We start from the raw sequence: 447,481 nt of genomic DNA on the forward strand, positions 1-447,481 counted from the left end.
TCTCGGGCATCTTCCTGCTCGTTAGCTATCTGATGCTGCCCTTTGCGGGCTTCATCGCGCCTTATACCGCCAACGAACGCCACCCAGATCACCTCTATTCGCCGCCGCAGTCGATCAACTTCTTCCACGAGGGTGAGTTCATCGGCCCCTATATCTATCCGATGACGTCCGAGGCCAATCTGGAAACCTTCCAGTGGGAGTTCGTGCCGGATACCGAAAATCCCGCCAAGCTTGAGTTCTTCTGCGAGGGCAAGGAATACGGGCTGGCTGGCTTCATCCCCACCAACACCCACCTGTTCTGCGCGCCCGGCGATGCCACCATCTTCCTCTGGGGCTCTGACCGGTTGGGCCGTGACGTGTTCAGCCGCATCCTGTACGGCGCGCAACTGTCGCTGACCGTAGGTATCATCGGCATCACCGTATCCTTCCTTCTGGGCATCACCTTTGGTTCCATGGCCGGGTATTTTGGTGGCCGCATCGACTGGACCATCAACAGGGTGATCGAAATCTTGCGCTCCCTACCCGAGCTCCCGCTGTGGCTGGCCCTGTCGGCGGCGGTACCGTCAAACTGGGGGCCGGTGGCGGTGTTCTTCATCATCTCGGTGATCCTCGGCATCCTTGACTGGCCCGGACTGGCGCGTTCGGTCCGCGCCAAGTTCCTGTCTCTGCGGGAAGAGGAATACGTGAAGGCCGCAGAAATGATGGGCGCCAAGCCCGGGCGGGTGATCCGCAAACACATGCTGCCCAACTTCATGTCGCACTTGATTGCATCCGCCACCCTGTCGATCCCCGCGATGATCTTGGGTGAGACCGCGCTGTCCTTCCTGGGCCTTGGCCTGCGGGCACCGGCAGTCAGCTGGGGGGTGATGCTGAATGACGCGCAAAACCTCGCCTCGATCGAGATCTACCCCTGGACCGCCATCCCGATGCTGCCGATCATCATCGTGGTGCTGGCCTTCAACTTCCTGGGCGACGGACTGCGCGACAGTCTGGACCCCTATCAGCAATGACGCTGATCGACAGACTGCCAGATCCTTCGACTTATCAAGTCACAGGATCAGGCCAACGCCCCAGCGCCTTTGCAGTCACCGAACTGGCCAATGCCTCACTTGCTGCGGTGGGCAACCAACTGGCGGGGTTGCTACAGGCGCTAAACCTGACCGCTGATCGCCCCACGGTTACGGTTGACCAACGCCTCGCCTCGCTCTGGTTCGGCTACAGCTTCCGCCCCTTGGGGTGGGAGATGCCCAGCCTGTGGGATGCCATCGCAGGGGATTACCAAACCGCCGACGGCTGGATCCGCCTGCACACCAATCTGCCCCACCACCGCGCCGCCGCACTGCAAGTGCTGGATTGTGACAACACCCGCGAGGCCGTCACCGCAGCCGTCGCCACATGGCAGAGGGATGACCTGGAAACAGCCATCGTTCCACAAGGCGGTGTCGCTGCCGCCATGCGCAGCACAGCCGACTGGCAGGCCCACCCACAGGGACAAGCCGTCAGTGCCGAGCCTCTGATCAACTGGGTTGATCCCCACCGGGTCACCCTGCGCAATCGCCCCGAGGCAACAGCCGCACGCCCCCTTTCAGGGTTGCGCGTGCTTGACCTAACCCGCGTGCTGGCCGGCCCCATCGCCACCCGCACCTTGGCAGGCTTTGGTGCCGAGGTGCTGCGGATTGACCCACCCGGCTGGGATGAACCGGGTACGATCCCTGATATCTCGTTGGGCAAACGCTGCGCATACCTTGACCTACGCAACGCGAGTGGCCGCGACCGTTTCGAAGCCCTGCTGTCGCAAGCCGACGTGTTGGTCCACGGCTACCGCCCCGGTGCACTCGAAGGGTTGGGCTATGGGTTTGAATCCCGCAAAAAACTGGCCCCCAACCTGATCGATGTCACCCTGAACGCCTATGGCTGGACCGGTCCCTGGGCCATGCGGCGCGGCTTTGACAGCTTGGTACAGATGAGCAGCGGCATCGCTGCAGCTGGCCAATACTGGGCACAGGCAGATCGCCCCACCCCGCTACCTGTGCAGGCGCTGGATCACGCCACCGGCTATCTGATGGCCGCCGCTGTGCTTTCTGCCCTGACCGCCGCCGCCAAGGGCAACCCCGTCCCACAGGCCCGCCTGTCCTTAGCCCGCACCGCGACCTTGTTGACAGACCTGCAACGCATGACAACCGGCCCGGATATCTCCGTAGCACATGATGCGGACTACAGCCCCGCAACCGAACACAGCGGCTGGGGAGACGGCCAACGCCTGCTTCCACCGCTGCAGCTGTCGTCGACCGAGATGCTGTGGGAATTCCCCGCACCTCAACTCGGCACTTCCCCCGCAATCTGGCGTTGACGCACCGCTCCCAACCCCAAGTGATCGCATCTGCGGTCCAGCTTGGGGGCGGGAGAACTTGGCTGTTTTAGCTTAACGGTCATCCCCACCTGCGGGGCCCTCAATCATATCCTCGTCGATCGCAGCCTGAACCGCACCGGTCACGGCTTGTTTCTGGTTTGGGCTCAGATCCTCTGCCTTGCCTTCAGCCAGACGTACCGTGACCTCACGGTGAGCAAAATGGACATCTTCACGTTCAAACAGCTGACGGATTTCTTCATAGACTTTCTTACGCACCAGCCACTGATCTCCCGGCTTGGTCATGAACTTGACCCGGATGATCATCGCAGAATCCTGCATCTCGATCACACCCTGTGACTTCAGCGGCTGGATGAAGTTGTCGCCAATCACCGGATCCTTCAGCAGTTCCTTGCCCAGTTTCTTGATCAGCTTGCGCACCTTTTCCACGTCCGTGTCATAGGTCACCCGCAGTGGCAGCTTCATGATCACCCAGTCGCGGGAATAGTTGGTCAGCACTCGGATTTCGCCAAACGGAATGGTCTGCAACGCCCCCAAATGGTGCCGCAATTGGAACGACCGGACCGAGATCTTTTCAACTGTGCCCTTCACCTCACCAATGTCGATGTATTCGCCCTTGCGGAACGCATCATCCACCAGAAAGAACGCACCGGAAAAGATGTCGCGCACCAGCGTTTGCGAACCAAAGCCGATCGCCAGACCGACAACACCGGCACCGGCAAACAGCGGGCTGACGTTGATGCCCAACTCCAGCAGCACAATCAGGCCAATGGAAACAACAACAACCGCCAGAATTGCCCCCCGGAATAGCGGCAACAGAGTTGCCAAACGGCTGGCGCCTGTTTCCCCCCCCTCATCGCCCATCTCGCCCTCGTCGGCATCCGGGGTTTCCTCGGCAATCTTGCTGTCGATCCAAATACGAAAGAGGTGATAAACAATGTAACCAATGAACAGGATCGAGATCACATCAGCCACCCGCTCGGTGATCGAGCCCGACATCCAGTTCACGTCCGGATTCCAAATCTGGATCAGAGCAAATGTCCCTACCACAAAGGCCAGAATGCCAGCCACCCGGCGCGCCAGATCCTCGTAGGTCGCCATTGGGTGCACGAGGCGTGCTGGTCGCATATCCTCGTCCATATCCAGGTCATCTTCGGCATCAGCCTCGGCCAGCTCGTGGTTGATCTGCTGCACCTGGCGTGAGCGGTCGAAATAGCGCTCGATCACATAGTTGATGCCGCCATACACAATCAGGATCGAGGTCAGCACCATATAGGTGCCCGCCATCAGCGGGATCGCAATTGGACGTTCCAGCACCAGATCAAAGGCAAGGTTCAGCCAGCCAAAGGCCATATAGGCCATCACCACCGGGGCCCAGATCGTACTCAACCCTTTGACCAGCCAACTGCAGTCTTTCTTTTCTTTACCGGCGCGGATTGCATTGGTTATCGCAGGGGCGTTGAACAGGATCATGACCAGATTGCCAACCACGCCAACCAGCGACAGCACCCCGTGCACCATGGCATAAACGTTGTAATTCAAACCAAAGTCACCAACCCAGGTGGCAAATAGAATTGAACAAATATCATAGGTCGCCAGGATTGAAGCCCACAGGTACAACCGTTTGGCATCCCGATCAGAAAACACCGGGATCCGGTATTGGCTCAGGTAGGGCGACAGCACCATGCGCCACAGGTCCGACACCGTGCAGGCCAGGAAATAGGCGGTATACACGGCCGTAATGGTGAATTTGATCGAAGAATTCGGAGCCGGACCAAAAATCAAGTATCCCGCCAGGGCCGAAAAAATCATCGCAAAGAAGGTGGCCCCCATCCCCATGACAAAGCGGAACACCAAAAACGGCATTTTTTCGCGATAGCCTTCGGGCATGGATTTGACCCGAGACACAACCAAACGTGCGGCAATCCGCTTGCCGTAAATCTCGATCGACAGCCAGCGGCCAATCAACAGAAGAAATACGCTCCAGCCCAGAACCTCGGCAAAGGCCCAAATACTCCCATCGGGGCTGGTCTGTCGCAGGATGTATTTCACCTCGAACACCGAATAGGGCAGCGCCTCCAAGCGACTGCGCAATTCGCTGCGGAACTCGTCCACTTCCGACTGAGCCTGCATCAGCGCCGATGGCCCTCCCATCGCATCTGGTGCCGTTTCGGTGCTCTCAGTATCGGCAGCTTCGGTCACCAGCTGGCCACGGCCATCCAGCACGATGACACCAACGCCACTTTCAGCAGCCTGTTCAATGGCCTTGGCCAGGGCATCCGCCCCGGCACCGTTATCGCTTTGCGCAACCAATGGAGAGGCCACGGGCAGCGCCAGCATCACAGCCAGTAAACTGCTCAGCAACAACCGAAAAAACAAATGCGTCATTACAGGATTGATCCTTAAGTTATTTGCCCGAAATTAGCCCAGCCGAAGTCAAAGCGTAACCCCCATGGCCTCACGCAATTATACACCGAGATAATCCGGCGCTGATTGCATGTTTTTTACGCTCAGGCTATATCTTTTCTGGTTGCCAGTTCCGGTGAAAGACCCTGCGTTCCCAAAGTGAATTGCTTGCGATCCTGGCACCGAAATGGGCAACAAGAATATGGACCGTGCCACCCTAGTTCGTGGGAGTGGCGACGCAACCAGAGGCAGACGATGGTCGAGCAGACAGGGTTTACCCCGACTTCTTTGTGCGCGCCGAAGCGTTCGGCTTGCCTAGACCTGCCTTCTGACAGTATACGCGTCATTCAGAATATCTGCCCGCGTGGGTCCATTGCCATGGCTGCTTCTTCTTTACAGTCCCATTTCGCCCCAGTTTCTCAGGCCTCCTCATGACATCCCCCAACAGCTCGAACCACCAAGCCGAAACCACCAAGCGCGCGCCTCGGGTGATGCTGTACAGTCATGATACCTTTGGCCTTGGCCATTTGCGCCGCTCTCGCGCCCTGGCAGGCGCCATCACCGCAGCCGATCCAACCGCTTCGGCGCTGATCCTGACCGGATCGCCTGTTGCCGGCCGTTTTGCCTTTCCCAAACGGGTAGACCACGTGCGCCTGCCCGGTGTCACCAAACTGTCGGATGGCTCCTATGCCTCGCGCACCATGGGGATGAGCATTGACGAGACCACCGACCTGCGCGCCGGCCTGATCCGCTCTACCGCCGAGCAGTACGACCCGGATGTGCTGATCGTCGACAAAGAACCCACCGGATTTCGCGGCGAGCTGCTGCCCACACTGGATCTGCTGAAATCACGCGGACGGGCGCAGCTGGTACTGGGCCTGCGCGATGTGTTGGACGAACCCGAGGTGCTGGCCGCCGAATGGGAGCGCAAAAGCGCCATTCCCGCCACCGAAGGGTTCTATGACGAGGTTTGGGTGTATGGGCAAAAAGCGATCTATGATCCCACCTCCGGCCTGAATCTCAGCCCCGCGGTACAGGCTCGCACCCACTATACCGGCTATCTGCGCCGCGATCTGGGAACCGTTGGTGAACCACCGGAACAGCCTTATGTGCTGATCACCCCAGGCGGTGGCGGTGATGGCGCTGCAATGGTCGATCTGGTGCTGGCGGCTTATGAGCGCGACCCGGATTTGAACCCGCGTGCTATACTTGTCTATGGGCCCTTCCTATCCGGCGAAACCCGCGAAAGGTTTGAAACCCGTGTGGAGCAACTAGCTGGTCGTGTCACATCCGTGGGTTTTGAATCCCAGATCGAAACCCTGTTTGCAGGCGCTCAGGGCGTGATCTGCATGGGCGGTTACAACACCTTCTGCGAAGTTCTGTCGTTCGACAAACCCGCCGTTATTGTACCGCGCACCACACCACGGCTCGAACAGTGGATCCGCGCCAGCCGCGCCGAACAGCTGGGCCTGATTGCCATGCTGGACGAAAACCGCGACGGCATGACTCCCGAGGCAATGATCAGGGCGATCCGCTCGCTGGCGCAGCGCAAACCACCATCTGCCGCGTTCCCCTCCGGCCTGCTGGACGGGTTGGACTATGTGACCAAGCGGGTAGAAAACCTGCTGACCGAGGCCCAAAAATGAACAATACACGCCCGCCGTTGGCGGTTCTGGTCAAGGGCTGGCCGCGGCTGTCCGAGACCTTCATCGCGCAAGAACTGGTGGCACTCGAAGCCGCTGGCCACGCTTTTGAAATCTGGTCGCTGCGTCATCCCACCGATGTAAAACGCCACCCGCTGCACGAACAATTGCAGGCGCAGGTCAACTACCTGCCAGAGTACCTGTACGAAGAACCCGACCGGGTTTGGCGTGCGCGTGACATCGCCCAGTCCCTGCCCGGCTACGCCGAAGCTTACCGTGTCTGGCGTGCTGATCTGAAACGCGATCCCAGCCACAACCGCATCCGCCGCTTTGGGCAGGCCTGTGTGCTGGCCGCTGAAATGCCCGACGAAGTGTTAGGCCTCTATGCTCACTTCCTGCACACGCCATCCTCGGTCGCGCGGTATGCCGCGATCATGCGTGGGTTGCCGTGGAGCTTCTCAGCCCATGCCAAGGACATCTGGACCTCACCCGACTGGGAGATTTCAGAGAAACTCTCCAGCGCGCATCACGGCGCCGCCTTTGGCGCAACCTGCACCGGGTTTGGCGCCGAGCATCTGCAAAAGATGTCCGATGACCCTTCGCGCATTGACCTGATCTATCACGGTCTGGACCTCACCCGCTTTCCCGCCGCGCCCGACCGTGTGTGGCGACAGGCCAGTGATCCGCTGCATCTGATGTCGGTGGGTCGGCTGGTTGAGAAAAAGGGGTTTGACAACCTGATCGCAGCCCTTGCCCTGTTGCCCACCGGGTTGGACTGGCACTGGACCCATATCGGTGGCGGCGACCTGAAGGACCAGCTGCAAAAACAGGCGATCGAGGCCGGGGTCAACGACCGCATCACTTGGCGCGGGGCCTGTGACCAGCCCGAGGTGATCGAGGCCATGCGCGCCGCCGATCTGTTTGTGTTGCCCAGCCGGGTTGCCAGCGATGGCGACCGCGACGGGCTTCCCAATGTACTGATGGAGGCCGCCTCGCAGCGCCTGTCAATCCTGTCGACCGCCGTGTCTGCGATCCCGGAATTCATCACCAGCGGCACCCATGGGCTGCTGTCTGATGACGCACCCGAGGCCCTGGCCGAGGCGATGTTGCAAATCGCCCGCCACCCATCCAAGGCCGCTGAAATGGCCGAGGCGGCGCTGACCCGGCTTAAGGCGGAGTTTGGTATGAACCCGGGCATCGCACGGCTGTCTGAACGGTTGAGCGCCATGCTGGCAGGCAAATGATACCGGGCGACGACAGGCGGGTTGCCTTTTACGCGCCGATGAAATCGCCGCACCATCCGGTGCCCTCGGGCGACCGTGAAATGGCCCGCAACCTGATGCAGGTGATCGGGGCCAACGGCGCTGATGTGGATCTGGTGTCCGAGCTAAAGATCTATGACAAACGCGGCGACGCGGATCATCAGGCAGAGCTGCACAAACAGGCCGAGGATGAGGCGACCCGCCTGATCCGCGACATGCCCAAAACGGATCTCTGGGTGACCTACCATAACTACTACAAGGCCCCGGATCTGATCGGCCCGCGTGTCGCGGCTGCACGGGGCATTCCCTATGTGCAGATCGAATCCACCCGCGCCACCAGCCGGTTGACCGGCCCCTGGACGGGATTTGCGCAGGCGGCTCACGATGCCTGCAATGCGGCGGATGCGATTTTCTATCTGACAGCCAACGACCTGATCACGCTGGATCGGGAACGCTTTGGCGAGCAGAAGCTGATCCACTTCCCGCCCTTTTTGCCCTCCCACACTCTGCCTTCGGCTGCACCACTGGATGGCCCAATGTTGGCCACCGGCATGATGCGCGCGGGGGATAAACTAGCCTCGTATCAGATTATCGCCGACACATTGGCGCATCTGACTGGCGACTGGCAATTGCAGATTGCTGGTGATGGACCGGCCCGCGCACAGGTCGAAGCGCTGATGGCGCCCTTTGGCAATCGCGTGACATTTCTGGGCCAGCTCGACCGCGCTGCACTGGCACAGGCCTATCACAACGCCAGCCTGTTTCTGTGGCCTGGCGTGAACGAGGCCTTTGGCATGGTCTACCTGGAAGCACAAAACCACGGGCTGCCGGTGGTGGCCCAAGACCGCCCCGGCCTGCGCGATGTGCTGGCACCGGGAGATTACCCCGCGCCCAAAGATGGACCGCAGGCATTGGCCGATTGTATCAGCCAGTTGCAACGCGACGTGACGTTGCGCCGAACCCGTGGCGCTGCGGCGCGCGGGATGATATCCCAAACACATTTGGCCCCTGCCGCAACCCACCGGTTCTGGTCCGCCGTCACACCGTTATTGGAGACAACGACATGATCCGACTTGCACTTTTGCGCCACGGCCACACCCATTGGAACCGCGCCGGCAGGATACAAGGCCGCAGCGACATTCCGCTGGATGCTGGCGCGCGGGCTGATCTGTCCGGATTTGCCTTGCCCGAGCCCTGGGATCAGGCAGATCTTTGGTCCAGCCCGCTAAAACGCGCCGTTGAAACAGCCGAGATTGTTGCCGAACGAGAGCCACTGACCGCGCCAGCCCTGACCGAGATGTTCTGGGGTGACTGGGAAGGCAAACATGGCCTGGATCTAAAAGCTGATCCAAACAGCGGCTTTCGCGATATCGAGCATTGGGGCTGGGACTATCGGCCACCGGGTGGTGAAACCCCGGCCGAGGTCTGGGCGCGGATCGAACCCTGGGTCGCCAATCTGACACGCGACACGGTTGCAGTCTGCCACATCGGCATCATGCGGATGATCTTGGCGCAGGCATATGGTTGGGATTTTGACGGCCCTGCGCCGTTTCGGATCAAGCGCAACCGGTTGTTTGTTATCGAGATTGAAGGTGATAACCTGTCTCCGATTACTGACCCGGTGCGGCTGACCAAACGCGCAGGAACTGAATGAAGGTTCTGATTTCAGTTACTCACCTGTTGGGCACCGGCCATCTCAGCCGTGCCCTAACCTTGGGCCGCGCCTTTGTGGCGGCTGGGCATCAGGTGTCTGTTGCATCAGGCGGGTTTGCCGCGCCGCAATTAAGCAGTGATGGTGTTGAGCTAATCCAACTGCCTCCCCTGCGATCCGACGGGATTGAGTTTACCCGACTGCTGACCGCATCGGGTGAGATCGCAGAAGAGGCTTACTACCAAAACCGCCAAGACACGCTTTGCACGGTGCTGCGTGAAATGCAGCCCGATGTGCTGATCACCGAGCTCTACCCCTTTGGCCGCCGCAGCCTGGCGGGTGAATTCAAGGCCCTGTTGGCAGCGGCCCACGCCTTGCCACGCCGCCCCGTTGTGCTGGCCTCGATCCGCGACATCCTTGCACCGCCATCAAAGCCGAAAAAGGCGGTGCAGGCCGATGCGATGATAGGTGAATTCTATGACGCGGTGCTGGTGCATTCCGACCCCGCCGCCACCCGGCTTGAGGTGAGCTGGCCGGTGTCCGGAATGCTGGCAGATAAGCTGCGATATACCGGATATGTCGCGCCCCCAGCCCCAGTTCCGCACCCGCAGAACGTAGGCGAAGGTGAGATTTTGGTCAGCGCCGGTGGCGGCAGCGTCGGTGATGCGCTGTTTGAAACCGCCTGTCTTGCTGCCGCGCAGATGCCGGATACCCGGTGGCGGCTGTTGGTTGGGGGCAGTGACGCACCCCAACGGACCGAGCAGTTACAGGCCATGGGATCGCCTGCGGTGATCGAACCCGCCCGCCTGGATTTTCGACAAATGCTACCCCTTGCGGCGGCCTCGGTTAGCATGTGTGGCTATAACACTGCGCTGGACCTGCTGCAGAGTAGTACCCCTGCGGTGCTGGTGCCCTTTGACGCAGGCAAAGAGGTTGAACAAGGGCTGCGGGCGCAAAGCCTGGCGCCGATGCCCGGTTTCGAAGTTGTCACCAGCGCCGAGCTGACGCCAGACCGCCTGTGCGAAGCTGTTCGCACCGCCATGGATGCGCCGCGCCGATCCACCAAAGATCTGCATTTTGACGGCGCCCAGCGGGCCGTTGAAATCGCCACAGAGCTTGCAGGACAACGCACATGACTGGCGATTGGACTGGCCTGGATCAAGAGTTGCAGGCCTGGCAGGATCAAGGTCTGACCTTGCCGCTGTGGTGGCGGGATGATGATGCAGTCGAGCCCACCGCGCAGCTGGATCAACTGAGCGCGCTGTCTGAAAAACTGGGCCTGCCGGTACATCTGGCGGTGATCCCGCGAGATGCCATGCCTGCGTTGGCTGGATTTGTGGCTACGCATAAAAACCTAATCCCCGCGGTGCATGGCTGGGCGCATCAGAACCATGCGCCGCAGGGCGAGAAGAAAGCTGAGTTTGGCGCGCATCGACTTGTTGAGTTGATACTATCTGATGCCAAGCAGGGACTGCAGAACTTGCAAGATCTGTTCGGCAGTGCCTTGACGCCAATGTTTGTTCCCCCCTGGAACCGGATCAGCGATGATGTGGTTCATGGATTGGCTGAGCTGGGATACACCAGCCTGTCAACCTTTACCCCGCGCAAATGCGCCGAGATCGCAGCCGGACTGGCACAAATCAATACCCACCTAGACCCGGTCCACTGGAAGGGCAGCCGGTCGCTGGTGCCGCTGCAACAGTTGCTGGATCAAGTCACCCAACAGCTACAAGACCGTCGTTTGGGACAGGCTGACAACGCCGAACCCTATGGCATTCTCACCCATCATCTGGTCCATGACGCGGCGATCTGGAGCTTTACCGAAGCCCTGATTTCGCGTCTGCTGGCAGGCCCAGCCTACCCCTGGACTATCGAACAAAGGACACCCACATGAGCCGATTGGATTCCATGCTCCGCCGCCTGACCGCCCAACGCGATGGGCTCAACTGGGCGGCTGAACAGATCACCGGCCAGACCGGAGACGTGCTGGACATGGGGCTGGGAAATGGCCGCACCTATGATCACCTGCGCGAGGTGCTGTCGGAGCGGCGAGTTTGGGTGATTGATCGCATTCTTCAGTGTCATCCGTCCTGCGTGCCACCAGAACAGAATTTCCTGCAAGGCGAGGCTGAACCGATGCTGGAACGGCTGGCAAATGAGGGCCACAGGATGGCATTGGCACATTACGATTTTGGTTTTGGCATCAAAGAAAAAGATGTGGCCGAAGCTACCAAACTGTCACCCGCCATTGGCTCGGTCATGGCCCCAGGTGGTGTTATCGTATCCGGCCAGCCGCTGGTTGGGTTTGAGCAATTACAGGCCCCTGACAGCATTCCGCCTGAACGGTACTTGTTTTATCGGGCTGCGTAACGCCGGCACCCACACAATTCTGGTTTTTTGAGTAATCACCGCTATAGTTCCTGGGAATTTACCCAGCTAATTGAGTATTCAAAGGACCTGACTGATGTTTATGGAATACGTTTACGCCGGGCTGGCAGTGCTGTTTGCCTGCGCTGTAGTTGCCGCAATTCTGTACGGGATCTTTTCCAGTCCGACTAAGCACAAGAAACTACGGTCGCGCAGTACATTTATCCATGGGATTGATGATGCTCCGGTCTCGGGCGATGGCAGTACGGACTAATCGAAACAGCGCCTATTGTGGTCCACCAATCTAGCCTTCGCCTTTTAGGTGCTGTTTCAGAAAATCCAACAGGGCCCGCAAACGTGCTGGCAGATAGGCGCGGCTGGGATAGAGCGCCCAAGCGCCGGTCTCAAATGTGGTGGCGGCCGCTTGCCAATCAGGAAACAGATCCACTAGCTGCCCAGTGGCCAGATCATCCTCCACCAACCAATCGGCCAACAGGGCTGGCCCTTGCCCCAACCGGGTCGCCTCGCGCAGGGCCAAAGCGTTTGAAATCATCAGCGGGCCGTCAACCGGCACTTCGATCTGATCGCCAATCCCATCCCTGAACAACCAGCGGCTTCGGTAATCTGGCAATGACAGACGCAGACAGTCCCGCGGTGTAAGATCTGATGGGTGATCGGGAGCTCCGGCCTGTTGCAAATACTCGGGTGTGGCACACACACGATATCCTGTGTGCCTTAGGCGGGTGCTGATCAGATCCCCTTTTGGGGCTGGCGCCAGCCGGATTGCCAGATCTATCCCCTCTCCCACCAGATCCACATTCTGATCTGTTAACTGAAGATCCAGCCGGATCTCTGGGTACTTGGCGCGAAACAGCGGTATCAAGGGCAGTAGGCACACCTGACCAAACGCCACCGACGCCGAGATCCGCAATTGCCCACTGGGGATCTTGTCCCGTGCGCGGGCCTCTTCCCCGGCCCTTTCCAACTCTTCAACCAGCGGTTCTATGCGCGCCAGATAGTCGGCCCCGGCTTCGGTCAACACCAAGCGCCGAGTACTGCGCTGGAAGACCCGGATCCCCAATTGGGATTCAGCCGCTGCCACAGTCCGTGATACCGAGGACGGATCCAGCGCTAGCGCCCGCGCGGCCCCAGCCAAACTCCCCTGCCGGGCCACCTGCAGCAGGATGTTGAGGATTGAGATTTCCATTCGTGAAAAATACGCATGAATACCGTGTCACATCCATCATTTTTTGCACCCACCGCATGATTTAATCTAATCAAGTCCCAAAACGGAGAGTGACATGACAAATTTTGCAGGGAAAACCATTGTGATTACCGGTGCCAGTCGTGGCATTGGCGCCGCCACGGCCCGCCACATGGCAGCGCTTGGTGGCAATGTTGTGTTGGCCGCCCGAAGTGCCGGTGCGATCAAGGCCATTGCGGATGAGCTGGGGGATAATACAATGGCTATCCCCTGTGATGTCCGTGACTGGCAGCAGGTTTCGGATCTGGTCACCCAAGCAAAATCACAGTTTGGATCAGTTGACGTGTTGATCAACAATGCCGGGGTCATTGATCCTATCTCTCGGATTGAGGACAGCGTTCCATCTGCCTGGGGCAAGGTCACTGATATCAATTTCAAAGGCGTCTATCACGGGCTGCGCGCTGCCATTCCGGTTATGGTGGCGCAGGGTCAGGGAACGATCCTGAACATCTCGTCTGGCGCTGCAACCAGCGTTTTGGAGGGCTGGAGCCACTATTGCGCGACCAAAGCTGCTGTCCTGTCGCTAACACGCTGCGCTGACAAGGAATGCCGGGACCAAGGACTGCGCGTCATCGGGCTAAGTCCCGGCACCGTCGCCACCGATATGCAGGTCGAAATCCGGTCGTCTGGCTTGAACCCCGTCAGCCAACTGGCCCCGTCGGCACATATCCCGGCGGACTGGGTTGCACAGGCCTTGGCCTATCTCTGCGGTCCCGGCGGGGATGCCTGGCGCGGCATGGATTTTTCGCTGAAATCTGATTAAGGACGCGTTGAGGCTGGCCTGCCTCCTTTAGCCGCATAACCCTCTCTGCGAAAAGCCTCTACCCCCCTGCGGCAAGAGGGGCTATATGCCCCTCAAACCCCAACGCTAAAGGAAGCTGCCCGATGTCCTTTGACCGCAAAATCAAAATTGCCCCCTCAATCCTAGCTGCCGACTTCGCCAATTTTGGCGCCGAATGTGAGGCCATCGAAGCCCAGGGCGCCGACTGGGTGCATGTGGATGTGATGGATGGGCATTTTGTGCCCAACATCACTTTTGGCCCCGCCACCTGCGCCGCGATCCGCCCCCATATCAAGGGTGTCATGGACGTGCATCTGATGATCGCGCCAGTTGATCCCTATATCGAAGGTTTTGCGAAGGCAGGTGCTGACGTGATCACCGCCCATGCCGAGGCTGGGCCACACATACACCGCACCCTGCAGGCGATCCGCAATGCCGGGGCCAAGGCCGGTCTTGCGCTGAACCCCGGCACCACAGTATCCGAAGTCGAATACTGTCTCGACATGGTGGACCTGATCTGCGTGATGACCGTGAACCCCGGCTTTGGTGGCCAAAAGTTCATTCACAGCCAGGTCGAAAAGGTCAAACAGCTGCGTGCGCTAATCGGTGACCGCCCGATCCATATCGAGATTGACGGCGGTGTTGATCCTGTCACAGCCCCACTGGTGGCTGCGGCCGGTGCGGATGTACTGGTGGCAGGTTCTGCGGTCTTCAAAGGCGGCTCGGTCAGCAACCCCGCCCCCTATGGTGAAAACATCCGCAACATCCGCGCCGCCGCCGAAGGCGTCTGGGCCTAAGCGTATTGTGTAGGGTGCGTGCTTGCACGCACCATTGCGTCGTTAGCGGTGCGTGCAAGCACGCACCCTACAGCAACGGCCAGTCATATTTCTCTAGCTGCATGCGTTGCAAATTCCTGCCAGTTGCCGTGGCCAGAAGCATCGTTTCCGTAAAATCCGTAAGGACCATTTGTATCCACACTACAGGCTGATGATCGATGATGCAGGTTCAGATAGGAACCGAGCATCCAGTGTGGAAACTGTTCACGCTGTATCTCCAGAAATCCGTGCGCCCGTCCAGAAATCGCCCGTCAACGGCGGCTAACAGCCCTAACCGGGCGTTCAAAAATTCAATCCATTCTCTCCATATCGTTCAGCTCAAAGCTACTGTCGAGTAAACTTGGCTCTGGCCCGTAAAACCGCGCGAGCAGGAAAAAGCGGCGTTCCGGATCGGTTGGGAGCCAGTTGTTTTCTTTCCCCTCCGGAGCAGCTGGCCCGAAGTAAATATCAACGGAACCGTCATCGTTCTTGACGACATCAGCCATGTTGGAATCAATCGTGCTTGGCTCGATGTCACGCAGATAGGACGCCGTCTCTAGATCGTAGGTCGTGATCGACCAAAAATCGCGGACCGGAACATTGGCAGGTACGGTGATTTTGTAGTCGCGGTTGCCTTCAAGCCATTCACCGTCTGGTGTCTCGGCCAGATCGAGGTAGTAGGTCGCTGTACCGTAATTCTTGACGCTTGTGATAATCGCGTAATAAAGCGCACCACGCGCCACATAGTCGTAATAGGATGGGTATTCATAGCTCCATTCTGTCTCTCGCGACCCGTCGGGGACAAGCGCAGACCACTTTTTCCCTTCGAACACAAATGGATTGAGGACACGGTGGTACTGGTCGATCATGTATTCGAGCGCCTCGGGACTAGCGGCATCGTAAATTGCTTGCAGGTTTGCATCGGGCTCGAAAGGCTCGTTGCGCTTGATGCCGACACGCGCCAGTGCGCCCATCATTGCAAGGTCGCGGTCCAACACCACTTCTTGGCCAATCATCTCGTGGATATGACCATAGATCCCGCCATCCATCTTGGGAGTCATCTCCAGCGGCAGGCCGTAGACATCCACGTAATTCGTGGTGGCTTCCCCCCCGGCTTCGGAAAGAGGATACACCTTGATTTGCTTGGTCAGCGCTGTGGCCTTCGCAAGGTTTTCCTTGGTTGGGCCACCAGCGATAATCGGGCGGAGAACAGCAAATCCGTAATTTGTTTCTTGTTCATAGACCAACGCGTTCCTGAGCAGCGGGCCATCGTAGTTAGGTGGCACCAGCAGGTACTTTGCTCCAAGACCACGGTCCCGGCCTTTTGAACCCACATCGTCGAGCGGACGTTGCCATGAGTCCATGACAGTGCCAAAAATGCCAATTCCTTCGACCGACGCAGGCATCTCGAACACAACCGGACCATCCTTGATGTTCCAATATGCGTGTATGTAGGGTGTCGTGTTGTTCGGCGTCGCGGTCTGGAAGCGCCAGTCTTGCACCTGCGAATTGTAGCCAATATCGTTCGGCCCCACCCCGGCTCGAGCCAGAGCATCGATGTAGAATTTGAAGTTCATCAAGGGCATGGCCCAAACGGCAGCATCAACTGCGCGGTGATAGGTCATGCGGTCGGCCGTGTTGGCACTCAAAGGGTTAAAATCCTCTGCCAGACCCGCCGTTGCGACGGCCACCCCGAAAGCAAATGCTTTGACGGTCGCTAAAATCCTATACTGGCCCATGTTGCCCTCTTACTGAAACAAAAGACTGATTAAAAATTACAACTGGAGAGACCTTACACAAAACCTGAGTTTTCCCAAAATATTATTGGTGCGCTGAACGCCTGCAATGCCCGCGGAACGGACCCTGAAACTCATCACGGCGAAAGTCGGAAATCCGCCCTTTGTGTTTGAAGCGGCATGACGCACCAAGGTCACCAAACTACGGATTGTCGGCATTGCCGACACGTGTCCACATAACCCCGCTTTGTTAGACCACTCAGTCACGTTGAATGACTTGTTCATTTAATCAGAGAATTGACCGTCTAGCCGGTTCTGGTTTCAGCCTCTAGCCTGCTCCGAGAATTGAACCCCATCAGAGAAAACCGTCAAATGAGCCGTGAAACCTATTAAAATCCGCCAACACATTGGGAAGAAACGGCCTTTCACAGGGCGACAGGACGAAGGGCCTTTCAGAGAACTGTGGATTTCATGAACACAGGTAACAACGAAGGCAGTATGACAGTCGAAGTGCAGGTCAAAGAATACTCCGGGACGCTCGTTGCTGAAGCTTCCATGTATATCGAATGGGAATACCATGGGGGCGTGACGGTTGAGTTTTCACCAGATGGTCAGTCTGTCACTCTGACAGGTTCAGATGGCGACATCGAGAAAGTCATCCTGCCAGAGCTGCAATAGCCGCCCACCGTGTCCTTTTGAATTGAGGCGATCGAAACACCCCTGCAGCCAACTGTGGCGCGCTCAACCGATGCGGTTGACCGAATGCTGGCGTTCGCTAGGCTGGCTGGTAACAGGCGTGAAGCAAGGAGTTAGAATGCGCATTTTGTTTATGATCGCCGGGGTCGCCCTTGTGGCTGGGCTCGCCAATACCGCAAGTGCGGATATCAAGGGCGACTGCGAACAAAATGAAAACCAGCAGCTGCGGATCACGGGCTGCACCGCCGCGATTGGCTCTGGTGAGTGGCAAGGCAAAAACCTGGCTTGGGCGCATATCAACCGTGGTCGCGCCCATCGCATGCAAGACGACTATTCACTGGCAATCGAGGATTTCGACCAAGCGTTGGGTTTGGATCCGGACTCGTTTAACGCATATATGAACCGGGGCAGCGCCTATTCCGACATGGCTCTCTATGGCCGAGCGGTAGAAGACTACACCGAAGCCTTGCGGCTTGATCCGAAGTCTGTTGCCGCACTCTCCAATCGGGGCAATGCATATTCCAGCAGCGGCAGTCACCTCAGGGCGATCGAGGACTTTGATCAGGCGTTGCACTTGGATCCAGATCACGTGTTCACCTACAACAACCGAGGCAGCGCCTACACCCATCTCGGACAGCATCGCCGGGCGGTCGAAGACTATAACGAGGCGCTACTGCGCAACCCAAATTATGGCTCAGCCCGATACAATCGTGGCAATGACCTTAATCGTCTAGCCTGGGGGCTATACCTAGAAGGCCGCGACGCCGAAGCGTTGGTCGACGTGGATCAGGCGCTGCTGGATCGGCCGGGCTATGCAGCGGCCTTTGATACCCGTGCCCATGTGCTGGCCGCCCTTGGCCGCAGCAACGAGGCGACAACAGAGTTCGAGCACGCAATAGAGGCCGGGGGGGACAAGTTTGTCCGACTGTATCAAGAGGCACTTGTGGTGCATGGATTTTACAATGGCCCCATCAACGGCATCTATGACGCCGAAGTTCGCGCGGCGTTGGTTGCCTGTCTCAAGATCGCTTGCCGTGTGCTTGAGTAGAAAAACAACGCGGTTCCAACAGGCCTCCTTAGATGGACTTCAGCTCTCGCTCTCTACCCCGCTAGTTCCGAATTGGACCTTCAGGGCGATACCTGTCCATCACCATATCCAACATATCATTAGTAATCTCTGGATTGGCGGCTTGCAGGCATGGCAACAGGATAGACTTATTCATCCGCTGACGTGAGCCAGACGGCCACTTGTCACCATCTGGCTGAACATCGGCGAAGCAGGTCTTGAAAACGTGTTCAGAGATATTGACGTCTGCTGAAATCAAATCGGTGCTACGGTTCGAATCGGAATCGGCCAGGACCGGAGCGGTCATAAGAGCAAAGATTGGAATGGTGATATAGCGGATCACTGGAGGCTCCAAGTTGTCTAAACACAGGTATCACGGGTCAAAGCCAGGGTTCCGTCGCTTGGAAAGTGGCTTTTGCGGCTGCATTTCTGCCACGCAATTGGGGCCTAGCAGCTATGGCTCTGGCTGTGTCTCATCCTGCTTGAAAGCCTTGAGCATCTGAGCGGGACCGTGCGGGATAAGGGGGCCTAGCCGCTCCACTTAACCAGCCAATGCTCCAGCGCCGCCTCGCAGTCTTTGCGGGTCAGCGGGATCTCGGCGGTTTCTATGGTTTTTGCCACCCCTCCTTGGCCATCTGAAAGCCAGTCCTCTTCCGGAAGCTCAACCACGTCGCCACGATGTCGGCGCACCGTCTCTATACTTACCTCATCAATGCCACTGGCATCGCAATCCAGCAGCAGGTTCTGATGCCCCTTGAACACCACGCCGGTCAGGTCACGCACCTGCACATGGGTGCCAATCAGTTTGGCTTCGACATGGATGCAGGCATCAATTTTGCTGCTGTAGAAATCAAAGATGCGAAACAGCCGATAGTCGCGGCTTTTCTGGTGTTTTTCGATGTACTCTTGCGCCAGTTCGCTACAGATAGCCGCGCGATCGACGCCATCTGCATGGGCGCCAGTAGTGGCAAAACTGATCAATACTGCAAACAAACAGCGCATACTCATACCTCACACAACGAATGGGTAGATCTTTGCGTAGAATGTGTTTTCTGTCTAGCGGCGCAGCATTGAGATTTGTACAACGCTGGCCTGGGCCGAAACCGCGTAGGTTTTCGACATTACGCTTACAACTGGTTTTTCCCAAATATTCATACACGGTTACACGCGGTTAAATGTGATCATTACTTTCATTTCACACCACGATTAGAATGCCTATTTAAATTTCAACGGAGAATAAAATGACAGATTCAAACACATCCGACACCCCAAAAGCCGGGCCAGTTGACCCCACGAAAAAGACCTCGGCAATCAACACAGGCGGCGAAGGCGCCACACACGGCACATGTTATTTCAATGACAAGAAATACTCTCCCGGCGCAACGATTTGCTCCAGTAGCTGGGAATATGAGTGCGGTTCAGATGGCACCTGGTCTTCCGGTTCACAGTGCTAAGACTGGTTAAGCCTGCCATTGCGGCTGGCTAAACAGCAGGTGTGGCGTGATCCAAACACGCATTCAACCCTTACGCCGCACCCACCTTTTGATCCGTTTTAAATTCAGCAAAAGCGCATCACCCTTTGATCCGCTTGAATATCCCAGTCGCGGTGGCCAGCATCTCCCCATGCTCGTCGCGCAACGATCCGTTCACATAGGCGATACTGCGACCACCACCCGTGGCCTGCGCCGTGGCGGTCACACGCCCTGCCCTTGCGGCAGCTATATAGGTTGTGTTGAGCGATACTGTGACCAGGCTAGGATGCGTCTTGCGGTCGAAAAATGCGGCGGCGGTGTTGCCGCAGACCACATCCAGCAGCATGGCCACGATACCGCCGTGCAAAACGCCAACCCGGTTCAGGTGGCGGGCTTCCAAATCCAGCGTGACCCGGCAGGACCCATCCCGGGTATCCACTTGGGTGCGATAGCCAACCAATTGCTGGCAGCCGGGATCACTGATTTCACGATTGTGGTCAGAAGCTGATGCGGTCAAAAAACGGCTCCGAACAGGAATTGAGTTGGGTCCAGCTATACCGCAGAAACGCCCAATTGCCACCGCAGGGATCATCTAAATTGGCACCCTGCCCAGCCAATAGGCCCGGCAGCGCCCAACCGGCCTTCGATGGGCCGGGCGGGCGCTCCCCCTTTGCGGATCAATAGATCTCGAACAATCCAGCCGCACCCATGCCGCCGCCGATGCACATGGTGACAACACCCAGCTTGGCACCGCGGCGTTTGCCCTCTCGCAAAATGTGCCCTGTCATACGCGCACCCGTCATGCCAAAGGGATGGCCGATGGCGATAGAGCCGCCGTTGACGTTGCATTTCTCGTCGTCGATACCCAGCTTGTCGCGGCAATAGATCGCCTGGCTGGCAAAGGCCTCGTTCAGCTCCCAGATGTCGATATCATCGACCTTTAGCCCATGACGTCCCAACAGGCGTGGCACCGCAAAGACTGGACCGATGCCCATCTCATCTGGCTCACAACCCGCAACACAGAACCCCTTGAAGGCGCCCATGGCCTCTAGCCCCTGTTGTTCGGCCTGCTTGCTGTCCATCAGCACCAGCGCAGCGGCTCCATCCGACAGTTGCGAGGCATTGCCAGCGGTGACATAACCACCTTCGCGCACCGGGTTCAGCCCGCGCAGGCCTTCGATCACCGTGTTCGGGCGGTTGCAATCGTCACGTTCAACCGTGGCCTCGTGCATCGAGATCTCGCCTGTTTCCTTGTCCTTCACGGCCATGGTGGTCTGCATCGGCACGATCTCGTCCTTGAACAGACCGGCCTCTTGTGCCGCGGCAATCCGCTGCTGGCTGCGCAGGCCGTATTCATCCTGCTGCTCGCGGGTGATGCCATAGCGCTCGGCTACCACATCGGCGGTCTCGATCATTTGCATGTAGATCGCCGGTTTATGTTCCGCGATCCAAGCATCTTGCGGTGAGCGCAGTTTGGGCTGCACCATCGAGATGCTTTCGACCCCACCGGCAACCATCGGGCCTGCGCCCTCGGCTGTAATGGCATTGGCGGCAAGGGCAACGGTTTGCAGGCCAGAGGAACAGAACCGGTTGACGGTCAGGCCCGAAGCTGTAATCGGCAGCCCGCCGCGCAGGGCAATTTGACGGGCAATGTTGTTGCCGGTTTCACCCTCGGGAAAGCCGCAGCCAATGGCGCAGTCTTCGATCATGCCTGGGTCAATTCCGGCGCGTTCCACCGCCGCCTGCACTGCGTGCCCGCCCATCGAGGCACCGTGGGTGATATTGAACGCACCACGAAATGATTTGGCCAGCCCTGTACGGGCGGTCGAGACAATAACTGCTTGTTTCATATTAAGTGTTTTCCATATTCAAATCATCGAAGGTCCGGCCCTCGGCCACCAGCTGCTCCAGCAGCGGCGCGGGTTGCCAAAAGTAATCATCGTCGTGCGCGTAGGTCTTGATATCGGCCAGAATGCCGTCCAGCCCTTGGATATCGGCCCATTTCAACGGCCCACCGTGATAGCGCGGGAAGCCGTAGCCAAACAGCAGCGTCATATCGACGTCCAGCGGGCGACGGGCGATGCCTTCGCCCACCACCTTGGCCGCCTCGTTCACCATGGCGCACATGTAACGGCGGGTGATTTCGGCGTCCGTAAATGCGCGCGGGGTGATTTCCAACTCAGCACGGTTCGCCTCGATCAGCGCAGGTACTTCCGGGTTCGGTGTGCCGCCGCGTTTGCCTGCCTCGTAGACATAATAGCCCTTGCCAGTTTTCTGGCCAAAGTGGCCATCTTCGCAGAGCGTGTCGGGGAAGCTCGGCACCCGTTCGCGTGCATCACGCGTTGGCGCCAGTCGTTTGCGCGAGGCCCAGCCGATATCAAGGCCAGCCAGATCGGCAACTGCAAAGGGCCCCATAGCAAAGCCGAATTTGGTCATGGCGTCGTCAATCTGATAGGGGCTGGCGCCGTCCAGGATCATGTGATCGGCGCAGGTGCGATAGGTCGCTAGAATGCGGTTACCGATAAAGCCATCACAAACCCCGGCGCGGACCGAGATCTTGTTCAACATCTTGCCCAGCGCAAAGCCGGTGGCGACCACGTCGATGGCAGTTTTGTCTGCCACCACGACTTCGAGCAGTTTCATGATGTGCGCAGGAGAGAAGAAGTGCAGACCAATCACGTCTTCGGGGCGCGAGGTGCAGGCGGCGATTTCGTTCACATCGAGATAGGATGTGTTGCTGGCCAGAATTGCACCCGGTTTACAGACGGCGTCCAGCTGAGTGAATACGGTCTTCTTGACCGCCATGTCCTCGAACACCGCTTCGATCACCAGATCTGCGTCACCCAGTGCCGCATAGCCTGTCGACAGACCAAGAGACTGCTGGGTCAGGGTGTCGAATTGATCTTGTGAGATCTTGCCGCGTTTCAGCGCTCCTTGCAGGTTGCCTTCGATTCGATCTTTGGCCGCAGCGGCGGCCTCGTCCGTCATCTCTAGCATGGTCACTTTCAACCCCGACAGCAGCGCCGCTGTGGCAATGCCCGCCCCCATGGTGCCGCCGCCAATGACGCCGATCTGTGCTAGCACACGTGGGGTGACACCTTTCAACTCGGGCAGTTTGCTAACCGCGCGTTCCGAGAAGAAGGCGTGGATTAAGCCAAGACGCTGATCCGAGTTCATCAGCTCCATGAACAATTCGCGCTCGCGCTTGATACCGGCGTCGAAACTGTCCGCCTCGCAGGCAGCCTGCACCGCGCGCAGAGCTGTGGCTGGTGAGAGTTGACCCCGGCCCTTTTTCAGTACCGCATCATATCGGGCATCAAAATCAATTGCCTCGGGCGCAGGCATGTCACAAACAGCACGGCGTGGCGCTCCTGCGTCCAGCAGTTCCTGAGCGTAGGCCAGACCGATCTCACGCGGTTCGCCGTCGGTCACGCGGTCGATGATACCCTTCTCCAAGGCTTCAATTGCTTTGATTGGGCGACCTGTGGTGATCATGTCCAGCGCGGCCTCGGTTCCCGCAACACGGGGCAGACGCTGGGTGCCGCCTGCACCGGGCAGGATACCCAGGTTCACTTCGGGCAGGCCCATCTTGGCGCTGGGAACCGCGATGCGGTAGTGCGAGCTAAGCGCCACCTCGAGCCCGCCACCCAAAGCGGTGCCATGCATGGCCGAAACCACGATCAGCGGCGAGGCCTCGATCCGGGCGCAAAGCTCGGGAAGGCCCGGTTCCAGCATCGGTTTGCCAAATTCCCGAATGTCGGCGCCTGCGAAATAGGTGCGCCCATCGCCATAGATCAGCACCGCCTTGGCGCCATCCGCTTCGGCCCGTTCAATCCCGGCTAGCAGCCCGCGCCGCACGTCAACACCCAGCGCGTTCACCGGCGGGTTCTGGGCGGTCAGAACTGCAATGTCCCCGATCTGTTCATATTTGATGGCATCGCTCATCGGTGCTCCCCCTATTCTTGGCGGGCAGCGCCGATTGGCCTGCCCATTTGGCGTGATCTAGGCATGGATGAACCCCTTGGCCAAGCCCTTGACCTTGAGTCGCGCCCCAAACCTAACGTCATTTGTTACAAAACTACGATGAAAGGGGTGTTTTTGAAACACCAAATCGCCAATCGCCATTCTCTGCGCCGTAACCAATGACAAACAAAGGGCAGCGCTTGACCCTGGGTGGGTGCGTAAGCGCCCTCCCACGGGGAGGGTCGGGCGCTGCCCGGTCTATCGACCGAGCGAAGCTTAACTGATCAATTTGGCTTTACGGTTCCATCTGCCAGCCAAGCGTCGAAGACTTGCAGTGTCTTGGCCGTGAATTCATCATCGTTGATGTGACAATCCAGACTGTGCAGGGTCACATTGTCGGGGCACTTATCCGTCATTTCATCGCAGAAGGCTGCCAGTCCTGGGGCGTCATGCAGGTCGGCTCCAGGGCGGTCCCACTCGTTGCAGCCTCTGGTAGGCAGCAACAACGCAACCGGAGCCGTGGCGCTGGACAGCTTATCACAGATCGTTGCCGCAACCTGCCGACGTTCCTCTGCATCCAGCACAGCCGAAGTCAGCAGGCGGTTGTGGGCATGAACAGGACGTCCCGCCAACTGCGCGGGAACAGGTTGCCAGCCCACCACGTCGACTAGATCGTAACAGCCCGGCGCCACCAATTGCGGAGTGCCTGATCTGCCCGCATTGATCATCCGATCCTCTCCAGCGGACAACCCACCAAACAAATGGTTCGACACCTCTTGCGGGGCAAAGTCGAATACGGCCGCAAAGGCGCCCTCAGCCGCGAGGCTCTCAAAGGCGCGGCCGCCCATACCAGTGGCATGGAACACTGCAACTTCGAACCCGCGCTCCTCGAGCGCGGGTTTTAGATCGACCATGTAACGCAGCACGGTTTTGCCAAATGATGTCATGCCGATCAACCGGCGATCGCGTTTTGGCGGTTCAACCGCGCGCGCTGCGCCCAGCACCGCGCCGGCGGCCTGCGACAGCGAGGCCTTGCAGATAGAGTTCAGCCCATACAGCCCGCCAGCCCAGAGGATCATCTGCACGTCGCTGGGCAGGCGTTCCGGCGGGATCAGGGCCGAGAAGGACACAGTAGAGACAACATATTTCGGCACCCCGACGGGCAGCGCGGCACAGAGATCCAATGCCAGATCGGTGCCCATGGTGCCACCCAGTACGATCACGCCGTCGATCTTGCCATCGCGATAGAGCTCGAGCGCCTTGGCGGCCGAACCCTGTGCCATGATCTGCATGGCGGTGTTTTCATCACCAGACTCGATAGCCTGTTGAATGGAACTGCCGCTAGCCTCGGCCACCTGGTGTTTGCTGACATCCGTAGGCTGGCTTGGGTCGCCCAGTACACTGACATCCATGGTCAGCACTTTGCCGCCCTGCCCCCGGATTACATCCGCTAAATAGCCCAACTCGTCATCTTTGGTGTCATAGGTTCCGGCAACCAAAATTGTCTTGCTCATAGCTGTATCCACGCGGTTTTCAGATCTACGTATTTGTCGAGGGCATGCAGTGACTTGTCATGCCCATTGCCCGACTGGCCGACACCTCCCAAAGGCACCGTATTATCTGCGCCGCCATAGGTGTTCACATGCACCACCCCGGCGCGGATACCTGCTACCATGCGATGGGCCCGGCTGAGGTCAGATGTCCAGACACCGGCCGCGAGGCCGAAATCGGTCGCATTTGCCAATGTTAGGGCCTGTTCCTCGGTTTCGAACTTGGTCACAGAGAGCACCGGGCCAAACACCTCGCGCTGGAACAGGGCATGATCCTGCGCCACATGGGTGACGATGGTGGGCGCCATATAGGTGCCGCCAGTGTCTTGCAAAATGCGGCTGCCGCCGGTGATCACCTGCCCGCCCTCGGACCGGGCCATGTCCATGAATGACAGGTTGCGGCGAAGCTGATCCTCGGAGTTCACGGCACCGATCTGGGTGTTCAGATCCAATGGGTCGCCGACACGCAGCTCCTCGGCCTCGGCCTTCAACATCTCGACAAATTCGTCATGGATCGAGGCCTCGACCAGCAGACGAGATCCAGCCACGCAGACCTGCCCGGAATTGCGGAAGATACCCGCCGCCGAGAGTTTGGCGGCCTTGGCCAGATCCGGTGCGTCGGCAAAGACGATATTGGGGGATTTGCCGCCCAGTTCCAGATAGCAGCGTTTCAGGTTTGAGGCCGCCGAAGCTTCGAGCAAGCGCCGCCCTGTGGTGCCCGACCCGGTGAAAGTCAGCACATCAACGCCCATGGATTTGGACAGGGCTGCACCGGTTTCCGCGCCTGATCCAGTGACGACGTTCAATACGCCATCGGGCAAGCCACATTCAGAGCAAATCTCGGCCAGTCGCAACAAGGTGAGCGAAGCGGTTTCGGCCGGTTTGAGCACCACCGAATTGCCCATGGCCAGTGCGGGTGCCAGCTTCCAGGCGCCGATCATCAGCGGGAAGTTCCACGGCACAATCGCCCCCACCACCCCAACGGGTGCGCGGTGGACGAGGCCCAGAACATCCGGCGCGGTTGGGGCGATCTCGCCGCCGACCTTGTCCAAAGCCTCGGCATAATAGCGGAAGGTTCCGGCGGCAGACCCCGGCTCGGCATTGAAGGCCATATTGAACTCGGTGCCGTTATCCAGCACGCCCAGCACCGCCAGTTCCATCGCCTCAGCCTCGATCCGGTTGGCGATGGCGTGCAACACTTTCTTCCGTGCGGCGGGGGACTGTTTGGACCAGCGGCCATCGAGGAAGGCCCGCCGCGCCGAGGCGACAGCGTTTTCCACATCTGTTGCAGAGGCGCCCTGCAGCGTGGTTAGAACAGATCCGTCAATCGGCGAAGTAACTTGGAGTGGCGTCCCCGAACCCTCTTGCCATGATCCTTCAAGAAAGAGTTTTTGCGGCGCAACATCAGCCCGCCGAAGTTTGTTGATGAGGTTTTGGTCTGCCATTCGGCCTCCTTCAGTTCCTTGCGGTCCTTCAGCACACGAAGGGTATGAACCACCAGAACGATGACGATGATGAGAAACAGGATGAGCGCCACCGGGCGATCAATGAAATCGAGGGGTTCCTTGACCCGGGCCATACCTGCACGCAGCTTGACCTCCATAATGCCGCCCAGAACCATACCAAGGATGATGGGTACTGCAGGCATCGACAGGCGTTTGAGGATATAGCCGATGACGCCAAAGGCGGCGGCCATCACGCAGTCGGTGGCCGAGTTGCGCAAGGAATAGACCCCGACAAAGCTGAGGGTCAGGATGCAGACGCCGAGGAACCGGTTGGGGATGCGCACCACCTGGATCAGAGATTTGGTTGCGAATAGCAGGAAGATCAGCACCAACACATTCAGGATCAGCAGCGCCAGATAGAGGGCGACGACAAAGTCCATCTGGTTCTGGAACAGCGCCGGGCCGGGCACCACGTTGTGGACATAAAACACCGACAGCATCATCGCCGTCAGCGCCTCACCCGGAATGCCAAGTGCCAAGAGTGGCACCATAGCGGCGGCGGGGACTGCGTTGTTGGCCGTTTCGGCTGCGATCAGGCCCTCGGAAGAGCCATTGCCAAAGTCCTGCGGGCGTTTCGAGGTTTTCTGGGCGTAGGTGTAGGACATGAACTGGGCGGTAAATTCTCCGACGCCGGGGATCATCCCCATCAACACGCCAAAACCAGCCGAAACCGAAGCGATGCGAGGGTGACGGGAGAGTTCGCGCAAGCCTTGGAACATGCCGCCGCGTAGCTTGGTCAGGTGGACTTTCTCGTCTTCGTCCATCAGCAGGACAAAGGCTTGGGAGAGTGCAAACAGGCCCAGAACCACTACGATCAGGTTGATGCCGCTGCCGAGGAAATCCTGATCGAATGTGTAGCGTTGGGAGTATTTAACAGGCTCTAATCCGATGGTTTGCAGGAAGATACCGAAGAAAGCCAAGGCTCCGGCTATCAGGGATTGACCACGGTGGGCGACCACGACCAGCAGAAGGCCTAACATGGCTGCAAGGAAGATCTCGCGGCTGCCGAACATTGGGGCGACCTTGGCCAGCACCGGGGCAAACAGGATGAGACAGATCACCGAAAATACACCGCCAAAGAAACTGGCTGAGTAGGCAAGTGATAGCGCGCGGCGCGGTTCGCCGCGGGCGGTCATTGGGTAACCATCATAGGTGGTCAGCGCATTAACCGCTGTGCCGGGGGTGTTGATAAGGATCGCCGGGATGGCACCGCCGTACATAGAACTGCCGTAGATCCCCAACAGCACGGTCAGGCCTACGATGGGATCCATGGAGAAGGTGGCGGGCAACAGGATGGCGATGGCGACGGCGGGGCCCACACCGGGGATCGCACCGATCAGCACGCCACCAACCGAGCCAGCCAGCAAGGCCAGCGCCACGTCCCAGCGCATCAGGATGTCGAGAGCAGAGAAGATAAGGTCCATCAGAAATTCAGTATGAAGAAGCTGCGCAGAGCGCCGGGAAGGTATTCATAGATCAGGCCTCCGGGGATTTTGACGGATAGAAAGCTTTTGAACAGGACCACTACAATCACCGCAAAACCGGCACTGATGCCCATCATGAAACCACTGCGGTAACCCATGCGCCAGCTAAGGCAGGGCACAAAGATCAGGGTCACCGGGAGGTAGCCCAACACGGGCACTGCAAAGACGTAGGCCATGAACCACAGGGCGTATTCCAGCACCCTGCCCCAATTGCGGACCTCGTGCATGTCGTGGCGGCTGACACGTCGCCAGGGGAGTTTGTACAGATGCAGCCCCCCCATCAGCACCATACCACCTAGGGCGATGGCAGGCCAAAAACGCGGCTGGGCGACAAACTTGGTTTTGTCCACCCAGCGGGTTTGGCCGCTGATCTGGCTCAACAACAGCAGCGCAATGGCCACAAAGACCAAGGCAAAGACCAGCTGGCCGCGTCGGGGTCCGACAAATCGGTGTTCACGTTCTGAGGGCATGTCAGGGATCTATCGTACAGTGCAGACGGGCCAGAAGATACACCTCTGGCCCTGTCGCTGATTACTGGAGCAACTCGCCAATGCGGGCGACCGTGTCGATGTCGGTGGCCACACGGGCAGCCGAGTCGTCAGCCCCCTGCCAGTAGACCAGCGCACCGGTTTCCTTGGCAACGGCCTGAGCCCGGTCGCTCATCATGGTTTTGCTGGCAACCGCGATGATCTTGTCGCGGACGTCCTGCGGGGTGTCTTTGGTTACAAACAGACCATTCCACAAGGCGATGTTCAGGCTTGCGTCCAGCTCACCAATGGTGGGGGCGTCTGGCACCAGTGCAATACGCTCGTCGGTGATCGACACCAGAACCTTTACTTGATCCAAGCAGGGCAGGATCAGCTGCAGCGTGGTGTTGATGACATCGGCATCACCCGAGGCCAGCGTGTTGCAGTCCAGCGCGTCAAAGGCGGCGTCAGATCCCCAGCTAAACCCGGCGTTCACCGCAAAGGCCTTGGTCACCTGGGTTGGGGTCAGCACGTCACCAAAGTGGCCCAATGCCACGTCGTTGGATTTGGCATGCTCGGCCAGTTCCGCCATCGAGGAATATGGCGCGTCAGCGCTGGTGGCGATGACAAACGGATAGGTCAGGAAGATCCCAAGCGGGTCAAACTTGGCCGGGGTCAGTGGTGGGATGTCGATCTGGTGACCAACAACCGGCACGCCGATCACAAAGGATCCCACGGTGTAGCCATCTGCTGGCGCATTGGCGACCTCGATCGCTCCGGGGAATGGGCCACCGCCGCCGCCGGGTTTGTTCACCACCGCAGCTGCAACGCCGTATTCCTGCTGGAAGTCATCGGCGATCATCCGTGTCAGCACGTCTTCAAGATCACCGGGAGGCCACGGCACGATAAAGTTCACCGGCTTTTCCGGATATTCCGCTTGGGCCGCCCCAACGCTGAGTGCCAGTGCTGCCGTCGCCATTGCGCCCTTGAACAGATTGCTTAGTGCCATGTGATCCTCCCAGATACATTCTTATCAATCGTTACTGTTTGGTTCATTATTTGAACCGTTGGTTTGAATTTAGATTGACGGCCCGCCGCTAATCTGTCAACAAAATTGCATCAACGGCTCATCTTTTTCCGATTGAGCCAGTAAATGACCCAAGAACGGAGGCCCCGACAAAGACATGGGAACAGTATCCAAAGCCCTGTCATTGTTGACATTTTTCAACCACGGCCGGACCGAAATCGGGCTGAGCGATATGACGCGCCTGTCCGGTATGAACAAGGCGACCGTGTATCGGATGATGGCTGAATTGCAGGAAACAGGATTCGTTGAACAGGCTGGAAACGACCGCGCCTACCGTCTTGGGCCGCAGGTTTTGCGGCTGGCCGCGCTGCGGGAAGCTGCGGTTCCAATCTTGTCGGTATCGCGCCGGGTGCTGCGGGATCTGAGCGACGAGACCGGGGAAACCACCCACTTGTCGCTGGTGCAAGACAGCCAGTTGAACTCGCTCAGCCATGCCTACTCGCCCCGCCACGCCGCCAAGGTGATGATGGAGGACGCCGAGGTGCTGACCTATCACGGCACCGCCTCGGGGCTTGCGATTCTCGCTTATGCCGAGGACAGCTTTGTGCAAGAGGTCTTATCGCAGCCTTTACACAGTCACACACCCGCAACTGTCACCGATGGCGATGCCATTCGCGGGCAGATATCCGATGTGCATGCCTCGGGCGTTGCCCAGTCGATTGGCGGGTTTGAGGCTGACGTTCATTCACATGCGGTGCCAATATTTGGCCCCGACCGCCAGGTGATTGGTGCGCTTGCTGTGGCCGCCCCAGTGTCGCGGATGAGCGATGAACAGAAACAGCTGATCCCCGCCGCACTGTTGCGGGCAGGACAGACCCTTACCCACCGCATCGGCGGATCTGCCCCCTCGTCTTATGTGCACGAGCCCGTGACATGAGCCGCCTTCCCCCCGTTGACCGGCCCTGCCCGGCCCGACTGCTTTCAGGAGCTGACAAATGAAAGATTCGAACTTCCTCAAGGAACACAATGCCAAGTCGATGTGGCACCCAATGGCACATCCCGGTGACAGCCTGGCCAATCCGCCAGCAATCATTACAGGTGCGCAGGGGGTAAAGATCACCGACGTCGACGGCCACGAGGTGGTGGATGCGGTTGGTGGGCTGTGGAACGTGAACCTTGGCTTTTCCTGTCAGCCGATCAAGGATGCCATCGCCGCACAGCTGGACGTGCTGCCCTATTATTCCACCTTTCGCGGCACCACCAATGATCAGGTGATCCAGCTGGCCGAGGTTTTGCGCGATTTCTTTGCCCCCGATGGCCTGACCCGTGCGTTCTTTACCTCGGGCGGATCGGATTCGGTGGAAACCGCGCTGCGACTGGCGCGCCAGTATCACAAGATCCGTGGCGAAGCCGGGCGCACCAAGTTCCTGAGCTTGAAGAAAGGCTATCACGGCACCCATATGGGCGGCGCTTCGGTCAATGGTAATGCCAATTTCCGCACCCAATACGAACCGCTGTTGCCGGGCTGCTTCCAGCTCCCAGCGCCCTATACCTATCGAAATCCCTTCAACGAGAGTGATCCTGAACGGCTGGCGCAGCTCTGTCTGCAGGCCATCGAGGATGAGATCGCCTTTCAAGGCGCGGGCACCATTGCCGCATTCATTATGGAACCAATCCTGGGCGCTGGCGGAGTGATTCCACCACACCACAGTTTCATGCCCGGCGTGCGCGAGATCTGTGACCGTAATGGTATCTTGTTAATCGCCGACGAGGTGATCACCGCCTTTGGCCGCACAGGATCGTGGAGCGGGTCGCGCCACTGGGGCGTGCAGCCCGATTTCATGTGCACCGCCAAGGCGATCACCAATGGGTATTTCCCATTCGGCGCAGTGATGATTGCGGATCACCTGACCGAGACATTTGAGGCCGACACCACCGGCAAAGCGGCGATTGGCCATGGCTATACTTACTCGGGGCACCCCGTCGGGGCTGCGGCTGCGCTCGCCTGCATGGAAGAAACCCTACGTTTGAACGTGCCGGAAAATGCAGCCGCGCGGGGCACTCAGCTGCATCAAGGTCTATTGGCCCTTCAGGACAAACATGACCTGATCGGCGATGTCCGCGGTGGACACGGATTGATGTGCGCGATGGAGCTGGTGTCTGACCGTGCCGCCAAAGCGGCAATCGAAAAAAAGACCATCGGTACTGTTCAAGAAGTGGCCTATCAAAGCGGCGCTATGGTGCGGGTCTCTGGCCCCAACATCATCTTGTCGCCGCCTCTGATCCTGACCGAGGGAGACGTGACCACCATTTTGGGCGCGCTTGATGCGGGCCTAACGGCCGCCAGCTAGATTTCAATCAGGCACAACCGCAATCGGTCGCACGGCCGATTGCCACCGGATACCATAGCGGGCCCGAAGCATTGCTTCGGGCCCGCGTTTTTGGTGGCGCCGCTGGCGCGGCGCGACCGCGTGTGATGCTAAGGCAGCGCTGAATTTAACTGCTGGCCCCATCCCGGCGCCACAGCCCGGCAAGGACAAGCCAGTAAGCTGCAAAGAGTGCAACCTGTATCCAATAGGGTGTGGTGGTTTGGCCAGGTGCCAGCACCTCGGCCAAGGCATCTGACATATTCACTGAAACCAACCCAAGGATCGTCAGCCCCATCACAACAAGTGCCGCAAGCACTGACTCGCGGTTGCGCCCGGCCTGATAGAACAGCGCCACATAGGCCAGCACCGCAAAGCTGATAATCTTGTCCTGATAGCCATAAAACGGTGTGTCGTAATAGACAAACAGCAGCGGGTATTTCAGGCCAAAGAAATGAGCCGCAGCCATGCAGCAGAAATACAGAGCACCCGCCATAAAGGCGAGACGTGTCAGTGAGGAGTTCATGTGCGCATTTTCAATAAAGTATTCGCTTAGAAGGGCTATAGCTAGCTGGCAGGAACAACCAGCACCAACCCATCCAGATCTGGATGGGCCTCGATCTGGCAACTTAGGCGGCTGTTGGACTGGCGGTCGCCATCTGCCATGTCCAGCATAGCATCTTCAAAATCGCCCACCTCACCGGCTTTACCAGCCCAAGTGTCGTCCACATAGACATGGCAGGTGGCACAGCTGAGGCTGCCGCCGCATTCGCCGATCACGCCTTGTACATTATTGGCAACTGCGGCTTCCATCAGGTTTTGGCCATAGTCGATTGTTGCCTCAACACCCGAGCCGTCGGGCAACTTCCAGGTCACTTTCAAGTGCCTTACTCCTTAAACAAAGTGGACATAGAAGTCGCGCATACCATCGCCTTCAAGGTCGCGGGTTTTGCGCACTTCTTTTTGCTTCATGAATACGTGGTTGGCGACCAGTTCGGGCCCTACGGCTTCGGCCAAAACCGTGTCGCGCTGTAGATCTGCCACCGCGCCTTTGAGGTCAATTGCAGTACCCTCGCGCGCGTCAGTGCGGTCAAAGCCATCGCCGGTTTCAATAGGCGGTAGCTCATAGCCGTTTTCAAACCCCAGCCGTGCCGCCTGCAATACTGCTGCTGTGGCGGTATAGGGATTCGCCGAGGCATCCGCCATTCGGTGCTCAAGCCGCGCCTTGGCGCCGCCTTCGGAACTGATGCGGGTGGTAACGTTGCGATGGTCGCCGCCCCAATTTTGCCAGTAGCCCGACAATGATCCCGGTTGCAGCCGCATATAGCTGTTGGCGGTTGGGGCAATCAGCCCGGCCAGGCCTTTGTGATGGTGGATCATCCCACCCAGGCAACCGCGCGCCAGATCATTCATATGCTCCGGCCCACCGCGTGGCCCAGATGACAGCGCATTGCCGCCAGCAGCATCCGCAAAGGAGAAATTGACATGCATTCCAGACCCACCAGCCTCGGGAATGGGCTTGGGCATGAATGTCAGCACGATGCCGTATTCCAGCGCAATCTCGCGCGCCATCAGGCGGAACAGCACGATGTCGTCCACTGCCTTGACCGCATCACCAAAGGTCAGAACGTATTCGAACTGAGGGCTGTCGAACTCAGCGGTGATCATTTCCAACGAAAAGCCCATCTCATCCGCCATCGCCCAGATCCGGTCATTGAACCGCAGCGGATCCGCAAAGGGGCCTGTGCCATAAACCACACCACCGGGCGCGTCATAGGGCACCAACCGCCCGTTATCGTCAGCCTGCATAGCAAAGGCCTCGAGCTCAATCCCGACCTTGGGGGTGAGCCCGTGTTTTTGCCAGTCTGCCACCGCCCGTTTCAGTGTGCCGCGTGGGCACAGCGGTAGTTTCTCACCAGCATCATCATAAAGATCCCCCAACACAATCTGGGTCGAGGCATGCCAGCTGTCGCGGATATCGTCATGGCGCCAACGGAGTTCCATATCCGGCAGGCCTTGTTTGACCATCGATCCCGGCGCATCGAGCAGGTCGCGATCGTAATGGGTGCCAAACACCGAGCGGCAGAACCGGGTGCTGTCATCGCCAATCTTACCATGAGGCAGGTATTTCCCCCGCATAATGCTGAGATGATCGCAGAACAAAGCGCGTAGGCGGGTTTTCATGTCATATCTCTCCGGGTTGGATCAGGTTGGGCTTTAGAACAGGTTGGCAGGTTAGGACAAATGCGCCATGGGTCGAGACTGACCTTGGGGAGGTGTGAAGCGCCTTCCCGGGGAGAAGGTCAGGCACGGCCCGGCCTATCGTCCGGGCTAAACTCGTTGCAGGTTCAAGCACGTGTCACCCGTACCGGCAGCGATTTTATGCCACCGACAAAATTAGACCGCAGGAACTGCTGTTCGCCATTCGCCTCAATCTTGGTGATCCGCTTGGCCAGCTCTTGGAACAGCACTGTCACTTCCAACCGCGCCAACCACATGCCCAGGCAGACATGCGGACCACCTTGGCCAAACGACAAGTGCCGGTTGGGGGTCCGCATCAGGTCAACGCGAAACGGGTCCTCAAACACGGTTTCATCCCGGTTGGCCGAGGACCACCAGTACAGCACCTTGTCGCCCTCGCGGATGGTTTTGCCATGCATGTCAAAATCCTGCGTCGCGGTACGGCGGAAGTACAATGCGGGCGTGGCCCAGCGGATGATTTCATCCGCTGCGGTGTCCCAAATGTCGCCTCCGGCCCGCATCTGCTCCAGCAGTTCCGGCTGATGGCACAGGGCCTGAAGCCCGGCCGCGATGGAATAACGGGTGGTGTCATTGCCTGCGGCCACAACAAGGCAAAAGAAATTGCGGAACTCGGTTTGTGATATCACCGAACCATCCTTGGCCGGTTCAAGGATCATGTTCAGAATGCCGGATGTATCCCCCGCGGCCTCTTTCTTGGCCATCAGATCCCTGGCGTAGATGTACAGCTCAGCCCCGGCTGGGGAGTTGAAGGGCATCATGCGGAATTCGTCCGTCTGCATCTTGTCCAGCACATGGGTGGTGAAGTCCGGATCGGTATTTGCGATCAGCGCATCGCCTTTCTCCACCAGCCAAGGCAGGTCTTCTTGTGGCAGGCCAACCACGCGGCCCAGCATCCGCATCGGAAGCTGGCGGGCGATCTCTTTAACCGCATCAAAGCTGCCCATCTCAAGGGCCGGATCAAGGATCTCGGCGCAAAGGTCGCGGATTTCCTGCTCGTATTGCGCCATCGAGGTTTTTGAGAAGGCCTTGAGCAGCTTCATGCGGGTTTTGCTATGCTCGGGAGGGTCGGTTTCCTGAAAAGTGCGCCGCGCCATGTATTCTTCATAGCTCTGGTCTTCCATGCGGATACCCCGCGCAGATGAGAACACCGATGTGTTCTTGTTCATCGCCGCGATGTCGGCGTGGCGCGTCACCGACCAGTAATTCTCGCCATCGGCATATTCGGTCCAGTGCAGTGGATCGTCACGGCGCAGCCGCGCAAAGGTATTATGCGGCGCGCCATTGGCAAAAGCATCGTGGCTGCTGAGATCGGCGTAACCGTCATCAGTTGGCGTCCAGAGGGTCATGATCGGCCTTTCCAAAGCTACTTGCGTTATGTATATTAATGAGATCCATAAATATGTAAATGAAAAACTTGTGAGCCTATCCATGCACTTGGCTATTATGATGACCAACACTGATTCTAGCGCGTTTGCGAACCGTCACCCCAAAGATGGCGAGAAATTCACCGACCTGATCCAAATGGTGCGCCCCAATTGGGAGACCTCGGTGTTTTCAGTGAAAGACAGAGAGTTCCCCCAAGACATCAGCCAGTTTGATGGCGCCATGATCACCGGCAGCCCGGCCTCGGTTCGTGGCGATTACCCCTGGATCCCGCCATTGCTGGATATGATCCGAGATATGAACAGCCGACAACAGCCGCTGTTTGGGGCCTGTTTTGGCCACCAGGCCATTGCCTTGGCCCTCGGTGGGGACATGGACCATACGCCCAACGGATGGGTGCATGGACTAACCCGCAATCGGATGACAGTCCGCCCGGATTGGGCGCAGGAATTGCCGAACGAGGTTAAGCTTTATGGGTCACATATTGAGTGCGTGTCAAAGCTTCCCCTTGAGGCCCGGCAGATCGCAGAACAGGACGGGGTGATAACAGGTTTCTATGTCGGACGGCATGTGTACACAACTCAACATCATCCGGAAATGAGTCATGACTTCATTTGCGCGCTGACAGAAGAAATGCGTGAAACCTTGGGCGCCGAAGCCTATGCCACCGCCCAGAGCAGCCTACAGGACCAATCGGACCAACAGGCTTTTGCCGAAAGCATCGCGCAGTTCTTTGAACAAGCGCCGGAATAAGTCCCGGATCACCCCAGCGCAGCCAAAAGGTCCATCACCGTGACCTGATCAAACTGCACATGCCTGCGCATTGCGGCCTGAGCGCCCTCTTGGTCGTGGGCATAGATCAACTCGGCAATCTCGCGGTGCTCTTTGGCTGATTGTGCGATTGATCCGGGATAGCGATAGCGCGCCCGGTAATAGGCCATCAGCTTGCGCGCATTGGTCTTGATCATCTCGACCAAAAACGGATTGCCCGCACCCAGCGCCACCGCCTCGTGAAAACGCAGGTTGAGCTGATAATAGCCATTGGGGTCGCTATCGACCTTTTCCGCAGCGTGGGTTTCGCAGGCCACAACCGCCGCCTCCAACGCTTTGGTTTGGGCAGGTGACAAACGGCGCGCTGCCAGTCCCGCCGCCTGCCCTTCAAGCTGGGCATGCACCTCTAGTATGGCCAGGAATTCCTCAAGCGTTGGCTTGAACAGGACTGCCCCCTTGCGTGGCAAGCGCTGGATCAAACCGGTGGCTTCGAGCTGGATAAACACCTCACGTACCGGGGTGCGCGACACGCCGTGGCGGCTAACCAAGCCAGCCTCGTCCAACACATCGCCCGGGTTAATCCGCCCGGCGTCGATGTCGTCAAGGATTGCGTTCAAGAGCTGCTCTGTCTGCCCGGCCATCTGTCTGCCCTGTTGTGTTTGCGCCAGAGTAAGCGACCAGCCGGGTCAATACAACAGCGCGACGGTTCGGTCTGACGCAACCTGGTTAGCGTCAAGGGCACAATGGACAGAACATCAAACAGGCCACTACGGTGCCTTGGAAAAGAAGTGAGGGTAGACGGTGTACAGTTTTTGGAGAGCCATTTGCATTGGCGCAGCGATCCTAGGCGGCGCGGTACCCGCCGTAGCGCAGGAGAGGATTACCCTGACCATACGCGAGGTGCTGGAACGACCTGCCCTCCATTTCCCCGCCGCTGGTAACAAAGCAGCCGTGCTGATCCATCAGTCGGGTTGGTCCGCCGAAAGCTGGATCCCGCTGGCCGAACTGTTGCAGGGGCACAGTGTGTCGGCGGTGTCGCTGGTCTTTGCTTCGTCAGAAGATGTATTGGCCGCTGTCGAATTCCTGCATCAGGACGGCGCGGAGCAGATTACCCTGATCGGGGCCAGCATTGGAGGCGGAGCAGCCATGCAGGCGTTGCGGCGCGATGGCGGGGCGCAGATCGACAACATCATTCTACTGGGCACCTCGCAGGGGGATGCGTCAGAAGTGGCTGATGTGCCCAAGCTGTTTGTGGTGTCAGAACAGGACTTTTTCGCCAGTCGCACCCATGCCAGCTTTGCCAAGGCGAGCGAGCCCAAGCGGTTGATTGTCTACCCCGGTGGGGCACATGGGCAAGAGATGCTCGACAGCCCTTACGGGGGGCAGCTCATTGACGAAATCCTAGAGGTGATCGCCCCCTAGCAGGGCTCTGCCTCCTCTCGGCTCAGGTATCCTCTCGCATCCACAGATAGAGTGGCAAGGCCAGCGAAAGGCCGACAAAGGAGGCAGACGGCAATACAAGCCACCAATGGCGCAGGTTCTTTTGGCGGGCATCCATAAAGCTCCAGATCCAGAACACCGAAATTGAGATCAAAATATCAGACGAAAACCCCGCCGCCACGCCGTTGACAAAGGGCGCCTGGATAAAGGCAATCAGATTGAGGCCGTTTGCGGCGATAAAGGAGCCGAAGAAATACCATGGGATAAGAGTACCCGCGATGGCAGCAAAAGCATAGAAATTGCGCATTGAAATTCCTGTTTGTGTTTAATCGTTCTGAGGCACGGCGCCACGGTACTTCACTGTTACCTCGGCACTGACATCGTCAGCTTCGTAAACACCCAGCAAAATACCCTTGCGACCAGATTTTCCGCGCCCGGCTTTGATTTGTGCATCTGACAGGGTGATGCGCTGCGACATGCGCAGGCCCCAGTCCAGCAGGCGGTCATACATCAGGTCGATCACCTCTTGATGCGCGTCGCCCTTGGCCAGATCCACCAGCTCGCTGGGATCATTTTCCATGTCAAATAGCATCGGCCGCAACCCGCCCTCGGCATGCATGAACTTCCAACGCTTGTCGGTCACCATGAACAGGCGCGCGTCGCGGGGTTCCAACCCCAGCTTTTCACTCAGCGGCATGGTGGAATAGTCGAACTCAGCAATGGCATAATCGCGCCAGTCTGGTGCTTCGCCGTGCAGCCAAGGCGTTAGCGACCGCCCTTCGAGGATATGGGACGCGGGTTCGCCGCCCGCCAGATCAAGGAATGTAGGGGCCAGATCAATCGCCTCGACCAGCGCATCGCAGGTGGTGCCGCGGGTGGCGTCAGCCTGCGTTCGCGGGTCATAGATGATCAGCGGCACCTTGATCGACGGTTCGTGAAACAGGTTCTTTTCACCCAGCCAGTGGTCGCCCAGATAATCGCCGTGGTCAGATGTGACCACCACCATGGTGTCCTGCATCCGCCCCGTTTCTTCGAGATAAGCAAACAGGCGGCCCATTTGGTCGTCGGCCTGTTTGATCAACCCCATATAGGCGGGGATCACCTTGTCGCGGACCTCGTCACGGCTAAAGGTCTTGCCGATCTGGTTGTTCATCATGCCGTGGAACACAGGGTGTGCATCCTCGCCCTCGTCCTCTGAACGCACGACAGGCAGCACATGTTCCGGGCCGTACATATTGTGATAGGGCGCAGGCACGATATAGGGCCAGTGAGGTTTGATGTAGCTAAGGTGCGCGCACCATGGCCCATCCCCGCTCTCAGTGGCCTGCTCGATAAACTCGATGGCTTTGGTGGTCAACCACGGCGTTTCGCTGTCTTCCTCGGCGATATTGGCGGGTTTGTCGGCGTTGACCATGAACCAACCCGAGGCGATGTCGTTGCCCTCGATGCCGGCATTGGCAAAGTCGTTCCAAGGGTTGTCGCCGGGGTAACCCTTTTCCTTGAGGTATTCGTTATAAGGGCTGCGTTTTGCGTCGTAGAACCCATCCGGCCCCTCGGCCCAGAGACCATCATCGCGCACCCAAGGGTCAAAGCCACATTCGCTTTGGCGCACACCGATCTCGCTGTCTGGAGCCAGACCCAGGCGGCCCATGCCTTCGGCGTCGGCAACCATGTGGGTCTTGCCGATCAAGTGGCAGCTCATCCCTGCTTTGCGCAGATGGTCGCCCATGGTCCATTCGCCCACCCGCAGCGGGTAGCTGTTGAACTGCACCCCGTGGCTGGAGGGGTAGCGCCCGGTATAACTGCTCATCCGGGACGAACCGCAGGTGGGGGACTGCACATAGGCGCGGGTAAAGCGGACACCCTTGTCGGCCAGCGCATCGATATGCGGGGTCTTCAGGTGCGGATGACCGGCACAGCTAAGGTAGTCGAACCGCAACTGGTCAAACATAATGTAGAGAATGTTCATATCGGCCCTCCCCCGGCGCGTCCCATCTGCTGAACATGTGAAGGAAAATGAGGAGCGGTGCAATGTGCGTTCCTTTCGACATCTGTCATCTTATTCATAGTGCCCGGCTCTGCCGGGCCGCGCCTGACCTTCCCCCATGGGAAGGCGCGTTGCACCTCCCCAAGGTCAGACTCGACGCTTCTGGTTAGCTACGTCTCGCTTTTTCAAACGATCAACCCTAGCCTGCGTTTGTTGAAATCCACGAATTGCTGAGCTCTGCCATATGCCTTTACGACCTGCCCGCCCCTCCGACTGCTCCAGCCTCGCCGCGCTTTCGATCGAGGTTTGGCTGGGAACCTATATCCGCGAGGGCGTGAATGCCTTTTTCGCAGATTATGTGCTGGCGCATTACACGGTGGATCAGTTTTCCAAGGCGCTGGAGAACCCAAACGAGCGGATCCTTGTTTGGAAGGGTTCCAAAGGTATCGCGGGGTACATTCGTGTCACCCGTGATCAGCCCTGCCCGGCTGAACATCCGTCCACTACTGAGATCACAACGCTATACGTACAGCCCCGGCATCACGGCAAAGGCATTGGGCAAGAGCTGCTGAAGGCAGGGCTGGAGCTGAGCCAAGAATTGGGTTGGGGCGTGCCATGGTTAGCGACCAACTCTGAAAACCACCCCGCTCTGCGTTTCTATGCAAAGCAGGGGTTTTCCATAATTGGCCAGACCCATTTCGAGATTGAAGATCAGCGCTATTGCAACGAAGTATTGCTAGTTGAACCACAGCCCCCTCAGAACAGGTGAACAACATGATTATCAGACCCTCCCTGCCCACAGATGCAACGGGTATAAGCCGCGTCCTGACTGCCTTAACGGCCGCTGGACTTCGCGTTTCACCAAGTGATGTCGATTTTGCCCTTAGCAACTACATCGAAAACCCAAACGGGATTGAATGCAGCGTGGCGACTGACCCAGAGGGGGTAATTTTGGGTTTTCAGGCCCTTCTGATGGCAGTTGAGGGGAACCAATATGGTGTGACACCAGGCTGGGGCATCATTGGCACCCATATTCACCCGGAGGCAATCCGCCAAGGCATTGGCGGCAAGCTGTTCACCGCGACGCGCAGTGCAGCCTTGAAAGCCAATCTAAAATACATCGATGCAACGATCCAGAACTACAATACCGGCGGTTTGGCCTATTATGAGTCTGTTGGATTTCGCACTTACGAGACAAACGAAGACGCAACCCGCAAGGTCTATGATCTCACCTGAATGCGGCAATGCGTTACACAAAATGTGAAGATGGCAACTTTTTGTTACATTTTCCTTGCCGCGAATCGTATTATTTCTTATCACCGACCCAACGGTCGGCTTATTAATTGCCGCAATAGGAGACGCGACCCCCATGGATGCATTCATCTGCGACGCAACCCGGACCCCAATTGGCCGCTATGGCGGGGCGCTGTCCTCGGTCCGTACTGACGATCTGGCAGCCGCCCCAATTGCCGCCCTTAAGGCGCGCAACCCGCAGGTAGACTGGGCCAGCATTGATGATGTGATCTATGGCGATGCCAACCAAGCCGGCGAAAGCAATCGCAACGTGGCCCGTATGGCAGCACTGTTGGCAGGCCTGCCAACGGATGTGCCCGGCACCACCATCAACCGGCTTTGTGCCAGCGGCATGGATGCGGTTGGCATGGCGTCTCGCGGCATCCGTGCGGGCGACTATGACATGGCCATTGCCGGCGGTGTCGAAAGCATGAGCCGCGCGCCCTTTGTGATGCCCAAGCAGACCGCCGCCTTTGGCCGCAGCAACGCGGTGTATGACACCACCATCGGCTGGCGGTTCGTGAACAAGAAGATGGAGCAGATGTACGGCACCGACTCGATGCCTCAGACGGCTGACAATGTCGCCGAAGACTACAACATCAACCGCGAAGACCAGGATGCCTTTGCCGCGCGGTCACAGGCCCGCTGGGCCGCTGCGCACGAGGCTGGCGTGTTTGGCGACGAGATCACTCCGGTATCCGTGCCACAGCGTAAGGGTGACCCGATTGTCGTCGACACAGATGAACACCCCCGCCCCGGTACTGGCGCTGACAAATTGGCCAAGCTTCGCGGTGTAAACGGACCCGGCCTAACTGTGACTGCGGGCAATGCGTCCGGCGTCAACGACGGTGCTGCGGCTATCCTGATGGCGAACGAGGTTGCAGCAGCCAAGAACGGGTTAAAGCCGATGGCGCGGATTGTTGGCATGGCCGCTGCCGGGGTTGAACCCCGTGTGATGGGGATTGGTCCTGTACCTGCCACCCGCAAGGTGCTGGCCCGCACTGGGTTAAGCATCGAGCAGATGGATGTGATAGAATTAAACGAGGCCTTTGCATCGCAAGGGCTGGCAACACTGCGGGAACTTGGCCTGGCCGATGACGCACCCCATGTTAACCCCAACGGCGGTGCCATTGCGATTGGCCACCCGCTGGGGATGTCTGGCGCTCGGCTGGTGCTGACCGCTGCTTATCAGTTGCAACGTACCGGCGGGCGCTATGCGCTGTGTACCATGTGCGTTGGCGTTGGACAGGGCACCGCTCTGATCCTGGAACGCGTGTAAGGGAGATCTGACGATGTATGCACAGATGGTAAAATCCGAAGCCGCCCAAGACGACCCCGAAAAGCTCTCCGCTTTTCAGGCGCGGATTGATGCGGGCGAAAAGATCGAACCCAAGGACTGGATGCCTGCGGCCTATCGCAAGACGCTGATCCGCCAGATCGGCCAGCATGCGCACAGCGAAATCGTGGGTCAGCTGCCCGAAGGCAACTGGATCACCCGCGCCCCGACGCTGGAGCGCAAGGCGATCTTGCTCGCCAAGGTGCAAGACGAGGCTGGCCACGGGCTGTACCTGTACTGTGCGGCGGAAACTTTGGGTGTGTCGCGGGATGAAATGACCGAGATGCTGCTGGATGGCCGTATGAAGTACTCGTCGATCTTCAACTACCCCACTCTGAACTGGTCGGACATCGGCGCGGTTGGCTGGCTAGTCGACGGCGCAGCAATAATCAATCAGGTGCCGCTACAGCGAACTTCGTTTGGTCCCTATGCCCGTGCCATGGTCCGGGTCTGCAAGGAAGAGAGCTTTCACGCACGTCAGGGGTTTGACGCGATCCGCAAGATGGCCGAGGGCACGCCTGCGCAAAAGAAAATGGCGCAGGATTCTGTGAACCGCCTGTGGTTCCCGGCGCTGATGATGTTTGGCCCGTCCGACAAAGAGTCGGTGCATTCCGAGCAGTCGATGGCCTGGAAGATCAAGATGAACACCAACGACGAGCTGCGCCAGAAGTTCGTTGACCAGACCGTACCGCAGATCGAATTCCTGGGCCTCGACCTGCCAGATCCGGGCATCAAGTGGAACGAAGAGCGTGGCCACTATGACTACACCGACCCCGACTGGTCTGAATTCTTTGACGTGATCAAGGGCAACGGCCCCTGCAACGTCGACCGGCTCGCCGCCCGTAACAAGGCCTGGGACGATGGCGCCTGGGTGCGCGATGGATTGATGGCCCACGCCAAGAAAAAAGCCGCCCGTACAATTGCAGCGGAATAAGGAGATTGCCGTGCAAGGGTCTTTGTCCAAGCACCTGATAATGTCGCTGACACTAGTCGCCGTATTCGCTGTTGTCGTAACCGGATCCGGATGGAATCCAGACGAATTTGCGGCGCTTGGGTCTCACGGGTTCCCGTTTGATCCAACGTCTCTCTGGGGCGTCTATGATCCGTTGGTCGATGAGGGCACCAGTTACAGATGCCAGCCTGGCGCATTTTGCCAACCTGTATTCCACTAAAGGAGTAATCTCATGAAAAACGAATGGCCCCTTTGGGAAGTCTTTATCCGCGGTCAGCACGGCATGAGCCACCGTCACGTCGGCAGCCTGCACGCGCCGGATGCGGAAATGGCAATCAAGAACGCACGCGATGTTTACACCCGCCGCAACGAAGGTCTGTCGATCTGGGTGGTCGAAGCCAACCACATCGCCGCCTCATCCCCCAGCGACAAAGGCCCGCTGTACGAACCCAGCGAAAGCAAGGTTTACCGCCACCCGACCTTTTTCGACATTCCTGACGAAGTGGGGGCAATGTAATGACTCGCGACGAGGCATTCCTGCAGTTCCTGTTCCGGATGGGGGATAACACCCTGATCCTTGGCCACCGGGTCAGCGAATGGTGTGGCCATGCGCCGGTGCTGGAAGAAGACATCGCGCTGGCCAACACGGCGCTGGATCTGATCGGTCAGACCCAGTTCTGGCTGGGCTTGGCTGGTGAAGTTCAGGGCGATGGTAAATCCGCTGATGACATCGCCTTCCTTCGCGATGTCTGGGATTTCCGCAATCTACTGCTAGTCGAGGTGCCGAATGGTGACTTTGGCCGTACTTTGATGCGCCAGTTCCTGTTTGATGCCTGGCATTCAATCCAGCTGGGGCATCTGATCAAGTCGTCAGATGAACGGGTGGCTGCCATTGCTGAAAAGGCCAGCAAAGAGGTGGCCTATCACCTGGAACGTTCGGCTGACACTGTGGTTGGTCTGGGTGACGGCACCGCAGAAAGCCACCGCCGCATGCAAGAGTCGCTGGACTATCTATGGCCCTATGTGGGTGAGATGTTCCAGTCCGATGAGGTCGACGCCGAGATGGTAGCCGCCGGGATTGCTCCGGACCCAGCTAGCCTGCGCGACGACTATGATGCGCTGATCACACGTCTTCTGGCCGATGCGACGCTGACCATTCCGGACAGCGACTTTGGCCACAAGGGTGGTCGCACTGGTAAGATGCACACCGAACATCTGGGTCATTTGCTGACGCAGATGCAATGGCTGCAACGCGCCTATCCAGGGTCTAACTGGTAAGGCGGCTGAACATTAGAGCAAAGGGCAACCCCGGCCTCGGGCGGGGGTGAAGCCCCCTCCCGTGGGGGAGGTCGGGGGCTGCCCGGCCTATCGTCCGGGCAATATCGACTGGAAAGCAGATCACATGAGCCAACTGCAAGAAAAGCCAAGTGTGACCCAGATCTGGGAGTGGCTGGAAGCTGTACCAGACCCGGAAATCCCAGTGATCTCGCTGGTTGATCTGGGCATCATTCGTGACATCAAATGGAACGATGACACCCTGACCGTCGCCGTGACGCCCACATATTCGGGCTGCCCAGCCACCTCGATCATCAACTTAGACATCGAAACTGCCTTGCGCGACCACGGCATCGAAAAGCTGGAGCTGAAACGCCAGCTTTCCCCAGCCTGGACCACCGACTGGCTGTCCGACAAGGGACGCGCCAAGCTGGAAGAATACGGCATCGCGCCACCGCAACCCGCAGGCGGGCCAGAGCGCTGCCCCAACTGCCACAGCAATAACGTCACCAAGGTCAGCCAGTTTGGCTCGACCCCGTGCAAGGCCCACTGGCGCTGCCAGGACTGCCTTGAACCTTTTGATTATTTCAAGTGCATCTGAGGAGACACCCATGGCGCGCTTTCATGACCTGACTGTTACTGACATCCACAAGACCATCCGCGACGCTGTCGTGGTGACGCTAAAACCCGTCAATGGCGCGGCTGAGCATTTTGATTTCACCCAAGGGCAATACCTGACCTTTCGCCGCGATTTTGACGGTGAAGAGTTGCGCCGGTCCTATTCGATCTGCGCGGGCAAGGATGAGGAGATCCTGCAGGTGGGTATCAAGCGCGTTGATGGCGGCGCTTTTTCAACCTGGGCCAATACCGAGCTGAAGGTGGGGGATACGCTGCAAGCGATGCCCCCAATGGGCAGCTTCTTTACGCCGCTCGACGATGCATCGCACAAACAATACCTTGGCTTTGCCGGTGGATCGGGCGTCACCCCAGTGCTGTCGATCCTGAAAACCACACTGACGGCAGAGCCCAACTCTCGCTTTACGCTGGTCTATGCCAACAAAGGCGTGAACACGATCATGTTCCGCGAAGAGCTGGAGGATCTGAAGAACCTCTATATGGGCCGCCTAAACGTGATCCATATTCTGGAGAGCGACGCGCAAGAGATCGACCTATTCACCGGTCTGGTCACCGAAGAAAAATGCGCCCAGCTGTTTGAACATTGGATCGACATTGAAAACACCGATACCGCCTTTATCTGCGGCCCCGAGCCAATGATGCTGGGCATTGCATCCGCCCTACGTACTGCTGGCATGGACGATGCCCAAATCAAATTCGAGTTGTTCGCCAGCTCGCAGCCCGGTCGCGCCAAACGTAAGGTTAGCGCTGCGGATGCGGCCAGCGGCGGCAACCAGACCAAGGCGGCGATCACGCTGGATGGCTCCACCCGCACCATTGAAATGGGCAAGGATATGTCGATCCTAGACGCGGCATTGGGCAACGCAATGGATGCGCCCTTTGCCTGTAAGGCTGGGGTTTGTTCCACCTGCCGCTGCAAGGTGATCGAAGGCGAAGTGGAAATGGCCGCCAACCACGCGCTGGAAGATTACGAGGTCGAAAAGGGCTATGTGCTGTCTTGTCAGGCCTATCCGGTGACCGACACGGTTGTTGTAGATTACGATCAATAGGGAGGACGCGACCATGGCAGACGACATGAGCATTGAAAGCTACCTAGCCGCTGGCGGCGTTCTGACCAGCCCGGACAATACGCCCGCGCGCTATCGCGCGGAGCTGCTGAAGATCATGGCGATTTTCATCGACAGCGAGTTGGCGGCAGCAGCTGGGTTTTCGGACATGATCAACGCAGGCCCCGGTGTGCGTGACCGCATGGCGGCAGCGCAGATCGTGATGGAGAAAACCGCCAACGCCAATCGGGTTCTGGAGCTGATGGGTGAATTTGGTGCTGATACCGAACGCTATGTGAGCCACCACCCCTGGACCACCCGCCTACCCCGCGACGCCGATATTGGCCAGCGCCGCAGCGACCACGACATGCGCCTGTCGGTGTTTAACTACCCGCTACAGGGCTGGGCGGACGCAGTGGTGATGAACCTGCTGATGGGCCATGCCGCCGCGGTACAGTTGGAAGAGCTCTGTCAGGTCTCTTACCAGCCCCTGGCCGAGGCCTTCCGCGCCATTGCGCCCATTGAAGCTGCGCACACCGAGCTGGCCGACAAGGGTATGGCGCGTCTTTCTAAAAACGGCACCGGCTCTGCCTTGCAGGACGCGGTCAACTACTGGTGGCCTCGCGTTGCAGCGAGTTTCGGGGACGAAAGCTCGCAAAAACTTGACGGGCTAAAGGCAATGGGTCTGCGCAAAGAGAGCAACGCCGCGCAAAAATCCTGCTGGCAAGAAGAGGCCACTGCCGCACTGGCGACACATGGGTTGCGGCCTGCGGCATAAGAGCGAGGAGCTCCGGCCCGGAAACTGGGCATCACAGATGCCCGTTCCGGTTGCGCCTGGCGCGCGGGTGTAGTTTGTGCTTAGCGGACCTGTGCTTGCAGGTAAGTCAGTTTGTTAACAAAACAGGCATCAAATTCACGCATCCACTCAAATTGAGTGAGGTCAGGTAGTCGACGCAACACATCCGCGTCAATCCGAGCGCTGGACCAGTAAACGGTGTTTGACACAAGACTTTCCACAGGGCTTGAGAAGGGGTGATATGGCGCCAAGTTCAATAAGGTAGAGCCCAGCGCTGTACACTGATCAACTGATCGTCTGCATTTCGTCTCACAGAGTTTCCTCAGCGGCGTCCAGGATGAAACATGCCTGGCGTTAGTAAGAACACTTTCCCTTAGCGCCCGGTCCTCAAAAAACGAGCGCGGTGGAACTGGAGCCCAGCTCAATCTGGACGCGACTTCATTTTCCACCTCGGGCATTCGCCACTCCAGCGGCATGCGCGCCGAACCATAAACAGCCTGCTGCCGATGCCTTTCTTGAGACGCCCATTCGACCAGAACGGATGCGTCTGACGGCAGAGTCTCTGCCTCCTTTAACACTCGCAAGGCTTCCTCGGCGTGTCCCAGTGTAATCAGACCCGGAATTTGTCGAATGGCTTCTGACACTTCTCCCATATCAAGCAGAGCCTGCAGGGCATCTGCTTTGACCCCCGAATGACCAGCTTGCTGAAGAGCAACTGCCAGCGGCACATCATTCTGCGCGGCCTTCAACCAGCTTTTCCCGGACAAACCACCTGGCTGACGCAGCAACGCCACGCGTTCAGCCCGTGGCAGAGCGCCTGTGACATGTGTGTGTAAATGACCTTGGGATGCTACCCGTGCGAGAAATATCTGCGCAGCGCGGTTGTCTTGCCGCGCCAGTTCGGAAAATTGCGTCAACGCCGCCATATCATTGCCATCCAGCCAGTCCTGCAGGGCGGTTTGAAAGGCGGGGCTGTCGTGTCCGGGTATGTCGACCGCATTTGCTGGCTGAACCAGGGCAAAGAGTATCGCCACAAGGGCTGGAAAAATTGATTCCATCTGAGATAAGCCATTCAAGGGAAATGCATATTCGCTGAACCCTATCAGAGCCTATGACGCTGTATAGTCACTCATTTCGCCCAGGTACAAACTCTGCCCCAGTAAGCCCCTGTGGCCAAGCCACTTTGAACACCGAAAAATTACTGTTTGCCCGCAAATAAAGGTCTGGACGGTTGACCCATCTCCTCCTAGGCTTCCCCAAACTCCACTTTTTCCTGAGGCACCCCCATGGCAACCGGCAGCAATATTCGCACCTATTTCAACGGCAGCTGGCACGAGGGCGACGTACCTATCATCCGGGCGGCGGATCATGGTGCTTGGTTGGGATCTTCGGTGTTTGACGGCGCGCGGTTCTTTGACGGCTTGGCACCGGATCTGGACCTGCACTGCGCCCGCACCAACCGCTCGGCCGAGGCGTTGATGCTGACACCCACCGTCAGCACCGAGGACATGCTGAGCATCGTGCGCGAAGGTCTGGCGATGTATGACAAGGGCGCTGCCGTCTATATCCGCCCAATGTACTGGGGAATTGATGGGGACGGTTCGGCCATTGTGCCCTCGGCCGAGAGCACCGGATTTGCTTTGTGCCTTGAAGAAATCCCAATGGCACCAGCTACTGCCAGCGCCACCCTGACCCGCACCCGGTTCTGCCGTCCGGTGTTGGATAGCTCAATCGTCAACGCCAAAGCCGGCTGCCTGTACCCCAACAACGCCCGGATGCTGCGCGAGGCCAACGCCAAAGGGTTTTCCAACGCTCTGGCAACGGATGCACTGGGCAACGTCGCTGAAACGGCAACCTCGAATGTATTCATGGTCCGCGATGGCGAGGTCTTTACCCCGGTGGCCAATGGCACGTTTCTGAGCGGAATCACTCGCGCGCGGCATATTTCTAACCTGCGGGCCGAGGGCATCACTGTACATGAAACGGTCCTGGGCTACGGGGACTTCGAAGAAGCCGACGAAGTCTTCATGTCAGGCAACATGAGCAAAGTGACCCCAGTTACCGCCTTTGACGACTGCCAGTACCAGATGGGACCTGTCACCAAGCAGGTGCGCGAGATGTATTGGGACTGGGCCCAATCACATGGCTGACCTCCGCCCAAGCCTGCTGACCTTGTGTGTTGGCATGTTTGGGGCCTTGGTCGCACTGGGTATTAACTTGCCATTGGCCCTTTTGGCGGGCCCAGCCATCGCCGTTTCCGCCGCCGGATTATGTGGGCTTCGGACTGAGATCGCGCCGCGCCTGCGTGATGCAGGCTTTCTTTTGATTGGGGTCAGTATCGGGTCATTGGTCGGACCCGAGAGTTTTGATGCATTGTCCCGCTGGCCACTGGCGTTTGGCCTGCTGGCGATTTTGACCATAATTACCCCCTGGGCGGGCCGATGGCTGATCCCCCGTTTGCTGCCATTTGGTCAAGACGAGTCCTTTCTGGCGTCTGCCCCAGGACACCTGAGCCTGGTTGTTGGATTAGCAGACAGTCTATCGTTGTCTCTTAGCCGCCCCGTTGTTCTTGCCTCGATCCGGTTGCTTGCACTGACGCTTTTGGTTCCCATGGCGGCAAAACTGGCTGGCCTGGAAATAGGCGTCGGTCTGCCCATGGGGGCCGAGACCACTGTCTGGGGTGGGATTGGACTACAGGTTTGTATTGCCTTGGTTCTGGCCCCTGTTCTCAGTTTTCTGAAGCTGCCCGCTCCGACGCTCATTTCGGGCCTGCTGGTCGGGTCATGTTTTCACCTGACGGGGCTGATCACCGGCACCGTGCCCGACTGGCTAGCCACGGCAGTCCTGATCTTGATGGGCAGTCTGATTGGAACCCGCTTTAGTGGTATGAACTGGCGCAATCTCTTTGAAAGCTTGCTGGCCGGGGCAATCATCGTTGTATTGGCGTCTGGTCTGGCCGTTAGCTTTGCGGTGCCAGCGGCCTATTTGTCGGGCCTCCCTCTATTGGACGTTCTACTGGGGTTCTCGCCTGGGGGCCTGGAAACGATGATAATCCTGGGCGCTGCGTTGGGGGCCGATCCCAGCTTTGTCGCGGCAGCCCATCTGTTCAGATTGTTTGTTTTGGCAATTGTTTTGACGCTTTATGCCAGCAAGGTCGCGCGAAGAAACATTAAAACTGATGGACAGAGCCCTGCCCCTCGGGCAGATTGAGCTGGATTATGGAGGCTGATAATGCGCAAATTTCTTGTGGTACTGGACGATAGTCGCGAATGTTTGAACGCCATGCGGTTTGCTGCGATGCGGGCGGCCCACACGGGTGGTGGCGTCGAAATCCTGTCGGTCATCCCTCCAGATGAGTTCAATCACTGGATCGGCGTCGGCGCGGTGATGCGTGAAGAGGCCCGCGAACGGATCCATGCCCACTTTGAAGTCTTTGCCAAATGGATGCGCGACCGGCAAGGGGTAGACCCGGATCTGGTGATCCGTGAAGGCGACGCCGTGCCAGAAATTATCGCCCAGATCGAAGAGAACCCAGAAATCGGCGTTCTGGTATTGGGCGCGGGCAATGATCGCAAAGGGCCCGGACCCTTGGTGAGCCAGCTGAGCCGCTCCTCGGGCAGCTTACCGATCCCGATCACCGTGGTACCGGGCGATCTGTCCAAGGAAAAACTGGAAGCCATTACCTAGCTTCCGGAAACTCCAAGTTAGAATCGTTCTAAACCTTGACTTGCGGCTCTGTCGGGCGCATATCGGTGACAGCTTTACGGAGACCCGATATGTTCATTCAGACCGAATCCACGCCCAACCCGGCGACGCTGAAATTTCTTCCGGGTCAAACCGTGCTTGAAGTTGGCACCGCTGACTTCCCTACTCGGGATACAGCAGGCAAGTCGCCTCTGGCCGAGCGCATCTTTGCGGTCAGCGGCGTGGCGGGCGTGTTCTTTGGCAACGACTTTGTTACAGTGACCAAGGTCGAAGGGGTCGAATGGGATCACATCAAGCCCGCTATTCTGGGCGCGGTGATGGAACATTATCAGTCCGGCCAACCGGTGATGGCCGATGATGGTGCGGCGCCTGCTTCGGGTCACGCAGAACATACCGGTGAAGACGGGGCGATCGTCGACCAGATCAAAGAACTGCTGGACAGCCGGGTGCGCCCTGCGGTGGCTCAGGATGGCGGTGACATCACATTCCACGGCTTTGACCGCGGCGTTGTCTACCTGCACATGCAAGGCGCCTGCGCAGGTTGCCCTTCGTCCACGCTCACCCTGAAAATGGGTATTGAGAACCTGCTGCGCCACTACATCCCCGAAGTGACCGAGGTCCGCCCCGTTGCCGTCTGAGCCACTGGTACTGGGATTTGACACATCGGCCGCGCATTGCGCGGCCGCTTTGCTGCGGGGCGACCAGATCGTTGTTGAACGGCTGGAGCTGATGAACCGCGGTCAGGCCGAGCGGCTGATGGTGCTGCTGGAGGAGATTCTAGCCGAGGGTGGTGTTACCTGGAAAGAGCTGACTGCCATCGGGGTCGGCGTCGGGCCCGGAAATTTCACCGGTATCCGGATTGGAGTTTCTGCCGCGCGTGGTCTGGCACTAGGGCTAGATATCCCGGCCGTGGGTGTGAATGGTTTTGAAGCCCGCGAAACTGAAGGTTATTTGACCGCAATCCCCGCGCCACGAGAACAAGTCTATGCCACCCTGCCGGACCAAGCACCGCGTCTGATGCCTGCATCCGAGGCCGCTGAGGCCGCGCGCGGTGCCGGGCTAACCTTTGCGCCCGATGCAAGCCCTGCAGGGCTGTCTGCGGCAATCGCTCTTCTAGCAGCGCAGCGCTATGAGGATGTCACCGAACCACCTGCCCCGCTATACATGCGCGCCGCAGATGCTGCACCCTCTCGCGATGTTCCACCTGCATTGATTGATGGCTGAGCTCTTTTCTCCTGCCGAAATGGCGGCCATCCATGCCGCTGCCTTTACCCAGTCGCGCCCCTGGTCTGAAGATGAATTTGCCGACTTGATGAACAGCCCGCTGACCTTTGCCACTGGCGATTCCCGCTGTTTCGCACTGGTTCGGGTCATCGTGGACGAAGCTGAGCTGCTGACCATTGCCACCCATCCCGAATATCAGCGCCAGGGTTTGGCGCAGGAAGTGATGGCAGAGTGGCAAGGTCAGGCCGTTTTGAAAGGCGCAGAAACCGCGTTTCTGGAAGTGGCGGCTGACAACACCCCGGCCCACCAACTCTACGCCAATTGCGACTTCTCTGTTTGCGGGAATCGCCCCGGATATTATGCACGCCCTGATGGTCCCGCAGTGGACGCCGTGCTGATGCGGCGGGTCTTATCCCCAAACAAATAGGGCTTGACCCTAGGCCCAGAGGCCAAAATCACACCAAATGGTCAAAAAGCGGTTGACCCTCTGGCCGGGCTGCGGCCTTAATTGCTGCACCTTTTGAGAAACATCTCATATTCGGGCGGCTGGCACTGCTGATTGCCCCAAACAAAAACAAAACCGGGAGTACCCAAATGACTCTGATGAAATCCCTGATGGGAGCCGCCGCTGCTATGGCGCTGACCGCTGGCGCTGCATTGGCTGAGCCAGCCCTGATCTTTGACCTGGGCGGCAAGTTCGACAAATCCTTCAACGAAGCGGCCTTTAACGGTGCACAGCGTTGGGCTGACGAAACCGGCGAGACCTTCCGCGAAATCGAACTGCAGTCCGAAGCTCAGCGTGAGCAGGCTCTGCGTCGTTTTGCCGAAGTCGGCGCAAACCCAATCGTCATGGCTGGCTTTGCCTTTGCTGACGCCCTGGGTCAGGTTGCTGCTGATTACCCTGACACCAAGTTTGTCATCATCGACATGGTTGTTGATGCGCCAAACGTCCGTTCGGTTGTCTTTAACGAGCACGAAGGCTCGTACCTGGTTGGCATGATGGCGGCTCAGGCTTCCAAGTCCGGCACCGTTGGCTTTATCGGCGGCATGGACATCCCGCTGATCCGTAAGTTCGCTTGTGGCTATGCCCAGGGTGTTATGGCTGCAAACCCAGACGCCAAGGTTATTGCCAACATGACCGGTACAACTCCGGCAGCGTGGAATGACCCGGTTAAAGGTTCCGAGCTGACCAAAGCCCAGATCAGCCAGGGTGCTGACGTGGTTTATGCCGCTGCTGGTGGTACCGGTGTAGGCGTTCTGCAAACTGCTGCTGACGAGAACATTCTGTCGATCGGCGTAGACAGCAACCAGAACCACCTGCACCCAGGCAAAGTTCTGACTTCGATGATGAAGCGCGTCGACAATGCTGTGTTTGCGGCCTTCACCGACGGTGTAGACATGGAAACTGGCTTTAACGTCATGGGCCTGGCCAATGGCGGCGTCGGCTATGCAATGGACGACAATAACGCATCGCTGGTTAACGCTGACATGCAGTCCGCTGTAGACGCGGCATCGGCCAAGATCGCAAGCGGCGAGCTGGCTGTTCACGACTACATGTCCGACGACAGCTGCCCGGCTCTGAACTTCTAAGCCTCTTAGTTGCAACCAAAATAAAGGGCCGCGCCATGCTGGCGCGGCCCTTTTTCCCAGGAGCACCTTCATGTCATCTTCTATCACTTCCTTTTTCGACGCATGGGGCATGACAGATGCCGCCGCCCGCGCTGAAGCTGTGACTTCGGTCGTCAGCAACGATGTCTACTATGTTGATCCCAGCACAGCTGCGCCGCTGAATGGCGTGCAGTCACTGATCGATCACGTTGCCATGTTCACCGGCAACCGCCCCGGCGCAACCGCCCAGGTCGCAGATCTGAGTGAGCATAGTGGCCATGCCCGCGCCACCGTAGACTTTATGGTCGATGGAAATCTGGGAATGCGAGGTCAGTATTTTGCGGACCTAAACAGTGAAGGAAATATCACCCGCATGGTAGGTTTCATCGGAATTGGAGATGGCGCGTGACTGTAGCTCCTGCAATCGAACTTAAAGGCATATCCAAGGCCTTTGGCCCCGTTCAGGCCAACAAAGATATCTCTATCAGCGTCGCCCCTGGCACCATTCACGGTATCATCGGTGAAAACGGCGCTGGTAAATCCACCCTGATGAGCATCCTTTACGGCTTTTACAAAGCGGATAAGGGCGAAATCTGGATCAACGGCAAGAATACCGTAATCCCCGACAGTCAGGCCGCCATCGCCGCCGGTATTGGCATGGTGTTCCAGCATTTCAAACTGGTGGAAAATTTCACGGTTCTGGAAAACATCATTCTGGGTGCAGAAGACGGCGGGCTGCTAAAGCCATCGCTGTCCAAAGCCCGCCGGATTCTGAAAGAACTGGCCGCTGAGTATGAGCTGAACGTCGACCCGGATGCGCGCATCGACGAAATCGGCGTGGGCATGCAGCAACGGGTCGAAATCCTCAAGGCACTGTATCGTCAGGCCGATATCCTGATTCTGGACGAACCCACCGGGGTTCTGACACCCGCCGAGGCCGACCAACTGTTCCGTATCCTTCACCGCCTGCGGGAAGAAGGTAAAACCATTATCCTGATCACCCACAAGCTGCGCGAGATCATGGATACCACCGACACCGTGTCGGTGATGCGTCGTGGTCAGATGACCGCCACCGTGAAAACTGCTGAAACCAATCCGGCTCATCTGGCCGAGCTGATGGTGGGCCGCAAGGTACTGCTGCAGGTCGACAAGGTGCCTGCCAAGCCCGGTGCGCCGGTTCTGGAAATCGAAAATCTGTCGGTACGTGATGAAGACGGTGTTGAGCGGGTCAAAGGCATTGACCTGCAAGTTCGCGCCGGAGAAATCCTTGGCATCGCGGGCGTTGCCGGCAATGGCCAATCTGAACTGCTTGAGGTTCTGGGCGGCATGCGAGGGGGCACAGGCTCCATCCGCATGAAGGGCGAAGACCTGCCGCTCCACGGCCCCGGCTCACATGGTCAGGCGCGCCGTCGTGCGCATATCGCCCACGTGCCCGAAGACCGTCAGAGCGAAGGTCTGATCATGGATTTTCACGCCTGGGAAAACGTCGCCTTTGGCTATCATCGTGATCCAGCTTACCAGCGTGGTATCTTGATGAACAATGCCGCGCTACAGGCTGATACCGAGGCCAAGATGGCCAAGTTCGATGTGCGCCCGCCAGATCCATGGCTGGCCGCCAAGAACTTCTCGGGTGGGAACCAGCAAAAGATTGTTGTGGCGCGCGAGATTGAGCGCAATCCGGAACTGCTGCTGATTGGTCAGCCCACACGCGGCGTCGATATTGGCGCCATTGAGTTCATCCACAAACAGATCGTGGAACTGCGCGATCAGGGCAAGGCGATCTTGCTGGTCAGCGTCGAGTTGGAAGAAATCCTGTCACTGTCCGATCGTGTGGCGGTGATGTTTGATGGTCACATCATGGGCGAACGCCTACCGCATGAGACTGATGAGAAAGAACTGGGCCTGCTGATGGCCGGTGTCGCCGGGGAGGCCGCATAATATGGACAAGATGCCCAAATGGGCCGATGTGGTGCTGATCCCGTTGATCAGCCTGTTATTGGCCGCAGCCATTTCCGCGCTGGTAATCCTCGCCATTGGTGAAAATCCAGTTGCCGCTGTCAAACTGATGGTCGACGGCGCCTTGGGGTCGACCTATGGCTGGGGATATACGCTCTACTACGCCACCAACTTCCTGTTTACCGGCCTCGCGGTTTCGGTAGCCTTTCACGCCCGTATGTTCAACATCGGTGGCGAAGGCCAGGCAATGTTGGGTGGCCTGGGTGCCGCACTGGTCTGCCTTTATATTCCTTGGCCACATTGGTCGATCGCGCTGGTTGCTGCGGCTATGGGTGCCGCTATTTTTGGCGCCGCCTGGGCCGCCATTCCGGCCTATCTGCAAGCCAAGCGCGGCAGCCACATCGTGATCACCACCATCATGTTCAACTTTATCGCGGCTGCGGTGTTGAACTATGTGCTGGTCAACCTGCTGCGCCCTGCTGGATCGATGGACCCGGCTACCGCACGCTTCCCCGAAGCGACGCATCTTCCTTCACTGCATGACATTCTGGCCCCTCTTGGCATTGAATTCTCCAAGGCGGCCCCCGCCAATGTCAGCTTCCTGGTTGCTATCGCGGCCTGTATCTTTGTTTGGTTGCTAATCTGGCGTACCAAGTTGGGGTTTGAGCTCCGCGCCTTTGGCAAGTCCGAACAGGGCGCTCTCTACGCTGGTATTTCACCAGTCAAAATCACCATGATCGCAATGCTGCTGTCGGGGGCCTTGGCGGGCATGATGGCCACCAACAACGTTATGGGTGAAGCCGAGCGTCTGGTGTTGAATTCCACTGAAGGCGCTGGGTTTATCGGCATCGCGGTGGCCCTGATGGGAAGATCGCACCCCTTTGGCGTGTTCCTGGCCGCTATCCTATTTGGCTTCCTGTACCAAGGCGGTGCCGAACTGGCCCTGTGGACCAAGATCCCTCGCGAAATGATCGTGGTTATCCAAGCACTGGTGATCCTGTTCACCGGAGCCTTGGACAACATGGTTCGTATGCCGCTTGAAAAGATCTTTATTGCACTGCGGAAGGGTAAAGCCTGATGGATTTCCTGACACTAATCCAGGTGCTGGACAGCACCGTTCGCCTGTCCACTCCTCTGCTTTTGGCCTGTCTGGCTGGCCTCTTTTCGGAACGAGCTGGCATTTTCGACATCGGTCTCGAGGGCAAAATGCTGGCCGCGGCCTTTTTCTCAGCAGCCGTGGCCGCCGCAACCGGCAATGTCTGGTTGGGCTTGCTCTCCGGGGTAGCCGCATCACTGGCGCTCAGCGGTCTGCACGGGCTGGCGTCGATCACCTTTCGGGGCAACCAACTGATCTCAGGGCTGGCGGTAACAATGCTGGCGCAGGGTTTTACGGTTCTGGTGGCACAAAGCTGGTTCCAGCAAGGCGGGCGCACGCCTTCATTGCTGGCCGAAGGCCGGTTTGGCCCAATCACCTTCCCTTTTGCCGACAGCATTGCTGGCGTGCCTTTCATCGGTCCGATCTATTCTGAGCTGCTGTCTGGTCACTCAATCCTGGTGTATCTGGCCTTTGCAGCCGTTCCGACAACCTGGTGGATCCTGTATCGCACCCGGTTTGGCCTGCGCCTGCGCGCGGTGGGTGAAAACCCGGCGGCGGTGGATACGGCTGGTGTATCGGTTGTTGGCCTGCGGTTTGCCGCTGTGATGATCTGCGGCTTGCTTTGCGGTCTGGCCGGTGCTTACCTTGCCACCTCACTGCAGGCTGGTTTTGTCAAAGACATGACCGCGGGCCGTGGCTATATCGCGCTGGCGGCACTGATCTTTGCCAAGTGGCGCCCTTGGCACGCTATGGGAGCCTGCCTGTTGTTCGGTCTGCTGCAAGCGGTAGCGCTGCGGTTCCAAAACATCGAACTAGGCGGCATCACCATCCCCGTGCAGATGATGGACGCCTTGCCCTATATTCTGACCGTGGTGATCCTGGCCGGTTTTGTCGGCAAAGCCATCCCGCCAAAGGCCGGTGGCGAACCTTATGTGAAAGAACGCTGAGTTCAACGCCACTTTTAACAACCACAACGCCCGGCCCAGCGCCGGGCGTTTTCTTTTTCAGCACCAGCAACTCCCGCCCGTCGCTTGGACATCTGCGATGCCCGCTCCCGTTGGGCCTGGCGCCGTGCACAGCACGGCGCCAGGCCCAAGATTGCTCAGGGTTTACCGGCGCAGCCGGGTCACCCTGCAACCACGGGAGCCCACCGAGGCGTTGAAATAGGTCCAGTTTTGCCACGCAGGTCAGTCCTGTGTGCTGCACAGCGGCATCGACAGTTGATTTTCCATAAATCTCCGGTCTAACTAGGTGTTATGCAGATTTACCTTCCTATCGCCGAGGTCTCGGTTAACGCTTTCCTGCTCCTTGGGCTGGGCGGCATTGTTGGCATACTGTCCGGCATGTTTGGCGTTGGCGGTGGCTTCTTGATGACGCCGCTGCTTTTCTTTATTGGCATTCCCCCTGCCGTGGCTGTCGCCACCGAGGCGAACCAGATTGTGGCCTCCTCCTTTTCCGGGGTTCTGGCGCATTTTCGAAGGCGCACGGTGGATATCAAAATGGGGGTGGTGCTGCAGATCGGTGGTCTGATTGGTGCTGCGCTGGGGGTTCTGGTCTTTAACTACCTCAAGGCTCTGGGTCAGGTCGATCTGCTGGTCAAGCTTTGCTATGTTGTTTTCCTTGGCGTGGTTGGTGGGCTGATGTTCATCGAGAGCCTGAACGCCATCCGCAAATCCAAGAAGGCTGGCGGTGCCCCAGCGGCACGCCGCCAGCGCAGCTGGATTCATGCCCTGCCCTTCAAGATGCGGTTCCGCACATCGGGCCTCTATATCTCGGTCATTCCGCCAATTATGGTTGGTATTTGCGTTGGTATCCTGGCCGCGATCATGGGTGTTGGCGGCGGCTTTATCATGGTGCCCGCGATGATCTACATCCTCGGCATGCCCACCAAAGTGGTGATCGGCACGTCGCTGTTCCAGATCATCATGGTCACCGGCTTCACCACCATGCTGCACGCCACCACCAACTATACCGTTGATATCGTTCTGGCAGTGCTGCTGCTGGTTGGCGGCGTGATCGGTGCACAGATCGGCACCCGTATCGGCGTCTACATGAAGGCCGAACAGCTACGCATCCTGCTGGCGCTGATGGTACTGTTAGTCTGCGGCAAGCTGGCAATGGACCTCCTGTTGACACCATCCGAGTTTTTCTCGCTTGGCACAAGCGGAGGGCACTGAACATGCTGCGCCCCCTGTTCCTTGCTGCGATGATGTTTGCCCTGCCCGCCCAGGCCGCCGAGGAAGAAGTTGTACTGGGTCTGAGCCAGGACCGTGTGGCCATCACCGCCGATTTTGACGGCGACGAGATCCTGATCTTTGGTGCGGTCAAACGCGAAACTCCCATCCCCGAAGGCGATCCGCTGCAGGTCGTTGTCACAGTATCCGGGCCACAGCATCCGGTGCTGGTGCGGCGCAAAGAGCGTAAGCTGGGGATCTGGGTCAATGTCGACTCGGTACTGGTGGATTCAGCTCCCAGTTTCTATGCCGTGGCCACCAGCGCGCCTTTCAAGGAAGTGCTCACCGACACCGAAGATCTGCGCTACCGGATATCAATCGAGCGCGCCATTCGATCAGTCGGCGCCGCCATGCACATTCGCGGGGCACAGGACTTTGCCGATGCCGTAATCCGGATCCGTGAAAACCGCGAGCTGTACTCAATCCGCGAAAACACTGTGGCCGTTGATCAACAGACCCTGTTTCGTACAGCGATTGAAATGCCCGCCGACCTGACCGAGGGCGACTATACCGCCCGCATTTTCCTGACCCGTGGCGGCGAAGTGGTTTCCAGTTACGAAACCGCAATCGACGTTCGCAAGGTTGGGCTAGAGCGGTTCCTGTACACGATGTCGCGCGAGCGGCCGTTTTGGTACGGGTTGATGTCGCTGGCCATTGCCATTGCCGCCGGCTGGGGTGCCTCGGCTGCGTTCAGACTGTTGCGCAATAACTAACACTCCGAACCATCTGGCGACAGCTTTGCCCTATAGAACACCGGTCAGGCGCAGCCAGTCTACCACTGGGCTGACGCTCACAGGTGAGGAAGCTACCCCCGTCCTATATAGGGCATCTTGGTCGCCATCACGGTCATGAACTGCACGTTGGCCTCAAGCGGCAGCTGGGCCATGTGCAGAACCGACTTGGCCGCATCTTCAACCGCAAAGCTGTCCATTGGCGGGGCGCTGGGGTCATCCTGCTGCTGGCGATAGATCAGGTCCTCGACCATCGGCGTGCGAGCGTTACCAATATCGATCTGGCCGCAGGCGATATCAAATGGGCGACCATCCAGCGACAGGCTGCGTGTCAATCCGGTGATCGCCGCTTTGGTGGTGGCATAGGGCGCTGAATTGGGGCGCGGCACATGGGCAGCGATAGACCCATTGTTGATGATACGTCCGCCCTGTGGTGACTGGTGGCGCATCTGACGAAATGCTGCGCGAGCTGCCAGGAACATGCCGTTCAGGTTCACGTTGACCGAAGCAAACCAATCATCCAGTGCAATCTCATCAATCGTACCACTGGCGGTAAAGATGCCGGCGTTGTTGAACAATACATCCAGATGCCCTGCTTGCATGGCAAAGCTGTTGAATGCGGCATCCATCGCCGCCGGATCCGTCACATCGGCAGGCAGCACAACCGCATTGGCGTGGCCCTGCGCAACCTCTTCCAGCGCACCCTGACGCCGTGCCAGCAGACCAACCTGCCAGCCCTCGTCCAGAAACAACTCCGCCACAGCTCGGCCAATGCCCGAACTGGCGCCGGTGATCACAATCGTCTTCATTCGCCTTCACTCTCCAGTTTCAAGGCTGCCACTGGTGCAGCCCGCAAATCATCCACGCGCAGCGGCTCGCTTGGTTTGGCCAGCCGGTTACGCACCACCCAAATCAACCGTTCTTGAGCCCGTGTGATGGCGACATAGGCCAATCGCTTCCATAGCGGTTGCCCAGCCTCAACCCGACCCATTCGGGCGGCCACATAAAGGTCAGGCGCAAACACCTGTGTGGTAGCCCACTGCGACCCCTGAGCTTTGTGTATGGTCACTGCTGCGCCATGTAGAAAGGTTGCCCCCATACGCGCAGCAAAAGGGATAAAGGGCTCTTCCTCGTCAGGCTTTTCGATCTTCACAATCGAGGCGGCACTGACCTGAGGATCTTCAGCTCCCATCACATGCAAGCGCGAGAAACCAGGTTTGCGACCTGCCCCGAGATAAACCACCTGCGCGCCCTTGATCAGCCCACGGGCCTCAAGATCCAGCCGCTTTTTGCGGTGCTTCATCGGCAGTTCGATACCGTCGCAGATCAGAGGCTCACCCTCCATCAGTTCATCTTCGGGCGCACCGTGAACTGTGCGAAACGCATTGATCAATTTAATTCGCGTCGCATTACGCCAGACCAACACCGGCGAGCGCGCCATAAGATCCACCTCGACCCGCTGCCCCCAGACCACCCGTTCGTCCCGCTTGGCGGTGTCTTCGATCATCCGCTCAAAGTCCTGGAACGACAGTTGAGGGTCCGCTAACGCGTGAGCCAAATCCAGAATTGGATTGTCTGCGTCCTGACGGTGGATGCGGTGCAGCTCTAGCTTGCGCTCTTCGGGTAGCGCATCAAACACCATGGAACCAGACTGGTTCACCGGGGCCAACTGCGCAGGATCACCAAACAACAAGAGGTTTGGAAAGATCTCTTTCAGGTCGTTGAACTGGCGTTCGTCCAGCATTGAAGACTCGTCGACAAAGCCAATATCCAACGGCTCTTCGCGACGCTTCCAACCCGTGATGAAGTCGGAACCGCGCAGACCGGCGGACGCCAGTGCGCCAGGAATAGATTTGTTCTTTTCATAAAACGCCGCCGCTCGGGCCAGAGCCTCTTCGGTCAGGCCCTCAATCTCTGGCGGCTCTCCCTTGCCGGTCAACCACTCGGCCAGTTTTTCATATTCGGGGTCGTACATTGGCGTGTACAAAATCCGATGAATGGTGGTGGCCGGAACCCCGCGCAAACGCAGTACCGAGGCAGCCTTATTGGTCGGAGCCAGGATCGCAAGGGTGCGCCGATCGCCCTTTTTGCGGCTTTCATAGTCGCCGGACACAACTTCAACACCGGCCTGCTCCAGCGCCTTATACAGTTCGGCCAACAACAGTGTTTTGCCCGATCCTGCCTTGCCGATCAGGGCCATCACGCCACTTTCGCCCTTTGGCGACTGCAACAGGCTGTCATCAAGATCAACACCGGCCTGGCGCAGCATTTCGGTTACGCTGTCATAGGCAGCGGCTTGATCGTCAGAGAACTGAATGGGAACTGTGGTCATGTCGCGACCCTACAAGTGTAGGGCTGGCTTCACCAGAGGCCAACCCCACTAATCCCCCCAGGTATTAGGCACTCAGGGCCATTGGTTGCTGAGTTACCTGACCAAAGGACCGGTCAAACCACATTTGTGACCTCTCCGGAGAAATCCCCGCCCTTTGAGCAACATTCAGATAGGTTTCTGACGAGTATTCCCACAAACCAAGGCTGATCCGCTCTCGCCCTTCCCCCATGCTGCCGATCACCTCGGGGCAAAACCCCAGTGAGCGGTAGATGCGGATCATTCTGTGATCAAAGACTCCGGCAAAATGATCAACACTGAAATTGCGCATAATCTCTGTTCCGCCAAGTGTAAGTGCTCCAGCCACATCTGCACTTGCGGTACGCGAAAGGCAAAACCGGGTGCACTCCCAAATAAATGGACTGATAATTTGCAAACCACCGTTAAGGTTGCTGAACACGTCATTTACCATAACCGGTCCGGTTGTAGGCAGGAAACGCATCGATCCCCCGTGCGATCCATCCGGCTCCTCCCATATCACATACAGTGGATTTAGACTGTCGTACTGATCTCGTTCTTCGCCATTTTCTTCAACGTTTACTGCCCATCCCAGACGGGCTTTGAATTGATCAGCCCGATCTTTGAACATCGAATGGGCCAGATCAGAATAATTATGAAGGTCGGTAGCATAAATGTAGCGCAGCATAGCTGTCCCCTTTTTGACTAAAAGTGGGAAAAATCTACGACCAGAAAGGTTAATGGTTCATAATTTTAACGTTAAGAAATGGAAACAAACCGTTAAACAACAATTAGCCCCCGCGCCATTGCCTGAGTAATAGCATGTGTGGTATTTTGCGCCCCCAGCTTAAATCGGGCGCTTTCTATGTACACTCTTAAGGTATGTTCAGAAATTGCCAGAGACTTCGCAACCTGTGCGCGACTATGCCCCATCGCCAGTAGTGTCATCACGTCAATTTCACGCGGCGACAAGGCGCGGGATTGCTCTGGCGCTCTTTCAGTTTCGAACTCCAGCGCCTTACGGTTGAAGTAATGCGCCATCAGGATCAAATCTCTGCTGCGCTTTTCCGTGAATTTTTCCCAAGCAACATCATCGCAATTGTGACTGGTGGTAAAAAGAGCGAATTGGCCATTTGGTCCACGGATTGGAACCGAGTACCCCTGATTTCCAACGCCATGCTCCAATGCATCGTCCAGAAAATCTCTGGTGGCTTTGCTGCTCCAATCCAATCGTTTCCAATCCACAGGATGAAACCGTTGAAAACAACCGGTTACAACCGGATCAACACGAACATAATTTTGCTCTTGGTACCGTTCGGTCCAAGCCTCTGAGTAGGTACCAAAGTAGTAATGGTCACCTGCACTATCGACCCAATGATACATCATGTGGTCAATTTCAAAGAGATCACGAACCTTTTCAATGATCTCCTGGAGACCTTCGATGGTGTTAGTCAGCTCCAACGATTGTAATATTCGGTCTAATTTTATTCTGTTCGCCATTCGTCCGCGCACTAGCCTTGTCATCCTGGGACGCAATTTCAGCCTTCGCAATCACGAGGGTTTCACTCAGGTGATCGGCCACAGCCCCTAGGCCATTTGCAGTTGCAAAAGCTTGAAGGTCAACGAGAACGTCCATCATCCAGTGATTTTCAGTCATGGCAGTGCCTTATTTCGCAAAAATAGCGATAATCCAGACTAACATGTGGACATATCATCCGAAAACTCACTGTTTCGCCCTCCCCAAAAACAGTGAGGGTGAAATCTGCAAGCACCTGTTTTGGCTGAAAAGGCAAACCCCCACGAATCGCAGCTGCGATTCGTGGGCTAATTTGACCATCAGCAGATCACTCCGCTAGAAGCGGTTACTTTAAGGTGCTAACTCCCTGCGTCCAACACATCCTCTAGGGTACGCAATCCGGTCCTAGGCGCCTGAACAAGAACCGACATATTGCCCGGCTTGTGCTCGTTGCGTAGCATTTTCATATGCGCCGCTGGCAGGTCAGCCCAAGAAAACACCTCGGACATACAGGGATCCAGGCGGCGCTCCAGCATCAGCTTGTTGGCCGAGGCCGCCTGTTTGAGGTGGGCAAAGTGGCTTCCCTGCAAACGTTTCTGGTGCATCCACATGTAGCGAACATCCAGCGTCAGGTTAAACCCGGTGGTGCCCGCACAGATCACAACCATACCGCCCTTTTTGCAGACAAAGGTCGAAACCGGGAACGTCGCCTCACCTGGGTGTTCGAACACCATGTCGACGTTTACGCCCTTGCCGGTGATCTCCCAGATTGCTGCACCAAACTTGCGCGCCTCTTTGAACCAGGCTCCGTACTCTGGCGTGTTCACTGTTGGCATTTGCCCCCAGCAATTGAAGTCCTTGCGGTTCAGCACGCCTTTGGCACCGAGCCCCATGACAAAGTCACGCTTGCTCTCGTCAGAAATCACCCCAATGGCATTGGCGCCCGCAGTGTTGATCAGCTGGATCGCGTAAGAACCCAAGCCACCCGATGCGCCCCAAACCAGCACGTTTTGCCCCGGCTTCAGATCATGGGGTTCGTGGCCAAACAGCATCCGGTAGGCAGTTGCCAGTGTCAGTGTATAACAGGCGCTTTCTTCCCAGGTCAGATGCTTGGGCCGCGGCATCAATTGCTGCGACTGCACACAAGTGAACTGCGCAAACGAGCCATCAGGTGTTTCATAGCCCCAGATCCGCTGGCTGGTCGAAAACATCGGGTCGCCGCCGTTGCATTCTTCGTCTTCACCGTCGTCCTGATTGCAGTGGATGACAACCTCGTCGCCAACCTTCCACTTCTTCACCTTGTCGCCAACGGCCCAGACGATGCCAGACGCATCAGAACCCGCAATGTGGTAAGGCTGTTTGTGGCCATCAAACGGACTAATCGGCTTACCCAGGGCAGCCCAGACACCGTTGTAGTTAACGCCCGCAGCCATGACCAAAACCAATACGTCGTAGCTGTCAACCTGAGGAACCTCGACAACCTCTTGCAGCATCGCGCTATCTGGTTCGCCATGGCGCTCTTTGCGAATAGCCCAAGAGTACATCTGTTTTGGAACAAATCCCATCGGAGGGATCTCGCCCATTTCATACAGATCTTTTTCCGGTGCCTCGTACGACAGCACGCCCGAGTTGGTGTCCAAAGCCATAATAGCCTCCTCATTGTCTCTTTTTGCCGCAGTGCAGAATCGCGGTGCTATCTACGAGATAGAAACGGGCGAGCAATAAAGCAACCATTTTTCGAGCGTTCGGGTAATTTTATGACTCGGCCAATCCTGACTTCAGGCGACCGGCCCCACAAACTCACCTTTCTCGGCAAGTGGAACCAGGTGATCAATGGACTTGGCATAGAACTGCAGCAAATCGCTCTGGGCATCATTTGGGGCAATCTGGCCTTGCGCTTCGGTGACCACATCCCGTTCAATCAACTGCCGCAACCCAACTTCGGCTGCATAATCCCAGTCACGCCGAGGCATATGAATATGGGCCAATGGCATCTCAGAGATCAGCTCTTCCAGTTTCTGGATAAGCGTCGCGCGGGTCATCGCACCATGCCGGCACAACAACCAAGCAACCAAGGGCACCGGCAGAACGGGCACCACTTCGCCTATTCTCTGCATCAGATCCCTGGCTAAAGGCTTGGTGAGATCACCAGTTTTTCTGGCGGCGAACTCTGTCAGGCTTAGCGGGCGTCCAAAACTAACCGCCGCATAGCCAAACCGGTGATATCGCCCGGTCACCCACAACCCAAGCTGCCGCAGCATACGATAGGTCACAACGCCAATGCGCGCCTTGAACCGCCGCTCAGGTGCCTTTGCCGCCGAGGTCAGGATCTTGTCCTCCAGCACCCGATCGTAGTTCAGGGCAACCGGTATAAAGACCACATCGCGATCCGTTGGGTCGTGGCTGTCGACGATATACTTCAACAGCCCCAGCTTGGGCGCGGCCAGCCCGCCAGTCAGGCTCAGCCCGCCCTCAGGGAACATCGCCTGGGTTACTCCAGCCTTGGTTGCCAATCGCACGTAGGCCGACAGAACCTTGCGATACAAATCATTGCGCGACTTGCGGCGGATGAAATAGGCCCCCATGGCCCGGATCAACCGGCTTAAAGGCCAGACCTGCGCCCATTCGCCCACGGCATAAGACAATGCAGATCGTTCCGCCGCCAGATAGGTTACCAACACGTAATCCATGTTGGACCGGTGGTTTATCACAAAGACAACCGTTGCTTCCTGTTTGATCTTACTCAGCTCGGCCACGTCATAATGCCCCAACCGCACCCGATACAGCGCATTGGACAAAAACCGCGTCAACCGAATGGCAACGCCAAAGTAGATGGTAGCCGAAAACGAAGGAACAATTTCACGGGCATACCGGCGGGCCTCTTGAAAGGCGACGTTTTCAGGAATGCCCTGTGCTTGGGCGTGTTCAGCAATCGCTTGGCCGACTTGCGGATCATAGATCAACCGTTGGATCATGTCGTACCGCCGGGCCAGCTTGAACGGCTGTATGGGCCGCTCCAAACGTTGGTTTAGCTTGGTCACAGCACGCTCAAGCCGACGGCGGAAGAACCAGCGCACCGACGGGATCATCACCCGATCCAATGCGGCAATCACAGCAAATGCCAAAATCAAGATTAACAGCCAAAGCGGCATTTCAACAGTATGAGACATATGCAGAAAATGGCAGGAATTGCCCAAAGGGTAAATGCCGCGCAATCAATTCAAAAAATCGCGCTGCCAAAAAGCTCGCGTAACAACAAACTGTTGCGACAAACTGATTTCACACTATTCTATAGGCATGAAACCGCTCACCGAACGCATTGGTCCTGACGGCTCAGTGTAAAATCCCACTTTGCAAAGAAAGAACAACATGCTTTCCAGAACGTCCCTGATCACCGCAATGGCTGCAATGGCCGTTACCGTAACATCCGCAATTCCGGCATTTGCACTGGATCGACGGGTACGGATTGTAAATGAAACCGGTTATGTGCTGGTCGAGTTTTATGGATCGAACAAAGGTTCAACATCCTGGGAGGAAGATATCCTCGGGCCAGATGTTCTGGGCAACGGCCAATCCGTCATGATCGATTTTGACGATGGCACCGGCTATTGCATGTTCGATTTCAAGGCGGTTTTTGACGACGGTGATGTTTTGACTCGTAAGGGCGTCAACATCTGTGAGATTGGGACCTATACCTATAACTAAAGGCTCAAAGTTAATCTGACTTTAGTAAGCGCGCCGACTTTGGTCTGGCGCGCTTTTTTGATTTTTCTTCATGTTGCTGCAATGCAGCGAATTGACAGGGCCATAAAATTTCCCCTATCAAGCCATTGACGAAATAAAATTACACCGCGACTCACGAGGCTCCAATGACGCAGAAAGACCGCCCCTGGCTGATCCGCACCTATGCTGGCCATTCCACCGCCACGGCCTCGAACGCCTTGTACCGCAGCAATCTGTCCAAAGGGCAGACCGGACTTTCAGTCGCTTTTGATCTGCCGACCCAAACCGGATACGACAGCGATCACACTCTTGCGCGCGGCGAAGTGGGTAAAGTTGGTGTGCCGGTCTGCCACCTGGGCGACATGCGCGCACTGTTTGACCAGATCCCGCTGGATCAGATGAACACCTCGATGACCATCAACGCCACCGCACCGTGGCTGCTGTCGCTATACATCGCCGTGGCCGAGGAACAAGGCGCAGATGTGCGCAGCCTTCAGGGCACAGTACAGAATGACCTGATCAAGGAATACCTGAGTCGCGGCACCTACATCTGTCCTCCAAAACCCAGCCTGAAAATGATCGCGGATGTGGCGGAATACTGCTATTCCAACGTGCCCAAATGGAACCCGATGAACGTCTGTTCCTACCACCTGCAAGAGGCTGGTGCGACACCTGAGCAAGAGCTTGCCTTTGCTTTGGCTACCGGCCAAGCAGTCTTAGATGAGCTACGACCAAGGGTCCCGGCCGAGGATTTCCCTGCGCTGGTCGGTCGGATCTCGTTCTTTGTGAACGCAGGCATTCGCTTTGTCACCGAAATGTGCAAGATGCGCGCCTTTGTCGACCTGTGGGATGAAATCTGCGAGCAACGGTATGGCGTTACCGACCCAAAATTCCGCCGCTTTCGCTATGGTGTGCAGGTTAACTCGCTGGGCCTGACCGAACAGCAGCCGGAAAACAACGTATACCGCATCCTGATCGAAATGCTGGCCGTGACACTGTCAAAAAAAGCCCGCGCCCGTGCTGTGCAACTGCCTGCCTGGAACGAAGCGCTTGGCCTGCCCCGCCCTTGGGATCAGCAATGGTCAATGCGGATGCAACAGATCCTGGCCTATGAAACCGACCTGCTGGAATATGATGACCTGTTCGACAACAACCCCGCAGTGGATCGCAAAGTCGAAGAGTTGAAAGAAGGCGCACGGGCCGAGCTGAACAACCTACAAGGCATGGGTGGCGCTGTTGCCTCGATCGAATATATGAAATCCCGCCTGGTCGATTCCAACGCAGAACGCCTGAACCGCATTGAACGCAATGAAACCATTGTTGTCGGCGTCAACCGCTGGACCGAAGGAGAGCCTTCGCCTCTGCAAACCGGTGATGGCGGCATCATGGTGGTTGATCCGGCGGTTGAACAGGAACAGGTTGCCCGCCTGAATGACTGGCGTAGCAATCGCGACCATGCAGCCGTGCAGGCTGCTCTGGCGGCATTGCGCACCGCCGCCCAGAACGGTGACAACATCATGCCGCCCTCAATCACAGCCGCCAAAGCAGGCGTAACCACAGGTGAATGGGCCGAAGAAATGCGCCGTGTCTACGGCACCTATCGCGGGCCAACCGGTGTTTCGGCCTCGGTGTCCAACAAGACCGAAGGTCTGGACGATTTGCGCGAGGCGGTGAATGCCGTAAGCGATCAACTTGGCAGACGGCTAAAGTTCCTTGTGGGCAAGCCCGGGCTGGATGGCCACTCTAACGGTGCCGAACAAATTGCATTCCGTGCCCGCGACTGCGGCATGGATATTTCCTATGACGGTATTCGCATGACCCCGGCCGAACTGGTCGCCTCAGCTGTCGAAGACGAAGCTCATGTTGTGGGCCTGTCTATCCTCTCGGGCAGCCACCTGCCCTTGGTTCAGGAAACCATGGATCGTATGCGCGACGCAGGACTGGCACATGTTCCCGTTATTGTTGGCGGCATTATTCCTGATGAGGACGCAGCCAAAATAATCGAAATGGGAGTATCCCGCGTTTACACGCCAAAAGATTTCGAACTAAATTCAATCATGAGGGACATTGCCTCTTTAGCATCTCAACAGAGGGTTGCTGCGGAATAATAAAATCTCAAAAATTAGGCAAAAAAGAGCACAAATAAGACTGATGCTCCCCAAATAATTGGGCCATAAGCACTTACGCGCTAATTAATTGCGTATGTACTATTTATGGAGACAACAATGACCCTCAACCTTGCGGAAATGTCGCGTAAAGATCTTCTGCAACTCAAGACAGATGTTGACGAGGCCCTAAAGTCGGCTGAGCAACGCGAACGTCAAGAGGCGCTAAAAGCAGCAGAACAAGCCGCCGCAGAATTCGGTTTTTCGCTTGAGGAAATTGCCAATGGTGGCCGGACAGCTGGCAAACGCTCAAAGGCAGCTCCGAAATACAGAAACCCGGCAAACCCCGAAGAAACATGGACCGGACGCGGGCGTAAGCCACATTGGATCCACACGGCCTTGACTTCTGGCGCTGATATCTCTGATCTGGAAATCTGATCCAGAGACGGAGAAAGCAGAAATGACAATTCATATTGGCGCCGCAAAAGAAGATATTGCGGAAACCGTTCTATTACCGGGCGATCCATATCGCGCGAAATGGGCGGCGGAAACGTTCTTGACTGATGTGCGCCTGGTGAACGAAGTCCGCGGCATGCTGGGTTTCACCGGCACCTGGAAAGGCAATCGTGTCACCATTCAGGGCAGCGGCATGGGAATGCCGTCCCTGTCTATCTACGTGAACGAGCTAATCCGCGACTACGATGCCAAAACGCTGATCCGTATTGGGTCCTGTGGCGGCATGCAGGACAAGGTCAAATTGCGTGATGTGATCGTGGCAATGACCGCCAGCACCCTTAGCACGCCATCCCGTGGTATCTTCAAAGAGCTGAATTTTGCGCCCTGCGCCGATTGGGGGCTGCTGCGCGCTGCTGTTCAGGCGGCCGAGGCCAAAGGGACAGCCACTCATGTAGGCGGCATCTACTCGTCAGATGTGTTCTATGACGAACGCCCTGACCTGAACGAGCAGATGGTGCGCCATGGTATCCTGGGTGTCGAGATGGAAGCCGCAGAACTGTACAATCTAGCTGCCCGTCATGGGCGTCGCGCTTTGGCTGTTCTCACGGTTTCTGACCATTTGCTGACCGGCGAATCCATGCCCTCGGACCAGCGCGAACGCAGCTTCGGGGACATGGTAGAAATCGCTCTCGAAGCCGCCTTTAGCTAACCGCATCCCGCGCCAGTTCTCCCATCGGGCCAGAACGCCGCGCAAGAAAAGCCTCTAGCCGTGCCGGATACCCATCTGGCGCGGCTTTTTGTATTGAGGGTCGTTCTGACAAGGCCGCGCGCCAGGCCTTCATGTTTACAAGCCCTTGCAGCAGATCCCGCTGCATAATGGGCTCCATGATATCGAAGTAACGGAAAATGGTACCCCAGACCCCATCCACCATGTGAAATGTCTCACCCTGAAAATAGGGCTCGGCCACTTCCAGTTCGACACGTGCCAGCCGGTCCAGCAGGGCTGACACGGCCGTGTCATAGGCCGCATCATCCGGCGCATTATACAATGCCCCGATGGATTTCAGCACTTCTGATCCAAATTCGATCCAAGCCCGATGCCGTGCCTTTTCCAGCGGAGCTGCAGGATGCAACGATCCCGGTGTGATCTCATCCAAATATTCAGCAATCACCTGGCTTTCAAACAGCACATGGCTGCCGGCCTGCAGCAAAGGCACCCGTCCCAGCGGTGACAGCTTTACAAACCAGTCCGGCTTATCCCCCAGATCAATAAAACTGCGGTGATGTTCGATGTTCTTTTCCGTCAGCACAATCACCGCGCGCTGCACATAGGGACACAGATCATGGCTGATCAAATGGTATTCTGACATTAGGAACTCCGTGTAGATGCATTTGCATGAATATGGGCGCGCCGACTTGCATGTCAATGCACATGCATCTACATTTTGATACATGAGCCCAACACCACCTTCCCCCGCCGCCACCTGGATCGCCCTGTTCCGCGCCCAAAAACGCGCGCGCGCAGCAATAGACACGGCGCTTAAAACCGCCGACCTGCCATCACTGGAACACTACGATGTGCTTTGGGCGCTAGAACAGTCCATGCCACAAGGGCTCAGACCGTTTGAACTGGAACAAGCCATATTGTTGCCCCAGCACGGGGTTTCTCGCCTCACCAGCCAGATGGTGAAACAGGGCACGCTATCGCGCCTGCCCTGCCCCACCGACAAACGTGGGTTCCGATTGGTACCGACTAAGGCTGGCCAACAACTCCGCCAACGGATGTGGCAGGTCTATCAGCCAGTGATCGAAGGGTTCTTTGACCCTGAGCTGAACCAAGATGAGCTTAAGACTCTGGCACAGCTCTTATACCGCTGCGCTTAACGCCCACTAGCGTCCATGGCTGCGGTCATAGCCATTGACCGCAGGGCTGCTCCAGTCGTCCAGCACACCCTCAGCCGGAGCAAAAACCTCGACCAACATGGGATGACAGGCGGCCGTGTCGCTGGAGTGCTCAGAACTGCAATCGCCACCCGGGCAGGCACTCAGTGCGCCCAGTAGGTCAATCTCGGCAAAGAACTCCAGATAGTCACCGGGCCGCACTGGTGAGGCCTTCATGAAGTATTGGCCTGTGTCGCGGGTAAAACCGGTGCACATAAAGACATTCAGCACGTCATGCACATGCGGCTCCGCCTCGGCCAAAGAGACCCCTAGGTGATCCGCCAACGCACGGGTTAGGTTCGAATGGCAACAATGATGGTACTGACTGCCCGCCAGCAGATTGCCCGTATAGGGGTCACAGCGTGTGCCGATGACGTCATGTACTGACCCACCATATTGGTCGATGCCATACCAACCCAGCGTATCCTCGGTAATGGTCGCCATCGGGCGCAAATGTGGAAAGCTGGTCCACATCCGCTCACCGGTGGTCAGATGCGTCCCATGCAAGGCACGGGACTTGCCCGAATAAAACCGCTCCGCCAGATCGTTCTTGTTCCACAGGTTCAAATCGCCCACCTGCGGCCCTTCGACCGAGGTGATGCGAAAGAAATGCCCGGCAGGCACCTCAAAACAGGCAGCATCACGCGCTGGGACAGTTACCTCATCCGTTTTAATCGCCGTATCCCGCGCCGCCGCGTACAACGCCAAGTCTGGCTTGGGCAGGGTCTCATTGGGATAGCAGATCACCGGCTTTACAGACCGGCGCGCTTCGGCATCCGCCGGTGCCTGGGTTGCCTTTGTGCCGTCAATATCAGTGCTCAGACTGCTCATTATGTTTCTCCCTGTGGATAGGGCCATCAACACGCGAGACGCAAACAAGCTCAACCCCGAATATACGCCAAGATGTCGCTTTCACGACATCGTCACCGCGCGGGCGAAATTTCTGCAAACCTCATTTCCCCAAGCCCTCCCGCCCCCGCTGCGAACATTGGCTTTGCCAATGACCTTGCGGCCTTGGGCGTGGCATCGCGCAAGCGCGATGCCACGCCCAACGACCGGCGGGAGCCTTTGGGGGCAAGGTTACTGGTCACGGCCACAATGGCGTGGGCTCTGAGTTCCTTCGGCTGTGGCCCCACAAAAGGCGCAGCGCCATGCGTTGGAGCTTCGATCCTGACGCCAGCGGCAGTTCCGGGTGAGGGTCGAGGTTTTGTGTCGCCACAAAAAGTAGGCAAACACACCCAGCAGAAGAAGGAGAAGCAAGATTGGCATGATCGCCTTCTATTCCACTAACGTCCTCAACTGAACCCCATCCCCGCAGAACGCACGCGCCAGCTAGTTCTTCTGAGCTTGCTCGGTATCAGACTGTTCTGACGAGTCAGCAACCTCCTTCGCCTTGGACCCGGCCTGGAACCTTTTCCAACTTTTCTGAGCTGCAACAGCCTCATTTTGTTTGCCGTACCAATCTTCATTGCGGGTGGCGATCATGGTGATGGCCAGCGCTATAAAGGCCAGAGTCGACCCTGCCAGCAATGCGTAATCTGCTGTTTCAAGGATCAGGTAGAGCACCGCGTATACAACAACCAACATCGCACAAAGCACCAGCGCCCGTCGCCCAAGTTGCAGCGCGGTGAAGCCAAACAGGGTGAGCAGCGCAATCGTGGCAAAGCTGGACATCACATAGGCCAGCGTGAACCCCAATTGTTCGGCATATGCCAACATCAACAGCACAAACACCGACTGCGCCAGGCCAATCAGAATATACTGCACTGGATGCGCCGGACGCTCAGAGCCTTTTTCGATCAACAAGATTGTCAGGAAGGTCAGTGCAATGAACAGAATGCCGTATCGGGCAGCGCGGAACGCCTTTTGGTAGAAGTCATTTGGCTGCACATATGTCAGCCCAAAAGAAGACCGATGCGCCTTGTGCAGGGTGTTCTTGCGGCTGGCTTGGGGCAAGGCCCGTGCCAGATGGGGAATGGTCCAGCGGGCGGAAAACCCTTCGTCACTGATTTCGGACCCGTCAGGAAGAAAACTCCCATCGAACGAGGGGTGCGGCCAGTCACTGGTCATCTCAATCACGTTTTCCCGCCCCACCGGAACCAGCATCAGCGATCTGGCGCCGTTGAAGCCCAGTTCCAGGCGGTAGTCCGTCTGGCCGCGGGGATCACCGGTAGAGGCACGAAAACCGCCTTCCTCGGTCAGGGGTTCAAGCGGCAGGCTCACCCCATCTGCGGTGACCTCTGCCTTGCCTCGCAGGGCTTTGTTCAAGGTCACAGAGACATGAATTTCAGCCTCACTCCAAAGCAGACGTTCCGTTTTTTCGATCTGGCCATCGGCATCTTCGAGTTTGAAGTCAAAAGAAATGTCCGTGTCGGCCTGATAGACTGGCACCTCAAAAATGCCGCGACGGCGCAACTGGGTTTGGGTTTTCAGCTTGGCATCAAAGTGGTTTGGGTAAAGATAAACCGCGCCAGTGCGCTCCACCGTGGTCTGCTCTAACCGCTCGGTAATTTCCTTGCCGGTTGCAGCATCAATCAACATCAGACCAGTGTCCGGATCGACCTTCGGCTGGGTGATCATACGGGTCACGGTCCCCTCAACCGGGATCATCATCTGCGGCCCAGACAATAGCTGCGCACCGCCCCACTCCTGGCTCACCGACTGGATGGTCCGTTCTGAATAGGACTTTCTGCTGTCGATGATTTCAGCGGCAAAGAACAATGGAATGGACATCAACAGCACCAGAAAACCGACGATCATAAATCGGTAGCCAGCAGAATGTAGCATGAATTGTTTCCTCAAATGAGTCTGTAAATATCTGCGGAACTATAACCAACCTGGGATGCACAGCAAGCGACCTGCCAAAACGCACTCAGTTGCAGTGCCAAAACGCAAAACGCCGCCCGGATTGGGGCGGCGTTTCCTTGAAATTATCAGTCGGCTTACAGAGCCCGATCAACCATCATCTGCTTGATATTGGCAATTGCCTCGGCTGGGTTCAAACCCTTGGGGCAGGTGTTGGTGCAATTCATGATGGTGTGGCAACGATACAGTTTGAACGGATCTTCCAGCTCGTCCAGACGCTCGCCTGTGGCCTCATCCCGGCTATCGATGATCCAGCGATAGGCGTGCAGCAGTGCAGCTGGCCCAAGATAGCGGTCACCGTTCCACCAGTAGCTGGGACACGAGGTCGAGCAGCTGGCGCACATCACGCATTCATACAGACCATCCAACTTCTTGCGGTCCTCGATGGTCTGTTTCCATTCCTTGGCCGGGCGGTTGGTCTTGGTTTCCAGCCAAGGCATGATGCTGGCGTGCTGAGCATAGAAGTGTGTCAGATCCGGGATCAGGTCGCGCACCACCGGCATGTGCGGCAGCGGATAGATCTTCACGTCGCCCTTGATCTCGTCCATGCCATAGATACAGGCCAGCGTGTTGATGCCGTCGATGTTCATCGCACAGGATCCACAGATGCCTTCGCGGCATGAACGACGGAACGACAGAGTTGGGTCGATCTCGTTCTTGATCTTGATCAGCGCATCCAGAACCATCGGACCACAGGTGTCCATATCCAGGAAATAGGTATCAACGCTTGGGTTTTTGCCATCATCCGGGCTCCAGCGATAGATCTGGAACTTGCGGACATTGGTTGCCCCGCTGGGCTTCGGCCAGGTCTTTCCCCGCGTGATTTTTGAGTTCTTCGGGAGTGCGAATTCGACCATGGTTTGTCTCCTTGCTTAGCCGCCCACCAACAGAGCCGATACGTCGCTCTGCTGACAGATGTTCATGTGTTCCGATGCCCGCGCCAAAATGCTGACGTGACCGAGCGCGTATTTGTTACCTGCGGCTTTGCAGGCAAGGTGAATAGGGATTGCGGTCTTCTCCGCGATATTTCCAAGGACGTCCCGCATTACAGTACCACCGCTTCGGCAGAGCCGTTCAGCCCGGCAATCCGCGCCAATAAGGCAGCGTCGCGCGGGAAGATCTCTTCCAATTGCTCAACCAAACCAGCGTCATGTGCGGCCAGCTGCAAAACCGCTGCGAATTCGGGGTCCTTGGCCATTTGGTGCCAACGGCGGCCTGTGGCCAAATCATCTGCAGTCTCGGCCTGCTTCTGGAAGGACGATCCACCACCATAATTCTGGACACGCCCGAGCGTATTGTCTTGAACCGGGAAACCCAGATGGGCCAGCACTAGCTCGCGATAGCTCTCATCGCTAACCCAGTGGTCATAGCAGATACAGGTAAAGCCGAACTCTTCGGCCTGCTCCACCTGACGCAGCAGCAGACAGTAGAAATCAATACTTTGCAGCACGATTGCATTGCGACGCAATAAGCTGATCGTTGGGTTGGCCTGCATCTTTTTCAACAGCGAAGCGACCCAGTTCAGGAAGCCCCGGTAGATCAGGATGTCACCCGTCACCAGGTTTGCATCAAACGGGCCAGACACCGGGCGTTCGGGCGAAAACATCGCTGGCGAGACGTCTTCGTAAGACATCAACAGCGTTGCACCATCGCCCGCCGCTTGGGTCGCCGGAGCCAACTCCTTCAACGCGCGACGATTTGGGCCCATCTCGCCGTTCACTTCGATTGACCGAAAGGTCTTGTAAGGATCCGCGGCAGGTTTGCAATTGTTCAAAAACACCGACCGGCCGGTTGGCGCATTGCGCAGCAGCCAGTTGATGATCGCGTGATTGCCCGAGCGGCGCATCCCATACACACGCAGGGTTTGCCCTGGAACAATTCCCAGATGCTGCCACTCGGGTTGCTGAGGCTTTGGTATCGGGCTTACGGCGTTCATCGGCATACTCGCTTGATGGCAGCGGTGTACGCACACAGCACGTCCAACCGGGTCACAAGGCGACCCAGGCGAAACACTGTATTTTCCATCGCAACCATCCGGGCGGCGTCCTTAGAATGTCCGCGCTTTGGGCGCGATTTTCTTCAGGCTGATGCCACCCTGGTCTTCTGTTGTCAGCGGATCAACAACAACCGGTCGCGGGGTCAGCTCTACTTTGGTGCCGTCGACACGACTGATGGTGTGAACCCGCCAGTTTTCGTCATCACGGGTGGCAAAGTCCTCGTGCGCGTGTGCGCCGCGGCTTTCCTTACGGGCTTCGGCACCGTGGATGGTGGCCAATGCGTTTGGCATCAGGTTGGTCAGCTCCAATGTTTCCATCAGATCCGAGTTCCACACCAGCGAGCGGTCGGTGACCTTCAGATCATCCAGCTTGGCCGCAATTGCGGTCATCTTCTCGACGCCTTCGGCCATGGTCTTGCCAGTCCGGAATACAGCAGCATCAGCCTGCATGGTTTTCTGCATCTCAAGGCGCAGCTCAGCCGTAGCAACATTGCCCGATGCATGGCGCAAGCCATCAAAGCGTTCAAACGCAGCGTCAACCGAGGCCTGGTTCAACACAGGGTTCGGAGCTTCTGCATCGACAACCTTACCAGCACGAATGGCCGAGGCACGGCCAAACACAACCAGATCGATCAGCGAGTTCGAGCCCAGACGGTTAGCACCGTGAACCGAGGCACAGCCAGCTTCACCAACGGCCATCAGGCCAGGTACAACCGTGTTGCCATCTTCGGCAGTTGGGTTCAGCACTTCACCCCAATAGTTGGTTGGCACACCGCCCATGTTGTAGTGAACGGTTGGGATAACCGGAATTGGCTCTTTGGTGACGTCAACACCGGCAAAAATCTTGGCCGACTCGGAAATACCCGGCAGACGCTCGGCCAAGGCTTCGGGCGGCAGGTGCGACAGGTTCAGGTGAATGTGATCACCCTCGGCACCCACACCGCGACCTTCGCGAATTTCCATAGTCATCGAGCGCGATACGTAATCGCGTGGGGCAAGGTCTTTATACTGGGGCGCATAACGCTCCATGAACCGTTCGCCTTCGGAGTTGGTGAGGTAGCCACCTTCGCCGCGCGCACCCTCGGTAATCAGACAACCTGAGCCGTAGATGCCGGTTGGGTGGAACTGAACAAATTCCATATCCTGCAGCGCCAGACCCGCACGGGCCACCATGCCGCCACCGTCACCGGTGCAGGTGTGGGCAGATGTTGCCGAGAAGTAAGCGCGACCGTAACCACCGGTCGCCAGTACAACCATCTTGGCGTTGAACACATGCATTGTGCCGTCGTCCAGCTTCCAGCAGACAACACCCTGACACTGACCGTCTTCGGACATGATCAGGTCGATGGCAAAGTATTCAACATAGAATTCAGCGTTGTTCTTCAGCGATTGGCCATACAACGTGTGCAGGATCGCGTGACCGGTCCGGTCCGCAGCCGCACAGGTCCGCTGTACCGGGGGGCCTTCACCAAACTCAGTCGTGTGGCCACCAAACGGACGCTGATAAATCTTGCCTTCTTCGGTGCGCGAGAAAGGCACACCATAGTGCTCCAGCTCGTAAACCGCCTTGGGAGCCTCACGCGCGAGGTATTCCATCGCGTCGGTGTCACCCAACCAGTCTGACCCCTTGACGGTGTCATACATGTGCCACTGCCAGTTATCCGGCCCCATGTTCGACAGCGAGGCCGCAATGCCCCCCTGTGCCGCAACGGTGTGCGAGCGGGTTGGGAAAACCTTGGTCACACAGGCGGTGCGCAGGCCTTGTTCAGCCATACCCAGTGTCGCGCGCAAACCTGCGCCGCCAGCACCCACAACTACTACGTCGTATTCGTGGGTCTCGTATTCATATGCTGCTGTCATTGTTTTATCCTTATCGCGCCTGTTCTAAAGGGCGAGTTTAATAAGGGCGAACAGACCCGCCACAATCAGGGTGTAGGAAAAGGCCTTTGCAAAAACGAGAGCCAGTTTTTGTGCCGCGCCATGCATATAGTCTTCGATCGCGGCGTTAGCCTCATGCATCAGATGCAGTGTGATCACAATCAGACTCAACGCCATGACAATAGCCGGGAAGGGGCGACTGAAATAGGCCGTCACTTCTTCATGAGTGCCACCCAGCGCACAGGCGAACGTGAAGATGAACAGCGGCACCAGCGGTACCAGAAGGATCGAACTGACCATCATCTGCCAATGATGGTGTGTCCCAGAGCGGCTGGCGCCCAATCCCTGAGCTCGTTTGCGGTCAGTCAAAAATCGCATGAAATTGCTCCTTACGCCACGATGGCGGTGATTGCTGTCAGGACAGTTGCCCCAATAAACATGCCAGCACCCATCTTATTGGACACATCGACCCGCACCAAATAGCCGAAGTCCCAGATCACATGACGCAGGCGGCCCAGCATGTGATACCAAAGTGCCCAGGCCGCTCCGAGCATAACCAGATCGCCAAACCAGCTGCGCAGCAAACCATCAATAGTGGTAAAGGACTCAGCTGATGTCGCAGCAGCCAGCAACCACCAGACCACCAGCAGGGCCAGCCCTAGCGATGCAATTGCAGTGATACGAACCATGATCGACGAGATAGAGGTCATCTGCGGACGATAGTACGGCCCGATCATAAAGGGTGAAAGCGGGCGATTTCCCCGATTGTCATCGGCCATGTTGGCTCCTCTCCGGTTGGCTGAGGGTGTTTTAGCGAATTTTTACGCGCTGTCACCCAAACGAATGGTAAATAACCCCGCTATTTTCCATGTTGGCGCTAAAAAAACACAGATGTGATCACAAGCAGAAGGCGTGTGATCACGAAACTGTAAATTGAGGAAAATCGTCAGAATCGGGATGATTCCCGACATCGGGTCTATTGATCCAATGCAGCGGTCTGACGCGCCACTTCTCGCAGCAGCTTCATACGGATCCGGGCAGGGTAGTCTGCAAAGGTCGTCGCCGTAGCCACAAAGGCCCCCTCACCCAGGATCACATGTTCAAAATAGTAGCTGGTCAGATCGGCATCGCTCTGCTCAATCGCCAGCGCATTGACCGTTACCCCAGCCGCTTGCAGCGCCGGATGCAGATCCCTGGGCAAACGCCCCTCGTTCGATGTTCCATCGCCCGACACATCAATCACCCGCCGCGCACAATCGGGCACCGCATCAAACTGCGTCAGCGACAGATCAAGCGCCTCTCCTATCGCGGTCGAGTAGTTCCGCCACGGGCGTTCAACCTGTTCGATCCGCGCTGCCAGCGCCTCAACCGCCGCAAAATCCGAAATCTCGAACCAGGGGATGCTCACCTCCTGCCGGGTTGAGCCGGACCACTGCATCAACAGAACCTGCGCCTGCGCCACGACCAAAGCCTCGGACACAACCCCATCGCGCAGCCCCTCAGCCAGCCCATCCATCTGAATACGGTATTCCTTGGCGTCCACCGACCCCGAGATATCCACCGCCAAAACCAACGCCAGATCGCAGGCCAAACCACCTGTTGGGACAAGCAAGAACAAATATGAAAAGAGCTTCAACAACAACCGCATGCGAGCAGCTTAGAACAGGTTGCGCTTTGGGGTCATCACATTTGCGCCAACCCAAGCGCTTTTGGTAGGTCAACACAATCAAGTGAGGCTGCGCAAACAACCTGTTCCCCCCTTGACCTTGCCTAAACAAAAAACAGCCAGACAGTTTTGCACCGTCTGGCTGCCTCGATTTTTTTTCAAACATAAACCTCAGAATGAGCGTGCCGATCCAGCACCGAATTCTGGATTAGAAACGCGCTTCCTAGCGGCGCAGCGGCAGCTCGTCTTTACCTTTCAGCGAGCCGATGATCAGACGCACAAAGTCGATGATGGTCCAGATGCCCAGCCCGCCTAGTGTCACCAACATCAGAATACCGGTACCGATCTTACCCAGATAAAAGCGGTGCACACCAAGAGAACCAAGGAAGAAGCACAGCAAAACTGCAGGTACAAAGCCCTTCTCGCTTTCACCGGTAACGGCAGATTGATTCATATCAGACATAGTAATTTTTCCTATTTATTTAAGTTTCACGACCCGACCCGCCCCATCCTTAGCCTGCTCGGCGATCAGCAAATAGAACACCACGAGGGAATGGAGAGCGTCGATAGAAATTGCGAAGAGGGCCAGCAGTACCTGTTGGTTAAAAAGAAGCACTATAGAAAGAACAAACAGACCCAGGTCAAACACGCCGTGGGTGAAATTTCGCAGGTAAAAGTGATGGATTCCCAAAACGCCAAATAGGCCACATAGGATCACGGCCACCCCATAACTGTACGGAGATTTTTGTTCGGACTTCACACTATAACTCCCGTCGTTTTCAACGGTTTACCGGATCGGTCAAATAAATCAAGTACAGGTATTCCTTGCCCGCACTCATGAACAGGAACGCGGAGCATTACGCCTAGATGGGCCATCAGACGAGAAATGGTGGCTGCTGCGCAGCCAGAAATTCTCTTTAGAGCTTGTGACCAGAGTATTGATCGGTGCAATCAAACAAGTTCTTCCATGGGCCGCCAATGCGCCTCGGGCTTCTGGGTTATGGTATCAAATGCAAACCAGCTGCCGCCCCGGGTCTGATCCCATTTGCGGCTGATCAATTGCCCCGACAGTGCACAATATAACAATGCGCCTACCGCACCGTGGCCGCAGAATACGACATCACAGCCCGAACTCTGTTCCAAAACTGACCGGACTTCGGCCACGATGCGCGCCTGCGCATCAACTGCACGTTCCCATCCTCGGATTGAAACCTCAGGCTCGGCAAAAAAGTCATCTGCCGTGGCCTCAAACTCAGGACCAGGCAAGTACCCTGTGGCCGAGCGATCATTTTCATGCATTTGCGGGCGCACAACAACCGAGGTCCCCGCTGCCGCCGCCAGCGGCCAGGCCGTCTCCAGCGCTTTGCGTTCCGCGCTTGAAACAATCAGGCAACCATGCAGATCAAGCCGCTGTACAAGGGCCTGTACACGCTGCGCGCCGACTTCGTTTAACCGCCAATCCGTCACTGCAATCGCAGGATCTATCACCACTTCGGGATGGGTCAGATAGATCGCGCGCGCCATTGTGTCTCCAATCAGATCGGCATTAACGCCCAGTAATCCAGATCCAGCAGAACTTCAGGCAAGTACTTGCCATCCTCGCCCTTCAGCCGGAACGCCTCTCCACCAGAGGTCGTCACCAACCGCAACCGGATCGCGCCCACACCGGGGGCTGATGTCTCGGCCTTGTCCAGCACCTCGGACCAGGCCCGGATGGTGGTGCCCGACAGGCAGGGATTGGCATGCGCGCCGCCATTCAGCCCCACAATCATCTGCGCATTGGCCAGCCCGTTGAACGACAGCGCCCGCGCCATCGAAATCACATGCCCGCCGTAAATCAGCCGGGTGCCATCAGGCCGTGCAGTCGCATCAAAATGCACCTTAGCGGTGTTCTGCCACAGGCGCGTGGCCAGCATATGCTCGGCCTCTTCCACCGTCACACCATCCACATGGTCGATGGTCTCGCCAATCTCATAGTCGCCCAAGCGGTGCGGCTCGCCGGACAACGCAAAATCATAATTGGTGAAATCCAGCCCCTCGGGGATCACCAGATCACTTACCGGGATCACCTTGTTCAGCTCGGGGATCACCGTTTCCGGCGCCGGGGCATCCAAATCGCCCTTACGCACCATCACCCAGCGCACATATTCCATCACGGTCTCATCCCGCTGGTTCAGCCCGCGCGTCCGCACGTAAACCACACCGGATTTCCCGTTCGAGTTCTGCTTGACCCCGATCACCTCGGAAACCGAGCGCAGCGTGTCGCCCTCGTAAACCGGCAACAGCCACCGGCCCTCACCGTAACCCAGATTGGCCACTGCATTCAGTGACACATCAGGCACCGTCTTACCAAAGACAATATGAAAGGCCGCCAGATCATCCAGCGGCGATTTGGGCAGACCAGACCGGCGGGCAAATTCATCCGAGGAATAAAGCGCGTGCCGGGCAGGATAAAGCGCGTGATACATCGCCCGCTCTCCGCCTGACACAGTGCGCGGCACCGCGTGATGCAACACATCACCCACCGCGTAATCCTCAAAAAATCGGCCTGAATTTGTCTTTGCCGGACTGGTCTTGGTCATTAGTACGCTCCCAGTTTAGTGTCGGGGGTATAGGTCCCCTCAACTTCCTTCACGACCGACTGACCACAACGCATGATGCCTTTCACCGGATCAAAGGTCTGGGTGGGGCTGCCATAGAGCTCCCAGCCCTTGTTCATTGCATCCGTTACCTTGTGGCAGAACGCCGAAGTGTCGTCTTCACTCAGAAATCTGTAAAGTTTCATAGTCTCTTATCCTGGAAAGGGCGAAGGCCCGATGAGCCCGTGCACATAGCCGATCACAGCCAGCAACACGATTGAAGCGACAAAGAACATACCGTCCTTGGCCAGCGAGCCGTCTTTGCGTGGGGTCCAGTCTGGCTCGGCCCGGTTGATCACCACAACCTCGACCACACCCCAGATCAGCAAGCCGCCAAACAGCACGACCGACGCCTGATCTCCGTTGACCAGCAAGTGGGCTAGCGCCCACAGGCGAAAGCCCATTAGCATGGGGTGACGCACACGCGACAGCAACATACCCTTGGTGCCCGCCGGGCTCATCGCCCATATACCAATCAGCACCAGCAGATTATTGATGTGCACCATATAGCTTGGCGGGAACCACACGTTGACAAAATCTGCCCCGCGATAGCCCAGAACCATCAACACGATACTTGCAACCAGAGCCAAGGCGACCAGCCCCTGCCCTTTACTTCCCAGCGCGGCGCGCGCCTCGGGCATAACCCGTTTGAACAGATGCGCCCCTGCCCAAAGCAGGATGCCTATGACCAATAGTGTCATTTCAGTTTCCCCATTATGTTAACCGAGTTAACACCTAGGTGGAAACCACAGCGATTGCATCCGCTTTTGCAATAATTTCCCGCGCCGTGGCGACATGCAGGTTTTCGACAATTTTGCCATCCACCACAGCCACTCCCTGCCCAGCTGCCTCAGCCTCGTCAAAGGCGGCGATTTGGCGGCGGGCCAGGTCGACCTCGTCCTCAGACGGGGCAAAGGCCGCATTGGTCACATCAACCTGCGCCGGGTGGATCAGGGTCTTGCCATCAAAGCCCATGTCACGCCCCTGCGCGCATTCCTCGGCCAGTCCTTCGGCATCCTTGAACGCGTTGTAAACACCATCGACGATCACCAAGCCCTCAGCCTTGGCCGCCAGCAAGCACAGGCCCAGCCCAGACATCAGCGGTAGACGATCCGCGCGGTATCGGCACTGCAATTCCTTGGCCAGATCGTTGGTACCCATCACCATGCCCTGCAGTTTGGAATGCGCCGCAATGGCAGCGGCGTTCAACATCCCACGCGGCGTTTCCATCATCGCCCAGAGCGGCAGGTCACCGGTGATCTCGGCAAGTGCATCCAAATCTTGAGCCGAGGAAACCTTGGGCAAAAGCACCGCATCACAATCCATCTGTGCTGCGGCCTTGGCATCGTCCAGCCCCCACTCGGTATCCAGCCCATTGATGCGCACGATGCGCATCCGCGCTCCGTAACCGCCGGCTTGCAGTGCCCCAGCAAGCATGTCCCGTGCAGCAACCTTTTCAGCCACCGAAACCGCATCTTCGAGGTCAAAAATCACTGCATCCACTGGCAGCGTCTTGGCCTTTTCCAATGCCCGGGACTTGGATCCGGGAATGTAAAGAACCGATCTCAAGGGGCGCAAACGCGTGTTCATAACTTCCCTCCAAGTTGCAAAGTTGCGAAATCGGTAACGATTCGGTCACAAAATTACAAGAAAAAACTTGCTGCATCGCAGCACAGAACTTGTAATTCCTCAAGGTTATCAGCGGCTAACACCTTAAAAATATGACCCAGAACGCCCAGTTAACCTTTTATCAGCACCTATTTGGCAATCTTTCCATGTCGGATCCACTTCCTTCCAGCCAGAACGGCGTAGAACGTGGTTTAGAATGGATCAAAGGTTCGACACACGTCAGAAACCGGCTCGCTACGGAACTATCGAGGGTAGTGCGTGATAATGTTCACGTAGTTACAGGCCGCACCGGAAAAAAAGGGTAAAACCCATGATGAAGACGATGATCAAACTCACCATGAGCCTTGGGCTCACTGCATTGGTCGCAACACAGGCAACCGCTCAGCAGAACCGAAATTGCGCCCCACGCGATGCTGTCGTTGAACGGCTGGCCAGCACATATGGGGAAAGCCGCCAGAGCATTGGCCTCGGCGAGCAGGGCATGGTCATCGAAACCTTCGCCTCCTCCGATACCGGCACTTGGACAATCACAGTGACAACCCCGAACGGTCTGACTTGCCTTGTGGCATCTGGCCAATCCTGGGAAGAGCTGGCCGAAGCGCTGCCTGCACAGGGCAACGACGCTTAAGTAGCACAGCCACTCCTATGGGAGTGTCATAAGTAAAAGTGTGGCTGGTAGAAGGATCCTGTAGTGATCGCCCAGCCACTCTTGGCCATTTCCTGAAAGCAGCCATAAACTCGCTATTTCAAGTTGGGTTTGACCGCGTTTCGGATCTGTTTTCAGATCGATCTGCTGATCTGTCTCTTCGCATGACGATCAGCAATACCCATCTTCAAAACGACAAAACTACAAAGAGAATCGACGTGTTTTGTTTGCCGTTTGGATTGCGAGGCCTGCCCCAACGTGCTCGCCGCTCCCTACTTTGTCAAAAAGATTACAACTTCAACTTCTACACACGCAGGCCACTTAACTAGTTAAAAACAAACACCGATCTCGTCACACACTCCACCTTCAAACAAAAATATATCACGCCCTGCTGCACTGCAGAACTCTTGCACCACAAGGCGTAACACCGTAGGCATCCGGCAAATTTCAACCGGACCGGAGATATATTCCCATGGCACGACCCAAAATCGCCCTTATCGGCGCAGGTCAGATCGGTGGCACCCTAGCCCATCTCGCCGCAATGAAAGAACTCGGCGACGTCGTTCTTTTTGACATTGCCGAAGGCACCCCCGAAGGCAAAGCGCTCGACATCGCGCAATCCGGTCCGTCCGAAGGCTTTGACGCCGATATGAAGGGCACCCAGTCCTACGCCGATATCGCTGGTGCCGACGTTTGCATCGTTACTGCTGGCGTACCACGCAAGCCAGGCATGAGCCGCGATGACCTGCTGGGCATCAACCTCAAAGTGATGAAGTCCGTTGGCGAAGGCATCGCTGCCCACGCACCTGACGCCTTTGTCATCTGCATCACCAATCCGCTCGACGCGATGGTTTGGGCTCTGCGCGAGTTCTCGGGCCTGCCCCACGCCAAAGTTTGCGGCATGGCTGGCGTTCTGGACTCGGCTCGCTTCCGTCACTTCCTGGCCGAAGAATTCAAGGTCTCGATGAAAGACGTCACCGCGTTTGTTCTGGGCGGCCACGGCGACACCATGGTTCCACTGACACGCTACTCGACCGTAGCCGGTATCCCTCTGCCAGACCTGATCGACATGGGCTGGACCACACAGGAAAGCATGGACGCCATCGTTCAGCGTACCCGTGACGGCGGTGCCGAAATCGTTGCGCACCTGAAAACCGGTTCCGCGTTCTACGCTCCAGCGACCTCCGCCATCGAAATGGCCGAAGCCTACCTGAAAGACCAAAAACGCGTTCTGCCATGTGCAGCCTACGTTGATGGCGCTCTGGGTCTGAACGGCATGTATGTTGGTGTTCCAACCGTCATCGGCGCCGGTGGTGTTGAGCGTGTTGTCGACATCAAGATGACCGCTGACGAGCAGGCCATGTTCGACAGTTCAGTCAACGCCGTCAAAGGCCTGGTTGCCGCTTGCAAAGACATCGACAGCTCGTTGACCTAAGCAACTATCGACAGCTAACTAAAAGGGCCCGCATTTGCGGGCCTTTTTTATGACAGATGCCTGTCCGCCAGTTCAAGCTGGGCCAATTCGGCGCCAAAAAGTAAACGCACACAACAGGCCGACCCCGACTTCCAATGCCATCGCGACCAACAGGTTGGTATGCGGCAACCCATCCATGGCCAAGCTGATCAACCGCCCTCCCCCATATGACAGATAAAGCATCGCAGCCATTGCAAGCGCGGCGGTTCGCACCTTTGGCATCACGACTGCCACCAACATCATCAGTCCAAAAACCGTCAACGCCGTCGCTGGTGCCCTGACTTCGCTTAACAGGCTGGCGTTGTTTCCTAGAACAATTTCAGACGACGCGTAAAAGGCCACCGGTGAAAGCCCCACCAGCAGACCGATGCCAATGGCAATACCACCAGCGACAACCAAAACGCTCTTTTCACCCATAGTATTATTCATTGTGTCATTTTCCTTGTGTCCAAATCATCGCCGAACTTTACATTGTGTAAAGTTGACAAATCCCGAGATATGGTCAACTTGACACCATGTCAACCGCACTCCCCAACACCCGAACCAAAATTCTGCAGGCGATGCTTGATCTCTTGTTTGCTGATCCACCCACCAAAACCCGCATGTCAGATGTTGCCACCCAGGCAGGCGTCTCGCGCCAAGCGGTTTATCTCCATTTCAAAAACCGGGCAGACCTGCTGATCGCTGCCACCCATTTTCTGGATGAAAAGCTGGATACCAATGCCCGTCTAGCGGCCAGTCGCACAGCACCGACCGGCCTTGATCGGCTGCAGGCTTTTGTGACCGCCTGGGGCAGGTACATTCCGGAAATCTACCAGATCGCCTCGGTCTTAATATCCCTCAGCAATACAGACAAAGCTGCTGCCGCTGCTTGGGAAAGCCGTATGCAAGATATGCGTGAAGGCTGCGCAGCGGCGATCGACGCACTTGAAGCAGACGGCTCCCTGTCTCCCAACTTCAACTCCGAAGACGCCACCGACATGCTGTGGACACTGCTCTCCATAGGGAACTGGGAACAGAGCACCCGCGCCTGTGGCTGGAGTCAGGAGAAGTATTTGACCATGCTGACACTTGTCACCAAAAACTTGTTCTACGTAGCCACATGTGAAACGCCTTAACTTTGGCAAGTCGCCAAAAATTGGACCTTCCTCATGAACTTCACTCAACCAAAACGGTAACCTGCACTTATTAAGCAATTCAAACCAGACTCGCCGACCCATATTTCAGCTGCAAACGTTACGCGCGAATCACTTTTGGAAAGGTTTTGGAAATATGTGATCACACCCCAGAAAAGTGTGATCACAAAATAGCAAAAACACCGCGATTTCTTTGCTTCCTGTAAAATAACCCTTTAACCACTGGTGTTATCACAGCCTATAAACACAACAATCGCAGTCAGACGGGACAGTTTCAGATGAACATCCACGAATACCAGGCCAAGGCCCTCCTTCGCAGCTACGGCGCACCGGTTTCCGACGGTCGCGTTGTGCTCAAGGCAGAAGACGCAAAAACCGCCGCAGGCGAAATGGACGGCCCTCTTTGGGTGGTCAAGGCGCAGATCCACGCTGGTGGTCGCGGTAAGGGGACTTTCAAAGAAGCCGACGCTGGTGAAAAGGGCGGTGTCCGCCTGGCCAAATCGGTTGAAGAAGCCGCAGACGAAGCCAAAAAGATGCTGGGCCGCACCCTGGTCACACACCAGACCGGTCCTGCTGGCAAGCAAGTCAACCGCATCTACATCGAAGATGGCTCGGGCATTGAAACCGAACTGTACCTGGCGTTGCTGGTTGATCGCCAGACATCGCAGGTTTCCTTTGTCTGCTCCACCGAAGGTGGCATGGACATCGAAGAGGTTGCCGAAGCAACCCCTGAAAAGATCCTGTCTTTCTCTGTTGATCCAGCCACTGGCTACCAGGCCTTCCACGGCCGCCGCATCGCATTCTCGCTGGGTCTGAAAGGTGTTCAGGTCAAACAGTGCGTCAAGCTGATGGGTCAGCTCTACACAGCCTTCCTTGAAAAAGACATGGAGATGCTGGAGATCAACCCACTGATCGTCACCGACTCTGGTGATCTGAAAGTGCTGGATGCCAAGGTGTCGTTCGACGGCAACGCCCTGTACCGCCACGCTGACATTGCTGAGCTGCGCGACGAGAGCGAAGAAGACGCCAACGAGCTGGAAGCGTCTAAGTACGACCTGAACTACATCACCCTAGACGGCGAAATCGGCTGCATGGTGAACGGTGCTGGTCTGGCGATGGCCACCATGGACATCATCAAGCTGTATGGTGCCGAACCTGCAAACTTCCTCGACGTTGGCGGCGGCGCCACCAAAGAGAAAGTTACCGAAGCATTCAAGATCATCACTTCGGACGCCAAGGTCAAAGGCATCTTGGTCAACATCTTCGGCGGCATCATGCGCTGTGACGTCATCGCCGAGGGCGTTGTTGCCGCGGTCAAAGAGGTCGGCCTGCAGGTTCCGCTGGTTGTCCGTCTTGAGGGCACCAATGTCGAAGCCGGCAAAGAGATCATCAACAACTCGGGTCTCGACGTGATCGCCGCCGACAATCTGTCGGATGGTGCCGAGAAGATCGTGAAAGCGGTTAAGGGGTAACTCGGTGAAGAAAATTCTCTCCACTCTAGGCGCCCTGTCGCTTGCTGCACTCACTGCAGCTTGCGAAAGTGAACCCAGTGAAGCGGATATGATCCGCTCCATGCCTGCTTCCTCGCTAGACAGTACCCTGCGTGCATTCAAAAGTGTTTGCGTCGACGGACAAAGTGCTCCTTCGACTTCGGCATTCATTTTCGAAAACAGCGTTTTGTCCAACGGAAAAACTAGGTGCGTTGTACGCGCTCGTGAGCAAACAGAAGAAGATACGTTTCAGGGCCTCAGAGCACGTTATGGTGCGGCACATACTTCTAGCCAAGCCGGCGCCTACATTTTCGAAGGCTACCCATACGGAACGTTGTTGTACGCAAGCGGCTATGCCAACGGAACTGACAAGGGAACTTTTCTTCTCGGCTTAACCAAATAAGACAACTCAATGCGCTTGTCTCAAGCTTAGAGCCGACAAAGCACAGCGATTTATAAGGAGATCGCCACATGGCAATCCTCATCGACGAAAACACCAAAGTCATCTGTCAGGGCCTGACCGGCTCGCAGGGCACCTTCCACTCTGAACAGGCCATCGCGTATGGCACCAAGATGGTTGGCGGCGTAACACCCGGCAAAGGTGGCCAATCCCACCTGAACCTGCCCGTCTTCAACTCGGTCCACGAAGCCAAGCACGTCACCGAAGCCAATGCTTCCGTGATCTACGTGCCTCCTCCCTTCGCCGCGGATTCGATCCTCGAGGCAATCGACGCCGAGATGGAGCTGATCATCTGCATCACCGAAGGCATTCCGGTGCTCGACATGATGCGCGTTCAGCGCGCGCTGGACGGCTCCAAATCCCGTCTGGTTGGCCCTAACTGCCCCGGCGTAATCACGCCTGACGCCTGCAAAATTGGCATCATGCCCGGCCACATCCACAAACGTGGTTCGGTTGGTGTTGTGTCGCGCTCCGGCACCCTGACATATGAGGCGGTCAAGCAGACCTCTGACATCGGTCTGGGCCAGTCCACCGCTGTGGGCATCGGCGGCGACCCGATCAAGGGCACCGAGCACATCGACGTGCTGGACATGTTCCTGGACGACGACGAAACTCAGTCGATCATCATGATCGGTGAAATCGGTGGTTCCGCAGAAGAAGAAGCTGCTGAATTCCTGGCCGAGCAGAAGAAAAAAGGCCGCTGGAAGCCAACTGCTGGTTTCATCGCCGGCCGTACAGCCCCTCCAGGCCGCCGCATGGGCCACGCCGGTGCGATTGTTGCCGGTGGCAAAGGTGGTGCCGAGGACAAGATCGAAGCGATGAAATCCGCTGGCATCGTCGTAGCCGACAGCCCCGCCGGTCTGGGCGAAGCTGTTCTGAAGGCGATCGGTTAATCGTGTCTTCTGCCCGAGCATATGCTCTGAGGGCAGCGCCCGACCGGGGTGGGTGCAGCAGCACCCACCTTCGGGACGGTTGCATTCTGCCCGGCACTGCCGTGTGGTTAGGAGACAACTAATGGTCTCCACAAAAGACATATCAGCTTACCTGCGGTCGGTATTCACCTTTTCCGGCCAGGCCAGCCGTACAGAATTCTGGGCGACGCTTGTCGTTGTTGCTGCGATCTGGGCGGTCCTCATCCCGAGTTATCGCTGGATGAACGCGTTTAGCTATCCGCATGTGTCGCCTTGGTACGCCACCATCTTTGTATGGGGCGCTATGTTCGTGGTCTTTTCTCTGCAGATCAGACGCACATCAGGCTGGTGGCGTTTCGCTGTTGTTTTGCCGGTTCTGGCGCTTGGCCTTCCCTATTGGGTCTGGGGCGCAATGATCCTCCCCGCGATGATGGACGGTAAAATCTATGCCGACGCTCTGGCAATCGCCAGTCAGGATGGCGGAATTCAAATGGCCGTAACCTTCGCTGGAAAATACGCTCCGGTGCTGGCGCTGGCATTTTGTTTGCCCTTCGGGTTTCACAAGTCAGGGGCGTCCCTCACCCCGGCTCACCAAACGGAGGCGATCTAAGACCATGCCCATGTTCACTTCCAATTTTTTTGATATTTCCCAAGATCTTGTCGCCAAAAGCGCCCAATCGGCCCTTTTTGCCGCAGGATCTGCTGTGCGTTTCATCAAATCGAAACCACTGGCAGCAAACCTGTCCGATATCGCAACCAGCCTATTTCGCAACAATGACTCATTTTTCGGACAGGTAGTCTCATGAAACAGCGCAAGTTACAGATCAGAGTATATCGGAACGCCCGGCGTTTAGGTGCGCGTTGTGTTGCAGCTCTTGCGCTAGGCATGGCAATGGTTGGGCAATCGCAGGCTGGTTCAATTGACGCAGACCGCTTCGCTTCACTCGTCATGGCCTGTATCGAGGAAACAAGTTTCAACTCCGGCAAAAACGGTGCCGTTGCCCAGGCAGTCGCAGGATTAGAACTCCAGCCACTTAACAGTGGTGAAGAAGAAACATTTGCATCTGTTAAAGCAGGCTTCGGTTCAGAATTCCTATTGTCCTTGTCGCCAGATATTTCTGATATCAACAAAGAAAAACAGCTAAACCACTGGATGCTCGATCCCGATTTTCGGGCGTTGATACTCAAGAGAGTTCGTGAGAAAAATCAAAAAGAAGCTGATGCCGGACCAACAGCTTCACTTCTGAACCCTTTCCCAGTTGTGGATGAAGAAGGCCGTACAAGGTCCTACTGGTGGCTCGACCAACCAAGTATGATGACAGCGGAATTCAGCAATATGGGTTTTCTGCTCTCATCTCACGGTGATGCCATCTGCCAGTTCACGAATATTCCGAACTCCTGGGCCCAGAAGCTCATTGATACGCCAGACTTGTCTTTCAAAGTAGAGACCCTTGGCGGGATCACACGTCACTCAGCTCTGATTGACACCATATCCAGCATTCCTGCTGCCCTCGATTTCAGTGCGACCGAGCTGGAACAAGTAATCGAAATGCTGAACGCCAGGGTTCAAATGACCCACTACACCGACATCCCAACGACCGAAAACCCCACTGGAAAATGGGTTCTCACCGTGCTCTCACCTAAGACCCCAAGAGGCTAACATGACCGAACAAAGCCCCAACGACCTCTTCCATGCCTCCTCCTTTATGCAGGGGCACAATGCCGAGTATCTGGAGCAGCTCTATGCCCGTTACGCCAATGATCCCAACGCGGTGGATGCCGCCTGGGCCGAGTTCTTTCGCCAGATGGGCGACGAAGATCTCGACGTAAAGGCCGAGGCCGCAGGCCCGTCCTGGGCGCGCACCGACTGGCCGCAACAGCCAGATGATGAGATGACCAGTGCCTTAACTGGCGAATGGGCTGCCCCGGTTGAAACCAAGGCCGCCGGCAAGAAGATCGCTGACAAAGCCGCCAAAACGGGCGTCGAAGTCTCCGACGATGCGATCAAACGTGCGGTGCTAGACAGCATCCGCGCGCTGATGCTGATCCGTGCCTACCGGATCCGGGGCCACCTGGTTGCCGATCTGGACCCGCTGGGCATGCGTTCGACCACGCCGCACCCGGAACTAGACCCGCGCACCTATGGCTTTAGCGACGCCGACATGGATCGCCCGATCTTTATCGACAACGTGCTGGGCCTGCAGATCGCTTCGATGCGCCAGATTGTCGAGATCGTCAAACGCACCTATTGCGGCACCTTTGCGCTGCAATACATGCACATCTCCAACCCGGCTGAATCCTCCTGGCTGAAAGAGCGGATCGAGGGCCTGGGCAAGGAAATTCAGTTCACCCGCGAAGGCCGCAAGGCGATCCTCAACAAGATGGTCGAGGCCGAAGGCTTCGAGAAGTTCCTGCATGTAAAATACATGGGCACCAAGCGTTTTGGTTTGGACGGTGGCGAAAGCCTGATCCCGGCGATGGAGCAGATCATCAAGCGCGGCGGTGCGCTGGGTGTGCAGGACATCGTGATCGGCATGCCGCACCGTGGCCGCCTGTCGGTTCTGGCCAATGTGATGCAGAAGCCTTATCGCGCCATCTTCAACGAATTCCAGGGCGGCAGCTTTAAGCCCGAAGATGTTGATGGATCTGGGGATGTGAAATACCACCTCGGTGCAAGTTCCGACCGGACGTTTGACCAGAATGTGGTTCACCTGTCGCTGACTGCCAACCCCTCACACCTTGAGGCGGTGAACCCGGTTGTCATCGGTAAGGTCCGCGCCAAGCAGGATCAGCTGAAAGACGCTGAACGCTCCAAAGTGATGGCCATCCTGCTGCACGGTGATGCAGCCTTTGCCGGTCAGGGTGTTGTGGCTGAATGTTTTGCGCTGTCAGGCCTCAAGGGTCACAAGACCGGCGGCACCATGCATATCGTGGTCAACAACCAGATTGGTTTCACCACCGCGCCACACTTCTCGCGCTCCTCACCTTACCCCACCGACAACGCGCTGGTGGTCGAAGCACCAATCTTCCACGTCAACGGTGACGACCCCGAGGCCGTGGTGCACGCCGCCAAGGTGGCCACCGAGTTCCGCCAGAAGTTCGGCAAAGACGTCGTGCTGGATATCTTCTGCTACCGCCGCTTTGGTCACAACGAGGGCGACGAGCCCATGTTCACCAACCCGGTGATGTACAAGAAGATCAAAACCCACAAGACCACCCTGTCGCTCTACACCCAACGTCTGGTCAAAGATGGTCTGATCCCCGAAGGCGAAATCGAAGACATGAAGGCCGCTTTTCAGGCGCGTCTGAATGACGAGTTCGAAGCGGGCAAAGACTACAAGCCAAACAAAGCCGACTGGCTGGATGGTCGCTGGAAGCACCTTGATACCAAGGATGAGGACTACCAACGTGGTAAGACCTCGGTTTCGCCGGAAACCTTTGCCGAAGTGGGCAAAGCGCTGTCGCACCTTCCCGAAGGCATTCCAGTGCACAAGACCGTTGGTCGCCTGCTGGAAACCAAGAGAAAGATGATGGACGATGGTGTTGGCTTTGACTGGGCCACCGCCGAAGCTCTCGCTTTTGGCTCGCTGCTGACCGAGGGTTATCCAGTGCGCCTGTCCGGACAGGACGCCACCCGCGGCACCTTCTCTCAGCGTCACTCGGGCCTGGTCAACCAAGACACCGAAGAGCGTTACTACCCGCTGAACAACATCCGCGCAGGACAGTCGCAGTACGAAGTGATCGACTCGGCCCTGTCTGAATACGCGGTACTGGGTTTTGAATACGGCTACTCGCTGGCGGAACCCAATGCGCTGACCCTGTGGGAAGGTCAGTTTGGTGACTTTGCCAACGGTGCGCAGATCATGTTCGATCAGTTCATCTCATCCGGTGAGAGCAAGTGGCTGCGGATGTCCGGTTTGACTGTTCTGTTGCCGCACGGCTACGAAGGCCAAGGCCCCGAGCACTCCTCGGCCCGTCTGGAACGCTTCCTGCAGATGTGTGGTCAGGACAACTGGATTGTGGCGAACTGTACAACGCCCGCAAACTACTTCCACATCCTGCGCCGTCAGATGCACCGTAGTTTCCGCAAGCCGCTGATCCTGATGACGCCCAAATCCTTGCTGCGCCACAAGATGGCGATCAGCAAGACCGAGGAATTCACCACCGGCTCCAGCTTCCACCGGGTGCTGTGGGATGATGCCCAGCATGGTAACTCTGACACTCAGCTGGTGGCAGATGACAAGATGAAGCGCGTCGTGCTGTGTTCGGGCAAGGTCTACTATGACCTGCTGGCCGAACGCGACGAGCGTGGCCTTGATGATGTCTATCTGATGCGCGTCGAGCAGTATTACCCCTTCCCGGCCATCTCGATGGTCAAGGAACTGGAACGCTTCAAGCAGGCAGAAATTGTCTGGTGTCAGGAAGAGCCCAAGAACCAAGGTGCCTGGACCTTTATTGAACCCAATATCGAATGGGTGCTGACCCGTATCGGCGCCACCCATTCTCGCCCGGTCTACGCCGGACGTGCCACATCGGCCTCGCCTGCCACAGGTCTGGCCAGCCAACACAAAGCCCAACAAGCTGCGCTCGTGAACGAAGCGCTGAGCATCGAAGGAAACTGATCCATGACAACCGAAGTGCGCGTGCCCACCCTGGGCGAATCGGTAACCGAAGCCACTGTTGCCACCTGGTTCAAAAAGCCGGGTGACGCAGTTGCCGTTGACGAAATGCTCTGCGAGCTGGAAACCGACAAGGTCACCGTCGAAGTTCCCGCCCCAGCCGCTGGCACCATGGGCGATATCATCGCCGCCGAAGGCGATACTGTAGGCGTCGACGCCTTGCTGGCCACAATCGCCGTTGGCGGTGCCGCCGCAGCCGCTGCTCCGGCAGCTGCACCTGCCGCTGCTGCCCCCGCAGCCACATCGGGCAGCACCGATGTGATGGTGCCTACCTTGGGTGAATCGGTGACCGAAGCCACGGTTTCGACCTGGTTCAAAAAGGTTGGCGACGCTGTTGCACAGGACGAAATGCTCTGTGAACTGGAAACCGACAAGGTTTCGGTTGAGGTTCCGGCCCCCGCCGCTGGCGTTCTGGCAGAAATCACTGCCGCGGAAGGTGCCACCGTAGATGCAAGTGCCAAACTGGGTGTGATCTCAGGCTCTGGTGCGGTGGCGGCGACGCCAGCGTCTGCCCCTGCTGCCGTGGCTGCTCCTGCCGCCGCTGGTAAGGACGTTGCCAATGCGCCATCGGCGGAAAAGGCGATGGCCGAAGCCGGTCTGTCTGCCGCTGCTGTCACTGGCACCGGTCGCGATGGTCGCATCATGAAAGACGACGTAGCCCGCGCGGTAGCCGCCGCTGCCGCCGCGCCAGCCCCTGCTCCGGCTGCTGCCCCAGCCCCTACGCCACGCGCACCGGTTGCTGCTGACGATGCATCCCGCGAGGAACGGGTGAAGATGACCCGCCTGCGCCAGACCATCGCCCGCCGCCTGAAAGAAGCACAGAACACCGCCGCGATGCTGACCACCTATAACGAGGTCGACATGACCGAGGTGATGGCGCTGCGCAAACAGTACAAAGACCAGTTCGAGAAGAAACACGGCGCCCGCCTGGGCTTCATGTCCTTCTTTACCAAGGCCTGCTGCCACGCGCTGAAAGAAGTGCCTGAGGTCAACGCCGAAATCGACGGCACCGACATCGTGTATAAGAACTTCGTGCACATGGGCGTTGCTGCCGGCACCCCAACCGGCCTGGTTGTTCCGGTGATCCGCGATGCCGATGCGATGTCCTTTGCGGATATCGAGAAAGCGATTTCGGAAAAAGGCAAGCGCGCCCGTGACGGCAAACTGTCGATGGCGGAAATGCAGGGCGGCACCTTCACCATCTCTAACGGTGGTGTCTACGGCTCGCTGATGTCCTCGCCAATCCTGAACCCGCCACAGTCGGGTATCCTTGGCATGCACAAGATCCAGGACCGCCCGATGGCGATCAACGGTCAGGTTGTGATCCGTCCGATGATGTATCTGGCCCTGTCCTATGACCACCGCGTTGTCGACGGCAAAGGCGCTGTGACCTTCCTGGTGCGTGTCAAGGAAGCGCTGGAAGACCCACGTCGTTTGTTGATGGATCTGTAATGAAAATTGCAGGACGTCCCATTTCCATTTGGATAGTTCTTGCATTTCTTGCTTATGGCGCCGTGGGAACAACCACGGCGCTAACGCAGGCCGCAAGGGGGCTGCAGTCATACTCAACGTCAATAACCACGCTGTCTGCGTTCGTCGTATTGCTTTCCGTGGTATTGATGGTCTCTATTTGGATTGGATCGATGCGCATGTTCTCCTTGTCGCTTGTTTTTTGGGGAACCAGCGCCTTCATTCAAATCCTCGGTGCGCTAAGCTGGGTACCAATACTCCAGAGCGAACTAAGTGCCGCCGCGCAGCAAAACACCGTCTATGTTTTTACTGCTGTTATGGTGGCTCTCTATGGTTTGGTTCCGTTCTTTGTTTATCGTTTTCGAAAGAAAGCGATAGGTGCGGCGGCATAGCCCTTGGGTGTTGGAAGCTTTGCAATGGAAGGTCACATGCTACCGAAGAAACCAATCTTACTCTGGGTAATCGTGTTGGGTTACGCCATTTCGGCTTTGTATGGACTTTCTCAGGTTGCGAATGTGCTGTCCCTTGAAATACCCACCAAGCGCTACCCGGCCTTCCTGCCAAACGAAGTTACATTCGCTTTGTCGATGGCCGGCTTCCTTGGCGGTCTGGTGGCAAGTGCCGCCGTCGCAATCACTGGGTTTCTCACCTCCCGCTGGGCCCCGAACTTTGCCGGTGTTGCTTTTCTTTGTACGCTGTGTAGCTTTCTGGCCTCGCTGGAATCCGCGTCCCTAGGGCGCGCACTGCCCGATGCCATGGTCTGGCTATTCTTCAGTTATTGGTTGCTCACGATTTTGCTTGGGATTTCAGTTGTCCTTTATCTGACAAGGCTAAAGCGGCGAGAGGTTTTGAACTAATGACCGCCTGTGGTGAATGCCGAAAATTCACAATTGACCATGCACAAATTCAAATTTCTCCCGTAGCCCCGGACACAAAAAGGGGCTGGCGGCGAAAGACTAGCGGGTAGGAGGGTAAGATGAGTCCACTCAACCAATTGAAACTTGTAATTTTAGTCTCCTGGCTGGCAACTGCCTTTTTGGGGGTTTCTGTCTGGGTGTCAGTTTCACCAATAGCTATGCGCCTGATTGACCAAACATTACCTGCGTATTTCTACCTTTTTGCGCTTATCCCGGTTGGTATGTTCCTATGCTCTTGTTCGACGGCCTACCTTGCCTCGCGCTACCGACGGTCAATGGTGTGGCCCGCGCTTCTGTTGGCGAGTACACCATTTTGGCCCGCCTTAACTGCGCCATTTATCCCAAGTGAGTTTTCTGGGGCCACATCCCCACTTGTGAACCCAATGACACTGACTTGGACGCTGGTTTTTGCTGCTATTGCCGCCACAGGGTTTCGGCTCAAAAAAGCTAGGATTTTGGAATGAGTATCAAACGTTCGATGCACCAGCCCGCCCCACCAATCCGCCGCATCCGCTCAAGCCCGCTGCCGTTTTCCCAACGCCGCGTGCAACCCAAATCCGCTAGCTTACTCCCCAAGCCTGCGACCCCGCACACCAACAGGAGGCTCATGACCACCCCAGATCCCCAGCTTCATCTGGCCCCAAATATCCCGGGGGAGGCCCATATGGGCCGGGGGCAGCGCCCCCTAGCCCGCCGCCGCTGAAAGACATATATGGCCTATCAAGACCCCGAACTACTGACCTGCCCCGCTTGCAACAAAAGCGCCGAGTTGGTCTGGCTGGTGGGGGAAGGCCCAAACACCAAACCCGGCGAGGGTGCCGCCTATGTCCAGATCCTGGACCCCGGCCCCTGGCAGGAACAGACAACTAACACCGCCCCCGCGTGGCATGGCACCTTGACCTGCCCCGCCTGTGGCGCAACCGTATTGACCAGGCCCTGACAGGGCAAAAGGAGATCTTAAATGGCAAGCTATGACGTCATCATCATCGGTGCAGGCCCCGGCGGCTATGTATCGGCCATCCGCTGCGCCCAACTGGGCCTGAAAACCGCCATCGTCGAAGGGCGCGAGACCCTAGGCGGCACCTGCCTGAACGTGGGTTGCATCCCGTCCAAGGCGCTGCTGCACGCAACCCACATGCTGCACGAGGCCGAGCACAACTTTGCCACCATGGGCCTCAAGGGCAAATCGCCTTCGGTCGACTGGAAGCAGATGAAGGCCTACAAGGAAGACGTCATCGGCCAAAACACTGTCGGCGTTGAATTCCTGATGAAGAAAAACAAGATCGACTGGCTGAAAGGCTGGGCCTCGATCCCCGCTGCTGGTCAGGTCAAGGTTGGTGACGATGTGCACGAGACCAAGAACATCGTGATCGCCTCTGGCTCGGTTGTCTCGTCGCTGCCAGGCGTCACCGTCGACAACGATGCAGGCGTTGTGGTCGACAGCACCGGCGCGCTCGACCTGCCCAAGGTTCCCAAGAAAATGACCGTCATCGGCGCCGGCGTCATCGGTCTGGAGCTGGGCTCGGTCTATGCCCGCCTGGGCGCCGAGGTCACCGTGGTTGAATACATGGACGCCGTCTGCCCCGGCATGGACAAAGACGTCCAGCGGGCCTTCAAGCGGATCCTGGAAAAGCAGGGCCTGAAATTCATCATGGGCGCTGCGGTGTCCGGCGTTGATGCGTCGAAAACCAAAGCCAAGGTGAAATACGCGCTGAAGAAGAAACCGGACGAAGAGCAGGTTGTCGACGCCGACGTGGTGCTGGTAGCCACCGGCCGCAAGCCATACTCCGAAGGCCTAGGCCTGGACGCACTGGGCGTGAAAATGACCGAGCGTGGTCAGATCGCCACGGATGCCAAATGGGCCACCAACGTGCCCGGCATCTATGCCATTGGTGACGTGATCGAAGGCCCAATGCTGGCCCACAAAGCCGAAGACGAAGGCATGGCCGTCGCCGAGGTATTGGCAGGCAAACATGGCCACGTGAACTATGGCGTCATCCCCGGCGTGGTCTACACAACACCCGAGGTTGCCACCGTGGGTGCGACTGAGGACGCGCTCAAGGCCGAGGGCCGAAAGCTGAAAATCGGCAAGTTCATGTTCATGGGCAACGGCCGCGCCAAGGCGGTTCACCAGGGCGAAGGCTTTGTAAAGCTGATCACCGACAAGGAAACCGACCGCGTGTTGGGCGCTGCCATCATCGGCCCCGGTGCCGGCGACATGATCCACGAGATCTGCGTCGCCATGGAATTCGGCGCCTCCGCCGAAGACATCGCCCTAACCTGCCACGCGCATCCGACCTATTCCGAGGCGGTGCGTGAGGCCGCACTGGCCTGTGGTGACGGTGCGATCCACAGCTAAGCTGTTAAGACAGACACAAATTAAAGGCAGTCCCAATCGGGGCTGCCTTTTTTAGTTTTATGGCCGCTAACTTTTACCAAACAAACTTCTGGGCCTGTGATCGTTTCCACCTAGTTTGCCCCATATACGTTTAAAGGAGATATGAAATGCAGAAGCTGTTAACTGCTGCGTCTCTGACCTGTGTGATAATTCTTGGCAATACATGGCCAACTTACTCGCAGACAAACTCAGACTACGAAGCCCTTATTACAAAGACGGATACGCCAGAGTATATGGTGGATGGTGCAAAACGCATTGACCATCTGGGGGCGCATGAGCTCTACCAACAAGGCGCACTGTTCATTGATCTCAGGTCCACCTGGAGATACAATCAAGCGCATGTTCGCGGTGCCGTTGGTCTTGAGCTGAACTCACAGTTTTCCAAGGAAAGCCTGTCTGAACTTGCCGGGAAAAATCAGAAAATTGTGTTCTATTGCAACCATTCAGCCTGTGACCGTTCGGCCATCGCCAGCGCCAAAGCACTGACTTGGGGCTACACCGATGTCTATCATTTTGCAGATGGTTGGTCTGCCTGGTCAGGCTATAACTACGACAAAGACTGATCTCGTTCCCAGTTTACTGCTCAGCTTCTCCCAAGACTTACACTTGCCTACGGCAAAAGCACGACCCATGCTTAACCTGAAACAAACGCACAAAACGTCCAATCATCTCCATCAAATCTTACCCCGTTTTTTCTGCGCGTCGCCGGGCAGCACACGGATTCAAAAGGGACGTTGAGCAGCAGCGACTATGTGAGAGACGAACCGGATATTGAGCGATCATCTCCCCTTGCTTCCTCAACCGAAAAACCGCGTGTTTCAGGGGCAGCGTTCCGCTACCTCCTCCTGCCATGAAACAGTCACCCCAGATTTCCAATTGACCGACGCTCCTACTTCACACACCATTGAAACATGCAAAAACAGGAGGAAGAACATGGCTACGTACCGCTGTGGAGCTTGCGGCATGGGTGTGAATGCAACCTGCGCCGACTGTAACGAGCCGCTTGTCAACGATACGCTGGAACTGGATGATGGCAGCAAGGTGCAGATCTCGCGCTGCCCCAAATGCGAAGGCAAGATCAAATCGCCCATGTGCTGCGGGCAGGATATGACCTGCGCGACCTGAGCGACCACGTCATTTAGAAACAAACGCGCGCAGCACCCAGTCATCCCCATCAAACCTTAGCCCGCGTTCCTGCGCATCGTCTGGCAGCACGCGGGACCAGAATGCATCGGCACCGGTATTCTCAACCAAATTCGTCAGATGCCACTGGCCCGGATGACGGCTCAGGATGTCTTTGACAGCCTGATCGCCCAGCCCCTTGCGCCGATGCGGACGCAACACAAAGAATTCGCCCATGAACCAGCATGGCGATCTCTCGGTGATCTGGCAGCGACTGGTGACCAAGGCAAAACCAACAAGCGTGTCTTGATCATACAGCAGGTATGGATGCTCCCAAAACCTATCCAGGAAATCATAGTCATAGGCACCGCTGGGCGAGATCGGAAAGTAGTTCGTCGATGCCATGTCATATAAGTAAAGCTGCAGCAGGCGCTCAAAAACCGGTCGATCTGCCTTTTCAGCGCGCCGTACCCTTAGCCCCTTGTCGGTTTGGATATTCATGACATCTCCTTACGATACTGGGTCGGCGACGTTGCATAGACCCGCTCAAACTCTCGATAGAAATTCGACCGGGTCAGAAACCCCGACTGCTCCATCACCTGCGTTACCTTCAACGGGCTGGTCGCCAGCAAATGCGCCGCATGGCGCAGGCGGAAGCCGTTTACATATTGCGAGACATTTATTGCCTGCGTCTGGTTGATCGCCTCAGACAGAGCGCGTGCAGGCACATGCAGCCGTTTGGCCAGCCGCTCCAGCGTCAGCTCGGTGTCCAGAAAAAGTTTGCTCTGCTCCAACAGTTCCCGCGCCGCTTGCTCTAGCTGGCAGTTGCCGTCATCTGGTTTGGTAACAACGGGCTTTGACTGGCGAGCAGGACGCGCCCGCGCAAACAGCACAATCGCCAACACCATGCTCAGCAATGACAGGGCCGATCCATAGGAAATCAGCCGCACCGCATCCTCACGGCGTTCAAAGGCAAAGCTGAGCGCGATGCCAGTGTCAAACACCAGCATCACCACCAGCAAGGCCACCGCCGCCAACATCCACTGCCGCAGACCTTCGACCAGTTCCAGCCGTGCATGGGTCAGGCTATCCGCCCCTAGGCGCCACAGCATCAGCACGGCCACGCCATAGAACAGATAGCTGCCACCAATCAGCAGATCCAACATCGGGCGCAACGCTGGCACCACCTGCGGCAATAGCGCTGCACAAATGGCCACATTTCGATGCAGTGCAATCAGCCGCTTCAACTCTCCCTTGGGGCGCATCAGTGCGGCAAAGCCCAGATAAATGCAGGGCCCGATGAACAGAGGGATGATCCGCTGGATCACGATGAAGGTGTCAACGCCATAACCAAACCGCAACCCGATCAGCAGGGTGCCGGTGGCGATCAGCACAAACACAGCAGTAAAGAACCCACGCGCCACCCGGTTGCCAATATCCAGCCGCCAAACCAGCGCACAGGCAACCGCAGACAGCACAAAGGTCAGGATCGGCAGCGGTAGCGAAACCAATTCACTCTCCTATTTGTGTTCCCTTTGATGTCCGGCCTGTCCTGCTTCCTGTTCAACCTGTCCTCGATCAGGATCAAGGACGGCTTCAGGGGGGTCAGACCGTTGTTTTTATAGGAACTTCATCAGAAATATTTGTCATCAAATTTGTAAACGGAGACTACGTGATGAATTTCAAAACTGCAATCAGCACCCTTTTTGCGCTGACACTGGGCACAACACCTGCATTGGCCGATGACTACCAGACCGGCTTTGTTGAGCTGACAATCCACGACACAACAGGCAACCGGCACCTTCAAGGATACCTGTGGTATCCAACCGAACAGACCGAGGGCGCACTGCGCGCCCATGGCAATGCCGTGTGGGAGCCAATCCGCGTGATCCCAAACGCCACAGCTGTGAACGGCAAACACCCTATGATGCTGCTGTCCCACGGCATGTTCGGCAACGCCCGTAATCAGGCCTGGCTAGCCAAGGAACTAACCGCCAAAGGCTATATCGTTGCCGCCATCGACCACCCCGGCACCTCGACCTTTCAGAAAGACCCCGAACACCAGCGCCAATTGTGGGAACGTGCCAATGACATCACCCGCACCATCGACCATGTGCTGGAAACCAAAACCTTTGGCCCCCTGATTGATCAAGACCGTATCTTTATGGGCGGCCATTCCCTTGGTGGCTTCACCGCCTTGCTGCTGGCCGGTGGGCGCTTTGATCCGGACAAAATGGATGGGTTCTGTGTGGACCCGGAAAACCAGCTTGTCTGTGGCATATTTGATCGCTGGAACGTCGCCAAAACCGCCGAAGACCGCAAGACCATCGCTCAGGACTGGTCCGACCAACGCATCAAGGCCTTTGCGGTGTTCGACCTCGGCGGCACCCAAAGCTTTTCCACCGAAAGCCTCGCCAATGTAAAACGCCCCATGCTTGTCTACGGTGCGCCGATCACAAGCTCCGGGTTGGATCTCAGCATTGAATCTCATGCATTGGTCGCCGCCCTGCCCAAGGCAAACACCCACTACATCGAGCCCGCAACCCTGTCTCATTTCGACTTTCTGGGTGTCTGCACACCAGCGGCTATGGATATCCTCAAAGAGGAAAACCCAGATGACGCCATGATCTGTGAGCCTGGCACCGAAGCGCGAGCCAAAAAACACCAGGAGATCGCCAATCAGGTTGATCAGTTCTTTTCTGATCTTTGAAGAGTAGGAACACAAACCAACGGGCAGTCCTATCCAAGACTGCCCTTGGCAGCGCGCGCATTCACAACTTAAGCGTGACTTTTGGGCAGATGCCCCTAGGCTGGCACTATGGCTATCACCCTAACCTTTGTCTCAACCCTGCCCGACCCATCTGCCTTTCAGGCACTGATGCGCGAGTATTATCAGGTGATGATCGACAAAGTCATCGCAATCGGTGGGCCAGCCCCTTCAGCCGAGGAACTGGCGGCTGACACCATGGCCCATATGGATGACCTTCTGCCCCCAAAGGGACGTACCCTGTTAGCCACTGACGAGAATGGCAGTCTGGTCGGCTGCGGCGTAATCCGCAAAATCCGCCAAGACGCGGCAGAGCTTAAACGCATGTATGTCCGCCCCTCGGCGCAAGGCACCGGGCTGGGTCGACGCCTGTTTGAAATGCGCGTCGCCGAGGCCCAGCGCATGGGCTGCACCACGCTTTATGCCGATACAGTCAAGGGCAACCGGGCGATGCTGTCGATGTATGAAAAATACGGCTTCTCCTACATCCCGCGCTATCCGGAAAACCCCAACAGCGCCGAACTGGATCCCTATCTGGTCTATCTCGAATGCAGGCTTTCTGCGCAGGGGTAACCTCATTTTAACTTGGCCGTACGCCCAGTTTGCGCTCTATTCATACTGTGATGTTTTATTTGTACCCGTTTAGAAAGGACACGCCATGGCTGTCTCACTCCAGGTTCTTTACCCAATCAGTGACGGAACCACGTTTGACTATGACTATTACACCAGCACCCATTTTGACATCGTAGGCGAGCATATGGGCGAACATGTGGAAAGCATGCTGGTCACCAAGGGCCTGGCCGGTGGGCCCGATGTGCCACCCGGATATCACGCCGTCGCCTCGCTGGTCTTTGCCGATCACGACGCGCTGAACGCCGCGATGGAGGTTGCAGGTCCGGTGCTGGCGGACATCCCCAAGTTCACCAATGTGCAGCCCCAGATGCTGATTGGTGAGGTGCTAAGCTAAGCGCTGGATCACGGCAGGAGGTAACCCATGGGTTACCCATTTAGGAAAACACCCGGTGGCACACCGGGCAGCACCCGCCCGCCCCCACGGCGGGTGCTTACACACCCACCTCGGTCGGGCACTGCCCTAAGTGTGCTAAAACAACTGCTCCACCAGCAGCAGCGACAGCGGCAGGGTCAAAAAGGCCAACCCGGTCTGAATAGTCGTGATCGCCGCCATCAGCGGAGCATCGCCGCCCATCTGTCGCGCCAAAGTATACGAGGCCGAGGCGGTTGGAGATGCAGCAAACAGCAGCGCAACCATGGTCTCAAGCTCGGACAACTCCCAGATCTGCGCCAGCACGACGGTGGTCAATGGAAAGACCAGAAATTTGCCACAGATCGACAGCACCAGCGGCACCGTCGCGGCCTGCATCGCCCGCAGCCGCAGATTGGCGCCAACGCACATCAACACAATCGGCAGCGCAGCGTTGCCTAGCAGGCGGGTTGTGTCATGCAGCACTGGCACTTCTCCGGCCCCCAGCACATTGAACGACACCCCGGCCAACACCGACACGATCAACGGGTTGCGCGCCAAATCTCGCAACACCATGACCAGCACATTCCGTTCGCCATTGCGTTTGTTCAGCACCACCATCAGCGGCACAACCGACAGGTTTGTGACCGGGATCAACAGCGCCATTGCCAATGCGCCCAGCGACAGGCCTTCAGCTCCAAACAGACTGCCCGCAATCGACAGTGCGATAAAGGCGTTGTGGCGGGCTGCGCCCTGCATCACCGAGCTGGCACTGGCCCCCGGCAGTCCAACGGCCTTGGCCGCACCAAGTCCAAACACCAGCGCCGTGGCCATGCCACCGATGATCACCACAGAATAAGAGCCCACCAGCTCAGCCGACAGTTCGATGGTGGATGTCTTGTGGAACAGCAGCGCGGGCATCAGAACCCAATAGACCAGCTTGTCGTTCAGGTTCCAGAATTCAACATTGGGGATCCCGTTGCGCCGCAACAGGTTGCCCATCACGATCAGGATAAAGATAGGGGCGATTGAGACCAGAACCGGCAACAGGGTCATTCGTAACTCCTCGGCATTTCACCCAAACGGTTAGCTCACGCTGTCAGGGTCAAATCCAACTTCGCGCATCAAATCATCTGACCGCTGTTCAACCCGCTGCTCCAGAGTTGCCATGAACTCCCGGCGGCTTAGTCCAGGCTTGATCGGCTCCAGAAACTCCACCACTGCCACACCGGGAAAGCGCGCCATGCCCTTGCGCGGCCACATCACGCCGACATTGGTGGCTACCGGCACACAGGTCTGGCTCAGCTGGTCGTACAGCACCGCTGTGCCAACTTTGTAATCCGCCTTGACCCCGGGTTTCACACGGGTGCCTTGGGCATAGATGATCAGCTGTCCGGCCTCTTGGCGGCCAGCATCCACATCACTCACCATCTTCTCAATGGCGGCACCACGTTTGCCCCGGTCAACCGCGACACAGTCTAGCAGCTTGGCATACTGGCCAATCACCGGCATCTTCAGGATCTCTTTCTTCATGATGAACTTGGCCGTCGGCAGCGCGGTAAAGATCATCATGATGTCGAGAAACGACTGATGTTTGGCGGCGATCAACACTTCGCCTTCCGGCGGCGTGCCCCGCACCTCGCAGCGGATGCCTACCATCCAGCGCGCGGTCCAGAAAATCCAGCGCGAATAGGTCTTGCAGCAGATCCGGGCCCCGGTCTTGCTGAAAATCGCCCAGGGCGCAAACACCAGTCCAATGATAAACATCATCGGATACATCTGGATCGAAAACAGCAGCGCTCGGATCCGCTGGATCGGTGTCATCACGTCAAATCTCCCAGTTTTTTCTTGGCTGCACGGGTGGTGGCGATGAAGGCCACCAAGGCCCCCAGCATCGGGATCAGCAAGGGTAACAACCACCCCCAGCCGACAAAGCCCAAGCCGGTCAGAAACCCGCCCTCGTCAGAGGCGGCGGGCATCAGCCAGACGCCAATCATTCCAGTAAGAACACCAACCCCACAGCCGATCAGTGCGCGCAGGGTGAACCGGCGCACAAAGGCATGGGCGATATAGCTATCCTGTGCGCCCACTAGCCGCAGCACCTCGATCACCTGCGCATTGGCCGCCAGCGCGGCGTTAGCCGCAAGGGTAATCATCCCGGCCATGGCCCCACCAATCAGCAGGATCGAAAACAGCCCCAACCGGCGCAGTGACCGCGCCGCATCCACCAGCGGTTTACGCCAGCGACTGTGATCATCCAACACCGCGCCCGGCACCTCGGCCTGCAGGCGAAGCCGCAACCCGTTGGCGTCATAGCCGCTTTCTGTTTCCAGAACTTCGATCAGCTGCGGCACTGGCAATGTGTCCAACGGCAGCTCAGCCCCGAACCAGGGGGCCAGCAGCTTGGCCTGCTCCTCACTGCTCAGCGCACGGGCCGAGGCCACACCGGGTGTTTGCTGCAAAATGGTCAATGCCGCCTGTGTCTGCGCCGCGCGCTGATCGGCTGGTGCATTGATCCGCAGGGTTGCGGCGCGGGCCAGCTCATCCGCCCAGCGATCGGCCAACCGGCCTGATGCCAGCGACAAAGCTAATGCAAAGACGGTAAGGAAGGCCATCGCAGCTGCTACAAACAGGGTGAGCTGCGCGGTAAATCCGCTGGGGGGTACAACCCGGTCCGCTTGCGCGTCGCCCATGATCAGGCGGCGAATACGACCGCTCATAGATCTGCCCCCGCCAGCTGCAACCGTTTGTCTGAAATCCGCAATACCCGCGTCTGCACCTGATTTTTGGCCGCCCGGATCAGGGCCAGATCATGTGTCGCGACCAGAATGGTTTTGCCCATGCGGTTCAACTCGACCAGCAGCTGCAACAGCCGTTGCGACATTTCCCAGTCGACGTTGCCGGTGGGTTCATCCGCAATCACCACATCCGGTGACAGGATCACCGCGCGGGCTACCGCAGCACGTTGGCGCTCACCGCCGGACAGCTCGGGCGGGGTTGCATGGGCGCGATCTGAGAGACCAACCCAGTTCAACAGCTCTTGCAAATTGGCCTCTTCCTGGCTCAGATCCTTACCCGACACCGTCAGCGGCAGGGCAATGTTTTCGACAACCGACAGGTGGTCCAAAAACCGGCAGTCCTGATGCACCACACCAACCCGACGGCGCAACATCGCCATCTGATCCCGGTCCAGACCTTTGACATCCATGTTGAACGCCCGCACCCGTCCCGAGGTCGAACTCAGCGCACCATAGCAAAGCTTTAACAAGGTGGTCTTGCCGGCCCCGGAGGGCCCGGTCAAGAAGTGGAACGAACCAGGTGACAGCTGCGCCGACACATTGGTCAGCAACTCGCCACCGCCGTAATTGTAGCCTACATTGTCCAGCTCTATCACGGCCGCCCCCTACTGATATCCAAGCCGTTGTGCCCTAGCGGCCGGGCAGTTTCAATGGGTCGCGCTGTTGCCATGACACCCCGACCTGCCCTAAGCACCACGATTGCGTGAATTGCCCCTTTCTTGGCGGCAAGGAACTGCTTATGGTCGCTCATTAATTACCATCCGACAGGGGCATACGGCCCAGGAGAAACAGAATGCGGCTGACATGTCCGAATTGCGAGGCCCAGTACGAGGTGCCGGATGAGGTTATCCCATCCGAAGGTCGCGACGTGCAATGTTCAAACTGCGGCGATACCTGGTACCAAAATCACCCCAGCGCGGAAACCAGCCCTGCCCCCGAGGTTTCTGCCGAACCTGACATGGTCATGGATCAACAGCCTGAGCCGGAACCCGTAGCACCAGAGTCGCAGCCCCTGCCCGAAGACGAGCCAGAACTCCAAGACCCGGAACCTGAAGAAGATCACATGGAAGCGGCTCCAGAATTGGAAGCCGAGTTCGTAGAAGAAGACGAAGACGAGGAACCCGCCCCGCCACCGCCATCTGCTTCGGGACTGGCGCGCGGTGTGGACCCATCGGTCAGCGGAATCCTACGCGAAGAGGCCGAGCGTGAATCCCAGTTACGGGCTGCAGAAACATCCGGCATGGAAACCCAACCCGATCTGGGGCTGGAAAGCACCGATGGAAATGAAGCCTCCCGCCATGCCCGTCAGGCCCGCAATCGCATGGCCCGTATGAAGGGCGAAAACCCGGATTTGATCGCCGCAGCCGAAAGCGGTTCTCGGCGGGGGCTGCTCCCCGATATCGAGGAGATCAACTCAACCCTGCGCGCGGGCAATGATCCGGTGGCACAGCCAGACCATGCAGCCCTTGAGCAGGAACCCGCCCGTAGAAAAAGTGGATTTTCACGCGGTTTTGCCATTATGTTGCTGCTCGTTCTGGCACTGGTGATGATTTACACCAACGCGCCACAGATTGCGGAAACCCTGCCGCAGGCTGATCCCTATCTCAGCTCCTATGTCGCCATGGTTGATCAAGCGCGGCTTTGGTTGGACACCACAGTAAAAGGTCTGATGTCGGCTCAGTAACCTGGCGCCGACATCGCTTTACCTAGCCCAGCGCTTTGCGACGCAGTTCTGATCTAGAACTGATCCAGCAAACGCTGAAGATAGCTGCGCTCACCTTTGCTGCGGTCACGCTCGTCAGACCGGCGGCGAATTTCCTCGAGCAAATCCCAGGCACGGCGATAGGCGCTGCCTTCGCCAATGCGGCTGCCATCGTCGCCAACCCCACCATCGCCATCCGGCAGGTCGCGGCCCAGCGGATCCATCCGGTTGCTTTCGCGGGCACTGTTGCGCCCCATTTGGCTGCCCGGTTGCCCCTGTTGCTGCTGTGCCATGGCTTCACCCAGCGATCGCATACCTTCGCGCAAACGCTCCATCGCCTCGGCCTGGCGATCAATCGCTTCGGCCAGATCCCCCTGTTTCAGCGCGTCTTCGGCACCTTGCATGGCACGGCCTGCTTCCTCTAGCGACTGACGCGCGGCATCACCTTCGTCACTACCACCCAGCGGCAGACCATTTTGCTGGCGCTGGAGTTCTTGCCGCAGGGCCCGCTGACGCTCTGCCAGTGAATCGCCGGGGGACTGGGCACCGCCGCCCTGGCCTTCTCCCGGTCTGGCCTGTCCGTCTTGTCCTTCTTGGCTGCCACGCTGGCCTTGCTCGCTCTCGCCGCCCTGACCACCCTCGTGGTTCTGGCCCTGCCCGGCGCCGCCATTGCGCCCCTGGTTGTTCTGGCTTTCACCTGCGCGCGCGCCCGGATTGAACTGCTCCTGCAGATCGCGGAACGCCTGATCCGACAGGCCTTGCTGTTCCTTCAGCGTCTCAGCCAGCCCTTCCATGGCCTGCTGACCTTCGCTGCCGCCCTGCCCCTGCTGAGACTGGGTTATGCGCATGTTTTCCATCAGCTCCTGCAATTCCCGCAGGGCCTGTTCGGCCTCGGCCATGCGGCCCTGTTCCATCAACTCCTGAATGCGATCCATCATCGCCTGCAAATCATCCTGCGACAGCTGCATCATGTTGTCGGGCATCTGGCCTGGATCCATCATCTCGCCATTGGCCTCGGCCTGACGCTGCAACTGACGCAAATAGTCTTGCGTTGCATCCCGCAGTTCCTGCATCAACTCGGCAATCTCCTGATCGCTAGCCCCGTCGCGCATCGCCTGGCTCAGCCGCTCCTGCGCCCGGCGCAACCGTTCCAGCGCATCACCCACATCGCCATCTTCCAGCATCAGCGCCAGATCCCACAGCGCAGCGCCTATTTCCTCTTGCCACTCGGGGCTTAGCCCTACCTGCGAATATGTCTCAAGCCGCCGCAGGATCATCCGCATCCGCAAATACTCAGTGGCTCCGTGGAACTGATCTTCGGGCCGGTGTGACAAGGCGCGCATGATCTGTGCCACCCGAGGCGCATTGGCGCGCGACCACAACAGATCACGCCGTTGCTCGGCTATCGCTGCTGCCAGCGGGTCAAAGAACCGTCGCGCCACCAGGTCTGCGCCCAGATCCATTGCCACGCTGCTTTGCCCCGCCGCGTCCCGCGCAACAAAAGTATAAGCAACTGGCAGATTGGCCCAGGGGTGCTGCGAGAAATCATCAATCAGATATTCGGTAAAACTGCGCCGGTCACCGCTAAGCGGCAGAGGAAGATCCAGCACAATCTCGTCCCGTGGATCGGGATCAATAGCCAAACCATGGCGGCGGTCCAGTGCCAGCAGATCCAGCGCAATCCGCACCTCACCGCTGACCACGCCATAGTCATCCGCCGCCGTAAACGGCAGCGACATGGTGCCATCGGCCTCGATCTCGGGCATGCCAGCCGCCGCGATCTGGGGCGGTTCGTCAGCGATCACCTTGATTCGCCAACTGCGACCACCCGCGCCCTCGATCGACAACTCACCACCCTGAACCACTTCGAATTCTTGCTGAGCATCCGCCGCCGAGGGCAGCTCTCCGGTGCGGCCTGATATAGTTTCGGCCAGGGTCAGATCACCGGGTTGTCCATAAAATCGCAGGGTCACAACGCTCCCCTGTGGCAGCTCTAGCGTATTGCTGTCCGCGTCATTCAAGTAGCGTGTTGGCAAGCCGGTGTAGCGCGGCGGCTGCAACCATCCCTCCCATGTTGGCCCCGCCATGGCTGAGGCCGATCCCGGCCCCATGTCGCCCACCGATCCAATCCGCCAGATCGAGCCAAACAGCACGGCCACCACCAGCCCCAACAGCGCCACATAGCGCAGAGCAAAGGGATCAGCCGCCGCGATGCGCAAGTTTGGTGCCGGCGCCTTGGCATGCGCTGCGCGGGATTCCATCCGCGTCTTATGTGCCCGCCACACAGCAGCCGAGGCTGCGTCTTCGCCGCCAATCGCCTGATCATCCAGCAAGGCATTAATCGGGCGTCCCGGCAGAGTTTCGTCCAACCGCATCAACGCGTCAGCCCGCGAGGGCCAGCGCAGATGTCGCAGCCCCCAGATCAGCGCCACAAGGCTTGCCAAAAAGGTGACAACTGCTGACGCCCACACCAGCTCGACCGACAGGATATCGTGCAGGCCCAGCATCAAGGCGGCCAGCGCGACCATCAGGACTGATGCCAACGGCCAAAACGCCCGCAGGCTAGTTTCGGCCATCATGCCCAGCCGCGTCAGCCGCAGGGGCCAACGCAGTTTGTTCAGTCGTGGATCAGGCCGTGGTTTTGCACCCATGTCGCAATGATCTCCTGCGGGCCCGCGCCAAATCGCGTCAGAGCCACTCGGGTATGCTATCGCGATTTATCATTTCGTCAAAGGTCGGGCGTGCGCGGATAACCGCGAATTGATCGCCATTCACCAGAACCTCGGGGATCAATGGGCGCGAGTTGTACTCGCTGGCCATCACCGCGCCATATGCCCCGGCACTGCGGAAGGCGATCAGATTTCCCGCAGCCATCGGTGGCAGGTCGCGTTGTTTGGCAAAGGTGTCACCGCTTTCGCAGACCGGGCCGACGATGTCATAGGGCTGACTTTCAATGCCGACCGCAGGTTCAACCACTGGGATGATATCGTGATGGGCTTCGTACATTGCCGGGCGGATCAGGTCATTCATCGCGCCGTCAATGATCAGGAAATCGCGGTCCTCGCCGGATTTCACATAGATCACTTCGCTGATCAGCATACCGGCATTGCCCGCAATCAAACGACCCGGCTCAATCTCAATCTCGCAGCCCAGATGGCCCAGTGTGTTCTTGATCAGCGTGCCGTATTCTACCGGCAGAGGCGGCGCATCGTTGGATTGCGTGTGATAAGGAATGCCCAAACCACCGCCCAGATCCAGACGGCGAATATTGTGGCCTTCAGCCCGCAGAACCTCAGTCAGTTCCGCAACCTTTTCATAGGCCAAGCGGAACGGCTCCAAATCGGTCAATTGCGAGCCAATGTGCACGTCGATCCCGATCACCTCTAGCCCCGGCAGGGCCGCAGCACGGGCGTAGACCTCAACTGCGCGGGAAATCGGAATACCGAATTTGTTTTCAGATTTGCCAGTGGCAATCTTGGCATGGGTCTTGGCATCCACATCCGGGTTCACCCGAACCGTGATCGGCGCCACCACGCCAAGTTCCAGCGCAACGGCGTTGATCACTTCCATCTCAGGTTCAGATTCGACGTTGAACTGGCGGATACCACCGCTCAGCGCCACGCGGATTTCTTCGGCGGTTTTACCAACGCCGGAAAACACAATCTTGTCACCGGGAACACCCGCCGCCTTGGCGCGCAGATATTCGCCCTGGCTGACCACATCCATACCCGCGCCGACCGCTGCCAGTGTCTTCAGAATCGCCTGATTGCTGGCTGCCTTCATCGCATAACAAACCAAATGGTCGATGCCATCCAGCGCGTCGTCAAACAGTCGAAAGTGTCGCTGCAGCGTTGCGGTGGAGTAGACATAGAATGGGGTACCAACGGCAGCCGCAATCTCGGCTACCGGAACATCCTCGGCGTAAAGCGCGCCGTCGCGATAAAGAAAATGATCCATGCCTGCGCATAGACCGATTTGAGGGGCCAGATCAATTGATTCCGCTGCATTTCAGCACCCCAAGCGCTCCCGCCCGCGGTCAGACATCACATATATCTGCCCCCCGTTGAGCCCAAGGTGGAGCCGATTGCTTCCCAGATCACTCTATGCGTCGCATCGAAGCTGAGTTAGGCTTACTCACGATTTACTGTGTTTTTGGCTGAGGAATGGCCTGTCGTTGAAATACATCGGCGAAAGCTTCCGCGACAAGAGCGCGCTCTAATTAATAACCAAGGTGCCCAAGTGATGTTTACCTTCTTCCGAAAACTAATAGCTTTGTTCCGCCCCACAACATTCGACCCCAAGAACCCTCCACTGGGAATGGAAGCGATGGACTTAGACCTGGTGAACCGGACAATTTCCGAGAACGAACGGATCGAAGACGAAAATTGGCGCAGCATAAACCGGCGATAGAACAGAACGGAAAATGACGAACTCCTAGCCGACTTGCTTTGCCACGTTCGATGATATTCGGTCGATCCAAATTCAGAATCTGACATTGGCGCAGCCTGTGCGAAATGGCGCTTTGCCCCCCTTCCCTCGATTTGCCAGCCTCGGGTCAAGGACCGCATCGCGGCCGCGCTTGCGCGGTTTATCCTTGAGGCGGGGATGGCTGACTTCACACTTGAACTGGTTCCTGAGGGGCAGTCCTGCCCTTCAGGAACCTCTCAGCAGAAAAGACAACGCCGCGCAAAGCGCGGCGCCGGGCCCAACGCTGCAAGGCGGCTCAGTGACAGCTGAGGCACCGCGCAGGGGCGGGAGAGCTAGGGTAAGTTCAGAACCCGAGGTAGATATTCAACGGTCCCTTGTGCAGGCCAACGGCACCGCCGACATGTACGCCGCTGTTGGATACGCCAACACCCGCACTCACCGAAGGCTGTACCGGTTCTCCATCAACACCACAGGCGGCCAGACTACTGGCAACCAGCAAGATCAAACTCCATTTGCGCATCTTCAGGCCTCCTGTTCACATTCGAAATCCGGCACTATCAGCCGTTCAACGCCTCAGTCCAGCGAGCAACTTGCTGACGCACCTGCGCCGGGGCAGTGCCGCCATAGGACATGCGCGAGTTTACCGAGTTTTCGACGCCAAGCACAGTAAAGATATCCTCAGTAATGCCCGTGTGAACCCCCCGCATGTCTTCCAGGCTCAGATCCGGCAGATCACAACCTCGGCTTTCGGCCATGGCGACCAGTGTACCGGTGACGTGGTGCGCGTCTCGGAACGGCACCTTCAGCACCCGAACCATCCAGTCAGCCAGATCGGTCGCAGTCGAGAAACCAGAGCCCGCAGCGGCAGCCAAAGACTCACGGTTGGCGGTCATGTCTTTCACCATGCCCTCCATCGCCGCCAGGGCCAGCATCCAGTTGTCGGCGGCGTCAAAGACCTGCTCTTTGTCTTCCTGCATGTCCTTGGAATAGGCCAGTGGCAGGCCCTTCATCACCATCATCAGCGCGGTGTTGGCGCCAAAGATCCGGCCCACCTTGGCGCGGATCAGCTCGGCGGCATCCGGGTTCTTTTTCTGCGGCATGATCGATGACCCGGTCGAAAACCGGTCCGACAGGGTGACAAAGCGGAACTGGGCGGTGGACCAGATCACCAGTTCCTCGGCAAAGCGCGACAGGTGCACGGCACAGATCGAGGCGGCACTCAGAAACTCCAGCGCAAAGTCACGATCTGAAACAGCGTCCAGCGAGTTGGCAGCGGGGCGATCAAAGCCCAGCGCGGCGGCGGTCATGTCGCGGTCAATCGGGAAAGATGTGCCAGCCAGCGCCGCAGCACCCAGGGGTGATTCGTTCATTCGAGCACGGGCATCACGCACACGGGACAGATCCCGGCCAAACATTTCCACATAGGCCATCATGTGGTGGCCCCAAGTAACTGGCTGCGCCACCTGCAGGTGGGTAAAGCCAGGCATAACCCAATCGGCTCCGGCCTCGGCCTGGGCCAGCAGTGCTTTGATCAGTGCCAGCAGGCCAGCCTCGGCGGCGTCCAGCTGATCGCGCACCCAGAGTTTGAAATCGGTTGCGACCTGATCATTGCGCGACCGGCCAGTGTGCAAGCGCCCTGCTGGTTCGCCGATGATGTCTTTCAGACGGGCCTCCACATTCATGTGAATGTCTTCCAGCGCGGTGGAAAACTGGAAAGTTCCGTTGTCGATCTCTGACAAAACGGTGAGCAGGCCTTCCCTGATCGCTTCGGCATCGTTATCGGTGATCACGCCTGTTGCGGCCAACATCGCCGCATGGGCCCGCGAGCCGGCAATGTCCTGCGCCGCCATCCGTTGGTCGTATCCGATCGAGGCATTGATTGCCTCCATGATCGCGTCCGGGCCAGCGGCAAAGCGGCCGCCCCACATCTGGTTCGAGGTTTGGTCTGTCATGGTAGGATACCCGGAGCTAAAATGCGTCTGTTACGTTTGATCCCCCTTTATATCGCCCTGAGCTTGGGTGCAAATGCTGCCCTTGCGCTCGACATCTCTGAGCTGGAAGCGATGCGTGTCGGCGATATGAAGAAGCTGAACTTTCACAGCGCCCCCAAGGAGACCTCGGACAAGGAGTTCCACCTGGAAGACGAAAGCGGCATGGGATCGCTGTCGGATTACCGGGGCAAGATCGTTTTGCTGAACTTCTGGGCCACCTGGTGTGCCCCTTGTCGAGCCGAAATGCCGATGCTGTCAGAACTACAGGCCGAACTGGGCGGTGATGATTTTGAGGTGCTGACACTGGCCACCGGTCGCAACACACCCGCTGGTATCGTAAAGTTTTTTGATGAGTCCGGCATCACCAACCTGCCCCGCCATCAGGACCCGAAACAGGCGTTGGCCCGAGAAATGGCTGTGCTGGGCCTGCCGATCACCGTTATTCTGGATCGCGAGGGGCGCGAGATTGCCCGGCTTCGCGGCGATGCCCATTGGAACTCGGACAGTGCCAAAGAGATTCTCAAGGCATTGATCGCCGAGGAATAATAACGCGCTATCTTGTCTTTTGTGGCCCTCTCAATTGTGCCGAGAGGGCAGCAAGTGGAAAGGATAGCCCATGCATCCCGTTGTTTTACTGATCGGCCGGTTACCGCATGTCATTGGCAATGTGGCCCGACAGCTGGACCACCTGCCCATTGAATGGCTGGGGGCCCATGACCACGGCGAAGTGGTGCGCCAACTGGAATCTGAACCCCGGATTGCCTGTGTGATCATGGGGGCTGGGTTGGACGACGACGTGCGCGGTGATCTGGTTGGCATCATTGCCTCGCTGCGGCCTGATGTCTGCATCCATCTAAAGGACCGCGCCTCTGGCCCCGAGGGGCTGGTGCCCTTTGTTCAGCGGGTGGTGCAACAGGAACTGCTGCCGCAGACTGATCGGATGGCAATGGCTGGGTAACCTCCCGCGATTAGGGCAAAATCAATCAGAACCATCTAGGATAGCTGGGGTCTGCTGATGCCCGGATTCCCCTTTTGTTAAAATGCAATCTTTAATCGCTGATTCACCCTTTTGGTGGATCGTGTCTGTCGATGCGTAACGCAAACAGACTCAGACCAGTGATGAGGGCCAGAAGGTGAATAAAAGGCGCAAAAAAAAGATCGATCTGCAAAAGGCCGATATGCAGGAAGGGTCTGATAACCCTTTGAACGCCGCCGTGGTGAGCCGGGATCATTCGACACTCGACATGGTCGAAGAAGCCATCAAGCACAACCAAACCATGCTTGCCTTTCAGCCGGTGATGCAAGCGATGCCGCCGCAGGATGTTGCCTTTTACGAGGGCTATATTCGGGTGTTGGATGCCACGGGCCGCGTGATCCCAGCCCGGGAATTCATGCCGGTGGTTGAAGACAAGGAAATGGGCCGGGTGCTGGATTGTCTGGCACTGGAACATGGGTTCAGGGCACTGAACCGCAACAAGAACATTCGCCTGTCCGTTAATATGTCGGCCCGGTCTATCGGATACGGCCGCTGGATGCGGGTTGTGGAGCGGTTCATGCGCAAAGATGCCACATTGGGTGAGCGTCTTGTGCTGGAAATTTCCGAAGCTTCGGCCATGGCCACGCCCGAGCTTGTAATCGATTTCATGGACCGGATGCAGGAACATGGTATCGCCTTTGCGTTGGATAACTTTGGCGCAGGCACTTCGATCATCAAACATTTCCGCGAGTTCTTTTTTGATGCGGTCAAGATTGATGGCCAGTTTATTCGAGGCATCCATGCCAACCATGACAACCAGGCTGTTACCCGCGCATTGGTGTCGATTGCCAAGCAATTTGACATGTTGATCGTCGCTGAATCAGTTGAAAGCCGTGAAGACGCCGAGTTCCTGATGTCCATTGGTGTCGATTGCTTCCAGGGCTTCCTGTTCGGCGCGCCTTCGGTCAGCCCGCCGTGGATCGAGGATATGAAAAAGCGCAAAAGCGCCTGATCTCAGGCGGATCAAAGCTCAGTATTAATACCCGGTCCGCCATCGGATCGGGTATTTTTGTGTTTGCACAATTGACTCAAGCCCCCTGTCTGAGACACGCTGCCAATTGCTGCACCTGCAGCAAAACGTATTTGAAGCCCAGTAAGGGAGGGAAATGCTAGTGCTGCGACTGCAAAATGGATGCCCGGCACTGTGCCATTTTCCGGTACATGATTAATGGCAGAGGACCCATATAAATGACCAATGTTGTAATTGCATCCGCCGCGCGTACCGCCGTCGGCAGCTTTGGCGGAGCCTTCGCCAACACCCCAGCTCACGATCTGGGCGCAGCCGTTCTGCAAGCCGTTGTTGAACGCGCCGGTGTTGAACGTGGCGAAGTGTCTGAGACCATTCTTGGTCAGGTGCTGACCGCTGCTCAGGGCCAGAACCCCGCCCGTCAGGCCCACGTCAATGCTGGCCTGCCAATTGAATCCGCCGCTTGGAGCCTTAACCAGGTTTGTGGTTCAGGCCTGCGTGCCGTAGCACTGGGTGCTCAGCACATCATGCTGGGCGACGCCGACATCGTTGCTGCTGGAGGTCAGGAAAACATGACCCTGTCGCCCCATGCCGCACACCTGCGCGCTGGTCACAAAATGGGTGACATGAAGTACATCGACACCATGATCCGCGATGGTTTGTGGGATGCGTTCAACGGCTACCACATGGGGCAAACCGCTGAAAACGTTGCTAACAAGTACGAAATCTCGCGCGATGAGCAGGATGTCTTTGCGGTTGCTTCGCAGAACAAAGCCGAGGCAGCGCAGAAGGCTGGCAAATTTGCTGACGAAATCACCGCCTTTACCGTGAAGCACCGTAAGGGTGATATCACCGTCGACAGTGACGAGTACATCCGCCACGGCGCCACTATCGAAGCCATGCAGAAACTGCGCCCTGCCTTTGTGCGCGACGGCGGTTCGGTCACAGCGGCCAATGCCTCGGGCCTGAACGACGGTGCGGCGGCGACCCTGCTGATGTCAGCTGACAACGCTGAAAAGCGTGGCATCACACCTCTGGCACGCATTGCATCCTATGCCACCGTGGGCCTTGACCCGTCGATCATGGGTGTTGGCCCGGTTTATGCATCCCGCAAAGCCTTGGACAAAGCTGGCTGGAGCGCCAGCGACCTTGATCTGGTCGAAGCCAACGAAGCCTTTGCTGCGCAGGCCTGTGCTGTGAACAAGGAAATGGGCTGGGACCCTGAAATCGTCAACGTCAACGGCGGCGCCATCGCCATTGGTCACCCCATTGGGGCCTCGGGCTGCCGCGTGTTGAACACATTGCTGTTTGAAATGCAGCGACGCGACGCCAAGAAAGGTCTGGCGACTCTGTGTATCGGTGGTGGCATGGGTGTTGCCATGTGTGTTGAGCGCCCGTAAGCGACTCAAAACATAAGCTAATTACAAGGGCGTCCGTTGGGCGCCCTTTTTCTTTGCAACACCACCATGTCGCGATGATTTATTAGGCACAAACCCGCTTAGCGTGCCATATTGCGTAGTTTAACAGCTTGCGGCTATGCTTTTCATACCCATGTCACATAGCGCATGCGACAATTTATGCGGCGCTGCGGCATTATTTTGCTTGCGCAATAAAATTGCGCATGTAGGACTAAAACAGTACCAAGATTACCCAGTGAACCATTACCAAAGGATTCTCCATATGGCACGAACAGCTCTCGTCACCGGTGGCTCGCGCGGAATCGGCGCAGCGATCTCTAAGGCACTTAAGGCCGAAGGTTATAATGTTGCGGCCACCTATGCCGGTAATGACGAAGCCGCCGCGATCTTTACCGAAGAGACCGGCATCAAGACTTACAAATGGAATGTCGCCGACTATGAGGCCAGCCAGACTGGGATTGCCAAGGTCGAGGCAGAGCTGGGACCGATTGATATCGTGGTGGCCAATGCCGGCATCACCCGCGACGCGCCGTTTCACAAAATGACGCCAGAACAGTGGCATGAGGTGGTCGATACCAACCTGACCGGCGTTTTCAACACGGTACACCCGATCTGGCCTGGCATGCGCGAGCGCAAGTTTGGCCGCGTGATCGTGATCAGCTCGATCAATGGTCAAAAGGGCCAGTTTGCCCAAACCAACTATGCCGCGACCAAGGCAGGCGATCTGGGCATCGTGAAATCCCTGGCGCAAGAAGGTGCCCGTGCTGGCATCACCGCCAATGCGATCTGCCCCGGTTACATTGCGACGGAAATGGTGATGGCAGTACCCGAGAAAGTGCGCGAGTCGATCATCGGCCAGATCCCGGCTGGCCGCTTGGGTGAGCCAGAAGAAATCGCGCGCTGTGTGGCGTTCCTGGCGTCTGAAGACTCGGGCTTTATCAATGGTTCGACCATTTCGGCCAACGGTGGTCAGTTCTTCGTCTAAGCACTGACCAACAACAAACAAGGGCCGGTCCATTTGGACCGGCCCTTTCTGTATCCCGTAAGAACGCGCGCGCTGCGCTCAGCGGGAAATCTGGTGATCGATTAGCTCACCGCACCGAGGGGCGCAGCGCCGGTGGACCGGCGGGAGCGAAACAGCCAGGTCCAGATCTCGCGCATCATTTGTCCCCGCTCGGCGTGGGCGCGAGCAATTGCATCCCGGGTGGCAGCGTTGGCGCTATATTCCAGCATTTTGCTCTCCTTCGGTTTAGTCTTCTTTATCTGCAGCCAATATGGCTTTGGACGACAAAAGCCACAAACGAGACTTTTCACAGCTTCAGTTAAGTATTACTTATGTGAGCATGTCTGCCCGTTTTCCTCCGCTTACTGCCCTGCGTGCCTTTGATGCCGCTGCCCGCCACATGTCGTTTTCGCGTGCAGCGGATGAATTACATGTCACCCCTGCGGCGCTGTCTTTTCAGATCAAATCGCTAGAGGAACATCTGGGGCAACCGCTGTTTCACCGCCTGAATCGGGCGGTGGAGCTGACCGAGGCTGGCAAAGCGCTGGCCCCCGGTGCGGCCGAGGGGTTTCAGACGCTAAACGCAGCCTGGAACGAGGCACTGCGACTGCAGGATAACACCACGCTGACTGTGACCGCAGGCCCTGCCCTGACAGCCAAGTGGTTTGCGCCGCGTCTGTATGAGTTTGCGCGATCGCACCCCGAGATTGATCTGAGTTTTTCTGCGACGCTGCGCAAACTGGATCTGACGCGTGACAATGTGGATGTCGCAATCCGCTTTGGCGATGGCGAGGACAAAGGGCTATATAGCATACCGGTGCGCAAGGAATGGCTGGCCCCGGTTATGACACCGGAACTGGCCGAGCAGTATCCAACACCTGAAAGCCTGATAAATGCGCCGCTGATTTACGATGATTCGATCAGTTTTTTGCGGCCAGCCTGTGATTGGACAACTTGGTTTCGCGCTATGGGGTTGGACTACACACCGGTTCACGGCACTCATTTTTCCAACGCGGACCATGCGGTTGATGCAGCGATTGCTGGCGTCGGCGCGGTGCTGGGAAGGCGCGCCATGATCGTAAAGGATCTGGCGGATGGACGTCTGGTTGCCCCGTTTAAAACCGCAATCGAGACAAACGGGCGATTCCGGTTTCTGTGCCTGCCGGGGGCTGAGACCCGGCCACAAATCGCAGCGTTCCGCGATTGGTTTCTTGCCGAGATTGAAAAAACCGCTCATATCTCGGATCAGTTTGATATTATCCCTGTTGAGGACATCCCCCCCGTATGACCAGATCCAAGGCCACCGCAATTGGCTTCATCGCAGTTTTGCTGTGGGCACTACTTGCGCTATTAACAGTTGGTTCGGCCCCAACACCGCCACTGTTGTTGAATGCGATCTGCTTTAGCATTGGCGGTGCACTTGGCCTAATCTGGACCGCTGCAAGTGGCAAGTTGGGGCAACTGCGCAAGGTGTCATGGAAAATCTATGCTTTTGGATCTGTCGGACTGTTTGGCTACCACGCGTTGTACTTTTCTGCCCTGCGTCTGGCACCAGCGGCTGAGGCCGGGTTGATAGCCTATCTGTGGCCCCTGCTGATTGTGCTGCTGTCCGGCCTGTTGCCAGGCGAACACCTGCGACGCGGTCATCTGATCGGTGCGGTGCTGGGTTTTGCTGGCGCGGCAACGATCATTGCGGGCGGCGGTACCGGATTTCAAATGCAATTCCTGCCCGGCTATGGGCTTGCCCTGCTCTGTGCGCTGACATGGTCTGGGTATTCGGTGATATCACGGATGATCGGCACAGCCCCAACCAGCTCGGTTGCGGTGTTTTGCCTAGTGTCAGCTGTTGCCTCTTGGGGACTGCATTTCGCGGTTGAGGACACTGTATGGCCTGTTGGTACACTGGGTTGGACATCGACCCTATTGTTGGGGCTTGGGCCGGTTGGACTGGCGTTTTTTGTCTGGGATATCGGCGTCAAGCAGGGCGACATTCAGATGCTGGGCACCAGTTCATACGGGGCACCGCTGTTGTCGACATTGGTTTTGGTGATTGCGGGCATTGCGGCCCCATCCTGGGGCTTGGCTGTAGCGGCCGGGTTGATCACCCTGGGCGCAGTTGTAGCTGCACGCGCCAGCCCATCCTTGTCCTGACGCGGCGCATCCGTCGCGGCAGTCCTTGTGCAATGGTATCGCTCTGACGCATTGGGCGGGACCGCGAGGTCCCTGCCCGTGATTAGGTCAGGTCAGTTCGACATGTGATAGTCGTTCTATCTCTTCCTTGAGTTTCAGCTTCTGCTTTTTCATCTCGGCAATTTGCAAATCATTTGAGCCCGGGGCGCGTTGCGTTTGTTCGACCTCTTCACTCAGTTGCTCGTGCTTCTTTTTTAGTTCAACCAGATGCGAGCTGATGCTCATGGCAGTCCTCCTTAGAGCTAAGTTTGCCCAATGAGTGGACCATAAGACAAAGGAACTGTCACGCTGCAGGCGCATTGAATTGTCGTTATTCGCAAAGATCGGCCAGTTATTGCTGGCGATTCATCTAAAACTAGCATGACTGCGCGGGGACCTATCGGTAAACGGGCCATTTCAGCGCATCACCCTTGCGCAGGATGGCTGAGATACAGGGGCGGTAGCTCTCTCCATCTGCCTCGTGACGCTCGCCTACGTGCAGGATCAGCGGCGCGTGAAGGCGAAATGCGGCCCGTCCAGACTTGCGCGCGCGCAGGATCAACAGCTCGGGCGCGCGACCGACACGGGCCGCCAATGGCAACACTTCGATCGAGCCTAACCGCCCCTCGCAGGCAGCCAGCATATCTGGCAGGCGGTCCACCCGCTGAATCATGCTGAGATACCCCCGCGGGGCCAAACGCTTTGCTGCCACCTCGATCCAGGTGGACAGCGGCGTTTGCTCTCCAAGTGCAGTGGCGCGACCCGGATCCGCGGCCGAACTATGGGCCCCGCGCGCGTAATACGGCGGGTTGGCGATGACGTGATCAAACTGCTGCTGGCGTAGATCCTGCGACAAGGCGCTGAGATCTGCCTCGTGCACATCGAGTGCAATCTTATTCTCAGCAGCGTTTCGCCGGGCCAAGGCGGCATAGCTGGGTTGCAGTTCAACCCCGGTCAGGTGCAAGTCAGGAACCCGCGTGCCAAGGCACAAGAGGATCTGCCCTGCCCCACATCCCAGCTCGAGCACGCGCTGGTTGGGTCGGGCTGGAATGCTGGCCGCCAGCAACACTGGATCGACCCCAGCGCGATAGCCATCACGGGGCTGCCAAAGTCGAACCTGACCGCCCAGAAATTCATTACAGCTGAGCGCGCTGTCGTCGAACAAGGTCATATACCCAGAGGGATTTCATTGTCGCGCATGACCCGCTCGGCGGCGGCGTGATCGCCGACGCGCACCATCAAACGGCGCGGGAAAATACCGATGCCGCCTTCGAGTATGCTCATATTTACGTCCACCTGAAAGCAGTCTATATCCTCCCCCTGAAGAAGGGCGGTGGCAAAGGCCATGATGGTCGGGTCGGTGCTGCGCAAAAGTTCCTTCATAAGATGGGATCTAAGGGCAAGCTTGGCAGGTTGTCGAGCCTTGCAATCGGGAATGTGATGAATCAGAGCATGACAACTAAGCCACACGAGCTGCTGGCAGCGACCCTGAGCGACGAGATGGCGGCGGTCAACGAGCTGATCCGTACCCGGATGGCATCAAAACATGCGCCCCGAATCCCCGAAGTAACGGCCCATTTGGTTGAGGCCGGCGGCAAGCGCCTGCGCCCGATGCTGACTTTGGCCGCAGCCAAGATGTGTGGTTACCAGGGTGAGCATCACCTGAAACTGGCCGCAACGGTTGAGTTTATTCACACCGCTACCCTGCTGCATGACGATGTGGTGGATGAGAGCGGCCAGCGTCGTGGTCGCCCAACTGCCAACCTGCTGTGGGACAATAAGTCGTCAGTTCTGGTGGGCGACTACCTGTTTTCGCGCAGTTTCCAGCTGATGGTGGAAACCGGATCGCTGCGGGTGCTGGACATTCTGGCCAATGCCTCTGCCACGATTGCCGAGGGCGAGGTGCTGCAGATGACCGCAGCGCAGGATCTTAAGACCGGTGAAGACATCTATTTGCAGGTTGTGCGCGGCAAGACGGCGGCGCTGTTTTCGGCGGCAACCGAAGTGGGCGGCGTGATTGCTGGTGCTGATGATGAGCAGGTTCAGGCATTGTTTGATTACGGTGACGCGCTTGGGATTGCTTTTCAGATTGCCGATGACTTGCTGGATTACCAAGGCGACGCCAAAGCCACTGGTAAAAACGTTGGCGATGATTTCCGAGAGCGCAAGCTGACACTACCGGTGATCAAGGCCGTGGCGCAGGCAACGGATGAAGAGCGTGATTTCTGGAAGCGGACCATCGAGAAGGGGCGCCAGGAAGACGGTGACCTGGAACATGCGCTGGAGTTGATGGGCAAATACGACACCCTGTCTGCAACGCGCGATGATGCCAATGTCTGGGCCAACAAAGCCAAAGAGGCGTTGGGCGTTTTGCCAGAGCACCCCATTCGGCAGATGCTAAATGATCTGGCTGATTACGTGGTTGCACGGCTGAACTAGATTGGATTGGGGGCGCGCCCTATGGGAGCGCTCAGGACAAAATCGTTGGCTGAACCCACCAATCGGGATGTGCCGAACTGATTTCCTCAGCTGCATAATGTGCGGCGTTCAGTGTCGGATATAGCGCAAAACAAGTTGCCCCAGATCCCGACATACGCACCAAAATCGAATTTCTTGTGCAATTTAAGCCTGACAGCACTTGGTCAATTGGCCGAGCAATCGCAGCGGCTGGAACCTGTAAATCGTTACGCTGATCTTTCAGCCAACCAGCGACGTTGGCCGGGGTCTCAAAGTCAGGAATGTACGACGGCATTGGAGGGTTATTTCGCCATGCCAACTTAGAAAAGACAGTTCCGGTAGGGACACGCACTCCGGGGTTGACCAGCAGCGCGGGCAGTTTCGGCAGGTTAACGGGGCTGATCTGCTCGCCAATGCCCTGCATGCGCGAGGCCCGCGCTGCCTTGCAAACAGGAATATCAGCCCCGAGCGATAGCTCGAATTCTTTTGCAACAGGCAACCCCTGCGCAGAAAGAGCCCGTAGCACTGCGGCAGCGTCGGACGAGCCGCCGCCAATGCCAGCACCGTGAGGCAGCACCTTGTCCAGACTGATCTGTCCGGTCCAGCCTGCGCCATCGGCTGCCTGCCAGACCAGATTGCGCTGATCTGTAGGGACACCTTCGGCAAATTCGCCAGTGACCTTGATTGACAGATCGTCTTTCGGTGACATCACAATCTGATCACCAACATCTGCAAACACCACCAGACTATCAAGCAGGTGATACCCGTCGTCTCGTTGTCCGGTGATGTGCAGTGTCAGGTTGATCTTGGCAGGGGCAAAGGCCTCAACCGTCATTGGCGAGTTTCAGCGGCTCTTCGCCTTCTTCGGCCAAAACCTCGTCCAGGCCAATCTCAAGCTTGCGGCGGATGCGATCCGGGTCGGCCTCGGCGTCGGTATCTTCGGGATCCACAAAGGACAGCGCCCGCTTCCACTGAAATTCCGCTTCAAGATAACGACCCACGGCCCAGAACACATCACCCAGATGGTCGTTGACCACCGGATCAACCGGCATCAGTTCAACCGCCTGCTCCATACGCTCCACCGCTTCGTCATAGCGGCCAAGGCGGTACAGGACCCAGCCCAGGGAATCGACAATATAACCTGAATCCGGGCGGGCATCGACGGCGCGCTGGATCATATCCAGAGCCTCGTCCAGTTTGATCTGTTTTTCGACCAGCGAATAACCAAGGTAGTTGAGTACCTCGGGGCGGTCTGGGTTGATTTCCAGAGCGGCGCGGAAATCCTTTTCAGCCTGTTCCCAGTTCTGCAAACGCTCGTGGCTGATGCCGCGCGCATAAAGCAGGAACCAACGTGCAGCGCTTTCGGGATCCATAAATTCCAGCGCGTTATCATAGGCGGTTACAGCATCAGTGTAGTTTTCCTGCTGTCGCAAAAGATCGCCAAGCGAAGAATAGACATTTGGCTGAGTTGGGAAATCGCGTGCCAGCTGGCTCAATACTTCGATGGCTGCATCAGGCTTGGCAGCGCGGCGCAGGGCCTCGGCGCGGCCCATTTCTGCGGCGTGATAATCTGGATGGCTTGTTAGCACCTGGTTGTAGGTGGCCACCGACAGTTCATAACGGCCGAGATTATCCAACAACTCGGCGCTCAGCAGCACCGCGTCGACGTGTTGTGGGCTAAGTGCCGTGGCCATTCTGGAATAGACAAGCACATAGTCATCTGCAGCTTCACCGCTGAGGGCTGAAGCAACGGTAAAGAACACCTCGGCGATCCCGTCGGTGACTGACGCGGCCTGCGTAAAGGGCAACTGATCACCAGCGACAAGCCGGTCGTGAATATTGGTCAGACCCGGATCAAGATGTGTCCCAAAAGCATCTGCTAGGACATCAAGGGCTTGCTCGTTTTGGCCCCGCTGAGACAGGATCTGCACCCGAGCCAATGCGGCCCGACGTGTGATCAGCGTCAACCGGCCGTTGTTAGCGGCAAACATCGCTTCGGCGGCTTCGAAGTCACCTGTCGAGGCCAGCGCCAATGCACGGTGATAGAGCGCAAACACCCGCAAACCTTCGTCTTCCGCAAGGCTGTCGAATGACGCGAGTGCCTGGGTCAGATCACCGGCGCCCAAATGCGCCCAAGCTATGACCAGACCATCAACCAGAGGGCCAATGCCTTGCTTATCCAGATCACGTTCCAGCAGGGCCTGATAGTCTTCAGACTGGCTTAGACCACCAACCATCACCATATTGGCAACCTGGCTGTTGATGCCTTCTTCCCACATCCGCTGGGCAACCGGCACAGCCCGCTTCAGTTCACCCAAGGCCAACTGCGCGAAGACAACACTTTCCATCAAGACAGCATTTTGTGGATCGTGGACCAATGCTCGCGAATAATAGTCCGCAGCAGCTCCAAAATCGCTATCGAGCGTTGCAGCACGGCCCGCTAGATAAGCCCCTGCAGCTTCTTGAGCCGAGGTTGGGGTTACTGTGCCAAATGCCATAGAAAAGGCCAAAGCCGCAGTTGCGGCGCGTCGGAAGGGAAAAGTCACCGGATCGATTGCCTCGCTATACGTGTTTTATAACAAGCTAGGCGCTCGGGCCGCAGGACGCAATGGCGGCGATTGGTGCAGAGCGGCAATACACGGTTTTTTGCTTATGACGACGGCGTTCAAGAAATTTGAATTTGAGGCTGCGTGACGCCGGCAATTCCGAGTTGGTGAATTATCTGCACCCTTAATAATTTGTGCCGATCACGCGGGGCGCAATCGGCACAAGTTGGTTCAAAACCTACATATTTGGATAGTTCGGCCCATCGCCGCCCTGAGGGGTGACCCAGGTGATGTTCTGGCTGGGATCTTTGATGTCGCAGGTCTTGCAGTGGACGCAGTTCTGGAAGTTAACCACGAAGTCAGGTTTTCCATCTTTTTCCACGATTTCGTACACACCAGCCGGGCAATAGCGCTGAGCGGGCTCGTTGAACTTGGGCAAGTTGACGCTGATTGGCAGATTCGGATCACCCAGTTGCAGATGGCAGGGCTGGCTTTCCTCGTGGTTGGTCATGGCAAAGCTGACGTTGGTCAGGCGGTCAAACGACAGGGTACCATCGGGTTTTGGATAGTCGATGGGCTTGTGCTTGCTGGCCTCTTCGGTCGCCAGCGCATCGTTTTTACCGTGGCTGACTGTGCCGAAGAACGAGAAGCCAAATAGCGTGTTGGTCCACATGTCCATGCCACCCAACATCAGCGAGGCAGTAAGGCCATACTTGGACCACAGCGGTTTGACGTTGCGCACCTTCTTCAGGTCCTGGCCAATTACGCCCTGACGCACCTCAACTTCATAGGTTGTCAGCTCATCACCGGAACGCTCTGCCTTAATCGCGGCAAAGGCGGCCTCGGCTGCGGCTTTACCCGAGAACATGGCGTTATGGTTGCCCTTGATGCGCGGCACGTTGACCATGCCCACCGAACAACCCAGCAGCGCCACACCGGGTGCAACCATTTTTGGCATCGACTGATAGCCGCCTTCGGTGATTGCACGGGCGCCATAGGCCACACGTTTGCCGCCCTTCAGTAGGTCAGCCACCATCGGGTGATGCTTGAAGCGCTGGAATTCCATGTAGGGGAAGACATGCGGGTTGCGGTAGTTCAGGTGGACCACAAAGCCCACATAGACCTGATTGTTGTCCAAGTGATAGATGAACGAGCCGCCGCCAGCGTTGCTGCCCAGAGGCCAACCCATGGTGTGGGTGACCGAGCCTTCCTTGTGCTTGGCCGGGTCAATCTCCCAGATCTCTTTCATGCCGAGACCGAATTTCTGCGGCTCGTGACCGGCCTGCAGGTCGTATTTGGCGATGACTTCCTTGGATAGCGAGCCACGCACGCCTTCGCCGAGGAAGACATATTTGCCGTGCAGCTCCATTCCGGGTTCATAACCGGGGCCAGGGGTGCCATCGGCATTTTTGCCGAACTCACCCGCAACGACGCCTTTGACTTCGCCGTTGTCGCCGAACACCAGTTCGGAACAGGCCATGCCGGGGAAAATCTCGACGCCCATTTCTTCGGCTTGTTCGGCCAACCAGCGGCAGACGTTGCCCATGGACACGATATAGTTGCCGTGGTTGTTCATCAGCGGCGGCATCGGGAAGTTGGGGATGCGGACATGGCCTGCTTCACCCAGCATATAGAAATTGTCTTCTTTGACCGGAGTGTTGAGCGGCGCGCCCTTTTCTTTCCAGTCGGGAATCAGCGCATTTAGACCACAGGGATCCAGCACCGCGCCCGACAGGATATGCGCGCCAACTTCTGAGCCCTTTTCAAGCACAACAACATCCAGATCGGCGTCTAGCTGTTTCAGACGGATGGCAGCGGACAGACCAGCCGGACCCGCCCCAACGATCACCACGTCATATTCCATCGCTTCGCGTTCAAACTCGGCCATCAGGCGCTCCTTGGCTATATTTCGCTACCGGCCCCGCTGGGCGCAACATTGTTTCGCGACTGATAAGCCATCCTTGGATGGCGAGGTCAATCCAAACTCTACGTTAGGCCACCGTAGAACAGGTATTTAGGGAAAAAAGTGTGTCAATTTCCGTCACTCAGGGGTCGTTTTCCGTCTCGGCGCGATCTCCCATCAAGTATCGTGGCCCCTGCCCCTTTTGCGCAGCCCGGTCTTGCGGGTTGTATAACGCACATTTTGGCAGGGACAGGCAGCCACAGCCGATACAGCCGTCCAGTTTGTCCCGCATTTGTGTCAGGGTTTCGATGCGTTGATCCAAATGCTCCCGAAATCCTTCGGAGATTTTTGTCCAATCCGCAGGCGTTGGGGTGCGACCGCCCGGCAGCGATTTCAAAAAGCCGCGAATTTCGGGCAGTGAGAAGCCAATTTGCTGGGCGATCATGATAAAACTGAGCCGCCGGATGTCGGCGCGGTGAAACCTGCGCTGGCCACCGCTGTTACGCCAAGGTTCGATCAGGCCCTGCGCCTCGTAATAGCGGATGGCCGAAACCGCCAAGCCGGTTCGCTCTGCCAGATAGCCAATTGAGACACCGCTGAGTGCTGACATCGCAGCCTCCTGATTTTTGTGAAAGAAATACCTTGACCTAAAGTTAGGTTTAGAAATTACGGTGAGTCGACTCAAGTCAAAACAGCAAGCAAACAGGAGCTTTTTGAAATGCCCGCAATTCTTGAACACAGCAATTTCACCGTTTCAGACCCGGATGCCACCGCCGCTTGGATGTGCGAGGTGTTTCACTGGCATGTGCGCTGGTCTGGCGAAGCGATCAATGGCGGATACACCGTGCATGTGGGCAGCGATGACAGCTATCTTGCGCTGTATCGTCCTCCCGAAACCGCCAGCGCCAAGGGCTCTAGCTATACAACCATTGGCGGGTTGAACCATGTCGCCTTGATTGTTGAAGACTTGGATGCATCCGAGCAGGCGGTGAAAAGAGCCGGGTTCACAACAATGAACCACGGAGATTATGAACCTGGGCGTCGGTTCTATTTCCACGACAACGACCGGATTGAGTATGAACTGGTGCAATACGACACGCCTTAAGCCGCTTGAATGAGCAGTTTTACGCTAAACCTGCGCAACAATCGGAATAGACGGTCCAACTAGCCCCCCTAGCCCTTGCAATTGGGGCCGGGTTTGGGTCAGGTAAATGTCAACTAAAGTCGTCGCCCCGTTGCTCTCCGCATCGGGGCGCCGGTTTTGAAAGCGACACGAACTGTTATAGATATCTGGACCAAGTCACATGGACAAAATTCCAATGACCCCGGCGGGCTTTGCCGCCATCGAAACCGAATTGAAGAAGCTGAAAACCGTCGAGCGCCCGGCCATTATCGAGGCCATCGCTGAGGCGCGCGAGCATGGCGACCTTTCGGAAAACGCTGAATACCACTCGGCCCGCGAGAAGCACTCGTTTATCGAAGGCCGCGTCAAAGAGCTGGAAGGCGTGATCAGCTTTGCCGATGTGATCAACCCGGCCAAACTGTCCGGAGCCATCAAATTTGGCGCCAAGGTCACTTTGGCTGACGAAGACACCGATGAAGAAAAAACCTGGCAGATCGTTGGCGAGTATGAAGCGGACGTCGAAAACGGCATGCTGAACATCAAGTCGCCAATTGCCCGCGCTTTGATTGGCAAGGAAGAGGGCGACAGCGTCGAAGTCCGCACCCCCGGCGGCCAGCGGTCCTATGAAATCCTGAATATCGAATACTCCTGATCTCTGACGTCGAGCCCAAGTCATGACCGGACCCAGATCTGAACAAAACAGCAGTAACAGCCCGTCGATCGGGCTGTATGACCAACCACGCGACAGCGCCTTTAGCCGGGTTGAAATCGTGGCACTGGTGTTGAGCGTGCTGTGGATTGTTGTTGCCAGTTGGTTCTGTTTTTCCGCGACGGGGGACACGTTTGATCAGAGCCGGTTGTATCAACTGGTGGCGGTCCTGGCGGTCCTGATGCCGGTGGTGATGGCTTGGGTTGCGGCAACTGCGATCCGGTCCAGCAAGGTCATGCGGGAAGAAAGCCAGCGGTTGCATGCAGCCATTGACGGGTTGCGCACCGCCTATCTCATGCAGCAGCAACAGAACTCGGCCGGGCACGAACCCTCGGTCAGCAAGAAGCTTGACCAGATTGCCGAGGCCACCCGCAAGACTGAGACCACGCTGGCGACATTCCAATCCAGCAGGCGCGACACACCAAGACCGGCGATTCCGGCCACTGAACCAGAGGCCCCGGCCGAAGATCAGGGTTTGCTGGCCCTGGGCACCTCCGCCGAGGATATCGCGCCAACCCTGCCGATGACCGAGTTCATCCGGGCGCTCAACTTCCCCGAAACAGCAGAAGACGAAGATGGCTTTGCCGCATTGCGTCAGGCGCTGCAGGACCGCAAGGCCTCGCAGGTGATCCAGGCGGCACAGGACGTGCTGACCCTACTGAGCCAGGATGGCATCTATATGGATGACCTGCGCCCCGACATGGCCCGCCCCGAGATCTGGCGCCAGTTTGCCCAGGGCGCGCGCGGCCGTCCGGTGGCGGCGCTTGGCGGCATTCGTGATCGGACATCACTGGCACTGACAGCCGCGCGCATGAAGCAGGACCCGATATTCCGCGATGCTGCACACCATTTCCTGCGCCGGTTTGATCAAATGTTCTCGCAATTTGAAAGCGAAGCATCGGATACCGAGATTTCCGCCCTCAGCGAAACCCGCACGGCACGGGCCTTTATGCTGTTGGGCCGCGTCGCTGGAACCTTCGACTAGCATCTCACCAACGGCTCCCGCCCATCGCATCTACATCTGCGATGAAGTGCTCTCGTTGGGCGTGGCGCTGCGCCATGCGCAGCGGCCTCTTGCGGATATTTCTGTAGCAAGCAAACACAGTCGCCCGCTCTGCAACGGCTTGTTACTATACAAGGTGTCGCAACCAGCGGTGACGCGCCGTGCATCGCACGGCGCTTGGCCCAACGGGAGCGGACCGTCAGGTCCAGTGACGGGCGGGAGACATTGGATTACATCAGGAAGCTACTGTAGGGGATAAAACGCACCGAATCGCCTGGGCGGATATGAGCAGGACCATCATCCAGTTCCACCAGTCCTTCTCCCCAGCTGAGACCGCTGATCCGGCCAGAACCTTCGGAGGCAAAGACCTCGGCCTGACCATCTCGCATGCGGGCGCGCAAGAATTCGCGGCGACCAGGTTTCTTGCGTTTCTCAAACCTAGCGGGCACTTGGAACCCTTGTGGTTCAGACCAACCTGCCCCGGCCATCAATCCAAAGGCAGGGCGGGCAAATATCAACGTGCAGACCAGTGCCGCAACAGGGTTACCAGGCAGGCCAAACACCGGCGTGCCCTGCCACATCCCCAGCGCCAGCGGACGGCCGGGTTTCAGCGCGATACGCCAGTGTTGGATTGCACCTTTTTCGGTCAGCAGGGCTGAGACGTGGTCTTCGTCCCCCGCCGAGGCTCCGCCGCTGGTGAGGATGACATCAACCTGCTCGGCTGCGCTGTTCAGTCGCGCCTCTAATGCCTCGCGATCATCCTGCACCTTTCCCAAGTCGACGGCGGCAAAGCCCATTTGCTGCAGCAGACCCAGCAGCATGGGGCGGTTGGCGTCATAGATCTGGCCCTTGCCAGCCGTCTGCCCAACTTCAACCAACTCGTCCCCAGTAGACAACACCCCTACTCGCAATTGTTGGCGCACAGGCAGTTCGGACAGGCCGGTTGCGGCGGCCAGCGCCAGATCGGCGGGGGTTACGACACGCCCTTTGGGGAACACGACATTTCCGGCTGCAACATCCTCGCCGGCGCGACGGGCATTGGCGCCCTTCTTCAACGGCCCGTGAAAGGCAATCTGGCTGCCGTCGCAGGTCACGTCTTCTTCGAGGATAACCGTATCGACACCCTCAGGCAGGGCTGCCCCGGTGAGCACCCGGATCGCAGATCCAGCAGGTACGGTGCCGTCAAACGGGATGCCGGCGGCAGCTCGGCCCTGCACCAGCGGTAGGATCTGCGGACCTTCAGCCATCGGGCCTGCAAAGCCATAACCATCGACTGCTGTATTGGGCAGCGGTGGGTTCGACCGCAAAGCGGTGACATCCTCAGCCAGCACTCGGCCCAGTGCCTGATCCAGCGGCAACACTTCACTTGCTGTCACCGGGCCAAGGCGTTTGCGCAGGGTGGCCAAGGCTTCGTCCACTGGGGTCCAGTGGGTCCCGGCTGGCAGAGCAAAACAATCGTTACGGAGCGGTGGCGGCTTGATCATGCCGGGACCTCGTTTGTGAGTTCCAGTTCTGACAGGATGAAGTCTGCAATCGCGCGGGTATCGTTCAGGTCGAACACTGTGCGATCCAGATCCAGCGGGGTATCACTAGCGACCGCGTGAATGCTGGGATCATCGGGGGCAATCAGGGGCTGGGCAGCAGCCTCCCGGTGCGCCTCGATCTTGGGGTGGGGTTCACGCTTGTAGCCTTCGACCAGCACAAGATCGACCGGGGACAGGCGCGCCAGCAGGTCGGCCAGTGGAGGTTCTTCAGCGCCGCGCAGTTCCTGCATGATGGCGACCCGTTGGCGCGAGGCCAGGATGACCTCGGCCGCGCCCGCCTGTCGGTGGCGGTGGCTGTCGGTGCCGGCTTGGTCCACATCGGTCGAATGATGCGCGTGCTTGATGGTTGAGACCGTCAGCCCACGCGCGGTGAAATCGGCCACCAGCCGCTCCATCAGCCCGGTTTTACCGCAGTTCTTCCATCCGGTGACGCCGTAGATTTTCATGAGTGTTCTGCCAGCATGGCCTCGGCCTTTTGCAGGTCTTCAGGGCGGTTGATGTTGAAGAAGGGATCGTAGTCCCAATTAGGGAACATGGCGTCGGCAGCATTGTGGCGACTGGTCCATTGTACCACTTTGCGCACCCCATCGTTCAGGGCCGCGCGCAGGTCCTCGCGTAAAGCAACCGGCCAGAGGCCAAAGGTTGGCTGACGCAGTGTGCCGCGCTCGGGGTCCGGCGTGGCGGCCAGCGCGATATTGGTGTCGTCCATTTTGGCGGCAAGTTGCAGCACCTCGACCAGATCCTGCGGAAAGAACGGCGTGTCGGCAGCGGCGGTGACGATATGATCTGCGCCTTGCGTGGCTGCGTAGTCCAGACCAGCCAGAACACCTGCAAGTGGCCCAGCGTAGCCTTGGATGCTGTCGGCCACAACGGGGAGATCATAGTCTGTAAAGCGGCCGGGATCACCGTTGGCATTTAGAGCCACCCCCGAAACTTGTGGCCGTAGGCGTTCGATGACATGGGAAAGTAAAGGCTGGTCGCCAAGCTGCAGCAGCCCTTTATCACCGCCGCCCATTCGGGTGGCGAGGCCTCCGGCGAGGATTATGCCGAGGGGTTTGGTCATGATTTTTTGTCCTTTCCTCGCCAATCCTCAATGGCATCCCAAATCTCCGCTTCCTGCCCAGTTGCAAGCACTGACTTGGGCAAAACATATGTGAAAAATCCAGAATAGAAGAACATGCCCGCTGGCTCATTGACAACGTGTTCAATCGCAGGCCACCGAACGTTCCACTCCACGTTTTCCGAATTCATTCTCAGCATTTTCGGCGATAATTCAAAAGTTGTGTCGCCGCTGTAGATCGGAGATTTCAGCATCTGCCTCAACTGCCACGATTTTTTCACATGCGCAGATAGTTTCATTACGCAGATAGCCAAAACACTCCCCAGTAAAGGTGCAGCAACACCTAAATATTGTTGAGGAAAATGGTTTTTATTGAGCAGCATGAAAGCTAGAACGATCCCTCCCATGGCAAGCAACGCTCCTTCAAGCATAGGAACTAAAAGCAGCGAGAACGTCATGTTCTTGAAAAATTTTGGACGGGGGCAACGCTTGATGGCTTGCGACATCAGCTTTGGACACATCGGTCCTTGCAACACTAAGTTAAATGTTTTTTCGCTCATCTAAAGTGTCTCCAATAGTGCCTCAACAAATTCCTATCCCATCCGGCAGCACCGCCGGGCTGCGCCTGACCTTCCCCCCGGGAAGGCGCTTTGCACCTCCCCAAGGTCAGGCACTGCCCTTCGTATTTCATTCAGCGCTCTTCCTGCGATGCTTCTTATCCTCACCCGCCACCGTCGCCGGATCCACGTCCCGTTCCAGCCGTTCATCGCCGGACAAGCACACAAACCGCTGCCCGCGCATGCGACCGATCAATGTCAAACCGACCTCGCGGGCGATCTCCACACCCCAAGCGGTGAACCCGGAACGTGAGGCCAGCACAGGGATGCCCATCATTGCGGTTTTAATCACCATCTCAGACGTCAAGCGCCCAGTGGTATACATGATCTTGTCAGCTGCCTGGGCACGTTCCGACACCATCCAGCCGGCAATCTTGTCTACCGCGTTATGGCGGCCCACATCCTCCATATAGACCAGTGGGCGGTCCTGATGGCACAACACCGAGCCGTGAATGGCACCGGCTTCGAGGTACAAAGACGGCGTGCGGTTGATCTTGTTGGCCAATGAATACAGCCACGAGGTTTTGACCGGGGTGGCGGGGAGTTTCACATCCTCCAGCCCCTCCATCATATCGCCAAACACCGTGCCCACCGCACAGCCCGAGGTGCGGGTCTTTTTCTTCAGCTTTTCTTCGTGAGAAGTTTCAATCTCGGTGCGGACCACCACCACCTCAAGATCGTCATCATAATCCACCCCGGTGATCACGTCGTCATCGCGCAGCATGCCCTGGTTACGCAAAAAGCCAAGCGCCAGGTATTCGGGGTAGTCGCCAATGGTCATCGCCGTGACAATTTCCTGCCCGTTCAGATAGATGGTCAGCGGCCGTTCCTCGACCACCGAAATCTGGCTAGCCTCGCCATTGTGGTCCACGCCAGTGACCGCGCGGGTCAGCCTGGTATTGGCCGGGTTGGGCGCGATCAAATATTCTTTCAGATCCACTGTGTTGGCCAATTGAAACTCCCCCGGATCAGCCTTAGGTCTCGTCGAAACTAACCTAGGATCTTGCCATGCCATTCACCACCACCAAATCGGCTTTCTGGAAGGGCTTTCGCGACAGCGCGCCGTTTATTCTGGTGTCGGGTCCTTTTGGGTTGCTGTTCGGGGTGCTGGCGGCCGAGGCGGGACTTATTGTCCCCGAAGCCTTTGCCTTTTCAATGGCGGTTTTTGCCGGTTCGGCGCAGTTTACCGCGTTGCAGCTGATGCAAGAGAATGCACCGGTGTTCATTGTGTTGATCTCGGCGCTTGCGGTGAACCTGCGGGTGGCGATGTATTCGGCCTCGCTGACGCCCTATCTGGGATCGGCTCCTTTGTGGCAGCGCGCACTGGCGGCCTATTTGACGGTGGATCAGGCCTATGCCCTGTCGATTGTGCAATTCGAGAGCGAGCCAAAGATGACGGTGCCGCAGCGCATGGCCTATTTCTTTGGTACCAATGGGTTGGTGGCGCCGGTCTGGATGATGGCAACGGTCACAGGCGTCATGGTTGGGTCGCAAATTCCAGCCAGTTGGGGACTGGATTTTGTGTTGCCACTGGCGTTTTTGGCGATGATCGGCCCGATGCTGCGGACAGCGGCGCATCTGGCGGCTTGTTTTGCCTCGATCATCACGGCTCTGTTTGCCGTGGTGCTGCCCTATAATCTAGGGCTGATCGTGGCGGGATTGGTAGGCATGATGATCGGCGCACAGGTTGAGCTGTGGCTGGAGCGGCGCAAGCTGGCAGCGGAGGTTTCGCAATGAGCACGATTGATCCAACCATCCTGTGGACCGTCATCATTGGGCTGGCCATCGGCAGTTTCGGGCTGCGCTTTGCTTTTATCGGGTTGATGGCTAATCGCACCATGCCCGCCTGGTTGATGCGTCACCTGCGTTATACGGCGGTTGCTATCATTCCAGCGCTGGTTGCCCCGCTGGTGGCCTGGCCTGCCCCAACTGGAGGCATACCCAGCCTGCCACATCTGGTGGCAGCCGTTACCACACTCGTCGTTGGGTATTTCAGTAAGAACGTATTGACAGCCATGGCCGCCGGAGGGCTGACATTGTTCACCCTGTTGCAGCTCATCGGATAGCCCCCTCCCACAGCCAAGTCCTCCCGCCCGTCGTTGGCATCTGCGGTGCCATCCGCCCGTTGGGCGTGGCGCGACGCGATGCGCCGCGCCCAAGTCCGCAACCGGTATTGGCCATAGGCCAATGGAGCGCGCGGGCGCGGGAGCCTTTGTTGAATTTGTAGAGACTGGCAAACTTGGCCTGCCCCGTTTCCAGGGCAGGTCGAAAGACACCAATTTGAGGCAGAAGCCTAGCCGTTCAGCGCGGCATTGCCACGGGCCAGGCCGTCCTGCAGGTCGTCGCTGTCATTCTCATAGTATGTGTCGGTCACCACACCCGGAATATCAGCAAACTGATCCATCAGCTTGGTGGGGTAGAAGGTCACCTTCAGGTCTTCGAAACCAGGCAGTTGCTTTAGCAGTGACGAGGTTGCATTGGCACAAAAGGCGCCGGGTACGCGACCATTGGTTTTTGCCAGTTGATAGGCCATCTCGGCCTGTTCAGGCGTCACTTCGATCGTTTGGATCACCGCGTGAAAGGTACTGCGGGCGTGGCCGCCGCGATAGGCGCGCTCAACCGCCGGCGTGATGCCGTACAGAACGTCATCCCGTTCCGGAACAACATCCGCATAGAACGAGCCTGCGGGGTCAAAGATGACCCTTTCAGAGGCGTTGATCATCAACGAGGTGTGACCACCTTTACCGGTGCGGTTGTTGATGATGGTATAAAGTGTCAACGTCGCCGGACCCGGCGCGCGGTAGGCAACCGCTGCCAGGGTCTCGTTCGTTGCATTGGGCTGGGGTTGGTCCGCACAGCCAGCAAGCACTGTCAGCGCCAGAAGCGAAGCCCCCAGTTTTAAAACTAAACGCACTGACAGCCCCCGATCAGGTTGCGAAAACAGCCAGGAACACAGCCAGCATAATCATGGCCACGCAAAAGCGAGTCACAAATGTCATGAAGCCGTTGTAAGTGTTTTCCTGCACTGTGGTATCCATAGAACCGTGCTTGTGATCTGCCATGGGTCGTTTCCTATTCGCATATGTTTTGGGTTGAATATCGGAATTGAAAAAGCCTGTCACCACGTCATTGCGGCGCAGGGTGATAGAATCTGCGTTAGTTGCGGCTCCAGCACTGGTTGAACCCGTATCCCCATCGCCAGCTCAGGCCCGTACAGGGGCCGCCACCGAATCGCACAGAGTAGTACATGCTCCCCGCCAAGAGCTCATAGGCTTCGACCACTTGCGCCTCGGTCACACCATAACTCACCGCAAGTTCGGCCTGACGGTCCTGCCCTGTTTCGATGATACAGGCCTGAAGTGTCCGGTCTGCCTGCAGGCGTGCGTCATAACTGTCAGAGGCGTTATCCGCGCCGCCAGCATTATGATACGCACGGTCATGGGTGACACAGCAGGATTCAAACGGAGGCTGCTCTTGGTGGTCGCGGGCAAATTGCGGCCAGTAGGAGGCAACGGCCTGCCAGCTACTGGACATCCCACCGCTGCATCCGTCTGTGGTAAAGGGGGCTGGCGCGTTGACCCGCTCAACTTGTTGCATCAATGCGGCGTGGGCCTTCAGTTCCAGGCCACGGCCCAGCTGGTCCAAGTCTTGCGCAGAAGCCTGCCCGATCCCAAACCCAAGGCAGAGAACAACAATCACAGGCTGACAGAACTGGTTGAATGGATGGTTCGCGCCAGATCCCGAGGAGGGGCGCATCGCAACTTTGCGCAAGGCTGGTGAAATAGACGCCAGCTTCGAACGACTGAAACACTTATCCCATTCACGCCCACCCTGGCGGGCGGGGTCGGGCGTGAACCGGATCGCAAGCGATCCGGAGAGTTTCACCGTTGAATTGCAGATTACATCCTTCACAACACTACGGGCTGACATCGCGGTATTCCTTGGGATTAAGGCTCAAACCCAGCTCCTCGACCAGCCAAAGCACCATCCGTTCCGGCGTGTTCAGCTCGGCTCGAACTTCGAGCACCTGACGGGCTAGGCCAGGCTCGTCGGTAATCAGCCCATCCACGCCCATCGAGATCAATTTGGACATTTGCAGCGGGTCATTCACCGTCCAGACATACAGATCCTTACCCGCCGCATGCACCGAAGCAATCAGGTGCGGCGTTGCCATCTCGGCCCGAACGGCGGCGAAGTCACCATCTAGTCCAGCCAGTTTGCCTACGGCGGTGGCGGCAAGGATCCCGGCGCGCCAGTCGGGGCGCAGTTCCTTGGCCCTTTGCACTGAACCGTATTTGAGTGACATCAGGGCGATGTCATCTACCATGCCTGCGTGCTCGACCAGTTGTACGGTGCGGCCTTCGAGGTCGACATTATAACCATAATGCTTGAATTCGATCAGCAGTTTGGCACGGCCTTTGACCTGTTGCAGCACATCGCTGAGCATCGGGATGCGTTGGTCAGCGTAGGCTGCGTCGAACCAGCTGCCGATATCTACCTGGCTCATCTCGTCGAGCGTAGCGGCATGGATTTGCAGATTGACCTGCGCCAGCTTCATCAGGTCGGCGTCGTGCATTACCACCACTTGCCCGTCAGCGCTTTCTTGGACGTCGATTTCGACCCAATCGGTGCCTTGAACGATGGCTTCCTCAATAGCGGCAGTGGTGTTTTCCGGTTTGCTGCCCGCCGCGCCACGGTGGGCGATGATTTCAACTTCATCAGTGGTTTGAGCGGCGTCAAACAAGGCCTGCCCCATCCACAAGGAAAAGCCGCCCAGTGCCACAGCCATGCCTGCAAATCCATAGAGACCCAACCGCAGCTTCGGTGGCTTTTTCAGGTAGCTCGGCAAGGGCGGATTCTCGCCGCCAAAGTGGCGATCAAGGATCAGAGCCAGTGCGCCCAGTGCTATGGCAGACACCATAGCGTCACCAACCACCCAAACAGCCATAACCACCAGAGCAAGCAACAAAACACGCAGCATATTGGCATCAGTGCCAACTGGCATCCATGCAATGATTATCCCGGCCAGCGCTGCAAGTGTCGCAACAAACGCGGTGCGCAGGACTAGCCAGACGACCAGCTCTAGCTGCAGTTTAAGGTGGTGGCCCTTCATCTGTTCGGCGCTGGCGGCAAAGCTGCCCCGGGGCGCAATATCTTTGAACAACACCAGATGCAGCGCCAGGGCCCAGGCGGACAGGCGCTGTAGCAGCAGCAGCGCCAGCACAGCAACGTTCCCTCCGATCAGAGCCACTGCCAGTTTGAAGGCAGGTGGGTGGTAGGTCAGGTAATAGTTAATGTCATACTCGGTCAGCAGCCACAGCGCGACCAACCCGCCCGCCACAAGAAACGGTACCGAAAGCAGCAGGATGCGGAGCAGCAGCAGGCCGATAAAGACGGCCAGATCGTACAGTTTCCTGACCACAGCAAACAGAGCTACGCGCGCGGTCTGCCAGCGGCTGGGTTGTTCATATCTGAGCGACGCAGCCATCACCGCAAAGCCGGTGACCTCGGCGACCAGAACAATGCTGAGAACCGCCAGGGACAGCAGGAACCCCACCGGAGAGAGCACGAAGAGGGCGATGTCTTGGTCGGTGAGCGCGGCTTGATCGGAGAAAGACACTGCGAGGTTGACCAAGGCCCCGAGCAGCGGTGCGATCAGGGCCAAGGACAGCAGGCGCAGGGTGACATGGACGGACAGGTTGAGCCGCCAGCGCTGTTTGGCTCCGGCGTAGGCTTGCAAGACGAGAGAGAAAGGATTCAACACAACACTCCTGACACTATGGCAGTCATAGAACGATGTGCTACGCGATATCGCAAGAGCGGATACGAAAGGTCTGTCAAAGCTCCCGCCCGTTGATCACGCATCAAGGATGCGTTCCGCCCGTTGGGCGTGGCACTGCGCGTGGCGCAGTGCGTTAGAAGAGTATTGCTGAGAAGCCACTGAGGGGCAGGCCTGCCCCTCAGTGAGCCATATCAAGTATCAAAAGCTTGGTGCCGCCTCAACGAGCATGCCCGCGCCGGGGCGCGGTGGCCTGCGGCCATCGTTGACCCGTCACCAAGCGAAGGTGAAAGGATCAGGCCTCTTCGAGGTCGGAGGCCAGTTTGAAGCCAATGCGGTTGGCAGGCTTGTCCTGTTGCGGTTTCGGCAGTGCGCGCAGCATCACATTCAGCTGGCTGACGTGCTGCACCAGCTGGGTTTTACCGCCTGCACCATCGGTGCCGTAAAAGGTGATGATATCGGGGTCGAAATAGCCCATGCCTTCGATCCGCAGCACACCTGCCTCGCCACCGACAAAGCCCATGGCAACCTCGTGCTCACCATCGAGCTGCTTTTCAAAGTTCTGGATATAGAGGATCAGCCGCTCATAGGCCCAGCGCGCCTGGCTTTTCTTCTCGACCGGCTTGTTCAGCGCCGCTGGCACTGCGTTCAACCCGGCCTGTGCTTCAGGGTCGGCGTGGACCTCGTGTAATTGTGGCAGCGCCGCCGCTTCGGCGGCCTCGGCTGTGGTCATGATTTCGTCGGCCATCTGGTGCCCTCACCCCTTGCGCTGGTACAGCCAGGCCCCGTCGGCGCGGCGGCTGCGGTCCAGTTTTCCAATACAATACAGGTGGTTTACATGCGCGACAGCCTCGACCAAAGCAAGCCCATATTCACCTTCGCCTATTGTTCGCTTGAACAGAGGTGAGAAACATTCAGCTGCAGTTTTGGGTGTATCGAGGTGATCCAGCAGCCGTTCAAGTGCGCCGTGGTGGTTGTCGATCAGCTGTCGCATGCGCAGCGGCAACCGTGAAAACGGCAGTTTGTGACCACCCAACGCGATGTGATCGGCGCGTGCCAGTGGCGCCAGCCGCTCGCAGGCTTCGAGCCAATCGGCCAGCGGGTCGGCCATCGGCTCGGTGGCATAGACGCCGATATTGGGGCTGATCGAGGACAGGATCTGATCGCCGGTGATCACCAGATTGTCATCGCGGCTCCAAAACGTCGCATGTTCGGGTGCATGCCCATTGCCCATGTGCACATCCCAATCACGCCCGCCCATGCGGAACACATCGCCCTGCTTGATCCGGGTGAACCCCAGCGGCATCGGGTAGACGACATCGGCAAAATTGAAGGGGCGGTCGGCGGCGCGTTTGTCGTAGATCTCGGGATCCATGCCCGCGCTGCGGTAATAATCCAATGTTTCCTGCGGCCATTCTTCCTGCACATCCAGCGTCAGCATCCGGGCAAACAGCCAGGCGGTGCGGGTGGTGACCAGTTCGGCGCCATGTTCGGACTGGAACCAGCCTGCGTTGCCGATGTGATCTGGGTGGTGATGGGTCACAACCACACGGTTCACTGGCTTGCCCTTGAGTGGACCTGCCATCAACTGTTCCCACACCCGGCGTGTTTTGTTCGATGAAAACCCGGTGTCGATCACCGTCCAGCCGTCACCGTCATCCAGTGCATAGACATTGACGTGGTCCAGCTTCATCGGCAGCGGCAGGCGCATCCAGAGCACACCGCTCGCCACCTCGATCGCTTCGCCCTGTGCGGGGGGCTCTTCCCAGGGGTGGCGCATGGAAACTTCGGGGACAGAGGTCATGATCAGCCTGCCAGTTCTTCGAGTGTGAGAGCAAAGGCACCATCAGCCCCGGCCTGAGCATGGGCCAGCAGCGAGGCGTGTTCGGGCAGCATCCGATTGATGTAGAACCGCGCCAGTTTTTCACGCGGACCGCCGACATCAGCCATGGCCGCAGCCAAGTGGAAGTGTCCGCCCAGCACCCGGGCAAAGGCGCGCAGGTAAGGCACAGCCCCGGCAAAGCGGTTGTTCATATTGTCCTGTGCTACTAGCCACTCGGTTGCCTCGCGCAGGGTTTCACAGGCCTGCCAGACGCTTTCGGCCATGTTGGGATGGGTGGCGCGGGCACGCTCGGCCTGCTCTTCGATCTCGTCGATCAGGCGGTTGGCCATGTCGCCGCCATCCATCATTTTACGCGCAACCAGATCCATGGCCTGAATGCCATTGGTGCCCTCGTAGATTGCGGTCACCCGCACATCGCGGAAATACTGTGCAGCGCCGGTTTCCTCGATAAAGCCCATGCCGCCGTGCACCTGAACACCGGTATCAGCCACCGAGATGCCGGTATCGGTGCCAAAGGCCTTGGCGATTGGTGTCAGAAACGCCGCGCGCGTGGCCCAGTCGCCCTCACCCGTGGCGGTCTGCATGTCGATGGCCACGGCACAGGACAGCATGATGGCGCGGGCCGCAAACAGATCGGCCTTCATGGTCATCAGCATCCGCCGCACATCGGCATGGTCAACGATTGCACCGCTTTCGCTACGGCCCTGTTTACGCTCAAGTGCATATTCCAAAGCATGCTGATAGGCGCCCTCGCCTGCGCCAATGCCCTGACCGCCGACCCCCAGCCGCGCGTTGTTCATCATAGTGAACATCGCCGCCATGCCGCCGTGCTCCTGCCCCACCAGCCAGCCGGTGGCGCCATCGTATTGCATCACGCAAGTAGGCGAGCCGTGCAGGCCCATTTTGTGTTCCAGGCTGACTACCTTGAGGCTGTTGGCCTCACCGGCCTCGCCATTTTCATCGGGCAGAAACTTCGGCACGATGAACAGCGAGATCCCCTTGGTCCCCGGCACTCCATCCGGCAGACGTGCCAGTACCAAGTGGCAGATATTGCCGCAGAAATCATTGTCGCCCCAGCTGATGAAAATCTTTTGTCCAGAGATCGCATAGGTGCCATCGCCATTGTCTTCGGCTTTGGACGCCAGCGCGCCGACATCTGACCCGGCCTGGGCCTCGGTCAAGTTCATGGTGCCCGCCCATTCGCCGGAAATCAGCCTGGGCATATAGAGATCCTTGATCGCATCGCTGGCGTGATGATCCAACGCTTCGATCTGCCCCTGTGACATCAAGGGCGCCAGTTGCAGCGACAGGCAGGCCCCGCTCATCATCTCGTTCACGGCTGTGGTCAGCGCCATCGGGAGCGCCATGCCGCCTTGGGCCTCGGGCGCGCTCATGCCAATCCAGCCGCCCTCGGCAATCGCTTTCCAGCCCTCGGCAAATCCGGGGGATGTCCGCATCACGCCGTTTTCCATCCGGGAGGGTTCCAGGTCACCGCTGCGCTGCAAGGGGGCGATCACCTCGTCACACATCTTACTGGCCTCGGTCAGGATGGCGGTGACCACATCACTGGACGCATCCGCAAACCGCTCGGTTCCTGCGACCTGTCCATACCCAACCACATGGTTCAGCAGGAATTCATACTCGGGAACGGGGGCGCGGAAGCTCATGGCGTTGTCTTTCTATGGCGCGGCGGCACGGGCTTGGCTTCCCTGTGCGCAGCCGGTATCTATCAAGGCTTGACGATTACCTAGCGGGGCAAGCCGCGCAAGCAAACCAAAACGCGGCGTCACCAAGATGAACAACGAGACCACACAAATCCTAGGTTCAAACGAGCCAGACCTGCAACAGGCAGCCAAATTTCTACGCAGCGGCAAGCTGGTCGCCTTTCCCACCGAGACCGTTTACGGGTTGGGCGCAGATGCGTGTCAGGGGCAGGCTGTGGCCTCGGTTTTTGCGGCCAAAGGACGGCCTTCGTTTAACCCGCTGATCGCCCACTTACCGTCGATTGAAGCAGCGCAACGTTACGTCATCTGGAATGAACACGCCCTACACCTGGCCGATGCCTTTTGGCCTGGCCCGCTGACACTGGTACTGCCCCTGCGCGAGGGGCACGGCATTTCTCCGCTGGTTACAGCCGGGTTGGACACATTGGCGATCCGGGTTCCGGCCCACCCCACGGCACAGCGACTGCTGGCGCTGGTAGACGGGCCAGTGGCAGCCCCTTCGGCCAACCCGTCGGGTCGGATCAGCCCCACCACCGCCGCCCATGTGCAGGCTGGCCTGGATGGCAGGCTGGCCGCCATTGTGGATGACGGGGCTTGCGGCGTTGGACTGGAGTCGACCATTATTGGCTTGGCTGGGGCCGAACCCATGTTACTGCGTCCTGGTGGGCTGGCCGCCGAGGACATCGAGGCCGCACTGGGCCAGCCTTTGCTACAACGCGACGTGACTGATCCGTTAACCGCGCCGGGACAACTCCTGTCGCACTACGCGCCCAACGAGCGCGTCCGGCTAAATGCCAGCCAGGCCCAAAACGGTGAGTTGATGTTGGGATTTGGCCCTATGGTTTGTGATTTGAACCTTTCTGCAAGCGGTGATCTGACCGAGGCAGCCGCCAACCTGTTTGGTCATCTGCACAGGCTGGATGCGCTGAGCAAACCCATCGCAATCGCCCACATACCGATGCATGGGTTGGGTCAGGCGATCAACGACCGACTGCAACGCGCCGCAGCTCCCAGAACCTGAAACCAAGTTCTCCCGCCCCAGCGCGGCTGCGCCGCGCGGAACCAGCAGATAAACCGGTACTTCAACCGCAGGTCTGGGCCGGGTCAATGATGGCCGGAGGCCACCGCGCCCTGGCGCGGGCGCAGCTCGTTGACGCGGTGCAGATCGGCAAAACACTCGCACTGGCGTCCTTAGGGGCAAACCTGCCCCTAAGGCGCTTCTCAGCAGAACCTATAACAGCGGGCCGTAGGCACGGTGCCACGCCCAACCGGCAATGCCCCTCCATCAGGAGGTCAGTGCTGGACGGGAGCCCACGGCTATCTCAGGCGTGGCCGGCCTCGCTGGACAATCCCAGTGGATCCACGCCCAGGGACTGCAATGCTGCCCCCCATTTGGCATCATCGCCCATATCAAACACCAGCGCCTTATCAGCTTCGGCGGTCAACCAGCCGTTCATGCCGATCTCCCCCTCAAGCTGCCCTGGGCCCCAGCCGGCATAGCCCAGCATCATCAGCACCTGATCTGGCCCCTTGCCCACTGCGATGTCTTCCAGGATGTCCAAAGTCGCCGTCATCGAAAACGTCTCATTCACGTGCAGCGAATTGAGACTGGCCTCATAATCGGGCGTATGCAGGACAAAGCCGCGCTGGGTTTCCACCGGGCCGCCAAAGCGCACTGGAATTTGCCCCTGGGATACAGGATCCGGGGAAATCTCTAACTGACGCAGAAGGTCGGCCAGTTGCACTTCGGGCGCGGTCTTGTTCACGATCAACCCCATGGCCCCATCTTCGGTGTGTGAACACAGGAAAACCACGGTGTGATCAAAGCGCTCATCACCCATGCCCGGCATGGCAATCAGGAGTTTACCAGTGAGATTCATATACCCTTACCACTTTGTTTCAACGCACCAATCTCTGCCAAAGCCTTGAGCCGCGGCAGAAAGCTCTTTCTCTGTTCTGCAACAATATCTGGGTCAGCCTAGCCTTGGATCAACCATGGCCCGGCAAATGACTGTGCGCAAGGGGCGCTGGAGCGATAGGGCAATATCTCCCTCTGATCCCACTGACTAACCACAACGTGACTTGGCATTTCCACACCAACAGAGCATCAATAGAGGCATGAAACAGGCACTTACATTTGCATTCGCAGGGCTACTGGCCCTGACCACCCCGACCCTGTCCGCCAGCGGCGACACCCACTTGGTGGAGATCGAGGTGCTGGACGGTGGCCTCACGTCACGGGGGACTTATATGGGGGCCCTGCGTCTGACCCTGCAGGAGGGTTGGAAAACCTATTGGCGCAGCCCTGGCGAGGCTGGCATCCCGCCCAGCTTTAGCTGGCGTGGCTCACGCAACCTTGGCGATTTGTCGATGACCTGGCCGACACCTGAGGTTTTCGACACAAGCGGGTATCAGACCATTGGCTACACCAACCAGCTTGTGTTGCCGATCGAAATTACCCCGCAACAGACCGACCGACCTGTGCGGCTCAAGGGGCGGGTTGATCTTGGCATCTGCAAGGATGTCTGTGTGCCGGCCGAGGTTTCTTTTGATCACCAGATCGACCTTCAGGCCTCGCGTAATCCAACGATTGCTGCTGCCATGGCCAGTCGACCCTTTTCAGCCAAAGAAGCCGGGGTCAAATCTGCAAAATGCAAGCTATCGCCAACCCAATACGGCATGCAGGTCGAGGCCCATATCACCATGCCCACAGCTGGCGGCGCAGAGGTTGCCATAATTGAATCAGGCACCAATGCGGCCTATGGCGGAACCACCACCAGCAACCGGCACGGTGGGGTTCTGGTGGCCACAACCGAATTCCTTCCCGTAACAAAAGGCGGCTTTGCGCTGGACCGCTCAAAGTTACGCATCACGATTCTTGGCAAGCGCCACGCGGTGGATATTCAGGGATGCACCGCTGGATGACCGCGCCACGACCCAAGGCTGACCGCCCCATTGTAGGGGCCATTGCAGTGGTTTGTCACCACGACCGGATGATCCTGGTGCAACGTGGGAAACAACCAAGCGCGGGCATGTGGGGATTTCCTGGTGGCCATGTGGAACTGGGTGAAACCGCAATGGATGCGGCGGCGCGTGAGCTACTGGAGGAAACCGGTGTCTCGGCTCAGCCGCTTGAATATCTGACCAATGTCGATGTCATCTTGCGCAATGCGGACGGCGCGGTTGAGCACCAGTATTTATTGGTGGCGGTGCTGTGTGAGTATCGGTCTGGTGATCCTAGCCCCATGGATGACGCGGAACAGGCCTGCTGGCTCTCGGTGAACGAGCTGGAAACCTGCGGACTGCCCCTGTTGGATCAAGTTGCAGAAGTGGCCCGATTGGCGCAGCACCGAATGCGCGAAAAAGCCCAAAACAGCTGAAATAGAGCCGCATCACGATGTGGCCAACAGTGTTTTCACCAGCGTCAAACAGTACGCTTAGGTCGCAGCGCCATGACCAAAGCTGCCATCACATAACTGATGATCGCAATGGCCAAGGCCCCGGCAAGAAACAGCAGCAGAGCCGCGCGCATGGGGGCGACTCCCGTCAACACGGGCCATATTTCAATCATCCGCGGGTGCAGAGTTCCGATCGCCATAGTCTGCCCAAGAGTCAGTGCCAACCAAGCAACTTGCAGCCCGCCAACAGCCAGCATGAACCAGCGGGTTGCAGAGGAACTGAGCGCATGTCGCAAGGCCGCCATGGGTCGGGCGATATCGTTCTGCATCGCCACCAAGGCGGGCACCACCAGCAGGACCAAAACCATGCCAAAGCCAAGCCCATAGACCAGAGTAATCACTGTTGGCTTTAGGAACTGAGCCTGTTGCGAACTTTCAAACAGCAGCGGCGCCAGCCCGAGAACAGTTGTCATGGTGGTGAGCATCACCGGTCTTAGCCGGTCGGCTGCGCCTTCGATGATCGAAGGGATCAGGCCGCGATCCTGAGCATAATCGTCAATGGTTGTGATCAGCACGATTGAATCGTTGATGATGATCCCGGTCATGCCCAGCAGGCCAACCACCGTGAACATGCTCAGCGGGACCTCCCAGACATAGTGCCCCCAAATGGTTCCAACCAGCCCAAAAGGGATCACCGCCATCACCACCAATGGGCGGGTCCAGCTGGCAAAGACCCAGGCCAGCACCAGATAGATTCCGGTCAGACACAGGATCAGACCGGTGCGGGCGTCATTCAGGAATTCATTCTCTTGCTTGCTCAACCCGCTGAGCCGCCATTCAACCTGACGCTCACTTGCGATCTTGGGCAGGATTTCAGTGCTGAGCGCCTGTACAATCTGTTCAGCGCGGGCGGGATCGTCTTCGGAAATATCGCCAGTAACAGAAATGAGCCGAATCCCGTTTTCGCGCCGTACCGTCGAGAACCCACTGCGCTGGGTCACCGAGACGATATCCGCCAGCGGAACATAGGTGCCATTTGGGGATCGCATCAGCGAGCGCTCCAGGAAATCGGCTGTGAGCTCCCCCTTGGGCAATTCAACCCGGATGGTGGCCGAGCGGGGACCGTCGGGATAGGTTGCCGCCTCGATACCATTCAATCGTGATCGTAGGGCGCGGCCCAGACCATCGATGGTGAAATTGAGTGCCTGCCCCTGTGGGGTCAGGTCCAGAATGATCTCTTCTTTGTCATAGGCTAGATTGTCCTCAACCGCCGAGACCTCAGGGTAACGCAACATCGCATCCTTCAAGTCTTCGCTAGCTGCTTTGAGCGTCTGCACTTCGGAGCCAAAGAACTGCACATCCAGCGCATCCCCACCCGGCCCTGACCGCCAGCCCCGGAATGACACGGTTTCGGCCATCGGATGGCGGAGCACTTCGTCTTGTAGCTCGGCCACAAAATCGAAGCTCGAATAAGGCTCGCCGTCAGCATCAATTCGCAGATCCGCATCAATCAGCTCGATGCTGATCCCGCCCAGCAGATCGCCATCTTTTGAGTCGACACCGGCTAGGCCCCGCCCGGCATTTCCACCAACCTCGGTCAGCACAAACTCCACCGGATCCCAGCCGTAAGTCTGCTCTAAGCGGGTTGCCACCGCCTCGGTTGCGCGCTGCATCTCGCGCATCATTGCCAGCGTATCATCTCGGGATGCGCCTTCGGCCATGGCAAAGTTACCGGTGACCGAGCCGCGTTCGGGCGCATTGAAGAAGCGCCACTTTACATCACCTCCAATGAACAATGCCATTTGGCTGGCCAAAATAACCAAGACCCCCGCCAATACCACGTAGCGCCCCCAGATCACCCTACCCATCACACGGCGGAACACATGATCCCGCACCCAACGAAAGCCCCGGTTCACCACACGGTTAGGCCAGTCGTACCAATGTTCTTTGGCGGCATGGGCGATGGCGTGGGACAGGTGATTGGGCAGGATCAAGAAACACTCGACCAGTGAAGCTGCCAGCACCGCAATCACCGTAAAAGGTATATCGCGGATCAGATCACCAAACCTGCCCCCAACAACGATCAGGCCAAAAAAGGCAATGATCGTAGTAAGGGTCGCCGCCAACACAGGCATAGCCATGCGGCGCGCTGCATTTTCTGATGCCGCAACCGGGTGTTCGCCCAAACGACGGGCGCGGAAATCGGCATGCTCCCCCACCACAATGGCGTCATCGACCACGATGCCCAGCGTGATAATCAGGCCAAACAGGCTGATCATATTGAGCGTCAGGCCAGCGGCATACATGATGGCGATGGCGGCAAACATGGCTGCCGGAATGCCAGCGGCCACCCAAAAGGCGATGCGGGCATTGAGAAACAGGAACAGCAGTGTCACCACCAACATCAGCCCCATCAAGCCGTTGTCGACCAGCAGGTTCAAACGCCCGGAAATGGCTTGGGCACGGGTGCGGATCAATTCAACACTCACCCCCTTGGGCAGGCTGAGCTGCATCTGGGCAACCACCTCCTCGACACTGCGCTGAATGCCGATGGCATCGCCCTTGTTTGAGCGATCAATGCGCAGCGACATCGCAGGATTTTCACCCACAAAATAGGACCGGTTGCGATCCACGCCCTCGACGGAAATCCGGGCAACGTCGCCAATGGTCAGCGCCGAGCCATCGTCGTTGGAGCGCAAGACAATCGCTTCGATCTCTTCCGGTTTGCGCTTTTCTCGGCCGGTGCGCACGCGTGCGTTTGCACCAGAAATGTCACCGGCCGGATCAGCATCCACTTCGGCGGCAATTGCATCGGCAATCTGGGTCAGGGTCACATCATGGGCGATCAGGTTGTACGAGGGCACTTCGACCAAGGTCTGCGGCGCGGCAACCCCACGAATAGTTGTACGTGTTACCCCCATCTCGAACAGTCGGGTGGTCAGCTCATCGGCAAACAACCCCAGTTGCGACGGGTCCAACGGGCCAGAGATCACAACATCGGTCACCCGATCCCGCCAGACCCCACGTGTAACTTTAGGGTCTTCGGCGGCATCTGGCAGCGATGTCACGGAATCTACTGCCGACTGCACATCGTTTGCGGCACGTGCCATGTCCCAGTTAGATTCGAATTCGAGCCGGATCGAGGCCTGCCCCTCACGCGAGGTTGCCGACGAAGACTCCACCCCGTCCACGGCCAGCAATGCAGGCTCTAACGCTTGCACAATTGCCCCATCCACATCTTCAGGGCCCGCCCCCTCCCAGGTGACCGAAACGGTCACCCGATCAATGATCACATCTGGAAAGAACTGTGCCCGCATGTTGGGCATGGCCGCCGCGCCCAGCACCAGCAAGATGACCAGCAACAGATTGGCCGCTGTTCTGTGGCGGGTGAAATAGCTGAGCAGCCCACCCGCCGACCGAGGAAGATCGCGGATCATGACAGGGTAACTTTTGCAATGTCAGGGGTGGCCATCACATTAGCCCCCCATTCGCGCTTCAATACGGTTGACCAGCTTGGCGGGGACCTTGACCTCGGCCAATTGTCCCAGCACCCGTTTTTTGGTCGCGTCGGGCATGCGATTGTTGCCTTTGACAAATGCAGTCAAGCGTGCGCGACGTTCATCACTCAACTCGATCAGCTCGGCCTGCGGCTGCGCTGTGGCTTCGTCGCGCAGCGCGCGCACCTTGATACCAGCGCCCAGCAACGGCGTGCGGCCGACCACAACGTCACGCCCGGCCAAGCCAGGTCCACGGATCAGAACATCATCGCCCTGACGCCGCAGCAGTTGAACCGGCAGCTGCTCTAGTCGATCCTCGTCCGCCAGGACCAGAACCGCGCCACCAGCGTCCAACACTGAAGCCGGAAGCCGAACCACGTTTTCCAACACAGGCTCGCGCACAGATACGGTGACAAAATCTCCCGGTTTAAACCCCACAGCAGCGTCCAACCGGGCATAAATCAATCGCCCTGACTGCCCGTTGCCGGCACCGCCGCTGTCGCGACTGATCTCACCCTCGGCACTCAGATCGGCACCGGTTGCATCCAACGACACCCGCACTGGCGCTGAGATCAACTGCCCCGTGTCATCCAGCAGCCGGGCGTATTGCACAGTGGAAATCCGAAAGGCCACTTCGAGCAGAGTGGGATCCACCAGGTCGGCCAGCTTTTCGTTTGCCGAGACCAGCCGCCCTTCAACCAGGCTGACCGTTTCCAATGTGCCGTCGAACTCGGCCTCAACGGTAGTATCCGCAAGATCCCGTTGCGCGGTTGCGACATTGATCTGGGCCCTTGCCAGGCCGGATACGGCCTGATCCACCTTGGCCTCGGCCAAGGACACCGCCTGTCGCCGTGAAATCACCGTTTGGCGTGCCTGCACGGCGGCCAGTTCGGCCTGTTCAACCATTGCTGCGGTGCCAACCCCGCGCGATTTCAAATCTGTCTGCCGCTGAAACGCCCGCTGGCGCAGCTCGGCCTGATCCTGTGTTGCGGCCAGCTCATCCTGCGCCAGGATCAGCGCCCGCCCTGCTTCGCGCTCTTCGGCGCGGGCATCCTGTAAATCTGCCTTGGCCCGATCCAGCGCCGATTGCGCATCTGCGGGATCAATCTGCAATAACAGCTGTCCTGCGGTCACGGCGCCGCCTTCTTCAAACTCTTCAGCCAGCGATATCACCCGTCCTGCCACCGGTGTGCGAAGTTCCAATCGACGGCGGCTTTCGACCTTGCCAAAGGCGATCAACTCTGGAGAAATATTCTGCAGTTCGGCGGTGACAAGATTGACCACAAAGACCCGTTCACGAGCTGGCGGAGCCTTGCGTTCGGTGCTCATCCGCTGCTGCACCGCACCAATTATCAGCTGGCCGGCATAAAGCAGCAAGGCCGCTGTCATCGCGACCAGAAAAATCCCAGTCAAACTCTGCCGCAAAAAGCGCATCTATGGTCCCTTTCAGGTGGCAATTGCTGCCTGCTGCATCCCTTTATACCCTGCTGAAACCTATCAAGTTTTGGCAGAGTTTGCGAGGTTACACGCAGAGACGGGTCATTTCCGTCGCTGGTGTTCGTCCAATCTGGGCATAATTTCCACAAAATTACAGGGGCGATGACGATAATCGAGCTGAAGTGACAGGATTTCGTCCCAACCATCCTTACAGGCCCCAGGGCTGCCGGGCAGCGCAAATAGATAGGTCCCACCTGACACGCCGCCTGTAGCACGCGATTGCACCGCACTGGTGCCGATCTTCTTCATCGAGATCATAGTGAACACGGTGCCAAAGGCTTCGATCTCTTTTTCATAGACATCGCGGTGTGCTTCCACCGTGACATCGCGCCCCGTTAGCCCGGTGCCACCGGTGGAAATCACCACATCAACTTCGGGGTCAGCCACCCAGGCACGCAGTTGGTCGGCAATATCCATGCGATCATCCGGCATAATCTTGCGATCGGCCAGCACATGGCCCGCAGCCTGCAAGCGGTCGACCAGAACCTGCCCCGATTTGTCTTCGGCCAAGGTGCGGCTGTCGGACAGGGTCAGCACGGCAATGCGGACCGGGATGAAGTCTTTGCTTTCGTCGATGCGTGACATTGTGTTGTTTGTCCTTTGGGATTTGGAACCTGCCCCTATGGTGTCGTCCCGACACCCGGCTCTTCAATGATTTAGCTCAAACCAATTCACGGTTGGCCCCAGGTTTGCAACCTGCGTCTGGCCAATCACCCCGCGTTGCCTCCAGCTGTCATGGATATGGCCACAGAGCGCAAGTTGTGGCTGCAGCCGCGTAATTGCGTCGTGGATGGCGGTGGAGCCTACCGAAAGACCATCCGAAGTCAGATCTACCAGCCCCTTGGGAGGTGAATGGGTAATCAGAATGTCAGCCTTGGTGCACCCGGCCAGCATCTGTGCCGCGAACTCTTCGGTCAGATCACAGGACCAAGCCCCAAAGGGCGTGACCGGCACACCGTAGCCCAGCCCATACAGGTGAAACCCTTCAACCTCACATCCCTCGCCATGTAGCACAGTCATGTTCGGCAGAGCCTCGGCCCTCAGCTCATCGGCGCTTTCTGCATTGCCCGGCACCACAACCATTGGCACTGAGATCCCCGACAACAGCTCCATCGCCAGATCCAGCCCCTGTCGCCCGTTGCAGAAATCCCCTGCGCCAATCACCAGATCGGCATCGACACTTGCCGCCACTAGATCAGCAGCCCGCGCGCGCGCCAGATGCAAATCCGAAAAGGCCAGGATTTTCACGACAATGCCCCTAGGCGTGCCTTTACCTCGAGCAAGTCCGCCCAGGCAGCACGTTTCTGGGTGGTTTGACGCAACAGATAGGCGGGGTGGAACATCGGCATCACCGGTTTGCCCCAGGCCTGCTGCCAATCACCGCGCAGGCGTGTTATACCACGATTGCCCAGCACGGCCTGACAGCTGATGTTCCCCATCAGTACCAAGATCTCAGGCTCGGCCAATTCCACATGCCGCTGCAGAAACGGCTGCATCATTGCGATCTCGGCAGGCAAGGGATCGCGGTTTTGTGGCGGCCGCCAGGGCAGCACATTGGTGATATAGACGTTCTTGTCACGGGACAGGTCAATTGCCGCCAGCATCTTGTCCAGCAACTGCCCGGCCTGGCCAACAAAGGGTTTGCCCTCGCGATCCTCATCCCGGCCCGGAGCTTCGCCAATGATCATCACCCGCGCTCCGGCCTGCCCATCGCTGAACACCAGATTACGCGCGCCCTTTTTCATATCACAATGATCAAAGGCCTCTAAAGCGGCCCGCAGACTGGGCAAGCCAGTTGCCGCCCGCGCGGCCTTTTGCGCCTGCTCAACCGGATCCACTTCCTTGGGCTTGATCACCGCAGGCGCCTGATCCGCCTTCGCTTTTGGCGGCGTAGGCTGTAGCGCGTAACGATCGACCGGCTCATCACCGATGCTCTCGGTCACACCCAGCTCAACCTGCCACTGCAAGAGCGCCCGTGCGCTGTAATAATCCATTGCCGATTCCATAGCGACAAACTACCCCGCTTGCCCGGGATACGGAACACCCCAGCTTCTCGTTGTCAAAAATACTCAAATTCCAACACTTACGCCCTTCGGAACACCTCTGTTTTCCCAACGCACAACATCTTGCCCGCCCCTGCTTGCCCCCCTATAACAGCCCCGACCCAGCGCGGAGCCTGCATATGACCCCCACCTCTTTTGGCCACAAACACCTGCTTGGCATTGAACCTTTGCGCCCGCATGAGATCACCGCGATCCTGGATCTGGCCGACAAATACGTGGACCAAAACCGCGCCGCCGAGAAACGGTCGGATGCGCTGGCAGGGTTGACCCAGGTCAACATGTTCTTTGAGAACTCAACCCGCACCCAGGCCAGTTTCGAAATCGCTGGCAAGCGGTTGGGTGCCGATGTGATGAACATGGCGATGCAGGCCTCGTCGATCAAAAAGGGCGAGACCCTGATCGATACCGCTATGACGCTGAACGCCATGCACCCCGACCTGCTGGTTGTGCGCCACCCGCATTCCGGCGCGGTGGATCTGCTGGCGCAAAAGGTCAATTGCGCGGTGCTGAATGCTGGCGATGGCAAGCATGAACACCCGACACAGGCGCTGCTGGATGCGCTAACCATCCGCCGCGCCAAAGGCCGGTTGCACCGGCTGAACATCGCCATTTGCGGCGACGTCGCCCACAGCCGGGTGGCGCGATCGAACTTGATCCTGCTGGGCAAGATGGAAAACCGCATCCGCCTGATCGGACCGCCAACATTGGTGCCAAGCCAGTTCGCCGAATTTGGTGCCGAGATCTATGACGATATGCACGAAGGCCTGAAGGACGTGGACGTCGTGATGATGCTCCGCCTGCAAAAGGAACGCATGGACGGCGGATTTATTCCCTCGGAACGGGAGTATTACCACCGCTATGGGCTGGATGCTGACAAACTGGCCCAGGCCAAGCCCGATGCCATTGTCATGCACCCTGGTCCGATGAACCGCGGCGTGGAAATTGACGGCACTATCGCTGACGATATCAACCGGTCAGTTATTCAAGAACAGGTAGAAATGGGTGTGGCCGTGCGAATGGCCGCGATGGACCTGTTGGCGCAGAACCTGCGCGCCGAACAGCAAGCCGTAGCAGGATAATCCGCGTGGATCCGGTCATCCATATCCCAGCAGGCGAACGCGGGCTGATCCGTGTTTTTGATCTGGACATGCGCCCCGAGCAGGCCCGGTTTCTGCGGGAACCCGGCGCGCTTGCTCAGGTGCTGGGCATCGATGATATCAATCTGGATCAGGTGGAGATCTTCCCTCTCACCGATCTCGAAGACCTCGGGCTTGTTGGATACCTGAACGAGGGCTGCGGCGTGCCTGCCGACCAACTGGCGGCTGACCGTGAAACGCTGATGGCGCTGGCGGGTCATGTTCTGCTGATCCGCTCGCGCGCCTTTGGGGGAGAGGATACCCGCCTGACCCCAGCCGAGCAGATCTCGTTCATTGGGGCATATGGCGAAGACAGAACCCAGTGGACCGGAACGCCGCTCCAGACAGAAAGTGCCAAACCATATACTGCACCGCGGCTGTCACCGCGCAAAGGCCGCGCCAAGGCCCGCCGCATTGGCGCCAGCCTGTTCGCGGTTGTGATGCTAGTGTTGATGGTTCTGTTGCGCATAATCTCGAGTTGGCCATGACTACATTCACGCCCGATCGCGACGCCTATATTCGGTCGCACGCTTGGATGGCTGCGCTGGCGATGATCGCAGGCATGATCATTCTATGGGTGATGGACAACCCGCACGTGTGGACTGGCGCCATCGGTGGCTTAGCGGCAATCGCGTTGCGCGGCTGGTATATGGCCTCGGAAGAGCTCGCCGTTAGCTGGACCTTGAGCGACACACATTTGACCGGCCCAGCCGAACGCAATGTGCCGCTGGACCAAATCGAACTGGTGCGCACCATGGGCAGCTATGTGCAGGTGATCACCAAGAGTGGTGACAAGCATCTGATTAAGTACCAGGCGGATCCGGCAGCAACGATGGCGGCAATTCAAAGGGCCGAGGCATGAGCGTAGGCGACTTCAGATTAGGCGTATTAACTTCAGGAGAAAACGTCCTGTGGCAAGGACAGCCAAAGCCGAGTTTTACTCCCACCGTTTTTGGCTTTTTCATTTCGTCCTTTGGATGCTTCTTTGCCGTTGGCACGCTACTATTTATGGCAATGTTCCGCTCGAGTTTAGCTAGCCAAGAAATCGCGACACCTCCAGAAACAATAGCTTCGATTTGGTTGTTCCTGTTTAGTGTTCTTGTGGTCAGCCTTGGAATAAGGGCCTCTGCTGTGTTTTGGCCGAGATGCAAACAAAAAAATACTTGGTACACTGTGACTACCAAGCAGATTTTTATCGCCACCAGAATCCCCTTCGTCGGCAAGTACCGGCAGTCCTTTATGATCCAGGATTGTAAAACTCCAGAACTACACGATGGACAACTGCAATCGGTTTTTTTCGCCGAGAAAACAGTGCAAGGCGTCGGCGACGAATATGGCGCTAGTAGCGAATTCACCATTCAAATTGGCTTTGAACGTATCAAAGACGGTCACGAGGTATATCGATTGTTGCGCAAACTACAGGCCCCAATTTCAGAACGGGAAAACGACACATGACCCTACTCTTCACCAATGCTCGTTTGATCGATCCCGAGGCCGGAACTGACGCGCCGGGCCATCTGCTGGTACAGGACGGAACAATTGTTGACGTTTTACCCGAAGGCACCGATCTTGATGCTCTGCTTGGCGAACGGGGGATTCCTCCAGGCGCCGTTGAAATCATTGACTGCAAAAACCGTTGTCTGGCCCCCGGCATTGTCGACATTGGTGTCAAAGTTTGCGAGCCGGGCGAACGGCACAAGGAAAGCTACAAATCCGCGGGACTTGCGGCAGCTGCTGGCGGTGTCACCACCATGGTTACGCGCCCCGATACCTCGCCCACCATCGACAGCCCCGAAGTGCTGGAATTCGTCACCCGCCGTGCGCAGGCAGATGCACCGGTAAATGTGCTGCCTATGGCCGCACTAACCAAGGGACGCGATGGGCGCGAGATGACCGAGATCGGGTTCCTGATGGATGCCGGCGCCGTGGCCTTCACCGATTGCGACCGGGTTGTCACCGATACCAAGGTGTTCTCGCGAGCGCTGACCTATGCCCGGTCTTGTGGCGCATTGGTGATTGCCCACCCGCAAGAGCCGATCCTGTCCAAGGGGGCTGCCGCCACCAGTGGCAAATTCGCTGCCCTGCGCGGGCTGCCCGCAGTATCACCAATGGCGGAACGCATGGGGCTGGACCGTGACATAGCCCTGCTGGAAATGACCGGTGCAAAATACCATGCCGACCAGATTACTACAGCGCGCGCCCTGCCCGCGCTGGAACGCGCCAAGGGGAATGGGCTGGACATCACCGCCGGCACCTCGATCCACCATCTGACGCTGAACGAGCTGGACCCGGCGGATTACCGGACCTTCTTTAAGGTAAAGCCACCACTGCGGTCTGAAGAGGACCGTCTGGCGGTTGTCGAAGCCGTTCGCACCGGACTGATCGACATCATCAGTTCGATGCACACGCCTCAGGATGAGGAAAGCAAACGCCTGCCGTTTGAGGAGGCTGCTGCTGGAGCGGTGGCACTGGAAACCCTGCTGCCTGCCGCCCTGCGCCTATACCATGCCGAGCAACTGGACCTGCCCACCCTGTTTCGCGCCATGTCGTTGAACCCGGCCAAGCGGTTGGGGCTGGACAGCGGCCGGTTGAGTGTTGGCGCGCCTGCAGATCTGCTGTTGTTTGACCCGGATGTGCCCTTTGTGATGGATCGCTTTGCGCTGAAATCCAAATCGCAGAACACACCGTTTGACGGCCAGCGGATGCAAGGTAGGGTGCTGGCAACTTATGTCGCCGGGGAACCGGCTTATCGGAGAGATTGATGCCAGTATTTGAGACGTCTGCCGCCCTGCTCTTGCTTTGGGCCGTGATTGGCTATGGGCTGGGGTCTATTCCATTTGGCCTGCTGCTGACCCGCGCCATGGGGCTGGGCAACCTGCGTGACATTGGGTCGGGCAATATCGGCACCACCAACGTGCTGCGCACAGGAAGCAAGGCCGCCGCGGCAATGACGCTGATCCTGGATGCCGGCAAGGGCGCGGCGGCGGTGCTGCTGGCGCGTGCTCTGGCTGGCGAAGATGCAGCGCAATTGGCGGGTCTGGCCGCGTTCCTGGGCCATTGTTTCCCGATTTGGCTGCAGTTCAAAGGCGGCAAGGCCGTGGCCACTTTTCTGGGGCTGACACTGGCATTGGCCTGGCCAGTTGGCATTGCCTGTTGCCTGACCTGGCTGGCCGCAGCTGCTGTCAGTCGGGTTTCCTCGATCGGAGGTTTAGCCTCCGCCGCAGCCGCTCCGCTGTGGGCGCTAGTTATCGGATATGGCAGCGCTTCGGTCTTACTGGCTGTACTTGCGGCGCTGGTGTTCTGGCGTCATAGCGCAAACATTGCCCGTATTCGAACCGGAACAGAACCAAAGATCGGGCAGAAATAGGCGCGCAAAAACGCGCCTATTTCAGAGCTTCAGCGCCCTAGCGCCAGCCGTTCGGTTGCTTCGGCGGTACGCTTGGTATTGTCATGGATGCCCAAGAACAGATACATCATCCCGCCCATCAGGATAACGTAGAGCCCACCAAAAATCAGGACACCTATTGCAGGCAGAATACCACCCTCGGGTGCCATCATCGCTCCGCCTGCCCCAACGACAACGGCAATACACATAAGTATGACAACAACGGTGATCAGTTTCTCAAGTGAGGAGATAAAGAAGTCGCGCATGATTTGCTCCAAATAACGATGTGAATAATTGGAGAATGCGCGTTTTGATCTAAAAATCAAATTCCCTTTGTAGAAATTACACAGAAGCAATCGACCTCAAGCTAGCAAATAGCCAGCCTTTTTTGTGCAAAAACCTATACTCAGCTGCTCATTTACCACCGCCCCAACCTGGCTTTAACAGAGATTTAACAAATGACGGCCTCTGGCAAAATCGCAGCGCCTGACAACAGGTTTCTGGTCTTCTTAATTCTGGCTCCAATCATCACCAGCATTGCTCTTATTGCTCTAACACTATTGTACGCAGGTCTGCAGCCCACTCTGGTTTTGCTGTTTCCAGCGGCCAAGGGCGGATTGGACAAGGTGCTATTGGTCCTGCCAGTTGCACAACTGATTGCAGGGATGTCCCCAGCGTTTGGTGGGCTACAGTATCTGATTTTCGGCGGTGCGGCGCTGTGGTTTTATCTGCAGAATAATCCAGCCAAACCCTGGGCCTGCGCCCTGTTGCTGTTTACGGTCAACAGCCTGGTAACAGCAGGCATTTATCTGCTTGGCTATCCTGAATTTGGTGAATTCTGCCTGCGGCTTGGGTCGTTCTTTGCGCCGTTCTGGGGATTGGTGTTTGCCTTGCTTTATCGCAAATTCTCTTCCTAACCACAGAGACTTGACACCGACATGTGATAGCGCATTGGCGCACAAAGGCTTTTTACATTTGCACAATCAATTTGAGTTGCTTTGAACGTGATGGCTAGTCCCACCACTTCGGATCAGTGACCACCATACAGGGTGGCACAATCACTATGAACCGATCCGCATCAACTATGCGGCACTTATGAAAAGGACTAATCTCATGAACATAGTAAAGCCATTCCTGGGTGGTGTTGCGCTTTCAATTGCTTTGGCTACTTCGGTCATGGCTGCAGGTGTGGAATTAAACGCATCTTCAACTGGGCTGGCCCTGCAGGGGTATGACCCAGTAGCCTATTTTACTGACAGCGCCCCAACCAAGGGCAACTGGAAGATTACCAGCACTTATAACGAAGCGACTTATCGTTTCTCGTCCGAGGAAAATAAAGTTGCATTTGAACAGAACCCCGATGCCTATCTGCCCGAATATGGCGGATACTGCGCCTTTGGAGCAGCGATGGGTTTCAAATTTGATGGGGACCCAACCGTCTGGAAAATTGTGGACGGTGAATTATTCCTGAATATCTCAACAGACATTCAAACCCGCTGGGAAGGCGATATTCCTGGTTTCATTGAACAGGCTGATAACAACTGGGCAGGTATCGCTGATAAGGAGCCGGCCTCGCTGCAAAACTAAGTCAAAACCATTCACGGTTTCTGGTCGGCGGCAGGGGAACTTGTCGCCGGCGTTTTTTGTTAACACACCGAACAGATGTGCGAAGGGCCGCCAAAATGGCAGCCCCCTTACCCCTACATGTAAACCCGGAGTGATTTAGTAGCTGAACTCACCATAAATCTTAGTCAGATCACCGTTCCAATCGCCATGATAGCGCTCCAGCAATTCGTCAGCTGGTACTTTACCGCTTTCCAGGCTGTCTTTCAGCGCGTTCAGGAAATGGGTTTCATCTGGTACCAGGCCGCCAGCGCCGGGACGGGCACGCGCCTTTAGTCCGGCATCTGATATGGCCACAACCTCGCGGGCCAGGTCCATCATCTTGATGTCGCCAACCTGTGCCTGCAGCCCCTGTTCCGAGGCCGCAACCCGCAAGCCCTCGCGGGTTTCAGCATCCCAGCCCTTGACCAGATCCCAGGCTGCATCCAGCGAGGTTTGATCGTAAGTCAGACCAACCCAGAAAGCAGGCAGGGCGCAAAGACGGCGCCACGGGCCACCGTCTGCGCCGCGCATTTCCATGAATTTCTTGATCCGCGCTTCGGGGAAGGCGGTGGTCAGGTGATCGGCCCAGTCTGACAGGGTGGGCTTTTCGCCAGGTAGCGCTGGCAATTCACCTTTGAGGAAATCCCGGAACGACATGCCAAGCGCATTGACGTATTCACCATCGCGGTAAACAAAATACATTGGCACATCGAGCGCATATTGTACGTAGGCCTCGAACCCAAAGCCGTCTTCGAACACAAAGGGCAGCATGCCGGTGCGGGCGCCATCTAGATCCCGCCAGATCCGGCTACGCCAGGATTTGTGCCCGTTTGGCTTGCCCTCAAAGAACGGAGAGTTGGCAAACAGCGCGGTGGCGACTGGCTGCAAAGCCAGCGCAACGCGCAATTTCTGCACCATGTCGGCCTCGGAGCCGAAATCAATGTTGACCTGCACGGTGGTGGTGCGACGCATCATGTCGCGGCCCATGGTCCCCACTTTGGTCATGTAGTCATTCATCAGGGTGTAACGACCCTTAGGCATCAACGGCATCTGGTCATGGTTCCAGATTGGTGCTGCGCCCAGACCGATGAAACCCACACCAATCTTGTCGGCGATCTCCTTGACCTCTCGCAGGTGGGTGTTCACCTCGTCACAGGTCTCGTGGATGGTCTCCAGTGGAGCACCTGACAGTTCCAGAGCGCCGCCCGGTTCAAGGCTGACGTTGGCACCGTCTTTTTCCAGTCCAATCAGGTTGCCGCCTTCGGTGACAGGCGACCAGCCATAGCTGTCGCGCAGGCCTTGCAGCACCGCGACGATGGAGCGTTCGCCCTCAAACGGCAGCGGCTTGAGCGTATCTTTGCAATAGCCGAATTTCTCGTGCTCGGTACCGATGCGCCAGTCGGCCTTGGGCTTGCAGCCGTCCGCCAGATAACCCGCCAGTTGGTCGTGATGTTCGATGGGGCCGCCACCGGACTGAGGAATGGACATGAGCAGCGCTCCGTTACTGGATAATCATGTTGGAGGGTCAGTGGTGGGGCGAATCCCAACGACTGTCAATGCAGCCTGTGCTGCGGAGGGCGAATGGCGTTGCGTTCCCAGATCACGACATGGTGAGGACCGGGTTTACGTAGCTCGGCCAGCATGCGTTCGGTGCGCAGCCCAGGCAGGCTGGCAAAGACATCAAACAGGGACTCTGTTCCGGCTGCATTCACAGGAATATGCAGCGGCTCTTGACCGGGTTGCTGCAGCACCCAATGGGCGGGTTTCGCGGTATGATCCAGAGCCAACACGGACAGTTCAGACAGTGCCACAGCCCCCCCGGTGAGCGGGCCGAAATAGGCGATTTGGCCTTCGTCTACCTGCACAACACCGGGACCATCGCGTTCTAGCCGAAAGCGCAGGCGCTGTGCCCCGACCACCGCAACACCCGTACCAATGATGAGCAGGATCCATCCAGCCCAGAACAACAAGCCATAGGCCCCCAGCACCCAGCGCAGACCCATCAGCAGCACCACTGTGGCCACAATAATCTCGCGCCAGCGCCAGATTGCCTCGCGGGCTTCGGGTCTGATGAAACTCATATCACGTCCTTTCGGCGGTATCGAACAGGACAAGTGTAAACTCTCCTGCCCGTTGGTATCCCAAGGACATATAGGCACGAACTGCAGCAGGACCAGACGCAAACAGAACAGATTTTTCAACGCCCTTGGCGCGGGCCTCTTGCAGGTGCAAACCAACGGCAAGACGGGCATAGCCCCGACCGCGCAGGTCTGGCGGCGTATAGACCCCGCCGATTTGCACCACGAAAGGCAAAGTTGCATTGAATCCCGTCATCGCAACCGGCTGCCCCTGAACCACCAAGGCACGGTGGCTGGCTCTATTGATATAGCTGGCAATATCTGCTTCGGCTTTGGACGGAGCCTCGGCCTCTACGGTTCCCAAAGCCTCAAGGTGGTAGTTGCGGCGCCAGGTCACAGCTGTTTCGCGGGGGATTGCTGAAAGCGGAATTAACTCCGCACCACCGAGCGTCGGCAGCACCAGATCTGTCAGGTCTAAGCGAAATGCTGGTTCGTCCTCGTTCAGGATGGCCGGTAACTGGTCCAACCTTGACGCTTCAAGGAAACTGCGCACCTGCTGCGTTGCGCCAAAGCAGCTAAACAATGGGGGGCGGTCTGCAATCAACTCGTAGGCCCGCTGCCACATTTCATCATCAGCATTAGGAGACTGAAGAAGGATCGACCCTTGGTTGGAAATGCCGAATACGCCAGGCACCGGACCAGACGACAGCCAGATGGTCATGCCCTTGTCCGAAGTCCGATCATGCAGCCCATGGTCTCGCAAATTGCTGAGAAGGAACATCGAGGATTGCAGGTTGTCCATCAGAAAGGACTGGATCCAGTCAAGGTCCGTATCCTGTGCGGGGCGCCAGGTCATTGCTGGTCTCCAAATGGCTGTTTAAATACTTGCAACGCTAGTGCAAGTTACAGGTCGAAATGTAGCGGTTTCACCGCGGGTCTCGCCTTTGCAATCCCTAGTATGGCGCTTGTATCGGTTTGAACGCCATACCTGAGCAGTCCAAAAGAACTTGGTTACCCGAGGACGTTTTGCGAAAAAGCCTGCCTCCCTCACAATGATAGCAATCTTCCATGTTGAGATTTTTCCGCGTTTTAAATCTACACTCTGCCTGAGAATTTCATGTTCATCACTGGTGACACCAAAATACTCACCATCGCAACTGTGCAACCAGTTCTTCCACTCCCGGTTCAACGTTAGGCCGCAATTTAGTTCGATGTCCGCTCCGTCTTGGGCAACGCACTTTAGCGTTACCGTATCGGTGTCTAGAAAATAGCCTCCTGCAATGTAAGCGTCCAAGTTTGGAAAGTACTCAAGCGCTGTAAAATACGGGGGGCGGCTAGGCCCCATGAAGTGATTGCCGGTACCATGCTGAATTCCACCATAGACCAAGTACTCGCCATCCGGCGTAATTGCGCAAAGGCTTTCATGGACACGAGTTTTGATCCATTGGCCTAGCTCAAATACATCTCCTTGAGTTTCCCAAGCGATCAGCCTGAACAAGTCGCTTTTGGCTCTGTACAGTATCACCGCACTGGAATTTTCCGCCGCAAAGAACAGGTGCAATTCACGACGGGATTCGATCATCCCCAATCTCCAAGCGCCTGTTGCCACAGTGTCATCGCCGCCACTGCGGCGGTATCAGCACGCAGAATGCGGGGGCCGAGGCTGACAACGTGGGAATAGGGCAAGGCGTGCAGGCGTTTGCGCTCAGTTTCGGAAAACCCACCCTCGGGACCGATTAGGATGGCCCAGGGCGCGTCTGATTTATCCGCGACAGCCAACTCAAGTGCATTTCCCACCTCAGCCTCGTCGCAGAACATCAATTGGCGATCCCCAGGCCAGTGGTCCAGCAAGCGGCCAAGTTTCTGTAGTTCGCCTACTTCCGGCACATAGGTGCCGCCGCATTGCTCGGCAGCCTCAACCGCGTGGGATTGCAAGCGGTCTTGGCGGATGCGTTCGGAATTGGTGTATTCGGTCTGCACCGGCACGATCCGTGCGGCCCCCATCTCGGCGGCCTTTTCGACGATGAAATCAGTGCGCGCCTTTTTGATCGGCGCAAACAGCAACCACAGGTCGGGTGGCATTTGCAGCGGCTTGGTCTGGGTGACACAGGTCAGCACCCCGGCTCGTTTCTTGGCCTCGGTCACATCAGCCAGCCACTCGCCATCTGTCCCGTTAAACAGCAGCACCTGGCCGCCCACACTTAGCCGCATCACCCCAAACAGGTAATGGGCCTGATCCCGATCCAGAGGAAGCGATTGCCCTGCCCCCAGCGGGTGCTCTACATACAGTCTGATCTTTGCGCTCATGAGGCCCTACATATGCAAGGCGACGCCCCTAATCCAGATGAACCGAACCTTGAAGGCCAAGTTTCGGACGCTGTTACAGATAATTGGGTGGATACCCGTGCGCCAGAATGGACGCGGCCCTATCTGCGGCTATCGCGCGCAGATCGCCCGATTGGCACCTGGTTGTTGCTGATTCCCTGTTGGTGGGGATTGGCGCTCGCCATGCTGTGGGACCAGAGTCCGCGCTGGGAAGATGCCTGGATTTTCGTTGCCTGTGCGGCTGGCGCCTGGTTGATGCGCGGTGCCGGATGCACCTGGAATGACATCACCGACCGTGATTTTGATGGGCAGGTGGAGCGCACCCGATCCCGTCCAATCCCATCAGGGCAAGTAACAGTCAAAGGCGCTGTGGTCTGGATGATTATACAGGTGGCGCTGTCAGCGATGATCCTGTTCAGCTTCAACCAGGCCGCCATTGCCATGGGTATCCTGGCGCTGTTCCCTGTTACCATTTATCCATTTGCCAAGCGTTTCACCTGGTGGCCGCAGGTGTTTTTGGGGCTGGCGTTCAACTGGGGAGCTATGCTGGCCTGGGTGGCGCATACCGGCGCGCTACACTGGCCTGCAGTCCTACTGTATCTGGCGGGCATCGCCTGGACGCTTTTCTATGACACCATCTATGCCCATCAAGACACCGAAGACGACGCACTAATCGGTGTCAAATCCACGGCACGACTGTTTGGCCGGGACACTGCAATGTGGCTGCGCCGCTTTTTGGTGGGTGTTGTTTGCTTGATGGCGCTGGCGGTTATTGGGGCAGTGCAAACCAATGGGTCAATCTTGGCCTTGTTTATAGCCCTTGTTGCACCTTGGGCGATGGGCTGGCATCTCACCTGGCAATTGCGCGCATTAGACACTGAAAACAACGATAACCTGCTGAAATTGTTCCGGCTAAACCGCGACACCGGCCTGATTCCGCTTATCTTCTTTGCCGCTGCCCTGTTCGCATGATTGATCCGCAGCCCTTCAACCGGTAAGAAGGCCAGACATCACTCAGACTATTCGGACCAATTACCCCGCCTATGCGCCTTTCTTCACTACTAATAGTCAGCCTGACCTTTGTGGCAGCAGCGGGACTTAGCCTTGTTGCCGCTGGCTTTGCGGTCACAGGGCTTGAACGCAGCACCGAAATCGCCGTGCGCAGAACCTTGGACAGAACTCAGCATGACTGGGCCGAAGTGACAGCCGACGGATTGCGCGTGATCCTGAACGGAACGGCACCTGATGAGGCCACCCGCTTTACGGCCATTTCTGTTGTTGGCGGCGTGGTGGACGCCGCCCGCATCATTGACCAAATGGACGTGACGCCAACTGCCGATCTGGCCCCGCCTCGGTTCTCGGTTGAAATTCTGCGCAACGATGGTGGTATTTCGATTATCGGATTGATCCCTACCGGCGCCGGCCGTGGGGCGATGGTGGAACAGCTGGCCAGGCTGGTTGGAGAGGATCACGTTGCTGATCTGCTTGAGACAGCGCGTTATAAAGCCCCCGAGGGTTGGTCCGACGCTATGAAATTTGCGGTAGAGGCGCTGCGCCATCTGCCGCGCACCAAAATTTCGGTGGTCGCTGGCCAGGTCACTATTACCGCGATTTCAGACAGTGCCGAGGAAAAGCAAGCACTGGAAAAGACCCTGTACCGCGCCGCACCTCCGGGCCTGCGTCTGGCACTGGATATCGCAGCCCCGCGCCCGGTAATCACCCCGTTTACCTTGCGGTTTCACCTTGATCAGAATGGCGCCGCTTTTGACGCGTGTTCAGCCGAAAGCGAAGCCAGTCGAGATCGCATCCTGACCGCCGCACGCGGCGCAGGTTTGACCACAGATGCAGATTGCGTCATCGGAATGGGCGTACCCTCACCCAACTGGGCCCGTGCTGCAGAACTGAGCTTGTCCAGTTTGGCTCAACTCGGCACCGGGTCGGTGACAATTGCCAATGCAGACATCACCCTGGTGGCCAGCCCTGACGTTAGCCACGAATTGTTTGACCAGGTGGTTGGAGAACTGGAAACGTCGCTCCCCAAGGTCTTTGCCTTGCATGCCGTGTTGCCTGAGCCCGAAGATGAAAGCAACGAGGGCAGCGGCGTACCGGAATTCACTGCCACTCTTAGCCCCGAAGGTCAGGTGCAGCTGCGTGGCCGCCTGAGTGACGATACCCTCCGCAACCTGGTCGACAGTTATGCCAAGGCGCGCTTTGGCTCTGACAGCGTATACATGGCAACCCGCGTGGTTGCTGACCTGCCCAACAACTGGCCCGTGCGGGTCCTAACCGGGCTTGAGGCCCTGTCCCAGCTTGAGCGCGGATCGTTGAGTGTAACCCCGGATCAGGTTTCGCTGCGCGGGATGAGCCACCAAGAGGACACCACGGCTGAGATATCAAAGCTCCTGTCTGCCAAGTTGGGTGAAGCCGAAAACTATGATCTGGCCATCAGCTACGAGGCCCCGCCCGAGCCCGAAGACAAGCCAATGGAACCTGAACAGTGTGAGATGGAACTTGCCAAAATTCAGGCGCTTGGCAAGATTGCCTTTGAACCGGGATCGGCCACTGTGGCCGCCGAAAGCCGCGGCACAATGGACGCTATTGCCGTGATCCTGGAGCAATGCGGTGAGATCCGGTTGGAAATCCAAGGCCACACCGACAGCCAGGGTCGCGAAGAGATGAACCAGAACCTGAGCCAGGCGCGGGCGCAATCGGTTCTGAACGAGCTGCGCGCTCGTCGGGTGCTCACCTCCAGCTTTGCAGCCAAAGGTTATGGCGAAAGCAATCCGATTGCCAATAATGATACCGAAGAAGGCCGCGAGAAGAACCGCCGCATTACCTTTAGCTTGATCCGCCCCGAGCCTACGGCCGAGCAGGAAACCACGCTGGAGGACGCCGCTGCGCCAGAGACCGCGACTGAAACGCCACCCACATCGACCAATGATGCTTCCGAGCAGGAGACCCCCGGACAATGAACAGGACCGAGTTCATCATCACTACCGCCATCATCCTGTTTGCGGCCTTTATGATGGGGTGGTTTGCCAATTGGCTGGTCCACCGTTTCACCCGCGTGCGGCAAAGTGATGTGGCGGATCTCGACCGGATGAGCCAGGAATTGCATGAAGCCGAGGAAACGCGCGATCAGGCCATCACCTATTTGCAGCAGCGCGAGGCTGAACTGAGCAACCAGCTGTCCCAAACCGAGGCCGAGTTGCGAGCAGCGATGGACGGGTTACGTGCCGCCCGACAAGAGGCCGAAGAACTGCGGTCACATATTCACCGCGATTAAATTGCCACGGTGCGTGCAAGCACGCACCCTACACCCGATCTCAGGGTGCTATAATGCCGCTGGACGCGCGTCCACAGGTCGCGCCGGGCCCAACGGGAGACGATCATGAAATGATCGAACGACGGACGGGAGCGCTGGCCTACCAGCGGGTCAGTGCGTCCTCATCCTCGTCTTTGGCATCTACCCAATCAGCCGCGCCGTCCTCAAGGATTTCTTTCTTCCACAACGGAGCGCGAGACTTGAGGTAGTCCATCAGATATTCGGCAGCCTCAAAAGCATCCTTACGGTGGCGCGACGCGGTGGCGACCATCATGATTTGCTCACCTGGCGCCAAGCGGCCATAGCGATGGATGATCAGCGCATCCCCAAGCGACCAACGGTCCGATGCGGTCTGGGCAATCTCAGTCAGCGCCTTGGCGGTCATGCCGGGGTAATGTTCGATTTCCATTGCAACCAGCCCCCCCTGATCTGCATCGCGCACAATGCCCGTGAACGTAACAATGGCGCCAGAACTGCTGTTAGCTTGGGCAAAAGCTTCTGCCTCGGTGCCCAGCTCAAAACACTCTTCTTGGACGGACACACGCATGGCTTAGCCCCCAGTCATTGGCGGGAAAAACGCCACTTCGCGCACGTCTTTCAGAGAGGCATCAAAGTCGCTCAGATCCTGATCCAATGCCACGCGCAGGGCTGATAGGTCCGAGAACGCCGCAGCATAACGCTCTTCACGTGCGCGCAGTTCTTCTACAAGCTCGGCAACTGTTGTGGCGGTGGTTTCAACACTCTCACGGGCAAGGCCAATACGCTCGCGAACCCAAGCGAAATAAAGAATGTCCATCAGGTGTTTTCCTTCAAAAATGGCACTGCTTTACGCAGATAGTCGGCCCCGGTGATCAGCGTCAACGCGGCGGCAATCCAGAGCAACCACAGGCCCAGGCGGCCAGACCAGATCATAGCTTCGAATTTCCAGCGAATGCCCTGCAGATCTTCAACTTCACCCAGCATGATCTGATCGACCATTGCCTGGCCCATGCCCCAAGCGGACATGCCCAAGTAATGCTCAAAGATCCCTTGGGCAAACAGCACCGAAATGGCGGTCATCTGGGCCGTGGTTTTCCACTTGGCCAGTTGTGTCACCTTAAGCGTGCCGGCAGTATCCCCCAGATACTCTCGCAGACCCGAAACAAAAACCTCGCGAAACAGGATAAAAGTGGCAGGCAACACCAGCCAGGGCGACATTGAGGAATATCCCACGATGACCATCAATGCGATTACCACCATCGCCTTGTCCGCGATGGGATCCAGCATGGCACCCAGTTTAGTTTCCTGTTTCCAGGCCCGGGCTAAGTAGCCATCAACCCAATCCGTCAGTGCAGCGCTCACGAATAGCAACAGCGCAAACCAATCTGCATAGGGGCGGCTAAAATACAGAAACATCACTGCAAGGCCGGGGGCAGCCAGAAGGCGCAGTACGGTCAGAATATTGGGTAAAGTCCATGTCATAGCGCGGACATTAACTTGCACTGCCCCGGTAGGGAAGCAGATGCTGACAAAATCTGCCCCTAAAGGGACAGATGCTTTGGGCGAGGATATTTATGGCCAGATGAAGACGAGATCCGTTCTTGTTTTCAGGGATTTGCAACATCATTTGTCCTGAAAGAAATCGTAAATTCGCTGAGCCAGCGCAGCAGATACGCCATCGACAACTTTAAGATCAGCGAGATTTGCCCGACTGACTGCCTTGGCGCTGCCGAAATGAGCAAGCAGAGCTCTTTTGCGACTAGCCCCGACACCAGGAATATCGTCCAGAGGCGTCGCTCCAATGGCCTTGGCGCGTTTCGCCCTGTGGGTTCCGATCGCGAAGCGGTGGGCCTCATCCCGCATGCGCTGAACAAAATAGAGCACCGGATCGTTGCGCTGCAAAGCAAAGGGGCGCTGGCCTGTGCGATGGAATTCTTCCTTGCCATGGTCGCGGTCAACGCCCTTGGCGACGCCAACCATTGGGATATCCCCTACCCCGTGCTCCTGCATGATCTCCTCGACTGCAGATACCTGTCCGGCGCCACCGTCAATCAACAGCAGGTCCGGCCAATGGCCCTTGCTGCGGTCTGGGTCTTCCTTTTGCAGTCGCTTAAATCGGCGATGCAGCACTTCTTTCATCATGCCAAAGTCATCACCGGGCACCAGATCTTCACCCTTGATATTGAACTTGCGATAAGCGTTCTTCATAAAGCCTTCGGGTCCGGCGACGATCATACCGCCCACCGCATTGGTGCCCTGGATGTGTGAGTTATCATAGACCTCGATCCGCTGCGGCGGACCGTCCAGATCAAAGGCCTCGGCCAGGCCGCGGAGCAACTTCGCCTGTGTGGCGCTTTCAGACATACGCCGAGCCAAGGATTCGCGGGCATTGCGAACGGCGAACGCTATCAGTTCAGCTTTTTCACCACGCTGCGGGTTTAAAATCTCAACCTTGTGAGAGGTCTTACCGCTGAGCGCCTCTATCATCAGATCTTCGTTTTCGATACCGTCTGACAGGATCAACTGCCGGGGCGGCTCCTTGTTGTCGTAGAACTGGCCGATAAAGGCCTCCATCACTTCGGCCGGGCTCACGTCAGACCCGATGCGCGGATAGAAATCCTGATTACCCCAGTTTTGATTAGCTCGGACAAAGAAGACCTGCACGCAGGCCTGGCCGCTATCCATGTGCAAACCAATGATGTCTGCTTCGGCCACACCGCGCGGGTTGATGCCCTGAGCGGTCTGCACCTGTGTGAGAGCCTTGATGCGGTCGCGCAGAGCAGCAGCCCGTTCGAACTCCATCGCCTCTGAGGCTATCATCATCTGCTCAGCCAGCTCCTCCTGTATCTTGGTAGACCGGCCTGACAGGAACCGTTCAGCATCGTGTACGCTGCTAGCGTAATCCTCTCGGCTGATCTCGGCGGTACAGGGGGCAGAACAGCGTTTGATCTGGTACTGCAAGCATGGCCGCGTTCGGCTTTCGAACATGGCATCCGTGCAATTGCGCAGCAGGAAGGCCTTTTGAAGCTGGTTTAAAGTGCGATTGACCGCTCCGGCACTGGCAAAGGGGCCAAAATAGCTGCCCTTCTCCTTGCGCGCACCGCGATGCTTCTTGATTTGCGGGTAATCATGGGTCTTGCCAAGCAAGATATTTGGGAAGCTTTTGTCATCGCGCAGCAGAACATTGTATTTGGGCTTGAGTTGCTTGATCAGGTTTTGCTCTAACAGCAACGCTTCGGTCTCGGTGCGTGTTGTCAAAAACATCATCGAAGTGGTCAGCCCGATCATCCGCTCGATCCGTGGGCTGTTGCCAGGCCGACTGTAGTTCGACACGCGCGCGCGCAGATTGCGCGCCTTGCCAACATAAAGCACACGGTTCTCGGCATCGAGCATACGATAGACCCCAGGAGAGCCATCAAGAGTCTTGAGGTAGCTTTGCACCACGGTATAGCCACGTGGTTGCTGGGAAGGCATTTCGGAGGATTTATCGGTCATGTTACAAGAGATATGATTCTCTGCCTTTGGCTGCAACGTTCAAGCTTGCCGATCAAGCAAGAATAAATCCACCGTTCCTGTGGATAACTACGGAGATATCTTTTGACTATTTGGTCTTTTCAACTGAAAATGTGAGGATTTCAATTGTTGCCTAATTTTTAAGCAACCTCGCAACCCATTGATAACACCGGGATAAAAAATGAATTTCGGATAAACGCTTGAAAACGCATATATTTTTATCACACTTTCACGAGGGCAACAAACACGGTGCACAACTTTGCGCGATATACGCACTAATAACCCAACTCAAGCCAAATAAGTATGACTAGCTTTATACCAATCTCATAGTGTTATCTGGGCATCTGACAATTCTTAGTTGCAATCTGGATCCTGTCCTCGAATTGCCTGCGATCCACACTGAGAACAGCTAGAAACGAAGAAGGTTGCTCTGTAAATTAAAAAAGCACCAGTGCTTTCCCGCAAAGCAGAATCTGGACGAGCGAACTGCACTTGGGCATTCAAACTTAAAGACCCAAGTGCACCGTTGGAGTCTTCAACTCACAAGATAATAGCCATGTAAGCCAAATATAACCCCGTCAAAACAAAGCCCCAGTTGCGCGTGATATCTTGTTTGAAGAATACAAATGGGATCAGCAACAAAGAAGCACCTAACATCACCCAGAGATCAAAGTTGAGGAATGCAGCTTTAACTGGGATCGGTCCAACAAAGGTCGCGATGCCTACGATTGCCAACAAGTTGAACATATTGGAGCCGATCACGTTACCCAGCGCCACATCGGCTTGGCGGCGCAGCGCAGCCATTACCGTGGTTGCAAGTTCTGGCAGAGATGTTCCAATCGCAATCAGCGTCAAGCCAATCACGCGTTCGCTTACATGATAGGTTCGGGCGATTTCAGTGCCATTATCAACCAGGATATCAGCGCCCAAAGGCAAGCCGATCAAGCCCAACAGCAAATACACACATACACGCCAATACGGCATGTTGGGATCTGCCTCTTCGATGCCTTCCAGGTCATCCTCAATGCCATTGCGCCGATGTTCGCGAGCCTCTCTAAAGGCCACGCCCAGCACTACGGCCAAAGCGGCCAACAAAACCAATCCCGACCAGATCGTAAACACACCGCAGAATGCAAGAGCGATGAACAATACCGAAGCAACAAGCATGAAAACATAGTTCTTGCGGCTATCACACTCGCTGGTGTGCAGGGCTTTCATAATGGCAGGAATACCTAGGACCATAAGAATATTGGCTGTATTCGACCCAACCACGTTCCCCAGCGCAATGCTGGGTGCGTTCTCGGCCACCGCTTGAATTGCGATCAGCAACTCAGGAGCCGACGTACCAAAAGCGACAATTGTCAAACTTACGATCAGCGCCGGGACCCCCAAGCGCAGGCTTAGGTTCACTGCGCCACGAACAAGCGCATCCCCTGCCAGCAACAAAATCACCAGACCCAATGCCGATAGAAGCCAAGGCATCATCATCCGTGCCGTCCCTTTTCACAGGCACAAGGCCCTTTGCCGATTTTAAAGCGCCCGCACTTTGGGCAGCGCACAGATTTTAGTCGTTTCTGCCCTGGGAACCGCAGCTTGCCAAACATCGCCAGCACAGCCATTCCAACCAGAAACAGAGATACAATTTTGAAGATCACGTCAGAGACCAAACCGCGCAAATGCGGCCCGTTCCTCGATGCCTGCCAGGGTATCTTGCGCCATCATTACGCCAACCCGGCTCAGCAGGGGTTTCTTTAAACCATAGCGTTTAAACCGGACTTTCTCGCCAAAACGTTCCTGCATCTTGGGTTTGAGATGGGCAATGCCGTCGATCAGGCCCAGTTCAGTTGCTTTGCGGGCCAGCCAAATTTCACCGGTGAACAGATCCTGTTCGGTCGTCAGCTTACCCTCTCGGCGCGCCGTCACATGAGAAATGAAATTCTCATGGATATCGCCAAGCAAAGACTTCAACCGGGCGACATCCTCGTCGCTTTCCGGGCGAAACGGGTCCAGCATGGATTTGCTTTTGCCAGCCGTATAGACGCGCCGCTCAACACCGTGTTGTGCCAGCAGTTCATGCGCACCAAAGCCAGCGGAAATGACACCAATAGATCCAAGTATCGAACTATCGTCCGCCCAGATCTCATCTGCTGCTGCAGCCAACCAATAGCCCCCCGAAGCAGCAACATCCTCGACAAAGGCGTAAACGGGGACTTCGCACTCGGCGGCCAAGCGACGAATTCGCGCCCCGATCAACGAACTTTGCACAGGTGAGCCACCCGGAGAATTGATTTCAAGCGCAATGGCTGCGGGCTTGCCCTTACGAAAAGCACGCTCCAATACCGGGGCTAGCGTCGCATCACTCAATGCACCCCGTCCTGGCATGCCGATTGCGCCTGAAAGGCGTACAATGGCCACCAACGGCGACCGCTTAAGAAAGGGAATGGGTAGTGTCATCCCGACGATGTAGATTGCCACCCCGCCTGAAACAAGACATCGGCGGGTGTTGAAACGTCACGATCTACAAAATCCACATCAGGGTGGGCAATTTTGCAACGCTTCATGCCCACTTGCGCAATAGAATAAAATGACCTCAACCCAATTCATATGGCCTGGCAAGCGATAGGGTTTTGCTCAGCTGTTGCCATGTCACAGCTTCAAAACGGTCAGGCCACTCAACACCCCATTGCCAGGCAAGTTTTCGTGCGCGCGGTAAATAGACCTGCGCATAAGCGATGTGCGCGGAAATCATCGCGTCCAGGTTTGGCACTGCTGGCGGCAGTGACATCAGCAGCTCCTTCTGCTCGTCGGTGATAAGCCGGTTCAGATGTAAAACACCGCCCCGATTGGGGGCGTTGGTCTCTTCAATCAACAGATCCACCAACAAGTTGCGCAAATGGAAGATCCCCAGTACGCCGTTGATGTACTCTTGGCGTCCCACCGCTAGGTGTAAGAGCCCCAAGATCCGAATAAATTCCTCAAACTGATAGCGCAGCCGAGCAGGATCTGGCCCCGGCGTTTTGGTCTCGACGGGCAGATCCTTGTACAGACTGTCATGATCGAACAGAGGCGTCAGGCTGCTCTGGGTCTGGAACCTTAACTGCTCAGGCTTCAGGATCAAAACATCAATGCGCGTCCAGTCTTCTGTGATGGCATTGATCAAAGCGGGCCGAGTTGTCCGATCCCGCCACAATACGATTTCTCCAACCTGACTGATGGCATTGCCGCATATCTGAGAAATGTCATCTGTTGCGCCGTCCGCCGCAACCAACACAAAATCAATGTCGCTGTAGTCATCGGCATGTCCATTTGCGTAGCTACCGCTTAGAAACAATGCACAGATACCTGTATTTGATCTCAAACTGTTGCTGACTGTTTCAATAACGTCTCGGTGTTTCATACCAGCCCTCCACGGGCCAAGTATAATCAGCCCGCACAGGCAAGTGGCTTAAAAGAGTGCAAAATCACTCTGCTCGCCCACAGTGACCTTGGCGCAAGCCTCTTCGCCCTCCCCACAATGCAACCGCGCCGCGCATCAGCGCGGCGCTAGGCCCAACGGGAGCGGTACTTCGTATGATGTACCTGCGACGGGCGGGAGATCTTGGTTACGAGCGGATCCGCCAGCCGGTTTTGAAGATCCACCAGATTACGCCCATGCAAAGAGCAGTAAACCCGCCAATAGCCAACAGGCTTAGCCCCACCGGCACATCAGAGGTGCCAAAAAATGACCAGCGGAAGCCTGAAATCAAGTAGACTACTGGATTGAACAGTGTGATTTTCTGCCAAATTGGCGGCAGCATCGAGATCGAGTAGAACGATCCGCCAAGGAACACCAATGGAGTCACGATCAGCAATGGCACCAGTTGCAGTTGCTCAAAATTTCCAGCCCAAATACCGATGATAAACCCCAGCAAAGCAAAGCTAAGGCAGGTGAGCAGCATGAACAGCACCATTGCCAAAGGATGCGCAATGGTCAGATCTACAAATAGGGATGCCGTGGCAAGGATCACCACACCGATAAACAGCGCCTTGGTCGCAGCCGCACCAACATAGCCCAGAACAATTTCCAAGAAACTCACCGGAGCGGACAGCAGCTCATAAATCGTGCCAATGAATTTGGGGAAATAGATGCCAAATGACGCATTAGACGTCGCCTGTGTCATCACGCTCAGCATGATCAGGCCCGGCACGATAAAGGCGCCATAGGGCACGCCTTCGACTTCATCAATGCGGCTGCCGATGGCAGCGCCGAACACCACAAAATACAGTGAAGTCGACAGAACAGGTGACAGAAAACTCTGCATCAAGGTGCGGAAAAACCGGGCCATTTCGAACCGGTAGATAGAGGCGACTGCGCTCCAGTTCATGAGGGATCTCCTGAGACAAGCCCGACAAAGATGTCTTCGAGGCTGGATTGGCGGGTTTGCACATCAGCCAGAACCAGACCGGCCTGGGCGACATCATTCAACAGGGCAGTGATACCTGTGCGATCGGCATGGGTGTCGTAGGTATAGACAATCGCATCACCGCCATTCACCAGCTGCAGATCATGGTGTGCCAGCGCCTCGGGCAGCTCAGAGACTGGCGTGGTCAGCTGCACCTCTAACTGCTTTTGCCCCATACGGGCCATCAAAGTTTCTTTCTCTTCCACCAGCAGCAGTTCACCACCGTTGATCACCCCTACCCGATCAGCAATCGCCTCGGCCTCTTCGATGTAGTGGGTGGTCAGGATGATGGTAACACCTGAGGCCTTGAGCTCCGCAACGATGTTCCACATGTCCTTGCGCAGCTCGACATCTACCCCAGCGGTGGGTTCATCCAGGAACAAAACACGTGGCTCGTGACTAAGCGCCTTGGCGATCAGCACCCGGCGTTTCATACCGCCCGACAGTTCCATGATCCGGTTCTTGCGCTTATCCCACAGCGACAGTTTGCGCAGGATGTCTTCGATCAGCGCATCATTTCGCGGTTTTCCAAACAGCCCACGCGAAAACCGCACGGTGTTCCAGACCGTCTCAAATGGTTCCAAATTGATTTCCTGAGGTACCAGACCAATCAGCGACCGAGCAGCGCGGAAGTCGTCCAAGATATCAAAACCACCAACGGTTACGCTGCCTGAAGTTGGCGTAATGATGCCGCAAACCGTGGAAATCAGTGTCGTTTTACCCGCCCCGTTGGGGCCAAGCAGCGCCAGGATCTCGCCTTCGTCGATATCAAGGCTAACGCCCTTCAGGGCTTCAAACCCACCGGCATAGGATTTCCGTAGATCACGGATGGAGAGGATGCTCGCCATGTGTATTCCATTCTGAACTGATCAGTTTGGTTTACGTTAGCGTCAGAGTGTCGCAACCACCAGAGGCACAATGCGCAAGGCACTGTGCAAATGCGCAGAGTCAGGCCCGGCGCGCGATTTTCTTGAGCCACCCCTTCTTTTCCTCGTTTTCCGACGTGTCCGCATCTGAGGTTTCACCTTCGGGTGCCAGCGCATCTTGCAGATTGGTAAAGAATTGGTTGGCCATTTTCTTGGCAAAGCCATCGATCAAACGGCTGCCAAGCTGTGCCAGCTTGCCGCCAACTTTGGCGTCCACTTCATATGTTAGCAGTGTACCGATCTCGCTTGCGGTCAGAACAACATTTGCGCTGCCCTTGGCAAATCCGGCTGCACCGCCTTTGCCCTCGCCGCTGATGGTCAGGGATTCACCTTCGACCATATCAGACAGCGAGACATGACCTTTGAATGTCGCCTTAACGGGCCCAACCTTTTGCGTGACGACCGCGTCAAATCCATCTTCTACCGAGCCTGTCACCTCTTTGGCGCCTGGCACACAGACCAAAAGTATCTCGGGATTCAAAAGCGCCGCATACACGGCGGCTGGATCCGCAGCGATCTCTTTCTGGTCGGTCATATGCATGGCAGGCCCTCGCTCAACTAAACACTCATACATAGTCTTAGCCGCAATTTGACCGCCCTGCCAAATCGCATATCTTCAATCTGATATCACCAAGAGTGATACCTGAGCGCCCTGACCCTTCATTTCACGTCAATATGGAAGCCCGACATAGTTTTCCGCCAGCGAGGCAAGCGCAGCTTCCGAAGAGAACAAATAGTCCAGATCAGTGCGCTGCAATCGACGATCCACCTCTTCCCCATCGGGAAAACGGTGCAGCAGATTGGTCATCCACCACGAGAACCGCTGCGCCTTCCACACCCTCGCCAACGCCCTCTCTGAATAACTGTCGAGCCCGGCGTCATCATCCTTGAGATAGTGATCGACCAGCCCGTGATAGAGATAGTGAATATCCGAGGCCGCTGAATTCAATCCCTTGGCCCCGGTGGGCGGGACGATATGCGCGGCATCTCCGGCCAGAAACATTTGACCATAACGCATTGGTTCGGCCACAAAGCTGCGCAACGGGGCGATGGATTTTTCAATTGACGGGCCTGTTTCCAGACTATCCGCCACCACGTCAGGCAGACGGTTTTTCAGCTCGGTCCAAAAGGCCTTGTCCGTCCAGTCTTCTGCTTTGTCTGTGATCGGCACCTGAATGTAATAGCGGCTCAGCACCTGGCTGCGCATCGAGCATAGCGCAAAACCGCGTTCGTGTCGGGCGTAAATCAGCTCGGGAGAAACCGGCTTGGTTTCAGACAGCACCCCCAGCCAGCCAAAGGGATAGATCTTTTCATACTCGCGCAGCACATCAGACGGGATCGATTTGCGGCTGATACCATGAAAACCATCCGCGCCAACAATGTAGTCACAATTGATACGATGCTGGGCGCCGTCCTTTTCATAAGTCAGATAGGGGGTGCTGCTTTTCAGGTCATGCGGAGTGACGTTCTCTGCTTGGTGGATGACCACACCGCCCATGTCATCGCGCGCTTGATACAGATCGCGTGTGACCTCGGTCTGACCATAGACCATGACAGAGTTGCCACCGGTGTGCTTTGCCAGATCGACCCGGTCCATACGGCCCTGATGCGCTATATAGATGCCTTCGTGGATTTCGCCTTCGGCATCCATGCGTTCGCCGTAGCCCGCCTCGCGCATCAGGTTGGCAAAACCATGTTCCAACACACCCGCCCGAATGCGCCCCAGCACATAGTCGCGGGTGTGTTTTTCCAGCACGATGGTATCAATTCCTCGCCGATGCAAAAGCTGTGACAGCAACAGACCAGACGGCCCCCCGCCAATGATCCCAACCTGTGTTGTCGTGACTGACATATGCGCGCCTTTCCAGTGTCCTTGGGTTTAATATGACCCGTTGCTGCAGCTTTGCGAATGGACCAAGCGCGCAAGTTCTTGTACATTTCGTACATGGAAGCGAAGCACCACATACAGAATTACAGCCTTTTTGGGGAGACCTCTGAACTGGCGGATGAGCTACATGTTGAAAGCATTCAGGCCCGCTCGCAGCGGCATAATTGGGAGTTGAAGCCACATCGACACCCCCGGCTTCATCAGCTTCTATTCTTGACCGATGGCGGCGGAGCAGCGGAACTGGATGGGCGAAACCACACATTGCCGCCGCCCTGCATCGTCAACGTGCCCCGCAATGTTGTACATGGCTTTCAATTCACCCCGAGCACTTCTGGCTGGGTGGTAACACTGACATCAGGCCTGATGGATCACTGTTTGATCGGGGGCGACGGGCTGCGCAAACCACTGGCCAGTGCCTGCATTACTCCAATGCCCGACAATATTCGGCTCATGGCCCAGCAGCTAAACAACGAATACATGAGTCAGAGTTTTGGCCGCGCACAAGCGTTGCGCGGATTATGTGGGGTAGCGTTGGCCATTGCGGCCCGGAGTATTGATCTGGCCGAGGAAAGCCACCGAAACGGGCGTGGGAACCCATTGTTCACGCGGTTTGAAACACTGGTTGAGCGAGACTTTCGATTGCGACGAAGCCTTGCCGATTATGCTGCTGATCTGGCTATTTCATCTACTCATCTTAACCGTGTTGTACACGGGGCCACCGGGCACTCGGCCTCACAACTGGTCAATGATCGGGTCCTACGCGAGGCCCGTCGGCTGTTGATCTATACCAACCTGACAGCTACGGGGATTGCCTATGAGTTAGGCTTTAACGACCCAACGCATTTCAGCCGAGTATTTGCCAAGGGCACCGGGTTGGCACCCAGGGAATTTCGCCGTCAGATGGAAGCCACATAGCCATATGACGCGCGGTTACATCAACCAACCCCGTCGACGAACTTGACAGTTATGCTCCTGACTGGCCCGCTAAGCGTAGCAGCCGGTTACTCTGGCAGCCTAGGCCTATCAAAACGAGAGTTGTAATCACATGCTAAACGGCATTCGCATAATCGAGGTTGAGGCCTTGGGTCCCGGTCCTTTTGCAGCAATGTTGTTGGCAGACTTGGGCGCCGATGTGATCTGTGTGCACCGCAAAGGCGGCTCTGTCACGCCAGGCATGCCCGAGCAGTCCATACTGGACCGAGGCAAACGTTCTATAGAGCTGGATCTAAAAGATGATGAGGATATCGCCACATTCAAGTCCCTGGTCGAGACTGCAGACGGGCTGATCGAAGGCTTCCGACCAGGCGTGATGGAGAAGCTGGGACTAGGGCCACAGGATTGCCTGGGTCTGAACCCGAAGCTTGTGTTTGGCCGGATGACCGGATGGGGCCAGAACAGCCCTCAATCTCATATGGCAGGGCACGATCTTAATTACATCTCGCTATCTGGCGCGTTGTGGTACAGCTCGCCGGCCGATGCCGCCCCCGTTACGCCTCCGACACTGGTTGGCGACATCGGAGGGGGTGCGATGTATCTGGCCGTGGGCATGTTGGCCGCAATTCTAAGGGCCAGAACAACAGGCCAAGGCTGTGAGGTGGACGCTGCGATTTATGACGGGTCAGCCCATATGATGAACCTTTTGATGTCTCTTCGCCAGGCTGGGAGTTTCGAGGAGCGCCGCGGCCAGAGCCTGTTAGACGGGCCCCATTGGAGCCGGACTTATCGTTGTGGTGATGGTGGGTTTATCTCGGTGCAGTGTTTGGAACCTAAGTTCTACGCCGAGTTTCTACGCCTGCTTGGGCTGGAAGAAGATGCCGCTTTTCAAAACCAATTTGACCGCACATCTTGGCCAACCTTAACAGATCGGCTGACGGGTCTGTTTGCAGGGCAGTCGCGAGACCATTGGGCGGCTTTGTTTGAAGGCACGGATGCCTGTGTCTCACCAGTGCTCACTCCAACCGAAGCCCTGACGCATCCGATGAATTCACGTGGGACCTGGGTCGAGGCTCAAGGCGTGTTGCAAGCAGCCCCGGCCCCCCGTTTTTCTGGTCAGCCGGACTGGAAAGCGCCCCCGCTTCCAGAGCGAGGCCAACACACAAACGAAATATTGGCCGAGCTAACCAGCGCCAAAAAACCGAGTTGAGCCTTAGCTCTGTTTTCTTGCAGCCGAGGCTTTCTTCATACGCTCAAGCAAATCGGCTTTGACCGCGTCCTTTCCAAAAGGGTTCTTACCGGTCCCTTTTGCGTTATGTTCCTTATGTCGCGGCGTGTTGCCACCCTTTTTGGCGTTGCCAGATTTGCCATAGTCCATCGGAATTCCTTCTCGGTTGCGACACGCCCCCCATGCCTGAAAGCGCGCGGCGCGACAAGGCGGCATAACGTACTTGCTTTCCGCAACCTGAAACGCGGCTGGACGCTTGCCTCAATTATTCGCCTGGCATGCCTCAAGGCAGACGGAATTGGGACTGAGCAACCATTGGCCGCACCATAAACCGTACAATAGCCTGCATAGCTACAAACAAAAGCGGGGCCTTTACTGGCCCCGCTTTTCCAAAATCATCGGCTTTTTAGCTCAGCTTTCGCGCACAGTATCGATCATCAACTGCACATTATCGGGATCTGCATCAGGGGTGATCCCGTGACCCAAGTTGAAGATATGCGGACCGTTTGTGAACGCTTTGACAATGGCTCGGGTCTCATCCACCAGTTCTTGTCCACCGGTCACCATATGGCGCGACGCCAGGTTACCCTGCACACAGCCATCAACCTGAACATTCTGCACGGCCCACTCCGGTGACACCGAATTGTCCAGCGCCACACAGTCAACACCAGTAGCCTTGGCAAAGCCGATGTATTTTTCGCCTGCTTCCCGTGGGAAGCCGATCACCGGGATCCCGGGATGACGGGCCTTTAGCGCTGAGGTGATTTCACGGGCGGGTTCCAGTGCGTATTTCTGGAATGCGTCACCTTTCAGCGAGCCGGCCCAGCTGTCAAAGATTTTGACTACTTCGGCTCCAGAGTCGATCTGGCGGGACAAATATTCGATGGTAGCGGCAGTGATCCGGGCCAGAAGAGCTTCGAACAGTGCATTATTCTCTTCGCGCAGCAGATGCGCGGGGCCCTGATCCGGGGTGCCACGCCCTGCAATCATATAGGTCGCCACGGTCCATGGGGCGCCAGCAAAACCTATCAACGTGGTCTCAGAAGGCAGCTCACGCGAAAGTATTTTGACGGTCTCGTAGATCGGGTTCAGCACCTCATCGATGTCGCTGACCGGACCTAGTTTATCAAAATCAGCCTGCGTGGTGATCGTGGACAGCCGCGGGCCTTCGCCCGTCACAAACCACAGGTCCGCGCCCAGCGCCTGGGGGACCAGAAGGATGTCGGCAAACAGGATCGCAGCATCAAAGCCATAGCGACGGATCGGCTGAAGAGTCACCTCGGCGGCCAGTTCCGGATTATAACACAGTTTGAGAAAATCCCCGGCCTGCGCGCGAGTGGCGCGATATTCGGGCAGGTAACGACCAGCCTGGCGCATCATCCAGATCGGGGGCACATCCTGTTGCTCACCCGCTAGTGCACGCAGTATCTTTTTCTGTTCGGCCATGTCCGTCCTCATCTCTCGCTTGCCCGCTTGGGTCTTCGTTACGCGGGCCATTGTCAAGGCAAAGCCGCATCCGCCCTGCATCTTCGGGCAATCTGTCGCGACTTAGCGCTTGGGCGAGCCATTTAACTTTGTTCTATGTCAAAGCAGGCTCAATTCAGGTGAGGCAGATGGAAACTGGTTTCCCCTGTGCCTGAAAGTGTTCTAAAGCTTCGCCATGACATTGATCCTGCCCTCTCCCGCCGTCCCCCTGAAAATCGGCACCCGTGGTTCGCCACTAGCCCTGGCTCAGGCTTATGAAACCCGCCGCCGCCTGGGCGAAGCGTTTGATCTGCCCGAAGAGGCGTTTGAGATTGTAGTGATCAAGACCACCGGTGATAATCAGGCGCTGATTGCGGCTGACAAGCCGCTCAAGGAATTGGGTGGCAAAGGGCTGTTCACCAAAGAGATCGAAGAGGACCTGCTGTCGGGAGCCATCGACATTGCGGTGCATTCGATGAAGGACATGCCAGTGGCTCAGCCCGTAGGGTTGCTGCTGGACACCTACCTGCCGCGTGAAGATGTGCGTGATGCCTTTGTCTCGCCCAAGCTGTCGTCGCTGACAGACCTGGCCGAGGGTGCGGTTGTTGGAACCTCATCTCTGCGCCGTACCGCGCAGCTGTTGAACCGCCGCCCGGATCTGAACGTGGTGCAGTTTCGTGGCAATGTGCAGACCCGGCTGAAAAAGCTAAACGACGGCGTGGCTGAATGCACCTTCCTAGCCATGGCCGGACTTAACCGGTTGAACATGGCCGATGTGCCAGCCACCGCGATTGATACAGACGACATGTTGCCCGCCGTGGCGCAGGGCGCCATTGGTATCGAACGTCGCATCGATGACAGCCGCGTGGCTGATATGCTGGCTGCATTGCATGACAAGGCCACTGGACAGCGACTGGCCGCAGAGCGGGCATTCCTGGCGGCGCTAGACGGGTCTTGCGAAACCCCGATTGCAGGCTTGGCGGAGTTGGATGGCAACACTCTGCGCCTGCGTGGCGAGGTGTTGCGCCCGGATGGTTCCGAAGCCATTTCTATGGATGAGACCTGCACGATCGAAGACGGTGCCGAGCTGGGCCGCGAGATGGCCGAAAATCTGCTAAAACGCGCTGGTGACGGATTTTTCGATTGGCGTTAAGCCCCGCGCCCCTCACTTAAAAACTGGAGCGGGTCGCCCGCTCCACCGCAGCCAGCTTACGGGGCTGCCCCGGAACACGTTCAGATCCACATCCCCGGCAATGCCCGGTACGCGCCCCGTGCCACTGTATTGCCAGAACTGCCAGGGCGCGCCGGGGTAGACTTGGGATGGGTGCCCCGCAACGGATCGCAGCCAGAACTCGGTTCCATCCAAGCGGCCAATACCCGTGTCCTGATAGAAATCCACCGTGGTATAGACCACGGGGCGGCGACCGTAGTGTGCTTCGAGCATGTCCAGAAACCGCTTGGCCTCGCGCCGGACCGTTGCGCCATCCGGACGGATTGTGCAGGTCGGCGAATGTGGGGTCCACTCCATGTCCAGTACAGGCGGCAAGGCACCGGGATCACGGGGCACGTGTTTGATAAACCAGCGTGCCTGCTGTGCTGCGGGACGACAAAAGTAGAAGTAGTGGTAAGCTCCACGCCGCACCCCTGCCCTCTGCGCGCCGGTCCAGTAGGTATGAAAATTCGGGTCGGCGACGTCCCCGCCCTCGGTCGCCTTGATATAAGCAAAGGAGACCCCGGCTCTGCGGGCTTGGTGCCAGTTGATCTCGCCCTGCCAACGCGACACATCGATGCCGTGAACGGGGTACGAGGTTGGCTTGCGCCGTTCCCATTCGTGCGGGTCACTGTCACCGAATCGAGGATAGGTCACCAGGTGCGCCATTGCTTCGGCCGCAACATGAGGAACAGGTTGCACCAATTCAGGCTCCGGCCGCGACGCACAGGTTGCCAAGGCCATACTCATCGCGACCAACAAAATCAGTTTACGCATAAACCCTCTGGCCCAACCGGGCAGCACTCTTCAAGACTGCGCCCAGCATACTGGTGGATGTACTCATTGCTATAGTGCGACCAACGATCGGCGGCTGCCCGCGCAAAGCAATTGGGCAAACCTCTGACTATGCGAATCAATTTAAGGCCAGCGCGAAATGGCCTCGAAGTTAGCTACACCTTCAGCAACGATCTTTGTCATTTCGGTACGTGCCTCTGGACTAACGTCAGCCTCGCTTGCAAACTGTTTATACGCAGCCACCGCATCAGTCAGTTCGCCTTGTAATTGATCGAAGTTGCAAACCTCAGGGAAATCCGAAAGCAGCTCTGGTACCGCCTCACACACAACCGAAATAGAAGAAATTTTGAAAACCAATTCAGCTGAAATAAAGAAGGCCATACGCTGGTCGCCTCGTTTTACATATTCCCTGCTAATTTGCTCCCAGATCCGCCAAGCAAGTGGTGCCGAATAAAACTCGGCGAACTGAAGGTGCTGCGCAGTTTGCGGAAGAACCTCTGGATATCGGTCACCCAAACGAAAGTGCCCGGACCGCTCCCACTCTTGAGAATACCCCAGGCAACGCTCGTGGGTCTCTGCGCCCGACAAGAACTGAGCCCCATCCACTATGACGACCTCAAAGTCGCTCGCCATATCAAACCCAAAAATCTCTCGCCTGTTCACTGCGTATTCCAGCGAAAAGCATGGCCAAGCATCTGGACTAATCTCAATTCTGATCTTGGCAGGGACGCCCTCTGCCGACGCTTCTGACATCCAACTTACCGAAAACGAAAACGCAATTATGCCAAGAAAATTCAAAAACTTATTCATTACATCCTATCAAGGTCAGCCATAAACAAGCTGACCTCTCTACATAGTGTCAGAAAATCGGGCCCTCAAATCCACTTGGCCAGCGGTGGCAGGCTCATCAGTACCGCGTTGGCATCGTGGCCGGTTTCCAGTCCAAATTTGGTGCCACGGTCATAGACCAGATTGTATTCCGCATAGAGCCCGCGATGCACTAGCTGGGCGTCTTTGTCGGCGTCAGACCAGTCCTGCACCCGGCGTTTTTCGACCAATGGCACAAAGGCTGGCAGGAAGGCGCGGCCGATGTCTTGGGTCAGCGAAAAGTCAGCAACCCAATCGCCACTGTTCTGGTCATCCATAAAGATGCCACCAACACCTCGGGCCCGGTTGCGATGCGGGATGTAAAAATACTCATCCGCCCATTTCTTCAGGCGCGGGTATAGGTCCTCGCCATGCGGATCCAAGTGCGCCTGCTGGCGATGATGGAAATGCTGGGTGTCTTCGTCATATTCGATGCAAGGGTTCAAGTCGGACCCACCGCCAAACCACCAGGCGTGCGGGGTCCAGAACATCCGGGTGTTCATGTGCACGGCTGGCACATGCGGGTTCTGCATATGCGCCACCAGCGAAATACCTGACGCCCAAAATCGAGGGTCATCTTTCATCCCCGGAATACCCTTACGAGCGGCCATTGCGTTCTGGGCCCGCTCTCCCAATGTACCGTAGACCTCGGACACGTTAACGCCGACTTTCTCAAACACCCGGCCACCGCGCATGACGCTCATCAACCCGCCACCAGCGTCCGAACCATCGTCCGCAGCACGTTTCGTCTCGGTGACTTCAAACCGACCGGGTGCCTGATCTGACAAGGGGCCGGTATCGTGGCTGTCTTCCAGCCCTTCGAATGCCACTACAATCTCGTCCCGCAGTGTCCGGAACCATTCTGCGGCCTGGGCTTTTTCGGTCTTCATCTCGGCGCTCATGTCAGGACTTTCCGTGAATTGGGGAGGTAGAGTTTTCGGTTTAGTGAACCGGTGCGGCCACGGGGTCCAGTAAGGTGCGACCACCATCCAGCGTCACCACCTGGCCGGTCATGAAACACGAGGCCTCGGAGGCCAGGAACTGTGCGGTCTCGGTCAGCTCGGTGGGGGAGGCAATGCGGCCCAGTGGTGTATGTTCTTCGATGTCTTCGCGGTAGCTTCGGTTTTCCTTGAGCACCTCCTTCATCGAGGCACTCATGACCGATCCAAAGGCAATGCTATTCACACGAATGCGGTGCGGAGCTAATGCGACTGACAGCGACCGGGTCATCTGGTCCATCGCCGCCGAGGACACCGAGTAGGCCATCAACTCGGGGTGGGTACGTCGTGCGGCAATCGACGACAGGTTGATGATGGACCCTTGGGGGCCGTTGTCCTCACGCCCCTCACCCTGCTTCATCATCCGCTTGGCCACCTGTTGCGATAGGCGCAGGGTTGGCAGCAGGTTTTCATTCAAAAGCATGTGGGTCGAGTCATCGTCTGGATCCAGCGGATCACTGCTCACCACTTGACGCGCGCCATTCACTAAGATGTCGATCTGGTCAAAGGCATCTATTGCCGCAGAAAGCAGATTGGCGATGGTAAGGCGCTCGCGCAGATCACCGGCAAAATAGCGGGTATTGCCCTCTTCTGGTTGATTTCCCAGCTCACGGATCAAACCGGCCTCATCCGCATCAGCAAACATCACGTTGGCTCCGGCAGCGGCAAACTGCTTGCCGATAGCCAAGCCAATACCATTGGCTGCACCAGTCACAATCGCGGTTTTGCCGGATATCGAAAAGGACATAAATTAGGACTCCGTCAGGGTAATGCAGCCGTCAGAATAAACTGCAATTGCAGACTTGAAAACCGTTCGCGTTTTCCCGGTTAGTGGCGTAGGCGTTTCGGACGACTGGCCTGCAACACCTTGAATTTGTTATCTCCAGCAATCTCGGAGACCTGAACAAACCGTTCTGCCAAGGTCGTTTCATATGGCAAGTGCCGATTCGCGACCATCCACAGGTTCCCCGATGGGGTCAGCACCCGCGCAGCGGTGTTGATAAAAGCCTGGCCCAAAGACGGTTCTGCACTGCGTCCCGTGTGGAACGGCGGGTTCATGATGACCCCATCCAACAGATGCGAAGGCTTCCATTCTCGTGCGTCAGCCCAATAAAACTGCGCTCGTGGGTCTGTCACGTTACGGCGGGCACAAGTCAGGGCATTGTGATCTGCCTCGACCAGATGCAGGTTTTCGATGACCTCATCCCGTTGCAAAAGCTGCGCCGACAAATAACCCCAGCCCGCGCCAAGATCGGCCAAGTTGCGCCCCAGTTTTGTTGGCAGCGCATCCACCAGCAGACGCGAGGCCGGATCAATCCCATCCGCCGAAAACACGCCTGGAGCGGTGGAGAACCCATCAACAATGCTGAAATCATCTGCCAACCACTCGGCAAAAACCTGCCTGTCATCCTCGATCCAGAACACCTTGCCGTGTGCCTTAGCCGCTGCTGAGGAAGGGTTGGTCAGTTTGCGCGCTGCTTTGTACAGCGAATCGATTCCATCGTTTTTGGCACCGTCGACCAGAACCGGGCCATTGCTCAGCGCCACGGCCTGAGCCACCAGGTGACGGGCCAACGCCTTGGCGCGCGGTAGAAATACAATAGCCGCAGCAATCTCGGTTCCCGGCTCGATCTCGGCCACACAGTCATAACCGCGACCGGTAAAAACGTCGTGATCGGGGCGCATCGGTTGTACCACCGTCACCTGATCGCGCGGCAGCATCGACAGGTCATGTTCAGCGCGCGGAAGGAATACCGCGATCTTGCCGCTTGCAGGCACAACAAAACCACCTGACTCGATCGCCAGTGAGAGACGGATGGACATGTGAGCGGCCTCTTATTCTTCTTTTTCCATGGTACATTGCAGCGGATGCTGCTGCCGACGGGCAAAATCCATCACCTGACCAACCTTGGTTTCGGCAATTTCATGACTGTAAACCCCGACAACTGCCAAGCCCTTTTTGTGGACGATCAGCATGATCTCAAACGCCTCGGCATGGGTCATGCCAAAGAAGCGTTCCAACACCATCACCACAAATTCCATCGGCGTATAGTCGTCATTTAGCAACAACACCTTATATCGTGGAGGGCGCTGGGTCTTTGGTTTGGTCTTAGTGAGAACTCCGGTGTCTGTGGAGTCATCTGACTGGTCCGACATGATATGGGGCAACAGTGTCATTAGGGGTTCAATCCGGGTCAGGCATGGAAATTCTTCACCCGCTTATATAGCCTCTATCTCGGCGAGGAAAAGAGAAAGCGAGCAATACAATGGCACGCACTTTAACTACCATTGGGTTTGATGCCGATGATACGCTTTGGCATAACGAGCGCTTCTTTCGGATAACGCAGCAAAAATTTACCGAATTGCTTGCGGACCACACACCCGTTGATCTGGATCCAGAGAGATTGAATGAACGGCTGCTGGCAGCAGAAAAGCGCAACCTTGGGCGCTATGGTTACGGCGTTAAGGGGTTTACCCTATCGATGATCGAAACCGCCATCGAAGTGACCGATGCGCGCGTTCCGGCAACGGTGATCCACGAGTTGATCGAAGCTGGTCAGATGATGCTGTCTTATCCAATCGAGCTGTTGCCTCATGCGCGCGACACCGTCACAGCGCTGGCTGGTGACTACCGCATCGTTTTGGTGACCAAGGGGGACTTGCTGGATCAGGAACGCAAACTGGCACAATCCGGTTTAGGCGACCTATTTGATGCCGTTGAAATTGTTTCTGAGAAAACACCCGAAGTGTATCTGGACATTTTTTCCAACCATGCGGACGGGGTGGAACGCACCATGATGGTTGGCAACTCGATGCGGTCAGATGTTGCGCCAATGATTACAGCCGGTGGTTGGGGCACCTACGTCCCGCATAGCCTGATCTGGGAACTGGAAAAGGAAGATGCGCCCAAAAGTGACCCGAAATTCCACCAACTCAGCGATTTGTCAGAACTGGCCGAGCTTGTGTCTACAATCGGCTAAAGGTTGCCAGAGACCACCTTAGTGTGCTCTTTCTCAGCCGCGCCCAAATCGAGTGGTTTTCCCCTTTTCGATCTGAACATTATTTGATTGCGACTATTAAACAGGAGACAATAATGCCGCACGCGGAGATTAAGTTTTCGACAGACCTGATCATTGACGCCAAAGCCATCTTGGCTGAAATTGAAAAAGTTATCCATGAACACGACAGCAGCGCAGGTGAGTGCAAGGGGCGCGGTTATCCGACCAGCCACTGCCATCACAGCCATGTCTGTGTTTCTGTTGCTGTCCTTGCCAGACCCCATCGCGACGACGCGTTTTTCAAGGCCTTGCTCTGCACATTGGAAACCCGCATCAAAGCAATGATTCCCGAACCCTGCTACGTTTCTGTCGAGCTTGAACTGTTGTCCAACTATTATGCCGCTGGCCCCCATAAACCCTGAAACAAAGGAGCTGATTCTTGTGGCAGGAAGGCATCAGGTGAACAATAAAACACCCGCAAACCGGGTAACACTTCCTTAATAAACGCCCCATCTAGCGGCTAACCTAGCACCAACCTACTGTATATTGCCCATGCACTAAAGGATGGGGCCGATTGCACCAAAGCGCGTGTATCTTACATTCCAAGGATGTGTTAAGGTCAGCTTAGTTAATAAAGTCAGCCGGAAAACCGGCGGCATGAGGCAGACATGGCAAATATCTCGCAGGTTCGGTGCATCCTTCCGGCCCGTTTGGGCTTGGTTATTCTAACAGCTTTCTGGCTGTGTATTCTGGTGCCAATGGTCGCTCGATCAGCACCATACGCCGCAATGGTGATGGACGCCCGAACGGGCGAAGTTCTCCATTCGCGCAATGCAAACACCCGGTTGCATCCCGCTTCACTGACCAAAATGATGACGCTGTACGTCGTGTTCGAAGCCGTACGAAACGGCGAAATCACCCTGGACACCAAGGTCACCATCAGCCGCAACGCCACCTCTGAACCTCCCTCTAAACTCGGCCTTAGAACCGGGCAGAAAATCGCCCTGCGCTATTTGATCCGGGCTGCTGCGGTGAAATCCGCCAATGATGCAGCCACCGCACTGGGTGAGGCTATTTCCGGAACCGAGGCAGCGTTTGCCCGCCGCATGACCCGCACAGCCAAAGCCATTGGCATGTCGCGGACGACGTTTAAGAACGCCCATGGGCTGACCCAGTCCGGACATCTGTCGACGGCAAGTGACATGACAAAACTGGGACGGCATATTTTGTACGATTATCCCGAGTACTATAACCTGTTTTCACGCACCTCGACCGACGCAGGAGTCAAGCAGGTAAACAACACCAACCGCCGCCTTCTGGGATCCTACCGCGGTGCGGACGGTATCAAAACCGGGTATACCAACGCTGCCGGTTACAATCTTGTAGCCTCGGCCAAGCGCGGTAACGAACGTATCATTGCAACTGTGTTTGGCGGAAAATCAAGCGCCAACCGCAACGCAAAAGTCGCCCAACTGCTTGACCTTGGCTTCCGTGAAGCGCCACGCCAAGCCAGACTGCGCCGCCCTGCGCTACCGCGATACGTCGGGAACATTGAGGCTCCTGTTGTGGCCGGATCTGGAAAAACCGTTCGTCCTAATGGCTTGGTCACGACCAGCCTGCGCCCCAAAGCCCGCCCTGCGGCCGATGACAACGGGACTGTTCTAATGCTGGCCGAAGCCGGGACAAATCCCGAGCCCGGTGACACACCTAATGATGCCACTGGCAACAATCAGGATCTGCTGCAGGCCAGCATTCAGGCCGCCCTTGCTGAAGCAGAAGAGCAAGTGATTGAGGTCAGAGAAACCAACCAAGCTCCAGCCGCCGCTGAACAGCCCACAAATATTGTGACAGCAGCAGTACAGCCCACGGTCTTTACGGGGCTTCGTCCAGTCGCTCGCCCAGCGAATCTAAGAACCTCTCCCGTCGCTGCACCTGAGCCGGTAGTGGTCACGCGGCTATCAACCTCGGGCGGTCGGCACTGGGGCATCAACGTCGGACGCTATACAACCCGTTACCAAGCCGAGAAAGTCCTGCTGAGAACCGCTTTGGCTGAAATGGCAACGCTGGATGGCTCGCTTCGTAAGGTGGCAGAATCCAGCCGTGGCTTTGAGGCCAACTTCCTGGGAATGACCCAAGAGGGCGCAGATCTAGCCTGCCGTCGCCTGAGCGCGCGCAACGTGACTTGCAACACAATCGGCCCCTCTTGATCCAATCCCAGTGGTGCGTGCAAGCACGCACCCTACACTGGTTTAGAATTCATTAACCATAATAACTGATGCTGAGGCATGCCCCGGTATCTGCAACCCCGCGCCCCTGGCGCGACAATCCACTTCAAGGTCTGTCTTGCTGAGCAAGGATCGACAGTGTTGATCGACGAGATCAACACATTGCGTGCCGCTGTAGGGCTGACGCGCCGCACCCGACCTTTTCATGTTGATGCCTGGGTGGTGTTACCAGATCATATGTTGTGTATTTGGACTTTGCCCGAGAATGACCATGACTTTTCCACCCGATGGCGGCAGATCAAAACCCGGTTTTCGCGCAGCCTGCCCCGCAAAACTCACACAGCCAGCCAGTTGGCCCGGAATGAGCGCGGCATCTGGCAACGTCGATACTGGGAACATCATCTCCGCGACGCACATGATTTTCAGCACCACATGCGGCTCTGCTATGAGGCGCCCGCAAATCTCGGTCTCGTCAAGCGCTCATCGGATTGGCCCTATTCGTCCTTTTACCTAGACCGTGTAGGGTGTGTGCATGCACGCACCGCCACCCCAGCAGAAAATCCTAAGGCTTGGGGTGATCATCCCACTCGTCATTGAGGATACGGCGCGAGTCCCCTTCTGGGTCGTCATATTGATTGCTGCGCACCGTGTACAGAAACCCCGCCAGTCCCAGCCCGCCAAGAATCAATGAAATTGGGATCAGAAAGATCAGGACTTGCATGGTTCACCTCAACCGCAGGGCATTTAGGGATACTGTAATTGACGAGGTCGACATCGCCAAGGCTGCGATCAGCGGCGTCGCTAAGCCTGCGACAGCCAGAGGAACGGCGATGACGTTATACAAAGTGGCAAGTTGGAAGTTTTCACGGATACGCCGGGTGGCGCGCTGAGCCACATCACAAGCCTCGGCGATTGGTGTTAGATCCTGCCCCAGCAGAACGATATCCGAGGCTACACGTGCGGCATCCAAGGCCGAGGCGGGTGAAATCGATACATGTGCAGCCGCTAACGCAGCTGTGTCATTCAAGCCGTCCCCAACCATCAGAACATTTGCGCCCTGATCTGTCAGAGCATGGATGCGCGCAACCTTATCCTCGGGCAGAGCCTCGCCCACCCAGTTCGCAATCCCCAGCCGATCGGCCAGGTCCTGAACTGCGCCCTCGGCATCGCCTGAAATCAGATGAACCTGTTTTCCAGCATCCAGCAAGGACTGCACCGCCTCTGCAGAGCCAGGGCGCGGCGCGTCGATGAAGTGGAAGCCACGGGGCGCACCATCATCAAGGTCCAGCCAAGCCGTGGTTTGGACAGTCGCGGTCGCGCCAACCCAAGCTGCGCGGCCCAAGCGGATGCGTTTGCCCTGATATCTGGCTTCGGTTCCGAACCCAGGTACTTCCTGAATATCTGTGATCTTGGCTGGCTCAATCCCCGCCCCTCGTACAGCCTGATCCAGACTGCGTGACAGAGGATGTGCCGAGGCCTCGGCCAGTGCCAGCGCAACACCCAACTCCTTAGCCGAAAAGTCTGCCAGATTGGTCAGCTGCGGTGTACCTGCGGTCAAAGTGCCGGTTTTATCAAATACAACGGTATCGACTTGGGCGAGCCGTTCCAGCGCGGTCGCGTCCTTAATCAGCATCCCCTTGCGGAATAGTCGGCCCGAGGCAGCGGTGGTCACGGCAGGCACGGCCAGCCCCAACGCACAAGGACATGTAATGATCAAAACAGCCGCAGCGATATTCAGCGCCGTCCGCATATCCCAGGAATACAGATACCACCCGACAAAGCTCAGCGCCGACAGGATGTGAACTCCCGGTGCGTAAAGTTTTGCGGCGTTGTCTGCCAGCGAAGTATATCGAGACCGACCAGACTCAGCGATAGCAACCAGGTCGCCCATTCGGTGCAGCGAGGTATCCTCGCCCACAGCTGAGGCGCGGATGGTCAGCGGACCGGTCAGATTGACCTCTCCCGCCGAAATCGAAGTGCCCGGTTCCGCAAACACCGGGAGGGTTTCTCCGGTCAGTAGGGACCGGTCCAACTCGGACTGACCCGACACCACCTCGCCATCCACTGGCATTCGACCACCCGGGCGCACCAGAACCAGATCACCGATAGACAATTCGCCCACTGGAACTTCAGTCTCTACTCCGTCGATCACGCGGATTGCGCGGGGCACCTCAAGCGCTGCGAGTTCCTCGGCCGCTGACCGGGCAACCGCGCGGGTACGGAAATCCAGATACCGCCCTGCCAGCAAAAAGAACGTCAGCGTTAGCGCCGCGTCAAAATAGGCATGTTCGCCGGAAAGCGAGGTTTCCCAAAGTGATGTCACCAAGGCCAAAACCAAGGCCAACACAATGGGCACATCCATATTCAGCCGCCGCACCCGCAGGGCTGTCCAGGCATGTTTGAAAAACGGCTGCGCGGAAAAGGCGATGGCTGGCAGGGCAATTGCTGCTGAAATCCAGTGGAACATATCGCGGGTTGCATCCGAAGCCCCGGCCCAGACCGAGACCGACAACAGCATCACGTTCATCGAGGCAAAGCCAGCCACGGCCAATCGCATCAGAAGATCCCGGCCAGCCTTGTCGCTTTGAGTTGCTGTCAACGCACCAAGGTCCAGTTCATGCGCCTCATAGCCTAGCCCATCCAGAACCGGGATCAGATCCGCAGCCTTTAACTCGGGTTCGGCTTCGATCATGGCCCGCTTGAGGGTCAGGTTAACCCGCGCCGACGTGACGCCAGGAACCGCGTTCAACCCACGCTCCACTGTCGAAATGCAGGCCTGGCAATGAATGCCCGGCAGCGACAGCGCCAAGCGGGCGGCAACTGGGGCGGCTTCTACAGCCTCGCGCGGGGTGGCGAGACAGCCAGGACAGGCGGCTGGTGAAGGAGAATGGAGTTGAGCAGGCATGCGGATCAGCCCCTAACGTGCAGAATAACCCGCTGGGAAAATTCTGTTCCGTTCTTGGCCCGCGCCACCATGCGGATATTCCAGTTCCCCGATCCCAGCTGTGCGGGGGCTACATAGGCCGTGCCATCAAACTGAAAGTCCGGGTTTTGGTCTTCCTTGATGTGGGTGGCGCGCCCCAGCGTTGCGGTCAGCTTGGCTACCTCCACCGGCTGGCCATCGGCATCGGTGATCTCGAGCTTGACCAGCCCATCACCTGCCGTGGCATACACCGACCAGCCCAGCGCTGCCTGGGCGCTGCGGCGTTGATCAAACTCCTGACTTGCAACATAGGAGTTTTTGACTTCAAGGCCTGGGAAAGTCCTGACTGCATTCACTGCCAGGGTGATATTGACCCCAATGATCACTGCAAAGGCGCCACCAAATACCATCAATGCATGGCGACCCGTGAACTCTCGCTGCGGCTTTTGAGATGTCATCACTCAGTTTCCTTTGCCGTTGAAGGTGGTGTCTTTGTAGGCCCGTTCCCCACTGGCGTTGTCTTCCACCCAAATTCTAAACGGTGTTGCGTCCTGGGTCGAGGGTGCCGAGCCTTTGGGGCTGATCACATAAACCCGCTGGAACAGTGCGACGTTGGGCTCTACTGGAACCGAAGAATAAGGCGTGCCTTCGATCTGGATACGCAGAGTTGGATCACCCGTGACGGACAAGTTGAACTGACGTTGTTCGCCGTGCTTGTTACGTAGCCGCACATCATAGGTGTTGCGGATCGAGCCATCGGACATGGTGACAAAGGTGGGGTTGCGTACAGGGGCGACCGTCAGATCAATGTCTGGACGAATAAACAGAGCAAACACCAATCCAATGCCCACCAGCGACCACAGCGCGGTGTACATGATGGTCCGAGGCCGTAGAATGTGCTTCCAGATGTTTACAGCCTGACGCCCAGCACGCTCGTTGGCTTCATCACTCACCGCCATGTAGTCAATCAATCCACGCGGCTTGCCGATCTTCTCCATAATATCGTCACATGCATCAATACACAGGGCGCAGGTGATGCACTCCATTTGCTGACCATCACGAATGTCGATCCCAACCGGGCAGACATTCACACAGGCCATGCAGTCGATGCAGTCACCCTGTGTCTCGGTCGGCTCAGGGCCTTTTTTCTTCAGCTTACCGCGAGGCTCTCCGCGCCAGTCGCGATAGCCGACAACCAGTGTGTCCTCGTCCATCATCGCGGCCTGAATACGCGGCCAGGGGCAGGCGTAAATACAGATCTGCTCGCGAGCGAAGCCCCCAAAGAAGAAAGTTGTCAGGGTCAGAATGGCCATGGTCGAATAGGCAATAGGATGTGCGTTCCCCGTGACCAGATCCACCGCCAAAGTTGGCGCATCTGCAAAATAGAACACCCAGGCCCCACCTGTGGCCAAACCAATCAGCAACCAAGCTGTCCACTTTGTGACCCGCAAACGGGCCTTGCGGAAATCCAGTTTCTTTTGGTGATGCAGCCGCAGACGGGCGTTTCTGTCGCCCTCGATCCAACGTTCGACCAGAATATACAGATCGGTCCAAACTGTTTGCGGACAGGCATAGCCACACCACACGCGACCCAAGGCCGAGGTAAACAAGAACAGCCCCAGCCCCGCCATGATCAACAAACCGGCAACAAAATAGAACTCATGCGGCCAGATTTCGATCCAGAAGAAATAAAACCGACGGTTGGCCATATCCAAAAGAACGGCCTGATCCGGCAGGCTGGGTCCGCGATCCCAGCGGATCCATGGGGTGACGTAATAGATCCCCAGCGTCACGGCCATGATAATCCACTTTAGATTCCGAAACGTACCGGACACTCGTCTAGGAAAAATCGGCTCCCTTGCAGCATACAGGCTAGGGGCTGGATTTGGATCGCTCACGGACTCTCTCCGATTGTTGGCTTTATTCCAGCCTTGTCACAGAAGCCCCCGACGTCAACTTTGACATGGATCAAAAAGAACATTGGGAAAATATCTTTTAGAGGGCTTCAGCCCTCTGCCGACGCAGCCACCTAATAAACAGTTTGGCCGCAGGACGCAGTACACTAGGGCGCGTCACGATATGATACCCACTGTTTTCTGCTTCACAAAACAGCTCGATCAAACGGCCGGATGTTAGATCATCCATGACGAAATGACGCACTGTCACCGCCACCCCCTGCCCGGCCCTTAAGCCATCCAACAGCAAATTCCCCGGCAGTTCTACCCGACTGATGCGATTCGACACCTCGGCACCGTTGGCTGCAAGCCAGTTGGAAGATTCGGTTGTTCCTAATTCCTCCAGCCAAGGATACCCGACCAACTCTGCCGGAGTAATGGGCTTCTTGTCCTTCAACAGCGTAGGTGCAGCGACAATCACCATAGGCGAAGCCAATAACATCTCATCCTCAAGCCCCGGCCAGCCCCCCTGGCCAAACCGAATGGCCAGATCAATGCCTCCGGGTTTAAGGGTGACCAGTTCAGGAGAAGGGTCCAGCATCAGATTGATGTCAGGGTGCGCTGCCTGAAAACCGGGGAGCCGTGGCATCAACCACGACGCAGCAAAGGAAGAGGTACAAGAGACATGCAGTGGGCGGCTAGCGTCGGCACCCTTTAGATCCTGAACTGCCGCGCCAATAGCGCTGAACCCCAAATCCAATGCGCGCGCCAATTGGTCCCCTTCGGCGGTCAGAGCTAAAGCCCGCCCCGAGCGATCAACCAAACTGACGCCTAGGTGTGTTTCAAGTGATCGGATATGTTGGCTGATGGCAGCGTGACTTACATTAAGTGAGGCACCAGCCTGTGTCACATTCCCCGTTTGGGTGAATGCTGAAAAAGCACGGAGCATCGCCAAAGGCGGAAGGTCTTGCCAGTTCATATGTAACTACACCTTACACAAAGACATCCATAATGAGTCGCATTTTACACCTGTTTTGGCAACTGTAGAGGCAAGACGACTGAACAGGAGATCAAAACCATGCTGAAAATCTATGCCAATGCATTTATGGTCGCGACCCGTATGGAACCCGCGGGACCGTCCAACGAGGCCAAAACAGCCAGACCCCGAAAAAAGGCCTGGCTACCAGGAGGCCATTGGTGGCTAGAGCAGGAACGGAACATCCGCCCGAATACGCGGTATTCTGAACAAGGCGATTTGTAATCTTGAATGACCATATTTAAATTTTCTGAGATTAAGAAAGGGCGTCGGCTTTCCAGGAAACGCGCGAACAAATCGGAAAGCCGACGCTTTACCCCATCCCGGCTGCCAGCAACCAAGATGGGTATTCAGGACAACCCCGGATCTGATCGAGAGGGGGATAACGCAGACCCCGGAAGTGTCATGTACATCTTAAAACACTGATTTGAGGTCAGCTGTTTGATCCGGATCAAACTCAGAGCGTTATTTGACCCTTTGTGCACAAAACCTACTCTCATACAGAAGCGCAGGTGGGGAACATGTCTATGGAGAAGCAGACCAAACATCGCATGACCCTTGCTGATGCCGAAATAGGTGCCGTGGCGCACCTATATCGTGCCGAAGTTTATCGCAGCACCGTTTGGCGCACCCGGTTGGACACCACGACAAACTGGGCAGTGGTCACCCTGGGCGTGGCGCTGTCCATCACCTTCTCGTCACCCGACGCTTCCCCCCTACCGCTGATCCTGGTCGGCATTCTGATCATCTTTTTCCTGCTTCTGGAAGCCCGTCGGTATCGCTACTTCAACGTCTTTCGCGCACGCGCGCGCTGGTTAGAACGGCACTTCTATGCTCCGCTATTGGATGAAGGCGACCTGCATATGGAGGAAAACTGGCACAACGTGTTGGCCAACGACTACATACACCCCAAGTATCACGTAAGCTATATGACGTCGGTTGGCCGCAGAATTCGCCATAACTATTTGTGGATATTGTTGATTCAATCGCTTGCCTATGGCGGCAAGCTGATTGTGCACCCCACCCCGATCACCTCTCTCGAACAGGGAATATCACGCGCCGATGTCGGCCCACTTCCAGGTGAATTGGTGATCGCTATTGGAGTCATCTATGTGATCAGTTGGGGTGGTATCGCCATTTGGAGCGGCTTGAGCGACGCAGCTCGTGCAGGCGTCCGGAGTTCAAATACTTACATGGGCTAGCTTTCCAATCTCGCTTGTTCCGTGCCATTTGAGATATGTGCGGCCAGATAATCAACAAAGGCCCGCACCTTGGATTGAGTGTATTTGTGAAAGGGTCGCACCACGTAAACCCCCTGCACCTGAGGCACCAGGGTGGGCATAGCCTCAACAAGTTGCCCCGCGTCCTGCGCCTCTTGGGTCAGAAAATCGGGCAGGAAAACAATCCCTAGCCCTAAAATTGCCGCCTCAAGCTGACACTGACTGTCATTGATGCACAGGCCACCCTTGGCCCGCATATGCCGAACTTCTCCATTGGGAGCCATCAGATTCCAAACACATCTGCTAGAGACATTTGAATTATGGATCAGGTTGAAATCTGCCAGTTGGTTGAGTGTCAGGGGCCGCCCATGCATTTTCAGATAGGCTGGGCTGGCTAACAGGCGCATCCGTGTTTCCGTTAGTTTGCGAGTGCGCAGGCTACTGTCTTCCATCGGCCCGATCCGAACCGCCACATCAAACCCTTCCGAGACCAGCTCCACCCGTCGCTGACACAGGACCACGTCCAGCGTGACCTGCGGGTAGCGTTCAAGGAAACCTGCAAGCAACGGAGACAATCGCTTAATGCCGAAATCCGTGGCACAGGTCACGCGCAGCAACCCCGACGGCTCGGCCTGCATCGCTGAAACCAGCGCGTCAGCTTCACCTGCATCGTTCAACACTCGGAGCGCGCGATCGTAGTAGGCCAAGCCAATATCAGTAGGCCCTACTCTGCGGGTGGTTCGGTTCAGCAAACGGGCGCCAAGCCGCGCCTCTAGGCTAGAGACATGTTTGGAAACCGCCGATTTGGATAACCCCATTTTTTGCGCTGCGTCCGTAAAACCACCTTGGTCTACCACTGCTGCAAAAGCTGCCATTTCAGCCAGTCTGTCCATTCACATCTCCTGTATTTTCATCAGGAGACTTGTGGTTCAACAACGCTTTTTTCAATGAAATCGCCTTAAAAATATGGATGTTTGACTTTGATTTCGAAACGACACATTTCGTGGGTACAACAGGCAAGACTCCGCTGTCCAAACGTAAAAACGCAGCGCCTTGGCGCTGCGTTCTTCAGGGAATTGACCTGGATCATTGCCCTGCATTTTACGGTACTCGCTCTGGTGCACGAGTGCCAAAGAACAGATTACTCGCCGCCACCCAACTGGTGGACATAAGCAGTAACAGCGCGGATCTGCCATTCAGTCAGACGCGTGTTCCAGGCAGGCATCACACCATAGCGTGAGTTGTTCACGGTCTCAGTTAGCGTTTTGTAATCGCCACCATAGAGCCAGATCGCATCCGCCAGATTTGGTGCACCCTGATCCCGGTCACCGGTACCGTCTTCAGCATGACACGAAGAACAATTGTCTTCGAACACCACAGCACCTGCCTCGACCTTGGTCGCATCCTGAGCCTCGCCTGACAGAGACATGACAAAGTTCACAACCTGGTCGATCTCGGCAGTTTCCAGCAGCTCATCACGGCCAAACGCGGGCATTTCGGAATAACGCGTATCGTCATTGTCATCACTGCGGATACCATTGGCAACGGTCGTATGGATCGACTCCATATCGCCACCCCACAGCCAGTCATCATCTAACAAGTTCGGATAGCCCTTGGCACCAGCAGCACCTGATCCGTGACACTGGGCACACCAGGTCATGAACACCGCGTTGCCTGCCGAAGTCGCATAAGTATTCAGCTCGGTGTCACCTTGGATATCGGTTAACTCAACCGATGCAAGCTTTGCGTTGATTGCAGCGTTGGATTCTTCCACCGCAGCGATCTCTGCCGCTACATCAGCCCGTGTGGACCACCCCAGAACACCAGCCGTTGCCTGGTTAATCATCGGCCAGGCTGGATAGGCGATGGTATAGCCAATGCCCCAGATGATGGTCAGGTAGAAGGTCCACAGCCACCAGCGCGGCATCGGGTTGTCGAACTCTTCGATCCCATCCCACTCGTGGCCGGTGGTGTTTGGATCACCCTCGAACTTTTGCGATTTCTTAGTCATGTCCTCGCCTCCTTGACTGCGGCGGGTTTGTCATCGGCGCCCTGCGGAGCAGGTGCATCAACGTTGCGGAATGGAATGTTGGCGATGTCTTCGTAAACTTTGGTGCTGCCTGGACGAAACGCCCAGAAAACAACAACCACAAAGACCGAGAACAGGAACAACAACATCCAGCTATCTGCGAATTCCCTAAGGAAAGTATAGATTTCCATCAGCCCCTCCCTTAGCGACTTGCATCAGGCGTGAAGGTCGAGAAATCAACCAACGTGCCCAGCATCTGCAGATACGCCACCAGCGCATCCATTTCGGTCAACTGCGGCTTGCCATCAAAGTTACGCACACTGACGCTGTCACCGTAACGCTCGATCAGACCGTCATAGTCACTGTCCGGATTTGCCTGTGCCTTGAAATCGGCCTGGGCACTTGCAATCATGTCTTCGGTGTAGGGGACCCCAACCAGCGCATTAGTCGCCACCAAGTCAGCCACATACTTGCCGTCGATGACTGTGTTTTCCAGGAAGCCATATTTGGGCATCACGGATTCTGGCACCACAGACTGAGGATCGCGCAGGTGATCAACCTGCCACTCATCCGAGTAGCGACCACCTACTCGAGCCAAGTCAGGACCAGTCCGCTTGGACCCCCATTGGTGTGGGTGGTCGTATTTGGATTCAGCCGCCAGTGAATAGTGGCCATAACGTTCAACCTCGTCCCGCATCGGGCGGATCATCTGGCTGTGGCAGGTGTAACACCCTTCACGCACATAGATATCCCGTCCGGTCAGCTCCAGCGGAGTGTAGGGGCGCATGCCGTCCACATCTTCGATGGTGTTCTCCAGCCAGAACAGCGGGGCGATCTGTACCAGACCGCCGATGGTTACGACCAGCAAGCTGCAAACCAGCAAGAGGGTCGCGTTGGTCTCGAGGACTTTGTGTTTATCGAGAAATGCCATTGCTCCGGCCCTCCTTATTCAGCCGGGACCGCGACGGACAGGCTGGCCTCTTTGGCCGGCGCCCGACGAACGGTCATCCACAGGTTGTAACACATAACGACGGCACCCGAGAGGAACAGAAGCCCACCCAAACCACGCACGATGTTCATTGGCTGCTTGGCAGCAACGGTGTCAGCAAACGAGTTCACCAGGAATCCGTTGGCGTCAACTTCACGCCACATCAGGCCTTCCATGATGCCGGTGACCCACATCGACGCGGCGTACAGAACAATACCGATCGTGGCGAGCCAGAAGTGGTAAGACACCAGCTTCAACGAGTACAGACGCTCCCGCTTCCACAGAACCGGAACCAGATAGTACAGCGCACCAAAGGTGATCATACCATTCCAACCCAGCGCACCCGAGTGTACGTGGCCAATGGTCCAGTCAGTGTAGTGGCTCAGCGCGTTCACGGCGCGGATCGACATCATCGGACCTTCAAAGGTCGACATGCCGTAAAAGCCAAGCGAGATCACCATCATCCGGATAACCGGATCGGTGCGCAGCTTGTCCCAGGCACCAGACAGGGTCATCAATCCGTTGATCATGCCACCCCAGGACGGCATCCACAGCACAATCGAGAACACCATGCCCAGTGTTGTCGCCCAGTCAGGCAACGCCGTGTAGTGCAGGTGGTGGGGACCAGCCCAGATATACAGGAAGATCAGCGCCCAGAAGTGGATGATCGACAGCTTGTATGAGAAAACCGGACGCTCAGCCTGTTTCGGGATGAAGTAGTACATCATCCCTAGGAAACCGGCAGTCAGGAAGAAGCCAACAGCGTTGTGGCCATACCACCATTGAACCATGGCATCCTGCACACCCGAGAACACCTGAACCGACTTGGAGCCCCAGATTGACACCGGGATCGACAGGTTGTTGACCACGTGCAGCATCGCAACGGTGATGATGAACGACAGGAAGAACCAGTTGGCCACATAAATGTGCGGCTCTTTGCGCTTGATCAGCGTGCCCAGGAACACAGCCAGATAGGCAAGCCAGACAATGGTCAACCAAATGTCGACGTACCATTCAGGCTCGGCGTATTCTTTCGACTGGGTTCCGCCCAGCAAATAGCCGGTCGCGGCCAGAACGATGAACAACTGATAGCCCCAGAATACAAACCAACCCAGGTTGCCGCCCCAAAGGCGTGCTGCCGAGGTCCGCTGCACAACGTAAAAGGAAGTTGCGATCAGGGCGTTACCTCCAAATGCAAAAATAACCGCCGAGGTGTGCAGAGGGCGCAGGCGTCCAAAGTTGGCATAACCTTCGGCCCATTCAAAGTTCAGCCCCGGAAAGGCAAGCTGAAAAGCGATAAACACCCCTGCCAGAAAACCAACAACACCCCAAAAGGCAGTGGCAATCACCCCGGCGCGGATCACGCTGTCGAAATATTCATTATCTACCGTACCAACGGCCAGTTTTGGCTCGTCAGTGTTACGAAGAACGTGGAGAAAAAGCCCGGCGGATACGGCCATAATAATAAACGCATGCACCATATAAGCTATATCTCGCGCATAGTTTGCCGCGAGCATCGACATGATCACGACCAAACCAAGCGTTATAAGCTTGATATAATTAGACATATTCTGTCCCTTTACCTTGCCCCGCGCGTTTCTGTGCCGCGCAAAACGGTTTTTGACTGACCGCTTGATGCAAAATGAAGTGTCAGTGTGCTTTGATCTGCATCAAGACATAATGCGACGAAGTATGTGTAGCCTCGACACAGAAAGCAATTGTGTGAGCGGATTGCGGACACTCTTTCTGCGTGTGAGGTGAAAATGTACTATAAATCTTTGCTGACTGTTTTGACGGATACCGAAACCGCGGCGGCTCCAATGGCCCAGATCGTTGCTCTGGCTGACAAATTTGGTGGTCATGTAGAGGCTCTTTGCCTAGGCGTCGACCGAACCCAGACGGGATATTACTACGCTGGTGCCAATGCGATGGTGCTCCAGGAGTCTTTGGCCCGCTCCAAAGAAGAAGCCACAGCTGTACAGTCTCACGCAGAAGAGCTGTTGTCGAAGTCAGGGGTGAACTGGTCCGCCGACTCAGGCGTTGCGCAAATTGCCGATTTGGGCCGACACGTGGCCCAACGGGCACGGTTCTCGGATCTGGTGGTGCTTGGCAAACCCTATGGCCCAAACCGCAGCGTCGAAGCAGAGCCCATTGTCGAAGCCGCTTTGTTCGAAGGTCAATCGCCAGTTCTTGTCGTGCCTGATGATGTAGAGCCGATTTCGCAACCTAAGACCGTCATGATTGCCTGGAACGAGGGACCTGAGGCTTTGAACGCGATACGCAAGGCCCTGCCCTTCCTGATCGGTGCGGACTTGGTCCGGATCGTTGTCATCGACCCACCAACACATGGACCAGAGCGTTCAGATCCGGGCGGCCTGCTTGGGCAAATGCTGGCACGACACGGCGTAAGCTGCGAAATCGACGTTCTCAGCAAAACACTAAGCCGTGTTTCCGACGTGATTAACCGTCATGCCATCGATACTAGTTCGGACATGATCGTAATGGGGGCCTATGGCCATTCGCGCTTCCGCGAGGCAATCCTTGGTGGGGCCACCCGCAACATGCTGGAACAGGCCACCGTTCCGGTTTTCATGGCTCACTGACAACTTGTGTAAAGTGCGTGCAAGCACGCACCTTACGCCTACTGCGATGTTAGCGACGCACGAAATGCATGCCTTGGAATTCAGCTCTGAAGGCCGCTGTTTCGCTCGCCAGCATTTCCGGCTCAGGTGACCGAAGAGCCCGGGCCACGAGCGACGCCAGCTTGGATGCGTGATCTGGGGTCACCCCCCGGCGCACCAACTCGGGCGTGCCAATCCGCAATCCATTCATGTCTCCCGGCACCTCGGCGATCGGCAGCCCTATACCGCAGGCTAGGAACCCAGCCTTTCGCAACGTCTTGGAAGCTGCCTGACCGCCGCCGAACTCTGCCGCTTCCACTGCAAATTGGTGAGACTGTGTCACCCCTCGATCAGCTCCAAAAATTGGCAGGCCCAATGCTGCCATCTCGAGGGCCAGGGCCTGCGACAAATCAATCATCGCCTGCGCATAGCCGTCGCCATGCTCAATCCAATCTAGCATCGTCAGGGCCAGCGCTGCCGATTTTGCCGCATCAAAGTTCGCCGTCATCCCCGGAAAGGCAATCGCATCCAACCGCTGGGCGATCTCGGCATCATTGCTCACGATCAGTCCGCCGGCCGGTCCACCTAGGCTTTTGTAGGTGCTCATCGTCATCAAATGCGCGCCCTGATCCAGCGGGTTATCCCAAGCACCGCCTGCAATGATGCCGCACTGATGGGCCGCATCGAATAGCACCTTGGCCCCCACCTCATCTGCAATTGCGCGCACCTCGGCCACCGGATGCGGGAACAGGTTCAGGCTGCCGCCGATGGTAATCAGCTTGGGACGAACCCGCAGTACCAGATCACGCAGCGCATCCAGGTCCACAGTATAGCCGTCAGCATTTACCGGCGCGGGATGGCTGGTCAGGCCGTAGAGCCCCGCACAGCCATCAGCATGATGGGTAACATGCCCGCCAATTGTCGCGGGCGGAGCAATGATGGCATCTCCGGGTTCGGTCAGCGCCATGAACCCATAGAGATTGGCCAGCGCGCCGGACCCTACCCGGATTTCGGCATAACGGGCGTTAAACACCTGCGCCGCCAGTTCGGCAGCGATCACTTCGATCTCTTCGATCGCCTCAAGCCCCATCTCGTATTTATCACCGGGATAGCCCAGAGACGGTCGACTGCCGAGTCCTTGTGCCAGCACGACCTCGGCTGCCGGGTTCATGACGTTCGTGGCCGGGTTCAGGTTAAAACACTCGTGATCATGAATCTGCGTATTCCGGGAGATCAGCGACGTGATCATTGCAGCTGTCTGGTCCGAAGAGGCAGCGGCCGTACGTTTCGCCAAATCTTGGATACGGGTTTCGCAATTAGCGGGTACCCAATCACGTGGGGCTAGGTGAGTCATGACAGGCTCCAGTTCAGGTTTTCAATGTCCTCAGCTGCATCAAAGCGACCTTGGCTCTTGCCCGCAAATCAGATTTACGAAAAACTAGGCTTAGAAAAACTGAGGCTTAGCTGATGCCCGTTGCCCCGCCCCGTCCCAAACAACTGCCGTTAACGGCCCTTCGCGCCTTTGAAACTGCGGCAAGGCTGGGGGGATTTTCTGCAGCGGCGCTGGAGTTGGGTGTTAGTCCTGGTGCGGTGTCTGCTCATGTCAAAACGCTCGAAGACAGCCTGCGAGCGCCTCTGTTCAACCGCAGCGCCAAAGGTGTGGAACTAACAGCTCTGGGTGCGCGCGTGTTACCCGAATTCACCTCGGCCTTTGACCAGATGGGTCATGCCATGCAGTTGTTACGTAGTGAAGCGGCGCCGCAGGTGGTGCACATCGCAGCGCTGCCAGCCGTTGCACAATTCTGGCTGTCACCACGGCTACCCGCCCTCCGCACAACAGCGCCCGATATCGAAATCTCAATCACAGCTCTTGAGACACCGCCAAACCTGAAACGCGCGCCTTATGACCTGTGCTTGTTCTATGATGCCGCACGGGGTGAAGACGTTGCCCAAGACGAGATTTTTCCGGTCTGCGCCCCGTTGCTTGCAGATAAACTGCACCACATCTCGGATCTGCAGGATGTTCCCTGCTTGTCAGACAGCACATGGTCAACGGACTGGGCCAACTGGCTAAGCGCCGCAGCCCCCGAAATCGACATCACACCACGTGGCCCCAGTTTCTCGCTCTACGCCCTGGCCGTAGAAGAGACGATCAATGGAGCGGGGGTGTTGATGGGACACAAAGCACTGCTAGAGCGACAGCTGAGTAACGGGCAATTGGTCGCCCCATTTGATTTCAAACTCCGCCTGCCCGGCAGCTTGCGACTTTGGAGCTTGCGGCCACATCGGCCCTCTAGCCCGGTTGGCCAAGTCGCGCATTGGCTGACATCCGCTGAGGAGGCAACCTCAGTCTGATCAGCCAATGCGTTAGTTTTAGATAGTCAGAGTTTTGGGGTCAGACCAAGAAACCACCATCATTGTCATCGCCAGCTTCTTCCACCAGGCGATCCATATCCGGCACCGTCACATGGCGCTTGCCTTCCAGTTGGATGACACCATCACGTTTGAGGGCTGACATCTGGCGACTGACCGTTTCCAGTGTCAGGCCAAGGTAATCTGCCATCGCCTCACGTGTGAGGGGCAGGTCAAATACCATTACATTACTGGCGCCCTCTGGTGTTAGCGAGGCATCGCGGCGCGCAATGATCAACAACAGGCTGGCAATTTTCTCGCGCGCTGTTTTGCGCCCCAGGACCACCATCCATTCGCGCGCGGCATCTAGCTCATCCAGCGTCATTTCCAGCAAACGATGCGCCACATGTGGCGTGCGGACCATCAGTTCTTCGAACGGCTTTTTGCGGAAACAGCACATCACCATATCTGTGGTCGCGACCACATTATAGGCGGAACCGTCGCGCCCAGGGCGGCCAACAAAATCGCTCGGCAGCAACAGGCCAACCATTTGGGTTCGACCGTCTTCCATGGTCTGAGTGAGGGTCGCGATCCCTGACACCACGGACCCAACAAAGCTCATCTCGTCGCCGGACCAGATGATTGTCTGGCCTGCTTCGTAGCTGCGATAATATTTAATCGCATCCAGCTCGATCAGCTCGTCGGCATCGCAACGGGCGCAAACAGCGCGATGGCGGATCGGGCAATCACCGCATTTTCCGATGGTTAGATTAGGGGTATTCATATGGGATCCCAATTGATCTGGGTCAAAGTTAGTCCTGTTAGACTTGGCATAGATTAGCCAGATGACACAGAAATCACAATTGGCCAAGCTCGGTTTATTCGATGCCAAAGTGCCGCGGTACACCAGCTACCCGACCTCGCCTCACTTCAGCAATGACGTTGATCCAAACGGGTTTTCCAGTTGGATTTCAAAGATCAAGCCGCACAGCTCGATCTCACTCTACATACATGTGCCTTTCTGTCGCAGGTTGTGCTGGTTCTGCGCCTGCCGCACGCAGGGCACGCAAAGTGATTCTCCGGTTCGCGCCTATCTTGAAGTTTTAAAGACCGAAATCGCGATGCTGGGCCGTGTTCTGCCCGAAGGTGTGACCCTGTCCCGATTGCATTGGGGCGGCGGAACTCCCACTCTGTTACAGCCGGACATGATGACCCAACTGGCTCAGGCCGTCGCTGACATCGCTCCATTTGCACCGGACGCCGAATTTTCGGTTGAGATTGATCCCAACGAGATCGACGAAGCACGACTGGATGCACTGGCTGCTGCGGGTATGAACCGCGCGTCGATTGGAGTTCAGGATTTCGATGACGAAATCCAGAAAACAATCGGCAGAATCCAAAGTTTCGATATCACCCGCGACGCAATTGATATGATCCGCGCACGAGGCATCACCAGTCTGAATGCCGACATCCTGTTTGGACTTCCGCATCAGACCCAGGAGCGCATGACCGAAAGTGTTCAAAAACTACTGTCGCTTAATCCTGACCGGGTTGCACTGTATGGTTATGCGCATGTCCCTTGGATGGCCAAACGCCAGCAGATGATCCCTTCTGAGGCACTGCCCACCCCTCAAGAACGACTGGACCTGTTTGAAACCGCCCGCAAACTGTTCTTGTGGGACAGCTATGCGGAAATCGGTATTGACCATTTCGCAACCCAAGCTGATGGCTTGACCACAGCCCAGAAATCAGGGGCATTAAAGCGTAACTTCCAAGGCTACACTGATGATCAGTCCGAAGTACTGATCGGTCTTGGGGCCTCATCCATTTCGCGTTTTCCGCAAGGCTATGCGCAAAATGCTCCGGCGACCTCGGTACATACCAAGGCCATCCGCGAAGGCGGCTTTTCTACGTCGCGCGGTCATATGTTCCATGGCGAGGACAAGCTGCGCGCCCGTCTGATCGAAGCGCTCATGTGTGACTTCCGGATCGATACGCAGGAAATCCTGTCCAATTTTGACATCACCCCAACGGCTCTGATCAAAATGTACAACGACGCGGCTGCAGCGTTTCCGGACATCCTGCGGATCCTGCCCGATGGGCTATTCATCCCTGAAAATGCCCGCCCGCTGACTCGGATGATCGCCCGCAGTTTTGACGGCTATGACCTTAGCAAAGCGGGGCATTCCTCAGCCATTTGACCCATCCCCGGCAACCAGCGCTAATATTCTTCGATGCAAATTGCTCGGAATTTTCGAAAATTCCTCAGCCATCTGACCTATCCCGCCGCCGCCAGCAATGTTCGGGTATACTCATGCTTAGGGTTGGCAAAGACCTCCTCGGCAGAACCACCTTCGACCAGATCACCTTGTTTCATCACCACAACCTGATGCGACATCGCACGCACAACATTCAGGTCGTGTGAGATGAACAGGTAAGCCAACCCATAGCGGCGTTGCAGGTCCCGCAACAGATCGACGATCTGCACTTGTACAGTCATATCCAGCGCCGATGTTGGTTCATCCAGAACCACCAGTCTGGGCCGCAGCACCATAGCGCGGGCAATGGCTATGCGCTGGCGCTGACCGCCCGAAAATTCATGTGGATAACGGTCCATCGCCACCGGGTCCAAGCCAACCTCTGTCATGATGTCCGCCACAAGATCACGCGGCTCTCGGTCAGGGTCGATCTTGTGGATCGCGATGCCCTCGGCAATGATTTGGGCACAGGTCATCCGAGGTGACAGTGATCCAAACGGATCCTGAAACACAATCTGCATATCCTTGCGCAACTGTCGCAGATCCTTAGTCGAGTACTTGCGCAGGTCATCACCGTGAAAGCTCACCCCACCTTCAGAGGCGATCAGCCGCATAATCGCCAGCGCCATTGTGGTCTTACCAGACCCGCTTTCGCCAACAATACCCAGAGTTTCCCCTGCACGAACCGAAATAGAAGACGGATTAACCGCCTTGACGTGACCAACCGTGCGCTTGAGAAACCCACGATGAATCGGGAACCACACCTTGAGATTATCCGTTTTGATCAGCTCTTGCGCATCTGATGGCACCGGCTCTGGGTGGCCAGCTGGTTCGGCGGCCAGCAGCATCTGCGTATAAGGGTGCTGCGGATTGCCAAAAATCTCGGAGGTGGGGCCAGCTTCCACAATCTCGCCGTCCTTCATCACACAGACCTTGTCGGCGATGCGGCGGACGATGTTCAAGTCATGGGTGATAAACAATAGCCCCATGCCCTCGCTGGCCTTCAGTTCACCCAGCAGATCAAGGATCTGCGCCTGGATGGTCACATCCAGCGCCGTGGTTGGTTCATCCGCGATTAGAATGTCGGGTTTATTGGCCAAAGCCAAAGCAATCATAACCCGCTGCCGTTGCCCGCCCGAGAGCTGGTGCGGATAGGCCCCCAGCCGGTCTTTGGCGTCACGGATCCCAACCTTGTTCAGCAGCTCCAGAATGCGTTCCTGCGCCGCTGCGCCCGCCAACCCCTGGTGCAGGGCAAGCGATTCCGCCAGTTGTTTTTCAATCGTGTGCAGCGGGTTCAGCGAGGTCATCGGCTCCTGGAAAATAAAGCTGATGTCATTGCCACGGACATCCATCAACAGTTCTGCATCCGCTCCGATCATTTCCTGACCGTCATAGAGAACCGATCCCTCAACTGATGCGCTCTCGCCCAACAGTGACACGGTGGACAGTGCGGTCACGGATTTTCCCGAGCCGCTTTCGCCAACAAGCGCAACCGTTTCACCCCGGTCAACTGTGAACGAAACACCTTTGACTGCCACTGAGGTTTTACCGTCCTGTTGGAAGGAAACCCGTAGGGTGTTCACTTGCAAAAGCGCGCTCATGAGAAGGTCTTTCTAGGATCAAATGCATCGCGAACGCCTTCGAAAATGAAGACCAGCAGTGACAACATGGTGGCAAAGGTAAAGAAGGCGGTGAATGCCAGCCAAGGCGCCTCGAGGTTTTGTTTTGCCTGCAGAGTCATCTCACCCAAAGAAGGTGCAGACGTTGGCAAACCAAATCCCAAGAAATCCAGTCCAGCCAGCGTACCAATCGTACCGGTAATGATGAACGGCATGAATGTCAGTGTTGCAACCATGGCATTGGGCAACATGTGGCGGAACATGATTGTCACGTTGTTCACCCCTAGTGCCTTGGCAGCACGTACATATTCAAGGTTACGGGCGCGCAAGAACTCGGCACGCACCACGCCCACAAGCCCCATCCACCCAAACAAGATCATCAGCCCGACAAGCAGCCAAAAACTGCGGCCAAGAATGGCAAACAAGATAATGATTACATAGAGTTGCGGCGTCCCCGACCAGACCTCGATGATCCGCTGAAAAACCAGATCCGTCCAGCCACCAAAATACCCCTGGACCGCGCCGGCAATGATGCCGATCACGCTGGAAATACTGGTGACGATCAGGGTGAAAACAATCGACAGCCGGAACCCATGGATCACCCGCGCCAAAACGTCTCGTTTGGTATCATCCGTACCTAGCCAGTTCTGCGAATTGGGTGGTAGTGGCGCCGCGCCAGGGCGGTCCACGGTCGTGCTGTAAGAATACCGGATCAGCGGCCACAGGGTCCAACCCTTTTCATATCCTTCGGCCTCATACTCTCCTGCCTGGATTTGTTCGATGATGCCCTCAGGATCATCAAAACAGTCCTCGACACCACCGGATTGGATCAGGCACTCGACCTCGGGGTCGCGATAGATCGCCTGGGTTTGGAAGTCCCCCCCAAAGGCGGTTTCTGGATAGAAATTGAACACAGGTGCGTAGATTTCACCGCGATAGCTAACCAGGATCGGCTTATTGTTGGCTATGAATTCTGCAAACAAGGACAGGCCAAACAATACAGAAAAGATGATCAATGACCAGAACGCGCGCCCATTACGGCGGAAGTTTCGCCAGCGGCGTTGGTTGAGTGGAGATATCGCCATCTGTTATCCCTCCCGCTTTTCAAAGTCGATGCGTGGATCGACCAGCACATACATCAAGTCCGAGATGATCCCCACTACCAGCCCTAGCAGGCCAAAGACAAACAACGTGCCAAAGATAACCGGGTAGTCACGGGCAACGGCGGCCTCGAATCCCAAACGCCCCAACCCATCAAGCGAAAAGATGGTTTCGATGATGATTGACCCGCCAAAGAACACACTGACAAAAACAGCCGGGAAACCGGCTATCACGATCAGCATCGCATTGCGGAACACGTGGCCATACAGCACTTTGTTTTCACTTAGCCCCTTGGCCCGCGCGGTGATTACATATTGCTTCTTGATCTCATCCAGGAACGAGTTTTTGGTCAGCAGGGTCAACGTTGCAAAGGCCGCTGTCGATGAAGCAGCCACCGGCAGCGCAATATGCCACGCGTAATCTACGATCTTGCCAAACGTACTCAGGCTTTCCCAATTGTCCGAGGTTAATCCGCGCAATGGGAAGATTTGCCAATACGACCCCCCCGCAAACAACACCAGCAACAAGATGGCGAACAAAAAGCCGGGTATCGAGTAGGCAGCAATAATTGCAGCACTGGTCCAGGTATCAAATCGGCTGCCATCATGGATTGCCTTCCGGATTCCCAACGGGATCGAAATCAAATAGGCTATGAGTGTTGACCACAGCCCAAGTGAAATGGACACGGGCATCTTCTCTAGTACAAGGTCCAACACACTGATCTTGCGGAAATAGCTCTCGCCAAAGTCAAAGCGTGCATAGTTCCCCAGCATCAGCAGGAACCGCTCTAGCGGCGGCTTATCCAAGCCATATAGCTCTTCAAGATCCTTGATCAGCTCAGGATCCAGGCCACGGGCTCCAATATACCCATCACTGCTGCTGTCATCCCGCATGGCTTCCACATCCGAGCCTCCACCGGCAAAACCTTCGAACACATCACCACCGCCTTGCATTTTGGCGATAGCCTGCTCGACAGGCCCCCCCGGAACAAATTGTACCAGCGCAAAGTTAATCACCAAGATCCCCAACAGGGTGGGTATCACCAGTAGCAAACGGCGGAGGATATAAGCAGCCATGACAAGTAGTTACCTTAATGCGCCTGAGGAGACCAACGCTGCGGCACGATCTTCGTCAATCCACCACAGATCATCAAAGCCAAGCGCGTAAGGCGGCAGATTCTCGGGGAAGGAATACATGTCCCAATAGGCCACCCAATATTTACCCAGATACCAGGTCGGGATCATAATCCGTTTTGACAACAAAACCCGATCCAATGCACGCACGTTGGCATGCAGTTCTTCGGTTGTTTTGGCTTCAACAATATTGTTGATCAGTGGTTCGATATCAGGGCCATGCACGCCTGTTGGATTGAAAAGCGAATATGACGCCGCTTCTTCCCCAAATTTCTGATACAAACCGGTCGAGGGCTGCAACGAGTTGCGGTATCCGGCCACCATCATGTCAAAATTGCGATCACGACGAAGCAACGTAAACTGGGCGTTGTCAATTCGGTTGTATTTGGCGTCAACGCCCATCACCACGAGATTGTCGACATAGGGTTGAATGATCCGGTCCAGAGTTGGCTGGTCAGACAGGAACTCAACTCTCAATGACTGCCCCTCGGCATTTCGACGAATGCCATCGTCCCCGACAGCCCAGCCCGCGGCATCCAGCAGCTTCATGGCTGTTCTCAAATTACGGCGGTCATTCTGCCGTTTAGGACTGGACTCATGCGCGCGTACAACTTCGCTGGTCAGGATTGCAGGATCCAAAGCATCGCCCAGTCCCTGCAGCACCTCCAACTCCCGTCCTTCGGGAACCCCTGTGGCTTGCAAGTCGCTCCCCTGCCAGAACGAGTGGCGCTGTTGGAACAATCCGTATTGCAGGCTCTCGTTAGTCCACTCAAAATTATAGGCTAGCTGCAGAGCCTGTCGCACCTGAACGTCCTGAAACTGCGGCCTGTCGAGATTGAAAACAAAGCCACTGGCCCCCGGCACGTCCCCATCAAAGAAGTCAGCCTTAACGACATTGCCTGCGTCAAGCGCTGGAAAATCATAGGCTGTGGCCCAGTTTTTTGAGTTGCCTTCCTGACGCAGAGTAAAAGCACCGGACTTGAACCCCTCCATCGCGGCAACGGAATCGGTGAAATATTCAATGCGGATGCTGTCATAGTTATGGCGACCAATGTTCACATTGATCTTGTCCCCCCAATAGTTCGGGTTGCGTTTGTAGACCACACGCCGGTTGATGTCATAGCTGTCCAACATATAAGGGCCTGATCCGATACCGGGATCCAGGCGTGGCTCGTCCAGTCGACGGTTCTCAGGATCCGCCTCGAACCAAGCCTTCGAATAGATCGGCGTGCCGCCAACCTGGCTAATCATCGCTCGTTTGGGAAAATCAGGGGAGAAATAGAACTTTACCCGGTACGGCCCCAGCGCTTCGGCCTTGGGGATACGTTTACGTACTGCATCCGCATAAGATTTCAGGCCCTGGTCCAGCAGAATATTGTGCGAAAACACAACATCATCAGCTGTAACAGGAGAGCCATCCGAAAATGTCGCCTCGGGGCGCATATTAAAAATCACCCAGTCTTGGCTTTCCGGATATTCAAGACTCTCTGCAACCAGCCCATAATAGGACGCTGCTTCGTCATACGATGGTGTCAGCAGAGATTCAAAATGCTCGGTTGACCGCGCAGCACCACGCCCTTTGCGCGTGTACGGGTTGAAACTGTCAAATGTCCCTTGCGTGCCATATGACAGCTCGCCACCACGTGGGGCATTTGGATTGACATAGTCGAAATGCGCAAACCCCTCTGCGTACTTTAAATCGCCAAATTCCGAAAACCCGTGGCTGATGATGATCTTTTCCTCAGCCTGCGCCAAAGCAGCGATACCAAGCGCCAACATCAGTCCCATTGCCAGCGCGTACAAAGCACGAAGCTTCACCGTTTGATCAATCACGCGAGCTCGTACGGCGCTGCGGGGTTTATTCATCTGCCAGTCCTCCCATTCCCAAATCATGTCGATCTGGTGTGTCTACGCCAAGCTAAAGCTCGGGGGTGGTAACATTCAAGTTGCGATTCCGTGTTTCTTTGCTTGCACATGCGGCATTCAGCAAATCAGCGCCGACCACCAGCAACATTGTTGTATCACATAGTGCGCCATGCCACTTTCGGCCACACATTGAATTTTGGAGAATGAACTATGTTTTTACGCAAATCTCTTTCTCGCAGCCTGACAATCACAACTGTATGCTCGATTGGATGGGTTGCCGCCTGCTCACAACAAGAAGAAGAGCCTGTCGCTTTGGCCAACCCTGCAGCCGTTTATTGCGAGGAAACAGGCGGCCAGCACGTCATTCGTGACGGCAAAGGCGGCCAGATTGGCATCTGCATTCTGCCTGATGGTAGTGAAGTGGTTGCTTGGGATTATTACAAGGCCAACGCCCCCGCATAATACACCCCGAAATAGAAAAGGCCGCTACACTAAGCAGCGGCCTTCAAATTCAAGAACGATTTTGAATTAATCGTCCAGGCTATCCAGATAAGCAATCAGGTTCACCCGGTCGCTCTGCTTCTTCAAGCCAGAAAAGCTCATCGAAGTGCCAGAGGCATAGTTCCGAGGGCTGGCCAGGAAGGCATCCAGCTCTTCTGCAGTCCAAGTGCCGTCAGACATTCCTGACAAGGCGCCCGAGTAGCCAAACCCATCAGCTGATGCGATTTGTCGGCCAACAACGCCATACAGGAACGGGCCGGTTGAATTGTTGCCGTCGTCCAGCTTGTGGCAGGCTTTGCACTTGTTGAAGACTTTGGCACCTTTGCCGATATCCGCAGCAGCCATCAACTCTCCAAAGTCAACTTCTACTACTTCTTCTGCATCACCTGCCTCTTCCAGTTCGATCACATAAGCAGCCTTACCGTGGCTATCCATGTGATAAATTACTTCTGCAGCCCATTTGCCCAAAAGTAAAACCAGGAGCGCGCCACAAAGAGCTGCGGTCGCTTTGGTTAGGGTCATCGTGTCAAACATGATCGCGAGTCCATTTCATCTATCTCGCAGGCTGTCTAAGGCTTCCCCTTCAAAGTGGCAAGGTATAGACACCCCCTTGAGTTGCTGAATTTGAGATCTTTTGCACGGAAGTCGCACCAATGACCGGTAAAATTGCCATCCAGGGGGAGCTGGGCTCCTATAGCCACGAGGCCTGCCGCAATGCACGGCCAGGAATGGAGGTACTTCCGTGCCGCACCTTTGAGGACGCTATTGAGGCCGTGCGCAGCGGCAATGCGTCACAGGCCATGTTGCCGGTTGAGAACTCAACCTACGGCCGGGTGGCTGATATCCACCGTCTTTTGCCCCACAGCGGGCTGCATATCGTGGATGAGGCCTTTGTGCGGGTTCACATCAACCTGCTAACTGTGCCGGGCGCCACATTGGACGACATCCAAGAAGCCCACTCGCATCTGGTGCTGTTGCCGCAATGTGCCGGCTTCTTGCAGGAACATAGCATTCGCGGTCGCGTCAGCCCCGACAACGCCCGCGCCGCCCGCGAGGTTGCCGAGCGCGGTGACAAGAACCACGCGGCCTTGGCCAGTGAATTGGCAGGTGAGATCTACGGCCTGGATGTCATGTCGCGACATATCGAAGACGAGGGCAACAACACCACCCGCTTTGTGATTATGTCCCCCGAGATCAACATGGCCCGCCGCGGTGCACATGGGATGATCACCAGCTTTGTGTTCCAGGTCCGAAACATCCCGGCGGCCCTTTACAAGGCGATGGGTGGCTTTGCGACCAATGGCGTCAACATGACCAAGCTGGAAAGCTATATGGTCGACGGTTCATTCACTGCAACTCAATTCTATGCTGATATTGACGGCCACCCCGACGACCCCAACGTGCAACTTGCGATGGATGAATTGGCCTATTTCACTACTAACATTGAAATTCTGGGGGTGTTTCCAGCCGATAACGGCAGATTCTAACGATAGCTGAATGTGTAGGGTGCGTGCTTGCACGCACCGCATAGGGCTTCTGCGTAGTGCTGCGTGCAAGCACGCACCCTATACTAAATCAAGCCGTATGGCTCAGTCGTTCTTCAGTTAGCTTTGCAAACTCGGCCACACGTAACTTATAGCGCTTGGTCAGTTTTGACTTGGCCAGTTTCAGCGACTGCACAAGCAACCGCCCTGACAGAGTGCGTGGTTTCAGCTCAAGCGTAGCCACCATTCGGGTGCGCTGCGGCGACAGCGCCAACAGCTCAACCTCCATACCACCTTCCATACCCCCGCCCTCGGCGGACAGGCGCAGTCTGGTTACAGGCTCATAGTCCGCCAAGACCAAGTGAATGTCACGCGTCCTCCCCCGAAACGTGAACTGCACATCCCAGGCCAATCCATTGTTGGGAGCTGCGACATCTCCCAAACGGTTCACCTCAACCCCCCGCCGGATTGCCGAGCGCTCAAAGCTTTCGAACTCACTGACAACCGCAAAAACCTCGGCAATTGGGGCTTCAATGTCTTCTTTGCTTACAAATTTCATATGTTCCCCGCTTCGATCTTGTCGGCCTGTATTTTGATTATGCGCTATTACTCTCTTCAATCCAGTGTATCTGCAAGCCAGTTTTGCAACAAGAAATGTGCAATTGAACCTTTTCTGGATGGCTTGATACTTGGATGCTCGCCAGAAAACACTGTCATCATATCGGCCCGGCTAACCCAGAGCGCATCCTCAATTTCAGTTTCATCAATGGTCAGTTCTCGCCCCAGTGCTACCCCCGCACAGCCAAACATAAGTGACATCGGGAAGGGCCAGGGCTGGCTGGATAGATAGGACACTTCGCCAACCCGCACTCCGGCCTCTTCAAACACTTCTCGGCGCACCGCGGCCTCCAGCGTTTCACCTGGCTCAACAAAACCGGCCAGCAGAGAGTACATCCCTTCGGGCCACCCCGGCGAGCGGCCCATCAAAACGGACTCACCATGGGTGATCAGCATGATCACCACCGGATCGGTGCGCGGGAAGTGAGACGTGTTGCAGGCACCACAAGTTCGCTGCCAGCCTGCCTGCACCATATCGCTTGGCGCGCCACAGCGCGCACAGAACATGTGACTCTTGTGCCAAGACATCACTGCGTTGGCCGTAGCGGCAAGTTCGGCTTCCAGCGGGGATAGAAAAGCCATCATCCGGCGCAACTCAGTAAACACGTCCCCCACAGGCAGGTCCGGATGTTGCTGTTCACTGGAATCGTTAAAGCTGGCCAGCATCGTTTGGTCCAACGCATCCGGCTGCCAATCGCTGATATCACAGGCGAATTGTGGCGCTCCATCCGGCATCAGCCCCAAGAAGATAGCCTGACCTTTCCGCGCCTCTGCCAGCTTATGGGCTGTTTTGATCATCGCCAGTTCATCTGGTGACGGCCCGTTGCCGCTACAGCGTGCCAGAGGTTTCCCTTGCCATACCAACAGAACCGATGCCCGAGGATCGGCCCATGCAGCAGCTAAAGCACTGCCGTTGTTGCGGATATGCGCGGCGCGATCCAGCCCACCGCCGCCAAAAGTCACTTGCTCTGCTCGCTTCAACTTGATCCCTCACCCATCTGCCCCAAATCCAACACAAGGGGGCGTTTACCGGTCATAAATCACCGAAATCGTGCATTTTTTACGCAACTGTAATCGTCACACCTTGCACGCTGGCCTACGGACTGCCACACATAAAGTTCAATGTCCAAGCCACTCACGGGATCAGACGATCCGGCAGCAGGATGCTGACAGTTTATTTTAACGTGTATGTAAATGCGACTAGGCAGTCTCGCTGATCGCTGGTTTCTACAGGTACATGAATGCCGCCAAGAACTGACGGTACAAATAGCACAGGCGTCAAGCGCATCGAACACCGCACTTTGACAGAACAGGGCAACTCAGTGCCGCAACAGCGGGCCACCTTACGGGTGTTGGCCTCGACTGATTTGCACATGAATCTGCTTGGATATGACTACTACGCTGACAAAACAAACCCGCGCGTTGGCCTGTCGCGCACCGCAACGCTTATTGAAAAAGCGCGCAAGGAAGCCGTTGAACTGGGCGCTGCCACACTGTTGGTCGATAATGGAGATGGTCTACAAGGCACCCCACTGGGTGACTTACCCAACATCACTGATGTTCACCCTTTGATGCGCGCATTTCAGGTCTTGAAGTATGACGCTGTTGGCCTTGGCAACCATGACTTCAACTACGGGCTCGAGACGCTGGCCCGTATACTAAGCCAAGCCCCCTGCCCCGTGATCTGCTCAAATATGTCTGCCGTAGATCCCGAAGCCCCCCTTCCCTTTGTCTCCTCTTCCATCTTGGAACGTCAGCTTCCGGGTGCAACAAGCGCACCACCTCTCAAGATCGGCTTATTGTCGGTACTGCCCGAGCAGACCTTGCAATGGGACGCTCACCTCCTAGCAGGCCGGGTGAAAATCGCTGATATGGTAGAGACGGCCCGTGATACTAGCGCTGCCTTGCGCGCGCAGGGGTGTGATGTGGTCATCGCCCTCGCTCACTCTGGCGTCAGTCAAAAGGCAGACGGATCGGACACAGAAAACGTCTTACGCCAACTGGCCGAGCTGCAGGACATTGACGCGTTAGTCGGTGGCCATACTCATTTACATTTACCCGACCCCAGTGTTCCATTTTCCAAACCTGTGGTGATGCCCGGTGCATTGGGTTCTCATCTAGGCGTGATTGATCTTCAACTTCGTCATGACGGTGATGGCTGGAAGGTTGAAAACTGGGACTGTGGCTTGCGCCCGATCGCCAGCCGCAATCAGGATGGACAACTTGCCTCTCAGATTGCTGAGAATGCCCCCCTTGTGTCTGCTCTGACCCGAGACCACCAGGCCACCCTGACTTGGATGCAGCAACCCGTTGGCCATAGCTCCCAATCTTTGCACTCCTTTTTCACCTTTTTTGCACCGGACCGGGCGTTAGCACTTGTCGCCTGCGCACAGGCCGCAGCTTTACGCCCTCGTCTACGAGGCGGTCCAGCCGAGGGACTGCCCCTGCTTTCATCAGTATCTCCCTGCAAATTCGGCGCTCGGGCTGGGCCAAATTCTTATACGGACGTCCCTGCCGGAACCTTATACCGGCGCCACGTTGCCGACCTGCATGTCTTTCCCAATCGCCTTAGCGCTGCCATCCTGTCGGGCGCACAGGTTTTGGAATGGCTGGAAATGTCAGCAAGCCTCTTCAACCAAGTGACGCTTGGTACACGTGACACTGTTTTGGTCGATTCTGACCGTGCCGGGCATAACTTTGATGTCCTGCATGGACTCGAATATGAAATTGACCTGTCCCGCCCGGCCCGGTTCGATGGTGCGGGCCACTTGGTAAATAGATCAGCACATCGCATATGCAACGCGCATTGGAACGGTCTACCCTTGTCACCTGACCAAAAATTCGTTGTGGCTCTTAACAGCCACCGCGCTGGAGGAGGTGGAAATTTTGCAGCGATTCAACAGGCTGAACACCTGCCATTGCCCAAGCAACCCATCCAGCAAGTGATTTATGATTACCTAAACGGCACGCATTCTATCGACCCAATGTCAGCAGCCCCGCCCCCATGGCGCTTTACCAAACATCCGGGAACCGACGTTGTTGTCTTTACTGGCCCAGCGGCCCGGCCTCACTTACATGAACTCGACCATTTGGACTTGCCTCCGCCTCAAATCACCGCTGAAGGTTTCTTAAAGCTTCGGATTCCGTTGTGACCCGACATCAAGCACCGCTTGTCTTTCGTTTAACAGGCCCCTATATCGGGATTCGAGAGGTTGGCGCGGGCAAGCGCCTCGCCAACCTGGTCAGATCCGGAAGGAAGCAGCCACAACGAGCCCCGCTTGGGTCGATGTCCAGCCTCTCACTTACACCCTCGGGTGCCGTTGATTGATCGGCAACCGAGCTTGCAGAAACCGGAGCCACGCTCCAGAAGCCTGACGGAGGATTTTATGATTGTAGCAAAGACCCTTCGGGCAGCGCGTTTCTGATCTGGCTATCAGCCAAAACCCCTGCCTGAACTTCCCCCGTTGTAGTGCGCCTACGCCACTGCACTGGTCTTTCTATGTTCAAATACAGGCAGAGCCATGACGCTTAGCTATACTGACCTTGGTTGGTCTTCCTTTTTTCAATCTCAACAGGACGCAGACAGCGACCTGACCGCCTATCGCATTTCAGCGGTTCACCGCGACAAACTGACTGGCTTATCCCCAGATGGTGAAATCCAACTGCTTCCCGATCGCCTGACCGGCGAGTTTGCGGTTGGCGACTGGGTGCTGGCGAACACCGCAAACCAAGTTTGCGAACGGCTGGAACGACACACAGAACTAAGCCGCCGTGCCGCCGGCACGGACGCCCGCGTGCAACTGATAGCCGCCAATGTGGATGTGCTGTTCATCACCACATCCTGCAACGCCGATTTCAACCTTGCCCGGCTAGAGCGCTATCTCGCACTGGCGCATCAATCGGGTTGCTACCCGGTGGTGGTTTTGACCAAGGCTGATGTTGGAGAAGACGCTGCGGATTATCGTGCCAAGGCTGAATCCCTTGCACCTGCACTCTCGGTTTTGACCTTGAATGCCAAAGATCCCGAAGATCTCAAACAACTGCTCGACTGGGTTAAACCCGGCCAAACCGCTGCCTTGGTGGGGTCATCTGGTGTTGGCAAAACAACCCTGACCAACGGGCTAACCGGCAGTGCCGATGCGGTGCGCGACATCCGCGAGGATGACGCCAAGGGTCGACACACCACCACAGCGCGCTACTTGCGGCGCATGGTGCATGGCGGTTGGCTGATCGACACTCCGGGCATGCGCGCCTTGCGGATTAAAGACGCTGATGAAGGTGTTGAAGAGGTCTTCTCGGATCTGTTTGAGCTCGCCCAGGGCTGCCGTTTCAGTGATTGTGCGCACAGCGGTGAACCTGGTTGTGCGGTCACCTCTGCAGTAAAATCCGGAGAGTTGGAGCAGGCCCGCCTTGATCGCTGGAAAAAGCTGCACCACGACGAGGAACGCAATTCCGAAACCTTGATGCAGTCCCGCCGCCGCGACAAGGGCTTCGGAAAAATGGTCAAATCCATGAAACGCGCCCACAAAGGACGCAAAGGGTACTAACCCTAATACAAGGTGCGCCCCTTAGGGCGCGCCTTGTTCTGGCACCAGTGTTGGCCACAGTACTGAATTGCGTCGCGCAAACATCCCAAGATGCCCAACCTTGTCCAATCCAAAGTCCTTGGGGTTCAGCTCGGTTCGGGTTTGCTCCACGTCCCCGTACACATCCCCCAACCGCCAGACACAGTCCGGCGGGATCAGATCATCATCACTCAGCGCAAACAAATCCACCGGAACGTCCCAGCTCTGCCAATCTGGCAGCGGCAAATTGGTACCAATTTCGGGCAGATAGCTACCTGGGGTGGTGCACCACTTGCGCCATTGCCAATACACACTGGCAGGCAGGTCCTCACCCAGTCTCAGCGCCTTGGCGGGTAGATATCCCATCATTTTCACGGCCAGCGGCACCGGCCCAAACCAAAAGCTAAGCGCCAAGGCACGATAGGGCCATGGGTGGTCATTGTGATGAACAAGCCCACCGGCAATGACAATCATACGTGAGATGTCCTCGATCCCGTCCTGCAATGGCATCAACATCGCACCCAGAGAATGCCCAATCACCCATATCGGAGCCTGCGGGTAGTGACGCCGCATCTCGTCCCGCGCCGCTGGCTGCTCTACCATTGCCCAACGCGCCATGGTGGCATCTGACCGCCGCAAAGGGCGCTGAGCCGAGGCTCCGAAATCGCTGTAATCGTAAGTCAGGCAGGCCATGCCCCGTTCCGCAGCCAACCAACGAGCAAAGTGGCGATAGAATCGCTGCGGCACACCTGTAGCCCCATTCAGAACCACAGCCGCCGTGGGAACACCCTTTGGCCGATACAGTGTTCCGGCCAGTTGGGCATTGCCTGCAGCAAACTTAACCGCGTCAATTTTGACCTGTTCGTCCGGGTCAAAAGTTTCAAAATCCAGCACGTCAATCCTCCTAGACCATTTGGTCTACTCGCATCTCTGGACCAATTGGTCTAGGTGTGTCAAGCTGCCAAAATGAATGTTGCCTCAACCCCTCAACCCGCCACCAAGCCGCGCCCAACCAAGGAACGCCTTGTGCGCGCCGCATCCCTATTGTTCAGCAACAAGGGCTATCACGGGGTTGGCCTGGCCGAGATCTTAGCAGAAGCCGACGCCCCCAAAGGATCGCTCTATCACCACTTTCCCAACGGAAAGTCAGACTTGGCAATGGCCTCTGCCACCTGGTCGTCGGACCAGATTTTGCAGCTTATTGCCGCCTGTTTCGAACCTTCCGCCACCTTTGCCGCTGGGGCAGAAATACTGTGCCATAAGCTGGCAGATATATTTGATTCTGCTGGGAAGTGGTGCGGATGCCCAATTTCATCGACGCTGTTTGAAGGCCCCGATAACGAACAATTCCAAGACCACGCAGCTCATTTGTTCGAAGGCTGGATTACAGAAGTGGAATACCACGCACAGCGACTAGGCTACACCAAGGACGAAGCACAAGCCACGGCACAACATTTCTACATACTGCTCCAAGGCGGATGGCAGTTGGCTCGTGTACGTCGCGACTCGGATGTACTGCGCGCCCTTCCTGCACGACTTTAAGGCGAGTTAATTGTTGACACGGTAAGCCCCTAGCCGCTAGCCACGGCGTCATGATTTTGACCAAAGACAATTACAACTATGCTGCAACCACCTGCCTGCGTACCAAGCGCACTTGCCCAATCGCCCTGCGGATGCTGGAAAACCTAACCAAGGCACTTTCTACGGCGAGTAAAACCACGACCCCGTTTTTCGAAAAATCCGGCCACACGCAACTCACTGGGTGCAGCCGCGATTGTACGGCTCAATACTCGGCCAGCCATGATCGTATTCGCATCCATTGCGGCGTATCTGAAACCGCCGACGTCCAACAGCTGAATCAGTTTGCAGACGCCATATTCTCGGCAGGCCCTTATGGAAACGCTATTGGGCCCTGTGCAGAGCGCCCCTGCGCTGTGGTTCAAGCCAAGGCTGTTATTCCCAGCGCGCCACAAACCGGACACTAATTCCCGCGTTTTTGCCAGCCTGAACCAGGCTGCTATCCGCCTTAGTCATGGGCTTGGCGGCGTGGCCCATAGGCCCATTGCATCTGTTCGGGCGTTTCAACGGCACAAGGCCGCACACTGCGCAACCGCGCCAGCGCCAACTCTGGACGTTCGCCGCATTCGATCATTAGGCGCAGCACCACCATCCCAGATCGGCCACAGCCACCGCGGCAATGCACCAGCACCCGCCCACCGCCAACCAGCGCCTTGCGCGCCATGTGACTAACCGAAGGCCACTGGGCTAATATCTTGGGCGGTGGCGGGCTAAAGTCCGGAATTGGCAAATGCACCCAACGGCTGGCCATACTCTGGATGTCGGTTCCAAGTGTCAAACCACCCACCGCTGCATGTTCCGCCTCGGTCGTCATGGAAATTACCAGTCCAGGTCTCCAGTCATGGATATGATCCAAGTCCCCAAAGTAATCCCCTCCAGCTCCAGGCAACGGACAGAGCGCCAAAATGCCATCAGCGACCGACAGAGCGTGGATCATCAGCGCCCCACCTTGCTGTTCCTTGCTTTCAAACTGCATCACCGCACCTCGTTACCACCACATCCCGGGATTCTTCTTCTCTGATCCACGGCACGACTGTAACGCCGCCTAGAGATTGCGCAAAAACAATTTCGACCTTCGCCTGCCCGATCTGCAACAGCGGTGGACGAAGCGGTCCAGCTTGCTTACCTTAAGCAAAACCAGAATGACCCCGAATCCGGCACGAGTACACATGAGCGACACAACCACCGACGCAGGCAATGATACCGGAACCGGCCAATATCAGGTCCTAGCCCGAAAATACCGCCCTGAGACCTTTGCCGATCTGGTTGGTCAGGACGCCATGGTGCGAACGCTGAAAAATGCATTCGAGGCTGACCGGATCGCCCAAGCCTTCATCATGACCGGCATTCGCGGCACCGGGAAAACCACTACCGCGCGGATCATTGCCAAGGGGATGAATTGCATCGGCCCAGATGGCACCGGTACCCCGACAACCGAACCCTGTGGTGTGTGTGAGCACTGTACCGCCATCATGGAAGGTCGCCACGTCGACGTGATGGAAATGGATGCTGCCAGCCGCACCGGAGTCGGCGACATCCGTGAAATCATCGATTCCGTCGCCTATCGCGCCGCCTCGGCCCGCTATAAGATCTACATCATCGATGAGGTCCACATGCTGTCGACCAGCGCGTTCAACGCGTTGCTCAAAACGCTGGAAGAACCGCCGTCGCATGTGAAGTTCATCTTTGCCACCACCGAGATTCGCAAGGTTCCAGTGACAGTGCTGTCGCGTTGCCAGCGGTTTGACCTGCGCCGAATTGAGCCCGAGGTGATGATTGCGCTGATCAGCAAAATCGCCAGCGCCGAAGGCGCGCAGATTTCCGAAGACGCCTTGGCCCTGATCACCCGCGCCGCCGAAGGCTCGGCCCGGGATGCGACCTCGCTGTTGGATCAGGCCATTTCACATGGCGCCGGCGAAACATCCGCCGACCAAGTGCGCGCCATGCTGGGACTGGCCGATCGTGGCCGGGTGCTGGATCTGATCGACATGATCCTGCGCGGCGATGCCGCCGCTGCGCTCACCGAAATCGGCGCGCAGTATGCCGAGGGCGCAGACCCACTGGCGGTGCTGCGCGATCTGGCCGAGATTACCCACTGGGTTTCGGTGGTGAAAATCACCCCGGACGCAGCCGAAGACCCCACAGTCTCACCAGATGAGAGAGCCCGTGGCAGCAAAATGGCCGAGGCCCTGCCGATGCGGGTGCTGACCCGAATGTGGCAGATGCTGCTCAAGGCGCTCGAGGAAGTCTCGGCTGCGCCCAACGCCATGATGGCGGCTGAAATGGCGGTGATCCGCCTGACCCATGTCGCAGATCTGCCCAGCCCCGAAGAGCTGGTGCGCAAATTGCAGGACATGCCCACCCCACCGCCTATGCCCCCATCCGGACCGGGCGGAGGAATGGCAACCGGTGGCGGCGCCCCCATGGGTAGCATGCAAACCAACGGTCCCTCTGGCACCGCAGGCCCTGTTGCGTCTAGTGGCAACGGCACAACGCTGGCCTTAGCCCCACAAGCCGATGCCGCGCTGGCCCGTTATCCCAGCTTTGAACACGTGGTCGAACTGATCCGCACCAACCGCGATGTGAAATTGTTGGTCGAGGTAGAAACCGGAGTGCGGCTGGTCTCGTACCAACCCGGACGGATCGAGTTTACCCCTTCGGACAGCGCCCCTGCCAGCCTGGCGGCGCGCTTGGGAACCAGCTTGCAGAACTGGACTGGCAGCCGTTGGGCCGTGTCAATCGTATCAAACGGCGATGCCCAGACTATTGCCGAGAAAAACGACGCCGCCGAAAACGCGCTGCGCGCCGAGGCCACGGCCCACCCGCTGGTACAGGCAGTTTTGGAGAGTTTCCCCAAGGCCAAGATCACCCGCATCCGCACCGCCGAAGAGCTTCAGGCTGAGATTGCCGCCGATGCTCTGCCAGAGGTCGAGGATGAATGGGATCCGTTTGAGGACGGCTAACCAGCCGCCCCCAGATTTCAATCGAATCAAGTGAGCAAATCGGCTGTTGTCACGACTTTGGCATACCCCATCGCCAATGGGGCCACAAACGCTGCATGCACCTGCTCGGCGCTTACCTCAACTCCGTCAAACGCCATTTCTTTGGCACCGCAGGCGTCCTTGACCACAGTGACTTGGAACCCATAGTCCGCCGCCGCACGTACGGTGGCATCAATGCACATCTGGCTCATCGCGCCGCATATGGTGACGGCTTCAATCCCGGCCTCGTGCAGAAGATCCAACAGACCTGTGTCATGGAAGCTGTTGGCACGCGCCTTGGTCAACACTGCTTCGCCTGTTTTTGGTGCCACTGACTCGTGGATCTCGGCTCCGACCGTTCCGGCCCGAAAAAACGGAGCCTCGGGTGAGGCATTTTCATGCCGGATATGAACCACCAAGTTACCTTTTTCCCGCGCATTGGCCAACAAGCTAGCGGCGTTGGTTGAAACACGTTCCATCTGGTGTAGCGGCCAATCGCCACCGTCGAAATAGTCGTTCTGGATATCCACAATAATCAGAGCAGTCTTGGGCATCGGTCTCTCCTTGATGCTGTTTCTCAGCCTTTTTGACCAAGGTTGACCCGCAGCGCGATTGGCAGATATGACAATAGATATGCCGATCACGCCAAATCCGATTATCGCTTTGATAAACTACCCCAGCGTCCAACGTTCGGCCCTATGGGGGCTGACGGACATGTTCGCCTTGCTTCCAAGTTTACAAAATGATCAATCGGGCCCTGAAATCCGTATCATAGACTCTGTCGATCCAGACACCCGCCCCTGTGACGCCTTTGTTTTCCCGCCCTCAATAGACGGCAGTCGGGGCACCGATGCACCGCAGTTATTAGATTGGGCCGTCACCCAGCATCACACTGGAGCACTGGCCTGTTCCGTCTGTGCCGGTGCCTTTTGGCTGGGCCATGCTGGCCTGCTAAACGCTCGCCCCGCGACCACCCATTGGGCCCTCGAAGACCCATTTAGAACCGTTTTTCCTAAAGTTGACCTGCGCCCCGAGCACATACTGATCGACGATCACGACGTCATCACCGCCGGAGGGCTGATGGCCTGGCTGGATCTGGGCCTGCATCTAACTGGGCGTTGGTACGGCAGCGATGCTGTCTCGCGGCTGGCGCGACACTTGCTAATCGACCCTGCCGGGCGCGAGCAACGCCATTATTCCAGCTTTCGCCCCAACCGCAGCCATGGCGATATGCAAATCCTGACCGTACAGCGCCAAATGGAACAACATGTCCAAGATCAAATGCAGGCCGAGCAGCTGGCCGAGCTGGCTGGCATGTCTCTGCGCACCTTCATGCGCCGATTTCAGTCAGCTACGGGCTATCCCCCCGCCACCTATCTGCAGGCCCTGCGGATTGAAAAGGCCCGCGCCGCATTGGAACGCGGCGGCGACAGTGTCGGTGAAATCGCCTGGACTGTCGGCTATCAGGACCTGTCGGCGTTTTCTCGCGTTTTCAAGGCCCGCACTGGCCTTAGCCCTGGGGCCTATCGACGCCGGTTCCATATCCGCCCTTCAACATCGATCCATAGCTGATTGAACCCCGCTTTCCTCTTGAATGGCAGGGGGCACGGCCGTATTTAACAGGCAAAACCATCCTGTAGGAGAGAACTAATGCTCAAAGGCCTCGGCGGTCTTGGCGATATGGCCAAGATGATGAAATCAGCCCAAGAACTGCAAACCAAGATGACCCAGATGCAGGACGAGTTGCACAATGTCATGATTACCGGCGAATCCGGGGCTGGTCTGGTCAAGGCAACCGCCAGTGCCAAGGGTGAGCTGAAAGCTCTGGATATCGATCCATCGATCTTTAACGGCGACGACAAGGAAGTTGTCGAAGACCTGATCCTTGCCGCCATTAAAGACGCCCAGACCAAAGCTGCTGACAAGGCGCAGGAAGAAATGGCGCGCCTGACCGAAAGCATGGGCCTGCCCAAGGACGTCAAGCTGCCGTTCTAAAGTTGAAATCCGTGTTGAAACCCCTGCTGTTCGCTCTGACAATACTGTCGCCTGTTGCCGTGCAGGCCCAGTCATGGGCGACCCGTGCAGCCTGTGAGGTTACCTCGGCAGAGGTTGACCCACAGGCTTTTTCGCAGGAGCAACTGGCCGAACTGCGAACCAAGGCCGCACAATCTCCTAACCCCAATGGTCGGTTCTGGCGTATCCAATCACCAGATGGCGCCGTCTCGCACCTGTGGGGTACGATGCACTCAAATGCCCCGCTTATTCTGGACCTTCCGGTCATAGTGCAAAAGCGGATTGCAGATGCCCGGGTCGTAGCGCTGGAATTCAATCCGGTGTTTGCCTCGCGCCAAGCGATCCGTGCACATCAGGAAAAAGAACTGTTCCGCCCCGTTGACAGTATCTACAACTTTGACAGCTCCGGGCTGGATCCGGTGATCATCGACTGGATCCGCACCCGTCTCGACGGTCTTGGTTGGGGTCGTGATGCTGCCGATTATCTTACCCTGCCATATTTGGTGGAAAACCTGTTCTCTAATCCCTGCGACGACTTCGCTGCCAGAATTGTACCGGATCAGGACAGCTTGATCCAAACCCTCGGGCTGATAGGCGGTGCAACAATCCTCGGCCTTGAAGAGGCCGATTCGCTGAACAACCACCTGCAAGACCCACGCAATCAGGACACGACCCTTTCAATTCTCGCCGTCTTAGGCGCCTATCTGGACCCAAAGTACGGCACAGACAGCCGGGCAGTATACTTCGCGTTCTACCTGCAGGGTGAACTGGCACTCGCAAGCCAGTGGGATCGCCACTACCTGTCCCAGATCTATGGCGAGGAGCTGGCTGATCTTTACCTGCAGCGGACGGACGACTACCTGCTGAACCAACGTAACAAAACGTTCCTGGAAACTGCCCTACCCGATTTACAACAGGGCGGGCTGTTTATGGCGATCGGATCATTCCATTTGCCCGGCGAACAGGGCATGGTCGAACTTCTGCGGCAGGCCGGTTTCTCCGTGTCCCGCATCCCTCTGCCCGGCGAGACTCCGGACGATCTAGCCGAAGAGACGCGGGAATGAGCAATAACACTGACGACATTGAAATCCTGATCGAGCTGATGGCCAAGCTACCCGGCCTTGGTCCACGATCCGCACGACGCGCGGTTTTGCACCTGATCCGTAAACGTGCGTTGCTGCTGACCCCACTGGCCGATTCGATGAGCCAGGTCGCCATCAGCGCCCGCGAGTGCCTGAACTGCGGCAATGTGGGCACAACCGAAATATGCGACATCTGCACAGATGAGGCCCGTTCCAATGGCGAACTTTGTGTCGTCGAGGACGTGGGTGATCTCTGGGCAATGGAACGCGCAGGCGTGTTCAAAGGCCGCTATCACGTGTTAGGCGGCACCCTGTCAGCCCTGGATGCAATTGGACCAGAAGAGTTGCGCATCCCACGGCTCGTAGACCGGGTCCCGGCCGAGGCGATCAGCGAGGTCATTCTGGCCCTCAACGCCACTATCGACGGCCAAACCACCGCCCATTACATCGCCGACCAGCTGCAGGATCAGGTCAAGCTGACCACCCTGGCACAGGGCGTGCCCATTGGCGGCGAGCTGGACTATCTGGACGACGGCACCATCACCGCCGCAATGCGGGCGCGGAAAGAGATCTGATCAAGTCGGAATATGTGCCGCTGAAAACGGCGCCCACTGATCTGCCCAGGGCCGCGCCTGCTCAAGCTCGTAAGCCAGTTGCAACAACATCGCATCCTGCCCCAGTGGGGCATGGAACATTGAACCAACTGGCATTCCAGTCTCAACGGAGAACCCAAGTGGCACATTCATCGCGCAGTCGCCAACGGCGTTGACGGGTGAGGTCATGCTGAGGATATGCTCCAGCTCCGCGCCTTTATGGGCAAAGTCATCCTGGTGCCGGATGGATCGATACTTGGGCGTTTCCACCGGAGAGGTCGCACTAAAGATCACATCGAATTCAGAGAACACGCCAGCGTAAATCTCGGCCATGCCGTCAAAATAGGCCAGCCCCTGTGAGATTTCATCAGGGGTATATGCCAGCCCTTCCATCATCATCGTCGCCGCCACGTGAGACAGCAGCCCAGTTTCCAGCGGTCCCCGCCCACTGATCTGCATGGCACGTTCCAGCATCGGTGCGTATTTGGGCAGAAAAGCCCAACGGAACTTCTGCGCATATTCCTCGCCATTTATCGGGTGGTCGATCTCAACCACCTCGTGTCCAAGATCTTGCAAAAGAGCTGCTACATTATCCTGAACTGTGGCAACTGCAGCAACGGGTGGTTCAAACCCACTCGCCCCCTGCCGCGTATACCCTATCCGTAGTCGACGAGTATCAGGCCCTTCGACAAACCCCATTGGCGCCAAAGCCTCATTGGGGTCCTCACAGACCTCTAGCATCGCGGCGGCGTCCCGCACGGTTCGTGAAATTGGCCCATTGGTCTTAAACACATCATGTCCACCATTGACCTCGCCTGACAACATCCGCCCGCGGCTTGGCTTGAAGCCAAACAGGTGGCAGGCACTGGTCGGCAACCTGTTGCTGCCGCCACCATCCGTTCCATGCGCGAGCGGAACAATACCTGCAGCAACCGCGCAGGCCGAGCCTGAGCTAGACGCGACGCAAGAATACTCCAGATCCCAAGGATTGCGCGCTGAACCATACAGCTCGCTGTCCAACCCATTGGCAAACTCGGGCACTACTGTTGTACCAATGATGTTCAGGCCTGATGCCTCTAGGGCAGCGGTATAGGCAACCGACTTTGCAGGAATATTAGCTGCCAGAAAGCGCGACCCATCGGTGCGCCGTATCCCGCCAAAATCCACCATGTCCTTGACCAGCACCGGCACGCCCGCAAACCGGGTCTCTTGTGATGCGCCTGCGGCCTTATTTCGCGCCCGGTCAAAGGTAGGTGTTGCCATAAAGTTCAGCGCTGGATTCAACGCCTCGGCCCGCCGTATTACAACCTCGGTCAACTCAGCTGCCGAAACCTCTCCCGACTTCACCAGTTCCGCCATCCCTAGCGCATCATACTTGATAAACGGATCATCCGGTTGAGGAATACGCTGCGCAGCTCCCGGCACTGCTGAAACAGCCAATGCTGCGGTTGACGTCGCTAAAAATGCACGGCGGTTCATCACGGAGCACTCTCCAAAATACTCAAAACAGTAAAATCAACTTATGAGAACAGCGCGGTAATTCAAGCACGCCAAAACAAAAAGACCCGGCGCAAGGCCGGGTCTCTGTGTAGGTTCAAATTGGATCAGAACCGAGGATCGTGTTCGTTATCATCCTCGTCTTCATCACCATCACCTGCTGGCAGGTTGAAGAAACTGTCGGCATCCACTTTCTCTTCAGTGCTCTCTTCAGCTGCAGGCGCGTCAGATCCACCCAGGGTAAAGGCTTCCAGGCCTTCCATACCGCTTGGGATCTTAGGCTCAGCTTCCATCTCCAGCGACTGCTCAGTGCTGACCAGCTTGCGACGCTCGTCATCGCTCATCACGCCACCTTCGGCAGCCTTCTTGGCCACGGCCTTTTGCACGGCCGCGTCGAGCTCGGACTGTTTACATAGACCCAGCGCCACCGGATCAACCGGCTGAATGTTGGCAATGTTCCAATGGGTGCGTTCACGGATCGCCTGAATTGTTGGCTTGGTTGTACCCACCAGCTTTGAGATCTGGCTGTCGGCCAGTTCCGGGTGAAACTTAACCAGCCAATAGATCGAGGCCGGACGGTCCTGACGCTTGGACAGCGGTGTGTAACGCGGACCACGGCGCTTTTCTTCGCCCGAAGCAGCAGCGTAGAACTTAAGCTTCAGCTTATGCAGCGGGTTGCCCTCGGCTGCAGTGATCTCTTCCTGGGTCAGCTGGTTGTTGGCGACCGGGTCGAACCCCTTTACGCCCTGCGCCACATCGCCATCAGCGATACCCTGTACTTCCAGCTCGTGCAGATCAACAAAGTCTGCAATCTGTTTAAAGCTGATGGTGGTATTGTCCACCAGCCACACAGCGGTTGCCTTGGCCATCAACGGTTTTGCCATGTGCTTTTCTCCATTTACAACACATCTTCCCCGCCGCCTGAAATAGGCTGCCCCGCCTTTGGGGTCTGGTTTCCATTGTCGGGGAACTTGAACCCTATATAGTCGCGATGTTTCTATAAAGGAAGAGCAGAATGCATCGCTTGATTTTAGCCCTCGGATTGGCCTTTGGCGCCCTCACCACAACACCAGCCCAGGCCGATGGCGAAAAGGCCGGAAAGTTCGACTATTACGTCCTCGCGCTCAGCTGGTCACCAAACTGGTGTACACTCGAAGGCGACGCGCGAAATTCTGATCAATGTGATGACCGCCACGATTATGGCTGGACCCTGCACGGGCTCTGGCCTCAGTTCCACCGCGGCTGGCCCAGCTATTGCCCCACCGCCACGGCGCCGCCCTCGCGCCGAATGAGTGGGGAAATGACCGATATCATGGGCAGCCCGGGCCTGGCCTGGCACCAATGGAAGAAACACGGCACCTGTTCAGGACTCGCCGCGCAAAGCTACTATGATCTCATGCGTGAGGCCTATGATCGCATCAAACGCCCCGCTGTTTTCCGCAAGTTAGATCAAGAAGTTACCTTTCCGGCCACCCTGGTCGAGGAAGCCTTCTTGAAGGCCAATCCGAATCTGGAAAAGGACATGTTCACCGTGACCTGTCGCGATGGCTACATCCAGGAAGCCCGCATTTGCCTGTCACGTGACCTGGATCCCGTCCCCTGTGGGCGGGACGTGATCCAGGACTGCCGTTTAAAGAACGCGAGGTTTACGCCTGTTCGGTAGCTCTAAAACAGGTTCGTCCAGTATCCGCTTACTCGATCGCGGCAGAGGTTTCTGACCTCTGCCAACAAATTTGGGTGTTCACCTTATCTTTTGTAGCCACAAGCAGGAAATCCGCTTTCATCGCTCTACCATTACACCAAGTGCCGCGCCCGGTGACTGCCTGAGTGACTGCCAGACGGCACTCTCCGCATGGACAGTGAAAGGAGCCCGCTCATGCCAAAGACAATAGGGAACCCACTTAGCTGGTTGTTCCAGCACGCTGAAACCACCAGCCACCATATCTCGGCCTCAGTCGAGCAATTGGGCAGCGAAATGACTCGCGAAATGCCCAAAGTTCGACGATTGGAGATGTCCGACCTGAAATATGCGCTCAAGGCCGGTGTCGATGACTTTGCCGCATGTCGCAGCGACGCCATGTTCTTGGTTTTATTCTACCCACTGATCGGGCTCGTGATGGTGGTTATGGGGTTCTCAATGAACCTGCTACCATTGCTGGTGCCTATGATCATGGGGTTTGCCATTGTTGGCCCGGTGGCTGCTGTTGGGCTGTATGAAATGTCCAGCCGCCGTGAATCGGGGTTCGAGCCGAAATGGATGGATGCCCTCGATGTGATTCGCTCTCCTTCTTTCGGTGCGATCTTGATGCTTGGTATCTATCTCGGCGCACTGTTCTTTGTCTGGCTGATCTGTGCCAATTCCATTTATGCATGGACCCTGGGCCCAGAACCTCCCGCGTCACTAGGCGCCTTTGTCAGCGCCACATTCACCACTGTAGCGGGCTGGGCCATGATCATCGTTGGCAGTGGCCTTGGTGCGTTGTTTGCACTGGCCGCTCTGGCCATCAGCGTGGTGTCTTTTCCATTGCTCCTTGACCGGCACGTCGGCCTGCCAGTTGCTGTGGCGACATCAGTCAAGGTTCTGCGCGCCAGCCCTTTCGTGACACTGACTTGGGGTGCGCTGATCGGCACCAGCCTAGTGGTCGCCGCGCTTCCATTCCTGTTGGGGATGGTTGTAGTGGTGCCCATCTTTGGCCACGCCACCTGGCACCTGTATCGCCGCGCCGTAGAATAGCGCCAAAACACCTTGCCAAGTGAGTTGTGGGGAGGCCAAGCGCCTCCCCTTATCTTGCCAGAGAGCCATTATCGCTTCACACTCATTTTTTTGATTTCCAAGGCCGAACAACGCCCAGCAAATAGCCCGAGATTTATACCTTGAAAACAAAGCAACATTGCATTCGACCATTAGCCTTAGAAGATATGAAAGCCGCTGCAAAACTATGGCACGGCGGCTGGCACGCGGCCCATGACCACCTCGTTCCACCTTATCCCGCCCAAGAAAGTTCGCTTGCACGGTTTGAAGAACGTCTAACCAAGGCCCGCGGTCAAGTGCGCATCGCTGGGGCCCAAGGCCACCCCACGGGCCTTTGCATGACGGAACATGACGAGGTTGCGCAGCTTTTTGTGGCACAACAGCACCAAGGCACAGGCCTAGGTCGGGCGCTCCTGGCGGACGCCGAAAACCGGATCAGGCAAAATGCATTTTCGCGCGCATGGTTGACAGTGGTTGTCGGCAACGACCCTGCACGTGTCTTCTATTCCAAGTGCGGCTGGAACGTTGTCAACACACTCAGCGTAGATCTTAGCGGCGTTCGCAAAGGGCACGTACCGCTCAAAATGTGGCGTCTGGAAAAGAACATTTAAGGCGCGGCCTCTCAGAACGATCCGCGCTCTAACCCGCCACTTTCAGCGCAATCTTGCCAATATGCCCCGAGCTTTCCATCCGGGCATGCGCGGCAGCGGCATCCTCCAATGCAAACTCGCTATCCATCACCGGCGCAATTCGCCCGGCCTCGATCAGTGGCCAGACGACCTCGCGCAATTCATCGGCAATCCGCGCTTTAGCCAGATCACTTTGTGGTCGCAACGTCGATCCGGTTATCGTCAGTCGGCGCATCATGATCTGGGCAAAATTCAACTCGACCTTAGGTCCCGATAAGAAAGCGATCTGAACCAACCGTCCATCATTCGCCAGCGTCTTGATATTTCGCGGAATATAATCACCACCCACCATGTCGAGGATCAGGTTGGCGCCACCTTCGGCCCGCAGCACCTCGAGAAAATCCTCGTCCCGGTAATTGATCGCTCGCTCGGCACCCAAATCCAGACAGGCCTGGCACTTCTCATCCGACCCGGCGGTGGTAAACACCCGCGCGCCCAGCACATTGGCCAACTGGATCGCCGTTGTGCCAATGCCGCTGGATCCGCCGTGCACCAAAAATCGCTCTCCGGCCTCTAGCCCACCACGGCTGAACACATTCGACCAAACGGTGAAAAAGGTCTCGGGCAAGCACGCCGCCTGCTTAAGATCCAATCCCTTGGGCACCGTCAGACAATGCGCCGCAGGGGTGGCCACATACTCGGCATAACCGCCACCCGGCAGCAGGCCGCAAACCAGATCCCCAACTGAAAACTCATTGACACCAGCGCCAACAGCCACCACTTCACCCGAGGCCTCTAGCCCAGGCAGATCACTCGCCCCCGGAGGCGGCGCATAGGCCCCTGCCCGCTGCAAGGCATCCGGGCGGTTCACCCCGGCATAGGCCACCTTGATCACCACCTGTCCGTGCTTGGCTTCAGGCACCGGACGCTCTGTCAGCTGCAGAACATCTGGGCCACCAGGGGTGGTAATCTCAATCGCGCGCATCGTGTCAGTCATCCGGGAACCTCTCTGTTGGCCCCACGCCTAGCACTCCCACGCGTTCCTGCAAATACGGTAACACTTGCAATGCAACACCAAGCACTCCCGCCCCCACGCGGTGCATCGGCTATGCCGATCCCCCTTGTGGCCTTGGGCGCGGCACTGCGCACGCGCGGTGCCACGCCCAACGGGAGGCGGGCATTTCCAATGCCCAAACGACGGGCGGGAGCGTTTGGGTTTCGAGCAGACTTTCCCCTTAATGAGGCGTCTTCACGGTCCCGGGCAGGTCATCCGCAGCCTTGGGAGGTTTAACCTGTTCCGCCAACCAATTGGGTCCTGCCAGAAATGGCTTCAACAGCGGATTTGCCTGAACTTGCGCCTTCAGCTTTTCAAACTGCATCACATTGTCAATTCGCCGATCCAGAAAGTCCCAAGTGCCCTGATGCTCCAGGCTGTCATCGCCCAACCAGTACAGCACCGTAGCGCTATAGACCGCCGACAGCGAAGCCCGCTTGGTGTACCAGTTGATATCATCCGATCCATCGCCCAGCGCATTCCAGATCGCATCCACGGTGCCCCAGATCGCTTTGGCCCCATCGGCGGCATAGTGCGGCAGGGTCAGCATTGTGGTGCCGCGCCGCACCGCCTCTTTGTCGTCCACTGCTTCCAACCGGAACCGAACAGCCGCCGCAATCTTGTCGCGAAATCGCAGACCTGTCAGGTCTTCACTCTCAAGGCGCTGCAGCATAAGCGCGTCACCCCGCGCGTGATAGGCCAGTGCCAGATCAACCGCTCCACGTGGGAAAAAGGCCCGTGCCAGCACCTCGTCCACATCCGCATCCTTACACGCCGCCGTAAACGTCGCTTCGGTCCAGCCATCAAAGGGTACATGCGTCAGTGCGGCATCCAACAAGGCCATCTTGATGGTGTCCTGCGATCTCTTTTGTTCCGCACTCATCTGGGGTCTCCTTGCTGATCTGGCCGTTGAGACCAATGGCACCTAACTAGACAAACTTAACGCGTTTTGCTATAGCGCCACTTCCTGCAAATCCTTGCAACTCAACTTAGAAAGGTGGTGAAAACCACATGCAGGTTAGTGTTCGCGACAACAATGTCGATCAGGCGCTTCGTGCCCTGAAGAAAAAGCTGCAGCGTGAAGGCGTATTCCGCGAAATGAAGCTCAAGCAACATTTCGAGAAGCCGTCCGAGAAAAAAGCACGCGAAAAAGCTGAAGCGATCCGCCGTGCCCGTAAACTGGCACGTAAGAAAGCACAGCGCGAAGGCATGCTCTAAGCAGCCCGTCCGGCTTTGGACAGCACAATTTGGTGATGCCTCCCACACAAGTGGCCGTGATCAGCAATCAAGAATAAACGACCCCCGTGGCAAAACCTCGGGGGTTTGCATTTCTAGCCTGTGCCAATCAAGCCCCACAGATCCGGCGGATCTTTGCCTGCACACGCAAAAATTGCACACTGGGATCAAAATACGCGCCAATATGGTCAACGTCAGCAGCCACTGGCTCCCCCGCTCTTGGCTGCTTGGGCCGACTAGCACCCCCAAATCTGTCGCCCTCATCCCGAAGCTGACCGCCCCCCTCGACAAAAGCGGTCACCTTGAAACATCTGGTCAAGGCTGCGGTCGTTTCGGGGCTAATTCGCACTAAGCTCAGCCTATCCCCTGCCGAGGCACCAAAGTCTTTTCGACCCATCGGGCAAAATGCCAAAGACCGCCACACTCATACATTTGGCCAAACCGTTTTGCTCTGACCGCTGCCATGCCCAGAAGGACGAACTGAATGATCCGTCATCTGTTTGCACTATGTACCGGAATATTTTGGGCCACCGCATCAATTGCAGGTGAGCGGGTCGCCCTTGTGATTGGCAATTCCGACTATCTTAATCCGGGCTTTAACGATCTGGACAATCCCGCCCATGACGCCACTGACATCTCCAGAACGCTGCAATCCCTTGGCTTCCGTGTCAGCTTTGGTCTCGATCTAACCCCCCGCCGAAATGCTCTCGTTGACACAAGAGGTTCAAAAATCACTCGCACCCGATGATATTGCCCTGTTCTATTATGCCGGTCACGCTGTCCAACTGGGGGCCGAGAACTATCTCTCTCCGGTTGGTGCACAAGCCACAGATCTTGATACAATTCGCAACAGCTCGGTAAAACTCCAGACCATACTGGCCTTAATGGAGAGCAAGGCCGACCGCAATATCATCATCCTTGATGCCTGTCGCAACAACCCAATCAGCCTCCCCGGCACCCCCCGCTCTATCGGTGGCATGTCACGAGGGTTGGCCAAGGTGGATGCGGGCGTCGGCTCCTTCATCGCCTTTTCAACGCAACCTGGCAATGTGGCCCAGGATGGGGTTGGTCGGAACAGTCCGTTCACCCAGGCCCTTCTGCAGCACCTGCCCTCAACTGATGACGACCTGCACGAAGTCATGCGCAAGGTGCGCCGTGACGTGTTCCAACAGACCGGAGGCATTCAAATCCCTTGGGAGAACTCGTCTCTGATCGATCAGGTTTTTCTGGCCGGACGTGCGGCTCCCACCCAGTCCCAGACCACGCCGTCAATCGCGCCAGCGCCCGCCGCAATCCCACAACCGCCGGCCTCAGGGCCGTTTACCCACCAAGTTGCTAGACTGGATCCCAACGGAGACGGCTTTCTTGCCCTGCGCAGCGGCACAACCTCCTCAGCTGCCCGCCTGATGAAGATGACCGAAGGCACCCGCCTTCAGGTTCTGGGCCAAGACGGTGTCTAGTTTCATGTCCGCACTGCATCCGGAGCACAGGGCTGGGCGCATTCAAACTGGATTCGTTTCACAGGTGTCAGAACAGCCCCAACACCGCAGAGCTGCGACAGCCTGTGGATGCAGCGAAACACAATTTTTGCCAGCAACGTCTATTGCTTCCAAAGTGCACGCGGCCGTCGGGCTTTTTCAAATCAGGGCTGTCGGGTCGGCCTGCCTGCCGGTCAAATCCCGCTCACATCAGCCGAACGCCAAGAAGTCCTACGCCTCAAATCACTGGAAAGCGCCCAAGGCTGTCGCTAGCGGTATTCACTCATGCCCAGCTCACCGGCACCTGCAGCGGCCCGCGAAAAGCCCAGCCGCCAAATTTCGCCCCTCCGGTCAGATGAAGATCCGGAAAGCGGTCAAACAACATCGGCAGCGCAACCTCGGCAATCAACGCCTTCGAGATCCAGGCCCCGGCGCAGAAATGTGGCCCGGCCCCAAAAGATATGGCAGCGCTGCAATCCTGATGCAGGTCAAACGCATCGGGGCGGGCAAATACCCTCTCGTCCCGGTTGCCCGACCCAAACATTAGGAAAACCCGGTCTCCCGGCTTCAGCGTCACTCCGTACAGCTCATAAGGCTGCGCCACCTGCCGGGGCGACATGCCAATCGGCGACATCCAACGCGCGTATTCCTCAAAGGCCTGCAGCCAGGTCGCGCGCCCTTCCCGCACATCCGCCAACTGCGCGGGATGCTGCAACAACGCCCAAACCGTGCCCGCAATGGCGTCTCGCGGCTCATTCTGTCCACCCGAAATTGCCAGCTTGATATTCGCCCGCAACTGCGCCTCGCTCAGCCCTGCCTGCTGCTGTACAGCCAACAACGAAAGCTCCGGCACCTCTCCGGCCTCCAGCATCTCGTCAATGTGCCGATCAATCGAAGCTGTGCAATCGTGGCAGTTTGCTTCGACGTCTGCGTCGCCAGCGTAGTTGGCGCAGCCATCAATCATTCCCTGACTGACCCGGTCCATTTCCACCGCGCTCATATTTGTCAGCCCTGTGACCAGTTTCAACGCCTCAGCCGACAGCGGCATCGCATAGTCCCGCACCAGATCACATCCTGGGCGCTCCGCAAGCCGATCCAAAATAGTCTGCGCTGCCGCACGAAACTGTGCCAGCCAATGTCGCTGTACGGTCTTAGGGGATACCGTCGGAAAAATCGCCCGGCGCTCACCCATATGATCCACCCCATCCCGGCGCATCATGTTCTGCCCCATCAGCTGGGTCATCAAGCCCTCGGACTGCTCGGACGAGAACACCTCGACCTTCTTTTCCTGAGCAAAGATATCATCGCGACGGGTGATCAGCGTGGCACCAAACTGTGGCACATAGACGACCGGAGCCTGCGCCCGCATCTCTGCCAAATCCGGATAGGGATCCTGCCAAAACGCGGCCAGATCGACATCAAACTGCGGCGCCGCAGACATCATTCATCCCCGCCCAGGGCAAAGCCGCGCAGCCAGCGGCGTCACGTGTAGGGTGCGTGCTTGCACGCACCGTTTGCGCTGCTCAATACACCTTAGGAACATACAGCTCATCCGGCAAAACTTGGCGCTCATACTTGGGGTTATATTCGCGATCCGGCAGTTCGACTTTCTCGCTGGACACTTCAGTATAGGGGATCTGCGACAACAAGTGCTCTATGCAGTTCAACCGCTCGCGTTTCTTGTCGTTGCCCTCAACCACATACCACGGCGCTTCGGGGATATTGGTCCGCGCCAGCATATCTTCTTTGGCCTTGGTATAGTGTTCCCAACGGATCCGGCTTTCTAGATCCATCGGTGATAGTTTCCACTGTTTCATCGGGTCGTGAATGCGCATCATGAACCGCAACTGCTGCTCTTCGTCGGTGATTGAGAACCAGTACTTCAGCACAATTGTGTCCGAGCGCACCAGCATACGTTCAAATTCAGGAACATCCTTGAAAAAGGTTTCCACCTGATCCTCGTCGGCAAACCCCATCACCCGCTCCACACCGGCCCGATTGTACCAGGACCGGTCGAACAGCACTATTTCACCACCTGACGGCAGATAGGGCACGTAGCGTTGGAAATACCACTGGCTCTGCTCACGACGGCTGGGGGCTGGCAGCGCCACAACCCGCGCCACACGTGGGTCCAGACGCTGAGTGATCCGCTTGATCACCCCACCCTTGCCGGCCGCATCACGCCCCTCCATGATCACCAGCACCTTAGATTTGGTCTTCACCACCCAGTCCTGCAGCTTGATCAATTCAGCCTGCAACCGAAGCAGATTTCGAAAGTACACACTTCGATCCAACATCTCAGGATGCTGTGCGCGGTAAATCTTGCGCAACTCCATCGTCAACATCGGCTCAGCGGATTCAAACTCGATCCCCTCGTCCAGCATGTCCTGAAGTTCATCTTCCAGCCAATCCAGGGTAGTGCTGTCATCTTCGCGGGTCACTTGGGACTCCTTTGGGTTAACACAGGCTGCCAAGCCGTGTTGGGAACGCAGGTTTTGGTGATCCCCCTAGGGAAACCGGAAAACGCCCAAGGTTCAACCCGAAAGCGAGGATTACCCCTTATCTGGCAGCAGCTAGGATCATATCCGCCGCTTTTTCTGCAATCATGATGGTCGGCGCATTGGTGTTACCGCTGGTGATTGTCGGCATCACACTGGCATCCACCACCCGCAGCCCTTTGACCCCACGCAACCGCAGCGCTGGGTCCAGCGGCGCGGTGTCATCCGGCCCCATATGCACCGTGCAGGTTGGGTGGAAAATTGTTGTTCCCACATCCCCTGCCGCCTTAACCAGATCCGCTTCCTCGTCCGAGGCCACACCGGGCTTCATCTCCTCAGGCGCATAGCGCTGCATCGGTCCCTGTTTGATGATCTGACGCGCCTGCCGGATAGCAGCAACCGCCACCTGCCGATCGCCCTCGGTAGACAGGTAATTCGGCGCAATGCGCGGAGCATCCTTCGGATTTGCCGAGGTAATCTGCACCGTGCCCCGGCTCTCAGGCCTCAGGTTACAGATACTGGCCGTCAGCCCAGGGAAATCATGCAACGGCTGACCAAAAGCTTCCAGTGTCAGGGGTTGCACATGGTACTCCAGATCCGGGGTTTCCAGATCCGGCCGCGAACGGGAAAATGCCCCCAACTGGCTGGGCGCCATCGACATCGGCCCCGACCGCTTCAGCGCATATTCCAACCCGATCTTTGCCTTCCCCCATAGCGAGTTCGCCAGCGTGTTCAACGTCTTGGCTCCGGTCAAACGCCAGGCACAGCGCAGTTGTAAGTGATCCTGCAAATTTGCCCCAATCGCAGGCATGTCCCGCAGCACCTCTATCCCATGCTCCTGCAACAAATCACCCGGCCCCAGCCCCGACAGCTGCAGGATCTGCGGTGAGTTCACCGCCCCAGCCGACAGGATCACCTCGCCCTTGGCCCGCGCCACATTGACCTGCCCTCCCTGTTCATACTCGACCCCAACGGCGCGGCCCTGATCAATCAAAATCCGCCGGGTATGCGCCTGCGTCTCGACCTTCAGGTTCTCACCCGATGTGGTACGCAAGAACGCCTTGGCCGTGTTCATCCGCCAGCCGCCGCGCTGGTTCACACGAAAATAGCCCACGCCTTCGTTGTTGCCGGTGTTGAAATCTGTGACATGCGGTAGCCCCCAGGCCTGCGCCGCCTCGGACCAATGGTCCAACACATCCCAATGTAGCCGCTGGTTCTCAACCCGCCACTCACCGCCCTCGCCGTGCATCTCAGACGGGCCTTCGACATAATCCTCGGACTTCTTGAAATAGGGCAGCACATCGTCCCAGCCCCACCCCAAATTTCCCCGCTGACGCCAACCATCATAATCCGCCGCCTGCCCGCGCAGGTACAACATTCCGTTGATGGATGAGCACCCACCCAGAACCTTGCCACGTGGATAAATCAACGACCGGCCATTCAATCCCGGTTCTTCGGCGGTTTTGTACATCCAGTCGGTGCGTGGATTGCCAATGCAGTACAGATAGCCCATCGGGATATGCACCCAGTGGTAGTTATCCTTGCCGCCCGCCTCTAGCAGCAGCACCCGGTGCCCGGCCTCACTCAAGCGTTTGGCCAGCACACAGCCTGCGCTTCCCGCGCCCACAACGATATAGTCCCAGTCCATGCCTGCCTCCGCCATTTTGCGGCATCAGAGCACATCCCTAAACAAGACAACAGATGCGGTTTGATGATACGTGCCTATTCTTGCTCCGCACCAAATTTCACCGATCCTTTTTTTGGAACTCCCAACAAACAGGCTACATTAACAGCTGTATGTAACGCGACGCACAGCGACGTGCCCCAAACTAGAGGCGGCAAGAGTTGGCCATGACAATCTCCACATTTTACCCCGGTGCATTGGGCCTGCAGGGTTTCAATCAGTCACCCGCAAACAACGATGCAGAAACCAGAGACGATGATGTCTTTGTCTTTTCCAGAGCCTCTGTCTCTACCTTCGAATTTGGTCAGGAAACAGCGGAGCAAGTAAGCCTAAATGCCACTCTCCAAGAAGACACATCTGCATTGTCCGACAGCTTGGTATTCGCCCTGTCCAACGGCCAACGCACTGGTCAACAAACCGAAACCCTGCCCGATGCCCCCACCCACGCCAAACCCGAAGGCGCCGGAGGTGGCAACGGTGGAGGAAACGGTAAAGGGGGTAAAGACGACGACGGAGGTGGTGGCGATCCTTCGGTGCTGGACCGGTATGTCAGCGGAGGCGACGCGGCCACCAGCTTCAACATCGAGGTCGAGTTTTCAGGCACCTGGACCGCTGACTTGCAAGCCTCGTTCATCGAAGCCGCCGATTACCTTAGCAGCATCATACTTGGCGACATCGCCGATATTCCACGAGGCCGTTACGCAACCGATGACATAACCATCTTGGCCACACTCACCGAGATAGATGGTGCCGGGGGCATTTTGGGACAGGCTGGCCCCACGGTGTACCGCACCGTAAACTATCTGCCTGCCGCCGGGATTATGGAGTTTGACATCGCCGATGCCCAAACCTTTGCCGACCTCGGATTATGGACTGGCATCGTCCTGCACGAAATGATGCACACATTGGGCTTTGGCACCATGTGGGACCTGATGGGGCTAACTTCAGGATCGGTCGCTAGCGGTGAGATGCGTTTCACTGGCACAAATGCCACCACCTACTACAACACAGAACTGACAACCGAAGCTGCATCGGACAGCGGGTCTGCCAACGGCGTGTTGATCGAAACGGATGGCGGGCCAGGTACAGCAGGCGGACATTGGGACGAGGCACTGTTTGGCAATGAAATCATGACCGGATACATCAATTCCAGCAATTACATGTCCAACATGACAATCGCCGCACTCGAAGATATGGGCTACGATACCGTCATCGACGACAGTACCGATAACAACGACGCCTCTGGCGTGATCCCCGCCGATACTCTGTTAGACCTATTTGCCTGATCAAACAGGCAGTGCGGTGGTCTTAAACACGGTCCGCAAAGCAAACGAGCTTTGCATCTGCGCCACTCCGGGCAGCCGCGCCAGATATTGGCGGTGGATGCGGGCAAAATCATCCGTATTCTCTGACACCACCTTCAGCAGGTAATCGGCCGTCCCTGCCATCAGGTGGCATTCCAGCACATCAGGGATTCGCGAAACGGCCTTCTCAAACGCATCCAACACCTCGTCAGCCTGCCCCGACAGGGTAATTTCAACAAACACAGTGCTAGGCACCTGCATTTTACGGGCATCCAGCAACGCCACATAGTCGCGAATATAGCCTTCACTCTCAAGGCGTTGCACGCGACGATGACAGGCGGATGCCGAAAGGTTAACCAATTCACTCAGGTCGGCGTTAGAAATCCGCCCCTGCTTTTGCAACACTGTAAGTATTCGGCGATCTGTTTGATCAAGTGACATTTGCTCGAAGATCCTTGCTAAGATACCACCTTATAGCCGAAGATTCTTCCAAGCACAGGTTTTTATTCTGCACAAAAAAGCAGCATTTTCTGTTATGATGCTCCTAGTATCAGGGCAAGTTTTTGGAGGAAAAAACCCATGAAAATCGGCTGCCCCACAGAGATCAAACCACAAGAGTTCCGCGTTGGCATGACACCTGACGCTGCCCGCGAAGCGGTCAACCACGGCCACGACGTCGTTATCCAGGAAGGCGCCGGCTTGGGCTCGGGCTTCCCTGACACCGATTACATCGACGCTGGCGCACAGATCATCGCCACCGCCGAGGAAATCTTTGCCACTGCGGACATGATCGTAAAGGTCAAAGAACCCCAGGCGGTTGAGCGCAAGATGCTGCGCCCAGACCAGCTGCTGTTCACCTACCTGCACCTGGCCCCAGATCCCGAGCAGACACATGACCTGCTGGCAAGCGGCTGTACTGCGATTGCCTATGAAACAGTCACCGACGACCGTGGCGGCCTGCCTCTGCTGGCGCCAATGTCCGAAGTTGCCGGTCGTCTGGCCCCACAGGTTGGCGCCTGGACCCTGCAAAAGGCCAACGGAGGCCGCGGCGTTCTGATGGGTGGCGTTCCTGGTGTTGCACCGGCCAAGGTTGTTGTCATTGGCGGCGGTGTTGTTGGCACCCACGCAGCCAAAGTCGCCGCCGGCATGGGCGCAGATGTCACCGTTCTGGACCGTTCACTGAACCGTCTGAAGTATCTGGACGACGTGTTCGGCCGTGACTTCAAAAACCAATACGCCACTGCCGGTGCCACACTGGACCTGGTTCGTGAGGCCGACATGGTTATCGGTGCGGTTCTGATCCCAGGTGCCGCTGCACCCAAGCTGATCTCACGCGCCCAACTGTCTGAAATGAAGCCCGGTGCGGCCATCGTTGACGTGGCCATCGACCAAGGCGGTTGCTTCGAGACCTCCAAGGCAACCACACACGGCGACCCGATCTATAACGTTGACGGCATCATGCACTACTGTGTTGCCAACATGCCGGGTGCGGTTGCACGGACGTCGACTATCGCCCTGGGCAATGCCACCATGCCGTTCATGCTGGCCCTGGCCAACAAAGGCTGGCGTCAGGCCTGTGCCGACGATGCGCACCTGCTGAACGGGTTGAACGTGCACGCCGGTCAGCTGACATACTACGCTGTGGGTAAGGCTCTGGGCATCGACGTGGTCTCGCCTAGCATCGCTGTCAAACAGTAACAGCAACCCCATCAAATCTCGGCCTCCGCTGTTACCAAGTGGGGGCCGTTTTCTATTTTGAGGTGCCCATCAGCCCCAAAAACGTTCGATTACCGAACGTCCAGCCGGAAACATTTGCCTAAAATTGTCTTTACCCAGTAAAAACCCTGCATTAAGGGAGCGCGAATGCATCACAGCACCCAAATTTGTTAAACGGAGAGATTTTGATGGAAGACTTAGTAGAGCAGGGTTTTGCCTATTGGCCAATGGTATTGAACGCCATCAAAGCGCTTGTCGTTCTGGTCGTAGGTTGGATGGTTGCCGGCATGATCGCAGGCGCTATTCGCAAACGGATTAACGCAACACCGGAAATCGACCCAACTCTGGGCAACTTTGTCGCCAGCATGATCCGCTGGGCGCTGATTGCAGTTGTCATAATCGCAGTTCTGGGCCTGTTCGGCATTGAGGCCACCAGCCTGGTCGCCATGATGGGCGCTGCCACTCTGGCCATCGGCCTGGCGCTGCAAGGCACCCTGAGCGATCTGGCAGCCGGTTTCATGCTGGTGCTGTTCCGCCCCTACAAACTCGGCCAGTACGTAGATATTGGCGGCACATCCGGCACCGTCAAAGACCTGAACCTGTTCATCACCGAACTCGCGACCCCTGACAACGTGCAGATTATCATCCCCAATGGCCAAGCCTGGGGCTCGGTCATCACCAACTTCTCGCATCACGAAACACGCCGCGTCGATCTGGTATTTGGCATTGATTATGGCGACGACGCCAACAAAGCCAAAGAGATCATTCTGCAGCAGGTTGCTGCTGACACACGCGTTCTAAAAGATCCAGAGCCATGGGTGCGCGTCACCAATCTGGGCGACAGCTCGGTTGATCTGACCACTCGTATCTGGTGCGAGGCTGCCGATTACTGGGAACTGAAATTTGCTATGACCCAAGCGGTCAAAGAAGCGTTCGACGCCGAAGGCATCTCGATCCCATATCCGCACAGCGTGGAAATTCAAAAGAAAGGCTGATTTCCAGCCTTCATCTAAAACAAAGAACGCCCCGCTTTTGCGGGGCGTTTTCTTTAGGCCGTTGGTGGCTTACCACCAAGGCTGGTCATGCCATCATGATCAATGAAACCCCAACGCGACGCCAATAGTTGATAGCTGCGTTTTTCCCAGCCTGACTCATCTCGTTCAAATCTGGGCCGCCAGGATCCCTCGACCCGAATTGGCAACCGAATGCTGTCCAGATCGGGCGCTGGCTTTTTTGACACAGCGGCAGCCCGCGAAGCCTGCGACAGCAATGTCTTTAGCCGCGCCTCCACCGGAGGTGCTTCTTTCGTGCGTCTGCCAGCAAAAACAACTGAAATCGCGATATTTTTTTTAACAAACCCTCTAACCACCAAGTCATTTCGACTGCTGCGACTGATCTGTGGAACCAGTTCAATCGCAAATTCCCCAACCTCGGTCGTAAAGAGGCCAGTGTCTTCAATTTCAGGTGTGATCTCAGAAGGTTGTCTGCGACGGTTCTGCATTATTATTCCGCTAGTGGAGCCTACATTGACTAACGTCACTTTGCTTGCCGCAAATGTGCGTTGAACCCGCAGCTTAATCTGTCGCTATTAAAGAACCGTTGATCGGGGCGCCAAAGCTGGCGCCCGTCTCTACTTTACCCGACGCATCACCAGGGTTGGCAGGCCAGCGAAATCGGCCTCGCCGCTGACCTCATAACCGACTTTGCGTGCCACGTTATGGGACCCGGTGTGTTCTGGGTGAAAGATGCTGACTGTTTCTTTCCAGTCTCTCTCCTCATCCGCCCACTGGTGGATCCGGCTCACCGCCTCGGTCGCAAGCCCGCGCCCATGGGCAGCCGAAGCCATCACCCAACCGCACTCGGGATGGCCACCCAGCGACGGCTCTATGTCCCGCTTGAAATCGGCAAACCCGACCTCACCCAGAAAAGCGCCCGTCTCTTTGTCGGTCACCGCCCAGAACCCGTAGTCCAAGGCCTGCCAGTGCCCCATGTAGCGCAGCAAGCGGGACCAGGAATCACCAGTGGACGAAGGCTTGCCACTGATGAATTCCACCACCTTAGGATCGGCCCACATTGCAGCCAAATCATCAAAATCATCTGCCCGATGCGGACGAAGGATCAGACGTTCCGTCTCTAGAATTGGTGCACTCATGCTGGCAATTTACCACTCAGAACATAGGTCAGGATCTCAACCACCTGATGCGGCTCCTCGGCCACGGCCAATGCGGCTGCGTGAACCTCTTTCAGCGCATGCTGATGCTCGGGTGGGTTCAATACAATGATCGATTTACCCAGCGCTGCGGCATAGCCAGCGTCAAAGGCAGCGTTCCACTGCTTGTATTTCTCGCCAAAACGCACCACCACAATGTCGGCACCCTCGATACCCTTACGGGTGCGGATTGCGTTGACCTTGGCACCCTTGTGGTCATGCCAGAATTTGTTGTCTTCGGCGCCCAGGATTGCCACGCCACAGTCATCACTGGCACCGTGATCGGTCACCGGGCTGTTGAATGTCACATCCAACCCCTTAGCGCCTTCAATGATCTGCTCGCGCCAGTCGGTGTGAATTTCCCCTGACAGGTAAATGCTTAGTGTCATGGCCAATATCCCTTGTTTCTCACTCTTCGTGACGCTCTATCACACTCCACTGCTGCCAGCCACGCAGGCCTGCAAAAAACAGTTTCGCATAAAACACTTAAACTAGGCAGACAGCAGGTCATTTGCGGGTCTCAGCATAGGCCGCAAGTTGCTCGGCAACGGTATCACCCGAAACCTGCTTGAAATCGTTATAGTAGGCCCCTACCGCCCAGAAACGATCAGGGCACAGCAGGCACACGACCTTAACACCCCTGCCTTCCAGCTCTACAATACGATCCATTGGGGCGACAGGTACCGCGACAACAACATCGCAGGCACCGCGTTGCTGCAGCCCCCGCAAGGCGGCCTGCACAGTTGACCCCGTGGCTATACCGTCATCCACCACCACCGCAGACCTTCCTAGCAAAGGTACAGGCGGCTGATCGCCAAGAAACTGCTGGCGACGCTCCCGGATCTCATCTCGTTTTCGGGCGACCGTGGCTGCGAAATCATCAGGGGTAAGGTGCAAGGCCAACAGAAGCGTGGTGTTGAATACCGGCTCTGCTCCCTCAACAACCGCACCCGAGGCAAGTTCTGGATTTCCTGGGGTGCCGATCTTTCGCACCAAAATCAGATCCAGCGGAGCCTGTAACGCGCGCGCAACCGGCACGGCCACTGGTACGCCTCCGCGTGGCAAAGCCAAAACCACTGGATCGGTCAGCGGAATGTCCAGCAGTTGCAGCGCCAACAACTCTCCTGCGGATGTGCGGTCTTCAAACATATCCCCTCCGCCTTGCGACCTAGCGCAAAGCGGCCAGAGATCATCACTTATACACGGCGCGCGACAACAAAATGGCTCGGTGGCTTGGCCGGGTAATCGCCGGTCTCAACGATCTCAAACCCCGCATCGGTGATTTGGCGTTCGAAATCTTCCATCCGGCGAAAGGCAACAAACGGCGCCTTGCCCATCATCTGCATCAGCGGAACCACCATCCGCAACAAACGAAACTTCCAGCTTGCTCCGTTCTCTGGCTCACAAAGGCTCTTGGATATGAACAAACCACCGGGCTTAACCAACGACTGGATGCGGCTCAAGGCACCATCCAGATCTTCGACCAAATGCAGCAGGTTAAACGCCAGAACCACATCAAACGGCCCATCCGGCGCGCCCTCAATATCACAGACCGCAAACTCAAGGTTGGTCGCCCCGGCATCCCAGACCTTCTCGCGCGCGATGTCGATCATTGCTGACGACCCATCACTCACCGTATAGCGTGCCACCGATCCCGCCAGATGCAGTGCGGTAGTTCCGGTCCCTGCCCCCAATTCCAGCGCGTGATCCCCGGCCTTTAAATAGGACCGGGTCCGCGCCAATGTGGTCTCATAGGCTTCGGGATCACCGATTTTGGACTTCGCGTATTTGGCCGCGGCATTGTCCCAGAACTGAGCACTCTGTTGCATGGCTGTCTCCTTTGGGCGATAACTAACTGCTATTCATCCATACGGGAATTGCCGAAAATCGCAGGCTGCTTATACAATAACGTATGAGCATCCTTCCCAAAGACCTGAACTGGAACCACTTGCGCGCCTTTCTGACCACGGCCGAAGCTGGTTCCCTGTCGGCCGCCGCCTGTCAGCTAGGCCAAACCCAACCCACCCTCAGCCGCCAGGTCGCCGCGCTAGAGGCTGAGTTGGACATGCTGTTGTTCGAACGCATCGGCAAGCAGCTGGAACTCACGCAGGCAGGGCTGGACCTGCTAGAGCATCTGCGCCCGATGGCAGCCGCAGCCGAACAAGTCGCCCTGACAGCATCAGGGCAATCACAAAGCATTGCCGGACGGGTCAAGATCACCGCCAGCGATGTCTTCTCAGCCCACCGCCTGCCCGACGTGGTACATGCGCTACGGCACAGGGCACCCGACCTGCACGTCGAGATCATCGCCGCCAATGACATCCGGGATTTGATGCGCCGCGAGGCCGACATTGCCATACGCCACGTGCAACCGGAACAACCTGATCTGATTGCCCGCAAACTGAACGACCTGCCCGCCCATTTCTACGCCAGCCAAGACTATCTGGACCAACACGGCGCACCAATGACACTCGCAGATATGTCTCGGCACGATCTTATCAGCTTTGGCTCTGCTGAACGAATGATCGAGGCCCTTGCCCCGCTGGGGATGACCGTAACCGAACAGAATTTCCCCTGCGGCTCAGAAAGCGGATTGGTGGGGTGGGAGCTGGCAAAACGAGGTCTTGGCATCATCCCGATGAGCACCATTCTTGGCGATAAAACACCCGAGATGGTGCGGGTCCTGCCTGATATCGAACCGTTTATGATCCCGATCTGGCTGGTCACCCACCGCGAGCTGCACAGCAGCCGCAGTATCCGGTTGGTGTTTGATACATTGGCTGAGTTCTTGTCGGAAAACTAAAACAACACACTGACCGGCACCGCCGGGCCGCGCCTGACCTTCCCCACGGGAAGGCGCTTTGCACCTCCCCAAGGTCAGGCGCGGCCCTTTTGTGGATAAACATTACCAATACAAAAAACGCACCCCAATGGGACGCGCCCTTTATTCTCAGTTTAAACTTAGATTACCCGCGCAGCGTACCGCCGGTTGCCTTGGTCACTTTGGCCACGATCTTCTCGCTAACGGCCTCGATGTCCTTTTCCTTCAGCGTCTTGTCCTTGGGTTGCAAGCGCACGGTGATGGCCAGTGATTTCTTGCCCTCACCCAGGCTGCCGCCGATGAATTCATCGAACACACGCACATTGGTGATCAGCGCCTTGTCGGCCCCACCAGCTGCATTGACCAGCGTCAGCGCCTCAACGCTGTCATCCACCACAAAGGCAAAGTCACGCTCAACCGCCTGCAGATCGCTCTGGTTCAATGCGCCACGGGACGCGCCAGTTTTACGCGGCATCGGGATCTCATCTGGCCAGATGGTGAAGGCAACTGCATCACCCTTGATGCCCATTTCAGACAGCACCTTGGGGTGCAATTCACCAAAGACACCCATGACCTTTTTCGGTCCGAGACAGATCTTGCCGTGACGCCCCGGATGCCACCACCCCTGCGCGCCGCGCAGGATCTGCACCTTGGCAGGCGCACCAATCGCAGCCAGTACCGCTTCGATATCGGCCTTGGCATCAAACACATCAACAGCACGGGATTCACCATGCACGTCTTTGGGTCCGTTACGTCCAACCAGCAGACCGGTGATCAAGTTGTGCTGCTCCCCAGGCTCTCCGCCATGGAATGCAGGACCAACCTCAAACATCGCCAGATCCATATAACCACGCGCCTGATTGCGTGCCGCCGCCTGCAACAGGCCAGGCAACAGCGCCGGACGCAGATGTGACATTTCGGATGAAATTGGATTCGCCAGCATAGTGGCATCATCACCACCACCAAACAGCGCCGCCGAGGGTTGGTCGATAAAGGTGTAGCTAACCACCTCGTTGTAGCCCAGCGCAGCGCAGGTGCGGCGTGCCATCTGCTGGCGGCGCTGCTGCGGTGTCATCACCGGCTTGGGAATACCATCAGTAATGCGCGGCAGCGGTTTGCCAACCAGCTTGGTCAGCGATGCAATCCGCGCCACTTCCTCAACCAGATCAGCCGAACCCTGCACATCAGGGCGCCAGCTGGGCACATGCGCCATGTTGCCTTCCAGGCGGAAACCCAGATGGGTCAACGTCTGGCGCTGCTCAGCCTCGGGGATATCCATTCCGACCAGCGACTGCACCCGCGCAGTATCGAGTTTGTAAGACCGCGCATGGTTCGGCACGTCGCCAGCAATCACAACCTCAGAAGCCTCACCACCGCACAGATCCAAGATCATCTGCGTCGCCAGTTCCAGCCCTTCGAGGGTGAATTCCGGGTCCACGCCACGCTCAAATCGGTAACGCGCATCAGAGTTGATCTTCAGCGCCCGCCCGGTCAGGGCAATCTGCACATGATCCCAGAACGCACTTTCCAGGAACACATCAACAGTGTCCTCGGTGCAGCCGGTTTCCAGACCACCCATGATGCCGGCAACACTCTCGGGGCCGTTGTCATCCGAAATCACCATTTGGCCAGCGCCAAAGGTGTATTCTTTGTCGTCCAGCGCCATCAGAGTTTCGCCGCCCTGCGCCCGGTGGATCCGCAGATCCCCCTGGACCTTGGTCGCATCAAACACGTGCAGTGGGCGGTTCTGGTCGAATGTGAAAAAGTTGGTGATATCCACCAGTTTCGAGATCGGACGCAGGCCAATTGCAGTCAGGCGGTCTTGCAGCCACTGCGGGCTGGGGCCATTCTGCACACCTTTGATCAGACGACCACTAAACAATGGACAGCCATCCAGCGTGTCTTCGTCGATAGTCACATTGATCGGGCTGGCAAAGCTGCCTTCGACCGGAGCGTAGTCCTTGGTCTTCAGCGTACCCAAACCACGGGCGGCCAGATCACGGGCAATGCCGTAAATCCCCAGCGCATCCGGGCGGTTCGGGGTGATCGCAATCTCGATCACCGTATCTACTTTGGACGGATCATTTTCAGCCAGCCAGTCGATGAACTTGTCACCCACCGCACCCGAGGGAAGTTCGATGATGCCATCATGCTCGTCCGACAGCTCCAGCTCACGCTCGGATGCCATCATGCCATAGCTTTCGACACCACGGATTTTGCCGACGCCGATGGTGATATCCAGACCGGGAATATACATGCCCGGCTTACAGACCACCACGGTGATGCCTTCACGAGCGTTGGGCGCGCCGCAGATGATCTGCATCTCGCCCTCATCCGTGTCGACTTTGCACACCCGCAGCTTATCCGCATCGGGGTGCTTTTCGGCGTGCTTGACATAGCCCAGGGTAAAATCCTTGAGCCGCTCAGCCGGGTTGCTGATCTCTTCGACTTCCAGACCCAGATCGGTCAGAGTCTCGGCGATTTCGTCCACTGATGCGTCAGTGTCGAGGTGATCTTTCAGCCAGGAAAGAGTGAATTTCATCGGTTCTTCTCCTCGGGGAGATGTGTCGTCACTGTAATACGGAAACGGAGCATCGCGTCCGGCCCGGGGTGGGCGCAATCGCGCCCGCCCATGGGGGCGGGTCGGTCGCGATGCGGGGCACATGCCCCGCGGTCATGGAAAGTCAGCGTCACCGGCTCAAACCGCCATGCAGGCTCGGCATGTCCAGACACTGGAAACCGTAGTGGCGCAGCCAGCGCAGGTCGCTATCAAAGAACGCGCGCAGATCGGGGATGCCGTATTTCAGCATCGCCAGACGGTCAATACCGATTCCAAAAGCAAAGCCCTGATAGATCTCGGGGTCGATCCCACCGGCGGCGATCACCTTGGGGTGCACCATGCCAGAACCCAGGATCTCCATCCAGTCGTCGCCCTCGCCGATCTTCAGCGTCCCGTCTTTCCACGAACAACGAATATCAACCTCGGCCGATGGCTCGGTAAACGGGAAGTGGCTGGCGCGGAAGCGTAGCTCGACGTCATCAACCTCAAAGAACGACTTCACAAATTCCTCCAGCGTCCATTTCAGGTTCGCCATCGAGATGTCTTTGTCCAGCGCCAGACCTTCGACCTGGTGGAACATCGGCGTGTGGGTCTGGTCATAGTCAGCGCGGTATACGCCACCCGGACAGATGATACGCAGCGGCGCGCCCATCTTCTCCATCGAGCGGATTTGAACCGGCGAGGTATGGGTACGCAACACATGCGGCGGGCGGTCGTCGCCCTCGGCGCGGTGCATATAAAACGTGTCCATCTCGGCCCGTGCAGGGTGGTGGCCGGGGATATTCAGCGCGTCAAAGTTATACCAGTCGGTATCAATGCGCGGCCCTTCGGCAACCGAGAATCCCAGCTCGGCAAAGATCGCGGTCAGCTCTTCCTGAGCCTGACTGATGGGATGCAGCGTACCGGTGCGCGTGGCGCGGGTTGGCAGCGTCACGTCCAGCCACTCAGTGCGCAGACGTTCGTCCAGCGCGGCATCGGCCAGACCGGCCTTTTTCGCGGCGATGGCCGAATTGATTTCGTCCTTCAGCGCGTTCAGCGCCGGACCGGCCACCTGGCGCTCTTCGGGCGTCATCTTGCCCAGTTCGCGCATCTTTAGCGCCACTTCGCCTTTTTTGCCCACGGCGGCGACCCGGATGGTCTCCAGCGCGTTTTCATCACCTGCATCGGCAATTTGGCTTAGATATTTTGACTTAAGATCGTCCATGACGGTCCCCTGAATTTCGCTTAGGCCCTGCTATCACAGCCGCCGGTGAAAGCAAGTATTCCAGATACGTCATTATGACACTGTGCCCGATATGCGTGTCTTTTCAGACCAACCGTTGCATCATCTCGCGTAGCGACTGAGCCGAGGCATAACCCAGCTCTTGCGCCACCCGCGCCATATGCTGCCCCTGCGCCAACCTGCGCAACGCCTCTTGGCAGCGCAGCCGCTGTTGCCACTTGCCAAAGCTCAACCCGGTTTCGAGCTGAAACTTGCGCGTAAACGACCGTCGGCTCAGCCCGATATCATCCGCCCAGTGATCAATGCTGCGCGCCAGGGCCGGGTCTGCTACCAAGGCGTCACAGACCTGCCGCAACCGCGTATCGGCGGGGTATGGCAAAGCCAAAGGCGATACAGGGGCTACCAGAAATTCAATCAGGATCAGCTGGCTCAGATGCTGCGCGCGCGACGGCATCGGCCATGGGTTACCCATCACCCCCAACTCATCAATCAAACAGGCCAATAAAGGCGAAATACTCACCACGCGACAGCGGCACATGGTGTCTGCACCGGGCGCAGAAACATCCACATACAGCGACTGCATCTGCACCTCGCTGCTCATCCGTATCTCATGCGGCATATGCGCTGGCACCAACAATCCAGATCCGGCCGGCACCGCCCAGGTGGTGCTATCCGCCTGTGCCATATACAGGCCCGATACTGCATAGACCAACTGGTGCCTTGAATGAGCATGCAAGCTGGACACATAGCCATCACCGTATGTTCGGCGATGGGTCGCCACCTCGTGCGGCAGCGATTGGAGCGCATCAGCGGATGTTGTACGTCTTAGCTTCATTGTTCAAAAATTTTGGCCCAATTGCGTGAAATTTGACCCCATCACGCCAAAAGGGCAAGCTAATTTGCCCGCAGGAGGGCCCCAAATGACGCCGATTACAGATCTAGAGACTTTGCACACCCACTATAACGAGCCTGTTCCGGCCTCATTGACCAAAGTGGCTGATCAGATGACCCCGATGTACCGCCAATGGATCAATCAAGCCCGGTTCACCGTGCTGTCGACTGTGGGCCCCGAAGGCACCGATGCCAGCCCGCGCGGTGATGATGGCCCGGTGGTGCATATTGCCGATGACAAAACCCTGTGGCTGCCCGACTGGCGCGGCAACAACCGGATCGACTGCTTGCGCAACATCGTGCGCGACAGTCGCGTCAGCCTGATGTTCATGGTTCCTGGCTGCAACAACGTGGTGCGCGTCAACGGCACTGCAGTCCTGACAGCAGACGAACAAGCCCGCGCTTTCTTCGAGCGCAAAAACATCCTACCCGCCACCGTCGCCGTCATCACCATCGACGAGATGTATTTCCAGTGCGCCAAGGCGATAATGCGGTCCAAAATCTGGAGCGGTGAAGATGAAAGCAGCCAAGTGCCAACGGCTGGTCAGTTCATCAAAGAACAAAAGGAAGACTTTGAGGGCGAAGCCTATGACAAAGGCTATGCCGAATACGCAAAACCTCGGATGTGGTAGGCTAAAACAAAACGGGCTTCCCTTTTTGCGATACCTTGCAACATGGTGCGGCTCCGCCCATGTTGCGAGGGCAACAACCACAGAAGCCACCCCATGCCCGACAAGGTTACTCGCAAGCTCACCACCATTCTTGCCGCGGATGCTGCAGGGTATAGTCAGGCCATGGATGCCGACGAGGTTGGCACCTATGCCGAACTGAATGCTGCCAAGGATATCTTTGGCAAACTCATCACCCGCCACGGGGGCCGCATTGCCAATACTGCGGGTGATGGTTTCATCGCCGACTTTCCGTCACCGGTCGAAGCCGCGCAATGCGCCATCGAGGCGCAACGCGAACTCAGCAATCGCGATGGCAGCTTGCAGTTTAGGATCGGCGTCCATCTAGGTGACGTGATCGTTGATGGTGACGACCTGATCGGCGAAGGCGTGAACCTTGCCGCCCGCCTGCAAACAATGGCCGATCCCGGCGGCGTGCTAATCTCGCAACAAGTCTATGATCAGGTGCACAGCAAGCTGACCATCGGCTTTGAATACTTAGGTGAAAAACGCCCCCGCAATCTGGCAGAAGATGTCCCAATTTATCGCATCGCCATGAGCAAACCAGGTCTGTCTTTTCGCCGCAAAGCAAAACCCAAAGCAGCGCTCCACGTCGCCACCGAACACACCACCCGCCCCGAGATCACTCTGGCCCGCCTTGCAATGCTTCTCGCCCTGCTGAGCGGCGCGCTGGTGCTTGTCAACTTGGCTACAGGCGGATCACTCTGGGCCCATTGGCCGATCCTTGCAGCAGCAACTGTCGCCGGGTTGAAATGGGGCGACCACCTGATCCCGGCCTCAATCCGCGGCATCATCCCCGCAAAGACACTGGTCATCATCACGGCCCTTGCCATGGTGAACCTATTTAGCTGGAGCGGATACCCTTGGGTCCTATGGCCAGCTGGGGCCGCGCTGTTGCTAGGTCTAGGGCGGAAAATCATGTCACAACCTGAGTAATATCCCTCTCAAATCCCCCCAGATTTGGCCCGAAAAGAGAAAAAACAAAACGACGTGAAAAATCGAACTAGATAGGCTAACAATATCAAGTGAATACCCCGGAACGTCCAAAAACCAGCCGGAGGAATAGCCATCCAGAACGAGACCATAGTCTTTTCGCCCGACACCGCTCTGCCAGATCATGCGCTGCATGGGTTTGCCTATGACGGGGTGGATATGATTTGCGGCAACGCCGGTTACAGCAAATTCAAAGCCCGTCGACACAAGGTGATCAAGCCAGGCCAAGATGGCTCGTATGTGGTTGTAAACCGGCAAGGTGACCGAACAATCATTGGCACCGATTTTGGCGGATACTCGACATTATTCCTGTATCAAAGCGGGTCTAACTGGGCTGTTTCCAACTCCTTCCTGACGCTAGCACGACACGTGCACCGCGGCTCCGGTACTTTAACGCCTGACCTGCTCAGCCTGCATGGGCACCGCATCGAACGCTCTCTTGGCTTTCAGACCTCTCTCCTGTCGATGGGGGTCAAAGAAATTAAGCTACTCCCCCCCGGTCAGCAAATTGCAATTAACCACGACCCAAACGGGGACACCGTCTCGGTTGAACCAATCTGGACCCAGAAACCGAGGTTTGAGGATGAAGACCGCTATCGAAAAGCGCTGCGGACTTATCTGATCACCGCTGTCGGCCGTTGCTGCACCATGTTGCAATCGGATGCAGATATCACATGTGACCTGACCGGCGGACGGGATTCCAGAACCGTGATGGCGCTCATGCTGTTTGCCGCACGCCTGCTGGGCACCTCACTCAACGAACGCGTCCACTTCAACTCACGCGAAACCGCTGGCATCGACTTTGACATTTCACGGGACATCTGCACGAACCTTGGGATCGACATAAACCGTGGCGCCCAAGATGTACTGGGCAAGCGAAGCATCCACGGCACGCACGGGTATGAGGCCTGGAAGCACCAGCATCTGGGCGCCTACCACCAAATCATGTTCCCGATTGTCTATCGCGACTCTACTCATTTCTGGATCAGCGGTCACGGCGGCGAAAGTAATCGCTATCGCCGCTCCTTTGGCTCCGCGCCAGATGTGGAAACCTACTTTAACCGCGCCACCAAAAGATTTGGCTGCGAAACCACCCGCAAGGAACTGTTGCAGCGCTTTTTGTCAGATCTCGAACATCAAAGAAAAACGGCTTATTCCGACTGCGATGAATTCACCCTGCTCTACCGCAGTTACCGCGACAGAATGCACCACGGGCGGCGGTCGCGCATGTTCAATGCCGTCACGCCATTGTCCAGCCAACTGCTGCGAGCCGCCTCGGATCATTGCACCGCCGAAGACTGGAAGATGGGGCTGGTTCTGGCAGACATCATCGCCAATATGGCGCCCGATCTGCTGCAGGCCCCATTCGAAGAAGACTACCCGGGCTTTGACACCGCCTCACTCGCCTTTCGCAGGCGGTTTTCCAATCTCGGACAGGACGTAGATACCAGCGGAGAGCTGTTCCGCAGCCCCGCCTTGGAAGCCGTCCCGCCAGAAGAGACTTCACGCGATCCCATGGAGATCATCAAAGAGGATTTCGACAGCGCTCTCCCCAAGGTCAAAGAGCTTGGAATTTACACTGACGACTTTCTCAGCACCGCGCAGCAGGCCATGGCTCAGGCGGAACAGGACCACAGGTTTCGCTCACGTCCCTTTGGCAGCCAGGTGTCCAACATCCTGCTTGGTGCCGAACTATCGCAGCTGTGGCGGTGACCGGAGCTCAAACAAGAAGTGCAGCCCGGTTTGTTGGGCTGCACTTCACTGATCTCACAATTTCAAAAACGATCTACGTAGCCGATTAGAACCAGCTAACAATCTGATCCATCTCGCGTCGGGTTTTTGGGAACATCGGCGGTCCAGCGCGATAGCCAAAGGCCACCATGACGGCAGGTTTGTACAGCTTGGGATCAATTCCAAAGTGCTCCTCCAAAGTTGCACTTGCCTGGGCGACATCGAAGCCTTCGATAGGGCAGGAATCGATCCCCATCATCGCCGCCGCAGTCATCACGTTACCAAGTGCGATATAGGCCTGACGCGCGCCCCAGTCCGTTGTCTGGCGTTCGGTCTCGATCTTGAAATCATCGGTACGGAACTTGCTATAGGCACCTTTGAAACCTGCGATAGCCTCCTCGGGGAACTTTTTCACCTCCACCGCATGCTTCCATGGGTACTCAGACTCATGCGACATGGTGACATCGGTATGGGCCAGAAAAATGCCAAAGTGGCTAGCAGTCCGCAGCTGACCCTCGGTGCCGTTCATCTCACCACTTGCCCCCCATGTGAACGGGCGGAGCAGCTCTCGCTTGTCTGGGTCCTGAACAATCAACAGCTGCCAGGGCTCCATCCCAAAGGACGACGGCGACAGACGCGCAGCGTCCAGAATGGTACCAAACTCGCTGTCGCTGACTTTGCGGTCGGGGTCAAAAACCTTGGCTGCGTGGCGGAATTCAAAAGCTTCGACAATCTGGTTTTGAACGTCGGTTGTGTTGACTAGGTCTTTCATTTGGCATCTCCGATTTGATCTGAGCACAGACCTAATCCACCGCCCCCCCTGCGACTATTGACACAATCAGGAAATCATTTTCCCACAAATCGGGATAATTCAGGGAGGATCGCCCCATAGTTTTTCTGGTTGGTTGCAACGATCTGCGCCTGCATGAAATCCAGAAAAACCTTCACCCGGACCGGCATCAAGCGCCCTGGCGGACGTACCGCCCAAATATTGCGACCCGGCAGAACTTTATACTCAGGCAACACAGCAACCAACTGGCCAGATTCGATCTCGGGGCCAACATGCCACAGGGCAGCATGGGCAATTCCCATTCCCGCCATCGCCCATTCGATCAGCGCATCACCAAAATTGCTACGCGCGGCAATAGTCCCGCGCACCCGATGCTCGCCGCCATCTTTATCAAACAAATGCCAGGCCTGACGGTCTCCCAAGGCCAGAAAATCATGATTGCGCAGATCCTCGGGGCGCTCAGGTGTCCCCCGTTGCGCAAGGTACTCTGGCGAAGCCACAAGGATAATCGGGTTACCATCAATTTTCTGCGCCATCAGTGTAGACGGTGCCAGTTTGTCCATCCGAAACGCCAGATCATAGCCCTGCTCCACGATATCAACGACCGCATCTGTCAGGTTCAAATCCAACTGCACTTCAGGATAAAGGCGCAAGAACTCGGGCACAAACGGCACAATATGCGTGCGCCCAAACGAAGCCGAGGCGGTGACGCGCACCATCCCCGACACCGATTGTGTCGTCCGGGACAAATCTGTTCGCGCATTTTCAACGCTATTCAGAATGGTTTTGGCATGCTCCAGAAAAACCTCACCATCAGGCGTCAGCGATACCGCCCGCGTGGTGCGGTTCAGCAGCTTCACCTGCAGCTCAGCCTCGAGCGCCTTGATCCGGTGCGTTGCATTGGTCGACGACAGATTGAACTCCATCCCGGCCCGCCCAATCGCCCCCAGTGCAGCAACCCGGACAAACAATTCCAGACTTTTAAGATCAAACGACACATCTGCCCCCGGTCACATTCATGGTGTGAACTTAGACTGAACTCTACAAACGAAAAAGGCCGCCCCCGATGGAGCGGCCTTAAATCTATTAGTGTGCTTCTGGCGCTTAAGCAGCCAGTGCGTCCTGTGCCTGACGTACGATGGCACCGAATGCTTCGGGCTCGTGTACGGCCAGGTCAGCCAGAACCTTACGGTCAACTTCGATACCGGCCAGGTTCAGACCGTTGATGAAACGGCTGTATGTCAGGGCTTCGTCGTGGCTACGAACAGCAGCGTTGATACGCTGGATCCACAGTGCGCGGAAATTCCGCTTACGATTCTTCCGGTCGCGAGTTGCGTACTGGTTGGCCTTGTCGACAGCCTGCGTAGCTACCTTAAAGACACTTTTACGACGGCCGTAGTAACCTTTGGCTGCCTTGACGATTTTCCGATGACGGGCGTGGGTTTTAACACCACCTTTTACGCGGGACATATTACGTGCTCCTCTTAACGGTCGTAGGGCATGAAGCTCTTGATGATCTTCGCATCAGGAGCTGAGAGGGCAGTTGTGCCGCGTGCGTTACGGATGAATTTCTTGGTACGCTTGATCATGCCGTGCTGTTTGCCAGCCTGGCTTGCCATGACCTTACCGGTCGCGCTGACCTTAAAGCGCTTTTTAGCGCTCGACTTAGTCTTCATTTTGGGCATTTCCGTCTCCTATGGTTCGGGTTCGGTTTTCACGCAACACGGCATGCCACATTCGGCCGGTCGCGCGATCAGAGCTGCCCTTTACGAAAGCCTGACAACAAGAGCAAGATGATTCTCAGAAATATCTGCCGATTACTGCGAAAAACACATCCGGGATCTGATCAATCTGATAGCCGCCGGGATGGGTTGTCATTGCATAGAACAACAACCCAAAGCCAATTAGTATGGTTAGCACCGAGGCCCGCGGGGGCCGTCTCTCGCTTATCGCAGATAGGATCGACGGGATCGAAAACCCGAGGACCACCAACCCCAAAATCAGGGCCAAATCGGTATCCATAACAATCACCTCATCAAACGAGGATCAGCTTATTCCGGATCGGTGCTGTAAATCAAACGCTCATCACAGGGGGCAACACGCAGAATGTTAGTGGTGCCCGGTACATTAAACGGCACACCCGCAGTCACCACGATCTGGTCCGTCTCGCTGGCAAACCCACCGGCCCGCGCGGCCCGAGCAGCCGAGACAACAGCGCCCTTGAACCGCTCTTGGCCGGGGGTCATCACACAGTTACAGCCCCAGCTCAGCGCCAGGCGTCGTGCGGTGCCTTCCATCGATGTCAGCGCGATAATCGGCACGCCTGGACGCTCACGCGCAGTCAGCAGCGCGGTGGTTCCACTTTGAGTAAAGCAGCAGATTGCCTTGATGTCGGTCTTCTCAGCAATCTCACGCGCCGCAGCAACAATCCCGTCAGCAACCGAGGTCCCCTTGGCGGTGCGTGAGGATGCGATAATCTGTGTATAGGTCGGGTCGGCTTCAACTTCGACGGCAACATTGTCCATCGTCTGCACCGCTTCAAGTGGATAGCTGCCAGCCGCAGACTCGGCGCTTAGCATCACAGCATCCGCGCCCTCATAGATCGCAGTTGCCACATCCGACACCTCGGCGCGTGTCGGCATCGGGCTTTCAATCATGCTCTCCAGCATCTGCGTGGCCACAATCACCGGCTTGGCCGCAGCGCGACACTTGCGCACCAAGCGTTTCTGGATTGGCGGCACAGCCGACACCGGCAGTTCCACACCCAGATCACCGCGTGCAACCATGATACCATCCGAGGCATCAAGGATTTCAGCAAAGTTCTCGACTGCCAGTGGTTTTTCGATTTTGCTCAGCACCGCCGCGCGGCCATCAGCCAATGCGCGCGCCTCAAACACGTCTTTGGCCCGCTGCACAAACGACAGGGCCAGCCAGTCGACACCCAGGTTACAAACAAACTCCAAATCAGAGAGGTCTTTTTTGGACAATGCCGCCAGTGGCAGTTCAACATCCGGTACATTCACGCCCTTGCGGTTCGAAATCGTGCCGCCAATTTCAACGGTACAGTCTGCAAAATCTTCACCACAGGCATCAACCACCAGGCGGATCTTGCCATCATTGACCAACAGGTGCGCACCGGTCTCAAGCGCCTCAAAAATCTCTGGGTGCGGCAGACACACGCGATTGATATCGCCTTCGGCCTGGTCCAGATCCATGCGGAACTTGGCGCCAATCTCCAGCTCTTCTTCGCCATTGGCAAACACACCCACACGCAGCTTGGGCCCTTGCAGGTCTGCCAGAATACAGATCGGACTATCCAGATCCGCCTCGACCTTGCGAATAATCGCGTGCTTCTCGGCGATCTCTTCATGGCTACCGTGCGACATGTTCAAACGGAACACATCCGCGCCGGTCTCGTGCAATGCACGAATAGTCTCGTATGTTTCCGAGGCCGGCCCTAGGGTGGCAACAATCTTTACATTGCGCTGTCGTCTCATAGGGGGCTCCTTCGGATTTCGTTTTTGTTATCGCAAACATTTCGGGCTGCTTATCGCGCAATTCCCCTTTGGCCGCAACTCCCCTATAGATGTCACAAAAGAGATGACAGGCAGATGACATACACACCTTACTTTATTCACGGCGCTGACCGTCCCGCCCGCTGGCTCATAACTTGCGACCACGCCACCAACATTGTGCCACCCTTTGTCAATAATGGCGACCTGGGCCTGCCACGCGAGGATATGGAGCGTCACATCGCCTATGACGTTGGCGCCTACGAGGTCTCCAAACATCTGGGTGAGATGCTGGACGCCCCTGTGATTGCCTCCAATTTCTCGCGTCTTGTGATCGACCCGAACCGCGGTGAAGACGACCCAACCCTGCTGATGAAGCTGTATGATGGCACCATCATCCCGGCCAACCGCCACGCCTGCGAGGTTGAACGGGAACGTCGGCTCGACGCCTGTCACCGCCCCTATCACCGGGCGCTGTCAGAACTGGCGAACCGTGAAAACGTGGTGGTCATCTCGGTTCACTCCTTCACACCCCAGCTTCGCGGCCGCCCACAGCGCCCCTGGGAAATCGGCATCCTGTTCCCCGAGGGCGAGCAGTTCTCGCCCCACGTGGTGGAGCACCTCAAAGCGCACACTGACGCCCCGGTTGGTGTGAACGAACCCTACACCGGCTATCTGCCCGGTGATGCCATCGACACCCACGCGTCAACCCACGGGCGCCCCAATACACTGATCGAGCTGCGCAATGACCTGATTGCCGAGGCTAAGGGGCAACGCGAATGGGCCGAAAAGCTGGCCGAGGCCCTGCCCCGCGCCCTAAGCACCTCAGGCTTTTGAACCAAGCTTACTCTGCGTCAACACGGGTGATCTAATTGACACACATCATTGCGACACAGCCCCCGCATCCCCATATTCAGGATAAGGGAATTGCTGAGAAACACATAGAAAGGACGGACTTATGACACTTGAAACTCTGACCACATTCTTTGGCTGGATGACTGTTCTGAACCTTGGATTGTTGGCATTCACAACCGCAATGCTGCTGGTGGGTCGCGAGAAGTTCGCGGCCATCCACGCTGGCATGTTGGGCCTCGACACAGGTGAGGTGAAAAAGGCCTATTTTGCCTATCTCGCCAGTTACAAAATTGTCGTGCTGGTGTTCTGTATCGCGCCCTATATTGCACTGAAACTGATGTAACGCCGACAAAACAACCCACATTGAACGCCACGCGTCCGCTTGCTACCACACAGGCGGACGCATTTGCATTGAAGGACCCACACCGATGGACCCGAAAACCGAGATCGAAGTCCAGGCCGCTGCCTTTCGCCGCCTGCAGAAACACCTGATGGAAGACCGCACCGATGCGCAGAACATCGATATGATGAATCTGGCCGGCTTCTGCCGCAACTGCCTGTCGCGCTGGTACCAAGAAGCCGCCGCCGAACGTGGCGTCGAGATGACCAAGGACGAGGCACGCGAAGCGTACTACGGCATGACCATGGCGGAATGGAAAGCCAATTACCAAACCGACGCCAGCCCCGAAAAACAAGCCGAATTCAAAGTCGCGTTCCAGGAAAACGTCACCGACAAGGCTTAATCAAGCCTTGCCCCAGCTCGTAGGGCTCCCGCGCCCTCACGCTGTATCGGCTCTGCCGATCCCCCGTTCCGACTTGGGCGTGGCACCGCGCTTTACGCGGTGCCACGCCCAACGGAAGGCCGGTCTCCTACAAGGAGACCAACGACGGGCGGGAGCGCCCGCCGCAAACGCAGCAACAATAGTGCCCACCCCACCTCACTGCTTCCAAGTTAGCCGCAATTTTACTCAAAATTTTACAGCACTCCAATCAACTTATAGGTGTAGCGCATGTTTTGGAGTTTCCTTTATGCTAGCACTGTTCATTTTACCTGCCCTTTTGGGAATAGCGTTTCTTATCAATGATAATTCAGACGACGATGATAGCAGCTCAGCCGATAGCGAAGCTGAATTTGATAACACCATTGAGTTGACCAACGACAACGACATCTTCTCTGGCGATGACAGCGCCGAACATGTCACTGGGCTCGACGGCAATGACCGCATCGAAGGCAGGTCCGGCAATGACCTGTTGCATGGCGATAACGGCGACGACTTCCTGAATGGTGAAGACGGTGACGATACCTTGCACGGTGGTGCCGGGCACGACGGCATCCTTGGCGGACGCGGCGATGACCTCATCTATCTTGGTTTAGGTGGCGATGTGTCTGACAGTGAAGACAGCAGCGCGCTTGGCCATGGCGACGACACGATATACGGCGGTGGTGGCCACGACCACATCATTGATGGCAACGGTTCAAATCTACTTGTAGGTGGTGATGGAAACGACTACCTGGCGGCCTTGGACCAAGGGAGTACTCAAGATGCCGACACCCTGAATGGCGGCGATGGTGGTGATCATTTACATGGCGAGAACGGCGACATCATGATCGGTGGGGCCGAGACGGACCTTTTCCATGTGCACTATTACTCAGACAATGGCCAAGATCCTGTTGTCATCGAGGATCTCGACACCAATGACGATGGTATAATGCTGATGCTGTCCGAAGAGCAGTTTGGTTCCGATCCTTTTGTAGCAGCTGTCAATCTGACCAAAACGTTTGACGAAAGCAGCGGAGAAATCACCATCGCATCTGACGACGCGGTGTTTGCAATCCTAAGAAACATGGGGCCGGAAGACGCCGACCAAGTTGTAGTCGGCGTCACCCTTTTTGCCTGACGAAAACACCGCCAATTTACAGTCTGTGTCGACCTCTATTCAGCCACGCCGGTCATTAGATGGCTGCCATGCGGATTATCGATCACCATGCGCCAGGATCCGTCAGGTTGACGCCGCAATACTGCAACTGACAGGCCTGACTGCCGGATCTCTGCCCCATCCGGCCCGGTGGCTGTCATCTCCCACGGCGCGATGTGCAGGGCCGTGTCAGCCGCTACCATGACCTCGTGACCCGCATAGGTGAACTGAGGGCTCATGCCCGACATCCCCGTGAACATCGCCACCAGGGTTTCGGGATCACCAATAGGCTGGCCGGGCTCAAAGGCCACCACAGCACCCGGCTCATAGGCCTGCATTACGGTCTCGATATCCTTGGCCGAAAAGGCCGCGGTCATGGTTTCTACGGCATTCAGCACCTGGGTTTCATCTTGGGTCATGTTGGTTCTTTCTGTTGCAAAAAGTTGAGGGGTCGATAGCGCAAGCGCCACCAGCCATGCGGCTGCATGTTTCAAGGGATCTTCCTTTCAGTTTCAGTGATTTGGGTAGTGAGTGGTCAGGCGGTGTCGGGCGGATTCACAATCTCCAGAACCCGTATTGCCAGATCTGTTCGTGATGCCATCGGGCCCATGGCCTGCTGCAGTTTCACCGCAACCAGGCTGGCCTCGGTCCGAGTAGCAATAGCCCGGACGTCATGGTGCGAAGGGGCCCCTTGGCTCAGCTCAATCGGGTCCGCCCCGACCCGTCCGGCAGACAGTGCCGCAGGCAGGCGGCGCGGACAGGAACAGGCAGCCGATGTATTGGCCAGACCACAGCTTTTGGCGGTAAAGCCCTGCACCTTGGACCGCGCGCGCGACAGGCGCTGGCGGTACGTGGCCGCAGGCACGTCCAGCACCTCAGCAGCCTCGCGGTGGTCCAGCTCCAGAATATCCCCCAGCACATAGGCGGCACGATGATTTGGGTCGAGACACAGCAGCATTGCCATAGTGCAGCGCACCCGCAGCTCGTTCAGCATCACGTGGTCCTCGGGCGCAGCAGCGCTGTCATCCACCAACCCATCCAACAGATCTTCGGCAAACATCTCAAAGCTTAGCCCCGGATCGCGCGCCAGCATTTTCTTGGCGGTCAGCAGATAGTTCGTCGCCACCCGGTAGACCCAGGTTTCAAACTTGCTGTCGCCCTTGAATGTCGACAGCTTGGTCACCACCCGGATCAGGATTTCCTGCGTGGCATCCTGCGCCAACCCCGGGTCCACCAGCATCCGTATTGCCAGCCGATGCACACGATCCTGGATCTGTCGCACCAACTGCTCCAACGCACGGGCATCGCCCTGTTGGGCGCGGGTCACGGTGTCATTGATTGGCTGGCTCATGTGGCTGTCCCTTGCTGTTGTCTAATAGGTTAGACACGCGGGCAGCGGGATGTGTGACAAAATAATTTGAACTTTTTTCTGTAGCACCAAAACACTCCGGTTCTGAAACCCTCGGCTCCGATCACAAAGAACCTGTGCGCATAATCTCTATCAGCGCTGACAGCACCGAATCCGCTGCTACTGAGGCCAGGATCATACCCATGACCCGGCTGATGATCGCCGCGCCTGAATTGCCAATGACCCGGATAATCGGATCCGCCAACAACATGAACAGACAGGCCACCGCCAAAACGCTCGCCATAACCACGCCGGTTATCACCTGATAGCCTACTCCAAATTGCGCATTGTCGGTCAGCAGAACAATCGCCAGCATTGCTCCGGGCGAGGCCAGCGATGGCACCGCTAATGGAAATATAGCCGGCGACGGCGCTGCGTCCTGACTGACGTCTCCGTCTGCCGCATGTCTGTCACTGTCGGGCTTGGATTCACCAAAGATCATCGTCAGGGCAAACAAGAACAGCACGATCCCCCCCGCCACCTGGAACGACAGCAGGCTGATGCCCAGCGCGTCGATCAGGATTTGCCCAAGGGCGAGGAAAAACAGCAAAACGCCAATGCTGACCACGGTGGCCAGCACCGCCGTCTTGCGCCGATCTGCCGCCGCCATGCCTGCGGTTACTGCGATAAAAACCGGGATGGTGCCAATCGGGTCAATGACAACCCACAGGGTGATGAAACGCTCGAATAAATCCATGCCCGCACGTAATCACAAACCGCAGCTGATTGCACGGTCTCACAGGCCGCCATGGCTGCCGTGCAGCGGCTTTATGCCACCATCACTTAGATCCCTTCCAACCGCCGTGCCAAAGCATCCGCCGGGATCTCGGTTGTGTCCTTGAAACTCTGCACACCAAAGAACGTGGTATAACGCTCGACGTCAGGGTCAGCGTCAAACAAGCGCGCGCAGACGGCCTGATACTCTTCGAGGTCGGCAAAATACCCCTGCACCACAGCGTCGACCTCTCCGGTAGTGCCATAGGCCAATGTGATTGACGGCTCTTGCGCCAGCCGCTCGATGAAACCTTCGGTTTTCTGCCCGCCATGATCCTTGGACACCACGGTGATAAAAGCCCGGATACCGCGCTCTAGCTTCTTTGGATTGGCTAGATAGACGCAGCGATCCAGATAGCCCTGATCCACCAACCGCTGCACCCGCCGCAGACAGGTCGACGGGGTCGAGGCAACACGCTCGGCCAATTCTCCCTTGGTCAGGGTGCCGTCTGTTTGCAGAACCTCCAGAATACGAATGTCCAGGTGATCCATGTCGTGCCTTTTGGAGTGGTCAAAATCTCCAGAAATTTGCTGATTTTGACCACATCCGTCAACACCAATCGCCTAAGATTAATGCCAGCAACCGCTTTGCGGCCTGTAAACAAGGATCTACAGAAGATGACTTTCTCAATCGCATTGGCCCCCAATATCCGAACCTCGCCCTATTTCGAGGCAACACAGGCCGATGGGCTGGCAAGTATGTCAGTTTACAATCACATGTTCTGCCCAGCACATTTTAGCGATCCACGGGGGGAATATGACCGCCTGATCAACGGGGTCGTAATGTGGGATGTCGCGGCGCAGCGCCAGGTTGAGATCACCGGCCCCGATGCCGGGGCTTTGGTGCAGTATCTCACCACACGTGACGCAGGCCAAATCACCATCGGACAGGGTCGCTATGTCCCGATCTGCAATCATGACGGGGATCTGATCAATGATCCGGTTGTGCTGAAGCTGGCCGAGGATCGGTATTGGCTGTCCATCGCCGACAGCGATATCGAGCTCTGGGCCCGCGCCATCGCCGCCGAGCGTGGCATGGATGTCAGAGTATTTGAAGCCGATGCCTCACCCTTGGCAGTCCAGGGCCCATTGGCCAACGACCTGATTGCCGATCTGTTTGGAGCCTGGGTGCGTGAGATCAAGTACTTTGGTTTTCACGAAACCAGTTTGAACGGCATCCCGCTTGTCCTTGCCCGATCAGGCTGGTCCAAACAGGGCGGGTTTGAGCTGTATCTGACCGATGGCTCACGCGGAACCGAGCTATGGAAAACCATCAAGTCAGCAGGCCAGAAGTATGGCATCGGCCCCGGCGCGCCAAATGATGTTGAGCGTATCGAAAGCGGGCTGCTGTCCTATGGCGCAGATGCCCGTCACACCACCTTTCCCGCCAACCCGTTTGAGCTGGGATTGGGCAAGCTGGTGGATTTCTCCACACCAGAAGATTTTGTAGGTCGCAGTGCCCTGCAACGGATCAAAGCAGAAGGCGTAAAACGCCGCTTTACCGGATTTGTCATCTCCGGCGAGCCAATTCAGACCTCAGCCCAGCAACAGCCTGTTTATTACAACAACACCCAGGTTGGTCTGATCACCGAAATGGTGCACTCACCACGGTTGCAGAAAAACATCGGGCTTGGCTTAGTGAGCAACGAAACCGCAGCCGATGCCCACGGGCTTAGCCTCTTTGCAGCGGGCCCTCTCCGAGAGGTATCTCTGTCTCAACTGCCTTTCGTGTAATCGCACTCAAAGCTCTGGTTTTGAAACCGACTTGCTTAGCACAACAATCAAACTCGCCAAGACGGCCAAGGTCAGAAATGCCACACGCACCGACGTGGCCTCGGCGATAAAGCCAATCACCGGCGGGCCCAGCAGCAGCCCGCCGTAGCCAAGTGTTGACACCGAAGCGAGCGCTGCGCCAGGCGAGACATGTGGGTCATTTGCGGCGCGGGAAAAGGCCAGCGGCATAACGGTTGCATAGCCGATCCCCATCAAGAAAAATCCAACCAGCGCCATGCCGTACGAAGCAAAGCCAACCGCGCAGAGCACACCGACTGTTGCCACCGATCCAGCCAGTCGCGCAGCCCCAACAGGCCCAAGTCGTTGGGCCACAATATCCCCCATCAGGCGCATGCCCACCATGGCAACCGAGAACACAGTATAGCCCAACGCCGCCTCGGCCTCCGACGCTTCGGTGACATAGACCAGAAAAATCGCACTCCAATCGGCCATGCCGCCCTCGCCTAGGGATGAGCAGAAGGCGACAATCCCCACCAGAAACAGCGGCCCTTTGGGCAATCTGAATATAGGACCAGCCACATCAGGGGTTTGGGTATTCGCAGGCCAAGCGACATGGGCAAAGTACAGTGAGAGCGTCCCAACCACAGCACCAAAACCTATGAAGTGCAGCGCAATGCCAACATCATATGTTTCGGCCAAGAACCCCGACCCGGCCCCAAGACCCGCCCCAAGGCTGAACATGGCATGAAAAGACGACATCACAGGGCGGCCGATGTAGCGTTCGACTTCGGCAGCCCAGGCATTCATGGCCACATCCATCGCCCCGTGTGTCGCCCCAAACAACAGCAATGAGAGCGCCAACATCCCGTAACTGGGGGACAGGGCAATCAAGAACAGGGCTGCTATGTTGCCTAAAGCAAGCCAGCGCGTAACCTGGGCAGCACCCAGCCGATCCGCATAACGACCAGCCAAGGGAAACGCCAGAATCGCACCGACGGCCAGCAACAGCAGCAACGCCCCCAGCTCACCGGGGCTGAGCTGAAACCGCTCGGCCACCGCTGGAATACGCGAGGCCCAAACCCCAAACAGGGCGCCACTCAGAATGAACACCGCAGTCACGGCCCGCCATGAAGTACCAGCGTCAGGCATTGAACAGATCTACTCCTGCATCAGATAAGCCGCCCTCAAAAGGACGGCTAAGGGGTGCGCCAACATTGGCTCAACTGTCAACTAAAGCTACTGCCAAGCAGCCTCTATGATACCCACAAAGCATAGGGGGCTGCGAACCGTCGACACTAAAGGACAGGCCACTCAGCATATCCGACACAGCTGCGACATCAGAATATATCGACACCAATCAGATTTAGCGCCTACAGTGAAGCACACATATTAATTTCAGACCCGACCAAACACATCTACACCGCGCAGCTTCCCACCCAAACGCGTCATTAGAGGTTGATAGAAATGATTATGAAAACCCTAACTATAAACGCCATCGTTGCCCTTTCCGCGGCTTGTTCCGGCGCTGCATTGGCCGATGAGCGCCCCAACATCCTGCTAGTGATGGCTGATGATTTGGGGTGGAGCGACATCGGGGCCTATGGCGGGGAAATTGAAACGCCCAACCTGGATGCACTTGCCGAACTCGGGGTGATGTTCACCGATTTCCATGCGTCAGTCTCCTGTTCACCAACCCGTTCGATGTTGCTGTCAGGAAACGACAACCACGTTGCGGGCCTCGGCACGATGAGTGAGCTACTGGCGCCTAATCAAATTGGTCAGCCGGGTTATGAAGGCCACCTGAACAATCGGGTCGCCTCTCTTGCCGAAGTTTTGCTCGAACAAGGGTACCACACCTACATGGCCGGAAAGTGGCACCTTGGCCACGAGGTGGGAACTCTGCCGTATGATCGTGGATTTGAACAAACTTTTACGATGCTGGTCGGTGGTGCCAGCCACTGGTCAGACCGGCTGGGAATCCTTCCCGAAGACCACCCCGTAAAATATGCCCAAAACGGCAAATTGATTGAAACGCTGCCCGGAGATTTCTATTCCAGCCGCAGTTACTCGGATATGCTGATGGATATGATCAGGGAAGATCGCGAAGATGATTAACCCTTCCTTGCCTATTTAGCGTTTACGGCTCCACATGATCCGCTGCACGCGCCTGAACCCTGGCTATCCAAATACGCCGGTCGCTACGACAGCGGTTACGACCTGTTAAGGGAACGTCGCAGGCAAGCTGCGCTAGATCGAGGGCTTGTTCATCCAAACGCAACTATGCCTTCGCAGTTGCCATTTATTACACCCTGGCAAGATCTCAGCAACGAGGACCGCCAGACAGAGGCGCGCGGAATGGAGGTCTATGCCGCAATGGTTGACGCAATGGACCATCACTATGGTCGTGTCGTCGACTTTCTTGATGATATTGGCGAGTTGGACAACACAGTAATCGTTTTTCTGTCCGACAACGGGTCAAATCCCTTTTATTCAACGGATTACCCCGGTGCGGACCAGCCCGAGTTCGTCGCCATGTTTGACCATAGTCTGGAAAACCTTGGCCATCCGGGATCCAATTATGCCTACGGCCCCGGCTTCGCCAGCGCATCGAGTGGTCCGCTTGACCGTTTCAAATTGACGGTTGGCGAAGGTGGCATTCGGGTACCGCTGATCATTTCTGGCCCCGGCATTCCACAAGGCAAGACAACCGACGCCTTTGCATATGTTTGGGATATTCTGCCAACACTCCTGGACTTGAGTGGTAGCGAATATCCTGAGACCTTTGATGGACGCCAAATCGAACCTCCACGAGGTCGTTCTATGCTGCCGCTTCTCACCGGTGGCGCTCCCGTACTCTACGGCCCAGATGAATTGGCCGGTGGTGAAATGGGCGGCGGTAAATGGATGCGTCAAGGCAGCATCAAGGCTATAATGGTCCCTGCCCCTTATGGCGATGGAGACTGGCACCTGTTCAACCTTGCGGAAGACCCTGGGGAAACCAAGGATCTTGCGACCGAACAACCAGAACTTTTGGCGACACTTGTTGCAGCTTGGGAGGCCTATGCAATCGAAGTTGGAGTTGTCGCCGCTGAATAAACGCTGGGCCAGATACATGCCTAGCGCACGAGATTGGCCACGTTCTGTCTTCAGTTGTCAGCTACTTAAACTCAGGAGGAATGTAACGTTCGACCAAGTCTTCGAAAACACCTTCCAACCGCAGCGACTCAGTAGCAAGTTTCAATTTTGTCAGGACTTCCTCGGACAACTTCCCCTTGGCGCATTGCAACCACAAGCTACTTCGCTCAAACGGAAAGATGTCCCCAATATCCCCTCGGGTGATGCTTTCGACCGAAAATACATTAAAAATACTTATCGCAGAGCCAGCAATTGCATCGACACGGTCGGCCATAAGCATATTCACACTTTGCTGATAGCTGTTCGTTAAAACATGCTCGATGTCAGGATCGGTAGAAATTGGCGAATTCTTGAAAGATCCACGCAGTCTTGCCAAGCTCAGCCCATGTAAGCCTTCGATGGACGATATTGACAGCTCAGGACGAGTTACAACGATCAGATCCATCCGATTGTAGATTTCAGCCACCTGAAGGAGTTTGCCCATAGCCCAAGGTGTTTGAACGATTATTGCACAATCGGAAACACCGCGTTCCATATCCTTCATAATCCGAGCGATAGGAAGCAACGTGTTTCTTATAGTAATTCCGGCCCTAGCAGCGATGGCAGTATTGATATCAACAAGAAGGCCGCGCCGACCTTCTGGATCATCCCAGAGAACGTAAGGAGCAGAGTCAAAAATCCCAAACCTAACAGGTTCTGCAAGCGTCGGTTTGCAAGCAAAAGACATGATCAACGCAGTCAGCACCGTCACCAGAAGATGTTTCATCTCCACCTTTCCCGTCCCCCATTAAGAGCACAGTCAGCTGTTTTCCCGGGTCATCACCACTCTCCTGCATATTCAGACTATCTTGGTCCCCAATCAAGTCTCAGGAAAGGCCTAGGCAGTGTCGAGTTGGATAAATACTTGGCCCTCAGTCCATCTGAATAACTATGTCTGAGCAGAATTGCGTCCAGCCATCGGCTCAGACACAGCATGACGATTGGACCAACAAAAAAGCCGCCCAAATTGGGCGGCTTTGAATGGTCGCGCTGAACCAGGTATCAGATCGCGGCTTTGCGGCTTTCTTCCAGGTAGATCTCGCGCAGACGCTTGGCGATTGGGCCCGGTGTCCCATCGCCCAGCGCAACACCGTCGATCTCAACCACAGGCATCACAAAGGCACTGGCCGAGGTGGTGAAGGCTTCATCCGCCTCTTTCGCCTCGTCGATAGTGAACAGACGTTCTTCGATTTTCAGTTGAGCCTCTGCCGCCATGCGCAGCACTGCCTTGCGGGTGATACCGTGCAGAATGTCGGTGGACAGAGGACGGGTAACAATAGTGTCATCCTTGACGAAATAGGCGTTGTTGGATGTGCCCTCGGTGACGTGACCATCCTCGATCAACCAGGCATCATCACAACCAGCCTTCTTGGCCATCATTTTACCCATCGACGGGTACAGCAGCTGCACGGTCTTGATGTCGCGACGGCCCCAGCGGATGTCCTCGATCGAGATGATCTTGGCGCCCTTCTTGGCCGCAGGGTTGTCGGCCAGACCGGGCTTGTTCTGGGTGAACAGCACGATGGTCGGCTTGGTATCGGCAGATGGAAACACAAAGTCCCGGTCGCCGTCCGACCCACGAGTGATCTGCAGATACACCAGACCTTCGACAATACCGTTGCGCTCCACCAACTGGCGGTGGATGTCCAGCAGCTCCTCCTTGGAGCAAGCCGCTTGCATCTCCAGCTCGTCCAGCGACCGTTGCAGGCGCACGGCGTGGCCTTCAAAGTCGATCAGCTTGCCGTTCAGCACGCTGGTCACTTCATAGACGCCATCGGCCATCAGAAAGCCACGGTCAAAGATCGAGACCTTGGCTTCGGTCTCGGGCAGGTATTCGCCGTTTACATATACGGTGCGGGTCATGCAGCAGGTCTTTCTTGGCTATAATGTTTCGTTGGTCCGGCCCCAGTCATTGAATGGTGAAGCCCAAAGTTTCAAGAGGTTTGCCACCGCAAAATCATTGCGGCGAAGGTTTCAGTTGACTGTGAACGCCGTTCATGTAATGAGGGGTGAACGGTGTTCACATTGGGTGATTTTCATGCAGATTCCAAACGATCTTTCTCATTTCATACGGTCCGCACTCAGCAAAGGCCTGACGCGAGACGAAATTTCTACCTGCCTGGAAGAATCCAACTGGACGCCGGAGGAAATCAAAACCGCGCTTGACGGCTGGAGCTACAAACCAAATGCCGGCCCGGTTCCACGACCATACCGCTCCACCGCAGCAAAAGACGCATTCTTTTACGCGTTGCTTTTTGTGGCCTTTGGCATGGTGGCCGGCAATACACTCGCTCTGCTGTTCACTCAGACACATTTCTGGATTCCCGAGACTGGACACACAGATCGATACGCCGCAAGCGGCATTCGCTGGGGGATGGCCGCCATCATCGTTTTTGCACCCGCCTTTTGGTACATGAACCGGTTCGACGAACGCGCGGCCAAGGCGGACTCATCTCGTCGGCACGGCACCATACGCCGCTGGCTGTCATCGCTGGCCATGTTGATTGCTGTCTTCACCCTCATGGGCGACGCCCTCTTTCTGATCTATAACTTTCTTGATGGTTCAGTCACCGCGCGGTTTCTCGCAAAATCTGCCCTTGTGGCATTGGTTGCCGGGATTGTCCTTGGCTATTTCAGACAGGAAAAAGGCCACTCCATCAGCATTTGGCTGCTCACTCCAGCACGTGGACTAATCGGCTTCGCTGTCATGTCTTTTCTCCTTTCGATCCTGATTGTCGGCGGCCCCGCTCAAGGCAAAAAAGAACAACGTGACAACTGGCGCATCTCTGATCTGCGCAACTTGGCCGGAGATATTCGACACTGCCGCGGTGTCGATCGCACAAACCTGCCCGAAACCCTGTCTCCGCTCTCGTGCTCAGACAACCCCGGCCAACTCACCGCATTTGCCGCCGATATTGAGTACAAACGCCTCGGCCCCACTACATTCGAGTTGTGTATTGATGTGGAATTCCCGCCGGCCATCTCGCGATACAACATCACACTAAAGGACAACACAGCCTGCCTAAGACGGGAAACTAAATAGCCAAACTTAACCCCAGAGTGCCCGTGTGGGCGGGTGCGCTCAGGCTCCAGGTGCTCACCTGTCCAGGCATCCTGCAACGCCAGATTCACAGCAGTCAGCTCTTGCTGCACCCACTCTGCACCTTCGGGGTCATATTCCAGAAGATCCGCCAAAGCACCAACTGTTATGCCAAGTCCCATTTATTCACCTCCCAAACGGCAAGGGCGTGGCGAGCGGCCCTTTGGTTTGGGCAAAACGCGCGTACCCCGGTTTAACCTGCCGATAAATCAGCCCCCAGATATCGCCAAAAACCAATACTTTGGCCCGGGTGTCATCAACCCAAACTATTCCCACATCCACATCTGAGGACGGCAATCTCGCCGCCGACATCGCTTCCGTGTCAACATACTCCGCCGAGTTTAAAGGTTGGCCACCTGACATCTGCTTTGCCAGTTCTTCAGGCGTCGCCCCCCGATTATACAGCCAGACATCCGACAAAATGCCCTTGCCTTCTCCAGCCCACCAGTAGGCGTATCCAGCATGACCGTCGTCTTCAAAGACAACGGTCTCCCCGGTCGTCGGGTTTTTCCTGGACTGGAAAATCTCAACCATTAGCCCCAGAGTGCCGGTGTGGGCGGGTGCGCTCCGGCATCGTCAAAATGCAAGGGTTCGTCCCGGTCCTCAGCCAGTAACAGCGGCCCGTCAAGATCTGTAAATGCCACGCCCTGTGCAAGCAGCGTTGCTGGAGCCATTGCTAGCGACGATCCAACCATACAGCCAACCATCACCTCATAGCCCAGCGCCAGCGCCTCTTCGCGCAGTTTCAGCGCCTCGGTCAGACCACCGGTTTTATCCAGCTTGATGTTCACCACATCATACTTGCCCTTCAACTTGGGCAGACTGGTGCGGTCATGGCAGCTCTCGTCGGCGCAAACTGGCAACGGGCGTTCGATTCCGGTCAGCGCGTCGTCTTCACCAGCGGGCAAGGGTTGCTCTACCAGCTCGACACCCAATCGCACCAGATGCGGGGCCAGATCGGCATAAACCTCGGCTGACCAGCCTTCGTTGGCGTCGATAATGATACGAGCTTTGGGCGCGCCGGCGCGCACCGCCTCAAGCCGGGGCATGTCGTCCGGGGTGCCCAATTTGATTTTCAGCAGCGGGCGATGGGCATTCTCAGTCGCCTGTTTCTGCATCTCTTCCGGGCTGGCCAGCGACAGGGTATAGGCGGTGATTTCCGGCTTAGGCTCGGGCAATCCGGCCAGTTCCCACACCCGTTTGCCTGCTTGCTTGGCTTCGAGATCCCACAGCGCACAGTCTACCGCATTGCGAGCAGCCCCAGCGGGCAGCAGCGATTGCAACTCGTCTCGGGTAAACGCGGCGGGCAAGCCTTCGATCTCGGCCGTCACACTGTCCAGAGTTTCACCGTAACGCGCATAGGGCACACACTCGCCCCAGCCGGTTACGCCATCTTTTTCAACTTTCACTGTCAGCACCTTGGCCTCGGTGCGTGACCCACGCGAAATCGTAAACACCTGTGCCAGCTTAAAGACGTCTGACGTCACGGTGATTTTCATGTCTTCATCCTTATGACAGAAAAAGGGCGTCTGCTGCCAGACGCCCCTTACAAATCAGATCGCGGCAAGCGCGTCTACCAGACGCTCGGCGCCGTGACGATATGGATCAACCGCTGGCAGCCCCATGCGCTCTTCGACCTGCGCCAGATAGCTCACGGCCTCGTCTTCGCTCAGGTGCTGAGTGTTGACCGAGATGCCAACAACCTGACAGGCCGGGTTGGATTTGCGGGCCAGCGGCAGCGCGGTGTCGCGCAGCTCTTCCAGCGACGGCAGATCATAGCCCGGCAGGCCACGCATGTGGTCGCGGGTTGGCTCGTGGCACAGGATCAGCGCATCTGGCTGACCGCCATGCACCAGCGCCATGGTCACTCCAGAGTATGAAATGTGGAACAGACTGCCTTGGCCTTCAATGTGATCCCAGTGATCCGCATCGTTGTCGGGGGTCAGATATTCAACCGAGCCGGCCATGAAGTCAGCAATCACTGCATCGAGTGGCACACCGTGGCCAGTGATCAGGATACCGGTCTGACCAGTGGCGCGGAAGGTGGATTTCATGCCACGTTTCTGCATTTCAGCGTCCACCGAAAGGGCGGTGTACATTTTGCCAACCGAACAATCGGTGCCGACGGCCAGGCAACGCTTGCCAGTGCGCTTGACGCCATTGGCAATTGGATAGCCAACAGTCGGAACGCGCACATCATGCAGGGTGCCACCATGGGTCTGCGCCGCTGCGACCAAATCACCTTCGTCGCGCAGCAGGTTGTGCAGGCCCGAGGCCAGATCGTAACCCATTTCCAGCGCCTGGATCAGAACCTCTTTCCACGCGGCCGAAATGATGCCGCCGCGGTTGGCCACACCAATCACCAGCGTTTTGGCACCGGCGGCCTTGGCTTCGGCCAAAGACATCTCGGTCAGGCCCAGATCCGCGCCGCAACCGGGCAGACGGAACTGACCTACGGCATTGTCCGGGCGCCAGTCACGGATACCAATGGCAACCTTGGCGGCCAACATATCGGGTGCGTCACCCAGGAACAGCAGATAAGGGGTCTCGATCATCTCGGGGCACTCCATGGAATTTCTTTGTCCGCGCGAGAATAATTCAGCCCCAGCAAGATGAGTTCCCAAAATACCTTTTGCGCCCCACGTCATTTGCACGTTTCTCCCGTGTCCGCGCTAAATATCCGATGAATCTCCCACATCGGAACAAAAGACCGCTGATCCTGCTGTTTGGTGGCGCTATCACGGCCATTGCTGCGCTTGCATTGCTGCATTCGCACAATAAGACTTGCGCGACACTGCGCAATTTAATACCACATATCGAGATCAAATCGTAACTTCATTACTCAGCAGGTGATCAGCACATGAGCTTTCGCATTCAGCCCACCGCTCCGGCCCGTCCAAATCGTTGCCAGCTGTTTGGCCCCGGATCGAATACCAAACTGTTCCCAAAAATGGCAGCCTCAGCGGCGGACGTGATCAATCTAGATCTTGAGGATTCGGTTGCCCCCAGTGACAAAGACACCGCCCGCGCCAATGTGATTGAGGCGCTGAACACCATCGACTGGGGCAACAAGTATATGTCGGTGCGGATCAATGGGCTGGACACGCCGTACTGGTACCGCGACGTGGTGGACCTGCTGGAGCAGGCTGGTGATCGGATCGATCAGATCATGATCCCCAAGGTGGGCTGCGCCGAGGATGTCTATGCCGTGGATGCGCTGGTTACGGCTGTTGAGCGTGCCAAGGGCCGGACCAAGCCGATTAGTTTCGAAGTGATCATCGAATCCGCCGCCGGCATCGCCCATGTTGAGGCGATTGCAGCCTCCTCTCCTCGCCTACAGGCAATGTCGTTGGGGGCTGCGGATTTTGCCGCCTCGATGGGGATGCAGACCACCGGCATCGGCGGCACCCAGGAAAACTATTACATGCTGCGCGAAGGCGAAAAGCATTGGTCGGATCCGTGGCACTGGGCGCAAACTGCGATTGTTGCGGCCTGCCGCACCCATGGCGTGCTGCCGGTTGATGGTCCCTTTGGCGACTTTTCCGATGACGAAGGCTTCCGCGCTCAGGCGCTGCGCTCGGCCACCTTGGGCATGGTTGGCAAGTGGGCCATCCACCCCAAGCAGATTGCGCTGGCCAACGAGGTATTCACCCCATCTGATGCCGCGGTGACCGAGGCCCGCGAGATTCTGGACGCGATGGAAACCGCCAAGGCCAATGGCGAAGGCGCCACGGTATACAAGGGCCGTCTGGTCGACATCGCCAGCATCAAACAGGCCGAGGTGATCGTGGCGCAGTCAGAACTGATCGCCGGCAAGTAATCACCGTGTTGGTCCGGCACCGCCGGGCCGCGCCTGACCTTCCCCCCGGGAAGGCGCTTTGCACCTTCCCAAGGTCAGCCCCGTCCCTTAGCTTTTTGTTCAATATGACAGACCTCACCCTTTTCCATACCGCCGAGGTGCATTGCGCCACCTTTGCAGCCCTTGCCCCTGATGCGTATCTGGCCCAACAGGTGCGTACGCTGGGTACGCAACACCCTGCCTCACTTATGCGCGCAGGTCCTTGGGTGAGCCCATCACGACATAAGTGGTAATCGCCGTCACATAGGGCGAGGTGCCCAAAATATCGGTATGGAACCGCTTGTAACTGGGTAGGTCCGGGCATTCGACCCGCAGCAGGTATTCGATAGTGCCGGTGATATTGTGGCACTCCACTACTTCCGATGCCGCATCCATCGCCTGTTCAAACGCATGTTGCGCGTGCTTGGTGTGATCCCCCAGCCCCACTGCAATGTAGGTGACAAAGCCTGCGCCCATGGCCTCGCGGTCGAGCACGGCGCGGTAGCCCGTGATGATACCTTCGGCCTCCAGATCCTGTACCCGGCGCAGACAGGCCGAGGGCGACAGGCCAACGCGGTCAGCCAGTTCCAGGTTGCTGATGCGGCCATCCAAAGACAGCTCATGCAATATCTGCTGGTTTATGCGGTCCATTTTCGCCATTAGTTGTGAAAATAGACCGCTAACGCTGCAAAACGCAATTACATTTGGTGCATTTTTCGCAAACCTTAGTGCATGACTTATGATCTCTTTCTTGCGCTTGCGCTCTTCGCCTTTGTCTCGTCGATCACGCCGGGACCAAACAATCTGATGCTTATGGCCTCGGGTGCCAATTTCGGCTTTCGCCGGACCATTCCGCATATGTTGGGTGTGGCGCTGGGTTTTGTGTTCATGGTGCTGCTGGTCGGCGCCGGGTTGGTGCAGGTGTTTGACGCCTATCCGGTTAGCTACACAGTGCTGAAAGTCGGATCCGTGGTTTACTTGCTGTATCTCGCCTGGAAAATCGCCAATGCCGGCCCAGCCGAAGCGGGTGAGGCCAGTGGCAAGCCCATGACCTTTGTGCAGGCGGCGGCGTTTCAGTGGGTTAACCCCAAAGCCTGGGCGATGGCGCTGACCGCTATCAGTGCCTACACGCCAGACCAGACCCTTACTGCAATCCTGCTGGTGGGTGTGGTGTTTGGCGCGGTCAACCTGCCCTCGGTTAGTTCGTGGACGGTGCTTGGCCAACAGATGGCACGGGTGCTGACCAATCCACGTCGCCTAATGGCATTCAACTGGACCATGGCAGTGCTGTTAGTGGCGTCGCTCTATCCGGTGCTCTGGCCCAGCTAAGAATTTTACCTCGAGACCATCCTGAACCTTGCCCGGCGTTTGCGCCGGGCCTTTTTGGTTTCAAACCGGCGCAACGGGTTGGCGTAGAATTGTCTTTAGCTTTTCAGGCGCCACACGACGGGCATCACTTAGGTAAATCTCGTGGTGGGGGCCGTTAAAAGTTAGCCCCTGCCCCGGCATCAGCTCGTCATGCAAATGGGCCAGCGTCGGGGCCTCGTCCGAGTAGGGCCCGACGTGCAGAGTTTGCAGGCAGCGGCCTTCGTCTAGTCGGCCATGATACACCCGCCCCATGGTCTCAACATCGGTTGGCGCATCCTTCTTCTTCGCGAGCTTCTTCAACGCCGTCTCGCGCACCTGCTCCAACGATTCGGGCGTCACATGGTCCGGCAGGCGGATCATAGCCGTCCAGACCCAAGCGTCACGATCATTGCGGACAAAGACGGTGGGATCATCCGCCATCCACAAGGCTTCGAGCGGGGGGACGGTAAAATCCTGCCCGGCCGCCTTGCACTGAAATTTCAGACCATAGGCAATTGGATAGAGCGCGGCGATGGCCTTGCTAAACTCTGGCCCGCCGGGATCGCCTTGCCCGTCGATCATCACGTAAGGCATGGAGGGGATCACCAAGTCATCCCAGCGCCCGGCTTTGCCAGAAAACTCGGCTTTGAAAGCGCGTTTAAAATCAAGTTTGTCAGTCATGGTTTCACTTCAACGGCAGGCAGATTTCGGTTAGCAGATCCTCGGGCGCGGTGTCGCGGGGCGAGTTCAGCGAGATCTCGTAGCAGGGCATATCTGCGGGCTCCTCGCCCGAGTTTGGCAGCCAATCGCCAAACAGAGTTTGATAGGCCTCGGCCAAGCCGGCGTAGGGACCTTTGTAGGTCATCACCGCGGTTTTGCCGCCGGGAAGGTTATACTCTTCCAGCCCCTCGGGGATCGTATCCCCCTGCCAGATCATCCCGGCGCGGCTGTTCAGCTTGTCCTCGGGCACCTCTTCGGGGTTATCGCAATAAACGCCAACAAAGCCCGCCACATCGGGCCACAGGTTGCGCGAAATGCAAATGGCGACAAGGTTTTCAAAAACTTTGCCAATTTCGTAGTACGGCCCGACATGGCGCTGTGAGGCCAGACGGCGAGCGGGTTCATCGCGGATGGTAACGGGATACATTCTGAAATCTCCTGATTTGCGCATCGACACCGGAGGCAGCACACGACCCGCCGCACGATAGCTGGCCGGGCGCGCGCCGAACATCTCGGCAAAGGCTCGGGCAAAGCTGGCGGTGTTCGGGTAGCCGATATCCGCTGCGGTCTGTTCAATCGAGCGGTCATCATTCACCAACCAGATCGAGGCCCGGTTCAGCCGAATCCGTCGCACCGCCTGGGCACAGGTCTCACCCGTCATGGCGCGAAACACCCGGTGCCAGTGAAACCGCGACATGGCGGCGACATCAGCAAGCGTATCCAGCGACAAATCCCCGGCGGGGTTGTCATGGATATAGCTGAGCACCCGCAGAATCCGGTCTTCGTAACTGTTTGGCATGTGGTCTTACTGCTCCTTAGTCACCCGCAGATCTGGCATGGGCTGGGCTTACAAATCTTGCTGAGTTGAAACTGATTATGTCATTTTGCCCGCTCTATCCCCCATCGCAAATGGCTCTACTTGGCAATCCAACGCCTCCAACAGTTGCATCTGAGCCGCCCTGAGGTCATATAGCGATAAATTCGGCGCTTGTGAGGCTATATGACCCAGTATCTGAACTTTGAAAAACCCCTGGCTGAGATCGAAGGCAAGGCTGAAGAGCTGCGCGCCTTGGCGCGGGCCAACGAAGAGATGGATGTTGAGGCTGAAGCCGAAGCACTGGATGCCAAAGCTGAACAGTTGCTGGTCGATCTGTACAAGGATCTGACCCCTTGGCGGAAATGTCAGGTGGCGCGTCACCCTGAGCGTCCACATTGCAAAGATTACATCAAGGCGCTGTTCACCGATTATACGCCGCTGGCGGGCGACCGTAGCTTTGCCGATGACCACGCGGTTATGGGTGGTCTGGCCCGGTTCAACGACCAGCCGGTGATGGTGATTGGCCATGAAAAAGGAAGCGACACCAAATCGCGCATCGAGCGCAACTTTGGCATGGCGCGCCCCGAAGGCTACCGCAAGGCAATCCGCCTGCTGCAGATGGCTGACAAATTTAACCTGCCGGTGATCACCCTGGTCGACACCCCAGGCGCCTACCCTGGCAAAGGGGCCGAAGAGCGTGGCCAGTCCGAAGCGATTGCCCGCTCTACCGAGGCCTGTCTGCAGATCGGTGTGCCGCTGGTATCTGTCGTCATCGGTGAAGGTGGATCTGGTGGGGCAGTCGCCTTTGCCACCGCCAACCGCGTGGCGATGCTGGAACATTCCGTCTATTCGGTGATCTCGCCCGAGGGCTGTGCATCGATTCTGTGGAAAGACGCCGAGAAAATGCGCGAAGCTGCCGAAGCGCTGCGCCTGACGGCACAAGATCTGCAAGAGCTGGGTGTGGCCGATCACGTAGTGGCTGAACCCAAAGGTGGCGCACACCGCGATGGCGAATCAGCAATTGCCGCCGTTGGCGAAGCCATCCAGGGCCTGCTGAACGAGATGAAGGCGATGGACGGCCCGGCGCTGATCAAGGACCGCCAAAAGAAATACCTGGAGCTTGGCTCCAAGGGGTTGGCAGCCTAGGCCCTTCCCTAAATTCGCAGTTTAGAAAGCTCCGACCAAAAGGTTCGGGGCTTTTATTATTCAACAGACCAAAACCTATCGAGACCATGCCGTCCCCTGCCGTTCATCGTTGATGGCTTAGGAGCTTGATCGCAGATCAAAGCAAAAGTGCGCTAACACGCTTGCAAGCAACGCAGTTCTTTAGGTTGCGCCCGGCGACATGCTACTCTCGCGGCTTGCACTGATTTAAGGAAAAAGCCGATAAATTACTCGGTGTTTCACTCATCGTGGGACTGGATATTTCACTTTGGATTAATCTGCATAGCCTTTGGTATGCCCGTAAAGTTATCGCAAGTGGGGTGAAGTGGTGCAGGGAAATTTGGCAAAGCCAGTGAGAAACAATGTTCGTGCTACTTTCTTGTGGGCGATTTTGGCTGCGTCGGTGACGGCTGCTGGGTATTTCACCCTTGCCTGGACGGAAGAAAAAGCAATCAATGAACGGGAACGCCTACAACTCATTGAAATGACAAACAGCTTTGTGTCGGTTTTTTCCCAAAACAGGGGCGAAGGTGCGCCCGTACCTGCGACTTTCCGACGACTGGGAATAGAGCATTTTAGCGACTCGGATCCCGGCAATAGTGACAGGCAAAACACATCTGTGAGGATGCCTGGTCGGCCCGGCCTTGAACTTGGCATATCAGAACAAAACCCCCGGCTCGAAGCGATCATAGAAGGATTTGTCGATAACCCCACATCGCCTGCGTTTCAGGAACACCGGATTGAAGGAAATCGCGTGATTGGGCGTACGGTGCTTCCGTCGATTGCCAACACTGAAAGCTGTGTAAGCTGCCACAATGACTTGCTTCAAAAAGAGGCATACCAAATTGGCGACGTTATGGGCGCCTATATCGTCGAGCGAGATCTAACCACCAACCTTATCGACGACATCAGATATTCTGCCTTGTGGTTTATTTCTTCGCTTATCATTTTCTGGCTGCTGGCCACGCGGGAACGGAACCACAACATCAATGTGCTGAGGCTGGAATCTCGTGTGCACATTGAAAAAATGAAGAACGAAGCTGAAGCAAAGGAAAAGTTCCTTTTGTCTCACGATTCCCTCACCGGGCTGCCTAACCGCAAGCTTTTTAACGACTTTTTGTGCGAGGCATTAAAGCGTGTTCAAAAAGAAAACCTAAACGCTGCTTTGATTGATCTGGATGAGTTCAAGACAATAAATGATACAATGGGTCACGCAGCCGGCGACGCCCTATTGGTCGAGGTTGCCTCTCGTTTGAAAGAATGCCTGCAGGGAACCAATGGCATTGTGGCACGTCTGGGTGGCGATGAATTTGCAATGGTATGGGATTCGGAATGCCATTCAAGCGAACCGGATGCGATGGCGCAGCGTATTTTGAATGAGATGTCCAAGCCTTCGGAATTTGAAAAATGGCTTATGGTCCCCAAGTGCTCAATCGGGATCGCCACTTGGGCGAACATCCATTCAAACACACCATCAGATCTGCTGAAATCTGCTGACGCAGCACTTTATGTTGCGAAAGGTCGCGGGAAAAACACTTATCAGCTTTTTGATCGGGCAATTGATGACTCTATAATACGTCAAAACAAGATTGCAGCCCGTTTGCCACTCTCGATTCATGAAGGTGAGCTCCGCATTGTGATGCAGCCAAAGGTGCTGCTGCGCGATGGCAGCTTTAAAGGGTTTGAGACTCTATCGCGGTGGCGCCTGAACGGTGAAGATATATCACCCGATGAGTTTGTTAAGGTGGCCGAAAATACCGGTGCCATCAGGGATCTCGATCTTCGTGTTATGCATGAGGCTGCATGTTTTTCTACCAAATTGGAAATGGAAACGGGCGTCGATATTCCGGTTGCTGTAAATCTGTCTGCCAACACCTTTCGCAGCGGCTCTTTGCTGGAGGACATTCAGGATGTTCTGTGGGAAACCGGGCTACAACCCGACCGGCTGACAATTGAAGTAACTGAAACCGCTGCCATCGAGAACTGGAAGCTTGTTCAAGATGTTCTGAGCAGATTACGCCAAATAGGTGTGCGTGTCGCACTGGATGATTTCGGAACGGGTTATTCGTCGCTTGCCTATCTTTTGCGGATGAAGTTTGACGAAATCAAAATTGATCGTGAGTTTGTACGTGACATTGAACTTAACAATGACAATCACAAACTTCTTCAGCATATCGCAGAACTGGCTGAGAGCCTCGGTGTCGAGCTTGTAATCGAAGGGATAGAAACTGAGCAACAAGTCGAACTGATCCAGGGCAGTGTAGATCGTATCGGGCAAGGATACTATTTCTCTAGGCCGCTGGAGCTTGATGATGCGCGGGCATACCTTTTTGACATAGCAATCCCTGAGACCAGGAATGGCAGTACATCTGCGTGATATGCTGCAGTGTCACTCGTACAGGATATACTTTGTGTGATTTCTAAGTGCGGTTAGTCAAATCCGCCTGGCCAGGCGGACGTCGGCCTTAATGGGTTGCTCTGCTTTGCTTTAGGATTTGCGGGTAGTTCGATGGAAAGCTCCAGACAACCTCCCCCGGTGGGCGGGCCAGACCACGTTCACCCGGCGCGCGGTCTGTCAGCAGTGAGATGAACAGATCGCTGCTGGCCCAGGGGGATGAGCGGAAGTACCAGTGACCGTTGCCAACACTGGCCTCTTCGGCGTTGGTCACATCGATGATGTGCAGATTGCTGAGTTCCGAAAGTTTTTTCCGGGCAGCGGGCTGTATTGCCGCATCACCCGACGCCTGTCCCAGCCGTTCCCGGCCAAACACAAACTTGGAAATGGCCAGGGCTGAATCTGTTTGCGACTGATAAAGCGTCAGATCGGTGACCGCATCCAACAGATCATCCTCGATCGCCTGTAAGAAGTAATCGCGGTCCAGATCGCTGCTGATCAGGATCAAACGCCCCAGCCGCGGTTTTGGCTCCGCTTGCAGGGCGATTTGATAGGCGGTTTCAAACACCAGCCTTGACCCGGCGCTATACCCGATCAGATGGATACGGCGGGCGCTGGTGTTTGCCGACAGGTATTCAATAAGCGATCGCAGGTTGCGGCGTGTCACCATGGCCGATTCCTGGTCGCGGAAATAAGCCAGCCTGCTGGGCGTTGCGGTCCAATTATAGCTGATGAATGCGCCCTGATACCCCAGGAAATGCTGCAACTCTTTGGACACAAGGGTGGAGTAGTCGAAATCCACATTGTAGCCGTGGGTGTAGATGAAAATGTCCTTATTCTCGGTGGTGGCAAGGTGCTGTTCGACCTGCCGAGCAAAGCGGCGTCCCGCAGCGTCCATATCTTGCTGCAAGGGTGGGTTTTCCATGTAGCTGGTCGCGCTGAACGGCATCACGCCGGTCTCAAACACCTGCGACACCCGGAGCTTATAACTCGTGTTGCGCTCTCCCATCAGGGTCACACGCCGAATATCCTCCCATGAATTGAGGGGAGGATCGATCTGTACATTGGCAACACCGGTGCGCAACAGGTGACCGCGTGTGTTGTTGTAAAAGGCTTGTGGATCGTCTGGATCAGATGGCATTCGGTCGGTTGCATAGAAAAGCTGGGCGCGTTCGGCAACGTTTTCTGCGGTAATACTGGAATAGGGGTCAAAACCAGCCTCGGCATAGACCGTGGGCGACGGCATCAACTCGATCTCGTCATAGACATTAGGACCGCAGGCAGAAAGGAGAAGAAATATACTTGCAGTTACCCGCCACACAGATCCTGCAAAAAACTGCGTCACTGCCATATTCCTAAACTACCCTTAACTGAAAATGGTCCCGCGTGACTACACTGTATGGCGTAGAAGGCAGCAATGCCACCTTTCTCATTTCTTTTCAGCCGCTTCCGCCTCCAATAAGATTTGCACAACCTGAAGAACCAGTTGCATGTCCGATACCGCCTTCGCTACTTGTGTTTGTAACTTTGAACGGGTGACAAACAACCCGCCCAAGGCCATTGGATTTCCATCGCAGGACAAGGCGACGTGGGATTCATCCCAATACCGCACCAAAGAAAACAGCTGACAGTTTGCAAGCTCGGCATTTAGCCGAAGAACCGCATCAAGATAGTCATCGAACCCTTGATAGTTCACTTTATCCTTGTCGCTAGCAAAGGCTGTAAACGGCTCTCCGCGCGGGCATTTCCTCTGGACAGTCTCAACCAGATTTCGTGTACCCACCAATGGCCGTCCGGATGGTCCGGTGCGTGCCCTGTCAGGTGTTGTGACCACCAACCAATTTCTGTTCTCAGTGTGTTTTAACGAGACAACCAAACCGCTAAAAAGAGTCTTGGGATGCCGCTCCCTTGTTGTAATCCTAACATCACAACTGGTCACTGATACCTCGCCAAAATCACCCTTCAGCCAATCTTCAGACCGCTGGACCTTTCCTTGAGGAAGCAGCCCTGTATCTACCAAGTCCTGCACCGCAGAGAATTCTTGCTCATATTCCAAACCAACTGCATCGGCCACAGATGGCAACAGTTCAGTTGAGAATGCTTTATTAAGCTTCTTACTGACCAAATATACACCCACAAACACTGCAATCAGCGGCAAGAATGGCAAACGCGGCTCATCTGGGTTCAATTGGGCCAAAACAATAGCCGCCCAAACAGCCAACCCGGACATTGCTAGGATGACAAGCCAAGACAAGAACTGCTTTCTTTTGAGCTTGCCAAGCGCTCCTTGCAGGTGGCGATCAATGTCTGGATCCCCTGTGAATGCAAAAGGTCTGCTCATAATGGTCTAACTTTCAATCAAATAGCCAAATCCCAGCAACACGCCTTTGCAATACCCATCAAATCGCAAGAGAAATGATGTGAAGGCAACCCCCTCTTCCACTCTCTTCTGAAGCATTTTTGGTTCATTCCAGTTGCGAACTTGGCCTGGCGCCGCGCCCCAGCGCGGTGCCAGGCCCGCCCGGTTCCAACCAATCTTTGATTGAGCCCCTCTTCGAGGCTGGGCTGCTGTAGAGGCCCGTAAGTTGCGAAGCCGGTTCTACTTGATCACAAATTTAAAATCTCGGTCTTCGCATTCCAGCTCAGGGTCCAGAGTGATGTGCTGGGATAACAAATCAATCGCGTCCTGCGCATTGCCGACCTTAGGCGAAAAATTATCTTTCACGATATCAAATCCCCCAAACTCCAACACCGTTGAACCGGCGAGTTGAACATTCGTCTCCCCCTCTTCTTCCACCGTCCAAAAATCGACCATCAGGTCATAGTTCAAGGTCCATTTGCGGATTTGCGGAATGGGTGCGAATTCAAATTTCCACTGAGCAGCGCTAAGATGGGTGCCTTGAAAATAGCAAGAGGCCTCGCCATCAGGATTGCGCTTGCTTGTGACCTCCATTTTGGACCGAAATACATCCTGAGGATTATTAAAGGTCAGCCAATCGACCAACAGGCCCGGTTCTTCCTGTTCCTCCTCATACTCGAATGGCTGAAAACGAAACTTGAAACTCCAGTAAAGATCTCGCTTTACCCCAGTCAGAGGGTTTTCGAAAAGATGCGCGGAGAGTTTGCCCGCTTCAGGCAGAAACATCTCGGGCTTCAAACTAATCGGGGCGCCTGGTCGCGCAGAAGGTTTCTGACCAAACCACTTTAGTATCGAAAGCTTTTGATTGATAATTTTTCGCATAAATTAATCCATGAGCTGCATCACAAAACAGCAGGGCACCCTACCCCGCCAACATCCGTAACCCCTGGGTTACATCCGACCGCACGGCCAGCCGCAGGCCGGGCTCGTCCCCGGCCTTGAGGGCAGCAATGATGAGCTTGTGATTATGCGGCGGTTCGGTACGGCGCAGGCGTCCGTACAGGGTGCGCATCGTCGGCCCCATCTGCAGCCAGACCGTTTCGGCCATGGCCAGCATCGCCGGAGCCTGAGCCCGCAGGTAGAGGGTGCGGTGAAATTCAAGATTGGAGCGGATATACCCTACCGCATCGCGTTTCGACACCGCCTCGGCCACGGTCATATTGATATTTTGCAACCGGTCAATCAGCGCCATGTGGGCGCGGGGCAAGGCGCGGCTTGAGAGCTCCACCTCGAGCAAGGCGCGCAGGGCAGCCAGCTCTTCGATGCGCTCATTGCTGAGTTCCGGGGTCGACACCCGCCCCGAGGTGGACAAAAACAACGCGCCTTCGGCCACCAATCGGCGCACGGATTCCCGGGCCGGGGTCATCGAGACCTCAAACTCTTTGCCAATACCGCGCAGGGTCAGGGCCTCGCCCGGGGCGATTTCGCCGTGCATGATTCGGGTGCGCAAGGTGCGATAGACCCGGTCATGCGCAGAAGAGGAGACTTCGGAGGGGCGTGGGGAAACGATCATAAGGCTATGTGATCACAAAAAAGCCTGTCGTCAACCAGTCAGCGGACGACACTCATTACACATCAAAGCGGAATCGGTGCAGGCTGCTGCCCTGTTGCTTTAGCCAATCCCGTGGGGTGGGGTAGTCGGCAAACAAGTTTTCGACCTCGGTCCAGAATGCGGGCGAATGGTTCATTTCCGCCAGGTGGGCGACCTCGTGGGCGGCGACATAACGCAGCACCTCGGTTGGTGCGAGGATCAGCCGCCAAGAATACATCAGCGCCCCATCTGATGAACATGACCCCCATCGCGAACGGGTGTCACGCAGGGTGATTCTGGAATACGGGCGACCAAGGGCGGCCGCATAATGGTCTGAGGCTGCGGCCAGCCGGTCCCGGGCCAGTTCCCGCAAAAACCGTTGCAACACCTTGGCCGGACGATCGCCAGGCACTTCGATTTCATTCTCATGCAGGACAACACGTTTGCCCGTTGCCCCTACAATGCGGCGGTCCCGCCCATCAATTGGCAAACACGCCCCCCTTTCAACGGCAATCACTTCGGGGTGTTGCGCCAGATGGGTCCGTATCCAGTCTTCCTTCTCGGCGGCGAATTCCAGCGCTTCGCGTTCAGGCAGCTGCTTGGGCAGCGTCAGAGTGACCCGGCCATCCAAAGCCGATATACGCAGACTAATCCGCCGCGCACGTGGGGAACGGCGCAAAGTCAGCGGAACGGGAGGGTTCCCAGGCAGGAGATGTTCGGCCATTGGGGCCCCTTATAAGACTAAAGGCTTTGACAGTTCCCACCTCATATGGCAGGTCGTCGGAATCGTCGATAGACTCAAGCATTAATCGAGGGGATACACATGCCCAAGGAAGAATGGGGTGTAAAGCGCATCTGCCCAACCACCGGCAAGCGCTTTTACGACCTGAACAAATCTCCGATCATTAGCCCCTATACGGGCGAAGCGGTCGAACTGGAAACCGGCAAGAGCCGGATGATTGCAGCGGATGCAGCGGATGCGGCAACCCTGAAGGCCAAAGAAAACACCGGCACAGAGGAAACCGTGCTGGATGATGACGACACATCCGATATCGATCTGGGCGATGACGTTCTGGATGATGACGACGAAGAGGATACTGTACCTCTGGAAGAAATCGCGGATGTCGCCACAAACGACGACGATTCCTAATCTGTCGTGATGATAGGAGGGTGTGCTTTTTCACCCTGAGGAGCCCGAATTTGGCACTTCGAAAAAAAGCTTAGATGGTGGCGCATTTTCCTCTTGCGGAGTGCGCCATCGTCCCTTAAATCAGCCACACACCGCGGGACGGCAACATCACGCGGCTCGGTTTGGGGCCTTAGCTCAGCTGGGAGAGCGCCTCGCTGGCAGCGAGGAGGTCAGGAGTTCGATCCTCCTAGGCTCCACCAAACCCTCTCTACCATAGAAGCGCTGTTAGCATTGAACGTGTGCAGGTCATGGCTTTTGCTGTGCTTTCCCTTTGCAATTTGGCAACGAGCGGCATCGTAGAAATGCACGCGTCTTTACTTTTAGAGCCCAACACGTAAGAAGTATCGCCGACAATCCGGCTCTAAACATAAGAATTTGCTTATTAATTAATACATTTCCACGAGGCCTTTATGGAACAACAAGAAAGCACAACTGCCCAGGGGCGTTACCACGGGAAAAATCCGCAACTCTTCAAACTGGCATTAATGACCTCGATACTCACAATTCTGACGCTGGGAATTTATCGTTTTTGGGCAAAAACACGGATTCGCAAATATATCTGGTCCTCGGCAACGCTTGACGGTGATTCCTTTGAATACACCGGCACCGGACTTGAAAAGTTCCTTGGCTTCCTGGTTGCGATTGTCATTTTGGCAATCTACATGGGCCTGGTGCAAATTGGCTTGTTCTATTTTGGGATAAGCATGTTCATCGAGCCTGAGACGACGCAGCAAGCCATCACTCAGGTTGTTGCGATTTATGCCTCGATGCTGGCGATTTTGCCGCTGATGTTCTTTGCGGCCTACCGTGCGCGACGCTACAAACTGGCACGCACCCGCTGGAAAGGTATTCGTTTTGGTGCTGAGAAAGCCGCTTGGGGCTATGTCTGGCGGACGATGGCCTATTGGCTCCTTACCGTTGTGACCCTAGGCATTTTCCTGCCGCTGATGACCTTTAAGCTGGAAAAATACCTGACGGACCGTACGTGGTATGGCGATGCCAAATTTGAGCAAAACGGTCGGTGGACCAAGCTTTATGCGGCGATGAAACATCTCATCATTGGTTTCCTCATTTTGGTGGTAGGAATGGTTGTTGGCGCTGCGGCACAGTCCACAGGTCTGATCATGGTATGTGGAACTGTCGGCTATGTTTGGCTGTTGGTTGGCATGGTGTCCTATCGCGTTCATGCATTCAGATACCTGGCAAAAAACAAGACGCTGGGTGGTGAAATCACATTCGTCGCCAAACCAGAGACAGCAACTATTGTTGGGACCGTTCTGCTTGGAATGTTTGTCTTGGGACTGGTCTTTGCCATCGCTATGTTCCTTGTAGTCGGCATCGTAGCTGCAATTGCTGGATCTGCAGCCGGTACTACTCAGATGTCTAGTGCGACAGGGATAATGATGAGCATTGGGATTTTTGCAGGCTATCTTATCATGCTTGCTGCGTTTAACGCCGCTATTTTGTCGATGATCATTCAGCCCATCATTGGGCATGTGATCAACAATGTGACGCTGGAAAACAAGGCCGCACTCGCCAACATTCTCCAGCGAGACACCGATGCCGGTGCCGACGCAGAGGGCTTTGCCGAAGCGCTCGATATTGGCGGTGCCATCTAGTGCATAGCGCGACGGGTTCATATTTTGATGGAGAGTTTTCAAGGCGGCATCACGTTGATGCCACCCTGCCTCCATCTGGTGACGTCCTGGAAATTCGCGGTGAAACCATCGCTGGCGGCCTGCTCTGGCCGCTGGCTGATCTACGGGCGGAAAAGCGCAGCAAGCCTGGTGATCCTTTGGTTCTGTCCCTGCACCAAAATGCAGATGATGAAACACAGCGCAGCCTAGCGCGGCTAACCATCGAAGATTCCCAGTTCATTGCGGTTCTCGAAAGCGCCTGCCCTGATCTGTTCAAGTCAGATCTGCGCCCCGGCAGCTACAAGCGCTTGTTTTATCGGGCCACTGCGGCGGTTGCAGCGGTGTTTCTGATGTTATTTGTTGTCTTGCCCAACATGGCGGATACCCTGGCGCGTATTATCCCGATCGAGCGGGAAGTGGTGTTTGGCAAAACAATCGTTGCACAGGTTGAGCGTTTTCTGGGTGGCAGTGCGATGGGTGATCTGCATTGCAGCAACCCCAAGGGCGTTGATGCGCTCAACAAGATGACTGCGCGGCTGACCGACAATGTCGATTTGGAATATCAGCTCGAACTGAGTGTATTTGACAGCGGCATGGTCAATGCCTTTGCAGCGCCCGGCGGGCAGATTGTCCTGACACGTGGATTGCTGGAGGAAGCCACCGGCCCCGACGCCGTTGCAGCAGTTCTGGCGCATGAGATCGGACATGTTGAACGCAGGGACGCCACCAGAAACAGCCTGCGCGCTGCTGGGTCCGCTGGCATACTGGCGCTGATACTGGGGGACGTGACCGGAGGCTCGGCCATGGCGGTGCTTGCGGACAACATCTTACACTCCAGCTACTCTCGCGACATCGAAACCGACGCAGATACATTCGCCCTGGAAATGCTGAACAGAGCGGACATCAGCACGCTGGGAATGGCTGATTTCTTTGAACAGGTAGAGGAACTGGAAGGCCCCGTTACTCAGTACGTTCCAGCCTATTTGCTGAGCCATCCAGTGACCAGCGGACGGGCTGAGCGCGCACGCGCCAATGCCGAAGACCATTCAAGCGGCACTGCTGCGCTGGATGCCGATGACTGGGCGGCGCTCAAGGCGATTTGTGAGTAAAACCGGATCTGATCAATGCGCTACACCTGCGGCATCTGCTGCGTGGCGCCGCCCAACTCACCCAACGCGTCAACATTCAGTGTCACAACCTCGCGGCCGGGATAGTGGCGTTTCAAGGCGTCGACAGCGATTGCGTCGGCCTCGGCATCGCCAAACTGGGCTGCAATCACCGCGCCGTTGCAGACGTAGCAGTTGGCATAGGAAGCGACAAAGTCATAACTGTTCACGCGGCGTTTCTCAGGCTCGGGGATCACTTCAACCTGCAGCCCTGCTGCGATCAGGGCATCATGGGTTTCCAGGGCAGCGATGTGGAAGGGATCGGCGGGTTCCGGGTGATCTGGCAGGTTCATCAACACCCGCTTTGGCCCGGTAAATCTGGCCAGACTGTCGATGTGATAGTCGGTGATATCTTCGCCTTTGACCCCGGCGCTCCAGATCATGCGATCTGCGCCATAGGCAGTTAGCAAGCGCGCCTCAACCTCAGCGCGCGACAGGCCAGGATTGCGGTTCTTGATCACCCACGAGCTTTCATGCGCCAGCAAGGTGCCGTGGCCGTCTTGATCAACGCCGCCTGCCTCACCCATTAGGCCCGTTGGGATCAACTCTAGCCCCAGCCGGTCGGCAACCCGTTCGGCAATGCGGCCATCGTTGCGGTGAACTTGCTTGCGCCCCCAGCCGTTGAACTGGATATGGCTGACAGCCAGCCCACCCTTACCATCAATAACAAATATCGGTCCAGCATCGCGGCACCACAGGTCTTCGGTTGGGATATCCCACAGCTCGACTGCGCTTGAGAGTGTGTGGCGGGCGTTAGACTGTTCCCCCGCCGCGACAAGCATGGTCACTGGTTCAAAGTCTGAGATCGCATTGGCTATGTTGGAGATGGTGTCCTGAGTGTACTCCAAAAAGCCACGATCAGAATACACGCGCCGGCTGACGGGCCATTGCATGAATGTCCGCTGGTGCGGAGCCTCTTCGGGCGGGACGTAGAAGCCCGATTGCGGGTTTGCCAAGCCTGCTGTGCCGTGTAAGCCTGCCGCTGTCAGCGCACTGCTTCCGATCACAAAACCTCGCCGGTTCATGCCCTACCCCTCTTTGCCTTAACTGATGCCAGTTGTAATCAAAGCGACGCCTTGATCGCCAGCTCCAGCTTGTCCACCACCTCGCCAATCTGACCATCCGAACTTGACCTCATGGCGCAAATCGCTGGGTTAGAGCTGGAGCATCGCTGGGCGGATTGGGACAGGTCGGCGTTTGACAGGCTGAGCCGCAAACACATCTCGGTGTGGCGAAAACGGTGATGGGGCTTACACATTGGCAAATTCTAGTGCTTGCGTTTCGGCATGGTAACCATACACATCATTTAACGCCTTTACCGCGACCGCAGGAACGAAAATGAGTGAAAAAAACAATATTTCTGTTGGGCGGCAATTTGCTCGTCAAACCACCCGTTATCTGGGTTCACTCCTTTTGACAGCTGCTTCTTTTGGTTCGAGATAATAGATGCCTCTACTTTTATTTCGACGCTGACAATTCTAACGTTGTACTGGTTTGGAAAAATTTTTGACGTCTTAACAGACGGGAAGTAGTTACCGTGAGTATAATTGGTGAGCGCTACAATAAGGATAGAAAGCTCCAAGGCTAATTTGACGAATTGCAGAATGACGCGGAAATTGACCTCATAGCCCAAATCGCGGGATTGGAACTAGGAGCATTGTTAGCTGATTGGGATAAGTCGGCGTTTAACCGGTAAAGCCGCAAACACGCTATGCCTGGCGGAAGGGTGATGCGGCCTGAGGCACACTTCGTTTTCCCAATTTCTTCGGATAACCAGGCGGGCTTGTGGGAAGGCGTTTGACACCTTCCCAAGATCAAGCGTGGCCCTGCCCTAGGTCAAACTCTGCCCGATTGCTAATTCCAGCTTGTCCACCACCTCGCCGATCTGATCATCTGTGATGATAAACGGAGGCGCCAGCAGGATGTGGTCGCCGTTGACGCCGTCGCGGGTGCCGGACATCGGATAGCAGATCAGGCCAGCCTCAAAGGCGGCTTTTTTGATCTTTTTGGCCAGCCCGACTGAAGGATCAAACGGGGTTTTACTGTTGCGATCTGCAACCAGCTCAATGCCGCGGAACAGCCCCCTGCCCCGGATGTCACCCACATGGGGATGTTGACCAAAACGGTCGGTCAGGGCTGCTTGTAGCTTTTCACCCATCTCTGCGCTGCGCTGGACCAGCCCGCGATCCAGCATGGCGCGGACCACCGCCAGCCCGGCTGCCGTGGCCACCGGATGGCCGATGTAAGTATGACCATGTTGGAAAAAGCCGCTGCCGCCCTCGATCGCCTGATATATTTGTTTGGAGCAGAGCATGGCACCAATAGGCTGGTAGCCCGCCCCCAAGCCCTTGGCGATACAGAGGATATCGGGCGCGACCCCATCCGCATCGCAGGCAAACAGGTGGCCGGTGCGACCCATGCCACACATCACCTCGTCCAGGATCAGCAGCACGCCGTATTGATCGCAAATCTCGCGGACACGTTTGAAGTACCCCTCGACCGGAGGCACCGCACCCGATGTGGCCCCAACCACGGGTTCTGCCATAAAGGCCATGACGGTTTCAGGGCCAAGTCGCAGGATTTCCTCCTCCAGCTCGTTGGCGACGCGCTGGCCATAGTCATAGGCGCTCTCGCCCTCGGGACGCTCGGCATATTCGTAACAAGGCGCGATGTGAGAGATGTCGATCAGCAGCGGTGAGAACTGTTGCCGCCGCCATTCGTTGCCACCCGCCGCCAAGGCTCCCAGAGTATTACCGTGATAGCTCTGTCGCCGAGCGATGACGTGGCGGCGCTCTGTCTCGCCCTTTTCCAGATAGTACTGCCGGGCCAGTTTAATCGCCGACTCGGTCGCCTCGGACCCACCGGAAACGAAATACACCCTGTCCAGATCACCCGGTGCGTTTGCTATTAGCAGGTCGGCCAGTTGCTCAGCCGGATCAGACGTGAGGAAGCTGGTATGGGCAAAAGCCAGTGTGCCGACTTGGTCCTGCACCGCCTTGATGACATCGGCATCGGAGTGCCCCAGACAGGAAACAGCCGCGCCGCCCGAGCCATCGAAGTAGCGTTTGCCATTGGCATCAATCAGATAGCAACCATCGCCACCTACAGCTGTTGGCAAGTCGGACTTGGTGTGGCGGGGGAAAACATGGCTCATCGTTAAACCTCTTGCAAAATGCGGCCTGCCTTGGCGGCGGCCTTGATCAAAGTAGCAACAGATGTTGCGTTGTCAGGCAGCGGGCTGCCGTCTGGAAATTCAATGTTATTCTCGAACCCAACCCGTACATTGCCACCCGCAGCAATGGCGGACAGCAGGCAGGCGTGCTCATGGCGACCAAAGGCGCAGACACTCCAGTTGAAGCGCATGTTGGTGGTTGCAGCAAGAAAAGCCTGCAGGTCTGAGGACTGGGCCAGCACCTGTGGCTGATATTTGCCAAGGACAAAGATCACATCACGCATCTGGGTTGGAACGGTACCGTCTTGGTACCAGTGGCTGAGTTGGTCGATGTCCGAGGGGTCATAGATTATGTGCTGCACTTTGGTTCCCGCTTCGGCGCAGATTGCATAGGCTCGTGCTGCCAAGGCCGGGTCACGCGCCATCTCGCGCAGCGCGATAGAGGCTGAAGCCGGGCGGAGCGCTTGCAGGCAGGCAACCTGTTCCGCGACGTCATAGATCCCAGCGCTTTCGGTAGTGATTTGAATGGCTAGTCCGGGGGCAGCGGTTTCGACTGCGGCGATGGCCTCGCGATATCGCCCCGCATCCAAGCTATGCTGGCCTGCGGAATCACGAACGTGGAGATGAATGCCATGCGCACCCGCGGCCCGGCACTCGGCCGCTGTGGTTGCGATCTCGTCCATGGTTATCGGTAGATTAGCATGATCTGCATGCCCCCGCCGCGCCCCATTTGGTGCAACTGTCACCTGATAATCTGCCATGTTTGGCCTCCTAGCCTGCCATTGGCGTTTGTGAGTTCTATGTTGTTGCACAGATGGGGGCAGCCTAAGGTGTTCTCAATTGGGAAACTTAAGAACAAATGCTCTTTCAGCCTGGGCAATAAGCTTGCGCTGCAACTTTGTTTGACCAGTAACAATCGGCCAGTCTCCTGACTGGACACAGAGCCGGTTATAATCTGGACCTACGGCCTGCGCGACTTTTGGCGTTTCTGGAACATGAAGCGACTCTGACTGAAAGCAGGCGGGGCGCAAAACACCAATACAGTTATTGCGGAAAGGATATGTCATGGACGGTACCTTCAATGAAAACGACATCAGCCACATTGTTGATGCTGACAAGGCCCACGTCTGGCATCACCTGATGCAGCACAAGCAGTTTGAAACCAAAGACCCGCGCATCATTGTCGAAGGCAAGGGCATGCGAGTCTGGGATCAGAACGGCAAGGAATTCCTGGATGCCGTTTCGGGTGGCGTTTGGACAGTCAACGTAGGCTATGGCCGCGAGCAAATCGCCGATGCGGTGCACGAGCAACTGATGAAGCTGTGCTATTTCGCCCAGACCGCCGGTTCTATCCCCGGTTCGCTGTATGCAGAAAAACTGATCTCGAAGATGCCGGGCCTAAGCCGCGTGTACTACACCAACTCTGGTTCGGAGGCGAACGAGAAGGCCTTCAAGATGGTGCGCCAGATTGCGCACAAACGCTATGGCGGCAAGAAGCACAAGATCCTGTACCGTGATCGTGACTATCACGGCGGCACCCTGGCCACCATGTCAGCTGGCGGTCAGGACGAGCGAGTAATGCAGTATGGCCCACTGGCCCCTGGTTTTGTCCGCGTTCCACACTGCATGGAATACCGCGCCCACGAGCAGGGCCTAGATCACCTGTCGAGCGAAGAATACGGCATTGCCTCAGCCAACCTGATCGAAGAAGTCATCCTGCGCGAAGGTGCTGATACCATTGGCGCACTGTGCCTGGAGCCAGTGACTGCTGGCGGTGGTGTTATCACGCCTCCTCCCGGCTACTGGGGTCGTGTGCAGGAAATCTGCAAAAAATACGACATCCTGCTGCACATCGACGAAGTGGTCTGTGGCGTTGGCCGTACCGGCACTTGGTTCGGCTATCAGCAGTACGGCATCAAGCCGGACATCGTCACCATGGCCAAAGGCGTTGCCTCGGGCTATGCCGCGATCGCGCTGTGCGTCACCACCGAAGCTGTGTTTGACATGTTCAAAGATGATCCAAACGATCCGCTTGGCTTTTTCCGCGACATCTCGACCTTTGGTGGCTGTACTGCTGGCCCAGCTGCGGCGCTGGAAAACATGCGCATCATCGAAGAAGAGAACCTGTTGGAAAACTGCGTTGCCATGGGTGACCGCATGATGGGCAACCTGCAGGCGCTGATGGAGAAACACGAAGTTATCGGCGATGTACGCGGCAAGGGCCTGTTCTTGGGCGTTGAGCTGGTTGCTGATCGTACCTCCAAGGAACCGGTAGCCGAGGCGAAAGTTGCTCAGGTTGCAGCTGAATGTGGCGCTCAAGGCGTGATCATTGGCATGTCGAACAAGTCCGTTCCTGGCCGCAACAACGTGCTGTGCTTCTCGCCAGCACTGATTGCCACTGCGGACGACATCGACCAGATCACCGATAGCGTCGACAAAGCGCTGACAACAGTATTTGGCTAAGAATCTCCTCGTCGCCCCGGTTGGGGTGGCAAGATGCTGACTGACGCCCCGTTTTTAACGGGGCGTTTTTTTGTGTCCCGTTGATGCGCCTCAGATTTATTCTCTGCCCCCGTAACATTCGCGCCCGCGTTAACGCGATCCTCAACATTTTATATAAAATTTGCCCAACGAGACACACCTACACTTCTCACTGACGGGGCAATTGATGACCGACTGGACCTCTGGCTATGTAGCCGACATTGACTACACATCTGACTTCTTCCGCGAGCTAGCGCCATCACACCTTGGGTTTTGCGCCTTGTCACGCGGCCATGATCACGGTCTGGATCAGCCTAGTCTGACATATTGCGAGTTGGGGTGTGGACAGGGGTTTTCAGCCAACCTGCTAGCCGCCGCAAACCCGCATATCGAATTTCACGCCATGGACTTTAACCCGGCCCATATGGCTGGCGCGTCGAACCTGGCGCGGGATGCTGAGCTGGAAAATGTTCATTTCTATGAGCGGTCTTTTGAAGATTTCGGTGACGAAGCAAACCTGCCGAAAGACTTTGATGTCATCGCCCTGCACGGCGTTTACAGCTGGGTCTCCAAGGAACATCAGCAGCATATTACCGACTTTATCTCCAAACGGCTCAAACCCGGCGGCATGGTCTATATCAGCTACAACGCCCTGCCCGGCTGGGCCCCCGCCCTGCCCCTGCGCCGTATCCTGACCAACCACGCCGATCAGGGAACAGGCCCACTGGGTGAACGCATCGCAGCGGCGATGGAGTTTGCAGGCCAGCTGGAGCAAAGCGGAGCCGACTACTTTACCGGCAACCCGGCGTTGACCAAGAAGATGGACAAGATGAAATCCATGACGACCAGCTATCTGGCGCATGAGTATTTCAACAAGGACTGGACTCCGTTCCACTTTGAGGATGTCGCGGCTGACATGTCCCAAGCCAAACTGTCATTCCTTGGTGCGGCTGACCCGCGGGATCATGTGGATGAAGTCTCGCTCACCGAACAGCAGATTGACCTGTTGCAGTCCCAAAGCGATCCGGTGCAGCGCGAAAGCCTGCGTGACATCCTGCTGAACGAGCAGTTCCGCACTGACGTTTTTGTAAAAGGCAAGCTGCAGCATAGTGAACGCGGCGCAGTAGCTGCCTGGTTCAAAACGCCTTTGGCCCTGGCCCGTCAATATAGCGGAAGCGCCATCAAGCTGTCCTGGTGTCGCGGTGAGATTCCGATGGCGCAAGATCAATATGGCCCGGTTCTGACCGCGCTGGCCCAGGGGCCAATGACCGCCCGTGAGCTGCTAGAGCGCGGTGTTTTTGGCGAGATGCAATGGGGCGATATCTCTCGCATGCTGACCTTGCTGATCGGTGATGGCTATCTTGTGCCCTGCCTGACCCAAGACGGCCTGGCAGACCGCACCGAACGGTGTCGCCGCTTTAACATGGAAGTCGCCAAGCGGTCAGAAGAGAGTGAGACACTGCAGTTCTTTGCCTCGCCCGTCACTGGCGGCGGTATTGCGCTGGACCGGCTTGAGCAGCTGTTCCTGCTGGCCCGCAGCGAAGGGCACAAAACACCCGGGGACTGGGCCGAATTGGCTTGGCGTATTCTTGCCCCACAGGGGCAGCGGCTGCAAAAGGATGGACGCGTGCTGGAAACCGCCGAGGAAAACCTGTCGCTCCTGCGGGTGCGGGCCACTGCCTTTGCTGCGCGCCGTCTGCCGCTTTGTGAAACTCTGGGTCTGACTTTGGAACCTGCCGCAACCGTTGAGAAGAACAAAGCGGTTGCCTAATCTGGAACGACCCAAACTGGTCTTGTAGAAAATTCAAAAAGCGGATCTTTTGTTAGGTCCGCTTTTCCTACATTTGGGGACATGACGTTAGGATAAAGGACCAAACAGGATGTGGGCCACCCCAGTACCCCTTCAGGGCAAGAGTGCAAACCTTGCGCCACTAAGCCACGATCATGCCGCTGATCTGGCTATCGCCAGCGCCGACGGCGAACTGCACAAGCTGTGGTACACTACGGTACCAGCGCCAGGTGATGTGCCTGCAGAGATCGACCGCCGCCTGTCCCTATGCGAAAGCGGCAGCATGGTGCCTTTTGCCATTCTGAATGCATCGGGCCGCGCTGTGGGAATGACCACCTATATGAACATCGACCACTCTAACCGACGGCTCGAAATCGGTTCAACCTGGTATTGCAAGTCAGTTCAACGGACGGGGCTGAACACCGAATGCAAGTTCCTGATGCTCAACCATGCCTTTGAGACGCTGGATGCCATTGCGGTGGAATTCCGCACCCATGTCATCAACAGCCAAAGCCGTCGCGCGATCGAGCGGCTTGGTGCCCGGCTCGACGGCATCCTGCGCAGGCACATGATCATGGCCAATGGAACCATCCGCGACACGGCGGTCTATTCGATCACCGCCGCAGACTGGCCCACCACTAAGGCCCACCTAGAATTTCAGATGCAACGCTACTGAAACGGTAAAAGCGCCGCGCAAAGCGCGGCGCCGGCCCCAACGGCGAGGGACCATCTTTGATTAATCCGAGCTGGGCGGGAGCGCCCGCCCAGCTCTGTTTTACACCATCTGGAAAACAATCCCCGAGACAATGGCCCCGCTGACACCCAAAACCAGATAGGTGGCAAAGACCTGGGGTTTGACCAGCGACCAGACCGCCAACATTGCTGGGATCGAACTGACAGCACCGGCCACCATAAAGGACATCGCTGCGCCATAGCTCATCCCTTGTTCGATCAGACCGGCCAGCAAGGGCGGTGCAACATAGGAGTTTAGATAGGCGGGCATTCCAACCAGAGCAGCGATGGCAATAGGTGTCACACCTTCTCCACCAACCAGAGTGGCAATTAGATCTGCCGGGACATAGCTAACCAGCAGTGCTTCAAGCACATAGGCCAGGGCCAGCCATTTCAGCAGGAAAATCCCGTTCGAGATAAACTCGGCGCGAAAATGCTCGCGACGCGGCTGTTCCTGCCAGAACTTCCAGACTGGTTTTGCCTCTTTGTCTTTTGAGCTACCGCAGCCACAGCCCGTGCTTGGCGCTTTGCGCAGCGGCGATGCAAACAGTCCGCCCTTCATAAGACCCCGAACCGCGAAACCGCCAAACAGGCCCAGCGCAACTGCGGCTACAGCCTTGCCAATGGCAAAGGGCCAACCAAGGGCACCAGCGGTGATCAACAGGGTAGGCGGATCAATCAGCGGAGACGACAACCAGAAGGCCATGACCGCAGACAAGGGGGCGCCCAGTGCCAGCAAACCGGCGATAAAGGGAATCACCTCACACGAGCAGAACGGGGCCAATCCGCCAAACAGCGCGGCCATGAAAATCATTCGTGTTTCGCGACCCTCAAATGCCCGGGCGACCATGACCTCGGCGCCAGTCGCCTTGAGATAGGCCAGCAACAACACAGCAAAGAGAATATAGCGGCCTGTGCTTACCAGTGCCAGGGATGCAAACTCGATCACTGTGCGCAGGTTTCCAGGATCAAGAAAGGCGACCAGAGCCAGGATTGCGACAATCAGCGCCCATGGGGTTTTCAGCCATTTGGATATGGTCAGCCCCCGGCTGTTGGGTTGTGTTGCGTCAGTCATCGTTTGCTGCCTCACTTGCTGCATCTACACAGCATTCGCTGAGAATGAAGCCAGCCAGTTGTTCTAGCTGATCAAAATTGGCGCGGTTGATAGTTGACCGCCCGTCACGCTGCTGTTCAACCACTCCAGCGCCGGTGAGGAACTTCAAATGATGCGCCAACGTGGATGGTGCGATACCGCTGCGTTGCTGGATGTCGCCAACCGTTAACCCATCATGCCCCACCCGTATCAGAACGCGCAGCACCTGCAGACGCGATTCGGACCCCATTGCAGCAAAGCCCTGTGCGGCCTCTTCCCATTGCATATTCACCACCTCACTTTAAATCGATAAAACTAGTTCTATGGTTTTATTGCCCGCAATGCAACTGCAAACTTTTCTTGACACAGCCGCTAAGTCCAGATTGTCTCCAATTTAAGTCCAACTCAGAGTGCTTAACATGGCAATTTCCGTTGATACCTTCTTTCTAAGCCCCCGCTCTATCGGCACCCTTCAGGCGCAGATTCAGCAGATGATTGCCGAGGGTATTTTGTCTGGTCGGTTCCATGTGGGGGAGAAACTGCCCTCGTCGCGCAAGCTGGCGACGCATCTGGGGATCAGTCGAATCACTGTGACACTGGCCTATACCGAGTTGCTGGCGAATGACTATCTGACCTCGCGTGGGCGGTCAGGGTATTTTGTATCCGAGAATGCGCCGGTACCGCCGAGCTATACACCACCGGAAAAAGCAGAGGATACGGTGGACTGGTCGCGGGCGCTTGCACGGGAATTCACAGGCGGGGATACACCGCGCAAACCGCAGGACTGGCGCGACTACAAATACCCATTCATCTATGGGCAAGCTGATCCATCACTTTTTGATCACGCGAACTGGCGGCTGTGCGCGTTGCGGGCGCTGGGTCAAAAGGACTTTGCAGCACTGACCACCGACTATTTCGATCAGGACGACCCGTTGTTGATTGAATATATCGCCCGCCACACCCTGCCTCGGCGTGGAATCACCGCGCGGCCCGAAGAAATCCTGATCACGCTGGGAGCGCAGAATGCGTTGTGGCTGGTCAGTCAGATTCTGCTGGACCCAGAGCGTAAGGCCGCAATCGAAGATCCCTGTTACTACACTCTGCGCGATCAGCTGACCCACAACGGGTGTCAGATCGACACCATTCCGGTGGATCGTGATGGTCTTCCCCCAGAACAAATCAGCGATGACACCGATGTCATTTTCACCACCCCCAGCCACCAAAGCCCAACCACGGCCACGATGCCAATGGAACGGCGGCGGGCCTTGCTTGATCGCGCCCGTGACATTGATGCGGTGATTGTCGAAGATGACTATGAGTTTGAAATGTCCTTCCTCTCGGCCCCGTCTCCAGCGTTGAAGTCGTTGGATCGGGATGGCCGTGTGGTCTACGTCGGCAGTTTCTCCAAATCGCTGTTTCCTGGTTTGCGATTGGGGTACTTGGTTGGATCTGAGCCGTTCATTCGTCAAGCCCGCGCGCTGCGTGCCTCGGTCTTGCGCCACCCACCTGGCCATATCCAACGCACCGTGGCCTATTTTCTGTCCCTCGGTCACTACGATGCGCAGATTCGCCGGACTGCCAAAACACTGCATCGGCGCCGTTCTGTAATGGAAGAGGCCATTACAGAACACGGGCTGACCATCGCTGGCAGTGGTGTTTATGGCGGGTCGTCTATGTGGATGCAGGCCGCACCAGAGGTAGATATGTCTAAAGTGGCGCGCAATCTCATGCCGCAAAGCGTGATTGTTGAACCAGGAGGCCCGTTCTTTGCCGCAGAGAACCGCTGTCACAACTATTATCGGCTGGGATATTCATCAATTTCCGAGAGCCGAATTGAGCCCGGTTTGGCGTTACTCGCCAATGCGTTGCAGAACGCCTAGACTGGCTCTAAGCCGCCAAGGCAACTGGCCCTAACGGCAAACCGCACCACATCTTAGACCAAATGTAATCTCCGGCATCCTGCCGGCACATTTGGCGTCTCATCAGGAGAATTTAACGATGAAAATGACCACCGAAGAAGCCTTTGTAAAAACGCTTCAGATGCACGGCATCGAACATGCTTTTGGTATCATCGGTTCAGCCATGATGCCGATTTCCGACATCTTTGAGCCAGCAGGCATTCAGTTCTGGGACTGTGCCCACGAAGGATCCGGCGGCATGATGGCTGACGGATACACCCGCGCCACCGGCAAAATGTCGATGATGATCGCGCAAAACGGCCCCGGCATCACCAACTTTGTGACCGCTGTCAAAACCGCATACTGGAACCACACTCCGCTGCTGCTGGTCACACCACAGGCTGCCAACAAGACCATGGGTCAGGGCGGTTTCCAGGAAATGGAACAGATGCGCATGTTTGCTGACTGCGTCTGCTATCAGGAAGAAGTGCGCGACCCCACTCGTATGGCAGAAGTTCTGAGCCGTGTGATCATGCAGGCCAAGCGCAACTCGGCACCAGCCCAGATCAACGTGCCGCGTGACTACTTCACCCAAGTTGTTGATATCGATCTGCCAGCAGTGGTTGACTTCGAACTGCCCTCTGGCGGTGCGGATGCGGTCAACCAGGCAGCCGAACTACTGTCGAACGCCAAATTCCCAGTCATCCTGAACGGCGCAGGCGTTGTCATCGGCGGCGCAATCCCAGCCTCGATCGAACTGGCCGAGCGTCTGGACGCCCCGGTCTGCGTTGGCTACCAGCACAACGACGCCTTCCCCGGCTCGCACCCGCTGTTTGCAGGCCCGCTGGGCTACAACGGCTCTAAGGCCGGCATGGAACTGATTGCCAAGGCTGACGTTGTTCTGGCACTGGGCACCCGTCTGAACCCGTTCTCGACCCTGCCTGGATATGGCATCGACTACTGGCCCACGGACGCAAAGATCATTCAGGTCGACATCAACCCTGATCGTATTGGCCTGACCAAGAAAGTCACCGTTGGCATCGTAGGCGACGCCAAGTCTGTTGCGACCACGATCCTCGACAAACTATCCGGCACAGCTGGCGACGAAGGTCGCGGCGCACGCAAGGACCTGATCGCCACCACCAAATCGGTATGGGCGCAGGAACTGTCGTCGATGGACGAAGAGCAGGACGATCCAGGCACCACATGGAACCAGCGTGCCCGCGCAGCTAAGCCAGATTGGCTGAGCCCACGTAAAGCATGGCGTGCCATTCAGGCGGGTCTGCCTGCAGACGCGATCATCTCGTCCGACATCGGCAACAACTGTGCCATCGGCAACGCCTATCCTTCCTTCGAAGAAGGTCGCAAGTACCTGGCACCAGGTCTGTTCGGCCCCTGTGGTTACGGTTTGCCTGCGGTTGTTGGTGCGAAAATCGGCTGCCCTGATGTTCCGGTTGTTGGTTTCTCGGGTGACGGCGCATTTGGTATCGCTGTGACCGAGCTGACCGCCATTGGTCGCGAAGAATGGCCGGGTGTGACCCAGGTTGTTTTCCGCAACTACCAGTGGGGTGCTGAAAAGCGTAACTCGACTCTGTGGTTCGACGACAACTTTGTCGGCACCGAGCTGGACACCAAAGTGTCTTATGCTGGTATCGCCAATGCATGTGGCCTGAAAGGCGTTGTCGCCCGCACTATGGACGAGCTGACAGATGCGCTGCGTCAGGCTTGTGAAGATCAGAAACAGGGTATCACCACTCTGATCGAAGCCATGATCAACCAGGAACTGGGTGAGCCCTTCCGTCGCGATGCGATGAAAAACCCGGTTGAAGTTGCTGGCATCTCGGCTGACGACATGCGTCCGCAAAAAGGCGCCTAAGCCTATGACACTGCCCTTTGACCTGACCACCGGCCAAGGGGCCTTTTTGGCCGCCGCATTATTTGTGGCGGCCTATATCCGAGGTTTTTCCGGCTTTGGATTTTCAGCTATTTTCATCATTCTTGCAGCGCTGGTGACCAACCCGCTGCCACTGATCCCAGTGGTCTTCAGCTGCGAAATCGCCATGACGCTGTTTCAGGCACGTGGCATCCGGGCCCATATCGACTGGAAGCGAACCATCGCATTGCTGGCCGGTTCCGCTGTCGCCGTTGTTCCCGCTGTGGCCATCATGGCGCGGCTGGGTGAACAAGAAGCCCGCATTGCCATTTCCGCATTGATCCTTGTGCTGAGCCTGATCCTTCTGAGCGGTTGGCGTTTGGAGCGCCCCATCGGGCGCACAGGCAATGTGGCCGTGGGCATGGCCGCTGGTATTGCCAACAGTGCCGGCGTTGGCGGCTTGCCCGTAGCAACTTTTCTATCGGCTCAGCCGGTTCCGCCCGCCGTGTTCCGCGCAACCATGATTGTCTTTTTGACCGGCATTGACCTGATGACCCTGCCTGTGATGGCCTCGCACGGCTTGGTTGGCAGCGGCACCGTGACTGGCATCGTACTGGGCTTTCCCATCCTCGGTCTGGGCATCTGGGCTGGCAGCCTTAAATTCTCGGCCACCTCGCAGGATCAATTCCGCAAGGTCGTGGTTCTGCTGCTGACCGCATTTTCCATTCTCAACATCGTGAGGGTGATCGTATGACCACAACTCTGGCTCCTGTAGATTTGCTAAAGGCAACACCATCAGCGGAACAGCCCGTCATTGCACTCAGCGAGGGCAGCGATCCCCGTGTTGTTGCGGGCGCTCTAGCAGCCATCGAGGCTGAATTGGCCAATATCATTCTGGTTGGCCCAACCGCAGAGGTCGAAGCTGCGTTAGAAGCCGTTGGCGGAAGTGTTGCTGCAAGCGGACTTTCCATTCACGACCCAGCTATTTCAGAACTAACAGATGAGTTTGCGGCTGCGTTCTATGAATTGCGCAAGCACAAGGGCATTGATCAAGACGCAGCCCGCAAGGCGGTGCAATCGCCACTGGTTTATGCCGCTATGCTGGTACGCCGCGGCCATGCGACAGGCACGGTTGGTGGCGCAGTAGCCACCACATCGGATGTTGTGCGCACCGCGATCCAGGTCATTGGCATGGCCCCCGATGCCGCCATGGTGTCCAGCTTTTTCCTGATGTACCCGCCCGAAACTGCCGAGAATGGCCGGGCGATGCTGTACTCGGACTGCGGGCTGGTGATTGATCCATCGGCGCAAGAGCTGGCCGCAATTGCAACTGCATCCTCCCAAAGCTGTCGCAGTTTACTGCGTAGCGAGCCCAAGATCGCCATGTTGTCATTCTCTACCATGGGAAGCGCACGCCACGCGGCAGTCGACAAGGTTATAACCGCAACCGCAGCTTTGCGGGCGGATCAACCAGACCTGTGTGTTGATGGCGAGATGCAATTTGATGCAGCCTTTGTGCCATCCGTGGGCGAGAGCAAAGCCCCCGGATCACAGGTGGCCGGACAGGCCAATGTGATGATCTTCCCCAACTTGGACGCCGGTAATATCGGCTACAAGCTGACCCAACGGTTGGGCGGATATGCTGCCATTGGCCCAGTTCTACAGGGGCTGGCAAAACCCGCCAACGACCTGTCGCGCGGGTGCAACGCCGAAGATGTTACGCAAATGATAGCCGTGACCGTTCTGCAATCTCAGGGAACGGGTGACGGAATTTAACAACCGGGACTGGAAAAGTTTCCCGATTTCAGCCAACAATCGCGAAATTTATCGCGGCATAGCAAGAATAACCCGAACAGGATCCATCATGACGCACCAACAGCCGATTATTGATACCTCGCCCAAGGTTTCGGACGAGGTGCGCCAAACCACCTGCTACATGTGCGCCTGCCGATGTGGCATCAACGTACACATGAAGGACGGCAAGGTCGCCTATATCGAGGGCAACCGCGACCATCCGGTCAACAAAGGCGTTCTATGTGCCAAGGGATCGGCCGGTATCATGCAGGTCAATGCCCCCTCACGCCTAAAGGCACCGCTGAAACGCGTGGGCCCGCGTGGGTCTGGCGAGTTCGAAGAGATCAGCTGGGAAGAAGCGCTTGATATTGCCGCTGACCGACTAGGGCCAATCCGCAAGAACAACCCGGAAAAACTGGCGTTCTTCACCGGTCGTGACCAATCTCAGAGCTTTACCGGTTTCTGGGCGCAGAATTTTGGCACGCAAAACTATGCGGCGCATGGCGGGTTCTGTTCGGTCAACATGGCCGCTGCCGGGATCTACACCATGGGCGGTGCGTTCTGGGAGTTCGGCCAGCCGGACTGGGATCACACCAAGCTGTTCATGCTGTTCGGCGTCGCCGAAGACCACGACAGCAACCCCATCAAGGCAGGACTGGGCAAGATCAAGGCGCGTGGCGCCAAGGTGATTGGCGTCAACCCGATCCGCTCTGGCTATAACGCCATTGCCGACGAATGGGTTGGCATCACTCCGGGCACCGATGGGCTGTTTATCCTGTCGATGGTCCATGTGCTGATGAAAGCCGGTAAGATCGATCTGGATTACCTGTCGCGCTATACCAATGCTCCGGTTCTGGTGAACGCATCCGAGGGCCCGGAACAGGGTCTATTCCTGCGCGATAGCGACGACAAACCGTTGGTGATCGACCGCAATACTGGCAAGCTGACCGCCTTTGACAAAACCGGTGTTCGCCCCGACCTGTCAGCAACCCACACTGTGGATGGCCTGACCCACCGCCCGGTGTTCCACCAGATGGCAGAACGGTATCTGAGCGACGAATACGCCCCAGAAGCTATTGCAGACAAATGTGGCATCCCGGCCAAACGCATCCGCGCCATTGCTGGTGAAATCGCCCGCGTTGCTTTTGACGAGGCGTTTGAGCTGGACCAGGAATGGACCGACTTTCGCGGTGAGAAGCACAGCAAGATGATTGGTCGCCCGGTGTCGATGCACTCGATGCGCGGTGTATCGGCCCATGCCAACGGGTTCCAGACTTGCCGCGCGCTGCACGTGTTGCAAATCCTGCTGGGCACGGTTGAGGTCCCCGGCGGCTTCCGGTTTAAGCCGCCCTACCCCAAGCCGGTTGAGGCCCACCCAAAACCGCACTGCGGCGTAAAACCCGACTGCCCACTGGATGGCCCTCACCTGGGCTTTGTCCGTGGCCCCAACGATCTGATGTTGAAAGAAGACGGATCACCGGCGCGGATCGACAAGGCGTTCACCTGGGAAAACCCGATGTCCAGCCACGGGCTGATGCATATGGTGATTTCCAACGCCCATGCTGGCAATCCATACAAGATCGACACGCTGTTCATGTATATGGCCAACATGTCGTGGAACTCGTCCATGAACACCCGCGGCGTGATCGACATGCTGACCGATAAGGATGAGAACGGTGATTACGTGATCCCGAACATCATCTATTCCGATGCTTATTCATCAGAAATGGTGGCCTATGCTGACCTGATCCTGCCCGACACCACCTATCTGGAACGGCACGACTGTATTTCGCTGCTGGACCGCCCGATTTGCGAGGCCGACGGCGCGGCAGATGCAATCCGTTGGCCGGTGATTGAACCTGACCGTGATGTTCGCGGGTTCCAGACCGTACTGGTACAACTGGCCAACAAGTTGAAACTGCCCGGTTTCACCAACGAAGATGGCAGCGCCAAGTATCAGGACTACGCCGACTATATCGTCAACCACGAGCGCAAGCCGGGTATTGGCCCACTTGCAGGCTTCCGGGGTAAAGACGGCGATCAAGCCGGACGGGGTGAGGTCAACCCGGAGCAGCTGGACAAATACATCGAGAACGGTGGCTTCTTTGTCGAACACATCGAACCCGAGGCAAGCTATTACAAACCCTGGAACACCGCCTATCAGGACTGGGCCGTGGGCATGGGCATCTACGACAGCCCGCAGCCTTATTTGTTCCAACTTTATGTGGAACCAATGCGCAAGTTCCAACTGGCCGCCGAAGGCCACGGCGAGCGGCAACCTCCCGAGCATCTGCGCGAGCGGATCAAAGCGACAATGGACCCGCTGCCAATCTGGTATGACACCGATCAGACCGGCAATGAGGGTTTCACCATCAACGCGCTGACCCAACGCCCAATGGCAATGTATCACTCCTGGGGATCGCAGAACGCCTGGCTGCGCCAGTTGCACGGACGTAACCCACTGTATGTACCAACCAAGCTGATGCACGAGAACCAGTTGCAGGATGGCGACTGGGCCAAGGTCTCGTCGCCCCATGGTGAAATCACTGTGCCTGTGATGGAGATGGCGGCCCTGAACAACAACACCGTCTGGACCTGGAACGCCATCGGCAAACGCAAGGGTGCCTGGGCACTGGAAGAGAACGCGCCAGAGGCCACCAAAGGCTTCTTGCTGAACCACCTGATCCACGAGTTGCTGCCGCCCAAGGGCGACGGTCTTCGCTGGGCAAACTCTGATCCGATCACTGGGCAGGCCGCCTGGTTTGACCTGAAGGTTAAAATCGAAAAGGCTGGTGCGCCAGACGACTTTGCTGAGAGCCAGCCAGCGCTTGACCCAATTAATTCCCCGGTTGGTACCGGCCCCAAAGACCTGAAGTGGAAAGTAGGCAAATGACCGAACTACCAAACTCCACCGAGCGCAAGATGGGGCTGGTCATTGACCTGGACACCTGTGTTGGCTGCCACGCCTGCGTGATTTCCTGCAAAGGCTGGAACACCGAAAACTATGGTGCACCGCTGTCGGATCAAGATCCATATGGCGCTGATCCGTCGGGCACATTCCTAAACCGGGTGCATTCGTTTGAGGTGCAGCCACCGGCCTGTGGCTCTGAACCGGCCCCGGCGGCGCAACTGATCCACTTCCCCAAGTCCTGCCTGCATTGCGAAGACGCGCCCTGCGTCACCGTTTGCCCAACTGGCGCCAGCTACAAACGTGTCGAGGACGGCATTGTACTGGTCAACGAAGACAACTGCATTGGCTGTGGCTTGTGCGCCTGGTCTTGCCCCTATGGTGCGCGCGAATTGGATCTGGCGGCCGGCGTAATGAAGAAATGCACACTCTGTGTAGATCGGATCTACAACGAGAACCTCGAAGAAGTGGACCGCGTTCCATCCTGTGTGCGTACTTGCCCGGCTGGCGCGCGGCACTTTGGCGATCTGGGCGACCCTGACAGCGATGTGTCGAAACTGGTGGCCGAACGTGATGGCATGGACCTGATGCCTGAAATGGGCACCAAGCCAGTGAACAAATACCTGCCACCGCGCCCCAAGGATCAGATGGAAGATCAGATTGATATTCTGGCGCCCCTGCTGGCCCCGGTTGCCGAAGAAGCAGGTGGCTTTTTGGGCTGGCTGGACAAGGCGCTCGACAAACTTCCTGGCCAAACTTCGGGAGGATCGAACTGATGCATCCGGCACCTTCTGTTATTCTATTCACCACCCTGTCCGGCCTTGGCTTTGGGCTGTTGTTCTTCCTTGGCCTTGGCATGCCAGATGTGACCGGCATGGTGTCATTTGTGTTCTTTGCCATTGCCTATGCACTGGCAGTCGGCGGTTTGCTGGCCTCGACCTTTCACCTGGGCCACCCCGAACGGGCGATCAAAGCGTTTAGCCAGTGGAAAACCAGCTGGTTGAGCCGCGAAGGCTGCTGTGCTGTTGGTGCCCTGTTGGTGATGGGGCTCTATGCCATTGGTACTGTCTTCTTCGACAGCCAGTGGACCATATTTGGCATTATCGGCGCGGTGCTTAGCTTGGCGACGGTTTTCACCACCTCGATGATCTATGCCCAGCTAAAGACCATTCCGCGCTGGAACATGCCTCTGACCCCGGCAATGTTCATCAGCTTTTCGCTAGCGGGCGGAGCCTTGTTGGCGGGTCAAGAAACCATGGCAACCGCGCTGTTGATCATCGCTGGATTGGTCCAGCTGGGCTACTGGTCCTATGGCGACAAGGCGTTTACTGAGTCTGGCACCACTATGGAGACAGCCACTGGGCTGGGTGACCGTGGTGCGGTGCGTGCGTTTGAACCGCCGCATACCGGATCCAACTACCTGTTGCGCGAATTTGTGCATGTGGTGGGACGCAAGCACAGTCAGAAACTGCGGATGATCGGGTTTGGCTTGGGCTTTGCACTGCCGGTTCTGCTGCTACTGCTTCCAGTCGAAGGACTGGCGCTGAAACACACAATCGCCGCCATTGCCGTTCTATCGCATACGGCTGGTGTTGCTTGTTCGCGATGGTTGTTCTTTGCCGAGGCCGAACATGTGGTCGGCCTGTACTACGGCAAACGCTAAAACATTCAGGGGCACCCAAATCGGGTGCCCCATTTTATTTTAGGTCCCGTGTCACAAACCTGATCGCTACCTCGTCCTGTTCCTGAGACGTCAACAAAAGGAACCGACGATGACACTACGCCTAGACTATTTTGCCACTGCCCCTGATCTGCTAAAGCCAATGTTGGCAATGGAAGACGCCATTAAGGACAGCGGGTTAGAACACAATCTGATTGAGCTAGTGAAACTGCGCGTTTCGCAGATCAACGGCTGCGCCTATTGTATCCACATGCACACCCACGTTGCCCGCGCCAATGGCGAAAGCGAAGACCGTATGCATTTGCTGAATGCCTGGCATGAATCCTCGCTGTTTTCAGACCGTGAGCGCGCGGCCTTGGGCTGGGCAGAAGCCCTAACCCGGATCGAAACGACTGGGGCACCCCTAGTGGATTACAATGCAGTGGCCGCCCAATTTGAAGCGAGGGATCAAGTGGCCCTAATGCTGGTAATTTCGACCATCAATGCCTGGAACCGTATTGCCATCGGCTTTGCCACACCACATCCTGTGGCGCAGGAGGCAAACGCCGCGTGACATCCAAAACTGATACATCCGAGACTGACAGTTTCTTGGACGCGCGGCCGCGACTATTTGCGGCCGCCTATCGCATGCTGGGCACCGTCAGTGACGCCGAGGACATCTTGCAAGATGCCTATCTACGCTGGCAATTGGTTGCACAGGAGACGGTGCGCGACCCTGTGGGGTATCTGATGCGGATCACCACAAGGCTGTGCCTTGATCAGCTCAAATCTGCGCGGGCCAAGCGTGAGGTCTATCCAGGGGAATGGCTGCCCGAACCTGTTGTGACCAATGAGGCGATTGAGGTGCTGGATCATGATGTATCCGTCGCCCTTTTGCTGGCGTTGGAGCGGTTGACCCCGCTAGAGCGCGCGGCGTTTTTGCTGCATGACGTGTTTGACTGCGACTATGGCGAGGTTGCCTCGGCCCTTGGGCGCAGCGAGGCCAGTTGTCGGCAACTGGCAACACGTGCTCGTCGCAATGTGCAACAAGAGAAACCTCGGGCACATGTAGACAAACAGAAAGGTGAAGACGTGGCCCGCGCGTTCTTTGCCGCCTCAAAAACCGGGGACACTAAAACGCTGATGCAGTTATTGGCCAAAGACGTGCAGCTGATCTCGGATGGCGGCGGCAAGGCGATGGCGGCACTGAACCCCATCTATGGGCGCGACCGTACGATGCGGCTCATCGAGGGGCTGGTCCGCAAGCAAGGTGGTGTTATTCCCAAGGACTGGAAAGTGTGCCAGTTGAACGGCCTGCCTGCCATTATCAGCCACGAGGCCGATGGCATCGTGCAAGCCAGCTCGTTAGAGATCGTGGATGGCAAGATCCACCGTATTTACGTGGTCCGCAATCCAGACAAGACCGAACACTTGCAACCGTTGTTGGACTAGAATTTCCCCGGGAAAAGCTGCATCAGCACCTGTACGTCCAATTCACTAGAGAAGGCGTCAGGCTGAGCAGTCAAGGTACGCTGGATAAAATCCCGCCTGTTCCGCGCCTCCTCCGGAGTACTAGTTTCAGGGCGACGCTTGGTTCGCTTGAGCCATGAAAATGATACCAGATGTGTTAGGAAAGAACCCCGTATGGCGAAGCTAGTCATCGCTCTACTCCCTGCATTGCGGCTTATCTACCAAGAATAGCTGACTGACCGGCACACTGGTATCTGGCCAAAATTTGTGCTGCTATACAAAAATGAAGAGTGTCATTGGTAACTGGTCAGACGTTCGTGCCTTTCTTTTTGTCTACCGTGAAGGCTCGACCCTTGCGGCTTCTCACAAGCTGGGCCTATCCCAACCGACCGTCGCACGTCGTATCGAAGTTTTGGAACACGAAACTGACATAACGCTATTTGAGAGGGATACGAGAGGGTTTCATCCAACAGAAGCGGCGCGGCAGCTTTATCCCTTGGCTACATCCATGGAAAAGGCGGCTTTGGAGCTGGAGGCGCGGGCAGAGCAACTGTCCTGTACGAGGCCTATTCGAATTACAGCCTACAGCGGTAATTTTTCACCTCGTGTGATGAATATTTTCAGTGCTTATTCCGCTTTGCACCCAAAGGTCGATTTTGAACTTTTACCCAGCTTGAATGCCTTGGACCTAATGGCCGGTGAGGCAGATATAGCGCTGCGTATTTCCAGAAATGAACCCGATGCCAGCCTCATACGCAGGAACATCAGTACCGCCCAATGGGCACTATACGGATCCAAGCATTATGTTGAACGACATGGGGTCCCACCCTCGGTGGACAAACTAGATGGACACCAATTTGTAACGTTCTTGCGTGAAGGCATTCCAGGCGACCTGCATGAATGGATGATCAATAACGTTCTTCCGGCTCAGATCTCTATGACCTACAGTGAAGTCGACCTCATGATAGCAGCTGTTAAGGCTGGCCATGGTTTGGGGCTGCTCAACATTCGCCTATCAGAGAAGGACAACACTCTTGTTCAATGCTCTGATCCCATCGAAGAACTTAGCCGACCACATGTGCTACTTGTTTCACCACAGGCTTACCGGCGTAAGGAATTAAGGTCTTTCGTTAAGTATTTTGCACCTCGCTATGCAGCCCTGTTCAAGTGACCCTGGATATTTGACCAAACAGCTTTGGTTATCTCATAGATTTCGGGCTGGGAGCGTAAAAAGGGCGCCCTGATCGGACGCCCTCTACATACGAGGTCTGGAAAATGATGACCTTGTCTTACGAATTGAATTCGTAGGCGCGCTCACCGTGTTCTTCGAGGTCAAGGCCGTTGACCTCCATCTCTTCTGAGACGCGGAAGGGTGTGATCAGGGCGGTGATCTTGACCAGAACAACAGACACTACAAAGGTGAAAACGCCGACAATTGCCAGTGCGCCGAGCTGTGCAGCCCAGGAACCTTCGCCAAAGGCTGCGATCATGATGGTACCAAAGATACCGCCAACGCCGTGAACCGCGAACACATCCAATGTGTCGTCGATTTTGAACACGTTACGGATCAGGTTCACGGCTTCCTGACACATGACACCAGCAATTGCGCCAATGATCATCGCTTCGACAGGGCCAACAAAACCAGAGGCGGGTGTGATCGAGGCCAGACCAGCGATAGTACCGGTCACAATGCCAACAAGGCTGGCCTTGCCGTATTTAATGCGCTCCCACAGCGCCCAGGTCAGCGAGGCTGTAGCGGCAGAGATATGTGTCACGGTGATCGCCATCGCGGCACCACCATCAGCGGCCAGTTGCGAACCACCGTTGAAGCCGAACCAGCCAACCCAGAGCATGGCAGCGCCCAGCATCACAAATGTTGGTGAATGTGGTGGCTTGTTTCTCACTTTACGCGCGCCCAGCATGACCGCCAGAACCAAGGCAGCGATACCTGCAGTTTCGTGCACCACGATACCGCCAGCAAAGTCTTTGACGCCGACATCACCAAAGATGCCACCATCGGCCATAAAGCCGCCGCCCCAGATCCAGTGGACAACGGGTGCATAGCACAGCAGCATCCACAGGCCGGAAAACACCATGACAAACCCAAAATGGATGCGCTCAACATAGGCGCCAACAATCAGCGCAGGTGTGATGATTGCGAATGTCATCTGAAAGGCAAAGAACAGAACCTCTGGCAGGGTGCCGGACAGGCTATCGACGGTGACACCATCAAGGAACATCTTACCGAGGCCGCCCCAATAGGCGTTGCCGTCACCAAACGCGATTGTATAACCAAAGGCGAACCACAAAACGCTCATCAAGCAAGCGATGGCGTAGCAGTGCATGAACACGCTGAGCACATTTCGCGCCCGCACCAGCCCGCCGTAAAAAAGCGCCAGCCCCGGCAGTGTCATGAATAACACCAATGCCGTTGCGACCATTATCCAAGCGGTATCTGCACCGTTCATATCTCTCTCCGTTCGCGTTTGGATTCCAACGTCAAAGCGATGAACCGTTTTGGTGGCGCAAAGGAAAGAGGCACCTTTGTTAGTGGCAGGGTAAAATCACGGCGGTTCGAAAACTGAACGGTATTTAACCGCTGATTTAAGCATGCGCACAAAAATGCGCCGAAATGTGAAAGTCGAGGCTGATGCAGGCATATCCCGTAGTTATCAAGCGGAGAGACGTTTCGCTGGTGAAACTGGCTCGCGAATTTGAGGTTTAGCCCAAACAATCGCCGCTCAAAAATTCACAGTTTACGAAGTTGGAAGCCGCCCCTAACCTGCCCCTATGAAAAACTTATTGTTATACTGACTGGCCTATTTGGCCTTTTGATCAACAGCTCAGCTATCGCGTGTCAATTTCGAACCGACGAACAGTTTCAGGAGAATCTTGCTCACCAGTTGGCAATGACGCCCGATACTCTTCGCAAGTTGTACAAATACGACGTCACAGAAGAGACGCATCTGAGGCTGGAGTATTTCTTCTTTACGGATACGAAAACGAAAGCCGCATCGTTGAGCAACAAGATGGAAGCGCTCGGGTATTCAAGTGAATACGGCCCGTCAACTAGTGATAGTAACCAGTTTGTTGTCACAGGATGGACCACCCCCATCACTATGAATGAAGGCACCGTACTTGAATGGACTGAAACCATGTGCCGAACCGGGTTCGCATACGACGCAGAATTCGATGGTTGGGGCACTCATCCTGACCAGTAGAGCGGTTGATGGTCAGCAAAACAGGATACCCGCCAGGGTTAAGAGAAAGAGAGGGTAAATGGGCACCTGGTCTTATGACATTGGTCACGACGATACGTTTCAGGACATCTATCAAAGCTTCTACGACTGTTACAACGAAGGTGGGACACCTGAACAGGGCTCGCGCTTAGTACGAGAAGAATATGCCGATGCCTTTGTCGATACCGATGATGCTCACGAAGCTCTTTTTGCGCTTGCTTTGGCACAGTGGGAAACACAGTCATTGGATGAAGATTTGCTCGGACAGGTCAGAACAATCATTGTGTCGGGCGCGAACCTCGAGAACTGGCAGCAAAGAGATGCAAGCGCGACTGATGTTGACGGCCGTCGCCAGGCGCTAGACCATTTCCTGTCGCAAATAAGCAAACCACGCCCCACCAAGAAACGTCGCAAGAAAAAACGGCTTAACATCACCGAAAAAATCTTGGTTGGCCTTCCATCTCCTGATGGTCTCAAAACTCTGACTGTTACCGAAGTTTACGTAAATGACGAGTACACGAACACCACGGCAATGCTGAATTGGGGCGACGGAGGCGGAAGCATTTTCCACTATCGCCGCCCGGGTTTGGATTGCGCAGCCCAGTGGCGGGACGTGCAAAATCTTGAAATACAGTTCTTGAACGCTTCAGAAAGTGAAATCACATATGGTTTCGGCACTGAAAACGAAGCCTATTATTCGGGCGATCGTGTATTTCTTTCATTTAGTTTTAGCTAGCGATCCAGCCCAGACCTACATCGGAGAAATGCCGGTGATGCAAACGTCATGGTATTTTGTGCCAGGATACACCGAAAGCACCTCAAGCTTGAGCCATTGATACTTGCCTTGGGGGAATTCTATGTTGGCGTATTTGATGTCAGGAACTTCAAACACACCCAGCTGCCCTTTGTTGCTGGAAATCGCGACACTGCGGATGCGGCCATTGGTGCGGTAGTGCTTGTCCGATTTCTGATAGCCGTTCAACAGATCAATGATTGAGACATTTTGTGGCCCTTCCTGGAACCGGAAAGAGATGGTCTGGCCGATGCCATTACCCTTGACGCCTTCGCACCATGCCCCGTTGCCCTCGCCGCGCGGGCTGAGGTGACGCGGGCCATAGGTGTTCTTACCCTGGGGAGCGAGAACAGAGCTGACGCAGAGTTCGTATTGACCCGGGTACCACGCATCATTCACGCAGGTTTCGGCGGCGGCATCACTAGTTGCCTGAAGTGTTGCTAAGAAAAAAGCGACCAGGCCGAAGAAAACTCTCATAGTATTACTCCCTCACAAAGACCTGCCGAAACAGGGAAATATTAGCGATAGCTCGCCAAATAGCTGGTTTATTTACCATAGCAACAAAATCCGCGAAAACAGAACCGCACAAATTTATTGCAGCAAAAAACGCGCACCAGAATAAAATACGCCCCCTGTAGCAGAGGGTCGGCGACAAGAAAAAGGCGGCGCTCCAGATGGAGGCCGCCTTAGCTATTCTAAGACTGGCTAAGCTTACAGCAGGCCAGCGTGGGCCATTGCGGCGTCGATGGCGGCCTTGGTGCTGTCTTCCAAACCGGTCAAAGGTGAGCGAACTTCTTCGCTGCACAGACCCAGTTTCGACAGGCCGTATTTAGCGCCAACCAGGCCCGGCTCGATAAAGATCGCCTCGTGCAGGGGCATCAGCTTGTCCTGATACTCAAGTGCCTTAGCATAATCCCCTGCCAGAGTTGCCGCTTGGAATTCGGCGCAGAGTTTGGGGGCCACGTTCGCTGTGACCGAGATGCAGCCAACACCCCCGTGAGCGTTAAAGCCCAACGCGGTGGCGTCTTCGCCGGACAGTTGGATGAAATCAGCACCACAGCTGGCGCGCTGCTGGCTGACACGGGCCAGATCACCAGTGGCATCCTTGACGCCCACGATGTTTGGCAACTTGGCTAGCTCACCCATGGTAGCCGGAGTCATGTCGACGATCGAACGGCCGGGAATATTGTAGATGATGATCGGAATGTTGGCACAATCATGTGCGGCGGTGAAATGCGCCATCAAGCCACGTTGGGTTGGTTTGTTGTAATACGGCGTCACTACCAGCGCGGCATCGGCGCCGACTTCCTTGGCAAATTCCACAAAACGAATCGTTTCAACCGTGTTGTTTGACCCGGCACCTGCGATCACTGGCACGCGACCAGCGGCTGCTTTGACCACTTCAGCGATCACTCTCTCGTGCTCGTCATGGGTCAGGGTTGGGCTTTCGCCGGTGGTTCCAACTGGGACCAGACCGGTGGAGCCTTCGCTGATTTGCCACTCGACCAAGTGTTTGAGCGTATCCAGATCCAACTCGCCGTTATTAAACGGAGTGACGAGGGCTGGCATAGAGCCTTTGAACATGGGCACGCTCCTTTAGCTGTGTTTCCCGGGCGGGCAACCACCCGCCGACCAAGTGGATCTGCCGAGGAATTGAGTTGAACCCGGCGATCCACAGATTATCGTAGCCCGCTCTAGCCTTGGTTCATTGGGAAATGCAAGTGATGACACGCATTCTGGCTCTTCTGGCCTTATTTTCTACGCTCTGGGTTGCTCCTGCATCAGCACAGTTAGGAGCCGCGCTGGATTTGATGCGGTCCGAGAAATGGGACGAGGCCGCGCGCAAGGCCGGGGAACCGGGTGGTGTGGCGGCGGATGTCATTGAATGGCACCGGCTTCGAGAAGGCATGGGATCAGCTGATGACACGCTAGAATTTCTGGCGCGTCGCCCTGATTGGCCGGGGCTGGCCTATCTGAGAAAGCGCCGTGAACCAGCTGTTGCAGCGGCAGGAACCAAGGTTGTGCTGAAGTTCTATGAGAGCACAGCACCGCAGACCGCAGAGGGCGTGCTAAGCCTTGCCCGTGCGTTGATCGCAAGCGACAACCGTGGCGATGCTGAGGTCAATTTGGTGAAGGCATGGCGTACCATGCCGATGGGGTCTGCCATCCAAGCGGCCTATCTCAAGGATTTCTCCAAATTGCTGAAACCACACCATGCGGCACGGCTGGACCGTCTGTTGTGGGATAACCATCTGGTGAGCTCGAAACGCATGTTGTCGTTGGTCCCAGAAGGCGAACGCAAGCTGGCAGTGGCACGTATTGCCCTGCAGGAACGCGCGCCCGGCGTTGATACCAAGATCGAAGCAATACCGGCCAAGCTACAAGATACAGCTGGGCTGGCTTATGATCGGTTCGCCTGGCGCGACCGCAAAAAACGCCGTGAAGATGCGATTAAGCTGATGCTGGAACGCAGTGCCAGTGCATCAGGTCTGGGTGAACCAGAACAATGGGCGCGACGACGTCGCGATCTGGCGCGTCAGGACATGCGGGACGGCAACCACCAACGCGCCTATCAACTGGCGGCCCGGCATTTCACTACGCCAGACATTGGGTACAGCTATTCTGATCTTGAATGGCTGGCAGGCTATATTGCCCTGCGAAAACTTAACGATCCAGCGACGGCCATCCGCCACTTTGATCGATTTTTGGATTCGATCGAAACCCCGATTTCTATTGGTCGAGGCGGCTACTGGCTGGGACGCGCCTATGCCGCCATGGACGAGCCGGAAAAGGCGCACGAAGCCTATGCATTGGGAGCAAACTATCAGACCTCGTTTTACGGGCTATTGGCCGCCGAAGAAATCGGCCGCCCGTTTGACCCGGACCTGAACAATCCCCCCGAGATCCCGTCTTGGAAACAGGCTGAATTCGTCAACTCATCGGTTCTGAAAGCCGGATTACTCTTGCTGAAGGCCGAAGAGCTGGATTTGGCCGAGCGTTTTCTGACCCATCTGGTGGAAGGCCTGAATGAAACCCAGGCGCGTCAATTGGGCATGATGGCTGTTGAAATGGGCCAGTCTCATTTGGCGGTGATGATTTCAAAACGGGCGGCCCGCCAAAGCATGGAATTGTATGGGGCCTATTTCCCGCTGCATGCGGTCACAAAAGTGAGGTTGCCCATGGCCATGGATATGATTTTGGCCATCTCACGTCGCGAAAGTGAGTTTGACCACAAGGTGATCAGTGGTGCTGGTGCGCGGGGACTGATGCAGGTGATGCCCGCTACGGCGAAACTGGTGGCAACCGAGCTTGGCATTCTTGCTAAGCACGCCACATCACGACTGACCGTCGAGTGGGACTATAACGCCAAATTGGGCGCCAACTACTTGGCGGGCTTGGCCGGTGAGTTCAACGGCAACGTGGTGATGATGTCAGCGGGCTATAACGCCGGCCCTCGACGGCCCATCGCTTGGATGGAGCGCTATGGTGACCCACGGGATGGCAGGCCAGACATCATCGACTGGATCGAACACATCCCGTTCAACGAAACCAGAAACTACGTCATGCGTGTCACCGAGAGCCTACCAGTTTATCGGGCGCGGTTGGGCAAGCCCCCACTGCCCATCCCGTTCTCACATGAATTAATGGGGTCAACCCTTAGCGCGTTCGCGCCATAGGGTGAACAGACCCGCAGCAATAATGATCCCGGCACCAATGGCCACATTGGTCCGGATCACTTCGCCAAACACCGCAATTCCAAGCATGGCCGCCCAGATCAGGTGGAAATAGGCAAAAGGCTGTACCGCGCTTGCCTCGGCCATCTCATAGCATTTGATCAACAGCCAATGCCCAGTGACGCCAGAAACGCAAAGCAGCGCCATCCACCACCAGTCGTTTCCTACCATCGGCTCCCAATACCACATGCCAACAGCCGTCATGCAGACAGCCCCGGCAATACCAGTCCAGAAGAAACTTGTGGCTGTGCTATCTTTGCGGGCGGCATATCGTGTCAGCAGGCCATAGACCGCAAACATTAATGCCGAGGCAAAGGGGATCAGGGCAGCGGGGTCGAACACGCCAACACCGGGCTGCAAAATGATCAAAACGCCAATGAGACCCACGCCGATGGCAGACCAGCGCCGCCAACCCACCCGTTCGCCAAGAACCGGGCCACTTAATGCAGCAACCAGCAATGGATAGCAGATAAATACGGCTTGGCTTTCGATCAGCCCCAGAATCGTAAAGCCATAAACGGCGACACAGATTTCGGCCACCAACAGAGCACCACGAAAAATCTGAAGTCCGAGCTGGTCCGTCTTTGCCGCAGCGCGGATCCCCCCGGGGGCGCGCTGCGCCAGGAACACGACAAATGCCGCAAAGAACCAGTAACGGACCATCACCACCATATAGGTGTTGTAGGTGCCCGCCAAATGACGCGAGATACCGTCTTGAAGGGCAAAAACCACCGTTGCGGCGATCATCAGCACAATGCCGATTGGCACGTTATTGGTTTGGGTCTGTTCAGTGCTGACCTGTGTCATTCAGTTGTGCCTTTGTCATGTGCCGCTTGCGCCCGAAACCGGGCACGCGGGTAATTTCAAATCCCGCATCCTCAAGCCCACGGCGCACAAAACCGGCTGCGGTATAGGTTGCCGCGCTACCGCCAGGTTTGGTGTGATCCGCCACGTGCTGCATCAGATCTGGCTGCCATAATTCTGGATTTTTGGCAGGCGAGAACCCGTCCAGAAACCAGGCATCGGCCTGCCCTGTCCACTCTGGCAGCGACGTTCGGGCGTCGCCAATGATCACTTCGAGCCGCATAGTGCCCAAATCGCAAACGCCGCCCACCTGCCAGTGCGGCAACATGCGGGCGGCCCAAGGTGCGATCTCGGGGAACGCAGTAAGGGCTTTGGCCATTTCGGCAGGTGCCATCGGATAGGCTTCGAAACTGGTAAATCGTAGGGGTGTGGTCATGCCCGCCTCTTCCCAGGTTTTCCAAGCGGTCAAGGCGCTGAGGGCGGTGCCAAAGCCCAGTTCGGCAATCTGGAACCCCGGCGCAAACCGCGCTGGCAGGTCATTACCAGCCAGAAACACATGCTGGGTTTCAGCCAAACCACCCTGAAGCGAGAAATAGGGGTCATCGAATTGATCGGACACCGGAATGGTCCCGTCGCGCCAGCTGAGGCGCGCCTGCTGGTCTGCCATGTGATTATCCCCTAAATGGTAGTCTGGAACGGCGCGAATTTGGCGAAAGGGCAGACAAATGGCAATGGCAGACGTGACAGTGCGTGGCGCGGGAGCTTTTGGGCTGACAATCGCCTGGGTCTGCGCCCGACGCGGGGCTAAAGTGCAGGTCATCGATCCGCATGGCGCAGCCTCGGGGTCCAGCGGAGGGTTGGTCGGCGCGTTGGCCCCCCATGCGCCCGAGAACTGGAACGCCAAAAAGGCCTTTCAGTTTGAAAGCCTGCTGATGGCCAAAGATTTCTGGGCCGAAGTAGAGGCCGCCGGGGGCGTTTCGTCCGGATATGGCCGTACCGGTCGTTTGCAGCCAATCAAGGATGATAAAGCGCTGGCCTTGGCCCAGCGACGCGCCGAGACCGCGCGCGAGTTATGGCAGGGTGAGGCGGAATGGGCGGTTTGCAAGTCTTCTGATCTTGGAACCTGGTCCCCGCCCAGCCCGACAGGATTTGTCATCCATGATACTTTGACCGCCCGTATAGCGCCCCGCCGTGCCGGGGCTAGCCTGATTGCCGGGTTAAGCGTTATGGGGATTGAGGTTGTACCAGAAGCCGAGGATCAAGGTCTGGTGATCCATGCCAAGGGCTATGCCGGGTTGCAGGAACTGAACGTCGAGTTTGGCAAAAACATCGGCACCGGAGTGAAAGGCCAGTCAGCCCTGCTGCGTTTTGATGCCGGTGACGTGCCGCAGATCTTTGCCGACAATCTGTACATGGTGCCCCATTCAGATGGCACCTTGGCGATTGGGTCTACCAGTGAGCGCGAGTTCGAAAATCCACACGAAACCGACGAGCTGTTAGACAATGTGATCGAACGCATCCTGACGCTGATGCCGGTGTTACATGGGGCCGAGGTTATTGAGCGGTGGGCCGGGGTCCGCCCACGCTCCAAATCCCGTGCGCCAATGCTGGGGGCCTATCCGGATCGCCCCGGTTACTTTATCGCCAATGGCGGCTTCAAGATCGGTTTTGGCATGGCCCCCAAAGTGGCGCGTGTGATGGCGGATCTGGTGCTGGACGGAGTTGACGCAATCCCCGATGGGTTCCGGGTCGAGGATAACCTGTAGCGCTATTTCGGCATCGCAGTCGCGCTCATGCATTGCCTCCCATCCGGGCCGCGCACCCATAGGTCGTTACCGTTGATGCACAGGGTAGCTGTTTCGAAGTGCATCAGCGGCGACGAGGCGCGGAAAGAGAACTCAGCCAATTCACGTAGCTGCTCGATTGCCAGTAACATCAAGTGCTGCGCCAACAGTGGCCCATGTATCACCAACCCGGTGTAACCTTCGACATCACGAGCATAATCCAGATCATAATGGATCCGGTGCCCGTTAAAGGTCAGCGCAGAATAGCGGAACAACAGGGTTGAGCTGAATGAAACCTCTTGCGCAACGGTCTCGTCCTGACGCGCCTGGGGCGCAACAGGTTTTGGGGCGGAGGGATCGGGGTCTTCGCGATAGACCAGATCCTGCCACTCGGTCAGGCAAAGCTGCCCGCCTTGCCAAATTTCGTGTCTAAGCGTGACAAACCCCAAGGGCCCGGTGCGCCCAGTTTTCTGGGTTGCGGTCTCTAGCACCGAGCGTTTTTCAGCCGTAATACCTGCGCAGAGGGGGCTGGAGAAAGACAGGCGACCCCCGGCCCACATACGACGTGGCAACCCCAGATCGGGGATCAGAGCACCGCCAACCTGGGGGTGGCCATCACGACCCAGTTCTGCGGCGGGCTGAGGCGACCAAAAATACAGCTGGTGAAAGAAGGGCGGCAAAGGGCTGTTAGCCTGAAGGCTTACCTCTTGACCCAGCGCGATTTGCAACGCTGACGCACGATCCGGGTCCATCACATCCGTTTGTGTGACGATGTTTTCGGATTGTGCGCCCATATTTTTTTCCCCGGCCTTAGATTTCCTTGCGCAAGTTTTGCATCAAGGCCGACAGGCTCGTCAAATACTGATCGCTGGTCAGATGGCCTGCCTCGTCAAACTGGCTGCCCGATCCCGCCAGATGCACGGCGGGGCCTGCGATCACATGTGGCTGAAACGAGATGAGCATGGTCCGCAACATCGCCTGCGCCATCTCACCACCGGCGCGACCGGCTGCTGCCGACATGACCGCCAGTGGTTTGCCTGCCAAGGGACGACCATCGGTGCGGCTGACCCAATCCAGCGCGTTCTTCAGCACTCCGGATGGGGCTTTGTTATATTCGGGCGTCGAGATGATAACGGCATCAGCCGCAGCCATCTGATCCGCCAGCTTTTGCACCATCGCAGGAATTCCATCACGGTTTTCATCATCGCCATTATACAGCGGTAAGTTCAGGTCTGCCTCGACATGGGTTGCATCGCCAAACACTCGTACTGCCTCGGCCAGCAGTTTGCGATTGGAGGCTTCACGGCGCAGGGAACCGGAAAGGGTCAGAATAACTGGAGCAGGCATTTGGGTTTCCTTTGTTCGCACATTTGTTGGTCCAGACATTTACGCGATGGGGCAAAATACAAAAGCCCAAACCCCGCGCAACCTATGTGCACATGTGCAAAACATTAACCCCAGCGCGCGTACAATTCCATGAAATCACTTCAAAATGCGCTGTGTAACAGAGGTTTGAGATGTCAGATGGTTTGTGTGTGTCCTGTTCGCTTTGCTGTAACGGCACGCTTTTTGCACGTCTCCCGATAGAACCAGATGAAGCTGAAAAACTGGGGGATCGGGTTGAGGTGTTTTTGCGCGATGGCAATCTGCGTATGCGTCTGCCGTGCCCACAGCTGGGCGACGACGGTGCCTGTGGCTGCTATGACCAACGCCCCGAAACCTGCCGAACATACCGCTGCCAATTGCTGAAACGAAATGAACGAGGAGCCATTTCGGATCAAGATGCGATGGCAATTGTGACCGAGCTGCATGACTTACAGAAAAAGGCAATTGCGGCCGCGATCCGAGCAACGCCTGAAACAGAGCGTTCCGAAAATGTGCAAACTGCAGCGCAAGCAATGCGAACCTTGAAGAACGCGCATAGCGGTGGTTCTGCAGATGTCGACAAGTATCTTTTCCAGAACGCCGCGTTTCATTTTGAGACGCTTGTGCGCTATGTGCGGCTGCAATTACAGCCTAACTTTCGCAAAGGAAAGTAGGGCCGCTTGGATCAAGCGGCCCGGTTATGAATTAGCTGGCTTGTGGAATAACCACGATTTCAACTCTACGGTTCTGCGCCTTGCCTTCGGGTGTCAGGTTGCTGGCAACCGGCTGATCTTCACCCTGTCCAATTGTCTGAACCCGGTTGTATGGAACTCCGCCCGCTTGGATCTGATCGGCCACAGCATTGGCGCGGCGTACTGACAGGCCCTGGTTATAGGTGGCGTCACCGTCGCTGTCGGTGTGACCGATTACCTGGACTGAACTATCAGGATAGCGAAGCAAGCTATTCGCGACGCGCTGCAAATCGGATTGCACCGCAGGGCTGACGGTATAGCTGTCGGTGGCAAAGGTCAGATCGTTTGGCAGAGACACAATCAATCGGTCACCTGTGTTGACGATGGTAATATCTTCGTTGGCCAGTTGCTCGCGCAGCTCTGCGGCCTGCTTGTCGAGAGTCGACCCAATGGCTCCACCCGCCACGGCACCAATCGCCGCACCACCTACGACAGCTGCGGTCTTGTTGCTGCTGTTGGACAAAGCGCCGATACCGGCGCCGATCAGCGCCCCGATGGCAGCGCCACCTTTGGTGTTTTGCTTTGGATCACCATTATAGTCACCCAGCTGCGCCGGGTCTGTACAGGCGCTCAGGCCTAGGGCAGCAACCAAAACGGTTGCGGTAGAGAATTTCACGAGGGTCATGTTATGGCCTTTTCTGCTCGAAACCGCGCCTGTCGCGCGTCTTTTGCCCTAGTATATCAGGGCTAATGCCTGTCGGCTCAACCCTAACCCCTTTCAGATCGGCAATTCCCCGCGCAAGGCCATCCTTATTCTGCCGCTTCGGCTGCGCCACCGTCTTCCCACGAATGCTGTTCGGCCCATAGCTTGCGCAGGGCCGCACTTTGCCCGGAAAAGCTCTCGTCCAGCGGTGTGCATTGCCAGATCCGATCACTTCGGAAGTGGCGAAAAGCTCCACGAAGCTCGCACCAGGCAGCAAGCATCGTGCAATCCAAATGGTAGATGAGAGCCACAGGACGGATGGTACGGTGGCTCTCGACTTGGTCTCCATCGCGATAGGTGATCTGCAGCTTCTGCTCGCTTCGAACTGCGTCGCGAAGGCCTGCCAGTGACACACAGCCCATCGCCGGATCATCGGGTGCTGCCCCCCAAGGCGCCACACGCAACCAATCGGCACCGGCCTGTAAGCCTTCTATTTTGTGGCAGATCCGCTGAGCAGCCTGCTGCAACGCACTGTCACCTGTGCGCACCAACATCGATAGACCAACCTGCAGTGCTTCCACCTCTTCGGCGTCAAAATTCAGCGGTGGCAGATCGTAGCCACGGCGCATGATATAGCCCAGCCCGGCCTCGCCTTCGATCGGCGTACCCATAGCCTGCAACGATGCTATGTCGCGGTAAATCGTACGAGCGGAGACCTCCAAAGTTTCCGCCAGTCTTTCGGCCGTAACCGGGCGATCACTGGCGCGCAGGATTTGGATAATTTCGAACAATCGGTTTGAGCGATGCATGGGAATCCTGAGATTTGGCGGGTACGGACTGCTGACACCTTATCAGACCCTACTGACAACAGGGTGTCAGTGGCCTTCTGCGTATTTTGCTTGTGATCCAAGGAGACAATTATGTGCTATTTCGACCACAAAGTGATGATGACCCTGCAATTGGGGGCCTGGGAAACGCAACGCCCCAAGCGACCGCACGAGCGAGAAAAAGACTACCACGCCCGGCTTCATGCTCAGAAACAGGCACAGATGCGGCCAAAGGATGCGGCCTTGCCATTCCGGCCAGGGCAACGATTAAAACATTGGCTTAGACGAAAGCTTGTGAGACGTTCACCAACTGGAGCACGCAGCCCGCTTGGCCCTGCCGAGTAGGCGTTTACCCTTCGGCCCGGGCCGCTTCATAAGCCAGCATGGCGCGTTTCACTGGCAACCCCCAGTGATACCCGCCCAGCGCACCAGACTTGCGCAGGGCACGATGGCAGGGGATCAGCCAAGAGACTGGATTGCGGCCAACAGCGGTTCCAACAGCACGTTGGGCGCGCGGTTCACCAATCGATTGGGCAATCTCGGAATAGGTTGTGACCTGACCTGATGGAATGCGCAGCAAGGCCTCCCAGACCTTGATCTGCAAAGGTGCCCCGATCATGTGCAGCCTGGTTTCGCCTTTGCGTTCAAAGGCAGCTGTCACCAGAGGGCGCAGCATGTCGGCATCTTCGACATAGTCCGCATTGGGCCAACGCGAGGCCATATCCTCCATCGCGGCCTCGGTGCCGGTTTCTGCCGCAAAGGCCAAGCCACAGATCCCCTTGGGCGTTCCCATAACCAAGGCCAAGCCAAATGGACTGTCAAACCAGCCATAGCTGATCCGCAACCCCTGCCCCTTGCGGGCGTATTCTCCTGGGCTCATCGCCTCCCAGCGCAAGAATAAGTCATGCAACCGCCCTGATCCCGACAACCCCACAGCATGGGCTGTTCCCAGCGTGGTGAAATGATCGTTCAGCAGCGCCTTGGCATGACCCAGACGCAGGTATTGCTGGTAGCGTTTTGGAGAAACCCCAACCCAAGCCGAGAAAAGCCGTTGAAAATGCGCCGGGCTCATATCCATTTTGCGTGCCAGTTCATCCAATGAGAGGTCTTCGCCGCCCTCGTCGATAAGCTCGATCGCGCGGCGCATGACACCATAGTGGTAGCTTTGTTCATTGGCCTGGATATTCATCGCCGCATCTCCTGTCGTCATCTGCTTTCAGATTAGGTAGCTATTTGTGAACAAGCGACCCGAAACTTGCGGGTAGAAGACTAGGGTACAAACAGGAGGCAGCGTTGATTTCAGCAGTGCTCAACGAAAAAGGGAATGTCTTGCAGGACGACGCACCTAACGCCCTGTTCCCGTGGTGGAGCTTTACCAAGCCGGTTATCGCAACATTGGTTCTACGGTTGGTCGAAGCTGACAAACTGGATCTTGATCAGCCCCATGACGGGCATCCCATCACATTGCTCCAGATTTTGCAGCACCGGGCTGGTCTGCGAGACTACGGACCGCTGGATAGATACAAGTCAGCCGTAAGCGCTGGTGAGACGCCGTGGTCGGCGGAACGTCTGCTTGATGAGGTCAGCTATTCCGACTTGGCCTTTGCTCCCGGTTCGCGCTGGCTGTACTCCAATGTTGGCTACCTTTTGTTACGACAAGTGTTGGAACGCGTTCACGATGCTCCGCTTGCAGAGATAATGCAGACCGAGATTTTCGGCCCCTTGGAGCTTGGCACACGAGTCGCCAAGGTTCCCGAAGATTTTGAAGCCATCCACTGGGACAATGCGGGTGGATATCATCCGGGCTGGGTGTACCACGGTTGCCTGGTGGGAACCGCGCTTGATGCTGCGAAAACATTGCAGGCACTGATGGACCCAGGGCTATTATCCGAAACTTCGCGCCAGTTGATGTTTTGCCAACAAATGCGCGATGGCCCCATACCGGGCCGTGTCTGGAGTTAAATTGGATATGGTTTGGGGGTAATGATCGGGGTGGCTGGCAGTGCTGGGCGAATTATCGGCCATTCTGGCTGTGGCCCATTTTGTGCCAATCTGGTTGCCAGTTTTCCGGATCATGCGCTGAAATTGACCGTCGCCACCTTTACCAAGGGCGGAGATGAAACACCGGCTGAATTTGGCGCGGTGGCTGTTGCGGACCAGCACAAAAGTTAACCCGCCTTAGCGAACTTCTCGGATTCTCGTTGCGATATACCGCCCGTCACGTCATTAAGGCGCGCGATGGCCAAGCAACTCGATTATCATACAATCCGCGAGATCTTTACGCGGTTTCATGCAGCCGAGCCCGAACCCAAGGGTGAGCTGGAACACGTCAACGTTTATACGTTGGTCGTGGCTGTAGCTCTGTCGGCACAGGCAACGGATGTTGGCGTCAACAAAGCCACCCAGGCGTTATTCCAGATCGCCGATACGCCGCAAAAAATGCTAGATCTTGGCGAAGAACAGCTGATCGAGCACATCAAAACCATTGGCCTGTACCGCAATAAGGCCAAGAACGTGATCAAGCTGTCACGGATCTTGGTGGACGAGTACGGCGGCGAAGTCCCCAACTCTCGTGCTGCGCTGGTGTCACTGCCAGGAGTGGGGCGCAAGACTGCCAATGTGGTTCTGAACATGTGGTGGCAGCAGCCTGCACAGGCGGTAGACACCCATATCTATCGCGTTGGCAACCGATCTGGTATTGCGCCGGGTAAGGATGTCGATGCGGTTGAACGCGCCATTGAAGACAATATTCCCGCTGATTTTCAGCAACACGCCCATCACTGGCTGATTTTACACGGCCGATATCATTGTAAAGCACGCAAACCGCTGTGTGGCACCTGCCTGATCCGCGACCTGTGCATGTTTGAGGACAAAAACCTATGAAAACCTACCAGATTGTTGGCATCGGCAATGCCGTTGTGGACGTAATCAGCCAGAGCGACGACAGCTTTCTTGACCTTATGGGGATCGAGAAAGGCATCATGCAGCTGATCGAACGCGATCGCGGCGAAGTGCTGTATGGAGCGATGGAAGGCCGTGTTCAGACACCGGGCGGGTCCGTGGCCAACACAATTGCCGGCGCAGGCGCGCTGGGTCTGGACGCAGCATTCATCGGCAGGGTGCACGATGATGCGCTGGGTCAGTTCTACGCCAAGGCGATGCAGGATGATGGCGTTGATTTCGTCAACCCTCCGGTCGAAGGCGGCGAGCTGCCGACCTCGCGGTCGATGATCTTTGTGTCGCCAGACGGTGAGCGGTCGATGAACACCTACCTTGGCATTTCCTCCGAGCTAAGCTCGGCTGACGTATCCAAGGATGTTGCGGGTCAAGCCCAGATCATGTTCCTCGAGGGCTATCTGTTCGACAAGGACAAAGGCAAGACTGCATTTATGGAAGCGGCACGCAGCTGCCACGAAGGCGGCGGCAAGGCTGGTATCGCCATTTCCGACCCATTCTGTGTCGAACGCCACCGTGCCGACTTCCTGTCGCTGATCAAGGACGAGCTGGACTATGTGATCGGCAACGAAGACGAAATCAAATCGCTGTTCGAAACGGATGATCTGGAATCCGCTCTGGCACAAACCGCAGAGATCTGCCCACTGGTTGTCTGCACCCGCTCGGGTGATGGCGTCACCGTGGTCAGCGAAGGTACACGTATTGATGTTCCGGTGAACAAGGTTGTGCCTGTTGATGCCACCGGCGCTGGCGATCAGTTTGCGGCTGGCTTCCTGTTTGGCATGGCCAATGGTCGTGATCTGGAAACCTGTGCCAAAATCGGCTGTGTCTGTGCCGGCGAAGTGATCAGCCACATTGGCCCACGCCCCGAGGCTAACATGCTGGCGCTGCTCAAGGCAGAAGGTCTGGTTTGATCAACTAAGGCTATTTTAAAGATGCATGAGGCCACCCCTAATCGGGTGGCCTTTTTGTTAAGCCTCTTGGCTTAGGTCCGCAGCAACCAGTGCCTTGGTGAGCAACCCTTGAAATGCTTCGACCTCGGATGTCTCCAATTCGGCAATCAGCGAAGCCTGCGTTTTGACATGCTCGGTGACGACCCCATCAATCAAGGTCAGCCCATTGTCCGTCAGGGCGATCAGAAAGCTGCGGCTGTCTTCGGGGTTTACGGTTCGTTGTACCAAACCATCAGCTTCAAGCCGGTCGATACGGTTGGTCATTGTACCGGATGCGACCATCGTGGCCTCAAGCAAGGCACCAGGTGACAGAGTATGCGGAGCCCCAGCCCTGCGCAGTGTTGCCAGCACATCAAACTTGGCAGCGTTCAGCCCATATTTGGCAAAGGTTTTGTGCATTTCCTTTTGGTACGCCAGATACAGCCGCGCAACGCGCCCAATGATCCCCATCGCCGTGACATCCAGGTCAGGCCGCTCTTTTGCCCATTGCTGGGTAATGAAATCTACGTGGTCCATAATTTCTTCTCACCACATTTTATCTTGACGTCAAGATTTAAATCATTATCTCGACATCAAGATAAAGGAGACCCCCATGTCCAAACGTTTAGATTTGTTGCTCACTGCACTTGCCCCCGCCATCTGGGGCAGCAGCTACATCGTGACTACCCAACTGCTCCCAGAGCACTCGGCCATGACCGTCGCGTTTCTGCGCGCACTACCCGCCGGGTTGTTGCTGTTGTTGATTGTGCGGCAACTGCCGCCGCTGAATTGGCTTGGGAAAATCCTGATCCTGGGAGCGCTGAACTTCTCGATCTTTTGGGCGATGTTGTTTATTTCGGCCTATCGCCTGCCCGGCGGCGTCGCCGCGACACTTGGCGCAGTGCAGCCGCTCATAGTTATTTTCTTGTCCGGGATGGTACTGCAAACCGAAATTCGCGGCAGCCAGATCTTGGCAGCGACATTGGGAATTGCAGGCGTTGCGATGCTGCTTTTGACGCCTGATGCGCAACTGGACACCGTTGGTATTATGGCTGGATTAGGCGGAGCCGCATCAATGGCCGCAGGCGTGGTCCTGACCCGCAAATGGCAGCCACCAGTGCCACCGCTAACCTTTACCGCGTGGCAAATGACGGCTGGGGGACTGCTGTTGTTTCCGGTTGCGCTTTGGGTAACACCTGAGATCCCCTCCTTCACCCCTGAAAACCTGCTTGGTCTCGCCTATCTTGGGCTGATTGGTGGAGCACTGACCTATGTTCTTTGGTTCCGTGGCATTGCCCGGATTGATCCAGCCTCGGTTTCGATACTTGGCGTGTTCAGCCCGCTGTCAGCTGTTGTCCTTGGTTGGGTGTTCATGGGGGAAACGCTATCGCCAAGCCAAGGAGCAGGCGCGCTGCTCGCCCTGTTCAGTGTGTGGCTGGGACAGAGCAAGCTAAGGCTACGGCCTGTCAGGACCAGCCTGAACCGAACCTAGATTACGGCCCAAATTTTGAAGGCTCACACTCTCCACCGGCATGGCAACTCATGACCTGCTCTCTCCGCTCGTCGAGTTTGCCAGCCAATCCAAAACTGTCACAGGGGTTCATTTGCAGCACATAACCGCCACCCCGCGCTTCCAAAAAGGCTAGGTACTCACGGCCATCCACGGGCTTTGCACACCAAGGGCCCAAGCACCGGACCTCTAAGGTAATGTCCGACGCAAATTGGTGGTTAAACCCTGTATCCGCTAACTGCTTGCCGCTCAGCTGCGCGCTGAGCTGCGTAACAGGCGAAACTGTGCTGCCCTGCGAACGACCCGCGTCTGGCAAATGCTCCTCGTCGAAACGCAATTCGCCTTGAACAACGATGTAGGTCGCAGAGGAATTGGCAGCCGCCAAATACGCATCTGTTGCTCCCCAAGGACCACAAGACAGTGCGCTTGCAGACCCAGCTGACATCGCGAGGCAGAGTACAGCTGTGAGAAATTTCATTTTACAAATGCTCCTGAAACTCTTTGACCACCCGAGCATAAACCTCGCGTTTGAACGGTACAATCTTGTCGACCAGCTGATCCACCGGCTGCCAACACCAAGCCGAGAACTCAGGGTGCTCAGTGTCGATGTTGACCTGATCATCACTCCCGGTAAAGCGCATAAGGTACCACTTTTGCTCTTGCCCTCGATACTTGCCGCCCCAAAATTTGGGCACCACGTCATGGGGTAGATCATAGGGCAACCAGCCATCGCTTTCGGCGATAATCTCAACCAGTGCAGACGCAACACCTGTTTCCTCTTCCAGCTCGCGTAGAGCTGCGACACGCGGATCCTCATCTTCATCAATCCCGCCCTGCGGCATCTGCCAGGCGTCTTCGAACCGGTCCTTGCGCTGGCCAACAAAGACATCACCATCTGCATTGATCATCATCACCCCCACATTGGGGCGGTAGGGCAGTTTGGCGATTTCATCCGGTGTCATGCTACTCTCCTGATCTGTGGCGCTACTGTGTACCCATGCCCCGGCGTCGCACAAGAGGTTGACGCCGCGTTTCGGGTGACAAATCGCTGCAACGCCGCAATTCTGTCCGGCAGATCTTAGGGAGAGTGTGATGACTGAGTACCCAAACCTGCTGGCGCCGTTGGACCTCGGCTTTACCACCCTGAAGAACCGGGTGCTGATGGGTTCCATGCACACTGGCCTGGAAGAGACCCGCGACTGGAACCGAGTAGCGGAGTTCTATGCGGCGCGCGCACGTGGCGAGGTTGGCCTGATGGTCACCGGCGGTATTGGCCCCAACCTGGAAGGCTCGGTTCTGCCCGGTGCGGCGATGATGACCACCGACGAGGACGTCAAGAACCACTCTATTGTCACTGACCGGGTGCATCAGGCGGGTGGCAAGATTGCAATGCAGATCCTACACGCTGGTCGTTATTCCTATGGCCCTAAATGTGTTGCCCCTAGTGCGGTAAAGTCCCCCATCTCTCCCTTCCCTCCGGCCGAACTGGACGAGGACGGGATCGAGAAGCAGATCAGCGATATCGTCAATGCCGCCATGCTGGCGCAAAAGGCAGGCTATGACGGGGTCGAGATCATGGGGTCTGAGGGGTATTTCCTAAACCAGTTCCTCGTCACCCACACCAACAAGCGCACTGACCGCTGGGGCGGGTCTTATGAAAACCGGATGCGCTTGGCTATCGAAGTGGTTAGGCGCACGCGCGAGGCCGTGGGGCGGAATTTCATCATTATCTTCCGCCTGTCGATGATCGATCTGGTGCCCAATGGGTCCACCCATGACGAGGTGGTGCAGTTGGCGATCGAGGTTGAGAAGGCCGGGGCCACCATCATCAACACTGGCATTGGCTGGCACGAGGCCCGCATTCCCACCATTGCCACCAGCGTTCCCCGCGCGGCTTTTGCCTGGGTCACCAAAAAGCTGATGGGCAAGGTTGACATCCCGCTGATCACCTCAAACCGGATCAACTCCCCTGAAGTGGGCGAGGAGGTTCTAGCCACCGGATGTGCCGACATGGTGTCGCTGGCGCGTCCCATGCTGGCGGATGCGGATTTCGTCAAAAAGGCCATGAACGGCACAGCCAATCAAATCGCCCCCTGTATCGCCTGCAACCAGGCCTGTCTGGACCATACTTTCGGCGGCAAGCTGACGTCCTGTTTGGTCAACCCTCAAGCGTGTCATGAAACTGAGCTGCTGATTGCGCCCTCGCCCATTGCAAAAAGCGTGGCCATTGTTGGGGCTGGACCGGCGGGCCTGTCGACGGCCCTGACCGCCGCGCAACGCGGTCACTCGGTCACGCTGTTTGATAAGGCGGATGAGATCGGTGGCCAGTTGAATATGGCCAAGCAGGTGCCGGGCAAAGAAGAGTTCTGGGGGCTGGTGGATTGGTACCGCACCATGATCGCCAAGGCCGGGATCACGGTGAATTTGGGCTCCGAAGTCAGTGCTACGGATCTGACCGGGTTTGACGAGGTGGTGATTGCCACTGGCGTCATCCCGCGCGACCCCCAAATTCCGGGCCAAGACCGCGACAACGTGCTGACCTATATCGACGTGCTGCGCGGCAAAGCCCCAGTTGGTGAGCACGTAGCGGTAATCGGCGCCGGCGGAATTGGTTTTGATGTGTCCGAGTTTCTACTGGAGGAAGGACACAGCCCCACCACCGACCTGCCGCTCTGGATGAAGGAGTGGGGTGTCACTGACCCAGAAGAACATCGCTCGGGACTGGCACCAGAAGGGCCGCAACCTGCACCCCCAGCCCGCAAGGTTACGCTGTTGCAGCGTAAGGCCAAGGCACACGGCAAGGGTTTGGGCAAAACCACCGGCTGGATCCACCGCGCCACGCTGAAAATGAAAAAGGTCGAAATGATCGGCGGCGTCAACTACGAGCGCATTGACGACGAAGGGCTCCATATCAGCTTTGGCGAGGCGCGCGAGAACCCAACGATTGTACCCGCAGACACTATTGCTTTGTGTTCAGGACAGATCTCGGAACGTTCGCTGGCTGACACGCTGACCGAGCAAGGCGTGTCTTGTCATGTGATTGGTGGTGCCGATGTAGCAGCCGAGCTGGATGCCAAGCGGGCAATCAATCAAGGGACACGTTTGGCGGCTTCGTTCTGATTAGGTTGGTGCTCGCCAAAATGCGGTGAGCACCGTGCCAACTGGATGTAAGTGACGACTTATGTCTAGCTTACAACAAACGCCCGATACGGTTCAGCTTGGATCTTAGGTTTGCAGCGGACGATAGGCTCGGTTTATCAAATAATACTTCGCTGCTTCCACCAGCATGTCAATGGAAGCACAACCAGATTGATTGCGTGCGAATTCTTTGACTCTCTTCAATGAGAAAAGATCAACTTCCCAATTGAATTTACGACATTTGAAGTCGAGGAACTCATCGTCCACATCGGTATAGCTATCTATTTCGAGTACGAGAATATCGTCAGAGCATGTACCATCAGGATCTAACGAATAGGCGACAAGAAAATCTCCATCTAGCTCGTCGATTGACTGCATAAGTTCCTCGATACCCATTTCTTTATAAGAAAATATTGTAGGATCTGTAATCTGCACGGTTGCCTATCTTTCTAAATCACTTCACCCATCTTGGCCAAACGGGTGGAGCGACTGTTGTTTCTCTGAAAATCTCGAACCAACTTTCGTTGATCGCACCAAAGCGTATTAGCCACGTTATCAGCTTCGACCGTGTATGTTGCGGCTGTCCTTGGGGGCCTGCTCTCGGTCTTCCATGCCGTAGTCTCGAATGACACTGGCCACCCGCAGGCGGTAGTCGGCAAAGATGCCGCCGCGACCACTGTCTTGCCCTGCGCGGTGTTCAGACAGGTTGCGCCAGCGGGCGACGGCCTCCTCATCCCGGAAGAAAGAGAGCGACAACAACTTGTCCGGGTCGGTCAAACTCTGGAACCGTTCAACCGATATGAACCCATCCACCTGCTGCAACAATGGCAACAGGTCCGCCGCGACTTGCAGGTAATCGGGCTTGCGGCCCTCAGCAATGCGAACTTCGAACAAGACTGCAATCATTTGGTGGCTCCGTGTGGGGAAGAGGCCAATTTCAGCCAGGTTCGGTCTTCGCGCAACAGGAACTTCTCCTTTTGCGCATACTCGTAGTTCTCACGCCCCAAAGGATCAGTCGCCAGACGCTGCCGATACGCTTCGTACTCAGCCAAGCTGGCAACATTATAGATCCCATAGGCCAGCGTTGTTGAGCCTTCGTGTGGGGCATAGTAGCCAATCAATTCGGCGCCGCAGCGCGGGATGGCTTGCCCCCAATTGCGGGCGTATTGCTCGAATTGTGATTTCTTGGTCGGGTCGATCTGATAGCGAATGATACAGGTCAGCATTTGGGACTCCTTTGTTGCAGGAACCTCTGATAGGCAAAGATCACACCGGAACGCTTCGTTGCGGATCGAACAGTCGCTATCATTCGACAGTGACTGTTCGCAGCTTGGGCATGAACAGAATTCGCTCAAATTCCCGACTCGATCATACCCCCGCCGATCGTTTCCAATGACTCAACGATCCTGCGAAAACCCCGGTATTATCCCACCAGCGCCCAGAAGTTGCCCAATTTCACCGTCATTCACATCCTCAAGAAATGTATTTCCAAGGGGAATGAGATGGACCGACTGACAGAAATGGAAGCCTTTGCCAACGTGGTGGATCAAGGTGGTTTTACCGACGCTGCGCGCAAAATGGGCATCTCCAAGTCCGCGGTCTCGAAACATGTTTCCAGCCTGGAAGCGCGACTGGGGGCCCGGTTGCTAAACCGTACTACACGCCGTGTGTCGCCAACTGAGATTGGTCTGGCCTACTACGATCGTGCCCGCCGTGTGTTGAATGACGCAGGTGAAGCGGATGCGCTGGTCACCTCGATGCAATCCGCGCCATCGGGGCTGTTGCGAATTTCCGTCGCCACCGATTTTGGCGTCAACCACCTGTCGCCTGTGCTGTCCGATTTCTTGACCGATTTCCCCGACATCACTGTCAACATGGTGCTAAACAACCGGTTTGTTGAACTGATTTCCGAAGGGTTCGACATGGCGTTGCGCATTGGTGAGCTGGAAGACAGCACCCTGCGTGCCCGGAAATTGACCGAGACCACCAAACGGATGATCGCCTCGCCGGGGTATCTGGAAAAGTTTGGCCGACCGCAAAAAATCGACGATTTGAATGCACATAAGTTGCTACACTATTCGAACCAATCCAGCGGCAACATGTGGAAGCTGACTGCGCCATCGGGTGAAAAACGCCAGGTTCGCACTGCGGGCTGGCTGAGCGTTAACGACGGGCAGTCATTGTTAAATGCTGCGATTTCGGGCCTCGGCATCGCCTACCTGCCCAGCTACCTGTATTCCGAAGCAATGGCTGAAGGCTTGGTCGAAGACGTGATGCCTTCGCTCCCACGCGAAACCCAAGGCATCTATGCAGTTTATCCACCGGGCCGTTTCACCCAGCCCAAGGTTCGCGCCTTTATTGATTTCCTGGTTCATGCCTTTGCCGATAAAGGCCCCGGCGACTGGTAATCCAATTCCCTGTTCTCGCTCGAGAAACCAACTCACCCCGCGTATTGACGCGGGGCTTTTTTATTGTAGCGCGAAATGCTGACAATTAGTTCGGACTTCAAATAACGGTTCTAATTGGCAAGAAGCACCGCTTCGACCCGCCGGTTGGTTTCGCGCCCTTCAGGTGTCTGGTTGCCCGCCATTGGCGCCATGTAGCCAGCCCCGGCCACCTCGACGCGCGCGCTGTCAACGTCGAGTAATTCAAGCAAGCGCCCCCGGACGGACTCGGCCCGCTGCAGCGACAGAGCTGTGTTTTTATCCAACGCCCCAATATTGTCGGTGTGACCCACCAACAAAATGCGCATCTTGGCGTTATCACCTAAAGCATCGGCCAGTTCTGCCAGGCTCTCGAACGGGCCCACACCTAACCGAGATGACCCCGTTTCGAATTCAAGGTCGCTCAACACCGCGCGCCCTTGAGAGTTCAGCACTCCGATCAAGTTCCCTGCCTTTTCCGGAGCCTGTTGTTCTGGTGCGATCTCTTCACTCGGAGCGACCGGTACAAAATCAGCGCTAGGCGGGGCAACTTCTATGACCTGAAAATACGTGGTCTTTCCAGATCGTGACACCAAGAGTGACAGAGCTTGCATTTCTCCCTTGGTCGCAGACAGAAACTGGAAATCCCCAATGTTCACCATCATATCTGGCGCTGGCACAACCTCAATTCCGAACCGAAAATTGAACCCACCGCAATCCTGAGACTGACACTGATACTGAATATCGTAGCCTTGGGCCTTTAACTGTTCACGAATGGGAGCAAACAGCTGCAGCGATGTGGCATCGCCCCCCATCATCCAGGTACGGCGCAGGACTTGCCCTTCGTACTGTTGGACTGGCACGACATCCTCTGCGGCGGGGCCCACCGGCAAAGAGTATCGCGCTAACGCACTTGGCCGCTCAGACAGCAGCTGCGCCCCAGCCGGCAAGGTCAGTTCACTTGCCGAGGTTGCAGTTGTTGCCAAGGCCAAAGCAAAGGATATGGACAGTACGCGAATCACCGGAATTGGCTGTGGTATTCGTCGTTTGGCACCATGGCCGTTGCACTGGCCACCCGGTTCGACATGTTGAAGAAACCAGTCACGTTGGCGATGTCCCAGATGTCGCGGTCACTGAAACCAGCATCCCGTAGGCCTTGGCGGTCCGCCTCAGAGATTTCAGCACTGGCGGTGGTCATTTTGGCGGCAAAATCCAGCATCGCGCGTTGACGCTCATCCAGCGGCGCAACCCGATAGTTCATCAACAGCATTTCACCCAGCATCGGATCGCCGGACAACTGCCGCACCGCTGCGCCATGAGACACCAGACAGTAAAAGCATTTGTTGATCGACGAGACCACCACCGCGATCATCTCGCGTTCCAGCTTACTGAGCCCGCTATCGGCCAGCATCACGTCGTTGTACATGCCGGTAAAGGCGTTCAGCTTATCGATATCAAAGGCGTTTGCCTTCAGCACATTGGGGATCATACCCAGTTTTTCGACACAGATATCAAAGTACTTTTGCGTTTCCGGCGGCAGCGGGTCCACCATCGGAAGGTCCAGCGCGGTCGGCATGGTCTGGTCAGTCATTCTGGTTTAATCCCCGTTCGACAAAATACGATAGTGATACTGTCCCACAAGGGTCATGCCGAGGGAAGCATAGAGCCCGTTTGCACCCTCGTTACGTTTGGTACAAATCACTGAGAGGGTATCAGCACCATTTTCCAGCGCCCAATATGCCGCCTGGCGCATCATCCAGACACCCATCCCCTTGCGACGTTGATGGGGCAAAATTTCCAGCGCATGAACCATCGCCACACCATCGTGAATGGCACAGAAACCAGCGCCGGCAGGTTTGTCATCGTTGCGACTCAGCAATGCGGTCTTGGAACCTTGCACCCGATCCATCACAGCGACCCGTTCGGGGCCAATACCACCGCTGGCCCAGATTTCACGCTGGATCGCCAGCGGTTCCCATACACAGAATGTGGTCACGCGCGGTATGTCTATATCCGCCAACATCGCCGCTGGACAGGCCCACATGTTGACTGGGTCTTTAACCACGTATCCGCGCTTTTCTAGTTGCGCATCCAATTCGGCGTCGCCTGCACGGATCATAAAAAGGGGCACCTGTCCCAAACCGCGCATAGCAGCTTCGGCCCTTGCGATGTCATCGTCCGTCACAGGGCAATTGGTGGTGGCCGATGAAACCCGGCTGCCTCCACCCTGCCCCTCTCGTACAACAATTGGGCCTGCAGTCATTTTTTGAGCACTTGGCCAAGTCGCTTCGACAACATCGTAATAGCGCGGATCTGTTGTCAAAGGTCGATCTCCTTGGCCAGTTGGGTCATTGCCGCATCAATCCGTATTCCTTCGGTCCCACGGATCACGATATTGGCACCAAAGGCGCCATCTTTCTGGAACGGATAGCAGCCAATCGACAGATCATCATATTTTTCAGCCAGAGCACCGAGAATTGGCGCAATGTCCCCTTCACCGCGTAATACTCGCAGAGTTTGCGATAGCATCGGCTGGCCGCCAGTGATTGTCGGCAGAACCGAGGCAACCATGGCCTGGAACACCAATGGAACCCCGGCCATCACATGCACATTGTCCAAAGTAAAACCTGGCGCGACCGAAACAGGATTATCAATCAGCGTTGCACCATCCGGAATGCGTGCCATACGCAACCGGGCTTCGTTCAACTCACTGCCTGACTTCTTATAGTGTTCGGCCAGCAGCGCCCGCGCATCATCGCGCACATCAATATGAGCATTAAAGGCCTGAGCAATGCAATCAGCTGTGATGTCATCATGGGTCGGGCCAATTCCACCACTGGTGAACACATGGTCAAACTTGTCCGACAACGCCTGAACCGCCGCGACAATTGAGGGACCGTCATCGCTGACAATGCGAACCTCGGCTAGCTCAACTCCATGTTTGGTCAATTCACCTGCCAGATAATACATGTTGGCGTCGCGGGTACGCCCCGAAAGGATCTCATCCCCGATGACAAGCATGGCGGCGGTGGGGTTTGGCATTGTCTCTCTCCTTCGGCGGCTTGCGGGCAAGATACGCCCCTAGACAGCAGGGGCAAGCAGTCAGTTGCCGGGTCACATGTAGCCAGCGGCAATCCGGTCAAACAGCACGTCATCCTTTAGGCTTCTCGACAGGATCATCGCACCTTCAAGGGCCGCAATCATGCAAGCTGCTTTTGTCTCGGCGTCGGTTTCATTGAGCCCCTGCTCTTGGAAAACCTGGCCAACCCACTGAATATTTCGTTCAAAGAAAGCGCGGGTTTGACGCGCGACTGGGTCAGGCAGGTCACTGATTTCCGCACCAAACATGCCGCAGAGGCACATTTGCCCATCTTCCAACAACGCGTGGCGGTAACTGTCCGCATAACGGCGCAACATTTCGCCTGGTCCGGCGGCAGTCGGCTCACCCAAGCCTTCGAGAAACCGGTTGGTATACCGCTCAGCCAAGGCAGCACCCAAGGTCTCTTTGTTGGCAAAGTGATAGTGCACGCTGGCCGACTTGATTCCGATGTCGGTAGCAATCTCACGAAAAGAAAAACTGTTGTAGCCCCCCTGCCGCGCCATTTGCTCGGCGCTGTCAAGGATACGGCTGGCGGTTTCGGAATAGGTCATTGCTGCGCTCACTTATCTACCTACCAGAAGATAGGGATTGACGAATCTATTCGCAACCGCAATACATCTACCTATCGATAGGTAGATAGCATAAAGGACAGCAATATGGCCTCCTCCTCCACAACACTCATCATCGGCGGCTCCAGCGGTATGGGCCTGGAAACAGCCCGCCATTTGGTCGCACAGGGCCAGCACGTCACTCTGGTTGGCCGCTCGGCAGAGAAACTGGCCGCGACCAAGACTGAATTGCGTGATCTGGTCGACACCGTCCAACTGGACCTGTCGGTTGCGCAGGCTACAGATGCCTTTGCCGCCGAACTAAAAACCAGCAAGCGCCAAATCAACCAACTGGTGAACGCGGCCGGTATTTTTGCACCTAAACCATTTTTGGACCATACCGGCGAAGACTATGACGCCTATATGGGACTGAACCGGGCGACGTTTTTCATCACGCAAGCTGTTGCTGAGAATATGAAGGCGAACGGTGGCGGGTCTATCGTCAACATTGGCTCGATGTGGGCCAAGCAAGCGATCAAGGCGACACCGTCGTCGGCCTATTCCATGGCCAAGGCTGGTCTGCATTCCCTGACCCAGCATTTAGCGATGGAACTGGGCGAGCATGGCATCCGCGTCAACGCCGTCTCTCCGGCAGTTGTGGTCACCCCGATCTATGGTGCTTTCATCGACCCCGACCAGATCGAAGGCACCCTGACCTGCGCTTTTGATGCATTCCACCCGGTTGGCCGCGTTGGTCGCCCATCAGATGTCGCCGCAACCGTTGCGCATTTGCTGTCGGATCAAGCGAGTTGGGTGACCGGCGCCATCTGGGACGTGGACGGCGGCGTGATGGCTGGCCGCAACTGATGCTTTGACAAGTGGCGGGGGTGCGATAGGCAGGCATTATGAAATTTGCCGCGCCCCTTATCCCCGCCACCTTGATCCGTCGTTACAAACGGTTTCTGGCTGATTGCCAGCTGCCGGATGGAACAGAAATCACCGCCCACTGCGCCAACCCTGGGTCAATGATGGGGCTGGCGGAAGCTGGCATGCGGGTCTGGCTAGAGCCAAATGATGATCCAAAGAAAAAACTGAACTATGGCTGGCGGCTGGTCGATCATGAGAACGGCCATTTCACCGGTGTTGATACCTCGGTCCCAAATCGCGCCCTGCGCGCGGCATTGGAAAACATGCAAATCCCCGAGCTGGCCGCTTATGAGGCTGTTCGTCCCGAGGTGAAATACGGCGAGAACAGCCGCATCGACTTTTTGCTCACCCAACCCAGTCTACCCGATTGCTATGTCGAGGTTAAAAGCGTCACCTTGATGCGGCAGCCGGGGGTGGCGGAATTCCCTGACAGTGTGACCAAACGTGGAACCAAGCATCTGGGCGAACTGACCAATATGGTGCAACAGGGGCATCGGGCGGTGATGCTCTATCTGGTGCAGCGCACCGATTGCGAAAGCTTCCAACTAGCGGCGGACATTGACCCGGCCTATGCAAACGCCTTTGCCAAGGCCCAGAAAGCAGGCGTTGAAAAGCTAGTCTATACAACCAATATTTCACCCTTAGAGATTACTCTGGGATCCGCTATTTCTGCCACCTAGATCGTGTGGCATCACTGCCTATGGCCCTTTGGTGCCAATACCCTTACATAGCGGTCTAAGACTGCAGCGATGGAGCCCATCTTGATGAAAAAAAACGGTGGCCGGACAACCAAGGACGGCATTCGCATTTACCAACAGGCCGACTTTGCCGGCATGCACGTGGCCGGTGAACTGGCTGCGCGGATTTTGGATGATATCGCGGAGCATGTATTTGTTGGTCAAACCACTGGCGCGATCGACGGGATGATCACCAAAATGGTCGAAGACGCGGGTGCTACGTCAGCAACCATCGGCTATAAGGGCTATCAGCACGCCAGCTGCATTTCGGTAAACCACGTAGTCTGCCACGGCATCCCCGGTGACAAAAAGCTGAAGGATGGCGACATTCTGAACATCGACGTCACGGTGATTGTCGATGGATGGTTTGGCGACACCAGCCGCATGTATGTGGCTGGTAAATTATCGCGCAAGGCCGAGCGTCTGATCCAGGTGACCCACGACTCTTTGATGAAAGGGATCGAGGCGGTCAAACCGGGCAACACTTTCGGCGACATCGGACACGCCATTCAGATCTACGCCGAAAGCCAGCGGATGAGCGTTGTACGTGACTTTTGCGGTCACGGTCTGGGCGAGGTGTTCCACGCGCCGCCAAACGTATTGCACTATGGCCGCCCTGGCACTGGCGCAACACTCGAAGAAGGCATGTTCTTTACCATCGAGCCGATGATCAACCTGGGGCGTCCGGAAACAAAAATCCTGGCCGATGACTGGACTGCAGTGACCCGTGACAAGTCACTTTCTGCTCAGTTCGAACATTCGATTGGTGTCACCGCTGACGGGTTTGAGATCTTTACTTTGTCGCCCGGTGGAAAATACCACCCGACTTACGGGTAATATCGAACCCTGCGTGGTGTTGACCGCCCCGCCTGAAATTTGACCTGCCAGCACAGTGCTCTAACCTGTTCCCTATCTCAGATAGGGGGCGGGTATGTCGTTCAGAACCATCGTTGGATTGATTGCTGTCTTAGGCACCGCCCCCGTTGCGCAGGCACAGGACACGGGCGTCTCCTTTAATCTGTTCAGCTACGAAGGCGCGTACCTCAACAAGATCTTTCGGTTCAATGAGGACTATACCGCCCGGTACAATATCCCGATCGAGGTCCCTTTTGCGCTGGAAATCCCAGTGCGCAACGACATTGAATTGATCGCTGATGGCCGCCCCGATGGCGGCATCGTCAAATTCACCTTTGCCACCAAAGATCCGGAGGGACGGAAATTTGTAGAAAATTTCCACGTGGTGAACGCAACGTTCCCCATTCCAGAGGGCAGCGTTGACCCAATGCCAATCCGCCTGCGGACTGCGGCCAAGGCTTTGGCACAGTCAGCCTTTCCTACCGCAGTCAAAGGCTTCACCGACGCCAAAGTCATCAGCTCGCGCGAGATTTCAGTCAACAATATGCGCGCAGCCGAGGTGCTGGGAACCTATACCGACCCGGTCAATGGCCCAATCGTTTTGCAAATGGTTGCGATCCCGCACCCTGACCGCGCCGAAAGCTACTTTATCCTGCACAATATCAGCCGAACTCTAGTGCCGATGGACGGCCCAAAACAACTGCCAGAAACTCTCGGTGGGCGCGTGTTATCCAGCTTCACCTACGAATAGCCAAAAGGCGCCTAAGCCTCGGCCAATCCGATCAAGCCAGGCACCTGCGCCATGTCGGCAAACAGCTCAGCCCCCTGTTCAACCAGCCGTTCTCCACGCCCCTCGGGTGCGTAGCCCAGGCAGCGCATCCCCGCACGCAACGCTGCCATGGCACCACTGGCGCTATCCTCGATCACCAAGCAATCCCGCGCTTGCACATCAAAATGGCTGGCCGCTGCCAGAAACATGCCGGGCTCAGGCTTGGCCACGCCCAGTGTATGCGCTGAGAACATCGCCGAGGGGTGAAATCGGTCCCACAATCCGTTCTGACCCAGAGTGATCCGCATTTTGCCTTCACTGCCGTTGGAGGCCACACAACAGGGGATATTCTCGCGATCCAGACGCGCCAATATTTCGGGAATACCTGCCACCAGCGGCACACCTTCTTGTAGCTTGGCATAGGTCTCCTCATAGACCTCTTCCACCCAATACGCAGGAAGCTTTGCACCCAGCTTTTGCGCCTGCGCCATGACTCCGGTCATGGTGCCACCGACAAACAGATCCATGCATTCCGCAAGTTCAAGCTGCAGTCCGTACTTTGCAAGGCTGCTCACCAAGACCTGATTTGAAACCATCTCACTGTCGACAAGCACGCCGTCGCAGTCAAATATCACCAGCTTTGGGGTTGGATGGGTTTTGGGCATAATAATGGTCCTAGTTTTGAATATTCTAACTCAAATCAATTCTCGACGCTTGCAATTTACTCCACAATAGCTCGCCACATCAGGGTGATATGGGTGTCGCCATACTTGCGGCTATCACGCAGTTGGTACCCCTCGGGTGCATCCATCGGAGTGTTCTCCTCCCAGACGATCAGGGCATCATCATCAATCCAGCCTCCAGCCGCCGCATGCTCTAGCGCCTTCTCTCCCAATCCTTTTCCATAGGGCGGGTCCAGGAAAATCAGATCGTAAGGCGCGTCTGGATTGGGGCCCAGCTTCAGTGCGTCGCGTTTGATCAGGTTGGTACTGTCCTGACTTTTGGTAATCCCAACGTTCTTGCGGATCAGCCCGGTAGACACCCGGCCATCATCAACAAAGGTCACGCAAGACGCCCCACGCGACAGCGCCTCTAGCCCTAGTGCACCGGTGCCGGCGAACAAGTCTAGTACACGCCCATCCGGGATCATGCCGGTATGGGTCAGCACATTGAACAGGCTTTCGCGCACGCGATCTGTAGTGGGTCGCAGGTGTGCGCCTGCATCGCCCTTGCCGACCGATGCCAACGCCCGGCCGCGAAAGTCTCCGGCAATTATCCTCACGACTTCATCAATGATTTAAGGTCGGTCTCCGGGTCAGAAACCTTCTGCGGATCACAGGTTTTACCCATGTCGATCAACCGCTTGCCAACCATATAGGCCCGTGGATCATTCATGGCATCAACCGCCAGCAGTTGGTCATCCTTGAAATACCAAAACGACACAGACACACCTTTGCCTTGCCGTGTCACAACGTGGGTAAAGCCCGTATTTAGCCCAGCAATCTGCAACTTGACATCATACTGGTCGGACCAGAACCAGGGTTTGGCTACATATACTTTTTCCGCCCCAATCATGTTTTGGGCAACCACTTCGGCTTGATCGATGGCGTTTGGCACGCTTTCCAAACGGATACGATTGCCCTGATACGGGAACGAGGCACAGTCACCAGCAGCCCAGATCGACGGATCCGACGTTCGGCCTTGAGCGTCGGTTTCGATTCCGTTGTTCAATGTGACACCGGCCATTTCTGCTAGCGGCGTAGCAGGGGCGATACCCACACCAACCACGACAAAGTCTAGCTCAATCTCAGTTCCATCAGTCAACACCGCACCGGTGACTTTGCCGTCGCTGCCCAGCAGCCGCTCCAGCCCCACACCTTCGCGGATATCAACACCGTGTGAGCCGTGTAACGTTCGGAAATAGTCTGAAGTTTCTGGCGCCGCGACACGCTGCAAAATGCGGTCGGCCATTTCAACCAATGTCACATTTACCTTGCGTTTGGCACACACGGCAGCTGCTTCAAGACCAATATAGCCACCGCCAACAATCAAAGTGCGGGAACCTTCGACGACCGATGGCGCCATCGCATCGACATCCGCTAGATCACGCACCACAAACACACCATCCAGATCCCCGCCAATTGCAGCAGGTAGGCGACGCGGATCCGATCCAGTGGTCAGGGCGAGTTGATCATAGGCTATGATTTCATCACCAATACTCACAGTTTTGGCCGCAGCATCAATGGACGTAACCCGCTGTCCCAGCTTCAATGTGATATTGTTGTCGTCGTAAAAGCTCTGAGGTCGCAAAAACAGACGTTCCAGTGCCATGTCGCCCAGCAAATAAGCCTTGGACAAAGGCGGGCGCTGGTATGGCAACGAAGTTTCGGCTCCGATCAGAGTGATCTCCCCGTCAAACCCATCTTTGCGCAGTTTGGCCACCAACGAGGACCCCGCCTGCCCTGCTCCGATCACGACGATGTGGCTCATCTTGCTCTTGCCTCTCTGTTTTGTTCCGGTAACTTTCTTTGATGAAGCCTATATGCGGGCAGAACCAAAACGCAATTAGAAGTAGCGAGACTAAGATGATTTCAGTTGGTGAAAAACTGCCAGATGCAAACCTGGTACAGATGGGCCCAAATGGTCCCGAGCCCATTTCTATGGCCGATAAAACTAAGAACCGGAAAGTGGCGATTTTTGCCGTCCCCGGTGCCTATACCCCAACTTGCAGTTCAGCCCATGTGCCGAGCTTTATCCGCACAAAAGACCAATTTACAGCCAAAGGCGTTGACGAAATCATCTGTATTTCCGTCAACGACCCCTTTGTCATGGCCAGTTGGGGCGCACAAACCGGTGCAACTGAAGCAGGGATCACCATGCTTGCCGATGCGGAATGCAGCCTGACCGAGGCCATTGGCATGCGCTTTGATGCACCTCCAGCAGGCTTGATTGCCCGTTCACTGCGCTATGCCATGCTGGTGGAAAATGGCGTGGTGAAAATCCTCCAAATGGAGCAAGGGCCGGGGGTTTGTGAACTCACCGCTGGTGAGGGTCTGCTCGCCGAGATGTAAGAATAGCCCCGGCTAGATCAGGCTATCCATTTTGCGCGCCAATTTGGCGTCCTGTGTGCTGACCCCGCCAACATCATGTGTGGTCAGCACCACCGTCACCCGGTTGTAGACATTGCTCCATTCCGGGTGGTGGTTCCATTTCTCGGCCCAGATAGCAGCGCGAGTCATCCAGCCAAAGGCATCCACAAAGCTATTAAACTCAAACGTCTTGGTGATTGCATCGCGACCATCAACCATCGCCCAACCTGTCTGGAACAAAGGGTCTAACAGCGGTCCACGGGTTGCCTCAGACAGTTTCTCGGTCATTGCTGTTCCTCCACGACGTGTTTCTTGAATGGCCCATAGTCGGTCAATATTTCAATCTCTTCTTCGGTTGCAGCACACTCTGCCTCCAGATAGCGCGCCACGGCCTCAGCAAACCCCGGATCCCCCAGCCAGTGCAAGGAATGTGTTTGCGTTGGCAAATACCCGCGCGCCAGCTTGTGCTCCCCCTGTGCCCCAGCCTCGATCCGGGAAAGCCCCATTTCAATGGCTAGGTCCATAGCCTGATAATAGCACAATTCGAAATGTAGACAGGGGTGGTGCTCAACACATCCCCAGTATCGCCCGTACAGAGTATCTCGACCAATGAAATTCAACGCCCCAGCGACATACCGACCGTCACGACGCGCCATGATCAGCGCCATGTCATCCGCCATAGTTTCGTGCGCAATGTCGAAGAAGGCGCGTGTGAGATAGGGAGACCCCCACTTGCGGGCCCCAGTATCCTGATAGAATTCCCAGAAAGCATCCCAATGTTGGGGCTGCAGATCACCGCCGATCAGCACTTCGATCTCGCCACCAAAACTCTGGGCCTGCGCGCGTTCCTTGCGGATATTCTTACGTTTGCGTGACGAGAGGCTGGCGAGGAAACCCTCAAAGTCGCGGTAGTTGTGATTGAGCCAATGAAACTGCTGGGTCAGCCGCGGCATTAATCCCATCTGCTTACCTGCTTCGGCTTCTGCTGCCGTGCAAAATGTAACGTGCAGCGACGACAGCTGATTGTTGGCTGCAAGCTGCACCGCCCCCTGCACCAACGCCGAGAGACCCACAGTTTCGAACTCTGGAAGCGTCAAGAACCGGCGCCCCGTAACCGGCGTAAACGGCACCGCCATCTGCAGTTTTGGGTAATAGCGTCCACCCGCTTGCTCAAATGCATGCGCCCAGTTGTGATCAAAGATATACTCACCCTGGCTATGCGACTTGGCATACATCGGCGCGCATGCGATCAGTTGCCCCTGCAGATAAGCCGTCAGATATTGCGGCTGCCAGCCGGTTCCCCGCCCCACCGAGCCGCTATCTTCCAAGGCTTTGAGAAACCGATGAGTGGTGAACGGATCATATGCGCGCGCGCCATCCGCAGTTTCCGGGCAAGCGCAGGCATCCCACTGGGCAGCAGGGATCTGCTCCAGCGAGCTGAGCAGTTGAATTTCGATCTGCGCTTGGTCCATATCTCCCCCTACCCTGCACTATTTGGGCAGGGGTATCCGGCGATCAAGTCGGCAGCTCTGAAAGATACTTTTCAAAGGTCACGTTGTCGGCAAAAGCGCGTGCTGCAAGTTCTTCTTCTCTTGACGTGATGGTCCAGCAAAGAACCGGAACACCGCTGTCGCGGATCTGCTGCACCCGGGGGCGATCCAGATCAAAGGCTTCGTGACTGATAAAGCAGGCCTGCGACGACTCGAAATCCGGAATATCGCGGAGCCTGTCACAGATTTCTGGTGTCAGTTCCGGCCAATCCCTTGGATCATAGGCGCTGGTGACTATTCCACGGGGCAATTCAGGTGCCAATTGCGCCAACTTAGCTGTTGAGTGAGGATTGAAGGACATCAGAGCCACAGGCCTGTTGTAGTCTTTTAACGCGTCGACCGTCACCTGTTCTAGCTGGCCGATCTTGTCGCCCATCAGCCCATCCTGATCTTTCAGCTCGATCAGCAACGGCACTTGCCCAGCGACCAGCTCCAAGATTTCCGGCAGATCGGGAATACCTTCGCCATCGCCACCTTTCAGCGGAATGGCTTGTGCCTCGGCACGGCTACGTAGGTTGATCAAGCCTGTCCCATCTGCCAGCCGATCGAGTTCATAGTCATGAAAAACCATAGCGTGACCATCAGCACTCAGCTGAAGGTCAATCTCGATCCCGTAACCGGCAACAATCGCCGCGCGGATAGCCGCGCGGCTGTTTTCAGGACGCCCATCATTCACATCATGCAAAGCACGATGTGCTACAGGAATACGTATGAAGGCGTCAGGTAGTGTTGGTCTCATTTGATCTGGAACACACCATCAATTTCGACAGCAACACCCAGCGGCAGCGAAGGTGAGCTGACGGCAGAACGTGCGTGACGCCCGATATCGCCTAGCGCCTCGACAAGGAAATCCGACGCACCGTTGATCACCATTGGTTGCTGAGTGAAATCACTGGTTGAGTTCACAAAAGCGCCCAGCTTGACCACACGCACCAACCGATCAAGATCCCCACCACAGGCTGACTTAAGTTGGGCCAGCAGCGCAATGGCACAACGTTTGGCCGCAGCCGCGCCAGTCTCGACATCCATGTCGTCGCCCAGTGTTCCAGTGATCAGGCCATTCTCGTCAGCCGAAATTTGACCCGAGATATACACCATGTCGCCCGCAACAACATACGGCACATAGTTGGCCGCCGGAGCCGGAGCGTCGGGCAAAGTAACACCCAGTTCTTTCAGTTTTGCCTCAATGCTCATGACATCAATCCTCCAAGATGCGTTTCGCGGCGACGCTAACCGGGAAGGTCAGCAGCGAAAAGAGCAAAAATGCAGGCGGCAATCAGCTTTCGCGGAATGCCTTGGTAAAATAGTCTGCCAGTGGTTTGATCAGATACGAAAGTGGTGAGTGATCTGCGGTGCGGATGTAACTTTCAACGGGCATGCCGGGGATCAGTGCAATTCCCTCGGGCAGCTTGCTGATTTCGCCTTCGTTCAACTCGATTTCAGCACGATAATAGGGCTGACGACTGGCCTCATCCTCGAACGAATCCGCCGAAATCTGCATGACAGTGCCAAACAGTTCCGGGGTTTGTCGTTGATCCAAAGCCGAGAACCGCAGCGTGACCGATTGGCCAACATAAATCTCATCGATATTGATAGGCGACACCTGCGCCGCAACGACCAATGGGCGATCCTGAGGCACCAAGTACAAAACGGGTTCAGCTGGGCGGATCACTGATCTTGGAGTGTGAACTTGAAGCCCATAGACAATTCCCGATACAGGGGCCCGAATATCCAAACGCTCTAATCGCTCTATCAACGATCGCCTCTTCTCAGCCAGTTCCAGTTCCTGATACCGCAGGTCCCGCAGCCGGGTAATGGCCTCTTCGCGCTGGCGCGTTCCTAATTTCAGGATCTCAATCTCAGTTTCAGTTATGCGACCTTCGGCTTGTGCTTCGGTTGCAATGAGTTCTCCCAGAGAGCCCTGCAAATCAGCAGACGTACGGCGCAGGTTCAAAACGGTACCAGCCTGTGCCAGCCCTCGATCAAGCAGAGTTTGCTGGTTAGCCAATTCTTCGCCGATCAGTTCTAGCTGAAGAGCCAACGACTCTTGCTGGGCTTTAATACCTTTGATCTGATCCCTGATTTGCGCGCGACGCTTCTCTAGCTGTTCGATTTCTCGCCCAACCGTTTCACGGCGTGCATGGAACAACCGGAGTTGCCCAGCCATAAACTCTTCTACTTCAGTTCGGGTCTGGGCGAGTTCCATCAGCTCGGCTTCAAACTGAACCTCTGCCGCGTCATCTCGCTCAGCTTCCAATCGCCCTCGACGAGCGGTTAACTCAAACAGCTGCCCTTCGGTGATCACCAATTGTGAGCGCAGCTGATTGGCGTCAAGCCGCAGCAAGGTTGCCCCCTCGTTAACGGTATCACCTTCTTCAACCAGAATTTCAGAGACAATGCCGCCATCCAGATGTTGGACTACCTGTCGGTTCTGATCGACCTCTATCCGACCGCTGGCGACAACGGCGCCTGCAATCGAAGACATTACAGACCAGGTGCCAAATCCGCCAACCAAAAGAAGAAGACCCAGCAGACCGACTATCATTGGCCGTCGCGCAGACCAGGTACGTTCAGCGCTCATTTTGCCCGTCCCGCTGCAGCTGCAGCCGTCTTTTGGATTTTCTCATGATTTGTTACCATCTGGCGTAGCACCTGATCTTTGGGCCCAAAGGCGGTTTGATTGCCCTGATCGACCACCAACAACAGATCGCATTCTTGAATTGCAGCTGGCCTGTGCGCCATGATCAACACGGACTTCCCTTCGGATTTCAAACTCTTGATGGCCATGTTCAGCGCCACGGACCCTTCGTTGTCTAGGTTAGAGTTTGGCTCATCCAGGATCACAATAACCGGATCATCAAAGAGAGCTCGCGCCAGGGCAATACGCTGCATTTGACCGCCAGACAAACGGCCACCACCCGCACTAATTCGGGTGTCATAACCCTCGGGCAACTTCGTAATCATCTCATGAGCGGCAGCCTTTTTTGCTGCTGCGACCACTTTCTCGGAGTCGGGCATTTCCGACAATCTCGCGATATTCTGCGCTATTGTCCCTTCGAACAACTGAACCCGCTGTGGCAAGTAACCAATGTGTTGGCCCAAGACATCTGGCGCGTATTGATCCAAAGCTGCACTGTCCAGACGTACGGTCCCAGCCGCAGCCTTCCAAACGCCAGTTAATGCCCGAGCCAATGTTGATTTCCCCGAACCCGATGGACCAATCACACCAAGCGCCTGCCCTGGTCCCAGTGCGAAGGACATGTTCCTAAGTTGTGGCGTTTTTTCTCCGGGGGGCACCACGGTCACGGCTTGCACTTCCAGCCGCGCTTGGGGCTTGGGAAGCGCCAGTCGCTCGTCCTCTTCAGGAACCTTGGTCAACAATTCTGCCAAGCTATGCCAGCCTTTTCTTGCCCGCTGTACCAGCACCCACTGGCCCAATGCGAGTTCGATTGGCGCCAGCGCCCGCCCTAGAAGGATCGAACCAGCAATCATCGCACCGGGGGAAACTTCTCCCTGCAGCACTAGGTATGCCCCCAAACCCAACATCGCGGATTGGAGGAAAAGCCGCAGGGTCTTGGTGACCGAGGTAAAGCTGCCGCCAACATCATTGGCAGCCACGCTTTCAACTAAGGCAGCCTCGCGGGCTACTTTCCAGCGACCAAATGCTGCCCCTCGCATCCCCATGGACTGGATCATTTCAGCTTCCGAACGGATTTCCTCGGACATCAGGCTCGCACGGTGCGCCGCTATATTGGCCTCCATTTGAGGTACCCGCGAAAAAAGCTGGTTCAATAAAGCAATGAACACCAATAGGGCTCCGCCACAGATAGCCAGCAGCCCCAGCCAAGGGTGAAACAGCGCGATCCCAGCTAAGAAAATTGGGGTCCACGGTAGATCAAATGCGGCCATCAACACCGGAGAAGCCATCAACCGCTGTACCGACTCCAAGTCAGACAGCCCTGTTTGGGCCACCGGATCCGGCGCCACCGCCGAGCGGCGAATCATCGCGTCGAATACCCGCCTGTCCAACGCCGCCTGAAACCGCGCGCCAACCCGCGCCATGATCCGCCCGCGGGAATAATCCAGCAGGCCCATCATGCCATAAAGAAACACCACCAACAGCGACAACGCCACCAGTGTTTGTTCAGACCGGCTGCCCAGCACCCGGTCATAGACCTGCATCATGTACAAAGGCCCGGTTAGCATCAGCATGTTGGCAAAAAAGCTGAAAACACCCACGGCCCAGTATAGCCTGCGACTGCGGCGACGTATGCCCGTTAGCTCGTCTAACCCATTTTTATATTGTTGATTTGTCATAATGCGCCTGCAGTAGCTCGTCGTAAGTGCCGGTTATAGGGTACCGTTACACACATCAGGTTAACTTGAAATATGTTCTAAATCTGCCACAAGGGAACAAACAATACATCCTCCCTCTGGGAACGCTACTGATTACCTATAAATCAGTGGCGGGCTGAGGGCCTGCTGCTGATAGACGGACACTGAGGCGAATGAAGCTAACGCTGCGACAAATTTTTATTCTGGTTACTCTACTACTGGCTGGATTAACTGCTGGATGTGCAAGACAAGGGTCCGACGCGCGCGCCGCGGGCGATGTCTTTGACCCATATGAAGGCGTCAACCGAGCGATCCACGACTTCAACCTTGGCGTTGACCGGGTTGCTTTTCGTCCAGCATCCAAAGGGTATGTGAGTGTCATTCCGCCAGATATGGTCACCAGCTTCGGCCTATTCGCTGAAAACCTATCGATGCCGGGTCAAGCTGTGAATGCACTGTTGCAGGGCAACCTGAAAGAATCCGGCATTGCGGTGTCACGCTTCTTCATCAACAGCATTTTTGGAATTGCCGGGTTGGGTGATCCCGCATCCGATTTTAAAGTGCCTCGTGTTGATACGGATTTTGGTGAAACCCTGCATGTTTGGGGCTTTGGCGAAGGGGCATATGTCGAACTTCCCTTATACGGGCCCTCGACATCGCGCGATGCCATTGGCGTTGTCGCAGACTTTTTCACAAACCCAATCACCTTTGCCCGGCAAAACCCCGCCGACAACATAGGTGTCTACGCTGAGATCGTGCGCCGAATGGGGGATCGCGGTAATTACTCAGCAACAGTAGATTCGATCCTATATGAAAGTGCTGACAGCTATGCTCAGGCCCGTTTGATCTACTTGCAAAACCGCCGCTTTGAGCTGGGTGGCGATCAAGAAGCCTATGACGGTGTCTATGGCGACCCCTACTCTGACCCTTATGAGGACATCTATGCCGAATAAACTGTTCAGCCGCCGCTCCTTCTTCGCCCAGGCCATGTCGGGCCTAGGCTTGGCACTGCTGCCTTTGCCTGCATTGGCAATCAGTGAGGATGGAGCCCGAGCGCTGGTCGGCAGCGTTGTGGGCGATATCAACAAGGTGATTGGATCCGGAAAATCCGAAGCGGCCATGATCCGGGATTTTGAAAAGATCTTTGTTCGCTACGCTGATGTACCAATTATGGCGCAATATGCTCTTGGTGTTGACGGCCGTCGCGCATCCAAGGCCCAGATGCGATCCTTCACCAAAGCCTTTCAAGGCTATATCTCGCACAAATATGGCAGGCGTTTCCGTGAATTCATCGGTGGAGACATCGAAGTGAAATCCGCACGCAAGATCCGGGCTGGGTATGAAATAAAGTCCATCGCCAAACTGCAGGGCCAAGCTCCGTTCGAAGTCACTTTTCTGGTATCAGACAAGTCCGGCAAAGATAAGTTTTTCAATATGTTCATCGAAGGCGTGAACCTGCTGTTGACCGAACGTACAGAAATCGGCGCGATGCTTGACCAGCGCAAAGGCAACATCGACAAGCTGATATCGGATCTCAAAAAGATGAGCTAAGCGCTCTTGCCGCGCCCATTCCAAACAGTCTGAGCACGGCACGCGCTGCCGTGCCTGCCCTTCTCTCCGCACCCGCTTCCCTAGATCAATGGCTGCCGCGTCAGCGCAGCCTATTGGTGATTCTGGTCGACTTTGCCACCTTGCGCCGCGCTTGCGCGGCGCCGGACCCAACGGGGGCGGGCCTCTGGTTAGGAGGCCTGCGACGGGCAGGAGCCCCACTTGCGGGGGCACTAATTGCCAAACAATTCTTTCAAGAAATTGTCCACCGCGCGCCCAACGTTCTGACCAGGTTTGCCGCCATTGTTGCGACGCTCTCGGGTGGTTTGAGTTGGAGGCGCAATCGGCTGTGGGGCTTGCATAGGTAGCGCCACAGGTGTCAGCCCCTCATGCACACGGATCATCGTTTCCCGCCAAATCTCGGCGGGCAGCCCGCCACCGGTTACACCTGACAGCGGTGTATTGTCATCGTAGCCCATCCAAACGCCTGCGACATACTCGGCCGTGAAGCCAATAAACCAGGCATCCCGCGCCGCCTGAGTGGTGCCGGTTTTGCCCGCCACCTGCCAGCCCGGCAACTGCGCCCTGGCTCCGGTTCCCTCCGAAACCACTTTCTCCATCATCCAGGTCAATTGCTGGGCCGCGCTGTTTTGGATCACCCGTTCGCCCATACCACCACTGGTGCCGATCACCGGTGCATCATCGCCCATCAGCTGCAATTCAACCAAGCCATAAGGCGTCACCGAAGAGCCACCGTTAAGGATACCAGCATAGGCACCGGTCATCTCAATCAGAGTACTTTCCGATGCACCAAGCGCCAGGGCCGGACCATCCGCCAGATCGCTGGAAAGCCCAAACTCACCTGCCACTTGGCGAACCAAATCTCGCCCCACAGCTTCGGAAACTTTGACCGCCGGAATATTCAGCGAGTCCCTTAGCGCGCGCGCAAGTGTCACTTCACCATAGAACTTGTGGGTGTAGTTCTTGGGGCACCACTGCCCGGATCCGGCAATGTTCAGACAGTACTTTGCGTCCAACACCTTATCCAGTGGTGAGTATCCCAATTCCAACGCGGTCGCATAGACAAAGGGCTTAAAAGCGGAACCCGTTTGCCGTTGCGCTTGGCTGGCGCGGTTGAACACACCTGACACACGGGTTTCGCGCCCACCAACCATGGCGCGAACCGCACCATCGGCGCTCATCACCACAATCGCGGCCTGCGCTTTAGACCCTTCGCGCACCTTATTTTCAAAAATGTAAGCCATCGCCTCTTCGGCGGCGGTCTGCAAGCGTTGGTCCAGCGTCGTTCGAATAATCACATCTTCGGTGGTTTGATCGCCAAAGAAGCTTGGGATCTTATCCATCACCCAATCGGCAAAATAGCCTCCGGCACGCGCAGCGGCGGCCTCGCTTAGCTGCGCAGGATTATCTCGCGCGCCCTGTGCCTGCGCCGTTGTCAAATAGCCCTGAGTTTCCATCAGCCCAACGATCACCTGAGCCCGGTCTTGCGAGCGCTGCAGGTTGTTGGTCGGCGCATAGCGTGTTGGTGCCTTGAGCAAACCCGCCAACATCGCGGCTTCTGCGGCGTCAACCTCGGCGGCTGACTTGCCAAAGTAACGCTGGCTGGCCGCTTCAAACCCGCGTGCCCCGGCGCCAAGAAAGGCGCGATTCATATAGATCGTCAGAATTTCGTCTTTAGAGTATTTTGTCTCCATCGCCATGGCATAAATGGCCTCTTTGACCTTACGCCAAAGCGACCCCTGTCGGCAGTCGGACTCATATGCCCGCTCACTTTCCCAAACATCGGCGTCATAAACCACGCCCAAGCACAGCAGCTTGGCTGTTTGCTGGGTAATGGTTGAGCCACCGTGACCAGACAAAGGCCCACGGCCTTCACGCAAGTTGATCCGCACAGCACTGGCCACGCCACGTGGTGAGATGCCAAAATGTCCATAAAACCGCTTATCTTCGGTGGCGATGATGGCGTTCTTCAGATGCGGCGAAACCGTTTGGGTGGTGACAACACCCCCAAATTGATCTCCCCTCCAGGCATAAACGTCGCCGTTGCGATCCAACATGGTAACCGAACCGCGTGCGCGACCATCTAGTAACGTCGCGAGTTCGGGCAGTTGCAAATAATGGTAGCCCACCGCCAACCCAACCAGCAGCGTCATCACCATGCCAATGCGCCAGGTGAATCCCCAGAACAAGCCAAACACCCATCTAAACAACCCGAAGAAGGCCGCGCCGATACGCCCCAGAATACCCTTGGGCTTACCTCGCGTGGACTTGCGAGGGGCCGCCTTCCGAGCAGCTGGCCTACGTGCTGGAGACTTGCGTGACTTAGGCTTGTTCTCGGCGATCTTGTCACCACCAATCAACCGCGCCAGCCAGTTGCCGGATTGTTTTTTTGATTTGCCTGCAGGCTTGCGTGCTGGTGCCTTACGGCTACCAGTCGAATAGCGTTTGTCTGCCACCAGCGGCTTGCGCCCTGATCCTTTTGCCATGCCAATATCCTGCTCGGTGTGCCCGTTTTCAGCACCATACCCCGTTAGTCAAACTTTGTTGAGGGGGAGTTTTTGAGCCAACACAGCTTCACGTTGCGATTATTAATTAGGCAAAGCTTATTATTTGAGCATTTTTATTGCGCCTTTCATCCAAGAACCAGCTCTCACCCCGCTCCAGGCATTCCCCCGACTCAGGCCAGCCGCTTGTTTGGGGCTGCAGAGACCAAGGCACGAGACCTGGGGAAAGGATGCTGAGATGAAAATGATCATAGCTGCAATCAAGCCATTCAAGCTGGAAGAGGTTCGCGAAGCGCTGACCGACATCGGTGTTGCAGGCCTGATGGTAACCGAAATCAAGGGGTTTGGCGCACAGGCGGGCCATACCGAGATTTACCGTGGCGCAGAGTACGAAGTGAATTTTGTGCCCAAGATGAAACTAGAAATCGTAGTGGCGGCAGATCAGGCCGACCAGGTGGTGGAAACCATCACCAATACAGCCCGCACCGGCAAGATCGGTGACGGCAAGATTTTTGTGCTGGATGTGGCTCAGGCGGTGCGGGTGCGCACCGGCGAGACAGATCTGGAAGCACTCTGAGCGAACGGCCAAGAAGGAATATCAGATGAACTCCCTTAAACTCCCACTCGCCGTTGCAGCGCTTGTCGCGCTCCCCGCGATCGGCTTTGCCCAAGACGCTGATGTCACCCCTCCGAACAGTGAAATCGGCTTTATCTTTACCACCTTCATGTTCTTGATCGCCGGTTTCCTGGTGTTCTGGATGGCTGCTGGTTTCACCATGCTCGAAGCGGGCTTGGTTCGCGGCAAGAACGTGACCATGCAGCTAACCAAGAACATGGGCCTGTTTTCATTTGCAGCAATTGCCTACTACGTCGTTGGCTACAACCTGATGTACCCCGGCGATGGATGGACCATCAACGGCATCCTTGGCGCCTTTTCTATGACCTCGCTTGAGCCGGTTGGCCTGGACGGTATGGAGCCAGACCTGACCTACGCCTCGGTTGGTTCCGACTTTTTCTTTCAGCTGATGTTCTGCGCAACCACTGCGTCGATCGTATCAGGTACTATGGCAGAACGGATTAAGCTGTGGCCGTTCCTGGTCTTTGTGATCATCCTGACCGCATTCATCTACCCAATCCAGGCTTCCTGGAAGTGGGGCGGTGGTTTCTTGCAGGAAATGGGTTTCCAGGATTTCGCCGGTTCAACAGTCGTACACTCGGTTGGTGGATGGGCCGCCCTGATGGGTGCACTGATCCTGGGACCACGTATCGGCAAGTATAAAGCTGGCAGAACTATTCCGATGCCAGGTTCTAACCTGCCGCTGGCAACTCTGGGTACCTTCATTCTGTGGCTCGGTTGGTTCGGCTTCAACGGTGGCTCGCAGCTCTATATGGACACTGCCGCAAATGTTGCTGACATTAGCCGGATCTTTGCCAACACCAACGCCGCCGCCGCTGGTGGAGCCGTCGCCGCAATGTTGCTGACACAGTTCATGTACAAGAAACCTGACCTGACAATGATCCTGAACGGCGCGCTGGCTGGCTTGGTATCTATCACCGCTGAACCGTTGTTCCCGTCGCTGGGCATGGCCACACTGATTGGTGCTGCTGGTGGTGTGATCGTGGTTCTTGTTGTTCCGCTGCTGGACAAATTCAAGATCGACGATGTTGTTGGTGCAATCCCAGTTCACTTGGCTGCTGGCATCTTTGGTACTTTGGTTGTGCCGCTGAGCAACCCTGATGCATCCCTCTTCGTCCAGCTGAAGTCTGTTGTGATTGTCGGTATCTTTGTATCCGTAGTCTCGGCCGCGGTCTGGCTAGCGCTGAAAGCCATCGTTGGCATTCGTGTTACAGAAGAGGACGAGATCAACGGACTGGATATGGCGGAACTGGGGATGGAAGCCTACCCCGAGTTCTCCAAACTCTAATCCACTCACGGATGACTATGAAGCCGACGCGGCCCTTTCGGGGGCCGCGTTTTGCTTTACCCCCCAGGAATTCGACACAAAAAAACGCGCTCTCCAACGGAAAGCGCGTTGTATTTGTTTTGATGTCGGCTTGCCTAGACGCCGGCGTCGATGATCGACTTGGCCAGGATTGGTACCGTATCGGCATTTAGTCCGGCGATATTCATCCGGCTATCACCGACCATGTAGATCCCATCATCTGCGCGCATCTGTTCAACCAGATCAGGCGAGGTACCCAATAGTGAGAACATGCCACGGTGTTGCGCCAGGAAGCCAAAGCGGTCAGAACCAGACAAGCGCTGCAGCTCGTCCGCAAGCTGTTGACGCAGGCTCAGCATACCCAGACGGGTTTCTTCCAGTTCAGCCGCCCAATCAGCGCGCAGGGCGTCGTCGTTCAGGATCATGGTGACCAAACGCGCACCGTGATCTGGCGGGAACGAGTAATTCTGGCGGTTCAAAAATGCCAGTGTACCCTGATTTAGCTTCTGCGCCGAGGCATCGTTCGACACCATCATTAGCAAACCGGTCCGCTCGCGATAGATGCCAAAGTTCTTGGAACAGCTCGCCGCGATCAGGCATTCGGGAGTACCCGAAGCCACCAACCGCACACCGGTCGCGTCTTCTTCCAGGCCGTCACCAAAGCCCTGATATGCAATGTCGATCATCGGCACCAAGCCGCGCTCGTTCATCAGCGCGATGACTTCTTTCCACTGCACCTCGTTCAGGTTGGCACCTGTTGGGTTGTGGCAGCAGCCATGCAGCAGGATGACGTCACCTTTGACCGCAGTTTTCAGGTCTTCGATCATACCGTCAAAGTTTACGCCACGGGTCTCGCGGTCAAAATAGCGGTAAGTGACAGTTTCAATGCCAACGTAGTTCAAGATTGAAACATGGTTGGGCCAGGTTGGATCGGACACAAACACCCGCGCCGAAGGGTTAGCCATCTGGATCAATTCAAACGCCTGACGCACTGCGCCAGTACCGCCCGGAGTGGCTGCCGCTGCGATATTGTCGCGTGGCACTACACCACCCAGGATCAGCTTGATCATGGCATCGGAATAGGCCGGATCCCCAACGAGACCTACGTAAGACTTGCTGGTCTGCTCTTCCCACAGCTTATGCTCGGCCGCCTTGATGGCCCGCATCACTGGCGTCACACCCTGAGCATTTTTGTAGACCCCAACGCCAAGATCAATTTTGCTCTCGCGCGGGTCCTCGCGGAACTTCTGCATCAGCGCCAGAATTTTGTCGGCGGGCTGTGATTTCAGGGTTTCGAACATCAGTTCTCTCCGGTTGCAACGGGTAAGGTAGGAAAGGCGCCCCATTCGGTCCAGGAGCCGTCATAGACGGCATGGTCGTTTTTGCCGATACGCTCTAGCGCCAGGCTCAGAACAGCGGCAGTAACGCCCGATCCGCAAGTGGCTATAGCTGGCTTGGCCAAATCCACCCCTGCGGCTTCAAAAATCGAACGCAGCTTGTCGGCAGGCTTCATGGTGCCATCTTCATTCAACAGCGTCGTGAACGGTACGTTTTTGGATCCGGGAATGTGGCCCGCGCGCAGCCCTTGACGAGGTTCAGGGACCTCACCACGGAACCGCTCGGCGGCGCGGGCATCAATGATTTCATGATCCCCCAATTTGGAGGCGGACGAAACCTGCGTCACATCGCGCACCATCTGGTTTTGCACCCGCACTGTCATGTGGCGATCCCGGATCACCGGAGGCATGTCTTCAACTTCTCGCCCCTCGGCTTTCCACTTCGGAAACCCGCCATCCAAAACGGCAACGTTGAATTGCCCCATCAGCCGGAACAACCACCAAACACGGGCGGCCGAGAAAAGGCCAAGCCCATCATAAACCACCACCTGGTGACCATCACCCACTCCCATGGCGCGCAGCCGCGACATGAACTTCTCAACTGGTGGCACCATATGCGGCAGCTCTGACCGGTGATCAGAAATCTCATCGATATCAAAATACCGCGCGCCAGGAATATGACCTGCGTCATACTCTGCGCGCGCATCACGCCCTAGCGCGGGCATCATCCACGAAGCATCCAACAACCGTAGATCAGGATCTTTCAGATGAGCTGCCAGCCATTCAGTGGAAACAAGTGTCTTCGGATCGTCCTGCATGAATTTCTCCCTAGGCGCGTTGTCCAAGGCCTACTATCGGCCGCAAGGAGTCGCAAGGAAAAGACATGAGGTTTTAGGCTCTTGGCGGTGGGATTGGGCAGAAATTCCGGTGAATTTATTCACTTCACCCTTCAGCAAGGGATTTCCTCATGTTGAAACCCGTCACCTGAAACCCAGCAGCTTGGTACAGATGCTGCGCCCGGTCATTGTCTGCAGCCACACGCAGCCTGATGTCGCAATGTCCAGCCCCAGCATATTCAGCCTCAAGCGCCACTAGCGCATCCCTAGCGTAACCCATTCCACGATGTGGTGGTAGAATGCAAAAATCACTGATGAAAACTGTCCTAGTCCCCGGCTTACACCAGAAATACCCCACAACCGTGTCATCATTGATTTCGCCAGTCACGATACAAAACAGGTCCTGCCCCGGACTATCAATCCCCTGCCCGAGATCCGCCACGACTTCTTGCTCCGCCTGTGCACGGGCCGACGGAGGATCGATATCGTAGTTAGACGAGATTTCGGCCGCATAGTCGGGAATGAAATAAGCAAGATAGTCCTGAAACTCATCAGTCTGCATCTTACGAAGACGTATCATTTTTATCCCCGTGCAAACCGACAAGGACGTCTTGCCCTTAGCTGTGATCTTTCATCAACCGCGACTTCTGCCGAGACCAATCCCGCTTGGCCTCCGAGGCCCGCTTGTCGTGGTTCTGCTTACCTTTGGCGATGCCGATCTTCAGCTTCACCAGTCCCTTGTGATTGAAGTACATCACGATAGGAACCAACGTCATACCTTTGCGCTGGGTCGCGTTCCACAGATTGGACATTTCCTTGCGCGACACCAGCAATTTACGGCGGCGGCGCTCAAGGTGTTTAAACGTCTTAGCCCGCTCATAGGGCGCGATGTAGCTATTCACCAACCACAATTCGCCATCTTCAACCGCCGCATAGCTTTCGGCGATGTTCGATCCCCCCATCCGCAGGCTTTTAACCTCTGACCCTTCCAGGATGATGCCACACTCCAGGTCATCATTGATCGCGTAATCATACCGCGCGCGGCGATTTTCGGCGATAACCTTATAGTTCGGATCTGTTTTCTTTTTCTGGGCCATGGAGTGCAGATGTAAGCCCGACGACGACTGGACGCAAGATGGCGTGCAAGCGCTTCTCGAAGTTAGATCCCGGTAACTTGCTGATTTTGGAGTTCCCCCCCTTGTGTCCGCACCAAAGCAGGACAAGCCACGGGGCGCAGCTTGTCATAGGCAATATGGAACACATACGCGTATCCAGCATAAAAAAGGGTCAGTCCCAGATTAAATGACAACGCCTGCAGAAAGCTGTGCCCTGCCACATACATCATTAAGGGACACGTGATCATCACCGCAGTAACCTCATGCGAGAACGCATGGAATACACGCATCTTATGCGGCCTGTCGCTGGCAAGCCGGTTCGCGAATTTGAGTTCACATCGGTCGAAAACGTAATTGTGCAGCGGGGACCAGACAAGGATGACAGCGGAAAACAACGCAATCAACGTAACCCCGTCGGCCATCGGCGCTCCTGCTAGAACAGCATAGAGTGGCGACACCACCACCACACCCGTAATTTCAAAAGATAGGGTCTGTATCACGCGTTCACGCAGAGATCTAAGTGCCATAAGACCGCTTCGATCCAGCAACACTCTCCAGAGCCTTATTGGCCTTTTTGTTCACCATCGCGCTACTTTCCCCAGCCTCAGTAGTCACGAGGCACTCTTGCTCAGAGTTCCGTCCTACGTGAGTGTGGTTTTGCTGACAGTTCACATTTGGGAATGGACTTAGTTATTCTTTGGGTTGAGTACCGAAAAGATTCCAAGATCGAGGCATTGCTCTACAGTGCGTCCCTATTCCCACTTAAGATTTCCAGTTGAAAAGGCGCCCCAAACAAAGATGCAAATTCAGACCGAACAACTCCGCCAGCTTCTTAAAACTGTTGATCACCTATACGCAGCTGCCTGTGACCCCGCAAAATGGCCTGCTTTTCTATCTGAAGCAGCTCTACTGTTCGAGTCACAAGGCACCCAAATTGGACATCATGACCTAACCAATCACAGTCTCTCGTTCAGTCGGCTGCATGGATATGAGTGGGACGAAGCGCACTACCAGAAATACGACGAACTGATGCCCCAAGACCCACGTCTGCCCTATTTTTCACAAAACCCTTTCAAGCCTATTCATTGCAGAATGAACATCAGCGATGACGAACTGCACGCGACAGAGGTTTATAAAGAGGTTCTTGATCCCGGAGGCGTCGAATACTCGATTGGGGTAAACCTGACCGAAGAAACCCGATCGCTGTCTTACTTTTTGGCCCTGCGCAACAAGTCGCAAAACCGGTTTGGCAGTTCTGAGTGTTACCTCCTTCAAGAACTTATCCCACATTTAAATCGCGCCATCTTGCTACAACGAGACATCAACACGATCGATTTCGAGCGCAATATCGCGGCCGATACGTTGGATGGCATGGCCGTTGGCCTATGTGTGGTTGATCAATCGGGACACTTGAGGTTCAGCAATCGAACGGCACAAGACCTGCAGAGCGATAGCGACGGGCTGACTGTTACCAATGGCCGCCTAATTGCAACAGGTCAGTCCGGATCAGCCTTAAGAACCGCCATACGAAGTGTCGTCAGTCAGGCCCGAACCGGAACTTCGGTTGGCGGTATTCCCCTCCAGATCGATCGGCCCTCTGGGCGCGATCCCCTTGCCGTTCTGGTCGCAGCCCTCTTTGGCGACCATCTGAAGTCCGGCTGGGCCGGGTTGCGCGATCCATTAGCAATATTGATTATTCGCGATCCACGGCAACCGGTGGAAACGCGACACGAACTGCTGAGCAGAATGTACAGCCTCACGCCCAGTCAGGCACGCTTGGCCAACCTTTTGGTCAACGGGCTCTCCTTGCGTGACGCAGCGCAACAGGCTGACTTAACCGAGGCCAGTGCCCGGCAGTATCTGAAACTGATTTTTGGCAAGATGGGTGTCACTCGTCAAAGCGAAATGGTTCTCAAGGCCTTGAACCTGCCTCTACCAATCGGATTTTCTGGTGCCTGATGGCGCCTCTCAACCGCGTTACCGGGCCTTGCGCTCCCGCAGCACCGTAAACAGACCGCTGCCGATAATTATGGCGCTGCCTATTAACGTCAGCACATCCGGACGTTCGCCAAAGACCAAGACCCCCAACACCATGGCAAAAATCAACCGCGTGTAGCGAAACGGCGCAACAACCGAGATCTCGCCCAACCGCATGGCTCCAGTCAGGGCGTTGTACGCAATGACCCCAATCACAGTAGCCGCCAGCAACAGCCCCCAAACCTGCAAGCTTGGCCAGCTCGCGCCTCCCGTCCAGCCGAGTGACAGGATGCCAGCGATAATGAGCATCGCAAACCCATAAACACCCAATTGCAGATTAGACATCGACGGTGGTGCAGCGCGCGTTGCAAGATCTCGCCCAGCAAACCCAAGCGTACCAATTACGGCAAACATTGAAGCTGGTTCAAACCCACTCAGCCCAGGTCGCAGAATAAGCAGCACACCGCAGAAGCCAACCGCAATGGCCACCCAGCGTCGCCAGCCAACCTTTTCGCCAAAAAACACCACGGCTCCGGCGGCAACCACCAGCGGTGTCGCCTGCAAAACGGCCGAGGCCGACGACAACGGCGTCAATGCAATCGCCAAGGTAAAACACAACCGCCCTGTCACCTCTGCAATTGAGCGCAACAACAGCGGGCGCGTGCAAATCGCCGGGTGAAACATGCGCTGCCCCTGCGCACGCGCCTTGATCATAAAGATCACCATGCCTCCCAGACCAAACAGTATCAGGACCTGCCCAACCGGCAGGCTCTGGGTGGTGGATTTGATAAACATATCTTCCAGCGCAAAGGCCGCCATCGCCAATGCCATCAACAGGCTGCCGCGAACTGTATCCATTCCGATTGCTTTCACATGTTTCTGGTTCTGCAGCCAAAATTGCTATGGTCAACTGTGTCCAGAGGCAAGTGAAGCAGTTGATATTTTTAGGAATTGCCCTGCGACAAAACAGCTTGGCGATAGTGATGCATATTCAAGAAGGCCGCGCCGGTCTGCGTGCTGCGATAACCGTGGGGCGCATCTGCGGCGAACCGCAGTCCTTGCCCGGCAGACAAAGGCACCCAGTCCCCATCCCGCAGAACCTCCATCTCTCCCTCCAGCACAAAGACCTCTTCGGTCACACCGGTATCATGGGGCTGCGATTCATGGCTTTGTCCCGGTTGCAGGCTGACATGAAAGGTCTCGGCTCTCAGCGCCGGGTCAAACGGAAATACAATTTTCACCGCAATGCTGCCGGGAAACTGAACCGTTCTAAACACGCCACCGGTCTTGCCGGTCATCCGCGCGGTTTCATTTATCAGCGCCGTCAGCGGCAAATGAAACCCCTTGGCGATCTTCCACAACGTCGCAATCGTCGGGCTCGATTCACCCCGCTCAATCTGTCCCAGCATCGCCTTGCTTACCCCTGTTAGCTCTGCCGCTTTTGACAGGCTCAGGCCGGCCTCAGCCCGAATGCTGCGCAGATTAAGGGGGATGGATTCTTCGCTCATCTACTCGCCTGTCAAAAAAACCTTGTGCGTTATAGCGCACGATGTGTAGTGTGCGCTATAACGCACGCACCCTAGCCGACATACCAGCCAAGGAAAACCCACATGCTGAAGAGTTTGAAGCTTTCGCATTTTGCAGCTGGCGCAATTGTGGTTCTGGTCGGCTACACCAGTTCGGTTGCCATCATTTTCCAGGCGATTGAGACAGTTGGCGCAACTCAGGCCCAAGCCAACAGCTGGCTGGTGGCACTTGGTCTCGGCATGGGGCTGACAAGCTTTGTGCTGTCCCTTTGGTTTCGCATGCCTATCCTAACGGCCTGGTCCACCCCCGGTGCGGCTTTACTGGCAGTTGGCCTGAAAGATGTGCCCCTAGATCAGGCCGTTGGTGCCTTCATATTCTGTGGCGCGCTGCTGACACTGACCGGCCTCACCGGATGGTTCGAACGCCTGACAAAACTGATCCCTGATACACTCGCCAACGCCCTGCTGGCTGGCATATTGTTTCAATTCGGCCTGTCAGCCTTTACCGCGCTGAATGATGAAACCGCGCTGGTCGCTGTGATGGGAGCCGCATTCCTGTTAGGTCGCCTATACTTCCCGCGTTACAATATTCCGGTTGTCCTGCTTGCGGGTTGTGTTTGGGCCGCGTTTTCCGGATCGTTCGGTGACATGCAGCAACTGAACCTCAGCCTCAGCATGCCCGAATTTGTCAGCCCCAGCTTCTCGCTCCCTGTGCTGATCGGCATTGGCCTGCCGCTCTACATCGTCACCATGTGTTCGCAGAACATGCCTGGCGTCGTCACCCTACGCAGCGCGGGCTACCAGCCGCCTGTATCCGCCAGCCTGACGGTCACTGGCCTCGCCTCACTGTTACTGGCTCCATTCGGCGGCTACGCCTTTAACCTGGCCGCCATCACCGCTGCCATTTGCGCAGGCCCTGAGGCGGACGACGATCCTAAAACACGCTATTTCAGCAGCGTTATCGCCGGGCTGCTCTATTGTCTCGTCGGCCTTGGTGGAGCCACCGTGATTAGCCTCTTCCTGATCGCCCCCAAAGCTCTAGTCGCCACCATCGCAGGTCTCGCGCTGCTGTCGACCATCGGCAACAGCCTCTCCCACGCCCTGTCCGACACCCAAAACCGCGAGGCGGCGCTCATCACATTCATGAGCACGGTCTCCGGCATCAGTTTCTTTGGAATCGGTTCCGCTTTTTGGGCCTTGGTTCTGGGAATGATCGTCAATCAGGCGCTTAGCGCTCGAATACGCCACTCCAAACGCCAAACCGTCACCTCTTAGAACAAGCAAAAACCGGCCCACAGGGTACAAAACAACCAAACACCGCCCCGACATATTGCGTTTGTTGCGCAAATCGTGTCCCTGAGGGCAAATAAAGGGAAACAGCAAAATGCCATTTTACCGATCAAGAACCTCTACCCACGGCCGCAACATGGCGGGTGCCCGCGGCCTCTGGCGCGCCACCGGCATGCAGGATGACGATTTCGGCAAGCCAATCATCGCCATCGTCAACTCGTTCACCCAGTTTGTACCGGGTCACGTCCACCTCAAGGATCTAGGCCAGATGGTTGCCCGCGAAGTTGAGGCCGCAGGTGGAGTTGCCAAGGAATTCAACACCATCGCCGTAGACGACGGCATCGCCATGGGCCACGACGGCATGCTCTATTCGCTGCCCTCGCGCGAAATCATCGCTGACTCGGTCGAATACATGGTCAACGCCCACTGTGCCGACGCCATGGTGTGCATCTCGAACTGTGACAAGATCACGCCCGGCATGATGATGGCTGCCATGCGTCTGAATATCCCGGTGATCTTTGTGTCTGGTGGCCCGATGGAGGCCGGCAAGATCGACATCGAAGACCTGGACATGACCAAAATCGATCTAGTCGACGCCATGGTTGCCGCTGCCAGCGAAACCCTGACGGACGCGCAGGTTCAGCACATCGAAGAAAACGCCTGCCCAACCTGCGGGTCCTGTTCCGGCATGTTCACCGCCAACTCGATGAACTGTCTGGCCGAGGCGCTGGGTCTGGCGCTACCTGGCAACGGGTCAACCCTCGCCACCCATGCGGACCGCAAGCACCTGTTCCTTGAGGCTGGCCGCAAGATCGTCGACATCACCAAACGTCACTACGAGGGCGAAGAAAAAGGCCTGTTGCCGCGTGACATAGCCACCTTCGACGCCTTTGAAAACGCCATGTCGCTGGACATCGCGATGGGTGGGTCGACCAACACGGTGCTGCACCTGCTCGCCATCGCCAGCGAGGGCGAAGTGGATTTCACCATGACCGATATGGACCGGCTCAGCCGTCAGGTGCCTTGCTTGTGTAAGGTCGCCCCAAACATCGAAAACGTCCACATGGAAGACATCCACCGCGCCGGTGGCATTTTCTCAATCCTGGGTGAGTTGTCGCGTGCGGGTCTGCTGCATAACCATGTCTCCACTGTGCACTCCAGCACTATGGGTGAGGCAATTGCCAAGTGGGACATCAAGGTCGCCAACAACCCTGAAGCCGAAGAGCTGTTCAAGGCGGCACCGGGCGGCGTACGCACCACGCAGGCTTTCTCGACCGAGAACCGGTACAAGGAACTGGACACCGACCGCGAAGGCGGTGTGATCCGTTCCAAGGAACACGCGTTTAGCCAGGACGGCGGTCTTGCCGTATTGTTCGGCAACATCGCTCTGGACGGTTGCATTGTAAAAACCGCAGGCGTGGATGCCAGCATCTTGCAGTTCACCGGATCTGCCTATGTCTGCGAAAGCCAAGACCAGGCCGTCAGCGACATCCTGACTGGGAAAGTTAAAGAAGGCGATGTAGTAGTCATCCGCTACGAAGGCCCCCGTGGCGGCCCCGGCATGCAGGAAATGCTCTATCCAACCAGCTACCTGAAATCCAAAGGTCTGGGCAAGGCCTGCGCCCTGCTGACCGACGGCCGCTTCTCGGGCGGCACATCTGGCCTGTCCATCGGTCACGTCTCGCCCGAGGCGGCCGAGGGCGGCACCATTGGTCTGGTTGAACACGGCGACAAGATCGAGATCGACATCCCGAACCGTTCAATCAACCTGGCAGTCTCCGAAGAGGTTCTGGCCCAGCGCCGCGCCATTCAGGACGAAAAAGGCTGGGAGCCAGCCGAGCCTCGCAAACGCAAGGTATCCACCGCGCTCAAGGCCTATGCCAAGCTGACCACTAGCGCCGCCAAAGGTGCCGTGCGCCAAGTCTGATCAAGCTTCCTCTGCCCGCCACGCATTCCGGCGGGCAGAGTTCTTTTTAGGTAACAGGTCATTTCGTCGTGCGTTCCCAACACACCGACCGCAGCCTTTTATTATGGGCTATCGGGCTTAGACTCTTCACCACGTTTCTGGTCACCGCCATGGCCGCCTGTATCCATGCAGTCAGCAGCTCGGCCCAGCTTGGCCAAATCATCTTCTACCGCTCAGCTTTCGCATTGATCCCAATCTGCCTGTACATGCTGATCCGAAGTGAGTGGCCCAGTGCCCTGCGCACCCAGCGCCCGGGCCTACACGTTACGCGCAACCTGCTGGGTGCGTTTTCCATGAGCTTATCCTTCATCTCGTTGGCCTATCTACCCGTTGCCAACGCGCAATCTCTAGCATTTCTGACGCCCGTGCTCTCGCTTCCGCTCGCTGCGCTCTTGTTGGGCGAACACCTCTCGAGGTCTGTTATAGTAGCTACCATCATTGGATTTGGCGGCGTCATCATCTTGCTATGGGATGCCTTACATAGTCCGTCGCCTGACGTTTTTTACGGCGTATTGGCCGGACTTGGCTTTGCCCTCACCATGGCCTTTGTGCGGGTCCACACCAAAACCATGACCGCCACAGAAAGTTCATCCACAATAGCCTTCTACTTTGCTGTCGTTGCTGCTTTGGTTGGCTTGGCGACCCTCCCCTTTGGTTGGTCATCCCTTGCCGACACTGACTGGGCTTTGCTTATCCTCGCCGGACTGATCGGCGGCGTCGGTCACATCGCCTCAAACGAGGCCGTCGCCCGCGCGCCGATCTCCACCCTCGCGCCCTACGACTTCACCGGGCTGATTTGGGCGCTTGGGTTCGACATCCTGCTGTTTGCCACATGGCCCAGCACCAACAGCTTGCTTGGGGCTGGTATCATCACGGGCGCGGCTTTGTTGGTTACTTTTGTTTCAGTCCGACCAAAAAAGCCGACGAAACAACTAATCTAGGAGCTCCGAAATGACCAAATGGCGACCACACAACGGCATTCGGATAAAGGCAATTGGCCTTCACTGGCGGGCTGGAAAACTCTTGGCAGCTGAAGTCTATAATGATCTAGGCCATCTCAAAGGAGTACGGCCATTAGGCGGTACAATTGAGTTTGGCGAGACTTGGCAAGAGGCTCTAAAGCGAGAGTTTCTCGAAGAGCTAAACGTATCCATCAAGATATCCGGAGACCCATTTATTCTAGAGAATATATACCAACATGAAGGCCACCCAGGCCACGAAGTCATTTTTGCCGCCGAAATACAGCTTCCTGATAGTTTCGACCTGAACAGGGATGTCGTAACATTTAAGGAAGACAACGGCGTCGAATGCATCGCTCGTTGGTTTGACATCGAAACTCTCGATATCGGCGGGCCCGAACTTTACCCAACAGGGCTAAAACCGCTCCTTCATAAGATGCCGAGCAGCAATTCACGCAAGAGCAATTAAACAAAACGGTTTGCCCTCTACTCTCCCAGCTTGGCGTGCACCTCGTCCAGATCGATCTCGCCAATTGGCATCTTGTTCGACGGATCCTCAAAGTCATATTTGAACAGTTCGAAATCGCGTTTGTAGACTTCATAGATCAGGTGCATCGACAGATCGTCAAAATAGTCCTCGACTGGATGCGCCCGTTTAGGGCCGTGGCCTTCACTTTCGTTGAACCTTGGGATCGCACTCAGATCCACGGTTTGGGGAGTTTCAATCCCCCCCAGCACATCACCCATGCCGTCGTTAAACGACTCGGTCCAGATGATATTATCGTATTTGCCGCCGTTCCGGATAAAGGTCGACACATGGCCCGACATGGCAGACCAGTGGATGTCCGGGTCCATAGGGCGACGATAGCGGATGGTGTCACGCACAAACAGCAAGAACCGGCGGAAACTGCGGATCTGGTCAAACTCCTGCTTGCCGTCGTCGCCCCCCACTTCGATGCCGTATTCATAGGTCAGCTTGGGCACCAGATTGCCGCGGTAACGGCGACCATTGCGCTGAATGCCGCAGATCTTGTCAAAGAACGAGCTAAGCACCCGCGTGTAAGGGTTGCGCACACAGGTAAAGGCATACGATCGGTGCCCCTGCACATTGCGGGTGATGGGTCCCTGGCTGTCGTCCAATGCCCACTTGTGCAGACCAGACTTGGCGTCGTGAATATCTCCGTCAAAAAATGCTCCGTGATCGGAATAATACATGATCTGACCAATGGTCGAGCAGGCGCATTTGGGCACCACACGGTACACAACGCTTTCACTTTCGGTCATCCAAGTGCCCGGAAATCCCATATGCTCTAACCTCCACAGGGTATTGCTTGCTCGCGACTACTGACGATTGCAGATATCTATATGCAAAAACCAGAACTAACTGGTTTATTCAATCAGTGTTCAGCCTTATCAAGAGGTACAATGAAAAGAAATCGGGTGCACTGTCTCCATTATGGCAAAAATCGCTTATATTCTGCTCTGCCATAAAGATCCCGATGCGATCATCCAGCAAGCTGAACAATTGACAGCCGCTGGCGATTATATGGCGATTCACTTTGATGCCAGCGCTGCCTCTGAATCTTATGCGATGATCCGCGAAGCCTTGGATCATAATCCCAATGTTACTTTTTCACGTAAGCGTATCAAATGCGGTTGGGGGGAATGGTCGTTGGTGCAGGCCACGCTGTTGGCGGTTCAGGCCGCTGTCGAAGAATATCCTCGCGCCACCCATTTCTATATGCTGTCGGGCGACTGTATGGCCGTTAAAACTGCAGAGTACGCCCACCAGTTCCTTGATGGAAACGACCGCGATTTCATCGAGAGTTTCGATTTCTTCGAAAGCGACTGGATCAAAACCGGGATGAAAGAGGAGCGGCTGATCTATCGCCACTACCTCAACGAACGCACCCACAAAACGTTGTTCTATTGGGCACTTGAACTGCAAAAACGTCTTGGCCTGAAACGGAATATTCCCAACGACATCCAGGTGCAGATCGGCAGCCAATGGTGGTGCCTACGGCGCCGGACAGTTGAGTGGATCCTGGATTTCACCCGCAAACGCAAAGACGTGATGCGCTTCTTCAGCACCACCTGGATTCCTGACGAAACATTTTTCCAAACACTGGTGCGCCACCTCGTCCCCGAGAATGAAATCGACACCCGCACACTCACCTTCCTGATGTTCACCGACTACGGGATGCCCGTGACGTTTCACAACGATCACTATGACCTGCTGCTAAGCCAAGATTTCCTGTTTGCCCGTAAAATCAGCCCTGATGCAAAAGAGCTGAAGGCGCGATTAGGCAAACTCTATGCTTCTAAGAATGTCAATTTTCAGATCTCAAACGAGGGCCGCAGCCTTTACAAATTTCTCTCTGGGCAAGGCCGCATCGGTCGACGGTTTGCCATGCGGTTCTGGGAAACCGAAAGCTCGCTGGGGCGCGAACGCGAGCTGATGATCGTGGTTTGCAAAAAGTGGCATGTGGCCAAGCGCCTGATGGATCAGGTGCGCCACGAAACCGACATCCCTGCCATTGACTATCTATTTGATGAAGACGGCACGCCGCTACCTGATCTTGGAGGCATTCAGTCGTCGCTGGGGAAACGCGCCCGCCATCGCCGCGCATTGATGCGCATGTTGTTTGAATACTACGAAAGTGATCGACTGGCCGTCTGCATGGATCCCGCGAACCTGGATCTGATGCACGACTTTTTCTCAGATCGCTCCTCGACCAGATTGCTGCAAATCGAGTGTGACTTTACCGATGACTATCTTATTGGTCACGCCCGTCGCGTTGGCTTGGCGGGCGAGCGCACATCCAAGCTCACGCTCGAGCGCCTGCTGCCAACGATCCGAAACGACATGACCCACGAATCCGATCGCATTCGCGATGCGGGTTTCAGCCGGCTTAACCGAATTCGCCAGTCCGACAGCACCGAGGCCAATGCGGCCAAGCTGATGGAGTTTTTCAGCGTGTCCCACGACAAGGGACAAAAGCTTGCCCAAACGCGCCATCTGTTTGAGGACTGACACAAACCCGGGGTAAAGTGAGTTCAGCCTACAGAATGAAAAGAGCCGCCCAATCGGCGGCCCAGATCATTTCTTTTTCCAGGTATCCAACCATCGCCGGATCCGGCCACGTCGTTCCGATATGGCATCGCCAGCCGCGCAAAGGCTGTCTTCCACATCCTCGACCATCGGATCAATGCGCGCCTTCTTGAACCGCCGCCAACGCACGTAAACCGCCCAGAACAGGGCTGCAAGCATTGTCAGGAAGACAATGTTGAACCAGTTGATGGCCGAATAGCCAGGCCCATCCACCGGTTTAACCGAAACCGCATTGGGAAAAATTGTCATGAACTGGTTGCGCCACCCATAGTGGCGGATCACCACCCATTGCGGGTTTTCCTTGGTCGACACCAGATCCGTCAGCTCAGCCTGCAGGTTGGAACTGTCCAGCTTAAAATAAGGCGGCCAGCTCCAGCCGGTATCTTCGTTGCGAAACACCATCGGGCGACCGTTCTCATAAAACGTCTCGACAAACCGCACATCACGATTGGTCGTCGTGGCACTTTCCTGCGCCGTGTCCTGCTGCGACCAGAACAGTGCGTTTTCGCCAAAATCTACGCGTCGCACATCCGTGGAGACCACGCGCACCACATCGTGCTGTGGCAGCGTGTAGTGCAGCACCGAGATAAACAGCACCCAAAAGGTGATTGTGAACACCCATTTTACATAGACCATCGTGGTCCCCTCACATGAAATTCGTGGTATAAACCAAGAGCCCAATCGCCCCCAGTGGAATAATATAGACCAGCAAGATCAGCTTGCGCCGGATCGAGCTATCGTATTTCTTCAGCCCGCGCTCAACATAGGCATCCCGGTCGATGGTCAGGTTTTTGTCCTTCCAATGCCGCTTCAGCTTAGCCTTGCGAACAGCACGCGAATAGATCGAGATCACCACATAGGCAATGGTCTGAATGATCAGCAAAACAACCATCAAGCGAAGCAGCGCAAACATCTAGCGTCTCCTGTCTCGGGTCAACGAACCCCATGGGCCAACCCGCCTAACCATCCGATCCTGCGCGCGAACCTTGGGCATCCCACGGCTGACCACTGGCGCATCCTCCCCTGACATATCAGGTTCATGACCAAATAGCGCGTCACGTGCACCGGCCTTGTCCACGGTGTATTCATTGGCCAAGAAATGCACAACATAGGCTTTCTTGGCATCCGGCCAATCGCGGTACAGCTGATAAAACAGCGCCTTGTGGCAGATGAATAGCTGGCGGATGTCCAGCTGCGTCAGCTCGGCCAGCAGCATGTTGACCAGATCCCGATCCGGCGTATCTGCCGCCCGCAGGGAATAGAAATAGGCCGGATGGTCCGAGCTGATCCGGGGCCATTTACCGCCGCCGTCCGCCCAGCGCACCATGGCCGCCAGCCCCTCGTATTCTTCGGGCAGGTCACTGGCATGTTGCGCCGTCAGCCGCCGCAGTTTCGACCGGTGCATCCCGGTCAGATCATGCCCCTTGGCCGCCAGCGCGTCGGCAGCGATAAAATCCATCTTCTGCCGCAGGATCGCCGCGCCATCGACGCCACGCGCCTTGACCACTGGCTCGGCCAGCCCGTTGTAATCCAGAAACTTGGCAATCCGGTTTCGCTCTTCCATATCAAACACATATTTAATCGGCAGCTCACCGTGCGGCTTGTCGCCACTAGCAATCATCGCCGGGTGCTCAACCCCTTGGAACAGATACAGCCCGCCAAAATGCGCGGTCCAGTAATTGTCCTGCTGAAACGCCTCGTATTTAAGCTTCACCGGGTTGCGGGTAATGTCACCGGTCTGTTTGGCGGTGCTGATCATTTCAGCAATCAGAACATCGTCAAACCAGGCGTCATCCTCGCCCTTGAACCGGTCCACAAGTTCCCCCAGATGCGTGGCATGGCGCAGGGTGCCCTTGGTGGTGTCTGCCTCGATCTCGATCTTATGGATGTCAAACAACCGCGCCGGGGTGTCGATTTCAAAGACCGAGTTTACCAGCTCACCCGCCACCGCGTCCGTCGCGGTCAGGGCAAACAGCTGGCGTTCGTTGTCCACGATAAAGCGGCGCAGAATATCGCGATTGACCGAGAATTTTTCGTTCAACAGAGGCGAGCGTTTCTGCTCGGTGCTCAGCAAAATAAACTGCCGGTTCACGCCCGCATGGTTCAGATACAGATCATCGCCCAGTTCATCACCTATTTCGGGTGAATAGCCCGAGATATCCACGTGAAAATCCGTCAGCGCGGTGGTCTTGCCAGTCAGATGCTGCAGGGCACGGTTATAGCGCTCTACCAAAGCAGGTGAGGCCACATGGAACAGGTTACCGAACATCAGTCCGTATTGGATAAGACGTTTCATCAATGCCCCCTTTCGGACAGATCCTGCCCACGCAACCGTTCAACGCGCTGCGCCAAATTCAACCAAGTCAACAAGATCAGCGGAGCCCACAGGATTACCGCCTTCCAGGATGCGTCAAACAAAAATTGCAGCGTCAAAGAATACCCTCCCGCTCCAGCCAACGCATCATAACTGCGGTTGTCAAAAAGGAAAAATACACCTGCCGACAATAAGGCCATAGTGACACAAGCCATCATTATCCCAATCGCAACGGCTAAATGGGACCGCGTTGCTTTTTGAACAAGCAGCCGTGGCACAACAAGGGCCAGGAACCCAATAATCATCATAGGCAACCCGGTGTTGAACAAGGATATTGAGGTATCGTTCATCGTATCATCACCCTTCAATCCCACAAACCAGCGCGGCTAAGCGGCGCAGTCCTCTCCCTTCCCCCCATGGAGAGGGGGCTTGGGTGACACTTGGCAGGTTATATCGTGATGCGGAAAACACGTTAGCCATCCCCATGACGCCACCGCGATACAAGCCTGATGGCAGTTACAAAAACAAAACCTGTGATTCCTATTGGGATCACTGCACCAATGAACTGTCCCCAACGAGCGTAGAAATCGAAGTCAGGATTTTCCACCACCTCAAGACTGGGCATAAACCGCATTGCAGCAGACCCGAGAACAAAAGGCACGAGTAATAGCCAGAACCACCAGCGTGTCATTAGGCGCATCAACATCCTTTCATCTCCGCATATCGCCGTCTCACGACAAAGTAAGCAACCAATGAAACCGTTATGATGGGAAAAAACCAAAGCAGGGCATAGCTTAGAAACACATCCGGCATCCCGCCGGGTCCAAATACATGCAACAGAGAGTTCTGATCCTGAAGCGATGCTCCCATGCTCCAAATGCTGAACTGCGCTCCAAAGATGTAGCTAAAGGCAAAACACAGCAACGCAATCTGCAGCAGTGAAATGCCAACAGGACGTGCACGGCGAGCTACAGCGACACCACACCACGCGCTAACACCAACAAAGAGAGCAAAGACCAGAATGAGCAGGCCCATCACCCCTTCTCCTCTAGGTACCGCCGCTTGGCCTCTTCCTGACGGGTAAAATCGCGCACCATGCCGTCAATCGCCACCTCGTCCGATTTATCGGCATAACGGAATTCACTGTCGGCATAGCGGTTGATCTCCTGGATCACCATGTCGACGGTGATCGGTACCCGCAGCTCCTCGATCATCGCTTTCTTGGCGTCGTAATCGCGGAACAGGAACAGCTCGGGGTTCTCCATCCATTCATCCGGCAGCTCAAAATCCATCGCCCGCACCTTGACCGCGTCGGTGATGTTCTTGATCGCGCGGCCCGTAAACCGCTCATCCGCCTGCTGGATCATCTTCAGATAGCTGCCCAGCTTGGCGATGGTATCAAGGCCGCCAATCTGGCTCTCGGCGCGATCAAACACGTTCATCAACCCCGGTTCCTGCGGCTTGGCATGCGCCTCAAACGACTTGGCCACGGCTTTCTTGATCTCCTGCGCAGCGAACGGCTCGTGCTCACCCAGCGGGATGTTGTGGTTTTTGCCCATCAGCAGGTTCAAGATGTCTACATAATCCTCGCGCGTCTGCGGCCCATCCACCAGGAACCGCGCCCCAGCCCGCTGACGCAGCGCATCATCGACGTTTTCCGGATAGTTCGAGAACATGCCAAAGGTGCAATTGCCCCGCACCACCGTATTGGCGCCAGCAAAGCTCTCCATCAGCACGGCCGTTATCTCTAGCTGCCCGGCCGAGGACTGCCGGTCACCGCGTTTGCCCGCCAGCTGGTCAATGTCATCAATGGTGCCAAAGCCAATCGCAGCGGGGTCGATGATCGAATTGATGAACGCCTTGGCGTTTTGCCCCGACTTGCCCTGATAACTGTCGATATTATCGGTGCTCAGGTTCTGATAGCGGAACGGGTAGCCCGCCACCTGACAGTAATCATTGACCAGCCCCGCCATCATCTGGATCAGCGTGGTCTTACCGGTGCCCGGTTTGCCATCGCCCATAAAGGTAAAGATGAACCCGCCCAGCTCGGCAAAGGGGTTCAGGCGACGGTCAAAGTCATAGGCCATCAGCATTTTCGACAGCTTCATCGCCTGATATTTGGCGATATGGTTTCCCACCACCTCGTGCGGTTTCTTGAACGTCATGGTCAGGGTGGTCGACTTGGCCTTGGCCGCCGGCTCAAAGCCGCGAATGGTCAGATCGTCTGCCTCCACATGCCAGGCCGCATCGGTAAACGGAGCCAGCCGCGGCGCGTTCTGCGCGCGCAGCGCTGCCTTCTCCATCAGCTGCTCGGCATAGGCGGCAACGGTCGCAATCAACGCCGCATCATCCGGCGCGAACTGCGCCAGCTTCTGATCCAACTCCCACAGCGCACCGTGCAAGGCCAGTTGCGCATGATCCGTCAACAGCTCCTCAGCATCGCCAACTTCTACCTGAGCCTCACTCGCGTGTGGTGCCAGTAAATAGGCGGTCGCATTGGCAAACACATGCGCCACCGCCAGCGCCTCCGCCGCCAGCAGCTCGCCAAACTCGCCCTTGCGCCCCGCATCCAACGACCCGGCCAAATTGGCCCGCTTCAACTCAGCTAAACCAGATGCCTCCGAGTACGCCTCGCCCACAGCCAAGGCCACTGCAAGCGCCCTCCGCAACACATGCTGCGCCGTTGCCTGTAGTGGGGATGTCAGCGGATCATCATCATCCGCCGCCTCGATCCGCGCCACCAGATGCACGCCCTCGGGCCGCGCAGTGGAGCGTGTCACCAACCCCGGAGTCGTCGAACGAAACCGCCGCGTCCGCGCAATCCCCGGCGAGCGCTCGGACGCTACGGCCTCAACCTTGGCCTTGGCAATTCGCGGTGTGTGATCAAACCCCTCCAACATCACAGCCGCAGCCGCGTAATGCTTTTGGATCTCGTCTTCACGCAGTTCCATCTGATCGCTTGTTAGGCTCATTTAGGTCTCCTGGGTCTTGGTAATATCCATAAATTGGCGGTCGTCACTTTTCTTGAAAGCCACTAAGTAGGCACCTTCGGCCCAGTTTTGTGCTGCAAAAAACTTCTGACCACCTTAGCAATTTCGACAATCAGATCTCGTTCCGAAATCGACGGGTAGTTTTGTCTCTTCGTCCATGCAATCAACTCAAAGCTACCCAACTGTCCCTCACCATAGCGATCTGCCAAATAGCCTTTAAATTCCGACATCAAGGTTGGGCTTGCCGCAACAAACATACCGGTAAGAAAGGCGTTGAACGCAAGAATGTTGTCGCTTTCTCCGACAAACATTCCCGGCCTTTTTCCTGCGGAAGCAACCAAATCTGCTAACCGTTCCCAGTCTTCTGCCATAAAATCCGCCCCTTCCTTCCAGGCTTCATCTGTTAAAAAATATCCCCACCGGAGGCCTAAAACCTAATACCGCAACACCTGTCCGGCATCGCTGACCACAAATTTGCGCACATCACCAAACCCGGGCGGGTCCTGCTCGGCCAGCACCTGAAACGGCCGTTGCGGCAAGATGATCGACCGCTGGGTTTGCGTTGCACCGGTATCGGCCCCACGCCCACCAAAGGGATCCAGCGCAAACACCTCGCGGTCCACTTTGCCAAACCAGCCTGACCGCTCTTGCCGTACATCCTCGCTGGTCAACTCTTCCATGGTCCAGGCCATCGCCCAGTCTTGCCCCTCGGGCGACTCCGCGTCCTCCAGCACCCGGCGCAGCGGGCCGGACTGTTCGGTATAGGCCGAGGAATACATCGGCCCCACGTGATACCGCCGCAGCCGTTTGGGGTGCAGGTCGTCAAAATCCTCATCAAAGCCCTTGGCGATGGTCAACAGCTTCAGCCCCGCCAAACCCTGCGCCATTAGATGCGCCTGCACCTCAGGCCAGCGATACTGGTCCTTGGGCAGCGAGGTCTTACCGCTGTCCTCTAGCTCCATCAGGTAGATTACCGGCAGGTTGACCTGACTGTCATAGGCCGCCCAATGCACCAAAAACTTGCGGCGCTCGCCGTCAGCTTTGCCCAGCCACTGGCACTCGGGGTCGTTCTGTGTCCAGAACAGTTCACCCTTCAGCAGCTCCTCGTAATAGAGCCGCTGTGACAGCGCGAATTGCAGCTTGGTTGGCACCTCTTGGTCGGCGATGATCCGGCGCACCATGTCGTCTTTCAGTTGTTCCTCGGAAGGCATATTGGCCAGATGCCCTTCGGCCTGCTGCGCGTCATTGGCCATGGTCATCAGTTCAGCCGCCACCGGGAAGCCACTGTCGCGTTTGTCCATCGCCAGCGAGCCAAAGAAACGGCCCGTGTCACGCCCCACCAGCAGGTATTTCATACTGAGCGCGCGAAAGGTGAAGTTCAGCCGCATCAGGTAGCCAGTCAGCGCCCGAACATCATGCTTACCCAATCCGCCTTCAGCCTGCATCGTGCCGGCCACGCGTGTCAGATGCTCCGTGATGATCTCAAACTTCTTGAAATACCGCCGCGAGGCGAAGGTATCGCTTAGGCCGGTGTGATCTTTTGCTGGGTCAGTCATCGACCTTATCCTCGAATTTTGGCAGCTTCCGATTGGGCCGGTTTGCAAGGGCCATCAGGATAACAATCCACCATAAAATTAGCACCGCGATCCAGACCACCCAAGGCGAATAGGGAAAAACACTGATCAGCCTGTTGCTCCCTGCCGACCAATCCACGGCCAACCCCACAGTTAATAGGAACAAGATTTTCCAAGCCTCAAGGGGGCCAAAAATCGCATCGGCAATCAATTTCCCAAATTCTCTTTTCAAGAGTTCCTATCTCCCTGACTGGTCAGCATAAAACTTCATATAGCAGCGTTTTCATCCGTGTCGCTTGCGGCACGGTCAGCGCCCACCCCCGGTGAAACCGCAGGTTTGCCTTTGGCAAAAACGACGAGCGCTTCGCTTCCGCCCGCGGACCAGCACTGTCCTTTGCAGGTCATTTCACTCCCCCAATTCCAGTCAGACATCGCCTGCACAAAACCATGGTCATAATGCCTTCAATGCAGTGCCGATAAACTTTCCAACACCACGAGAGACTACACGGCAGAAATTTCGCCTAACGGTTTCACAAGTCTCGGCTTCCACACCACATCCAAACACGTCCAAAATGCACGCAATAAATAAGGCGGCCACAAGAAGCACAAAGGCATAGAGCGCTACCTTTAGACTACGAACCCCCATACAGGTTCTTGTCATGCTTCTCGACAATCTTGGCAAACCGGCGGGCAAAGCGCTCATCCGCCTTGGCCTTCTTCTCTAGCACGTCGCGGGCAAACACCATGTGGTCCTCGTGCGCATCCAGCATGTCGGCCATTTTCTTGTTGGTCGCTGACCCAATCGCCGCCATTGCAGTCTGTGCTTCTTGATCGGTCTTCACACCAATTTCGTTGATCCGGTGCGCCACGTCCTGCTGCTGCGCCGTCTTCAACGATTTGGTCAGCGCATCATACAGCACTACCCGCTGCTGGGTGTCTGTCTGTAGCTTGTTGATCAGCACCATCTGCGTCGCCGCCTGGTTCTGGAGTGAATCGACCCAGGTCTTGCCCTTCTCGATGTAACGCTCCAGCGTCTGACTCTTGGCCAGCTTGACCTGCTCGTCCTGCACCATGGCGTTATAGCCCGCGTTCAGATCCGCCAGTTCAGTTTCCAGCTTGGTGCGCGCTGCGGCGTCCTGCTCAACCGAGATCTTGCCTTCCAGGGCGATGATCTTGGGATCCAGCGCCAGAATCTCAGCCCGCACGTTCTCCAGCTCCTGCACGGTGAACTCACGCTCGTCCAAGGTCTTGGTCAGGTTGACCTGTACCTTTTCCTTTTGCTCATCCAGAACGGCCAGCTGCCCCTCGAGCAGCTGAACAATAGTGTCTGACTTGGCAATCAAGTCCTGCAGTTTGTCGTCGATATTGGCGGTACGCATCCGTTCCTGACGCATCGAGTCCGATTTCCCGGCGCTGAACACACCAACAAAGCTCTCCCAGCCGGTCTTGTTGCGCATCTCGTCGAAATCCTGCGAGAACGCCGAGGTCACATCATCCAAACCCATGATCAATTCAGCAATATTGCTGTTCATCACTTCGGTATGGGCATGCACATCTTCCAGAGTTGCATTCTCAATATCGATGTCAGCATTTTCACCCGCATCAATCTTGCTGCGCGCCGCTTCAATACGTGAGGTCAGGGCTTCGATCTTGGCCTGCGACTCTGTCACCTTGGCCTGGCTTTCTTTAACCATCTCGTCAAACTGGGAATTGCTCATAATCTCCCTCTCTCCCTTAAAATTCCTTGCCCTCTACATGGGGATGTAAATTCAATTTACATCAGATTGCGGGGCAGTTTGCAAAATCTCGGCGCAAGTGTTGCAGACAGGCCGCACAATGGAAAGAGGAAAGCCCGTTGGAGCCGGTTTCGCCCAAGAGTGGAGCGCTTTCTGCGTCGAAAAGGAATCTAACGCCCACCCGACACGGCCTCGAAAACGTCTTTCACGCTTGATTTTTCGATGGTATACACACGTCTGTACACACGGCGATGGCGTCGCCGGAGAGCACACAGCCTCTTGCATCTTTTCATGTTCCTGTACGCCGGGACTTTCAATCGGAAGATTGAGGGCCCCGCCTTTGGTCTTCCGCAGAACGGGAGACGGCTCATGGCCTGGTCACCAGATAAAACCGAAGTCAAAAGCTGGAACGAATGGGACACGCTGCGCCATGTGATCGTAGGCCGCGCCGATGATTGCCACATCCCACCCGAAGAACCGGCACTCGAGGCTAAAGTCCCCGAAGACAGCGACATGCGTGGCCAGTGGGGCCGCCGCCCACAGGAAACCATCGACCGTGCGAACGAGTTGCTCGACAACTTTGCCAGCCAGCTGCAGGGCCTGGGCATTAAAGTTGACCGTCCCAATTCCATCGATCACTCGAAGCCGGTGACGACACCTGACTTTCACACCGAAAGCCAGTTTGGCTGCATGCCTCCGCGTGACGTGCTGCTGACGGTTGGTCACGAGATGCTCGAGGCAACGATGTCCTATCGTTGCCGTTGGTTTGAATATCTGAACTACCGCCCGCTGCTGAAACAGTATTGGGAGGACGACCCAAAGTTCCGCCACGAGGCCGCGCCAAAGCCCCGCCTGACCGATGCCGACTATCATCCCGATTACCTGAGCGACAAAATTGGCGATACCAAGCGCCTGCAGTGGGCTGAGGAAAAGTTCTTTGTCACCACCGAGGAAGAACCCCTGTTCGACGCCGCCGATGTGCTGCGGTTTGGCAAGGATCTGGTGGTGCAGCACGGGTTCACCACCAACCTGAAAGGCATCGAATGGCTGCGCCGTCACTTCCCGGATCATCGCGTGCACACCGTGAACTTCCCCGGTGACCCCTACCCGATCCATATTGACGCCACCTTTACCCCGCTGCGCCCCGGTTTGATCCTGAATAACCCGCAACGCCGCCTGCCCGAGGCCCAGCGCGAAATGTTCAACAAGAACGGTTGGGAAATCGTCGACAGTGCGCAGCCTGCGCATAACACCCCACCGCCGCTGTGTTACTCCTCAACCTGGCTCAGCATGAACGTCCTGGTACTGGATCCCAAAACCGTCTGCGTTGAAAAGTCCGAGGTTTACCAGGCCGAGCAGATGGACAAGCTGGGCATGGAAGTGGTCGAGGTCGAATTGCGCGACGCCTATGCATTTGGTGGCGGGTTGCACTGCTGCACCGCCGACGTCTATCGCGACGGCGATTGCGAGGATTACTTCCCCAACCAATAGGCCAAGAACCGCCGAGCAACTTGCCGTTTGTCTCCACTCGCTTCAGGGTGGGGACAATAATAATGAGCAATGAGCGGTATCATGATCCTAACCAGACGCACAGCACTGACCGGGCTGGCGGCAACGGCGTTGTCGGCCTGTACCAACAGCATAACGGCTTCGCCCTCCCCCAGCCGCAGCCAACCCGCCTTCCCTCCAGCGCCCAACCCCATGTTTGACGCCTGGGTTGCGGGTTTCAAATCCCGCGCGTTGTCCAAGGGCATAACGGAATCCACCCTGAACCGGGCCATGCGCAATGTCGGCTACCTGCCCGGCGTGATCGAACGCGACCGCAACCAGACCGAATTCAAACGCTCGCTTCAGGATTACATCGCCATCGCCGCCTCGGATGAACGCATCGCAGACGGCAAGGCCATGCTGGCCAAACACGGTCAGGTGCTATCGCAGATCGAGGCGCAATACGGCGTTGAATCCCACGTTGTCACCGCCGTCTGGGGATTGGAAAGCCGCTATGGGGCCCGGCGCGGTTCGGTGCCGGTGATCTCGGCCACCGCTACTCTCGCCTATGATGGGCGGCGTGGTGACTTCTTTGAAAAACAACTGATATCCGCCCTGCGCATCCTGCAAAATGGCGACATCTCTCCCGACCGGATGACCGGCAGCTGGGCCGGCGCCATGGGACACACCCAGTTCATCCCAACCACCTATCAAGCCTATGCCGTCGATTTCCGTGGCGATGGCCGCCGTGACATCTGGTCGGATGATCCCACCGACGCCCTGGCCTCGGCCGCCAACTACCTGAAAAAATCCGGATGGACCAAAGGCCAACCTTGGGGTGTCGAGGTTAAATTGCCGGAAGGGTTCCAAGGCCCCTTTGGCCGCAGCGTCAGCCGCAGCACTGCTGCCTGGGCCACCTCTGGCGTGCTCGACATGAACGGGCGCTCCGTGCCCGACTATGGCGCGGCCTCGATCATTGCACCGACCGGCCCAAACGGCCCCGCCTTCATGACTTTCCGCAACTTCACGGTGATCACCCGCTACAACAACTCCGAAAGCTACGTGATTGGCGTCGGCCACCTCAGCGACCGGATCAACGGTGGCCCGCCCATCCGTGGCACCTTCCCCCCCGATGAATACGGCCTGACGCTCGACAACCGCAAAGAACTGCAACAGCGCCTGACCGCCAAGGGGTTCGACACCGAAGGCGCCGACGGTGTGATCGGCAAGAAATCCGAAAGCGCCATCAGCGCCTATCAGCAAAGCGTTGGGCTGCCGATCACCGGCAAGCCAAGCGTCGATCTTCTCAGAAGCCTGCGCGGAACCGGTTAAGCTCCGACAGAAAATGGGCTGGACGGCCAAACTTGGCGCTTGCTGCACAAAAATGTGCCGTCCCTGCTCGACCTTCGCGAGAAGGTTCACCTACTCTGCCTACAATTGATCTCGTAATCTGAGATTCGAATTTCCGCAGGAGAGCACAATGGTCAAAATCATCTGGATGTCCGACCCACATTTCGCAGACCAAGGCGACTTGATGGGCCACGATCCGCGTATCCGCCTGCAGGCCGCCATCGACCATATAAACCAGCGCCACCACGACGCCGATTTCTGCGTCATATCCGGCGACATGGTGAACCGTGGCACCGACGCGGGCTACCGGGCTTTACAAGACATGCTGTCCACCCTGTCGATCCCCGTGATGCCAATGGTCGGCAACCACGACGACCGCGCCTTGCTCCGCGACCACCTCCCCCTACCGCAGTCCTGCAAGGACGCGTTTGTCCAGTACAGGCTGGACACCCCGGATGGCACAATTGCCTGCCTGGACACCCTCAAACCCGGATCGGACGCAGGCGAAATGTGCAGCGCCCGCCTATCGTGGTTGCAAAACATCCTACAAAACGCGGGCGACACCCCGGTTTACCTGTTCATGCACCACCCGCCAATGCCGTTGGACTTGCCCATTCAAGACACCGAAAATCTGCTGAACGGCGATACCCTTCTCAACCTGATCTCCGAATACAACTGCGTCAAACACCTGTTCATTGGCCACGTCCACCGCCCCATCACCGGCACCATACGCGGCATCCCCTTTGCCACCATGCGCTCGATCGCGCTGCAAGCTCCCGCCCCACGCCCTGCCTGGACATGGGAAACTTTCCAGCCCGCCAAAGAGGCCTCTAATCTGGGCGTCCTGACAATTTCTGGGGGTGATGTGAATCTGCAGTATGAACAATTCTGTGAGTTCGAGCTTGGGGTAACAGAGGCTTCAAACGATGCTGTGTAGCCTCGAAGAACATTGACCTATTAAAGTTCCAGAAATCACCTAAGCTCATTCACCTTGGCAATGATTTCCTTCAACCGTTCTGGCCACTTTGGAGAGGTTCGAATATCAGCTGACCAATGCGCCTCAACAGGCCATTCCTCAGTAATCTCTACACACCAAACGTCATTTTCTCGTGGCGTCCCATCGTTCTGTTGATCAATAAGAAAGTTCAAAAACACCTGCCGTCCAACGGGTGTCCATTTCGACGTCAGTTCCCAGATCTGCGAGATCCACCAGTTCTCTTGTCCAAATTCACGACTACGAACAGTCCACCCATTGGCATCCAACAGTTCTTCTAGGTCGCGAAAGTCATTCATGTCATTCAAATCAAATTCACTAAATTTCTGATAAATGCCAAAACCAATACTCTCAGTAGACACCTGAGCTTCTAATCGCGACGGGTCAAGGGGCGCATCAGCGCCCGCGCAGCGGCTTGCCCTTGACGCGGCTCTTGAAAACAAACTCGAATTGGCGACCTTAGGGGCAGACCTGTTCCCTAAGGCGCTTCTCAGCAATCTCCTTCTGGCACTGCGCCACGCGCAGTGCCAGGCCCAACGGGACGAGCGCATCTAAGATGCGTGATCGACGGACGGGAGAAGCCCGTCGCCGGGGCTCCGCCCGTTCACAGGCGAAACGGTCCACCGGACCGTTTCCGGGAAGCCTGCTCACCCAACAACGTTGAACTCTGGTCCGTATGGATACTTGGTGACGTTTTCGTTGTCGTCTTCGTGGATCACCAAGATATCATGCTCGCGGTAGCCACCGGCACCGGGTTGACCGTTAGCGATGGTCAGCATCGGCTCCATCGAAATCACCATGCCAGGTTCCAGCACCGTGTCGATATCCTCGCGCAGCTCCAGACCCGCCTCACGACCATAGTAATGCGACAGCACCCCAAACGAGTGACCATAGCCAAAGGTGCGGTACTGCAACAAATCCTGCTCTTCAAAGAAGGCGTTGATCTTGTGGGTAATCTCGGCGCAGCTAGCGCCGGGTTTTAGCAGTGAAATGCCATATTCATGGGCCGCAACATTGGCCTCCCAGATCTTCAAACTCTCGGCATCCACTTCGCCCACAAACATGGTCCGCTCCAGCGCAGTGTAATAGCCGGAAATCATCGGGAAAGTGTTCAACGACAGGATATCACCACGCTGCAACTTGCGCGCTGTCACAGGGTTGTGGGCACCGTCGGTGTTGATACCCGACTGGAACCAGACCCAACTGTCACGGTATTCTGCATCAGGGAAACGCTTGGCAATCTCCAGCTCCATCGCGTCACGCCCAGCCATCGCCACGTCGATCTCACGCACGCCTTCCTTGACCGCATCGCGAATGGCAAAGCCACCCACGTCAGCAACCGCAGCTCCCTGGCGGATCATCTCGATCTCAGCCTCTGATTTCGCCATCCGCTGCACCATGGTGGCCTCGTACAGGTCCACGGTGGATTTAGGCTTCAGGTAATGCTCCAGCTTGCCCTTTTGTAGCAACGACAGGTGGTCGCTTTCATAGCCCACTACTGCGTCTGGACCAGATACCGACAGAATCGCCCGCCAGTAGTTGTCGCGCTGCCAATCGGTATAGGTGATGTTGTCACCATAGCAGCGGCGCCAAGGCTGGCCCGCGTCAATACCAGCAGAAATTGTCACGCATTCGTCAGCGGTGACAACCAGCCCATAGGGGCGGCCAAAAGAGCAGTAAGTGAAGCCCGAGTAATACGAGATATTGTGCATCGAGGTGAAAACAGCAGCGGTAACGCCTTTGTCCACCATGATTTTGCGCAGGCCCGCAACGCGGTTGGCATATTCAGCCTCGGCAAACTGCAAAGGTGCTTTTTCACCATTGTGAAAACGATACATTTCAGGACGTGAAGTCATGTTCGACCCTTCCTTCTTACAAGAAAGGTCCCGGCGTTCAGGACGGTTTTTTTTGATATAGGGCAGCATGGATCTCATGCGGCGACGCCATCGCCTGGCCCTTGGCTGGAAATTGCGGCGGATTTCCCCGCCGCGCAAGTTTTATTTTGTGAGAATTGCGACCATTTCGCTGTTGGTGTCGCTAAGCGCATCTATGATGTCGAAATGATGCCTTCCCGGTTCAATTTTCTGATCACAGCCCCAGGCATCCGCCAACCATTGCGCCTGGTTCAGAAACGACGGGCGCTCATCCGCGCCAACCCAAACGGTAACGGAGGCATCATAGCGGTCCTGCATCAGAATCGGACTTTCGGCCTCGGCCGCATCCTCATCCATCCGGAACTTCTCGTTCATCGAGGTCCGCAGCAATGGTCGCAGATCCGACAGAGGCGAGATTGGCACCACATTGCGCAGTCTTTCCCCTACCTCGGCAGGCAACAGGCCTTTGTCCAGCATTCGCGCCACCAGATGTCCGCCAGCAGAATGCCCCGCCAACGAAATCGGGCCGTCAACTTCTCTGGCAGCACAGGTAACCGCAGCAGCAATCTGACGCGTGATATCAGCAATCGAAACGTCCGGACACAGATCATACGACGGCATCGCCACCGCCCATCCCTGCGCCAGCATCCCGGCCGCTAGGTGAGACGAGCTGTTCTTGTCAAACAGCAGCCAGTACCCGCCGTGGACAAAGACAAATATCCCCTTGGGCTCTCCTTCGGGTAAGAACAGATCAAACCGCTGGCGCTCGCTTTCGCCATAGGGAATGTCCAGCTTCGCCCGCTCCCCCAGCACTACCCGTAGTGCTTCAGCCTCGGCTGCCCAGCGCGGCGGATACGTGTCTGCGCCATCGATATATGCACCGTTGCTATATGCGTCGTCCAATTCCATATCCATCCCCCAAGAATTTCTTTAGGCCTAAAGGATATTCGCTGGGTCCAAATGTCAAATATTCTTACTGATCGTGCACTATCAAAAATTACAGCACGAATATTTGATCAAATTCTGGACTCATGGATCTTTCTGGACATATCAACACACAACTGCTCTGCATCCGACAAATCAATTCCGGGAGGCCCCCATGCTCGACACCACCACCGAACTTCATTCCCTTTTGAAAGACCCCAGCCTGTTGGAAGCACGCGCCTATATCGGCGGCCAATTTGTTGACGGCGACGGTACATTTGACGTCACCAATCCGGCCCGTGGTGATGTTATCGCTCAGGTCGCTGACATCAAACGCCCACAGGTCGCAGGTGCCATCGCTCAGGCCGAAGCTGCGCAGAAAGACTGGGCCAAATGGACCGGCAAGGAACGCGCAAACGTATTACGCAAGTGGTACGACCTGATGATGGAGAACCAGGAAGACCTGGCCGTGATCCTGACTGCCGAAATGGGCAAACCCTTGGCCGAGGCCCGTGGCGAGATCGCCTATGGCGCCTCGTTTATCGAATTCTTTGCCGAGGAAGCTAAGCGCATCTACGGCGAAACCATCCCCGGCCACCAGCGCGATAAACGAATCACCGTGCTGAAACAGCCCATCGGCGTTGCCGCCTCGATCACCCCTTGGAACTTCCCCAACGCGATGATCACCCGCAAGGCCGGCCCTGCGCTGGCTGCTGGCTGTGCCTTTGTCGCCCGCCCCGCTGAACTGACCCCCCTGTCCGCCACTGCGATTGCCGTGTTGGCTGATCGTGCAGGCATCCCGGCAGGCGTTTTCAACGTTGTGCCATCCTCCAATGCCTCGGAAACCGGGTTGGAGTTCTGCGAAAACAACGCGGTGCGCAAACTGACCTTCACCGGATCAACCGAGGTCGGCCGCATCCTGATGCGTCAGGCCGCTGACACGGTTATGAAATGCTCGATGGAGCTGGGCGGCAATGCTCCGTTCATCGTGTTTGACGACGCTGACATCGACGCCGCCGTCGAAGGCGCGATCATGTGCAAGTTCCGCAACAACGGCCAGACCTGTGTCTGCGCCAACCGGATCTACGTGCAGGCCGGTGTCTATGACGAATTCGCCGCCAAGCTAAAAGCCGCTGTTGAAAAGATGAACATTGGCGATGGATTGGATGATGGCATTGACTTTGGCCCGCTGATCAACGCCAAGGCAGTGACCAAGGTGCAGGACCACATCGCCGACGCCACCGCCAAGGGCGCCGAGGTCATATTGGGCGGCAACCCATCTGAACTGGGCGGCACCTTCTTCCAGCCAACCATCGTTACCGGCGCCACCAAGGACATGCTGTTCAGCACAGATGAAACATTCGGCCCGCTGGCCCCACTGTTCAAGTTTGAAGACGAGGATGAGGTCATCGCCTTGGCCAATGACACCATCTTTGGTCTGGCATCCTACTTCTATGCCAAAGATCTAAGCCGCGTGTACAAGGTGGCCGAAGAGCTGGAATACGGCATTGTTGGCGTCAACACTGGCATCATCTCAACTGAACTGGCCCCATTCGGTGGCGTCAAACAGTCTGGCTTGGGCCGCGAAGGCAGCCACCACGGCATCGAGGATTACCTGGAGATGAAATACATCTGCATGTCAGTCTGATCTAAATTACTTTGGCGGGGCTATTACAGTCCCGCCGATAAATCCGCGGAGAAGCGTCCAATCGACTGCTCCCAGGCTTCAAGCTCTTCCTGTGTCAGATCCGAAACCAATTCATCTCGAAATGCGCGGACAATAATTCCCCTGGTTTGTTCGATTTGTGGTGGAGTGATGCCCATTTCCAGATGCATTGCCCTCAGCTCATCCATGCGTTTTTGAGCACTCGAACCAACCTGCGGGATCTGCATCAGCCTTATCAGAACGGAAATAAATCCCTCTTTCTGCAAAGACGCCGTGTCTTGCATGAACTCGCGACTAAACGGAACCTGGTCAAACAGCTCAGCGTAAATTCTGCTGGAAAGCACCGCCTTCTTACCAAAAACCTTTGAAAAGCTCGATTGAACCAACTCAACCTGATCAGCCATTATTTCGTCTTCCTTCTTAGTCGTCATTGGTTCGCACATTGACCAGTTTCAACATTGGCTTCGGCATTTCAACTGTCACGGGACATTTCTGGTGACAAATCATGCATTTAAAACACATCTTTTCAAAACTGATCAACACCTGCCGAAAAAACCTCACACCTAACCAAGAACTCGCCATCCACCTGCGTTACAAGCTATGACATGCGTATGACGGTGGATGATCAGCAACTGGCTGCGGCTGCAGCAAATGGCGATACCGAGGCTTTTTCCGCCTTGCTGGGTCGCCACTACGATCGCGTGTTTGCACTGGCCTTTCGCCTCACTGGCCAACGGGCTGAAGCCGAAGACCTGACCCAGGACATCTGCGCCGCCTTGCCCGACAAGATGGCACATTACCAGCCAAGCGCCCGGTTCAGCACTTGGTTATACAAAGTGGTTGTCAACGCCGCCCACGACCGACGCCGCCGCGCCGCCACCCGTAACAAGGCCGCTGATGGCTGGGGCGATTGGGAAGTGGATCGTCAGGCTGCGATTGCCGACACCAACAGCCAGCTCGACTGGCTCACCCGGGCCATGCGCGCCCTACCGGATGATCTGCGCGACACACTGGCCTTGATACTGGACGACGTCACCCACGCCGACGCCGCCGAAATCCTCGACGTGTCCCCCGGCACCATCAGCTGGCGGGTGTCCGAAGCCAAAAAGCACCTGCGCACCCTGAAAGAACAGGAGGACGCATCATGAGCGACCCCTTTGACGACCTAGACGATCTGAAATCCGCAATGCGCGCCGCCACGCCGACGCCAGATGCCGCGCGCAAGGCAGAAAATATCGCTCTGGCCGAAAAAAACTTTGCCCGCCGCCAAGAATCCACGGCGCAGCCCCGTTTCACCTCTGATCGCCCGCAAAAGGGCCTGTTCAGAGGAGCATTTGATATGTTGAAATCCATTTCCGCCCGCCACGTGATGACCGCCACCACTGCCATGGTTGCTGTAGGTCTGTTTGTTTATCTCCCCGACCTGCAACAGCGTCTGCGACTAGATCTGGTCGAAGCTCGCGGAGTAACGGAAACCGATCAACGTGCACGCGCCGAAGTCGAAGAACGCTTGATTGTAGACCAGATGGAAGCTCAACTTGCCGACGACAGCTCTGCTTTGATGGCCGCGCCTGAACCCGTGATGGAACTCGCCGAAGCCCCCATGACAGCCAGCGCCCCACCGCCCATGGCCGGTGTCGTCGCGCCCAGTTCTTTGGCCAAGCGCACCATTGCTCCCCCGGCTCCCGGCTATGCCGACCATGATCAGGTCATCCAGCCAGAACCCGATACCGAGGCCTTCCCCGAGGCTGAACCCAACCCGCTGAAAATCACCACCGAAGAGCCGGTTTCGACCTTCTCGATTGATGTGGATACGGCCTCCTATGCCATCCTCCGCTCCAGCCTGAACAACGGCCGCTTGCCCAGCCCCGAACAGGTCCGGATCGAGGAAATGGTGAACTACTTCCCCTACGACTACACTGCACCACAAGACGATCAGCCGTTTTCCACCCAGGCCACGGTGATCAACACCCCGTGGAACCCGGAAACGCAACTGGTGCATATCGCCCTGCAGGGGCAAAAATCCGCAGTCGAAGACCGCCCACCGCTGAACCTTGTGTTCCTGATCGACACCTCCGGCAGCATGGACAGCGCCAACAAGCTGCCCCTACTGAAACAAAGCTTCCAGCTCATGCTCGGCCAACTCCGCCCCACCGATCAGGTGGCCATCGTCACCTATGCCGGCTCTGCTGGTCAGGTGCTTGACCCAACCCCAGCCAGCGACCGCTCTACCATCATGGCGGCACTTGATAAGCTCGACGCGGGCGGATCCACCGCTGGTCAGGCTGGCTTGCAACAGGCCTATGCCACCGCTGAATCCATGTCGGGTGACAACGATATCAGCCGGATCATTCTGGCCACCGATGGTGACTTCAACGTCGGCATCCACGACCCGGACGAGCTCAAGGACTTCATCTCCAAAAAACGTGAAACCGGAACCTATCTCTCGGTGCTGGGCTTTGGCCGCGGCAATCTGGACGATGCCACCATGCAGACGCTGGCGCAGAACGGCAACGGCCAGGCCGCCTATATTGATACTCTATCCGAGGCCCAGAAAACTCTGGTCGACCAACTCGGCGGTGCCCTGTTCCCCATCGCCAACGACGTCAAAATCCAAGTAGAGTTCAACCCGGCCCAGGTGGCTGAATACCGTCTGATCGGCTATGAGACCCGCGCCCTGCGCCGTGAGGATTTCAACAACGACCGCGTGGATGCCGGCGAAATCGGCGCTGGCCACACCGTGACCGCGATTTACGAGGTCACACCGGTTGGCAGCCCAGCCCGGCTGAGTGACCCGCTGCGCTATCAGCCCGCGGAAGTCACCGCTACCAGCGAAGAATACGGTTTCCTGCGGCTGCGCTACAAACGCCCCGGAAACGACACCAGCGAGTTGATCGAAACCCCGATCCTGCCCGGCGGCGTGGCAACACCGGACATGCAATTCGCCAGTGCAATTGCGGGCTTTGGCCAGCTGCTGCAACGCAGCCCTTACTTGGGTAACTGGTCCTACAAACAGGCGATTGATCTGGCCAATGGCGCCAAAGAAACCGATGCCTTTGGCTACCGCGCCCAGGCCGTGCAACTGATGCGTCTGGCAGATAGTCTAAGCCAGTAACATACGACACAGAAAAACCCCCCTTGGTGGGCGCCAAGGGGGGTCCAGTCCCGGTTAACTAGGGAAAGAAGTTTACACCGGTCCTAACACGATCTCTGGCAGAAGACCGATCTGATGCGTCACCTGCTCATAGCAAGCCGGAAACACGTTAGTTGACTGTTTTATCCTCTACCAGATTAGACTTAGTGCTCTTTGGTGAGATCTCAATACGGCGGGGTTTCAGGGCTTCTGGCACCTCGCGCTGCAGATCGATATGCAGCATTCCATCAGCGTGACTGGCCCCGGTAACCCGCACATGATCGGCTAGGGTAAATCGCCGCTCAAACGCGCGGGTGGCAATGCCACGATGCAGATAACTGCGCTCGCTGTCATCGGGTGCTTTTTTGGCCGTCACGATCAGCCCGTTTTCCTTCACTTCGACGTTCAGGTCATCCTCGGAAAAACCCGCAACGGCAATCGAGATCCGATAGGCATCGGCGGCGGTCTTTTCGATATTGTAAGGGGGGTAGCTGGGTTGGGTTCCGTCCGAACTCAGGGCCCGATCCATCAGATCCGCGATCTGGTCAAAGCCAATGGAAGCCCGGTGCAGCGGGGCAAAATCAAATGTACGCATGTCTCATCCTCATTCAGAGCGATATCAGTGTGCGCCTTCCCTCTTGGGACAGGCATTTCGTCACCGGATCCCTTCAGCGGCGATCCAGTAGAACTCAGATATGCAATGATTTTGGACTTTCAAGAACCCGCAACTGATCCGCGTTGTCAGCTCAGTTTCGAATAAACTTGGCCCCGGTATTGTTGCGTGCACCGCCAACCGTCACACGGCCAACTCCCGGCGGAAGGCGTCCACCCGTTTGCACCCCGGTCAGCTGTGCTTGCAACAGGTCCAGCTCTTCTGCCAGGGCAGATCCCAGCGCCACCAGTTCACCATCGACCTCGGCCTTGGCTGATACCACCGACACAATCCGCGGCCTGTCACCGTCAAATGAAAACACCGGCGCGCCAGATGAGCCAAAATCAACATCGCATGACATCACCAACACACCCTGCTGGCGCGACATCACCCCGCAAACTTCCTGCAGCGATGGGGCCTCTGAACGGTCATGCGCATAGGAGACAATGCCGATGCGCGCTCCTTTGCGGGGCCGCACGTCGGTTTCAAACGGGGTGACCGTGGTATTGCGGATCGGCCGCTGCAACTGCAGCAGCGCAATGTCATTGCGCACACGGTCAGTCGAAACCTCACCGTCATAAATATAATCCGGATGCATCACCGCGCGGCGCACCGTGCGATAAGCCGACGCCCGCCCATTACGCCAACCGGCCAGAAATTCGATGGTGTCAGGCTGGATAGGTGCCTTGGTCTCTGCGTCAAACAAGCAGTGCGCAGCTGTTAGCACCAGATCCGGGGCAATCAACGCGCCGGTACAAAACCCGTCACCATTGACATCCAACCGCCCAACCGCCTGCCAGTCGCGGCCAGCGTCGGTGGTGTCCATTCGCATCAGACGACTGTCTTGTGCCGCTGCCACCAATGGCGCTAGCGCCGTCACACATGCCAAGATCCAATGTCGCAAAAAGCTCGCCTCCACCGCGCCAGTGAATCACAAGTTAATGGCGCCTCGCGGCAAAATTACGGCAAAGCCCGGTTGTGAACAGCCCCAGTTCCTAAAATTGTTATGGGCGTGATCAACGCAACACGGGGATGTCCGGCCCCCGCTTGCCTCGCTCGGTCATCGCTGGCGGCTGCGGCCCCCCGGTTGCCCAGTCCAGCAACTCAACAGTATGCATGATCGGCAGCTTCGTCCCCGACCCGATTTGCATCATGCAGCCAATGTTACCTGCCGCAATCACGTCGGGCTTCTTGGCCTCCAAGGTCCGCACCTTGCGTTCTTTCAGCTGCCCCGAAATCTCTGGCTGCATCAGGTTATAGGTGCCGGCCGACCCGCAACACAGGTGGCTGTCCGCAGGCTCCACCACTTTGAACCCAGCCCGTTTCAGCAGGGTCTTGGGATGTGTCTTGATCTGCTGGCCATGCTGCAGGGAACAGGCCGCGTGATAGGCCACAGTCAGCCCCTTGTCTGCGCCCATGGGCAAATCCAACTGCATCAACAACTCGGATACATCCATCGCCCGTTCCGATACCCGCGCCGCATCCTCCGCCAAGGCGTCATTGCGGAACATATGCCCATAGTCTTTAACAGTGGTGCCACAGCCCGAGGTGTTGATGACAATCGCATCCAGCCCCGCGCCATCCATTTCCGCCACCCAAGCGTGAATGTTCTTTGCCGCTGCCGCATGGCTCTCATCCTCGCGCCCCATGTGATGGGTTAGCGCACCGCAACACCCCGCGCCCTCGGCCACCACAACCTCGCATCCCAACCGCGTCAGCAAACGTATAGTGGCATCATTGATATCCGTATTCAGCGCCTTTTGCGCACAGCCCGTCATCAGCGCCACGCGTTTCTTGCGAGGTTCCACAGCGGCAAAACTCTGCGGGTTGTCATTACGGCTGATTGGAGGGATACGTTTCGGCGCCATCTCCAACATCGCTTTCAACCGCGGATCAGGCATCAGGTTGCGCAACGGCCGCGCAATTTTTGCCCCTAGCAGCGCCAACCGGAACCGCCCCGGATAGGGCAAGATCCGAGACAGGATCCACCGCAGGGCACGATCACTAAACGGCCGTTTATAGTTCGCCTCAATATAGGCCCGCGCATGGTCCACCAGGTGCATGTAATGAACGCCCGACGGACAAGTGGTCATACAGGCCAGACAGGACAAACATCGGTCGATGTGCTTCACCGTCTTCTCATCCGGCACCCGGTTGTTTTCCAGCATATCCTTGATCAGATAGATCCGCCCGCGCGGGCTATCCAACTCATCCCCCAGCACCTGATAGGTCGGGCAAGTCGCCGTGCAGAACCCACAATGCACACAGGACCGCAGGATCTCATTTGACCGCTCGATCGCAGGGTCACTCAACTGCTCTTTGGTGAATGTCGTTTGCATGGCTTATTCCGATTGGTCTGGCGTACAATAAGGTTGAAGAGGATCACTGTGGCCGTGCTTCAGGTAGTTCGCGCAGGCCTGATTAAGAGACTGATCATTGGCTCCGCCTTCATAATCCGGATGTACTCGCTGTATAGGGTCGTCCTGCCAACCGCAGGTCGTCCAGATGTCGTGGTGGCCAGGCGCTTCAAACGCACCACCCGCGCCACAACAGGGGCAATCACATTGCTCTATTTCACTCATCCCATCAGCCCCGGATTAAGGATCCCTCGCGGGTCATACTTAGCCCGCAGCCCAGCTGAAATCGCCGCCAGCGGCGCGGGCTGAGGTTGGAACTGCCCCAAACGGCCGAACGTTTCCTGTGACGCCCTAACCAAGGTGCTGTGCCCATTCAGCTCCCCAAGAACCTTCCGAAAGTCCTTCCCCTCTGGCACCAAGCTCCAAATCAGCCCGCCACCCCAGTCTACCACGTGATCATAGTCCCACTTTCCAGTCACATCGATCATGTCCGTGGGTTTGACCGATGTCCGCCACACATCTCCTAGCTTACCTGCAAACGGGGCAACATCCCGGGTCCACCGCCAATAGTCGGTATTTTCAGACGCATCAATTGTCAGCTTATCCGGCGTCAGGTCTGCAAAATGTTTTCTCAACTGCGCCAACCGATACTTTACAGAGTCCTCAAACCCTTCCACTCGGATCAGTGTTGTAGAGTGGCCACCAGCAGGTGCAGGGAGCCGCGCTGCCCCGGTCACGTCATATGGCGATTTCAGGGCCTCGCTAAACACCTTCGACGCCGCAGTCCATCCAAGCCCACGCCAGGCCAATGTTCCGGTACATTCCGGCTTGGGCAGCACTTTGAACGACACCTCGCTCAACACTCCCAGCGTCCCATGCGCGCCCGCCATCAGTTTGACCAGATCATAGCCCGTGACGTTCTTCATCACCCGGCCACCATTCTTGACCACCTGGCCTACGCCATCGACAAACCGTACCCCCAGCAGAAAATCCCGCGCAGCCCCACACTGATTACGCCGAGGACCCGACACATTGGCGGCAAACACTCCCCCGATTGTCGGCTCGCCATCAGTGCCCAATAGCCCGCGATGATCCATCGGCTCAAACGCCAGCCGCTGCCCATGCTCCGCCAACAGGGCCTCAATCTCTGCCACCGGCGTTCCCGCCCGCGCCACCATCGTCAGCGCTCCCGGTTCATACAACTCAACACCACTTAGCCCACTGGTGCTCAACACCTGCCCGTCACTCTCAAATCCACGAGTTCCGCCGCCCTGAATGCACAAGGGGCCACCCGCTCCAGCAATCATTTCGGCCAGTTCTGTCTCGGATTTCGGCTTCAACATCATCTTCTTCATCTGGCCTTAAATATTCTGGGGGTTTGGGGGCAAAGCCCCCATCACTTGCTCAGTTCCACAGCACGCCGACTTTCAGTCACTGACAGCGGGAACACCTTGGCCGGGTTCAGCAACCACTGCGGATCAAACACATCTTTGACCTTCAGCTGCGCCTCCAGATCCTCAGGTGAGTACTGATGCAACATCAGATCCCGCTTCTCGACCCCAACACCATGCTCACCGGTCAGACAACCGCCAACCTCAACACAAAGCTTCAGGATATCGGCGCCCATGTCCTCACACAGCTCCAAATCCCCCGGCTTGTTGGCATCAAACAGGATCAGCGGATGCATATTGCCATCCCCGGCATGGAACACATTCGCCACTCCCAACCCGTACTGCTTGGACAACTCACCAATCCGCCGCAGCACATAGGGCAGTTCGGTCACCGGGATGGTCCCATCCAGACACATGTAATCATTGATCTGCCCCATCGCGCCAAACGCCGACTTGCGGCCCAACCAGATCCGCCCGGCCTCATCCGCATCCTGCGCCTCGCGCAGCTCCACGGGATTATGAGACCGGGCAATCTCGATAATCAGCCCCAACTGATGATCGATCTCTTCCGGGCTGCCCTCGACCTCAATGATCAACAGCGCCTCGCACATCGGATACCCCGCCTTGGCAAAGGCCTCGCAGGCCTCGATACAGGGGCGGTCCATGAACTCGATCGCCACCGGCAAAACACCTGCCTTGATGATGTCACTCACACAGGCGCCGGCCACCTCGTTGCTATCATAACCAATCAACACAGGCCGCGCGCCCTCGGGCTTGCGCAGAATCCGCAGCGTGGCCTCGGTCACCACGCCCAACTGGCCTTCGCTGCCACAGATCACCCCCAGCAGATCCAAGCCTCCGGCATCCAGATGCGCGCCGCCAATCTCAACCACAGTGCCATCCATCATCACCATGGTCACACCCATCAGATTGTTGGTGGTCACGCCATATTTCAGACAATGCGCCCCGCCTGAGTTCATCGCGATATTGCCGGCAATCGCACAGGCCAGCTGCGACGATGGGTCCGGCGCATAGAAGAAATCCTCTTCCTCAACCGCGCCCGACACACTCAGGTTGGTGCGGCCGGTCTGCACCCGGATAATACGGTTGTCGTAATCCGTCTCCAGCACCTCGTTCATCCGCGCCACACCCAGAATCACGCTGTCGGCTGTGGGCAGCGCCCCGCCCGCTAGCGATGTCCCCGCCCCACGCGGCACCACCGGCACCCCCATCTGGTGGCAAATGCGCAAAACATCCGAGACTTCCTGCGTAGTGCGCGGCAACACCGCCAGCATCGGCGGACAACGATAAGCCGTCAGCGCGTCACACTCATAGGCACGTGTCTCGGCTTCATCCTGGATCAACGCATCTTTGGGCAAAACCGCTGCAAGCTTCGCAACCAGTTCAGCTTTGCGCGCCAGAATCGCAGTATTTGGGGATGGCATCTGCATCAAGACTCTCCTTTGGTAAAATAATATTACCAATTTATACCCGCTGGCAAGAACCAACTTGTCGCGCTACAGTGCGGCCATGATCTGGATTGACCGCCTCGCCCTGTTTTCCTCCTTTGATTTTGTGGCCTTAGCCCTGCTAGTCGGGGGCTGGATATGGATCGGTTGGCGTATCGAAAATCCCGCTCCGGGCCGCCCCTCGGTCTCGATCCTGATGGAGGACTTCCGTCGCGGCTGGATGCACCAGATGGTCACCCGCGAACCGCGGGTGTTTGATGCGCAACTGATCGGCAGCCTGCGTCAGGGGGCCACTTTCTTTGCCTCGGCGGCGATGATTGCTATTGGCGGCGGCCTCGCCCTGATCGGCAACACCGAACAATTGCAAGGCCTTGCAAGCGACCTCACTCTTGATCAGATCCCTGCCTTTGTCTGGGAGATCAAACTGCTTTTGGTGCTGATGTTTCTGGCCAATGCGTTTTTGAAATACGTCTGGGCACACCGCTTGTTTGGCTATTGCGCCGTCATAATGGCCGCGGTTCCCAACAAGCCGGATGGCGATCAGGCCTATCCCCGCGCCGCCCAGGCCGCTGAGATCAGCATCAACGCCGCCCGCAGCTTTAATCGCGGTATGCGCTCGACCTATTTCGCCTTAGCCGCAGTGGCTTGGTTGGCAGGGGCTTTTGCCCTTATCGGTGCTATAGTCATCACCCTGGCCATGCTCTACCGCCGCGAGTTTGTGTCGCAATCACGCGAAACCCTGATGCAGATTCCACCAGACACAACAACGTGAGTCCTCTTTTCATATCGCTCCGCTAGGGTGCCGGTATGAAACAGTTTCTTACATTGATCCTAACCACCATCGCGATGCCTGCTTTGGCAGATGATCCCAATATCGAACATGTCAAAGCCCAGCACTTTGGCAGCGGCTGGCAATTCCACGTCACCCTATCGCATCCTGATACCGGCTGGGATCATTACGCCGATGGCTGGCGCGTGCTGGATATGGAGGGTAACGAGTTAGGCCTTCGGGTTCTGGCGCATCCCCATGTGCAGGAACAACCCTTTACCCGTTCCCTGGGTAATGTTCAGATCCCGGATGGCACGACCCAAGTGCAAATTCAGGCCCGCTGCCTGGTCGACGGCTGGGCAAACCAAATGACAACCGTCACCCTGCCCTGATCTTCTTATCTTGAATACATGCGCCCTCAGGCGCGCTCAGCTGTGTCAGACCCGATGATACGGGCTGCCACTCAGGATCGTAACCGCCCGATAGATCTGCTCGGCCAGCATCACCCGCACCAGCATATGCGGCCAGACCATCTTGCCAAAGGAGATTGAAAAATCGGCTTCGGCCCGCAGGCTGGGGTCAATGCCATCGGCCCCGCCAATGATCAGCGCCAGGTCCTGACACCCAGTGTCACGCCATCCGGCCATTTTCTGGGCAAAATCGGGGGAGGAGATCACCTTGCCACGCTCATCCAGCGTACAGATCACTGCACCCTTGGGCAGGGCCTTACGCAGCAGTGCCGCCTCGGCGCCCATGCCGGCGTTTTTCTTGTCTTCAACCTCGACCACGCGCGCGGGGCCCAGCCCCATTGCGCGGCCGCTACGGTCAAACCGGGTCAGATAATCATCGATCAGAGTTTTCTCGGGGCCTGCCCTTAGGCGGCCAACGACGCAAAGATGCACACGCACAGCGGTCTACCCCAACCTCAGCCCGCGCAACTGCACGGGCCAATCCAACATCAGTGCTTAGACGGCGCTATCGCCACCCAGCCACATTTTCTCGAGCTGATAGAACTCACGAACTTCTGGGCGGAAGATATGGACGATCACATCGCCAGTATCGATCAGAACCCAGTCGCCAGTATCACGGCCCTCAGTCTTACAGGTAAACCCATAGTCTTGCTTGATCCGCTCAGCCAGCTTTTGCGACAGCGCAGAAACCTGACGAGTCGAACGACCGGTGGCAATCACCATATAGTCGCCAATCTCGGTCTTGCCGCGCAGATCGATCTGCACAACATCTTCGGCTTTGTCTTCGTCAAGCGAGGTAAGGATATGGGCCAGCAACTCATCGCTGCTTGGTCGGGATTGAGCAGCCATCACAGCAGCTCCTTGGTCAGCGGTTTCAACCGCCTCGGATTCGGGTGACAGGACATCGTCCTCCTTTTTGCGCGCCGTCCGTCCCCCGGCGCTGGGGATAGGACAAAAATAGCAAGCCTCAGACCGGTTTTCAACGAGGCCGGGACGATTTGAAGCGAATCAAGGCGCCTCTGTGCCCGATCTGCACGACAGAGCGAAGAGGGTAGCAGCCATGCATACAAGGAATCTGGCCAATCTTTGCCCTGTTTACCACGCTAGGCTGTGGCAAACCCTTGATTGCACCTGCCAGCCCCTATAACTGACAGGCATGACCCCAGTACCGGCCCAAAAAATCGAACTGCAAGATCGCGCCCGCCTGCGCGAGCGGTTCTATGGCGCCGCCCGCTCGGTGCTGGCCCGGCTATAATGCCCGCCCGCCCCTCAGCTAGCCTCTAAAAATTACAAGACGGGAGAGGACACATGTCCCCCAAAACGCTCTATGACAAAATCTGGGATGCGCATGTTGCGCATGAAGCAGAAGACGGCACTACCCTGCTGTATATCGACCGCCACCTGGTTCACGAAGTCACCAGCGCCCAGGCGTTCGAAGGTCTGCGTATGACCGGTCGCACGGTTCGCGCACCGGATAAGACGATCGCAGTTCCAGACCACAACGTGCCCACCACGCCAGATCGCGTCAACGGCATCGAAAACGAAGAAGGCCGCATTCAGGTTGCCGCGCTGGATTCCAATGCCAAGGAATTTGGCATTCACTATTACCCAATGAACGACATCCGTCAGGGTATCGTGCACATCGTCGGCCCAGAGCAGGGCTGGACCCTGCCCGGCATGACCGTGGTTTGTGGCGACAGCCACACCGCGACGCACGGCGCATTTGGCGCACTGGCGCATGGTATTGGCACGTCCGAGGTTGAGCACGTTCTGGCCACCCAGACGCTGATCCAGAAAAAGTCAAAGAACATGAAGGTCGAGATCACTGGCAAATTGCAGCCGGGTGTGACCGCCAAGGACATCACCCTGGCTGTGATCGGTGAAACCGGCACCGCCGGCGGCACTGGCTATGTCATCGAGTATTGCGGCGAAGCAATCCGTGATCTGTCGATGGAAGGTCGCATGACCGTCTGCAACATGGCCATCGAAGGCGGCGCCCGCGCTGGCCTGATTGCTCCGGACGAGACCACCTTTAAATACGTCAACGGCCGTGCCCACGCCCCCAAGGGTGCCCAGTGGGAAGCTGCGATGGACTGGTGGAAAACCCTGTTCACCGACGAAGGTGCAAAATTCGATCTGGTCGTCACCCTGAAAGGTGAAGACATCCAGCCGGTTGTGACCTGGGGCACCTCGCCCGAGGACGTTCTGCCAATCACCGCCAAGGTTCCGTTCCCTGAAGACTTTACCGGTGGCAAGGTCGACGCGGTCAAGCGGGCTCTGGACTATATGGGCCTCGAATCCGGCACCAACCTGACCGACATCGAAATCGACACCGTCTTTATCGGCTCCTGCACCAACGGCCGCATCGAAGATCTGCGCGCCGTGGCTGATGTGGTCAAAGGCAAAAAGATCAAAGACGGCATGCGTGCCATGATCGTTCCGGGTTCCGGCTTGGTTCGTGCACAGGCCGAAGAAGAAGGCTTGGGCGAGATTTTTGTCGAGGCTGGCTTTGAATGGCGTCTGGCAGGTTGCTCCATGTGTCTGGCAATGAACCCCGATCAGCTGTCCGAGCACGAGCGCTGTGCCTCGACCTCGAACCGCAACTTCGAGGGTCGCCAAGGCTATAAGGGCCGCACCCACTTGGTGTCCCCTGCAATGGCCGCCGCAGCTGCACTGACCGGCAAGCTGACCGACGTACGCGAGCTGGTATAAGGAGCTAGCAAGATGGAAAAATTCGAAAAACTCCAGGGCATCGCTGCCCCAATGCCGCTGGTCAATATCGACACCGATATGATCATCCCAAAGGTCCACCTGAAATCGATCAAGCGGACCGGATTTGGCAAGAACCTGTTTGACGAGATGCGGTTCAACCGCGACGGCACCGAGATCGCTGATTTCGTACTGAACAAACCGCAGTACCGGGATGCTGATATTCTGGTGGCCGGTGACAACTTTGGCTGTGGCTCGTCACGCGAGCACGCACCGTGGGCGATTGCTGATTTTGGCATCAAATGTGTGATCTCGACATCGTTTGCTGACATTTTCTTCAACAACTGCTTCAAGAACGGCATCCTGCCAATCGTTCTGCCACAAGAGCAGGTCGACATTCTGATGGCTGACGCTGAAAAAGGCGCCAACGCGCGGATGACCGTGGATCTGGTAGCCCAGGAAATCACCACATCCGATGGTGACGTGATCAAGTTCGACGTTGATGCGTTTAAAAAGCACTGCCTGCTCGAAGGTCTGGATGACATCGGTCTGACCATGGAAAAAGTGGCTTCGATCGACACGTTCGAAGAAAAGGCTGCGCAGGCACGCCCTTGGGTCTGATCTGGCGAATTGCCTAAGACAAACAAAAGGCCGCTCAGAAATGGGCGGCCTTTTTTAGTACGGTTTCTGCTAGATCAGTCGCTAGCGAACACTTCCCCGGCGTGAACACCTTCCATAGTCATGGAAAACTCACCCGCCGCCTCTTTTCGAACCTCAGCAATCTTTTCCTGAGCCGCAGCGGCCGTTGCCGCATCTGAATACTGGGTAATCACACACATCGTTAAATCACCAGTGCGTACCATCTGCACACCCGTCGCCCCAACCGACATAACCAGCGGAACGTATTTATCATTTGCAGTAGCGATCATTTCGTCTGTCATTTCTTCGGCAGACCAAAGGGTCAAAGTAACATAGGCCAAAACTCATTACTCCTCTCAAAAATACGGCGAATCACGATCGCCGAATGATTGATCGTAACATATGAGCCTCGCTCCCCCTGCCAGCACGCGGCATTCAGCCGATGCATAACATCCAGACACGCACTCCAGAATAATTCCCCCTGCACACGCGCTTAATTTAGGCCATAGTGGCACCACATTGGCCTCAATCACTTTGGGTCGCGGGTTTATGAGAATAGATTTTCAGGAGAAATATCATGCCAGACTCAGCAAAATGGATGTTACTAGGTGCGCTCTCGCTGGTTTTCAGCATTCTGGTCCTAGGCAATACCGTCATAGCAACCTTGGCGGTCACCACCCTAACTGGCGCAGTTCTGTTGGCATCAGGCGTGCTCCAGGTCGTAGGCGGCGTGTCCAGCACCGAGTCGACAGGTAGCAAAGTATTTGGCGTCCTGATGGGCCTGCTGATGGCCTTCCTTGGCACCAACTTTCTGTTCAACCCACTTGAAGGGGCCATCTCGCTGACCATGCTGATACTGGTCCTGCTGATTGCCAGCGGTATCGTCCGGCTGGTCTTTGCCTGGAAGCTACGTGAAACCAGCTATTTTTGGCCAATGATCGTGTCGGGCGCAGTTTCCATTCTGCTCGCTGGCTACATCTGGACCAACTTCGCTGCCGCATCTCTGACCTTCCTTGGGATCATGCTGGGAATCGAGCTGATGATGAACGGCTTTGGCCTGATTGTGATTGGCCTTTCGTTCCGAAACCAAAAGGGCTAGTCGCCCCAAGTGCATTCAACACAATGACACATTGTCACAGAGGTTAATTGCCAAGGCGGCCTATGGCGCACCCCAGGCTGCACACAACATATAGATCGAACCTCCAATTACACCTATATACAGCGGGTTCCATGATGCATTCTCGCACCAGTACTTCGGTCAAAATATCGATTCAGGGCAATAATTTACGCCCTGATCTTGAGAGGCATTGCGAAACAAGGCACAAATGGGGCGCAAATGAGGCACAGCGATCCTGATCTATCAGGGTTGCGTCAAAGTGGAACAAAGGCTCGGCAACGTATCGACCTGTCCAGTTTGAAGGGGAAGAACAGTGTTAGCACGCATAACAGGCGCAGCAATGCGCGGTATTCTTGTGGCATTTCTGATTGCCATGCCGTCATTTCTACTCCCCGATTTCGCCACCGACTCAACCGAAATCGTGGCTTTGATGGCCCTATTGCTCGGCATGCTGATCTTTGCCGAATATTACTCAAGCTTTCCCAGTTTCATCGAATTTCGAGAAGCGCCGCCGCTAAATCGCATGCGGTTTTTATCGCTGCTGCTGACCATTGGCGCTCTTTGCCTGGTGGCAAGCCACCCACATGATGCCACTGGCCTGACAACCCTCATCCACGGCACTGCTGGCAAACTCGGTGCGGTCTTAGACTTCCCATACTCACCGGTACACCTGGTCACCCTGTTGCTGCCCTCTCATACGGCCACCGAGACCGTGAACATGGTGCGTGCAACAGCCGCCCTGTCTTATGTCATGGGCTTGATCAGTGCTGCGGCCTTCTTTTTTGTCATCCATATTCGCAACTGGCCCGTGGCAAACGGCGCGTTCAACGTTTGGATTAACCTGCCTCTGTTCGACCCCACCACCGGCGGTGACGTGGTGCAACGCCTACAGCGCGATGGCCGCGTCAATATGATGTTCGGCGTGTTACTCCCCTTTGCCATTCCTGCAGCGGTTAAACTTCTGTTTGCAGCACTGGAGCCGGCAATTCTTGGCACCCCTCACACTCTGGTTTGGATGATTGGTCTATGGGGTTTCCTCCCGGCCTCGCTCCTGATGCGCGGGATGGCAATGCTGCGCGTGGCCGAGCTGATCGAACAAAAACGCCGCCGTGCCTATGCCAACGCCGAGGCGCTGCAAGCCGCATGAGGATCCTGGCAGCACTCCTCCTGCTGCTTTTCACCTCCCCCAGTCACGCCGATGTGCTGCGGATTGCTACCTTCAACACCGAATTATCCCGCGACGGACCTGGCCTGTTGCTGCGCGATATAGCTCGCGGCGGCGCCCCCCAGATCAACGCGGTTACTACAATCATTGCGCAGATAAACCCGGATGTGCTTGTTCTTCAGGGTATCGACTGGGACTTTGAAAACCGCGCACTGCAGGCCTTGCAACAGCAACTCTCCCAAGCAGGCGCCCCCTACCCCCATCTATTCGCTCTTCAGCCCAACTCGGGCCTGGCCAGCGGTCTTGATCTTGATGGCGATGGCAAGCGTGGCACCCCAAGGGATTCCCAAGGCTACGGCGCGTTTACAGGCCAAGACGGCAATGCTGTGCTGTCGCGCCTGCCAATTGATCACGCCAATGCACGGGATCTGTCGCAGCTTCTTTGGCGCGACCTGCCCGATGCACTGCTCCCACAGCACCCCGATGGCAGCCCGTTCCCATCTGAACAGGCCCAACAGGCCCAGCGCCTGTCCAGCAGCTCCCACTGGGTTGTGCCACTGAAACTGCCTAGTGGCGATACTCTGAACCTACTGACCTTTCAGGCAGGTCCCCCGCTGTTTGACGGCCCCGAAGACCGCAACGGCCTCCGCAACGCAGATGAAATCCGCATGTGGCAGGTGCTGCTAGACGGAACCCTGGGCGCCATCCCGACCTCCCCGCTGATCATCGCAGGTGGCGCCAACCTTGCCCCCAATCGGGGTGACGGTCGCCGCTCAGCCATCGCCGCCCTTCTGAACGATCCCCGCCTGCAAGACCCACGACCCACCAGCGCCGAGGCCGACCTGAACACGGTCGAATGGCAGCGCGCGGGCCGGATGCGGGTCGACTACCTGCTGCCATCGTCCGACCTCAAAGTCATCGACACCGGGGTTCACTGGCCCTCAGACCAATCCAGCGCTCTGGCCAGCCGCCACCGGCTGGTCTGGATCGACATTGCCCTCGACCAGCGTTGACGGCAGGGCGGATGCCATAGCCTGTTCAATCGGCGTATGCCGAAACCCTGGCAACAAATCGTCAAACAACGTGCTGTCCATCCGATGTGCCGTGTCCCACAAATACCGCATCTCCAGCAGACAGCGCCCCATCGCCCAAAACGGTCGTGCCAATTGCAGCGGCAACCACGACATCTGCTTCAACTTTGCTTGCCGAATACTCACCCGGTTTATCGCCTCCAGCATTTCTCTCCCGGTCAGCGTATACCCGTCAAAGGGTACATCCGCGAAATCCGGCAACGCGTCCCGTTTGTCCGCCAGCGCCACCGCAGCACGTGCCAGATCCGGTAAGTAAGCCCAGGAATGGTGCAAGTCCGAATTACCAGGGTAGGTAAACCGCCCTTTGGCCAAAGTCTTAGTCAAGATCGCATCAAACCAATTGCCCGAGGCCTCGGTGTCCAGAAAATCTCCCGCCCGCAGCACAATGGTCTGCACACCCGACCGCCGATAAGCCGCCTCCATCTCAACCCGGATCCGCCCCAATGGATTCGCCGCACGATGCGGTGTCGCCTCTGACCACGGCCCCGGAGTAGTTTCACCAAACACATAGACATTGCCCGGTACAATCACCGCGGCCCCACTCATCCGCGCCGCCTCGATCACCTGATCATGCAGCCCCGGCACCTGTGCGGCCCAGTCGGGATAGTCAGGGTTCCAACCATTCACGATCACCTGCACGCCGCTTGCGGCCTGCTGCAGATCATCCTTGCTACGATCAAAACTCCGAACCTGCCAAGCCGCCTCAGCAAAGGCCAGCGCACAAGCGCGCCCAAACCGGCCCGAGGCCCCAAGGATCAATACAGTACGTGTCATAAGCAAATCTCCATTCTTCCGCTGCCTACAACCTACCTATTCACGAAAGCCGGGAACATTGACCAAAACCAAAGCTCGTGTATTCATAAATGAATGGATGTATCCCACCCACTCCCCGACTGGTCCCTGATCCAAAGCTTCCTGGCTGTTGCTGAAACCGGTTCGCTCTCTGCCGCTGCCCGACAGCTGAACCGCAGCCAACCCACCCTTGGTCGCCATATTCAATCGCTGGAGCAGGATCTGGAATGCGAGCTCTTTGAACGCCACGCCCGCGGCTTGCACCTCTCTGACAGCGGCGCTCAACTGCTGCCAATGGCGCGTGAAATGCAGGCCCAAATGAACGCCATCGCGCTCAGCGTCGCTGGCCGCTCACAACAGCTCAGCGGCACCGTCCGCATCACCGCCAGCGTCTTTGCCTCGCACTACATCCTGCCCCCCATCCTTGCTCAGATCCGCGAACAGGAACCCCTGATTGAGCTGGAACTGGTGCCCTCGGACAGCAGCGAAAACCTGCTGTTCCGCGCTGCCGACATCGCCGTGCGCATGTATCGCCCCGATCAGCTCGATATTGTCACCCGCCACATCTGCGATCTGCAGCTTGGCGTCTTTGCGGCCCACAGCTACATCAAACGCAAAGGCACGCCCCGAACTCCTGACCAGCTGCGCCAACACGATCTCGTCGGTTACGACACCAACGAGCTGATCCTGCAAACCACCCGCGCCCTCGGCTGGACCATGGAGCGCAGCAACTTCGCCACCCGATGCGACAACCAGGCCACCTATTGGCAGTTGGTCCGCGTCGGTTGCGGCATCGGTTTTTCACAAACCGCCATTGGCCGCGCTGATCCCTTGGTGCAGGAACTGGACCTGGGCATCGAAATCCCCCCCTTGCAGGTCTGGCTGGCTGCCCACCAGATCATGCGTCAAACACCCCGCATCACCAAAGTCTGGACCCTGTTGGCCGAAGGATTGCAACAAGCCGCCTTAACACCTCCTCCACAATAGCCCCCACCTTTCAGCGCCCTTCCCCGAGGCGACGACCGAACGGTCGTCAACGAGGCAACCAGCGCGCCAAAGGCGCTCATTTTTGTTCCCTCAACGGCACTGTTCCACACCCTGCTGTTATTGACCCCGCAGGCGTCAACGGGTACTCCCCTACCAGCTTTTTCAAGGAGTATCCGTATGACCAACCCATCGATTCTGATTCTGCCCGGTGACGGCATTGGCCCCGAGGTCATGGCCCAGGTTTCCCGGATCATCGACTGGTACGGTGAAAAGCGGGATCTGAAATTCGACGTCAGCGAAGATCTGGTTGGCGGCGCGGCCTACGACGCCCACGGCGTGCCCCTGCACGACGACACAATGGCCAAAGCCCAAGAAGCCGACGCTGTTCTGCTTGGCGCTGTTGGCGGCCCAAAATACGACGACCTGGATTTCTCGGTAAAGCCCGAGCGTGGCCTGCTGCGCCTGCGCAAGGAAATGGATCTGTTCTCCAACCTGCGCCCGGCCCAGTGCTTTGACGCCTTGGCTGATTTCTCCTCGCTGAAGAAAGAGCTGGTCGCCGGTCTGGATATCATGATCGTGCGCGAGCTGACCTCCGGTGTCTATTTCGGTGAACCTCGTGGCATCTTTGAAGAAGGCAACGAGCGCGTTGGCATCAACACCCAGCGTTACACAGAGTCTGAAATCGAACGCGCAGCCCGCTCTGCATTCGAACTGGCGATGGTGCGCAGCAAGAAACTGTGCTCGATGGAAAAAGCCAACGTGATGGAAAGCGGCATCCTGTGGCGCGAAGTTGTCACCCGTGTTTCCGCCGACTACCCCGAGGTCGAGCTGTCGCACATGTACGCCGACAACGGCGCCATGCAGCTGGTTCGTGCGCCTAAACAGTTCGACGTCATTCTGACCGACAACCTATTCGGCGACATCCTGTCTGACTGCGCCGCCATGCTGACCGGCTCGCTGGGTATGCTGCCGTCGGCCTCGCTTGGTGCACCGATGGCAAGTGGCCGCCCCAAGGCCCTGTACGAACCGGTACACGGCTCCGCTCCGGACATCACGGGTCAGGGCAAAGCCAACCCAATTGCCTGTATCCTCAGCTTCGCTATGGCGCTGCGCTACAGCTTTAACCAAGGCGCCGAGGCTGACCGCCTTGAAGCTGCGGTTGAGGCCGTACTGGCCGATGGTGTCCGCACCGCTGACCTGCTGGGCGAAGAAGGTGCAACACCCGTTTCCACCAGCGAAATGGGCGACGCAGTCCTGGCTGCACTAGACGCCAGCCTGTAAAGTAACAACCGCTGTTAAACTACGTTGGGCTGCCATGCTGGCAGCCCAATTTCGTTGTAGAGGTTTAATTTTGCCTACTAACCTATTCTCGCTTAAGGTTCGGGCAAATTATTTCGACTTCGCAAGGAATTACGATGAAACACCTTTTGTTGATTGCGGCCTTCTTAGGCCTGTCTCAGCCCGCGCAGGCCAAATCCTTCCACGAACTATTCCCGGGTGTAACCTTCAACGAGCCCAACCAATATACGCAGATGATGGAAGACTTGGACTACCAGCAGGGAGAAATATCGCTGCCAGGGAACCAAGCTAAATTGATGGTACCCGACGATTACTACTACCTCAGCCCCGCTGATTCCCAAAAGGTGCTGATGGACCTGTGGGGCAATCCAAACGGCGATTCCCTTGGCATGATATTTCCAGCAACCATGCTACCTACGGATGCTGACAGCTGGGGCGCAGTGATTTCATGGGACCCAATAGGATACGTCTCGGACAAGGATGCAGCCAAAATCGACTATGACGACCTGCTTTCGACCATGAAATCGGACATCAGCGAGGAAAACACCTGGCGGCTTCAAAACAACTTTGAAACCATAAAACTTGTCGGGTGGGCAGTGCCTCCAAATTACGATGCAACCACCAAAAAGCTACACTGGGCAAAGGAACTCGCTTTTTCCGGTGCTGAAACCAACACTTTGAATTACAATCTTCGCGCACTTGGGCGCAAAGGCGTTTTGCAGTTAAATTTTGTCGCAGACATCTCCCAGCTACCCCAAATCAAGGCGGCCCTGCCTGAAGTCGCCGCAATGAGCTCTTTTACGGACGGTGCGAAATATGCAGATTTCAACCCATCCGTCGACAAGGTTGCGGCAGTAGGTATCGGTGGATTGATTGCAGGAAAGGCACTAGCAAAAACTGGACTGCTGGCCGTAGGTCTGATTTTCCTAAAAAAGTTTTGGTTCCTACTCTTGATGCCGATCTATTGGGTTTTCCGAAAACTTAGAGGTGAAGGCTCCTCTGACCACAACTGAAACTCAAATCTAATGCCTCCCCTCGGTTTGGCCAAACCGGGGGCTGCCTACTTTCCGAATTATTTCATGTATCCGCACCGTCGTTAGCGCTATAGGCTGGTTACAGGCGCTTTAAGAATCGCGTCTAACCTCGCATAGAAACTCAATACCCGTGGTGTGCCCATGAATCTCAAAGCTGCAGTGCTGGCTCTGTTGGGCTACGCCATTTTTTCGACCCACGACGTGGTAGTGAAATTCCTCGGCGCCAGTATGTCCCCCTTCCAGCTGGTGTTTTTCAGCAGCCTGCTGTCGTTCCCGCTGGTCACACTGATGTTGGTCCGCGATCCTACCCACGGCAATCTGCGTCCCCATCACCCTTGGTGGATGACTGCTCGATCCCTAGCCGTCTCCGTAGTGCCAGCTAGTGCGTTCTACGCCTTCTCGCAGCTTCCCCTGGCACAGGCCTATGCACTGTTGTTTGTCACCCCCCTACTGGTCACATTGCTGTCCATTCCCATTCTAAACGAGCGGGTCGGCCTGCCCCGCTTGCTTGCCGTACTGATCGGTTTCGTCGGCGTTATGGTGGTCCTGCGCCCTGGCGGTACCACGTTTGGCTGGGGCCATGCTGCGGCCCTGCTGGCGGCGCTTGGCAATGCCTTGCAATCAGTCATCCTGCGCAAAATCGGCAGCAATGAACGGCGGGTCGTGTTGATGATCTACCCCCTTATCACCACCTTTCTGGCCATGGGTCTGGCCCTGCCGTTTGTCTACACCCCGCTGCAATCAGCCGAGCTGGGCGGGCTTGTTGTCGTGGCGGTCTTCGGCTTCTGTGCCACCCTGCTGATGGTCAGCGCCTATACCATCGGCGAGGCTGCAATCGTCGCCCCCATGCAGTATTCCCAAATCATCTGGGCCACCCTGTTCGGCGTTCTTTTGTTCGAAGAAGCCGTTGATATGGGCACACTGACTGGCGCTGGCATCATCATTCTTAGTGGGATTTTCATCGTCATCCGCGAGGCCGCAGGCGGCCGGTCCCGCAACACGCCCGTGCTGCAAACCCGCACCCGAGGCTACACATCCGGTGGCCTCAACATCTCTCTTATCCTGCGACGCAAATCTTCTGGAAAATAATCTAGATTATTACTCTTGCATCTCCGCCACCATCCGACTATTCCGCCCCTCACGGTCGGGCTATGGCGCAGTCTGGTAGCGCACCTGTTTTGGGTACAGGGGGTCGGAAGTTCGAATCTTCCTAGCCCGACCAAGTCACCGAACAGCATCCCAACAGCGGATGCGTTCAGTGCAGAACATAAAAATGTTCAGTCTCGACCGGCCACTCCAAGCAGACAATTCGAACACTCCCGCCGGATCTAGGGCAATTGACCCTGTGGAAGCCATGCAGAAATTCCACACAAAATATTGTACCCCGGCCGAGCGCACACATTCTTTGTATTCCAGGGTACATTCCAGAGTATGTACCCTGGCCACCGCCCACTAGGCGTTAGAACGCGCAGAATTGCACCGCCTATTGTACCATTTTCACATTTTCTTGCCCGATAGCCGCATTGCCTCTACCGTCCAACATGCCTGTCTTGCGTGAATAGCACTTGGTTCACTCGCGTTTTGTTTTTGATTACCCGGAGTTTCCCGATGAAAAAATTGCTATTGTCTACGACTTTCTTAGCCTTCTCTCTCGCCTCTCCATCTCTTGTGTCTGCTCAGGAAATGAGTGCCGGTGAGGGTCAACTAAACGACCTCTTCCCCGAAGGCGCGCCCTACTCTCCCTACGCTGATCGCAATTTTCCTGAACGCCCACTCTGGGGCGACAGCCACCTGCACACCGCCCTGTCGATGGACGCTGGCGGTTTCGGAAACCGACTTGGCCTAGACGCGGCCTATCGCTTTGCCCGTGGAGAACAAGTCACTGCCTCGTCCGGTCAAGAAGTTCGCCTAGCCAGACCACTGGATTGGCTGGCAATCACTGACCACTCCGATGGGTTGGGGTTGATCACCGATGTTCTGGCGTCAGCCCCAATTGTCACCCAATACGAACAGGGCGCCCGCTGGGCCGAAGGGTTTAACGCAGGTGGTCAAACCGCCGTGGACGCCACTCTTGATCTGATTGGCACCTTCTCACAGGGTCAGATGGACCCGGAAATGTTCGCCAACTACTCCCCCGGCTCACGACGCTATGCCACCATCTGGGGCGACGTGATCGACGCCGCCGAAAAATACAATGAACCGGGAAATTTCACCGCCTTCATCGGCTTTGAATGGACGTCACTGGTTAAGGGCGGCAACATGCACCGCAACGTGATCTTCCGCGACAACGGCGACCGCGCCCGTCAGGTGGTCCCCTTTACCACCCAAGAGCCCGTCGGCAGCACCGATCCGCTGAAGCTGTATGAGTATCTGACCAACTACGAGGCCAAAACCAACGGTGCGGCAATGACATTTGCCCACAATGGCAACTTGGCCAATGGCATCATGTTCCCGGTGGATGCCCAGTACACTGGCCGCGAAATCGATGAATTCTATGTCGAACAACGCGCCAAATGGGAACGCATCTATGAGGTCACCCAGATCAAGGGTGACGGCGAGGCGCACCCCTTCTTGTCACCCGACGATGAATTTGCCGACTACGGCACTTGGGACGCCGGCAATCTGGACCTGTCTGTAGCCAAAACCGACGACATGCTGGCCGGTGAGTACGCCCGCGAGGCACTCAAGAACGGTCTGCTGCTCGAAGAACGTTTTGGCACCAACCCCTATCAGTTTGGCATGATCGGCGCGACAGATGCGCATAACTCGCTGCCCGCAGTCGAGGAAGAAAACTTCTTTGGCAAACACGCCGGATATGAGCCCAGTGCCGAACGTCTGCAACATGCCTTTATGGAAAACGAAAACGGCGCGCTCTATGCATGGCAAATGGTCTCATCCGGGCTTGCGGCAGTCTGGGCCAAGGACAACACCCGCGCGTCGCTGTTTGACGCCATGGACCGCAAAGAGGTTTACGCCACCACCGGCCCACGGATGACGGTGCGCTTCTTTGGCGGCTACGATTTCTCGGAAAATGACCTGCGCCGCCGCGATGTGGCCGCTGTTGGATATGCCAAGGGTGTACCTATGGGGGCAAATCTCATCGCGCCCGAAGAGGGTCAGGCCCCCAGCTTCCTGGTGGCAGCGCTTCGCGATCCAATTGGTGCCAATCTAGACCGAGTGCAGATCATCAAAGGTTGGTTGGATGCCGACGACACCACCCACGAAAAGGTCTATGACGTGGCTTGGTCCGACAACCGCGAAGCCGATGCCAACGGCAAAGTCCCGGCGGTGGGCAGCACCGTTGATGTAGCCTCGGCCACCTGGGCCAATTCCATTGGCGCGGCCGAATTGGTCACCACCTGGACAGACCCGGACTTTGATCCCAACCAGCGCGCGTTCTACTACGCCCGTGTACTCGAGATCCCAACACCCCCCTGGTATCTGTATGACGTTGTGAAATACGGCGTCGACCTGCCCGAAGGCGCGCCAACCGAACAACAGGAACGCGCCTATACCTCACCCATCTGGTACAGCCCCAAAGGCTAGAACCGAATTGCCCCGCGATATGTCGCGGGGCATTCTCTCTCCCAAATTAACGGACAGCCGCAAGTATGATTGCCCGCATCGTCAAGGAACCCCTGGTTCACTTTCTTCTGATCGGGGGGCTGATTTTTGCCGCCTATTCGATACTGGATGACACACCGCCCACACCAGGCCGCGACCAGATTGTCATCACACAGGCTGATCTGGCGACGCTCAACGCGCAGTTCGAAGCCGCCTGGAAACGGCAACCGCAACCGGATGAGCTAAGCGCCATGACCCAAGAGTTGATCCGGGAAAAGGTGTTGGTTCGGGCCGCGCTCGAATTGGGTATGGATCAAAACGATGCGGTGATTAATCGGCGCCTTAGTCAGAAAATGGAGTTCTTTGCCGCCTCGATCGCCGAGGCCATAGAACCGCAAGAGGGCGAGCTTGAAACGTTTTATCAAACCAACGCCGCTGACTATCAAAGTGCTCCGCAATTTGCCCTGAACCAGATCTACCTTGGCCAGAATGTTGGTTCCGAAAACATCGCCGCCACCCTCGCGAAACTCACAGATGGGGCAGATCCGGCACAGTTGGGACAACCCAGCCTTTTGCCTGCCCGTCTTGATCTCACCCAATCCCGCGCGCTGGACAGCGCCTTTGGCACCGGCTTTGCAACGGCACTATCTGCATTATCCGTAGGTGAGTGGGCCGGGCCGGTAAAATCAGGCTACGGGATTCATCTGGTCCAAATCACCGACACCGCCCCCGCAGCGCTCCCCCCACTCGAGCAGATCGCCGACAGGGTTCTGGGGGATTGGCAAAGCGCCAAGCGTAAGGAGGTTCTGGAACAGTATTACCAGTCCCTGCGTCAAGGCTACGAGATCATTCTACCAAGCCCAGGCGGCAATTCATGATGCTGCGCCTGCTGGCCCTGATTTCGCTGCTGGCCACGTTTGGCACCACCCAAGCACAGGCCCACGCGCTTGAACCCGGGTATCTGGAAATTCACGCCCTATCAGACGAGGCGCACAGCCTGTTCTGGCGCAAGCCCGACGTCAAAGGCAAGCCAATGGCGATGGATGTTCTGCTGCCCGACAATTGCGATCTGCGCAGCCCACCCGCCCCACGCAGTGACGGCGCGGCCTGGGTGTCGCGCTGGACGGCGCACTGCAGCGGTGGACTGATTGGCCAACAGGTCCTGATCAGCGGCTTGGAACGCACCAACACCGATGTGCTTGTCCGCTATCAGGGGGCAGACGGCGGTAGCTTCACCACCCGCCTGACACCTGACCAACCCGGCTTTGCCCTGCCCGAAAACCCCGGCGCGCTGCGGGTGCTGTTTGATTACATCCTGCTTGGTGCTGATCACATTCTGGAAGGCTTTGACCACCTGCTGTTTGTCTTTGCCCTGCTTTTGCTGATCCGGGACAAATGGCGGTTGGTCGGCGCAATCACCGCCTTTACCGTGGCGCATTCCATCACTCTGGCCGCCGCCTCGATGGGCTGGCTGACGGTTCCCAGCCCGCCGGTTGAATCCGTCATTGCCCTGTCCATTGTGTTCTTGGCGGTAGAGCTGGCCAAACGGCAGGAAAATGGCCTGCGGCTTTCAGAACGTTGGCCCTGGTTAGTGTCGTTCTCGTTTGGTCTGCTGCATGGTTTGGGCTTTGCCGGTGCCCTGCGCGAAATTGGCTTGCCCGAAAGTGACCTGCTGATGGCTCTGCTTGGCTTCAACCTCGGTGTGGAATTTGGCCAACTGGCTTTTGTTGCGGCAGTGCTTGGCCTGTATGTCGCGGTGTCAAAACTTGCACCTGCGGTCAGCGCGCAGCTTCACCGCAGGGATGGCCTGGCCAATACTGCCTTTGCCTATGGCATCGGCGGCATCGCCGCCTATTGGGTTGTTGAACGCATAACCGGCTTCGTGTCCTAACAGCGCGCTTCAAACCCGGACACGGCCGAGCCTTCCCGCATCGGAAGGTTGGGCAGATCTCACCAACACCACCCAACCTACCGCGCAAAATCAACATTTTTGCGTGATCCTAGGGCTTTACCCTCACCTTTTGCTTGACTCAAATGTTCATCTGAACGTCATATGCATTCACATGAGCGTCACAAAGGCGCCTTACACTGCACCAAGTGGGCATTTGAACCCGCAGAACACATAAACCAGGGGACCCGCCGCGTTCATATGAACGCGGCTCCGGTCGTAGGAGATCGAAATGAAACTGAAATCCATTCTCTCGGCATCCACGGTTCTGGCCATGGCCGCAACCACCGCCGCGGCTGACAAAGCCGAAGTTCAATTCTGGCACGCCATGGGTGGCCAGCTGGGCGAGATCGTTGACAAATTTGCTGCCGACTACAACGCCGGATCTGACAGCTGCCAGATCAACGCCGTGTACAAAGGCAACTACACCGAAAACATGACCGCCTCGATCGCCGCCTTCCGCGCTGGCGAGCAGCCGCACATCGTGCAGGTGTTTGAAGTGGGCACCGCCACCATGATGGCCGCCGGCGACAAGGGTGCGATCTATCCTGTACACCAGCTGATGAAAGACGCTGGCGTAGACTTTGATCAGTCCGCATACCTGCCAGCTGTTGTGTCCTATTACACCGACACCGAAAACCAGCTGCTGTCGCTGCCGTTCAACTCTTCCACTCCGGTTCTGTGGTACAACAAAACCGCACTGGATGCCGCTGGTGTTGATGTTCCGACCACTTGGGACGAAGTTGAAGTGGCTGCCAAAGCCCTGAAGGACAGCGGTGTTACCAAGCCCTTCTCGTTTGGCTGGCAGTCCTGGTCCAACATCGAAAACTACTCGGCCTGGCACAACCTCCCGCTGGGCTCCGAAGACAACGGTTTTGCCTCGCTGAAGACCGAATTCACCTTTAACAACGAAGCCGTTGTGAACCACATCCAGCGTATTGCTGACATGGGCAAAGACGGCACCTTTGTGTACGGCGGTCGCCGTGGTGACAGCCGCGCCCAGTTTGTAAACGGTGAAACCGCTCTGTGGATCAACTCCTCGGCCTATTACGGTGGTTTCAAGAAAGACATCACCGGGTTTGAATTTGGTCAGGCCATGCTGCCGCTCGACACAGCCGTTGCTGACGCGCCGCAAAACTCGATCATTGGTGGTGCTACACTTTGGGTGCTCACCGGTCACGAACAGCCCGAGTACACCTGTGTTGCTGACTTCTTTAAGTTTGTATCCGCTGACGAGCAGCAGGCATTCTGGCACCAGGAAACCGGCTACGTGCCAATCACCACAGCCGCCTATGGCCTGTCGCAGGAACAGAAGTTCTATGAATCTGATCCTATGACCGACACCGCCATCAAACAGCTGAGCCTGAACACCCCGACCCCAGCCTCCAAAGGTCTGCGTTTTGGTAACTTCGTGCAAATCCGCGATGTCATCAACGAAGAGCTGGAAGCCGTATGGGCCGGTGAAAAAGACGCTCAGGCTGCACTGGATGCCGCAGTGGAGCGTGGCAACAAACTGCTGCGCAAGTTCGAAGCCGCCAACAACTGATAGCCCCGGCTACTCTTCTTACACGGGAGGTCCCTACCGGGGCCTCCCAACTGTCACGACTTCCCCCAAAGGTTCCTCCGCATGCAAAAGCGTGTCGTCTTTCGCTCTCGGCTGCTGCCCTATCTATTGGTCCTGCCGCAGATCGCGATCACCGTCATTTTCTTCTTCTGGCCCGCCTATCAGGCGCTCGAAAGCTCGTTCTTCATCGAAGACGCCTTTGGCTTTTCGCGCCAATGGGTCGCGATGCAGAACTACATCGAACTGTTCGAAGACCCCGGCTATCTACGGTCGTTTAAAACCACGCTGATCTTCGGCGCCTCAGTTGCCGCATTGGCGATGTCGATCTCACTGGGTCTGGCCGTCGCCGCCAACCGGGTGGTCAAGGCCGCAACCGGATATCGCACCCTGCTGATCTGGCCCTACGCCGTGGCCCCCGCCCTGGCCGGGGTGATCTGGTACTTTCTGATGAACCCAAGCCTGGGCATTGTGACTTACTGGCTCAAAGGTGTTGGCATAGATTGGAACCACTATCTAAACGGCGATCAGGCCCTGCTGCTGGTGATTGTCGCCGCCGCGTGGAAACAGGTTAGCTATAACTTCCTGTTCTTCCTTGCCGGGCTGCAGTCGATCCCAAAATCCATGATCGAGGCAGCTGCCATTGATCGCGCTGGCCCTGTGCGCCGATTCTGGACCATAACCTTTCCGCTCCTCACCCCCACCACATTCTTCCTGCTGGTGGTCAATCTTATATACGCCTTCTTTGACACGTTTGCGCTGATCCACGCCACCACCGAGGGTGGCCCGGTAGACTCCACCTCTGTTCTGGTGCTCCGGGTCTTCAAGACTGGCTTTGAAGGCCAAGACTATGGCTCCTCTGCCGCGCAATCGGTGATCCTGATGGGCATGGTCATCGTCATGACCTTTGTCCAATTCCGCTATATCGAACGTAAGGTGCAGTACTGATGGTTGAAAATCGCCCATTCCTCACCTTCATCACCCACGCGGTTCTGATCCTTGGTGTGCTGTTCCTGTGCTTCCCCGTGTGGATGGCACTGGTTGCCTCGACCCATGGCCCCGAAGCCCTAAGCCATTCGCCCATACCGTTGTGGTTTGGTGATCGCGCTTGGGAAAACTACAGCCAGCTTTTGGCTGGCGGCCTGCCCGAGGCCGGCGGCGTGCCGATTGGGTCGATGATGTTCAACAGCCTGATCATGGCGCTGGCCATTACCTTTGGCAAAATCTCCATCTCGATCATCTCGGCCTATGCCATTGTTTACTTCAAATTCCCGTTCCGCATGGGGTTCTTTTGGATGATCTTCATCACCCTGATGCTGCCCGTCGAAGTGCGAATTTTTCCAACGTTAGACGTAGTGGTGAAAATGGGGATGATGGATACTTATGCTGGCCTGACCATTCCGCTGATCGCGTCGGCCACCGCCACATTCCTGTTCCGTCAGTTCTTCCTCACCATCCCGGATGAACTGGTCGAGGCCGCACGCATTGATCGCGCCGGCCCCTTGCGGTTCTTCTGGGATATCCTGCTTCCGCTGAGCCGCACCAATATCGCGGCTCTGTTTATCATCCTGTTTATCTATGGCTGGAACCAATATCTTTGGCCGCTTCTGATCACGACCAAAGAAAGCAATTACACCGTCGTCATGGGCATCCAGCGCATGGTGAATTCAGGTGAAGCCCTGCCGGTTTGGCATTACATCATGGGCACCGCTGTGCTGGCCATGATCCCCCCCGTTATCGTTGTCGTTGCAATGCAAAAGCTCTTTGTCAAAGGGCTGGTTGAAAGTGAGAAATAAATGGCCACTCTAAGCATCAAATCTCTGGGCAAAGTGTACCCGGGCGATGTGACTGCCGTATCCGACGTCAATGTCGAGATTGCAGATGGCGAGTTCATCGTACTGGTTGGCCCGTCGGGCTGTGGTAAATCCACCATCCTGCGGATGATCGCCGGGCTCGAAAGCATCACCTCGGGCGATATGAAGATCGACGACCGCCGGGTCAATGATCTGGAGCCCGGCGAGCGTGACATCGCCATGGTGTTCCAGAACTACGCGCTGTACCCGCATATGTCGGTGCGCGGTAATATGGAGTACGGCCTAAAAAACGAAGGCCTGCCCAAGGCTCAGATTGCTGAGCGTATCGCCGAGGCTGCACGCACCCTGCGGCTTGAGGAGTATCTGGACCGCAAACCGGCAAACCTTTCAGGTGGTCAGCGTCAGCGGGTGGCGATGGGCCGCGCCATCGTGCGCGACCCCAAAGTGTTCTTGTTTGACGAACCTTTGTCCAACCTCGACGCCAAACTGCGCACCCAATTGCGCGCTGAGTTGAAGACCCTGCACAAGCGTCTGGGCGCAACCTTTGTCTACGTGACCCACGACCAGGTTGAGGCGATGAGCCTGGCTGATCGCATCATTATAATGAGTGATGGCAAGGTGGAACAGATCGGTACACCGATGGATTTGTACCTGCGTCCCGCGTCGCGCTTTGTGGCTGACTTCATTGGTAGCCCGGCCATGAACGTACTCGAAGGCACTGTCAGCCAGGACCGTCGCAGCCTGCAGATCAACGGCAGCCATCAGGTTGATTTTGCTGCAGAACTGCCCACTTCGGCAGGAAAATCCATCGCGATTGGGGTCCGCCCAGAGCACCTGCACCAAGGCACCGAAGGCGAAACTCAGATCGATCTGTCGGTTGGATTCATCGAACAACTAGGGGCTGACACAGTTGTACATGGTACACTTTTAGGGTCAGAGACCGCACTGGCCGTACGGCTGAACGGGGTGCAGGCCCGCGACAGTGGCGACAGCATCGCGCTCAGCTGTGCGCAGGAACATATCCACCTGTTTGATGGCACCACAGGTCAGCGATTGAACTGGGATCCTGCATGAGCCAGCCGCCAAAAATATTTGGTCACCGGGGCGCCCCGGTGGCCATGCCAGAAAACACTCTGGCGGGGTTTCAGCACGCGATCGATGTCGGCGTAGATGGGCTAGAGCTCGATCTGCTGATGACCCGCGATGGCGTGCCTGTGGTCACCCACAACCCCCGCCTTTCGGCAGAAACCACCCGTGACGCCGGCGGTGAATGGCTACAAGGCGAAGGCCCAGCCATCAGCGCGCTTACGCTGGATGAGTTGCGCAGCTATGACGTTGGCGGCATTCGTCCCGGCAGCGCCCACGACAAAAAGCATCCTAGCCAAGCAACACTGCGCAACTGCCGCATCCCAACACTGGTTGAGTTTCTAGAGCTGGTAAAGAAACAGCCCTGGGACCTGGAGCTGCTGGTCGAACTTAAACACAGCCCCACCATAAGCCCGCAGATCAGCGCCGAGGATTTTGTTCAGGTCGTTGCCGACATTCTGCAACAACAGGACATGGTCGAGCAAAGCTACCTACATGCCTTCAATTGGCAGATCCTCTCAGCCGCTGCCCGCAACTATCCGCAATTGCGCCGGTCCCATCTGTCGATCCACCGCAGCACCCATCCCGATGGCACCGTCTATCCCGGCTCTCCCTGGCTTGACGGGCTGGATCCAGACTTTGCCCCGATCCCGGAATTACTGGCCCAATCCGGTGCCACCATCTGGAGCCCTTACTTCAAGGATCTGGATGCTGACGGGTTAAGCCAAGCACAGGACCAGAATCTGCAGGTCATGACCTGGACCGTCAACGATACGGCCAACCTGCACCATCAGCTGCAGCTTGGTGTCGACGGCATCATTACCGACGACCCAGCGCTAGCCATTTCACTGCGCGATGAAATCAACTCCAACCAGTCCCAGCCACTGGAGGACCATTTGCAATGACCCCGGATCAGGCCTTTGACCGCTACGAGGCAATTCGCAACCGGCTGCCCCCAGCCCCGGCTGAAGGTGCCTGTGACCATATCTCCGGCCTTCACGAACTGGCCGATCAGGCAGATGCTTTTGTATTCGACGCTTTTGGGGTCTTGAACGTGGGCGAAACCCCGATCGCAGGCGCGCATGACCGCGTGCAGCAACTGCGCGCGATGGGAAAGAAAGTTCTGGTACTCACCAACGCCGCCAGCTTTACCCGCAAACAAACCCAGGCCAAATTCGCCCGGTTGGGATTTGAATTTTCACCGGATGAAATCATCTCCAGCCGCGATGTCTGCGAAGCGTTTTTGACTGCTGCCCTGCCGCGAGGCAAATGGGGTGTCATCGCCCCTCCGGGGTTTGCCCCGAACGACCTGATGGTTGATGCCCAAGCCATGACTGATGACTTCCGCGCTTATGACCGGGTCCAGGCTTTCTTGATGCTCAGCGCTGCGGATTGGAATGCCTCCCGTCAGGCCCTGCTCCACGACAGCCTGCGCCGCAACCCGCGCCCTGTGGTGGTGGCCAACCCCGATCTGGTGGCCCCGCGTGAACACGGGCTATCGCTGGAGCCGGGCTATTATGCCCATGACCTGCAAGACCGTCTGGGAACCAAAGTGATCTTTCATGGCAAACCCTTCCCATCGGTCTATGAGGCGGTTGAGCGACGCCTGCCAGACATTGACCCGCACCGCATTGCCATGGTTGGCGATACTCTGCACACTGATGTTTTAGGGGCCCGCGCCCACGGCTGGACCGCTGCGCTGATTACCGACCACGGGTTGTTCGCCGGGCTCGACGTCCAGAAATTCATCACTGCCAGCGGCATTGCGCCCGACTGGATTGCCCCTTCCATCTAGCCAACAAACGTTAGCCACATGAGCAGCATGACAGATCTCAACGACCGCCAACGCCAAATTGTCGAACGGCTGAGTTCGGCCGGGTTACTGTCGATCAACGACCTGTCGGATCTGTTCAACGTCGCCACCCAGACCATCCGCCGCGATATCAACGACCTGTGCGATCAGGGCCTAGCGCGTAGAGTACACGGTGGTGTTGCGCCGCCATCAAATCCGGTGAACCTCAATTTTCGCGCCCGGTCCACCCTGAACGAGCAAACCAAACGCGCCATTGCCCAGGCCGCAGCCAACCGCATCCCGCCCGGATCCACCGTGCTCCTGGGGATCGGCACCACGGTGCAATACGTCGCCGAAGCGCTGGCCCACACCCCCGACACGACCATCGTCACCAACAATCTCGAGGTGGCCACAGTGCTGTGCAACGCGCCCACCTGCGAGGTTCATGTTGTCGCCGGCCAACTGCGCCACGAAGACCGCGACCTAACCGGGGCCTCGGTGTTAGACGGATACAGCAAGTTTGTGGCTGACTACGGCGTGATCGGTGCAGGTGCACTGGATGCCGAATTTGGCCTGCTGGACTACAAGAAATTCGACGCCGAGGTCAGCAACGTGATCCAGTCCTGCTCGCGCCAGGTCATGCTGGTCGCCGATCACAGCAAATGGAACCGCAGGGCATCGCACCGGGTGGCCGCCTTTTCGCAGGTAGACGAGTTTGTTACCGACAGGGTTCTAGACAACTTCGATCTGCAGCGCGTCGCCCCAGATGTGGAACTCCACCTCGCCCCGTCTTGGGCATGAGCTTTTCACCTCAGAACGCCTTGGGAACGGTTTCGGAATCTGGCAGTGCGAGTACTTGACGGCTGTCTTCCCAAATTATCTTGCCCGGAGATCTAGTTCTTAACTCGCGAATTTCACACCCGGCAAGTGACAGGACAGATGCCAATTCGCGCGCCCGAACAATAACGCTACCAGCCTCACGACTGTAGAACTTAGCGTCTTCTCGAAACCAAAATAACGATTTTCTAACGTCGGGTGTACGAACTTTCCCTTTGAGCCGAGGATAAGTTAATCCGCCACCGCCATCTGCGCTGAACCAATAAAAAGCTTCGTCATGGGCTCTTTGAACACTCCCTTTTTTCTGTGAAAAATCAACATAGTCGCGGGCTGCAAACATGCCAAGTTCTGCATCGATATTGGGATGGGTTCTATTACTAACAAATCTGATAAACATATTGAATAGGTTAACTTTGGTGACTCTGTGAGTTCAAGTCCACACACACTTAACTTTGGGTTCACAGCTAACTTTCACGCCATCGATAAGGCCCCAATTCAGATAGCTCTTCAGTGACCTGCAATCTTTAAAGTTTCGCTCTGCGCCAAACCCCTTCCCCCTGCTTATATTTGCCCAAAAATACTCATTCTAACCCAGCCACACCCCAGGGTGTTGCGTACCCAGCGTACGGTCTGGTTACGACTTATCAGAACAATTTTGGCAGGGTGCAGCCATTCGCGAATACCGCTGGGCCTATCAACCCCAGCACTTGGAACAGGGTCCCATCACCATCGGGGCGCGCAGAGACAACGTTTAGCACGCGGGGTTTGATCCCCGTCCGCATCCGCTTTGGCGGTACCGCCTCTCTTATCACTGCACAGACGACAAACAGTATTGGAAAGATCAAAACCGGCGGGGAGCACCCCCAGCTGGGGTTTCCGTATGCCCGGAATGCAGAGAGGCGGCCCTAAGGCCGCCCCTGATGTTTTAGTTGCTTTGCAGATTTCCGGGATCAAAGACACTACCAGACCCAGAGTTATCTGGCTCTTCTTCAGGTGTCTCGGTTCCCCCGTCTTGCAAGGATCCTGGATCGAAGACATTGCCAAAGCCAGAGTCGTTGGACGGCGCCGGCGTTGTATCGGTGGCAGGAGCCTGATCCGATTGCGCGCCTTCTTCAGCTGCCTTGCGGGCGGCTTCTTCGGCACGACGCTGAAGCAGTTCCTGAATACGCAGGTCTGTTTCCAGCTTCTTCTGCTCTTTCACGTCCGCAATACACTGCGCCGGGCTATAGACCGTCGCTGTGCCTACAACCGCAATTGTCGCCATGGCAACAACCACCAGCAACACCGCCGCAACATTGGAGCTCAGGAAACCAGGCAGGCGAAGCTTGCCAGTTTCCAGTTCTTCCACTGTGGCGGTTTTGCGCGCTGCAGCGACCAGTTCATTGCGGCGGATCTTTGCCTCGTTGAACAGGGCTGCAAACACGGTCAGCAACACGATGATAAAGGCCAAGGCCGAAATCGCCGGGGTGATGCCATAGCGTACCTTTTGTGCCAGCTCGATGGTCAGAGTTGGGTATTCGCCAAAAGTAAACGTGGTGGTGTTATAGTTCTCGAACGAAGCCAAGAACGCCAACACCGCAGCCGAAGCAATCGCTGGACGCATGAACGGCAGCAGAACCTTGCGGAAGGTCTGCGCATGGCTTGCCCCCAAGTCCAGCGCGGCTTCGGTCAGGGCATTGTCATACCGCTGCAGACGCGCCACCAGCACCAGCATGCAGTAGCTGGCAATAAAGGTGGACTGGCCGATGATGGTCAAGAACAAACCACTGCTCAGGAAGCTATCAGCATCCAGGCCCAGCATACGGTTGACGCGATCCCAGAACACCAGGGTCGAGATACCAATTACCACACCGGGCACCAAGATGGGCGCAATGATGATGGTGTAATAGGTCGCTCGTAGCTTGGGCCAGATCTGGGTCAGCATTAGCGCCCCAGCCAAACCCATCGCCACCGACAGTGTTACAGTACCAAGACCAACCAGGATCGAGTTCCAGATCCCGTTCAGGATACGTTCGTCCTGAAACAGCGCCGAGAACCATTCAAAGGTTAGACATTCCCATGGAGCCGCCCGCGGAAAGCTGGGCGAGTTGAAGGCAGTGATCGACATGATCACCAGAGGTCCCAGCAAATAGGCGAAGAAGATCACCAGGTAGAACCAGATGCTTAGGCGCATAAAGGAGAAGTTCTTCATTTGCCGATATCCCCCATGTTCACCTTGAACACGCGCATCAATGCCAGAACCAGCAAGATACAGGTGACAAGCAGAACAACCGCATAGGCAGCGCCCTGTGGCCAGTCGCTGTTGTCATTGAATTGCTGGTAAATCAGCTGCGTAAACCACAGGCTGCTTGGGCCGCCCAGAATTTGTGGCGCAGCCAGCGCACCGGCTGATAGCATGAACACCATGGTACAACCCGAGCTGATCCCCGGCTTGGCATAGGGAATAACCACCCGACGATGAATACGGGTCCAGCTGGCGCCCATGTCTCGTGCCGCCTCGATCTGGTTACGATCCAGGCTTTCGATCACGTTGTAGATCGGGAAGATCATCAGCAGGATATAGGCATAGCCCAGACCCGCATACAGCGCGATGTCGTTGCGGATAAAGTCGAACGGCGTGTCAAACACTCCCGCGCCCACCAACAGGTTATTCAGCACACCACTTTCGCCAAAGATAATCCGCAAAGCAAAGGCCCGCAGAATTTCGTTGATCCAGTAGGGGATGATCAACATCAGTGCCAGAATGCGGATGTGATTTCCGTTGGTCTGCGCCAGATAGTAGGCGATCGGATAACACAGCATCAGATTGAACAGGGTCACAAGAACCGCTGCAATCAGCGTGCGGTAAAACACCTTCAGATCGACCGCGTTATAGTCCTGACTGCCACCTTCGGGGCCAAAAATCAGGTACTTGTAGTTCTCCAGCGTATACAGATCCTTTGGACCACCGATCTCAGGCGGCGGCAGGTTCGGCCGGAATGAAAAGTCGAGCATCGACAACTGGGGCAGGATGATCAGGCCAATGGTCCAGAACAGGACCAAGCCCAACATGATCGAGCCTAGCCCAACGCCGTTGCGGTTAAAGTATTCCCTTAGGAAACGGGGCATCTGTTCAAGCCCCCCTATTCCGTTGCCAGCACGCCGGCAGGCAGTGCTACAGCGTTATGAACATCATACTCCAGGGTCATTGGTTCACCCTTGTGGCTTTCAAACGACTGACCAAGGTTGGGCAGTGAAACCTTCATTTCCTTGCCGCCTTCGCCTTCCATGAAGATGTTAAAGACATTGCCTTCGAACTCTTCTTTGGTAACGCCAGCAGTCACAAAGTGATCACCCTGGGTGCCAAGCGGCGCCAGCGAGAAAGCTTCGGGACGGATGAACAACATCGCATCATCGCCCTCTTTCATCTTGCCCACATTGCTGGACGAAATACGCGCCATCAGATCACCGGACCGGTTGGTGTTGATCATGACTTCGTTGCCAATGACCTTTTTGACGGTGCCGCGGAAAACGTTGTTTTCGCCAACAAACGAAGCCGCAAACGCAGTGTTTGGATCGTTGTAGATGGTTTTGCCATCGCCAATCTGATCAATCACACCAGCGCGCATCACTGCAACGTTGTCCGACATGGTCAGGGCTTCGCCCTGATCGTGGGTGATGTAGATAAAGGTAATGCCAACTCGTTTCTGAATTTCGCGCAATTCAGACCGCATGTGTTGGCGCAGTTTAAGGTCGAGCGCTGACAGCGGCTCATCCAGCAGCAGCACATCAGGCTCGGCGCACAGCGCACGTGCAATCGCAACTCGCTGCTTTTGACCACCCGACAGTTCCGACGGTAGCTTATCGCCCTGACCGGACAGAGCAATCATATCCAGCAGCTCGTCCGCACGCTTGCGGCGTTCCTTGGCCGAGGCACCCTTGATTTCCATCGAGAAGGTGATGTTTTCCCAAACCTTCATCAAAGGGAACAACGCCAAGTTCTGAAAGATCAGCGCAGTGGGGCGTTTGTTTGGGCCAATGCCCTTCATGTTGTTGCCACCGATCAGCACATTGCCTTCGCTGGGCTCAAGAAAGCCGGACACGGCTCTTAGAATGGTTGTTTTACCGCAACCCGACGGCCCTAGGAACGAAAAGAAATCGCCCCCATTAATATTCACGTTTGCGTCGCGAACCGCGACAAAATCTCCAAATCGGATCCAGAGATTTTCAAGATTTACGCCAACCCCAGCACTCATGTGGCTTCCCCCTCGGTGCAGCACAGCACAAGCCCGATGGTTTTCCACCGGCTCTCTCAGGCTGCATCCAGTTTTACATTTTTGATATTTGCGCCATAGGCGCGAAAATGGCCCCCTCCAGACAGAGGGGGCCACAGATTCAAAAGCTTAGGCGCTCTTGAACTTGTTGACGAACTCGGTCCGTACGTCTGCATACCATGGAGCTTCAGCAGGCCATGGGTTCAGATTGGCCAAGCTGCTGCCAGGATAGGCTTCGGCGAAGTTCTTTTTGTAAACGTCACCCGAGAAGGTATCCGCTCCCAGAACTGGCGAGTTGTAGCCGTGGCTATCAATCGCAACACCAGCTGCTTCTTTGCCATAAGCAAAGTCGATAAAGGCGTAGATCTGCTCGATGTTTTTGGCGCCAACAGGCATGGACATGCCGTCAACCCAAGCCATCGCACCTTCGACAGGTGCCTGGTAGTGAACAGGCTCACCAGCAGATTTCAGTGCCAGTGGTGGACCATCCCAAGTCTGGCCAACAACAACACCTTCGTTCAGAAGACCGTTTTTCTGAGTATCAGCGTCGTTCCAGATCAGCTTGATGCGCGACTTACGCTCAACACACCAGTCAGCGATCTGACCCCAGACTTTGCGCATGGTGTCTTCGTCGTTGTATGCAGCCCAGACAGAACCGGCATCCATTTGACCCGAAGCTTCCATGTACAGGCCAGCACCCAGCATCATCGAGTGCGCGCGACCCATGGTCTTGCCAGCGTTTTCTTCCGACCAAACGTCGCCATAAGATGGTGCATCACCAGCTGGCAGCCATTTGTCTGTGCGGTATGCGATACCTTCGGTACCCCAGATGTGCGGCAGCCAATGTGCGCCTGCGTCGCCAAAATTCCATGCATCGGTGCCGATTTTGGCCATCGATGGGTTCACAGCGTCCATGTTGACCTTGTTCAGATCAAACGGCTGAAGCAGCTCCAGTGGGCCCCACTGCAGCGAACGGTTGTTGGTTGGCGATACGATGTCGAAGCCCTGGCCTTTGGTGGCCTTCATCTTGTTGATGATTTCTTCGTTCGAACCGATACCGGTGTAGTTCACCTTGATGCCAGTTGCGCCTTCAAAGTCTGCCAGGAATTTTGGCGGCAGATAGTCCGACCACATCAGGATGTTGATTTCACCCGAAGAGGCCAATGCGCTCTTGGAATAAAGCGGAGCTGCCAGTGCTGCTGCGCCTGCTGTTTTCAGCAGCGAGCGGCGGGTTACTGATGATTTAGTAGTCATTATCGTTTTTTCCCCGTTGGAAGATTGTTTTAGTTTTTTTCTTGCTTTTATGAGCAAACAGTTTTGCGGATGGTTGGAGGTCTCCTACAGTGACAGTTTCAATAATTGATAAGACCAGACTCGGAATTTCATTGTTCAAATCGGTCCAGTTGTCGCGACGCCCACCGGCATACTGCCTATAACGAGTCCGCGACAAAGTAGTTACAATTGCAGTGTGCGCTTACCAAAGGCCATACGTCAACGTTGTAAAAGCCGTATGACAACTAACAATCACGTCACCCCCACAAAGTGCTACAATTTCTCCTGCACATTGTTGTAATTGATGCATTAATTAGCGTCCAGCAGATGTAACGGCATTCAAGTTTCAACCTGTTCCCGTTGCATTTCCTCGATCAACCGAGTCTCTAAGAGCTGCCCATTCTTGTACAGAACAGGGTAAGCAACAGCTGCAATATGGCTATTAAACTCGCGCAGCGCCCGAAGGGTTTCCAGATGTATGTCCGAGGTTTCAAAACTATCAGTGGCGCCATTCTGCAATCGCTTTAGATGGCGCTTGCGGCTATCCCGTTCGGCCCGCTTGAGCTCGGTTTTTTCCAGGCTCAGCAGTCGCGCGCTTTCCAAATCGTCGGAAATCAGCACATTCGAGGCTAGGCTTAGATTGGCCATGATGCTCTCGTGCATACGCGTCAGTTCCAACCAGCCCTCCTTGGAGAAGCCAGCCTCTTTCTTGCGCATTTCACCAGCCAGAACCGTTAGCCGTTTGGCCACCACATCCCCTGCCGTTTCCAGCCGAATGGCGTATTCAACCATGTCCCGGGCTGTTTTGGCATTAGCTTTACCAAACTCTTCGGGCGGGATCGCGGCCACAAACGAACGGATGCCCGACAGGCAGTCGTTGACGTCATGATCCAACTCTTGAACCGCTTTGATCTGTTCTTTGTCGCCGCTTTCGTACAAGGAAAGCACTGGGCGAAACATTGAATCAACCAGCCCCGACATCCGCAACAACTCGCGCTTTAGACTAGACAGCGCCTGAGCCGGAGGGCCGACATTGGCCAGATCCAGCGCACTTGCCGGACGTCCAGTTGCAACTTCAGCCTCCTCTTTCACAGCAGCGTCAGGCATCAGGCGCTCCATCACGCCCTGGAACCAGAAACATACCGGCAGGGCCAGCACCAAGAGCGAGGCGTTAAAGATAAGATGTGCATACACAAGCATTTGTCCGCCTTGCGGATTGCCCAGCACGCCCGAACGCAGGGCTATGTTGACAGCAAACAGTGCCACAACAGCCCAAGACCCACGCAGGATCATATTGGCAAAGGGAATGCGCCGCGCCGACAATGTCATGCCGCGACTAAGCCAAACCGGAATAAAGGCCGAGCCGAAGTTAGCCCCCAGCACCAGTGACAAGCCGGCCGCAAAGGGGATGGCATCGATCTGCACCAGGGTCACGCACATCAGAATCGCCGCCACGGATGAATGCATGACAAAGGCCAGCGCGGCGCCGACAAGAAACGCCGTTACATAATCGCGTGCCAGATATTCCGCGATAGCTGGCAAAAACGCACTGTCACGAATCGGGTCCATTGCCTCGCGCAAGAACCGCAGCGAAATCAGAATAAAGGCCACACCCATCAGGATCCGCCCCATCTGGCGGGCTTTGCGGGCCTCGACCTTGACGAACATATAGCCGCCTACTGCCAGCAACAGCGGCACCAACCAATCCAGTTTGAACGACAGGATCTGAATAATCAGCGCCGACCCCAGATCGCCGCCCAGCACAATCGCCAGCCCGGTTGGAAAGCTCAGCAACCCGCTGGCCGCAAAACCCGAGGTCAGCAGCGCAACAGCGGCCGAGCTTTGCAATACGATGGCCAGAACCAGCCCCACCATGCTCGCCTGTGTGACGCTACGCTGCCCGGTCAGCACCCGCTGAAACGAGGCACCATAGCTGCGTTCAATGCCCGTTCGCACCATCCGCACTGCAAACAACAGCAACATGGTTGCCCCTGCCAAACTCATCAAAAAACTTACAATCGCCATTTCTTGTTCCACTCGTTCGCGGTTTGCGGCCTGTCACCCATCCGCGTTATTTGTCTGCGTCACCACTTTTGTCTTTGGCAACTTCTATGCCAACATCCCTAGCCGCCAGCGCGGCGGTTAGCTTCTTACCCGGAGCCTTGTCGCTGATAACCAGATTCAAACTGCCAAGCTCTGGCCCACGATGCGGTGCGGTTTCATCGAACTTGGTATGCGCCAAAGCCAGCACCGTGCATTCAGCACAGCCTGAAACCACAGCGGCCAGCTGCGCTTCGGGCGCGATCTGATACAGCACGCCGTGTTTGGCCGTCAGCGCATCTGCCGACAGAATAGCCACATCAAAGACAAACCGCCGGGCCTGTTGCTCGGCCACAAAGCCAAAGGTGCCGCGTTGATTGCTTTGCATTTCGCCCCCCAACAGATGCACGCGATTGCCATTATGATTGGCCAGCGCCTGCGCCACACCGATCGAGTTGGTCACAACGGTCAGGTTTGATTTCTGCCGCAGCGCTTCCGCCACATAGGCGGTGGTGGATCCGACATCCAGAAACACCGTTATCCCATCTCGGATCACTTTGGCGACACGCGCGGCGATCCTCTGTTTTTCTGCCGAATCCTGCCCAAACCGGTGATAGAAGCTCGGCTCACTTTGCGCCCCCACCAGATGGGCACCGCCGTGCACACGCAATACAACACCAGCCTTGGACAAGGCCTTGATCGTTCGCCGCACGGTTTCCTCGGACACGTCCAGCGTTTTGGCCAGCTCGGCACTGCGGGCAGATCCACCCAGCCGACGCAGCGCGCCGAGCAGTTCAAGCTCGCGGTGGGAAAGGGATTGTGTGCCAGACAAAGGCGGCTCTTTCATGGTCAACAGATGCCCCAAAACTACACAAAAACCCACATCAAGCAAGACAAGACCCTCAAAAACCCGCAAATTCGGTCAACTAGGGCTGAAAATTGACGCAAACAGACCTTTCACCGTTTGATTTCCGCGTTTATCTAACACCAGAGCGGTGAAAGAGGTGCGCCATGTCTGATGCCAAGAACGTTTTGTTCATTCTGATTGATCAAATGCGGGCGGATTGCCTGTTTGGCGCGCTGGCTGACCACGTGGAGCTGCCAAACCTGCGCGCCTTTATGAAAGACGCGGTCACGTTTGAACGTAACTATACTGTGGTGAACCCCTGCGGCCCGTCGCGCGCCTCGCTGCTGACCGGGCAATACGCAATGAACCACCGCTCGGTGCGAAATGGCACCCCGATGCGGCACGACACACCCAACATCGCCACCGAGATGCGCAAGGCCGGATATTTGCCGATGCTGTTTGGCTATACCGACAGCTCGCAAGACCCCCGCGCCTATCACCCCAATGATCCAGCAGTGCGCACTTATGAGTACCCGATGAACGGATTTCACGAGATGCTCGAGATGCGGCTGGAGATGTCTTATCCGTGGCGCTCACATCTGCTGAACAATGGCTATCATTTTGACAGCTATGCCGATGTCTACAAACCTGTCTCACCCACCGGTGGCGCGCCTAAACTGAACGACCCGGCGATGTATCGTGCCGAACATAGTGACACCGCGTTTCTGACCGATCAGTTTCTGGCCACCATGCCGGCTTACGGCGAGCAAAGCTGGTTTGCCCATCTGACCTATATCCGCCCACATCCACCGCTGGTGGCCCCAGCGCCCTATAATGACATGTATGATCCGTCAGTCTTACCCCTGCCCGCGCGCCTCACCAGTGCCGAGGCCGAGGCGGCGGTGCACCCCTTCTTTGGCCCAACACAGCAGACCTACAAACCTTCGGACTGTGTTATGGGATTCCCTGACCTTGAGGATTCGGATGAAACCACCCAAACCCTGCGCTCCATCTATCTAGGCCTCGCAACCGAAGTGGATGCCCATATTGGCCGGGTGTTGCAATTCCTGAAAGACAGCGGGCAAGAAGATAACACGCTGGTGGTGATCTCAGCAGATCATGGTGAGATGCTGGGCGATCGCCATAGCTGGAGCAAGTTCTCGGTCTATGATGCGGCCTATCACACGCCGCTGATCGTCCGGCAGCCCGGGAACAAGGACCGCGCCGGGGCTGTGGTGACTGAAATTACCGAGTCGATTGATCTTGCCCCAACCATTCTGGATTGGGTTGGGCAAGAGATCCCCAATGCGATGGATGGTCAGTCACTGCTGCCCTTGCTGCGCGGTGAAATCCCATCCGATTGGCGGCACTATTCCTTTTCAGAACTGGACTTTTCCGATCCCGAGACCCCCACCCTTTGGGAGCAAGCGCTCGGCACCAATGCCAGCAACTCATCTCTTGGTATCCTGCGCGATGAGAGGTTCACGCTAGTGGAGTTCGCCGCCGACCTGCCGCCGATGCTGTTTGACCACCAGAACGCAGGCGAGTTTGAAAACGTCGCGGACAGACCCGAATATCAGCAAGACATGATGCGTCTGCTGCGCCAGATGTTGCGCCACCGGATGCAGAATGCAGACCACACGCTATCGCTACACTCGATCACAACCGACGGTCCCAAGATGCGGAAACGGCACTCCTGACACGGGCAGGCATACCCAATCCTGGTGATTGACGCCGCCCAACACTTTCAGGCACAAGGGCATCGTTTGTGCGAGCATCAGGCTTGGGTACATTTTTTGACGGGGCCTTTATGACCGACCTTCGCGCCACTGCGCTTTCCTTGTTTTCTGCCGCAGTCAAACGCGCGGACCCTGCCGCTGCTCTAAGGGATGCCCTGTCAAAGGCATCTTTGCCTGACTTGCAGCAAGGCGGGCGCAACATCATCATCGCTATCGGCAAGGCTGCGTCGCCGATGATGCGCCAAGCGCTGGAGCTGATACCCGAACCACGTGTCGCCCTTTCCATTACCAACCCGGAAAACCTGTGCGAAATTGCGGGGGCCACCACGATCTGTGGGGACCACCCCGTTCCCGGCAATGGCAGCGCTGCTGCGGGACAAGCGGTGATCGATCTGCTGGCAACCACCACCAACAAGGACCGTGTCATCGCGCTGATCTCAGGCGGTGGATCGGCCTTGATGGCAGCCCCCGCACCCGGATTGACGCTGAATGACAAGGTCGCAGTGAACAAACTGCTGCTGTCCTCTGGGATGAACATCAACCAGATGAACCTGATCCGCCAGCAGCTGTCGGCCCTAAAGGGCGGCGGTTTGCTGCGCCATGCGGCCCCGGCGCCAGTCACGGCCTTTATCCTGTCGGATGTTATTGGCGACGACCTGCGCGCCATTGCCTCGGGGCCCAGCGTATCGCCGATTGGCACCCGCGCCGAGGCCAAAGGCATGATGCAAAATGCTGGGATTTGGGAGGCCGCCCCCGAGACGGTAAAAACCCACCTGAGCGCGCTTGAGGCTAACTCAATCGCGCTGCCCACAGCCACCAACGCCCTGATCGGCAGCAACCGCCACAGCTTGCAAACGATGCTGGAGGCTGCAAACGATTGGGACGCACAGGTGGTCAGCGACCAGCTGACTGGAGATGTAGAAGATGCAGCCCAGGCCATCATCACCGCCGCCCAATTGGCCCCCACTGATCGCCCTGTTGCATTGATCTTTGGTGGCGAAACCACGGTACAAATACAAGGCACCGGACGCGGCGGTCGCAATCAGGAACTGGCCCTGAGGGTCGCCAAACTTGGGGCCGCGCAGCTGACAGGTGATTGGCTGTTTCTGTCCGGCGGCACCGATGGTCGTGATGGGCCCACGGATGCGGCTGGCGGGATTGTGACTGGCAACACCTGGGAGAGCATCCACCGGACTGGACTGGATCCGGATGCGCTGCTTGCCAATAATGACAGCAATGCCGCACTTGGCGCAGCGGATGCGCTTTTGGTCACCGGAGGCACCGGGACCAACGTGGCAGATGTGCAGGCTTTTTTGCGGCTTCCAAACTAGGGGCTACAGATCAATCCGGTCCAGCTCGTTCAGCAGATCCAACAAGGCCTCGTAACGATCCTCGCCCATTTTAGATCGCGTATCAGCTGCCAACGCCAGACTTGCCTCTAGATTATCCGAGATCAGCGCCTCGCCTATTGCGGTGATCGTGATCACCTGCCGACGACGATCCCTTTGATCCTGCTCGCGGCTGATCATTTGCTTGTCTTCCAGCTTTTGCAGGATCCGTGTCAGGCTGGGTAACAACAAACAGGCATGCTCGGCAATCTGGGTCGGGTCAATCGCCCCACGCTCTTGCACCACACGCAAGACACGCCACTGCTGTTCAGTCAGATCAACATCGCTGAGCAGTGTGCGAATTGGCCCCATCACCCGCTCACGGGCGCGCAGCAACGCAATTGGCAACGAGCGATTGGTGGTTGGCATAGTTTTTGTCATGGCTAATTATCACCTTACAGGGCCACAAAGGCAATTGCTGCGCTGATCTTTCCGATCTTGACTTCCAATCAGAAAATTACTACACATGTTAAGCAATTAATGGAATACACAGCATGCCACATATCACACTGGACTACTCTGCCAACTTAGAGCCACATGTGGACTTTGCCAGTCTTTGCGACCGCTTACGCCATGTCGCCATCGAAACGGGCACCTTTCCGCTGGCCGGAATACGGGTGCGTGCCATAGCCGCCAATCATGTTTCAATTGCCGATGGTAACCCGGATCATGGTTACATTGATATCTCGGTGCGTCTGCGAGCCGGGCGCGACATCGAGACCCGGAAACAGGCTACGGCCCAGATATTCGCGGCTGCGCAGTCTTTTTTGGAACCAACGATGCAAACGCGCTCTGTCGCGCTATCCCTCGAGATGCGCGACATCGATCCTGAACTTTCGCCAAAATGCGGCACCATTCGTGACCATCTGACATAGATTGAGATCTGATGACTGATTTGAACAACAACATAGACAAGCTCAACACCTATCTGGAGCGATTTCGCCAGACGGGTATTCAAAACCTGATTGCTGGTGAAACTCTGCCCGCAGCTTCGGGTGAGTGTTTTGAGACCATATCTCCAACGGATGAAAGCGTGATCTGTTCGGTAGCCCGCGGTGGTGTTGCAGATATCGATGCCGCGGCGCAGGCCGCCAAAGATGCCTTTCCAGCCTGGCGCGACATGCCCGCGCTGGAACGCAAGAAGATCCTGCATCGCATTGCCGGCCTGATTGTTGAACGTGCCGAAGAGATTGCGTTTTGCGAATGCTGGGACACAGGGCAGGCGCTACGGTTCATGTCCAAAGCTGCCCTGCGCGGGGCCGAGAACTTTCGCTATTTCGCTGATCAGGTGACAGCTGCGCGGGACGGCAAGAACCTGCAATCGCCCACATTGATGAACGTTACAACACAGGTTCCGATTGGCCCGGTTGGGGTGATTACCCCGTGGAACACACCGTTCATGTTGTCGACCTGGAAGATTGCCCCGGCGCTGGCATCAGGCTGCACCGTGGTACACAAACCCGCCGAGTTCAGCCCGCTAACCGCCCGTATTCTGGCCGAAATCGCACACGACGCTGGGTTACCCGCTGGCGTGTGGAATCTGGTGAATGGGTATGGTGAGGACGCCGGCAAACGGCTGACCGAGCATCCGGCGATCAAGGCGATTGCCTTTGTCGGCGAAAGCCGGACTGGATCGCTGATCACCAAACAGGGTGCGGATACCCTGAAACGGATGCACCTGGAGCTGGGCGGTAAAAACCCGGTGGTGGTGTTTGATGACGCTGATCTGGACCGGGCATTGGATGCGGTGATCTTCATGATCTACTCAATCAACGGCGAACGCTGCACATCGTCATCACGGCTGCTGGTGCAGGACACCATTGCCGAGGAATTTCAGGGCAAACTGGTTGAGCGAGTCAATAACATCCGTGTTGGCCACCCGCTGGATCCCCAGACCGAGGTCGGCCCGCTGATTGCGCAGGAACATTTTGACAAGGTGACGTCTTACTTTGAGATCGCCAAACAAGACGGGGCCACCATCGCGGCGGGAGGTGAGCGGTTAGGCGACGAAGGCTATTTCGTGCGCCCCACCCTGTTCACCAATGCCAACAACAAGATGCGCATTGCGCAGGAAGAGATCTTTGGTCCGGTGCTGACGGAGATCACTTTTGAAACCGAAGAAGAAGCCTTGGAGATGGCCAATGACACCCAATACGGGCTGACCGGCTATGTCTGGACCAATGACCTAACCCGCGCGCTGCGGTTCACCAATCATCTGGAGGCCGGCATGATCTGGGTGAACTCGGAAAACGTGCGCCACCTTCCAACCCCATTTGGCGGCGTCAAAGCCAGCGGAATAGGCCGTGACGGCGGCGACTGGAGCTTTGATTTCTACATGGAGCAAAAGCACATTGGTTTTGCCCTTGGCCACCACAACATCCCGCGCCTTGGCGCCTGAACCTTTCCCGGAAACGCGCCTTCGGAGGAGACTTTAATGCCTATTCCCGCCCCTAACCTCTACCCACCATTCAACATCGTACGGCTTTCCCATGTTGAATACCGGGTCACCAACCTTGCCGCCTCGCGGGCGTTTTATGTCGATACGCTGGGACTGCAGGTCACCCATGAAGACGACCAGCGCATCTACCTGCGTGCAATGGAAGAACGCGGCCATCACTGCATTGTGCTGGTGCAGGCGGATAAGGCCGAGGTCGGCGTACTGGGGTTCAAGCTCTATGATGAGCCGGACTTGGACAAGGCAGCAGACTTCTTTGCCTCACGAGACTTGCCAGTGGAATGGGTCGATCGCCCGCATATGGGGCGCTGCCTGCGCACGCGGGATCCTTGGGGCATTCCGCTGGAGTTCTATGTCAAAATGGAGCGGTTGGAGCCCATTCATCAGAAGTACAAGCTGTACAATGGGGTGAAGCCGCTGCGCATTGATCACTTCAACATGTTCAGCGCCGATGTGGATGCCTCGGTTGCGTTTTATGGCGATATCGGGTTCCGGGTGACCGAATACACCGCAGATGACGAGAGTGGCAAAACCTGGGCCGCCTGGATGCATCGCAAGGGCGGCGTGCATGATGTGGCCTTTACCAATGGGTTGGGTCCGCGGCTGCATCACACCGCGTTTTGGGTACCGAACCCATTGAATATCATCGACTTGCTGGATCTGATGTCGACCACCGGTTATGTCGATAATATCGAGCGTGGGCCAGGGCGGCATGGAATTTCTAACGCCTTCTTCCTCTATGTCCGCGACCCTGATGGGCACCGGATCGAGATTTACTGCTCGGATTATCAGACCTGTGACCCGGACCTGGAGCCGATCAAGTGGTCGTTGACCGATCCGCAGCGCCAGACATTGTGGGGCGCCGCTGCGCCACGCAGTTGGTTTGAGGAAGGATCAGCATTTGAAGGCGCAGATGTGGTTGAGAGTGCTTTGAAAGCGCAGCCGATTATTGCACCTTAGCGAAACACAAGGACAGAGCCCGGACCGAGGGGTGGGTGTAAAGCGCCCTCCCCTTGGGGTCGGTCCGGGCGCTGTCCGTGCCTTTGGCACAAACGGAAGGAAGAGAAATTGAAGTGGGATGAATTTTCCGAATGGGGCCGTCGTGCCGCAGATTGGGCAGAAGAGTATCACGGTACAATCCGCGATCGGCCGGTGCGGGCGCAATCGCAGCCGGGTGATGTGCTGAACGCCTTGCCTGCATCCGCGCCCGAGTCTCCGGAAGACATGGAAGACGTGTTCAAAGACTTTGAACAGATCGTGATGCCGGGCATGACCCATTGGCAGCACCCCCGGTTCTTTGCCTACTTCCCGACCAATGCAACGCCCGCATCGGTGCTGGCCGAATACATGATCGCCAACCTGTCGGCGCAATGCATGTTGTGGCAGACCTCACCCGCGGCAACCGAGCTGGAAACCCGGGTGCTGGATTGGTTGCGTCAGGCAATGGGGCTTCCCGATGCATTCTCAGGCGTCATCCAAGACAGCGCCAGCGGCGCAACGCTTGCCGCGGTTCTGACAATGCGAGAGCGCGCGTTGAAATGGCGGGGCAACAGCGAAGGGCTGCCGGGGCAGAAACCGCTGCGGGTCTATGCGTCGCGCGAAGTTCACACCTCGATTGATCGGGCGATCTGGATATCTGGCATCGGCGAGGCCAATTTGGTTCGCATCCCGATCATTGGTGAAAACCGCGCCATGGACCCCGCTGCGCTAGAAGCCGCAATTGTTGCGGATAAGGCGAATGGCATGATTCCGGCCGGAATTGTCGCCTGTGTTGGTGGCACTGGCACAGGCGCAACCGACGACATCGCCGCCGTGAGTGCAATCGCCAAACGAAATGATCTCTATCTGCATGTCGATGCGGCCTGGGCCGGTAACGCGATGATATGCCCCGAATTCCAACCCATGTGGGCGGGTGCAGAAGAGGCAGACTCGATCGTCTTTAATCCTTACAAATGGATTGGCGGGCAGTTTGATGGATCGGTGCATTTTGTTCGCTCACCCGAGGATCTAACGCGCACGCTGGCGATCAGCCCAGAGTATCTAAAGACCCACGGCAAGGATGGGATTGTCAATTATTCGGAATGGTCGGTGCCGCTGGGTCGTCGGTTCCGGGCGCTGAAACTGTGGTTCCTGATCCGGGCCTATGGGCTGGAGGGGCTGCGCAGCCGCATCCGCAATCATGTGACCTGGTCGCGAGCGTTACACGACAAGCTGGGTGCTGTTCCGGGTTTTGAGATCGTCACCAAGCCTATGTGGTCGCTATGGACGTTTCGCTATGCGCCCGAGGGCGCGACGGATCTGGATGATCTGAACCTGCGGCTGGTCACTGCCATCAATGACGACGGGCGCATTTACCTGACCCAGACTCGTGTTGATGGTGTGTTGGCCATTCGTTTCCAGGCGGGTCATTTTGAGGCAACCGAAGAAGATGTGATGATGGCCTATGATGTCATCACCGAGATTGCACGGGGGCTAAACTGATGCGTTTTGCGACCTATTCCGTTGATGGGCAGAGTTTCTACGGCGCGGTAGCGGACGAGGGCATGATTGCCCTGTCGCCAGATTTCCCCAACTGGCCCACATTGCGTGAGGTGATCGAGGCGGATGGGCTGCACCTACTGGCGGTTGCGGCGCAGGGGCGCGATGTGACCCATGCCAGCGGCAGTTTTCAGTATCAGATCCCGATCCCCGCGCCCGAGAAAATCATCTGTGTGGGTGTCAATTTCCCCGCCCGCAATGCCGAGTACAAGGACGGGCAAGAGGCCCCGCCCAACATGTCGCTGTTCATCCGCTTTCCCGGCTCGTTTAGCGGAGCCGAGCAGCCACTGATCCGACCGCCGGAAACGCCGCAATTGGATTACGAAGGCGAGATTGCCATTGTGATTGGCAAAGGCGGGCGGCGGATTTCGCAGGCGGATGCCTATGACCATATCTCCGCGATTACCCTGTGCAACGAAGGCACTCTGCGCGACTGGGTGCGGCACGCTAAGTTCAACGTGACACAGGGAAAAAACTGGGATCAATCGGGGGCGATGGGACCACATTTGGTGCCCTTTACCGCGCCCGCACAGTTGGATGACATCCGGTTGACGACTCATGTGAATGGCGAGCTGCGTCAGGATGATCGCACCAGCCGGATGCTGTTCCCGATCCGCCGTCAAATCGAATATATCTCGACCTTTTGCACCCTCAAACCCGGCGATGTGATCGTGACTGGAACCCCCACTGGGGCCGGTGCGCGGTTTGATCCGCCTCGGTTCCTGAAGCCCGGTGACGTGATCGAGGTAGAGGCCGAAGGCATTGGCAAGCTGATGAACACGGTAAAGGACGAGGCATGACTCCGGACCAACACAGCGAGGCGGCTGAGGCCCTGTTTCAGGCCGAAGTCTCGGGGCAGCAATGCGGGCTGCTGTCACTGCGCTATCCGGGGATGACGCTGGATGATGCCTATGCGGTGCAAAAGGCATTGATTGCGCGCAAACTGGCTGAGGGACGGCGCAAGATTGGTTGGAAGATCGGACTGACCAGCCGGGCAATGCAGGATACGCTGAAAATCGACACGCCAGACAGCGGCGTGTTGCTGGATGATATGCTGTTTGAAAACGGCGCAACCGTGCCCGCGGGGCGGTTTATTCAACCGCGGATCGAGGCCGAGATTGCGTTCCTCATGAAGGCCCCGCTGGCTGGAGAGCACTGCACGCGCGCGGATGTTTTGGAGGCAACCGAGTGGGTTGTGCCCTCGTTGGAGATTTTAGACACCCGCATCCAGCGCGCAGACGCCGCCACTGGCAAGGCGCGGATTATCACCGATACCATCAGTGACAATGCGGCCAATGCGGGGATTGTGCTAGGCGCGGAACGTCACGCCGTGGATTCCCATGACCTTCGTTGGGTTGGCGCGATTGTCAGCCGAGATGGTACGGTTGAGGAAACCGGGTTGGGGGCTGGGGTGCTGAATGATCCGGTGACATCCGTCTTGTGGCTGGCGCGGCGGATGGCGAGCTATGGACAACAGATCGAGGCCGGAGATATCGTTTTGTCCGGGTCGTTTATTCGCCCCATCGAGTGCCCACCGGGCAGTGAAATCTCCGCCGATTTTGGCCCATTTGGGTCTGTTGATATTGCTTTTGCCTGAAAGGGTTTCTTATGGCTGCTCCGAAAAACACGTTTAAACAGGCGCTTGCGTCCGGTCAGCGCCAGATTGGTTGCTGGATGAGCTTTGCCGAGGCCGCTACCGCCGAGGTGATGGGCACGGCCGGGTTTGACTGGTTGGTAATTGATGGCGAGCACGGGCCAAATGACATCCGTTCGATCCGCGATCAGCTGGTGGCACTTGCGGCATCCGATAGCCATCCGGTGGTGCGGGTGCCAGTGGGCGAGACTTGGATTATCAAGCAGGCACTGGACGCTGGGGCGCAGACGGTTTTGATTCCGATGGTGGAAAGTGCTGAACAGGCACGCGACATTGTGCGGGCCTGCCAGTATCCGCCACATGGCACCCGCGGGGTTGGCGCAACGGCTGCGCGAGCCACGATGTTTGGGTCGGTCAGTGACTATGTGAAAACCGCAGATCAGGAGATTTGCGTGTTGTTGCAGGTGGAAAATCGAGCGGGCATTGCGGCGCTGGATGAAATTTTAGAGGTCGAGAGCGTGGACGGTGTGTTTATCGGCCCGGCGGACCTGTCGACCGACATGGGGTTTCAGGGCAATTCGGCCCATCCCGAAGTGCAGGCGGTGATCAAAGACGCGCTGAGCCGGATCAAGGCAGCAGGCAAAGCGCCCGGCGTGCTGGGCATCGGAGAAGACGCCATTCAGGGCTATGCCGACATGGATGCTCAGTTTCTGGCAGTTGGGATTGATGTGCTGATACTGGCGCAGGGCGCGCGGGCGCTGGCTTCGCGGTGGCAAGCCCAATAGGGCCACGAGGTCTGAGTTGCTTCAAGGTTAGCGACTGACCTTGGGGAGGTGCGAAGCGCCTTCCCGGGGGGAAGGCCAGGCGCGCCCGGCTTATTGGCCGGGCACGGTATTTCCAGCTTTGGTCGCCGTCACCGCAGCTCCATGCCCTCGGGCCAGCTGAGGGTGGTTTCTAGGCTGATCTTGCGGGTCTCACCCGGCTCCATGTCCAAATCCCAGGCCAGAATACCACGACGTTTGTCCAGGTTTTCCTCGGATGGGTGCGGCGTGGCGGACCAGGTGATTTCCAGATCTTCCTGCTCGGTATAGGGCACGCGATCACGAATTTGCAGCGGCCAAGTCTGATCGGTCAGGTTTTCGATTTCAATCTCAACCTGTTGCACCTGCTCGTTGCTGCGCGAGATGATACCGCGGCCACCCTCGTTCTGCCCCAAAACATCGCGGCGGATTTTCAGGCCGTCGATGGGACCAAATCCGATTTCACCCTCTTCGCCTGCGGCGAGACCTTCGAAACTCCGCTCTCCGATGAAGACGCCATCAATATAACGCGCCGCATATTCTACTGAAAGAAGCTCTTCGGCGGTTGAGTTGGTAAATTCAACAACGCGGTAAGCGGCTTCGTCACGCATTGGAACGGCTCGGGCGGTGATCTCACCCGGTTCGCTGAGCACATCCAGTTCCAAACGCATGATATCCGCACCCGACGCAATTGATACTAGTTCCCCATACACATAGGTCACGCCGGGACCGTCAGAATCGGAAGACCACCGGGATACCGACCCTTCTACAATGACCGGAGCTTCCATTACAGGTTCGGAATATGCCCCCATTTCAGATT

Annotated in this window: 470 protein-coding genes, 2 tRNA genes, 1 other RNA gene and 1 pseudogene (2 of these 474 only partly in view); 227 read left to right on the forward strand and 247 right to left on the reverse strand. The window is 56.7% G+C overall.

From position 1 onward, the window contains the following. Positions 1-1,010: the 3' portion of an ABC transporter permease gene (locus AC2T28_RS00525; protein WP_486746987.1), read on the forward strand. 145 nt of this gene lie to the left of the window's left edge; only the last 1,010 of its 1,155 coding nucleotides appear in the window; its start codon lies off the left edge, out of view; its stop codon occupies positions 1,008-1,010. Further along, on the forward strand, positions 1,007-2,350 hold the full coding sequence (locus AC2T28_RS00530) for a CoA transferase (RefSeq protein WP_486746988.1): 1,344 nt from the start codon (positions 1,007-1,009) through the stop codon (positions 2,348-2,350). Before AC2T28_RS00525 ends, AC2T28_RS00530 begins: the two co-directional genes overlap by 4 nt. Before the next feature lie 72 nt (positions 2,351-2,422). Here AC2T28_RS00530 and AC2T28_RS00535 read toward each other — a convergent pair whose 3' ends face one another. Further along, positions 2,423-4,756 carry a mechanosensitive ion channel family protein gene (locus tag AC2T28_RS00535; RefSeq protein ID WP_486746989.1) on the reverse strand — a complete coding sequence of 778 codons (2,334 nt, stop codon included), beginning with the start codon at positions 4,754-4,756 and terminating at the stop codon, positions 2,423-2,425. Positions 4,757-5,205: 449 nt separating this feature from the next. Here AC2T28_RS00535 and AC2T28_RS00540 point away from each other — a divergent pair, with 449 nt between their 5' ends. The 8 genes from AC2T28_RS00540 to AC2T28_RS00575 all read left to right on the forward strand — a co-directional run bounded on the left by AC2T28_RS00540 (position 5,206) and on the right by AC2T28_RS00575 (position 11,971). Further along, entirely contained in the window at positions 5,206-6,420 is a 1,215-nt protein-coding gene (locus tag AC2T28_RS00540) for a glycosyltransferase family protein (protein WP_486746990.1), read from the forward strand. Then, entirely contained in the window at positions 6,417-7,661 is a 1,245-nt protein-coding gene (locus AC2T28_RS00545) for a glycosyltransferase (RefSeq protein ID WP_486746991.1), read from the forward strand. The genes AC2T28_RS00540 and AC2T28_RS00545 overlap by 4 nt, the downstream gene beginning before the upstream one ends. Then, complete coding sequence (locus AC2T28_RS00550) at positions 7,658-8,746, forward strand: glycosyltransferase family 4 protein (RefSeq protein ID WP_486746992.1); 1,089 nt, start codon at positions 7,658-7,660, stop codon at positions 8,744-8,746. The genes AC2T28_RS00545 and AC2T28_RS00550 overlap by 4 nt, the downstream gene beginning before the upstream one ends. Further along, positions 8,743-9,333: a histidine phosphatase family protein gene (locus tag AC2T28_RS00555; RefSeq protein WP_486746993.1), complete on the forward strand. Its 591-nt coding sequence runs from the start codon at positions 8,743-8,745 to the stop codon at positions 9,331-9,333. The genes AC2T28_RS00550 and AC2T28_RS00555 overlap by 4 nt, the downstream gene beginning before the upstream one ends. Beyond that, the gene (locus tag AC2T28_RS00560; RefSeq protein ID WP_486746994.1) at positions 9,330-10,466 is read left to right on the forward strand and encodes a glycosyltransferase family protein; all 1,137 of its coding nucleotides are present in this window, start codon (positions 9,330-9,332) and stop codon (positions 10,464-10,466) included. Before AC2T28_RS00555 ends, AC2T28_RS00560 begins: the two co-directional genes overlap by 4 nt. Then, entirely contained in the window at positions 10,463-11,224 is a 762-nt protein-coding gene (locus tag AC2T28_RS00565) for a polysaccharide deacetylase family protein (RefSeq protein ID WP_486746995.1), read from the forward strand. Before AC2T28_RS00560 ends, AC2T28_RS00565 begins: the two co-directional genes overlap by 4 nt. Further along, positions 11,221-11,700: a class I SAM-dependent methyltransferase gene (locus AC2T28_RS00570; protein WP_486746996.1), complete on the forward strand. Its 480-nt coding sequence runs from the start codon at positions 11,221-11,223 to the stop codon at positions 11,698-11,700. Before AC2T28_RS00565 ends, AC2T28_RS00570 begins: the two co-directional genes overlap by 4 nt. 94 nt (positions 11,701-11,794) lie before the next feature. Next, positions 11,795-11,971 (forward strand): hypothetical protein, encoded by a 177-nt coding sequence (locus tag AC2T28_RS00575; RefSeq protein WP_486746997.1) that lies wholly within the window; start codon positions 11,795-11,797, stop codon positions 11,969-11,971. 30 nt (positions 11,972-12,001) lie between these two features. Here the strand turns inward: AC2T28_RS00575 and AC2T28_RS00580 are convergent, their stop codons facing one another. Beyond that, the gene (locus AC2T28_RS00580; RefSeq protein ID WP_486746998.1) at positions 12,002-12,904 is read right to left on the reverse strand and encodes a LysR family transcriptional regulator; all 903 of its coding nucleotides are present in this window, start codon (positions 12,902-12,904) and stop codon (positions 12,002-12,004) included. Positions 12,905-12,998: 94 nt separating this feature from the next. Between AC2T28_RS00580 and AC2T28_RS00585 the strand changes: the two genes are divergently transcribed. Continuing rightward, on the forward strand, positions 12,999-13,724 hold the full coding sequence (locus AC2T28_RS00585) for an SDR family oxidoreductase (protein ID WP_486746999.1): 726 nt from the start codon (positions 12,999-13,001) through the stop codon (positions 13,722-13,724). Between the two features lie 122 nt (positions 13,725-13,846). Further along, positions 13,847-14,539: a ribulose-phosphate 3-epimerase gene (rpe, locus tag AC2T28_RS00590; RefSeq protein WP_486747000.1), complete on the forward strand. Its 693-nt coding sequence runs from the start codon at positions 13,847-13,849 to the stop codon at positions 14,537-14,539. Positions 14,540-14,868: 329 nt separating this feature from the next. Here the strand turns inward: rpe and AC2T28_RS00595 are convergent, their stop codons facing one another. Further along, positions 14,869-16,296, reverse strand: coding sequence for a DUF1214 domain-containing protein (locus AC2T28_RS00595; protein WP_486747001.1), 1,428 nt, complete (start codon positions 16,294-16,296; stop codon positions 14,869-14,871). A 468-nt stretch (positions 16,297-16,764) separates the two neighbouring features. Here AC2T28_RS00595 and AC2T28_RS00600 point away from each other — a divergent pair, with 468 nt between their 5' ends. Then, entirely contained in the window at positions 16,765-16,971 is a 207-nt protein-coding gene (locus tag AC2T28_RS00600) for a hypothetical protein (RefSeq protein ID WP_486747002.1), read from the forward strand. A 136-nt stretch (positions 16,972-17,107) separates the two neighbouring features. Then, complete coding sequence (locus tag AC2T28_RS00605) at positions 17,108-18,037, forward strand: tetratricopeptide repeat protein (RefSeq protein ID WP_486747003.1); 930 nt, start codon at positions 17,108-17,110, stop codon at positions 18,035-18,037. Between the two features lie 61 nt (positions 18,038-18,098). Here the strand turns inward: AC2T28_RS00605 and AC2T28_RS00610 are convergent, their stop codons facing one another. Next, positions 18,099-18,398 carry a hypothetical protein gene (locus AC2T28_RS00610; protein WP_486747004.1) on the reverse strand — a complete coding sequence of 100 codons (300 nt, stop codon included), beginning with the start codon at positions 18,396-18,398 and terminating at the stop codon, positions 18,099-18,101. 185 nt (positions 18,399-18,583) lie between these two features. Beyond that, positions 18,584-19,063 carry a hypothetical protein gene (locus AC2T28_RS00615; RefSeq protein ID WP_486747005.1) on the reverse strand — a complete coding sequence of 160 codons (480 nt, stop codon included), beginning with the start codon at positions 19,061-19,063 and terminating at the stop codon, positions 18,584-18,586. Between the two features lie 233 nt (positions 19,064-19,296). On the opposite strand from AC2T28_RS00615, the gene AC2T28_RS00620 reads away from it, so the two are divergent. Continuing rightward, a complete protein-coding gene (locus AC2T28_RS00620; RefSeq protein ID WP_486747006.1) occupies positions 19,297-19,509 on the forward strand; it encodes a DUF1496 domain-containing protein in 213 nt (70 codons plus the stop codon). Positions 19,510-19,627: 118 nt separating this feature from the next. Here the strand turns inward: AC2T28_RS00620 and AC2T28_RS00625 are convergent, their stop codons facing one another. From AC2T28_RS00625 to AC2T28_RS00660, 8 genes are all read right to left on the reverse strand, one after another. After that, positions 19,628-20,044 (reverse strand): PaaI family thioesterase, encoded by a 417-nt coding sequence (locus AC2T28_RS00625; RefSeq protein ID WP_486747007.1) that lies wholly within the window; start codon positions 20,042-20,044, stop codon positions 19,628-19,630. Between the two features lie 160 nt (positions 20,045-20,204). Then, positions 20,205-21,377, reverse strand: coding sequence for an acetyl-CoA C-acyltransferase (locus AC2T28_RS00630; protein WP_486747008.1), 1,173 nt, complete (start codon positions 21,375-21,377; stop codon positions 20,205-20,207). A 1-nt stretch (position 21,378) separates the two neighbouring features. Further along, positions 21,379-23,472 carry a 3-hydroxyacyl-CoA dehydrogenase NAD-binding domain-containing protein gene (locus AC2T28_RS00635; protein ID WP_486747009.1) on the reverse strand — a complete coding sequence of 698 codons (2,094 nt, stop codon included), beginning with the start codon at positions 23,470-23,472 and terminating at the stop codon, positions 21,379-21,381. Between the two features lie 302 nt (positions 23,473-23,774). After that, a complete protein-coding gene (locus AC2T28_RS00640; protein ID WP_486747010.1) occupies positions 23,775-25,004 on the reverse strand; it encodes a Tm-1-like ATP-binding domain-containing protein in 1,230 nt (409 codons plus the stop codon). Beyond that, a complete protein-coding gene (locus AC2T28_RS00645; RefSeq protein ID WP_486747994.1) occupies positions 25,001-26,467 on the reverse strand; it encodes an aldehyde dehydrogenase family protein in 1,467 nt (488 codons plus the stop codon). The genes AC2T28_RS00640 and AC2T28_RS00645 overlap by 4 nt, the downstream gene beginning before the upstream one ends. Beyond that, entirely contained in the window at positions 26,350-27,969 is a 1,620-nt protein-coding gene (locus tag AC2T28_RS00650) for a tripartite tricarboxylate transporter permease (protein ID WP_486747011.1), read from the reverse strand. The genes AC2T28_RS00645 and AC2T28_RS00650 overlap by 118 nt, the downstream gene beginning before the upstream one ends. Further along, the gene (locus AC2T28_RS00655; protein WP_486747012.1) at positions 27,969-28,499 is read right to left on the reverse strand and encodes a tripartite tricarboxylate transporter TctB family protein; all 531 of its coding nucleotides are present in this window, start codon (positions 28,497-28,499) and stop codon (positions 27,969-27,971) included. Before AC2T28_RS00655 ends, AC2T28_RS00650 begins: the two co-directional genes overlap by 1 nt. A gap of 61 nt (positions 28,500-28,560) precedes the next feature. Next, entirely contained in the window at positions 28,561-29,505 is a 945-nt protein-coding gene (locus tag AC2T28_RS00660) for a tripartite tricarboxylate transporter substrate-binding protein (protein ID WP_486747013.1), read from the reverse strand. A 175-nt stretch (positions 29,506-29,680) separates the two neighbouring features. Here AC2T28_RS00660 and AC2T28_RS00665 point away from each other — a divergent pair, with 175 nt between their 5' ends. Together AC2T28_RS00665 and AC2T28_RS00670 are read left to right on the forward strand one after the other, a co-directional pair. Continuing rightward, entirely contained in the window at positions 29,681-30,460 is a 780-nt protein-coding gene (locus AC2T28_RS00665) for an IclR family transcriptional regulator (protein WP_486747014.1), read from the forward strand. A 58-nt stretch (positions 30,461-30,518) separates the two neighbouring features. After that, positions 30,519-31,874, forward strand: a complete 1,356-nt coding sequence (locus AC2T28_RS00670) for an aminotransferase class III-fold pyridoxal phosphate-dependent enzyme (protein WP_486747015.1) — start codon at positions 30,519-30,521, stop codon at positions 31,872-31,874. Between the two features lie 145 nt (positions 31,875-32,019). Here AC2T28_RS00670 and AC2T28_RS00675 read toward each other — a convergent pair whose 3' ends face one another. From AC2T28_RS00675 to AC2T28_RS00690, 4 genes are all read right to left on the reverse strand, one after another. Further along, positions 32,020-32,415 carry a hypothetical protein gene (locus AC2T28_RS00675; protein WP_486747016.1) on the reverse strand — a complete coding sequence of 132 codons (396 nt, stop codon included), beginning with the start codon at positions 32,413-32,415 and terminating at the stop codon, positions 32,020-32,022. 41 nt (positions 32,416-32,456) lie between these two features. Then, complete coding sequence (locus AC2T28_RS00680; protein WP_486747995.1) at positions 32,457-32,765, reverse strand: 2Fe-2S iron-sulfur cluster-binding protein; 309 nt, start codon at positions 32,763-32,765, stop codon at positions 32,457-32,459. Between the two features lie 18 nt (positions 32,766-32,783). Beyond that, positions 32,784-34,073 (reverse strand): type I glutamate--ammonia ligase, encoded by a 1,290-nt coding sequence (locus tag AC2T28_RS00685; RefSeq protein ID WP_486747017.1) that lies wholly within the window; start codon positions 34,071-34,073, stop codon positions 32,784-32,786. Between the two features lie 164 nt (positions 34,074-34,237). Beyond that, a complete protein-coding gene (locus AC2T28_RS00690) occupies positions 34,238-35,497 on the reverse strand; it encodes a cytochrome P450 (protein WP_486747018.1) in 1,260 nt (419 codons plus the stop codon). 100 nt (positions 35,498-35,597) lie between these two features. On the opposite strand from AC2T28_RS00690, the gene AC2T28_RS00695 reads away from it, so the two are divergent. Next, positions 35,598-36,287 carry a type 1 glutamine amidotransferase gene (locus AC2T28_RS00695; RefSeq protein WP_486747019.1) on the forward strand — a complete coding sequence of 230 codons (690 nt, stop codon included), beginning with the start codon at positions 35,598-35,600 and terminating at the stop codon, positions 36,285-36,287. A gap of 8 nt (positions 36,288-36,295) precedes the next feature. Here the strand turns inward: AC2T28_RS00695 and AC2T28_RS00700 are convergent, their stop codons facing one another. After that, positions 36,296-36,946 (reverse strand): GntR family transcriptional regulator, encoded by a 651-nt coding sequence (locus tag AC2T28_RS00700; protein WP_486747020.1) that lies wholly within the window; start codon positions 36,944-36,946, stop codon positions 36,296-36,298. A 160-nt stretch (positions 36,947-37,106) separates the two neighbouring features. Between AC2T28_RS00700 and AC2T28_RS00705 the strand changes: the two genes are divergently transcribed. Continuing rightward, positions 37,107-37,727: an alpha/beta hydrolase gene (locus AC2T28_RS00705; RefSeq protein ID WP_486747021.1), complete on the forward strand. Its 621-nt coding sequence runs from the start codon at positions 37,107-37,109 to the stop codon at positions 37,725-37,727. Between the two features lie 22 nt (positions 37,728-37,749). On the opposite strand, the gene AC2T28_RS00710 is transcribed toward AC2T28_RS00705, so the two are convergent. Further along, positions 37,750-38,052: a DUF2834 domain-containing protein gene (locus tag AC2T28_RS00710; protein WP_486747022.1), complete on the reverse strand. Its 303-nt coding sequence runs from the start codon at positions 38,050-38,052 to the stop codon at positions 37,750-37,752. Positions 38,053-38,070: 18 nt separating this feature from the next. Then, complete coding sequence (locus AC2T28_RS00715; RefSeq protein WP_486747023.1) at positions 38,071-39,714, reverse strand: sulfatase-like hydrolase/transferase; 1,644 nt, start codon at positions 39,712-39,714, stop codon at positions 38,071-38,073. A 262-nt stretch (positions 39,715-39,976) separates the two neighbouring features. On the opposite strand from AC2T28_RS00715, the gene AC2T28_RS00720 reads away from it, so the two are divergent. From AC2T28_RS00720 to AC2T28_RS00765, 10 genes are all read left to right on the forward strand, one after another. Beyond that, positions 39,977-40,501: a GNAT family N-acetyltransferase gene (locus AC2T28_RS00720; protein WP_486747024.1), complete on the forward strand. Its 525-nt coding sequence runs from the start codon at positions 39,977-39,979 to the stop codon at positions 40,499-40,501. 5 nt (positions 40,502-40,506) lie between these two features. After that, positions 40,507-40,968 (forward strand): GNAT family N-acetyltransferase, encoded by a 462-nt coding sequence (locus tag AC2T28_RS00725; RefSeq protein WP_486747025.1) that lies wholly within the window; start codon positions 40,507-40,509, stop codon positions 40,966-40,968. Between the two features lie 133 nt (positions 40,969-41,101). Next, the gene (gene pcaF / locus AC2T28_RS00730) at positions 41,102-42,304 is read left to right on the forward strand and encodes a 3-oxoadipyl-CoA thiolase (protein WP_486747026.1); all 1,203 of its coding nucleotides are present in this window, start codon (positions 41,102-41,104) and stop codon (positions 42,302-42,304) included. A 13-nt stretch (positions 42,305-42,317) separates the two neighbouring features. Then, positions 42,318-43,295: a 1,2-phenylacetyl-CoA epoxidase subunit PaaA gene (gene paaA / locus AC2T28_RS00735; RefSeq protein WP_486747027.1), complete on the forward strand. Its 978-nt coding sequence runs from the start codon at positions 42,318-42,320 to the stop codon at positions 43,293-43,295. A 40-nt stretch (positions 43,296-43,335) separates the two neighbouring features. After that, complete coding sequence (locus AC2T28_RS00740; protein ID WP_486747028.1) at positions 43,336-43,533, forward strand: hypothetical protein; 198 nt, start codon at positions 43,336-43,338, stop codon at positions 43,531-43,533. Positions 43,534-43,545: 12 nt separating this feature from the next. Then, complete coding sequence (gene paaB, locus AC2T28_RS00745; protein WP_138161472.1) at positions 43,546-43,830, forward strand: 1,2-phenylacetyl-CoA epoxidase subunit PaaB; 285 nt, start codon at positions 43,546-43,548, stop codon at positions 43,828-43,830. After that, positions 43,830-44,591 (forward strand): 1,2-phenylacetyl-CoA epoxidase subunit PaaC, encoded by a 762-nt coding sequence (gene paaC, locus AC2T28_RS00750; RefSeq protein ID WP_486747029.1) that lies wholly within the window; start codon positions 43,830-43,832, stop codon positions 44,589-44,591. Before paaB ends, paaC begins: the two co-directional genes overlap by 1 nt. Positions 44,592-44,715: 124 nt before the next feature. Next, positions 44,716-45,189 carry a 1,2-phenylacetyl-CoA epoxidase subunit PaaD gene (gene paaD, locus AC2T28_RS00755; protein ID WP_486747030.1) on the forward strand — a complete coding sequence of 158 codons (474 nt, stop codon included), beginning with the start codon at positions 44,716-44,718 and terminating at the stop codon, positions 45,187-45,189. Positions 45,190-45,199: 10 nt separating this feature from the next. Continuing rightward, complete coding sequence (locus AC2T28_RS00760; protein WP_486747031.1) at positions 45,200-46,273, forward strand: 2Fe-2S iron-sulfur cluster-binding protein; 1,074 nt, start codon at positions 45,200-45,202, stop codon at positions 46,271-46,273. A 13-nt stretch (positions 46,274-46,286) separates the two neighbouring features. Further along, on the forward strand, positions 46,287-47,048 hold the full coding sequence (locus AC2T28_RS00765) for a Phenylacetic acid catabolic protein (protein WP_486747032.1): 762 nt from the start codon (positions 46,287-46,289) through the stop codon (positions 47,046-47,048). 80 nt (positions 47,049-47,128) lie between these two features. Here AC2T28_RS00765 and AC2T28_RS00770 read toward each other — a convergent pair whose 3' ends face one another. Then, positions 47,129-48,124 carry a hypothetical protein gene (locus AC2T28_RS00770; RefSeq protein WP_486747033.1) on the reverse strand — a complete coding sequence of 332 codons (996 nt, stop codon included), beginning with the start codon at positions 48,122-48,124 and terminating at the stop codon, positions 47,129-47,131. A 228-nt stretch (positions 48,125-48,352) separates the two neighbouring features. On the opposite strand from AC2T28_RS00770, the gene AC2T28_RS00775 reads away from it, so the two are divergent. The 13 genes from AC2T28_RS00775 (at position 48,353) to AC2T28_RS00835 (ending at position 59,602) form a co-directional block, all read left to right on the forward strand. Then, complete coding sequence (locus tag AC2T28_RS00775) at positions 48,353-49,216, forward strand: branched-chain amino acid aminotransferase (RefSeq protein WP_486747034.1); 864 nt, start codon at positions 48,353-48,355, stop codon at positions 49,214-49,216. Then, positions 49,209-50,276, forward strand: coding sequence for an AbrB family transcriptional regulator (locus AC2T28_RS00780; RefSeq protein WP_486747035.1), 1,068 nt, complete (start codon positions 49,209-49,211; stop codon positions 50,274-50,276). The genes AC2T28_RS00775 and AC2T28_RS00780 overlap by 8 nt, the downstream gene beginning before the upstream one ends. A 21-nt stretch (positions 50,277-50,297) precedes the next feature. After that, positions 50,298-50,753: a universal stress protein gene (locus tag AC2T28_RS00785; protein ID WP_486747036.1), complete on the forward strand. Its 456-nt coding sequence runs from the start codon at positions 50,298-50,300 to the stop codon at positions 50,751-50,753. Between the two features lie 89 nt (positions 50,754-50,842). Beyond that, positions 50,843-51,409, forward strand: a complete 567-nt coding sequence (locus AC2T28_RS00790) for a NifU family protein (protein ID WP_486747037.1) — start codon at positions 50,843-50,845, stop codon at positions 51,407-51,409. Beyond that, positions 51,399-51,995 carry a tRNA (adenosine(37)-N6)-threonylcarbamoyltransferase complex dimerization subunit type 1 TsaB gene (gene tsaB, locus AC2T28_RS00795; protein ID WP_486747038.1) on the forward strand — a complete coding sequence of 199 codons (597 nt, stop codon included), beginning with the start codon at positions 51,399-51,401 and terminating at the stop codon, positions 51,993-51,995. The genes AC2T28_RS00790 and tsaB overlap by 11 nt, the downstream gene beginning before the upstream one ends. Further along, entirely contained in the window at positions 51,988-52,422 is a 435-nt protein-coding gene (locus AC2T28_RS00800) for a GNAT family N-acetyltransferase (protein ID WP_486747039.1), read from the forward strand. Before tsaB ends, AC2T28_RS00800 begins: the two co-directional genes overlap by 8 nt. 167 nt (positions 52,423-52,589) lie before the next feature. Continuing rightward, entirely contained in the window at positions 52,590-53,585 is a 996-nt protein-coding gene (locus AC2T28_RS00805; RefSeq protein ID WP_486747040.1) for a BMP family lipoprotein, read from the forward strand. Between the two features lie 70 nt (positions 53,586-53,655). After that, a complete protein-coding gene (locus AC2T28_RS00810; RefSeq protein ID WP_486747041.1) occupies positions 53,656-54,012 on the forward strand; it encodes a nuclear transport factor 2 family protein in 357 nt (118 codons plus the stop codon). Beyond that, positions 54,009-55,541: an ABC transporter ATP-binding protein gene (locus AC2T28_RS00815; RefSeq protein ID WP_486747042.1), complete on the forward strand. Its 1,533-nt coding sequence runs from the start codon at positions 54,009-54,011 to the stop codon at positions 55,539-55,541. Before AC2T28_RS00810 ends, AC2T28_RS00815 begins: the two co-directional genes overlap by 4 nt. Before the next feature lies 1 nt (position 55,542). Then, positions 55,543-56,637 carry an ABC transporter permease gene (locus tag AC2T28_RS00820; protein WP_486747043.1) on the forward strand — a complete coding sequence of 365 codons (1,095 nt, stop codon included), beginning with the start codon at positions 55,543-55,545 and terminating at the stop codon, positions 56,635-56,637. Further along, entirely contained in the window at positions 56,637-57,602 is a 966-nt protein-coding gene (locus tag AC2T28_RS00825; RefSeq protein ID WP_486747044.1) for an ABC transporter permease, read from the forward strand. The genes AC2T28_RS00820 and AC2T28_RS00825 overlap by 1 nt, the downstream gene beginning before the upstream one ends. Before the next feature lie 309 nt (positions 57,603-57,911). After that, the gene (locus AC2T28_RS00830) at positions 57,912-58,832 is read left to right on the forward strand and encodes a sulfite exporter TauE/SafE family protein (protein WP_486747045.1); all 921 of its coding nucleotides are present in this window, start codon (positions 57,912-57,914) and stop codon (positions 58,830-58,832) included. A gap of 2 nt (positions 58,833-58,834) precedes the next feature. Further along, the gene (locus tag AC2T28_RS00835) at positions 58,835-59,602 is read left to right on the forward strand and encodes a TIGR02186 family protein (RefSeq protein ID WP_486747046.1); all 768 of its coding nucleotides are present in this window, start codon (positions 58,835-58,837) and stop codon (positions 59,600-59,602) included. Between the two features lie 92 nt (positions 59,603-59,694). Here the strand turns inward: AC2T28_RS00835 and AC2T28_RS00840 are convergent, their stop codons facing one another. The 7 genes from AC2T28_RS00840 to AC2T28_RS00870 form a co-directional block, all read right to left on the reverse strand. Next, positions 59,695-60,429, reverse strand: coding sequence for an SDR family oxidoreductase (locus AC2T28_RS00840; protein WP_486747047.1), 735 nt, complete (start codon positions 60,427-60,429; stop codon positions 59,695-59,697). After that, a complete protein-coding gene (locus tag AC2T28_RS00845; protein ID WP_486747048.1) occupies positions 60,426-61,952 on the reverse strand; it encodes an ATP-dependent DNA helicase in 1,527 nt (508 codons plus the stop codon). The genes AC2T28_RS00840 and AC2T28_RS00845 overlap by 4 nt, the downstream gene beginning before the upstream one ends. A gap of 64 nt (positions 61,953-62,016) precedes the next feature. After that, a complete protein-coding gene (locus tag AC2T28_RS00850) occupies positions 62,017-62,655 on the reverse strand; it encodes an acyl-homoserine-lactone synthase (RefSeq protein WP_486747049.1) in 639 nt (212 codons plus the stop codon). 92 nt (positions 62,656-62,747) lie between these two features. Beyond that, complete coding sequence (locus tag AC2T28_RS00855) at positions 62,748-63,467, reverse strand: helix-turn-helix transcriptional regulator (RefSeq protein ID WP_486747050.1); 720 nt, start codon at positions 63,465-63,467, stop codon at positions 62,748-62,750. Further along, positions 63,415-63,624, reverse strand: coding sequence for a hypothetical protein (locus AC2T28_RS00860; RefSeq protein ID WP_486747051.1), 210 nt, complete (start codon positions 63,622-63,624; stop codon positions 63,415-63,417). The genes AC2T28_RS00855 and AC2T28_RS00860 overlap by 53 nt, the downstream gene beginning before the upstream one ends. 218 nt (positions 63,625-63,842) lie before the next feature. Next, complete coding sequence (gene ccrA / locus AC2T28_RS00865) at positions 63,843-65,129, reverse strand: crotonyl-CoA carboxylase/reductase (RefSeq protein WP_486747052.1); 1,287 nt, start codon at positions 65,127-65,129, stop codon at positions 63,843-63,845. A 132-nt stretch (positions 65,130-65,261) separates the two neighbouring features. After that, complete coding sequence (locus tag AC2T28_RS00870) at positions 65,262-66,653, reverse strand: 1-acyl-sn-glycerol-3-phosphate acyltransferase (RefSeq protein WP_486747053.1); 1,392 nt, start codon at positions 66,651-66,653, stop codon at positions 65,262-65,264. Positions 66,654-66,852: 199 nt separating this feature from the next. Here AC2T28_RS00870 and AC2T28_RS00875 point away from each other — a divergent pair, with 199 nt between their 5' ends. The 4 genes from AC2T28_RS00875 to deoD all read left to right on the forward strand — a co-directional run bounded on the left by AC2T28_RS00875 (position 66,853) and on the right by deoD (position 70,476). Then, positions 66,853-67,188, forward strand: coding sequence for a hypothetical protein (locus AC2T28_RS00875; RefSeq protein WP_486747054.1), 336 nt, complete (start codon positions 66,853-66,855; stop codon positions 67,186-67,188). A gap of 164 nt (positions 67,189-67,352) precedes the next feature. Continuing rightward, a complete protein-coding gene (locus AC2T28_RS00880; RefSeq protein ID WP_486747055.1) occupies positions 67,353-69,314 on the forward strand; it encodes a protein meaA in 1,962 nt (653 codons plus the stop codon). Between the two features lie 117 nt (positions 69,315-69,431). Continuing rightward, on the forward strand, positions 69,432-69,749 hold the full coding sequence (locus tag AC2T28_RS00885; protein ID WP_486747056.1) for an H-NS histone family protein: 318 nt from the start codon (positions 69,432-69,434) through the stop codon (positions 69,747-69,749). A gap of 22 nt (positions 69,750-69,771) precedes the next feature. Beyond that, on the forward strand, positions 69,772-70,476 hold the full coding sequence (gene deoD, locus AC2T28_RS00890; RefSeq protein WP_486747057.1) for a purine-nucleoside phosphorylase: 705 nt from the start codon (positions 69,772-69,774) through the stop codon (positions 70,474-70,476). Here the strand turns inward: deoD and AC2T28_RS00895 are convergent. Next, on the reverse strand, positions 70,469-71,137 hold the full coding sequence (locus AC2T28_RS00895) for a glutathione S-transferase family protein (protein WP_486747058.1): 669 nt from the start codon (positions 71,135-71,137) through the stop codon (positions 70,469-70,471). The two genes, deoD and AC2T28_RS00895, sit on opposite strands and share 8 nt — an antisense overlap. An 82-nt stretch (positions 71,138-71,219) precedes the next feature. Here AC2T28_RS00895 and AC2T28_RS00900 point away from each other — a divergent pair, with 82 nt between their 5' ends. Then, positions 71,220-71,651: a MarR family winged helix-turn-helix transcriptional regulator gene (locus AC2T28_RS00900; RefSeq protein WP_486747059.1), complete on the forward strand. Its 432-nt coding sequence runs from the start codon at positions 71,220-71,222 to the stop codon at positions 71,649-71,651. Between the two features lie 6 nt (positions 71,652-71,657). Here the strand turns inward: AC2T28_RS00900 and AC2T28_RS00905 are convergent, their stop codons facing one another. From AC2T28_RS00905 to AC2T28_RS00980, 16 genes are all read right to left on the reverse strand, one after another. Next, complete coding sequence (locus AC2T28_RS00905; protein WP_486747060.1) at positions 71,658-72,539, reverse strand: urea carboxylase-associated family protein; 882 nt, start codon at positions 72,537-72,539, stop codon at positions 71,658-71,660. Positions 72,540-73,040: 501 nt separating this feature from the next. Next, complete coding sequence (gene creD / locus AC2T28_RS00910) at positions 73,041-74,495, reverse strand: cell envelope integrity protein CreD (RefSeq protein WP_486747061.1); 1,455 nt, start codon at positions 74,493-74,495, stop codon at positions 73,041-73,043. A gap of 155 nt (positions 74,496-74,650) precedes the next feature. Then, entirely contained in the window at positions 74,651-75,430 is a 780-nt protein-coding gene (locus AC2T28_RS00915; RefSeq protein WP_486747062.1) for a succinate dehydrogenase iron-sulfur subunit, read from the reverse strand. A 15-nt stretch (positions 75,431-75,445) separates the two neighbouring features. After that, complete coding sequence (locus AC2T28_RS00920) at positions 75,446-75,619, reverse strand: hypothetical protein (protein ID WP_486747063.1); 174 nt, start codon at positions 75,617-75,619, stop codon at positions 75,446-75,448. Further along, on the reverse strand, positions 75,619-76,509 hold the full coding sequence (locus AC2T28_RS00925) for a hypothetical protein (protein ID WP_486747064.1): 891 nt from the start codon (positions 76,507-76,509) through the stop codon (positions 75,619-75,621). Before AC2T28_RS00925 ends, AC2T28_RS00920 begins: the two co-directional genes overlap by 1 nt. 111 nt (positions 76,510-76,620) lie before the next feature. Further along, positions 76,621-78,429 carry a succinate dehydrogenase flavoprotein subunit gene (gene sdhA, locus AC2T28_RS00930; RefSeq protein ID WP_486747065.1) on the reverse strand — a complete coding sequence of 603 codons (1,809 nt, stop codon included), beginning with the start codon at positions 78,427-78,429 and terminating at the stop codon, positions 76,621-76,623. 24 nt (positions 78,430-78,453) lie between these two features. After that, positions 78,454-78,825 carry a succinate dehydrogenase, hydrophobic membrane anchor protein gene (sdhD, locus tag AC2T28_RS00935; RefSeq protein ID WP_486747066.1) on the reverse strand — a complete coding sequence of 124 codons (372 nt, stop codon included), beginning with the start codon at positions 78,823-78,825 and terminating at the stop codon, positions 78,454-78,456. 11 nt (positions 78,826-78,836) lie between these two features. Then, positions 78,837-79,226, reverse strand: coding sequence for a succinate dehydrogenase, cytochrome b556 subunit (gene sdhC, locus AC2T28_RS00940; protein WP_486747067.1), 390 nt, complete (start codon positions 79,224-79,226; stop codon positions 78,837-78,839). A 197-nt stretch (positions 79,227-79,423) separates the two neighbouring features. Beyond that, positions 79,424-80,095: a DUF1194 domain-containing protein gene (locus AC2T28_RS00945; protein WP_486747068.1), complete on the reverse strand. Its 672-nt coding sequence runs from the start codon at positions 80,093-80,095 to the stop codon at positions 79,424-79,426. Positions 80,096-80,336: 241 nt separating this feature from the next. Further along, on the reverse strand, positions 80,337-80,576 hold the full coding sequence (locus AC2T28_RS00950) for a TM2 domain-containing protein (RefSeq protein WP_486747069.1): 240 nt from the start codon (positions 80,574-80,576) through the stop codon (positions 80,337-80,339). A 15-nt stretch (positions 80,577-80,591) separates the two neighbouring features. Then, positions 80,592-80,873: an NINE protein gene (locus AC2T28_RS00955; protein ID WP_486747070.1), complete on the reverse strand. Its 282-nt coding sequence runs from the start codon at positions 80,871-80,873 to the stop codon at positions 80,592-80,594. A gap of 191 nt (positions 80,874-81,064) precedes the next feature. Beyond that, on the reverse strand, positions 81,065-81,637 hold the full coding sequence (locus AC2T28_RS00960) for a histidine phosphatase family protein (RefSeq protein WP_486747071.1): 573 nt from the start codon (positions 81,635-81,637) through the stop codon (positions 81,065-81,067). Positions 81,638-81,648: 11 nt separating this feature from the next. Continuing rightward, positions 81,649-82,695: a MaoC family dehydratase gene (locus AC2T28_RS00965; protein ID WP_486747072.1), complete on the reverse strand. Its 1,047-nt coding sequence runs from the start codon at positions 82,693-82,695 to the stop codon at positions 81,649-81,651. Continuing rightward, a complete protein-coding gene (locus tag AC2T28_RS00970; RefSeq protein WP_486747073.1) occupies positions 82,695-82,898 on the reverse strand; it encodes a DUF1737 domain-containing protein in 204 nt (67 codons plus the stop codon). The genes AC2T28_RS00965 and AC2T28_RS00970 overlap by 1 nt, the downstream gene beginning before the upstream one ends. Positions 82,899-82,904: 6 nt before the next feature. Beyond that, positions 82,905-83,453 (reverse strand): NnrU family protein, encoded by a 549-nt coding sequence (locus AC2T28_RS00975; protein ID WP_486747074.1) that lies wholly within the window; start codon positions 83,451-83,453, stop codon positions 82,905-82,907. A gap of 34 nt (positions 83,454-83,487) precedes the next feature. After that, positions 83,488-84,342: an HpcH/HpaI aldolase/citrate lyase family protein gene (locus AC2T28_RS00980; RefSeq protein ID WP_486747075.1), complete on the reverse strand. Its 855-nt coding sequence runs from the start codon at positions 84,340-84,342 to the stop codon at positions 83,488-83,490. 349 nt (positions 84,343-84,691) lie between these two features. Between AC2T28_RS00980 and AC2T28_RS00985 the strand changes: the two genes are divergently transcribed. After that, entirely contained in the window at positions 84,692-85,009 is a 318-nt protein-coding gene (locus AC2T28_RS00985; protein ID WP_486747076.1) for a hypothetical protein, read from the forward strand. Positions 85,010-85,499: 490 nt separating this feature from the next. After that, positions 85,500-86,462, forward strand: coding sequence for a malate dehydrogenase (gene mdh, locus AC2T28_RS00990; protein ID WP_486747077.1), 963 nt, complete (start codon positions 85,500-85,502; stop codon positions 86,460-86,462). Between the two features lie 72 nt (positions 86,463-86,534). On the opposite strand, the gene AC2T28_RS00995 is transcribed toward mdh, so the two are convergent. Continuing rightward, a complete protein-coding gene (locus AC2T28_RS00995; protein ID WP_486747078.1) occupies positions 86,535-86,930 on the reverse strand; it encodes a DUF4345 domain-containing protein in 396 nt (131 codons plus the stop codon). Between the two features lie 86 nt (positions 86,931-87,016). Between AC2T28_RS00995 and AC2T28_RS01000 the strand changes: the two genes are divergently transcribed. The 15 genes from AC2T28_RS01000 (at position 87,017) to AC2T28_RS01070 (ending at position 101,087) form a co-directional block, all read left to right on the forward strand. Next, positions 87,017-87,619, forward strand: coding sequence for a TetR/AcrR family transcriptional regulator (locus AC2T28_RS01000; protein WP_486747079.1), 603 nt, complete (start codon positions 87,017-87,019; stop codon positions 87,617-87,619). Positions 87,620-87,915: 296 nt separating this feature from the next. Beyond that, positions 87,916-89,109, forward strand: coding sequence for an ADP-forming succinate--CoA ligase subunit beta (gene sucC, locus AC2T28_RS01005; protein ID WP_486747080.1), 1,194 nt, complete (start codon positions 87,916-87,918; stop codon positions 89,107-89,109). Positions 89,110-89,113: 4 nt separating this feature from the next. Beyond that, positions 89,114-89,530, forward strand: coding sequence for a hypothetical protein (locus tag AC2T28_RS01010; protein ID WP_486747081.1), 417 nt, complete (start codon positions 89,114-89,116; stop codon positions 89,528-89,530). Positions 89,531-89,598: 68 nt separating this feature from the next. Beyond that, a complete protein-coding gene (sucD, locus tag AC2T28_RS01015) occupies positions 89,599-90,480 on the forward strand; it encodes a succinate--CoA ligase subunit alpha (RefSeq protein WP_138161422.1) in 882 nt (293 codons plus the stop codon). A gap of 121 nt (positions 90,481-90,601) precedes the next feature. Then, entirely contained in the window at positions 90,602-91,108 is a 507-nt protein-coding gene (locus AC2T28_RS01020; RefSeq protein WP_486747082.1) for a DUF805 domain-containing protein, read from the forward strand. A gap of 192 nt (positions 91,109-91,300) precedes the next feature. Beyond that, positions 91,301-92,158 carry a hypothetical protein gene (locus AC2T28_RS01025; protein WP_486747083.1) on the forward strand — a complete coding sequence of 286 codons (858 nt, stop codon included), beginning with the start codon at positions 91,301-91,303 and terminating at the stop codon, positions 92,156-92,158. A gap of 1 nt (position 92,159) precedes the next feature. After that, positions 92,160-95,120: a 2-oxoglutarate dehydrogenase E1 component gene (locus AC2T28_RS01030; RefSeq protein ID WP_486747084.1), complete on the forward strand. Its 2,961-nt coding sequence runs from the start codon at positions 92,160-92,162 to the stop codon at positions 95,118-95,120. Between the two features lie 3 nt (positions 95,121-95,123). Beyond that, positions 95,124-96,629 carry a 2-oxoglutarate dehydrogenase complex dihydrolipoyllysine-residue succinyltransferase gene (odhB, locus tag AC2T28_RS01035; protein WP_486747085.1) on the forward strand — a complete coding sequence of 502 codons (1,506 nt, stop codon included), beginning with the start codon at positions 95,124-95,126 and terminating at the stop codon, positions 96,627-96,629. Next, positions 96,629-97,039: a hypothetical protein gene (locus AC2T28_RS01040; protein WP_486747086.1), complete on the forward strand. Its 411-nt coding sequence runs from the start codon at positions 96,629-96,631 to the stop codon at positions 97,037-97,039. The genes odhB and AC2T28_RS01040 overlap by 1 nt, the downstream gene beginning before the upstream one ends. A gap of 36 nt (positions 97,040-97,075) precedes the next feature. After that, on the forward strand, positions 97,076-97,504 hold the full coding sequence (locus AC2T28_RS01045) for a hypothetical protein (RefSeq protein ID WP_486747087.1): 429 nt from the start codon (positions 97,076-97,078) through the stop codon (positions 97,502-97,504). A gap of 520 nt (positions 97,505-98,024) precedes the next feature. After that, the gene (locus AC2T28_RS01050; protein ID WP_486747088.1) at positions 98,025-98,267 is read left to right on the forward strand and encodes a hypothetical protein; all 243 of its coding nucleotides are present in this window, start codon (positions 98,025-98,027) and stop codon (positions 98,265-98,267) included. A gap of 9 nt (positions 98,268-98,276) precedes the next feature. Next, entirely contained in the window at positions 98,277-98,504 is a 228-nt protein-coding gene (locus AC2T28_RS01055) for a hypothetical protein (protein ID WP_486747089.1), read from the forward strand. 21 nt (positions 98,505-98,525) lie between these two features. Beyond that, entirely contained in the window at positions 98,526-99,923 is a 1,398-nt protein-coding gene (gene lpdA / locus AC2T28_RS01060; RefSeq protein WP_486747090.1) for a dihydrolipoyl dehydrogenase, read from the forward strand. Between the two features lie 146 nt (positions 99,924-100,069). Then, positions 100,070-100,525: a rhodanese-like domain-containing protein gene (locus tag AC2T28_RS01065; RefSeq protein ID WP_486747091.1), complete on the forward strand. Its 456-nt coding sequence runs from the start codon at positions 100,070-100,072 to the stop codon at positions 100,523-100,525. Between the two features lie 370 nt (positions 100,526-100,895). Beyond that, the gene (locus AC2T28_RS01070; protein ID WP_486747092.1) at positions 100,896-101,087 is read left to right on the forward strand and encodes a hypothetical protein; all 192 of its coding nucleotides are present in this window, start codon (positions 100,896-100,898) and stop codon (positions 101,085-101,087) included. Positions 101,088-101,096: 9 nt separating this feature from the next. Here AC2T28_RS01070 and AC2T28_RS01075 read toward each other — a convergent pair whose 3' ends face one another. After that, positions 101,097-101,585 (reverse strand): GNAT family N-acetyltransferase, encoded by a 489-nt coding sequence (locus tag AC2T28_RS01075; protein WP_486747093.1) that lies wholly within the window; start codon positions 101,583-101,585, stop codon positions 101,097-101,099. Then, a complete protein-coding gene (locus AC2T28_RS01080) occupies positions 101,582-102,595 on the reverse strand; it encodes a helix-turn-helix domain-containing protein (protein ID WP_486747094.1) in 1,014 nt (337 codons plus the stop codon). Before AC2T28_RS01080 ends, AC2T28_RS01075 begins: the two co-directional genes overlap by 4 nt. 164 nt (positions 102,596-102,759) lie before the next feature. On the opposite strand from AC2T28_RS01080, the gene AC2T28_RS01085 reads away from it, so the two are divergent. The 3 genes from AC2T28_RS01085 to AC2T28_RS01095 all read left to right on the forward strand — a co-directional run bounded on the left by AC2T28_RS01085 (position 102,760) and on the right by AC2T28_RS01095 (position 104,818). Beyond that, on the forward strand, positions 102,760-103,794 hold the full coding sequence (locus AC2T28_RS01085) for an alpha/beta hydrolase family protein (protein WP_486747095.1): 1,035 nt from the start codon (positions 102,760-102,762) through the stop codon (positions 103,792-103,794). 108 nt (positions 103,795-103,902) lie between these two features. Beyond that, complete coding sequence (locus tag AC2T28_RS01090) at positions 103,903-104,424, forward strand: GNAT family N-acetyltransferase (RefSeq protein ID WP_486747096.1); 522 nt, start codon at positions 103,903-103,905, stop codon at positions 104,422-104,424. Positions 104,425-104,509: 85 nt separating this feature from the next. Next, the gene (locus tag AC2T28_RS01095) at positions 104,510-104,818 is read left to right on the forward strand and encodes an EthD family reductase (RefSeq protein ID WP_486747097.1); all 309 of its coding nucleotides are present in this window, start codon (positions 104,510-104,512) and stop codon (positions 104,816-104,818) included. A gap of 135 nt (positions 104,819-104,953) precedes the next feature. Here AC2T28_RS01095 and AC2T28_RS01100 read toward each other — a convergent pair whose 3' ends face one another. Genes AC2T28_RS01100 through AC2T28_RS01115 form a run of 4 tightly spaced genes read right to left on the reverse strand, consistent with a single transcriptional unit; the run spans position 104,954 to position 108,227 of the window. Then, a complete protein-coding gene (locus tag AC2T28_RS01100) occupies positions 104,954-105,889 on the reverse strand; it encodes an AEC family transporter (protein WP_486747098.1) in 936 nt (311 codons plus the stop codon). 30 nt (positions 105,890-105,919) lie between these two features. Continuing rightward, positions 105,920-106,657 (reverse strand): lysophospholipid acyltransferase family protein, encoded by a 738-nt coding sequence (locus AC2T28_RS01105; protein ID WP_486747099.1) that lies wholly within the window; start codon positions 106,655-106,657, stop codon positions 105,920-105,922. After that, on the reverse strand, positions 106,657-107,553 hold the full coding sequence (locus AC2T28_RS01110; protein ID WP_486747100.1) for a cell division protein FtsX: 897 nt from the start codon (positions 107,551-107,553) through the stop codon (positions 106,657-106,659). Before AC2T28_RS01110 ends, AC2T28_RS01105 begins: the two co-directional genes overlap by 1 nt. Then, on the reverse strand, positions 107,550-108,227 hold the full coding sequence (locus tag AC2T28_RS01115) for a cell division ATP-binding protein FtsE (protein WP_486747101.1): 678 nt from the start codon (positions 108,225-108,227) through the stop codon (positions 107,550-107,552). Before AC2T28_RS01115 ends, AC2T28_RS01110 begins: the two co-directional genes overlap by 4 nt. Positions 108,228-108,424: 197 nt before the next feature. On the opposite strand from AC2T28_RS01115, the gene AC2T28_RS01120 reads away from it, so the two are divergent. Then, the gene (locus tag AC2T28_RS01120) at positions 108,425-109,315 is read left to right on the forward strand and encodes a zinc-ribbon domain-containing protein (protein ID WP_486747102.1); all 891 of its coding nucleotides are present in this window, start codon (positions 108,425-108,427) and stop codon (positions 109,313-109,315) included. Between the two features lie 53 nt (positions 109,316-109,368). Here the strand turns inward: AC2T28_RS01120 and AC2T28_RS01125 are convergent, their stop codons facing one another. Together AC2T28_RS01125 and lysA are read right to left on the reverse strand one after the other, a co-directional pair. Beyond that, a complete protein-coding gene (locus tag AC2T28_RS01125; protein ID WP_486747103.1) occupies positions 109,369-111,984 on the reverse strand; it encodes a DUF4175 domain-containing protein in 2,616 nt (871 codons plus the stop codon). Between the two features lie 37 nt (positions 111,985-112,021). Continuing rightward, positions 112,022-113,290 (reverse strand): diaminopimelate decarboxylase, encoded by a 1,269-nt coding sequence (gene lysA / locus AC2T28_RS01130; RefSeq protein WP_486747104.1) that lies wholly within the window; start codon positions 113,288-113,290, stop codon positions 112,022-112,024. A 285-nt stretch (positions 113,291-113,575) separates the two neighbouring features. On the opposite strand from lysA, the gene AC2T28_RS01135 reads away from it, so the two are divergent. Continuing rightward, positions 113,576-113,743: a hypothetical protein gene (locus AC2T28_RS01135; RefSeq protein ID WP_486747105.1), complete on the forward strand. Its 168-nt coding sequence runs from the start codon at positions 113,576-113,578 to the stop codon at positions 113,741-113,743. Positions 113,744-114,104: 361 nt separating this feature from the next. Here AC2T28_RS01135 and AC2T28_RS01140 read toward each other — a convergent pair whose 3' ends face one another. Together AC2T28_RS01140 and argH are read right to left on the reverse strand one after the other, a co-directional pair. Next, complete coding sequence (locus tag AC2T28_RS01140) at positions 114,105-114,281, reverse strand: hypothetical protein (protein ID WP_486747106.1); 177 nt, start codon at positions 114,279-114,281, stop codon at positions 114,105-114,107. A gap of 37 nt (positions 114,282-114,318) precedes the next feature. Then, the gene (gene argH, locus AC2T28_RS01145) at positions 114,319-115,713 is read right to left on the reverse strand and encodes an argininosuccinate lyase (protein ID WP_486747107.1); all 1,395 of its coding nucleotides are present in this window, start codon (positions 115,711-115,713) and stop codon (positions 114,319-114,321) included. Between the two features lie 21 nt (positions 115,714-115,734). Here argH and AC2T28_RS01150 point away from each other — a divergent pair, with 21 nt between their 5' ends. The 5 genes from AC2T28_RS01150 to phbB all read left to right on the forward strand — a co-directional run bounded on the left by AC2T28_RS01150 (position 115,735) and on the right by phbB (position 120,158). After that, positions 115,735-116,298 (forward strand): TlpA disulfide reductase family protein, encoded by a 564-nt coding sequence (locus AC2T28_RS01150; protein WP_486747108.1) that lies wholly within the window; start codon positions 115,735-115,737, stop codon positions 116,296-116,298. Between the two features lie 70 nt (positions 116,299-116,368). Beyond that, positions 116,369-116,710, forward strand: a complete 342-nt coding sequence (locus tag AC2T28_RS01155) for a hypothetical protein (protein ID WP_486747109.1) — start codon at positions 116,369-116,371, stop codon at positions 116,708-116,710. 220 nt (positions 116,711-116,930) lie between these two features. After that, a complete protein-coding gene (locus AC2T28_RS01160) occupies positions 116,931-117,740 on the forward strand; it encodes an EAL domain-containing protein (RefSeq protein WP_486747996.1) in 810 nt (269 codons plus the stop codon). A gap of 236 nt (positions 117,741-117,976) precedes the next feature. Further along, a complete protein-coding gene (locus tag AC2T28_RS01165) occupies positions 117,977-119,155 on the forward strand; it encodes an acetyl-CoA C-acetyltransferase (RefSeq protein WP_486747110.1) in 1,179 nt (392 codons plus the stop codon). Positions 119,156-119,435: 280 nt separating this feature from the next. After that, positions 119,436-120,158 carry an acetoacetyl-CoA reductase gene (gene phbB, locus AC2T28_RS01170; protein ID WP_486747111.1) on the forward strand — a complete coding sequence of 241 codons (723 nt, stop codon included), beginning with the start codon at positions 119,436-119,438 and terminating at the stop codon, positions 120,156-120,158. Between the two features lie 101 nt (positions 120,159-120,259). On the opposite strand, the gene AC2T28_RS01175 is transcribed toward phbB, so the two are convergent. After that, positions 120,260-120,406 (reverse strand): hypothetical protein, encoded by a 147-nt coding sequence (locus tag AC2T28_RS01175; protein WP_486747112.1) that lies wholly within the window; start codon positions 120,404-120,406, stop codon positions 120,260-120,262. 110 nt (positions 120,407-120,516) lie between these two features. Between AC2T28_RS01175 and AC2T28_RS01180 the strand changes: the two genes are divergently transcribed. Beyond that, a complete protein-coding gene (locus AC2T28_RS01180) occupies positions 120,517-121,464 on the forward strand; it encodes a transcriptional regulator GcvA (RefSeq protein ID WP_486747113.1) in 948 nt (315 codons plus the stop codon). Then, entirely contained in the window at positions 121,461-122,327 is an 867-nt protein-coding gene (gene yddG / locus AC2T28_RS01185) for an aromatic amino acid exporter YddG (RefSeq protein WP_486747114.1), read from the forward strand. The genes AC2T28_RS01180 and yddG overlap by 4 nt, the downstream gene beginning before the upstream one ends. Before the next feature lie 87 nt (positions 122,328-122,414). Here the strand turns inward: yddG and AC2T28_RS01190 are convergent, their stop codons facing one another. The 3 genes from AC2T28_RS01190 to AC2T28_RS01200 form a co-directional block, all read right to left on the reverse strand. After that, a complete protein-coding gene (locus AC2T28_RS01190) occupies positions 122,415-122,591 on the reverse strand; it encodes a YdcH family protein (RefSeq protein ID WP_486747115.1) in 177 nt (58 codons plus the stop codon). Between the two features lie 151 nt (positions 122,592-122,742). Beyond that, a complete protein-coding gene (locus tag AC2T28_RS01195) occupies positions 122,743-123,516 on the reverse strand; it encodes a tRNA1(Val) (adenine(37)-N6)-methyltransferase (RefSeq protein WP_486747116.1) in 774 nt (257 codons plus the stop codon). Beyond that, positions 123,513-123,728 carry a putative signal transducing protein gene (locus AC2T28_RS01200; protein ID WP_486747117.1) on the reverse strand — a complete coding sequence of 72 codons (216 nt, stop codon included), beginning with the start codon at positions 123,726-123,728 and terminating at the stop codon, positions 123,513-123,515. The genes AC2T28_RS01195 and AC2T28_RS01200 overlap by 4 nt, the downstream gene beginning before the upstream one ends. 57 nt (positions 123,729-123,785) lie before the next feature. Between AC2T28_RS01200 and AC2T28_RS01205 the strand changes: the two genes are divergently transcribed. Continuing rightward, positions 123,786-124,784, forward strand: coding sequence for a polyprenyl synthetase family protein (locus AC2T28_RS01205; RefSeq protein ID WP_486747118.1), 999 nt, complete (start codon positions 123,786-123,788; stop codon positions 124,782-124,784). Positions 124,785-124,815: 31 nt separating this feature from the next. On the opposite strand, the gene AC2T28_RS01210 is transcribed toward AC2T28_RS01205, so the two are convergent. The 4 genes from AC2T28_RS01210 to soxR form a co-directional block, all read right to left on the reverse strand. Further along, the gene (locus AC2T28_RS01210; RefSeq protein WP_486747119.1) at positions 124,816-125,637 is read right to left on the reverse strand and encodes a 4-(cytidine 5'-diphospho)-2-C-methyl-D-erythritol kinase; all 822 of its coding nucleotides are present in this window, start codon (positions 125,635-125,637) and stop codon (positions 124,816-124,818) included. Continuing rightward, positions 125,627-127,300, reverse strand: coding sequence for a tetratricopeptide repeat protein (locus tag AC2T28_RS01215; RefSeq protein WP_486747997.1), 1,674 nt, complete (start codon positions 127,298-127,300; stop codon positions 125,627-125,629). The genes AC2T28_RS01210 and AC2T28_RS01215 overlap by 11 nt, the downstream gene beginning before the upstream one ends. A 286-nt stretch (positions 127,301-127,586) precedes the next feature. Continuing rightward, positions 127,587-129,236 (reverse strand): electron transfer flavoprotein-ubiquinone oxidoreductase, encoded by a 1,650-nt coding sequence (locus tag AC2T28_RS01220; protein WP_486747120.1) that lies wholly within the window; start codon positions 129,234-129,236, stop codon positions 127,587-127,589. Positions 129,237-129,393: 157 nt separating this feature from the next. Next, the gene (gene soxR, locus AC2T28_RS01225; RefSeq protein WP_486747121.1) at positions 129,394-129,861 is read right to left on the reverse strand and encodes a redox-sensitive transcriptional activator SoxR; all 468 of its coding nucleotides are present in this window, start codon (positions 129,859-129,861) and stop codon (positions 129,394-129,396) included. Positions 129,862-129,969: 108 nt separating this feature from the next. On the opposite strand from soxR, the gene AC2T28_RS01230 reads away from it, so the two are divergent. From AC2T28_RS01230 to AC2T28_RS01240, 3 genes are all read left to right on the forward strand, one after another. Then, positions 129,970-130,356, forward strand: coding sequence for a VOC family protein (locus AC2T28_RS01230; protein WP_486747122.1), 387 nt, complete (start codon positions 129,970-129,972; stop codon positions 130,354-130,356). Positions 130,357-130,555: 199 nt separating this feature from the next. Further along, the gene (greA, locus tag AC2T28_RS01235) at positions 130,556-131,026 is read left to right on the forward strand and encodes a transcription elongation factor GreA (RefSeq protein WP_486747123.1); all 471 of its coding nucleotides are present in this window, start codon (positions 130,556-130,558) and stop codon (positions 131,024-131,026) included. Positions 131,027-131,048: 22 nt separating this feature from the next. Next, positions 131,049-132,068, forward strand: coding sequence for a hypothetical protein (locus tag AC2T28_RS01240; protein WP_486747124.1), 1,020 nt, complete (start codon positions 131,049-131,051; stop codon positions 132,066-132,068). A 248-nt stretch (positions 132,069-132,316) separates the two neighbouring features. On the opposite strand, the gene AC2T28_RS01245 is transcribed toward AC2T28_RS01240, so the two are convergent. From AC2T28_RS01245 to fdhD, 5 genes are all read right to left on the reverse strand, one after another. Beyond that, positions 132,317-133,570, reverse strand: coding sequence for a molybdenum cofactor synthesis domain-containing protein (locus AC2T28_RS01245; RefSeq protein ID WP_486747125.1), 1,254 nt, complete (start codon positions 133,568-133,570; stop codon positions 132,317-132,319). Beyond that, positions 133,567-134,076 (reverse strand): molybdopterin-guanine dinucleotide biosynthesis protein B, encoded by a 510-nt coding sequence (mobB, locus tag AC2T28_RS01250; protein ID WP_486747126.1) that lies wholly within the window; start codon positions 134,074-134,076, stop codon positions 133,567-133,569. Before mobB ends, AC2T28_RS01245 begins: the two co-directional genes overlap by 4 nt. Then, positions 134,073-134,693 (reverse strand): molybdenum cofactor guanylyltransferase MobA, encoded by a 621-nt coding sequence (gene mobA, locus AC2T28_RS01255; protein WP_486747127.1) that lies wholly within the window; start codon positions 134,691-134,693, stop codon positions 134,073-134,075. Before mobA ends, mobB begins: the two co-directional genes overlap by 4 nt. Then, positions 134,690-135,250 (reverse strand): hypothetical protein, encoded by a 561-nt coding sequence (locus AC2T28_RS01260; protein WP_486747128.1) that lies wholly within the window; start codon positions 135,248-135,250, stop codon positions 134,690-134,692. The genes mobA and AC2T28_RS01260 overlap by 4 nt, the downstream gene beginning before the upstream one ends. 127 nt (positions 135,251-135,377) lie before the next feature. Continuing rightward, positions 135,378-136,259: a formate dehydrogenase accessory sulfurtransferase FdhD gene (fdhD, locus tag AC2T28_RS01265; protein WP_486747129.1), complete on the reverse strand. Its 882-nt coding sequence runs from the start codon at positions 136,257-136,259 to the stop codon at positions 135,378-135,380. A gap of 56 nt (positions 136,260-136,315) precedes the next feature. Between fdhD and AC2T28_RS01270 the strand changes: the two genes are divergently transcribed. Both AC2T28_RS01270 and AC2T28_RS01275 read left to right on the forward strand, forming a co-directional pair. Next, positions 136,316-137,044 (forward strand): AzlC family ABC transporter permease, encoded by a 729-nt coding sequence (locus AC2T28_RS01270; protein ID WP_486747130.1) that lies wholly within the window; start codon positions 136,316-136,318, stop codon positions 137,042-137,044. Further along, the gene (locus AC2T28_RS01275) at positions 137,041-137,373 is read left to right on the forward strand and encodes an AzlD domain-containing protein (protein ID WP_486747131.1); all 333 of its coding nucleotides are present in this window, start codon (positions 137,041-137,043) and stop codon (positions 137,371-137,373) included. Before AC2T28_RS01270 ends, AC2T28_RS01275 begins: the two co-directional genes overlap by 4 nt. A gap of 227 nt (positions 137,374-137,600) precedes the next feature. Here the strand turns inward: AC2T28_RS01275 and AC2T28_RS01280 are convergent, their stop codons facing one another. The 7 genes from AC2T28_RS01280 to AC2T28_RS01310 form a co-directional block, all read right to left on the reverse strand. Beyond that, positions 137,601-138,221 carry a hypothetical protein gene (locus AC2T28_RS01280; RefSeq protein ID WP_486747132.1) on the reverse strand — a complete coding sequence of 207 codons (621 nt, stop codon included), beginning with the start codon at positions 138,219-138,221 and terminating at the stop codon, positions 137,601-137,603. A gap of 13 nt (positions 138,222-138,234) precedes the next feature. After that, complete coding sequence (locus AC2T28_RS01285) at positions 138,235-138,369, reverse strand: aa3-type cytochrome c oxidase subunit IV (protein WP_486747133.1); 135 nt, start codon at positions 138,367-138,369, stop codon at positions 138,235-138,237. A 94-nt stretch (positions 138,370-138,463) separates the two neighbouring features. Then, positions 138,464-139,237 (reverse strand): hypothetical protein, encoded by a 774-nt coding sequence (locus tag AC2T28_RS01290; protein WP_486747134.1) that lies wholly within the window; start codon positions 139,235-139,237, stop codon positions 138,464-138,466. Beyond that, positions 139,224-141,068, reverse strand: coding sequence for a glycerophosphodiester phosphodiesterase family protein (locus AC2T28_RS01295; protein WP_486747135.1), 1,845 nt, complete (start codon positions 141,066-141,068; stop codon positions 139,224-139,226). Before AC2T28_RS01295 ends, AC2T28_RS01290 begins: the two co-directional genes overlap by 14 nt. A gap of 313 nt (positions 141,069-141,381) precedes the next feature. Then, positions 141,382-141,834: a DUF6173 family protein gene (locus tag AC2T28_RS01300; RefSeq protein WP_486747136.1), complete on the reverse strand. Its 453-nt coding sequence runs from the start codon at positions 141,832-141,834 to the stop codon at positions 141,382-141,384. A 9-nt stretch (positions 141,835-141,843) separates the two neighbouring features. Continuing rightward, complete coding sequence (locus AC2T28_RS01305) at positions 141,844-142,890, reverse strand: MBL fold metallo-hydrolase (protein WP_486747137.1); 1,047 nt, start codon at positions 142,888-142,890, stop codon at positions 141,844-141,846. Between the two features lie 2 nt (positions 142,891-142,892). Further along, entirely contained in the window at positions 142,893-144,596 is a 1,704-nt protein-coding gene (locus AC2T28_RS01310) for an acyl-CoA dehydrogenase (protein WP_486747138.1), read from the reverse strand. Between the two features lie 127 nt (positions 144,597-144,723). Here AC2T28_RS01310 and AC2T28_RS01315 point away from each other — a divergent pair, with 127 nt between their 5' ends. Further along, on the forward strand, positions 144,724-145,674 hold the full coding sequence (locus tag AC2T28_RS01315; RefSeq protein WP_486747139.1) for an L-threonylcarbamoyladenylate synthase: 951 nt from the start codon (positions 144,724-144,726) through the stop codon (positions 145,672-145,674). A gap of 301 nt (positions 145,675-145,975) precedes the next feature. On the opposite strand, the gene AC2T28_RS01320 is transcribed toward AC2T28_RS01315, so the two are convergent. Next, positions 145,976-146,533, reverse strand: a complete 558-nt coding sequence (locus AC2T28_RS01320) for a YqgE/AlgH family protein (RefSeq protein ID WP_486747140.1) — start codon at positions 146,531-146,533, stop codon at positions 145,976-145,978. Positions 146,534-146,771: 238 nt separating this feature from the next. Between AC2T28_RS01320 and AC2T28_RS01325 the strand changes: the two genes are divergently transcribed. Continuing rightward, a complete protein-coding gene (locus AC2T28_RS01325) occupies positions 146,772-147,578 on the forward strand; it encodes a protein-disulfide reductase DsbD domain-containing protein (protein WP_486747141.1) in 807 nt (268 codons plus the stop codon). Further along, positions 147,575-148,033 (forward strand): NUDIX hydrolase, encoded by a 459-nt coding sequence (locus AC2T28_RS01330; RefSeq protein WP_486747142.1) that lies wholly within the window; start codon positions 147,575-147,577, stop codon positions 148,031-148,033. Before AC2T28_RS01325 ends, AC2T28_RS01330 begins: the two co-directional genes overlap by 4 nt. Before the next feature lie 44 nt (positions 148,034-148,077). Here AC2T28_RS01330 and AC2T28_RS01335 read toward each other — a convergent pair whose 3' ends face one another. The 5 genes from AC2T28_RS01335 to AC2T28_RS01355 form a co-directional block, all read right to left on the reverse strand. After that, the gene (locus AC2T28_RS01335; protein ID WP_486747143.1) at positions 148,078-151,488 is read right to left on the reverse strand and encodes an efflux RND transporter permease subunit; all 3,411 of its coding nucleotides are present in this window, start codon (positions 151,486-151,488) and stop codon (positions 148,078-148,080) included. A gap of 39 nt (positions 151,489-151,527) precedes the next feature. Continuing rightward, the gene (locus AC2T28_RS01340; RefSeq protein ID WP_486747144.1) at positions 151,528-152,982 is read right to left on the reverse strand and encodes an efflux RND transporter periplasmic adaptor subunit; all 1,455 of its coding nucleotides are present in this window, start codon (positions 152,980-152,982) and stop codon (positions 151,528-151,530) included. A gap of 105 nt (positions 152,983-153,087) precedes the next feature. Then, on the reverse strand, positions 153,088-153,630 hold the full coding sequence (gene moaB / locus AC2T28_RS01345) for a molybdenum cofactor biosynthesis protein B (protein ID WP_486747145.1): 543 nt from the start codon (positions 153,628-153,630) through the stop codon (positions 153,088-153,090). 63 nt (positions 153,631-153,693) lie between these two features. After that, positions 153,694-154,293: a metallophosphoesterase family protein gene (locus AC2T28_RS01350; protein ID WP_486747146.1), complete on the reverse strand. Its 600-nt coding sequence runs from the start codon at positions 154,291-154,293 to the stop codon at positions 153,694-153,696. After that, positions 154,290-155,051, reverse strand: coding sequence for a uracil-DNA glycosylase (locus AC2T28_RS01355; RefSeq protein ID WP_486747147.1), 762 nt, complete (start codon positions 155,049-155,051; stop codon positions 154,290-154,292). The genes AC2T28_RS01350 and AC2T28_RS01355 overlap by 4 nt, the downstream gene beginning before the upstream one ends. A gap of 176 nt (positions 155,052-155,227) precedes the next feature. Between AC2T28_RS01355 and AC2T28_RS01360 the strand changes: the two genes are divergently transcribed. Genes AC2T28_RS01360 through plsY form a run of 6 tightly spaced genes read left to right on the forward strand, consistent with a single transcriptional unit; the run spans position 155,228 to position 159,611 of the window. Next, positions 155,228-156,187, forward strand: coding sequence for an aspartate carbamoyltransferase catalytic subunit (locus tag AC2T28_RS01360; RefSeq protein ID WP_486747148.1), 960 nt, complete (start codon positions 155,228-155,230; stop codon positions 156,185-156,187). Between the two features lie 5 nt (positions 156,188-156,192). Beyond that, the gene (locus AC2T28_RS01365) at positions 156,193-156,732 is read left to right on the forward strand and encodes a hypothetical protein (protein WP_486747149.1); all 540 of its coding nucleotides are present in this window, start codon (positions 156,193-156,195) and stop codon (positions 156,730-156,732) included. Next, a complete protein-coding gene (locus AC2T28_RS01370) occupies positions 156,729-157,106 on the forward strand; it encodes a hypothetical protein (RefSeq protein ID WP_486747150.1) in 378 nt (125 codons plus the stop codon). Before AC2T28_RS01365 ends, AC2T28_RS01370 begins: the two co-directional genes overlap by 4 nt. Beyond that, the gene (locus tag AC2T28_RS01375; protein ID WP_486747151.1) at positions 157,103-157,699 is read left to right on the forward strand and encodes a hypothetical protein; all 597 of its coding nucleotides are present in this window, start codon (positions 157,103-157,105) and stop codon (positions 157,697-157,699) included. The genes AC2T28_RS01370 and AC2T28_RS01375 overlap by 4 nt, the downstream gene beginning before the upstream one ends. Beyond that, the gene (pyrC, locus tag AC2T28_RS01380; protein WP_486747152.1) at positions 157,696-159,006 is read left to right on the forward strand and encodes a dihydroorotase; all 1,311 of its coding nucleotides are present in this window, start codon (positions 157,696-157,698) and stop codon (positions 159,004-159,006) included. The genes AC2T28_RS01375 and pyrC overlap by 4 nt, the downstream gene beginning before the upstream one ends. Next, positions 159,006-159,611 carry a glycerol-3-phosphate 1-O-acyltransferase PlsY gene (gene plsY, locus AC2T28_RS01385; RefSeq protein WP_486747153.1) on the forward strand — a complete coding sequence of 202 codons (606 nt, stop codon included), beginning with the start codon at positions 159,006-159,008 and terminating at the stop codon, positions 159,609-159,611. Before pyrC ends, plsY begins: the two co-directional genes overlap by 1 nt. Before the next feature lie 29 nt (positions 159,612-159,640). Here plsY and AC2T28_RS01390 read toward each other — a convergent pair whose 3' ends face one another. Continuing rightward, the gene (locus tag AC2T28_RS01390) at positions 159,641-159,895 is read right to left on the reverse strand and encodes a hypothetical protein (protein ID WP_486747154.1); all 255 of its coding nucleotides are present in this window, start codon (positions 159,893-159,895) and stop codon (positions 159,641-159,643) included. Positions 159,896-160,087: 192 nt separating this feature from the next. On the opposite strand from AC2T28_RS01390, the gene AC2T28_RS01395 reads away from it, so the two are divergent. Both AC2T28_RS01395 and AC2T28_RS01400 read left to right on the forward strand, forming a co-directional pair. Next, complete coding sequence (locus tag AC2T28_RS01395; RefSeq protein WP_486747155.1) at positions 160,088-160,546, forward strand: hypothetical protein; 459 nt, start codon at positions 160,088-160,090, stop codon at positions 160,544-160,546. Between the two features lie 196 nt (positions 160,547-160,742). Further along, positions 160,743-161,216, forward strand: a complete 474-nt coding sequence (locus AC2T28_RS01400; protein WP_486747156.1) for a YHS domain-containing (seleno)protein — start codon at positions 160,743-160,745, stop codon at positions 161,214-161,216. A gap of 135 nt (positions 161,217-161,351) precedes the next feature. Here the strand turns inward: AC2T28_RS01400 and AC2T28_RS01405 are convergent, their stop codons facing one another. The 5 genes from AC2T28_RS01405 to AC2T28_RS01425 form a co-directional block, all read right to left on the reverse strand. Next, positions 161,352-162,722, reverse strand: coding sequence for a glutamate--cysteine ligase (locus tag AC2T28_RS01405; protein WP_486747157.1), 1,371 nt, complete (start codon positions 162,720-162,722; stop codon positions 161,352-161,354). Between the two features lie 65 nt (positions 162,723-162,787). After that, positions 162,788-163,315, reverse strand: coding sequence for a hypothetical protein (locus AC2T28_RS01410; RefSeq protein WP_486747158.1), 528 nt, complete (start codon positions 163,313-163,315; stop codon positions 162,788-162,790). Between the two features lies 1 nt (position 163,316). Beyond that, positions 163,317-164,168, reverse strand: a complete 852-nt coding sequence (locus AC2T28_RS01415; protein ID WP_486747159.1) for a GNAT family N-acetyltransferase — start codon at positions 164,166-164,168, stop codon at positions 163,317-163,319. A 21-nt stretch (positions 164,169-164,189) separates the two neighbouring features. After that, positions 164,190-164,894, reverse strand: coding sequence for a hypothetical protein (locus tag AC2T28_RS01420; protein ID WP_486747160.1), 705 nt, complete (start codon positions 164,892-164,894; stop codon positions 164,190-164,192). Further along, a complete protein-coding gene (locus tag AC2T28_RS01425; RefSeq protein WP_486747161.1) occupies positions 164,891-165,619 on the reverse strand; it encodes a 16S rRNA (uracil(1498)-N(3))-methyltransferase in 729 nt (242 codons plus the stop codon). Before AC2T28_RS01425 ends, AC2T28_RS01420 begins: the two co-directional genes overlap by 4 nt. A 12-nt stretch (positions 165,620-165,631) precedes the next feature. On the opposite strand from AC2T28_RS01425, the gene ubiA reads away from it, so the two are divergent. From ubiA to AC2T28_RS01440, 3 genes are all read left to right on the forward strand, one after another. Continuing rightward, positions 165,632-166,609, forward strand: a complete 978-nt coding sequence (gene ubiA / locus AC2T28_RS01430) for a 4-hydroxybenzoate octaprenyltransferase (protein ID WP_486747162.1) — start codon at positions 165,632-165,634, stop codon at positions 166,607-166,609. A gap of 71 nt (positions 166,610-166,680) precedes the next feature. Continuing rightward, complete coding sequence (locus AC2T28_RS01435; RefSeq protein WP_486747163.1) at positions 166,681-168,609, forward strand: OmpA family protein; 1,929 nt, start codon at positions 166,681-166,683, stop codon at positions 168,607-168,609. After that, positions 168,606-168,923, forward strand: a complete 318-nt coding sequence (locus tag AC2T28_RS01440; protein ID WP_486747164.1) for a hypothetical protein — start codon at positions 168,606-168,608, stop codon at positions 168,921-168,923. Before AC2T28_RS01435 ends, AC2T28_RS01440 begins: the two co-directional genes overlap by 4 nt. 139 nt (positions 168,924-169,062) lie before the next feature. Here AC2T28_RS01440 and AC2T28_RS01445 read toward each other — a convergent pair whose 3' ends face one another. The 11 genes from AC2T28_RS01445 to pobA form a co-directional block, all read right to left on the reverse strand. After that, positions 169,063-169,509: a molybdenum cofactor biosynthesis protein MoaE gene (locus tag AC2T28_RS01445; protein WP_486747165.1), complete on the reverse strand. Its 447-nt coding sequence runs from the start codon at positions 169,507-169,509 to the stop codon at positions 169,063-169,065. 3 nt (positions 169,510-169,512) lie between these two features. After that, positions 169,513-169,758 (reverse strand): molybdopterin converting factor subunit 1, encoded by a 246-nt coding sequence (gene moaD, locus AC2T28_RS01450; RefSeq protein ID WP_486747166.1) that lies wholly within the window; start codon positions 169,756-169,758, stop codon positions 169,513-169,515. Further along, entirely contained in the window at positions 169,758-170,423 is a 666-nt protein-coding gene (gene pgsA / locus AC2T28_RS01455; RefSeq protein WP_486747167.1) for a CDP-diacylglycerol--glycerol-3-phosphate 3-phosphatidyltransferase, read from the reverse strand. The genes moaD and pgsA overlap by 1 nt, the downstream gene beginning before the upstream one ends. A gap of 141 nt (positions 170,424-170,564) precedes the next feature. Further along, positions 170,565-172,436: an excinuclease ABC subunit UvrC gene (gene uvrC, locus AC2T28_RS01460; protein ID WP_486747168.1), complete on the reverse strand. Its 1,872-nt coding sequence runs from the start codon at positions 172,434-172,436 to the stop codon at positions 170,565-170,567. Positions 172,437-172,994: 558 nt separating this feature from the next. After that, positions 172,995-173,939 carry a calcium/sodium antiporter gene (locus tag AC2T28_RS01465; RefSeq protein ID WP_486747998.1) on the reverse strand — a complete coding sequence of 315 codons (945 nt, stop codon included), beginning with the start codon at positions 173,937-173,939 and terminating at the stop codon, positions 172,995-172,997. A 171-nt stretch (positions 173,940-174,110) separates the two neighbouring features. Continuing rightward, positions 174,111-174,908 carry a S49 family peptidase gene (locus tag AC2T28_RS01470; RefSeq protein WP_486747169.1) on the reverse strand — a complete coding sequence of 266 codons (798 nt, stop codon included), beginning with the start codon at positions 174,906-174,908 and terminating at the stop codon, positions 174,111-174,113. 136 nt (positions 174,909-175,044) lie between these two features. Continuing rightward, on the reverse strand, positions 175,045-175,851 hold the full coding sequence (locus AC2T28_RS01475; protein ID WP_486747170.1) for a nucleotidyltransferase domain-containing protein: 807 nt from the start codon (positions 175,849-175,851) through the stop codon (positions 175,045-175,047). Between the two features lie 205 nt (positions 175,852-176,056). Continuing rightward, positions 176,057-176,818, reverse strand: coding sequence for an ABC transporter permease (locus AC2T28_RS01480; RefSeq protein ID WP_486747171.1), 762 nt, complete (start codon positions 176,816-176,818; stop codon positions 176,057-176,059). Beyond that, on the reverse strand, positions 176,815-177,744 hold the full coding sequence (locus tag AC2T28_RS01485) for an ABC transporter ATP-binding protein (protein ID WP_486747172.1): 930 nt from the start codon (positions 177,742-177,744) through the stop codon (positions 176,815-176,817). The genes AC2T28_RS01480 and AC2T28_RS01485 overlap by 4 nt, the downstream gene beginning before the upstream one ends. A 100-nt stretch (positions 177,745-177,844) precedes the next feature. Then, positions 177,845-178,363, reverse strand: coding sequence for an SRPBCC family protein (locus tag AC2T28_RS01490; RefSeq protein ID WP_486747173.1), 519 nt, complete (start codon positions 178,361-178,363; stop codon positions 177,845-177,847). 129 nt (positions 178,364-178,492) lie between these two features. Next, positions 178,493-179,674: a 4-hydroxybenzoate 3-monooxygenase gene (gene pobA, locus AC2T28_RS01495; RefSeq protein WP_486747174.1), complete on the reverse strand. Its 1,182-nt coding sequence runs from the start codon at positions 179,672-179,674 to the stop codon at positions 178,493-178,495. A 93-nt stretch (positions 179,675-179,767) separates the two neighbouring features. On the opposite strand from pobA, the gene AC2T28_RS01500 reads away from it, so the two are divergent. Together AC2T28_RS01500 and AC2T28_RS01505 are read left to right on the forward strand one after the other, a co-directional pair. Next, positions 179,768-180,625, forward strand: a complete 858-nt coding sequence (locus AC2T28_RS01500) for a helix-turn-helix domain-containing protein (protein WP_486747175.1) — start codon at positions 179,768-179,770, stop codon at positions 180,623-180,625. Positions 180,626-180,755: 130 nt separating this feature from the next. Then, positions 180,756-181,853, forward strand: a complete 1,098-nt coding sequence (locus AC2T28_RS01505) for a CaiB/BaiF CoA transferase family protein (RefSeq protein ID WP_486747176.1) — start codon at positions 180,756-180,758, stop codon at positions 181,851-181,853. Positions 181,854-182,282: 429 nt separating this feature from the next. Here the strand turns inward: AC2T28_RS01505 and hemE are convergent, their stop codons facing one another. Then, positions 182,283-183,317, reverse strand: coding sequence for a uroporphyrinogen decarboxylase (hemE, locus tag AC2T28_RS01510; protein WP_486747177.1), 1,035 nt, complete (start codon positions 183,315-183,317; stop codon positions 182,283-182,285). A gap of 214 nt (positions 183,318-183,531) precedes the next feature. Between hemE and hemC the strand changes: the two genes are divergently transcribed. After that, a complete protein-coding gene (hemC, locus tag AC2T28_RS01515) occupies positions 183,532-184,488 on the forward strand; it encodes a hydroxymethylbilane synthase (protein WP_486747178.1) in 957 nt (318 codons plus the stop codon). Between the two features lie 12 nt (positions 184,489-184,500). Here the strand turns inward: hemC and AC2T28_RS01520 are convergent, their stop codons facing one another. The 6 genes from AC2T28_RS01520 to clpS all read right to left on the reverse strand — a co-directional run bounded on the left by AC2T28_RS01520 (position 184,501) and on the right by clpS (position 189,383). Further along, positions 184,501-185,322: a glycoside hydrolase family 25 protein gene (locus AC2T28_RS01520; RefSeq protein WP_486747179.1), complete on the reverse strand. Its 822-nt coding sequence runs from the start codon at positions 185,320-185,322 to the stop codon at positions 184,501-184,503. 141 nt (positions 185,323-185,463) lie between these two features. Continuing rightward, on the reverse strand, positions 185,464-186,150 hold the full coding sequence (locus AC2T28_RS01525) for a hypothetical protein (RefSeq protein ID WP_486747180.1): 687 nt from the start codon (positions 186,148-186,150) through the stop codon (positions 185,464-185,466). A 65-nt stretch (positions 186,151-186,215) separates the two neighbouring features. Continuing rightward, a complete protein-coding gene (hemF, locus tag AC2T28_RS01530; protein WP_486747181.1) occupies positions 186,216-187,109 on the reverse strand; it encodes an oxygen-dependent coproporphyrinogen oxidase in 894 nt (297 codons plus the stop codon). Between the two features lie 40 nt (positions 187,110-187,149). Then, a complete protein-coding gene (locus AC2T28_RS01535; RefSeq protein ID WP_486747182.1) occupies positions 187,150-187,953 on the reverse strand; it encodes an SDR family NAD(P)-dependent oxidoreductase in 804 nt (267 codons plus the stop codon). An 80-nt stretch (positions 187,954-188,033) separates the two neighbouring features. Next, positions 188,034-189,029, reverse strand: a complete 996-nt coding sequence (locus AC2T28_RS01540; RefSeq protein ID WP_486747183.1) for a class I SAM-dependent methyltransferase — start codon at positions 189,027-189,029, stop codon at positions 188,034-188,036. Between the two features lie 12 nt (positions 189,030-189,041). Next, on the reverse strand, positions 189,042-189,383 hold the full coding sequence (gene clpS, locus AC2T28_RS01545; RefSeq protein WP_138161327.1) for an ATP-dependent Clp protease adapter ClpS: 342 nt from the start codon (positions 189,381-189,383) through the stop codon (positions 189,042-189,044). 89 nt (positions 189,384-189,472) lie between these two features. On the opposite strand from clpS, the gene AC2T28_RS01550 reads away from it, so the two are divergent. From AC2T28_RS01550 to AC2T28_RS01565, 4 genes are all read left to right on the forward strand, one after another. After that, complete coding sequence (locus tag AC2T28_RS01550; RefSeq protein ID WP_486747184.1) at positions 189,473-190,186, forward strand: HAD family hydrolase; 714 nt, start codon at positions 189,473-189,475, stop codon at positions 190,184-190,186. A 23-nt stretch (positions 190,187-190,209) separates the two neighbouring features. After that, positions 190,210-190,626: a hypothetical protein gene (locus AC2T28_RS01555; protein WP_486747185.1), complete on the forward strand. Its 417-nt coding sequence runs from the start codon at positions 190,210-190,212 to the stop codon at positions 190,624-190,626. Between the two features lie 246 nt (positions 190,627-190,872). Further along, complete coding sequence (locus AC2T28_RS01560) at positions 190,873-192,411, forward strand: D-alanyl-D-alanine carboxypeptidase family protein (protein WP_486747186.1); 1,539 nt, start codon at positions 190,873-190,875, stop codon at positions 192,409-192,411. A gap of 78 nt (positions 192,412-192,489) precedes the next feature. Beyond that, positions 192,490-193,026, forward strand: a complete 537-nt coding sequence (locus tag AC2T28_RS01565; protein ID WP_486747187.1) for an REP-associated tyrosine transposase — start codon at positions 192,490-192,492, stop codon at positions 193,024-193,026. Here the strand turns inward: AC2T28_RS01565 and ccoS are convergent. From ccoS to AC2T28_RS01590, 5 genes are all read right to left on the reverse strand, one after another. Next, on the reverse strand, positions 192,992-193,150 hold the full coding sequence (ccoS, locus tag AC2T28_RS01570; RefSeq protein ID WP_486747188.1) for a cbb3-type cytochrome oxidase assembly protein CcoS: 159 nt from the start codon (positions 193,148-193,150) through the stop codon (positions 192,992-192,994). The two genes, AC2T28_RS01565 and ccoS, sit on opposite strands and share 35 nt — an antisense overlap. Before the next feature lie 3 nt (positions 193,151-193,153). After that, positions 193,154-195,334: a heavy metal translocating P-type ATPase gene (locus tag AC2T28_RS01575; protein ID WP_486747189.1), complete on the reverse strand. Its 2,181-nt coding sequence runs from the start codon at positions 195,332-195,334 to the stop codon at positions 193,154-193,156. 5 nt (positions 195,335-195,339) lie between these two features. After that, positions 195,340-195,810: a FixH family protein gene (locus tag AC2T28_RS01580; protein ID WP_486747190.1), complete on the reverse strand. Its 471-nt coding sequence runs from the start codon at positions 195,808-195,810 to the stop codon at positions 195,340-195,342. A 3-nt stretch (positions 195,811-195,813) separates the two neighbouring features. Next, positions 195,814-197,250, reverse strand: a complete 1,437-nt coding sequence (gene ccoG / locus AC2T28_RS01585) for a cytochrome c oxidase accessory protein CcoG (RefSeq protein WP_486747191.1) — start codon at positions 197,248-197,250, stop codon at positions 195,814-195,816. 97 nt (positions 197,251-197,347) lie between these two features. Then, positions 197,348-198,226 carry a LysR family transcriptional regulator gene (locus tag AC2T28_RS01590; RefSeq protein ID WP_486747192.1) on the reverse strand — a complete coding sequence of 293 codons (879 nt, stop codon included), beginning with the start codon at positions 198,224-198,226 and terminating at the stop codon, positions 197,348-197,350. A 99-nt stretch (positions 198,227-198,325) separates the two neighbouring features. Here AC2T28_RS01590 and AC2T28_RS01595 point away from each other — a divergent pair, with 99 nt between their 5' ends. Continuing rightward, positions 198,326-198,508, forward strand: coding sequence for a hypothetical protein (locus tag AC2T28_RS01595; protein WP_486747193.1), 183 nt, complete (start codon positions 198,326-198,328; stop codon positions 198,506-198,508). A 302-nt stretch (positions 198,509-198,810) separates the two neighbouring features. Next, a complete protein-coding gene (locus AC2T28_RS01600; protein WP_486747999.1) occupies positions 198,811-199,485 on the forward strand; it encodes a DUF2270 domain-containing protein in 675 nt (224 codons plus the stop codon). Here AC2T28_RS01600 and AC2T28_RS01605 read toward each other — a convergent pair. The 5 genes from AC2T28_RS01605 to ccoN all read right to left on the reverse strand — a co-directional run bounded on the left by AC2T28_RS01605 (position 199,482) and on the right by ccoN (position 204,088). Further along, positions 199,482-200,396 (reverse strand): LysR family transcriptional regulator, encoded by a 915-nt coding sequence (locus AC2T28_RS01605; protein WP_486747194.1) that lies wholly within the window; start codon positions 200,394-200,396, stop codon positions 199,482-199,484. The genes AC2T28_RS01600 and AC2T28_RS01605 overlap by 4 nt on opposite strands. 248 nt (positions 200,397-200,644) lie before the next feature. Then, positions 200,645-201,514, reverse strand: coding sequence for a cytochrome-c oxidase, cbb3-type subunit III (gene ccoP, locus AC2T28_RS01610; protein ID WP_486747195.1), 870 nt, complete (start codon positions 201,512-201,514; stop codon positions 200,645-200,647). Further along, positions 201,511-201,723: a cbb3-type cytochrome c oxidase subunit 3 gene (locus tag AC2T28_RS01615; RefSeq protein ID WP_486747196.1), complete on the reverse strand. Its 213-nt coding sequence runs from the start codon at positions 201,721-201,723 to the stop codon at positions 201,511-201,513. The genes ccoP and AC2T28_RS01615 overlap by 4 nt, the downstream gene beginning before the upstream one ends. Positions 201,724-201,734: 11 nt before the next feature. Next, positions 201,735-202,463: a cytochrome-c oxidase, cbb3-type subunit II gene (ccoO, locus tag AC2T28_RS01620; RefSeq protein ID WP_486747197.1), complete on the reverse strand. Its 729-nt coding sequence runs from the start codon at positions 202,461-202,463 to the stop codon at positions 201,735-201,737. Positions 202,464-202,477: 14 nt separating this feature from the next. After that, a complete protein-coding gene (gene ccoN / locus AC2T28_RS01625; protein ID WP_486747198.1) occupies positions 202,478-204,088 on the reverse strand; it encodes a cytochrome-c oxidase, cbb3-type subunit I in 1,611 nt (536 codons plus the stop codon). A gap of 195 nt (positions 204,089-204,283) precedes the next feature. Between ccoN and AC2T28_RS01630 the strand changes: the two genes are divergently transcribed. Then, positions 204,284-205,123, forward strand: a complete 840-nt coding sequence (locus tag AC2T28_RS01630; RefSeq protein ID WP_486747199.1) for a universal stress protein — start codon at positions 204,284-204,286, stop codon at positions 205,121-205,123. 49 nt (positions 205,124-205,172) lie between these two features. On the opposite strand, the gene AC2T28_RS01635 is transcribed toward AC2T28_RS01630, so the two are convergent. Next, the gene (locus AC2T28_RS01635) at positions 205,173-206,495 is read right to left on the reverse strand and encodes an aminotransferase class I/II-fold pyridoxal phosphate-dependent enzyme (protein WP_486747200.1); all 1,323 of its coding nucleotides are present in this window, start codon (positions 206,493-206,495) and stop codon (positions 205,173-205,175) included. 113 nt (positions 206,496-206,608) lie between these two features. On the opposite strand from AC2T28_RS01635, the gene AC2T28_RS01640 reads away from it, so the two are divergent. After that, on the forward strand, positions 206,609-207,496 hold the full coding sequence (locus AC2T28_RS01640; protein ID WP_486747201.1) for a LysR family transcriptional regulator: 888 nt from the start codon (positions 206,609-206,611) through the stop codon (positions 207,494-207,496). Between the two features lie 40 nt (positions 207,497-207,536). Here the strand turns inward: AC2T28_RS01640 and fnrL are convergent, their stop codons facing one another. Beyond that, entirely contained in the window at positions 207,537-208,277 is a 741-nt protein-coding gene (gene fnrL / locus AC2T28_RS01645; RefSeq protein ID WP_486747202.1) for a transcriptional regulator FnrL, read from the reverse strand. A 61-nt stretch (positions 208,278-208,338) separates the two neighbouring features. Between fnrL and hemN the strand changes: the two genes are divergently transcribed. Further along, positions 208,339-209,694: an oxygen-independent coproporphyrinogen III oxidase gene (gene hemN / locus AC2T28_RS01650; protein ID WP_486747203.1), complete on the forward strand. Its 1,356-nt coding sequence runs from the start codon at positions 208,339-208,341 to the stop codon at positions 209,692-209,694. Positions 209,695-209,771: 77 nt separating this feature from the next. Here the strand turns inward: hemN and AC2T28_RS01655 are convergent, their stop codons facing one another. From AC2T28_RS01655 to AC2T28_RS01670, 4 genes are read right to left on the reverse strand one after another with little or no spacing between them, the layout of a single operon-like run. After that, on the reverse strand, positions 209,772-211,352 hold the full coding sequence (locus AC2T28_RS01655; RefSeq protein WP_486747204.1) for an ABC transporter ATP-binding protein: 1,581 nt from the start codon (positions 211,350-211,352) through the stop codon (positions 209,772-209,774). Next, on the reverse strand, positions 211,349-212,455 hold the full coding sequence (locus tag AC2T28_RS01660; protein ID WP_486747205.1) for an ABC transporter permease: 1,107 nt from the start codon (positions 212,453-212,455) through the stop codon (positions 211,349-211,351). The genes AC2T28_RS01655 and AC2T28_RS01660 overlap by 4 nt, the downstream gene beginning before the upstream one ends. Before the next feature lie 3 nt (positions 212,456-212,458). Continuing rightward, a complete protein-coding gene (locus AC2T28_RS01665) occupies positions 212,459-213,547 on the reverse strand; it encodes a microcin C ABC transporter permease YejB (protein WP_486747206.1) in 1,089 nt (362 codons plus the stop codon). A 9-nt stretch (positions 213,548-213,556) separates the two neighbouring features. Continuing rightward, complete coding sequence (locus tag AC2T28_RS01670) at positions 213,557-215,470, reverse strand: extracellular solute-binding protein (RefSeq protein ID WP_486747207.1); 1,914 nt, start codon at positions 215,468-215,470, stop codon at positions 213,557-213,559. Between the two features lie 210 nt (positions 215,471-215,680). On the opposite strand from AC2T28_RS01670, the gene AC2T28_RS01675 reads away from it, so the two are divergent. After that, entirely contained in the window at positions 215,681-215,932 is a 252-nt protein-coding gene (locus AC2T28_RS01675) for a putative hemolysin (protein ID WP_486747208.1), read from the forward strand. Positions 215,933-215,998: 66 nt separating this feature from the next. On the opposite strand, the gene AC2T28_RS01680 is transcribed toward AC2T28_RS01675, so the two are convergent. Continuing rightward, positions 215,999-216,505, reverse strand: a complete 507-nt coding sequence (locus AC2T28_RS01680; protein ID WP_486747209.1) for a c-type cytochrome — start codon at positions 216,503-216,505, stop codon at positions 215,999-216,001. Between the two features lie 119 nt (positions 216,506-216,624). On the opposite strand from AC2T28_RS01680, the gene AC2T28_RS01685 reads away from it, so the two are divergent. Next, a complete protein-coding gene (locus AC2T28_RS01685; protein WP_486747210.1) occupies positions 216,625-217,458 on the forward strand; it encodes a prephenate dehydratase in 834 nt (277 codons plus the stop codon). An 88-nt stretch (positions 217,459-217,546) separates the two neighbouring features. Here AC2T28_RS01685 and AC2T28_RS01690 read toward each other — a convergent pair whose 3' ends face one another. Together AC2T28_RS01690 and nudC are read right to left on the reverse strand one after the other, a co-directional pair. Continuing rightward, complete coding sequence (locus AC2T28_RS01690) at positions 217,547-218,014, reverse strand: SRPBCC family protein (RefSeq protein ID WP_486747211.1); 468 nt, start codon at positions 218,012-218,014, stop codon at positions 217,547-217,549. A gap of 56 nt (positions 218,015-218,070) precedes the next feature. After that, complete coding sequence (gene nudC / locus AC2T28_RS01695; protein WP_486747212.1) at positions 218,071-219,054, reverse strand: NAD(+) diphosphatase; 984 nt, start codon at positions 219,052-219,054, stop codon at positions 218,071-218,073. Positions 219,055-219,314: 260 nt separating this feature from the next. Between nudC and AC2T28_RS01700 the strand changes: the two genes are divergently transcribed. The 3 genes from AC2T28_RS01700 to rsgA all read left to right on the forward strand — a co-directional run bounded on the left by AC2T28_RS01700 (position 219,315) and on the right by rsgA (position 222,620). After that, a complete protein-coding gene (locus AC2T28_RS01700) occupies positions 219,315-221,225 on the forward strand; it encodes a 5'-nucleotidase C-terminal domain-containing protein (RefSeq protein ID WP_486747213.1) in 1,911 nt (636 codons plus the stop codon). 53 nt (positions 221,226-221,278) lie between these two features. Beyond that, positions 221,279-221,377: signal recognition particle sRNA small type (gene ffs, locus AC2T28_RS01705), an RNA gene on the forward strand. A gap of 217 nt (positions 221,378-221,594) precedes the next feature. Continuing rightward, entirely contained in the window at positions 221,595-222,620 is a 1,026-nt protein-coding gene (rsgA, locus tag AC2T28_RS01710) for a ribosome small subunit-dependent GTPase A (RefSeq protein ID WP_486747214.1), read from the forward strand. A 21-nt stretch (positions 222,621-222,641) separates the two neighbouring features. Here rsgA and AC2T28_RS01715 read toward each other — a convergent pair whose 3' ends face one another. Further along, entirely contained in the window at positions 222,642-223,532 is an 891-nt protein-coding gene (locus tag AC2T28_RS01715) for an alpha/beta hydrolase family protein (RefSeq protein ID WP_486747215.1), read from the reverse strand. Between the two features lie 72 nt (positions 223,533-223,604). Between AC2T28_RS01715 and AC2T28_RS01720 the strand changes: the two genes are divergently transcribed. Continuing rightward, on the forward strand, positions 223,605-224,180 hold the full coding sequence (locus AC2T28_RS01720) for a TetR/AcrR family transcriptional regulator (protein ID WP_486747216.1): 576 nt from the start codon (positions 223,605-223,607) through the stop codon (positions 224,178-224,180). A 50-nt stretch (positions 224,181-224,230) separates the two neighbouring features. After that, positions 224,231-224,623: a hypothetical protein gene (locus AC2T28_RS01725; protein ID WP_486747217.1), complete on the forward strand. Its 393-nt coding sequence runs from the start codon at positions 224,231-224,233 to the stop codon at positions 224,621-224,623. A gap of 41 nt (positions 224,624-224,664) precedes the next feature. Here the strand turns inward: AC2T28_RS01725 and AC2T28_RS01730 are convergent, their stop codons facing one another. Next, positions 224,665-225,192, reverse strand: coding sequence for a protein-tyrosine phosphatase family protein (locus AC2T28_RS01730; RefSeq protein WP_486747218.1), 528 nt, complete (start codon positions 225,190-225,192; stop codon positions 224,665-224,667). 193 nt (positions 225,193-225,385) lie between these two features. Between AC2T28_RS01730 and AC2T28_RS01735 the strand changes: the two genes are divergently transcribed. Then, the gene (locus AC2T28_RS01735; RefSeq protein ID WP_486747219.1) at positions 225,386-227,179 is read left to right on the forward strand and encodes a DNA polymerase III subunit gamma/tau; all 1,794 of its coding nucleotides are present in this window, start codon (positions 225,386-225,388) and stop codon (positions 227,177-227,179) included. A 26-nt stretch (positions 227,180-227,205) separates the two neighbouring features. Here AC2T28_RS01735 and AC2T28_RS01740 read toward each other — a convergent pair whose 3' ends face one another. Beyond that, positions 227,206-227,751: a cysteine hydrolase family protein gene (locus AC2T28_RS01740; RefSeq protein WP_486747220.1), complete on the reverse strand. Its 546-nt coding sequence runs from the start codon at positions 227,749-227,751 to the stop codon at positions 227,206-227,208. A 67-nt stretch (positions 227,752-227,818) separates the two neighbouring features. Here AC2T28_RS01740 and AC2T28_RS01745 point away from each other — a divergent pair, with 67 nt between their 5' ends. The 4 genes from AC2T28_RS01745 (at position 227,819) to recR (ending at position 230,867) form a co-directional block, all read left to right on the forward strand. Beyond that, positions 227,819-228,769 (forward strand): GlxA family transcriptional regulator, encoded by a 951-nt coding sequence (locus AC2T28_RS01745; protein ID WP_486747221.1) that lies wholly within the window; start codon positions 227,819-227,821, stop codon positions 228,767-228,769. Positions 228,770-228,847: 78 nt separating this feature from the next. After that, entirely contained in the window at positions 228,848-229,192 is a 345-nt protein-coding gene (locus tag AC2T28_RS01750) for a YbaB/EbfC family nucleoid-associated protein (protein WP_486747222.1), read from the forward strand. 59 nt (positions 229,193-229,251) lie between these two features. Continuing rightward, on the forward strand, positions 229,252-230,274 hold the full coding sequence (locus AC2T28_RS01755) for a TraB/GumN family protein (protein WP_486747223.1): 1,023 nt from the start codon (positions 229,252-229,254) through the stop codon (positions 230,272-230,274). After that, positions 230,271-230,867 carry a recombination mediator RecR gene (gene recR / locus AC2T28_RS01760; RefSeq protein ID WP_486747224.1) on the forward strand — a complete coding sequence of 199 codons (597 nt, stop codon included), beginning with the start codon at positions 230,271-230,273 and terminating at the stop codon, positions 230,865-230,867. The genes AC2T28_RS01755 and recR overlap by 4 nt, the downstream gene beginning before the upstream one ends. Here recR and AC2T28_RS01765 read toward each other — a convergent pair whose 3' ends face one another. Together AC2T28_RS01765 and AC2T28_RS01770 are read right to left on the reverse strand one after the other, a co-directional pair. Beyond that, a complete protein-coding gene (locus AC2T28_RS01765) occupies positions 230,868-232,364 on the reverse strand; it encodes an amidase (protein WP_486747225.1) in 1,497 nt (498 codons plus the stop codon). It lies immediately after the preceding gene. 125 nt (positions 232,365-232,489) lie between these two features. Next, complete coding sequence (locus tag AC2T28_RS01770; protein WP_486747226.1) at positions 232,490-233,266, reverse strand: DUF1013 domain-containing protein; 777 nt, start codon at positions 233,264-233,266, stop codon at positions 232,490-232,492. A gap of 131 nt (positions 233,267-233,397) precedes the next feature. Here AC2T28_RS01770 and AC2T28_RS01775 point away from each other — a divergent pair, with 131 nt between their 5' ends. From AC2T28_RS01775 to AC2T28_RS01785, 3 genes are all read left to right on the forward strand, one after another. Continuing rightward, positions 233,398-234,045 carry a ribonuclease T2 family protein gene (locus AC2T28_RS01775; RefSeq protein WP_486747227.1) on the forward strand — a complete coding sequence of 216 codons (648 nt, stop codon included), beginning with the start codon at positions 233,398-233,400 and terminating at the stop codon, positions 234,043-234,045. A gap of 213 nt (positions 234,046-234,258) precedes the next feature. After that, the gene (locus AC2T28_RS01780) at positions 234,259-235,116 is read left to right on the forward strand and encodes a DUF2189 domain-containing protein (protein WP_486747228.1); all 858 of its coding nucleotides are present in this window, start codon (positions 234,259-234,261) and stop codon (positions 235,114-235,116) included. A 185-nt stretch (positions 235,117-235,301) separates the two neighbouring features. Next, positions 235,302-235,745, forward strand: coding sequence for a GNAT family N-acetyltransferase (locus tag AC2T28_RS01785; protein ID WP_486747229.1), 444 nt, complete (start codon positions 235,302-235,304; stop codon positions 235,743-235,745). Between the two features lie 28 nt (positions 235,746-235,773). Here the strand turns inward: AC2T28_RS01785 and AC2T28_RS01790 are convergent, their stop codons facing one another. Further along, a complete protein-coding gene (locus tag AC2T28_RS01790; RefSeq protein WP_486747230.1) occupies positions 235,774-236,760 on the reverse strand; it encodes an NAD(P)H-quinone oxidoreductase in 987 nt (328 codons plus the stop codon). Positions 236,761-236,998: 238 nt separating this feature from the next. Next, a complete protein-coding gene (locus AC2T28_RS01795) occupies positions 236,999-237,700 on the reverse strand; it encodes a COQ9 family protein (RefSeq protein ID WP_486747231.1) in 702 nt (233 codons plus the stop codon). Between the two features lie 128 nt (positions 237,701-237,828). Here AC2T28_RS01795 and rpsU point away from each other — a divergent pair, with 128 nt between their 5' ends. From rpsU to AC2T28_RS01815, 4 genes are all read left to right on the forward strand, one after another. After that, entirely contained in the window at positions 237,829-238,035 is a 207-nt protein-coding gene (rpsU, locus tag AC2T28_RS01800; protein WP_008207378.1) for a 30S ribosomal protein S21, read from the forward strand. 502 nt (positions 238,036-238,537) lie between these two features. Beyond that, positions 238,538-238,801, forward strand: coding sequence for a caspase family protein (locus AC2T28_RS01805; protein WP_486747232.1), 264 nt, complete (start codon positions 238,538-238,540; stop codon positions 238,799-238,801). Continuing rightward, positions 238,755-239,513 carry a caspase family protein gene (locus AC2T28_RS01810; RefSeq protein ID WP_486747233.1) on the forward strand — a complete coding sequence of 253 codons (759 nt, stop codon included), beginning with the start codon at positions 238,755-238,757 and terminating at the stop codon, positions 239,511-239,513. The genes AC2T28_RS01805 and AC2T28_RS01810 overlap by 47 nt, the downstream gene beginning before the upstream one ends. A gap of 51 nt (positions 239,514-239,564) precedes the next feature. After that, on the forward strand, positions 239,565-239,804 hold the full coding sequence (locus AC2T28_RS01815) for a YARHG domain-containing protein (protein WP_486748000.1): 240 nt from the start codon (positions 239,565-239,567) through the stop codon (positions 239,802-239,804). Between the two features lie 10 nt (positions 239,805-239,814). Here AC2T28_RS01815 and AC2T28_RS01820 read toward each other — a convergent pair whose 3' ends face one another. The 3 genes from AC2T28_RS01820 to AC2T28_RS01830 all read right to left on the reverse strand — a co-directional run bounded on the left by AC2T28_RS01820 (position 239,815) and on the right by AC2T28_RS01830 (position 243,677). Further along, entirely contained in the window at positions 239,815-240,972 is a 1,158-nt protein-coding gene (locus tag AC2T28_RS01820; protein ID WP_486747234.1) for a cytochrome P450, read from the reverse strand. A gap of 82 nt (positions 240,973-241,054) precedes the next feature. After that, positions 241,055-241,915: a polyphosphate kinase 2 gene (gene ppk2 / locus AC2T28_RS01825; protein ID WP_486748001.1), complete on the reverse strand. Its 861-nt coding sequence runs from the start codon at positions 241,913-241,915 to the stop codon at positions 241,055-241,057. Between the two features lie 175 nt (positions 241,916-242,090). Next, the gene (locus tag AC2T28_RS01830; protein WP_486747235.1) at positions 242,091-243,677 is read right to left on the reverse strand and encodes a GMC family oxidoreductase; all 1,587 of its coding nucleotides are present in this window, start codon (positions 243,675-243,677) and stop codon (positions 242,091-242,093) included. Between the two features lie 203 nt (positions 243,678-243,880). Between AC2T28_RS01830 and AC2T28_RS01835 the strand changes: the two genes are divergently transcribed. Then, a complete protein-coding gene (locus tag AC2T28_RS01835) occupies positions 243,881-244,999 on the forward strand; it encodes a leishmanolysin-related zinc metalloendopeptidase (RefSeq protein ID WP_486747236.1) in 1,119 nt (372 codons plus the stop codon). On the opposite strand, the gene AC2T28_RS01840 is transcribed toward AC2T28_RS01835, so the two are convergent. Further along, on the reverse strand, positions 245,000-245,458 hold the full coding sequence (locus tag AC2T28_RS01840; protein WP_486747237.1) for an Lrp/AsnC family transcriptional regulator: 459 nt from the start codon (positions 245,456-245,458) through the stop codon (positions 245,000-245,002). A gap of 138 nt (positions 245,459-245,596) precedes the next feature. Between AC2T28_RS01840 and ald the strand changes: the two genes are divergently transcribed. Both ald and AC2T28_RS01850 read left to right on the forward strand, forming a co-directional pair. Beyond that, positions 245,597-246,715, forward strand: coding sequence for an alanine dehydrogenase (ald, locus tag AC2T28_RS01845; RefSeq protein ID WP_486747238.1), 1,119 nt, complete (start codon positions 245,597-245,599; stop codon positions 246,713-246,715). A gap of 206 nt (positions 246,716-246,921) precedes the next feature. Continuing rightward, positions 246,922-247,728, forward strand: a complete 807-nt coding sequence (locus AC2T28_RS01850) for a mechanosensitive ion channel family protein (RefSeq protein ID WP_486747239.1) — start codon at positions 246,922-246,924, stop codon at positions 247,726-247,728. A 53-nt stretch (positions 247,729-247,781) separates the two neighbouring features. Here AC2T28_RS01850 and AC2T28_RS01855 read toward each other — a convergent pair whose 3' ends face one another. The 5 genes from AC2T28_RS01855 to AC2T28_RS01875 form a co-directional block, all read right to left on the reverse strand. Further along, the gene (locus AC2T28_RS01855) at positions 247,782-248,234 is read right to left on the reverse strand and encodes a hypothetical protein (protein ID WP_486747240.1); all 453 of its coding nucleotides are present in this window, start codon (positions 248,232-248,234) and stop codon (positions 247,782-247,784) included. 129 nt (positions 248,235-248,363) lie between these two features. Next, the gene (locus tag AC2T28_RS01860) at positions 248,364-248,885 is read right to left on the reverse strand and encodes a GNAT family N-acetyltransferase (RefSeq protein WP_486747241.1); all 522 of its coding nucleotides are present in this window, start codon (positions 248,883-248,885) and stop codon (positions 248,364-248,366) included. Continuing rightward, positions 248,882-249,331 (reverse strand): YtoQ family protein, encoded by a 450-nt coding sequence (locus AC2T28_RS01865; protein WP_486747242.1) that lies wholly within the window; start codon positions 249,329-249,331, stop codon positions 248,882-248,884. Before AC2T28_RS01865 ends, AC2T28_RS01860 begins: the two co-directional genes overlap by 4 nt. Positions 249,332-249,449: 118 nt before the next feature. Further along, positions 249,450-250,091, reverse strand: a complete 642-nt coding sequence (locus AC2T28_RS01870; protein WP_486747243.1) for a phosphoribosyltransferase — start codon at positions 250,089-250,091, stop codon at positions 249,450-249,452. Positions 250,092-250,138: 47 nt separating this feature from the next. Further along, complete coding sequence (locus tag AC2T28_RS01875; protein WP_486747244.1) at positions 250,139-250,771, reverse strand: class I SAM-dependent methyltransferase; 633 nt, start codon at positions 250,769-250,771, stop codon at positions 250,139-250,141. Positions 250,772-250,854: 83 nt separating this feature from the next. Between AC2T28_RS01875 and AC2T28_RS01880 the strand changes: the two genes are divergently transcribed. Continuing rightward, positions 250,855-251,745, forward strand: coding sequence for a LysR family transcriptional regulator (locus AC2T28_RS01880; protein WP_486747245.1), 891 nt, complete (start codon positions 250,855-250,857; stop codon positions 251,743-251,745). A gap of 163 nt (positions 251,746-251,908) precedes the next feature. Here the strand turns inward: AC2T28_RS01880 and pheT are convergent, their stop codons facing one another. The 3 genes from pheT to AC2T28_RS01895 all read right to left on the reverse strand — a co-directional run bounded on the left by pheT (position 251,909) and on the right by AC2T28_RS01895 (position 256,380). Continuing rightward, positions 251,909-254,305: a phenylalanine--tRNA ligase subunit beta gene (gene pheT / locus AC2T28_RS01885; RefSeq protein WP_486747246.1), complete on the reverse strand. Its 2,397-nt coding sequence runs from the start codon at positions 254,303-254,305 to the stop codon at positions 251,909-251,911. 148 nt (positions 254,306-254,453) lie between these two features. Further along, a complete protein-coding gene (gene pheS / locus AC2T28_RS01890) occupies positions 254,454-255,527 on the reverse strand; it encodes a phenylalanine--tRNA ligase subunit alpha (protein ID WP_486747247.1) in 1,074 nt (357 codons plus the stop codon). Positions 255,528-255,630: 103 nt separating this feature from the next. After that, positions 255,631-256,380, reverse strand: coding sequence for an AraC family ligand binding domain-containing protein (locus AC2T28_RS01895; protein ID WP_486747248.1), 750 nt, complete (start codon positions 256,378-256,380; stop codon positions 255,631-255,633). 85 nt (positions 256,381-256,465) lie between these two features. Here AC2T28_RS01895 and AC2T28_RS01900 point away from each other — a divergent pair, with 85 nt between their 5' ends. From AC2T28_RS01900 to AC2T28_RS01910, 3 genes are all read left to right on the forward strand, one after another. Next, on the forward strand, positions 256,466-257,068 hold the full coding sequence (locus AC2T28_RS01900; protein ID WP_486747249.1) for a pyridoxamine 5'-phosphate oxidase family protein: 603 nt from the start codon (positions 256,466-256,468) through the stop codon (positions 257,066-257,068). A gap of 93 nt (positions 257,069-257,161) precedes the next feature. Continuing rightward, the gene (locus AC2T28_RS01905) at positions 257,162-258,061 is read left to right on the forward strand and encodes an adenylate/guanylate cyclase domain-containing protein (protein WP_486747250.1); all 900 of its coding nucleotides are present in this window, start codon (positions 257,162-257,164) and stop codon (positions 258,059-258,061) included. Between the two features lie 210 nt (positions 258,062-258,271). Beyond that, entirely contained in the window at positions 258,272-259,831 is a 1,560-nt protein-coding gene (locus AC2T28_RS01910) for a hypothetical protein (RefSeq protein ID WP_486747251.1), read from the forward strand. A gap of 85 nt (positions 259,832-259,916) precedes the next feature. Here AC2T28_RS01910 and AC2T28_RS01915 read toward each other — a convergent pair whose 3' ends face one another. The 6 genes from AC2T28_RS01915 to pyk all read right to left on the reverse strand — a co-directional run bounded on the left by AC2T28_RS01915 (position 259,917) and on the right by pyk (position 264,136). Next, complete coding sequence (locus tag AC2T28_RS01915) at positions 259,917-260,621, reverse strand: NAD(P)H-dependent oxidoreductase (RefSeq protein WP_486747252.1); 705 nt, start codon at positions 260,619-260,621, stop codon at positions 259,917-259,919. Positions 260,622-260,695: 74 nt separating this feature from the next. Next, entirely contained in the window at positions 260,696-261,637 is a 942-nt protein-coding gene (locus AC2T28_RS01920) for a LysR family transcriptional regulator (RefSeq protein WP_486747253.1), read from the reverse strand. Between the two features lie 106 nt (positions 261,638-261,743). Then, complete coding sequence (gene rplT / locus AC2T28_RS01925) at positions 261,744-262,109, reverse strand: 50S ribosomal protein L20 (RefSeq protein ID WP_486747254.1); 366 nt, start codon at positions 262,107-262,109, stop codon at positions 261,744-261,746. Positions 262,110-262,123: 14 nt separating this feature from the next. Further along, positions 262,124-262,324: a 50S ribosomal protein L35 gene (rpmI, locus tag AC2T28_RS01930; protein WP_486747255.1), complete on the reverse strand. Its 201-nt coding sequence runs from the start codon at positions 262,322-262,324 to the stop codon at positions 262,124-262,126. Between the two features lie 115 nt (positions 262,325-262,439). Then, positions 262,440-262,661: a hypothetical protein gene (locus tag AC2T28_RS01935; RefSeq protein WP_486747256.1), complete on the reverse strand. Its 222-nt coding sequence runs from the start codon at positions 262,659-262,661 to the stop codon at positions 262,440-262,442. 29 nt (positions 262,662-262,690) lie between these two features. After that, a complete protein-coding gene (gene pyk, locus AC2T28_RS01940) occupies positions 262,691-264,136 on the reverse strand; it encodes a pyruvate kinase (protein ID WP_486747257.1) in 1,446 nt (481 codons plus the stop codon). Positions 264,137-264,250: 114 nt separating this feature from the next. Here pyk and AC2T28_RS01945 point away from each other — a divergent pair, with 114 nt between their 5' ends. The 4 genes from AC2T28_RS01945 (at position 264,251) to AC2T28_RS01960 (ending at position 266,905) form a co-directional block, all read left to right on the forward strand. Continuing rightward, positions 264,251-264,988, forward strand: a complete 738-nt coding sequence (locus AC2T28_RS01945; RefSeq protein WP_486747258.1) for an N-formylglutamate amidohydrolase — start codon at positions 264,251-264,253, stop codon at positions 264,986-264,988. Positions 264,989-265,109: 121 nt separating this feature from the next. Then, complete coding sequence (locus AC2T28_RS01950; protein ID WP_486747259.1) at positions 265,110-265,349, forward strand: DUF6868 family protein; 240 nt, start codon at positions 265,110-265,112, stop codon at positions 265,347-265,349. Positions 265,350-265,434: 85 nt separating this feature from the next. After that, positions 265,435-265,749 (forward strand): DUF1244 domain-containing protein, encoded by a 315-nt coding sequence (locus tag AC2T28_RS01955; RefSeq protein WP_486747260.1) that lies wholly within the window; start codon positions 265,435-265,437, stop codon positions 265,747-265,749. A gap of 286 nt (positions 265,750-266,035) precedes the next feature. Then, on the forward strand, positions 266,036-266,905 hold the full coding sequence (locus AC2T28_RS01960; protein ID WP_486747261.1) for a calcium-binding protein: 870 nt from the start codon (positions 266,036-266,038) through the stop codon (positions 266,903-266,905). Between the two features lie 35 nt (positions 266,906-266,940). Here AC2T28_RS01960 and AC2T28_RS01965 read toward each other — a convergent pair whose 3' ends face one another. The 4 genes from AC2T28_RS01965 to AC2T28_RS01980 all read right to left on the reverse strand — a co-directional run bounded on the left by AC2T28_RS01965 (position 266,941) and on the right by AC2T28_RS01980 (position 269,597). Further along, positions 266,941-267,342, reverse strand: a complete 402-nt coding sequence (locus tag AC2T28_RS01965; protein ID WP_486747262.1) for a YybH family protein — start codon at positions 267,340-267,342, stop codon at positions 266,941-266,943. Positions 267,343-267,458: 116 nt separating this feature from the next. Beyond that, positions 267,459-268,274 (reverse strand): RNA polymerase sigma factor, encoded by an 816-nt coding sequence (locus AC2T28_RS01970; RefSeq protein ID WP_486747263.1) that lies wholly within the window; start codon positions 268,272-268,274, stop codon positions 267,459-267,461. Positions 268,275-268,395: 121 nt separating this feature from the next. After that, the gene (locus tag AC2T28_RS01975; protein ID WP_486747264.1) at positions 268,396-269,028 is read right to left on the reverse strand and encodes a MarC family protein; all 633 of its coding nucleotides are present in this window, start codon (positions 269,026-269,028) and stop codon (positions 268,396-268,398) included. A gap of 86 nt (positions 269,029-269,114) precedes the next feature. Next, positions 269,115-269,597: an Lrp/AsnC family transcriptional regulator gene (locus AC2T28_RS01980; protein ID WP_486747265.1), complete on the reverse strand. Its 483-nt coding sequence runs from the start codon at positions 269,595-269,597 to the stop codon at positions 269,115-269,117. Between the two features lie 126 nt (positions 269,598-269,723). Between AC2T28_RS01980 and AC2T28_RS01985 the strand changes: the two genes are divergently transcribed. Beyond that, the gene (locus tag AC2T28_RS01985) at positions 269,724-270,839 is read left to right on the forward strand and encodes a glycine cleavage T C-terminal barrel domain-containing protein (RefSeq protein WP_486747266.1); all 1,116 of its coding nucleotides are present in this window, start codon (positions 269,724-269,726) and stop codon (positions 270,837-270,839) included. A gap of 6 nt (positions 270,840-270,845) precedes the next feature. On the opposite strand, the gene AC2T28_RS01990 is transcribed toward AC2T28_RS01985, so the two are convergent. Next, a complete protein-coding gene (locus AC2T28_RS01990) occupies positions 270,846-271,988 on the reverse strand; it encodes an MFS transporter (RefSeq protein ID WP_486747267.1) in 1,143 nt (380 codons plus the stop codon). A 321-nt stretch (positions 271,989-272,309) separates the two neighbouring features. Here AC2T28_RS01990 and AC2T28_RS01995 point away from each other — a divergent pair. Next, positions 272,310-273,935: pseudogene (locus tag AC2T28_RS01995) on the forward strand (arylsulfatase). Between the two features lie 61 nt (positions 273,936-273,996). On the opposite strand, the gene AC2T28_RS02000 reads toward AC2T28_RS01995, so the two are convergent. Both AC2T28_RS02000 and AC2T28_RS02005 read right to left on the reverse strand, forming a co-directional pair. Then, entirely contained in the window at positions 273,997-274,740 is a 744-nt protein-coding gene (locus AC2T28_RS02000) for a substrate-binding periplasmic protein (protein WP_486747268.1), read from the reverse strand. Between the two features lie 275 nt (positions 274,741-275,015). Then, positions 275,016-275,876, reverse strand: a complete 861-nt coding sequence (locus tag AC2T28_RS02005) for a D-amino-acid transaminase (RefSeq protein ID WP_486747269.1) — start codon at positions 275,874-275,876, stop codon at positions 275,016-275,018. Between AC2T28_RS02005 and AC2T28_RS02010 the strand changes: the two genes are divergently transcribed. Next, positions 275,875-277,056 carry a DUF5671 domain-containing protein gene (locus AC2T28_RS02010; protein ID WP_486747270.1) on the forward strand — a complete coding sequence of 394 codons (1,182 nt, stop codon included), beginning with the start codon at positions 275,875-275,877 and terminating at the stop codon, positions 277,054-277,056. The genes AC2T28_RS02005 and AC2T28_RS02010 overlap by 2 nt on opposite strands. 183 nt (positions 277,057-277,239) lie before the next feature. On the opposite strand, the gene AC2T28_RS02015 is transcribed toward AC2T28_RS02010, so the two are convergent. The 3 genes from AC2T28_RS02015 to dgcN are packed head-to-tail and all read right to left on the reverse strand — an operon-like array spanning position 277,240 to position 279,668. Further along, on the reverse strand, positions 277,240-277,647 hold the full coding sequence (locus AC2T28_RS02015; RefSeq protein WP_486747271.1) for a hypothetical protein: 408 nt from the start codon (positions 277,645-277,647) through the stop codon (positions 277,240-277,242). Then, the gene (gene dgcA, locus AC2T28_RS02020; RefSeq protein WP_486747272.1) at positions 277,647-278,612 is read right to left on the reverse strand and encodes an N-acetyl-D-Glu racemase DgcA; all 966 of its coding nucleotides are present in this window, start codon (positions 278,610-278,612) and stop codon (positions 277,647-277,649) included. The genes AC2T28_RS02015 and dgcA overlap by 1 nt, the downstream gene beginning before the upstream one ends. Before the next feature lie 54 nt (positions 278,613-278,666). After that, positions 278,667-279,668, reverse strand: coding sequence for an N-acetyltransferase DgcN (gene dgcN, locus AC2T28_RS02025; RefSeq protein ID WP_486748002.1), 1,002 nt, complete (start codon positions 279,666-279,668; stop codon positions 278,667-278,669). A 305-nt stretch (positions 279,669-279,973) separates the two neighbouring features. Here dgcN and AC2T28_RS02030 point away from each other — a divergent pair, with 305 nt between their 5' ends. Further along, on the forward strand, positions 279,974-280,933 hold the full coding sequence (locus tag AC2T28_RS02030; protein WP_486747273.1) for an L-malyl-CoA/beta-methylmalyl-CoA lyase: 960 nt from the start codon (positions 279,974-279,976) through the stop codon (positions 280,931-280,933). Positions 280,934-281,158: 225 nt separating this feature from the next. Here the strand turns inward: AC2T28_RS02030 and AC2T28_RS02035 are convergent, their stop codons facing one another. Beyond that, positions 281,159-281,611 carry an Lrp/AsnC family transcriptional regulator gene (locus AC2T28_RS02035; RefSeq protein WP_486747274.1) on the reverse strand — a complete coding sequence of 151 codons (453 nt, stop codon included), beginning with the start codon at positions 281,609-281,611 and terminating at the stop codon, positions 281,159-281,161. A 72-nt stretch (positions 281,612-281,683) separates the two neighbouring features. Between AC2T28_RS02035 and AC2T28_RS02040 the strand changes: the two genes are divergently transcribed. Then, positions 281,684-282,280, forward strand: coding sequence for a LysE family translocator (locus tag AC2T28_RS02040; protein WP_486747275.1), 597 nt, complete (start codon positions 281,684-281,686; stop codon positions 282,278-282,280). Between the two features lie 60 nt (positions 282,281-282,340). Here AC2T28_RS02040 and AC2T28_RS02045 read toward each other — a convergent pair whose 3' ends face one another. Both AC2T28_RS02045 and AC2T28_RS02050 read right to left on the reverse strand, forming a co-directional pair. Further along, positions 282,341-282,979, reverse strand: a complete 639-nt coding sequence (locus AC2T28_RS02045; protein WP_486747276.1) for a GyrI-like domain-containing protein — start codon at positions 282,977-282,979, stop codon at positions 282,341-282,343. 4 nt (positions 282,980-282,983) lie between these two features. Continuing rightward, positions 282,984-283,817, reverse strand: a complete 834-nt coding sequence (locus tag AC2T28_RS02050; RefSeq protein WP_486747277.1) for an AraC family transcriptional regulator — start codon at positions 283,815-283,817, stop codon at positions 282,984-282,986. A 201-nt stretch (positions 283,818-284,018) separates the two neighbouring features. On the opposite strand from AC2T28_RS02050, the gene AC2T28_RS02055 reads away from it, so the two are divergent. Both AC2T28_RS02055 and AC2T28_RS02060 read left to right on the forward strand, forming a co-directional pair. Further along, positions 284,019-284,981 carry an acetyl-CoA carboxylase carboxyltransferase subunit alpha gene (locus AC2T28_RS02055; protein WP_486747278.1) on the forward strand — a complete coding sequence of 321 codons (963 nt, stop codon included), beginning with the start codon at positions 284,019-284,021 and terminating at the stop codon, positions 284,979-284,981. 370 nt (positions 284,982-285,351) lie between these two features. Continuing rightward, positions 285,352-287,376 carry an EAL domain-containing protein gene (locus AC2T28_RS02060; protein ID WP_486747279.1) on the forward strand — a complete coding sequence of 675 codons (2,025 nt, stop codon included), beginning with the start codon at positions 285,352-285,354 and terminating at the stop codon, positions 287,374-287,376. 88 nt (positions 287,377-287,464) lie between these two features. Here the strand turns inward: AC2T28_RS02060 and AC2T28_RS02065 are convergent, their stop codons facing one another. From AC2T28_RS02065 to AC2T28_RS02085, 5 genes are all read right to left on the reverse strand, one after another. Further along, positions 287,465-288,739 (reverse strand): alpha/beta hydrolase, encoded by a 1,275-nt coding sequence (locus AC2T28_RS02065; protein WP_486747280.1) that lies wholly within the window; start codon positions 288,737-288,739, stop codon positions 287,465-287,467. 84 nt (positions 288,740-288,823) lie between these two features. Then, entirely contained in the window at positions 288,824-289,735 is a 912-nt protein-coding gene (locus AC2T28_RS02070; protein ID WP_486747281.1) for a hypothetical protein, read from the reverse strand. A 258-nt stretch (positions 289,736-289,993) separates the two neighbouring features. Beyond that, entirely contained in the window at positions 289,994-290,635 is a 642-nt protein-coding gene (locus AC2T28_RS02075) for a hypothetical protein (RefSeq protein ID WP_486747282.1), read from the reverse strand. A gap of 40 nt (positions 290,636-290,675) precedes the next feature. Beyond that, a complete protein-coding gene (locus AC2T28_RS02080) occupies positions 290,676-291,326 on the reverse strand; it encodes a GntR family transcriptional regulator (protein WP_486747283.1) in 651 nt (216 codons plus the stop codon). Positions 291,327-291,381: 55 nt separating this feature from the next. Beyond that, complete coding sequence (locus tag AC2T28_RS02085) at positions 291,382-292,068, reverse strand: M48 family metallopeptidase (protein ID WP_486747284.1); 687 nt, start codon at positions 292,066-292,068, stop codon at positions 291,382-291,384. 99 nt (positions 292,069-292,167) lie between these two features. Here AC2T28_RS02085 and AC2T28_RS02090 point away from each other — a divergent pair, with 99 nt between their 5' ends. From AC2T28_RS02090 to AC2T28_RS02105, 4 genes are all read left to right on the forward strand, one after another. Further along, a complete protein-coding gene (locus AC2T28_RS02090; protein WP_486747285.1) occupies positions 292,168-292,494 on the forward strand; it encodes a TIGR02300 family protein in 327 nt (108 codons plus the stop codon). A gap of 163 nt (positions 292,495-292,657) precedes the next feature. Next, positions 292,658-292,733, forward strand: a tRNA-Ala gene (locus AC2T28_RS02095). 210 nt (positions 292,734-292,943) lie between these two features. Continuing rightward, positions 292,944-294,152 (forward strand): YjgN family protein, encoded by a 1,209-nt coding sequence (locus AC2T28_RS02100; RefSeq protein WP_486747286.1) that lies wholly within the window; start codon positions 292,944-292,946, stop codon positions 294,150-294,152. After that, entirely contained in the window at positions 294,152-295,279 is a 1,128-nt protein-coding gene (locus AC2T28_RS02105) for a M48 family metallopeptidase (protein ID WP_486747287.1), read from the forward strand. The genes AC2T28_RS02100 and AC2T28_RS02105 overlap by 1 nt, the downstream gene beginning before the upstream one ends. 20 nt (positions 295,280-295,299) lie before the next feature. Here AC2T28_RS02105 and AC2T28_RS02110 read toward each other — a convergent pair whose 3' ends face one another. From AC2T28_RS02110 to AC2T28_RS02130, 5 genes are all read right to left on the reverse strand, one after another. Next, complete coding sequence (locus AC2T28_RS02110; protein ID WP_486747288.1) at positions 295,300-296,361, reverse strand: agmatine deiminase family protein; 1,062 nt, start codon at positions 296,359-296,361, stop codon at positions 295,300-295,302. Positions 296,362-296,399: 38 nt separating this feature from the next. After that, a complete protein-coding gene (locus AC2T28_RS02115; protein ID WP_486747289.1) occupies positions 296,400-296,594 on the reverse strand; it encodes a hypothetical protein in 195 nt (64 codons plus the stop codon). 573 nt (positions 296,595-297,167) lie between these two features. After that, positions 297,168-298,490 carry an aspartate aminotransferase family protein gene (locus AC2T28_RS02120; protein WP_486747290.1) on the reverse strand — a complete coding sequence of 441 codons (1,323 nt, stop codon included), beginning with the start codon at positions 298,488-298,490 and terminating at the stop codon, positions 297,168-297,170. Between the two features lie 2 nt (positions 298,491-298,492). Beyond that, a complete protein-coding gene (locus AC2T28_RS02125) occupies positions 298,493-299,269 on the reverse strand; it encodes a beta-keto acid cleavage family enzyme (protein WP_486747291.1) in 777 nt (258 codons plus the stop codon). A 75-nt stretch (positions 299,270-299,344) separates the two neighbouring features. Further along, positions 299,345-299,575: a hypothetical protein gene (locus AC2T28_RS02130; RefSeq protein WP_486747292.1), complete on the reverse strand. Its 231-nt coding sequence runs from the start codon at positions 299,573-299,575 to the stop codon at positions 299,345-299,347. Between AC2T28_RS02130 and AC2T28_RS02135 the strand changes: the two genes are divergently transcribed. The 3 genes from AC2T28_RS02135 (at position 299,574) to AC2T28_RS02145 (ending at position 303,454) form a co-directional block, all read left to right on the forward strand. Further along, complete coding sequence (locus AC2T28_RS02135) at positions 299,574-300,971, forward strand: aminotransferase family protein (RefSeq protein ID WP_486747293.1); 1,398 nt, start codon at positions 299,574-299,576, stop codon at positions 300,969-300,971. The two genes, AC2T28_RS02130 and AC2T28_RS02135, sit on opposite strands and share 2 nt — an antisense overlap. A gap of 205 nt (positions 300,972-301,176) precedes the next feature. Continuing rightward, entirely contained in the window at positions 301,177-302,760 is a 1,584-nt protein-coding gene (locus tag AC2T28_RS02140) for a class I SAM-dependent methyltransferase (RefSeq protein ID WP_486747294.1), read from the forward strand. Positions 302,761-302,869: 109 nt separating this feature from the next. Continuing rightward, positions 302,870-303,454 (forward strand): GNAT family N-acetyltransferase, encoded by a 585-nt coding sequence (locus AC2T28_RS02145; protein WP_486747295.1) that lies wholly within the window; start codon positions 302,870-302,872, stop codon positions 303,452-303,454. 99 nt (positions 303,455-303,553) lie between these two features. On the opposite strand, the gene AC2T28_RS02150 is transcribed toward AC2T28_RS02145, so the two are convergent. Beyond that, positions 303,554-304,585, reverse strand: coding sequence for a permease (locus AC2T28_RS02150; protein WP_486747296.1), 1,032 nt, complete (start codon positions 304,583-304,585; stop codon positions 303,554-303,556). Beyond that, entirely contained in the window at positions 304,578-304,889 is a 312-nt protein-coding gene (locus tag AC2T28_RS02155; protein WP_486747297.1) for an ArsR/SmtB family transcription factor, read from the reverse strand. Before AC2T28_RS02155 ends, AC2T28_RS02150 begins: the two co-directional genes overlap by 8 nt. Positions 304,890-305,022: 133 nt before the next feature. On the opposite strand from AC2T28_RS02155, the gene pdxR reads away from it, so the two are divergent. The 10 genes from pdxR (at position 305,023) to AC2T28_RS02205 (ending at position 317,377) form a co-directional block, all read left to right on the forward strand. Then, a complete protein-coding gene (gene pdxR, locus AC2T28_RS02160; RefSeq protein ID WP_486747298.1) occupies positions 305,023-306,483 on the forward strand; it encodes a MocR-like pyridoxine biosynthesis transcription factor PdxR in 1,461 nt (486 codons plus the stop codon). A gap of 118 nt (positions 306,484-306,601) precedes the next feature. Then, complete coding sequence (xsc, locus tag AC2T28_RS02165) at positions 306,602-308,377, forward strand: sulfoacetaldehyde acetyltransferase (RefSeq protein WP_486747299.1); 1,776 nt, start codon at positions 306,602-306,604, stop codon at positions 308,375-308,377. Positions 308,378-308,381: 4 nt separating this feature from the next. Further along, positions 308,382-309,128 carry a TSUP family transporter gene (locus tag AC2T28_RS02170; protein ID WP_486747300.1) on the forward strand — a complete coding sequence of 249 codons (747 nt, stop codon included), beginning with the start codon at positions 308,382-308,384 and terminating at the stop codon, positions 309,126-309,128. Beyond that, positions 309,125-310,150: a phosphate acetyltransferase gene (pta, locus tag AC2T28_RS02175; RefSeq protein WP_486747301.1), complete on the forward strand. Its 1,026-nt coding sequence runs from the start codon at positions 309,125-309,127 to the stop codon at positions 310,148-310,150. Before AC2T28_RS02170 ends, pta begins: the two co-directional genes overlap by 4 nt. Positions 310,151-310,238: 88 nt before the next feature. Continuing rightward, positions 310,239-313,061: a molybdopterin oxidoreductase family protein gene (locus AC2T28_RS02180; RefSeq protein ID WP_486747302.1), complete on the forward strand. Its 2,823-nt coding sequence runs from the start codon at positions 310,239-310,241 to the stop codon at positions 313,059-313,061. Then, complete coding sequence (locus AC2T28_RS02185; protein ID WP_486747303.1) at positions 313,058-313,852, forward strand: 4Fe-4S dicluster domain-containing protein; 795 nt, start codon at positions 313,058-313,060, stop codon at positions 313,850-313,852. Before AC2T28_RS02180 ends, AC2T28_RS02185 begins: the two co-directional genes overlap by 4 nt. Next, positions 313,852-314,739: a dimethyl sulfoxide reductase anchor subunit family protein gene (locus AC2T28_RS02190; protein WP_486747304.1), complete on the forward strand. Its 888-nt coding sequence runs from the start codon at positions 313,852-313,854 to the stop codon at positions 314,737-314,739. The genes AC2T28_RS02185 and AC2T28_RS02190 overlap by 1 nt, the downstream gene beginning before the upstream one ends. Positions 314,740-314,848: 109 nt before the next feature. Further along, a complete protein-coding gene (locus AC2T28_RS02195; RefSeq protein WP_486747305.1) occupies positions 314,849-315,310 on the forward strand; it encodes a carboxymuconolactone decarboxylase family protein in 462 nt (153 codons plus the stop codon). Beyond that, the gene (locus tag AC2T28_RS02200) at positions 315,307-316,188 is read left to right on the forward strand and encodes a sigma-70 family RNA polymerase sigma factor (RefSeq protein ID WP_486747306.1); all 882 of its coding nucleotides are present in this window, start codon (positions 315,307-315,309) and stop codon (positions 316,186-316,188) included. The genes AC2T28_RS02195 and AC2T28_RS02200 overlap by 4 nt, the downstream gene beginning before the upstream one ends. Positions 316,189-316,489: 301 nt before the next feature. Next, positions 316,490-317,377 carry a LysR family transcriptional regulator gene (locus tag AC2T28_RS02205; protein WP_486747307.1) on the forward strand — a complete coding sequence of 296 codons (888 nt, stop codon included), beginning with the start codon at positions 316,490-316,492 and terminating at the stop codon, positions 317,375-317,377. Between the two features lie 118 nt (positions 317,378-317,495). On the opposite strand, the gene AC2T28_RS02210 is transcribed toward AC2T28_RS02205, so the two are convergent. Further along, positions 317,496-318,674 (reverse strand): ammonium transporter, encoded by a 1,179-nt coding sequence (locus AC2T28_RS02210; RefSeq protein WP_486747308.1) that lies wholly within the window; start codon positions 318,672-318,674, stop codon positions 317,496-317,498. Between the two features lie 363 nt (positions 318,675-319,037). On the opposite strand from AC2T28_RS02210, the gene AC2T28_RS02215 reads away from it, so the two are divergent. Both AC2T28_RS02215 and AC2T28_RS02220 read left to right on the forward strand, forming a co-directional pair. Continuing rightward, on the forward strand, positions 319,038-319,427 hold the full coding sequence (locus AC2T28_RS02215) for a ribonuclease E inhibitor RraB (protein ID WP_486747309.1): 390 nt from the start codon (positions 319,038-319,040) through the stop codon (positions 319,425-319,427). A gap of 58 nt (positions 319,428-319,485) precedes the next feature. Then, complete coding sequence (locus AC2T28_RS02220) at positions 319,486-320,181, forward strand: hypothetical protein (RefSeq protein ID WP_486747310.1); 696 nt, start codon at positions 319,486-319,488, stop codon at positions 320,179-320,181. A gap of 15 nt (positions 320,182-320,196) precedes the next feature. Here AC2T28_RS02220 and AC2T28_RS02225 read toward each other — a convergent pair whose 3' ends face one another. Together AC2T28_RS02225 and dapA are read right to left on the reverse strand one after the other, a co-directional pair. Continuing rightward, complete coding sequence (locus AC2T28_RS02225; RefSeq protein ID WP_486747311.1) at positions 320,197-320,715, reverse strand: NADase-type glycan-binding domain-containing protein; 519 nt, start codon at positions 320,713-320,715, stop codon at positions 320,197-320,199. Positions 320,716-320,949: 234 nt separating this feature from the next. Next, positions 320,950-321,822 carry a 4-hydroxy-tetrahydrodipicolinate synthase gene (gene dapA / locus AC2T28_RS02230; RefSeq protein ID WP_486747312.1) on the reverse strand — a complete coding sequence of 291 codons (873 nt, stop codon included), beginning with the start codon at positions 321,820-321,822 and terminating at the stop codon, positions 320,950-320,952. A 140-nt stretch (positions 321,823-321,962) separates the two neighbouring features. On the opposite strand from dapA, the gene AC2T28_RS02235 reads away from it, so the two are divergent. Continuing rightward, positions 321,963-323,915 (forward strand): lytic transglycosylase domain-containing protein, encoded by a 1,953-nt coding sequence (locus AC2T28_RS02235; RefSeq protein WP_486747313.1) that lies wholly within the window; start codon positions 321,963-321,965, stop codon positions 323,913-323,915. On the opposite strand, the gene AC2T28_RS02240 is transcribed toward AC2T28_RS02235, so the two are convergent. Both AC2T28_RS02240 and mnmC2 read right to left on the reverse strand, forming a co-directional pair. Beyond that, the gene (locus AC2T28_RS02240; RefSeq protein WP_486747314.1) at positions 323,889-324,779 is read right to left on the reverse strand and encodes a DMT family transporter; all 891 of its coding nucleotides are present in this window, start codon (positions 324,777-324,779) and stop codon (positions 323,889-323,891) included. The genes AC2T28_RS02235 and AC2T28_RS02240 overlap by 27 nt on opposite strands. Beyond that, positions 324,760-325,443: a tRNA (5-methylaminomethyl-2-thiouridine)(34)-methyltransferase MnmC2 gene (mnmC2, locus tag AC2T28_RS02245; RefSeq protein ID WP_486747315.1), complete on the reverse strand. Its 684-nt coding sequence runs from the start codon at positions 325,441-325,443 to the stop codon at positions 324,760-324,762. Before mnmC2 ends, AC2T28_RS02240 begins: the two co-directional genes overlap by 20 nt. Before the next feature lie 58 nt (positions 325,444-325,501). Here mnmC2 and AC2T28_RS02250 point away from each other — a divergent pair, with 58 nt between their 5' ends. Next, positions 325,502-326,542, forward strand: coding sequence for an NAD(P)/FAD-dependent oxidoreductase (locus AC2T28_RS02250; protein ID WP_486747316.1), 1,041 nt, complete (start codon positions 325,502-325,504; stop codon positions 326,540-326,542). Between the two features lie 2 nt (positions 326,543-326,544). Here AC2T28_RS02250 and AC2T28_RS02255 read toward each other — a convergent pair whose 3' ends face one another. Both AC2T28_RS02255 and AC2T28_RS02260 read right to left on the reverse strand, forming a co-directional pair. Beyond that, positions 326,545-327,354, reverse strand: a complete 810-nt coding sequence (locus AC2T28_RS02255; RefSeq protein WP_486747317.1) for an HTD2 family dehydratase — start codon at positions 327,352-327,354, stop codon at positions 326,545-326,547. A gap of 16 nt (positions 327,355-327,370) precedes the next feature. Continuing rightward, entirely contained in the window at positions 327,371-327,907 is a 537-nt protein-coding gene (locus AC2T28_RS02260) for an NADPH-dependent FMN reductase (protein ID WP_486747318.1), read from the reverse strand. Between the two features lie 170 nt (positions 327,908-328,077). Here AC2T28_RS02260 and AC2T28_RS02265 point away from each other — a divergent pair, with 170 nt between their 5' ends. Next, on the forward strand, positions 328,078-328,599 hold the full coding sequence (locus AC2T28_RS02265) for a YkgJ family cysteine cluster protein (RefSeq protein WP_486747319.1): 522 nt from the start codon (positions 328,078-328,080) through the stop codon (positions 328,597-328,599). 31 nt (positions 328,600-328,630) lie between these two features. On the opposite strand, the gene AC2T28_RS02270 is transcribed toward AC2T28_RS02265, so the two are convergent. The 3 genes from AC2T28_RS02270 to AC2T28_RS02280 form a co-directional block, all read right to left on the reverse strand. Beyond that, complete coding sequence (locus tag AC2T28_RS02270; RefSeq protein WP_486747320.1) at positions 328,631-329,302, reverse strand: YiaD family glycine zipper/OmpA-like lipoprotein; 672 nt, start codon at positions 329,300-329,302, stop codon at positions 328,631-328,633. A 125-nt stretch (positions 329,303-329,427) separates the two neighbouring features. Next, positions 329,428-330,129: a helix-turn-helix transcriptional regulator gene (locus AC2T28_RS02275; RefSeq protein ID WP_486747321.1), complete on the reverse strand. Its 702-nt coding sequence runs from the start codon at positions 330,127-330,129 to the stop codon at positions 329,428-329,430. A 367-nt stretch (positions 330,130-330,496) separates the two neighbouring features. Then, entirely contained in the window at positions 330,497-331,336 is an 840-nt protein-coding gene (locus tag AC2T28_RS02280) for a methylated-DNA--[protein]-cysteine S-methyltransferase (RefSeq protein WP_486748003.1), read from the reverse strand. Positions 331,337-331,440: 104 nt separating this feature from the next. Between AC2T28_RS02280 and AC2T28_RS02285 the strand changes: the two genes are divergently transcribed. The 4 genes from AC2T28_RS02285 to AC2T28_RS02300 all read left to right on the forward strand — a co-directional run bounded on the left by AC2T28_RS02285 (position 331,441) and on the right by AC2T28_RS02300 (position 334,016). Then, complete coding sequence (locus tag AC2T28_RS02285; RefSeq protein ID WP_486747322.1) at positions 331,441-332,109, forward strand: serine hydrolase domain-containing protein; 669 nt, start codon at positions 331,441-331,443, stop codon at positions 332,107-332,109. A 21-nt stretch (positions 332,110-332,130) separates the two neighbouring features. Continuing rightward, on the forward strand, positions 332,131-332,319 hold the full coding sequence (locus AC2T28_RS02290) for a hypothetical protein (protein WP_486747323.1): 189 nt from the start codon (positions 332,131-332,133) through the stop codon (positions 332,317-332,319). 66 nt (positions 332,320-332,385) lie between these two features. Continuing rightward, complete coding sequence (gene nth, locus AC2T28_RS02295) at positions 332,386-333,030, forward strand: endonuclease III (protein WP_486747324.1); 645 nt, start codon at positions 332,386-332,388, stop codon at positions 333,028-333,030. Continuing rightward, positions 333,027-334,016, forward strand: coding sequence for an adenosine kinase (locus AC2T28_RS02300; protein WP_486747325.1), 990 nt, complete (start codon positions 333,027-333,029; stop codon positions 334,014-334,016). Before nth ends, AC2T28_RS02300 begins: the two co-directional genes overlap by 4 nt. Positions 334,017-334,073: 57 nt before the next feature. Here the strand turns inward: AC2T28_RS02300 and AC2T28_RS02305 are convergent, their stop codons facing one another. After that, positions 334,074-334,571: a MarR family winged helix-turn-helix transcriptional regulator gene (locus tag AC2T28_RS02305; RefSeq protein ID WP_486747326.1), complete on the reverse strand. Its 498-nt coding sequence runs from the start codon at positions 334,569-334,571 to the stop codon at positions 334,074-334,076. A gap of 76 nt (positions 334,572-334,647) precedes the next feature. On the opposite strand from AC2T28_RS02305, the gene AC2T28_RS02310 reads away from it, so the two are divergent. After that, positions 334,648-335,526, forward strand: coding sequence for an EamA family transporter (locus tag AC2T28_RS02310; RefSeq protein WP_486747327.1), 879 nt, complete (start codon positions 334,648-334,650; stop codon positions 335,524-335,526). A gap of 1 nt (position 335,527) precedes the next feature. Here the strand turns inward: AC2T28_RS02310 and AC2T28_RS02315 are convergent, their stop codons facing one another. Together AC2T28_RS02315 and AC2T28_RS02320 are read right to left on the reverse strand one after the other, a co-directional pair. After that, on the reverse strand, positions 335,528-336,022 hold the full coding sequence (locus tag AC2T28_RS02315; protein WP_486747328.1) for a hypothetical protein: 495 nt from the start codon (positions 336,020-336,022) through the stop codon (positions 335,528-335,530). Position 336,023: 1 nt separating this feature from the next. Next, entirely contained in the window at positions 336,024-336,506 is a 483-nt protein-coding gene (locus tag AC2T28_RS02320) for an RNA pyrophosphohydrolase (protein ID WP_486747329.1), read from the reverse strand. Positions 336,507-336,636: 130 nt separating this feature from the next. Between AC2T28_RS02320 and AC2T28_RS02325 the strand changes: the two genes are divergently transcribed. Continuing rightward, positions 336,637-338,664 (forward strand): FAD-dependent oxidoreductase, encoded by a 2,028-nt coding sequence (locus AC2T28_RS02325; RefSeq protein ID WP_486747330.1) that lies wholly within the window; start codon positions 336,637-336,639, stop codon positions 338,662-338,664. 105 nt (positions 338,665-338,769) lie between these two features. Here the strand turns inward: AC2T28_RS02325 and AC2T28_RS02330 are convergent, their stop codons facing one another. From AC2T28_RS02330 to AC2T28_RS02340, 3 genes are all read right to left on the reverse strand, one after another. Next, positions 338,770-339,117, reverse strand: a complete 348-nt coding sequence (locus AC2T28_RS02330; RefSeq protein WP_486747331.1) for a hypothetical protein — start codon at positions 339,115-339,117, stop codon at positions 338,770-338,772. 120 nt (positions 339,118-339,237) lie between these two features. Then, the gene (locus AC2T28_RS02335; RefSeq protein WP_486747332.1) at positions 339,238-339,588 is read right to left on the reverse strand and encodes an antibiotic biosynthesis monooxygenase family protein; all 351 of its coding nucleotides are present in this window, start codon (positions 339,586-339,588) and stop codon (positions 339,238-339,240) included. Then, entirely contained in the window at positions 339,585-339,908 is a 324-nt protein-coding gene (locus tag AC2T28_RS02340; RefSeq protein ID WP_486747333.1) for an NIPSNAP family protein, read from the reverse strand. Before AC2T28_RS02340 ends, AC2T28_RS02335 begins: the two co-directional genes overlap by 4 nt. A 276-nt stretch (positions 339,909-340,184) precedes the next feature. Between AC2T28_RS02340 and AC2T28_RS02345 the strand changes: the two genes are divergently transcribed. Continuing rightward, positions 340,185-341,090, forward strand: coding sequence for a LysR family transcriptional regulator (locus AC2T28_RS02345; RefSeq protein ID WP_486747334.1), 906 nt, complete (start codon positions 340,185-340,187; stop codon positions 341,088-341,090). Between the two features lie 110 nt (positions 341,091-341,200). Here the strand turns inward: AC2T28_RS02345 and AC2T28_RS02350 are convergent, their stop codons facing one another. From AC2T28_RS02350 to AC2T28_RS02370, 5 genes are all read right to left on the reverse strand, one after another. Then, positions 341,201-342,091 (reverse strand): OmpA family protein, encoded by an 891-nt coding sequence (locus tag AC2T28_RS02350; RefSeq protein WP_486747335.1) that lies wholly within the window; start codon positions 342,089-342,091, stop codon positions 341,201-341,203. A 32-nt stretch (positions 342,092-342,123) separates the two neighbouring features. Next, positions 342,124-342,696 carry a peroxidase-related enzyme gene (locus AC2T28_RS02355; protein WP_486747336.1) on the reverse strand — a complete coding sequence of 191 codons (573 nt, stop codon included), beginning with the start codon at positions 342,694-342,696 and terminating at the stop codon, positions 342,124-342,126. Positions 342,697-342,702: 6 nt separating this feature from the next. Next, positions 342,703-343,428: a GNAT family N-acetyltransferase gene (locus AC2T28_RS02360; protein WP_486747337.1), complete on the reverse strand. Its 726-nt coding sequence runs from the start codon at positions 343,426-343,428 to the stop codon at positions 342,703-342,705. After that, positions 343,425-344,147 (reverse strand): competence/damage-inducible protein A, encoded by a 723-nt coding sequence (locus tag AC2T28_RS02365; RefSeq protein WP_486747338.1) that lies wholly within the window; start codon positions 344,145-344,147, stop codon positions 343,425-343,427. Before AC2T28_RS02365 ends, AC2T28_RS02360 begins: the two co-directional genes overlap by 4 nt. A 72-nt stretch (positions 344,148-344,219) precedes the next feature. Next, positions 344,220-344,756 (reverse strand): TetR/AcrR family transcriptional regulator, encoded by a 537-nt coding sequence (locus AC2T28_RS02370; RefSeq protein WP_486747339.1) that lies wholly within the window; start codon positions 344,754-344,756, stop codon positions 344,220-344,222. 105 nt (positions 344,757-344,861) lie between these two features. On the opposite strand from AC2T28_RS02370, the gene AC2T28_RS02375 reads away from it, so the two are divergent. The 4 genes from AC2T28_RS02375 to AC2T28_RS02390 all read left to right on the forward strand — a co-directional run bounded on the left by AC2T28_RS02375 (position 344,862) and on the right by AC2T28_RS02390 (position 348,023). Then, complete coding sequence (locus tag AC2T28_RS02375) at positions 344,862-345,620, forward strand: SDR family NAD(P)-dependent oxidoreductase (RefSeq protein WP_486747340.1); 759 nt, start codon at positions 344,862-344,864, stop codon at positions 345,618-345,620. A 38-nt stretch (positions 345,621-345,658) separates the two neighbouring features. Beyond that, the gene (sfsA, locus tag AC2T28_RS02380; protein WP_486747341.1) at positions 345,659-346,360 is read left to right on the forward strand and encodes a DNA/RNA nuclease SfsA; all 702 of its coding nucleotides are present in this window, start codon (positions 345,659-345,661) and stop codon (positions 346,358-346,360) included. An 84-nt stretch (positions 346,361-346,444) separates the two neighbouring features. Beyond that, positions 346,445-347,254 (forward strand): type I methionyl aminopeptidase, encoded by an 810-nt coding sequence (map, locus tag AC2T28_RS02385; RefSeq protein WP_486747342.1) that lies wholly within the window; start codon positions 346,445-346,447, stop codon positions 347,252-347,254. 94 nt (positions 347,255-347,348) lie between these two features. After that, on the forward strand, positions 347,349-348,023 hold the full coding sequence (locus tag AC2T28_RS02390) for a hypothetical protein (RefSeq protein ID WP_486747343.1): 675 nt from the start codon (positions 347,349-347,351) through the stop codon (positions 348,021-348,023). A gap of 11 nt (positions 348,024-348,034) precedes the next feature. Here AC2T28_RS02390 and AC2T28_RS02395 read toward each other — a convergent pair whose 3' ends face one another. Genes AC2T28_RS02395 through AC2T28_RS02405 form a run of 3 tightly spaced genes read right to left on the reverse strand, consistent with a single transcriptional unit; the run spans position 348,035 to position 350,531 of the window. Further along, positions 348,035-348,706, reverse strand: coding sequence for an HAD family hydrolase (locus tag AC2T28_RS02395; RefSeq protein ID WP_486747344.1), 672 nt, complete (start codon positions 348,704-348,706; stop codon positions 348,035-348,037). A 56-nt stretch (positions 348,707-348,762) separates the two neighbouring features. Continuing rightward, positions 348,763-349,323: a 16S rRNA (guanine(966)-N(2))-methyltransferase RsmD gene (gene rsmD, locus AC2T28_RS02400; protein ID WP_486747345.1), complete on the reverse strand. Its 561-nt coding sequence runs from the start codon at positions 349,321-349,323 to the stop codon at positions 348,763-348,765. Further along, the gene (locus AC2T28_RS02405; RefSeq protein ID WP_486747346.1) at positions 349,320-350,531 is read right to left on the reverse strand and encodes an NAD(P)/FAD-dependent oxidoreductase; all 1,212 of its coding nucleotides are present in this window, start codon (positions 350,529-350,531) and stop codon (positions 349,320-349,322) included. Before AC2T28_RS02405 ends, rsmD begins: the two co-directional genes overlap by 4 nt. Before the next feature lie 95 nt (positions 350,532-350,626). On the opposite strand from AC2T28_RS02405, the gene AC2T28_RS02410 reads away from it, so the two are divergent. Then, the gene (locus AC2T28_RS02410; RefSeq protein ID WP_486747347.1) at positions 350,627-351,112 is read left to right on the forward strand and encodes a redoxin family protein; all 486 of its coding nucleotides are present in this window, start codon (positions 350,627-350,629) and stop codon (positions 351,110-351,112) included. Positions 351,113-351,124: 12 nt separating this feature from the next. Here the strand turns inward: AC2T28_RS02410 and AC2T28_RS02415 are convergent, their stop codons facing one another. The 6 genes from AC2T28_RS02415 to AC2T28_RS02440 all read right to left on the reverse strand — a co-directional run bounded on the left by AC2T28_RS02415 (position 351,125) and on the right by AC2T28_RS02440 (position 356,997). Then, complete coding sequence (locus AC2T28_RS02415) at positions 351,125-351,418, reverse strand: 4a-hydroxytetrahydrobiopterin dehydratase (RefSeq protein WP_486747348.1); 294 nt, start codon at positions 351,416-351,418, stop codon at positions 351,125-351,127. Then, the gene (locus tag AC2T28_RS02420) at positions 351,415-352,602 is read right to left on the reverse strand and encodes a GNAT family N-acetyltransferase (RefSeq protein ID WP_486747349.1); all 1,188 of its coding nucleotides are present in this window, start codon (positions 352,600-352,602) and stop codon (positions 351,415-351,417) included. Before AC2T28_RS02420 ends, AC2T28_RS02415 begins: the two co-directional genes overlap by 4 nt. Positions 352,603-352,645: 43 nt before the next feature. Next, positions 352,646-353,419 (reverse strand): glycerophosphodiester phosphodiesterase family protein, encoded by a 774-nt coding sequence (locus tag AC2T28_RS02425; RefSeq protein ID WP_486747350.1) that lies wholly within the window; start codon positions 353,417-353,419, stop codon positions 352,646-352,648. Then, the gene (locus AC2T28_RS02430; protein WP_486747351.1) at positions 353,416-353,874 is read right to left on the reverse strand and encodes a RidA family protein; all 459 of its coding nucleotides are present in this window, start codon (positions 353,872-353,874) and stop codon (positions 353,416-353,418) included. The genes AC2T28_RS02425 and AC2T28_RS02430 overlap by 4 nt, the downstream gene beginning before the upstream one ends. Positions 353,875-353,956: 82 nt before the next feature. Continuing rightward, complete coding sequence (locus AC2T28_RS02435; RefSeq protein WP_486747352.1) at positions 353,957-355,261, reverse strand: HlyD family type I secretion periplasmic adaptor subunit; 1,305 nt, start codon at positions 355,259-355,261, stop codon at positions 353,957-353,959. Then, positions 355,258-356,997: a type I secretion system permease/ATPase gene (locus tag AC2T28_RS02440; protein ID WP_486747353.1), complete on the reverse strand. Its 1,740-nt coding sequence runs from the start codon at positions 356,995-356,997 to the stop codon at positions 355,258-355,260. The genes AC2T28_RS02435 and AC2T28_RS02440 overlap by 4 nt, the downstream gene beginning before the upstream one ends. A 191-nt stretch (positions 356,998-357,188) precedes the next feature. On the opposite strand from AC2T28_RS02440, the gene AC2T28_RS02445 reads away from it, so the two are divergent. Both AC2T28_RS02445 and AC2T28_RS02450 read left to right on the forward strand, forming a co-directional pair. Next, complete coding sequence (locus AC2T28_RS02445) at positions 357,189-357,968, forward strand: MlaA family lipoprotein (RefSeq protein WP_486747354.1); 780 nt, start codon at positions 357,189-357,191, stop codon at positions 357,966-357,968. Continuing rightward, positions 357,958-358,566 carry an MlaC/ttg2D family ABC transporter substrate-binding protein gene (locus tag AC2T28_RS02450; RefSeq protein ID WP_486747355.1) on the forward strand — a complete coding sequence of 203 codons (609 nt, stop codon included), beginning with the start codon at positions 357,958-357,960 and terminating at the stop codon, positions 358,564-358,566. The genes AC2T28_RS02445 and AC2T28_RS02450 overlap by 11 nt, the downstream gene beginning before the upstream one ends. Before the next feature lie 230 nt (positions 358,567-358,796). Here the strand turns inward: AC2T28_RS02450 and AC2T28_RS02455 are convergent, their stop codons facing one another. Beyond that, positions 358,797-361,070: a transglycosylase domain-containing protein gene (locus AC2T28_RS02455; RefSeq protein WP_486747356.1), complete on the reverse strand. Its 2,274-nt coding sequence runs from the start codon at positions 361,068-361,070 to the stop codon at positions 358,797-358,799. 256 nt (positions 361,071-361,326) lie between these two features. Between AC2T28_RS02455 and AC2T28_RS02460 the strand changes: the two genes are divergently transcribed. Beyond that, complete coding sequence (locus AC2T28_RS02460; RefSeq protein ID WP_486747357.1) at positions 361,327-361,665, forward strand: P-II family nitrogen regulator; 339 nt, start codon at positions 361,327-361,329, stop codon at positions 361,663-361,665. A 25-nt stretch (positions 361,666-361,690) separates the two neighbouring features. Further along, the gene (locus AC2T28_RS02465; RefSeq protein WP_486747358.1) at positions 361,691-363,013 is read left to right on the forward strand and encodes an ammonium transporter family protein; all 1,323 of its coding nucleotides are present in this window, start codon (positions 361,691-361,693) and stop codon (positions 363,011-363,013) included. Positions 363,014-363,147: 134 nt separating this feature from the next. Here AC2T28_RS02465 and AC2T28_RS02470 read toward each other — a convergent pair whose 3' ends face one another. The 5 genes from AC2T28_RS02470 to AC2T28_RS02490 form a co-directional block, all read right to left on the reverse strand. Then, positions 363,148-364,332 (reverse strand): amino acid aminotransferase, encoded by a 1,185-nt coding sequence (locus tag AC2T28_RS02470; RefSeq protein WP_486747359.1) that lies wholly within the window; start codon positions 364,330-364,332, stop codon positions 363,148-363,150. Beyond that, on the reverse strand, positions 364,332-365,186 hold the full coding sequence (sseA, locus tag AC2T28_RS02475; RefSeq protein ID WP_486747360.1) for a 3-mercaptopyruvate sulfurtransferase: 855 nt from the start codon (positions 365,184-365,186) through the stop codon (positions 364,332-364,334). Before sseA ends, AC2T28_RS02470 begins: the two co-directional genes overlap by 1 nt. A 124-nt stretch (positions 365,187-365,310) precedes the next feature. Then, on the reverse strand, positions 365,311-365,784 hold the full coding sequence (locus AC2T28_RS02480) for a GNAT family N-acetyltransferase (RefSeq protein ID WP_486747361.1): 474 nt from the start codon (positions 365,782-365,784) through the stop codon (positions 365,311-365,313). Between the two features lie 37 nt (positions 365,785-365,821). Beyond that, positions 365,822-366,301 carry an SsrA-binding protein SmpB gene (gene smpB / locus AC2T28_RS02485; protein ID WP_486747362.1) on the reverse strand — a complete coding sequence of 160 codons (480 nt, stop codon included), beginning with the start codon at positions 366,299-366,301 and terminating at the stop codon, positions 365,822-365,824. A 62-nt stretch (positions 366,302-366,363) separates the two neighbouring features. Further along, positions 366,364-366,846: a PACE efflux transporter gene (locus AC2T28_RS02490; protein WP_486747363.1), complete on the reverse strand. Its 483-nt coding sequence runs from the start codon at positions 366,844-366,846 to the stop codon at positions 366,364-366,366. A 565-nt stretch (positions 366,847-367,411) separates the two neighbouring features. Between AC2T28_RS02490 and AC2T28_RS02495 the strand changes: the two genes are divergently transcribed. After that, entirely contained in the window at positions 367,412-368,278 is an 867-nt protein-coding gene (locus tag AC2T28_RS02495; protein ID WP_486747364.1) for a helix-turn-helix transcriptional regulator, read from the forward strand. Positions 368,279-368,296: 18 nt separating this feature from the next. Here the strand turns inward: AC2T28_RS02495 and AC2T28_RS02500 are convergent, their stop codons facing one another. Next, complete coding sequence (locus AC2T28_RS02500; RefSeq protein WP_486747365.1) at positions 368,297-369,154, reverse strand: DMT family transporter; 858 nt, start codon at positions 369,152-369,154, stop codon at positions 368,297-368,299. A gap of 86 nt (positions 369,155-369,240) precedes the next feature. Beyond that, positions 369,241-369,804, reverse strand: coding sequence for a helix-turn-helix domain-containing protein (locus AC2T28_RS02505; RefSeq protein WP_486747366.1), 564 nt, complete (start codon positions 369,802-369,804; stop codon positions 369,241-369,243). Between the two features lie 102 nt (positions 369,805-369,906). Here AC2T28_RS02505 and AC2T28_RS02510 point away from each other — a divergent pair, with 102 nt between their 5' ends. The 4 genes from AC2T28_RS02510 (at position 369,907) to AC2T28_RS02525 (ending at position 374,506) form a co-directional block, all read left to right on the forward strand. Then, positions 369,907-371,097, forward strand: coding sequence for a benzoate/H(+) symporter BenE family transporter (locus tag AC2T28_RS02510; protein ID WP_486747367.1), 1,191 nt, complete (start codon positions 369,907-369,909; stop codon positions 371,095-371,097). Between the two features lie 109 nt (positions 371,098-371,206). Beyond that, positions 371,207-373,039 (forward strand): dihydroxy-acid dehydratase, encoded by a 1,833-nt coding sequence (ilvD, locus tag AC2T28_RS02515; RefSeq protein WP_486747368.1) that lies wholly within the window; start codon positions 371,207-371,209, stop codon positions 373,037-373,039. Positions 373,040-373,107: 68 nt separating this feature from the next. Further along, positions 373,108-374,019, forward strand: coding sequence for a DMT family transporter (locus tag AC2T28_RS02520; protein WP_486747369.1), 912 nt, complete (start codon positions 373,108-373,110; stop codon positions 374,017-374,019). Positions 374,020-374,029: 10 nt separating this feature from the next. Then, positions 374,030-374,506: an NUDIX hydrolase gene (locus AC2T28_RS02525; protein ID WP_486747370.1), complete on the forward strand. Its 477-nt coding sequence runs from the start codon at positions 374,030-374,032 to the stop codon at positions 374,504-374,506. Between the two features lie 17 nt (positions 374,507-374,523). Here AC2T28_RS02525 and AC2T28_RS02530 read toward each other — a convergent pair whose 3' ends face one another. After that, on the reverse strand, positions 374,524-375,342 hold the full coding sequence (locus tag AC2T28_RS02530) for a sulfotransferase family protein (RefSeq protein ID WP_486747371.1): 819 nt from the start codon (positions 375,340-375,342) through the stop codon (positions 374,524-374,526). 151 nt (positions 375,343-375,493) lie between these two features. On the opposite strand from AC2T28_RS02530, the gene AC2T28_RS02535 reads away from it, so the two are divergent. After that, the gene (locus tag AC2T28_RS02535; RefSeq protein WP_486747372.1) at positions 375,494-377,071 is read left to right on the forward strand and encodes a DUF5928 domain-containing protein; all 1,578 of its coding nucleotides are present in this window, start codon (positions 375,494-375,496) and stop codon (positions 377,069-377,071) included. Between the two features lie 66 nt (positions 377,072-377,137). On the opposite strand, the gene AC2T28_RS02540 is transcribed toward AC2T28_RS02535, so the two are convergent. From AC2T28_RS02540 to AC2T28_RS02585, 10 genes are all read right to left on the reverse strand, one after another. Next, entirely contained in the window at positions 377,138-377,785 is a 648-nt protein-coding gene (locus AC2T28_RS02540; protein ID WP_486747373.1) for a DUF1523 family protein, read from the reverse strand. A 10-nt stretch (positions 377,786-377,795) separates the two neighbouring features. Further along, positions 377,796-378,062 carry a hypothetical protein gene (locus tag AC2T28_RS02545; protein WP_486747374.1) on the reverse strand — a complete coding sequence of 89 codons (267 nt, stop codon included), beginning with the start codon at positions 378,060-378,062 and terminating at the stop codon, positions 377,796-377,798. Further along, a complete protein-coding gene (locus AC2T28_RS02550) occupies positions 378,063-379,445 on the reverse strand; it encodes a DUF6638 family protein (protein ID WP_486747375.1) in 1,383 nt (460 codons plus the stop codon). Beyond that, complete coding sequence (locus AC2T28_RS02555) at positions 379,445-379,813, reverse strand: hypothetical protein (RefSeq protein WP_486747376.1); 369 nt, start codon at positions 379,811-379,813, stop codon at positions 379,445-379,447. The genes AC2T28_RS02550 and AC2T28_RS02555 overlap by 1 nt, the downstream gene beginning before the upstream one ends. A gap of 122 nt (positions 379,814-379,935) precedes the next feature. Next, complete coding sequence (locus AC2T28_RS02560; RefSeq protein WP_486747377.1) at positions 379,936-380,169, reverse strand: hypothetical protein; 234 nt, start codon at positions 380,167-380,169, stop codon at positions 379,936-379,938. Continuing rightward, the gene (locus AC2T28_RS02565) at positions 380,163-380,498 is read right to left on the reverse strand and encodes a hypothetical protein (RefSeq protein ID WP_486747378.1); all 336 of its coding nucleotides are present in this window, start codon (positions 380,496-380,498) and stop codon (positions 380,163-380,165) included. Before AC2T28_RS02565 ends, AC2T28_RS02560 begins: the two co-directional genes overlap by 7 nt. Then, on the reverse strand, positions 380,498-382,435 hold the full coding sequence (locus tag AC2T28_RS02570; RefSeq protein WP_486747379.1) for an AAA family ATPase: 1,938 nt from the start codon (positions 382,433-382,435) through the stop codon (positions 380,498-380,500). Before AC2T28_RS02570 ends, AC2T28_RS02565 begins: the two co-directional genes overlap by 1 nt. Positions 382,436-382,497: 62 nt before the next feature. After that, on the reverse strand, positions 382,498-382,824 hold the full coding sequence (locus AC2T28_RS02575) for a hypothetical protein (RefSeq protein ID WP_486747380.1): 327 nt from the start codon (positions 382,822-382,824) through the stop codon (positions 382,498-382,500). A 63-nt stretch (positions 382,825-382,887) separates the two neighbouring features. Beyond that, positions 382,888-384,009: a hypothetical protein gene (locus AC2T28_RS02580; RefSeq protein ID WP_486747381.1), complete on the reverse strand. Its 1,122-nt coding sequence runs from the start codon at positions 384,007-384,009 to the stop codon at positions 382,888-382,890. Between the two features lie 650 nt (positions 384,010-384,659). After that, positions 384,660-385,745: a hypothetical protein gene (locus tag AC2T28_RS02585; protein WP_486747382.1), complete on the reverse strand. Its 1,086-nt coding sequence runs from the start codon at positions 385,743-385,745 to the stop codon at positions 384,660-384,662. A gap of 387 nt (positions 385,746-386,132) precedes the next feature. On the opposite strand from AC2T28_RS02585, the gene AC2T28_RS02590 reads away from it, so the two are divergent. The 3 genes from AC2T28_RS02590 to AC2T28_RS02600 all read left to right on the forward strand — a co-directional run bounded on the left by AC2T28_RS02590 (position 386,133) and on the right by AC2T28_RS02600 (position 389,538). Next, positions 386,133-387,254: a serine/threonine protein kinase gene (locus AC2T28_RS02590; RefSeq protein WP_486747383.1), complete on the forward strand. Its 1,122-nt coding sequence runs from the start codon at positions 386,133-386,135 to the stop codon at positions 387,252-387,254. A gap of 81 nt (positions 387,255-387,335) precedes the next feature. Further along, positions 387,336-388,583 (forward strand): lytic murein transglycosylase, encoded by a 1,248-nt coding sequence (locus tag AC2T28_RS02595; RefSeq protein WP_486747384.1) that lies wholly within the window; start codon positions 387,336-387,338, stop codon positions 388,581-388,583. A 148-nt stretch (positions 388,584-388,731) separates the two neighbouring features. Next, the gene (locus AC2T28_RS02600; RefSeq protein ID WP_486747385.1) at positions 388,732-389,538 is read left to right on the forward strand and encodes a phosphodiesterase; all 807 of its coding nucleotides are present in this window, start codon (positions 388,732-388,734) and stop codon (positions 389,536-389,538) included. A gap of 35 nt (positions 389,539-389,573) precedes the next feature. On the opposite strand, the gene AC2T28_RS02605 is transcribed toward AC2T28_RS02600, so the two are convergent. From AC2T28_RS02605 to AC2T28_RS02615, 3 genes are all read right to left on the reverse strand, one after another. Beyond that, the gene (locus AC2T28_RS02605; RefSeq protein ID WP_486747386.1) at positions 389,574-389,894 is read right to left on the reverse strand and encodes a hypothetical protein; all 321 of its coding nucleotides are present in this window, start codon (positions 389,892-389,894) and stop codon (positions 389,574-389,576) included. A 348-nt stretch (positions 389,895-390,242) separates the two neighbouring features. After that, on the reverse strand, positions 390,243-391,451 hold the full coding sequence (locus AC2T28_RS02610) for a M24 family metallopeptidase (RefSeq protein ID WP_486747387.1): 1,209 nt from the start codon (positions 391,449-391,451) through the stop codon (positions 390,243-390,245). 141 nt (positions 391,452-391,592) lie between these two features. Beyond that, entirely contained in the window at positions 391,593-392,378 is a 786-nt protein-coding gene (locus AC2T28_RS02615; protein WP_486747388.1) for an alpha/beta hydrolase, read from the reverse strand. Positions 392,379-392,568: 190 nt separating this feature from the next. Between AC2T28_RS02615 and AC2T28_RS02620 the strand changes: the two genes are divergently transcribed. Next, positions 392,569-394,041 carry an NAD-dependent succinate-semialdehyde dehydrogenase gene (locus tag AC2T28_RS02620; RefSeq protein WP_486747389.1) on the forward strand — a complete coding sequence of 491 codons (1,473 nt, stop codon included), beginning with the start codon at positions 392,569-392,571 and terminating at the stop codon, positions 394,039-394,041. Between the two features lie 23 nt (positions 394,042-394,064). Here AC2T28_RS02620 and AC2T28_RS02625 read toward each other — a convergent pair whose 3' ends face one another. Then, positions 394,065-394,490 carry a globin gene (locus AC2T28_RS02625; protein ID WP_486747390.1) on the reverse strand — a complete coding sequence of 142 codons (426 nt, stop codon included), beginning with the start codon at positions 394,488-394,490 and terminating at the stop codon, positions 394,065-394,067. Positions 394,491-394,670: 180 nt separating this feature from the next. Here AC2T28_RS02625 and AC2T28_RS02630 point away from each other — a divergent pair, with 180 nt between their 5' ends. Together AC2T28_RS02630 and AC2T28_RS02635 are read left to right on the forward strand one after the other, a co-directional pair. Beyond that, on the forward strand, positions 394,671-395,207 hold the full coding sequence (locus AC2T28_RS02630) for an RNA polymerase sigma factor (RefSeq protein ID WP_486748004.1): 537 nt from the start codon (positions 394,671-394,673) through the stop codon (positions 395,205-395,207). A gap of 38 nt (positions 395,208-395,245) precedes the next feature. Next, on the forward strand, positions 395,246-397,174 hold the full coding sequence (locus AC2T28_RS02635) for a vWA domain-containing protein (RefSeq protein ID WP_486748005.1): 1,929 nt from the start codon (positions 395,246-395,248) through the stop codon (positions 397,172-397,174). A gap of 148 nt (positions 397,175-397,322) precedes the next feature. On the opposite strand, the gene AC2T28_RS02640 is transcribed toward AC2T28_RS02635, so the two are convergent. From AC2T28_RS02640 to AC2T28_RS02665, 6 genes are all read right to left on the reverse strand, one after another. Further along, the gene (locus tag AC2T28_RS02640) at positions 397,323-397,787 is read right to left on the reverse strand and encodes an Hsp20 family protein (RefSeq protein WP_486747391.1); all 465 of its coding nucleotides are present in this window, start codon (positions 397,785-397,787) and stop codon (positions 397,323-397,325) included. A 151-nt stretch (positions 397,788-397,938) separates the two neighbouring features. Beyond that, positions 397,939-398,676, reverse strand: coding sequence for a trypsin-like serine peptidase (locus AC2T28_RS02645; protein WP_486748006.1), 738 nt, complete (start codon positions 398,674-398,676; stop codon positions 397,939-397,941). 184 nt (positions 398,677-398,860) lie between these two features. After that, complete coding sequence (gene glcF / locus AC2T28_RS02650) at positions 398,861-400,183, reverse strand: glycolate oxidase subunit GlcF (RefSeq protein ID WP_486747392.1); 1,323 nt, start codon at positions 400,181-400,183, stop codon at positions 398,861-398,863. A 3-nt stretch (positions 400,184-400,186) separates the two neighbouring features. Next, a complete protein-coding gene (locus AC2T28_RS02655; RefSeq protein ID WP_486747393.1) occupies positions 400,187-400,426 on the reverse strand; it encodes a CPCC family cysteine-rich protein in 240 nt (79 codons plus the stop codon). Then, positions 400,423-401,556, reverse strand: a complete 1,134-nt coding sequence (locus AC2T28_RS02660) for an FAD-binding protein (RefSeq protein ID WP_486747394.1) — start codon at positions 401,554-401,556, stop codon at positions 400,423-400,425. Before AC2T28_RS02660 ends, AC2T28_RS02655 begins: the two co-directional genes overlap by 4 nt. Before the next feature lie 41 nt (positions 401,557-401,597). Beyond that, positions 401,598-403,043, reverse strand: a complete 1,446-nt coding sequence (locus AC2T28_RS02665) for an FAD-linked oxidase C-terminal domain-containing protein (RefSeq protein WP_486747395.1) — start codon at positions 403,041-403,043, stop codon at positions 401,598-401,600. 79 nt (positions 403,044-403,122) lie between these two features. Here AC2T28_RS02665 and AC2T28_RS02670 point away from each other — a divergent pair, with 79 nt between their 5' ends. Together AC2T28_RS02670 and AC2T28_RS02675 are read left to right on the forward strand one after the other, a co-directional pair. Beyond that, positions 403,123-403,833: a DUF599 domain-containing protein gene (locus AC2T28_RS02670; protein ID WP_486747396.1), complete on the forward strand. Its 711-nt coding sequence runs from the start codon at positions 403,123-403,125 to the stop codon at positions 403,831-403,833. Between the two features lie 35 nt (positions 403,834-403,868). Then, positions 403,869-404,222, forward strand: coding sequence for a hypothetical protein (locus AC2T28_RS02675; protein ID WP_486747397.1), 354 nt, complete (start codon positions 403,869-403,871; stop codon positions 404,220-404,222). 45 nt (positions 404,223-404,267) lie between these two features. Here AC2T28_RS02675 and rlmH read toward each other — a convergent pair whose 3' ends face one another. Both rlmH and rsfS read right to left on the reverse strand, forming a co-directional pair. Further along, positions 404,268-404,738, reverse strand: coding sequence for a 23S rRNA (pseudouridine(1915)-N(3))-methyltransferase RlmH (gene rlmH, locus AC2T28_RS02680; protein WP_486747398.1), 471 nt, complete (start codon positions 404,736-404,738; stop codon positions 404,268-404,270). A 57-nt stretch (positions 404,739-404,795) separates the two neighbouring features. Then, entirely contained in the window at positions 404,796-405,149 is a 354-nt protein-coding gene (gene rsfS / locus AC2T28_RS02685; RefSeq protein WP_486747399.1) for a ribosome silencing factor, read from the reverse strand. 307 nt (positions 405,150-405,456) lie between these two features. Between rsfS and AC2T28_RS02690 the strand changes: the two genes are divergently transcribed. From AC2T28_RS02690 to leuD, 3 genes are read left to right on the forward strand one after another with little or no spacing between them, the layout of a single operon-like run. Further along, a complete protein-coding gene (locus AC2T28_RS02690) occupies positions 405,457-405,555 on the forward strand; it encodes an isopropylmalate isomerase (RefSeq protein ID WP_486747400.1) in 99 nt (32 codons plus the stop codon). A 53-nt stretch (positions 405,556-405,608) separates the two neighbouring features. Continuing rightward, on the forward strand, positions 405,609-407,012 hold the full coding sequence (gene leuC, locus AC2T28_RS02695; protein WP_486747401.1) for a 3-isopropylmalate dehydratase large subunit: 1,404 nt from the start codon (positions 405,609-405,611) through the stop codon (positions 407,010-407,012). Positions 407,013-407,024: 12 nt separating this feature from the next. After that, complete coding sequence (gene leuD / locus AC2T28_RS02700; RefSeq protein ID WP_486747402.1) at positions 407,025-407,630, forward strand: 3-isopropylmalate dehydratase small subunit; 606 nt, start codon at positions 407,025-407,027, stop codon at positions 407,628-407,630. 74 nt (positions 407,631-407,704) lie between these two features. Here leuD and AC2T28_RS02705 read toward each other — a convergent pair whose 3' ends face one another. Then, positions 407,705-407,950: a hypothetical protein gene (locus tag AC2T28_RS02705; RefSeq protein ID WP_486747403.1), complete on the reverse strand. Its 246-nt coding sequence runs from the start codon at positions 407,948-407,950 to the stop codon at positions 407,705-407,707. Positions 407,951-408,225: 275 nt separating this feature from the next. Between AC2T28_RS02705 and AC2T28_RS02710 the strand changes: the two genes are divergently transcribed. The 3 genes from AC2T28_RS02710 (at position 408,226) to AC2T28_RS02720 (ending at position 410,943) form a co-directional block, all read left to right on the forward strand. Then, positions 408,226-408,747, forward strand: coding sequence for an HdeD family acid-resistance protein (locus tag AC2T28_RS02710; protein ID WP_486747404.1), 522 nt, complete (start codon positions 408,226-408,228; stop codon positions 408,745-408,747). 331 nt (positions 408,748-409,078) lie between these two features. Beyond that, a complete protein-coding gene (locus AC2T28_RS02715; protein ID WP_486747405.1) occupies positions 409,079-409,912 on the forward strand; it encodes a hypothetical protein in 834 nt (277 codons plus the stop codon). Continuing rightward, the gene (locus AC2T28_RS02720) at positions 409,909-410,943 is read left to right on the forward strand and encodes an endonuclease/exonuclease/phosphatase family protein (RefSeq protein ID WP_486747406.1); all 1,035 of its coding nucleotides are present in this window, start codon (positions 409,909-409,911) and stop codon (positions 410,941-410,943) included. The genes AC2T28_RS02715 and AC2T28_RS02720 overlap by 4 nt, the downstream gene beginning before the upstream one ends. Here AC2T28_RS02720 and AC2T28_RS02725 read toward each other — a convergent pair. Further along, positions 410,872-411,795, reverse strand: a complete 924-nt coding sequence (locus AC2T28_RS02725; protein WP_486747407.1) for a Rossmann-fold NAD(P)-binding domain-containing protein — start codon at positions 411,793-411,795, stop codon at positions 410,872-410,874. The two genes, AC2T28_RS02720 and AC2T28_RS02725, sit on opposite strands and share 72 nt — an antisense overlap. Positions 411,796-411,888: 93 nt before the next feature. Between AC2T28_RS02725 and AC2T28_RS02730 the strand changes: the two genes are divergently transcribed. From AC2T28_RS02730 to AC2T28_RS02800, 15 genes are all read left to right on the forward strand, one after another. Next, positions 411,889-412,800, forward strand: a complete 912-nt coding sequence (locus tag AC2T28_RS02730) for a LysR family transcriptional regulator (protein WP_486747408.1) — start codon at positions 411,889-411,891, stop codon at positions 412,798-412,800. A 177-nt stretch (positions 412,801-412,977) separates the two neighbouring features. After that, positions 412,978-414,081, forward strand: coding sequence for a 3-isopropylmalate dehydrogenase (leuB, locus tag AC2T28_RS02735; RefSeq protein ID WP_486747409.1), 1,104 nt, complete (start codon positions 412,978-412,980; stop codon positions 414,079-414,081). Positions 414,082-414,215: 134 nt separating this feature from the next. Next, positions 414,216-415,112, forward strand: coding sequence for a DUF2167 domain-containing protein (locus tag AC2T28_RS02740; RefSeq protein WP_486747410.1), 897 nt, complete (start codon positions 414,216-414,218; stop codon positions 415,110-415,112). 162 nt (positions 415,113-415,274) lie between these two features. Further along, positions 415,275-416,222 carry a DMT family transporter gene (locus AC2T28_RS02745; protein WP_486747411.1) on the forward strand — a complete coding sequence of 316 codons (948 nt, stop codon included), beginning with the start codon at positions 415,275-415,277 and terminating at the stop codon, positions 416,220-416,222. Positions 416,223-416,278: 56 nt separating this feature from the next. Then, positions 416,279-416,355: transfer RNA gene (locus tag AC2T28_RS02750), tRNA-Pro, on the forward strand. Positions 416,356-416,741: 386 nt separating this feature from the next. Then, positions 416,742-418,679, forward strand: coding sequence for a DUF3604 domain-containing protein (locus AC2T28_RS02755; protein WP_486747412.1), 1,938 nt, complete (start codon positions 416,742-416,744; stop codon positions 418,677-418,679). A gap of 65 nt (positions 418,680-418,744) precedes the next feature. Beyond that, positions 418,745-419,575 (forward strand): peptidyl-prolyl cis-trans isomerase, encoded by an 831-nt coding sequence (locus tag AC2T28_RS02760; protein WP_486747413.1) that lies wholly within the window; start codon positions 418,745-418,747, stop codon positions 419,573-419,575. Next, positions 419,572-420,588 (forward strand): HupE/UreJ family protein, encoded by a 1,017-nt coding sequence (locus AC2T28_RS02765; protein WP_486747414.1) that lies wholly within the window; start codon positions 419,572-419,574, stop codon positions 420,586-420,588. Before AC2T28_RS02760 ends, AC2T28_RS02765 begins: the two co-directional genes overlap by 4 nt. 289 nt (positions 420,589-420,877) lie before the next feature. Beyond that, positions 420,878-422,191 (forward strand): sn-glycerol-3-phosphate ABC transporter substrate-binding protein UgpB, encoded by a 1,314-nt coding sequence (gene ugpB, locus AC2T28_RS02770; RefSeq protein ID WP_486747415.1) that lies wholly within the window; start codon positions 420,878-420,880, stop codon positions 422,189-422,191. Positions 422,192-422,272: 81 nt separating this feature from the next. Further along, complete coding sequence (ugpA, locus tag AC2T28_RS02775; protein WP_486747416.1) at positions 422,273-423,154, forward strand: sn-glycerol-3-phosphate ABC transporter permease UgpA; 882 nt, start codon at positions 422,273-422,275, stop codon at positions 423,152-423,154. Beyond that, positions 423,154-424,002 carry a sn-glycerol-3-phosphate ABC transporter permease UgpE gene (ugpE, locus tag AC2T28_RS02780; protein WP_486747417.1) on the forward strand — a complete coding sequence of 283 codons (849 nt, stop codon included), beginning with the start codon at positions 423,154-423,156 and terminating at the stop codon, positions 424,000-424,002. The genes ugpA and ugpE overlap by 1 nt, the downstream gene beginning before the upstream one ends. Continuing rightward, a complete protein-coding gene (locus tag AC2T28_RS02785) occupies positions 424,003-425,094 on the forward strand; it encodes an ABC transporter ATP-binding protein (protein WP_486747418.1) in 1,092 nt (363 codons plus the stop codon). Then, positions 425,091-426,011 carry a glycerophosphodiester phosphodiesterase family protein gene (locus AC2T28_RS02790; protein ID WP_486747419.1) on the forward strand — a complete coding sequence of 307 codons (921 nt, stop codon included), beginning with the start codon at positions 425,091-425,093 and terminating at the stop codon, positions 426,009-426,011. The genes AC2T28_RS02785 and AC2T28_RS02790 overlap by 4 nt, the downstream gene beginning before the upstream one ends. Beyond that, the gene (locus AC2T28_RS02795) at positions 426,008-426,901 is read left to right on the forward strand and encodes a TIGR01459 family HAD-type hydrolase (protein ID WP_486747420.1); all 894 of its coding nucleotides are present in this window, start codon (positions 426,008-426,010) and stop codon (positions 426,899-426,901) included. The genes AC2T28_RS02790 and AC2T28_RS02795 overlap by 4 nt, the downstream gene beginning before the upstream one ends. An 18-nt stretch (positions 426,902-426,919) precedes the next feature. Continuing rightward, the gene (locus tag AC2T28_RS02800) at positions 426,920-427,699 is read left to right on the forward strand and encodes a DeoR/GlpR family DNA-binding transcription regulator (RefSeq protein ID WP_486747421.1); all 780 of its coding nucleotides are present in this window, start codon (positions 426,920-426,922) and stop codon (positions 427,697-427,699) included. 10 nt (positions 427,700-427,709) lie between these two features. On the opposite strand, the gene AC2T28_RS02805 is transcribed toward AC2T28_RS02800, so the two are convergent. The 7 genes from AC2T28_RS02805 to AC2T28_RS02835 all read right to left on the reverse strand — a co-directional run bounded on the left by AC2T28_RS02805 (position 427,710) and on the right by AC2T28_RS02835 (position 436,147). After that, positions 427,710-428,132, reverse strand: a complete 423-nt coding sequence (locus AC2T28_RS02805; RefSeq protein WP_486747422.1) for a hypothetical protein — start codon at positions 428,130-428,132, stop codon at positions 427,710-427,712. A gap of 528 nt (positions 428,133-428,660) precedes the next feature. After that, on the reverse strand, positions 428,661-429,926 hold the full coding sequence (locus tag AC2T28_RS02810) for an ABC transporter permease (protein WP_486747423.1): 1,266 nt from the start codon (positions 429,924-429,926) through the stop codon (positions 428,661-428,663). After that, positions 429,923-430,843 (reverse strand): ABC transporter permease, encoded by a 921-nt coding sequence (locus tag AC2T28_RS02815; protein WP_486747424.1) that lies wholly within the window; start codon positions 430,841-430,843, stop codon positions 429,923-429,925. Before AC2T28_RS02815 ends, AC2T28_RS02810 begins: the two co-directional genes overlap by 4 nt. Positions 430,844-430,857: 14 nt before the next feature. Next, positions 430,858-431,970, reverse strand: coding sequence for an ABC transporter ATP-binding protein (locus AC2T28_RS02820; protein ID WP_486747425.1), 1,113 nt, complete (start codon positions 431,968-431,970; stop codon positions 430,858-430,860). Positions 431,971-432,117: 147 nt separating this feature from the next. Then, positions 432,118-433,242 (reverse strand): extracellular solute-binding protein, encoded by a 1,125-nt coding sequence (locus tag AC2T28_RS02825; RefSeq protein ID WP_486747426.1) that lies wholly within the window; start codon positions 433,240-433,242, stop codon positions 432,118-432,120. A 357-nt stretch (positions 433,243-433,599) separates the two neighbouring features. After that, entirely contained in the window at positions 433,600-435,285 is a 1,686-nt protein-coding gene (locus AC2T28_RS02830; protein WP_486747427.1) for a Na/Pi cotransporter family protein, read from the reverse strand. 46 nt (positions 435,286-435,331) lie between these two features. Next, positions 435,332-436,147 (reverse strand): DeoR/GlpR family DNA-binding transcription regulator, encoded by an 816-nt coding sequence (locus AC2T28_RS02835; protein ID WP_486747428.1) that lies wholly within the window; start codon positions 436,145-436,147, stop codon positions 435,332-435,334. A 164-nt stretch (positions 436,148-436,311) separates the two neighbouring features. On the opposite strand from AC2T28_RS02835, the gene AC2T28_RS02840 reads away from it, so the two are divergent. Further along, on the forward strand, positions 436,312-437,847 hold the full coding sequence (locus AC2T28_RS02840; protein WP_486747429.1) for an alkaline phosphatase family protein: 1,536 nt from the start codon (positions 436,312-436,314) through the stop codon (positions 437,845-437,847). Positions 437,848-437,957: 110 nt separating this feature from the next. After that, positions 437,958-439,217, forward strand: coding sequence for a glycerate kinase type-2 family protein (locus AC2T28_RS02845; protein ID WP_486747430.1), 1,260 nt, complete (start codon positions 437,958-437,960; stop codon positions 439,215-439,217). A 3-nt stretch (positions 439,218-439,220) separates the two neighbouring features. Here the strand turns inward: AC2T28_RS02845 and hpaR are convergent, their stop codons facing one another. Beyond that, on the reverse strand, positions 439,221-439,655 hold the full coding sequence (gene hpaR, locus AC2T28_RS02850; RefSeq protein ID WP_486747431.1) for a homoprotocatechuate degradation operon regulator HpaR: 435 nt from the start codon (positions 439,653-439,655) through the stop codon (positions 439,221-439,223). Between the two features lie 113 nt (positions 439,656-439,768). Here hpaR and AC2T28_RS02855 point away from each other — a divergent pair, with 113 nt between their 5' ends. The 7 genes from AC2T28_RS02855 to AC2T28_RS02885 all read left to right on the forward strand — a co-directional run bounded on the left by AC2T28_RS02855 (position 439,769) and on the right by AC2T28_RS02885 (position 446,646). Continuing rightward, positions 439,769-440,149, forward strand: coding sequence for a 5-carboxymethyl-2-hydroxymuconate Delta-isomerase (locus AC2T28_RS02855; RefSeq protein ID WP_486747432.1), 381 nt, complete (start codon positions 439,769-439,771; stop codon positions 440,147-440,149). An 11-nt stretch (positions 440,150-440,160) separates the two neighbouring features. After that, positions 440,161-441,672 (forward strand): 5-carboxymethyl-2-hydroxymuconate semialdehyde dehydrogenase, encoded by a 1,512-nt coding sequence (gene hpaE / locus AC2T28_RS02860; RefSeq protein WP_486747433.1) that lies wholly within the window; start codon positions 440,161-440,163, stop codon positions 441,670-441,672. Between the two features lie 36 nt (positions 441,673-441,708). Next, entirely contained in the window at positions 441,709-442,689 is a 981-nt protein-coding gene (gene hpaD / locus AC2T28_RS02865; RefSeq protein ID WP_486747434.1) for a 3,4-dihydroxyphenylacetate 2,3-dioxygenase, read from the forward strand. 108 nt (positions 442,690-442,797) lie between these two features. After that, on the forward strand, positions 442,798-444,210 hold the full coding sequence (locus AC2T28_RS02870; RefSeq protein ID WP_486747435.1) for a pyridoxal phosphate-dependent decarboxylase family protein: 1,413 nt from the start codon (positions 442,798-442,800) through the stop codon (positions 444,208-444,210). Then, on the forward strand, positions 444,210-445,067 hold the full coding sequence (locus tag AC2T28_RS02875) for a fumarylacetoacetate hydrolase family protein (protein ID WP_486747436.1): 858 nt from the start codon (positions 444,210-444,212) through the stop codon (positions 445,065-445,067). The genes AC2T28_RS02870 and AC2T28_RS02875 overlap by 1 nt, the downstream gene beginning before the upstream one ends. Further along, positions 445,064-445,864, forward strand: a complete 801-nt coding sequence (hpaH, locus tag AC2T28_RS02880; protein WP_486747437.1) for a 2-oxo-hept-4-ene-1,7-dioate hydratase — start codon at positions 445,064-445,066, stop codon at positions 445,862-445,864. The genes AC2T28_RS02875 and hpaH overlap by 4 nt, the downstream gene beginning before the upstream one ends. 11 nt (positions 445,865-445,875) lie before the next feature. After that, on the forward strand, positions 445,876-446,646 hold the full coding sequence (locus AC2T28_RS02885; RefSeq protein WP_486747438.1) for an HpcH/HpaI aldolase family protein: 771 nt from the start codon (positions 445,876-445,878) through the stop codon (positions 446,644-446,646). Positions 446,647-446,774: 128 nt separating this feature from the next. Here the strand turns inward: AC2T28_RS02885 and AC2T28_RS02890 are convergent, their stop codons facing one another. Further along, on the reverse strand, positions 446,775-447,481 hold the 3' portion of the coding sequence (locus AC2T28_RS02890) for a DUF4139 domain-containing protein (protein WP_486747439.1). The gene runs 916 nt beyond the window's last position; 707 of the gene's 1,623 nt are visible here — the last part of the coding sequence; the start codon falls outside the window, past its right edge — the gene reads right to left on this strand; it ends in the stop codon at positions 446,775-446,777.

It is taken from the genome of Parasedimentitalea nitratireducens, assembly GCF_057444295.1.

Excerpts from the sequence above, each read along its gene's own strand:
- AC2T28_RS00530 (WP_486746988.1), top strand. The coding sequence starts at position 1,007 with ATGACGCTGATCGACAGACTGCCAGATCCTTCGACTTATCAAGTCACA.
- AC2T28_RS00535 (WP_486746989.1), bottom strand. The coding sequence starts at position 4,756 with ATGACGCATTTGTTTTTTCGGTTGTTGCTGAGCAGTTTACTGGCTGTG.
- AC2T28_RS00540 (WP_486746990.1), top strand. The coding sequence starts at position 5,206 with ATGACATCCCCCAACAGCTCGAACCACCAAGCCGAAACCACCAAGCGC.
- AC2T28_RS00545 (WP_486746991.1), top strand. The coding sequence starts at position 6,417 with ATGAACAATACACGCCCGCCGTTGGCGGTTCTGGTCAAGGGCTGGCCG.
- AC2T28_RS00550 (WP_486746992.1), top strand. The coding sequence starts at position 7,658 with ATGATACCGGGCGACGACAGGCGGGTTGCCTTTTACGCGCCGATGAAA.
- AC2T28_RS00555 (WP_486746993.1), top strand. The coding sequence starts at position 8,743 with ATGATCCGACTTGCACTTTTGCGCCACGGCCACACCCATTGGAACCGC.
- AC2T28_RS00560 (WP_486746994.1), top strand. The coding sequence starts at position 9,330 with ATGAAGGTTCTGATTTCAGTTACTCACCTGTTGGGCACCGGCCATCTC.
- AC2T28_RS00565 (WP_486746995.1), top strand. The coding sequence starts at position 10,463 with ATGACTGGCGATTGGACTGGCCTGGATCAAGAGTTGCAGGCCTGGCAG.
- AC2T28_RS00570 (WP_486746996.1), top strand. The coding sequence starts at position 11,221 with ATGAGCCGATTGGATTCCATGCTCCGCCGCCTGACCGCCCAACGCGAT.
- AC2T28_RS00575 (WP_486746997.1), top strand. The coding sequence starts at position 11,795 with ATGTTTATGGAATACGTTTACGCCGGGCTGGCAGTGCTGTTTGCCTGC.
- AC2T28_RS00580 (WP_486746998.1), bottom strand. The coding sequence starts at position 12,904 with ATGGAAATCTCAATCCTCAACATCCTGCTGCAGGTGGCCCGGCAGGGG.
- AC2T28_RS00585 (WP_486746999.1), top strand. The coding sequence starts at position 12,999 with ATGACAAATTTTGCAGGGAAAACCATTGTGATTACCGGTGCCAGTCGT.
- rpe (WP_486747000.1), top strand. The coding sequence starts at position 13,847 with ATGTCCTTTGACCGCAAAATCAAAATTGCCCCCTCAATCCTAGCTGCC.
- AC2T28_RS00595 (WP_486747001.1), bottom strand. The coding sequence starts at position 16,296 with ATGGGCCAGTATAGGATTTTAGCGACCGTCAAAGCATTTGCTTTCGGG.
- AC2T28_RS00600 (WP_486747002.1), top strand. The coding sequence starts at position 16,765 with ATGAACACAGGTAACAACGAAGGCAGTATGACAGTCGAAGTGCAGGTC.
- AC2T28_RS00605 (WP_486747003.1), top strand. The coding sequence starts at position 17,108 with ATGCGCATTTTGTTTATGATCGCCGGGGTCGCCCTTGTGGCTGGGCTC.
- AC2T28_RS00615 (WP_486747005.1), bottom strand. The coding sequence starts at position 19,063 with ATGAGTATGCGCTGTTTGTTTGCAGTATTGATCAGTTTTGCCACTACT.
- AC2T28_RS00620 (WP_486747006.1), top strand. The coding sequence starts at position 19,297 with ATGACAGATTCAAACACATCCGACACCCCAAAAGCCGGGCCAGTTGAC.
- AC2T28_RS00630 (WP_486747008.1), bottom strand. The coding sequence starts at position 21,377 with ATGAAACAAGCAGTTATTGTCTCGACCGCCCGTACAGGGCTGGCCAAA.
- AC2T28_RS00635 (WP_486747009.1), bottom strand. The coding sequence starts at position 23,472 with ATGAGCGATGCCATCAAATATGAACAGATCGGGGACATTGCAGTTCTG.
- AC2T28_RS00640 (WP_486747010.1), bottom strand. The coding sequence starts at position 25,004 with ATGAGCAAGACAATTTTGGTTGCCGGAACCTATGACACCAAAGATGAC.
- AC2T28_RS00650 (WP_486747011.1), bottom strand. The coding sequence starts at position 27,969 with ATGGACCTTATCTTCTCTGCTCTCGACATCCTGATGCGCTGGGACGTG.
- AC2T28_RS00655 (WP_486747012.1), bottom strand. The coding sequence starts at position 28,499 with ATGCCCTCAGAACGTGAACACCGATTTGTCGGACCCCGACGCGGCCAG.
- AC2T28_RS00660 (WP_486747013.1), bottom strand. The coding sequence starts at position 29,505 with ATGGCACTAAGCAATCTGTTCAAGGGCGCAATGGCGACGGCAGCACTG.
- AC2T28_RS00665 (WP_486747014.1), top strand. The coding sequence starts at position 29,681 with ATGGGAACAGTATCCAAAGCCCTGTCATTGTTGACATTTTTCAACCAC.
- AC2T28_RS00670 (WP_486747015.1), top strand. The coding sequence starts at position 30,519 with ATGAAAGATTCGAACTTCCTCAAGGAACACAATGCCAAGTCGATGTGG.
- AC2T28_RS00675 (WP_486747016.1), bottom strand. The coding sequence starts at position 32,415 with ATGAACTCCTCACTGACACGTCTCGCCTTTATGGCGGGTGCTCTGTAT.
- AC2T28_RS00685 (WP_486747017.1), bottom strand. The coding sequence starts at position 34,073 with ATGAAAACCCGCCTACGCGCTTTGTTCTGCGATCATCTCAGCATTATG.
- AC2T28_RS00690 (WP_486747018.1), bottom strand. The coding sequence starts at position 35,497 with ATGACCCTCTGGACGCCAACTGATGACGGTTACGCCGATCTCAGCAGC.
- AC2T28_RS00695 (WP_486747019.1), top strand. The coding sequence starts at position 35,598 with ATGACCAACACTGATTCTAGCGCGTTTGCGAACCGTCACCCCAAAGAT.
- AC2T28_RS00700 (WP_486747020.1), bottom strand. The coding sequence starts at position 36,946 with ATGGCCGGGCAGACAGAGCAGCTCTTGAACGCAATCCTTGACGACATC.
- AC2T28_RS00710 (WP_486747022.1), bottom strand. The coding sequence starts at position 38,052 with ATGCGCAATTTCTATGCTTTTGCTGCCATCGCGGGTACTCTTATCCCA.
- AC2T28_RS00715 (WP_486747023.1), bottom strand. The coding sequence starts at position 39,714 with ATGAACATTCTCTACATTATGTTTGACCAGTTGCGGTTCGACTACCTT.
- AC2T28_RS00720 (WP_486747024.1), top strand. The coding sequence starts at position 39,977 with ATGCCTTTACGACCTGCCCGCCCCTCCGACTGCTCCAGCCTCGCCGCG.
- AC2T28_RS00725 (WP_486747025.1), top strand. The coding sequence starts at position 40,507 with ATGATTATCAGACCCTCCCTGCCCACAGATGCAACGGGTATAAGCCGC.
- pcaF (WP_486747026.1), top strand. The coding sequence starts at position 41,102 with ATGGATGCATTCATCTGCGACGCAACCCGGACCCCAATTGGCCGCTAT.
- paaA (WP_486747027.1), top strand. The coding sequence starts at position 42,318 with ATGTATGCACAGATGGTAAAATCCGAAGCCGCCCAAGACGACCCCGAA.
- AC2T28_RS00740 (WP_486747028.1), top strand. The coding sequence starts at position 43,336 with ATGTCGCTGACACTAGTCGCCGTATTCGCTGTTGTCGTAACCGGATCC.
- paaB (WP_138161472.1), top strand. The coding sequence starts at position 43,546 with ATGAAAAACGAATGGCCCCTTTGGGAAGTCTTTATCCGCGGTCAGCAC.
- paaC (WP_486747029.1), top strand. The coding sequence starts at position 43,830 with ATGACTCGCGACGAGGCATTCCTGCAGTTCCTGTTCCGGATGGGGGAT.
- paaD (WP_486747030.1), top strand. The coding sequence starts at position 44,716 with ATGAGCCAACTGCAAGAAAAGCCAAGTGTGACCCAGATCTGGGAGTGG.
- AC2T28_RS00760 (WP_486747031.1), top strand. The coding sequence starts at position 45,200 with ATGGCGCGCTTTCATGACCTGACTGTTACTGACATCCACAAGACCATC.
- AC2T28_RS00765 (WP_486747032.1), top strand. The coding sequence starts at position 46,287 with ATGGCAGACGACATGAGCATTGAAAGCTACCTAGCCGCTGGCGGCGTT.
- AC2T28_RS00770 (WP_486747033.1), bottom strand. The coding sequence starts at position 48,124 with ATGGAATCAATTTTTCCAGCCCTTGTGGCGATACTCTTTGCCCTGGTT.
- AC2T28_RS00775 (WP_486747034.1), top strand. The coding sequence starts at position 48,353 with ATGGCAACCGGCAGCAATATTCGCACCTATTTCAACGGCAGCTGGCAC.
- AC2T28_RS00780 (WP_486747035.1), top strand. The coding sequence starts at position 49,209 with ATGGCTGACCTCCGCCCAAGCCTGCTGACCTTGTGTGTTGGCATGTTT.
- AC2T28_RS00785 (WP_486747036.1), top strand. The coding sequence starts at position 50,298 with ATGCGCAAATTTCTTGTGGTACTGGACGATAGTCGCGAATGTTTGAAC.
- AC2T28_RS00790 (WP_486747037.1), top strand. The coding sequence starts at position 50,843 with ATGTTCATTCAGACCGAATCCACGCCCAACCCGGCGACGCTGAAATTT.
- AC2T28_RS00800 (WP_486747039.1), top strand. The coding sequence starts at position 51,988 with ATGGCTGAGCTCTTTTCTCCTGCCGAAATGGCGGCCATCCATGCCGCT.
- AC2T28_RS00805 (WP_486747040.1), top strand. The coding sequence starts at position 52,590 with ATGACTCTGATGAAATCCCTGATGGGAGCCGCCGCTGCTATGGCGCTG.
- AC2T28_RS00810 (WP_486747041.1), top strand. The coding sequence starts at position 53,656 with ATGTCATCTTCTATCACTTCCTTTTTCGACGCATGGGGCATGACAGAT.
- AC2T28_RS00820 (WP_486747043.1), top strand. The coding sequence starts at position 55,543 with ATGGACAAGATGCCCAAATGGGCCGATGTGGTGCTGATCCCGTTGATC.
- AC2T28_RS00825 (WP_486747044.1), top strand. The coding sequence starts at position 56,637 with ATGGATTTCCTGACACTAATCCAGGTGCTGGACAGCACCGTTCGCCTG.
- AC2T28_RS00830 (WP_486747045.1), top strand. The coding sequence starts at position 57,912 with ATGCAGATTTACCTTCCTATCGCCGAGGTCTCGGTTAACGCTTTCCTG.
- AC2T28_RS00835 (WP_486747046.1), top strand. The coding sequence starts at position 58,835 with ATGCTGCGCCCCCTGTTCCTTGCTGCGATGATGTTTGCCCTGCCCGCC.
- AC2T28_RS00840 (WP_486747047.1), bottom strand. The coding sequence starts at position 60,429 with ATGAAGACGATTGTGATCACCGGCGCCAGTTCGGGCATTGGCCGAGCT.
- AC2T28_RS00845 (WP_486747048.1), bottom strand. The coding sequence starts at position 61,952 with ATGACCACAGTTCCCATTCAGTTCTCTGACGATCAAGCCGCTGCCTAT.
- AC2T28_RS00850 (WP_486747049.1), bottom strand. The coding sequence starts at position 62,655 with ATGCTGCGCTACATTTATGCTACCGACCTTCATAATTATTCTGATCTG.
- AC2T28_RS00855 (WP_486747050.1), bottom strand. The coding sequence starts at position 63,467 with ATGGCGAACAGAATAAAATTAGACCGAATATTACAATCGTTGGAGCTG.
- AC2T28_RS00860 (WP_486747051.1), bottom strand. The coding sequence starts at position 63,624 with ATGACTGAAAATCACTGGATGATGGACGTTCTCGTTGACCTTCAAGCT.
- ccrA (WP_486747052.1), bottom strand. The coding sequence starts at position 65,129 with ATGGCTTTGGACACCAACTCGGGCGTGCTGTCGTACGAGGCACCGGAA.
- AC2T28_RS00870 (WP_486747053.1), bottom strand. The coding sequence starts at position 66,653 with ATGTCTCATACTGTTGAAATGCCGCTTTGGCTGTTAATCTTGATTTTG.
- AC2T28_RS00875 (WP_486747054.1), top strand. The coding sequence starts at position 66,853 with ATGCTTTCCAGAACGTCCCTGATCACCGCAATGGCTGCAATGGCCGTT.
- AC2T28_RS00880 (WP_486747055.1), top strand. The coding sequence starts at position 67,353 with ATGACGCAGAAAGACCGCCCCTGGCTGATCCGCACCTATGCTGGCCAT.
- AC2T28_RS00885 (WP_486747056.1), top strand. The coding sequence starts at position 69,432 with ATGACCCTCAACCTTGCGGAAATGTCGCGTAAAGATCTTCTGCAACTC.
- deoD (WP_486747057.1), top strand. The coding sequence starts at position 69,772 with ATGACAATTCATATTGGCGCCGCAAAAGAAGATATTGCGGAAACCGTT.
- AC2T28_RS00895 (WP_486747058.1), bottom strand. The coding sequence starts at position 71,137 with ATGTCAGAATACCATTTGATCAGCCATGATCTGTGTCCCTATGTGCAG.
- AC2T28_RS00900 (WP_486747059.1), top strand. The coding sequence starts at position 71,220 with ATGAGCCCAACACCACCTTCCCCCGCCGCCACCTGGATCGCCCTGTTC.
- AC2T28_RS00905 (WP_486747060.1), bottom strand. The coding sequence starts at position 72,539 with ATGAGCAGTCTGAGCACTGATATTGACGGCACAAAGGCAACCCAGGCA.
- creD (WP_486747061.1), bottom strand. The coding sequence starts at position 74,495 with ATGCTACATTCTGCTGGCTACCGATTTATGATCGTCGGTTTTCTGGTG.
- AC2T28_RS00915 (WP_486747062.1), bottom strand. The coding sequence starts at position 75,430 with ATGGTCGAATTCGCACTCCCGAAGAACTCAAAAATCACGCGGGGAAAG.
- AC2T28_RS00920 (WP_486747063.1), bottom strand. The coding sequence starts at position 75,619 with ATGCGGGACGTCCTTGGAAATATCGCGGAGAAGACCGCAATCCCTATT.
- AC2T28_RS00925 (WP_486747064.1), bottom strand. The coding sequence starts at position 76,509 with ATGAACGCCGTAAGCCCGATACCAAAGCCTCAGCAACCCGAGTGGCAG.
- sdhA (WP_486747065.1), bottom strand. The coding sequence starts at position 78,429 with ATGACAGCAGCATATGAATACGAGACCCACGAATACGACGTAGTAGTT.
- sdhD (WP_486747066.1), bottom strand. The coding sequence starts at position 78,825 with ATGCGATTTTTGACTGACCGCAAACGAGCTCAGGGATTGGGCGCCAGC.
- sdhC (WP_486747067.1), bottom strand. The coding sequence starts at position 79,226 with ATGGCCGATGACAATCGGGGAAATCGCCCGCTTTCACCCTTTATGATC.
- AC2T28_RS00945 (WP_486747068.1), bottom strand. The coding sequence starts at position 80,095 with ATGCGGTTGTTGTTGAAGCTCTTTTCATATTTGTTCTTGCTTGTCCCA.
- AC2T28_RS00950 (WP_486747069.1), bottom strand. The coding sequence starts at position 80,576 with ATGTCTGATATGAATCAATCTGCCGTTACCGGTGAAAGCGAGAAGGGC.
- AC2T28_RS00960 (WP_486747071.1), bottom strand. The coding sequence starts at position 81,637 with ATGGCGCGCGCGATCTATCTGACCCATCCCGAAGTGGTGATAGATCCT.
- AC2T28_RS00965 (WP_486747072.1), bottom strand. The coding sequence starts at position 82,695 with ATGACCAAGACCAGTCCGGCAAAGACAAATTCAGGCCGATTTTTTGAG.
- AC2T28_RS00970 (WP_486747073.1), bottom strand. The coding sequence starts at position 82,898 with ATGAAACTTTACAGATTTCTGAGTGAAGACGACACTTCGGCGTTCTGC.
- AC2T28_RS00975 (WP_486747074.1), bottom strand. The coding sequence starts at position 83,453 with ATGACACTATTGGTCATAGGCATCCTGCTTTGGGCAGGGGCGCATCTG.
- AC2T28_RS00980 (WP_486747075.1), bottom strand. The coding sequence starts at position 84,342 with ATGAACACGCGTTTGCGCCCCTTGAGATCGGTTCTTTACATTCCCGGA.
- AC2T28_RS00985 (WP_486747076.1), top strand. The coding sequence starts at position 84,692 with ATGATGAAGACGATGATCAAACTCACCATGAGCCTTGGGCTCACTGCA.
- mdh (WP_486747077.1), top strand. The coding sequence starts at position 85,500 with ATGGCACGACCCAAAATCGCCCTTATCGGCGCAGGTCAGATCGGTGGC.
- AC2T28_RS00995 (WP_486747078.1), bottom strand. The coding sequence starts at position 86,930 with ATGAATAATACTATGGGTGAAAAGAGCGTTTTGGTTGTCGCTGGTGGT.
- AC2T28_RS01000 (WP_486747079.1), top strand. The coding sequence starts at position 87,017 with ATGTCAACCGCACTCCCCAACACCCGAACCAAAATTCTGCAGGCGATG.
- sucC (WP_486747080.1), top strand. The coding sequence starts at position 87,916 with ATGAACATCCACGAATACCAGGCCAAGGCCCTCCTTCGCAGCTACGGC.
- sucD (WP_138161422.1), top strand. The coding sequence starts at position 89,599 with ATGGCAATCCTCATCGACGAAAACACCAAAGTCATCTGTCAGGGCCTG.
- AC2T28_RS01020 (WP_486747082.1), top strand. The coding sequence starts at position 90,602 with ATGGTCTCCACAAAAGACATATCAGCTTACCTGCGGTCGGTATTCACC.
- AC2T28_RS01025 (WP_486747083.1), top strand. The coding sequence starts at position 91,301 with ATGAAACAGCGCAAGTTACAGATCAGAGTATATCGGAACGCCCGGCGT.
- AC2T28_RS01030 (WP_486747084.1), top strand. The coding sequence starts at position 92,160 with ATGACCGAACAAAGCCCCAACGACCTCTTCCATGCCTCCTCCTTTATG.
- odhB (WP_486747085.1), top strand. The coding sequence starts at position 95,124 with ATGACAACCGAAGTGCGCGTGCCCACCCTGGGCGAATCGGTAACCGAA.
- AC2T28_RS01040 (WP_486747086.1), top strand. The coding sequence starts at position 96,629 with ATGAAAATTGCAGGACGTCCCATTTCCATTTGGATAGTTCTTGCATTT.
- AC2T28_RS01045 (WP_486747087.1), top strand. The coding sequence starts at position 97,076 with ATGCTACCGAAGAAACCAATCTTACTCTGGGTAATCGTGTTGGGTTAC.
- AC2T28_RS01050 (WP_486747088.1), top strand. The coding sequence starts at position 98,025 with ATGAGTATCAAACGTTCGATGCACCAGCCCGCCCCACCAATCCGCCGC.
- AC2T28_RS01055 (WP_486747089.1), top strand. The coding sequence starts at position 98,277 with ATGGCCTATCAAGACCCCGAACTACTGACCTGCCCCGCTTGCAACAAA.
- lpdA (WP_486747090.1), top strand. The coding sequence starts at position 98,526 with ATGGCAAGCTATGACGTCATCATCATCGGTGCAGGCCCCGGCGGCTAT.
- AC2T28_RS01065 (WP_486747091.1), top strand. The coding sequence starts at position 100,070 with ATGCAGAAGCTGTTAACTGCTGCGTCTCTGACCTGTGTGATAATTCTT.
- AC2T28_RS01070 (WP_486747092.1), top strand. The coding sequence starts at position 100,896 with ATGGCTACGTACCGCTGTGGAGCTTGCGGCATGGGTGTGAATGCAACC.
- AC2T28_RS01075 (WP_486747093.1), bottom strand. The coding sequence starts at position 101,585 with ATGAATATCCAAACCGACAAGGGGCTAAGGGTACGGCGCGCTGAAAAG.
- AC2T28_RS01085 (WP_486747095.1), top strand. The coding sequence starts at position 102,760 with ATGAATTTCAAAACTGCAATCAGCACCCTTTTTGCGCTGACACTGGGC.
- AC2T28_RS01090 (WP_486747096.1), top strand. The coding sequence starts at position 103,903 with ATGGCTATCACCCTAACCTTTGTCTCAACCCTGCCCGACCCATCTGCC.
- AC2T28_RS01095 (WP_486747097.1), top strand. The coding sequence starts at position 104,510 with ATGGCTGTCTCACTCCAGGTTCTTTACCCAATCAGTGACGGAACCACG.
- AC2T28_RS01100 (WP_486747098.1), bottom strand. The coding sequence starts at position 105,889 with ATGACCCTGTTGCCGGTTCTGGTCTCAATCGCCCCTATCTTTATCCTG.
- AC2T28_RS01105 (WP_486747099.1), bottom strand. The coding sequence starts at position 106,657 with ATGACACCGATCCAGCGGATCCGAGCGCTGCTGTTTTCGATCCAGATG.
- AC2T28_RS01110 (WP_486747100.1), bottom strand. The coding sequence starts at position 107,553 with ATGAGCGGTCGTATTCGCCGCCTGATCATGGGCGACGCGCAAGCGGAC.
- AC2T28_RS01120 (WP_486747102.1), top strand. The coding sequence starts at position 108,425 with ATGCGGCTGACATGTCCGAATTGCGAGGCCCAGTACGAGGTGCCGGAT.
- AC2T28_RS01125 (WP_486747103.1), bottom strand. The coding sequence starts at position 111,984 with ATGGGTGCAAAACCACGGCCTGATCCACGACTGAACAAACTGCGTTGG.
- lysA (WP_486747104.1), bottom strand. The coding sequence starts at position 113,290 with ATGGATCATTTTCTTTATCGCGACGGCGCGCTTTACGCCGAGGATGTT.
- AC2T28_RS01135 (WP_486747105.1), top strand. The coding sequence starts at position 113,576 with ATGTTTACCTTCTTCCGAAAACTAATAGCTTTGTTCCGCCCCACAACA.
- AC2T28_RS01140 (WP_486747106.1), bottom strand. The coding sequence starts at position 114,281 with ATGCGCAAATGGAGTTTGATCTTGCTGGTTGCCAGTAGTCTGGCCGCC.
- argH (WP_486747107.1), bottom strand. The coding sequence starts at position 115,713 with ATGACAGACCAAACCTCGAACCAGATGTGGGGCGGCCGCTTTGCCGCT.
- AC2T28_RS01150 (WP_486747108.1), top strand. The coding sequence starts at position 115,735 with ATGCGTCTGTTACGTTTGATCCCCCTTTATATCGCCCTGAGCTTGGGT.
- AC2T28_RS01155 (WP_486747109.1), top strand. The coding sequence starts at position 116,369 with ATGCATCCCGTTGTTTTACTGATCGGCCGGTTACCGCATGTCATTGGC.
- AC2T28_RS01160 (WP_486747996.1), top strand. The coding sequence starts at position 116,931 with ATGCAGGAAGGGTCTGATAACCCTTTGAACGCCGCCGTGGTGAGCCGG.
- AC2T28_RS01165 (WP_486747110.1), top strand. The coding sequence starts at position 117,977 with ATGACCAATGTTGTAATTGCATCCGCCGCGCGTACCGCCGTCGGCAGC.
- phbB (WP_486747111.1), top strand. The coding sequence starts at position 119,436 with ATGGCACGAACAGCTCTCGTCACCGGTGGCTCGCGCGGAATCGGCGCA.
- AC2T28_RS01175 (WP_486747112.1), bottom strand. The coding sequence starts at position 120,406 with ATGCTGGAATATAGCGCCAACGCTGCCACCCGGGATGCAATTGCTCGC.
- AC2T28_RS01180 (WP_486747113.1), top strand. The coding sequence starts at position 120,517 with ATGTCTGCCCGTTTTCCTCCGCTTACTGCCCTGCGTGCCTTTGATGCC.
- yddG (WP_486747114.1), top strand. The coding sequence starts at position 121,461 with ATGACCAGATCCAAGGCCACCGCAATTGGCTTCATCGCAGTTTTGCTG.
- AC2T28_RS01190 (WP_486747115.1), bottom strand. The coding sequence starts at position 122,591 with ATGAGCATCAGCTCGCATCTGGTTGAACTAAAAAAGAAGCACGAGCAA.
- AC2T28_RS01195 (WP_486747116.1), bottom strand. The coding sequence starts at position 123,516 with ATGACCTTGTTCGACGACAGCGCGCTCAGCTGTAATGAATTTCTGGGC.
- AC2T28_RS01200 (WP_486747117.1), bottom strand. The coding sequence starts at position 123,728 with ATGAAGGAACTTTTGCGCAGCACCGACCCGACCATCATGGCCTTTGCC.
- AC2T28_RS01205 (WP_486747118.1), top strand. The coding sequence starts at position 123,786 with ATGAATCAGAGCATGACAACTAAGCCACACGAGCTGCTGGCAGCGACC.
- AC2T28_RS01210 (WP_486747119.1), bottom strand. The coding sequence starts at position 125,637 with ATGACGGTTGAGGCCTTTGCCCCTGCCAAGATCAACCTGACACTGCAC.
- AC2T28_RS01215 (WP_486747997.1), bottom strand. The coding sequence starts at position 127,300 with ATGGCATTTGGCACAGTAACCCCAACCTCGGCTCAAGAAGCTGCAGGG.
- AC2T28_RS01220 (WP_486747120.1), bottom strand. The coding sequence starts at position 129,236 with ATGGCCGAGTTTGAACGCGAAGCGATGGAATATGACGTGGTGATCGTT.
- soxR (WP_486747121.1), bottom strand. The coding sequence starts at position 129,861 with ATGTCAGCACTCAGCGGTGTCTCAATTGGCTATCTGGCAGAGCGAACC.
- AC2T28_RS01230 (WP_486747122.1), top strand. The coding sequence starts at position 129,970 with ATGCCCGCAATTCTTGAACACAGCAATTTCACCGTTTCAGACCCGGAT.
- greA (WP_486747123.1), top strand. The coding sequence starts at position 130,556 with ATGGACAAAATTCCAATGACCCCGGCGGGCTTTGCCGCCATCGAAACC.
- AC2T28_RS01240 (WP_486747124.1), top strand. The coding sequence starts at position 131,049 with ATGACCGGACCCAGATCTGAACAAAACAGCAGTAACAGCCCGTCGATC.
- AC2T28_RS01245 (WP_486747125.1), bottom strand. The coding sequence starts at position 133,570 with ATGATCAAGCCGCCACCGCTCCGTAACGATTGTTTTGCTCTGCCAGCC.
- mobB (WP_486747126.1), bottom strand. The coding sequence starts at position 134,076 with ATGAAAATCTACGGCGTCACCGGATGGAAGAACTGCGGTAAAACCGGG.
- mobA (WP_486747127.1), bottom strand. The coding sequence starts at position 134,693 with ATGACCAAACCCCTCGGCATAATCCTCGCCGGAGGCCTCGCCACCCGA.
- AC2T28_RS01260 (WP_486747128.1), bottom strand. The coding sequence starts at position 135,250 with ATGAGCGAAAAAACATTTAACTTAGTGTTGCAAGGACCGATGTGTCCA.
- AC2T28_RS01270 (WP_486747130.1), top strand. The coding sequence starts at position 136,316 with ATGCCATTCACCACCACCAAATCGGCTTTCTGGAAGGGCTTTCGCGAC.
- AC2T28_RS01275 (WP_486747131.1), top strand. The coding sequence starts at position 137,041 with ATGAGCACGATTGATCCAACCATCCTGTGGACCGTCATCATTGGGCTG.
- AC2T28_RS01285 (WP_486747133.1), bottom strand. The coding sequence starts at position 138,369 with ATGGCAGATCACAAGCACGGTTCTATGGATACCACAGTGCAGGAAAAC.
- AC2T28_RS01290 (WP_486747134.1), bottom strand. The coding sequence starts at position 139,237 with ATGTCAGCCCGTAGTGTTGTGAAGGATGTAATCTGCAATTCAACGGTG.
- AC2T28_RS01300 (WP_486747136.1), bottom strand. The coding sequence starts at position 141,834 with ATGGCCGACGAAATCATGACCACAGCCGAGGCCGCCGAAGCGGCGGCG.
- AC2T28_RS01305 (WP_486747137.1), bottom strand. The coding sequence starts at position 142,890 with ATGACCTCTGTCCCCGAAGTTTCCATGCGCCACCCCTGGGAAGAGCCC.
- AC2T28_RS01310 (WP_486747138.1), bottom strand. The coding sequence starts at position 144,596 with ATGAGCTTCCGCGCCCCCGTTCCCGAGTATGAATTCCTGCTGAACCAT.
- AC2T28_RS01315 (WP_486747139.1), top strand. The coding sequence starts at position 144,724 with ATGAACAACGAGACCACACAAATCCTAGGTTCAAACGAGCCAGACCTG.
- AC2T28_RS01320 (WP_486747140.1), bottom strand. The coding sequence starts at position 146,533 with ATGAATCTCACTGGTAAACTCCTGATTGCCATGCCGGGCATGGGTGAT.
- AC2T28_RS01325 (WP_486747141.1), top strand. The coding sequence starts at position 146,772 with ATGAAACAGGCACTTACATTTGCATTCGCAGGGCTACTGGCCCTGACC.
- AC2T28_RS01330 (WP_486747142.1), top strand. The coding sequence starts at position 147,575 with ATGACCGCGCCACGACCCAAGGCTGACCGCCCCATTGTAGGGGCCATT.
- AC2T28_RS01335 (WP_486747143.1), bottom strand. The coding sequence starts at position 151,488 with ATGATCCGCGATCTTCCTCGGTCGGCGGGTGGGCTGCTCAGCTATTTC.
- AC2T28_RS01340 (WP_486747144.1), bottom strand. The coding sequence starts at position 152,982 with ATGCGCTTTTTGCGGCAGAGTTTGACTGGGATTTTTCTGGTCGCGATG.
- moaB (WP_486747145.1), bottom strand. The coding sequence starts at position 153,630 with ATGTCACGCATCGACGAAAGCAAAGACTTCATCCCGGTCCGCATTGCC.
- AC2T28_RS01355 (WP_486747147.1), bottom strand. The coding sequence starts at position 155,051 with ATGGAATCGGCAATGGATTATTACAGCGCACGGGCGCTCTTGCAGTGG.
- AC2T28_RS01360 (WP_486747148.1), top strand. The coding sequence starts at position 155,228 with ATGACCCCCACCTCTTTTGGCCACAAACACCTGCTTGGCATTGAACCT.
- AC2T28_RS01370 (WP_486747150.1), top strand. The coding sequence starts at position 156,729 with ATGACTACATTCACGCCCGATCGCGACGCCTATATTCGGTCGCACGCT.
- AC2T28_RS01375 (WP_486747151.1), top strand. The coding sequence starts at position 157,103 with ATGAGCGTAGGCGACTTCAGATTAGGCGTATTAACTTCAGGAGAAAAC.
- pyrC (WP_486747152.1), top strand. The coding sequence starts at position 157,696 with ATGACCCTACTCTTCACCAATGCTCGTTTGATCGATCCCGAGGCCGGA.
- plsY (WP_486747153.1), top strand. The coding sequence starts at position 159,006 with ATGCCAGTATTTGAGACGTCTGCCGCCCTGCTCTTGCTTTGGGCCGTG.
- AC2T28_RS01390 (WP_486747154.1), bottom strand. The coding sequence starts at position 159,895 with ATGCGCGACTTCTTTATCTCCTCACTTGAGAAACTGATCACCGTTGTT.
- AC2T28_RS01395 (WP_486747155.1), top strand. The coding sequence starts at position 160,088 with ATGACGGCCTCTGGCAAAATCGCAGCGCCTGACAACAGGTTTCTGGTC.
- AC2T28_RS01400 (WP_486747156.1), top strand. The coding sequence starts at position 160,743 with ATGAACATAGTAAAGCCATTCCTGGGTGGTGTTGCGCTTTCAATTGCT.
- AC2T28_RS01405 (WP_486747157.1), bottom strand. The coding sequence starts at position 162,722 with ATGTCCATTCCTCAGTCCGGTGGCGGCCCCATCGAACATCACGACCAA.
- AC2T28_RS01410 (WP_486747158.1), bottom strand. The coding sequence starts at position 163,315 with ATGAGTTTCATCAGACCCGAAGCCCGCGAGGCAATCTGGCGCTGGCGC.
- AC2T28_RS01415 (WP_486747159.1), bottom strand. The coding sequence starts at position 164,168 with ATGACCTGGCGCCCCGCACAGGATACGGACCTTGACTGGATCCAGTCC.
- AC2T28_RS01420 (WP_486747160.1), bottom strand. The coding sequence starts at position 164,894 with ATGATCGAATCCCGTCGTGAATTGCACCTGTTCTTTGCGGCGGAAAAT.
- AC2T28_RS01425 (WP_486747161.1), bottom strand. The coding sequence starts at position 165,619 with ATGAGCGCAAAGATCAGACTGTATGTAGAGCACCCGCTGGGGGCAGGG.
- ubiA (WP_486747162.1), top strand. The coding sequence starts at position 165,632 with ATGCAAGGCGACGCCCCTAATCCAGATGAACCGAACCTTGAAGGCCAA.
- AC2T28_RS01435 (WP_486747163.1), top strand. The coding sequence starts at position 166,681 with ATGCGCCTTTCTTCACTACTAATAGTCAGCCTGACCTTTGTGGCAGCA.
- AC2T28_RS01440 (WP_486747164.1), top strand. The coding sequence starts at position 168,606 with ATGAACAGGACCGAGTTCATCATCACTACCGCCATCATCCTGTTTGCG.
- AC2T28_RS01445 (WP_486747165.1), bottom strand. The coding sequence starts at position 169,509 with ATGCGTGTGTCCGTCCAAGAAGAGTGTTTTGAGCTGGGCACCGAGGCA.
- moaD (WP_486747166.1), bottom strand. The coding sequence starts at position 169,758 with ATGGACATTCTTTATTTCGCTTGGGTTCGCGAGCGTATTGGCCTTGCC.
- pgsA (WP_486747167.1), bottom strand. The coding sequence starts at position 170,423 with ATGACATGGACTTTACCCAATATTCTGACCGTACTGCGCCTTCTGGCT.
- uvrC (WP_486747168.1), bottom strand. The coding sequence starts at position 172,436 with ATGACCGATAAATCCTCCGAAATGCCTTCCCAGCAACCACGTGGCTAT.
- AC2T28_RS01465 (WP_486747998.1), bottom strand. The coding sequence starts at position 173,939 with ATGATGCCTTGGCTTCTATCGGCATTGGGTCTGGTGATTTTGTTGCTG.
- AC2T28_RS01470 (WP_486747169.1), bottom strand. The coding sequence starts at position 174,908 with ATGACACTACCCATTCCCTTTCTTAAGCGGTCGCCGTTGGTGGCCATT.
- AC2T28_RS01475 (WP_486747170.1), bottom strand. The coding sequence starts at position 175,851 with ATGAAACACCGAGACGTTATTGAAACAGTCAGCAACAGTTTGAGATCA.
- AC2T28_RS01480 (WP_486747171.1), bottom strand. The coding sequence starts at position 176,818 with ATGAACTGGAGCGCAGTCGCCTCTATCTACCGGTTCGAAATGGCCCGG.
- AC2T28_RS01485 (WP_486747172.1), bottom strand. The coding sequence starts at position 177,744 with ATGGCGAGCATCCTCTCCATCCGTGATCTACGGAAATCCTATGCCGGT.
- AC2T28_RS01490 (WP_486747173.1), bottom strand. The coding sequence starts at position 178,363 with ATGCATATGACCGACCAGAAAGAGATCGCTGCGGATCCAGCCGCCGTG.
- pobA (WP_486747174.1), bottom strand. The coding sequence starts at position 179,674 with ATGTCAGTCACGACAACACAGGTTGGGATCATTGGCGGGGGGCCGTCT.
- AC2T28_RS01500 (WP_486747175.1), top strand. The coding sequence starts at position 179,768 with ATGGAAGCGAAGCACCACATACAGAATTACAGCCTTTTTGGGGAGACC.
- AC2T28_RS01505 (WP_486747176.1), top strand. The coding sequence starts at position 180,756 with ATGCTAAACGGCATTCGCATAATCGAGGTTGAGGCCTTGGGTCCCGGT.
- hemE (WP_486747177.1), bottom strand. The coding sequence starts at position 183,317 with ATGGCCGAACAGAAAAAGATACTGCGTGCACTAGCGGGTGAGCAACAG.
- hemC (WP_486747178.1), top strand. The coding sequence starts at position 183,532 with ATGACATTGATCCTGCCCTCTCCCGCCGTCCCCCTGAAAATCGGCACC.
- AC2T28_RS01520 (WP_486747179.1), bottom strand. The coding sequence starts at position 185,322 with ATGCGTAAACTGATTTTGTTGGTCGCGATGAGTATGGCCTTGGCAACC.
- AC2T28_RS01525 (WP_486747180.1), bottom strand. The coding sequence starts at position 186,150 with ATGAATAAGTTTTTGAATTTTCTTGGCATAATTGCGTTTTCGTTTTCG.
- hemF (WP_486747181.1), bottom strand. The coding sequence starts at position 187,109 with ATGAGCGCCGAGATGAAGACCGAAAAAGCCCAGGCCGCAGAATGGTTC.
- AC2T28_RS01535 (WP_486747182.1), bottom strand. The coding sequence starts at position 187,953 with ATGTCCTTTTCGATATCCGGCAAAACCGCGATTGTGACTGGTGCAGCC.
- AC2T28_RS01540 (WP_486747183.1), bottom strand. The coding sequence starts at position 189,029 with ATGTCCATCCGTCTCTCACTGGCGATCGAGTCAGGTGGTTTTGTTGTG.
- clpS (WP_138161327.1), bottom strand. The coding sequence starts at position 189,383 with ATGACACTGTTGCCCCATATCATGTCGGACCAGTCAGATGACTCCACA.
- AC2T28_RS01550 (WP_486747184.1), top strand. The coding sequence starts at position 189,473 with ATGGCACGCACTTTAACTACCATTGGGTTTGATGCCGATGATACGCTT.
- AC2T28_RS01560 (WP_486747186.1), top strand. The coding sequence starts at position 190,873 with ATGGCAAATATCTCGCAGGTTCGGTGCATCCTTCCGGCCCGTTTGGGC.
- AC2T28_RS01565 (WP_486747187.1), top strand. The coding sequence starts at position 192,490 with ATGCCCCGGTATCTGCAACCCCGCGCCCCTGGCGCGACAATCCACTTC.
- ccoS (WP_486747188.1), bottom strand. The coding sequence starts at position 193,150 with ATGCAAGTCCTGATCTTTCTGATCCCAATTTCATTGATTCTTGGCGGG.
- AC2T28_RS01575 (WP_486747189.1), bottom strand. The coding sequence starts at position 195,334 with ATGCCTGCTCAACTCCATTCTCCTTCACCAGCCGCCTGTCCTGGCTGT.
- AC2T28_RS01580 (WP_486747190.1), bottom strand. The coding sequence starts at position 195,810 with ATGACATCTCAAAAGCCGCAGCGAGAGTTCACGGGTCGCCATGCATTG.
- AC2T28_RS01590 (WP_486747192.1), bottom strand. The coding sequence starts at position 198,226 with ATGAACTGGCAAGACCTTCCGCCTTTGGCGATGCTCCGTGCTTTTTCA.
- AC2T28_RS01595 (WP_486747193.1), top strand. The coding sequence starts at position 198,326 with ATGCTGAAAATCTATGCCAATGCATTTATGGTCGCGACCCGTATGGAA.
- AC2T28_RS01600 (WP_486747999.1), top strand. The coding sequence starts at position 198,811 with ATGGAGAAGCAGACCAAACATCGCATGACCCTTGCTGATGCCGAAATA.
- AC2T28_RS01605 (WP_486747194.1), bottom strand. The coding sequence starts at position 200,396 with ATGGACAGACTGGCTGAAATGGCAGCTTTTGCAGCAGTGGTAGACCAA.
- ccoP (WP_486747195.1), bottom strand. The coding sequence starts at position 201,514 with ATGACTAAGAAATCGCAAAAGTTCGAGGGTGATCCAAACACCACCGGC.
- AC2T28_RS01615 (WP_486747196.1), bottom strand. The coding sequence starts at position 201,723 with ATGGAAATCTATACTTTCCTTAGGGAATTCGCAGATAGCTGGATGTTG.
- ccoO (WP_486747197.1), bottom strand. The coding sequence starts at position 202,463 with ATGGCATTTCTCGATAAACACAAAGTCCTCGAGACCAACGCGACCCTC.
- ccoN (WP_486747198.1), bottom strand. The coding sequence starts at position 204,088 with ATGTCTAATTATATCAAGCTTATAACGCTTGGTTTGGTCGTGATCATG.
- AC2T28_RS01630 (WP_486747199.1), top strand. The coding sequence starts at position 204,284 with ATGTACTATAAATCTTTGCTGACTGTTTTGACGGATACCGAAACCGCG.
- AC2T28_RS01635 (WP_486747200.1), bottom strand. The coding sequence starts at position 206,495 with ATGACTCACCTAGCCCCACGTGATTGGGTACCCGCTAATTGCGAAACC.
- AC2T28_RS01640 (WP_486747201.1), top strand. The coding sequence starts at position 206,609 with ATGCCCGTTGCCCCGCCCCGTCCCAAACAACTGCCGTTAACGGCCCTT.
- fnrL (WP_486747202.1), bottom strand. The coding sequence starts at position 208,277 with ATGAATACCCCTAATCTAACCATCGGAAAATGCGGTGATTGCCCGATC.
- hemN (WP_486747203.1), top strand. The coding sequence starts at position 208,339 with ATGACACAGAAATCACAATTGGCCAAGCTCGGTTTATTCGATGCCAAA.
- AC2T28_RS01655 (WP_486747204.1), bottom strand. The coding sequence starts at position 211,352 with ATGAGCGCGCTTTTGCAAGTGAACACCCTACGGGTTTCCTTCCAACAG.
- AC2T28_RS01660 (WP_486747205.1), bottom strand. The coding sequence starts at position 212,455 with ATGGCGATATCTCCACTCAACCAACGCCGCTGGCGAAACTTCCGCCGT.
- AC2T28_RS01665 (WP_486747206.1), bottom strand. The coding sequence starts at position 213,547 with ATGGCTGCTTATATCCTCCGCCGTTTGCTACTGGTGATACCCACCCTG.
- AC2T28_RS01670 (WP_486747207.1), bottom strand. The coding sequence starts at position 215,470 with ATGAATAAACCCCGCAGCGCCGTACGAGCTCGCGTGATTGATCAAACG.
- AC2T28_RS01675 (WP_486747208.1), top strand. The coding sequence starts at position 215,681 with ATGTTTTTACGCAAATCTCTTTCTCGCAGCCTGACAATCACAACTGTA.
- AC2T28_RS01680 (WP_486747209.1), bottom strand. The coding sequence starts at position 216,505 with ATGTTTGACACGATGACCCTAACCAAAGCGACCGCAGCTCTTTGTGGC.
- AC2T28_RS01685 (WP_486747210.1), top strand. The coding sequence starts at position 216,625 with ATGACCGGTAAAATTGCCATCCAGGGGGAGCTGGGCTCCTATAGCCAC.
- AC2T28_RS01690 (WP_486747211.1), bottom strand. The coding sequence starts at position 218,014 with ATGAAATTTGTAAGCAAAGAAGACATTGAAGCCCCAATTGCCGAGGTT.
- AC2T28_RS01700 (WP_486747213.1), top strand. The coding sequence starts at position 219,315 with ATGCCGCCAAGAACTGACGGTACAAATAGCACAGGCGTCAAGCGCATC.
- rsgA (WP_486747214.1), top strand. The coding sequence starts at position 221,595 with ATGACGCTTAGCTATACTGACCTTGGTTGGTCTTCCTTTTTTCAATCT.
- AC2T28_RS01720 (WP_486747216.1), top strand. The coding sequence starts at position 223,605 with ATGAATGTTGCCTCAACCCCTCAACCCGCCACCAAGCCGCGCCCAACC.
- AC2T28_RS01725 (WP_486747217.1), top strand. The coding sequence starts at position 224,231 with ATGATTTTGACCAAAGACAATTACAACTATGCTGCAACCACCTGCCTG.
- AC2T28_RS01730 (WP_486747218.1), bottom strand. The coding sequence starts at position 225,192 with ATGCAGTTTGAAAGCAAGGAACAGCAAGGTGGGGCGCTGATGATCCAC.
- AC2T28_RS01735 (WP_486747219.1), top strand. The coding sequence starts at position 225,386 with ATGAGCGACACAACCACCGACGCAGGCAATGATACCGGAACCGGCCAA.
- AC2T28_RS01740 (WP_486747220.1), bottom strand. The coding sequence starts at position 227,751 with ATGCCCAAGACTGCTCTGATTATTGTGGATATCCAGAACGACTATTTC.
- AC2T28_RS01745 (WP_486747221.1), top strand. The coding sequence starts at position 227,819 with ATGACAATAGATATGCCGATCACGCCAAATCCGATTATCGCTTTGATA.
- AC2T28_RS01750 (WP_486747222.1), top strand. The coding sequence starts at position 228,848 with ATGCTCAAAGGCCTCGGCGGTCTTGGCGATATGGCCAAGATGATGAAA.
- recR (WP_486747224.1), top strand. The coding sequence starts at position 230,271 with ATGAGCAATAACACTGACGACATTGAAATCCTGATCGAGCTGATGGCC.
- AC2T28_RS01765 (WP_486747225.1), bottom strand. The coding sequence starts at position 232,364 with ATGAACCGCCGTGCATTTTTAGCGACGTCAACCGCAGCATTGGCTGTT.
- AC2T28_RS01770 (WP_486747226.1), bottom strand. The coding sequence starts at position 233,266 with ATGGCAAAACCGTTGATGGCCAAGGCAACCGCTGTGTGGCTGGTGGAC.
- AC2T28_RS01775 (WP_486747227.1), top strand. The coding sequence starts at position 233,398 with ATGCATCGCTTGATTTTAGCCCTCGGATTGGCCTTTGGCGCCCTCACC.
- AC2T28_RS01780 (WP_486747228.1), top strand. The coding sequence starts at position 234,259 with ATGCCAAAGACAATAGGGAACCCACTTAGCTGGTTGTTCCAGCACGCT.
- AC2T28_RS01785 (WP_486747229.1), top strand. The coding sequence starts at position 235,302 with ATGAAAGCCGCTGCAAAACTATGGCACGGCGGCTGGCACGCGGCCCAT.
- AC2T28_RS01790 (WP_486747230.1), bottom strand. The coding sequence starts at position 236,760 with ATGACTGACACGATGCGCGCGATTGAGATTACCACCCCTGGTGGCCCA.
- AC2T28_RS01795 (WP_486747231.1), bottom strand. The coding sequence starts at position 237,700 with ATGAGTGCGGAACAAAAGAGATCGCAGGACACCATCAAGATGGCCTTG.
- rpsU (WP_008207378.1), top strand. The coding sequence starts at position 237,829 with ATGCAGGTTAGTGTTCGCGACAACAATGTCGATCAGGCGCTTCGTGCC.
- AC2T28_RS01805 (WP_486747232.1), top strand. The coding sequence starts at position 238,538 with ATGATCCGTCATCTGTTTGCACTATGTACCGGAATATTTTGGGCCACC.
- AC2T28_RS01810 (WP_486747233.1), top strand. The coding sequence starts at position 238,755 with ATGCTCTCGTTGACACAAGAGGTTCAAAAATCACTCGCACCCGATGAT.
- AC2T28_RS01820 (WP_486747234.1), bottom strand. The coding sequence starts at position 240,972 with ATGTCTGCGGCGCCGCAGTTTGATGTCGATCTGGCCGCGTTTTGGCAG.
- ppk2 (WP_486748001.1), bottom strand. The coding sequence starts at position 241,915 with ATGCTGGACGAGGGGATCGAGTTTGAATCCGCTGAGCCGATGTTGACG.
- AC2T28_RS01830 (WP_486747235.1), bottom strand. The coding sequence starts at position 243,677 with ATGGACTGGGACTATATCGTTGTGGGCGCGGGAAGCGCAGGCTGTGTG.
- AC2T28_RS01835 (WP_486747236.1), top strand. The coding sequence starts at position 243,881 with ATGACAATCTCCACATTTTACCCCGGTGCATTGGGCCTGCAGGGTTTC.
- AC2T28_RS01840 (WP_486747237.1), bottom strand. The coding sequence starts at position 245,458 with ATGTCACTTGATCAAACAGATCGCCGAATACTTACAGTGTTGCAAAAG.
- ald (WP_486747238.1), top strand. The coding sequence starts at position 245,597 with ATGAAAATCGGCTGCCCCACAGAGATCAAACCACAAGAGTTCCGCGTT.
- AC2T28_RS01850 (WP_486747239.1), top strand. The coding sequence starts at position 246,922 with ATGGAAGACTTAGTAGAGCAGGGTTTTGCCTATTGGCCAATGGTATTG.
- AC2T28_RS01855 (WP_486747240.1), bottom strand. The coding sequence starts at position 248,234 with ATGCAGAACCGTCGCAGACAACCTTCTGAGATCACACCTGAAATTGAA.
- AC2T28_RS01860 (WP_486747241.1), bottom strand. The coding sequence starts at position 248,885 with ATGAGTGCACCAATTCTAGAGACGGAACGTCTGATCCTTCGTCCGCAT.
- AC2T28_RS01865 (WP_486747242.1), bottom strand. The coding sequence starts at position 249,331 with ATGACACTAAGCATTTACCTGTCAGGGGAAATTCACACCGACTGGCGC.
- AC2T28_RS01870 (WP_486747243.1), bottom strand. The coding sequence starts at position 250,091 with ATGTTTGAAGACCGCACATCCGCAGGAGAGTTGTTGGCGCTGCAACTG.
- AC2T28_RS01875 (WP_486747244.1), bottom strand. The coding sequence starts at position 250,771 with ATGCAACAGAGTGCTCAGTTCTGGGACAATGCCGCGGCCAAATACGCG.
- AC2T28_RS01880 (WP_486747245.1), top strand. The coding sequence starts at position 250,855 with ATGAGCATCCTTCCCAAAGACCTGAACTGGAACCACTTGCGCGCCTTT.
- pheT (WP_486747246.1), bottom strand. The coding sequence starts at position 254,305 with ATGAAATTCACTCTTTCCTGGCTGAAAGATCACCTCGACACTGACGCA.
- pheS (WP_486747247.1), bottom strand. The coding sequence starts at position 255,527 with ATGGACGATCTTAAGTCAAAATATCTAAGCCAAATTGCCGATGCAGGT.
- AC2T28_RS01895 (WP_486747248.1), bottom strand. The coding sequence starts at position 256,380 with ATGAAGCTAAGACGTACAACATCCGCTGATGCGCTCCAATCGCTGCCG.
- AC2T28_RS01900 (WP_486747249.1), top strand. The coding sequence starts at position 256,466 with ATGACGCCGATTACAGATCTAGAGACTTTGCACACCCACTATAACGAG.
- AC2T28_RS01905 (WP_486747250.1), top strand. The coding sequence starts at position 257,162 with ATGCCCGACAAGGTTACTCGCAAGCTCACCACCATTCTTGCCGCGGAT.
- AC2T28_RS01915 (WP_486747252.1), bottom strand. The coding sequence starts at position 260,621 with ATGAAAGACCTAGTCAACACAACCGACGTTCAAAACCAGATTGTCGAA.
- rplT (WP_486747254.1), bottom strand. The coding sequence starts at position 262,109 with ATGTCCCGCGTAAAAGGTGGTGTTAAAACCCACGCCCGTCATCGGAAA.
- rpmI (WP_486747255.1), bottom strand. The coding sequence starts at position 262,324 with ATGCCCAAAATGAAGACTAAGTCGAGCGCTAAAAAGCGCTTTAAGGTC.
- AC2T28_RS01935 (WP_486747256.1), bottom strand. The coding sequence starts at position 262,661 with ATGGATACCGATTTGGCCCTGATTTTGGGGTTGGTGGTCCTCGGGTTT.
- pyk (WP_486747257.1), bottom strand. The coding sequence starts at position 264,136 with ATGAGACGACAGCGCAATGTAAAGATTGTTGCCACCCTAGGGCCGGCC.
- AC2T28_RS01945 (WP_486747258.1), top strand. The coding sequence starts at position 264,251 with ATGACATACACACCTTACTTTATTCACGGCGCTGACCGTCCCGCCCGC.
- AC2T28_RS01950 (WP_486747259.1), top strand. The coding sequence starts at position 265,110 with ATGACACTTGAAACTCTGACCACATTCTTTGGCTGGATGACTGTTCTG.
- AC2T28_RS01955 (WP_486747260.1), top strand. The coding sequence starts at position 265,435 with ATGGACCCGAAAACCGAGATCGAAGTCCAGGCCGCTGCCTTTCGCCGC.
- AC2T28_RS01960 (WP_486747261.1), top strand. The coding sequence starts at position 266,036 with ATGCTAGCACTGTTCATTTTACCTGCCCTTTTGGGAATAGCGTTTCTT.
- AC2T28_RS01965 (WP_486747262.1), bottom strand. The coding sequence starts at position 267,342 with ATGACCCAAGATGAAACCCAGGTGCTGAATGCCGTAGAAACCATGACC.
- AC2T28_RS01970 (WP_486747263.1), bottom strand. The coding sequence starts at position 268,274 with ATGAGCCAGCCAATCAATGACACCGTGACCCGCGCCCAACAGGGCGAT.
- AC2T28_RS01975 (WP_486747264.1), bottom strand. The coding sequence starts at position 269,028 with ATGGATTTATTCGAGCGTTTCATCACCCTGTGGGTTGTCATTGACCCG.
- AC2T28_RS01980 (WP_486747265.1), bottom strand. The coding sequence starts at position 269,597 with ATGGATCACCTGGACATTCGTATTCTGGAGGTTCTGCAAACAGACGGC.
- AC2T28_RS01985 (WP_486747266.1), top strand. The coding sequence starts at position 269,724 with ATGACTTTCTCAATCGCATTGGCCCCCAATATCCGAACCTCGCCCTAT.
- AC2T28_RS01990 (WP_486747267.1), bottom strand. The coding sequence starts at position 271,988 with ATGCCTGACGCTGGTACTTCATGGCGGGCCGTGACTGCGGTGTTCATT.
- AC2T28_RS02000 (WP_486747268.1), bottom strand. The coding sequence starts at position 274,740 with ATGAAACATCTTCTGGTGACGGTGCTGACTGCGTTGATCATGTCTTTT.
- AC2T28_RS02010 (WP_486747270.1), top strand. The coding sequence starts at position 275,875 with ATGCAGCAGGTCTTTCTTGGCTATAATGTTTCGTTGGTCCGGCCCCAG.
- AC2T28_RS02005 (WP_486747269.1), bottom strand. The coding sequence starts at position 275,876 with ATGACCCGCACCGTATATGTAAACGGCGAATACCTGCCCGAGACCGAA.
- AC2T28_RS02015 (WP_486747271.1), bottom strand. The coding sequence starts at position 277,647 with ATGGTTGAGATTTTCCAGTCCAGGAAAAACCCGACGACCGGGGAGACC.
- dgcA (WP_486747272.1), bottom strand. The coding sequence starts at position 278,612 with ATGAAAATCACCGTGACGTCAGACGTCTTTAAGCTGGCACAGGTGTTT.
- dgcN (WP_486748002.1), bottom strand. The coding sequence starts at position 279,668 with ATGATCGAGACCCCTTATCTGCTGTTCCTGGGTGACGCACCCGATATG.
- AC2T28_RS02030 (WP_486747273.1), top strand. The coding sequence starts at position 279,974 with ATGAGCTTTCGCATTCAGCCCACCGCTCCGGCCCGTCCAAATCGTTGC.
- AC2T28_RS02035 (WP_486747274.1), bottom strand. The coding sequence starts at position 281,611 with ATGGCGAAAATGGACCGCATAAACCAGCAGATATTGCATGAGCTGTCT.
- AC2T28_RS02040 (WP_486747275.1), top strand. The coding sequence starts at position 281,684 with ATGACTTATGATCTCTTTCTTGCGCTTGCGCTCTTCGCCTTTGTCTCG.
- AC2T28_RS02045 (WP_486747276.1), bottom strand. The coding sequence starts at position 282,979 with ATGACTGACAAACTTGATTTTAAACGCGCTTTCAAAGCCGAGTTTTCT.
- AC2T28_RS02050 (WP_486747277.1), bottom strand. The coding sequence starts at position 283,817 with ATGCCAAACAGTTACGAAGACCGGATTCTGCGGGTGCTCAGCTATATC.
- AC2T28_RS02055 (WP_486747278.1), top strand. The coding sequence starts at position 284,019 with ATGACCCAGTATCTGAACTTTGAAAAACCCCTGGCTGAGATCGAAGGC.
- AC2T28_RS02070 (WP_486747281.1), bottom strand. The coding sequence starts at position 289,735 with ATGAGCAGACCTTTTGCATTCACAGGGGATCCAGACATTGATCGCCAC.
- AC2T28_RS02075 (WP_486747282.1), bottom strand. The coding sequence starts at position 290,635 with ATGCGAAAAATTATCAATCAAAAGCTTTCGATACTAAAGTGGTTTGGT.
- AC2T28_RS02080 (WP_486747283.1), bottom strand. The coding sequence starts at position 291,326 with ATGATCGTTTCCCCACGCCCCTCCGAAGTCTCCTCTTCTGCGCATGAC.
- AC2T28_RS02085 (WP_486747284.1), bottom strand. The coding sequence starts at position 292,068 with ATGGCCGAACATCTCCTGCCTGGGAACCCTCCCGTTCCGCTGACTTTG.
- AC2T28_RS02090 (WP_486747285.1), top strand. The coding sequence starts at position 292,168 with ATGCCCAAGGAAGAATGGGGTGTAAAGCGCATCTGCCCAACCACCGGC.
- AC2T28_RS02100 (WP_486747286.1), top strand. The coding sequence starts at position 292,944 with ATGGAACAACAAGAAAGCACAACTGCCCAGGGGCGTTACCACGGGAAA.
- AC2T28_RS02110 (WP_486747288.1), bottom strand. The coding sequence starts at position 296,361 with ATGAACCGGCGAGGTTTTGTGATCGGAAGCAGTGCGCTGACAGCGGCA.
- AC2T28_RS02115 (WP_486747289.1), bottom strand. The coding sequence starts at position 296,594 with ATGTGTAAGCCCCATCACCGTTTTCGCCACACCGAGATGTGTTTGCGG.
- AC2T28_RS02120 (WP_486747290.1), bottom strand. The coding sequence starts at position 298,490 with ATGAGCCATGTTTTCCCCCGCCACACCAAGTCCGACTTGCCAACAGCT.
- AC2T28_RS02125 (WP_486747291.1), bottom strand. The coding sequence starts at position 299,269 with ATGGCAGATTATCAGGTGACAGTTGCACCAAATGGGGCGCGGCGGGGG.
- AC2T28_RS02135 (WP_486747293.1), top strand. The coding sequence starts at position 299,574 with ATGGACGGTACCTTCAATGAAAACGACATCAGCCACATTGTTGATGCT.
- AC2T28_RS02130 (WP_486747292.1), bottom strand. The coding sequence starts at position 299,575 with ATGACATATCCTTTCCGCAATAACTGTATTGGTGTTTTGCGCCCCGCC.
- AC2T28_RS02140 (WP_486747294.1), top strand. The coding sequence starts at position 301,177 with ATGACCGACTGGACCTCTGGCTATGTAGCCGACATTGACTACACATCT.
- AC2T28_RS02145 (WP_486747295.1), top strand. The coding sequence starts at position 302,870 with ATGTGGGCCACCCCAGTACCCCTTCAGGGCAAGAGTGCAAACCTTGCG.
- AC2T28_RS02150 (WP_486747296.1), bottom strand. The coding sequence starts at position 304,585 with ATGACTGACGCAACACAACCCAACAGCCGGGGGCTGACCATATCCAAA.
- AC2T28_RS02155 (WP_486747297.1), bottom strand. The coding sequence starts at position 304,889 with ATGCAATGGGAAGAGGCCGCACAGGGCTTTGCTGCAATGGGGTCCGAA.
- pdxR (WP_486747298.1), top strand. The coding sequence starts at position 305,023 with ATGGCAATTTCCGTTGATACCTTCTTTCTAAGCCCCCGCTCTATCGGC.
- xsc (WP_486747299.1), top strand. The coding sequence starts at position 306,602 with ATGAAAATGACCACCGAAGAAGCCTTTGTAAAAACGCTTCAGATGCAC.
- AC2T28_RS02170 (WP_486747300.1), top strand. The coding sequence starts at position 308,382 with ATGACACTGCCCTTTGACCTGACCACCGGCCAAGGGGCCTTTTTGGCC.
- pta (WP_486747301.1), top strand. The coding sequence starts at position 309,125 with ATGACCACAACTCTGGCTCCTGTAGATTTGCTAAAGGCAACACCATCA.
- AC2T28_RS02180 (WP_486747302.1), top strand. The coding sequence starts at position 310,239 with ATGACGCACCAACAGCCGATTATTGATACCTCGCCCAAGGTTTCGGAC.
- AC2T28_RS02185 (WP_486747303.1), top strand. The coding sequence starts at position 313,058 with ATGACCGAACTACCAAACTCCACCGAGCGCAAGATGGGGCTGGTCATT.
- AC2T28_RS02190 (WP_486747304.1), top strand. The coding sequence starts at position 313,852 with ATGCATCCGGCACCTTCTGTTATTCTATTCACCACCCTGTCCGGCCTT.
- AC2T28_RS02195 (WP_486747305.1), top strand. The coding sequence starts at position 314,849 with ATGACACTACGCCTAGACTATTTTGCCACTGCCCCTGATCTGCTAAAG.
- AC2T28_RS02205 (WP_486747307.1), top strand. The coding sequence starts at position 316,490 with ATGAAGAGTGTCATTGGTAACTGGTCAGACGTTCGTGCCTTTCTTTTT.
- AC2T28_RS02210 (WP_486747308.1), bottom strand. The coding sequence starts at position 318,674 with ATGAACGGTGCAGATACCGCTTGGATAATGGTCGCAACGGCATTGGTG.
- AC2T28_RS02220 (WP_486747310.1), top strand. The coding sequence starts at position 319,486 with ATGGGCACCTGGTCTTATGACATTGGTCACGACGATACGTTTCAGGAC.
- AC2T28_RS02225 (WP_486747311.1), bottom strand. The coding sequence starts at position 320,715 with ATGAGAGTTTTCTTCGGCCTGGTCGCTTTTTTCTTAGCAACACTTCAG.
- dapA (WP_486747312.1), bottom strand. The coding sequence starts at position 321,822 with ATGTTCAAAGGCTCTATGCCAGCCCTCGTCACTCCGTTTAATAACGGC.
- AC2T28_RS02235 (WP_486747313.1), top strand. The coding sequence starts at position 321,963 with ATGACACGCATTCTGGCTCTTCTGGCCTTATTTTCTACGCTCTGGGTT.
- AC2T28_RS02240 (WP_486747314.1), bottom strand. The coding sequence starts at position 324,779 with ATGACACAGGTCAGCACTGAACAGACCCAAACCAATAACGTGCCAATC.
- mnmC2 (WP_486747315.1), bottom strand. The coding sequence starts at position 325,443 with ATGGCAGACCAGCAGGCGCGCCTCAGCTGGCGCGACGGGACCATTCCG.
- AC2T28_RS02250 (WP_486747316.1), top strand. The coding sequence starts at position 325,502 with ATGGCAATGGCAGACGTGACAGTGCGTGGCGCGGGAGCTTTTGGGCTG.
- AC2T28_RS02255 (WP_486747317.1), bottom strand. The coding sequence starts at position 327,354 with ATGGGCGCACAATCCGAAAACATCGTCACACAAACGGATGTGATGGAC.
- AC2T28_RS02260 (WP_486747318.1), bottom strand. The coding sequence starts at position 327,907 with ATGCCTGCTCCAGTTATTCTGACCCTTTCCGGTTCCCTGCGCCGTGAA.
- AC2T28_RS02265 (WP_486747319.1), top strand. The coding sequence starts at position 328,078 with ATGTCAGATGGTTTGTGTGTGTCCTGTTCGCTTTGCTGTAACGGCACG.
- AC2T28_RS02270 (WP_486747320.1), bottom strand. The coding sequence starts at position 329,302 with ATGACCCTCGTGAAATTCTCTACCGCAACCGTTTTGGTTGCTGCCCTA.
- AC2T28_RS02275 (WP_486747321.1), bottom strand. The coding sequence starts at position 330,129 with ATGCATCGCTCAAACCGATTGTTCGAAATTATCCAAATCCTGCGCGCC.
- AC2T28_RS02280 (WP_486748003.1), bottom strand. The coding sequence starts at position 331,336 with ATGAATATCCAGGCCAATGAACAAAGCTACCACTATGGTGTCATGCGC.
- AC2T28_RS02290 (WP_486747323.1), top strand. The coding sequence starts at position 332,131 with ATGATCGGGGTGGCTGGCAGTGCTGGGCGAATTATCGGCCATTCTGGC.
- nth (WP_486747324.1), top strand. The coding sequence starts at position 332,386 with ATGGCCAAGCAACTCGATTATCATACAATCCGCGAGATCTTTACGCGG.
- AC2T28_RS02300 (WP_486747325.1), top strand. The coding sequence starts at position 333,027 with ATGAAAACCTACCAGATTGTTGGCATCGGCAATGCCGTTGTGGACGTA.
- AC2T28_RS02305 (WP_486747326.1), bottom strand. The coding sequence starts at position 334,571 with ATGGACCACGTAGATTTCATTACCCAGCAATGGGCAAAAGAGCGGCCT.
- AC2T28_RS02310 (WP_486747327.1), top strand. The coding sequence starts at position 334,648 with ATGTCCAAACGTTTAGATTTGTTGCTCACTGCACTTGCCCCCGCCATC.
- AC2T28_RS02315 (WP_486747328.1), bottom strand. The coding sequence starts at position 336,022 with ATGAAATTTCTCACAGCTGTACTCTGCCTCGCGATGTCAGCTGGGTCT.
- AC2T28_RS02320 (WP_486747329.1), bottom strand. The coding sequence starts at position 336,506 with ATGACACCGGATGAAATCGCCAAACTGCCCTACCGCCCCAATGTGGGG.
- AC2T28_RS02325 (WP_486747330.1), top strand. The coding sequence starts at position 336,637 with ATGACTGAGTACCCAAACCTGCTGGCGCCGTTGGACCTCGGCTTTACC.
- AC2T28_RS02335 (WP_486747332.1), bottom strand. The coding sequence starts at position 339,588 with ATGATTGCAGTCTTGTTCGAAGTTCGCATTGCTGAGGGCCGCAAGCCC.
- AC2T28_RS02340 (WP_486747333.1), bottom strand. The coding sequence starts at position 339,908 with ATGCTGACCTGTATCATTCGCTATCAGATCGACCCGACCAAGAAATCA.
- AC2T28_RS02345 (WP_486747334.1), top strand. The coding sequence starts at position 340,185 with ATGGACCGACTGACAGAAATGGAAGCCTTTGCCAACGTGGTGGATCAA.
- AC2T28_RS02355 (WP_486747336.1), bottom strand. The coding sequence starts at position 342,696 with ATGACTGACCAGACCATGCCGACCGCGCTGGACCTTCCGATGGTGGAC.
- AC2T28_RS02365 (WP_486747338.1), bottom strand. The coding sequence starts at position 344,147 with ATGCCAAACCCCACCGCCGCCATGCTTGTCATCGGGGATGAGATCCTT.
- AC2T28_RS02370 (WP_486747339.1), bottom strand. The coding sequence starts at position 344,756 with ATGACCTATTCCGAAACCGCCAGCCGTATCCTTGACAGCGCCGAGCAA.
- AC2T28_RS02375 (WP_486747340.1), top strand. The coding sequence starts at position 344,862 with ATGGCCTCCTCCTCCACAACACTCATCATCGGCGGCTCCAGCGGTATG.
- sfsA (WP_486747341.1), top strand. The coding sequence starts at position 345,659 with ATGAAATTTGCCGCGCCCCTTATCCCCGCCACCTTGATCCGTCGTTAC.
- map (WP_486747342.1), top strand. The coding sequence starts at position 346,445 with ATGAAAAAAAACGGTGGCCGGACAACCAAGGACGGCATTCGCATTTAC.
- AC2T28_RS02390 (WP_486747343.1), top strand. The coding sequence starts at position 347,349 with ATGTCGTTCAGAACCATCGTTGGATTGATTGCTGTCTTAGGCACCGCC.
- AC2T28_RS02395 (WP_486747344.1), bottom strand. The coding sequence starts at position 348,706 with ATGCCCAAAACCCATCCAACCCCAAAGCTGGTGATATTTGACTGCGAC.
- AC2T28_RS02405 (WP_486747346.1), bottom strand. The coding sequence starts at position 350,531 with ATGAGCCACATCGTCGTGATCGGAGCAGGGCAGGCGGGGTCCTCGTTG.
- AC2T28_RS02410 (WP_486747347.1), top strand. The coding sequence starts at position 350,627 with ATGATTTCAGTTGGTGAAAAACTGCCAGATGCAAACCTGGTACAGATG.
- AC2T28_RS02415 (WP_486747348.1), bottom strand. The coding sequence starts at position 351,418 with ATGACCGAGAAACTGTCTGAGGCAACCCGTGGACCGCTGTTAGACCCT.
- AC2T28_RS02420 (WP_486747349.1), bottom strand. The coding sequence starts at position 352,602 with ATGGACCAAGCGCAGATCGAAATTCAACTGCTCAGCTCGCTGGAGCAG.
- AC2T28_RS02425 (WP_486747350.1), bottom strand. The coding sequence starts at position 353,419 with ATGAGACCAACACTACCTGACGCCTTCATACGTATTCCTGTAGCACAT.
- AC2T28_RS02430 (WP_486747351.1), bottom strand. The coding sequence starts at position 353,874 with ATGAGCATTGAGGCAAAACTGAAAGAACTGGGTGTTACTTTGCCCGAC.
- AC2T28_RS02435 (WP_486747352.1), bottom strand. The coding sequence starts at position 355,261 with ATGAGCGCTGAACGTACCTGGTCTGCGCGACGGCCAATGATAGTCGGT.
- AC2T28_RS02440 (WP_486747353.1), bottom strand. The coding sequence starts at position 356,997 with ATGACAAATCAACAATATAAAAATGGGTTAGACGAGCTAACGGGCATA.
- AC2T28_RS02445 (WP_486747354.1), top strand. The coding sequence starts at position 357,189 with ATGAAGCTAACGCTGCGACAAATTTTTATTCTGGTTACTCTACTACTG.
- AC2T28_RS02450 (WP_486747355.1), top strand. The coding sequence starts at position 357,958 with ATGCCGAATAAACTGTTCAGCCGCCGCTCCTTCTTCGCCCAGGCCATG.
- AC2T28_RS02455 (WP_486747356.1), bottom strand. The coding sequence starts at position 361,070 with ATGGCAAAAGGATCAGGGCGCAAGCCGCTGGTGGCAGACAAACGCTAT.
- AC2T28_RS02460 (WP_486747357.1), top strand. The coding sequence starts at position 361,327 with ATGAAAATGATCATAGCTGCAATCAAGCCATTCAAGCTGGAAGAGGTT.
- AC2T28_RS02465 (WP_486747358.1), top strand. The coding sequence starts at position 361,691 with ATGAACTCCCTTAAACTCCCACTCGCCGTTGCAGCGCTTGTCGCGCTC.
- AC2T28_RS02470 (WP_486747359.1), bottom strand. The coding sequence starts at position 364,332 with ATGTTCGAAACCCTGAAATCACAGCCCGCCGACAAAATTCTGGCGCTG.
- sseA (WP_486747360.1), bottom strand. The coding sequence starts at position 365,186 with ATGCAGGACGATCCGAAGACACTTGTTTCCACTGAATGGCTGGCAGCT.
- AC2T28_RS02480 (WP_486747361.1), bottom strand. The coding sequence starts at position 365,784 with ATGATACGTCTTCGTAAGATGCAGACTGATGAGTTTCAGGACTATCTT.
- smpB (WP_486747362.1), bottom strand. The coding sequence starts at position 366,301 with ATGGCCCAGAAAAAGAAAACAGATCCGAACTATAAGGTTATCGCCGAA.
- AC2T28_RS02490 (WP_486747363.1), bottom strand. The coding sequence starts at position 366,846 with ATGGCACTTAGATCTCTGCGTGAACGCGTGATACAGACCCTATCTTTT.
- AC2T28_RS02495 (WP_486747364.1), top strand. The coding sequence starts at position 367,412 with ATGAACATCAGCGATGACGAACTGCACGCGACAGAGGTTTATAAAGAG.
- AC2T28_RS02500 (WP_486747365.1), bottom strand. The coding sequence starts at position 369,154 with ATGGATACAGTTCGCGGCAGCCTGTTGATGGCATTGGCGATGGCGGCC.
- AC2T28_RS02505 (WP_486747366.1), bottom strand. The coding sequence starts at position 369,804 with ATGAGCGAAGAATCCATCCCCCTTAATCTGCGCAGCATTCGGGCTGAG.
- AC2T28_RS02510 (WP_486747367.1), top strand. The coding sequence starts at position 369,907 with ATGCTGAAGAGTTTGAAGCTTTCGCATTTTGCAGCTGGCGCAATTGTG.
- ilvD (WP_486747368.1), top strand. The coding sequence starts at position 371,207 with ATGCCATTTTACCGATCAAGAACCTCTACCCACGGCCGCAACATGGCG.
- AC2T28_RS02525 (WP_486747370.1), top strand. The coding sequence starts at position 374,030 with ATGACCAAATGGCGACCACACAACGGCATTCGGATAAAGGCAATTGGC.
- AC2T28_RS02530 (WP_486747371.1), bottom strand. The coding sequence starts at position 375,342 with ATGGGATTTCCGGGCACTTGGATGACCGAAAGTGAAAGCGTTGTGTAC.
- AC2T28_RS02535 (WP_486747372.1), top strand. The coding sequence starts at position 375,494 with ATGGCAAAAATCGCTTATATTCTGCTCTGCCATAAAGATCCCGATGCG.
- AC2T28_RS02540 (WP_486747373.1), bottom strand. The coding sequence starts at position 377,785 with ATGGTCTATGTAAAATGGGTGTTCACAATCACCTTTTGGGTGCTGTTT.
- AC2T28_RS02545 (WP_486747374.1), bottom strand. The coding sequence starts at position 378,062 with ATGTTTGCGCTGCTTCGCTTGATGGTTGTTTTGCTGATCATTCAGACC.
- AC2T28_RS02550 (WP_486747375.1), bottom strand. The coding sequence starts at position 379,445 with ATGAAACGTCTTATCCAATACGGACTGATGTTCGGTAACCTGTTCCAT.
- AC2T28_RS02555 (WP_486747376.1), bottom strand. The coding sequence starts at position 379,813 with ATGAACGATACCTCAATATCCTTGTTCAACACCGGGTTGCCTATGATG.
- AC2T28_RS02560 (WP_486747377.1), bottom strand. The coding sequence starts at position 380,169 with ATGTTGATGCGCCTAATGACACGCTGGTGGTTCTGGCTATTACTCGTG.
- AC2T28_RS02565 (WP_486747378.1), bottom strand. The coding sequence starts at position 380,498 with ATGGGCCTGCTCATTCTGGTCTTTGCTCTCTTTGTTGGTGTTAGCGCG.
- AC2T28_RS02570 (WP_486747379.1), bottom strand. The coding sequence starts at position 382,435 with ATGAGCCTAACAAGCGATCAGATGGAACTGCGTGAAGACGAGATCCAA.
- AC2T28_RS02575 (WP_486747380.1), bottom strand. The coding sequence starts at position 382,824 with ATGGCAGAAGACTGGGAACGGTTAGCAGATTTGGTTGCTTCCGCAGGA.
- AC2T28_RS02580 (WP_486747381.1), bottom strand. The coding sequence starts at position 384,009 with ATGACTGACCCAGCAAAAGATCACACCGGCCTAAGCGATACCTTCGCC.
- AC2T28_RS02585 (WP_486747382.1), bottom strand. The coding sequence starts at position 385,745 with ATGAGCAATTCCCAGTTTGACGAGATGGTTAAAGAAAGCCAGGCCAAG.
- AC2T28_RS02590 (WP_486747383.1), top strand. The coding sequence starts at position 386,133 with ATGGCCTGGTCACCAGATAAAACCGAAGTCAAAAGCTGGAACGAATGG.
- AC2T28_RS02595 (WP_486747384.1), top strand. The coding sequence starts at position 387,336 with ATGATCCTAACCAGACGCACAGCACTGACCGGGCTGGCGGCAACGGCG.
- AC2T28_RS02600 (WP_486747385.1), top strand. The coding sequence starts at position 388,732 with ATGGTCAAAATCATCTGGATGTCCGACCCACATTTCGCAGACCAAGGC.
- AC2T28_RS02605 (WP_486747386.1), bottom strand. The coding sequence starts at position 389,894 with ATGAATGACTTTCGCGACCTAGAAGAACTGTTGGATGCCAATGGGTGG.
- AC2T28_RS02610 (WP_486747387.1), bottom strand. The coding sequence starts at position 391,451 with ATGACTTCACGTCCTGAAATGTATCGTTTTCACAATGGTGAAAAAGCA.
- AC2T28_RS02615 (WP_486747388.1), bottom strand. The coding sequence starts at position 392,378 with ATGGAATTGGACGACGCATATAGCAACGGTGCATATATCGATGGCGCA.
- AC2T28_RS02620 (WP_486747389.1), top strand. The coding sequence starts at position 392,569 with ATGCTCGACACCACCACCGAACTTCATTCCCTTTTGAAAGACCCCAGC.
- AC2T28_RS02625 (WP_486747390.1), bottom strand. The coding sequence starts at position 394,490 with ATGACGACTAAGAAGGAAGACGAAATAATGGCTGATCAGGTTGAGTTG.
- AC2T28_RS02630 (WP_486748004.1), top strand. The coding sequence starts at position 394,671 with ATGACGGTGGATGATCAGCAACTGGCTGCGGCTGCAGCAAATGGCGAT.
- AC2T28_RS02635 (WP_486748005.1), top strand. The coding sequence starts at position 395,246 with ATGCGCGCCGCCACGCCGACGCCAGATGCCGCGCGCAAGGCAGAAAAT.
- AC2T28_RS02640 (WP_486747391.1), bottom strand. The coding sequence starts at position 397,787 with ATGCGTACATTTGATTTTGCCCCGCTGCACCGGGCTTCCATTGGCTTT.
- AC2T28_RS02645 (WP_486748006.1), bottom strand. The coding sequence starts at position 398,676 with ATGCGAATGGACACCACCGACGCTGGCCGCGACTGGCAGGCGGTTGGG.
- glcF (WP_486747392.1), bottom strand. The coding sequence starts at position 400,183 with ATGCAAACGACATTCACCAAAGAGCAGTTGAGTGACCCTGCGATCGAG.
- AC2T28_RS02655 (WP_486747393.1), bottom strand. The coding sequence starts at position 400,426 with ATGAGTGAAATAGAGCAATGTGATTGCCCCTGTTGTGGCGCGGGTGGT.
- AC2T28_RS02660 (WP_486747394.1), bottom strand. The coding sequence starts at position 401,556 with ATGAAGAAGATGATGTTGAAGCCGAAATCCGAGACAGAACTGGCCGAA.
- AC2T28_RS02665 (WP_486747395.1), bottom strand. The coding sequence starts at position 403,043 with ATGCAGATGCCATCCCCAAATACTGCGATTCTGGCGCGCAAAGCTGAA.
- AC2T28_RS02670 (WP_486747396.1), top strand. The coding sequence starts at position 403,123 with ATGATCTGGATTGACCGCCTCGCCCTGTTTTCCTCCTTTGATTTTGTG.
- AC2T28_RS02675 (WP_486747397.1), top strand. The coding sequence starts at position 403,869 with ATGAAACAGTTTCTTACATTGATCCTAACCACCATCGCGATGCCTGCT.
- rsfS (WP_486747399.1), bottom strand. The coding sequence starts at position 405,149 with ATGGCTGCTCAATCCCGACCAAGCAGCGATGAGTTGCTGGCCCATATC.
- AC2T28_RS02690 (WP_486747400.1), top strand. The coding sequence starts at position 405,457 with ATGACCCCAGTACCGGCCCAAAAAATCGAACTGCAAGATCGCGCCCGC.
- leuC (WP_486747401.1), top strand. The coding sequence starts at position 405,609 with ATGTCCCCCAAAACGCTCTATGACAAAATCTGGGATGCGCATGTTGCG.
- leuD (WP_486747402.1), top strand. The coding sequence starts at position 407,025 with ATGGAAAAATTCGAAAAACTCCAGGGCATCGCTGCCCCAATGCCGCTG.
- AC2T28_RS02705 (WP_486747403.1), bottom strand. The coding sequence starts at position 407,950 with ATGACAGACGAAATGATCGCTACTGCAAATGATAAATACGTTCCGCTG.
- AC2T28_RS02710 (WP_486747404.1), top strand. The coding sequence starts at position 408,226 with ATGCCAGACTCAGCAAAATGGATGTTACTAGGTGCGCTCTCGCTGGTT.
- AC2T28_RS02720 (WP_486747406.1), top strand. The coding sequence starts at position 409,909 with ATGAGGATCCTGGCAGCACTCCTCCTGCTGCTTTTCACCTCCCCCAGT.
- AC2T28_RS02725 (WP_486747407.1), bottom strand. The coding sequence starts at position 411,795 with ATGACACGTACTGTATTGATCCTTGGGGCCTCGGGCCGGTTTGGGCGC.
- AC2T28_RS02730 (WP_486747408.1), top strand. The coding sequence starts at position 411,889 with ATGGATGTATCCCACCCACTCCCCGACTGGTCCCTGATCCAAAGCTTC.
- leuB (WP_486747409.1), top strand. The coding sequence starts at position 412,978 with ATGACCAACCCATCGATTCTGATTCTGCCCGGTGACGGCATTGGCCCC.
- AC2T28_RS02740 (WP_486747410.1), top strand. The coding sequence starts at position 414,216 with ATGAAACACCTTTTGTTGATTGCGGCCTTCTTAGGCCTGTCTCAGCCC.
- AC2T28_RS02745 (WP_486747411.1), top strand. The coding sequence starts at position 415,275 with ATGAATCTCAAAGCTGCAGTGCTGGCTCTGTTGGGCTACGCCATTTTT.
- AC2T28_RS02755 (WP_486747412.1), top strand. The coding sequence starts at position 416,742 with ATGAAAAAATTGCTATTGTCTACGACTTTCTTAGCCTTCTCTCTCGCC.
- AC2T28_RS02760 (WP_486747413.1), top strand. The coding sequence starts at position 418,745 with ATGATTGCCCGCATCGTCAAGGAACCCCTGGTTCACTTTCTTCTGATC.
- AC2T28_RS02765 (WP_486747414.1), top strand. The coding sequence starts at position 419,572 with ATGATGCTGCGCCTGCTGGCCCTGATTTCGCTGCTGGCCACGTTTGGC.
- ugpB (WP_486747415.1), top strand. The coding sequence starts at position 420,878 with ATGAAACTGAAATCCATTCTCTCGGCATCCACGGTTCTGGCCATGGCC.
- ugpA (WP_486747416.1), top strand. The coding sequence starts at position 422,273 with ATGCAAAAGCGTGTCGTCTTTCGCTCTCGGCTGCTGCCCTATCTATTG.
- ugpE (WP_486747417.1), top strand. The coding sequence starts at position 423,154 with ATGGTTGAAAATCGCCCATTCCTCACCTTCATCACCCACGCGGTTCTG.
- AC2T28_RS02785 (WP_486747418.1), top strand. The coding sequence starts at position 424,003 with ATGGCCACTCTAAGCATCAAATCTCTGGGCAAAGTGTACCCGGGCGAT.
- AC2T28_RS02790 (WP_486747419.1), top strand. The coding sequence starts at position 425,091 with ATGAGCCAGCCGCCAAAAATATTTGGTCACCGGGGCGCCCCGGTGGCC.
- AC2T28_RS02795 (WP_486747420.1), top strand. The coding sequence starts at position 426,008 with ATGACCCCGGATCAGGCCTTTGACCGCTACGAGGCAATTCGCAACCGG.
- AC2T28_RS02800 (WP_486747421.1), top strand. The coding sequence starts at position 426,920 with ATGAGCAGCATGACAGATCTCAACGACCGCCAACGCCAAATTGTCGAA.
- AC2T28_RS02805 (WP_486747422.1), bottom strand. The coding sequence starts at position 428,132 with ATGTTTATCAGATTTGTTAGTAATAGAACCCATCCCAATATCGATGCA.
- AC2T28_RS02810 (WP_486747423.1), bottom strand. The coding sequence starts at position 429,926 with ATGAAGAACTTCTCCTTTATGCGCCTAAGCATCTGGTTCTACCTGGTG.
- AC2T28_RS02815 (WP_486747424.1), bottom strand. The coding sequence starts at position 430,843 with ATGCCCCGTTTCCTAAGGGAATACTTTAACCGCAACGGCGTTGGGCTA.
- AC2T28_RS02820 (WP_486747425.1), bottom strand. The coding sequence starts at position 431,970 with ATGAGTGCTGGGGTTGGCGTAAATCTTGAAAATCTCTGGATCCGATTT.
- AC2T28_RS02825 (WP_486747426.1), bottom strand. The coding sequence starts at position 433,242 with ATGACTACTAAATCATCAGTAACCCGCCGCTCGCTGCTGAAAACAGCA.
- AC2T28_RS02830 (WP_486747427.1), bottom strand. The coding sequence starts at position 435,285 with ATGGCGATTGTAAGTTTTTTGATGAGTTTGGCAGGGGCAACCATGTTG.
- AC2T28_RS02835 (WP_486747428.1), bottom strand. The coding sequence starts at position 436,147 with ATGAAAGAGCCGCCTTTGTCTGGCACACAATCCCTTTCCCACCGCGAG.
- AC2T28_RS02840 (WP_486747429.1), top strand. The coding sequence starts at position 436,312 with ATGTCTGATGCCAAGAACGTTTTGTTCATTCTGATTGATCAAATGCGG.
- AC2T28_RS02845 (WP_486747430.1), top strand. The coding sequence starts at position 437,958 with ATGACCGACCTTCGCGCCACTGCGCTTTCCTTGTTTTCTGCCGCAGTC.
- hpaR (WP_486747431.1), bottom strand. The coding sequence starts at position 439,655 with ATGACAAAAACTATGCCAACCACCAATCGCTCGTTGCCAATTGCGTTG.
- AC2T28_RS02855 (WP_486747432.1), top strand. The coding sequence starts at position 439,769 with ATGCCACATATCACACTGGACTACTCTGCCAACTTAGAGCCACATGTG.
- hpaE (WP_486747433.1), top strand. The coding sequence starts at position 440,161 with ATGACTGATTTGAACAACAACATAGACAAGCTCAACACCTATCTGGAG.
- hpaD (WP_486747434.1), top strand. The coding sequence starts at position 441,709 with ATGCCTATTCCCGCCCCTAACCTCTACCCACCATTCAACATCGTACGG.
- AC2T28_RS02875 (WP_486747436.1), top strand. The coding sequence starts at position 444,210 with ATGCGTTTTGCGACCTATTCCGTTGATGGGCAGAGTTTCTACGGCGCG.
- hpaH (WP_486747437.1), top strand. The coding sequence starts at position 445,064 with ATGACTCCGGACCAACACAGCGAGGCGGCTGAGGCCCTGTTTCAGGCC.
- AC2T28_RS02885 (WP_486747438.1), top strand. The coding sequence starts at position 445,876 with ATGGCTGCTCCGAAAAACACGTTTAAACAGGCGCTTGCGTCCGGTCAG.